The sequence below is a fragment of the Microlunatus soli genome (genome assembly GCF_900105385.1).
Lineage (GTDB): Bacteria > Actinomycetota > Actinomycetes > Propionibacteriales > Propionibacteriaceae > Microlunatus > Microlunatus soli.
In genome coordinates this window covers 3,956,989-4,418,361 of record NZ_LT629772.1, presented here as the reverse complement: position 1 = coordinate 4,418,361, position 461,373 = coordinate 3,956,989, and the positions used below count along the sequence as shown (strand labels likewise).

Annotated in this window: 404 protein-coding genes, 2 pseudogenes and 1 riboswitch (2 of these 407 cut by a window edge); of the genes and pseudogenes, 168 read left to right on the top strand and 238 right to left on the bottom strand. The window is 67.9% G+C overall.

All coding sequences use genetic code 11. The annotated features are described in order from the left end of the window. Window positions 1-18: the 3' end of a helix-turn-helix domain-containing protein gene (locus BLU38_RS20160; RefSeq protein WP_231919948.1), read on the top strand. The gene continues 648 nt to the left of window position 1, outside the view; the window shows 18 of its 666 coding nt (coding positions 649-666); its start codon lies off the left edge, out of view; the stop codon is at window positions 16-18. A gap of 40 nt (window positions 19-58) precedes the next feature. On the opposite strand, the gene BLU38_RS20155 is transcribed toward BLU38_RS20160, so the two are convergent. From BLU38_RS20155 to BLU38_RS20115, 9 genes are all read right to left on the bottom strand, one after another. Continuing rightward, window positions 59-1,198, bottom strand: a complete 1,140-nt coding sequence (locus tag BLU38_RS20155) for an acyl-CoA dehydrogenase family protein (RefSeq protein ID WP_091532825.1) — start codon at window positions 1,196-1,198, stop codon at window positions 59-61. A 40-nt stretch (window positions 1,199-1,238) separates the two neighbouring features. Then, window positions 1,239-1,631: a hypothetical protein gene (locus BLU38_RS20150; protein WP_091527225.1), complete on the bottom strand. Its 393-nt coding sequence runs from the start codon at window positions 1,629-1,631 to the stop codon at window positions 1,239-1,241. Continuing rightward, window positions 1,621-2,241 carry a hypothetical protein gene (locus tag BLU38_RS20145; RefSeq protein WP_091527224.1) on the bottom strand — a complete coding sequence of 207 codons (621 nt, stop codon included), beginning with the start codon at window positions 2,239-2,241 and terminating at the stop codon, window positions 1,621-1,623. The genes BLU38_RS20150 and BLU38_RS20145 overlap by 11 nt, the downstream gene beginning before the upstream one ends. Further along, window positions 2,232-2,822, bottom strand: a complete 591-nt coding sequence (locus BLU38_RS20140) for an RNA polymerase sigma factor (RefSeq protein WP_091527223.1) — start codon at window positions 2,820-2,822, stop codon at window positions 2,232-2,234. The genes BLU38_RS20145 and BLU38_RS20140 overlap by 10 nt, the downstream gene beginning before the upstream one ends. Continuing rightward, window positions 2,815-3,456 carry an Asp23/Gls24 family envelope stress response protein gene (locus tag BLU38_RS20135; protein WP_091527222.1) on the bottom strand — a complete coding sequence of 214 codons (642 nt, stop codon included), beginning with the start codon at window positions 3,454-3,456 and terminating at the stop codon, window positions 2,815-2,817. Before BLU38_RS20135 ends, BLU38_RS20140 begins: the two co-directional genes overlap by 8 nt. Window positions 3,457-3,544: 88 nt before the next feature. Continuing rightward, window positions 3,545-4,111 (bottom strand): DUF6286 domain-containing protein, encoded by a 567-nt coding sequence (locus tag BLU38_RS20130; protein WP_091527221.1) that lies wholly within the window; start codon window positions 4,109-4,111, stop codon window positions 3,545-3,547. Then, window positions 4,108-4,587, bottom strand: a complete 480-nt coding sequence (locus BLU38_RS20125) for an Asp23/Gls24 family envelope stress response protein (RefSeq protein ID WP_091527220.1) — start codon at window positions 4,585-4,587, stop codon at window positions 4,108-4,110. Before BLU38_RS20125 ends, BLU38_RS20130 begins: the two co-directional genes overlap by 4 nt. Further along, window positions 4,584-4,763: a DUF2273 domain-containing protein gene (locus BLU38_RS20120; RefSeq protein WP_091527219.1), complete on the bottom strand. Its 180-nt coding sequence runs from the start codon at window positions 4,761-4,763 to the stop codon at window positions 4,584-4,586. Before BLU38_RS20120 ends, BLU38_RS20125 begins: the two co-directional genes overlap by 4 nt. Window positions 4,764-4,803: 40 nt before the next feature. Continuing rightward, window positions 4,804-5,301, bottom strand: coding sequence for an Asp23/Gls24 family envelope stress response protein (locus tag BLU38_RS20115; protein ID WP_091532823.1), 498 nt, complete (start codon window positions 5,299-5,301; stop codon window positions 4,804-4,806). Between the two features lie 166 nt (window positions 5,302-5,467). Here BLU38_RS20115 and BLU38_RS20110 point away from each other — a divergent pair, with 166 nt between their 5' ends. Together BLU38_RS20110 and BLU38_RS20105 are read left to right on the top strand one after the other, a co-directional pair. Further along, window positions 5,468-8,032 carry a glycoside hydrolase family 2 protein gene (locus tag BLU38_RS20110; RefSeq protein ID WP_091527218.1) on the top strand — a complete coding sequence of 855 codons (2,565 nt, stop codon included), beginning with the start codon at window positions 5,468-5,470 and terminating at the stop codon, window positions 8,030-8,032. After that, window positions 8,029-8,409, top strand: coding sequence for a RidA family protein (locus BLU38_RS20105; RefSeq protein ID WP_091527217.1), 381 nt, complete (start codon window positions 8,029-8,031; stop codon window positions 8,407-8,409). The genes BLU38_RS20110 and BLU38_RS20105 overlap by 4 nt, the downstream gene beginning before the upstream one ends. Before the next feature lie 164 nt (window positions 8,410-8,573). Here BLU38_RS20105 and BLU38_RS20100 read toward each other — a convergent pair whose 3' ends face one another. The 16 genes from BLU38_RS20100 to BLU38_RS20025 form a co-directional block, all read right to left on the bottom strand. After that, window positions 8,574-10,541: a sialidase family protein gene (locus BLU38_RS20100; RefSeq protein WP_091527216.1), complete on the bottom strand. Its 1,968-nt coding sequence runs from the start codon at window positions 10,539-10,541 to the stop codon at window positions 8,574-8,576. An 11-nt stretch (window positions 10,542-10,552) separates the two neighbouring features. After that, window positions 10,553-12,742: an exo-alpha-sialidase gene (locus tag BLU38_RS20095; protein WP_172836189.1), complete on the bottom strand. Its 2,190-nt coding sequence runs from the start codon at window positions 12,740-12,742 to the stop codon at window positions 10,553-10,555. Window positions 12,743-12,947: 205 nt separating this feature from the next. Beyond that, the gene (locus BLU38_RS20090; protein ID WP_091527214.1) at window positions 12,948-14,927 is read right to left on the bottom strand and encodes a serine/threonine-protein kinase; all 1,980 of its coding nucleotides are present in this window, start codon (window positions 14,925-14,927) and stop codon (window positions 12,948-12,950) included. A gap of 148 nt (window positions 14,928-15,075) precedes the next feature. Then, complete coding sequence (locus BLU38_RS20085; RefSeq protein WP_091527213.1) at window positions 15,076-17,841, bottom strand: hypothetical protein; 2,766 nt, start codon at window positions 17,839-17,841, stop codon at window positions 15,076-15,078. Then, complete coding sequence (locus tag BLU38_RS20080; protein WP_157683583.1) at window positions 17,838-19,619, bottom strand: HSP90 family protein; 1,782 nt, start codon at window positions 19,617-19,619, stop codon at window positions 17,838-17,840. Before BLU38_RS20080 ends, BLU38_RS20085 begins: the two co-directional genes overlap by 4 nt. 100 nt (window positions 19,620-19,719) lie before the next feature. After that, a complete protein-coding gene (locus tag BLU38_RS20075) occupies window positions 19,720-20,124 on the bottom strand; it encodes a hypothetical protein (RefSeq protein WP_091527211.1) in 405 nt (134 codons plus the stop codon). A 6-nt stretch (window positions 20,125-20,130) separates the two neighbouring features. Continuing rightward, window positions 20,131-20,742: a hypothetical protein gene (locus tag BLU38_RS20070; protein WP_091527210.1), complete on the bottom strand. Its 612-nt coding sequence runs from the start codon at window positions 20,740-20,742 to the stop codon at window positions 20,131-20,133. Window positions 20,743-20,804: 62 nt separating this feature from the next. Beyond that, entirely contained in the window at window positions 20,805-20,978 is a 174-nt protein-coding gene (locus BLU38_RS30990) for a hypothetical protein (RefSeq protein ID WP_157683582.1), read from the bottom strand. A 254-nt stretch (window positions 20,979-21,232) separates the two neighbouring features. Beyond that, a complete protein-coding gene (locus BLU38_RS20060; protein ID WP_091527208.1) occupies window positions 21,233-21,559 on the bottom strand; it encodes a hypothetical protein in 327 nt (108 codons plus the stop codon). 312 nt (window positions 21,560-21,871) lie between these two features. After that, on the bottom strand, window positions 21,872-22,141 hold the full coding sequence (locus BLU38_RS20055; RefSeq protein ID WP_231920420.1) for a MafI family immunity protein: 270 nt from the start codon (window positions 22,139-22,141) through the stop codon (window positions 21,872-21,874). A gap of 399 nt (window positions 22,142-22,540) precedes the next feature. Next, entirely contained in the window at window positions 22,541-22,945 is a 405-nt protein-coding gene (locus tag BLU38_RS20050) for an SMI1/KNR4 family protein (RefSeq protein ID WP_091527206.1), read from the bottom strand. A 1,233-nt stretch (window positions 22,946-24,178) separates the two neighbouring features. Next, complete coding sequence (locus BLU38_RS20040) at window positions 24,179-24,610, bottom strand: DUF4259 domain-containing protein (RefSeq protein ID WP_157683581.1); 432 nt, start codon at window positions 24,608-24,610, stop codon at window positions 24,179-24,181. Window positions 24,611-24,673: 63 nt separating this feature from the next. After that, on the bottom strand, window positions 24,674-25,132 hold the full coding sequence (locus BLU38_RS20035) for an Imm26 family immunity protein (protein ID WP_157683580.1): 459 nt from the start codon (window positions 25,130-25,132) through the stop codon (window positions 24,674-24,676). Window positions 25,133-25,861: 729 nt separating this feature from the next. Further along, entirely contained in the window at window positions 25,862-26,143 is a 282-nt protein-coding gene (locus BLU38_RS30980; RefSeq protein WP_157683579.1) for a MafI family immunity protein, read from the bottom strand. Between the two features lie 2 nt (window positions 26,144-26,145). Continuing rightward, complete coding sequence (locus BLU38_RS20030; RefSeq protein WP_157683578.1) at window positions 26,146-32,052, bottom strand: polymorphic toxin-type HINT domain-containing protein; 5,907 nt, start codon at window positions 32,050-32,052, stop codon at window positions 26,146-26,148. Between the two features lie 202 nt (window positions 32,053-32,254). Further along, window positions 32,255-32,542 carry a pyrophosphorylase gene (locus BLU38_RS20025; RefSeq protein ID WP_091527201.1) on the bottom strand — a complete coding sequence of 96 codons (288 nt, stop codon included), beginning with the start codon at window positions 32,540-32,542 and terminating at the stop codon, window positions 32,255-32,257. A 355-nt stretch (window positions 32,543-32,897) separates the two neighbouring features. On the opposite strand from BLU38_RS20025, the gene BLU38_RS20020 reads away from it, so the two are divergent. From BLU38_RS20020 to BLU38_RS20010, 3 genes are read left to right on the top strand one after another with little or no spacing between them, the layout of a single operon-like run. Beyond that, window positions 32,898-35,819: a coiled-coil domain-containing protein gene (locus BLU38_RS20020; RefSeq protein ID WP_091527200.1), complete on the top strand. Its 2,922-nt coding sequence runs from the start codon at window positions 32,898-32,900 to the stop codon at window positions 35,817-35,819. After that, window positions 35,816-37,105, top strand: a complete 1,290-nt coding sequence (locus BLU38_RS20015) for an ABC transporter substrate-binding protein (protein ID WP_091527199.1) — start codon at window positions 35,816-35,818, stop codon at window positions 37,103-37,105. Before BLU38_RS20020 ends, BLU38_RS20015 begins: the two co-directional genes overlap by 4 nt. A gap of 55 nt (window positions 37,106-37,160) precedes the next feature. Further along, the gene (locus tag BLU38_RS20010; RefSeq protein ID WP_091527198.1) at window positions 37,161-41,462 is read left to right on the top strand and encodes an FtsK/SpoIIIE domain-containing protein; all 4,302 of its coding nucleotides are present in this window, start codon (window positions 37,161-37,163) and stop codon (window positions 41,460-41,462) included. Between the two features lie 120 nt (window positions 41,463-41,582). Here BLU38_RS20010 and BLU38_RS31825 read toward each other — a convergent pair. From BLU38_RS31825 to BLU38_RS19995, 3 genes and pseudogenes are all read right to left on the bottom strand, one after another. Further along, window positions 41,583-42,178 (bottom strand): annotated as a pseudogene (locus tag BLU38_RS31825) (DUF817 domain-containing protein); the annotation flags it as partial. A 252-nt stretch (window positions 42,179-42,430) separates the two neighbouring features. After that, the gene (locus BLU38_RS20000; RefSeq protein ID WP_091527197.1) at window positions 42,431-43,537 is read right to left on the bottom strand and encodes a Gfo/Idh/MocA family protein; all 1,107 of its coding nucleotides are present in this window, start codon (window positions 43,535-43,537) and stop codon (window positions 42,431-42,433) included. Between the two features lie 2 nt (window positions 43,538-43,539). After that, window positions 43,540-44,292, bottom strand: a complete 753-nt coding sequence (locus BLU38_RS19995; protein ID WP_091527196.1) for a sugar phosphate isomerase/epimerase family protein — start codon at window positions 44,290-44,292, stop codon at window positions 43,540-43,542. 264 nt (window positions 44,293-44,556) lie between these two features. Here BLU38_RS19995 and BLU38_RS19985 point away from each other — a divergent pair, with 264 nt between their 5' ends. Next, entirely contained in the window at window positions 44,557-45,075 is a 519-nt protein-coding gene (locus BLU38_RS19985) for a universal stress protein (RefSeq protein ID WP_091527194.1), read from the top strand. Here the strand turns inward: BLU38_RS19985 and BLU38_RS19980 are convergent, their stop codons facing one another. From BLU38_RS19980 to BLU38_RS19965, 4 genes are read right to left on the bottom strand one after another with little or no spacing between them, the layout of a single operon-like run. Further along, window positions 45,076-46,698, bottom strand: coding sequence for an HAD family acid phosphatase (locus BLU38_RS19980; protein ID WP_197679788.1), 1,623 nt, complete (start codon window positions 46,696-46,698; stop codon window positions 45,076-45,078). It lies immediately after the preceding gene. Between the two features lie 55 nt (window positions 46,699-46,753). Then, entirely contained in the window at window positions 46,754-47,521 is a 768-nt protein-coding gene (locus BLU38_RS19975; protein WP_091527192.1) for an EI24 domain-containing protein, read from the bottom strand. Window positions 47,522-47,528: 7 nt separating this feature from the next. Further along, window positions 47,529-48,047 (bottom strand): 5-(carboxyamino)imidazole ribonucleotide mutase, encoded by a 519-nt coding sequence (gene purE / locus BLU38_RS19970; protein WP_091527191.1) that lies wholly within the window; start codon window positions 48,045-48,047, stop codon window positions 47,529-47,531. Then, window positions 48,044-49,183: a 5-(carboxyamino)imidazole ribonucleotide synthase gene (locus BLU38_RS19965; RefSeq protein ID WP_091527190.1), complete on the bottom strand. Its 1,140-nt coding sequence runs from the start codon at window positions 49,181-49,183 to the stop codon at window positions 48,044-48,046. The genes purE and BLU38_RS19965 overlap by 4 nt, the downstream gene beginning before the upstream one ends. A 93-nt stretch (window positions 49,184-49,276) precedes the next feature. Between BLU38_RS19965 and BLU38_RS19960 the strand changes: the two genes are divergently transcribed. Beyond that, window positions 49,277-50,287, top strand: a complete 1,011-nt coding sequence (locus BLU38_RS19960; RefSeq protein ID WP_091527189.1) for a LacI family DNA-binding transcriptional regulator — start codon at window positions 49,277-49,279, stop codon at window positions 50,285-50,287. A gap of 69 nt (window positions 50,288-50,356) precedes the next feature. Here the strand turns inward: BLU38_RS19960 and BLU38_RS19955 are convergent, their stop codons facing one another. From BLU38_RS19955 to BLU38_RS19945, 3 genes are read right to left on the bottom strand one after another with little or no spacing between them, the layout of a single operon-like run. Beyond that, a complete protein-coding gene (locus BLU38_RS19955) occupies window positions 50,357-51,514 on the bottom strand; it encodes a GDSL-type esterase/lipase family protein (protein WP_091527188.1) in 1,158 nt (385 codons plus the stop codon). A 2-nt stretch (window positions 51,515-51,516) separates the two neighbouring features. Beyond that, on the bottom strand, window positions 51,517-52,158 hold the full coding sequence (locus BLU38_RS19950; RefSeq protein ID WP_091527187.1) for a TetR-like C-terminal domain-containing protein: 642 nt from the start codon (window positions 52,156-52,158) through the stop codon (window positions 51,517-51,519). A 54-nt stretch (window positions 52,159-52,212) separates the two neighbouring features. Next, a complete protein-coding gene (locus BLU38_RS19945) occupies window positions 52,213-53,094 on the bottom strand; it encodes an SDR family oxidoreductase (RefSeq protein WP_091527186.1) in 882 nt (293 codons plus the stop codon). 83 nt (window positions 53,095-53,177) lie between these two features. Between BLU38_RS19945 and BLU38_RS19940 the strand changes: the two genes are divergently transcribed. The 8 genes from BLU38_RS19940 to BLU38_RS19905 all read left to right on the top strand — a co-directional run bounded on the left by BLU38_RS19940 (window position 53,178) and on the right by BLU38_RS19905 (window position 61,453). Then, window positions 53,178-53,750 (top strand): TetR/AcrR family transcriptional regulator, encoded by a 573-nt coding sequence (locus BLU38_RS19940; protein ID WP_091527185.1) that lies wholly within the window; start codon window positions 53,178-53,180, stop codon window positions 53,748-53,750. A 78-nt stretch (window positions 53,751-53,828) separates the two neighbouring features. Further along, the gene (locus BLU38_RS19935) at window positions 53,829-54,695 is read left to right on the top strand and encodes an alpha/beta fold hydrolase (RefSeq protein WP_091527184.1); all 867 of its coding nucleotides are present in this window, start codon (window positions 53,829-53,831) and stop codon (window positions 54,693-54,695) included. Window positions 54,696-54,765: 70 nt separating this feature from the next. Next, window positions 54,766-56,292, top strand: coding sequence for an amino acid permease (locus tag BLU38_RS19930; RefSeq protein ID WP_091527183.1), 1,527 nt, complete (start codon window positions 54,766-54,768; stop codon window positions 56,290-56,292). Continuing rightward, a complete protein-coding gene (locus tag BLU38_RS19925; RefSeq protein ID WP_091527182.1) occupies window positions 56,285-57,034 on the top strand; it encodes a FadR/GntR family transcriptional regulator in 750 nt (249 codons plus the stop codon). Before BLU38_RS19930 ends, BLU38_RS19925 begins: the two co-directional genes overlap by 8 nt. Window positions 57,035-57,036: 2 nt before the next feature. Beyond that, window positions 57,037-58,437 (top strand): glutamine synthetase family protein, encoded by a 1,401-nt coding sequence (locus BLU38_RS19920; RefSeq protein WP_269458126.1) that lies wholly within the window; start codon window positions 57,037-57,039, stop codon window positions 58,435-58,437. 34 nt (window positions 58,438-58,471) lie between these two features. Continuing rightward, a complete protein-coding gene (locus BLU38_RS19915; protein ID WP_091527181.1) occupies window positions 58,472-59,830 on the top strand; it encodes an aldehyde dehydrogenase family protein in 1,359 nt (452 codons plus the stop codon). Window positions 59,831-59,922: 92 nt separating this feature from the next. Continuing rightward, window positions 59,923-60,690 (top strand): 3-oxoacyl-ACP reductase, encoded by a 768-nt coding sequence (locus tag BLU38_RS19910; RefSeq protein ID WP_091527180.1) that lies wholly within the window; start codon window positions 59,923-59,925, stop codon window positions 60,688-60,690. 16 nt (window positions 60,691-60,706) lie between these two features. Continuing rightward, window positions 60,707-61,453, top strand: a complete 747-nt coding sequence (locus tag BLU38_RS19905) for a gamma-glutamyl-gamma-aminobutyrate hydrolase family protein (protein ID WP_091527179.1) — start codon at window positions 60,707-60,709, stop codon at window positions 61,451-61,453. Here the strand turns inward: BLU38_RS19905 and BLU38_RS19900 are convergent. The 5 genes from BLU38_RS19900 to BLU38_RS19880 form a co-directional block, all read right to left on the bottom strand. Continuing rightward, complete coding sequence (locus BLU38_RS19900) at window positions 61,445-61,948, bottom strand: GtrA family protein (RefSeq protein ID WP_269458125.1); 504 nt, start codon at window positions 61,946-61,948, stop codon at window positions 61,445-61,447. The genes BLU38_RS19905 and BLU38_RS19900 overlap by 9 nt on opposite strands. Further along, window positions 61,911-63,020 (bottom strand): glycosyltransferase family 2 protein, encoded by a 1,110-nt coding sequence (locus BLU38_RS19895; RefSeq protein WP_157683577.1) that lies wholly within the window; start codon window positions 63,018-63,020, stop codon window positions 61,911-61,913. The genes BLU38_RS19900 and BLU38_RS19895 overlap by 38 nt, the downstream gene beginning before the upstream one ends. Before the next feature lie 88 nt (window positions 63,021-63,108). Then, complete coding sequence (locus BLU38_RS19890; RefSeq protein WP_231919947.1) at window positions 63,109-63,882, bottom strand: enoyl-CoA hydratase/isomerase family protein; 774 nt, start codon at window positions 63,880-63,882, stop codon at window positions 63,109-63,111. Beyond that, window positions 63,879-64,370, bottom strand: coding sequence for a PH domain-containing protein (locus BLU38_RS19885; RefSeq protein ID WP_091527177.1), 492 nt, complete (start codon window positions 64,368-64,370; stop codon window positions 63,879-63,881). Before BLU38_RS19885 ends, BLU38_RS19890 begins: the two co-directional genes overlap by 4 nt. 63 nt (window positions 64,371-64,433) lie before the next feature. After that, window positions 64,434-65,255 (bottom strand): biotin--[acetyl-CoA-carboxylase] ligase, encoded by an 822-nt coding sequence (locus BLU38_RS19880; RefSeq protein WP_091527176.1) that lies wholly within the window; start codon window positions 65,253-65,255, stop codon window positions 64,434-64,436. Window positions 65,256-65,298: 43 nt separating this feature from the next. Here BLU38_RS19880 and BLU38_RS19875 point away from each other — a divergent pair, with 43 nt between their 5' ends. The 7 genes from BLU38_RS19875 to BLU38_RS19845 are packed head-to-tail and all read left to right on the top strand — an operon-like array spanning window position 65,299 to window position 71,309. Continuing rightward, the gene (locus tag BLU38_RS19875) at window positions 65,299-66,870 is read left to right on the top strand and encodes an acyl-CoA carboxylase subunit beta (RefSeq protein ID WP_091527175.1); all 1,572 of its coding nucleotides are present in this window, start codon (window positions 65,299-65,301) and stop codon (window positions 66,868-66,870) included. Beyond that, window positions 66,867-67,091 carry an acyl-CoA carboxylase subunit epsilon gene (locus BLU38_RS19870; protein WP_091527174.1) on the top strand — a complete coding sequence of 75 codons (225 nt, stop codon included), beginning with the start codon at window positions 66,867-66,869 and terminating at the stop codon, window positions 67,089-67,091. Before BLU38_RS19875 ends, BLU38_RS19870 begins: the two co-directional genes overlap by 4 nt. Before the next feature lie 57 nt (window positions 67,092-67,148). Beyond that, window positions 67,149-67,361, top strand: coding sequence for a hypothetical protein (locus BLU38_RS19865; RefSeq protein ID WP_091527173.1), 213 nt, complete (start codon window positions 67,149-67,151; stop codon window positions 67,359-67,361). Between the two features lie 6 nt (window positions 67,362-67,367). Next, entirely contained in the window at window positions 67,368-67,760 is a 393-nt protein-coding gene (locus BLU38_RS19860) for a type II toxin-antitoxin system death-on-curing family toxin (protein ID WP_197679787.1), read from the top strand. A 33-nt stretch (window positions 67,761-67,793) separates the two neighbouring features. Continuing rightward, on the top strand, window positions 67,794-69,014 hold the full coding sequence (locus tag BLU38_RS19855) for an MFS transporter (RefSeq protein WP_091527172.1): 1,221 nt from the start codon (window positions 67,794-67,796) through the stop codon (window positions 69,012-69,014). After that, complete coding sequence (locus BLU38_RS19850; RefSeq protein ID WP_091527171.1) at window positions 69,004-70,692, top strand: DUF885 domain-containing protein; 1,689 nt, start codon at window positions 69,004-69,006, stop codon at window positions 70,690-70,692. The genes BLU38_RS19855 and BLU38_RS19850 overlap by 11 nt, the downstream gene beginning before the upstream one ends. Window positions 70,693-70,694: 2 nt before the next feature. Next, window positions 70,695-71,309 carry a Maf family protein gene (locus tag BLU38_RS19845; protein ID WP_091527170.1) on the top strand — a complete coding sequence of 205 codons (615 nt, stop codon included), beginning with the start codon at window positions 70,695-70,697 and terminating at the stop codon, window positions 71,307-71,309. Here the strand turns inward: BLU38_RS19845 and BLU38_RS19840 are convergent, their stop codons facing one another. The 10 genes from BLU38_RS19840 to BLU38_RS19800 form a co-directional block, all read right to left on the bottom strand. Then, the gene (locus tag BLU38_RS19840; protein WP_157683576.1) at window positions 71,310-72,302 is read right to left on the bottom strand and encodes a LacI family DNA-binding transcriptional regulator; all 993 of its coding nucleotides are present in this window, start codon (window positions 72,300-72,302) and stop codon (window positions 71,310-71,312) included. Beyond that, window positions 72,299-74,806 (bottom strand): GH116 family glycosyl-hydrolase, encoded by a 2,508-nt coding sequence (locus tag BLU38_RS19835; RefSeq protein ID WP_172836187.1) that lies wholly within the window; start codon window positions 74,804-74,806, stop codon window positions 72,299-72,301. Before BLU38_RS19835 ends, BLU38_RS19840 begins: the two co-directional genes overlap by 4 nt. Further along, entirely contained in the window at window positions 74,803-75,453 is a 651-nt protein-coding gene (locus BLU38_RS31250; RefSeq protein WP_172836186.1) for a hypothetical protein, read from the bottom strand. Before BLU38_RS31250 ends, BLU38_RS19835 begins: the two co-directional genes overlap by 4 nt. Further along, the gene (locus BLU38_RS19830) at window positions 75,450-76,274 is read right to left on the bottom strand and encodes a carbohydrate ABC transporter permease (RefSeq protein ID WP_091527167.1); all 825 of its coding nucleotides are present in this window, start codon (window positions 76,272-76,274) and stop codon (window positions 75,450-75,452) included. The genes BLU38_RS31250 and BLU38_RS19830 overlap by 4 nt, the downstream gene beginning before the upstream one ends. Next, on the bottom strand, window positions 76,267-77,202 hold the full coding sequence (locus BLU38_RS19825; RefSeq protein WP_231919946.1) for a carbohydrate ABC transporter permease: 936 nt from the start codon (window positions 77,200-77,202) through the stop codon (window positions 76,267-76,269). The genes BLU38_RS19830 and BLU38_RS19825 overlap by 8 nt, the downstream gene beginning before the upstream one ends. Continuing rightward, window positions 77,199-78,521, bottom strand: coding sequence for an ABC transporter substrate-binding protein (locus BLU38_RS19820; RefSeq protein WP_091527166.1), 1,323 nt, complete (start codon window positions 78,519-78,521; stop codon window positions 77,199-77,201). Before BLU38_RS19820 ends, BLU38_RS19825 begins: the two co-directional genes overlap by 4 nt. 92 nt (window positions 78,522-78,613) lie before the next feature. Beyond that, window positions 78,614-79,867 carry an Nramp family divalent metal transporter gene (locus tag BLU38_RS19815; protein WP_091527165.1) on the bottom strand — a complete coding sequence of 418 codons (1,254 nt, stop codon included), beginning with the start codon at window positions 79,865-79,867 and terminating at the stop codon, window positions 78,614-78,616. Then, entirely contained in the window at window positions 79,836-80,306 is a 471-nt protein-coding gene (locus BLU38_RS19810; RefSeq protein ID WP_157683575.1) for a nuclear transport factor 2 family protein, read from the bottom strand. The genes BLU38_RS19815 and BLU38_RS19810 overlap by 32 nt, the downstream gene beginning before the upstream one ends. 19 nt (window positions 80,307-80,325) lie before the next feature. Then, complete coding sequence (locus tag BLU38_RS19805; RefSeq protein ID WP_091527163.1) at window positions 80,326-82,434, bottom strand: GMC family oxidoreductase; 2,109 nt, start codon at window positions 82,432-82,434, stop codon at window positions 80,326-80,328. Between the two features lie 50 nt (window positions 82,435-82,484). After that, window positions 82,485-84,470, bottom strand: coding sequence for a DUF2207 domain-containing protein (locus BLU38_RS19800; protein WP_091527162.1), 1,986 nt, complete (start codon window positions 84,468-84,470; stop codon window positions 82,485-82,487). A 164-nt stretch (window positions 84,471-84,634) separates the two neighbouring features. Here BLU38_RS19800 and BLU38_RS19795 point away from each other — a divergent pair, with 164 nt between their 5' ends. Next, window positions 84,635-85,558 carry a decaprenyl-phosphate phosphoribosyltransferase gene (locus BLU38_RS19795; RefSeq protein WP_091527161.1) on the top strand — a complete coding sequence of 308 codons (924 nt, stop codon included), beginning with the start codon at window positions 84,635-84,637 and terminating at the stop codon, window positions 85,556-85,558. A 22-nt stretch (window positions 85,559-85,580) separates the two neighbouring features. Continuing rightward, window positions 85,581-86,351: a decaprenylphospho-beta-D-erythro-pentofuranosid-2-ulose 2-reductase gene (locus tag BLU38_RS19790; protein WP_091527160.1), complete on the top strand. Its 771-nt coding sequence runs from the start codon at window positions 85,581-85,583 to the stop codon at window positions 86,349-86,351. Between the two features lie 22 nt (window positions 86,352-86,373). Here the strand turns inward: BLU38_RS19790 and BLU38_RS19785 are convergent, their stop codons facing one another. The 6 genes from BLU38_RS19785 to BLU38_RS19760 form a co-directional block, all read right to left on the bottom strand. Then, window positions 86,374-86,868: an NUDIX domain-containing protein gene (locus BLU38_RS19785; protein ID WP_091527159.1), complete on the bottom strand. Its 495-nt coding sequence runs from the start codon at window positions 86,866-86,868 to the stop codon at window positions 86,374-86,376. A 447-nt stretch (window positions 86,869-87,315) separates the two neighbouring features. Next, window positions 87,316-89,217, bottom strand: coding sequence for a hypothetical protein (locus tag BLU38_RS19780; RefSeq protein ID WP_157683574.1), 1,902 nt, complete (start codon window positions 89,215-89,217; stop codon window positions 87,316-87,318). Between the two features lie 612 nt (window positions 89,218-89,829). Further along, entirely contained in the window at window positions 89,830-90,366 is a 537-nt protein-coding gene (locus tag BLU38_RS19775; RefSeq protein ID WP_091527157.1) for a hypothetical protein, read from the bottom strand. A 53-nt stretch (window positions 90,367-90,419) separates the two neighbouring features. Continuing rightward, a complete protein-coding gene (locus BLU38_RS19770; RefSeq protein ID WP_091527156.1) occupies window positions 90,420-91,046 on the bottom strand; it encodes a response regulator in 627 nt (208 codons plus the stop codon). Next, on the bottom strand, window positions 91,039-92,217 hold the full coding sequence (locus tag BLU38_RS19765; protein ID WP_091527155.1) for a sensor histidine kinase: 1,179 nt from the start codon (window positions 92,215-92,217) through the stop codon (window positions 91,039-91,041). The genes BLU38_RS19770 and BLU38_RS19765 overlap by 8 nt, the downstream gene beginning before the upstream one ends. A 10-nt stretch (window positions 92,218-92,227) precedes the next feature. Next, window positions 92,228-94,276, bottom strand: coding sequence for an MMPL family transporter (locus BLU38_RS19760; protein ID WP_091527154.1), 2,049 nt, complete (start codon window positions 94,274-94,276; stop codon window positions 92,228-92,230). A gap of 334 nt (window positions 94,277-94,610) precedes the next feature. Here BLU38_RS19760 and BLU38_RS19755 point away from each other — a divergent pair. Then, window positions 94,611-95,782: pseudogene (locus BLU38_RS19755) on the top strand (Cmx/CmrA family chloramphenicol efflux MFS transporter). Here the strand turns inward: BLU38_RS19755 and BLU38_RS19750 are convergent. Continuing rightward, window positions 95,756-96,655 (bottom strand): aminoglycoside phosphotransferase family protein, encoded by a 900-nt coding sequence (locus tag BLU38_RS19750; RefSeq protein WP_197679786.1) that lies wholly within the window; start codon window positions 96,653-96,655, stop codon window positions 95,756-95,758. The pseudogene BLU38_RS19755 and the gene BLU38_RS19750 overlap by 27 nt on opposite strands. Window positions 96,656-96,811: 156 nt before the next feature. Here BLU38_RS19750 and BLU38_RS19745 point away from each other — a divergent pair, with 156 nt between their 5' ends. Beyond that, window positions 96,812-97,270, top strand: coding sequence for an SRPBCC family protein (locus BLU38_RS19745; protein WP_091527152.1), 459 nt, complete (start codon window positions 96,812-96,814; stop codon window positions 97,268-97,270). Further along, complete coding sequence (locus tag BLU38_RS19740) at window positions 97,267-97,596, top strand: ArsR/SmtB family transcription factor (protein ID WP_197679785.1); 330 nt, start codon at window positions 97,267-97,269, stop codon at window positions 97,594-97,596. Before BLU38_RS19745 ends, BLU38_RS19740 begins: the two co-directional genes overlap by 4 nt. A 14-nt stretch (window positions 97,597-97,610) precedes the next feature. Here the strand turns inward: BLU38_RS19740 and BLU38_RS19735 are convergent, their stop codons facing one another. The 3 genes from BLU38_RS19735 to BLU38_RS19725 are packed head-to-tail and all read right to left on the bottom strand — an operon-like array spanning window position 97,611 to window position 100,941. Next, window positions 97,611-99,179: an acyl-CoA carboxylase subunit beta gene (locus BLU38_RS19735; protein ID WP_091527151.1), complete on the bottom strand. Its 1,569-nt coding sequence runs from the start codon at window positions 99,177-99,179 to the stop codon at window positions 97,611-97,613. After that, on the bottom strand, window positions 99,176-100,354 hold the full coding sequence (locus BLU38_RS19730) for an acyl-CoA dehydrogenase family protein (protein WP_091527150.1): 1,179 nt from the start codon (window positions 100,352-100,354) through the stop codon (window positions 99,176-99,178). The genes BLU38_RS19735 and BLU38_RS19730 overlap by 4 nt, the downstream gene beginning before the upstream one ends. Before the next feature lie 47 nt (window positions 100,355-100,401). Beyond that, window positions 100,402-100,941 (bottom strand): DinB family protein, encoded by a 540-nt coding sequence (locus BLU38_RS19725; protein WP_091527149.1) that lies wholly within the window; start codon window positions 100,939-100,941, stop codon window positions 100,402-100,404. Window positions 100,942-101,361: 420 nt separating this feature from the next. Here BLU38_RS19725 and BLU38_RS19720 point away from each other — a divergent pair, with 420 nt between their 5' ends. From BLU38_RS19720 to BLU38_RS19700, 5 genes are all read left to right on the top strand, one after another. After that, window positions 101,362-102,090 (top strand): LamB/YcsF family protein, encoded by a 729-nt coding sequence (locus BLU38_RS19720; RefSeq protein WP_231920417.1) that lies wholly within the window; start codon window positions 101,362-101,364, stop codon window positions 102,088-102,090. Between the two features lie 13 nt (window positions 102,091-102,103). Next, the gene (locus BLU38_RS19715; RefSeq protein WP_091527148.1) at window positions 102,104-102,730 is read left to right on the top strand and encodes a 5-oxoprolinase subunit B family protein; all 627 of its coding nucleotides are present in this window, start codon (window positions 102,104-102,106) and stop codon (window positions 102,728-102,730) included. Beyond that, window positions 102,727-103,581, top strand: coding sequence for a 5-oxoprolinase subunit C family protein (locus tag BLU38_RS19710; RefSeq protein ID WP_091527147.1), 855 nt, complete (start codon window positions 102,727-102,729; stop codon window positions 103,579-103,581). The genes BLU38_RS19715 and BLU38_RS19710 overlap by 4 nt, the downstream gene beginning before the upstream one ends. Before the next feature lie 42 nt (window positions 103,582-103,623). Beyond that, entirely contained in the window at window positions 103,624-105,381 is a 1,758-nt protein-coding gene (locus BLU38_RS19705; RefSeq protein ID WP_197679784.1) for an acetyl/propionyl/methylcrotonyl-CoA carboxylase subunit alpha, read from the top strand. A gap of 102 nt (window positions 105,382-105,483) precedes the next feature. Beyond that, entirely contained in the window at window positions 105,484-106,335 is an 852-nt protein-coding gene (locus BLU38_RS19700) for a hypothetical protein (RefSeq protein WP_091527146.1), read from the top strand. 13 nt (window positions 106,336-106,348) lie between these two features. On the opposite strand, the gene BLU38_RS19695 is transcribed toward BLU38_RS19700, so the two are convergent. The 6 genes from BLU38_RS19695 to BLU38_RS19670 all read right to left on the bottom strand — a co-directional run bounded on the left by BLU38_RS19695 (window position 106,349) and on the right by BLU38_RS19670 (window position 115,549). Continuing rightward, window positions 106,349-108,034 carry a purine-cytosine permease family protein gene (locus BLU38_RS19695; protein WP_172836185.1) on the bottom strand — a complete coding sequence of 562 codons (1,686 nt, stop codon included), beginning with the start codon at window positions 108,032-108,034 and terminating at the stop codon, window positions 106,349-106,351. A 118-nt stretch (window positions 108,035-108,152) separates the two neighbouring features. Continuing rightward, entirely contained in the window at window positions 108,153-110,732 is a 2,580-nt protein-coding gene (locus BLU38_RS19690; RefSeq protein ID WP_091527144.1) for a polynucleotide kinase-phosphatase, read from the bottom strand. Continuing rightward, a complete protein-coding gene (locus BLU38_RS19685) occupies window positions 110,729-112,132 on the bottom strand; it encodes a 3' terminal RNA ribose 2'-O-methyltransferase Hen1 (RefSeq protein WP_091527143.1) in 1,404 nt (467 codons plus the stop codon). The genes BLU38_RS19690 and BLU38_RS19685 overlap by 4 nt, the downstream gene beginning before the upstream one ends. Window positions 112,133-112,155: 23 nt before the next feature. Further along, complete coding sequence (locus BLU38_RS19680) at window positions 112,156-113,088, bottom strand: Sir2 family NAD-dependent protein deacetylase (RefSeq protein ID WP_091527142.1); 933 nt, start codon at window positions 113,086-113,088, stop codon at window positions 112,156-112,158. Between the two features lie 2 nt (window positions 113,089-113,090). After that, window positions 113,091-114,500: an NAD(P)H-quinone dehydrogenase gene (locus BLU38_RS19675; protein WP_231919943.1), complete on the bottom strand. Its 1,410-nt coding sequence runs from the start codon at window positions 114,498-114,500 to the stop codon at window positions 113,091-113,093. Continuing rightward, on the bottom strand, window positions 114,497-115,549 hold the full coding sequence (locus BLU38_RS19670) for a carbohydrate kinase family protein (RefSeq protein WP_091527140.1): 1,053 nt from the start codon (window positions 115,547-115,549) through the stop codon (window positions 114,497-114,499). Before BLU38_RS19670 ends, BLU38_RS19675 begins: the two co-directional genes overlap by 4 nt. Before the next feature lie 195 nt (window positions 115,550-115,744). Between BLU38_RS19670 and BLU38_RS19665 the strand changes: the two genes are divergently transcribed. Genes BLU38_RS19665 through BLU38_RS19655 form a run of 3 tightly spaced genes read left to right on the top strand, consistent with a single transcriptional unit; the run spans window position 115,745 to window position 118,279 of the window. Continuing rightward, a complete protein-coding gene (locus BLU38_RS19665; RefSeq protein ID WP_091527139.1) occupies window positions 115,745-117,196 on the top strand; it encodes an MFS transporter in 1,452 nt (483 codons plus the stop codon). A gap of 11 nt (window positions 117,197-117,207) precedes the next feature. Then, window positions 117,208-117,810, top strand: coding sequence for a universal stress protein (locus BLU38_RS19660; RefSeq protein ID WP_091527138.1), 603 nt, complete (start codon window positions 117,208-117,210; stop codon window positions 117,808-117,810). A gap of 28 nt (window positions 117,811-117,838) precedes the next feature. Then, on the top strand, window positions 117,839-118,279 hold the full coding sequence (locus BLU38_RS19655; RefSeq protein WP_091527137.1) for a gamma-glutamylcyclotransferase family protein: 441 nt from the start codon (window positions 117,839-117,841) through the stop codon (window positions 118,277-118,279). A gap of 10 nt (window positions 118,280-118,289) precedes the next feature. Here BLU38_RS19655 and BLU38_RS19650 read toward each other — a convergent pair whose 3' ends face one another. Next, window positions 118,290-119,759 carry an aminotransferase-like domain-containing protein gene (locus BLU38_RS19650; protein WP_091527136.1) on the bottom strand — a complete coding sequence of 490 codons (1,470 nt, stop codon included), beginning with the start codon at window positions 119,757-119,759 and terminating at the stop codon, window positions 118,290-118,292. Window positions 119,760-119,833: 74 nt separating this feature from the next. On the opposite strand from BLU38_RS19650, the gene BLU38_RS19645 reads away from it, so the two are divergent. The 3 genes from BLU38_RS19645 (at window position 119,834) to BLU38_RS19635 (ending at window position 122,862) form a co-directional block, all read left to right on the top strand. Beyond that, a complete protein-coding gene (locus BLU38_RS19645) occupies window positions 119,834-120,184 on the top strand; it encodes a hypothetical protein (RefSeq protein WP_157683572.1) in 351 nt (116 codons plus the stop codon). A gap of 192 nt (window positions 120,185-120,376) precedes the next feature. Beyond that, complete coding sequence (locus BLU38_RS19640; protein ID WP_091527134.1) at window positions 120,377-121,189, top strand: purine-nucleoside phosphorylase; 813 nt, start codon at window positions 120,377-120,379, stop codon at window positions 121,187-121,189. Next, on the top strand, window positions 121,186-122,862 hold the full coding sequence (locus tag BLU38_RS19635; RefSeq protein ID WP_091527133.1) for a phospho-sugar mutase: 1,677 nt from the start codon (window positions 121,186-121,188) through the stop codon (window positions 122,860-122,862). Before BLU38_RS19640 ends, BLU38_RS19635 begins: the two co-directional genes overlap by 4 nt. A gap of 16 nt (window positions 122,863-122,878) precedes the next feature. On the opposite strand, the gene BLU38_RS19630 is transcribed toward BLU38_RS19635, so the two are convergent. Continuing rightward, window positions 122,879-124,291 carry an outer membrane protein assembly factor BamB family protein gene (locus BLU38_RS19630; protein WP_157683571.1) on the bottom strand — a complete coding sequence of 471 codons (1,413 nt, stop codon included), beginning with the start codon at window positions 124,289-124,291 and terminating at the stop codon, window positions 122,879-122,881. Window positions 124,292-124,562: 271 nt separating this feature from the next. Further along, window positions 124,563-125,186 carry a hypothetical protein gene (locus BLU38_RS19625; protein ID WP_091527131.1) on the bottom strand — a complete coding sequence of 208 codons (624 nt, stop codon included), beginning with the start codon at window positions 125,184-125,186 and terminating at the stop codon, window positions 124,563-124,565. A gap of 160 nt (window positions 125,187-125,346) precedes the next feature. On the opposite strand from BLU38_RS19625, the gene lat reads away from it, so the two are divergent. The 14 genes from lat (at window position 125,347) to BLU38_RS19555 (ending at window position 140,002) form a co-directional block, all read left to right on the top strand. Continuing rightward, window positions 125,347-126,708: an L-lysine 6-transaminase gene (gene lat / locus BLU38_RS19620; RefSeq protein WP_091527130.1), complete on the top strand. Its 1,362-nt coding sequence runs from the start codon at window positions 125,347-125,349 to the stop codon at window positions 126,706-126,708. Further along, entirely contained in the window at window positions 126,705-128,255 is a 1,551-nt protein-coding gene (locus tag BLU38_RS19615; protein ID WP_091527129.1) for an aldehyde dehydrogenase family protein, read from the top strand. The genes lat and BLU38_RS19615 overlap by 4 nt, the downstream gene beginning before the upstream one ends. Window positions 128,256-128,261: 6 nt before the next feature. After that, window positions 128,262-130,448 carry a thiamine pyrophosphate-dependent enzyme gene (locus BLU38_RS19610; RefSeq protein WP_091527128.1) on the top strand — a complete coding sequence of 729 codons (2,187 nt, stop codon included), beginning with the start codon at window positions 128,262-128,264 and terminating at the stop codon, window positions 130,446-130,448. Window positions 130,449-130,491: 43 nt separating this feature from the next. Beyond that, window positions 130,492-131,670, top strand: a complete 1,179-nt coding sequence (locus BLU38_RS19605) for an acyl-CoA dehydrogenase family protein (RefSeq protein ID WP_091532805.1) — start codon at window positions 130,492-130,494, stop codon at window positions 131,668-131,670. A 120-nt stretch (window positions 131,671-131,790) separates the two neighbouring features. Beyond that, window positions 131,791-132,666, top strand: a complete 876-nt coding sequence (locus tag BLU38_RS19600) for a Gfo/Idh/MocA family protein (protein ID WP_091527127.1) — start codon at window positions 131,791-131,793, stop codon at window positions 132,664-132,666. Further along, window positions 132,666-133,754, top strand: a complete 1,089-nt coding sequence (locus BLU38_RS19595) for a Gfo/Idh/MocA family protein (protein ID WP_091527126.1) — start codon at window positions 132,666-132,668, stop codon at window positions 133,752-133,754. The genes BLU38_RS19600 and BLU38_RS19595 overlap by 1 nt, the downstream gene beginning before the upstream one ends. Then, a complete protein-coding gene (locus tag BLU38_RS19590) occupies window positions 133,754-134,791 on the top strand; it encodes a Gfo/Idh/MocA family protein (RefSeq protein WP_091527125.1) in 1,038 nt (345 codons plus the stop codon). Before BLU38_RS19595 ends, BLU38_RS19590 begins: the two co-directional genes overlap by 1 nt. Beyond that, window positions 134,788-135,795 (top strand): LacI family DNA-binding transcriptional regulator, encoded by a 1,008-nt coding sequence (locus BLU38_RS19585; protein ID WP_091527124.1) that lies wholly within the window; start codon window positions 134,788-134,790, stop codon window positions 135,793-135,795. The genes BLU38_RS19590 and BLU38_RS19585 overlap by 4 nt, the downstream gene beginning before the upstream one ends. A 47-nt stretch (window positions 135,796-135,842) precedes the next feature. After that, window positions 135,843-136,580, top strand: a complete 738-nt coding sequence (locus tag BLU38_RS19580; RefSeq protein ID WP_091527123.1) for a 6-phosphogluconolactonase — start codon at window positions 135,843-135,845, stop codon at window positions 136,578-136,580. 35 nt (window positions 136,581-136,615) lie between these two features. Further along, window positions 136,616-137,602, top strand: coding sequence for a Gfo/Idh/MocA family protein (locus BLU38_RS19575; RefSeq protein WP_091532803.1), 987 nt, complete (start codon window positions 136,616-136,618; stop codon window positions 137,600-137,602). Window positions 137,603-137,704: 102 nt separating this feature from the next. Next, window positions 137,705-138,055 carry a PadR family transcriptional regulator gene (locus BLU38_RS19570; protein WP_091527122.1) on the top strand — a complete coding sequence of 117 codons (351 nt, stop codon included), beginning with the start codon at window positions 137,705-137,707 and terminating at the stop codon, window positions 138,053-138,055. A 2-nt stretch (window positions 138,056-138,057) separates the two neighbouring features. Next, window positions 138,058-138,429: a DUF1048 domain-containing protein gene (locus BLU38_RS19565; RefSeq protein ID WP_091527121.1), complete on the top strand. Its 372-nt coding sequence runs from the start codon at window positions 138,058-138,060 to the stop codon at window positions 138,427-138,429. Beyond that, entirely contained in the window at window positions 138,426-139,241 is an 816-nt protein-coding gene (locus tag BLU38_RS19560) for an ABC transporter ATP-binding protein (protein ID WP_091527120.1), read from the top strand. The genes BLU38_RS19565 and BLU38_RS19560 overlap by 4 nt, the downstream gene beginning before the upstream one ends. Beyond that, complete coding sequence (locus tag BLU38_RS19555) at window positions 139,238-140,002, top strand: ABC transporter permease (RefSeq protein WP_091527119.1); 765 nt, start codon at window positions 139,238-139,240, stop codon at window positions 140,000-140,002. The genes BLU38_RS19560 and BLU38_RS19555 overlap by 4 nt, the downstream gene beginning before the upstream one ends. 3 nt (window positions 140,003-140,005) lie before the next feature. Here BLU38_RS19555 and BLU38_RS19550 read toward each other — a convergent pair whose 3' ends face one another. Both BLU38_RS19550 and BLU38_RS19545 read right to left on the bottom strand, forming a co-directional pair. Further along, window positions 140,006-141,229, bottom strand: a complete 1,224-nt coding sequence (locus BLU38_RS19550) for an N-acetylglucosamine-6-phosphate deacetylase (RefSeq protein ID WP_091527118.1) — start codon at window positions 141,227-141,229, stop codon at window positions 140,006-140,008. Between the two features lie 33 nt (window positions 141,230-141,262). Then, on the bottom strand, window positions 141,263-143,641 hold the full coding sequence (locus tag BLU38_RS19545; protein ID WP_269458124.1) for a Tex family protein: 2,379 nt from the start codon (window positions 143,639-143,641) through the stop codon (window positions 141,263-141,265). A gap of 139 nt (window positions 143,642-143,780) precedes the next feature. On the opposite strand from BLU38_RS19545, the gene BLU38_RS19540 reads away from it, so the two are divergent. Next, on the top strand, window positions 143,781-144,785 hold the full coding sequence (locus BLU38_RS19540; protein WP_091527116.1) for an NADP-dependent oxidoreductase: 1,005 nt from the start codon (window positions 143,781-143,783) through the stop codon (window positions 144,783-144,785). Here BLU38_RS19540 and BLU38_RS19535 read toward each other — a convergent pair. Continuing rightward, a complete protein-coding gene (locus tag BLU38_RS19535) occupies window positions 144,775-145,473 on the bottom strand; it encodes an endonuclease/exonuclease/phosphatase family protein (RefSeq protein WP_231920415.1) in 699 nt (232 codons plus the stop codon). The two genes, BLU38_RS19540 and BLU38_RS19535, sit on opposite strands and share 11 nt — an antisense overlap. Window positions 145,474-145,522: 49 nt before the next feature. Here BLU38_RS19535 and BLU38_RS19530 point away from each other — a divergent pair, with 49 nt between their 5' ends. From BLU38_RS19530 to BLU38_RS19510, 5 genes are read left to right on the top strand one after another with little or no spacing between them, the layout of a single operon-like run. Next, on the top strand, window positions 145,523-146,530 hold the full coding sequence (locus BLU38_RS19530) for an N-acetylmuramoyl-L-alanine amidase family protein (RefSeq protein ID WP_091532801.1): 1,008 nt from the start codon (window positions 145,523-145,525) through the stop codon (window positions 146,528-146,530). Window positions 146,531-146,540: 10 nt separating this feature from the next. After that, window positions 146,541-147,542, top strand: coding sequence for a deoxyribose-phosphate aldolase (gene deoC, locus BLU38_RS19525; protein ID WP_091527114.1), 1,002 nt, complete (start codon window positions 146,541-146,543; stop codon window positions 147,540-147,542). Between the two features lie 37 nt (window positions 147,543-147,579). Continuing rightward, a complete protein-coding gene (locus BLU38_RS19520) occupies window positions 147,580-149,061 on the top strand; it encodes an aldehyde dehydrogenase family protein (RefSeq protein ID WP_091527113.1) in 1,482 nt (493 codons plus the stop codon). A 2-nt stretch (window positions 149,062-149,063) separates the two neighbouring features. Then, entirely contained in the window at window positions 149,064-149,948 is an 885-nt protein-coding gene (locus BLU38_RS19515) for an aldehyde dehydrogenase family protein (RefSeq protein ID WP_231919942.1), read from the top strand. Further along, a complete protein-coding gene (locus BLU38_RS19510; protein WP_231919941.1) occupies window positions 149,900-150,559 on the top strand; it encodes a nucleoside/nucleotide kinase family protein in 660 nt (219 codons plus the stop codon). Before BLU38_RS19515 ends, BLU38_RS19510 begins: the two co-directional genes overlap by 49 nt. Window positions 150,560-150,578: 19 nt before the next feature. Here BLU38_RS19510 and BLU38_RS19505 read toward each other — a convergent pair whose 3' ends face one another. Together BLU38_RS19505 and BLU38_RS19500 are read right to left on the bottom strand one after the other, a co-directional pair. Continuing rightward, window positions 150,579-151,850, bottom strand: coding sequence for an MFS transporter (locus BLU38_RS19505; protein WP_269458123.1), 1,272 nt, complete (start codon window positions 151,848-151,850; stop codon window positions 150,579-150,581). Continuing rightward, the gene (locus BLU38_RS19500) at window positions 151,847-152,359 is read right to left on the bottom strand and encodes a MarR family winged helix-turn-helix transcriptional regulator (RefSeq protein ID WP_091527111.1); all 513 of its coding nucleotides are present in this window, start codon (window positions 152,357-152,359) and stop codon (window positions 151,847-151,849) included. The genes BLU38_RS19505 and BLU38_RS19500 overlap by 4 nt, the downstream gene beginning before the upstream one ends. A gap of 195 nt (window positions 152,360-152,554) precedes the next feature. On the opposite strand from BLU38_RS19500, the gene BLU38_RS19495 reads away from it, so the two are divergent. Genes BLU38_RS19495 through guaD form a run of 4 tightly spaced genes read left to right on the top strand, consistent with a single transcriptional unit; the run spans window position 152,555 to window position 158,404 of the window. Continuing rightward, window positions 152,555-153,988: a xanthine dehydrogenase small subunit gene (locus BLU38_RS19495; RefSeq protein ID WP_231919940.1), complete on the top strand. Its 1,434-nt coding sequence runs from the start codon at window positions 152,555-152,557 to the stop codon at window positions 153,986-153,988. Next, window positions 153,985-156,312 carry a xanthine dehydrogenase molybdopterin binding subunit gene (gene xdhB / locus BLU38_RS19490; RefSeq protein ID WP_091527109.1) on the top strand — a complete coding sequence of 776 codons (2,328 nt, stop codon included), beginning with the start codon at window positions 153,985-153,987 and terminating at the stop codon, window positions 156,310-156,312. The genes BLU38_RS19495 and xdhB overlap by 4 nt, the downstream gene beginning before the upstream one ends. After that, the gene (xdhC, locus tag BLU38_RS19485; protein ID WP_091532795.1) at window positions 156,309-157,112 is read left to right on the top strand and encodes a xanthine dehydrogenase accessory protein XdhC; all 804 of its coding nucleotides are present in this window, start codon (window positions 156,309-156,311) and stop codon (window positions 157,110-157,112) included. Before xdhB ends, xdhC begins: the two co-directional genes overlap by 4 nt. Continuing rightward, window positions 157,109-158,404, top strand: a complete 1,296-nt coding sequence (gene guaD, locus BLU38_RS19480) for a guanine deaminase (RefSeq protein WP_091527108.1) — start codon at window positions 157,109-157,111, stop codon at window positions 158,402-158,404. Before xdhC ends, guaD begins: the two co-directional genes overlap by 4 nt. Window positions 158,405-158,484: 80 nt before the next feature. On the opposite strand, the gene metG is transcribed toward guaD, so the two are convergent. The 12 genes from metG to BLU38_RS19420 form a co-directional block, all read right to left on the bottom strand. After that, window positions 158,485-160,269 (bottom strand): methionine--tRNA ligase, encoded by a 1,785-nt coding sequence (gene metG, locus BLU38_RS19475; RefSeq protein WP_091527107.1) that lies wholly within the window; start codon window positions 160,267-160,269, stop codon window positions 158,485-158,487. A 126-nt stretch (window positions 160,270-160,395) separates the two neighbouring features. Beyond that, window positions 160,396-161,868, bottom strand: coding sequence for a cardiolipin synthase (gene cls / locus BLU38_RS19470; protein WP_091527106.1), 1,473 nt, complete (start codon window positions 161,866-161,868; stop codon window positions 160,396-160,398). Window positions 161,869-161,939: 71 nt separating this feature from the next. After that, window positions 161,940-163,028: an adenosine deaminase gene (locus BLU38_RS19465; RefSeq protein ID WP_331715085.1), complete on the bottom strand. Its 1,089-nt coding sequence runs from the start codon at window positions 163,026-163,028 to the stop codon at window positions 161,940-161,942. Between the two features lie 65 nt (window positions 163,029-163,093). Further along, on the bottom strand, window positions 163,094-163,975 hold the full coding sequence (locus BLU38_RS19460) for an endonuclease domain-containing protein (protein ID WP_091527104.1): 882 nt from the start codon (window positions 163,973-163,975) through the stop codon (window positions 163,094-163,096). A gap of 121 nt (window positions 163,976-164,096) precedes the next feature. Then, entirely contained in the window at window positions 164,097-164,489 is a 393-nt protein-coding gene (locus BLU38_RS19455) for a cytidine deaminase (protein ID WP_197680243.1), read from the bottom strand. 25 nt (window positions 164,490-164,514) lie between these two features. After that, window positions 164,515-165,804 carry an ABC transporter permease gene (locus BLU38_RS19450; protein WP_091527102.1) on the bottom strand — a complete coding sequence of 430 codons (1,290 nt, stop codon included), beginning with the start codon at window positions 165,802-165,804 and terminating at the stop codon, window positions 164,515-164,517. Continuing rightward, a complete protein-coding gene (locus BLU38_RS19445) occupies window positions 165,801-167,024 on the bottom strand; it encodes an ABC transporter permease (protein WP_231919938.1) in 1,224 nt (407 codons plus the stop codon). The genes BLU38_RS19450 and BLU38_RS19445 overlap by 4 nt, the downstream gene beginning before the upstream one ends. After that, window positions 167,021-168,610, bottom strand: a complete 1,590-nt coding sequence (locus BLU38_RS19440; protein ID WP_091532791.1) for an ABC transporter ATP-binding protein — start codon at window positions 168,608-168,610, stop codon at window positions 167,021-167,023. The genes BLU38_RS19445 and BLU38_RS19440 overlap by 4 nt, the downstream gene beginning before the upstream one ends. Window positions 168,611-168,629: 19 nt before the next feature. Continuing rightward, window positions 168,630-169,748 (bottom strand): BMP family lipoprotein, encoded by a 1,119-nt coding sequence (locus BLU38_RS19435; protein WP_157683911.1) that lies wholly within the window; start codon window positions 169,746-169,748, stop codon window positions 168,630-168,632. A 210-nt stretch (window positions 169,749-169,958) separates the two neighbouring features. Beyond that, the gene (locus BLU38_RS19430; protein ID WP_231919937.1) at window positions 169,959-171,194 is read right to left on the bottom strand and encodes an amidohydrolase; all 1,236 of its coding nucleotides are present in this window, start codon (window positions 171,192-171,194) and stop codon (window positions 169,959-169,961) included. 20 nt (window positions 171,195-171,214) lie between these two features. Next, the gene (locus BLU38_RS19425) at window positions 171,215-172,786 is read right to left on the bottom strand and encodes an acyl-CoA mutase large subunit family protein (RefSeq protein WP_091527101.1); all 1,572 of its coding nucleotides are present in this window, start codon (window positions 172,784-172,786) and stop codon (window positions 171,215-171,217) included. A 275-nt stretch (window positions 172,787-173,061) separates the two neighbouring features. Beyond that, entirely contained in the window at window positions 173,062-174,327 is a 1,266-nt protein-coding gene (locus tag BLU38_RS19420) for a phosphotransferase (protein ID WP_091527100.1), read from the bottom strand. A 17-nt stretch (window positions 174,328-174,344) separates the two neighbouring features. On the opposite strand from BLU38_RS19420, the gene BLU38_RS19415 reads away from it, so the two are divergent. Beyond that, the gene (locus BLU38_RS19415) at window positions 174,345-176,225 is read left to right on the top strand and encodes a Na+/H+ antiporter (protein WP_091527099.1); all 1,881 of its coding nucleotides are present in this window, start codon (window positions 174,345-174,347) and stop codon (window positions 176,223-176,225) included. Window positions 176,226-176,246: 21 nt separating this feature from the next. Here the strand turns inward: BLU38_RS19415 and trpS are convergent, their stop codons facing one another. From trpS to BLU38_RS19380, 7 genes are all read right to left on the bottom strand, one after another. Beyond that, on the bottom strand, window positions 176,247-177,257 hold the full coding sequence (gene trpS / locus BLU38_RS19410) for a tryptophan--tRNA ligase (protein ID WP_091527098.1): 1,011 nt from the start codon (window positions 177,255-177,257) through the stop codon (window positions 176,247-176,249). 15 nt (window positions 177,258-177,272) lie between these two features. Beyond that, window positions 177,273-178,697 carry a hemolysin family protein gene (locus tag BLU38_RS19405; RefSeq protein WP_091527097.1) on the bottom strand — a complete coding sequence of 475 codons (1,425 nt, stop codon included), beginning with the start codon at window positions 178,695-178,697 and terminating at the stop codon, window positions 177,273-177,275. An 80-nt stretch (window positions 178,698-178,777) separates the two neighbouring features. Continuing rightward, window positions 178,778-180,700 (bottom strand): ABC transporter ATP-binding protein, encoded by a 1,923-nt coding sequence (locus tag BLU38_RS19400; RefSeq protein WP_231919936.1) that lies wholly within the window; start codon window positions 180,698-180,700, stop codon window positions 178,778-178,780. A 154-nt stretch (window positions 180,701-180,854) separates the two neighbouring features. Continuing rightward, window positions 180,855-181,301, bottom strand: a complete 447-nt coding sequence (locus BLU38_RS19395; RefSeq protein ID WP_091527095.1) for a MarR family winged helix-turn-helix transcriptional regulator — start codon at window positions 181,299-181,301, stop codon at window positions 180,855-180,857. A gap of 5 nt (window positions 181,302-181,306) precedes the next feature. After that, window positions 181,307-182,509 (bottom strand): aminotransferase-like domain-containing protein, encoded by a 1,203-nt coding sequence (locus BLU38_RS19390; protein WP_197679783.1) that lies wholly within the window; start codon window positions 182,507-182,509, stop codon window positions 181,307-181,309. A gap of 44 nt (window positions 182,510-182,553) precedes the next feature. After that, on the bottom strand, window positions 182,554-183,717 hold the full coding sequence (locus tag BLU38_RS19385) for a nucleotide sugar dehydrogenase (RefSeq protein ID WP_091527094.1): 1,164 nt from the start codon (window positions 183,715-183,717) through the stop codon (window positions 182,554-182,556). 117 nt (window positions 183,718-183,834) lie between these two features. Further along, the gene (locus BLU38_RS19380; RefSeq protein ID WP_091527093.1) at window positions 183,835-184,851 is read right to left on the bottom strand and encodes an SGNH/GDSL hydrolase family protein; all 1,017 of its coding nucleotides are present in this window, start codon (window positions 184,849-184,851) and stop codon (window positions 183,835-183,837) included. Window positions 184,852-185,027: 176 nt separating this feature from the next. Here BLU38_RS19380 and BLU38_RS19375 point away from each other — a divergent pair, with 176 nt between their 5' ends. The 3 genes from BLU38_RS19375 (at window position 185,028) to BLU38_RS19365 (ending at window position 187,226) form a co-directional block, all read left to right on the top strand. Next, complete coding sequence (locus BLU38_RS19375; protein ID WP_091527092.1) at window positions 185,028-186,017, top strand: malate dehydrogenase; 990 nt, start codon at window positions 185,028-185,030, stop codon at window positions 186,015-186,017. 65 nt (window positions 186,018-186,082) lie between these two features. Then, entirely contained in the window at window positions 186,083-186,643 is a 561-nt protein-coding gene (locus BLU38_RS19370) for a DUF4190 domain-containing protein (protein WP_091527091.1), read from the top strand. 64 nt (window positions 186,644-186,707) lie between these two features. Then, window positions 186,708-187,226: a DUF4190 domain-containing protein gene (locus BLU38_RS19365; protein ID WP_091527090.1), complete on the top strand. Its 519-nt coding sequence runs from the start codon at window positions 186,708-186,710 to the stop codon at window positions 187,224-187,226. A 38-nt stretch (window positions 187,227-187,264) separates the two neighbouring features. Here the strand turns inward: BLU38_RS19365 and BLU38_RS19360 are convergent, their stop codons facing one another. Genes BLU38_RS19360 through BLU38_RS19350 form a run of 3 tightly spaced genes read right to left on the bottom strand, consistent with a single transcriptional unit; the run spans window position 187,265 to window position 189,785 of the window. Next, on the bottom strand, window positions 187,265-187,570 hold the full coding sequence (locus BLU38_RS19360; protein ID WP_091527089.1) for a DUF3017 domain-containing protein: 306 nt from the start codon (window positions 187,568-187,570) through the stop codon (window positions 187,265-187,267). Further along, window positions 187,567-188,175 carry a phosphoribosylglycinamide formyltransferase gene (gene purN / locus BLU38_RS19355; protein ID WP_091527088.1) on the bottom strand — a complete coding sequence of 203 codons (609 nt, stop codon included), beginning with the start codon at window positions 188,173-188,175 and terminating at the stop codon, window positions 187,567-187,569. Before purN ends, BLU38_RS19360 begins: the two co-directional genes overlap by 4 nt. 47 nt (window positions 188,176-188,222) lie before the next feature. Then, window positions 188,223-189,785 (bottom strand): cell division protein PerM, encoded by a 1,563-nt coding sequence (locus BLU38_RS19350; RefSeq protein WP_091527087.1) that lies wholly within the window; start codon window positions 189,783-189,785, stop codon window positions 188,223-188,225. 140 nt (window positions 189,786-189,925) lie between these two features. On the opposite strand from BLU38_RS19350, the gene BLU38_RS19345 reads away from it, so the two are divergent. Then, window positions 189,926-191,449, top strand: coding sequence for a hypothetical protein (locus BLU38_RS19345; protein ID WP_091527086.1), 1,524 nt, complete (start codon window positions 189,926-189,928; stop codon window positions 191,447-191,449). Between the two features lie 15 nt (window positions 191,450-191,464). Here the strand turns inward: BLU38_RS19345 and mscL are convergent, their stop codons facing one another. From mscL to BLU38_RS19320, 5 genes are all read right to left on the bottom strand, one after another. Next, a complete protein-coding gene (gene mscL, locus BLU38_RS19340) occupies window positions 191,465-191,929 on the bottom strand; it encodes a large conductance mechanosensitive channel protein MscL (protein WP_091527085.1) in 465 nt (154 codons plus the stop codon). A 191-nt stretch (window positions 191,930-192,120) separates the two neighbouring features. Continuing rightward, window positions 192,121-193,050 (bottom strand): aminoglycoside phosphotransferase family protein, encoded by a 930-nt coding sequence (locus tag BLU38_RS19335; protein WP_157683569.1) that lies wholly within the window; start codon window positions 193,048-193,050, stop codon window positions 192,121-192,123. 41 nt (window positions 193,051-193,091) lie between these two features. Next, window positions 193,092-193,970, bottom strand: coding sequence for a succinate--CoA ligase subunit alpha (gene sucD / locus BLU38_RS19330; protein ID WP_091527083.1), 879 nt, complete (start codon window positions 193,968-193,970; stop codon window positions 193,092-193,094). A gap of 34 nt (window positions 193,971-194,004) precedes the next feature. Beyond that, on the bottom strand, window positions 194,005-195,171 hold the full coding sequence (gene sucC / locus BLU38_RS19325; protein ID WP_091527082.1) for an ADP-forming succinate--CoA ligase subunit beta: 1,167 nt from the start codon (window positions 195,169-195,171) through the stop codon (window positions 194,005-194,007). A 191-nt stretch (window positions 195,172-195,362) separates the two neighbouring features. Then, window positions 195,363-195,788 carry a cobalamin B12-binding domain-containing protein gene (locus BLU38_RS19320; RefSeq protein ID WP_091527081.1) on the bottom strand — a complete coding sequence of 142 codons (426 nt, stop codon included), beginning with the start codon at window positions 195,786-195,788 and terminating at the stop codon, window positions 195,363-195,365. A gap of 355 nt (window positions 195,789-196,143) precedes the next feature. Between BLU38_RS19320 and BLU38_RS32085 the strand changes: the two genes are divergently transcribed. Next, on the top strand, window positions 196,144-197,295 hold the full coding sequence (locus tag BLU38_RS32085) for a M23 family metallopeptidase (RefSeq protein ID WP_091527080.1): 1,152 nt from the start codon (window positions 196,144-196,146) through the stop codon (window positions 197,293-197,295). A gap of 84 nt (window positions 197,296-197,379) precedes the next feature. On the opposite strand, the gene BLU38_RS31810 is transcribed toward BLU38_RS32085, so the two are convergent. Next, window positions 197,380-200,208, bottom strand: coding sequence for a UvrD-helicase domain-containing protein (locus BLU38_RS31810; RefSeq protein WP_407939713.1), 2,829 nt, complete (start codon window positions 200,206-200,208; stop codon window positions 197,380-197,382). A 272-nt stretch (window positions 200,209-200,480) separates the two neighbouring features. Between BLU38_RS31810 and BLU38_RS19300 the strand changes: the two genes are divergently transcribed. Next, complete coding sequence (locus BLU38_RS19300) at window positions 200,481-201,719, top strand: phospholipase D-like domain-containing protein (protein ID WP_091527079.1); 1,239 nt, start codon at window positions 200,481-200,483, stop codon at window positions 201,717-201,719. Window positions 201,720-201,885: 166 nt separating this feature from the next. Here BLU38_RS19300 and BLU38_RS19295 read toward each other — a convergent pair whose 3' ends face one another. The 6 genes from BLU38_RS19295 to BLU38_RS19270 all read right to left on the bottom strand — a co-directional run bounded on the left by BLU38_RS19295 (window position 201,886) and on the right by BLU38_RS19270 (window position 206,587). Continuing rightward, the gene (locus tag BLU38_RS19295) at window positions 201,886-202,782 is read right to left on the bottom strand and encodes a sulfite exporter TauE/SafE family protein (protein ID WP_091527078.1); all 897 of its coding nucleotides are present in this window, start codon (window positions 202,780-202,782) and stop codon (window positions 201,886-201,888) included. A gap of 271 nt (window positions 202,783-203,053) precedes the next feature. Continuing rightward, window positions 203,054-203,500: an RrF2 family transcriptional regulator gene (locus BLU38_RS19290; protein ID WP_091527077.1), complete on the bottom strand. Its 447-nt coding sequence runs from the start codon at window positions 203,498-203,500 to the stop codon at window positions 203,054-203,056. A gap of 12 nt (window positions 203,501-203,512) precedes the next feature. Next, window positions 203,513-203,857, bottom strand: coding sequence for a hypothetical protein (locus BLU38_RS19285; RefSeq protein WP_091527076.1), 345 nt, complete (start codon window positions 203,855-203,857; stop codon window positions 203,513-203,515). Window positions 203,858-203,927: 70 nt separating this feature from the next. Beyond that, window positions 203,928-204,203: a GlsB/YeaQ/YmgE family stress response membrane protein gene (locus BLU38_RS19280; RefSeq protein ID WP_091527075.1), complete on the bottom strand. Its 276-nt coding sequence runs from the start codon at window positions 204,201-204,203 to the stop codon at window positions 203,928-203,930. 180 nt (window positions 204,204-204,383) lie between these two features. After that, window positions 204,384-205,097, bottom strand: a complete 714-nt coding sequence (locus BLU38_RS19275; protein ID WP_091527074.1) for a response regulator — start codon at window positions 205,095-205,097, stop codon at window positions 204,384-204,386. Then, window positions 205,094-206,587: an ATP-binding protein gene (locus BLU38_RS19270; protein WP_091527073.1), complete on the bottom strand. Its 1,494-nt coding sequence runs from the start codon at window positions 206,585-206,587 to the stop codon at window positions 205,094-205,096. The genes BLU38_RS19275 and BLU38_RS19270 overlap by 4 nt, the downstream gene beginning before the upstream one ends. 182 nt (window positions 206,588-206,769) lie before the next feature. Between BLU38_RS19270 and BLU38_RS19265 the strand changes: the two genes are divergently transcribed. The 3 genes from BLU38_RS19265 (at window position 206,770) to BLU38_RS19255 (ending at window position 208,932) form a co-directional block, all read left to right on the top strand. Continuing rightward, a complete protein-coding gene (locus BLU38_RS19265; RefSeq protein WP_172836184.1) occupies window positions 206,770-208,131 on the top strand; it encodes a PspC domain-containing protein in 1,362 nt (453 codons plus the stop codon). Further along, window positions 208,131-208,334: a hypothetical protein gene (locus tag BLU38_RS19260; protein WP_091527071.1), complete on the top strand. Its 204-nt coding sequence runs from the start codon at window positions 208,131-208,133 to the stop codon at window positions 208,332-208,334. The genes BLU38_RS19265 and BLU38_RS19260 overlap by 1 nt, the downstream gene beginning before the upstream one ends. A 79-nt stretch (window positions 208,335-208,413) precedes the next feature. Beyond that, window positions 208,414-208,932, top strand: coding sequence for a PspC domain-containing protein (locus tag BLU38_RS19255; protein WP_091527070.1), 519 nt, complete (start codon window positions 208,414-208,416; stop codon window positions 208,930-208,932). Window positions 208,933-208,978: 46 nt separating this feature from the next. Here BLU38_RS19255 and guaA read toward each other — a convergent pair whose 3' ends face one another. Beyond that, window positions 208,979-210,589, bottom strand: coding sequence for a glutamine-hydrolyzing GMP synthase (gene guaA, locus BLU38_RS19250; protein ID WP_091527069.1), 1,611 nt, complete (start codon window positions 210,587-210,589; stop codon window positions 208,979-208,981). Between the two features lie 150 nt (window positions 210,590-210,739). On the opposite strand from guaA, the gene BLU38_RS19245 reads away from it, so the two are divergent. Next, window positions 210,740-212,419, top strand: coding sequence for an FAD-binding dehydrogenase (locus BLU38_RS19245; RefSeq protein WP_197679782.1), 1,680 nt, complete (start codon window positions 210,740-210,742; stop codon window positions 212,417-212,419). Window positions 212,420-212,441: 22 nt separating this feature from the next. Here BLU38_RS19245 and BLU38_RS31415 read toward each other — a convergent pair whose 3' ends face one another. Further along, window positions 212,442-213,491, bottom strand: a complete 1,050-nt coding sequence (locus BLU38_RS31415; RefSeq protein WP_091527067.1) for a DUF2207 domain-containing protein — start codon at window positions 213,489-213,491, stop codon at window positions 212,442-212,444. Between the two features lie 203 nt (window positions 213,492-213,694). On the opposite strand from BLU38_RS31415, the gene BLU38_RS19235 reads away from it, so the two are divergent. The 3 genes from BLU38_RS19235 to BLU38_RS19225 are packed head-to-tail and all read left to right on the top strand — an operon-like array spanning window position 213,695 to window position 216,338. Next, the gene (locus tag BLU38_RS19235) at window positions 213,695-214,708 is read left to right on the top strand and encodes an ABC transporter ATP-binding protein (protein ID WP_197679781.1); all 1,014 of its coding nucleotides are present in this window, start codon (window positions 213,695-213,697) and stop codon (window positions 214,706-214,708) included. Beyond that, on the top strand, window positions 214,705-215,541 hold the full coding sequence (locus BLU38_RS19230) for an ABC transporter permease (protein ID WP_157683568.1): 837 nt from the start codon (window positions 214,705-214,707) through the stop codon (window positions 215,539-215,541). The genes BLU38_RS19235 and BLU38_RS19230 overlap by 4 nt, the downstream gene beginning before the upstream one ends. Window positions 215,542-215,543: 2 nt before the next feature. Further along, window positions 215,544-216,338, top strand: a complete 795-nt coding sequence (locus BLU38_RS19225) for an ABC transporter permease (RefSeq protein ID WP_091527064.1) — start codon at window positions 215,544-215,546, stop codon at window positions 216,336-216,338. A gap of 71 nt (window positions 216,339-216,409) precedes the next feature. Here the strand turns inward: BLU38_RS19225 and BLU38_RS31805 are convergent, their stop codons facing one another. Then, window positions 216,410-216,706: a chorismate mutase gene (locus BLU38_RS31805; RefSeq protein WP_269458122.1), complete on the bottom strand. Its 297-nt coding sequence runs from the start codon at window positions 216,704-216,706 to the stop codon at window positions 216,410-216,412. Window positions 216,707-216,815: 109 nt separating this feature from the next. Here BLU38_RS31805 and BLU38_RS19215 point away from each other — a divergent pair, with 109 nt between their 5' ends. From BLU38_RS19215 to BLU38_RS19205, 3 genes are all read left to right on the top strand, one after another. Further along, entirely contained in the window at window positions 216,816-219,800 is a 2,985-nt protein-coding gene (locus tag BLU38_RS19215) for a helix-turn-helix transcriptional regulator (protein ID WP_172836183.1), read from the top strand. A 29-nt stretch (window positions 219,801-219,829) separates the two neighbouring features. Beyond that, a complete protein-coding gene (locus BLU38_RS19210) occupies window positions 219,830-220,777 on the top strand; it encodes a threo-3-hydroxy-L-aspartate ammonia-lyase (RefSeq protein WP_231919933.1) in 948 nt (315 codons plus the stop codon). Between the two features lie 209 nt (window positions 220,778-220,986). Further along, entirely contained in the window at window positions 220,987-222,762 is a 1,776-nt protein-coding gene (locus tag BLU38_RS19205) for an alpha/beta hydrolase (RefSeq protein ID WP_157683565.1), read from the top strand. A 104-nt stretch (window positions 222,763-222,866) separates the two neighbouring features. On the opposite strand, the gene BLU38_RS19200 is transcribed toward BLU38_RS19205, so the two are convergent. The 4 genes from BLU38_RS19200 to BLU38_RS19185 all read right to left on the bottom strand — a co-directional run bounded on the left by BLU38_RS19200 (window position 222,867) and on the right by BLU38_RS19185 (window position 227,547). Then, window positions 222,867-223,976: a GuaB3 family IMP dehydrogenase-related protein gene (locus BLU38_RS19200; protein ID WP_091527060.1), complete on the bottom strand. Its 1,110-nt coding sequence runs from the start codon at window positions 223,974-223,976 to the stop codon at window positions 222,867-222,869. Window positions 223,977-224,024: 48 nt separating this feature from the next. Further along, entirely contained in the window at window positions 224,025-225,548 is a 1,524-nt protein-coding gene (guaB, locus tag BLU38_RS19195) for an IMP dehydrogenase (RefSeq protein WP_407939712.1), read from the bottom strand. Between the two features lie 179 nt (window positions 225,549-225,727). Next, window positions 225,728-226,648 (bottom strand): serine hydrolase, encoded by a 921-nt coding sequence (locus BLU38_RS19190; RefSeq protein ID WP_231919932.1) that lies wholly within the window; start codon window positions 226,646-226,648, stop codon window positions 225,728-225,730. Then, a complete protein-coding gene (locus BLU38_RS19185) occupies window positions 226,645-227,547 on the bottom strand; it encodes a LysR family transcriptional regulator (protein WP_157683564.1) in 903 nt (300 codons plus the stop codon). The genes BLU38_RS19190 and BLU38_RS19185 overlap by 4 nt, the downstream gene beginning before the upstream one ends. Window positions 227,548-227,787: 240 nt before the next feature. Between BLU38_RS19185 and bla the strand changes: the two genes are divergently transcribed. Beyond that, window positions 227,788-228,678, top strand: coding sequence for a class A beta-lactamase (gene bla, locus BLU38_RS19180; protein ID WP_091532777.1), 891 nt, complete (start codon window positions 227,788-227,790; stop codon window positions 228,676-228,678). An 82-nt stretch (window positions 228,679-228,760) separates the two neighbouring features. Here the strand turns inward: bla and BLU38_RS19175 are convergent, their stop codons facing one another. Next, complete coding sequence (locus BLU38_RS19175) at window positions 228,761-229,195, bottom strand: hypothetical protein (protein ID WP_157683563.1); 435 nt, start codon at window positions 229,193-229,195, stop codon at window positions 228,761-228,763. A gap of 133 nt (window positions 229,196-229,328) precedes the next feature. On the opposite strand from BLU38_RS19175, the gene BLU38_RS19170 reads away from it, so the two are divergent. After that, window positions 229,329-230,666: a LacI family DNA-binding transcriptional regulator gene (locus tag BLU38_RS19170; RefSeq protein WP_231919931.1), complete on the top strand. Its 1,338-nt coding sequence runs from the start codon at window positions 229,329-229,331 to the stop codon at window positions 230,664-230,666. A 68-nt stretch (window positions 230,667-230,734) separates the two neighbouring features. After that, on the top strand, window positions 230,735-232,141 hold the full coding sequence (uxaC, locus tag BLU38_RS19165; protein ID WP_091532773.1) for a glucuronate isomerase: 1,407 nt from the start codon (window positions 230,735-230,737) through the stop codon (window positions 232,139-232,141). A gap of 82 nt (window positions 232,142-232,223) precedes the next feature. Here uxaC and metX read toward each other — a convergent pair whose 3' ends face one another. The 4 genes from metX to BLU38_RS19145 form a co-directional block, all read right to left on the bottom strand. Next, window positions 232,224-233,366 (bottom strand): homoserine O-acetyltransferase MetX, encoded by a 1,143-nt coding sequence (metX, locus tag BLU38_RS19160; protein WP_091527056.1) that lies wholly within the window; start codon window positions 233,364-233,366, stop codon window positions 232,224-232,226. Continuing rightward, the gene (locus BLU38_RS19155) at window positions 233,363-234,655 is read right to left on the bottom strand and encodes a bifunctional o-acetylhomoserine/o-acetylserine sulfhydrylase (RefSeq protein ID WP_091527055.1); all 1,293 of its coding nucleotides are present in this window, start codon (window positions 234,653-234,655) and stop codon (window positions 233,363-233,365) included. The genes metX and BLU38_RS19155 overlap by 4 nt, the downstream gene beginning before the upstream one ends. Before the next feature lie 88 nt (window positions 234,656-234,743). Continuing rightward, window positions 234,744-235,418, bottom strand: a complete 675-nt coding sequence (locus tag BLU38_RS19150; protein WP_091527054.1) for a response regulator — start codon at window positions 235,416-235,418, stop codon at window positions 234,744-234,746. A 133-nt stretch (window positions 235,419-235,551) separates the two neighbouring features. After that, window positions 235,552-236,826, bottom strand: coding sequence for a sensor histidine kinase (locus BLU38_RS19145; RefSeq protein ID WP_091527053.1), 1,275 nt, complete (start codon window positions 236,824-236,826; stop codon window positions 235,552-235,554). A 182-nt stretch (window positions 236,827-237,008) separates the two neighbouring features. On the opposite strand from BLU38_RS19145, the gene BLU38_RS19140 reads away from it, so the two are divergent. Then, window positions 237,009-237,752 (top strand): DUF4352 domain-containing protein, encoded by a 744-nt coding sequence (locus BLU38_RS19140; RefSeq protein ID WP_157683562.1) that lies wholly within the window; start codon window positions 237,009-237,011, stop codon window positions 237,750-237,752. A gap of 94 nt (window positions 237,753-237,846) precedes the next feature. Here BLU38_RS19140 and BLU38_RS19135 read toward each other — a convergent pair whose 3' ends face one another. From BLU38_RS19135 to groES, 3 genes are all read right to left on the bottom strand, one after another. Continuing rightward, window positions 237,847-238,371, bottom strand: a complete 525-nt coding sequence (locus BLU38_RS19135; RefSeq protein WP_091527051.1) for a sigma-70 family RNA polymerase sigma factor — start codon at window positions 238,369-238,371, stop codon at window positions 237,847-237,849. 299 nt (window positions 238,372-238,670) lie between these two features. Beyond that, a complete protein-coding gene (groL, locus tag BLU38_RS19130) occupies window positions 238,671-240,275 on the bottom strand; it encodes a chaperonin GroEL (RefSeq protein ID WP_091527050.1) in 1,605 nt (534 codons plus the stop codon). Window positions 240,276-240,302: 27 nt separating this feature from the next. Continuing rightward, window positions 240,303-240,599: a co-chaperone GroES gene (gene groES, locus BLU38_RS19125; RefSeq protein WP_091527049.1), complete on the bottom strand. Its 297-nt coding sequence runs from the start codon at window positions 240,597-240,599 to the stop codon at window positions 240,303-240,305. 258 nt (window positions 240,600-240,857) lie between these two features. Between groES and BLU38_RS19120 the strand changes: the two genes are divergently transcribed. Then, on the top strand, window positions 240,858-241,760 hold the full coding sequence (locus tag BLU38_RS19120; RefSeq protein ID WP_157683561.1) for an AraC family transcriptional regulator: 903 nt from the start codon (window positions 240,858-240,860) through the stop codon (window positions 241,758-241,760). 22 nt (window positions 241,761-241,782) lie between these two features. On the opposite strand, the gene BLU38_RS19115 is transcribed toward BLU38_RS19120, so the two are convergent. Continuing rightward, on the bottom strand, window positions 241,783-242,373 hold the full coding sequence (locus tag BLU38_RS19115; protein WP_157683560.1) for a phosphoglycerate mutase family protein: 591 nt from the start codon (window positions 242,371-242,373) through the stop codon (window positions 241,783-241,785). Window positions 242,374-242,434: 61 nt separating this feature from the next. Here BLU38_RS19115 and BLU38_RS19110 point away from each other — a divergent pair, with 61 nt between their 5' ends. Next, on the top strand, window positions 242,435-244,108 hold the full coding sequence (locus BLU38_RS19110) for a S49 family peptidase (RefSeq protein WP_091527046.1): 1,674 nt from the start codon (window positions 242,435-242,437) through the stop codon (window positions 244,106-244,108). A gap of 5 nt (window positions 244,109-244,113) precedes the next feature. Here BLU38_RS19110 and BLU38_RS19105 read toward each other — a convergent pair whose 3' ends face one another. After that, the gene (locus BLU38_RS19105; RefSeq protein ID WP_091527045.1) at window positions 244,114-245,274 is read right to left on the bottom strand and encodes a THUMP-like domain-containing protein; all 1,161 of its coding nucleotides are present in this window, start codon (window positions 245,272-245,274) and stop codon (window positions 244,114-244,116) included. A 554-nt stretch (window positions 245,275-245,828) separates the two neighbouring features. On the opposite strand from BLU38_RS19105, the gene BLU38_RS19100 reads away from it, so the two are divergent. From BLU38_RS19100 to BLU38_RS19065, 7 genes are all read left to right on the top strand, one after another. Further along, a complete protein-coding gene (locus BLU38_RS19100; protein ID WP_157683559.1) occupies window positions 245,829-247,745 on the top strand; it encodes an ABC transporter substrate-binding protein in 1,917 nt (638 codons plus the stop codon). A gap of 35 nt (window positions 247,746-247,780) precedes the next feature. Continuing rightward, window positions 247,781-248,848, top strand: coding sequence for an ABC transporter permease (locus tag BLU38_RS19095; protein WP_157683558.1), 1,068 nt, complete (start codon window positions 247,781-247,783; stop codon window positions 248,846-248,848). 10 nt (window positions 248,849-248,858) lie between these two features. Beyond that, window positions 248,859-249,707 carry an ABC transporter permease gene (locus BLU38_RS19090; protein ID WP_091527042.1) on the top strand — a complete coding sequence of 283 codons (849 nt, stop codon included), beginning with the start codon at window positions 248,859-248,861 and terminating at the stop codon, window positions 249,705-249,707. Window positions 249,708-249,738: 31 nt separating this feature from the next. Continuing rightward, window positions 249,739-250,770, top strand: coding sequence for an ABC transporter ATP-binding protein (locus tag BLU38_RS19085; protein WP_172836182.1), 1,032 nt, complete (start codon window positions 249,739-249,741; stop codon window positions 250,768-250,770). Next, the gene (locus BLU38_RS19080; RefSeq protein WP_091527040.1) at window positions 250,767-251,831 is read left to right on the top strand and encodes an ABC transporter ATP-binding protein; all 1,065 of its coding nucleotides are present in this window, start codon (window positions 250,767-250,769) and stop codon (window positions 251,829-251,831) included. Before BLU38_RS19085 ends, BLU38_RS19080 begins: the two co-directional genes overlap by 4 nt. A gap of 216 nt (window positions 251,832-252,047) precedes the next feature. After that, window positions 252,048-253,436, top strand: coding sequence for an IS30 family transposase (locus BLU38_RS19075; protein WP_091518609.1), 1,389 nt, complete (start codon window positions 252,048-252,050; stop codon window positions 253,434-253,436). A 354-nt stretch (window positions 253,437-253,790) separates the two neighbouring features. Further along, entirely contained in the window at window positions 253,791-254,576 is a 786-nt protein-coding gene (locus tag BLU38_RS19065; protein ID WP_197679779.1) for a GNAT family N-acetyltransferase, read from the top strand. A gap of 655 nt (window positions 254,577-255,231) precedes the next feature. Here the strand turns inward: BLU38_RS19065 and BLU38_RS19060 are convergent. From BLU38_RS19060 to glmS, 11 genes are all read right to left on the bottom strand, one after another. Beyond that, the gene (locus BLU38_RS19060; protein WP_091527038.1) at window positions 255,232-256,482 is read right to left on the bottom strand and encodes a cytochrome P450; all 1,251 of its coding nucleotides are present in this window, start codon (window positions 256,480-256,482) and stop codon (window positions 255,232-255,234) included. Window positions 256,483-256,596: 114 nt separating this feature from the next. Then, the gene (tsaD, locus tag BLU38_RS19055; protein ID WP_091532771.1) at window positions 256,597-257,658 is read right to left on the bottom strand and encodes a tRNA (adenosine(37)-N6)-threonylcarbamoyltransferase complex transferase subunit TsaD; all 1,062 of its coding nucleotides are present in this window, start codon (window positions 257,656-257,658) and stop codon (window positions 256,597-256,599) included. 2 nt (window positions 257,659-257,660) lie between these two features. Next, window positions 257,661-258,158: a GNAT family N-acetyltransferase gene (locus BLU38_RS19050; protein ID WP_172836181.1), complete on the bottom strand. Its 498-nt coding sequence runs from the start codon at window positions 258,156-258,158 to the stop codon at window positions 257,661-257,663. 8 nt (window positions 258,159-258,166) lie between these two features. Then, a complete protein-coding gene (gene tsaB, locus BLU38_RS19045) occupies window positions 258,167-258,823 on the bottom strand; it encodes a tRNA (adenosine(37)-N6)-threonylcarbamoyltransferase complex dimerization subunit type 1 TsaB (RefSeq protein ID WP_091527036.1) in 657 nt (218 codons plus the stop codon). After that, the gene (gene tsaE, locus BLU38_RS19040; RefSeq protein WP_091527035.1) at window positions 258,816-259,814 is read right to left on the bottom strand and encodes a tRNA (adenosine(37)-N6)-threonylcarbamoyltransferase complex ATPase subunit type 1 TsaE; all 999 of its coding nucleotides are present in this window, start codon (window positions 259,812-259,814) and stop codon (window positions 258,816-258,818) included. The genes tsaB and tsaE overlap by 8 nt, the downstream gene beginning before the upstream one ends. Then, window positions 259,811-262,003, bottom strand: coding sequence for a DEAD/DEAH box helicase (locus BLU38_RS19035; protein ID WP_091527034.1), 2,193 nt, complete (start codon window positions 262,001-262,003; stop codon window positions 259,811-259,813). The genes tsaE and BLU38_RS19035 overlap by 4 nt, the downstream gene beginning before the upstream one ends. 281 nt (window positions 262,004-262,284) lie before the next feature. Next, entirely contained in the window at window positions 262,285-263,406 is a 1,122-nt protein-coding gene (locus BLU38_RS19030) for an alpha/beta fold hydrolase (protein ID WP_157683557.1), read from the bottom strand. A gap of 20 nt (window positions 263,407-263,426) precedes the next feature. After that, window positions 263,427-264,593, bottom strand: coding sequence for an alanine racemase (gene alr / locus BLU38_RS19025; RefSeq protein WP_091527032.1), 1,167 nt, complete (start codon window positions 264,591-264,593; stop codon window positions 263,427-263,429). After that, entirely contained in the window at window positions 264,590-266,065 is a 1,476-nt protein-coding gene (locus tag BLU38_RS19020) for an NAD(P)H-hydrate epimerase (protein ID WP_091527031.1), read from the bottom strand. The genes alr and BLU38_RS19020 overlap by 4 nt, the downstream gene beginning before the upstream one ends. Before the next feature lie 54 nt (window positions 266,066-266,119). Further along, on the bottom strand, window positions 266,120-266,470 hold the full coding sequence (locus tag BLU38_RS19015) for a holo-ACP synthase (protein WP_091527030.1): 351 nt from the start codon (window positions 266,468-266,470) through the stop codon (window positions 266,120-266,122). 10 nt (window positions 266,471-266,480) lie between these two features. Further along, window positions 266,481-268,325, bottom strand: coding sequence for a glutamine--fructose-6-phosphate transaminase (isomerizing) (gene glmS / locus BLU38_RS19010; protein WP_091527029.1), 1,845 nt, complete (start codon window positions 268,323-268,325; stop codon window positions 266,481-266,483). 197 nt (window positions 268,326-268,522) lie between these two features. On the opposite strand from glmS, the gene coaA reads away from it, so the two are divergent. After that, on the top strand, window positions 268,523-269,479 hold the full coding sequence (gene coaA, locus BLU38_RS19005; protein ID WP_231919930.1) for a type I pantothenate kinase: 957 nt from the start codon (window positions 268,523-268,525) through the stop codon (window positions 269,477-269,479). A 21-nt stretch (window positions 269,480-269,500) separates the two neighbouring features. On the opposite strand, the gene BLU38_RS19000 is transcribed toward coaA, so the two are convergent. Then, on the bottom strand, window positions 269,501-270,019 hold the full coding sequence (locus tag BLU38_RS19000) for an Hpt domain-containing protein (RefSeq protein ID WP_157683556.1): 519 nt from the start codon (window positions 270,017-270,019) through the stop codon (window positions 269,501-269,503). Then, window positions 270,016-270,399, bottom strand: a complete 384-nt coding sequence (locus BLU38_RS18995) for a response regulator (protein WP_091527026.1) — start codon at window positions 270,397-270,399, stop codon at window positions 270,016-270,018. The genes BLU38_RS19000 and BLU38_RS18995 overlap by 4 nt, the downstream gene beginning before the upstream one ends. 255 nt (window positions 270,400-270,654) lie before the next feature. Here BLU38_RS18995 and BLU38_RS18990 point away from each other — a divergent pair, with 255 nt between their 5' ends. Both BLU38_RS18990 and BLU38_RS18985 read left to right on the top strand, forming a co-directional pair. After that, complete coding sequence (locus BLU38_RS18990; protein ID WP_172836180.1) at window positions 270,655-272,946, top strand: ATP-binding protein; 2,292 nt, start codon at window positions 270,655-270,657, stop codon at window positions 272,944-272,946. A 6-nt stretch (window positions 272,947-272,952) separates the two neighbouring features. After that, window positions 272,953-273,153 carry a hypothetical protein gene (locus BLU38_RS18985; protein ID WP_091527024.1) on the top strand — a complete coding sequence of 67 codons (201 nt, stop codon included), beginning with the start codon at window positions 272,953-272,955 and terminating at the stop codon, window positions 273,151-273,153. 34 nt (window positions 273,154-273,187) lie between these two features. Here BLU38_RS18985 and BLU38_RS18980 read toward each other — a convergent pair whose 3' ends face one another. Further along, window positions 273,188-274,312 carry a DUF4185 domain-containing protein gene (locus BLU38_RS18980; protein WP_157683555.1) on the bottom strand — a complete coding sequence of 375 codons (1,125 nt, stop codon included), beginning with the start codon at window positions 274,310-274,312 and terminating at the stop codon, window positions 273,188-273,190. A gap of 146 nt (window positions 274,313-274,458) precedes the next feature. Between BLU38_RS18980 and BLU38_RS18975 the strand changes: the two genes are divergently transcribed. From BLU38_RS18975 to BLU38_RS18960, 4 genes are all read left to right on the top strand, one after another. Further along, window positions 274,459-275,520, top strand: coding sequence for a LacI family DNA-binding transcriptional regulator (locus BLU38_RS18975; RefSeq protein ID WP_231919929.1), 1,062 nt, complete (start codon window positions 274,459-274,461; stop codon window positions 275,518-275,520). Window positions 275,521-275,591: 71 nt separating this feature from the next. Next, window positions 275,592-276,521 (top strand): ROK family protein, encoded by a 930-nt coding sequence (locus tag BLU38_RS18970; protein WP_091527022.1) that lies wholly within the window; start codon window positions 275,592-275,594, stop codon window positions 276,519-276,521. Continuing rightward, window positions 276,514-278,352, top strand: coding sequence for a class I mannose-6-phosphate isomerase (locus tag BLU38_RS18965; protein WP_091527021.1), 1,839 nt, complete (start codon window positions 276,514-276,516; stop codon window positions 278,350-278,352). The genes BLU38_RS18970 and BLU38_RS18965 overlap by 8 nt, the downstream gene beginning before the upstream one ends. Window positions 278,353-278,355: 3 nt before the next feature. Beyond that, window positions 278,356-280,584 (top strand): glucosidase family protein, encoded by a 2,229-nt coding sequence (locus BLU38_RS18960; protein WP_231919928.1) that lies wholly within the window; start codon window positions 278,356-278,358, stop codon window positions 280,582-280,584. A gap of 96 nt (window positions 280,585-280,680) precedes the next feature. On the opposite strand, the gene glmM is transcribed toward BLU38_RS18960, so the two are convergent. The 3 genes from glmM to rplM all read right to left on the bottom strand — a co-directional run bounded on the left by glmM (window position 280,681) and on the right by rplM (window position 283,157). Beyond that, window positions 280,681-282,045, bottom strand: coding sequence for a phosphoglucosamine mutase (glmM, locus tag BLU38_RS18955; RefSeq protein ID WP_091527020.1), 1,365 nt, complete (start codon window positions 282,043-282,045; stop codon window positions 280,681-280,683). Window positions 282,046-282,127: 82 nt separating this feature from the next. Further along, a complete protein-coding gene (gene rpsI, locus BLU38_RS18950) occupies window positions 282,128-282,682 on the bottom strand; it encodes a 30S ribosomal protein S9 (RefSeq protein WP_231919927.1) in 555 nt (184 codons plus the stop codon). 31 nt (window positions 282,683-282,713) lie between these two features. After that, window positions 282,714-283,157, bottom strand: coding sequence for a 50S ribosomal protein L13 (gene rplM, locus BLU38_RS18945; protein ID WP_091527018.1), 444 nt, complete (start codon window positions 283,155-283,157; stop codon window positions 282,714-282,716). 329 nt (window positions 283,158-283,486) lie between these two features. On the opposite strand from rplM, the gene BLU38_RS18940 reads away from it, so the two are divergent. The 5 genes from BLU38_RS18940 (at window position 283,487) to BLU38_RS18920 (ending at window position 288,734) form a co-directional block, all read left to right on the top strand. Continuing rightward, entirely contained in the window at window positions 283,487-284,767 is a 1,281-nt protein-coding gene (locus BLU38_RS18940; protein ID WP_091527017.1) for a citrate synthase, read from the top strand. Between the two features lie 152 nt (window positions 284,768-284,919). Continuing rightward, window positions 284,920-285,579 (top strand): DedA family protein, encoded by a 660-nt coding sequence (locus BLU38_RS18935; RefSeq protein WP_091527016.1) that lies wholly within the window; start codon window positions 284,920-284,922, stop codon window positions 285,577-285,579. 210 nt (window positions 285,580-285,789) lie between these two features. Next, complete coding sequence (locus BLU38_RS18930) at window positions 285,790-286,530, top strand: DUF2306 domain-containing protein (protein WP_231919926.1); 741 nt, start codon at window positions 285,790-285,792, stop codon at window positions 286,528-286,530. A 30-nt stretch (window positions 286,531-286,560) separates the two neighbouring features. After that, on the top strand, window positions 286,561-287,373 hold the full coding sequence (locus BLU38_RS18925) for an NAD-dependent epimerase/dehydratase family protein (RefSeq protein ID WP_091527015.1): 813 nt from the start codon (window positions 286,561-286,563) through the stop codon (window positions 287,371-287,373). Window positions 287,374-287,444: 71 nt separating this feature from the next. Next, the gene (locus BLU38_RS18920; protein ID WP_197679778.1) at window positions 287,445-288,734 is read left to right on the top strand and encodes an FAD-dependent oxidoreductase; all 1,290 of its coding nucleotides are present in this window, start codon (window positions 287,445-287,447) and stop codon (window positions 288,732-288,734) included. On the opposite strand, the gene BLU38_RS18915 is transcribed toward BLU38_RS18920, so the two are convergent. Beyond that, a complete protein-coding gene (locus BLU38_RS18915; RefSeq protein ID WP_091532761.1) occupies window positions 288,703-289,317 on the bottom strand; it encodes a GNAT family N-acetyltransferase in 615 nt (204 codons plus the stop codon). The genes BLU38_RS18920 and BLU38_RS18915 overlap by 32 nt on opposite strands. Window positions 289,318-289,387: 70 nt before the next feature. On the opposite strand from BLU38_RS18915, the gene BLU38_RS18910 reads away from it, so the two are divergent. Continuing rightward, window positions 289,388-290,320, top strand: coding sequence for a LysR substrate-binding domain-containing protein (locus tag BLU38_RS18910; protein WP_091527014.1), 933 nt, complete (start codon window positions 289,388-289,390; stop codon window positions 290,318-290,320). A gap of 8 nt (window positions 290,321-290,328) precedes the next feature. Here BLU38_RS18910 and BLU38_RS18905 read toward each other — a convergent pair whose 3' ends face one another. After that, window positions 290,329-292,011 (bottom strand): ABC-F family ATP-binding cassette domain-containing protein, encoded by a 1,683-nt coding sequence (locus BLU38_RS18905; protein ID WP_091527013.1) that lies wholly within the window; start codon window positions 292,009-292,011, stop codon window positions 290,329-290,331. Window positions 292,012-292,173: 162 nt separating this feature from the next. On the opposite strand from BLU38_RS18905, the gene BLU38_RS18900 reads away from it, so the two are divergent. From BLU38_RS18900 to BLU38_RS18890, 3 genes are read left to right on the top strand one after another with little or no spacing between them, the layout of a single operon-like run. Continuing rightward, the gene (locus tag BLU38_RS18900; protein WP_091527012.1) at window positions 292,174-293,286 is read left to right on the top strand and encodes a LolA family protein; all 1,113 of its coding nucleotides are present in this window, start codon (window positions 292,174-292,176) and stop codon (window positions 293,284-293,286) included. A gap of 6 nt (window positions 293,287-293,292) precedes the next feature. Next, on the top strand, window positions 293,293-294,291 hold the full coding sequence (locus BLU38_RS18895; protein WP_091527011.1) for an ABC transporter ATP-binding protein: 999 nt from the start codon (window positions 293,293-293,295) through the stop codon (window positions 294,289-294,291). Then, window positions 294,278-295,171 carry an ABC transporter permease gene (locus BLU38_RS18890; protein WP_091527010.1) on the top strand — a complete coding sequence of 298 codons (894 nt, stop codon included), beginning with the start codon at window positions 294,278-294,280 and terminating at the stop codon, window positions 295,169-295,171. The genes BLU38_RS18895 and BLU38_RS18890 overlap by 14 nt, the downstream gene beginning before the upstream one ends. A gap of 9 nt (window positions 295,172-295,180) precedes the next feature. On the opposite strand, the gene BLU38_RS18885 is transcribed toward BLU38_RS18890, so the two are convergent. The 4 genes from BLU38_RS18885 to ypfJ all read right to left on the bottom strand — a co-directional run bounded on the left by BLU38_RS18885 (window position 295,181) and on the right by ypfJ (window position 300,793). Then, complete coding sequence (locus BLU38_RS18885; RefSeq protein ID WP_091527009.1) at window positions 295,181-296,314, bottom strand: hypothetical protein; 1,134 nt, start codon at window positions 296,312-296,314, stop codon at window positions 295,181-295,183. Continuing rightward, complete coding sequence (locus BLU38_RS18880; RefSeq protein WP_091527008.1) at window positions 296,311-298,191, bottom strand: hypothetical protein; 1,881 nt, start codon at window positions 298,189-298,191, stop codon at window positions 296,311-296,313. The genes BLU38_RS18885 and BLU38_RS18880 overlap by 4 nt, the downstream gene beginning before the upstream one ends. 1 nt (window position 298,192) lies before the next feature. Next, window positions 298,193-299,776, bottom strand: coding sequence for a phenylacetate--CoA ligase family protein (locus BLU38_RS18875; RefSeq protein WP_091527007.1), 1,584 nt, complete (start codon window positions 299,774-299,776; stop codon window positions 298,193-298,195). 141 nt (window positions 299,777-299,917) lie between these two features. Next, on the bottom strand, window positions 299,918-300,793 hold the full coding sequence (ypfJ, locus tag BLU38_RS18870) for a KPN_02809 family neutral zinc metallopeptidase (RefSeq protein WP_091527006.1): 876 nt from the start codon (window positions 300,791-300,793) through the stop codon (window positions 299,918-299,920). A gap of 76 nt (window positions 300,794-300,869) precedes the next feature. Here ypfJ and BLU38_RS30975 point away from each other — a divergent pair, with 76 nt between their 5' ends. From BLU38_RS30975 to BLU38_RS18835, 7 genes are all read left to right on the top strand, one after another. Continuing rightward, window positions 300,870-301,235, top strand: a complete 366-nt coding sequence (locus BLU38_RS30975) for a hypothetical protein (RefSeq protein WP_157683554.1) — start codon at window positions 300,870-300,872, stop codon at window positions 301,233-301,235. After that, window positions 301,232-302,023, top strand: coding sequence for a tRNA (guanosine(46)-N7)-methyltransferase TrmB (gene trmB, locus BLU38_RS18860; RefSeq protein WP_231919924.1), 792 nt, complete (start codon window positions 301,232-301,234; stop codon window positions 302,021-302,023). Before BLU38_RS30975 ends, trmB begins: the two co-directional genes overlap by 4 nt. Further along, on the top strand, window positions 302,020-302,913 hold the full coding sequence (gene truA / locus BLU38_RS18855; RefSeq protein WP_091527004.1) for a tRNA pseudouridine(38-40) synthase TruA: 894 nt from the start codon (window positions 302,020-302,022) through the stop codon (window positions 302,911-302,913). Before trmB ends, truA begins: the two co-directional genes overlap by 4 nt. A 2-nt stretch (window positions 302,914-302,915) precedes the next feature. Next, window positions 302,916-303,524: a class I SAM-dependent methyltransferase gene (locus tag BLU38_RS18850; RefSeq protein ID WP_091527003.1), complete on the top strand. Its 609-nt coding sequence runs from the start codon at window positions 302,916-302,918 to the stop codon at window positions 303,522-303,524. 149 nt (window positions 303,525-303,673) lie between these two features. Next, a complete protein-coding gene (locus BLU38_RS18845; RefSeq protein WP_091527002.1) occupies window positions 303,674-303,949 on the top strand; it encodes a GlsB/YeaQ/YmgE family stress response membrane protein in 276 nt (91 codons plus the stop codon). A 62-nt stretch (window positions 303,950-304,011) separates the two neighbouring features. Then, window positions 304,012-304,215, top strand: a complete 204-nt coding sequence (locus BLU38_RS18840; RefSeq protein WP_091527001.1) for a CsbD family protein — start codon at window positions 304,012-304,014, stop codon at window positions 304,213-304,215. A gap of 16 nt (window positions 304,216-304,231) precedes the next feature. Next, on the top strand, window positions 304,232-304,879 hold the full coding sequence (locus tag BLU38_RS18835; RefSeq protein WP_091527000.1) for a helix-turn-helix transcriptional regulator: 648 nt from the start codon (window positions 304,232-304,234) through the stop codon (window positions 304,877-304,879). A gap of 198 nt (window positions 304,880-305,077) precedes the next feature. On the opposite strand, the gene BLU38_RS18830 is transcribed toward BLU38_RS18835, so the two are convergent. From BLU38_RS18830 to BLU38_RS18820, 3 genes are all read right to left on the bottom strand, one after another. Beyond that, a complete protein-coding gene (locus BLU38_RS18830; protein WP_172836179.1) occupies window positions 305,078-306,424 on the bottom strand; it encodes a calcium-binding protein in 1,347 nt (448 codons plus the stop codon). Between the two features lie 258 nt (window positions 306,425-306,682). After that, window positions 306,683-308,275: a hypothetical protein gene (locus BLU38_RS18825; RefSeq protein ID WP_091526998.1), complete on the bottom strand. Its 1,593-nt coding sequence runs from the start codon at window positions 308,273-308,275 to the stop codon at window positions 306,683-306,685. A gap of 4 nt (window positions 308,276-308,279) precedes the next feature. Next, window positions 308,280-309,122, bottom strand: coding sequence for an ABC transporter ATP-binding protein (locus tag BLU38_RS18820; protein ID WP_091526997.1), 843 nt, complete (start codon window positions 309,120-309,122; stop codon window positions 308,280-308,282). A 266-nt stretch (window positions 309,123-309,388) separates the two neighbouring features. On the opposite strand from BLU38_RS18820, the gene BLU38_RS18815 reads away from it, so the two are divergent. Next, window positions 309,389-310,015, top strand: coding sequence for a superoxide dismutase (locus tag BLU38_RS18815; RefSeq protein ID WP_091526996.1), 627 nt, complete (start codon window positions 309,389-309,391; stop codon window positions 310,013-310,015). Window positions 310,016-310,174: 159 nt separating this feature from the next. Here the strand turns inward: BLU38_RS18815 and BLU38_RS18810 are convergent, their stop codons facing one another. Beyond that, on the bottom strand, window positions 310,175-311,380 hold the full coding sequence (locus BLU38_RS18810; protein WP_091526995.1) for a macrolide family glycosyltransferase: 1,206 nt from the start codon (window positions 311,378-311,380) through the stop codon (window positions 310,175-310,177). Window positions 311,381-311,625: 245 nt separating this feature from the next. Between BLU38_RS18810 and BLU38_RS18805 the strand changes: the two genes are divergently transcribed. Next, on the top strand, window positions 311,626-312,906 hold the full coding sequence (locus BLU38_RS18805) for an MFS transporter (RefSeq protein WP_091532757.1): 1,281 nt from the start codon (window positions 311,626-311,628) through the stop codon (window positions 312,904-312,906). Between the two features lie 298 nt (window positions 312,907-313,204). Here the strand turns inward: BLU38_RS18805 and BLU38_RS18800 are convergent, their stop codons facing one another. Then, window positions 313,205-314,821, bottom strand: coding sequence for an ATP-dependent DNA ligase (locus BLU38_RS18800; protein WP_091526994.1), 1,617 nt, complete (start codon window positions 314,819-314,821; stop codon window positions 313,205-313,207). Window positions 314,822-315,019: 198 nt separating this feature from the next. Here BLU38_RS18800 and BLU38_RS18795 point away from each other — a divergent pair, with 198 nt between their 5' ends. From BLU38_RS18795 to BLU38_RS18775, 5 genes are read left to right on the top strand one after another with little or no spacing between them, the layout of a single operon-like run. After that, window positions 315,020-316,873, top strand: coding sequence for an ABC transporter substrate-binding protein (locus BLU38_RS18795; RefSeq protein WP_091526993.1), 1,854 nt, complete (start codon window positions 315,020-315,022; stop codon window positions 316,871-316,873). Window positions 316,874-316,880: 7 nt separating this feature from the next. Next, window positions 316,881-317,891: an ABC transporter permease gene (locus tag BLU38_RS18790; RefSeq protein ID WP_091526992.1), complete on the top strand. Its 1,011-nt coding sequence runs from the start codon at window positions 316,881-316,883 to the stop codon at window positions 317,889-317,891. 12 nt (window positions 317,892-317,903) lie between these two features. Continuing rightward, the gene (locus tag BLU38_RS18785) at window positions 317,904-318,824 is read left to right on the top strand and encodes an ABC transporter permease (protein WP_091526991.1); all 921 of its coding nucleotides are present in this window, start codon (window positions 317,904-317,906) and stop codon (window positions 318,822-318,824) included. After that, complete coding sequence (locus tag BLU38_RS18780) at window positions 318,821-319,945, top strand: ABC transporter ATP-binding protein (RefSeq protein ID WP_091526990.1); 1,125 nt, start codon at window positions 318,821-318,823, stop codon at window positions 319,943-319,945. Before BLU38_RS18785 ends, BLU38_RS18780 begins: the two co-directional genes overlap by 4 nt. Next, window positions 319,942-320,730, top strand: a complete 789-nt coding sequence (locus BLU38_RS18775; protein WP_091526989.1) for an ABC transporter ATP-binding protein — start codon at window positions 319,942-319,944, stop codon at window positions 320,728-320,730. Before BLU38_RS18780 ends, BLU38_RS18775 begins: the two co-directional genes overlap by 4 nt. Here the strand turns inward: BLU38_RS18775 and BLU38_RS18770 are convergent, their stop codons facing one another. Genes BLU38_RS18770 through BLU38_RS18760 form a run of 3 tightly spaced genes read right to left on the bottom strand, consistent with a single transcriptional unit; the run spans window position 320,731 to window position 323,299 of the window. Next, window positions 320,731-321,918: a macrolide family glycosyltransferase gene (locus tag BLU38_RS18770; protein ID WP_091532755.1), complete on the bottom strand. Its 1,188-nt coding sequence runs from the start codon at window positions 321,916-321,918 to the stop codon at window positions 320,731-320,733. It lies immediately after the preceding gene. A 59-nt stretch (window positions 321,919-321,977) separates the two neighbouring features. Then, on the bottom strand, window positions 321,978-322,538 hold the full coding sequence (locus tag BLU38_RS18765; RefSeq protein WP_091526988.1) for an RNA polymerase sigma factor: 561 nt from the start codon (window positions 322,536-322,538) through the stop codon (window positions 321,978-321,980). After that, entirely contained in the window at window positions 322,538-323,299 is a 762-nt protein-coding gene (locus BLU38_RS18760; protein ID WP_091526987.1) for a hypothetical protein, read from the bottom strand. The genes BLU38_RS18765 and BLU38_RS18760 overlap by 1 nt, the downstream gene beginning before the upstream one ends. A gap of 125 nt (window positions 323,300-323,424) precedes the next feature. Between BLU38_RS18760 and BLU38_RS18755 the strand changes: the two genes are divergently transcribed. Then, the gene (locus BLU38_RS18755; protein WP_157683553.1) at window positions 323,425-324,498 is read left to right on the top strand and encodes a serine/threonine-protein kinase; all 1,074 of its coding nucleotides are present in this window, start codon (window positions 323,425-323,427) and stop codon (window positions 324,496-324,498) included. 97 nt (window positions 324,499-324,595) lie between these two features. Then, entirely contained in the window at window positions 324,596-325,237 is a 642-nt protein-coding gene (locus BLU38_RS18750; RefSeq protein WP_091526985.1) for an SH3 domain-containing protein, read from the top strand. A 160-nt stretch (window positions 325,238-325,397) separates the two neighbouring features. On the opposite strand, the gene BLU38_RS18745 is transcribed toward BLU38_RS18750, so the two are convergent. Beyond that, window positions 325,398-326,582: a cytochrome P450 gene (locus BLU38_RS18745; RefSeq protein WP_091526984.1), complete on the bottom strand. Its 1,185-nt coding sequence runs from the start codon at window positions 326,580-326,582 to the stop codon at window positions 325,398-325,400. 430 nt (window positions 326,583-327,012) lie between these two features. Continuing rightward, window positions 327,013-328,437, bottom strand: coding sequence for a MocR-like pyridoxine biosynthesis transcription factor PdxR (gene pdxR, locus BLU38_RS30970; protein WP_172836178.1), 1,425 nt, complete (start codon window positions 328,435-328,437; stop codon window positions 327,013-327,015). 88 nt (window positions 328,438-328,525) lie between these two features. Here pdxR and BLU38_RS18730 point away from each other — a divergent pair, with 88 nt between their 5' ends. From BLU38_RS18730 to BLU38_RS18720, 3 genes are all read left to right on the top strand, one after another. Further along, the gene (locus BLU38_RS18730) at window positions 328,526-329,566 is read left to right on the top strand and encodes an aldo/keto reductase (protein ID WP_091526983.1); all 1,041 of its coding nucleotides are present in this window, start codon (window positions 328,526-328,528) and stop codon (window positions 329,564-329,566) included. Window positions 329,567-329,677: 111 nt separating this feature from the next. Then, on the top strand, window positions 329,678-331,762 hold the full coding sequence (locus BLU38_RS18725; RefSeq protein ID WP_197679776.1) for a beta-galactosidase: 2,085 nt from the start codon (window positions 329,678-329,680) through the stop codon (window positions 331,760-331,762). Between the two features lie 5 nt (window positions 331,763-331,767). Further along, window positions 331,768-333,135: an APC family permease gene (locus BLU38_RS18720; RefSeq protein ID WP_091526982.1), complete on the top strand. Its 1,368-nt coding sequence runs from the start codon at window positions 331,768-331,770 to the stop codon at window positions 333,133-333,135. Here the strand turns inward: BLU38_RS18720 and BLU38_RS18715 are convergent. After that, window positions 333,103-334,344, bottom strand: a complete 1,242-nt coding sequence (locus BLU38_RS18715; RefSeq protein ID WP_091526981.1) for a citrate synthase — start codon at window positions 334,342-334,344, stop codon at window positions 333,103-333,105. The genes BLU38_RS18720 and BLU38_RS18715 overlap by 33 nt on opposite strands. Window positions 334,345-334,434: 90 nt before the next feature. On the opposite strand from BLU38_RS18715, the gene BLU38_RS18710 reads away from it, so the two are divergent. From BLU38_RS18710 to BLU38_RS18700, 3 genes are all read left to right on the top strand, one after another. Further along, the gene (locus BLU38_RS18710; RefSeq protein ID WP_231919923.1) at window positions 334,435-335,628 is read left to right on the top strand and encodes a citrate synthase/methylcitrate synthase; all 1,194 of its coding nucleotides are present in this window, start codon (window positions 334,435-334,437) and stop codon (window positions 335,626-335,628) included. A gap of 328 nt (window positions 335,629-335,956) precedes the next feature. Continuing rightward, on the top strand, window positions 335,957-337,291 hold the full coding sequence (locus tag BLU38_RS18705) for a hemolysin family protein (RefSeq protein WP_197679775.1): 1,335 nt from the start codon (window positions 335,957-335,959) through the stop codon (window positions 337,289-337,291). Continuing rightward, the gene (locus tag BLU38_RS18700; RefSeq protein WP_091526980.1) at window positions 337,288-338,331 is read left to right on the top strand and encodes a hemolysin family protein; all 1,044 of its coding nucleotides are present in this window, start codon (window positions 337,288-337,290) and stop codon (window positions 338,329-338,331) included. The genes BLU38_RS18705 and BLU38_RS18700 overlap by 4 nt, the downstream gene beginning before the upstream one ends. 39 nt (window positions 338,332-338,370) lie before the next feature. On the opposite strand, the gene BLU38_RS18695 is transcribed toward BLU38_RS18700, so the two are convergent. The 3 genes from BLU38_RS18695 to BLU38_RS18685 form a co-directional block, all read right to left on the bottom strand. After that, window positions 338,371-338,895 carry a GNAT family N-acetyltransferase gene (locus BLU38_RS18695; RefSeq protein WP_231919922.1) on the bottom strand — a complete coding sequence of 175 codons (525 nt, stop codon included), beginning with the start codon at window positions 338,893-338,895 and terminating at the stop codon, window positions 338,371-338,373. 116 nt (window positions 338,896-339,011) lie between these two features. Further along, window positions 339,012-339,698 (bottom strand): HAD family hydrolase, encoded by a 687-nt coding sequence (locus BLU38_RS18690; RefSeq protein ID WP_231919921.1) that lies wholly within the window; start codon window positions 339,696-339,698, stop codon window positions 339,012-339,014. A gap of 63 nt (window positions 339,699-339,761) precedes the next feature. After that, window positions 339,762-340,775: a LacI family DNA-binding transcriptional regulator gene (locus tag BLU38_RS18685; RefSeq protein ID WP_091526977.1), complete on the bottom strand. Its 1,014-nt coding sequence runs from the start codon at window positions 340,773-340,775 to the stop codon at window positions 339,762-339,764. 64 nt (window positions 340,776-340,839) lie between these two features. Here BLU38_RS18685 and BLU38_RS18680 point away from each other — a divergent pair, with 64 nt between their 5' ends. Beyond that, the gene (locus BLU38_RS18680; RefSeq protein ID WP_157683551.1) at window positions 340,840-342,018 is read left to right on the top strand and encodes an MFS transporter; all 1,179 of its coding nucleotides are present in this window, start codon (window positions 340,840-340,842) and stop codon (window positions 342,016-342,018) included. 318 nt (window positions 342,019-342,336) lie between these two features. Here the strand turns inward: BLU38_RS18680 and rplQ are convergent, their stop codons facing one another. The 6 genes from rplQ to rpmJ form a co-directional block, all read right to left on the bottom strand. Further along, window positions 342,337-343,044: a 50S ribosomal protein L17, sunset domain variant gene (rplQ, locus tag BLU38_RS18675; protein ID WP_091526975.1), complete on the bottom strand. Its 708-nt coding sequence runs from the start codon at window positions 343,042-343,044 to the stop codon at window positions 342,337-342,339. A gap of 51 nt (window positions 343,045-343,095) precedes the next feature. Next, window positions 343,096-344,133, bottom strand: coding sequence for a DNA-directed RNA polymerase subunit alpha (locus tag BLU38_RS18670; RefSeq protein ID WP_091526974.1), 1,038 nt, complete (start codon window positions 344,131-344,133; stop codon window positions 343,096-343,098). Window positions 344,134-344,281: 148 nt separating this feature from the next. Beyond that, window positions 344,282-344,890 (bottom strand): 30S ribosomal protein S4, encoded by a 609-nt coding sequence (gene rpsD, locus BLU38_RS18665; RefSeq protein WP_091526973.1) that lies wholly within the window; start codon window positions 344,888-344,890, stop codon window positions 344,282-344,284. A 33-nt stretch (window positions 344,891-344,923) separates the two neighbouring features. Next, entirely contained in the window at window positions 344,924-345,325 is a 402-nt protein-coding gene (gene rpsK, locus BLU38_RS18660) for a 30S ribosomal protein S11 (protein ID WP_091526972.1), read from the bottom strand. A gap of 35 nt (window positions 345,326-345,360) precedes the next feature. Then, the gene (gene rpsM, locus BLU38_RS18655; RefSeq protein ID WP_091526971.1) at window positions 345,361-345,735 is read right to left on the bottom strand and encodes a 30S ribosomal protein S13; all 375 of its coding nucleotides are present in this window, start codon (window positions 345,733-345,735) and stop codon (window positions 345,361-345,363) included. A 315-nt stretch (window positions 345,736-346,050) separates the two neighbouring features. Continuing rightward, window positions 346,051-346,167 carry a 50S ribosomal protein L36 gene (gene rpmJ, locus BLU38_RS18650; RefSeq protein WP_091526970.1) on the bottom strand — a complete coding sequence of 39 codons (117 nt, stop codon included), beginning with the start codon at window positions 346,165-346,167 and terminating at the stop codon, window positions 346,051-346,053. Between rpmJ and BLU38_RS31240 the strand changes: the two genes are divergently transcribed. Continuing rightward, on the top strand, window positions 346,118-346,264 hold the full coding sequence (locus tag BLU38_RS31240) for a hypothetical protein (protein ID WP_172836028.1): 147 nt from the start codon (window positions 346,118-346,120) through the stop codon (window positions 346,262-346,264). The genes rpmJ and BLU38_RS31240 overlap by 50 nt on opposite strands. 9 nt (window positions 346,265-346,273) lie before the next feature. On the opposite strand, the gene infA is transcribed toward BLU38_RS31240, so the two are convergent. The 11 genes from infA to BLU38_RS18595 form a co-directional block, all read right to left on the bottom strand. Then, complete coding sequence (gene infA, locus BLU38_RS18645) at window positions 346,274-346,495, bottom strand: translation initiation factor IF-1 (RefSeq protein ID WP_091075514.1); 222 nt, start codon at window positions 346,493-346,495, stop codon at window positions 346,274-346,276. A 175-nt stretch (window positions 346,496-346,670) separates the two neighbouring features. Then, window positions 346,671-347,954, bottom strand: a complete 1,284-nt coding sequence (locus BLU38_RS18640) for an RNA polymerase sigma factor (protein WP_231919920.1) — start codon at window positions 347,952-347,954, stop codon at window positions 346,671-346,673. Window positions 347,955-348,015: 61 nt separating this feature from the next. Next, complete coding sequence (locus tag BLU38_RS18635) at window positions 348,016-348,441, bottom strand: YciI family protein (protein WP_091526968.1); 426 nt, start codon at window positions 348,439-348,441, stop codon at window positions 348,016-348,018. A gap of 154 nt (window positions 348,442-348,595) precedes the next feature. Beyond that, a complete protein-coding gene (locus BLU38_RS18630) occupies window positions 348,596-349,612 on the bottom strand; it encodes a substrate-binding domain-containing protein (RefSeq protein ID WP_231919919.1) in 1,017 nt (338 codons plus the stop codon). 79 nt (window positions 349,613-349,691) lie between these two features. Beyond that, window positions 349,692-350,705, bottom strand: a complete 1,014-nt coding sequence (locus BLU38_RS18625; protein ID WP_091526967.1) for an ABC transporter permease — start codon at window positions 350,703-350,705, stop codon at window positions 349,692-349,694. After that, entirely contained in the window at window positions 350,702-352,261 is a 1,560-nt protein-coding gene (locus tag BLU38_RS18620) for a sugar ABC transporter ATP-binding protein (protein ID WP_091532745.1), read from the bottom strand. Before BLU38_RS18620 ends, BLU38_RS18625 begins: the two co-directional genes overlap by 4 nt. Window positions 352,262-352,488: 227 nt before the next feature. Beyond that, on the bottom strand, window positions 352,489-353,616 hold the full coding sequence (locus tag BLU38_RS18615; protein WP_157683550.1) for an acyltransferase family protein: 1,128 nt from the start codon (window positions 353,614-353,616) through the stop codon (window positions 352,489-352,491). Window positions 353,617-353,624: 8 nt separating this feature from the next. Continuing rightward, entirely contained in the window at window positions 353,625-354,305 is a 681-nt protein-coding gene (locus BLU38_RS18610) for a TetR/AcrR family transcriptional regulator (protein ID WP_091526965.1), read from the bottom strand. Between the two features lie 384 nt (window positions 354,306-354,689). Beyond that, the gene (locus tag BLU38_RS18605; protein ID WP_231919918.1) at window positions 354,690-356,051 is read right to left on the bottom strand and encodes an exo-beta-N-acetylmuramidase NamZ family protein; all 1,362 of its coding nucleotides are present in this window, start codon (window positions 356,049-356,051) and stop codon (window positions 354,690-354,692) included. Between the two features lie 111 nt (window positions 356,052-356,162). Further along, window positions 356,163-357,044, bottom strand: a complete 882-nt coding sequence (locus BLU38_RS18600) for a GTP-binding protein LepA (RefSeq protein ID WP_091532741.1) — start codon at window positions 357,042-357,044, stop codon at window positions 356,163-356,165. Window positions 357,045-357,149: 105 nt separating this feature from the next. Then, the gene (locus BLU38_RS18595; RefSeq protein ID WP_157683549.1) at window positions 357,150-357,521 is read right to left on the bottom strand and encodes a DUF1707 SHOCT-like domain-containing protein; all 372 of its coding nucleotides are present in this window, start codon (window positions 357,519-357,521) and stop codon (window positions 357,150-357,152) included. 101 nt (window positions 357,522-357,622) lie between these two features. Between BLU38_RS18595 and BLU38_RS18590 the strand changes: the two genes are divergently transcribed. Together BLU38_RS18590 and BLU38_RS18585 are read left to right on the top strand one after the other, a co-directional pair. Beyond that, entirely contained in the window at window positions 357,623-358,543 is a 921-nt protein-coding gene (locus tag BLU38_RS18590; RefSeq protein ID WP_231919917.1) for an ABC transporter substrate-binding protein, read from the top strand. A 78-nt stretch (window positions 358,544-358,621) separates the two neighbouring features. Further along, window positions 358,622-359,170 (top strand): dihydrofolate reductase family protein, encoded by a 549-nt coding sequence (locus BLU38_RS18585; protein WP_091526962.1) that lies wholly within the window; start codon window positions 358,622-358,624, stop codon window positions 359,168-359,170. 43 nt (window positions 359,171-359,213) lie between these two features. Here BLU38_RS18585 and BLU38_RS18580 read toward each other — a convergent pair whose 3' ends face one another. Together BLU38_RS18580 and BLU38_RS18575 are read right to left on the bottom strand one after the other, a co-directional pair. After that, a complete protein-coding gene (locus tag BLU38_RS18580; protein ID WP_231919916.1) occupies window positions 359,214-361,325 on the bottom strand; it encodes a prolyl oligopeptidase family serine peptidase in 2,112 nt (703 codons plus the stop codon). A 29-nt stretch (window positions 361,326-361,354) separates the two neighbouring features. Beyond that, window positions 361,355-362,197, bottom strand: coding sequence for a phosphotransferase (locus BLU38_RS18575; RefSeq protein ID WP_091526961.1), 843 nt, complete (start codon window positions 362,195-362,197; stop codon window positions 361,355-361,357). A 452-nt stretch (window positions 362,198-362,649) separates the two neighbouring features. On the opposite strand from BLU38_RS18575, the gene BLU38_RS18570 reads away from it, so the two are divergent. Further along, window positions 362,650-363,420: an endonuclease domain-containing protein gene (locus tag BLU38_RS18570; protein ID WP_157683548.1), complete on the top strand. Its 771-nt coding sequence runs from the start codon at window positions 362,650-362,652 to the stop codon at window positions 363,418-363,420. Window positions 363,421-363,615: 195 nt separating this feature from the next. On the opposite strand, the gene BLU38_RS18565 is transcribed toward BLU38_RS18570, so the two are convergent. From BLU38_RS18565 to rpsJ, 23 genes are all read right to left on the bottom strand, one after another. Continuing rightward, a complete protein-coding gene (locus tag BLU38_RS18565) occupies window positions 363,616-364,188 on the bottom strand; it encodes an adenylate kinase (RefSeq protein WP_091526959.1) in 573 nt (190 codons plus the stop codon). Between the two features lie 37 nt (window positions 364,189-364,225). Further along, entirely contained in the window at window positions 364,226-365,536 is a 1,311-nt protein-coding gene (gene secY, locus BLU38_RS18560; RefSeq protein WP_091526958.1) for a preprotein translocase subunit SecY, read from the bottom strand. Window positions 365,537-365,708: 172 nt separating this feature from the next. Beyond that, window positions 365,709-366,173 (bottom strand): 50S ribosomal protein L15, encoded by a 465-nt coding sequence (gene rplO / locus BLU38_RS18555; RefSeq protein WP_091526957.1) that lies wholly within the window; start codon window positions 366,171-366,173, stop codon window positions 365,709-365,711. A 2-nt stretch (window positions 366,174-366,175) separates the two neighbouring features. Continuing rightward, entirely contained in the window at window positions 366,176-366,361 is a 186-nt protein-coding gene (gene rpmD, locus BLU38_RS18550; protein ID WP_091526956.1) for a 50S ribosomal protein L30, read from the bottom strand. Then, entirely contained in the window at window positions 366,358-366,954 is a 597-nt protein-coding gene (gene rpsE, locus BLU38_RS18545; RefSeq protein WP_091526955.1) for a 30S ribosomal protein S5, read from the bottom strand. The genes rpmD and rpsE overlap by 4 nt, the downstream gene beginning before the upstream one ends. 30 nt (window positions 366,955-366,984) lie before the next feature. Further along, the gene (gene rplR / locus BLU38_RS18540) at window positions 366,985-367,368 is read right to left on the bottom strand and encodes a 50S ribosomal protein L18 (protein ID WP_091526954.1); all 384 of its coding nucleotides are present in this window, start codon (window positions 367,366-367,368) and stop codon (window positions 366,985-366,987) included. A 2-nt stretch (window positions 367,369-367,370) separates the two neighbouring features. Next, the gene (gene rplF / locus BLU38_RS18535) at window positions 367,371-367,913 is read right to left on the bottom strand and encodes a 50S ribosomal protein L6 (RefSeq protein ID WP_091526953.1); all 543 of its coding nucleotides are present in this window, start codon (window positions 367,911-367,913) and stop codon (window positions 367,371-367,373) included. 34 nt (window positions 367,914-367,947) lie between these two features. Continuing rightward, the gene (rpsH, locus tag BLU38_RS18530) at window positions 367,948-368,355 is read right to left on the bottom strand and encodes a 30S ribosomal protein S8 (protein ID WP_091526952.1); all 408 of its coding nucleotides are present in this window, start codon (window positions 368,353-368,355) and stop codon (window positions 367,948-367,950) included. A 376-nt stretch (window positions 368,356-368,731) separates the two neighbouring features. Beyond that, window positions 368,732-368,917, bottom strand: a complete 186-nt coding sequence (locus tag BLU38_RS18525; protein ID WP_091526951.1) for a type Z 30S ribosomal protein S14 — start codon at window positions 368,915-368,917, stop codon at window positions 368,732-368,734. A gap of 39 nt (window positions 368,918-368,956) precedes the next feature. Then, window positions 368,957-369,526: a 50S ribosomal protein L5 gene (gene rplE / locus BLU38_RS18520; RefSeq protein ID WP_091526950.1), complete on the bottom strand. Its 570-nt coding sequence runs from the start codon at window positions 369,524-369,526 to the stop codon at window positions 368,957-368,959. Next, window positions 369,526-369,945, bottom strand: coding sequence for a 50S ribosomal protein L24 (gene rplX / locus BLU38_RS18515; protein ID WP_091526949.1), 420 nt, complete (start codon window positions 369,943-369,945; stop codon window positions 369,526-369,528). The genes rplE and rplX overlap by 1 nt, the downstream gene beginning before the upstream one ends. 3 nt (window positions 369,946-369,948) lie before the next feature. Further along, window positions 369,949-370,317 (bottom strand): 50S ribosomal protein L14, encoded by a 369-nt coding sequence (gene rplN, locus BLU38_RS18510; RefSeq protein ID WP_091526948.1) that lies wholly within the window; start codon window positions 370,315-370,317, stop codon window positions 369,949-369,951. Between the two features lie 15 nt (window positions 370,318-370,332). Beyond that, a complete protein-coding gene (gene rpsQ, locus BLU38_RS32080) occupies window positions 370,333-370,686 on the bottom strand; it encodes a 30S ribosomal protein S17 (protein WP_091526947.1) in 354 nt (117 codons plus the stop codon). Between the two features lies 1 nt (window position 370,687). After that, entirely contained in the window at window positions 370,688-370,942 is a 255-nt protein-coding gene (gene rpmC, locus BLU38_RS18500) for a 50S ribosomal protein L29 (protein ID WP_091526946.1), read from the bottom strand. 1 nt (window position 370,943) lies between these two features. Next, window positions 370,944-371,363 (bottom strand): 50S ribosomal protein L16, encoded by a 420-nt coding sequence (rplP, locus tag BLU38_RS18495; RefSeq protein ID WP_091526945.1) that lies wholly within the window; start codon window positions 371,361-371,363, stop codon window positions 370,944-370,946. A 3-nt stretch (window positions 371,364-371,366) separates the two neighbouring features. Then, window positions 371,367-372,212, bottom strand: a complete 846-nt coding sequence (gene rpsC, locus BLU38_RS18490) for a 30S ribosomal protein S3 (RefSeq protein ID WP_091526944.1) — start codon at window positions 372,210-372,212, stop codon at window positions 371,367-371,369. A gap of 3 nt (window positions 372,213-372,215) precedes the next feature. Beyond that, window positions 372,216-372,611, bottom strand: a complete 396-nt coding sequence (rplV, locus tag BLU38_RS18485) for a 50S ribosomal protein L22 (protein ID WP_091526943.1) — start codon at window positions 372,609-372,611, stop codon at window positions 372,216-372,218. Window positions 372,612-372,625: 14 nt separating this feature from the next. Next, window positions 372,626-372,907, bottom strand: coding sequence for a 30S ribosomal protein S19 (rpsS, locus tag BLU38_RS18480; protein ID WP_091526942.1), 282 nt, complete (start codon window positions 372,905-372,907; stop codon window positions 372,626-372,628). Window positions 372,908-372,925: 18 nt separating this feature from the next. Continuing rightward, window positions 372,926-373,762 (bottom strand): 50S ribosomal protein L2, encoded by an 837-nt coding sequence (gene rplB / locus BLU38_RS18475; RefSeq protein WP_091526941.1) that lies wholly within the window; start codon window positions 373,760-373,762, stop codon window positions 372,926-372,928. A gap of 18 nt (window positions 373,763-373,780) precedes the next feature. Then, on the bottom strand, window positions 373,781-374,092 hold the full coding sequence (gene rplW, locus BLU38_RS18470; RefSeq protein WP_091526940.1) for a 50S ribosomal protein L23: 312 nt from the start codon (window positions 374,090-374,092) through the stop codon (window positions 373,781-373,783). Beyond that, window positions 374,089-374,799, bottom strand: coding sequence for a 50S ribosomal protein L4 (rplD, locus tag BLU38_RS18465; RefSeq protein ID WP_091526939.1), 711 nt, complete (start codon window positions 374,797-374,799; stop codon window positions 374,089-374,091). The genes rplW and rplD overlap by 4 nt, the downstream gene beginning before the upstream one ends. Next, window positions 374,796-375,467 (bottom strand): 50S ribosomal protein L3, encoded by a 672-nt coding sequence (gene rplC, locus BLU38_RS18460; RefSeq protein WP_091526938.1) that lies wholly within the window; start codon window positions 375,465-375,467, stop codon window positions 374,796-374,798. Before rplC ends, rplD begins: the two co-directional genes overlap by 4 nt. A 13-nt stretch (window positions 375,468-375,480) precedes the next feature. Then, window positions 375,481-375,789: a 30S ribosomal protein S10 gene (gene rpsJ, locus BLU38_RS18455; protein WP_091526937.1), complete on the bottom strand. Its 309-nt coding sequence runs from the start codon at window positions 375,787-375,789 to the stop codon at window positions 375,481-375,483. Window positions 375,790-376,327: 538 nt separating this feature from the next. Between rpsJ and BLU38_RS18450 the strand changes: the two genes are divergently transcribed. The 3 genes from BLU38_RS18450 to BLU38_RS18440 are packed head-to-tail and all read left to right on the top strand — an operon-like array spanning window position 376,328 to window position 381,294. Beyond that, window positions 376,328-378,217 carry a PQQ-binding-like beta-propeller repeat protein gene (locus BLU38_RS18450; protein WP_157683547.1) on the top strand — a complete coding sequence of 630 codons (1,890 nt, stop codon included), beginning with the start codon at window positions 376,328-376,330 and terminating at the stop codon, window positions 378,215-378,217. Further along, on the top strand, window positions 378,214-379,956 hold the full coding sequence (locus BLU38_RS18445; RefSeq protein ID WP_091526935.1) for a hypothetical protein: 1,743 nt from the start codon (window positions 378,214-378,216) through the stop codon (window positions 379,954-379,956). The genes BLU38_RS18450 and BLU38_RS18445 overlap by 4 nt, the downstream gene beginning before the upstream one ends. A 48-nt stretch (window positions 379,957-380,004) precedes the next feature. Beyond that, window positions 380,005-381,294 carry a hypothetical protein gene (locus BLU38_RS18440; RefSeq protein ID WP_091526934.1) on the top strand — a complete coding sequence of 430 codons (1,290 nt, stop codon included), beginning with the start codon at window positions 380,005-380,007 and terminating at the stop codon, window positions 381,292-381,294. 23 nt (window positions 381,295-381,317) lie between these two features. On the opposite strand, the gene BLU38_RS18435 is transcribed toward BLU38_RS18440, so the two are convergent. From BLU38_RS18435 to BLU38_RS18415, 5 genes are all read right to left on the bottom strand, one after another. After that, entirely contained in the window at window positions 381,318-382,958 is a 1,641-nt protein-coding gene (locus tag BLU38_RS18435; protein WP_231919915.1) for a hypothetical protein, read from the bottom strand. A 164-nt stretch (window positions 382,959-383,122) separates the two neighbouring features. After that, the gene (locus BLU38_RS18430; RefSeq protein ID WP_091526932.1) at window positions 383,123-383,818 is read right to left on the bottom strand and encodes a response regulator transcription factor; all 696 of its coding nucleotides are present in this window, start codon (window positions 383,816-383,818) and stop codon (window positions 383,123-383,125) included. Next, the gene (locus BLU38_RS18425; protein ID WP_091526931.1) at window positions 383,818-385,185 is read right to left on the bottom strand and encodes a sensor histidine kinase; all 1,368 of its coding nucleotides are present in this window, start codon (window positions 385,183-385,185) and stop codon (window positions 383,818-383,820) included. Before BLU38_RS18425 ends, BLU38_RS18430 begins: the two co-directional genes overlap by 1 nt. A 62-nt stretch (window positions 385,186-385,247) precedes the next feature. Beyond that, entirely contained in the window at window positions 385,248-386,048 is an 801-nt protein-coding gene (locus BLU38_RS18420; RefSeq protein WP_091526930.1) for an ABC transporter permease, read from the bottom strand. Next, entirely contained in the window at window positions 386,045-386,998 is a 954-nt protein-coding gene (locus BLU38_RS18415; protein WP_091526929.1) for an ABC transporter ATP-binding protein, read from the bottom strand. The genes BLU38_RS18420 and BLU38_RS18415 overlap by 4 nt, the downstream gene beginning before the upstream one ends. A gap of 148 nt (window positions 386,999-387,146) precedes the next feature. On the opposite strand from BLU38_RS18415, the gene BLU38_RS18410 reads away from it, so the two are divergent. From BLU38_RS18410 to BLU38_RS18390, 5 genes are all read left to right on the top strand, one after another. Further along, on the top strand, window positions 387,147-387,572 hold the full coding sequence (locus BLU38_RS18410; protein ID WP_091526928.1) for an Lrp/AsnC family transcriptional regulator: 426 nt from the start codon (window positions 387,147-387,149) through the stop codon (window positions 387,570-387,572). A gap of 75 nt (window positions 387,573-387,647) precedes the next feature. Continuing rightward, window positions 387,648-387,825: riboswitch (cobalamin riboswitch) on the top strand. Window positions 387,826-387,966: 141 nt separating this feature from the next. Continuing rightward, a complete protein-coding gene (locus tag BLU38_RS18405) occupies window positions 387,967-389,190 on the top strand; it encodes an ABC transporter substrate-binding protein (protein ID WP_197679773.1) in 1,224 nt (407 codons plus the stop codon). Between the two features lie 8 nt (window positions 389,191-389,198). Continuing rightward, window positions 389,199-390,332 (top strand): FecCD family ABC transporter permease, encoded by a 1,134-nt coding sequence (locus BLU38_RS18400; RefSeq protein WP_197679772.1) that lies wholly within the window; start codon window positions 389,199-389,201, stop codon window positions 390,330-390,332. Then, on the top strand, window positions 390,332-391,177 hold the full coding sequence (locus BLU38_RS18395) for an ABC transporter ATP-binding protein (RefSeq protein WP_091526927.1): 846 nt from the start codon (window positions 390,332-390,334) through the stop codon (window positions 391,175-391,177). The genes BLU38_RS18400 and BLU38_RS18395 overlap by 1 nt, the downstream gene beginning before the upstream one ends. A gap of 105 nt (window positions 391,178-391,282) precedes the next feature. Then, complete coding sequence (locus tag BLU38_RS18390) at window positions 391,283-392,521, top strand: MFS transporter (protein ID WP_091526926.1); 1,239 nt, start codon at window positions 391,283-391,285, stop codon at window positions 392,519-392,521. Here BLU38_RS18390 and BLU38_RS18385 read toward each other — a convergent pair whose 3' ends face one another. Both BLU38_RS18385 and BLU38_RS18380 read right to left on the bottom strand, forming a co-directional pair. Next, on the bottom strand, window positions 392,522-393,724 hold the full coding sequence (locus BLU38_RS18385) for an MFS transporter (RefSeq protein ID WP_091526925.1): 1,203 nt from the start codon (window positions 393,722-393,724) through the stop codon (window positions 392,522-392,524). It lies immediately after the preceding gene. Beyond that, on the bottom strand, window positions 393,717-394,475 hold the full coding sequence (locus tag BLU38_RS18380) for a DeoR/GlpR family DNA-binding transcription regulator (protein WP_091526924.1): 759 nt from the start codon (window positions 394,473-394,475) through the stop codon (window positions 393,717-393,719). Before BLU38_RS18380 ends, BLU38_RS18385 begins: the two co-directional genes overlap by 8 nt. 83 nt (window positions 394,476-394,558) lie before the next feature. Between BLU38_RS18380 and treY the strand changes: the two genes are divergently transcribed. Further along, the gene (gene treY / locus BLU38_RS18375) at window positions 394,559-396,844 is read left to right on the top strand and encodes a malto-oligosyltrehalose synthase (protein WP_231919914.1); all 2,286 of its coding nucleotides are present in this window, start codon (window positions 394,559-394,561) and stop codon (window positions 396,842-396,844) included. Here treY and BLU38_RS18370 read toward each other — a convergent pair. The 5 genes from BLU38_RS18370 to rpsL all read right to left on the bottom strand — a co-directional run bounded on the left by BLU38_RS18370 (window position 396,814) and on the right by rpsL (window position 403,094). Further along, a complete protein-coding gene (locus tag BLU38_RS18370; protein ID WP_091526923.1) occupies window positions 396,814-398,388 on the bottom strand; it encodes an MFS transporter in 1,575 nt (524 codons plus the stop codon). The two genes, treY and BLU38_RS18370, sit on opposite strands and share 31 nt — an antisense overlap. Window positions 398,389-398,654: 266 nt before the next feature. Continuing rightward, window positions 398,655-399,848: an elongation factor Tu gene (tuf, locus tag BLU38_RS18365; RefSeq protein WP_091526922.1), complete on the bottom strand. Its 1,194-nt coding sequence runs from the start codon at window positions 399,846-399,848 to the stop codon at window positions 398,655-398,657. Window positions 399,849-400,054: 206 nt separating this feature from the next. Next, complete coding sequence (gene fusA, locus BLU38_RS18360; RefSeq protein WP_091526921.1) at window positions 400,055-402,151, bottom strand: elongation factor G; 2,097 nt, start codon at window positions 402,149-402,151, stop codon at window positions 400,055-400,057. A 101-nt stretch (window positions 402,152-402,252) separates the two neighbouring features. Continuing rightward, window positions 402,253-402,723 (bottom strand): 30S ribosomal protein S7, encoded by a 471-nt coding sequence (gene rpsG / locus BLU38_RS18355; RefSeq protein WP_091526920.1) that lies wholly within the window; start codon window positions 402,721-402,723, stop codon window positions 402,253-402,255. Then, entirely contained in the window at window positions 402,723-403,094 is a 372-nt protein-coding gene (gene rpsL, locus BLU38_RS18350; RefSeq protein ID WP_091526919.1) for a 30S ribosomal protein S12, read from the bottom strand. Before rpsL ends, rpsG begins: the two co-directional genes overlap by 1 nt. Window positions 403,095-403,436: 342 nt before the next feature. On the opposite strand from rpsL, the gene BLU38_RS18345 reads away from it, so the two are divergent. Continuing rightward, on the top strand, window positions 403,437-404,714 hold the full coding sequence (locus BLU38_RS18345; protein WP_091532731.1) for an integrase catalytic domain-containing protein: 1,278 nt from the start codon (window positions 403,437-403,439) through the stop codon (window positions 404,712-404,714). A gap of 719 nt (window positions 404,715-405,433) precedes the next feature. Here the strand turns inward: BLU38_RS18345 and BLU38_RS18340 are convergent. Next, window positions 405,434-406,309 carry an aldo/keto reductase gene (locus BLU38_RS18340; protein ID WP_091526918.1) on the bottom strand — a complete coding sequence of 292 codons (876 nt, stop codon included), beginning with the start codon at window positions 406,307-406,309 and terminating at the stop codon, window positions 405,434-405,436. Window positions 406,310-406,569: 260 nt separating this feature from the next. Between BLU38_RS18340 and BLU38_RS18335 the strand changes: the two genes are divergently transcribed. Further along, complete coding sequence (locus tag BLU38_RS18335) at window positions 406,570-408,897, top strand: SulP family inorganic anion transporter (RefSeq protein WP_197679770.1); 2,328 nt, start codon at window positions 406,570-406,572, stop codon at window positions 408,895-408,897. 181 nt (window positions 408,898-409,078) lie between these two features. Then, window positions 409,079-410,176, top strand: coding sequence for a glycoside hydrolase family 76 protein (locus BLU38_RS18330; RefSeq protein ID WP_091526917.1), 1,098 nt, complete (start codon window positions 409,079-409,081; stop codon window positions 410,174-410,176). 76 nt (window positions 410,177-410,252) lie between these two features. Here BLU38_RS18330 and BLU38_RS18325 read toward each other — a convergent pair whose 3' ends face one another. From BLU38_RS18325 to BLU38_RS18300, 6 genes are all read right to left on the bottom strand, one after another. Continuing rightward, complete coding sequence (locus tag BLU38_RS18325; RefSeq protein WP_231919913.1) at window positions 410,253-410,942, bottom strand: MOSC domain-containing protein; 690 nt, start codon at window positions 410,940-410,942, stop codon at window positions 410,253-410,255. 72 nt (window positions 410,943-411,014) lie between these two features. Then, complete coding sequence (locus BLU38_RS18320; RefSeq protein WP_091526916.1) at window positions 411,015-412,031, bottom strand: LCP family protein; 1,017 nt, start codon at window positions 412,029-412,031, stop codon at window positions 411,015-411,017. A gap of 107 nt (window positions 412,032-412,138) precedes the next feature. Continuing rightward, the gene (locus BLU38_RS18315) at window positions 412,139-413,269 is read right to left on the bottom strand and encodes an ABC transporter ATP-binding protein (RefSeq protein WP_197679769.1); all 1,131 of its coding nucleotides are present in this window, start codon (window positions 413,267-413,269) and stop codon (window positions 412,139-412,141) included. Between the two features lie 11 nt (window positions 413,270-413,280). Continuing rightward, window positions 413,281-414,087, bottom strand: a complete 807-nt coding sequence (locus BLU38_RS18310; protein ID WP_091526914.1) for an ABC transporter permease — start codon at window positions 414,085-414,087, stop codon at window positions 413,281-413,283. Window positions 414,088-414,099: 12 nt separating this feature from the next. Then, complete coding sequence (modA, locus tag BLU38_RS18305; RefSeq protein WP_091526913.1) at window positions 414,100-414,909, bottom strand: molybdate ABC transporter substrate-binding protein; 810 nt, start codon at window positions 414,907-414,909, stop codon at window positions 414,100-414,102. Continuing rightward, on the bottom strand, window positions 414,906-415,298 hold the full coding sequence (locus BLU38_RS18300; RefSeq protein ID WP_091526912.1) for a TOBE domain-containing protein: 393 nt from the start codon (window positions 415,296-415,298) through the stop codon (window positions 414,906-414,908). The genes modA and BLU38_RS18300 overlap by 4 nt, the downstream gene beginning before the upstream one ends. 81 nt (window positions 415,299-415,379) lie before the next feature. On the opposite strand from BLU38_RS18300, the gene BLU38_RS18295 reads away from it, so the two are divergent. Next, window positions 415,380-415,907 carry an AAA family ATPase gene (locus BLU38_RS18295; protein ID WP_157683545.1) on the top strand — a complete coding sequence of 176 codons (528 nt, stop codon included), beginning with the start codon at window positions 415,380-415,382 and terminating at the stop codon, window positions 415,905-415,907. Window positions 415,908-415,914: 7 nt separating this feature from the next. Here BLU38_RS18295 and BLU38_RS18290 read toward each other — a convergent pair whose 3' ends face one another. Genes BLU38_RS18290 through BLU38_RS18280 form a run of 3 tightly spaced genes read right to left on the bottom strand, consistent with a single transcriptional unit; the run spans window position 415,915 to window position 419,089 of the window. Continuing rightward, entirely contained in the window at window positions 415,915-416,673 is a 759-nt protein-coding gene (locus BLU38_RS18290) for an MgtC/SapB family protein (protein WP_231920408.1), read from the bottom strand. Between the two features lie 56 nt (window positions 416,674-416,729). Beyond that, the gene (locus BLU38_RS18285) at window positions 416,730-417,545 is read right to left on the bottom strand and encodes an alpha/beta fold hydrolase (protein WP_231919912.1); all 816 of its coding nucleotides are present in this window, start codon (window positions 417,543-417,545) and stop codon (window positions 416,730-416,732) included. Then, on the bottom strand, window positions 417,542-419,089 hold the full coding sequence (locus tag BLU38_RS18280) for a sulfatase-like hydrolase/transferase (RefSeq protein ID WP_231919911.1): 1,548 nt from the start codon (window positions 419,087-419,089) through the stop codon (window positions 417,542-417,544). Before BLU38_RS18280 ends, BLU38_RS18285 begins: the two co-directional genes overlap by 4 nt. 163 nt (window positions 419,090-419,252) lie before the next feature. Between BLU38_RS18280 and BLU38_RS18275 the strand changes: the two genes are divergently transcribed. The 8 genes from BLU38_RS18275 (at window position 419,253) to BLU38_RS18240 (ending at window position 428,089) form a co-directional block, all read left to right on the top strand. Then, window positions 419,253-420,293 carry a LacI family DNA-binding transcriptional regulator gene (locus tag BLU38_RS18275; RefSeq protein ID WP_091526909.1) on the top strand — a complete coding sequence of 347 codons (1,041 nt, stop codon included), beginning with the start codon at window positions 419,253-419,255 and terminating at the stop codon, window positions 420,291-420,293. A gap of 99 nt (window positions 420,294-420,392) precedes the next feature. Further along, a complete protein-coding gene (locus tag BLU38_RS18270; protein WP_157683544.1) occupies window positions 420,393-421,892 on the top strand; it encodes an ABC transporter substrate-binding protein in 1,500 nt (499 codons plus the stop codon). Beyond that, window positions 421,889-422,836 (top strand): carbohydrate ABC transporter permease, encoded by a 948-nt coding sequence (locus BLU38_RS18265; protein ID WP_091526907.1) that lies wholly within the window; start codon window positions 421,889-421,891, stop codon window positions 422,834-422,836. Before BLU38_RS18270 ends, BLU38_RS18265 begins: the two co-directional genes overlap by 4 nt. Beyond that, window positions 422,836-423,735: a carbohydrate ABC transporter permease gene (locus tag BLU38_RS18260; protein ID WP_091526906.1), complete on the top strand. Its 900-nt coding sequence runs from the start codon at window positions 422,836-422,838 to the stop codon at window positions 423,733-423,735. The genes BLU38_RS18265 and BLU38_RS18260 overlap by 1 nt, the downstream gene beginning before the upstream one ends. A 49-nt stretch (window positions 423,736-423,784) precedes the next feature. Further along, window positions 423,785-425,446 (top strand): alpha-L-arabinofuranosidase C-terminal domain-containing protein, encoded by a 1,662-nt coding sequence (locus tag BLU38_RS18255; RefSeq protein WP_231919910.1) that lies wholly within the window; start codon window positions 423,785-423,787, stop codon window positions 425,444-425,446. A 55-nt stretch (window positions 425,447-425,501) separates the two neighbouring features. Next, window positions 425,502-426,104 (top strand): AAA family ATPase, encoded by a 603-nt coding sequence (locus tag BLU38_RS18250; protein ID WP_091526905.1) that lies wholly within the window; start codon window positions 425,502-425,504, stop codon window positions 426,102-426,104. Window positions 426,105-426,143: 39 nt separating this feature from the next. Next, window positions 426,144-427,598: an amidophosphoribosyltransferase gene (gene purF / locus BLU38_RS18245; protein WP_091526904.1), complete on the top strand. Its 1,455-nt coding sequence runs from the start codon at window positions 426,144-426,146 to the stop codon at window positions 427,596-427,598. A 2-nt stretch (window positions 427,599-427,600) separates the two neighbouring features. Next, window positions 427,601-428,089, top strand: coding sequence for a hypothetical protein (locus BLU38_RS18240; protein WP_091526903.1), 489 nt, complete (start codon window positions 427,601-427,603; stop codon window positions 428,087-428,089). A 27-nt stretch (window positions 428,090-428,116) separates the two neighbouring features. Here BLU38_RS18240 and BLU38_RS18235 read toward each other — a convergent pair whose 3' ends face one another. The 4 genes from BLU38_RS18235 to rpoB form a co-directional block, all read right to left on the bottom strand. Beyond that, on the bottom strand, window positions 428,117-429,388 hold the full coding sequence (locus BLU38_RS18235; protein WP_197679768.1) for an MFS transporter: 1,272 nt from the start codon (window positions 429,386-429,388) through the stop codon (window positions 428,117-428,119). Window positions 429,389-429,591: 203 nt separating this feature from the next. Further along, a complete protein-coding gene (locus tag BLU38_RS18230; protein ID WP_091526901.1) occupies window positions 429,592-430,497 on the bottom strand; it encodes a hypothetical protein in 906 nt (301 codons plus the stop codon). 383 nt (window positions 430,498-430,880) lie between these two features. Beyond that, window positions 430,881-434,738 carry a DNA-directed RNA polymerase subunit beta' gene (locus BLU38_RS18225; protein ID WP_091526900.1) on the bottom strand — a complete coding sequence of 1,286 codons (3,858 nt, stop codon included), beginning with the start codon at window positions 434,736-434,738 and terminating at the stop codon, window positions 430,881-430,883. Between the two features lie 124 nt (window positions 434,739-434,862). Next, complete coding sequence (gene rpoB / locus BLU38_RS18220) at window positions 434,863-438,354, bottom strand: DNA-directed RNA polymerase subunit beta (RefSeq protein ID WP_091526899.1); 3,492 nt, start codon at window positions 438,352-438,354, stop codon at window positions 434,863-434,865. Window positions 438,355-438,824: 470 nt separating this feature from the next. Between rpoB and BLU38_RS18215 the strand changes: the two genes are divergently transcribed. From BLU38_RS18215 to BLU38_RS30965, 3 genes are all read left to right on the top strand, one after another. After that, window positions 438,825-439,703 carry a LysR substrate-binding domain-containing protein gene (locus BLU38_RS18215; protein WP_091526898.1) on the top strand — a complete coding sequence of 293 codons (879 nt, stop codon included), beginning with the start codon at window positions 438,825-438,827 and terminating at the stop codon, window positions 439,701-439,703. Window positions 439,704-439,801: 98 nt separating this feature from the next. Beyond that, window positions 439,802-440,671 (top strand): alkaline phosphatase family protein, encoded by an 870-nt coding sequence (locus tag BLU38_RS18210; RefSeq protein WP_091526897.1) that lies wholly within the window; start codon window positions 439,802-439,804, stop codon window positions 440,669-440,671. A 77-nt stretch (window positions 440,672-440,748) separates the two neighbouring features. Next, window positions 440,749-440,898, top strand: a complete 150-nt coding sequence (locus BLU38_RS30965; protein ID WP_157683543.1) for a hypothetical protein — start codon at window positions 440,749-440,751, stop codon at window positions 440,896-440,898. A 129-nt stretch (window positions 440,899-441,027) separates the two neighbouring features. On the opposite strand, the gene BLU38_RS18205 is transcribed toward BLU38_RS30965, so the two are convergent. Together BLU38_RS18205 and BLU38_RS18200 are read right to left on the bottom strand one after the other, a co-directional pair. Continuing rightward, window positions 441,028-442,374, bottom strand: a complete 1,347-nt coding sequence (locus tag BLU38_RS18205; RefSeq protein WP_091526896.1) for an MFS transporter — start codon at window positions 442,372-442,374, stop codon at window positions 441,028-441,030. A 38-nt stretch (window positions 442,375-442,412) separates the two neighbouring features. Next, window positions 442,413-443,624, bottom strand: a complete 1,212-nt coding sequence (locus BLU38_RS18200) for an MFS transporter (protein WP_091526895.1) — start codon at window positions 443,622-443,624, stop codon at window positions 442,413-442,415. Between BLU38_RS18200 and BLU38_RS18195 the strand changes: the two genes are divergently transcribed. Next, a complete protein-coding gene (locus tag BLU38_RS18195; RefSeq protein ID WP_091532721.1) occupies window positions 443,623-444,225 on the top strand; it encodes a CGNR zinc finger domain-containing protein in 603 nt (200 codons plus the stop codon). The genes BLU38_RS18200 and BLU38_RS18195 overlap by 2 nt on opposite strands. A gap of 35 nt (window positions 444,226-444,260) precedes the next feature. Here the strand turns inward: BLU38_RS18195 and BLU38_RS18190 are convergent, their stop codons facing one another. From BLU38_RS18190 to BLU38_RS18180, 3 genes are all read right to left on the bottom strand, one after another. Beyond that, the gene (locus tag BLU38_RS18190) at window positions 444,261-444,923 is read right to left on the bottom strand and encodes a class I SAM-dependent methyltransferase (RefSeq protein ID WP_091526894.1); all 663 of its coding nucleotides are present in this window, start codon (window positions 444,921-444,923) and stop codon (window positions 444,261-444,263) included. 531 nt (window positions 444,924-445,454) lie between these two features. Further along, on the bottom strand, window positions 445,455-447,830 hold the full coding sequence (locus tag BLU38_RS18185; RefSeq protein ID WP_091526893.1) for a M6 family metallopeptidase: 2,376 nt from the start codon (window positions 447,828-447,830) through the stop codon (window positions 445,455-445,457). A 145-nt stretch (window positions 447,831-447,975) separates the two neighbouring features. Continuing rightward, window positions 447,976-450,942: a helix-turn-helix transcriptional regulator gene (locus BLU38_RS18180; RefSeq protein ID WP_197679767.1), complete on the bottom strand. Its 2,967-nt coding sequence runs from the start codon at window positions 450,940-450,942 to the stop codon at window positions 447,976-447,978. Between the two features lie 365 nt (window positions 450,943-451,307). Between BLU38_RS18180 and BLU38_RS18175 the strand changes: the two genes are divergently transcribed. Continuing rightward, the gene (locus tag BLU38_RS18175) at window positions 451,308-452,531 is read left to right on the top strand and encodes a S8 family peptidase (RefSeq protein WP_091526891.1); all 1,224 of its coding nucleotides are present in this window, start codon (window positions 451,308-451,310) and stop codon (window positions 452,529-452,531) included. 107 nt (window positions 452,532-452,638) lie between these two features. On the opposite strand, the gene rplL is transcribed toward BLU38_RS18175, so the two are convergent. Further along, window positions 452,639-453,034, bottom strand: coding sequence for a 50S ribosomal protein L7/L12 (gene rplL / locus BLU38_RS18170; RefSeq protein WP_091526890.1), 396 nt, complete (start codon window positions 453,032-453,034; stop codon window positions 452,639-452,641). 15 nt (window positions 453,035-453,049) lie between these two features. Continuing rightward, window positions 453,050-453,694, bottom strand: a complete 645-nt coding sequence (gene rplJ / locus BLU38_RS18165; protein WP_091532719.1) for a 50S ribosomal protein L10 — start codon at window positions 453,692-453,694, stop codon at window positions 453,050-453,052. Between the two features lie 989 nt (window positions 453,695-454,683). On the opposite strand from rplJ, the gene BLU38_RS31795 reads away from it, so the two are divergent. From BLU38_RS31795 to BLU38_RS18135, 6 genes are all read left to right on the top strand, one after another. Continuing rightward, window positions 454,684-455,565 carry a C40 family peptidase gene (locus BLU38_RS31795; RefSeq protein ID WP_231919909.1) on the top strand — a complete coding sequence of 294 codons (882 nt, stop codon included), beginning with the start codon at window positions 454,684-454,686 and terminating at the stop codon, window positions 455,563-455,565. 178 nt (window positions 455,566-455,743) lie between these two features. Beyond that, complete coding sequence (locus tag BLU38_RS18155) at window positions 455,744-456,220, top strand: GNAT family N-acetyltransferase (RefSeq protein ID WP_091532716.1); 477 nt, start codon at window positions 455,744-455,746, stop codon at window positions 456,218-456,220. 214 nt (window positions 456,221-456,434) lie between these two features. Beyond that, on the top strand, window positions 456,435-458,114 hold the full coding sequence (locus tag BLU38_RS18150; RefSeq protein WP_091526889.1) for a peptide ABC transporter substrate-binding protein: 1,680 nt from the start codon (window positions 456,435-456,437) through the stop codon (window positions 458,112-458,114). Window positions 458,115-458,120: 6 nt separating this feature from the next. Further along, the gene (locus BLU38_RS18145) at window positions 458,121-459,125 is read left to right on the top strand and encodes an ABC transporter permease (RefSeq protein ID WP_091526888.1); all 1,005 of its coding nucleotides are present in this window, start codon (window positions 458,121-458,123) and stop codon (window positions 459,123-459,125) included. A 29-nt stretch (window positions 459,126-459,154) separates the two neighbouring features. Then, window positions 459,155-460,093, top strand: coding sequence for an ABC transporter permease (locus BLU38_RS18140; protein WP_197679766.1), 939 nt, complete (start codon window positions 459,155-459,157; stop codon window positions 460,091-460,093). A 2-nt stretch (window positions 460,094-460,095) separates the two neighbouring features. Continuing rightward, window positions 460,096-461,103 carry an ABC transporter ATP-binding protein gene (locus BLU38_RS18135; RefSeq protein ID WP_091526887.1) on the top strand — a complete coding sequence of 336 codons (1,008 nt, stop codon included), beginning with the start codon at window positions 460,096-460,098 and terminating at the stop codon, window positions 461,101-461,103. Window positions 461,104-461,262: 159 nt separating this feature from the next. Here BLU38_RS18135 and BLU38_RS18130 read toward each other — a convergent pair whose 3' ends face one another. After that, window positions 461,263-461,373, bottom strand: partial view of a hypothetical protein gene (locus BLU38_RS18130; protein WP_091526886.1) — the end only. It continues 294 nt past the right edge of the window; only the last 111 of its 405 coding nucleotides appear in the window; its start codon lies off the right edge, out of view; its stop codon occupies window positions 461,263-461,265.

Below are 461,373 nucleotides of genomic sequence, written 5' to 3'. Positions count from 1 at the left end.
CACCCGGCAGACCATTGATCACGCCGGCCCCGAGCCTTGGCTCCGCCGGCCGGGGAGTTCAGTTCTTCAGCAACTGGCGGGCCATCACGATCCGCTGGACCTGGTTGGTGCCCTCGTAGATCTGGGTGATCTTGGCGTCCCGCATCATCCGTTCCAGCGGGTAGTCCTTGGTGTAGCCGTAGCCGCCGAGCAGCTGCACCGCGTCGGTGGTGATCTCCATCGCGACGTCGGAGGCGAAGCACTTGGCGGCAGCGCCGAAGTAGGTCAGATCGGCGTCGTTGCGTTGCGACTTCGCGGCCGCAGCGTAGGTGAGCTGACGGGCGGCCTCCAGCTTCATCCCCATGTCGGCGATCATGAACTGCAAGCCTTGGAAGTCGGCGATCGGCTGGCCGAACTGCTTGCGCTCCTTGACGTAGCCCTTCGCGTAGTCCAGCGCTCCCTGGGCGATCCCCAGCGCCTGCGCGGCGATGGTGATCCGGGTGTGATCAAGGGTCTTCATCGCCGTCACGAAGCCGGTGCCCGGCGCACCGATCATCCGCGACGCGGGGATCCTGACGTTGTCGAAGTAGACCTCGCAGGTCGGCGAGCCCTTGATGCCGAGCTTCTTCTCCGGCGCGCCGAACGACACCCCGGCGTCGGCCTTCTCCACCACGAAGGCGCTGATCCCCTTGGTCCGCGCATCGGGATCGGTGACGGCGAAGACGGTGTAGAAGTCGGAGACACCGGCGTTACTGATCCAGCGCTTGACGCCGTTGATCACGAAGTCGTCGCCGTCGGCCACCGCCTTGGTCGTCATGCTCGCCACATCCGACCCCGCCTCGGGCTCGGACAGACAGTACGACGCCATCGACTCCCCGCTGGCCAGCTTGGGCAGGTAGGCCTGCCGGATCTCCTCGCTGCCCTGGTTGATCCAGCACAGGCTGGCCAGTTTGTTGACCGCCGGGATCAGCGAGCTCGACGCACAGACCCTGGCGATCTCCTCGATCACGATCACCGTCGCCAACGCGTCGGCCCCGACCCCGTCGTACGCCTCCGGCACATGCGGTGCATGGAAGTCGGCGGCCCGCAACGCCTCGTAGGACGCCTTCGGGAACTCCGCCAGCTCGTCGGCCTCGGCAGCACGCGGCGCCACCTTGGCCTCGCACACCTCGCGAACGGCGGCGCGGAAGGCATCGTGCTCGTCATTGGGCCGGTACATCTCGGAGAAGTCGCTCACCCGTTCAGAGTAGACCAGCTTGCTACTCGCGAGTAACCCCCGAATCGGACGGCCGGTCCGCAACCACCTCCAGCACCGTGACGGCGACCACGCCGGGCTCCAGACCGGACTGCCGCAGCGCGTCGCGGACCGCTCGGCGTACTGCCCTGCCGACGGCGAGTGCGGACCCGTCGTGGTTGGTGGTCAGATCGACGCTCACGTCGACGGATCCGTCGCGGCGTGGCCGGATATCGAGCCCCGGAATCCCCGGGCGGACCAGCCGAGCGACCGCGGGTGTGGCGCGTCGAACGGCGTCGGCGGTGATCGACGCGACGGCTCGCCGCAGCGTCGGTTGCAGCCGGTCGACGCCGTCGACGGCGAGGATCAGACTCTCCAACCGGGCCGCCAGCTGCGGGTCCCTCGGATCAGTCGTCATGGACGTCCTCCACACTGATGTCGACGCGATCCAGCTCGAGGCCGGTCCGGCCGGTGACCCGCCCGGCGATCCGATCCCGGAGGATCTCGATCACGTCCAGGATCGCCGAATCGGCCCGGACGCTGACGGTCACGCTGAGTGCGATCCGCGCCGCCGGCGGTTCGGATGATCCGGTGTCGAGGGTCGCAGGGCCGTTCTGGGTGATCGGCGTCACCCGGACCCGCCGAGCACGCACCGCATCGACATCGTCGGCGGCCGCCAGTACAACCTCGGTCACCGCGCGCTCGGTGATCGCCAGTTCGGGATCCTCGGGCTGGATCTGCTGCTCGGGCTGGACCTGCTGCTCGAGGGGGATTCGGCGCCCCTGCCGGATCTCCTGCCGCGCGATGTCCATGATCGCGGTCTTGACCCGACCGCTCGGCTCGTCGGTGTCGTCGGACAACCGGTGCTCGGAGTTGACGGCATCCTGCAGCCGTTGCAGATCGGTTCGCGCCTGCCGGCAATGCTCACAGCTTCGTTCGTGCTGGTCCGGCGGCCGACCCAGGCCGGCCCAGACCTCCTCGATGGTACGGCCGCAGTCCAGCTGCGGCAGGTCGTCGGCTACCGCCATGGTGTCATCCCCTCGGCAAGCTTCTGACGCGCTCGCGCGATCCGTCCACGCACCGTGCCGTGCGTGACGCCGACGATGTCGGCGATCTCTTCGTAGCTGCGCCCGTGATCGGCGTACAGGGTCCAGCACAACCGCAGGTCCTCGGGCAGCTGCTCGATCTGTGCCCTCAGTGCTGTCGCGGTCGCGCGTTCCTCGGTCAGGGTCGCCGGGTCCCGCAGATCCGCACCGTGGCCACGGTTGTGTTGGTCCTGATCCAGCAACTCAGGATCTGCCGGATCGGTGGGCCGCCGGTCGCGGGCACGCAATCGGTTCAGGGTGGTCCGGGTGGTGATCTGGTAGACCCACCGCGGAAACGCCGCTGGGTCGGACAACCCGGCGACCTGACGCCAGACGGTCACCAATGCGTCCTGGACCACGTCCTCGGCCGCACCACGATCGCGCAACATCCGCAACGCCAACCGGAACAGCGGCCCCTGATAGCGATCGACGAGCCGTTCGAAGGCGATCACGTCGCCGTCCTGGGCCCGCGCGACCAGCGTGACATCGTCCAGATCGGGCCGCCGGCTCGGCGACTCACCCATCGGACCCGGCGAGCACGGCGTGCCCGGACGAGGTCGGCGAACCACCGACCGTGACCCGGACGGCGACCCGGTCGAGCTCGGCGTCCAGACTGCTGGACAGGTCGGCGGAGATCCGCTCGACCGCCTGCCGGGTCACCTCGGCCGGCGTCGCTCGGTCGTCGATCCGCAGCTCGGCGGTGACCTGGGGATGCCGCGCGGTGCCGCGTACGGCGATGTCGGCGCCCTGGATCCCCGGCAGTTGCTCGACCCTGTCGGCCAGCGCGGCGGCGATCACCTTGCTGTCGCAGTTGATCAAGCCTCGGCGGGCGTCGTCGTGCAACCCGAACAGCGGCGCCGGATCGCGGCGGGGCAGCTGGAAGATCAGCCAGCCCAGCGCCATCGCGGCCACCAGCAGTCCGCCGACACCGATCAGGACCGTCGGGACCGGTTCGGTGAACATCGACCGGAGTCGGCCGGAACCGAACACCGTGCTCCCCGGACCGGGCGGGCTCACGGTGATCCCGGCAGCTCGCGCGATTCTGTCGCCCAGCCCGAGCCCCAGGCAGATCGCGATTGCTCCGGCAAGCACCAGCAGCAACCCGACCACCACCAACCAGAACCGGTTGGTCGAACCTGTCGACCGTCGTCGCATCATTTCTCCATCCGTTTGCTTCGTGGGTCCCGATCGGCCGATCCGGGTCGGAACTCCACGGGGTGCGGTGCTCGATCACAGCACTGCACCTTCACACCTGTCGTACTACGACGCGGGGTCGCGGTGATTTCTCCAAGGCGGTCTCGGCCAGCAGATGCTCGACCGCAGCAGCGATCTGCTGCCGGACGTCCTCGGTGTAGCGGGTCGCCGTCCGGGCCTGGATCACGATGCGACGGCCGTCGACCGAGGTCTGCACCCGGTCCACACCGTCCACCGAGCCGACCCGGGCATTGATCAGACGCGCGAGGGCGCGACGCGGCACGACCCCGTCGAGTCGACGAACCGATCCTGCTCCGATCCGGTCGGCGCTCAGTTGCAACACGTCGGGTCGACCGGGCCGTAGCGCCGCGATGATCAAGATCAGACCGACCACGACCGCAACGACGGCGGCCGTCAGCAGCACCGCATCGTTCCACCGCAGTCCGGACAGCCAGGACAGTACGACGGCGGTCGTCCGGTCCGGACTCCCGGTGGCCAGCCGGTATCCGGCCGCGACCAGGGCTGCGACGCCGATCGCCAACAGCACCAACGCCGTGATCGTTGCGGGTACCACCCGGCTGGGCCGATGCCGTTGCGGCAGTTCGGTGCGCCCGCTCATGCCAGCACCCTGCCGCCCCGGCCGGCGGCCGTCCGGCCGGACGACGCCGCGGCGGTACCGTCGACGACCAACGCGACCACATCGACATCGACCCGGGTCACGGTGACTCCGGAGAGTCGTTCGACGTTACGGGTCAGTTCCTGTTGGACGCGCAGCGCCAACGCGGCGATCGGCGCCGGAAACCCGACCCCGAGTTCGACCCGCAACGTCGCCGTCCGACCCGCGACCTCGGCGGTCACCTTCGGCCGGGCCGAGGCATCGGCATGTGCCCCGATCCCGAGGAACCCACCGCCTCGGCCGGCCGTGCCGGCGATCTCGGCCGCCGTCTGCGAGGCGATCTTCTCGATCACCCGATTGGCGACCACGACCCGACCGCGCTGCGCGGCGGGCCGTCGTTCCAGGCGTCCGTGCCGCGGCGACTGCGGATCGGCGAATCGACGGTCACCCGGCTGGACGGCCGGAACCGTCGTTGTCATCGCCGCCCCGTCCGTCCGAGCACTGCCTGAAGGTCCAGCCGGCCGTCCAGGATCCGCCCGATCACCAGACCGACGGCTGCCAGCACAGCGACCAACAGGAACGCGCCGAATCCGCCGAAGGCGGCGACGACGCCGAGCACCAATCCGACCAGCAGGCCCCAATGAGTCCCGGACATGATCAACTTCCCATCTCAGACGTAGGTCGACCGGTCATCGTCAGGCCAGTTCGCTGGACTGCTCGGCTGCCGGGGCGTCGTCGTCCTCGGGCAGATGGACGTCGGTGACGTTCACATTGACCTCGATGACCTCCAGCCCGGTGGCCCGCTCGACGGAGTCGATGATGTTGGTCCGGATCCCCTGACTGACGTCGACGACGGAGGCGCCGTATTCCAAGATCACGCTGACATCGACGGCCGTCTGGCGCTCGCCCTTCTCCACCGTCACACCGCCGGCAACGTTGGTCTGGGACCCGGGGATCCGTTCGGTGAGTGCGTTGAAGGCGCGCCGGACGGGGTTGCCCATCGCGAAGACGCCGGGCACCTCACGGGCCGCGATCCCGGCCAACTTCTGCACCACGGTGTCGGCGATCGTGGTGTCGCCACGCTCGGTGTGCAGCGCATCCAGCTGCTTGCGCTCCGGTTCGGTGGTTGCGGGCGCCTCACGGCGCGCCTCGTCGGACGTCTTCGGCAAGCTGCTGGCAGTGGAGTCGGTCATCTCTGTTCCCTTCGCACATGGAGTGTTCTGCAGGTCAGGACACCGTCGGTCACCGATCGTCACGGATCCGGTTCGGGTCGGTTCACCGGGCTGCCGCACCACCGGTCCCCAGATGACCCGACGACCACTCACCGAGCCGGTGGCTTAACCGGTAAAGTCACCGCTCATGCGAACGCTCTCTCTCACCTCCGACAGCGCGGCCGGTGTGAACTGGACCTTGACCGCTGCCGGCGATGTCCCCGGCGAGTGGTCCGAGCTGGCGAAGCGGACCTTCGCCGCGACCGTTCCCGGCGAGGTGCACACCGATCTGTTGGCCGCCGAGGCGATCCCGGAGCCGTTCGACGGTGCCAACGAGGCGCGTCTGCAGTGGATCGGCCGGACCGACTGGGTCTACCGGTTGGAATTCGACTGGCAGCCCGGGTCGGAGGACCGGCACGATCTGGTGGCCGAAGGGCTGGACACCTTCGCGACGGTGACCCTGAACGGCACCGAACTGGGCAGCACCGCGAACCAGCACCGCAGCTACCGATTCGATGTCGGCGCCGCGTTGCGGCCGGGACCCAATGAACTGGTGATCACCTTCGCTGCCCCGTCGATCGCGGCCGAGGCGGCCGAGCAGGATCTCGGCGCGTTGCCGGTCGCGTATCCCCATCCGTACAACGCCGTCCGCAAGATGGCCAGCAGCTTCGGCTGGGACTGGGGTCCCGATCTCGCCGGTGCCGGCATCTGGAAGCCGATCAAGATCGAATCCTGGAGCTCCGTCCGACTGGCGGCGGTCCGCCCGCTGGCCACGGCGGAGGGCTCGACCGGCGTCCTGCAGGCCGAAGTTGATCTTGAATGGTCCGGTGCGGAGTTCATCGATCAGCCGGTCACCCTTGCCGTCGAGGTCGCCGGCCAGTTGATCGAGGCGCCTGTGGCCCACCGCGCCGGGCACGCGACACTACGGGTCGAAGTGCCCGACGCCGACCTGTGGTGGCCGCGCGGCCACGGCGACCAGGCGCTCTACCCGACCGCGATCCGGCTCCAGCTGGCCGGCGACGTGGCCGACCGCTGGGACGGCCGGGTCGGCTTCCGGACGATCACCCTACGGACCGAACCGGACGCCGTCGGCACCGACTTCGTGATCATGGTCAATGATCAACCGGTCTACATCAGGGGCTACAACTGGATCCCCGACGATGCCTTCCTGACCCGGCTGAACGCCGACCGCTACCGGTCGGCGATCATGGACGGCTACGACTCCGGCGCCAATCTGCTGCGGGTCTGGGGCGGCGGGATCTTCGAGAGCCAGTATTTCTACACCGTCTGTGACGAGCTCGGCATCCTGGTCTGGCAGGACTTTCCGTTCGCCTGCGCGGCCTACAGCGAGGACGAACCGCTGCGCACCGAGGTGGAGGCCGAGGCCCGACAGGCGATCACCCGACTGTCGGCCCATCCCAGCCTGGCGATCTGGAACGGCAACAACGAGAACATCTGGGGCTACGTCGACTGGGGCTGGCGGCCGCAGCTGGCCGGCCGGACCTGGGGCAACGGTTACTACCGCGAGCTGTTGCCGAAGCTGGTCGCCGAGCTCGATCCACGGACGCCCTACTCCGCCGGCAGCCCGTACTCCTTCGACGACTACCTCCATCCCAACGATCAGCGGCACGGCTCGATGCACATCTGGGACGTCTGGAACCAGGTCGACTACACCCACTACGCCGACTACCAGCCGCGATACGCCTCGGAGTTCGGGTTCCAGGGCCCGCCGGCCTGGTCGACCCTGACCTCGGTGGTCCATGATCAACCGCTGGACCCGTACGGGCCGCAGATGCTGGTACATCAGAAGGCCGGCGACGGCAACCTCAAGCTGGAACGCGGCCTGGGTGATCATCTTCCGCACTGGCGCACCGAGCCGGAGATCGCGATCGACGACTGGCACTGGCTGACCCAGCTGAACCAGGCCCGGGCTGTTCGTTTCGGCATCGAGCACTTCCGCAGCCTGGCTCCGGTGAACAGCGGCACCTGTGTCTGGCAGCTGAACGACAACTGGCCGGTGATCAGCTGGGCGGCCGTCGACTACGCCGGGATCCGCAAACCGCTGTGGCATGCGCTGAAGAGTGTCTACGCCGACCGGCTGCTCACCGTCCAACCGCGCAGCGACGACCACGGTGATCAACAGCCGACCGTGATTGCCCACAACGACAGCGGCGAGGCCTGGACCGGAACGCTGATCATCACCCGCCGATCGATCGGCGTCGGCAGCGCTGTGTTGGCTGAGCAGACCGTCGACTTCCACGTCGGCCCGCGGGCCGCTCTGACGATCGCCCTGGACACCGACATCGTCACCGCCGGCGATCCGGCAGCCGAGTTCATCGAGGTCCGCACCGAGACCCCCGAGCCGAGCACCGAGGCCGCTGAGCCTGTCGAAGGGCATGCCTACTGGTATTTCGCCGAGGATCCGGCGCTGCCCCTGACCGCACCGACGGACGCCTACAGCAGCTCGGTCGAGGCCTCCGACGGCGGCTACCGGGTGACGGTCACGGCCACCGCGTTGGTGAAGGATCTGGCCCTGTTCCCGGACCGGCTGGACCCGGCCGCCCGGGTGGACAGCTGCCTGATCACCCTGCGAGCAGGCCAATCCCACACGTTCACCGTCAGCGGAGCCGGCGAACTGGACCGGGCCGCGCTGACCGCAGTGCCGGTCCTGCGCTCGGTGAACGAGATCGTCACCGGTACGGTGACACCATGATCGAACCCATTCAGCCGCAAGGCAGCCCTGCCCCCGCCGTCCCGCTGAGCCCGGGCATCAAGGCCGGCGACTTCCTGTACGTCTCCGGTCAGGTCGCGACCAACGACGACGGCTCGATCCTGATCGGTGATTTCGCCGCCGAGGTGAACGGTGCCATCGACAACGTGCTCGCCGTCGTCGAGGCCGCCGGTGGCAGCATCGACCAGGTCATCAAGATCAACGCGTTCCTCTCCAACGCCGCGTCCTTCGGCACCTTCAACGACCTGTACGCCGCCCGGCTGGGCAATGTGCCGCCGGCGCGTACGACGATCGTCACCGGCTTCGGCAACCCCGACGTCCGGGTCGAGCTCGAGGCGATCGCTTACCTCGGTTCCTGACCCTCAGCCTGAATCCACCGACGTGCGGCGTAGCGAGCGGCACCACACGGGTGCATCGCCAAGGCGCCGGCGCGCGGGCGGTCTGGTTGACCGTTAAGCGTCGGCAACGCAGGCGATGTGCCCGTGTGGGGTCGCGCAGTAGCCGCACATCGGTGGATTCAGGCTCAGCTGTAATCCCGGGTTCGGGTCCGCCAGCAGACGATGCTGCGGTCCGTGACCCGCTGACCGAAGGACAGGTACGACCCGTCGGCCAACGAGACGCTGCTCGGGTTGGCCTGATCCTCGGTCGGGCCGGCGTTGAACACGCCGATCTGCCGGTAGCCGGTCCATGGCCCGGACGGATCGGTGATCAACGCCGCATAGGTCGGCCGCTGGGCCTGCAGGATGTTGCCGAAGGTGATCAGCACCGACCCGTCCTCGGTCGGCAACAAATGGTGCGACGAGGTCGGCAGATCGGTCACCTCGGGCGCCGACCAGGTCCGGCCACCGTCGGTCGACCGGACGATCCGGGACATCCGTTCCGCGCCGACGGCGGCGTAGTAGGTCCGGATCACCATGATCAACTCGCCGGTGGGCAGCAGCACCAGGTTGGGTTCCCGGTTGTAGTTGGCCGCCGTGTCGGCGATCGCGGTGACCTCGTCGGCCGCGGCGAAGGTGCGCCCGCCGTCGGAGCTGCGCGCAATCCGGGCACCCGATCCGTAGAGCGGCTGCAGGATGTCGCCGTCGGCCAACTCGACCGCCGGCCCGTGTTCGTAGGTCCCCGGCTTGCTGGATTCGATCTTCGCCTCGGTCGGGAAGGTCACTCCCCCGTCGGTCGAGCGCAGCACGAAGGTCCCCACGTTGGCGCCACCGGTCGACCAGTCGGTCCGGAAGATCGACAGCAGCAGCGTGCCGTCCCGCAGTTGGGTGATCTTGGGATCGCGGTTGTCGTAACTGCCGGCGACCACCGTCTTCGGTTCGGTCCAGGTCCTGCCCTCGTCGGTCGAGCTGACCAGCCGGATCACGCCGTTGGCCTGGGTGTGGCCGGTGGCGGAGTGGTAGACCGCGATGATCTTGCCGTCGGCCAGCCGCACCGCATCGGGGAAGCGGGCCTGCCGCGCCGGGTCGCTCTCCTGGGCGACGACCGCGGTCGGGATCGGCGGGTAGGACTGGGTCCGTGCCTGCGCCGACCGCGACAGTCCGGTCGCCCGCTCGGTGATCGTCACCGTCACCGGCTGCAGTCCGATGTCGGTCTCCTGCAGCGCCGCGGATACGGTCAGTCGGCCGGGCCGCCCGCTGATCACGGCGTCGCGCCAGCGGCCGCCGACGTGGACCCGGGCGGTCACGTCTTCGGCAGTGACACCGGGCTGCCGGATCCGGGCGGCCGGAGTCGCCGACGGTGGTGCGCCGGTGGTCAGCGAGGTGATCACGTCCGTTGCCGCCACGGCGTTGTCGGTCGCCTCGGACGAGACCCGGTCGGTGCTGGCCAGATCGTCGAGATAGAGGTCGGTGCCGGTCGCAGCTGCCAAGAACTCGATGCCGGTGATCGAATCGATCGTCTCGATCCGGTCGGTGCTGCGGAAGACGAACTCGCCGACGGTCAGCACGATCGCCTGTGCCGTCGCCGTCAGCTCTATCCGGGTCGGTTGGTCCTGGTCGGTCAGGTCAGGAATCGCTCCGAGCTGCCGAGTGCCCTCCGGGCCGCTGATGCTGACCTGGGCGGTGGCACTGCGTCCGTAGTTGTAGAGCGGGCCGACGGTCAGTCGATAGCCGACCGCGTCCTGACCATCGGCGGTGCTGCCGTGGATCGCGATCCGGAACGGCTGCACCTGATGCGGAGCAAGATCAACAGCGAATCGGCGGGCCGGTGCGGCCGGATGCTCGAAGATCACCGCACTGTCGGCCGCCGCGCTGCCCCGCAGCCGGACCGCCCGGTTCCCCGTTGCCCCGAACGGCGCCTCGGCGACCGTGACGTCGCCCCGGACGGTGGCGTCGGCGGGTGCGGCGCCGACGGGTTCGTCGTCGAAGGTGCGGATGGTGTCCCCCGTTGTCGTCCGTGGCCGGCCCGGCTCGGCCGTTGCCGGTGTCGCCGTCAGCGCCAGCGGCAGCAGTCCGACGGCGGGTGCGAAGGTGATCAAGGTACGTCGCCGCATGGTGGCCTCTCTCAGCCGGTGATCGACAGGTTGTCCAGGTAGTAGATCCCGCCGTAGCCGGCCGGTTCGTCGGTGCTGAAGGTGAGCCCGGCGAGCTGGTCGGCGGCGTTCATCGTCGTTGTCGTCTCGAAGGTCTGCGAACCGATCGTGATCGTTGCACGGTCGGTGGTCGCGTCGATGCTGACCGGTCGATAGGTCCGCAGCGGGATCGCTTCGTCCAGCGCACCCAGCCCGACCCAACCGGTGCCGTTGTTGACCTCCAGCTGTTGCGGTGCCGACCCGGTCCCGGCCTTGAGGCGGAAGTTCCAGGCGGTCACCGGTTTGCCGCCTGCCGTGCCGCGGACTCCGATGGTCAGCGGTGCTCGGGTGTCGGTCTGGCCGAGACTCATGCTGGCCCGTTGATGGTCGGTGGCCGGCGACGGACGGGTGATCCGAGCGTTGTCGTCGGTCCACTTGTCCCACAGCCGCAGGGCTGTCCGGCTGTGATCACCGCCGAATTCGCTGTAGGCGGGGTCGGCTGCGACGTCGGTGACCCAGGCGTGCTCGGCGTCGGTCCAGCCTCGCGGTACGGCGAACGGCAGCTCGTTCTCGAAGGTGTCGATGCCGGCTGCGTACAGCTGCAGTTCGGTGATCTTGGTCGGCCGGTCCTTGGCGCCGGTGATCTTGAGGTAGCCGACGTCGGAGGCGGTGACGTCGGTGTAGCGCATCGCCCGGTCCTGGCGATCTCTCACCCGGTTCACCGTTTTCCAGTTCGACCCGTCGGCGGAGACCGCGACGTCGGCGCTCTCGGCATCGCCGTGGCCGAGCATCAGGCCGATCCGGTTGATCGGGTAGCTTCGGTCCAGCTTCAGCACCATCGTTCCCGGCCGGGACCCGCGGGGCACCAGCACGGCCTCCGAGCCGACCGCGGAGCTGCCGTCGAAGGCCGCGGCCGGGCGCTGCTCGGGGAAGCGGCGGTCGGGTGCGGCGAAGGACCCGGAGACCGACGCGGACTTGTCGATCAGCTTGCTGGCGACGTCGATCAGTCCGACGCCGGGTGTCACCGCTGCGACGTAGGAGGCGCTGACACCGAACTGTTCGTCGTAGGCGCCGCAGCCCCAGACGTGGCACTGGTCGTAGAAGATGATCGATCGGCCGGCGCCGACATTCTCCATCGACGTGTTGCCGCTGGTTCCGTCGTAGCGGCCGTTGTTGCCCGTCGACGGATAGTTGGCGAAGATCGTCCGGGCGCTGTCCCAGTGCTCGCCGGTGCCGTCATTGCTGGTCAGCACCCGGACGTCGGGACGCCCGGTGGCCAGCAGCAGGGTGCCGTTGGGTTGCAACACGAGATCGGGATAGATGCCGTGCAGCACTGCGCCGTCCGGTCCGATCAGCTTGCGCGCCGTGGTCCAGGTCCGCCCGTTGTCCTCGGAGACGGACCGGAACAGCTCCGGCGAACCGCCGACCGTGCCGCGCAGCACTGCGAGCAGCCGGTTGTCGGCGGTGAACGTCCAGCCGACCTCGTTGGACCCGCCGAGATCGGCGGTCGGGATCACCGAGCGCAGCGACCACGTCTCACCGCCATCGGAGCTCTGCAGGACGAACGAACTGGACGTCCGTTCTCCGACGAAGGTGCCGTACGCGGGGACGATCAACGTACCGCCGGGCAGCACCAGCACCCGGCGGTGCACCCGCAGACCGTTCGGGGTCGGGCCGAGTTGATGATCTTCGGGCATCGCGACCGGGGCCCGCTGCAGCTTCCAGTGTTCACCGTCGTCGGTGGAGGTGCGGACCAGCAGATCGACACCGGTGTGCTCGGCGTTCCACTCCGGGATGAAGTCGATCTGCAGCAGCGACCCGTCCGGCATCCGGGTCATGTTCAGCGCCGTGGCCGGCTGATCGCGCTCGGTGTGCAGGAAGGTCAGACCGCTGTCCTCGGAGGTGGACAGGTTGACCTCGGATGCGGCCGAGGCGACGTCGGGGTTGGACTGGGTGGAGACCAGGATCTTGCGCGTTGTCCGCCCGGTGCCGTCGACCTTGTTGATCGAGTACGACGCCGGCACCGCAGCCGGGGCTCCGGGCCCCCAGTTGAGGACGTTCCAGTGTGAGCCGGCACCCGACGTGATGCTGTCCGGGTCCGCACCGTCGCCGGCAACGAAGCCGGATCCCTGAAGGGGAAGCGATCCCTGCCCTTGGGCCGTCGAGCCCACCAGGCCGGCCATGATCAACATTCCGGCCGCTGCCCCGAGGCCGAGGTAGTGGATCCGTGTCCTGAGGTCTTTCCCGCTGCGCCGCACTGCGCCTCCAGGTGATCTACGTGGAACGATGTTTCACACTATCGCTCGGCGGTAGTGAACTCGGCCCCGGCCGATCTGTCAAGGCGTGCGGGGTCGCTGCGTCCGGTGCTGCGTCGGGTGAGGGCTGCGTTCAGCCGCCGCGGGTGACGACGGCGAACGGCGAGCTGGTCAGGTCGGTGAAGTTGCCGACCTGGGCGTTGACGGTGCATTCGGGCGCCTGGGACAACGCGGTCACGGTCAACCCGTCGGAGGACACGGTCAGTGCGCCGGAGCAGCCGTCACTGAAGCGGACGCCGTCCTCGCCGCCGGCGACGGCGGTCAACATCTCTGACGGCTGCCCGACCGCCGGACTCTTGTAGAGCGGATTGACCGCATCCTCGCCACTAGGCCAGACCGGCACCAGGGTGATCGGCAACGTTCGCTGGCTGACGATCCGGGACGGGGTGTTGACCTGGATGTCCTGCAACCGTTGCACCGGATAGGCGGTCCCGGAGACATCGGAGTCACTCATCGCATCGGTGGTCGCCTGGCCGGCGGCGTCCAGCCAGTCCTGCAGCTGGGACTGGTCGGTGATCTTCTGATGGACGTCCACCGACACTTCCTGGCTGTTCTGCTTCTCGACGTCGACGCCGTCGATGCTCCAGCCGCAGCGCTGGGTGATGCCGGTGACGCTGGGCAGGTTCTCCTTCTGCGCGCCGTCGGTCCAGGACACGGTCGGGCACCCGCTCTGTTTGGGCAGCCCGGGAATCACCTCGAAGAACGGCCCGGACAGCGGAGCCTTCTGGGCGGTGTAGGTGATCGTCAGCTTGATCGTCGCCGACGACGGGTCGTATTCGGCCTTGCGGCTGATCCCCAGTCCGGTGGGGGTCGCCTGGTCCTGTTGCGTCGCCTGGATCACCGGCGGCGCCGACTTCTGCTCCGGCGGCGGTTTCGGTCGCGGCAGCACCTTGATCAGCACCACCGTCAGCACGATGATCAGGATCAGTGCCCCGACCCCAGCAGCGATCACCCAGGGCCGTTTCCACCAGACCCGGGGAGCCGGTTCCTCGATGCTCTCCTCGGCCACCTCGGCGACCGGTGCCGGGCGGCGCGGCATCGGCCGGTGCATGGTCGCACCGACCGGGGCGCCCAGGTCCGGCAGGCTGGTCGTGCCCGGTCCCGGCGCTTCACCGCCGGCACCGGCGGACTCGGTCTGCGATTCGTCGATCCCCCGGATCGCGGTCGCCGGCCGCTCGGTCTGGGTGAATTCCTCCGGACCGGTCTGCAGCGGCAGCTCCGGCACATCGGTCAGCGCCGCACTCAGTCGATGCAGCGCGACAGCGGCGTCGGCGGCCGTCGGTCGTGCCCGCGGATCCTTGGCCAGCATCCGGTGCAGCAAGGCGCCGAGGTCGGTCGGCACGTCCAGCGACGGCACCTGGCTGGAGACGTGCCGGTAGGCCACGGTGAAGTCGGTCCCGGGGCCGGCGAACGGGGTGCGTCCGGCCAGCATCTCGTAGAGCAGCACGCCGGCGCCGTACACGTCGGCCTCCGGTCCGGCGACGCCGCTGCTGATCAGTTCCGGCGACATGTACTCCGGGGTGCCGAGCAGCCCGGTGGAGGTCCGCGGCCGTTCGGTGACGATCCGGGCGATGCCGAAGTCCGTCACCTTCGCGCCGTCGGAGCGGCCGGTCAGCCAGTCCTCCATCAGCAGCACGTTGTCGGGCTTGATGTCGCGGTGTGACACGTCCCGGCGGTGGGCGGCGGCGATCCCCTCCAGCACCTCGGCGGCCAGCCCGGTGGCCACCTGAGGCGGCAGGTTGCGGTAGGTGGCCAACACGTCGCGCAGCGATCCGCCGGCGACGTAGTCCATCACGATCGCTAGCCGGTCGCCTTCGACCACCAGGTCGCGGACGGTGACGATGTTGGGATGCTGCAGGCCGGTCAGGATCGAGCGTTCGCGGACGAATCGCTCGACCAGGGTCGGGTCTGCGAGGTGTTCGGGGCGCAGGATCTTGGCCGCTACCGTCTCGCCGCTGCGGACGTCGACCGCCCGCCAGACCTGACCGGCGGCGCCACTCCCGATCGGCTCGCCGAGACGATACGAAGCCCCGAGAGCCTCGCTGTACTCCATCTACCCCGGCCCATTCCTCGACTGACGAACGTCGGGGCCGATGACCATCCCCGACGATGGGCAACCCCGACGATTACCAGCACGCATCATGCCATCGACCGGGGCCGTTTCCCGACTCGTCGGTCTCCCGGACCCGCCGAGAAACCGGTCACTCGCCGAGATGCCGGGTCCAGGTCGCCTGCGCCTCCTCCTCGCGGCCCGCGCGGGCGAGTGCGTTGCAGAGCGCCGCGGTCGCCGGGTAGCGCCGATCGGGGTCGAGCTGCGGCAACACCTGTTCCAGCAGGGCTGTGGCCTCGTCGACCCGTCCGGCGTCGGCCAGGTAGCGGCCCCGATCGGCCCGCACCTCGACCAGTGCCTCGAACCGGTCACCGAGCTGCTGCTCCGCCCGGTCCAGATGATCGAACGCGGACTGCCACTCCCCCTCCAGGGCGTACAGCTCGGCGGAATGTCGCTCGACGTCGACGGTCAGCAGAGTCAGGTCGAGGTCCTCCAGCCGGCCGCTGTCCGCCGCCAGCTCGGCGATCCGATCGGGGAGGGCCTGCAGCGTCCGTACGGCCTCCTCGACGGACCGATCGGCGAGCACGTTGGCCCTGATCCTGGTCGCCCCGATCAGCAGATCGAGTTCACCGAGCTCGGGGGCCGCGGCGATCACCGCGTCCAGCAGCGGCGCAGCCCGCTCGTACGCGTCGTGTTGCCAGGCCACCCGGCCGGCGTGGTAGCGGGCCTGCAGCGCTGCCGCCGGTGCGTCGGCCGCGTCGGCGAAGTCGGCTGCCTCGACGTAGGCGGCCTCGGCACCGGGCTCGCCGAGCTCGGACAGGGCTTGCCCCAGCAGCCACAGCGCCTGGCCGAGCGGTGCGCCGTCCAGTCGCCGGAAGGCGGGCAGTATCGATTCGATCAGCTCGGCGGCGCTGGTCGGGTTGCCGAGCTGCTGTTCGGCGATCGCGAGCAGCCAGGTCGCGTAGCTGCGGACCCGGTCGTCGGCTTCACGGGTCGCCCGGGAGATCAGGTCCTGTGCCACCTCGCGGGCCCCGGCCCAGTCCTGCAGGTCCAGCAGCACGGTGGTCAGCCCGTAGCCAGAGCCGAGACTGAAGCCGACCTGATGGGTCCGGGCGTGGTCGGCGGCCGCCCGGTAGTCCGCCGCCGCCGTCTCCGGGTCGCCGGTGCCGGCGGCCAGCGCGGCACGCGCCGACATCGCCTGGACGACCGCATAGTGCTGGCCGGCGGCGGTGGCGTCGTCCTGGATCCGGCCGAGCCGTTCGGCGGCTTCGTCGGGATCCAGCTCGGCGGCCTGCACGGCATGCACCCTGCTGAGCAGCGCCCAGCCGTGATCGTCGGCGACGTCGAACAACTCGGCGGCCCGGGTCAGCAGTCCGGCCCGGTCGGCGGAAGCGGCGGCACCGGACAGTGGCAGCAATGCCTTGGCCGCAGCGTCCGGTCTGCCGGCGGCGACCATCTCGTCCACGCCGCGGTGCGCGGCGGCGATCCGGTCCGGATCGGGTGTGTCGGTCAGACCGAGGGACGCCACCTCGATCAGGAACAGCTCGGCCTTGTCACCGGCGCGTTCGGCCGCATTGCGGGCCTCGGTGAACAGCCGGCCGGCCGTCTCGGGATCCGCGTCGGCCCGGTGCTGGGCCAGCTGACGGTCCAGGTAGGCCCGGGCACTCCAGGTCTGCTCCGACGCCTGATCGTCGCCCGGTTGTCGGCGCAGGCGCTGCCAGCGGTCGACGAGGTCGGTGCCGGCGATGCCGTCGTCGAGCCGGGCCCGCAGCCGGCGGGCCAGGTCGATCGGGTCGGTGGGCGCGTCGGTGTCTTCGGTGTCATCGGGTGCGGAGTCGGCGACCAGGCCGGGGATGACGATCGGCACCTGGTACGGCGTCGGGTTTGTCGCCGCGGCCAACTGTCGGGAGATGACCGTGGTCGCGTTGCGGCTGTCGAACTGGCCGGCGATCCGATCCGCCGTCCGTCGGCAGCTGTCGATCACCGTGTCCACCGGTTCGTCACCGATCATGTCCGGCGTCGCACCGATCCGCCGGCCGGCATCGAGAACGGCGGCGGCGATGCCGCTGAAGTACATCTGCTCGGAGGCGAGCGGAAGTTGATCACGCCAGTCCAGCCGCGGCAGCAGCCGAGTGACCGCTTCGGCGGTGTAGCCGGCTCGGACGTCGAACATCAGCTGCCGGGCCATCGGCACCGCAAACACCGGGTCGGCCTTGGTCAACCGCCAGCCCCGTTGGTGGGCGGCGACCGCATCGTCGATCCGGCCGGTGCGGAGCAGCGAGTCGACCGCGTCACCGAGCACCACGTGTGGCTGCTCGGCGCAGCTGGTCTCACCGACGATCACCGGCTGCCAGCTGATCAACGCCTGCTCATGATCATCGCGGCCTGCTTCGATCTCACCGAACAGGCTCGCCTCGCAGGCGAAGCAGTCGGCAAGATCATCACGGGGCGCCGAACGCCATCGGCCCAGCCAGTGGTCGATCTCCGCTTCGGTTCCGGCCTGCAGCGCGAGCCGGGTCCGCTGTTGGGCGACTGGCCGTTCGCTGAAGCCCTCGGCCTGCACCCGGCGTGCGACGTCGTCGAGCATCTGCTGTGCTGTCTGCAAGGAGATCTCGGGGATGTTGATCACCCGCTCCATCGCCCATTTGCCGAACCAGAGGATGCGTCCGCGATCGTGCTGATCGGGTACGTCGGTGTCCAGCTGGGTCAGCAGCCAACCGATCATCGCCAGGTCGCCCGGATCCTCCGGGACACCGTTCCGGCTGGATACCAGCGAGATCCGGGCTTGCAGGATGCCGTCCGGTTCACCGATCTCGTCGGCCAGCAACACGGCCCGCTCGGCGGCCCGGACCTGGTCCGCACCGCGGGGCGCCTGCCTGGTCGCTGCCAGGGCATCCTTGAGCTCGGGGGTGATCATCGCAACTCCTGGAGATCGAGTGTCGTCCGCAACAGATCGGGCAGGGCCTGCTGCAACACGGTCGCGTCGAACGGCGTCAGCCGGTGTCGGCCGGACGCCAGCGCGTGGGCGTACAACGCGCGCAGCGCCAACGTGATCAGCTCGGTGTCGCTGCTGCCGGCGAGTCGCCGCAGATCAGGATGGTCGGTGTTGATCACGAAGCGTGGATGGTTGGGCAGGTCGCGCTGCAGGCCGGACAACACCGCCGCCCAGGCACCGTCGGCCTGCTCGGCAAGATCATCTTCGACCGCCCGGACCGCATCCTTGCGACTGGCCAGCAGCAACACCGCGACGGTCTCCGGTCGGAAGCTGCGCAGCTCGGTCCGGACGTCGGTCCTGGCCAGCATCGCACCGGCCTGGTCGAGCACCGTGCCGAACAGCTCACGGTCGGCCGGCGCCGGCTCGGCCAGGTACCCGATCAGGTCCTGCGGGTCGAGTCGGGCCGTCCGGCTCTCGGCGCGAGCGGACTGCAGGCGTTGCAGGATCTCCACGTCGTAGGCGTGGCCGGCGTTGATCACCGCCAGGCGCTGAGCGCCGGCGATCTGGCTGACCTGGCGGTAGTCACCGTCGTTGTCGCAGTAGTGCAAGGTCGGGTGATCGGCCAGCAGGTCGTCCAGACTGGCGGTGCCGACGGTGCTCTCGAACGGCAGGAATCGCGCGACCAGATCCAGCATCGCCTCGTCCTGGACCGCCATCGCCCGCATCCCGAGGTGATGGACGGCGAGCAGCTCCTGCATCCGGCCTGGGTGGGTCTGCGCGGTCCGCAGCAGCCAGCTGCGCAGCTGATCACCGAGCCGGTCGCGCGCCTCGGCAAGATCATCATCGTCCTGCAGACTCTCCCGTGACGCGGTGAGCTTGAGGTGGTCGGTGTTGACCACAGCCCGTACGAAGAACGCCCACTCCGGCAGCAGATTCGGCTCGTTCTCGGTGACCAGCATGTTGTGCGCGTAGACCCGATGGGTGCTGCGGCCGGACGGTGTCGGTGGCACGAAGGCGTAACCGCGAGTTCCGGTCCCGGGGTCGGACAGCGGGATCAGGTCGATCGGGGTGAACCCGAGCTCCTCGCGGCACAACTCGATCGCGGCCGCCCGGCGGTCGGCGCCCGTGGTCGCCGGATCGTCCCAGCAGAATCGGCGGTCGGCCACGTCGATCAGGTCGTCGGCGGTCCGGAGCCGGATCCGATGTGGCAGATGGGCTGCATAGTGGCGCAACAGGTGACCGACCAGGTCGGCGCTCAGCAGCTCGGCCTGCCCCGGTCGTGGGGCCAGCCGGACGTCGGTGCCCGGCTGCTCACGACGCTCGTCGGCATCGGTGACGTCGAAGGTGCCGTCTGCTCGTCCGAGCCATCGCAACGTCTGTTCGCTACCGTCGGCGCGGGTGATGATCTCGACCTCGTCGGTGACCAGGAAGCAGGACAGCAGCCCGATCCCGAACCGGCCGAGGAAGCCCTCCCGAGAGAACCCGAGCTCGTCGCGTTTGCTCGATCCGCCGATGGTGGACAGCACCCGGTCGATGTCGTCGCGGGTCAGGCCGATCCCGGTGTCACTGACCTGGAGTCGTCCGTCGGCCGCGACATCGCACGGCGTGACGGTGACCGCCATCTCGTCGGTACTACGGGCAGTCAGCGCATCGACCGCATTCTGTACGAGCTCACGCAGATAGACCCGCGGCGTCGAGTAGAGGTGTCGGCCGAGCAGGTCGACGATGCCGCCGAGGTCGACATGGAAATTCTGTGCCACAAACGCTCCGTCGATGTTCTGGGTGCACGGTCGTGGTGTCGATCCTCGCAGACCGCGAGGTCTCGTGGTCCGCCGCATCCACAACCACCAGCGATCGGCGTCATCGCTGGCCCTGCGCGTCCAACCAGTCCTGATAGCTAAGCGGGCCGACACCGACCAGGACAACCGGCAGATCTTTGGCACGGAACGTCCATGGGTCGATCTCGGTGTCAGCCTCGACCGTCAGTACGGTCCCGTCGTCGAAGTGGAAGATCGGGTCAAAGACGCCTTCGTCGATCTCCATCGCCACAACCGAACGCCCGCGCTGCCCCTCGACCACCGCCAGCATCAGATCATCGTCGGACTCCCAGGTCGCCAGCACCCTGCCGTGCCGAGCCAGCGCCCAGGCACAGTTGACCGCAAGCGCCCAGCCCTCGCCGTACATGTTGATCATGAAGCAGTTCGTCGCCACCCCGGTCACCACCAGCGGCAGCAGAGCCGACACGTCCTCCTTCAGATCAGCCATCGGCCCTCACTCCTCGAACTCGATCAGGTCCTGCACGGCGGCGTGCAGCCAGCCGGCGAAGTCATCGTAGGATTCGAACAGCTCGAATCCCGGCTCACCGAAATCCTCGATGATGCGGACCGTGCTTGCCGTGGTCGCGAGGTCGAAGCAGGCCACATCGTCACGGTCGACGCGGCGCGCGAACGGCACCAACTTCCGTTGTGGGTAACGGTCTCTGATGCCTCTTACCCGGTTGATCAACTGTTCGCCGTGCAAGATCGACCACGGCTCCAGCTCGACCAACCCCAACTCGACCACTCGGAGGAACAGTGGCGGATAGACGAAGCCGTCGGGAAGGTCCGCGCTGGCCAGCAGCCGACGCGTCGGGCTGGCCACGGTCTCTCGCGACGATTCGTCCGCTCGACCCTGGACCCGATCACGTGCAGCGGCCAGGAGTTGGGGGTAGCGTTCGCTCAGCGGCGCCGTGAGCTTTGACTCCAGAGCCGACTCGAGGTCCCACAACACACGCCGCTCCGCGTGATGATCAACAGCACCGTCAGCGAGATTGAATCGGGTGAGCCAGTCGTAGACCACCAATGCTTCGTCCTGAGTGAGCGTGAGCTCGACGTCTTGCGTCATGTTCGCCAGTGTGTCATGCGACGGCCTCGCGCCGTCGGCCTAGCCGCACAGCCCCTCGCTCGTCAGAGCCCCGTCGGATGGAACTCAAGATCATCAACGGTCAGCACGACCAGCCGGCCAACCGCATCCGGAGGCGGCGGTGCGTCCAGCTCGAGTTGAACGGCGGCGCCCCCGATGATGACTCCGATCACCTCATCGTCGAAGGTCGCCGACACCGTCCCTCGCACCGCAGTCATGCTCCGAGGAGTCGACTCGACGGGAGCGGTGATCTCCGACCAGGAACGAGGCCGTGCAAACTCGAGCTCGACGTCGACCCTGTCCCCCGCCTGCACCGGCTCTGAACCGTGCCAGGTCCCGCTGAGGAGACCGACCTCGGTGGTCAAGGTCAGCGCAGGATCCTCCCGCGACGCCCTGTTGGCGGCGACTCCCCACATCGACAGCCCTCCCTCTGTTTCGAACCGCGCAGCGCCGTAGCGGCCGGACCTCAGTGTCAGCCATTCCCTGGGCCATGCCCCCGCTGCCACCGGGCCAGCGACATCGCGCGCGACCTTTCTCCCTCCGTCACAGCCACAATCACCGCGACGATGTCCTCCCGATTCGGAATCATCGCCCAGTGCGGATCCAGCTCACCGGACTCAACGTCCTCGATCACGGTCAGCCCATCTCCGAAGACTGACACGCTGATCCCTTCCTCAGTCTGCACCGCAACATCTGGGTGCTCCACATCCGCACCCTGCAGGGAGTCCAACAGTGCTGGGATGTCAGCGAGCTCGCCGTCTCGCATCGCTCCATTGACCTCAGTGATCAAAAAGACCACGATGGCACCCCTTCAATCGGCCGGGAGGAAATTCCGTCGCGCGAACCGTATCGCGACTTGAGCGGCCCGGCGTTCAACAAGCACTGCCGACGACCCGCGGTCTCCAGGGTCAGGACAAGCGCTGGGCCCAATCTTCGTCCTCATCCTGCACACGTATCGGCCACCTCGACCCACCGGCCGTCGGGCACGTGCGCAACTTCTTCCAGATCCGATGCGATCGCCTGGCCGATCTTGCGGCGGCGTAGACCTGATAGTCAACCACTTGACTGTCGGCGCCCTGACGGACGAGCAGCGCTCCAACGAGCGTGCACATCAGTGCCCGCTCGAGTGCTCCCGCTCCCACACCCGGATCACGCTGACGTCGATTTGCATGGCATCGGCCAGGATGCGCATCTCGACGACCGCATCCCTGCCGACGTGGATATCCCACTCATAGAGCTGAGTGCAGAGAAGGTCGAGCGCCAGACCGTACTCCCCATACCTGAGCTCGTCCTCGACCTTCTGCTGATCGCGGAGCGGAAGCTGTCCGCGGAACTGTCCGGCCAGCGCACCGATCCGTCGTTCCAACTCACTGAAGAGCATGATCACCGCTCATACCTGGCGAACAGACGTTCCGCTTCTGTGAAGGCCTCATCGAGCCCGACCGCCTGATGTTCTGCCATGCTCCCGAAGCGGATGAGTTCCATTGCGTTGACGAGTTCGACAAGGGTGCGGTCATCGGTCGACGACACCCCGCCCAACTAGTACGCCAGCCGCTCGAACTCCGAGTGGGCTGCTGCCGGATCCACCTGTCGAGCGGCGAAGCAGGCCCGCAACTCGCGAAAGTGCGCCACAACTTCCCTGTTGGTCACGCGTCATCACCTCACAAGCCATGATGCCGAAGACTCGCCAATCCTCTGTCGGCGCGACGCCCGGACCCGCGATCGCCCCATTGCACCATCGAGACTCCAGCTTCAGCTCCGCCACGACCGGACCGCGGCTTCACACACAGCGAGTGCGTAGTCCCCGAAATTGTCGCCGAGCCGCCTCACCGTCCTCATCCAGCGCCGCTGTATCGAGCACCACGAGTCCAAGATCATCTTCCATCACCTCGATCATCGACGCAGGCAGACCGAGAGACGCCCGCGCATCGCGCGTCGCACGGACCGAGCCCAGGAGCTCATTGCCCATCGCCGGTGTCTGATACACACCGAGAAACTCGAGCCCGGCGATGTCCCAGGTGCCGAACTCCTGAACCACACGCCGATACGACGGTGGAAACACGACACCCAACTGCTGCTCTGCGGCGCGCAACATTTCGTCCGAGCATCCGTCAGCAAAGGTGGACACGCGAGAGTACTCGTGAACAAGTTGGATGAGACTCTCTGCAGCTTCGACTGCGGTCATCAGTTTCCCTCCGAGTGGTGCGAACGCTGCGGCCTGACTTGGGATCCTGGTCTCGACCTTCCGGTGCAGTTGTCAGTTGTTGTCAACGTGCAGGCTCTTGGGCAACTTCTTCGATCGTGACGTCTTGATCGCATGGACACGATGATCTCATCGGAACTGAGCCGCGACGCGCTTCAGACGATCGTCAACGTCCAGACCGTCACTCGGCGTGCGGCCATCAGACCACGGTGCGCCCTTCGCGATCCAGTGCTCTCGCCACCTGCGAACCCCGACCAACGACGAGTCGCCGTAGCCGAATTCGACCCCACAGCACGGGCAGGTATCGAATGACGGGGACCGTCCATCCTCTCCCCACGGGCACCACTCGTTGAAGTAGTATCCACAAACCCGACAGGTTCGCAACGGATCAGAACTGGTCATTGAAGTAGTCCAAGTTAGTCGGCCGACCGCACACCATACGGGTCGGATCGGACGTACAGATCGGTCGCGGCCGCGTTCAAGACGTCAGGCATGCTCCAACGGGGCCGCATCCAGTGCGAGTGCCCGCCCAGTCATAGACCGAACCGCCCCGCTTCGAACCGCACGGCCCAGCGAGGTGGTCAATGCACATCGTCGCCTCGTCGCCAGCATCCCCCTACTCAGCCACCTTGGACCAACGGAGTCGGTTGACTCCTTATCAAGGTTTTCGCCGACCGTCCATCGGACGCCCATGAGAACTTCTGTCGAGTCGCGCCCGCTCTCACCACGTCGTAGGGCTGGTCGGACGGCCTCTGATCCACGTCATTCGGGTGCGCCTGGCGGGTCGACCTGTTTAGTCAAGGTGCTTCAGAAGCCCTTCACTGTAGTAACGCACCCTTGCCGGCGACGCTTCGGACGCCACGCGGCGGGCGAGCTCCAGACCACGCTCGTCAAGCCGCATAATATCGGATAGCCGGTCCCTACGTTCACCTGGAACGACACGAACAATCTCTTGATAGTCTGCGTTCCAGGAAATAATGTCGTCAATCAGATCTCTCGACAAGCCAGCCTCTCCTAACGAGACAGCTCCGCCATCGACTTCCGTGAGCACAGGATCCATGTAGTCGGCGGCCAGTGTCAAATATCTCATACCTACTTCCCAGATCATTCTGACCGAGATCCCTGGCCAAGATCATCGCCGACTTCAACCGCGGAGGGTAGCTTTCCTCGGTCAGCCAGACGAGCATTGCACGATAGACGTCCTCCGGCGCCAGATCATGGCGCCGACCGCGTTCGGGACAATCGGCTCTTCAGGTCGCACAACATCGATCGCGCGTCATCCAACTCGCCCGCCTCCTCCCACAGCTCACGCCACTCGGAGCCGTCAGCAACGACCCGATCCAGCGCTCGCGCAGCCAACTCGGCCGATTCCTCATCGATCTCAAGACGCTCACCCTGAACAAGGAACCTCGGCCCCGACCACTCCGGCACCACGCCGCCCCAGAGTTGGGCGACCACGGCCGCCGCCGCGATCGCCTCCGCCGCCACGGGCTGTTCCACATAGTCGTCGCAGCTCACAGCGGCCCGCAGAGCATCATCGATCAACCGCCGACGCGTCGAGAGGTCAGCTTCGTCCAAGCCGTACGCCCAGTCCATCGCCGAGTCATCATCGAACGGACCGGTACCCCAGGCACCCAATGCGCTCACCTCATCATTGTGTATAGCCCGAGAGACCGCGCTCTCGACGCTGCCGATCGTCCCTGCGCGAATTCAATCCAGCAGTTTGGTCAGCTTCAATTCAACGAACCCATGCCCCATCAGTCCGTCCCTTGGCCCCTGCTCCGCAGCACCCGGCTCCACCACTTCCTGGTGCAGCACCTTGCCGGGATCATTGTCATCGTAGGTCACCCGATAGGTCTGCCCAGTCAGTTCCTCGTATCGCACCAAAGGCGGAAACGCCCAGTCTGCGCGGTCCCAGTTGTCGAACCGGCCGAGCACCGCCCACTTGCCCTTCTTCAGACCTAGACCACCGAAAGCCCCGACCAGCACGGCATCATCCGGGCGCAGACCCGACAACTCGTCCAACTCCGGGACCGCATCACGCTTCGGCCCGAAGAAGTAGCCGAAGATCTGCATCTCTTTCATGCGAGCAATGATCCCAACTGCGTAGCCATCACTACGAAGCGGAACCGCGATCCAATCGCCCTCGGCGCAATCCAGCGCCGTCACTGGACTACTCCGTCCGCTGCCATATGCTGCCGACCTCCGTTCCTGATCCGCCGCCGGTTGCCTACAAGTTGATCCGCGATGGTGTCCAATCGCAGTCGACCAACCGCGATTCGGGCAGCCAATTCGCCACGACCGGCCACCGATGTGCCTACTCACGAGAATGCATGCGGTTGCCCGGACGGCCCCTGAGCACCGTCCTCGGCCAGTGCGCCGATCACAGACTTACAGGTCGTACACGTCTGACATTGTCAGCTCCTCACTGCGGTGGCCAGGCGGTTCGAGTCGGATCGGGCGGTACTGGCCTGCCGGGTCGTTGACCCCGATGACTGGTGCCACCGCTGCGGCATATCTGATCGTGCCTAATCAGAGCGTCGATGTCGATGCCCTCTCGCGTACCGCGAGCTCACTAGTCGCCCGATCGACAGGGACGCCTGCCACGTGGCACTCGGATCAGTAGCGATACCTGAGACGTGATGCATGATCTCATCATCACTCCACGACTGTGGGAATCGGATTTTCCTGGATATCCTCTGCCCGGACGGCGTGCACCACCGAACGCCCCGTTGGCCGCGCCTCACCCGGTTATCCTTCACCAATTGATGGCCGCCGACACAGCATTAAGCGGACTGCCGTTGTTGGAATCGCGGTAGGCCTGAAGCTCCTTATCGGTAACGGGTTTCAGACCCCACGGCCGCACTGGTTCAGCGGATGGGGAGCCTCGAGCTACTCCTATTGAGACTGTTCCCGATCGCGCAGTTCCGCTTCCCAGAGTGGAATGGTTCCGTAGCTTATACCTAGCGATTCACCCAACTCGCGCAGGTCATCCAGATTCGCGCGTGAAATTTGACACTCGCGCTCGTACAACTGCTCACAGAGCATCTCATAAGCCACTCCAGACTCGTTATGCATGACTAGGTCACGAATCTTGGAGCGTTCACTATCCGTTAAACAATCTGCATTGCGCTCGGCAGCCTGAATGATTCGTCTCTCCAGTTCCGACAGTTCGACCATCTTCACTCCAAAGGATGGGCTGTAATGATACCCTCGCCTGCGGGTTCCAATATGACCCTGATGTTGACACCGTCTCGACTTCCGACTACCTCCTTTCGTGCAGGTATTCCGCGTCTGGTGAAGTCAGCGCCCTCTGGCCCTGTGTTTTGTGTCCATTGCAACGACGGATCGGTCGCCACGTCTGAGACCTCATGCATAATCTTGTCGTCAGACCAGTCCTCCGGGAATGGAGTCTTGCCAGGCTGTCCGGGCCAACGATGCCCGCCGCTGCCAGGGCCATCGCCGTCAAGAATATGGCGCCGGCGAGATGCAGACGCCAGATCGACGTAGTCCTCGGGTCCACAATCGTTGTGCACCCGGACCCACGTCTCACCGGCCTGCACGTGGTAGCTGTGGAGCTCATCGACGTTGAAGTTGTAGACCGTCGCCGTCTCACCGGTTGCGGTGACCGCGACGACGTCGACCTCGCTACCCTTCGGATCGACCAGGCGATCACCCGGCTGCAGGTCACGGACCGGGATCCAGCCCTTGCCCTGCACATAGAACGGATGCTCCTCCGTCGAGGTGACCGTCCCCGCCGTGGTCTCCACATCATAGGTCGGAATGTTCTCGTGGACATAGGTGTCGATCACCCGCCGGGCGTGGGTCTCACCGGTCTCCGGATCGGCAGCAGTGACCTCGTCGCCGATCTGGACGTCCTCGATGTTCTTCTCCGAGCCGTCACCCATCAACACCTGGGTGCCCGCCACGAAACAAGCCCCGCGACCGACCTTGGACATCACACCGCCCGCGGCACCACCGGTGACACCGCCGAAGGCCGCGCCACCCGCAGTGGCCTTCACGAATCCACCCGGCGTCAGCGGCTGACCGGACGTCGCATAGGTCAGACCGCCGTTCACGCCGCCGTCGGCGGCACCCGCCGCAGCACCGGTCACCATGCTCTTGCCCATGCAGTTCAGACCGGCCTTGCCGGCGGCGCGCATCGCACCCACCGCGGCACCACCACCGGCAGCGCCGGCGACACCACCGATCGCAGCATCGACACCGACCTTGCCCCAGTCCACACTGCCGTTCTGGAACTTCTGGGTGCCGGCCGAGATACCACCCGACATCAGCGCGCCACCGATCATCGCCGCACCGATCGGACCGCCGACACCGGTACACATCACCGCCACACCACCGACGATCAACGCACCCGCCGCGATGTACTCCCAGTTGTCCTTCACCCAATTGGTGGCCGCCGACGCAGCATTGCGCAGACTCCCGTTGTTGGAATCACGGTAGGCCTGAAGTTCCTTGTCGGTAACGGGTTTCAGGCCCCACGGGTCCGACTGGTTCAGCGGATCATTGCCGGCAAAGGAGTACGGATTACCCGCCCAGCCGGCGCCCACCATCGGATCCAGCGGATCGGTGGACAGGAATCCACGGCTGCCCGGATCGTAGACCCGGGCCTGCATCCACTCCATGCCGTCGACCAGCAGATTCCCCTGGCCGCCGATCTGTACACCTGAGGGCAAACCGGCCGGCTCGGCGCCGGTCGCCACGCCCCACGGATCCTCACCGACCGACCGCGGACGCCAGTCCGGGGTCAACCAGCCGCCGTTGCCGTCGTCGCCGACCCGACCGTTGTGATCGGGCAACAACGCCGTCAACGGACCGAAGTTGGACACCGCCACGTCACCGACCTGAGCCAGCGACCGGACACCGGCCGCCGAATCCCACGCGACCGGCTGACCGTCCAGGACGGCCAGCTCGCCCAGCGCGTCGACCTCCAGTTCCTGGGTCCGCGCACTGACCTTGTCGGCGACATGGGTGATCGTGTTGATCTTGGTCAGGAAGCCGCGCGGGTCCCAGCTGAATCGGCGCTCGCCCTCCGGGCCGTGCTCACGGATCCGTTGGCCGGCAGCGTCGTAGCCGTATTCGGTGGTGCCGTCCGCGGTCTGCCGGGCCAGCAACTGCCCGGCCGCGTCGTAGCGGTAGCTGGTGGTCCGACCGTCGGTGACCTCGCGGGCCAACCGGCCGTCGGCGTCGTAGCTGTAGCTGGTCACCGAGCCGTTGCTGCGGCGGGCCTCGACCAGCTGCCCGGCGGCGTCGTAGCCGTAGCTGGTCCGCGCACCGTTACGGCTTTCGGCGATCACCCGGCCGCTGTCGTCGCGTTCGATCTCGGTGGTCTCGGTGACGCCCTGCCGGGTGACCTGATGGCGCACGATCGCGCCACCGTCCCAGGTCCAGGACGCGTACAGTCCGGGCGCAGTCATCGACACGATCCGGCCGATGCTGTCCCGGTCGATCACCGCCCGGCCCAGGCCTGGTTCGTCCAGCGCCGACACCCGGCCGGCGGCGTCGTACTCATACCGGGTCTGGGTGCCGTCGGCCCGGGTGAACGCGGTCCGCCGGCCGTCGCCGTCGTAGGACCAGGACAGCCCCAGCCCGCCGGCCGCCACACCCTCGCGGGTACGCATCCGCAGGGTCAGCTGACCGTTGGCGTCGTAGGCCAGTTCGTTGATCGTCTCGCCGTCACCGATGCGCAGCGTCCGGCCCGCGAAGTCGCGTTCGATGCGGGACAGCAGCCGATCACCGGCGAACTCGTCCAACCGGCGTCCGGTGTTGTCGTAGGTCCAGGACAGTTCCCGGCCGGCCGGATCGATCCGGCGGGTCTGCCGGCCGGCGGCGTCGTAGCCGTAGTGCGTGGTCCGGCCGAGCGGGTCGGTCTCGGACAGCATGCGGCCCATCGGGTCGAAGCGTCGTTCGGTACGGCCACCGAGCGGGTCGATGATCACCGAACAGCGGCCCGCGGCGTCGTATTCGAATCGGGTCTCACCGCCCGCTGCGTTGATCACCGAGAGCAGCTGACCGGCCGCGTCGTAGCGGAACTGGCGACGACCGTGCCAGCCGTCGCTGGTCCGGATCAGTCGGCCGACCTTGTCATAGCCGTAGCGGCTGATTCCCTGCCCTGGTTCGAATCGCTCGATCGCGCGACCGCAGGCGTCGTAGCGGATCCACACCCGTTCGCCGGTCGGCCACAGCTCGCCGGCCAGCCTGCCGTCGGCGTCGTAGTCGAACTCGTACCGTGAGCCGTCGGTGTCGATGGTCGCCACCCGGCGGCCGCAGGCGTCGTACTCGTAGTGGTAGGTCGAGCCCATCGGATGGGTGATCGCGGTCGGACGTCCGGCACTGTCGCGGACGATCCGGGTCACCCCGCCTTCGGCGTCGGTGCTCTCGATCACCCGACCGCACAGGTCGTAGACGTAGGAGACGCTGGCGCCGTCCGGCCCGGTCTCGGTGATCGTGCGGCCCAGCCGGTCGTAGTCGGCGGCGGTCTGCGACAGCCGATCACCGGAGCGCACCGGCAGTCCGAGTTCGTTGCGTTCGACGCTGCGCTCGACACCGGTCGGATCCTGGGTGTGCACCACGCTGCCCTGGACGTCGTAGTCCAACCGCCACTGGCTCCGGGCCGCGTCGACGAAGCTGGTCAGCCGGGACATCGCGTCGTGGCCGAAGTCCCAGGTCGAGCCGTCCGGCAGCTCCACCTTCGACCGGTTGCCCAGGTCGTCGTAGCTGGAGGTGATGCCGCGACCCAGCGGGTCGACGGTCTTGGACTCCTCGCCGTTGGCGCCGTACTCCAGCTCGGTCCGGCCGCCGGTCGGATCGATCACCGCGGTCATCCGGCCGCCGACGGTGTGCTCGAACCGCCACACCGCCCCGTCCGGATCCTGCCGGGACAGCAGCGGACCCGCACCGTCGTAGTGATAACTGGTCCGATTGCCCAACGGGGTGGTCGCCGCGATCACCCGTCCAAGATCATCGCGCTCCAGCCGGGCGACGTTGCCGTCGGCATCGGTGGTGGCGATCAGCTCGCCCTGTTGATCATGATCGAAGCGGAGGGTGACCCCCTCGGGGTCGACGATCTTCTTCAGCAGACCGTCGGCCCAGGTCATCAGCGTGACCCCACCGGTGGGGTCGACCGACCGGACCGGATCGCGGGAGTCACCCTCGTAGACGTAGTGGGTGGTGGCCTCGGCATCGTCGTTGCGCACCGTGATGGCGACCGGACGATCATGATCGTCGTAGGTCCAGCCGATCCGGGCACCCGACGGCGCGACCTGCTCGACCTGCCGGCCGCGGTCGTCGTAACTGTTGACGGTGACCGCACCATTGCGTTCGGTGATCATCACCGGATTGCCGTAGCGGTCGTAGCTGGTCGACTGCCGGTTGTCCTCGGCGTCGATCACGCCGACCAGCCGGCCCTTGCCGTCGGAGATCCAGGTGTTGTTCCGGTTCCCGTCCTCATCGGAGACCGCGGTCACGCCACCGCCGAGGTAGACGAATCGGCTGGTCCGGCCGTACTGCGACCGCTGGGTGGCGACCCGGGCCTGGTCGTCGTAGGTGTTCTCGGCCTCGATCACGCCGTCGGCGTCGATCACGGCCTCGATCAGGTCGGCGTCGTTCCACCGGTAGGTCCGGGTCCCGGATGGGGTCGCGGCGGCCAGCAGCCGGCCGGAATCGTCGTAGGAGTAGGAAACCAGGCGGCCGTCGGAGGCGGTCGCGTGGGTGATCCGGTCGGCGTCGTCGTCCCAGCCGAGCTCGATCGTCCGGCCGAACTCGTGCCGCAGTGTGGTCAGCCGAGCTGACTCGTCGTAGTCGAAGTCGATCTTCGTGCCGGGTCCGTTGTCGGTGGACCGCAGCCGTCCGTCACCGGTGAACTCCCAGCGCAGACCGGTGGAGTTGGTGACGGTGTAGCCGGCCGCGACACCGTTGGGCCCAGCATTGTCGACCGGGGGGCGGCGAGACAGCCACATGTTCTGCCCGTCGGCACGATCCCAGCCGTCGCCGAGCCGAGGGAAGACCACGATCCGGCCGTCGAACAGGCGCAGTCGGGCTGCCTCGTCGGTGATCGTCAGGCCTGCCTCGGGCCAGGAGGACCAGCCACGGCCGAAGCATCCCCAGTCGGCGTCCAGCGAGTTGTAGGTGCGCGGCAGGCTCAGCACCGAGGCCGGGCCGGTGAAGGCGAGATCGACTTCGTTCTCGATGAAGTTGCCGGTGGCGGTGTTGATCGGATCGTCGGCATAGCCGGTGGTGGGCGGGCTACCGAAGGCGGTCGGCGGATCGACCTTCAGATCGGACCGGTTGACCGCGATGCCCTTGCTTTTCAGAGTTTCGGAGATGGTGCTGTTCTTCAGGTAGGAGATGTTCCCCTCACCGCCGGCCTTCGCGAACGCGTCCGCCACGGTGGTCGCCCACTTGCCGTCCTCGCCGTTGAGCCGCAGCCACTCCTTGAGGGCGTTGATCGGACCGGACGCATCCAGGGTCGCCCAGGAACACGAGGTCCCGAAGCTGCTGACGTGGTTGTTCAACCCGGTGACGGTGCCGTTGAAGGAGTCATCGCCGCCAGCGGTGTCCGTGGCGAACTTCCGCAGATCGGACGGGCGAGCCGACGTCGTGCCGCCACCGCCACCGCCGCCGGATCCCGGGTGCGGCGTCTTCCGGGAAGCCGGCGTCTTGGCCGGAACACTCTTGCTCGGTCCCTTGTCCTTGATCTCGACCGCGGGCGGGTCCTCGCCACCGGTGATGTGGTCGTCGATCCATTTGCTCACGCCGTTGCGGTCGGCCTGCCGTTGCGCCCACTCCCGAGCGGTCTTGCGGCGGCTGTTCTCGTCTCGCGCATCCTGCTCGACACCCTCGACCTGAGTGACGACAGCACGCAGGTTCCGGACGATCTCGTCCAGGTCGTTCAGCTGGGTGGTGCCGTTGGTGGTGAAGATGTCGGCGAAATGGCCCTTGAAGTCGGCCGCAGCCGTCGAGCGCCAGCTGGAGCGGTTGGATCGCTGACCGGACAACAGGTTGGCGGCGGCGCGGAACGCGCCCTTCAGGTCGGACGAAACAGTGAAGCTGAACGTGACGTCCGGCATGCCTTTCAAATTGTCGATATCAAGATCGCCTGCATTGACCATGAAAGTCCCGACCGACCCCTCAACTACTCACCGCAGGGCTTGCGACGTGGCCCGCGGTGAACCTGATGATCAATAATTCATTCAAACGCCGAAATCCATCGGACGGGCCGTCGCGAGATTGCGACAGCCCGTCCGATGGACGTTGTTCGTTGGAGCCTGATCAGTGGCCGCCACCGGCGGTCATGATGTCGGTGGAGATCTTCGACAGCTCACGCTTCAGATCTTCCAGCTCGGTCTTCGCCTTGTTCAGCGCGCTGTGGGTTTCCGGCCACGTCGAGGTCCGGAACTGCGTGGCCAGCGGCCCGTCCCACACGTTCGGGTCGGACAGCTTCTTGCCCTGCGAATCCAGCGACTGGATCTGCTGGGTCAGACCGTGGTTGATGATGTTCTCGATCGCCCTGATCGCATCCTTGGCTCCCTGCGTTGTCAGTACGCGCGGATCTCCCATTGCGTTCTCTCCTTCGCCGACCCCGAATGCCGGCCATCGATTGGTTCCCTGTCGTCCTGCCATCGCCCGGCTGCTGCCCGGCGTCCGACGGCACTCCCACCCTCGACCATGCGCCGGACCCGACACCGGCGACAGTGGGAGCCAGAAAAAGATAGCAACCCGAGGGGCCATGCCGAGCACCGGAAAGTGACACTGAAGTGACCACTCCCACGCGTGCCCGGAATCGAAGAGCTGCATTTGTGGTGGGGCTCACAGCGGTGGCCGTGACACACCCGTGAGTTACCATTTCGGCGGTCTTCAGGTCATCCTGGTGGGCCGGACGAACACGCCTGACGCAGCAGGCGGAGAGGGACGGATGATCTTCAGGTTCACCCAGAGCCGACAGGACAGCGGACGCCGGTCGGTCCTGGCCAGGATCGGGCCTGCCCGATCATTGCAGGCCGGCACGGCGGCGATCATGGTCGCCCTGCTGGTCCTGGTCGGCTGTTCCCCGGGCGACAAGACCCCGAACACACCACCCAACCGCGTCCTGCAGTCGGTCGATGTGCAGATGACGCCGGACGGCACCACGACCGCCATCGACGGCACTGCCGTGTCGGTCCGGGAGAACGCCTCCGACGCCACCACCCAGTCCACCACCTACTCTCCGCGCGATGTCGCCGACGACCTGCCGGTCCGTGTCACGACTGCCTACCGGACCGCGGATCGGACCGGCACCGATCTGGCCGATCTCGCCGGTTACAGCGGTCGGGTCGAGATCGATCTGACGGTGCAGAACCTGACGATGCGCCCGCAGAACCTGACCTACGACGTCGCCGGGACCTCGCGCAGCCAACCGGCGCTGGTCGGCTCTCCGCTGACCGTTGTCGCCTCGACGTCGCTGCCCAAGACGACACCGACCGACGTGATCACCGCCTCCGCCTCCGGCGACGACAACGCGACCAACGGGGTGCTGAGCCAGTCGGAGGACGGCGGCTCGGTCGTCCAGTGGGCCGCCCTGCTGGCCTCGCCGCAGATGGGGACCAACGCAACGCTGCGGTTGGTGACCGACGCCAAGGACTTCCAGGTGCCGGCCTTCGATCTTTCGGTGCAGCCGGGCCTGGTCACCGATCCGTCGGTCAGCGGCGTGCTGGAGTCGGCGTTCAACTCCAATCCGAGCTCCCAGCTGGCGCTGGAACAGCGGACGATCAAGGTGATCACCGACGTCAACCAGGTCCTGACCCGGGCCAGCAACAACATCTCCAGCGTCCGGAAGAACCTCGACTCCACCTCCGAGACCCTCGGCAAGCGATCGGTCGAGGAGTTGAAGAACAGCACCAAGGGCGTCACCCGATCGATGAAGGATCTGGACAAGGAGTTGAAGAGTCTGGACTCCGACATCTCCTCCAACCTCGACGAGAGTCAGTCGGCCATCCTGTCCGAGCTGAGCGACACGGTCAGCACCATGGACAAGATGCTCGGCGACACCTCCGGCGGTCCGCCGGCGCCCAAGTTGGACGGCCAGGGCTGCAAGACCGTGGTGCAGAGTCCGGACGAGGCGTCCAGCGTGTACGGCAACCTGATGCAGGTCACCGCGCAACTGGACGGCTACGCCACCGCCACCGACCAGTGCAAGAAGAACGCCCAGCAGGCGCTGGCCCGTTCGGTCGGCCCGGAGAAGCCGTCGGCCGAGGCCTGCGAGGACAAGCCGTCCACCACCTGCTCGCTGTTCTACACCGAGCAGAAGTTCGGCGCGATCATGGACGACCTGGTCGCCAAGGGTGAGAACCTGGTCGATTCGCTGCAGCCGAAGGTGATCACCGACACCAAGACCCAGTACGCCGGCATGACCAAGCAGATCGACGCCGCCGACAAAGCTGTCCAGACCCTGAAGAAGTTCGATCCGCACGAGGACATGGACAGCCGGTTGGCCAAGACCCAGGACCAGCTGGATGTGGTCGACGGTCAAGTTGATCAACTCGTCGATCAGGTCACGTTGATCCACAACGACGCCAAAGAGGCAGCCGAGACCGCGCGCACGAATGCTGGTCTCGCCGAAGATCGAAGCGATGACGCACACGTCGAGATCACCCAGATTCATGAGGACGTGAAGGCACTTTCCGACCAGAACGAGAGGGTGGCGGACAACGTCTGTGAGTACGGCGAGAAGCAAATTCTCGACAAGGGTTTGAACCCGCATCAGTCGCGGGTATTGCGCTCGGACCTCGTCGGACAAGCGTGCCCTGATGAGGACGGCAATGAGGGCGCCAATCTGTCCGACGATTCCATCAGCGACAAGCTCGACGCTCTCGAGGACCACCAGGTAGCAATGTGGACCGACGTCGCGGACGACTGGGACAAAGAGGCCGCGAAGTGGACCGCCGAGGCCGAGACCTGGGACGACATCGCCGACCGCACCGACGTCAAGAACACCGACAGCGGCACCGGCAAGGAGATCTCCGACATCCGCAACCAGCTCAACCTGGCCCGTTCCCGGGTGAAATCGGTCGAGGCTGCTGTGGTGACCGGCCGGGACGGCTACCAGGATCGGTTCGGCGCACTGGAAGACAGCATGAAGGCGCTGCACGACCACAACGCAGCGCTCGGCACCGACCTGACCGCTCTGCAGAAGTGGCAGCAACGGCTGGCCACCGGTATCCCGGATGCGTTCGAGGATGCCGCCGACCAGGCCAACGATCAGGTCTCCGATGCCATCGACCCGCAGATCCGCAAGGTCACCACCCAGGCCGAGGTGGACAGCAAGGCGGTCGGTGAGATGTTCGACGAGTCCGCTGCCGGCCTGTCCAATGCCGCCGACAAGATCACCAAGAACGGCACCCGCACCATCGACAAGCAGCGCCGCGAGCTGGCCGAGTCGGAGAAACGCACCAGCGGCGCAGCGAAGAAGCGGGTCGACGCGTCGCTGAAGCAGATGGCCAAGGGCGTCTCGGCGTCGTCGCGGGACATGAACGGCGCGTCGGCCCAGCTGACCGAAAGCCTGAAGAAGGTGCTGCTCGACCTGGGCACCCGCAAGGTCAAGGGCTCCGGCCTGCTCGGTGCGATGACCACCAGCTCGGCCAAGGTCGGCACCGCCGACTACCAGCTGGCGCTCGCCTCGGAGACCACCACCTCCTATGCCGGCGTCCGCGGTGAGGACGTCAACGGCATCCTGCTCCGGCAGGCCCAGCTGCAGGCGGCATTGCAGGCTGGCGCCGAGCTTCCCGCCTTCCACCTGAACGTGCCCGACGGCGCCGAGAGCCAGACCGTCTACACCTTCCGGATCGGCGGCAAACAGTGACCAAAGGCCGCCTGATCGCGCTCATCGTCGCGGTCGTCGTGGTGCTGGGCGCCGGCGCCGGCGTCGCCTGGTGGCAGCTGCGGCCGAAGCCGCCGCCGACCCAGCCGGCAGCCGCTGCCCCGGTGGCGGTCTCGGTGCCCGAAGCACCGCGGCAGCTGACGATCGGGGTGTTGCTGACGCTGTCGGCCGCGCCCGGCGAAGGTGCGGAGTGGAAGAACGCCGCCGAGGGTTCCAAGGTCGCCGCCCAGCGGTTGTCGATGGGCGGCATCGACGTCAAGCTGGTCGCCGCCGACGACAAGGGCACCACCGACGGCGCGGGCCAGGCGGTCCGGCAACTGGCCAAGCAGCACGTCAGCGGCATCGTGGTCGCCAGTTCGGGGGCACACCTGAAGGGTGCCGGCGCGGCGGCGAAGAAGGCGCACCTGCCGCTGCTCTTCCCGTACGAGCCGGACACCGCGCTGCTTGGTGACAACGCCTGGGCGACCGGGCCGTCGACGGCGACCATCGGCAAGGCGATGGCGGCCTCGTTGCAGGCCGCCAAACTGAAGCGACCGCTGGTGATCGATGCCGGCGGCGGTGTTCCCGAGGGCGTCCGCGCCGAGGGCTCGCTGGACTTCGCCTCCGGCGGTGACACCGCCACTCTGGTCAAGCATGTGCAGGGGCTGATCGGCGGCAAGAACCCCAACGACGCGGTGATCGTCTCCGGCCCGGCGAACACCCAGGCGACCGTCGTCCGCGCCCTCCAGGGTGGCGGCATCGGGGTCCCGGTCTACGTCACACCACAGGCCACCAGCCCCTCCTTCGGCACCGCCCTGGCCGAGGCCGGTGGCAGCCTGTCGACCAGCCTGACCACGATCGGTCCGGACTGGGGTGACTCCGCGGCCCTCCGCTCCGACCCGGCCGGTCAGTCGATGTCGGCGTTCCTCAGCGCCGTCCGGCTGATGGCCGCCGACGACCAGCAGAAGAGCCTGATGGGTGACCAGACCTTCGCCGAGGTCGCCGCAGCTGCCGATGCGCCGAGCCATGACGCCGTCGTCGCGATCGTGCGGGCAGCCGCGGCCGCCCGGAGCGCCGACCCGGCGAAGGTGTCGGCCGCGATGTCCGGCCTGAAACTGGATCACGATTCGGGCCTGGCCGGCCCTACCCTGGACTTCGGTACCGATTCTGCGCTCGATCCGGGAGCCGTCGGCGTACTACGTTCGTCTGATCAGGACCTGGGTGTTCGGCCGCAGAGCGACGCCGGGACCCCTCGGTTGATCTGGTTCGCCGCACCGACCGGCAAGTGAACGCGCCAGCGAGACCGGGACACCAGCCCACCACCGAGCCGGGAAGGACAACGCGATGCGGCTGCTGATCGACATCAACGGTGCCCGGCACGAGGTCGAGCTGGACCGCTTCGCCCCCTCGGCGACACTGGCCGATCTGATCATCGAGTCCAGCGGCGAGGTGCCGCCGGACGACGCGGTGCTGTATGTCGACGACGACCCGCACCCGGTCGACACCCCGATCTCCTCCGCCGTCCTCCTGGAGGGCAGCGTCCTCGCCCAGACCGCGACCGTGCGCGCCCGGCCGATCGGTGGCTGGTCGGCGACCCTGGCCGGCGGTCTGGATGCCGGCCGGGTGGTCGCGTTGCCGGCCGAACGCCCATTGGTGATCGGCCGTTCCCCGCAGGCCGACCTCACCGTCGACTCGGTCAGCACCTCCTGGAACCACGTCTCGATCAGCCGCGAGGGTGACGGCGCGCGGGTCCGGGACGCCGGCTCGACCAACGGCACTCTGGTGAACGGCACCAAGGTCGGCGAGGACGGCGTGCTGGTCGACGATCTCGCCGTGATCATCGCCGGTGGTGTCGTCGTCCTGTTGCGCAAGGACCTCGGCGAGGACCGGGCCCCCGAGCCGGGGTCACTGCACAATCTCACCCCGGCCGGCACCGCGCCCTTCAACCGTCCGCCCCGCCCCGGACGTCCAGCGGACCCGGACTCGGTCGAGCCGCCGGAGCGCAAGGAGATCGCCAGCGCCACCCGGTTCAGCATCATCACCGTGATCGCGCCGCTGATCCTGGCCGGGGCGATGGTGGCGATCATGGGCAGCCCGCAGTATGCGATGTTCGCCATCCTGAGCCCGATCATGGGTATCGGCAGCTGGCTGGAGCAGAAGCATCGGCGGGCCAAGAACCTGAAGGAAGAGGACGAGCGCTTCGGCAAGGCGATCGACACCTTCCGCGACGAACTGCAGGCCGCCGCCGCCGACGCCAGCCGGCGCAGCTACATCGAGCGGCCCGACCCCGCGACCGTGCTCCGCCGGGCTGCGTTGCCGACCACCACGATGTGGCAATGCCGGCCGGCGGCCAAGGATTTCCTGGTGCTGCACGGCGGCGTCGGCGACGTCCCCTGGGTGCCACCGGTGGAGAACCGCTCCGGCCGCAAGCTGGAGGACAAGGTCCGCAAAACCATGCAGGCCAGCCGACGCCCGGCCTCCGCCGTCGAGATCGACCTGTCCGACGCCGGGGTGGTCGGGATCGTCGGCAACCGGGCCGGTGCCCTGTCGCTGGCCCGAAGCCTGCTCAGCCAGGCGTCGATCCACTGCGGACCGGCCGATCTGACGATCGGCGTCTTCTGCGATGCCGGCCGGGACGAGGATTGGGGCTGGTCGTCCTGGCTGCCGCAGATGCGCCGGCACGGCGGCAGTTCGGGCGACCGGTGGCTGTCGGACAACCGGGGCCGCAGCGAGGAGATGTTGCGCTCGCTGCGGGACTCGATCGACGGCCATCCGACGCCCGCCGTGTTGCTGGTGCTGGATTCCGATGTGCTCACCGAAGGCCGCAACGCACCGGCCCGTACGCTGCTCGGCCACGGCCGTGGTGAGCAGGACCGCGACCGGCAGAAGCCGCTGCACAAGGTCTCCGGCATCGTCGTCGCCTCCTCCGAGGACCAGCTTCCGGCAGCCTGCACCGTGGTCGTCACGGTCGGCGACGATGCCTCGGCGACCGTCACCCGGCCGGGCGACCTGACAACGGTCGATGATGTGGTGCTGGCCGGCATCAGCATCGAGACCGCCTATCGCGGCGCGATGGATCTGGCCCGGTTCGATGATCCGGAGCTGGTCGTCCCCGGCGCCGCGCTGCCGTCGTTGGTCCGGTTGCCGCCGCTGCTGGATCTGGAGGACCTGTCGGTGGAGGCGGTCCGCCGCAGCTGGCGGGAGTCCCGCGGGGTGTCCACCCCGATCGGCATCGGCGAGTCCGGTGGCTTCGCCCTCGACCTGGTCCGGGACGGCCCGCACGGCCTGGTCGGCGGCACCACCGGCTCGGGCAAGAGTGAGTTCCTGCGGTCGCTGGTCACCGGGCTGGCGATGCGCAATGATCCGACCAAGCTGACGTTCATCCTGATCGACTTCAAGGGCGGTGCCGCGTTCGCCACTTGTGAGCGGCTGCCTCACACGATCGGCACCGTCAGCAACCTGGACGAACAGCTCGCCAACCGGGCACTGCGCGCGCTCGAGGCCGAGATGGAGTATCGGCAGCGGGCGTTCGCCGCCGCCGGCGAGGGTGTGGACAATCTCGACGAATACCTGGCGACCAACCCGGCCGAGCCGATGCCGCGGCTACTGCTGGTGGTCGACGAGTTCGCCATGCTGGCCAAGGAATATCCCGACGTGCTGTCCTCGCTGGTCAGCGTCGGCGCGGTCGGCCGTACCCTCGGCGTGCACATGATCCTGGCCACCCAGCGGCCGGCCGGTGTGGTCAATGACGACATCCTGGCCAACACCAACATGCGGGTCGCGCTGCGGGTGCAGAGTCGGGACGACTCGATGAACGTGATCGGTGTCCCGGACGCGTCGGCGATCAGCCGGCAGCAACAGGGCCGGGCCTACGTCAAGCTCGGCCAGGACGACATCACACCGGTGCAGACCGCGCTGGTGACCGGCGTTTCGGAGCAGCAGACCACCACCCGGCTGGAGGTCCACCCGGTCTCGTTCGGCCGGATCGAGAAGTCCGCGACACCGCAGCAACAGATCACCAGCGACGAGACCGACCTGGACCGGCTGATCGACGCGGTCGTCGCCGCCAACGCCGATGCCGGTCTGGCGCCGCCTCGACCGGTCTGGCCCGAACCGCTCGGCGAACGGGTCCGACTGGCCGGCTTCGAGAGCCGGCCGGAGCAGGACGAGTCGTCGGACCAAGATCTCGAACCGGTCGCCGAGTTGCCGGTCGTCGGCGGCGTCACCGACCGGATGCACGTCAGTTTCGCGATCTCCGACGACCCCGATCATCAGCGTCAGATCCCGGCCGGCTGGGACATGGACCGCGGAAACCTGCTGATGATGGGGATTCCGGGAAGCGGCACCAGCACCGGGCTCTCGACCGTCGCGCTCACCCTGGCCTCGGCGATGTCGCCGGACGACCTGGACATCGTCATCCTGGACATGGGCTCGGGTGATCTGGCCCCGCTGGCCGACCTGCCGCACACCACCGGTTACGTGAAGTCCGGCAGCGGCGCCCGCGAACAGCAGGTCAGGTTCCTGCGGTACGCCCGTGCCGAGGTGGACCGACGCAAGGCCGATCCGAACGGCAACCGTCGCGTGCTGGTGCTGGTCGACGGACTGGCGGCCCTGCGTGAGGAGTTCCAGGACTTCGAGGGCATGACCCTGCTGGAGGGCCTGTTCCGCGCCTACGCCGACGGCCCCGATGTCGGGATGTCTTTCGCGGCCTCCACCTCCCGGGCCCGGATGGTGCCGCCGGCGATCGACGAGGTGACCACCCAGAAGTGGCTGTTCCGGTTGGCCGACCAGTACGACTACGCCACCGCAGGCCTCAAGCCGCAGGATGCGCCGCACGCCGTCGCCGGTCGCTGTGTGCTGGCGGAGACCAAGCTGCAGACCCACGTCGCCACGCCGGACCTCGGCCTGGCCGAGGCGGTTGCCGCGGTGCAGCAGAAGTGGCGCGGCGCCCACCGCAAACCCGACGCCGTGGGTCAGTTGCCGGACAACATCACCGTCGCCGAACTCGGAGCGAAGGCCCACGTCGACGGCGAGCCGTGGCTGCTGCCGGTCGGCATCCGCGAGGTGGATCTGGAACCGCAGCTGCTGGAGCTGTACGAGGGTGAGCACGCGATGATCGCCGGGCCGGCCCGGTCCGGGAAGTCCACGCTGCTGCTGTCGATCGCCGAGTCGATCCGGACCGCCGATCCGTCGATCCAGATCTGGGGCATCTGCGACCGGCGGTCACCGCTGGGCAGTTCCCCGCTGCTGGACCGGGTCGGTGTCGGCGCCGACGACGTGCCTGCCGTGCTCGCCGCCGCCCGGATCCACACCGGGAGACTGGTGCTGCTGATCGACGACGCCGAACGGTTCGAGGACACCGACGAGGCGATCGCCAACCTGCTCGCCGCCGGGCTGTCCGGGTTCTTCGTCATCGCCGCCGGCCGCTCCGACGACCTGCGCAGCATGTACGGGCACTGGACCAAGACCGTCCAGAAGTCCCGGTGCGGCGTGGTGCTGCAACCCAACGTCGACTTCGACGGAGAGCTGATCGGCGTCAACCTGCCCCGGCGCGCCCCGGTCGCCATGACCCCGGGCCGTGGCTATGCCGGCGTCGCCGGATCGGTCGCCCTGGTGCAGACCAGCAGCCCCACCCCCGCTACGTGACTCCGGAGACTGGCTGCCTGACTCCGGCGGCAGCGGCGGATAGACCCAGGTCACCAACACCACCGAGATGATCATCAGCAGGAACCAGGCGGCCAGCTTGGCCGGCGACACCGGATGCCAACCGGCGACCTGATCGGGATAGGACCAGGCGCCGGCCCAGGTGGCGATGTTCTCGGCGAACCAGATGAACAGCGCGACCAGCCCGAAGGCCAGCACCAGCGGCATCCGCAACTGCCGGTCGAACACCCGGAAGTGCATCGTCGTCGGCCCGAAGATGATCAGCACGGCGGCGATCAGGATCCACCGCAGGTCGACGATGTAGTGGTGGCTGAAGAAGTTGCCGTAGCAGGCCGTCGCGACCAGAGCCGACAGCCACAGCGGCGGATAGCGGGTGAAGCGCAGCTCGAAGAGCCGATACACCCGGACCATGTAGGAGCCGACCGCGGCGTACATGAAGCCGCTGTACAACGGGACCCCGGCCAGATGCAGATAGCCGCCGTCGGGGTAGCTCCAGGACCCGACCGCGGTCTTGAACAGCTCCATCCCGGTGCCGACAACGTGGAAGATCATCACCACCCGCAGCTCACGCCAGGTCTCCAGCTTGAAGATGATCATGCAGGCCTGGATGGCGACCGCTACGATGTGATCGCATCGTTGCGGGTCAGCAGCGCCGGCTCCGGATAGCCGAGCCTGGCGACCAGCAGCAGCGCGAGCATCGCGGCACCGAAGACGCAGGCCCAAGCCTGCTTGGCGACGAAGACCCCGAAGCGTACGGCGAACCGGGCCGGTCCACGATCCGCCGTGCGCGCGATCAGGGTCCGGGCGACCGCCTCGATCCGCTGCTCGACCGAGGTCAGCACACGGTTCGGCTGCGCGGCGCGCAAATGCCGTACGGGCCTGGTCACCGGCTCACTGTAAGCCGGGACCAGACCCGTACGTCGTGCCTGAGACAGACTCTCAGCGGACTGTCAGAGGGTCTTCGCCTTGGCGTCCCAGTCGTCCGGCAGCAGCTCCGGACGGTCGAAGGTGCTGTCCAGCTTGACGTTGTCACCGGAGGTCGCGGCCTCGGCCACCGACTCCATGATGTCCAGCACGTGGTAGGCCTGAGCGCCGGTCGCGCGGTGCGGCCGGTCCTCCCGGATCGCCCGTGCCATGTCCAGTGCGCCGGTGCCCCGCGAGGAGGTCTCCTCGGTGGTGGCGACGGTCTTCCAGTCCTCGTCGGTCCGTCCGATGATCTTGATCTCGCCGGCGAACGTGTTCGGATCCGGCACCGCGATGGTGCCCTCCGAGCCGTTCACCTCGAACAGGATCCGGCGAGCCGCCGAGTCGAAGGACAGGATCGTCTGCGACGACTGGCCGGAGGCGAACCGGGCGCTGGCGCTGACGTGGGTCGGCACCGTGACGTCGAACTTCTCCCCCGCCTTCGGACCCGATCCGATGATCCGCTGCTCCCGGGACTTCGACCCGACCGCGGCGACCTGCTCGACGGCGCCGAACAGCTGCACCAGTGCGGTGAAGTAGTACGGGCCGATGTCGAACAGCGGTCCCGCGCCTTCCTGGAAGAGGAAGGCCGGATTGGGATGCCAGGACTCCGGCCCCGGGCTCTGCATCAGCGTCAACGCGGTCAGCGGTTCGCCGATGTCACCCCGCTCGATGATCTTGCGGGTCTCCTGCAGGCCGGTGCCGAGGAAGGTGTCCGGGGCACAGCCGACCCGCAGGCCGGCCTTGTCGGCGGCATCCAGCAATCCCTTGGCAGCAACGCGATCCAGCGACAGCGGCTTCTCGTTGAAGACGTGCTTGCCGGCCTCGATGGCCTGCAACGCCACCTCGGCGTGCACCGCGGGAATGGTCAGATTGACCACCATCTCGACACCGTCGTGGCCGAGCACGGCCTCCGGCCCGCCATGGGCCTCGATGCCGAACTCGGAGGCCTTGGCGTCGGCCGCCTCGGTGATGATGTCACCGATCGCCAGCACCTCGACGTCGGGGAAGGAGGTCAGATTCTCCAAGTAGGTCTGGGAGATCGTGCCGGCGCCGATGATGCCGACGCCGATGGGTCCGGACTTCGCTGCCATGATCAGGCCGCCTTTCCGGTCAGGTAGCCGAAGCTGTCGGCAACGGCGACGAACCGGTCACCGGCGCTGTCGTCGAGCTCGACGACGCCGTACTTCATGTTCGGGGCGGCGTTGATGAAGTCCCACACCGGCAGTGATCCGTCGCCGACGGCGACCTGCTTCTTGACATCCTTGGAGCCGTCGCCGTCCTTGATGTGCAGCGCCTGGACGCGGTCGCCGAGCTTGCCGAGCAGCGCCGGCACGTCGGCGCCGCCGCCTGCTGCCCAGTAGGTGTCGACCTCGAGGATCACCTCGGGGGCGAGGTTGTCGGCCAGGATCTCCAGCCCGTGCTTGCCGTCGATGACCGACTCCAGTTCGAAGGCGTGGTTGTGGTAGCCGACGGTCAGGCCGAGGGCTGCGGCCTTCTCGGCGGCGGCGTTCAGCGACTTCGCAATCGCGACGATGTCGTCGGCACTCTGCCAGCGGGCCGGATCGGTGTGCGGATCGATCACGGTGCTGATGCCGAGCTCCTTGGCGGCGGCGAGCACGTCGTCGACGTCGGCATCGACCAGGCTGCTGTGGGTGGTCGGTGCGCTCAACCCGTACGTGGACAGACCGGCGGACAGGCCGTCGAAGAACTTCTGGAAACCGAACGGTTCGACCAGTTTGTAGCCGATCTCGGCGATCCTGGCCAGGGTGCCGTCGACATCCTCGGTGAGCGCCTCGCGAACGGTGTAGAGCTGGACCGACAGCTTGTCGGTGCCTAGTGTCGGCATCAAATCTCCTCAGACTGCATTGGGTGCGGCAAACGTGCACGGGCACCCGGCAGCGGTGCCCGGCCTCACATTACCTAACCGGTTCAGTTGGTGACCACGGGTTGGTCACTTGCGCTTCTCGGGGGCCGGATCCGGGCGGCCACACGCCACGGTGCGCGATCCACCCGGCACGACCCCCGCTGTGACATGATCATGTGATCGAATGAGTGTGATCGGATCCCGTGATCGGCCCAGACCGACGCGTCACAGATCAGGGAGGCACCCATGAACGACCCAGCAGCGCAGCCGGGCAAACCGACCATCGTCGTCGGCGTGACACCGGGGCAGCCCGACATCGTGATCAGACACGCAGCCAAGCTGGCCTGCAAGATCGGCGGCCGGCTGGTCTGCGCCTTCGTCGACACCGGCCAGCTGAGCATGTTCGAGGGCGCCGACGGCACCCTGATGTCGATGCCGCTGGACCCCGACATCGTCGACGAACCGACGCCCTTCCCCGACGAGTTGCACGACCAGCTGCAGGAGATCTGCGACAACAAACAGGTGCCGGTCGAATTCCGCCGGCCGATGGGCGAACCGGCGATCGCGCTCGCCGAGCTCGCCGAGACCGAGCAGGCCTACATGATCATGGTCGGCACCCGCCGGCCCGGTTTTCGGGCCAGCCTGGCCGAGTTCTTCAGCGGCTCGGTCGCAGCCCATCTGACCCACCGCCAGCCCCGTCCGGTGGTGGTGATCCCGTTGACACCGAGCGAGGCCGGAGAATTGCCCTGGGATGAAGGCGATTGATCAGGGCAGGTAGTAGGTGGGGTTCGGCAGCTTGATGCTGCGGTCGGCGTGACCGCCGATCAGATCGGAGTACTGGTCGCCGAAGTTGGCCACGATGTCGTAGTCACCGCCGGCCGGATCCTCGACGTGGGCCCGGGTCTGCGACTTGTATTCGATGGTGCTGCACTTGGCCTCGGCGCAACTGATGTAGTCGGGCTGTTGGCTGTCGCCCTCTCCGGTCCACTTGGTGTAGTAGTTCGACGCCGTGAAGCCCTCGTACCCGACACTGGTCAGGTTGCCGATCGTCGCCGACTTCTGGTCGTCATTGCGGCCGGTCAGTCCGACGATGGTGCAGCCGGCCGCGTCGGCGGCGTCGACGAAGGAGGTCATCGCCGGGGTCGCCGGGAACTTCTCGGCCTGCACCCATTCGTCCTGCAGAGCCGGGTCGTAGACGAAGTCCATCGCACCGGCCTCCATGTCGTAGGTCCACAGCGTGGTGTCGTCGGCGTCCAGCACGATCGCGGGGTTACCGCCGTGCCGAGCCTCCCGCCGGCAGCTGTTGATCACCGGGTGACCGCGCTGATCGATGATCTTGGTCAGCTCGGTGATGTAGGCAGAATTCTCCTTGTCGGAGATGCCGTTGCCGGTGTCGCCGTAGTAGCTGCGGATCGTGGACTTCACCGAATCGATGTTCGGGATTCCTTCCCCGTCCGGCCGGTTGCCGCTGGAACCGTCCGGCCGCATCGTGAAGTGGGTCCGCGGCGCCAGCCAGGGCTGGTGCACGCCCGGCAGATTCGGTGACGGCAGGTAGTAGGTGGGGTTGGGCAGCTTGACCGTGCGATCGGCATAGCCACCCTGCAGGTCGGACCATTGATCACCGAAGTTGGCCACGATGTCGTAGCCGGCCGCCTCGATGTGCCGGCGGGTCAACGCCTTGTACTCCACCGTGCTGCACTTGGCTTCGGCGCAGCTGATGTAGTCCGGCTGCTGGCTGTCGCCCTCGCCGGTCCACTTGGTGTAGAAACGGTCCTCGGTGAAGGCGGTGTAGCCGACCTTGCGCAGGTTGGCCACGGTCGCTGCCTTCTGATCATCGTTGCGGCCGGTCAGCCCGAAGATCTGATAGCCCATCGCCGCGGCGGAGTTGACCAGGTCGACCATTCCGGGAGTCGCGGCGAACCGCTGCGCCTGCACCCACTCGTCCTGCAGCTCCGGATCGAACACGAAGTCCATCGCCGCGGCTTCCATGTCGTAGGTCCACAACGTGGTGTCGTCGGCGTCGAAGACCAGGGCCGGTCGGTCACCGTGCCGGACGGCGTGGCGGTATTCGCGAGCGAGCTTGCGCTGCTGGCTGCCGACCAACCGGTCCAGTTCGGTGATGTACGGCGAGGACGTCTTGTTCGCGATCCCGTCACCGGTGTCGCCGTAGTAGCTGCGGATCGTGGACTTCACCGAATCGATGTTCGGGATCCCCTCCCCGTCCGCGCGCAGCCCGCTGGAGCCGTCGGCCCGCATCACGAAATGGGTGCGCGGCGCGAGCCGGGCCCCGACTCCTTGTTCCTCCGGCTGTCCGTGCTGCGGCGCGGCGGTCGCGGAGACGGGCACCAGCAGCAGCCCGGCGACAAGCAATCCTGCGGCCGCAGCCATGCGAGAACGAAGGATCGAACCCCGATTGGTCATCATTCGCGGGAACTTAGCAGAATTATCCGTTGTCGGGCAGGGCCTCTTCGGCGCGCAGGTCGCGGGCCAGCAGGGTCGCCCCGGCGGTCGCGGCAGGGAAGACCAGCACCGAGACGAACGGGATCGCCAACAGCAGGAAACACGGGACGGCGAACCCCAGGGTGTGCCATCGGCGGCGGGCCATCGCCACCCGTCGGTCGGACAGTCGGAGCAGGCCGCGGCGTTCGAACGCCGGCCCGAGCAACTCGATACAGAGCAGCCAGGCGCCGAACAGGGCTGACAGCACCGGCGCCAGCACCTGGCCGAGCAGGGGCACCAGACCGAGCAGCGCGAACGCGATCGCACCGATCAGCGAGATCACCACCAGGGCCAGCGTCTGACGGATGGCCCGTCCGACGGCGGCCGGCAGTCGCTCCTCCGGCGGCGCCTGCGGCGGGTCGCCGAGCTCATGATCGACCAACTCGGCGATCTTGTCGTAGGCCGGCGAACCGACAGCCAACGTGACCGCGCTGAACACCAGCACCATGATCAGGATCGAACCGCCGACCAGGGCGATGCCGATCGCGACCTCCATGGTCACGTGCAGCCAGCCCGGCCATCCGGCGGCGAACGCCGCGATCGCCGGCAGCAGGTCGCCGAGGTTGCCGATCAGAGTGATCAACAACGCCAGGAAGATGATCGAGGTGATCAGCGGCGGCAGTCCGCCGAGCAGCATGATCCGACGCTTGCCGAGCACCAGGCCCAGCCCGCGACCGAGCAGAGCCGCACCGCTCAGTGCCTCGGTGATCATGGTCGGATCAGTCGGACGAGCCGGAGGCCGACGCCGAGCGGACCTTCTCACCCTTGGCCTCGGCCGCCTGCCGAAGCCGATCCTGGAAATCGATCATGGCCTGGGTCAGCGAGGCATCGCCGGCCGCCAGGATCCGGGCCGCGAGCAGGCCCGCGTTGCGGGCGTTGCCGATCGATACGGTGGCGACCGGCACGCCGGCCGGCATCTGCACGATCGACAGCAGCGAGTCCATCCCGTCCAGGTATTTCAGCGGCACCGGGACGCCGATCACCGGCAGCGGGGTGAGCGCGGCCAGCATCCCCGGCAGATGCGCCGCACCCCCGGCGCCGGCGATGATCACCTCGAGGCCGCGGGTGTGGGCGGTGCGTCCGTAGTCGACCATCGCCTCCGGCATCCGGTGTGCCGAGACCACGTCGGCGGCGTAGCAGATCCCGAACTCCTCCAGGGCGACACCGGCCTCGGCCATCACGGGCCAGTCCGAATCCGACCCCATCACGATCCCGACCCGTGCCGGTGCCTGGTTCATCGCTGGACTCCCATCAGATAGTCGGCGGCGTGCCGGGCCCGCTTGGCCACGGTCTCGCGGTCGTCGCCGAAGGTTGTCACGTGGCCGACCTTGCGGCCGGGCTTGACCTCCTTGCCGTACAGCTGGACCCGGAGCTTGGGGTCACGGGCGAAGCAGTGCAGCAGTGCCGCGGTCAGATCGGTGACGCTGCCGCCGAGCACGTTGGCCATCACCGTCCACGGCGCCCGGCCGCTCGGATCGCCGAGCGGCAGGTCGAGCACCGCCCGCAGGTGATTCTCGAACTGCGAGGTGTGCGCGCCGTCGATGGTCCAGTGCCCGGTGTTGTGCGGCCGCATCGCCAGCTCGTTGACCACGACGCTGCCGTCCTGGCGCTGCATCAGCTCCACCGCCAGCAGCCCGGTCACCTCGAGCTCGTGGGCGATCCGCAACGCCAACTGCTGACAGTCGACCGCCTGATCCCGGGTCAGTCCCGGAGCAGGTGTGGTGGTCTCGGTGCAGACGCCGTCGGTCTGCACCGTCTCACTGATCGGGTACGCGACCGCCTGGCCGCTCGGCGAGCGGACCACCAGGGCGCTGAGCTCGCGGCGGAAGTCGACGAACTCCTCGGCCAGGATCCCGATCCCTGCCGGCAATCCTTCGAACGGTTCACCGGCCGCGGCGGCGGAGTCGATCTTGAAGACACCCTTGCCGTCATAACCGCCACGGGTGGTCTTGGCGATCACCGGCCAGCCGTGCTCGTCGCCGAAGCCGATCAGCTCCTGCACCGAGCCGACCGGCCGGTTGGCCGGACACGGGATGTCCAGCTCGGCCAGCCGGGCCCGCATCACCGCCTTGTCCTGGGCGTGCACCAGCGCGGCCGGGCCCGGGCGGACGGCGACACCGGCCGCCTCGAGTTCGATCAGGATCCCGGTCGGGACGTGCTCATGATCAAAGGTGACCACATCGCAGCCGGTGGCAAAATCCCGTACGGTCTGCGGGTCGGTGTAGTCGCCGACAGTGACGTCGGCGACGACCTGCGCCGCCGACACGTCGGGTCCCTCGGCCAGCAGCTTGATGTCGATCCCGAGCCCGATCGATGCCGCATGCATCATCCGAGCCAACTGCCCACCGCCGATGATGCCCACCACGTATGTCACGGTCCACGATCGTAGGCGACACCCGACGCCGAGCTGAATCCGGCGGCATATCAACCCGGTCGCCTGAGGAGGGCGTTGTCCTAAGCTGTCGCCATGCCAGCGTCGAATCCCACGATGCGCGATGTCGCTGCCCGTGCCGGAGTCGGCGTCGGAACCGTCTCGCGGGTGGTCAACAAGAGTGCGAGCGTCAGCCCGGAGACCCGAGCGCGGGTCGAGCAGGCGATCGCCGAGACCGGATTCCACCGCAACGAGGTGGCCCGGATGCTGCGCCCGGGCCAGTCGTCGTCGACGATCGGGTTGATCATCGACGACCTGGAGAACCCGTTCACCTCGGCAGTCGCCGCCGGCGCGGTCCAGGTCGCCAAGAGTCGCGACCACGTGCTGTTGATCGGCAGCACGCAACGCGATCAGGACACCGAACGCGAGCTGGCCCGGGAGTTCGTCCGCCGGCAGGTGGACGGCTTGTTGATCGTCTCCAGCGACCGGTCCCCGATCGATGAGACCACCGGCATCTCCTCGGTCCCGGTGGTCTATCTGGATCGGGCACCGGCCGGCGGCCGCTACGACCGGGTGTTGCTGGACAACCACAGCGGCGTCAAGGCCGCTCTCACCAGGATGCTCGATGCCGGTCATCGGCGGATCGCCTACATCGGCGGCTCTCCGCGGGCGATGACCGGTGCAACGCGGCTGCAGTCCTACAAGAAGCTGCTCTCCCAGCGCGGGGTGACCCCGGACCCGTCGCTGATCTCGATGCACAACTACTCCACCGACGCCGCCCGCGAGGCGACGATCGCACTGCTCCGTGCCGACGACCCGCCGACGGCGATCTTCAGCGACAACAACCGGATGACGCTGGGCGCCATCCAGGCAGTCACCACGCTCGGTGTCGAGGTCGATCTGGCCGGTTTCGACGATCTGGAGCTGGCCGATCTGTTGCCGTTCGAGGTCGACCTGATCGTCTACTCGCCCAGCGATCTCGGTCGCCGTGGCGCCGAACAGCTCTTCCGCCGGATCGACGGTGATCATGGCCCGGTCCGGACGCTGCGGGTGCCGACCCGGCTGGACCGCCGCGGCCGCCGCTTCGTCGGGCTGCTGCCGACCTGAGCAAGATCATCGACGAGGCAACCCGCCGCTCATGATCAAACACCGGGCATGATCAAACAGCGGGCATGATCAGGAGCGTGCCGGACCGAACGGCCCGTCGACGGTGAAGACCCGATCGGCGAACCGCTCACCGATCACTCGGTGGGCAGCCGGGCCGGGATGCAGCCCGTCGACCAGCGGCAGCTGGTCGGCGTCGGCGGCGCCGTACAGGTTGCTGCCGTCCAGATAGTGCAGCTGCGGATCGTCGTCGCGACGTTCCACCAACGAGGCGAGTTCGCGACGGATCACCTCCAGCGTCAGCGCCCCGCGTTGCACCTCCTCGGGGTGCCCGGTGGCGATGAAGCGGACCTGATCGGTGCCCAGCGTCGACACGTCGACCGCACCCGGACCGGGCACCTGCTCGTGGATCCCGCTGAAGATCGGCGAGATGAGCAGCAGCGGCGTCTGCGGATGGCCGTCCCTGATGGTGTCCAGGAAGCCGTGCACCGCCGGTACGAACGCCCGCAGCCGCATCGCATCGGCGTTGACCACGTTGATGCCGAGCTTGACGCTGATCAGATCGGCGTCGGTGTCCCGGATCACCCGTGCCATGAACGGGTCGACCTGCGCGCTGCCACCGAAGCCGAGATTGCGCAACTCGACGCCACCGCGCTGTGCGGCGATGACCGGCCAGATCTCGGTCGGTGCCGCCGCATTCGAGCCGTGGCTGATCGAGCTGCCGTGGTGCACCCACAGCCGCCTTCGCGCCCGCGCGGCGCGCAGCGGCAGGTCCGCGGTCAGGTCGACCACCTCCACCGACTCGTTGTGCGGCAACCAGATCTCGACCCGGTGCTCGCCCGTCGGCAGCCCGGTGACGGCGGTCCGATGCGGCGGCCCCGGCAGGAAGTTGGAGTCTCCGGACACGAAGTCGACCTCGACGACGTCGCCGCCGTCCAGGGTGTCTCGGCAGAAGAGCTGTCCGTCGACGAGCACATCCACCGCACCGCGTGGCCGGTCCGCGCCGCGAAAGGCGATCCGGGACGGATGCAGGGTGAGCTCGATCGTCTTGGCCTCGGTGACCATCTCCAGCCGGACGCCGGAGGTCTGGGTCTCCATCGACAGCAACTGCCCGTCCGGATACTGCCGCCGGACCCAACCGGGGAGCCGATGGATCCGCAGGCCCCGCTCGGTCTCTTCCAGCTCCGCCGCGCCGCGGATCAGCTCGGTGGTGTTCCCCGTCGTGATCATGGTCACTCCCCTGCTCCGTTTCGCCCCTGCTCCGTACCGCGGTGATGCTCCGTACCGCGGTCATGCTCGTCGTCCGGCCGCGTCGACCACTGCCGCAGGACGGCGTCCAGAGCATTGAGCGTGTGCTGCCACGACTCGTCGCTGCCCGGACTCCGGTGGCCGAAGCTGCCGGCCCGCTCCAGGGTGATGTAGCCGTTGATCGTTGCCGCCAGCATCCGGGTGGCATGCACCAGATCGTTGCCCTGCAAGGGATATCCGCGAAGCATCGCCAGTGTCAGGGACGCCACTCGAGCCGCCGCCGGTGAGCCCGCGACCTCGGGTGTGGCCGGCAGTTGCAGCGCATGCCAGCGCCCGGGGAAGTCGGCGGCGTAGCTGCGGTGGGCCTCGGCCAGGCCGATCAGCGCATCCCGACCGGCTCGGCCGGCGACGGCCGCGGCGATCCGGTCGGCGAGTTCGTCCAGCGCGAGTTCATGGATGCCGTCCAGCACCGCAGCACGATCCTTGACGTGGCCGTACAGACTCGCCGGCTGGACCCCGAGGTCGCGGGCGATCGAGGACACGGTGACGCCGTCGAAGCCGTCCCGATCCGCGATGTCCGCGGCCGCGGCGATGATCCCGCGCGACGTCAGATTCATACGAGCCATAGGCATAGCCTACGACCATTAGGCTTTGGCAGCCAAATCGTAGGCAATGAACCGTCAGGAGGGATAGTCGCCGGCCCGGAGATCGTCGAGCAGGCTCGGATGCTTCGGCTGCCAACCGAACAGTTCCCGGGTCTTCGCACTGGAGGACGGCTGATCCATGGCGAAGATGCTGCCCAGGAATCCGAAACTCTCGGTCGACACCGGCTCGACAGGCAACGCGAGCTCGTGCCCGATCGCCGTGGCGATGGAGAGCATGCTGTCGCCCTCATCGGCGACCGCATGGGCGACCGTGCCCGGCTCGGCCTTCTCCAGCACCAACCGGAACAGTGTTGCGGCGTCGAGACAGTGGACGGCGGGCCACCGCTGACTGCCGTCGCCGACGTAGCCGGACACCCCGCTCTGCCGGGCCGCGGCGATCAACATCGACGCGAACCCGTAGCGCTGCCCGGCCTGATGTACCGAACGCGGCAGACCGACGGTCGCCGACCGCACGCCCTTGGCCGCCAGCTCCAGGACCGTCCGGGCATTGCGGCCGCGACCACCCATCGGCCCGTCGGTAGGCATCCGATCGTCCTCGGTCGAGACCCGCCCGGGGGTCGCCGGTGATCCGGAGGCGATGACCAGGGCCTTGCCGGTGTCCTCCATGGCCGCGGCATAGGTATCGATCGCCGCGGTCTCCGCGGCGATCGACCGTTCGACGTTGCTGAAGTCGTTGTCGAAGGCGAGGTGGATGACGCCGTCGGTCTCGGCGACCCCGGCCCGCAGGCTCGCCGGGTCGGCGAGGTCGCCACGCAGCGGCGTTGCACCGCGCTCGGTGATGATCTTGGCCGAGGCGTCGGATCGAGCAAGGCCGAGCACCTCGTGGCCGTGGGCGACGAGCTCGGGAACGACCGCCGATCCGATTCCTCCGCTGGCGCCGGTGACGAACACACGCATGGGAAAACTCCTCAGTGATAAGACTCTTGTCCCATCACTGTACACGGTGATGGGACCATGGTCCCATCAACTAGTCTGGGGGAATGCCTCGATGGGATCCCGACGCTCGCGAGCGGCTGGTCGCAGCCGCCCTCCAGTTGTTCACCGACCAGGGCTACGACAACACCACGGTGGCCGAGATCGCCGAGCAGGCCGGCCTGACCAAGAGCACCTTCTTCCGTCACTTCACTGACAAACGGGAGGTGCTCTCGGCCGGACAGGAAGTGCTGTCCCGGCTGTTCGCCGAGGGAATCGCAGCCGCACCACCGGAGGCGACGCCGCTGTCCGCCATCGCCGCAGGGTTGGACCGAGCGGCCGGCGCGATGACCGACTTCAACCGCGAGCTCGGCCCCCGGTTGCATGCGGTGATCGCGACCAGCGCCGAACTCCAGGAACGAGCCGCCCTGAAGCAGGTCGGCATGGCGGCCGCGATGGCCGATGCCCTGCGGGCCCGCGATGTACCGCCGCTCACCGCAACCCTGGCCGCCGAGGTCGGGGCGCTCGCCTTCAAGGAGGCGTACTCCAATTGGGTCGCCGACGACAACACCGAGGACCTCGGAAGTCTGGCCCGGACGGCGCTGGATGATCTGCGTGCCTCGGTCGACAACCTGGACTGACCGTCGGCCCGGCGATCTCAGATTTGACCCGGCTCGAAATTCGTCGCCAGGCGGCGTGCGCCGTGCGACGCTCCCGCCATGCCCGTTCCCACGACCGACTCGGTCCGGCCGACACCCCTGCTGTTGCTGAGCGGGCTCTGGCACGGTTCCTGGTGCTGGAGTGAGGTCCTGCCCTACCTCGCAGCGACCGGACGCATCGTCGTCCCCGTCGACCTGGCCGGCCATGGACTGTATGCCCGACGACCGGCCAGCTACGGCCACGGCCGGCACGATCCGGTCGCCGTCGACACCGCGATCACCCCCGGACCTCGGGTCAGCATGGACGACGCCGCGGATCTGCTGCTTTCCCAGATCGAGCAGATCGGCGGCGGCTCGCCGGTGTCGGTGCTGGCCCACAGCACCGCCGGTCTGGTGCTCACCCGGGTCGCCGAACAGGCACCGGAGTCGATCGCGCACGCGATCTACCTCACCGCGTTCATGCCGGCATCGGGCGTGGAACCCGCGTTCTACAACGAGATCGGCGAGGCAGCCGGTAACGAACTCCGCCCGCTGTACCGCGGCGATCCGACACAGACCGGCGCCCTGCGGCTCGATCTCGGGACCGATGATCAGCGCTATCTGGCGGCAGTGCGGCACGCCCTGTATCACGACGTGGACCGCTCCCTGGCCGATGCCGCGATCGCCCTGCTGTCCCCGGACTCGCCCGTCGGTATCACCCTCGGCGGCACCACGCTGACCGCCGCCGGCTGGGGATCGGTACCGCGCAGCTACATCGTCTGCACCGAGGACCGGGCGCTGATGCCGGCGGTCCAGCAGCGTTTCATCGCCGAGGCGGACGCGGCGTTTCCGGACAATCCGACCACCGTCGACTGTCTGGAGTCCTCGCACTCCCCCTTCCTGTCGATGCCACGCGAGTTGGCCCGGATCATCGCCGACAAGGTTTGAAGCCAGACTCCTAATGGTTTGAAGCCAGACCATTGACAACCGGTTCATGAGCTGGCCAGACTGACCGGGTATGAGCGATGATCATGGATCGAGCGATGAGGCTCTGCTCGCAGAACTCGGCTACAAACAGGAGTTGCACCGGCGGATGTCCGGCTTCTCCAACTTCGCGGTGTCGTTCTCGATCATCTCGATCCTGGCCGGCTGCATCACCAGCTACAAGATCGCGCTCACCTCGGGCGGACCGTCGACCCTGGTGCTCGGCTGGCTGATCGTCGGAGTGATGGTGCTGGCGGTCTCGGCGGCGATGGCCGAGGTCTGCTCCCGCTACCCGACCGCCGGTGGTCTCTACTTCTGGGCCGGTCGGCTGGCCCGGACCAACAAGCGCCAGTGGGCCTGGTTCGTCGGCTGGTTCAACTTCCTCGGCGAGATCGCCGTCACGGCGGCGATCGACTACGGCTGCGCCTCGACCTGGATGGCGTTCGCCAACCTGACCTTCGGCTTCGAGCCGACACCGCTCAGCACCTTCATCACGTTCGTGGTGATCATCGTCATCCATGCCCTGCTGAACGCTTTCGGTGTCAACCTGGTCAGCCTGCTGTCCAGTGTCTCGGCCTGGTGGCATCTGGCCGGTGTCGCCGTCATCGTGGTGATCTTGTGGGCGCTGCCCGATCATCATCAGTCGGTTGGCTGGACCCTGACCGGCTGGCACAACGAGACCGGCTGGACCCTGGGCCCGTACGTGTTCCTGATGGGTCTGTTGATGGCGCAGTACACCTACACCGGCTATGACGCCTCCGCACACGTCGCCGAGGAGACCAGGAACGCATCCCGTTCGGCGCCTCGCGGGATCGTCACCTCGGTGCTGGTGTCGGTGATCGGCGGCTTCATCCTGCTGTTCTCCATCACCGCGGCGATCCCGGACCGCTCCGAGGCCGGCTTGACCGCTCTGGCGGCCAGTGACACCGGTCTGCCACCGGCCCAGATCTTCCTTGATTCGTTGGGTTCCCCGGCGGTAGCGAAGTTCTGTCTGTTCATCGTCTGTGTCGCCCAGTTCTTCTGCGGGATGGCGTCGGTGACGGCCAACTCGCGGATGTCCTACGCCTTCTCCCGCGACAATGCGCTGCCCGGCTCGCGGATCTGGTCGAAGGTGAACCCGCGGACCGGTACACCGACCAACTCGATCTGGCTGTGCGTCACCTGCTCGGTGATCCTGGCGGTCCCGGCGCTGTTCAACACCACCGCGTACCTGGCGGTCACCTCGATCGCGGTGATCGGCCTCTACATCGCCTACGTGGTACCGGTGTTGCTCCGCCGGCTCAACAAGGAGTTCACTCCCGGGCCGTGGAACCTCGGCCGCTTCTCACCACTGATCGGCTGGATCGCCGTGGTCTGGGTGGTGATCATCTGCATCCTGTTCGTGCTGCCACCGGCATCACCGGTGACCATCAGCACGTTCAACTACGCCCCGATCGCGGTCGCGGTGGTGGTGATCTTCTCGATCGTCACCTGGTTCGTCGGCGGACGGAGCAACTTCATGCGCGGCTCGGCCGAGGAGGAACACCTGACCAAGGGGGCCGGCGAGGTCCTCGATGAGTGACGCCTCCCGAGCTGAAGGGCCGGCCGACCATCGGCTGGCCGCCGACATCCTCGGAGCCGGTCGCGGCCGGCACGCCTTCGAGGACTGCGTCGAGCGGCTCGCCACCGCGATCCGGCTCGGCGTGTTCGCCGAAGGCAGCACGCTGCCGTCGGAACGGGAACTGAGCAGCCGGATGGGGGTTTCCCGGACGACGCTGCGGGAGGCGATCGCAGCGCTCCGCGAGGCCGGCATGGTCCGCACCGTCCGCGGACGGGGCGGCGGCACCATCGTCAGCCAACGCCCGACGACGCCGGCCCGCGGACCACGGAAGAAGATCACCGAGCAACGGGACCGTTTGATGGACTCGCTGGTGTTCCGACGGGTCGTCGAGCCCGGCGCAGCCCAACTGGCGGCCGAGCGGGGACTCGGTGAGGAGGAACGCCGGCTGTTGCGGTCCTCACTGGCCGGTGTCGGTGAGGCCGAGAAGCCGGCGGAGTATCGGCAGGCCGACTCCCGGCTCCATCTGGCGATCGCGACGACCACCGGATCGGCGCAACTGATCGAAGCCGTCACCCGAGCACAGGCCGACCTGCACACCCTGCTGACCGCGATCCCGATGCTGCCGGCCAACATCGACCATTCCGACGCTCAACACGACACCATCGTGGACGCCATTCTCCGCGGCCGGGCGACAACGGCCCGGCGCACGATGGAGCAACACTGCGACGACACGGCCGCCCTGCTCCGCGGGCTGCTGAGCTGATCATGAATCATGATCAACGGGAGGGCAATCTGATGAGAAACCAGCTCGGCCTACGGACCGACCGACACCTGAGTGTCGCCGGTCTGCAGACCATGATCGACAGCGGTGACATCGACACCGTGGTCGTCTGCTTCACCGACATGCAGGGGCGGCTGCAGGGCAAGCGGATGCACGCCAATTACTTCGTCGACCACGTGCTCGCCGACGGCACCGAGGGCTGCAACTACCTGCTCGCCGTCGACGTCGAGATGAACACCGTCGACGGTTACGCCATCTCCTCCTGGCAGCGCGGCTACGGCGACATGGTGTTCGTGCTGGACACCGAGACGCTACGACTGTTGCCACATCAGAGCGGGGCGGCGATGGTGCAGTGCGACCTGACCTGGCTGGACCGGACACCGGTCGCAGAGTCGCCACGGACGATCCTGCGTCGACAGCTCGATCGGGTGGCGTCCCGGGGACTGCGTGCCGTCGCCGGCACCGAACTGGAGTTCATGGTGTTCGACACCGGCTACACCGAAGCTCTCGAGTCCGACTATCGCGGACTGGTGCCGGCGGTGCCGTACAACGCCGACTACTCGATCCTGGCCGGCAGCAGGATCGAGCCGCTGCTGCGTGAGATCCGCAACGCGATGTACGGCGCCGGGATGAATGTCGAATCGGCCAAGGGCGAATGCAATCTCGGCCAACAGGAGATCGGCTTCCGCTACGCCGACGCACTGACCACGGCCGACAATCACGTCGTCTACAAGAACGCCGCCAAGGAGATCGCGGCGGCGCAGGGTCGATCCATCACGTTCATGGCCAAGTACGACGAACGGGAGGGCAACTCCTGCCATATCCACCTGTCGCTGCGGGGCCAGGACGACAGCATCGCCTTCTGGGATGACGGCCGGACCCCGCTGTACGACGCCTTCATCGCCGGGGTGCTGGCGACGATGGCCGACTTCACCCTGCTCTACGCGCCGAACATCAACTCCTACAAGCGATTCGCCGACGGCTCCTTCGCACCGACCAAGATCGCCTGGGGCGAGGACAATCGGACCTGCGCGGTCCGGCTGGTCGGCCACGGATCCTCGGCCCGGTTGGAGAACCGGGTCCCCGGAGGTGACGTCAACCCGTATCTGGCGCTGGCCGCGATGATCGGTGGCGGGCTGTACGGAGTGGAACACGACCTGCCGCTACCCGAACCGATCGCCGGCAACGCCTACACCGCCGAGGTGCCCGAGGTGCCGCAGACCCTGGCCTCAGCACGGGAGGCGTTCGCCGGCTCTGCGGTCGCCCGCGAGGTGTTCGGCGACGCCGTCGTCGACCACTACACCCACATGGCCGACACCGAGCTGACCGCGTTCAACGCCAGCGTCACCGATTGGGAGCGCCGCCGTTGCTTCGAGAGAATGTGACCGATCCAGACCGACACGGGAGGTGGAAGAACTCATGACCGGGTATGCGGTGATCGATCCGAGCACCGAACAGCAGATCGCGACCGTCGAGCTCGCATCGGTCGAGCAGACCGATGCCGCGGTCGCCGCGGCGGTGCGGGCCTTCCCGGGTTGGCGTGATGTCGCCCCCGGTGAGCGTGCCCGGCTGCTGCGTCGGTTCGCCCAGCTGGTCGATGATCATCTGGACGAGCTGGCCGACCTGGAGGTCAGCAATGCCGGCCATCCGATCGGCAACGCACGATGGGAGGCCGGCAACGTCCGCGACGTGCTGAACTACTACTCCGCCGCCCCGGAACGCCTGTTCGGCAAGCAGATCCCGGTCCCCGGAGGCGTCGACATCACCTTCCGCGAGCCGCTCGGCGTGGTTGGCGTGATCGTGCCCTGGAACTTCCCGATGCCGATTGCCGGCTGGGGATTCGCGCCGGCCCTGGCGGCCGGCAACTGTGTCGTGCTGAAGCCGGCCGAGAGCACCCCGTTGACCGCGCTGCGGTTGGCCGAGCTCGCCCGCGAGGCCGGCATCGGCGAGGGAGTGTTCACCGTGCTTCCGGGCGCCGGGCCGGTCGTCGGCCGGCGGCTGGTCGAGCATCCCGACATCGCCAAGATCAACTTCACCGGATCGACCCGGGTCGGGAAGACGATCTTGGCCGGCTGCGCCGACCAGGTGAAGCGCTGCACCTTGGAGCTCGGCGGCAAGAGCGCCAACGTGATCTTCGCCGACGCCGACCTCGAACGAGCTGCGGCGTCGGCTCCGGATGCCGTTTTCGACAACTCCGGGCAGGACTGCTGTGCCCGGTCCAGGATCCTGGTGCAGGCCTCGGTGTTCGACCGCTTCCTGGAACTGCTCGAGCCCGCGGTCCGAGCCGTCCGGGTCGGTGACCCGCGGGATCCGGCGACCGCGATGGGGCCACTGATCTCGGCCGAGCATCGGGACCGGGTGCGGGGCTATCTCGACGATGCCGACATCGCCTACACCGGCAGCGCACCGGACGGCCCGGGCTACTGGATGCCGCCGACGGTGATCACCACCACCAGCACCGCCGATCGGCGGTGGCGGGAGGAGATCTTCGGTCCCGTGGTGTCGGTGCTGCCGTTCACCGACGAGGCCGACGCGATCCGGTTGGCCAACGATTCCGACTACGGCCTGGCCGGTTCGATCTTCACCTCCGACCTCGGCCGCGGGCTCCGGGTCTCCCGGGCGATCCGGGCCGGCAACCTCAGCGTCAACTCGCATTCCGCGGTGCGCTACTGGACGCCGTTCGGCGGCTACAAGCAGTCCGGGCTGGGTCGCGAACTCGGCCCGGACGCCGCGGATGCCTACACCGAAGAGAAGAACGTCTTCATCGCCGACAGCTGACAACGGTCCCCGAGCTTGTCGAAGGGCCAGGGAAACGGGAACGGGAAACGGTCCGGCGACAGGCTCAGGACCCTTTGGGAGATAGGAATTTCATGACTGGACGGGTGGACGGCAAGGTCGCGGTGATCACCGGCGGCTGCTCCGGGATCGGGCTGGCGACCGTGCGACGGTTGGCCGACGAAGGGGCCCGAGTGGTGATCGGGGACCTCGACGATGCCAACGGCGAACAGATCGCCGACTCGATCGACGGGGCGTTCGTGCACACCGACGTCACCGACGCCGACCAGGTGACCAACCTGTTCCGGACCGCACAGCAGCAGTACGGCTCGGTGGACATCGCGTTCAACAACGCCGGCATCTCACCGCCGGAGGACGATTCGATCCTGGACACCGACCTGGACACCTGGCATCAGGTGCAGCAGGTCAACCTGACCAGCGTGTACCTGTGCAGCAAGGCCGCGCTGGCGATCATGACCGAGCAACAACGCGGGTCGATCATCAACACCGCGTCCTTCGTCGCGGTGATGGGTGCGGCCACCTCGCAGATCTCCTACTCCGCTTCCAAGGGTGGCGTGCTGGCGATGACCCGCGAGCTGGGTGTGCAGTTCGCCCGGTCCGGGATCCGGGTCAATGCGCTGTGCCCCGGTCCGGTGAACACTCCGCTGCTGCAGGAACTCTTCGCCGATGATCCGGAACGGGCTGCCCGCCGGATGGTGCATGTTCCGATGGGACGGTTCGCCGAACCGGAGGAGATCGCCAACGCGGTGCTGTTCCTGGCCAGCGACGACGCCAGTTTCATCACCGCCAGCACGTTCCTGGTCGACGGCGGCATCTCCGCCGCCTACGTCACCCCGCTCTGACCTCGAGGAGTTGATCATGACCGGATCAGGTCGGCCGGTGATCGGGCTGAGCACCTACCGGGTCGACGCGCAGTGGGGTGTCTGGGACGGCGAAGCGGTGTTGCTGCCGACCACCTACACCCGATCGATCGAGGCTGCCGGTGGCATCGCGATGCTGCTCCCACCACCGTCCGAGGGACTGCCGGCCGCGGAGTTCGCCGACACCGCGGTATCGCGGATCGATGGCCTGGTGATCACCGGCGGATCCGACGTCGATCCGAGTCGCTACGGGGCCGAACGCCATCGCGAGACCGACGAGCCGCACGGTCAACGCGACGTCTGGGAACTGGCATTGCTGGATGCCGCAGCGGCGGTATCCCTGCCGACATTGGGAATCTGCCGCGGCGTGCAGGTGATGGCCGTGCACGGCGGTGGGACCCTGCATCAGCACGTTCCCGAGGTGGTCGGTCACTCGGCCCACTCCCCCGGCGGCCGGGTCTACGGCGAGGTGGCGGTGTCGATCGAGCCGGGATCCCGGCTGGCGTCGCTGGTCTCGGCGTCGACGGTCGGAGATCGGCTGACGGTCAGTTGCCACCATCATCAGGCGGTGGCGACCCACCCGGGGTTCCGCGCGACCGCATGGTCTGCCGACGGCGTACTGGAGGCGATGGAGGCCGACGGGTCGGCCGACCGGTTCAACCTCGGAATCCAGTGGCATCCCGAGGAACGCGACGATGCCGGCCTGTTCGGCGGTCTGGTGCGGGCCTGTACCCCGTCAGGCTGACGGGCGATGCTTGAAGATCACGGCCCGCTGCACGATGAAGTTGACCGTGGTCGCCACGCCCTGGGCGATCACGAACGCGATGCCCTGCACCAACAGCAGCGGCAACCGGTCCTGGAGCAGCGCGAAGATCAGGCTGAACAGGCCGACCTGGATCAGGAACGTCCCGCCGTACAAGATCAACACTCCGAAGAACCGGCGCCGGGACGGCCCGGCCCGGAAGGTCCACCGCCGATTGATCAGGTAGGCCGTTGTCGTGCCACAGACGAACGACACCGCCTTGGCGGGGGTGTGCGGCAGTCCGAGATGCATCAGCAGCACCAGCACGCCGAAGTCGACGACGGCTGACAGCCCGCCGGTCAGCACGAAGCGGAACAGCTGCACCGGCAGCCGGTGGTGGTGGTGTCCCGGGCCGGACGACGCCGCTGGAGGTGGTAGCGCCGAAGAGGGCAGGCCGAGATCACCGCTCGGCGCGACCTCCTGGCGTTCTTCTGGCACCCGACAAGGGTAAGAGGTGACGCAACCGGTCGGTGTAGCGACGCAGCTTCCTGGTCCGGTGGGCGGAGACCTGTTCGACGATCCTGTTTTCCGTGCCGTCCCGCAGCCGCCGATTCAGGTGCCTCAGGTCCTCGGCCGTCCCCGTGGCCGCGATCAGCAGCCGCAGTCGGCGGGCGTCGGACACTGTGGCCAGCAGCCGGTCGGTCAGGTGTGGCAGCACCGTTGCCTGCAATTCGGTCAGAGCCGCGGCCTGCTGCTCCGGCCCGGCGTTCATGAACGGCCCGTCGAGTGCGGGCGCGAGTGTTCGCAGCAGCACCCGACGGAAGTACGCCGGCTGCTGGTCCACCGGCACCGACGCTTCGATCTGCCGGGTCAGTCGGCTGCAGGTGAGCACCTTGTTGGCCAACGACTGGGGCCGCCGGGACAGGTTGCCGCCGTCACCACGGTCCCGGCGCCGGACGTAGTACGTCTTCTCGGTCAGAGTGCTGACCCGACGAGCGGCCAGCAGTGCTGTGGCGGCAAAGATCTGGTCCTCGCCCTGCACCATGTCCTCGCAGAACTCCAGGCCGAGCCGCTGCAGCAGCGTGCGACGGAACAGCTTCTGCGCCGACAGGCTCCGCCAGACCCCGTCGGTGATCAGATCGGCATCGGCGGCCTCCCGCAGCCGGGAATGCCGGTGGCCGATGCCGATGCTTCGGGTCCGTCCGACGACGACGTCGGCATCCAGGGTGTCGGCCCGGTCGACGAGCTCCTGCAACGCGTACGGCGGCATCCAGTCGTCGGCGTCGTGGAAGAACACAAAGCGGCCCGTCGCCCGGCGTAGCCCGACGTTGCGGCCGACCGAGGGCGTACCGGAGTTCGGTTGGCGGAAGATCCACAGCTGCGGCCAGGATTCGGCCAGGATCTCCAGGTCCGACCACGTGTCGTCGGTCGAGCCGTCGTCGACGACGATCACCTCGAGCTGTTCGGGTGGCAGCGTCTGCGCCCGCAGTGCGAGCAGCGCGCCGGCCAACAGCTCGCTGCTGTTGTAGGTCGAAATGATCACCGAGACCCCGACGGACGGTTCATTCACCCTGTGCCCCCTGCGGCTTTCCAACCGCAAGCTAAAGGCGGACTCGACGCAGTGTCAAGAACCTTCGATCAGAGTCGACACAGGTCGTTCATCCAGGCCAGTGCGGCGTCCGCTTCTCCACGAAGGCGGCCACCCCTTCGGCCCGGTCAGCGGAGAAGGCGGTGTGCTGCCAGCGCGCCTCCTCCAGTTCCAGTCCGTCGGCCAGCGGGAGGTCGTGGCCGTCCCGGACCGCTGTCTTGGCGTCGCGGATGGCGACCGGGGATTTGGCGGCGATCACGGCAGCGAGTTCGTACGCCGCTGCCCGCGCCCCACCGGCGACGGCGCGGCGATCGGCCAGCCCGATCGTCGCCGCTTCATCGGCGCCGACCCGGCGGGTGGTCAGGATCAGATCCAGCGCCCGGTTCAGCCCGACCCGGCGGGACAGCAGTTGGGTGCCGCCGCCACCGGGGATCACCCCGACACCGACCTCGGGCAACGCGAACACGGCAGTGTCGGAGGCGACGATCAGGTCACAGGACAGCGCGAGTTCGCAGCCGCCACCGAGGGCGTACCCCTCGACCGCGGCGATCGTCGGCATCGCCAGCCCGAGGACGCCGGCGTAGGCCTGCCGGGAGACCGGGCGATAGCCGGCCAGCTCGGCATCGCTCAGCCGGTTGCGTTCCTTCAGATCCGCGCCGACACAGAACGCCTTGTCCAGCGCCGTGCTGATGATCACCGCCCGTACCGTGGGGTCGGCCGAGAGTTCCTGACAGGCTGCGGCGATCGCCTTGCCCTGTTGGGTGTCGATGGCGTTGAGTGCCTCCGGCCGGTCCATCACGAGCTCGGCGACGTGCTCGTCGCCCCGTTCGATCCTGACGGTCACCGGTCACCTCCGGAGAACAGCAATTCGCTCATGATCACGTGCACCTGTTCGACATCGGGTACGTCGTCCAACACGATCACCCCTTGATCGGCAGCGGTCTGGATCTGCAGCGTGCCGCACCCCAACAGTCGATCGAGCAGGCTGCGTTCGTAGCTGACGTCGTTGATCCGCAGCAGCGGCAGGTCCCGGCCGGTCTTGGTCAGGATGCCGGACCGGGTGATCAACCGACGGTTGGTCACGGTGTAGGTCGTGGTCGCCCACCGCAGGAACGGCAGCAGACACCACCAGACCGCCAGCACGACACCGATCGCCACCACCACCAGCGGCCCGATCGGCGCGTACTCGTCCGGGATCAACGCTGCCCCCACTCCGACGGCGGCGCCCAGCAGGATCAGCGCGACCGCCGGCAGGATCAACGCCTTCGCATGCGTGCGCAGGTGGATCTCGACGTGCTCGTCCTCGCCGAGCAGCTTCCGGGGCAACGCCATGTCTCAACCGTACTGGGCCTCAACCGTGATGGGCCGGCGCGGAGACCGCTCGACGCTCGCCTTTCACCGCAGATGGACCACATCGCCGGCGCCGAAGGTCTGCAGCCCATCGGCGGTCCGGACCACCAGCCGACCATGATCATCGATCGCCTCGGCACGGCCGCGTGCATCCTCGCTGTCGGACAGCACGACCCTGACCTCACGGCCGATGGTGGCGCAGCGGGCGACGTAGGAACGCGCCAGCGCCGAACCGTCGAAGTCGTCCAGCCAGTTCCGGTAGAGCAGTCCGAAGGCCCGCAGGATGGTCGCGGCCACGGTGTTCTTGTCCCGGGTCCGGGCACCGGCGAGCAACAGCGACGTGGCCCACGGCACCGGCAACTGCTCCTCGGTCAGATCGGTGTTCACGCCGATGCCGATCACGCAGCCCGGCCCGTCCGGGGTCTCGACCCGCTCGGCCAGGATGCCGCAGAGCTTGCGGTCGGCGACCATCACGTCGTTGGGCCATTTCAGCAACGTCGGGACGTCCGTCGCGCGACGGATCGCCTCCGAGGTCGCCATCCCGGCGATCAACGGCAGCCAGGTCCAGCGTTCGGCCGGCACCTCGGTCCCGGGCACGACCAGCAGCGAGATCGCCAGGCTGGTCTCCGGCGGCGCCGACCACGAACGGTCCAGCCGTCCCCGCCCACGAGATTGGTAGCCGGTCAACAGCGCGGTCCCGTCGGACGCCTTCCCGGTGCGTGCCCAGTCGGCCAGATCAGCGTTGGTCGAACCCGCCTGCTCGGCCACCACGACCCGCTGCCACGGACTCTGCGGGCCGATCAGCAGGGTCTGCAGTCGTTCCTCGTCGAGCTTGCCGGCGCCGGGGTCGTGGTCGTGGGTGTCCATGTCGGATCCGACCCTACTCGGCCCGCCCGTTAGGGTCGGACGCATGCAGTCGGACATCCACACCACGGCCGGCAAACTGGCCGACCTCGACCGTCGACTGGAAGAAGCGGTCCACGCCGGTTCCGCCGCAGCGGTGGAGAAGCAGCACGCACGCGGCAAACAGACTGCCCGCGAGCGGATCGAGATGCTGCTGGACGACGGCTCGTTCATCGAACTCGACGAATTCGCCCGGCACCGGTCCACCTCGTTCGGGATGGAGCAGCGGCGTCCGTACGGCGACGGCGTGATCACCGGCTTCGGCACCGTCGACGGCCGCCAGGTGTGCGTCTTCTCCCAGGACTTCACCGTCTTCGGCGGCTCGCTCGGCCAGGTGTTCGGGGAGAAGATCGTCAAGGTGATGGACTTCGCGCTGAAGACCGGCTGCCCGCTGATCGGGATCAACGACTCCGGTGGTGCGCGGATCCAGGAGGGCGTGGTGTCGCTCGGCCTGTACGGGGAGATCTTCCGACGCAACACCCACGCCTCCGGGGTGATCCCGCAGATCTCGTTGATCATGGGACCGTGCGCCGGCGGCGCGGTCTACTCACCGGCGATCACCGACTTCACCGTGATGGTCGATCAGACCTCACAGATGTTCATCACCGGACCGGACGTGATCAAGACCGTCACCGGTGAGGACGTGACGATGGAGGATCTCGGCGGCGGCCGGACCCACAACACGACGTCGGGCAACGCGCACTACCTCGCCACCGACGAGGAGGACGCGATCAGCTACGTGCGTGAGTTGCTGTCCTACCTGCCGCAGAACAATCTCGAGGAGTCTCCGGCCTTCGAGACCGACGTGGAGCTGGAGATCAGTGATCATGATCGCGAGCTCGATCTGCTGGTCCCGGACTCGCCCAACCAGCCCTACGACGTGCAGGACGTGATCAAGAACGTCCTGGACGACGCGGACTTCCTCGAGGTACAACCGCTGTATGCCGGCAACATCGTCACCGGCTACGGACGGATCGAAGGGCACGCGGTCGGCATCGTCGCCAATCAGCCGCAGGTGTTGGCGGGCTGCCTGGACATCAACGCCTCGGAGAAGGCGGCCCGGTTCGTCCGGACCTGCGACGCGTTCAACATCCCGGTGATCACCTTCGTCGACGTACCCGGCTTCCTGCCCGGCACCGATCAGGAGTGGAACGGCATCATCCGGCGCGGCGCGAAGCTGCTGTTCGCCTACGCCGAGGCGACCGTGCCGCTGGTCACGGTGATCACCCGTAAGGCCTACGGCGGCGCGTACGACGTGATGGGCTCCAAGCACCTCGGTGCCGACATCAACCTGGCCTGGCCGACCGCGCAGGTAGCGGTGATGGGAGCCCAGGGTGCGGTCAACATCCTGTATCGCCGCGAGCTCGCCGATGCCGATGATCCCGACACCCGGCGGGCAGAGTTGATCACCGAGTACGACGAGGAACTCGCCAATCCCTACCTGGCCGCCGAGCGCGGCTACATCGACGCGGTGATCCACCCGCACCAGACCCGGACCGAACTGACCAGAGCCCTGCGGCTGCTGCGGAACAAGCGCGAGCAACTGCCGCCGAAGAAGCACGGGAACATTCCGCTATGACCGACCAGCCAGCAGAACCGCAAGCTCCGCAGATCACGATCACCCAGGGCAACCCGACCGACGAGGAGATCGCCGCCGTCGTCGCCGTGATCACCGCCCGGTCCGTTGCGCCGACGGCGGCCGACGCGGCGCCGCGTTCGGGTTGGGCCGCCTATTGGCGCGCCGTGCGCGCACCCCTGCCGCCAGGTCCCGGCAGCTGGCAGGCGGCCTACCGCCGCTGACCCCGGCCGACATACCGAGCCCGGTGATATCGTAGAGATATCAGGAGGGTGGTTCTCGTGTCCGACAAGACGTTTCTGGTCCGGCTGAGTGAGGAAGAGCATCAGGCGCTGCAGGATCTCGCGACCGCCGAGCACCGATCGATGCAGGACGTGGCCCGGCTTGCCATCGCCGAGCGAGCCAGCCGGAGCCGACGCCATGACGAGGTGCACGACGCGCTCGCCGAGATCATGGATCGCGACAGCGAACTGCTGCGTCGACTGGCGCAGTGATAACACGTGCCGGAGCCGACCGACCTGCCGCCGGATTCGATTGATTACATCCGCCTGGACGATGCGCTGCAGGCAGTCGCGATGCTCGGGCAGACGGTTCGCGATGCCGGCCTGTTGAACGGCGCCCTCGTCCGGCCGCAGACGTTCGCGTTCGAAGTCGAGGTCTATCCCACGCTGCACCTGAAGGCCGGCGCCCTGTGCGACAGCCTCAACCGATCTCATCCGCTGATCGACGGTAACAAGCGACTGTCCTGGCTTCTCACTGCCCTCTTCTATCAACGCAACGGGTACACGCTGCTGACCGACGCGGACGAGGGCGAACGATTCGTCCTGGAGGTCGCATCCGGTCACGTCGAGGTCGCCGACATCGCTCACTGGCTGGAACTGCACGTCAGCTGACCCGATCCGGCTCGAGCACCGTAGGCTTCTGCGGTGACGACAGCTACCCTCCGCGCCGCGCAGGCAGCGACGTTCGCGATCTTCGGGCTGAACGGGCTGCTGATCGCCAGCTGGACCGCCCGACTGCCGGTGGTCGCCGACATCTTCGGACTGTCGCCGGGTGGCTTGGGGTTGCTGCTGCTGATGGTCGGGCTGGGGTCGGTGCTCGGTCTGCCGCTGGCCGGCGGCATCGTCGATCGGCTCGGCACGGCGGGCGCGGTCCGGGCCGCCGGTGCGCTGCTCGGCGTGGCGATGTCCGTGATCGCGGTCAGCCTGCTGAACGGCTGGTTGTTCGTCTGCGGCGCCGCCCTGTTCTGTCTCGGTTTCGGCGTCGGGGTCTGGGATGTCGCCCAGAACATCGAGGGCGCCGAGGTCGAGCGCCGCGGGCCGAAGACGATCATGCCGAAGTTCCATGCCGCGTTCAGCGGCGGTGCGTTCGTCGGTGCGCTGCTGGGTGGTCTGCTGGCCCATCTCGGCGTTCCGCTGTGGTCGCACCTGTTCGGTGTCGTCGCGCTCGGCACGGTGGTGGTGATCATCGTCTCCCGGTCCTTCCTGCCCGCACACGCCGAGCACCCCGACGACGAACAGGCACCGCGCAGCCGGTGGGCGGCCTGGGCAGAACCGCGCACGTTGGCGATCGGACTCGTCGTGCTGGCCGCCGCGCTGACCGAGGGCGCCGCCAACGACTGGGTCGCCAAGGCCACCGTGGACGGGATGGGCGCCAGCGGCAGCGGCGGCGCGATCATGTTCGCCGTGTTCGTGGCCTCGATGACGATCTTTCGCTACGCCGGCAGTGCACTGCTGGACCGCTTCGGCCGGGTGGCGACCTTGCGTGGCTGCCTGGCCGCGGCGATCGTCGGCCTGCTGATCTTCGTCTTCGCCCCATCGGTCTACCTGGCTGCTGTCGGTGCCGTGCTGTGGGGAGCCGGCGCAGCGTTGGGCTTCCCGGTCGGGATGTCGGCCGGCGCCGACGAGCCACGGCATGCCGCGGCCCGGGTATCGGTGGTGTCGACCGTCGGTTACGGCGCCTTCCTGCTCGGTCCGCCGCTGCTCGGTCTGCTCGGCGATCATGTCGGGATCCGGCACGCGCTGCTGGCGGTCGCTGCCGTCTGCCTGATCTCGTTCCTCAGCGCACCGGCGGTCCGGCCACGCCCGAGCGACCGAGCGGCCGCCACCACCGGCCCGGGCGGTAGGGTCGGCGACCATGAACGCTGAGTCGCGTCCGGTCGACGAGATCGCCGACCGCTACGTCGAAGATGCCGTCCGTCGGCAGCCGACCCTGGCCACTGCGCTGGGCATCGCCGGCTATGACGACCAGTGGGACGACTTCTCCCCCGACGGCTACGCCGAGCTCGCCGAACACGACCGCCGGACGCTGGCCGCGCTGCACGCCGCCGCACCGACCGACGAGCGGGAGAACAGCGCCAAGGAGGCGATGATCGAGCGGTTGACCTGTGCGACCGAGTTGTACGACGCGCACATCGTCACCAGCAGGGTCAGCGTGATCGCCGACGTCGCCCACGAGGTCCGCGAGATCTTCGACCTGATGCCGACCGATACGGCCGACGGCTGGCGCAACATCGCCGCCCGGTTGCGGACGGTCGGCACGCCGCTGTCCCAGGCCCGGCAGACGCTGGCGCAGGAGGCCTCCGCCGGGAACGTGTCGGCCAAACGTCAGATCGAGGGCACCGCGGAGCAGATCCGGAGTTGGACCGGCGAGCAAGGCAGCCACGACTTCTTCGCCGAGCTGATCGGCGGCCTGCCGGCCGAGCACGGTGAGACGTTGGCCGCCGAACTGCGCGGAGCGGCCGATGTCGCGCGGCAGGCGTTCACCGACTTCGCCGACTGGCTGCAGACCGACCTGTTGGGTTCCGCACCGAGCCTGGACGCGGTCGGCGAGGAGCGTTATGCGCTGAACAGCCGCTACTTCCTGGGGGCGACGGTCGATCTGCAGGAGACCTACGAGTGGGGTTGGGCAGAGCTGGAGCGGCTCCAAGATCAACAGCGGGCGATCGCCCGGGAGCTCTACGGCAGCGAGGACATCAAGGCCGCCTATGCCGCCCTCGATGCCGATCCGGCACGGCAGATCTCCGGCGCCGAGGCATTCCGGGAATGGATGCAAGGCCTGGCCGACCAGGCGCTGAGTGATCTTGCCGGGACGCACTTCGACATCCCGGACCCGATCGCCAGGATCGAGTGCTGCCTGGCGCCGACCCATGACGGGGGCATCTACTACACCGGCCCGACCGAGGACTTCTCCCGACCGGGGAGGATGTGGTGGGCGGTGCCGGAGGGGATCGACAGCTTCGCCACCTGGAAGGAGGTCACCACCGTCTACCACGAGGGGGTGCCCGGCCATCACCTCCAGGTCGGCCAGAACGCCTACCGTTCCGATCTGCTGAACCGCTGGCAACGCTTGCTGTGTTGGGTTTCCGGGCACGGTGAGGGCTGGGCGCTGTACGCCGAGCGGCTGATGGACGATCTCGGATACCTCAGCGATCCCGGCAACCGGATGGGCATGCTGGACGCCCAGGTGTTCCGGGCGACCCGGGTGATCATCGATATCGGTATGCACCTGCAGTTGCCGATCCCGGACGGTAACCGGTGGGGTTTCCATCCGGGCGAGCGGTGGACTCCGCAGGCCGGTCTGGAGTTCCTGATCATGAACACGGCGACCGACGAGCCGACGCTGCGTTTCGAGTTGGACCGGTATCTGGGCTGGCCGGGGCAGGCGCCGTCGTACAAGATCGGTGAACGGATCTGGCTGCAGGCCCGCGAGGATGCCCGACAGCGGGCCGGCGCCGACTTCGACCTGCGACGGTTCCATGCCGACGCGCTGAATCTCGGTCCGATGGGCCTGGATCCGCTGCGCGCAGCACTGGCCAGGCTCTGATCATGGTCGGCCTGGTCCTCGCGTCGCAGTCCCCTGCGCGACTGGCAACCCTGCGCTCAGCCGGTGTCGAGCCCGAGGTGATCGTCTCCGGTGTCGACGAGAGCGTGATCACCGACACCGACCCGGCCGGACTCGCGCTGGCACTGGCCGAGCTGAAGGCGCGCGCCGTCGCCGACCAGCTGACGCAGCGACCGCGGGCGACGCCGACGTTGGTCGTCGGATGTGATTCGGTGCTCGAACTCGACGGCGCGAGCTACGGCAAGCCGCACGAGCCCCGGGTCGCTGTCGAGCGCTGGCACGCGATGCGCGGCAACAAGGGCGTGCTGCACACCGGACACTTCCTGGTCAAGATCATCGACGGGCAGCAGGTGTACGCCGCCGGTCGCGGTGCAGCCACCGTCGTGCACTTCGCCGATCTCAGCGACGCCGAGATCGAGGCCTACGTCGGCACCGGGGAACCGTTGGCGGTGGCCGGGAGTTTCACCCTGGACGGGCTGGGCGGCCCGTTCGTCACCGGCATCGAGGGCGATCCGCACAACGTGGTCGGGATCAGCCTGCCGGTGTTGCGGGAGATGATCATCGGCGCCGGGCACAGCTGGCCGGAACTGTGGAGCTGATCATCGCTTCGGACGCCGGCAGCTGCCGCGGACGATCAGGGTGGTGCTCATGATCATCGTCTGCGGTTCGGCCGGCCCTTCCGAGCGGACCCGTCGGGCCAGCAGCCGGGCGGCCTCGGCTCCCATCTCATAGGCCGGCTGGGCGATCACCGACAGCGGCGGGTCGACCACCGGCGCCCAGGATGCGTCGTCGAAGCTGATCACGCCCACGTCGCGGCCGGAGTGCAGCCCGGCCCGTTGCAGGCCGCCGAGCACGTCCAGGGCCAGCATCGAGTCGATCGTCAGGAACGCGTCCGGTGCGTCCCGCTCGGCCAGCAGTGCACTGATCATCTCCGCGCTGCCCCCGGCGTGGAAGCCGACATGTCTGACCACCGGGGCCAGCCCGTGCCGACGCATCACGTCCTCATATCCCAGTCGGCGCTGTTCGGCGGTCGCGGTGTCCGCGGGCCGGGTGATGCAGGCCGGGCGCCGCCAGCCCTGCCGGAGCAGGTGTTCGGTGGCCAGCACGGCCCCCTCGAAGGATGCCGCGGTGACGAAGTCGACCGGCTGCCGCAGCGCCCGATCGACCACCACCAGAGGGATCTGGTCGTCCTGCACGGTCGAGACGTCGGAATCGTCCGAACGGGGTGCCAGGATCACTCCCGCCACCCGCTCCATCGCCGCGACCTCCAGGTAGCGGTCCTGTTTGGCCTGGTCCTCGTCGGTGTTGCAGAGCAGCACCGAGTAGCCCAGCTCGGAGGCGACATCCTCCACTCCCCTGGCCACCGCTGTGTAGAACGGGTTGTTCAGGTTGGTGATGATCAACGCCCACACCTGGGTGCCGCGACGTCGCAGGTTGCGGGCCACTGCATTGGGCCGATAGCCCAGCTTCTGCACCGCCGCACGGACCCGTTCGGCCAGCACCGGATCGACCCGGGCACTGTTGTTGAGGGTCCGGGATACCGTCGCCACCGAGACCTGCGCCTCCCGAGCGACGTCGACGATCCTGATCATCGGGGACTGGGGCCGTCCACCGTCCACTGTTCACCGGCCTTCAGCACGGCCTGTGGTGCTTGATGCTCCCGATCGCCGAGCAGTAGCCGCCGGATCGGCAGCTCGCCGCCGACCACCCGGACGGTGCCGGTCTCCGGATCCCAGTCGCCGAAGGCGGTTCCGGTCGACCAGAACGACCGCTGATCCGGCCGGCCGACGGTCAGGGTCCGGTCCAGTCCGGAGTAGGACGTCCGATTCCAGGTGGCGTAGGCCGACCAACTGGCCATCGCGCGGGCGTAATGGTGGCCGCACTCGGCCTCGTCGAACGGATTGCGTCGAGCGCCGTCGTACCTGGCTCGGATGGCACCGATGATCTCCCGGGCCTCGTCGGCGGCTCCGACCTGGAGCAGCCCGGTGGCTGCGGTGTGTTCGAAGCCGGTCATCACCTCGTTGTAGTACGGGAAGGGACGCTCCGGGCGCTTGCCCTCGTCATAGGTACACATCAGCACGGCGGACTCGTCGCCGAGCACGAAGCTGCGCATCGGGTTGAAGTGGTGCACGAAGCCGTGTTGGAAGTTTCGATCATGGACTGCCCGCCAGGCCGACCGGACGTGATCGGGGTCCAGCAGGTCGCCGAGACCGACCAGGGTGGACGCATACTGACCGACCAACTGATCGACCAGGCAACCGTCGCCGAGTTGCAGTTCCGGATTTCTCGTGCCGGCCGATCCCATCCCGGGCAGCCGCAGTCCGTCGGCGATCGCGGACGGGTCGTCGACCGGCCGGACCTGGTGGACGTAGTAGCTGCCGTTGAAGAGATTGTCGTCCAACCACCGCGATCCGTTGTCGAAGAGTCTGCGACAGGTAGCGGCGAATTCGGGATCCGCCATGGCCGTGGCCATCTCTTCGCAGGCTCGCAGCGCGGCGAGATACCACGATCCCATCTGTGGGTTCGGACCGTAGTACTCCACGTCCATGGTGTTGTGCTGGACGCCCTCCATCACGCCGTCCTGGTCGGCGTCCCAACCGCCGGGTATCCAACAGAACTCCAGGGTCCGTTTGGCAGCGGGCCAGTGTCGGGTGAGTTGATCATGATCGCCGCTGAGCTGCCAGTCCAGATACAGATGGACCAGGCAGGCCATCTGGCCGTCCGCGGCGGCCCGCCCCCAGGCTTGGGACTGTTCGATCGGCAGTCCGGCACGAAAGCTCATCAGGCCCTGTCCGTCGGTCGCTCGCTGATACTGGGTTTCCCGGTAGGACTGGGCGATCGGCGCGAACAGCAGCGAGCTGGCGAATTCGTAGCCCCAGACATGGCTGCAGGTGCCGTGACAGCTGCCGGAGCGGTCCGCGGTGCCCTCCCAGCCGTAGTAATCGCCGGCTGCGGATTGGAAGACGGTCGAACTGCGCAGCGTCGACAGGTTGAACAGCGCCGCCTCGGTGATCTCGGCGGGCGCATCGGCTGCCAGCACGGTGGAAACGCAGTCGACGGTGGCTGTTTCAAGATCATCCAACCGGCCGGCGATATCGACGGCGGTTTGCCAGCTGTCCGGGTACAGCACGGAATAGGCGTTGCCGATCACGTCGTCGGTATAGGTCCCGACGGCATGTCCGTCGGACCGCCAGGCTCTCCGATTCGGGAAGTTCCAGGTGATCAACAGTGTGATGTCTGTGCTGGCTCCGGCGGCGAGTTCGCATTGCGCGGCGATGGTTCCGATCGGCCGCGCCGCGGCGCTCTCCCGCTCCTCCAGGTTGCCGTCGTCGAGCAGGTCGTCCCAGAAGTCGAGCAGCGAACTCCCCCATGTCAGGTCGGCCCAACCCGTGCGGTGGCTGATCTCGGCGCCGCTCGGGCTGATCAGCGCGACGCTGACCTCACCGGCGGCCTCCGCATCGGCGTCGAGTTCGGGGGCGGTCATCGTGAATCCGGCCAACTGCTCCTGCTGGCGAAAGGTGTTCCGATTGCCGCCGGCGGCATCGGCGCTGCCGTTGGCCCCGACGAAATTGCTCATCGCGGCGGCCAGGGTGAGGTGCTGGGCGACGTCGCTGGTGTTGGTCATTCGATAGCGCAGCACCGCAACGGGAAGTCCGCTGGTCTGTACATCGCCGATCACGAACGGGTTGAAGCCTTGCACGGTGACCTCGAGCGGGAAGCTGTCGTCGGCCAGTCGCACCTGGCCCAACGGGTAGGCCGCATCGAAGCGGCAGTCGGTGAAGCGCGGCAGGCCGTGGTGCGCGGCAGCCGAGCCGAAGGCGCCCTGGTAGCTCTCGATCGGCAACGGCCCTTCGGCCAGCAGCGCGCGTGCCGGGCCGTCGTGCGCACGGGTCCGGACGACAACGCAACCGGTGTCCGGACGGAAACCCTTACCCGGTCGATTGCCGATCTCGAAGTCCCGGAAGTCGCCGCGGCCGCCGAGTCCGATCGTCCCGGTACCGATCCCGCCGATCGGCAGGCTGATCCGCTGCAGGTGATCGGCATCGTAGGACCGCAGCACCGGCCAGTCCGGTGGCCGGCTCGTGGGGTTGCTCATCGGGTTCCTTTCGAGACAAGGGTCTTCTTGCTGTTCACGGTTGCCTGCTCGACCGCCGCCGCCCAGATCATCGCGAGCGGGCCGGGGAGCAGGATGATCAGGGCAAAACTCAGGTAGGCCGCTGCCCAGACGCCGAGAGCAGTAGCCGCGACGACCGCCAGCACCGGAATGGGCTGCCGGCTGAGGACGAAGGCGGCCACCAGCCAGGTCTCCTTGCCGGGCACGCGGGTCAGCACGCCGTACGGCACCGCGACCACACCGGCCAGCAGGGCGGCTGCGGAGAGCAAGCAGCCGGCGACGAAGGACGGCAGCAGCAGCGCGCTTCCGCTGAGCCGCCAGGCGTGCCAGCCGATCAGCGTCAGCACCACCATCAGCATCGGGCCTGCGCTGATCATGATCGTCCGTCCCGCGTTGCTGGGCAGGGCGCGGAACAGGGTGCCGATCCCGAAGTGCTCGTCGCGGAGCAACTGTCGGCAGCCGACGACCAGGGTGATCAGCGGTGGCAGCACAAACAACCAGACCGCAATCGGGATCAGCCATCCGGACAGTCCGGCCACGACCCGGGTGGCCGACCAGCCGAGACCCACCAGCACCGACCCCGCCAGCAGCACCGGGAGATTGGGCCAGATCGCCCGCAGGCCCTTCATCCGCGGATCCCGATCGATGCCACGCTCTGCACGAATGCCCGTTGGAAGAGCAGGAAGACCAGCAGGATGGGCAACACCACCAGGGTGATCCCGGCGAAGACGACGACCGCCGGACCGCCACCCTGACCGGCCGAGAGGGACACCAGACCGATCGGCAGGGTCATCCGCTCGGGTGTGCTGAGGAAGATCAACGGACCGAAGTAGTTGTTCCAGGAGGATTCGAACCCGAGGATCGCCAGCGCCGACAGTGCCGGCCCGGCCAGCGGGATCATGATCTGGAAGAGGATCCGCAGATGGCCGGCACCGTCGATCCTGGCCGCCTCGTCCAGGTCCCGGGGTATCGAGTTGAAGTACTGACGGAGGAAGAAGATCGCGAAGACGTTGATCAGTGCCGGCAGCCAGAGCGCAGCCAGATGGTCGATCAGCCCGAGCTTGCGCATCAGGATGAAGGTCGGGATGATCGTCAGCTGGGTCGGGACCATCAAGGCGGCAAGCAGCAGGATGAAGATCGAATCCCTGCCACGGAACGGGATCCGCGCAAAGACGTAGCCTGCCAGCGAGGCCACCAGCAGCGATCCGCCGACCGAGATCACGGTGACCAGCAGGCTGTTCAGGAACATCCGTCCGATCGGGATCAGGTCCACCACGTCGGCGAAGTTCTGCAAGCTGAACGGGATCGGCAGCCAGCCCGGCGGCAGCCGGAAGGCCTCCCGCGGTGCGGTCAGACTGGTCGAAATCAGCCAGATCAGCGGTGCGATCATCAGGATCCCGACCACGGCCAGGACGACGCCGAGCAGCCAGCGGAAGGCACGCTCACCCATAGTGCACCCACCTCCGCGATCCCCAGAACTGCAACAGCGTGACCAGCATGATCACCACGAACACCACCAACGCGATCGCGGAGGCATAACCGATCTGGAAGGCCTGGAATCCGGTCTGGTACAGATACATCACGGCAGTGATGGTGGAGTCGTTCGGCCCGCCGGCGGTGATGATCTGGACCGGGTCGAAGATCTGGAACGCACCGATGAAGGTGATCACCGAGGCGAAGAACAGGGTCGGCGTCATCAGCGGCAGGGTGACATGGACGAACGCCCGGAGGCGACCGGCCCCGTCCACCCGGGCCGCCTCGGTCAGTTCATGCGGCACGGTCTGCAGGCCGGCCAACATGATCAGGAACGTGTAGCCGATGGTGTGCCAGAAGTCGATACCGATGATCGAGGGCAGCGCCCAGTCCGGGTCGGTGAACCAGCCCGGTGAGTCGATACCGAGCTTGCCGAGGTAGTAGCTGACGATGCCGAAGGTCGGATCCAGCACGTACTTCCACAACAGCGCGACGGCCGCCCAGGAGATCAGGAACGGGAAGAACAATGCCGTTCGGACGAAGTAGGACAACACCTTGTGGATGCCGCGGTTGACCGCGACGGCCAGCAGCAGCCCACCGACCAGGTGGGTGAGGACCGAGGCGAAGGCGAACAGGAAGGTGTTGCCCAAGGCTCGCAGCAGCAGATCGTCGGCGCCGAGCGCCCGGAAGTTCTTCAGACCGACGAACTTGGCCGGGGTGAGCAGGTCGTAGGAGAACAGGCTCAACGCCATGGCGGCGATGAACGGGCCGAGGATGAACACTCCGAACAACAGCAACGCCGGGCTGAGGAACAGCCAGCCGGGCAGCACGCGTTGTCGCCCGCCGCGGCCGCGCGGCGGAGCCGTCGGTCGGGTCACCGGTGGCGCCGTGGCCGTGGAGGTCACGCCAACAGACCCTGGATCTTGGTGTTCGCCTCGGTCAGGGCCTGCTGCGGCTGTTTGGTGCCGCTGATGCCCTGCAGCCAGGCCTCCTCGATGGCCTTCTGACACTCCGCTCCACGATCCGGGGCGGGAATCGGAGTCGCGACTTTCAACAACTCCGACAACAGCTCGGTGTTCTCCGGAGCATCCTCGAGGAAGGCCTTGCTGGTGGCGTCGGAGATTCTGGCCGGCACCGCGGCACCGCCGCCGGTGGTGATCGTGTCGCCGAACGACTCCGAGATCAGGTAGGTGATCAAGGTCCAGGCGGCATCCTTGTTCTTCGAGCCCTTCAGGATCGGCCAGGCATCCCAGCCGACCGGCGAACCGTCGGTGGTCTTCTTCGGCCACTTCACCAGTTGGACACCGTCCAGCGCCTTCAGCCGGCGCAGATCGTTGGTCGGCCAGCGACCACCACCGAAGGAGGCGAGCTTGCCCTGGGACATGGCGGTCGGTGCGTCGTAGGTGCCACCCGGCTTGGGCGCCAACCCGTCGGTGACCAGCGACCGGGCGAAGGTGAGCGACTCGACGGCCTCCGGACTGGCGTAGGTCGCCGTCGCCCACTTCTCGTCGAGCGTGCTCGCACCGTTGGTCAGCAGCCACGGCATCACATCGGTGAAGTACCCGCTGCCGGCAGCGGTCAGATAGGCCCCGGTCTTGGCCTTGATCTCCTTGCCCAGTTCGCTGAACTCGTCCCAGGTCCACTCCTCGGGCACCTCGACACCCGCATCAGAGAAGATCTTGCCGTCGACGTACAGCGCCATGGTGTTGTAGCCACCGGGCATGTAGTAGGTCTTGCCGTCGGGTGAGGCGTACTGCTTGAGCCACTCCTTCAGCTGCGGCGGGGTGTCCTTGTAGTAGCCGTCCACCGCTGCCTGATCCTTTTTGATGTACGGATCCAACGGCTCCAGCAGACCCTTGGAGGCGAAGATGCGCTGGCCCTCGGTCGCGATCTGGACGACGTCCAGCGGCTGGCCGCCGGCGAGCCGGGTGGAGACAGCATTGGCGAACTCCGCCCAGGACTTGGACGCGATGCCCTGGGCCTTCAGCGTGATCTCGGGGTGATCCTTGCGGAACTTGGTGAAGAGCTTGTCGTAGTCCTTCTGCAGATCGGCGTCGCCGTAGTAGACGAAGGTCAGATCTCCGCTGGCGCTGCCGGAGTCCGAACCGCAGCCGGCCAGTGTTGCACCGGCCGCCGGGACCAACGCCGCGGTGCCGAGTCCGCGGAGGAAGGTGCGGCGGTCGACCGGCCGCCCGAATGCACTGCTGTACGCGTACCCACTCATTCCGTCCCCTTTGACTGGAAAACGATTACACACCAGTTAAGGGAGGTGCGGCGCCGAGTGTCAAGGTCTTTGGACCCCTAATCAGAAAACGATTACGCAACCAGGTCGGCAGCCGTCAGCACCAACAGCAGCAGGTTGAGCGCGACGACCAGGACGACCACGAGCCAGGCGATCGCCAGGGTGGACCGTCGGGTCGGTGCCGCCGCCATCAGCCGGTGGTCGCCGGCGATCCTGACCAACGGGACGACCGCGAACGGGATCCCGAAGGACAGCACGACCTGGGACCAGATCAGCATCTGGGTCGGGTCCAGTCCGGCGCCGAGCAGGATCAGCGCAGGGACGGCGGTGATCAACCGCCGGGCGACGATCGGCACCCGACGCTGCAACAGACCGTCCATGATCACCGCGCCGGCGTAGCCGCCGACCGAGGTCGAGGCGAATCCGGATGCCAACAGCGCCAGCGCGAACAACAGCGCGATCGCCGGGCCGAGTTGTTCACCCACCGCGCGGTGCACGCCGTTCAGGGTGTCGACCCCGGCCAGGCCGAACAGCGAACTCGCGGCCAGCAACAACATCCCGATGTTCACCGCACCGGCAATGATCATCGCCAACAACACGTCCAGTCTGGTCGCCCGCAGCATCGAAGTCGCTTGTCCATGATCAACACGGCCGTGTCGGTCCCGGACCAGTGCCGAGTGCAGGTAGACCACATGCGGCATCACCGTCGCGCCCAGCATCCCGACCGCGAGCCGAGCGCTTTCGCTGCCGTCGATCCGGGGCAGCAGCCCAGCAACGGCGGACTTCGGCGCCGGCGGGTCGAACACCAATCCGGCCAGGAAACCCAACGTGACAACGGCAAGCAGACCGGTGATCACCCGTTCGAACCCGCGTTGACCGGTCCGGTCCTGGATCAGCAGCAGCCCGGTGGCGACTGCGGTGGTGATCAACGCGCCGACCATCAACGGCAGTCCGAACAGCAGCTGCAGTGCGATCGCACCACCGAGGATCTCGGCCAGGTCGGTCGCCATCGCGACCAGTTCGGCCTGCAGCCAGTAGGCGATCCGGCCGCGCCGGCCGACCCGTGTGCCGACCAGCTCCGGCAGCGACCGACCGGTCAGCAGTCCGATCTTGGCCGACAGGAACTGCACCAGCCCGGCCATCAGGGTCGCCCCGACCAGCACCCAGATCAGCAGGTAGCCGTAGCTCGCGCCGGCTGCGGTGTTGGTGGCGACATTGCCGGGGTCGACATAGGCGACCGCGGCGACGAAGGCAGGGCCGAGCAGTCGCGTCCGGTCCAGCAGGTCGCGATGCAGCCTAGGCGTCCGGACCGGCGGTGCGGACCGCATCGTCCCCTCGGGTGGTGACGACGTCGAGCGCCATCTCGGTGCAGAGCCAGCCGTCCGGGGTGCGTTCGAGGCGATGGGTGTAGGTCGCCCACACCTCCCAGATGTTGTCCTCCTGCTTGGTGGTGAGCACGTTCAACGCGTAGCCCTTGGACACGCACACCGCACGGTCACCATCGACGGTGATCTGATGGTTGCCGGCCAGGTGGAAGGTGAGTTTGGCGGGGAACAGATTTTCCGTCCAGGCCGCGATCAGGTCGTCGGCGGCCATCTGCTGCGGCCCGGCGCCGGACAATGCGCCGAAGTCGACGATGATCCGGTCGGCGAAGTAGGACCGGGCGAGCGCCCAGTCCTTGGCGTCGGTGGCGTTGTCGATGCCGTTAACCACATCCTGGATCGCGATCCGGTCGAGGACCTCTTGCAACCCTGCCTGTTGGTTCATGATCACAGGCTAATCGGAATCAGCCGTTGAGAACGCCACCGGCGATCCGGTCGGCGACCCGGAGCGCGCCGGCAAAGATGGTCAGCACCGGATTGACGCCGCCGTTGGTGACATTCAGCGATCCGTCGGCCACCCACAGGTTGTCGTGTCCCCAGACCCGTCCGTCGGGATCGGTCACCGAGGACTTCGGGTCGGTGCCCATCCGGCAGGTGCCGGCCTGGTGCTGCCCGGTGCTCGGCCCGTTCGGACCGCCACCGCCGGGCGGCGCGGCGAAGACCTGCGAGGCACCGGCGGCCGTCAGCCACTCCGCGGCACGTTCGGTCATGAAGTCGCGGGCCCGCAGATCGGACGGATGCAGTGCCCCGCTGAGAGCGGCGACCGGATTGCCGTACCGGTCCCGGACATCGGGATCGAGCCGCACCCGGGACTCAGCACTGGTCACTTCCTGGATCGGCCCGACCACCCGGGTCATCCGTCGGGTCCACTGCCGCATGCCGTCCTTGGCCCGCGGACCGTACGGCGGGAAGACACCGGCGGAGACGAGGTAGTCGAAGGTGCTGGACGGTGTGGGCACGAACTCGTTGGCCAGCATCCCGCCGCCGACAAGATCGGCGTTGCCGTGCCGGAAGTCGCAGGTGGCGATCGAGACGCCGGGCCCTTCCAGGGTGAAGATCTCGTCCTCGAAAACCCCCAACGCGCCGGCATAGAGGTGTGCCTGCAGATGCCGGCCGACCTGATCGGTGTTGTTGCCGATGCCGTTCGGTTCATGATCATGAGCGCTGAGCAGCAGCAGCCGGGCGGTCTCGGTCGCGCCGGCAGCGATGATCACCTCACCGGCCGTCACCTGTCGACGCCACTGGCCGGACCGGTCGTCACCGACCAGGGCGACACCGGTCACTGTGCCGGTGTTGTCGGTGATCACCCGTTCGGCGGTGGCGTTGGTGATCAAAAAACCTCGACCGGTCGCCAGGGCAGCCGGGATCGCGGTGTTGTGCGAGCCGCCCTTGGCCTCGACCGGGCAGGCGAATCCGACACATTGGGCACAGTGCAGGCAGGCCGAGCGGCCGCGATGTTCGGAGGAGTTGACCAACAGCGGTACGGGCAGGGTGCCCCAGCCGAGCCGCTGGGCACCGGCCGCCAGCGCGGCCGGGTTGCCGATCCCGGAGACCGGCGGCATCGGATAGTCCCTGGTCCGGGTGCCGGACCACGGATCCCCGCTCCCCAGACCACTGACTCCGAAGCGCCACTCGGCCTCGCTGTAATAGGGCTCCAGATCGTCGTAGCCGATCGGCCAGTCCGCCAGCGCACTGCCGTCGGGTACGCCGTATTCGCTGGCCATCCGGAAGTCCTTCGGCGCGAACCGCCAGGCCTGTGCGCCGTAGACCCGGGTGCCGCCGCCGACGGTGAAGGCATTGTTGCCCCATCGCGGATCGCTCTGACCGACCGCGACCCGATCGCCGCCGAGTTCGAGGGTCCGGGGGTGACCGGCACCGAGCGGCCCGCTCCACGGTGTCAGCCCGGTGTTGATCCGCGGATTGCGAAGATGATCATGATCGAGCTTGCTGGTCTCCGGACCGTCGCCGGCCTCGATGATCAACACCGTCCTGCCGGACTCGGCGAGCACCTGCGCGGCGGCGCCGCCGCCGGCGCCGGAGCCGATCACCACGGCGTCGTACCGGGACTGGAGTTGCTCGGGGCCGATCAGCCCGTCGGTGTGGAACGGCACCGGCGGCAGCTTCGTCGGCCAACCACCGGGCGGACCGGGCCGCCAGTCGATCATCTCCCAGGACCTCGGCGGCGTGGCCGACCGTGCGTTGTCACCGTAATAGGCGAGGTTGATCAACTGCGCGAACCAGCCGAATTCGGCGTCGTCGGCCAATCCGTCCAGCACCTCCTGTTGACGCTGCTGGTCCAGCCCGATGAAGCCATTGCCGGCGATCCGCCAGGACGCCGCATCGACCGATGCGACCACCGCGTTAATCCGTCTGCCCCACTCCGGACGCTCGTGCTCACGAAGGCGCTGCAGGAAGTCCAGCACGCCGGACTCGCTCGCGGACGGATAGTCGTCGGCAGGGACGACAGCGTCGACGACGGTGGTCAGCAGGTCAGCAGTGCTCGGAGAAGTCACACCCCATGGTTATACGCCACCGTGCTCAACCGGCCGGCACCCCATCCCACTCACCAGCTGGACGAGCCGCCACCACCGCCGCCTCCTCCGGAGAATCCGCCCCCGGACGAGAAGGAGCTTCCGCTGCTCCCTGCCCCGGTGCCGCTGGTGCTCGAGGACCCGCTGAACCAGCCGCCACCGGTCCGCGGCAGCGGCTCGCTGGCACCTGTCATGGTGGAGGCGAAGGTGGCGACGTTGAACGCGCGGAAGTCGATCGCCTCGTCACTGCCGCTGGCAAACCAGGACGGTGTCGCGTCGGGGAGCCGGCCCTGCTCGACCAGCGCAGCGCAGATCTTGTGCCAGCGACCGGCCAGGTCGAAGGCGACCGCCCACGGCAGATACTGCGAGTAGATGTCGTGGCCCTCCTCGAAGCGCAAGTGTTCGGCCTCGGCGGTGGCCAGATACTGCTGAAAGCCGAGTGCCTGATCGCAGATCGCCCGGCCCCGGGCGGTTCGCCGCCCGGCCCGCAGTCGGCGGCGGACCAGGACCGCGGTCACGGCCAGGGCGAGCAGCGGGAGCGCCGCGAAGCAGAGCTGCACCGGGAACGCGGTCGGGACCATACCGGTCAGCCAGAGGACCGTCACCACGACCGCTGCGACGAACAGCAGGCCGGCGATCACCAACCCGGCCACCAGCCCGCCGGAGATCCCCGATCCCGATGCCGGCGGCATCAGGTACCACCCGCGCCACATCCCGTCGGCCCGCGCCGCCTTGCCCGCCGCCGTGTGAGCTGCGGCCATCGCCCCTCGCGATGAAACGCGATGGGCGGTACCCACGGGTTCGTCGTCGGGAAAGAGTTCGTCCAGCAGGGCCTTCTGTTCGGCCGACGACGCCTTCTCGCGGTCGACCAGTTCGGCGGTGAAGCCGCGCTGATTCTCGTATCGGGTCCAGATCTTGATGGCGCCGGCCACCGCCGACGCGATCAGCGCAGCGGCCGAATGTCGTGCCTCGAAGGACCCGGCGGTCAGCATCCCGGCCTGGGCTGCCGGCGCATCGGGCGGACTGAAACGGACCGGGACCTCGAGCTCGGCAGTGGCCCGCTCGACCCGTGCGCCGGCGGCATCGTCGGGTACCGAGCCCGGAGCAAGGTCGGCATAGCGTTGATCACGACCGAACCTCCGGACGCCGAACAGCGCGATGATCGGGATCAGCGCTGCCAGCAGCAGGGCGATCCCGCCTGGCACCGCAACGGCCCGGGAACCGGCCACCGCGCCCAGACCGGCCCGGGGTTGCAGGTGCGGTGCGTTGTCGGTAACCGATCCCGCAGCCAACTTGACGCCGATGGTGATGCCGTCGGCGGCCGGCAGATCGTTGTGCACGAAGGTTGCTTGACCGGTGCGTCGTCGGGCGTCGTCGCAGGTCGTCCTGCTGCCGACCGGGCCGGCATAGCAGCGCAGGTCCTGTGCGCCGCCGGGCACGGCTGCGGTGATCGACACCTGGTCGATACCCGGATTGTCGAAGCCGGTGGCATCCCAGTACAACTCGTCGTAGCCGGCACTGTGCCGCATCGCACCGCGGACCCGGTAGCTGATCACGTAGGTCGCCGTGTCGTCACTGACCCGGATGTCGGGATCTCCAATCCGGTAGGTGGTGCTCCGGGTTCGAGACAGCGGGCCGCCGTCGGTGATCGGCGTGACCGTGGTCGGAATGCTCGGATCGGGGCTGGTCACCGCGAAGTCCTCGATGGTGTAGACGATGTCGCCGCCGGTGTCCGGGTCCGGTTCGCGGGTGATCAGCATCCGTTGGATGCCGTGCCGGCCGGAGTCGGTGCCGAATCGCCAGACGAAGGTCTCCCGGACGTGCAGCACGCCCTGCCGATCCACCCGGTAGGCGATGTCCAGAGAGTCGATCCGGTCGGCTTCGGCGTGGGCGGCCGGCGCCACCATCAAGACCCCGCTCAGGACCATCAAGGCAACCAGCGCCCTGGCCAACCTGCGGACCGCGGCCACAGCCGGCGTCCGTGGAGTGCCGGTCGGTCCACTCTCGGAGCCTGGCATGACCACCTCTCTCACACCCACAACCGTGGGCGACGCTGAGCCTGAGGCAGAACTGTAGTTGGACGCTGATGGCAGCAGCGCCGGTGCGGCGCCGGCGTACGAACCCGTCGGCCGCGGTGTCGGATCGGCTGCCGTACGGCTTCGGCCGCTACCCTCGCATCGTTATGTCTGCAGATATCACGTCGACGCCCGACGGCCCGTTGCCCGCACCGCGCCGGCCGAGCCGTCTCCCGGCCCCGGTCCGCGCGCTCCGGCCGCGGCAGTGGATGAAGAACGTGCTGGTGCTGTCGGCCCCGCTGGCCGCGGGCTCACTGTTCCAGACCGGGGTGCTGAGCAAGTCGGCGTTGGCGTTCGTGTCGTTCTGCCTGGTCAGCGGCGCGGTGTATCTGATCAACGACATCCGCGACGTCGAGGAGGATCGGCTCCATCCCAAGAAGCGGTTCCGCCCGGTACCTGCCGGAGAGTTGGCCATCCCAGCAGCCTGGATCGAAGCGATCGTGGTCGGAGTCGTCGGGCTCGCGATCGGTTATCTCACCTCGATCCAGCTCGGGATCACCGTGACGGTTTACCTGCTGCTCCAGATCGGCTACTCCACGTTTCTCAAACATCAGCCGATCATCGATCTGGCGATGGTCGCCAGCGGCTTCTTGTTGCGGGCGATCGCCGGCGGCGTGGCGAGCGGCATTCCACTCAGTCAGTGGTTCCTGTTGGTGGCGTCGTTCGGGTCGCTGTTCATGGTGTCGGGCAAGCGCTACTCCGAGATGTTGGAGCTCGGCGCCGACGCCGGGACCCGCAAATCGCTGGCCAGTTACACCACCTCCTACCTGCGCTTCACCTGGATGCTGTCGGCCGGCATGGTGCTGATGTCGTACAGCCTGTGGGCGTTCGAGAATCTCCAACGCGGACCGCTCGGCGTAGGCTGGACTGCGATCTCGATCGCTCCGTTCACACTCGGGTTGTTGCAGTATGCACGGGAGATCGACCAGGGCACCGCCGGTGAGCCCGAGGACGTGGTACTGAAGGACCACGTCCTGCTGATCTTCGGTGCGCTGTGGCTGATCGTGATCTGTGTCGCGGTCTTCGGATGATCAAGAACATGAGAGGAACCACGTGATCGACGCTCTCGGCGTTCCGCAATCGCTGCTGCTGCTCGGCGGTACTTCCGACATCGCGCTGGCGATCGCCCATCGCTATGCCGCGACCCGGCACGAGCAGGGAACCTCGCTGCGGGTGGTGTTGGCCGCCCGGCCCGGTGAGCGTCGGACTGCGGCGGCGAACGGTCTGCGCGATGCGGGCTGCACGGTCGTCGAACTGGACTTCGAGGCCTCGGACGCGACGTCTCGGCAACGGGTGATCGAGCAGGCTTTCGCCGAGGGTGATCTTGATCTTGCGGTCGTCGCGTTCGGCATCCTGGGTGACGCCGAACGAGCCTGGACCGATGCAACGGCGACCCTGGAGATGGCCGAGATCAACTTCACTGCGCCGGTCCATCTCGGTGCCCTGCTGGCAGACCGATTCAAGGGCCAGGGCTACGGCCAGGTTGTTGCGCTGTCCAGCGTTGCGGGCGAACGGGTCCGCCGTTCCAATTTCGTCTACGGCTCGACCAAGGCCGGCTTCGACGGCTTCTACCTCGGGCTCGGTGAGGCGTTGCGGCCGTTCGGTGCCCGGGTCCTGGTTGTCCGGCCGGGGTTCGTCCGGTCCAAGATGACCGACGGGATGGCCGAGGCGCCCCTCGCCGTGACGCCGGACGAGGTCGCCGGTGCGACCGTCGCCGCGGTCCGCGATCGGCGCGAACTGATCTGGGTGCCGAACACCTTCCGGTACGTGATGGCGATCCTGCGGCACGTACCGCGCCCGATCTTCCGCCGGCTGCCGATCTGATGGAGTCTCGCGTGGCCGGCCGTCAGCCCTGCGCGAGGCTCAGCACCTGGGAGCCGGTGGCAGTCATCACGATCGACCTCAGCAGATCGTCATGTCGGCCCTCGGCCAGCCAGTGTGACAAGGCCACCGATGCCGTCGGTGGCATCGGCAAGGTGGCGGTCTGCGGGGCGATGTCGAACCACCGGAGCTCCCCTTCGGGACATGAGGTCGGTGCCGGTGTTTCCGGGCGCAGGTCGGCGGTGAAGTAGAAGGTCGACCGGAGTTCGTCGCCGGTGTCGCGGAACGAGACGTAGCGGAGGCTGAGGTCGGAGATCTGCTCGGCCGCGAGACCGACCTCCTCGTGGAGTTCACGGAGCGCCGCCCCGGTCGGATCGCGGATCTCGTCCGGTTCGATGTGACCGCCGATGCCGACCCAGGAGTCAGGAATCGCGGAGGATCCGAAGCGATACAGCAACAGCAGCTTTCCGTTGCGGACCAGGAATATCGACGTCATCAGCCGGGTTGCGCGCAGCGACATGGTCGAAGGTTAGCGATCGCACGCTGATCCCCTGGTTCGGCCGGACCATGCGCGCACGCGGAGCCGTTCGAGTTGCCTTCCAGAATCGACCCGTTGCCCGCTCGAGAGCGAAACATCACCGGTCGGCCGGTCAATCGGCGCCGGCAGGTCCTGCGGTTCCATCGCCGCTCGGCCGAGGGAGAGCATCTCGACGGGCCCGGCCCTGGCCGACCGCCCGGGCGCTCACTCGATCCGGCCGGGTGCTCGGTAGAACTCCTGTCGCTCTATCGGCTGCGCCGGGTCGACCCTCCAGCGGCCAGGTCCCGTCGGTCGACCGCACACGAGTGCTCGTCGATCGCCCGGGATCAGCCGGCCGCCCCGGGTCTCAGCTGGCGCCCGGCACGCTCAGTCTGCCGCCCAAGGCGCAGCAGATCGCCGTGTCTGCTGGGCCACCTTCGGCGGCTCTGGTCAGTCGGCTGTTTTGTGGTGTGGGGGTCTGGTTGCGGCATGCCAGAGTTGTTGGGTCCAGGGTCCGGTGCCGAGGTCGTGGGTGCCGGCGGGGTTGGTGATGATCACTCGGCCGGTTTCGGTGTGCCAGATGAAGGTTCCGGGCTCGACTTGGCGCACGCGGACGGTGCCGAATGTTTTGACCCGATGTTCGCCGGTGGCCATCGGTCCCAGGTTGTGGGGGCCGGTCTGGCCCGGTGGTCCGATCGGTGGCGGCAGATAGGCGATGGTGTGGTCCATCTCCATCAGCCGGCTGATCCGGCCGGAGAACGGGAACACGCTGCGCGGGTTGCGCGCCAGGAGGGCTTCGCGCATCCAGGTCGGGGTTTCGTAGCGGTCGACCGCGGTCACCGATGCGGGGTCGATGACGGGTGTGATGTGCAGTCGGGTGCCGGTGCGCAGCCAGCGGAGGACGGTGTCGGCCAGTTGCGGGCCGAGGTCTTCGACGCGAGCGACGGCGTGGTCGCCGCGGACCGCCGATTCGCCGATGTGGACGTGCAGGACCGACAGGGGCAACAGTTTGTGGGGGTCGATGCCGCGGATCAACGCTCGCAGCGCCCGCTCCCGGGCAGCATCGCGCTCCCGGGCAGCATCTCGATCCTGTGCAGCATTTCGATCCTGTGCAGCATTTCGATCCTGGGCAGCATCTCGATGGTTCCGTGTCGCGTCTCGAGTCCGGTCCGTGTCGTGATCTTGCCTATCGGCGCGGGTACGGTCGCCGCTCCGAGGGTCGGGGCAGTGATGATCACCATCGGACTGAGCATCGCCAGGTGGAACGTCATCGCGCGGGACGGCATCGCCCGCATGATCATCGGTCGGATGATCTTGGGTCGGATGGTCGGCGATCAGGTCAGCGGCAGCAGGCTCGGTATCCGACGAACCTGCGCCCGCCGGATCGGCCTCGGCGCGATCGGTGTCGGCATCGCCCGACCGGGCAGCACCGGGGTGATCAACATCGGGATCATGATCATCACCGGGCTGGTGGGCATCCGTTCCAGAGTCGGGCGTGTCGCCGTTGTCGGTGGCGGTGAACAGATCCATTGCGGCGTCGAACAGATCCGGACAGCCGAGTTCCAGCAACACCCGGCAGGTCACGAACGGCAACCGCAACAACCCGAGCGCCAACGCTTCCCACTCATCCACCGACTGCGGATCACGATCCGGCACACACTCCGGCAACCGATCCCGGTTGTCCCGCAACAACCGCCCGTACCGCTTCACCATCTCACCCAACGCGATCCCGTCCGGGGCATCCAGCCGGGCATGAACATCGATCGCGCCGTCCTCGGACTCCCGACCCACCCGGACACCACGCCACCGGGCAGCCGTCTCCGCCCGCACCCGGGCACCCTCCGGATCAGCCCGCACCACGGCGGCATCGATCGCGGTCAACAACCCGCCATAGGTCACCGCGCTGATCATCCCGACCACCTCGGCATCCACCACCGCAGCCTGCTCCACCGACAACAACCGGGTCTTGGCAGCAACCAGTCGGGCATGACCGGGACGCACCCCATGGCCCTGCACCAGCGTCCAGATCCGCGGCAACCGATACCGCAGATCCAACACATCGGCGACCAGCCGACAGGCCTGCCACTGACTCAGCCCGATCTCCAACCCCAACGTCGCCGCCGCGGTCTCGGCCACCGACGGCGTACCGTCACCGGCCAACACCATCGCCCGCTCCGAGGCCATCTCCAACCGAGTCCGCTGCGGCACCAACCCATCACCAGGGTTCGCGACCGCCCACTCCGCCACCACCTCCAACAACCCACAACCAGCCACCCACTCGGCACGAGCCAGCTCCGACGCACGAGTGAGAAGCTCCACCCGTCGCCCACCGACCACCCTGCCCGCGCTCATGAAACCACCCTACGGACACCCACCGACAGTCTTCCCTGAGCGCCAGAATCCCTGTGGATCAAGAGAAGATCACCGGAGCCGCGGCCATGATCACCATTACTACCGACCGGACCGAAATGCGCCGGGCGCCGCGCTCGGAGCAACCGGGACGCACGAGTGAGAAGCTCCACCCGTCGTCCACCGACCACCCCGCTCGCACTCATGACAACCACCCTACGGACCGGCGCGGACAGTCTTGCCCGACAGCCGGCATCCCTGTGGACACAAGGAAAACCCGCGGATCCGTGGCCACGAACACAGCCGTCGCCGACCGGACCGATCCGTGCCGTCCTCGGCGCGCGGACCAGTCGGGTCGCGCAGGTGGGAGGCTCCACCCGTCGTCTACCGACCACCCCGCCCACTCTCATGACAACCACCCTACGGACAGCCACCGACAGTCTTGCCCGACAGCCGGCGGCCCTGTGGACACAAGGAAAACCCGCAGACTCGCGGCCATGATCACAGCCATCATCGACCGAACCAACATGTGCCGCCCGTGACGCGCGGAGCAGCCGGAACGCACGGGTGAGAAGCTCCACCCGCCGCCCACCGCACCCAGACCGGGGCGGCGGACTAGGTGTAGATCTCCGGAATCCTGGCCCTGATCTCGGCGATCGTCACGTGGAGGTGTTGATCACTGTTGTCCACGGTGATCAGGCGATGATCACCGGCGTCCTCGTGCAGGCCGCTACCGGCGGCCGCGTAGGCGGCATCGACCTGGTCCCGCCACTGCCTGGACGAGGGCTTGGGCCGGTCGATCCGACGCCGATCGCGAACAGGTTTCGCTGCGTGTAGCCGAACGACATAGAGCGCGATGTCGTCGGGCAGTCGGCTGCGGAAATCTTGGAGACTGCTCGCCGAATCGCCATCCAGCAGACTGCCGGTGATCACCGTCGAGTATCCAGCGGACCAGAAGTTCTGGATCACAGCAATCACATTGCTCCACAGCATTTCCAAGAAGCGCTGATCGAAGGTGAACGGGTTGACCTGTCCGACGTCCTCGGCATCGATCTTGGCTGCGCCCGGTGTCAACGGGAGTAGCGCCGACATCACCGTGCTCTTGCCGGCGCCCTCTTCTCCGGTGATCAAGATCAAGGATCGTCTGCTCACCTGCAAGAGACTATCGTTCGGTCGCCGCCACAGGGTCCAAACGCGTCGCCGAATCAGCCGATGATTCCTCGTCGACGAGCCTCAGCGACGGCCGTGGTGCGGTTGTCGGCGTGCAGCTTGCTGAAAACCTGCACCAGATGGGATTTCACGGTTGCCTCGGTGATGAACAGGCTGCGACCGACCTCCCGGTTGGACGAGCCGCGCGCCACCATCTGCAGGATCTCGGTCTCTCGCCGTGTCAGAGTCTGCAGCGGCTGCCTGGCTCGGTCCACCAGTCGATCGGCGACGGTCGGGGCAAGCACGGTCCGGCCGGCAGCGGTGTCCCGAATGGCTTGGACGAGCCGTTCGGGGTCGGTGTCCTTGAGCAGATAGCCGTTCGCGCCGGCGGCGATCGCGGGCAGGATGTCGGCATCCCGATCGTAGGTCGTCAACACCAACACCCGCGGCGGATCAGCCAGCTGTGCCAGCCGTGCAGTCGCCTCGGCACCGTCGATGCCAGGCCCCAGTTGAAGATCCATCAGCACGACGTCGGGGTGCACCTCGGTGGCCAACGCGAGCGCGTCCTCGCCGGTCCCGGCCTCGCCGACCACGGTCAGCCCGTCGGCGCTGCCGAGCGCCGCCCGGAGTCCACCGCGGACGACCGGATGATCATCGACCAACACAATCCTGATCTCAGCCATCCCGGTCCTTCCGTGGCACGGTGAGATTGAGGGCGGTGCCCTGACCCGGTACCGACTCGATCTCCATCGTCCCGTCCAGTTCGGCGATCCGAGTCCGTAGTCCCGACAGGCCGAGTCCGGTCCCGGTGGTCGACCCGTACGGCTGCTCAGGGTCGAAGCCGATGCCGTCGTCGACAACATCCAGACTGACGGCATCGGGAAGGAACGTCAGGGTCACGTCGATCCTGTCGGCGCGCGCATGGCGGACGGCGTTGGCCACCCCTTCCTGGGCCGCACGGAGCAATGCGACCGCGACCGGTGTCGGGACCGATCGCTGTTCGCCGTCGAGATGCAACCGTGTGTCCGGGCCGGTGGACGCGGCGAGCACTCTGTTCAATGCCTCGGGCAGCGAACTCTCCGACCATTGGGTCGGGGTCAGTGCCTGTACCATCCGGCGGGTCTCGGTCAGCACCGATCCGGCGGAGTCGATCGCGATGTCGAGTTGATCATGCAGTGCGGTCGATGATCCGGTCTTCGTGTCGCGGGCAGTACGCAGCAGCAGGATGATGCCGGTCAGCTCCTGGGTGACCGTGTCGTGCAGTTCGCGAGCCAGCCGTTCCCGTTCGGCGAGCATCCCGGCCTGCCGTTCCGAGGCAGCCAACTCGTCGCGGGTCGAGGTCAACTGGTCGATCAGCCGTGCTCGTTGACGGGTCTGCTCGGCCAGGTCCCGATAGACCACCGAGATCACCACGGCGACAGTTGCCCCGATCACCGGTCCGACGACGACCGACGTGTCCCATCCGCCGCGGCCGATCACCGTCCGGACAATCACTCCGATCACCACCAGGACGACGCTCGGCACGGCGATCCGCAACGGCAGCAATTGGGTGTAAAGCAGGAACAGCGGGAACGCCAGCCAGACAAACCCGGCCGAGCCGACGGCCAGCCCCGCGCAGCCGACAGTCAGGATCGCCAACCACAGCACGGCGGTTGCTCGGGTACGACGCTTGCGTGCAACGACGATCCCCCAGCCGTACCAGCCGCCGACCGCGGCCGCTCCACCGATCAGCACCCAGCGCAGCGGCGACGACCACGCTCCGCCGACCCCGAGTGCCAGCAGCACCACCAGCAGCACGTGTTCGCTGCGGCGTAACAGGTCGAATGCGACGGGGCGCAGCAGTCCGGTAGCCATCGCGATCAGCTTAGTGCGCGTTGCCGGACCGCCCGGGCCACCAGATCCTGTCGCCGACCAGGCTGATCACCGCCGGCACCACGATGCTGCGGACGAACAGGGTGTCGACCAACACACCGAGGCCGACGATCAGCCCGAGTTGGGCCAGCGTGGTCAGCGGCAGCACGCCGAGCGCGGCGAAGACCGCGGCCAGCACGACACCGGCACTGGTGATCACTGCCCCGGTATGGCCGACGGCTTCGACGACACCATCTCGGGTGCCCAGTCGCCGGGACTCCTGTCGGACCCGGTGAGCGAGGAAGATCGTGTAGTCGATCCCGAGCGCAACGAGGAACAGGAAGCCCACCAAGGGAACATTGACATCCAAGGCGGGGAATCCGAAGAGGCGCTTCCCCACAAAGGTCCCGGCACCGATCGCGGCGATCGCCGATGCGGCGTTGATCAGGACCAACAGCGCCGGCGCCAGCAACGACCGCAGCAAGATCATCAGCAGCACGAAGGCGACTGCGATGATCAACGGCGCGACGATCCGCAGATCTCGCTCGAAGGCGCCGCGTACGTCGAGATCCTCGGCCGACTGTCCGCCGACCTGTGCATCGGCTCCCGGCACCTCGCGCACCGCTGCTCGCAGATCACGAACGGTCTGCAAGCTCGCTTCGCTCCCCGGTTCGGCGGAACCGATGACACTGATCTTGACCAGCCCGTCGCCGGACGTTCCTGCCGGACGGACCGCGTCGACGCCGGACACGTCCTCGGCCGCCGTGATCACCTGCTCGGTCTGCGAGGAGTTCGCGATCACCGTCAACGGTGCCGTTTCGCCGGCCGGGAAATGCCGGGCGACGATCTCCAGCCCGGCGGCCGATTCGGACTGGACCCGGAACTGCTCGAGTTGGCTGAGCCCGACCCGGGTGCCGAACAGTCCCGTCGCCAGCACAGCCAGTCCGATGATCGAGGCCAGGACAACCGGTAGCGGCCGAGACGTCACCGCCTGAGCGACCCGCCGCCAGGCTCCACCCGCATCCGAACGGATCCGATCCGGCCGTGGAGTCAGCGGCCAGAACAGCCTCCTGCCGAACAGTGCCAGCGTCGCCGGCAGCAACAGCATGGTGAACACCAACGCGACCACCAACCCGACTGCCGCGGCGACACCGAGCCCGCGGGTGTTGGGCATCAGCGCGAGCAGCAGGGTGAGCAGGGAGACCACGACGGTGATGTTGCTGGCCAGGATGGCGGGACCGGTGCCGCGCACCGCCGCCGCCAGGGCGGTCCGATGATCTTCGGTACCGTACAGCTCCTCCCGGTAGCGCGAGATCAGCAGCAGTGCGTAATTGGTGCCCGCTCCGAACACCAGAACGCTGATGATCCCTTTGTCGAACGGCAGATCCGTTGCCGCGCCGACCGCGGCCGTCAGCACCGCTGCCAGCTGATCGGCCAGCCCGACCACCGACAGCGGAATCAGCCACAGCACCGGAGAGCGGTACGTCAACAGCAACAGCACCGCGACGATTCCGATCGTCACCGCCAGCAGCGTGAAATTCGCACCGTCGAAGGCCGAAGCGATGTCGGCACCGAACGCCGGTCCCCCGGTCACCTGGGCAGCCAGATCCTCCGGAGCCGCGGCCTGCACCGCGGTCCTGATCTCCTGGATCGTCACCGCGATCTCCGCGTTCGGCCGATCGGCGTTGATCATGACATTGAGCACCACCGCCGCGCCGTCGGCGGAAACGATCGGCCGTGGCGCATCACGATCGACGACCTCGGCCGCCCGGGCTCCGAGGTCGGCTGCCACCGCGAGGTCGGCCTTGCTGAGGTCGGCGCCGTCGGGACGGGTGACGACGAGCATCACCGGCGCCGATTCGTGATGGGGAAAGCGCTTCTGCAGTTCGGCGACGTTCGCCGATTCCGAGCCGGTCGGCAGTGCCGCGACCGCAGTGGGTGGCTCTGCTCCGCGCAGCCCACCGATCGCCCCGGCCGCGATCATCAGCATCGCAGCCAGAACCAACCAGGCACCCGACCGTCCGGTCACCAGGGTCGCCAGTCGGTTGAAGAATCGCGTCATCCCGCCCTCGTTCCGCTCGAGTCCCCGCAGGCCGACAACACTCTCTCGGTGCCTGCATCGCGTTCCAACGCTAGGAACAACGAGGCCGGCGAACATGACCCGAAAGCAGCATCCACGACCCCGACCGAAGTTGGAGTCGGGCTGAGGACCGCCATCGCATTGCTCACCAGGGGCGGCACTGCTACGGTCGACGCCGTGACGAGCCCCGAAGCATCCACGGTCGGGCTGACGGTGTCGCCGTCAGCCCGCGCCAACTGATCACCATCCTTCAGATCCCGCGCTGACCGCGGCGCCGAGACGACCTGTCTTCTTCCGTCTCGACCTCGGAGCTTCGATGCCGCTCTCGCTCTATCTGCTTGCCCTGGCCGTGTTCGCCATGGGCACCTCCGAATTCATGCTCGCAGGGCTGTTACCCGAGATCGCCGCCGGTCTCGACGTCTCGGTCGGCAGCGCCGGCCTGTTGACGTCGGCGTTCGCCGTCGGGATGATCATCGGCGCACCGCTGATGGCCCTGGCGGTACGCCGATTGCCGACCCGAGCGAGTCTGTTGATCTTCGTCTCGGTGTTCGCCGCCGTTCACGTCATCGGTGCGCTCACGGCGTCGTTCGCGATGCTGTTGATCACCCGGCTCGCTGCCGCGTTGGCCAACGCCGGCTTTCTGGCCGTCGCCCTGGGGGCCGCTGTCTCGCTCGTCACGGCCGATCGTCGCGCCCGTGCACTGGCGGTCCTGCTGTCCGGGACGACCGTGGCGACGGTAGCCGGGGTGCCGGGCGGTGCCCTGCTCGGCACGCTGTTCGACTGGCGGGCGACATTCTGGGTGATCGCACTGCTCTGCGTACCGGCTGCGGCCGGGATCGCCCGGAGCCTGCCATCCGAACGGTCACGGGTCGGTCCTGCCGCCGGTCAACCGGTCAGCGCGACCAGTCCGCGCTCCGAGCTCGGCCAGTTGGGTGCCGCCCGACTGCTGCTGGCGATGCTGCTGGGCGCGTTGATCAACGGCGCCACCTTCGCCGGCTACACCTTCCTGGCCCCGATCGTCACCCAGACAGCGGGATTGAGCCGGTCATGGGTTCCCGGCGCGCTGGTGCTGTTCGGCATCGGCTCGTCCGTCGGAGTCGCGGTCGCGGGCCGACTCGCGGATCGGCACGGTGACGCCGTGATCATCACGACGACGCCGCTGCTGATGCTCGGCTGGCTGGCCATGACAGTGCTGGCAGGGCACGCGGCGGCACTGTTGATCCTGGTGCTGATCCAGGGCGCACTGTCGGACTGGGCAGCACGGTGATCGCCCGGGTGCTGCAGGAAGCGACCGGTGCACCGACCCTGGGCGGCGCCTATGCGACGCTGGCATTGAACGTCGGCGCGGCCGGCGGTCCGGTCGCCGGCGGGGCAATGCTCACGGCGAGCGGTGACACCGTCGGGTCGGTCGTCATCAGCGCAGCCCTTGCCGCCATCGCGTTGCCCGTCGTCGGACTGCTGTTACGCCTGACCAGGAAGGCTCGCTGACCCGTCGTCCAGCACCGACGCCAAGCCGTGCCGACCGACGGCGAGCAACTGCGGATGATCATCGGAGTTGACGACCAACGCCATCCCGATCGCGATCGCCCAGCCGCGGGCCCGGACCCAGGTGGCGTCATCGACACCGGTCAGCCGGGTGTAGCGATCACGGAAGATCTGTCGGCCGGATCGATCGAAGCTGAGCCAGCCGGTGGCGAGGTCGGTGGCCGGATCGCCGCCGGTGATGTCCCCGAAGTCGATCACGGCGGCCAGGCCGTGATCGGCAAGGACGTTCGCCGGATGCGGGTCACCGTGCACCCACAGCGGTGGACCGGACCGGGCCGGTGCCGCCAATGCCTCGAGCCACAGCGGCCGCAGCCGCTCGCCGTCGGTGACGTGGCCGCTCTCGAAGTGCTCCGCGGCCAGGGCCGTCCGGTCGACGAGCGGCACGCCACGGACCGGATTGTACGGAGCATCGTCCGGCGCCGGCCGATGCAGGGCGGCCAGGAATTCGGCGAGCGGTCCGGCCACCGCTGACCGATCCGCCACCGGGATGTCGATCAGCGGACGGCCCGGCAGCCAGCGGCCGATGGTCCAGTGCCAGGGATAGTCCTCGGCCGGCCGGCCGATCCGGACCGGTGTCGGCACCGGGACCGGAAGCCCATCGGCCAGCTCCGGCAGCCAGCGCTGTTCGTTGATCACCAACTGTGCCGCGGCTGCGCGGCGAGGCAGCCGTACGGTCAGGTCGGCGCCGAGCCGAAAGATCACGTTGTCCCAGCCGTTGGCGATCAACGTCAATGGTTCGTCGGCCAGGTCCGGGTGCTGCCCCATGATCAACTTCTGGACGAGCTCGGCCGTCACATCGACCTCTGCTGTGGGCATCCGCATCCGAACCTCCGCTCTGCCATCGACTCCCGATGGCCCACCCCGTGTGCAGCACCGGAATCGCAGCCTACCGCCGACGACCTGCACATTTTGGGTTGCACATAACCTCACTATGTGCAACTATCAAGTTGCACATAGACCCAAGGAGAAGCCATGACCGACGTCATCACCGACGCCATCGAGGACAGCATCGAGATCGACGCAACAGCCGAACAGGTCTGGCCGTTGATCAGCGAACCCGGGTGGTGGATCAATGACGGCAGCTATCGCGAACACCTGATCGAGGAACGCGACGGCCTGGTGATCGTCACCGACGCCGCCCACGGCGCCTTTCCGATCGCCACGGTGGCTGCCGACGAGCCGCGCTACGTCGCCTTCCGCTGGCTGACCGACAGCGAGGACCCGCACCCGGACGGCCCCGGCACCACCACCGAATTCTGGGTCGAGGACCGGCCCGGCGGCGTCACCCTGAAGGTCCGGGAGAGCGGGTTCGCCACCCTGCCCGGAGAGCAGGCCGACATCCTGCGACAGATCGACGGCAACACCTCCGGTTGGCGGACCGAACTGGCGGTCGCCAAGTCCACGGTCGAAGATCGGCGGCGGTCGGCTTGACCGGGTCGGCGACACCGTCCCGCCAGGCTCAGATCTTCTCCGCCCTGGGGGACGAACAGCGGTTGACTCTGCTGGATCGGCTCGGCCGGGGCGCGGAGTCAGCCTCCACCCTGGCCGCGCCGATGATCATCTCCCGACAGGCAGTGGTCAAGCACCTGAAGCAGATGGAGGCCGCCGGACTGGTCGGCACCCGACGTTCAGGCCGCGAGGTCCTCTACGAGGTCCGCGCCGAGGGGCTCCAGCAGCCGACCGAGTGGCTCACCGAGCATGCGAACGCCTGGCGCCGGCGACTGCGCGACGTCAAGAGCCGCGCCGAGACGGACTGATCAGACGGGCTTGATCAGACGGGCGGCACACCGTGCCGCTTCTCCGGACGGCGTCGGGACTTGGTCGACGCCGCCGCGAACCGGGCGACCAGTTCGCGGCGGACGTCACCGGGCTCGACGATGCCGTCGATGATCAGATCCGAGGCCAGCCGGAGGATGTCGATGTCTTCGGTGTACTCGGCCTCCAGTCGAGCAATGTAGGCCGCTCGCTCCGCCGGGTCGATGATCTCGGCGATCTTGTTGGCATAGACCGCATTCACCGCCGCCTCCGGGCCCATCACCGCGATCTTCGCGGTCGGCAGCGCGAGGCAGGCGTCCGGACCGAAGCCCGGTCCCGCCATCGCATACAGACCGGCGCCGTAGGCCTTGCGGACGATCAAGGAGATGGTTGGCACCGTCGCCTCGGCGACAGCGGTGATCATCTTCGCGCCGTGTCGGATGATGCCCATCCGCTCGACCTCACTGCCGATCATGAAACCGGGGACGTCGGCCAGATACAACAACGGGATGCCGAAGGCGTCGCAGAGCCAGATGAAGCGCGCCGCCTTGTCGGCGGAGTCGACGAACAGCACGCCACCCTTGACGGCCGGCTGGTTGGCGACGATCCCGACCGGATTTCCTTCCAGGGTTGCGAATCCGGTCACCAGCTCCGGCGCGAACAGCGGCTTGGTCTCGTAGAAGGAGTCCTCGTCGACGATCGCCTCGATCACGGTGTTGATGTCGTAGCCGGAAGATTCCGCGGCCGGTACCAGGTCGGCAGTGAAGTCACGTGCCGGCGGCGCCGCCGACCAGACCGGCGGCGGTGTACGCCAATTGCCCGGCAGATAGCTGAAGAACAGTTTGGCCTGTTCGATCGCATCCTCGTCGTCGGGACTGAGTTGATCACCGCAGCCGGAGACCGAGACGTGCATCCGGGCGCCACCCATCTCCTCCAGCGTGACCTTCTCCCCCACCACCATCTCGGCCATCCGAGGCGAGCCGAGATACATCGACGCATTGCCGTCGACCATGATCACCACATCACAGAAGGACGGGATGTACGCCCCGCCGGCGGCACTCGGACCGAACAGGCAGCAGATCTGCGGCACCTTGCCCGACAGTGCGACCTGGTTGTTGAAGATCCGCCCGGCCCCACGCCGGCCGGGGAACAGGTCCACCTGGTCGGTGATCCGGGCGCCCGCCGAATCGACGAACCAGAAGATCGGCAACTCGTCGGCCACAGCGATCTCGGTGACCCGGATGATCTTCTCCACTGTCCGGGCACCCCACGACCCGGCTTTCACCCCCGGATCGTTGGCCACCACCAGCGCGGGTCGGCCGTCGACCAGTCCCCGACCGGTGACCACGCCGTCGGCGGGCAGACCTGCGCTCTGCGCGTTGGCCAACTGGCCGTCCTCGACGAACGTGTGATCATCGAACAGCAGCGCGATCCGGTCCCTCACGTACAGCTTGTTCTGGCTCTTCAGCTTGGCCGCCGTCCGCTCGGTCGGTGCCAACGTCGCGTCCCGTGCCGTCCTGATCAGCTCGTCGTGCGGGACCTCCGGACGCTGGATCGGCTCCTGGTATGGGGAATCGGCACTCATTCGACGTCCAGTCCCAATCCTCGCGCGATCAACAGCCGCTGCACCTCGGAGGTTCCCTCACCGATCTCCAGGATCTTGGCGTCCCGATAGAACCGGGCGATCGGATACTCCTCCATGAAGCCGTAGCCACCGAAGACCTGGGCCGCTGTCCTGGTCGCGGTCACGGCGTACTCGGTGGCCTGCAGCTTGGCGATCGCCGCGGCCCGTTTGTAGGCGGCAGCCGACGATCGATCTCCGGCATCCATCGAGTCCCGCATCGCCGCGGCGGCGTAGACCAGCAACTCCGCGGTGTGCGCCATCGCGTCCAGATCGGCCAGCGGGAAGGCTACTCCTTGCTTGCGCCCGATCGGCACGCCGAACGCCGTGCGTTCCTTGGCGTAGTCGACGGCAAGATCACGACAGGCTCGGATGCAGCCCAGTGCGAGGGCCGCGATGGCGACCCGGCCGTCGTCCAGCACGGACAGGAACTGGGCATAGCCGCGGCCGCGTTCACCGAGAAGATGATCTTTCCGAACCCGTACCCCGGTGAACGTCAGCGGATGGGTGTCCGAGGCGTGCCAGCCCAGCTTGTGGTACGCGGGTTCGACGGTGAAGCCCGGCGTCCCGGACGGAACCACGATGGCCGAGATCTCCGGGCGACCGTCGTCCCGGGTGCCGGTCCGCGCCGTGACAGTGACCACGGAGGTGATCTCGGTGCCGGAGTTGGTGATGAACTGCTTGGCGCCGTCGATCACCCACTCCTCGCCGTCCAACCGAGCCTTGGTCCGGGTGGCGCCGGCGTCGGAGCCGTTCTCCGGTTCGGTCAGCCCGAAGGCGGCGAGCGCTCGACCGGCCACCAGATCGGGGAGCCAGCGTTCCTTCTGCTCCGGCGTACCGAAGGTCGCGATCGGGTTGATCCCGAGCCCGACCGCCGCCTCGATGGTGATCCCGACCGACTGGTCGACCCGGCCGACCTCCTCGATCGCCAGGCACAGACTGGTGAAGTCGCCCGCGCCGCCGTACTCCTCCGGCGCGTGCAATCCGAAGACCCCGAGTCGTCCGAGGGCCTTGACGGCCTCCAGCGGGAATCGGTGTTCGGCATTCCACGCCGCCGCGTACGGCTCGATCTCGGCTCGGGCGAACTCGGCCATCACCGCCCGGAAGTCCTGATGTTCCTTGCTCAGCTCGAACGTCATCGTCGGCTTCGCCTCCTTCGACCACTCCCTCCCGGAGGACCTGGATCTCAGGCCTCCGCCTGCTGGCCGGTCACGTCCCAGAGGTGGTGGACGAGATCGTGCAGGAAGTACTGCAGAAAGGTTCGCACGGTGAATTCGGCCCCGTCCGAGCGGGTCCCGCGACGGTCGGTCTGGGACTCCTCCAAGGCCCGGACCCGGCCGACGAAGGTCTCCGCGACCCGGGCGATGTCGGCGGCCACCGCATCCGGATCAAGGCTGACGTAGCCACCGGTGATCGCCGCTTCGTCCTGATCCCAGTTGCGGAAGCTCGGGTTGTCCTCCACCAACATCAACACCAGCCGCGCGTCGTACAGCTCCAACACGTCGCGGACGTGCGCGCCGTATTCCAGCGGCGACCAGACCAATGGCTCCGGTCGGCGATCGGCCGCCGGGCTCTGGGTGAGGATCTGCACCCACTCGGCGGCGGCCGCCTCGGTGCGATCGGCGATCTCGGCGATGTCCAACTCGCCGGCCTCCAGACCGCAGTCGGGACAGCGGATCCGGGTGGTCCAGGTCCAGTCCTTGGTGTCCTTCGGCGGCGGTTCCATGCACCGAGCGTACTGTCGCGATCGGTCTCGCGTCGGCAACCCCGCTGCACAACGACCGGCTGTGGACGAGGATGTGCACAACACGGCCTCAACGGTGGACGAAGGCCGCGAAGATGTGGACACGTCGGTGCACAACGAATTCCTCGAATTTTCTTGCTGCGTTGGGGTTGCGCTCACCCGACGGTCGGAGTAGAAATCTAGTCACGCACCTCGCAAGGGGAGCGGGATCCGATGAAGACCAAGGTCCATCCGGCGGGACTTGTGCCCGCCGCCCGGTCGATGACGGGCTCGGGGCGACCACAGGATCATCGGGGAGGCCGGAAGCGTCATCAGTCCTGGCCAAAATGTGGGGCTCGTCCAACTCATACTTGGACGAGCCCCACGTCCATTTCGGACCCCTCTATTGTTGCCGTCGTGGGCATCGACATCAAGATCGACCTGAACGCCGACCTCGGCGAGTCGTTCGGACGCTGGCAGTTGGGCGATGACCCGGCGATGCTCGAGTTGATCACCAGCGCCAATGTCGCTGCCGGGTTCCATGCCGGCGATCCGAGCACCCTGCGCCGGACCTGCGCCGAGGCTGTCCGGCGCGGCGTCGTGATCGGCGCTCAGGTCGGTTATCGCGATCTCGCCGGCTTCGGCCGCCGGTTCATCGACATCGCCGCCGACGATCTGACCGCGGACGTGATCTATCAGGTCGGCGCGCTGGACGCGATCGCCGCCAGCGTCGGTGGTCGGGTCGGCTATCTGAAGCCGCACGGTGCGCTGTACAACACGATCGTCGATCATGAAGAGCAGGCTGCTGCGGTCGTCGATGCGCTGTTGGCGTTGCCGACGCCGCTGCCGGTGCTCGGCCTGCCCGGCTCGGCGGTGTTGCGGATCGCCGCCGACAACGGGATCCGAACCGTCACCGAATACTTCATCGACCGCAATTACACCGACGACGGCCGGCTGGTCGACCGGCGCCGCCCTGATGCGTTGATCGACGATCCGGACCGGGCGGCGCTCCGAGCCGTCGAGGCCGCCCGCGACGGCCGGGCCGAATCGTTCTGCACCCACGGCGACTCCCCCGGCGCGGTCCGGATGGCCCGCACCGTACGCACCGCGCTGGTCGAGGCCGGCGTCGCCATCGGCCCGTTCGTCGGGTAGCGGGCCACCGATCATGATCACCCGCCGACTGCTTCCGTACGGCGCCCGCGCGCGCTTGTTGGAATGCGCCGACCTGGCCGACTCCCAGGCCATGCACGACTGGCTCCTTGATCAGCATCGCCCCGAGATCCGCGCCATGGTGCCCGGCGCACGCACTCTGCTGCTGCATCTGGACGCCGACCTGCCGAGCGCCTTCGTCCGCCGGCTGCTCGAGGCCCGGCCGACGCCGGCCCAGCGACCGGACGCCGGATCGAACCGGCAACACGAGGTGATCATGGTCCAGGTGCGCTATGACGGGGAGGACCTGCAGGCCACGGCCGACCTGCTGCGGCTCACCGTCCAACAGCTGATCGACTACCACACCGGGCAGGACTGGACCGTAGCCTTCGGTGGCTTCTCCCCCGGCTTCGGCTACCTCGCCCCCACCGGTCCGGCGTTGTCGGTGCCGCGCCGGTCCTCGCCGCGGACCCGGGTCCCGGCCGGGTCGGTCGCGTTGGCCGATCAGTGGTCGGCGATCTACCCGACGGACAGCCCCGGCGGCTGGCAACTGATCGGTCACACCGACCTACCGCTCTTCGACCCCGAAGCCGACCCGCCGGCCACGTTGCGACCCGGCAACCTGGTCCGGTTCGTCCGATGATCATGATCACCGGGGTCGGTCCGCTGGCCCTGATCGAGGACCTCGGCCGCCCCGGCTACACCCAGTACGGCGTACCGGTCGCCGGAGCCGCCGATCGTGCCGCGCTGCGGGCGGCCAACCGGCTGACCGGCAATCCGGAGGACAGCGCCGGCATCGAGATCCTGCTCGGCGGCCTCGAGATCAGCACCGATCACCCGGCCTGGTGCGCCGTCGCCGGACCCGCCACCACGACCACGGTGAACGGCCGACCGACCTCCTCCCATCAGCCGCTGCATCTGTCCCCCGGTGACCGGCTCACCGTACTGCCGTCACCGGACGGGATCCGCAACTACCTCGCGGTCCGCGGCGGGTTCGACGTCCCGGCGGTCCTCGGCAGCCGGTCGGCCGACCTGCTCTCCGGGCTCGGACCGCCGCCGCTGCGAGTCGGCGACCGGCTGCCGGTCGGTTCCGCATCGCTGCCGTTCGCCGCCGCCGACGTGTCCCCGCCGCCGCGGCCGCCGGTGACACCGGCACTGATCGGCATCGAGCCGGGCCCCCGCGCGGACTGGTTCACCGAGGAGGCGCTGACGTCGCTGGTCGAGCAGCGGTGGACGGTGACGCCGGACTCCGATCGGACCGCGGTCCGACTCGACGGCGAGCCGTTGCGGCGGCGTACCGATCAGCCGGCCGAACTTCCGTCCGAGGGCATCATCCGCGGCGCGATCCAGGTCCCGCCGTCCGGGCTGCCGCTGATCTTCGGGTCCAATCATCCGGTGACCGGCGGCTACCCGGTGATCGCGGTGGTCACGCCCGACGGTTGCGATCGGGCGGCTCAGCTGCGGCCGGGCGACACGCTGCGGCTGACCCCTTAGACTCCCCGAGTCAGGTCAGCGAGGCCGGAGGAGGAACCGACTGTGGGTATCAGCAAAGTGCTCGTCGCCAACCGGGGCGAGATCGCGGTCCGGATCATCCGTGCCGCCGCCGACGCCGGGCTGGCAAGTGTCGCCGTCTACGCCGAGCCCGACGCTGACTCACTGTTCGTCCGGCTCGCCGACGACGCGTACGCCCTCGGCGGCAGCACCCCGGGCGAGACCTATCTGGACATCGCCAAGCTGATCGATGTGGCCCGTCGCAGCGGCGCCGACGCGATCCATCCCGGCTACGGCTTCCTGGCCGAGAACGCCGCCTTCGCCGCCGCCGTCATCGAGGCCGGCCTGACCTGGATCGGCCCGCCGCCCTCGGCGATCGACGCCCTCGGCGACAAGGTTCAGGCCCGACACATCGCGCAGAAGGTCGGTGCGCCGCTGGTCCCCGGCACCGCCGACCCGGTCGTCGACGCGGCCGAGGTGGTCGGCTTCGCCGAGGAACACGGTCTGCCGGTCGCGATCAAGGCCGCCTTCGGCGGCGGTGGCCGCGGCCTGAAGGTCGCCCGGACCATCGAAGAGATCCCCGAACTGTACGAGTCGGCGGTCCGCGAAGCGGTCACCGCCTTCGGTCGCGGTGAGTGCTTCGTCGAACGCTTCCTCGACCATCCGCGGCACGTCGAGACCCAGTGCCTGGCCGACCAACACGGCAACGTCGTGGTGGTGTCCACCCGGGACTGCTCGCTGCAGCGACGCAACCAGAAGCTGGTCGAGGAGGCACCCGCCCCGTTCCTCACCGACGAGCAGCGCGAAACCCTGTACGCCGCCTCCAAGGCGATCCTGACCGAGGCCGGCTACGTCGGTGCCGGCACCTGCGAATTCCTGGTCGGCGTCGACGGCACCATCTCCTTCCTGGAGGTCAACACCCGGCTGCAGGTCGAACATCCGGTCTCCGAACAGGTCACCGGGATGGACCTGGTCCGGCAGATGTTCAGGATCGCCGACGGTGAGAAGCTGGCTGCCGGGGATCCCGAGATCACGGGTCACTCGATCGAGTTCCGGATCAACGCCGAGGACGCCGGCCGCAACTTCATGCCGGCCCCCGGCACCCTGACCAGCTGGCAGCCGCCGTCCGGCCCCGGGGTCCGGGTCGACGAGGGCTATCGGGCCGGGATGACCGTGCCGGGCAGCTTCGACTCGCTGGTGGCCAAGGTGATCGTCACCGGGGCGGACCGGGCCGAGGCGATCGCTCGCAGCCGTCGGGCGCTGGCCGAGCTGGAGATCGGCGGGATGCCGACGGTGCTGCCGTTCCACCGGGCGGTGCTCGACGATCCGGCCTATGTCGCCGCCGACGGTGACTTCGCCGTCCACACCCGCTGGATCGAGACCGAGTTCGACAATCGGATCCCGCCCTACGACGGGCCGGCGGCCGACGGTCCGGAACCGGTGCAGAAGTCCACCGTGGTGGTCGAGGTGAACGGCAAGCGGCTCGAGGTCGCGCTGCCGGCCGAATTCGGCGCCACGGCCGCGGCCGTTCCGGCGAAGAAGAAGCCGAAGCGGGACCGCAAGACCGGCGCCGCCGCGGTGTCCGGCAACGCGCTCACCTCACCGATGCAGGGCACCATCGTGAAGATCGCGGTCGCCGACGGTGACGAGGTCGCCGCGGGCGACCTGATCGTCGTGCTGGAGGCGATGAAGATGGAACAGCCGCTGTCGGCCCACCAGTCCGGCCGGATCAGCGGTCTGACCGCCGCCGTCGGCGAAACCGTCACCAGCGGCACGGTGCTCTGCGAGATCACCCCGAGTTGACCCTCACCCTCGACCGACCAGGAACGGGGTCGACCACCAAGAATGACCTAATAATGAGCGGCCGTCGGCGGGTCGGTTTCGCACACTTGGCACACTGGAGTCATGGAATCGATCTTCCTCCTGCTGATCCTCGTCGTTGTCGGGGGCGGAGCGCTGGTCTACAGCCGTAAGGCGACCAAGCGCCGCGAGGCTGCTGAGCGCGCCGAACTGGAGAGCCAGCTCAGCACCTCCAAGCGGGCGGCGGACGAGGATGTCACCAAGTTCGGCGAGGAACTGCAGCGACTCGACATCGACGTCGCCGGGCAGCCGTTGAACGAGGCGATGCAGCAGGACTACCAGCGCGCGCTGGACGCCTACGAGGACGCCAAGACCTCGCTGGCCGCGGTGCAGCGCCCGGAGGAGATCAAGCACGTCACCGAGATCCTCGAGGACGGCCGGTACGCGATCGCCTGCGTGAAGGCGCGGGTGGAGGACAAGCCGCTGCCACAGAAGCGGCCGCCGTGCTTCTTCAACCCCGCCCACGGACCGTCGGTGCGCAACGTCGAATGGGCCCCGGCCGGCGGCTCGGTCCGCGACGTACCGGCCTGCGCGGCCGACGCCGAGCGAGTGCTGGCCGGAGCCGACCCCTACATCCGCACCGTCCAGGTCGGCGCCCAGCGGGTGCCGTACTGGGAGGGTGGCCAGGCCTACGCCCCGTGGGCGCAGGGCTACTACAGCAGCTGGCGCGGCTCGGACATGCTGACCGGCATGATGGTCGGCGGGCTGCTGTTCGGCGGGATGAACCCGATCGGCGGCCTGTTCGGCGGGATGGGTGAGGGCATCGCCGGGATCGGTGACGGAATCGGTGACGCCTTCGGCGGCATCGGGGACGGGATCGGCGACATCGGCGACGGCATCGGCGACGCGTTCGGTGGCATCGGCGACATGTTCGGCGACTTCTTCGGCGGCGACTGATCCAGCGCGCCGGTCACTGCGGCGGCAGGACGTGTTCTCCGGTCCGGTCCGTCGACAGTGCCAGCGAGCTGAGGTAGCGGACCTCACCGTCGGGGCCACGCCGGGCCGAGGCGATCATGTCGGGCCGCTCGAAGTCCAGCCCGGTGACGTGGCACGGCAGCGTCGTGTCGGACGGATTGCCGTGTTCGTCGTACATCGGTAGATCGATACCGTCGTCGGTCCGCCGCAGGTAGTACCGGCCGCGGGTGACGATCGCCATCACCGGCGTCACCAGCACCGCGATCGCCACCGCGAAGATCGGTGAGAAGGGTTGCACCGCTGGGCCGAAGGCACCGAAGAAGATCGCGATCGAGATGCCGCCGGACAGCAGCAGCGCGACGACGCCGACCGGATTCCAGTTGTACAACATGCCACGGCGGAACTCAGGGGCCTTGGGCGAGATCTTGAGCAGGTACTTGTTGATCCCGATGTCGGCAGCGACCACGCAGATCCAGGCCATCGCGACGTTGGCGTAGAAGCCCAGGATCGTGTTCAGGAAGTCGAACATGTTGAATTCCATCAGGGTCAACGCGATCGCCAGATTGACCACCAGGAAGACGATCCGGCCCGGGTAGCGTTTGGTGACCCGGGTGAAGGAGTTGGTCCAGGCCAGCGAGCCGGAGTAGGCGTTGGTGACGTTGATCTTGACCTGCGAGATCACCACCAGGACGACGGCCAGCAGCAACGCCAGCCAGTGCGGCATCATCTGCTGATAGGTGCCGAGGAACTGTTGCACCGGCTCGTTGGCGTACTGCGACGCACCGGCCACGTTGCTGATCAGGTAGACGGCCAGGAACATCCCGAGGATCTGTTTGACTGCGCCGAAGATCACCCAGCCCGGACCGGCCAGGATCACCGCCCGCCACCAGGAACGATGGTTGTCCGGCGTCCGCGGCGGCATGAAGCGCAGATAGTCGATCTGCTCGGCGATCTGGGCGATCAACGACAGGCAGACACCGGCCGCCAACATCACCGACGCGAAGTTCGCCGAGCCGCCGTCCCGCCCGCCGTAGGAGAAGAAGGTGTTCACCGACTCCGGGTGGCCGATGATCAGGTAGCCGACCGGGACCACCATCAGCAACAACCACAGCGGCGTGGTCCAGACCTGCAGCTTGGCCAGCACCTTCATCCCGAAGATCACCAGCGGGAAGATCAGGAAGGTGGACAGCAGGTAGCCCACCGGCAGCGGGATGTGCAGTCCCAGCTGCAGACCCTGCGCCATGATCGACCCCTCGGTAGCGAAGAAGATGAAGGTGAACGACGCGAAGATCACGTTGGTGATCACCGAGCCGTAGTAGCCGAAGCCGGCGCCGCGGGTGATCAGATCGAGATCGATGTTGTAGCGCGCCGCGTAGAAGGCCAGCGGCCAACCGGTCACGAAGATGATCACCGCAGCGACGGCGATGCCGAGCAGACCGTTCACGGTGCCGTGCGCGATACCGATGTTCGCACCGATGGAGAAGTCTGCGAGATAGGCGATGCCGCCCAGTGCGCTGGTCGCCACCACTCCGGGCAGCCATCGACGGTAGGAACGCGGCGCGTACCGCAGGGTGTAGTCCTCCAGGGTCTCCCGGGTGGCCGCCCTGGCGGCATCGGACCTGCTGCTCTCGGCGTCTTCGGGACCTTGCGGCTCGACGGCACTGGTCACGTCTGTGGTCACAGGCACTCCTCGGTCGGTGCCGACCCCCAGCTGGAAGGGGGTCCGGTGTGATCACCCTGCCGAGCAGGCATTTCAGCGGTGTTTCAGTCGCACTACAGCTGGTGACAGCGACCGCAGCTCACAACCGCGGGTCGACCGGATCCGATTCGAGCGCCAGCACGGCGAACACCGTCTCATGCACCCGCCACAGCGGCTCGTCGGTGGTCAACCGCCGCAACGACTCCAACCCGAGGGCGTACTCGCGCAGCGCCAGTGATCGTTTGTGGCCGAGGTTGCGCTTCTTCAACCGGGCCAACTCCACCGGCTCCAAATAGTCCGGGCCGTAGATCAGCCGCAGATATTGCCGACCACGGACCTTCAGCCCCGGCTGTACCAGACCCTTGCTGCCGCGGGTCAGATTCGGGAACGGCTTGACCACCATGCCTTCCCCGCCGGTCGCGGTGAGCTCGGTCCACCAGTCGATCCCGGCGGCGACCGAGTCCGGGTCGTCGGTCCGCACCGACAGCCGGCGGGTGCTCCGGACCAGTTCGGCGTCGACGGCGTGCAGCCGATCGGCGAGTTCCAGATGCCAGCCATGATCGCGGGTCTCGTAGGTCGCGGCGCCGTCGGTCGAACCGGAGGCCAGCAGCTGGAACGGCGCCACCTGCACTCCGCCCCAGCCGTCGGTCGGCCACTGGTAGGGCCGGTAGGCGGCACTGAAGTCGTCGATCGCCGCCAACCGGCGGTCGATCCGGCTGTCCAGCCCACCGAGGTCCAGACCGCGATCGGCGGCAGCGCGGAGCCGGTCCCGGACCGCGGGCAGCATCATCCGGCCGGCGGCACCGGTGGCCGCATACTGCTCACGGATCAACGCGTCGGCCTTCAGCGACCAGGGCAGGATCTCGGCGTCCAGTAGCAGCCAGTCCGCGCCGAGCTGCTGCCAGAGTCCGGCCGCCCCGATCGCCGCCCGGAGCCGGCCGAGCAACTCCTCGGTCTGCGCCGGGCCGGCGAAGGCTCGGCCGGTCCGGGTGTGGACCACACCGGTCCGCCCTCCACCCCGCTCGTCCTGATCGCCGAACCGCCGCCGGGCGGCGGCCTCGTCGGCGCAGACCATGATCACCGCCCGCGAGCCCATGTGTTTCTCCTCGCAGATCACCGACCGGACCCCGGCGTCGGCGTACTCGGCGAAGGCGGTGTCGGGGAACTCCAGATGATCATCGCGGTCGGTCGCTGCGGCCGGCGCCATCGTCGGCGGCAGGTAGCCGAGCCACCGCGGATGCAGGGCGAAGCGGGTCATCACCTCGAAGGCGCCGGCCGCCTGATCCTCACCGATGGTGATCCGGCCGTGCTGGACGGTCTCGATCACCCGGCGTCCCAGCACGTCACCCAGCTGAAGATCATCGCCGGTCCGCTGGACCGAACCGAACGGCTTGGCCGGCTCACACCAGACCTGCTCGGCGGGCACGTCGACGATCTCGTTCTCCGGATACCGCAACGCGGTCAACCGGCCACCGAAGACGCAGCCGGTGTCCAGGCACAGCGTGTTGTTCAGCCACACCGCGTCGGGGACCGGGGTGTGTCCGTAGAGCACGGTTGCGCTGCCCCGATAGTCCTCGGCCCAGGGCAGCCGGACCGGCAGCCCGAATTCGTCGATCTCGCCGGTGGTGTCTCCGTAGAGCGCGAAGGATCGTACCCGCCCCGAGGCCCGACCGTGATAGCTCTCCTTCAACCCGGCATGGGCGACCACCAGCTTGCCGTCGTCCAGCACCAGATGGGCGATCAGGTCCCGGCACCAGGTCGTCACCCGATCGACGAACTCCGCCGGCTCAGCGGCCAGTTGATCAAGGGTCTGCTGCAGCCCGTGCGCCGTGTTGGGCTGTTGCTTGCCGGAACGACCGCGTCGCGGTGCGAGGGCTCGGACCAGCTTGTGCTCGTGATTGCCGGTGATCGCGACGGCGTGCCCGGCCGCGGTCATCCCCATTGCCAGCCGCAGCACGCCGGGAGTGTCCGGGCCGCGGTCCACCAGGTCGCCGAGGAACAGCGCCCGACGACCGTCCGGATGCTCGGCATCGACGGCACGCCCCTGAACATCCCGGATGATCCGGTAGCCGAGCTTGTCCAGTAGGGATTCCAGCTCGGAGCGGCAGCCGTGCACGTCGCCGATCACGTCGAACGGACCATGATCATCACGGCGATCGTTGAGCAGCCGGGTGCGGATGATCTCGGCGTCGGCGGCCTGCTCCGGGGTCAGCACGTGAACGGTCCGGAAACCCTCCTTGCCCAGGCCCTTCAGCGATCGACGCAGTTGATCATGCTGGCGTTTGACCACCCGGGCACCGAAGTCACGACTCTGCCGACTCGCATTGCGCTCGATCGCCGTGCCGACCGGGGTGTCCAGCACGACCGCGACCGGAAGCACATCGTGATCACGGGCCAGCTGGACGAACTGGCGACGGGTCTCCCGGGTGACGTTGGTCGCGTCGACCACCGTCAGCCGGCCCGCCGCGAGCCGCTTGCCGGCGATGTAGGCCAGCACGTCGAACGCGTCGGCCGAGGACGCCTGATCGTTCTCGTCACCGGAGACCAGGCCGCGGCAGAAGTCACTGGAGATCGTCTCGAACGGGGCGAAGTGATCGGCGGCGAAGGTCGACTTGCCCGACCCGGAGACGCCGATCAGCACCACCAACGCCAGCCGCGGGATCTCCACCCTGGTGCTCATCGGGCTGCCTCCTGATCGACCCGGTGGAAGATCGCCAGCTGGCTGGGGCCGCCGGCTCCGGTCCGGCCTTCCGGGCCGATGCCGTCCAGCTGGTGCCGGTAGCCGTACCGGTCGGCGACGGCTCCGACCCAGTGCGCGAACTCCTCTCGATCCCATTCGAAGCGGTGGTCCGGGTGCCGCAGCGCACCGGCAGCCAGGCCGGGATAGTCGGCGTTGGCCGACCGATCCGGGGTGGTCACGATGACCGTCCCCGGCCTGGCCGATCCGAACACCACCCGCTCCAGATCACCGACCCGGTCCGGGTCGAGGTGCTCGATCACCTCCATCAGCACGATCGCGTCGAAACCGGCCAGTTCGTTGTCCCGGTAGACGGCGGAGGACTGCCGCAACCGGACGGCGTCGCGCTGCCGGTCGGCCAGCGGTGCCGTCGCGAGCCGTCGCCGGGCACGCTCCAGTGCCGGTGCCGAGGGATCGACGCCGAGAATCTCGGTGATCGACGGCTCGGCTGCCAGCCGGGTCAGCAGGGCACCCTCGCCGCAGCCCAGGTCGACCACCCGGTGCGCGCCGACGGCTGCCAGCACCTGCAGGACCGCGGTTGCGCGGCCATGCGCGAGGGTGGGCTGCCCCTCGACTGGCTCAGGGATCTTCGGCCCTTCGACAGGCTCAGGGATCCCGTCCAGGCGGGTGCTGGCGTCCTCGACGTAGCCGTGCCGGAAGGCAAGGTAGCGGTTCATGATCAGCTCGCGCTCCGGGTGGCCGCCGAGCCAGTCCTGTGCCGAGCGGAGTAGTTTGTCGACCTCCTCGGGGCCGACCCAGTAGTGCTTGCGTCCGCCCAGCACCGGCAGCAACACGTAGAGCTGCAGCAGCGTGTCGGCGACCGTCTGTCGCCCATCCAGGCGGAGGGCGACGTACGGTGCCTCGCCCCAGCGCGGGATCTGCGGATCCAGCGGGGCGGTCTCGGTGCGGACCTGCCAGCCGAGCGGCTCGAACAGCCGTCGCGGCAGATCATGATCATCGGCCGGAACCGTCGGCAGTTCGATGGTCAGCGGCAACGTCCTGTCGACCAGCTCGGGACGGGCATCACAGCGACGGTTCATCGCCGTGCCGAAGACCCGACGCAGGGCAACGGCGAGCATCGACGAGGCAGCGTAGGCCGACGGATTGACGTACGGTGCCAGCGCGAAATCGCCCCGCCGGCGGCGCTCGGCATGATCGACCTCGACCATTATCGCCATCGTGCAGCGGTCCGGGCCGGCCTCGGGGAAGAAGATCGCGGCCTTCCCGAACGACAACGACACCTCCTGGAACCGATCCGGGTGCTTGTGCAGCAGGAAGCCCAGGTCGGTCGCCCGCTCGGCGGTCGAGGTCATCGTCAGGAACACCGCTGCATTGTGCCGCATCACGGGTCGATCCGACACCGGTTTCAGGCGCCGCGCAGACGCTCCGCCAAACCCGTCAACGCCGGAGTCGTCCCGGCATCGATCTTGATCGTCGCCTGTTCGTCACCGCGGGTGGCACCGCGATTGATGATGATCACCGGCTTGCCCTGCTTGGCCTGGTGCCGGACGAACCGCAAACCACTCATCACCGCCAGCGACGAGCCGGCCACCAGGAGCGCCCGACCGGCGTCGACCAGCTGATAACAGCGATCCACCCGATCCCGTGGCACCGGTTCGCCGAAGAAGATCACGTCCGGCTTCAGCACACCGCCGCAGCGCAGGCAGGCAGCCACCACGAAGTCGCTCCAGTCCTCCACCACCGCATCGCCGTCCGGACGCAGCTCGGCATGATCGACCTCGAGCTCGGCGGGCAGCTGAGGATTCAACTCCTGCAGGCGATCCTGCAGATCGGCCCGCGAGGTCAACTGCCCGCAGCTCAGGCAGATCACGTCGGCGATCCGGCCATGAAGGTCAATGATCGGGGGTCGCTCGATGATCGGAGGTTGGTCGGCGATCGGGTCACCGGCGGCCAGCCGATGCAGGCCGTCGACATTCTGGGTGATGATCCCCTGCAACCCGTACGCCGCCAGCTCGGCCAGCGCTCGGTGACCGGCGTTCGGGACCGCCCGAACCGATCGCTGCCAGCCGTAGAAGCTGCGCGCCCAGTAGCGTTGCCGGTTGGCCTCGGCGCCGGTGAACTCGGCGTACATCATCGGCGTCGCACGCGGCGAGTCCGGCCCGCGGTAGTCCGGGATCCCACTGTCGGTGGAGATCCCGGCACCGGTCAGCGCCGTCCACGGCCGTCCGTCGAGCAGCGTGGCGATCCGGTCGAGTTGATCATCGATCGGCACCGCGAGAACCTCATCGGCACTCGGCTGCCAGTCCGCCCCGAAGCGCAGGTTCGTCGGTCTGATCATGATCAGGTCCGGCGGAGTTGATCATGGCCGTGCATCCGGCGGGCGGTCTCGGATATCGAACCGGACAACGACGGGTAGACGGTGAAGTCCTGCGCCAGTTGGTCGACGGTGATCCGCTGGGCGACGGCGACCGAGATCGGGAAGATCAACTCGCTCGCTTTGGGCGCCACCACCACGCCGCCGACGATGATCCCGGTCACCGGCAGGCAGAAGAGTTTGACGAAGCCGTCCCGGATGCCCTGCATCTTCGCCCGCGGATTGCCACGCAACGGCAGCATCACCGACAGCGCGGTGGACTCCCCCGCATCCACCTGCTGCTGGGACACCCCGACGGTGGCGATCTCGGGCGCGGTGAAGACGTTCGACGACACCGACGCCAGATCCAGCGGCCCGACCGCGTCGCCGAGCGAGTGCCACATCGCGATCCGGCCCTGCATCGCGGCCACCGAGGCCAGCATCAGCACACCGGTGCAGTCGCCCGCGGCGTACACCCCGCGGGCGGTCGTCCGGGACACCTTGTCGACGGTGACGAAGCCGCGATCGTCGGTGGCGACGCCGGCGGTCTGCAGCCCGAGGTCGTCGGTGTTCGGGATCGAGCCGACCGCCAGCAGGCAGTGCGATCCGACCACCTCACGGCCGTCGGTGAGAGCGACCCGGACCTGATCACCGTCCCGGCTGACCGCGGCGGCGCGGGACCGGGCCATCACCTGCATCCCGCGGCGACCGAAGACACCTTCCAGCACCTGGGCGGCATCGGTGTCCTCGCCGGGCAGCACGTGATCGCGGGACGACACCAGGACCACCTCGGCGCCGAGCGCGTCGTAGGCGCTGGCGAACTCGGCACCGGTCACCCCGGAGCCGATCACGATCAGCTTCTCCGGCAGCTCGGACAGCTCGTAGAGCTGGGTCCAGTTCAGGATCCGCTCGCCGTCGGGTTGCGCGTCCGGCAGCACCCGCGGATGCGCACCGGTGGAGACCAACACCACGTCGGCGTCGAAGGACCGCTCACCGTCGGCAGTGCTGGCCAGCACCCGATCCGGACCGTCCAACCGGCCGGACCCGACGACGATCTCGACGCCCTCGCGGCGCAACCGTTCGGCGATGTCGTCCGACTGCTGCCGGGCCAGCCCCAGGACCCGCTGGTTGACCGCACCGAGATCGACCCGGACAGCCGTGCGGCTGTTCTGATCGCCGTCCGGGCCGAACCGCAGCCCGAGCTCCCCGGAGCCTTTGATGTCGCTCATCAGCTCGGCAGTGGCGATCAACGTCTTGGACGGCACGCAGTCGGTGAGCACGCTGGCGCCGCCGATGCCGTCCCGGTCGATCAGGGTCACCTGCCCGCCCAGCTGGGCACCGACCAGCGCAGCCTCGTACCCGCCCGGACCTCCGCCGACGATCACCACTGAAGTCACGACGGCGATTGTTCCATGTGACTGTGCCGCAGCCATTCGCTGAGGTCCCGCCATTCGGGTCCCGGCTGCCAGTCGACGGTGAGCAGCTGATCACCCTCCGGCAGGTCGTCGGCCAACAGGTCCTCGTCGGCGACGGTCTGCGAACTGAGGAATCGGTTCAGCATGCCGATCGTCGGTGCGCTCCGGGCGCCGCCCAGCGACTGCACCGACAGCGCGGCGCACAGGTTGGCCAGCCGGAGTCGTTCGGTCAGGTCCCAGCCGTAGTCGTAGCTGCTCATCAGCGCCGCGACGAAGACGTCGCCGGCACCGGTCGGGTCGGCCGCCCGCATCGGCACCGCGGCGGACCGGTACAGCCGATCGGTGCTGCGTTCGTAGGCGATCGCACCGTCCCGGCCCCGGGTCACCACCGCCAGATCGACATAGGCTCCGAGCGCCCGCGCAGCATCCTCGGCGGTGTGCGTCCGGGTGTACTTCATCGCCTCCAGGTCGTTGGGGACGAAGACGTCGACCTGTTCCAGGCGCTCCAGGACGCCTTCGCTCCACAACCCCGACTCGTCCCAGCCGACGCCGCCGTAGATCTGCGTCCCGGCGGCCCGCAGACGTTGCACCCAGGGTCGCAGGTTGCCGTCGACGCTGACGTGCGCGGCGCCGACCGGCGGAGCGGCCGACGGCCAGTCCAGGTTGCATTCGTCCTCGGCGTAGGTGACGAAACGCCGGTCGTGCGGCCCGGTCATCGCCGCCGTGACCGGGGTCTGATAGCCGTGCCGTTCGGCGATCCAGGTGACCTCCAGCAGCTCTTCGGCGGCCAGCGTGCCGCGGATCGTGCTGCCCAGCAGGTCGTCGCCGAGTTCGGAGAGCAGCGCGGTCCGTCGGCCCAACCGGGCCGCAGCGACCGCCGGATTGGCCGCGCCGCCGGGCGAGATGGCGAATCCTTCGGCGTACACCTCGGTGCCGGCCTCCGGATTGCTCACCCCGGCGAAGACCAGGTCGCAGAAGATCGCCCCGGTGAACAGCAGATCGATCGCCTCAGGCGAGCTCGCGGGGGCCATGAGGCCAATCTCTCACAGCCGGCCGGGCAGGGTCGGTGCAGGTGCTGACAACGATTCTCACATCGTTATCGAAGTAACAGGTGTCACAGCGACACCGCTGGCTATATGCTCCGAAATTGGCGTTCCCAACGACGAGGTCGGCACCCCGCCGCGGCGCCCAGAGGTCAACAGAGAGTCAGACCCGAGGGAGGCAGCATGTCCGTGCACGCGCAGTCCGGTGCTCCGACACCGGTGATCAGCCTGGTTCCGGCCAGGATGGATCGATTGCCGTGGACAAAATTCCATTGGTCGGTGGTGATCGGACTCGGCGTCAGTTGGATCCTGGACGGCCTGGAGATCCAGTTGGTCTCGGCCGGCGGATTCGCCACCGAGTTCAAGATGACCGCAACCGAGGTCGGGTTCACCGCCACCATCTATCTGATCGGGCAGATCTGCGGTGCCCTGGTCTTCGGGCGGATGACCGACACCCTCGGCCGCAAACGGCTGTTCATCCTGACCCTCGCCATCTACCTGGCCGGCAGCGGCCTGGCCGGCCTGTCGGTGGACAGCTGGATGCTGTGGATCTTCCGGTTCATCGCCGGGATGGGGATCGGCGGCGAGTACACCGCGATCAACTCGGCGATCGACGAGTTGATCCCGTCCCGCTACCGGGGCCGGGTCGACATCGCCGTGAACGGCACCTACTGGGGCGGCGCGGCGTTGGGTGCCGTCGCCACCATCGCCACCCAGAACCTGTTCAGCGACAACTGGGCCTGGCGGATCGGCTTCTTCATCGGCCCGGTGCTCGGCCTGATCATCATCTACTTGCGCCGGCACATCCCGGAGAGTCCTCGCTGGTTACTGACCCATGGCCGCGCCGAGGAGGCCGAAAGCACCGTCGACGGCATCGAGGCGGGCATCCGGGCCGACGGCGTGCAACTGCCCCCGGTGCCGCAGGAGAAGGCGATGGCGGTCGTCGATCATCCGCCGGTGCCGTTCCGGCAACTGGTGCACGTGTTCATCGTGCAGTATCCGAAGCGAACCATCCTCGGGCTGACCATGATGGTCACCCAATCCTTCCTGTACAACGCGATCTTCTTCTCCCAGGGCAGCGTGCTGAAGGGCTTCTACGGCATCAGCGAGGCCAACGTCGGCTACTTCTTCTTCCCGTTCGCCATCGGCAACCTGGCCGGTCCGCTGGTGTTGGGGCACTTCTTCGACACCATCGGCAGACGAAAGATGATCTTCAGTACCTACCTGATAGCGGGTCTGGTGCTGGTCCTTTCGGCGATCCTCTTCCAGGCCGATCTGCTGACCGCGACAACGCAGACGATTCTGTGGTGCGTCTCGTTCTTCTTCGCCTCCGCCGGTGCGTCCTCGGCCTATCTGACGGTCAGCGAAATCTTCCCGTTGGAGGTCCGCGGGCAGGCGATCTCCTACTTCTTCTGCGTCGCCCAGGGTGCCGGTGCCCTGGCCCCGGTGATCTACGGCGCGTTGATGGGTGACTTCAGCAGCCGCGGACCGTTGACGGTCGGCTTCCTGATCGGCGCCGGGATCATGATCATCGGTGGCATCGTCGCGCTGGCCATCGGCATCAACGCCGAGGGGCAGTCCCTGGAGGACGTCGCCGATCCGCTGTCCAAGGTCGATCTTCCGTCCCAGGCCTGAGGAGGCCGGCGATGAGTCAGACACAGTCCGACGAGGTGGTCGAGCAACCGGACCGGCCGTTGGTGGTGGTCGGCGTCAGCCAGACCAGTCATTCACCGGTCGCCCTGCGATGGGCGGCCGACTACGCCGGTGTGATCGGCGCCAATCTGCTCGCTGTCCGGGCCTGGCGCCCCTCGCATCCGCCGTCGGCGGCTTCCGGTCGACCGGCTGCGGTCAGCCGGGACGTCGCCGGCGAACGGGAATATGCGGCGTCGGCCCTCTATGACGACGTCCAGCAGGCGATCGGCCCCGAGCACGCCGCACACAGCGAGATCCGGGAGGGCACCCCGCTGTCGGTGCTCACCGCGCTGAGCAGAATTGCCGCGTTGTTGGTGATCGATGCGCCCCGCCGGACCGATCTGAGTACGACGCCGATGCTGGCGCACCGGCTGGTCTACAACGCGGCCTGCCCGGTGGTGGTGATGCCACCGCGGATCTCCCAGCAGCCGGACAGCCCGCTGGTGACCGCCGGCAAGTGGCTGGCCCGAGGATTCGTGGAGTCCGCCGGGACCTCCGGTCGGCCCGGGATCCGGCCGCCGTCGCGGAGCACCGGCGGCGGGTCAGCCCCGGAGTGAGTGGGTCGAACCGGTAGCGTCGACGACCGTGATCTACGCGGCGTACGGCAGCAACCTCGATCCTCAGCAGATGGCTGAGCGGTGCCCGCATTCGCCGATCCGCGGCACCGGCTGGCTGGCCGGGTGGCGGTTGACCTTCGGCGGCGACGGCTGGGACGGTGCGCTGCCCACCCTCGCCGAAGACAGCCGGTCGCAGGTCTTCGTCGGGCTCTACGACGTGCCGGCGGCCGACGAGCAGGCCTTGGACGGTTGGGAAAGCGCCGATTCCGGGCTCTATCACAAGATCACCGTCCGGGTGTCGACGCTGGACGGCGAGCTGCCGGCCTGGACCTATGCGCTGAACGACTTCGAGGGCGGGCTGCCGAGCGCCCGCACCATCGGACTGTTGGCCGACGCGGCGCAGGCCGCCGGCGCCCCGGACGACTACCTGACCGAGTTGCGCGCCCGGCCGTGTCGCAGCGGTTGGTGATCCGAGACGATCAGACGGCGAGCTTGGGCCGGTCGACCAACGGCTCGACCGGTGGCCGGTAGGCCTGCCAGGCCGTCGCCAGCCGTCGTACGGCGTCGGTCAGCACCTCCGGCGACAGCTGGAAGTGCAACCGGAGGTAGTCCACCCCACCGCCGGAGATGTCCAGCCCGCTGCCGGGCAACACCGCAACTCCGTGCCGCATCGCCTCCTGAGCGAAGGAGTCACCGTCGCCGTACGGCAACCTGACCCACAGCGATTGTCCACCGACGGCCGGCTCGAACTCCCAATCGGGTAGTCGATCGGCGAGCGCCGCGCACAGATGATCATGGGACGTCTTCAACCGTCGGCCGGTCTCGGCGCTGAGCCGATCAAGATCATCGACGAGGTCGGCCGCGGCCAGCTGGGTGAGCACACTGCCGCCGATGTCGTGCACCGCGCGGACCCGGGTCAGCCGGTTGATCAACGGCCGCGGCGCGCGGACCCAGCCGACCCGCAGCCCGCCCCAGACCACCTTGGACAACGAGCCGAGCGTGATCACCCGTTCGGCGTGGGCGGCCAGCGGTTTCGGCGTCCGGCCACCGGGGAAGACCAGATCGCCCAGCGACCGGTCGTCGATCAGCCACATCCCGGCGACGTCGGCGGCACGAGCCAGCCGCTCACCGGGCAACGCGCCGAGCAGCCGGCCGGTCGGATTGTGATGGGTGGCCACCAGGTAGGCCAGGGCTGCCGGCCGGGCGGCGATCGATGCCGGCAGGTCCGCCATCCCGACCTGCAGCGGCACCAGGTCAGCGCCACCGGCCCGGAACACCTCCAAGGCTCCCGGGTAGGTCGGCGCCTCGACCAGCACCCGGTCGCCGGGGGTGATCAGCAGCCGGGTCAGCAGGCTGATCGCCTGCTGGGATCCGTTGCTGACAAGGATCTGTGCCGGATCGGTCGGCACCCCCAGGCGCCGGTAGTAGTCGGCGATCGCCGATCGCAGCCGTGGGTGACCGGCCGGGTAGTAGCCGAAGTCGATCTCCGCCGGGTCTGAGGTCGGGTCGCCGTCGATCCGGTCGAGCACTCGCCGCTGGGCGTCCAGCAGGGTGGCCGGCGGCGCGGTCGGCGCGGCACTGGCCAGCGGGATCGCACCCGGCTGCGGCTCGATGTGCTGCAGGAAGATCGGTGCACTGGTGTCCGGCGACGGCAGGTCGCCGAGCAGACCGGTGGGCGGCTCGGACTCGCGTTCACCGGCGACCTGGGTGCCACTGCCCTGCCGACGCACCACTCGGCCGTCGGCTCGCAACATCTCGTAGGCGGCAACCACCGTGCTGCGGCCGACCGCGAGCGCGGCGGCCAGCGCTCGATCGGTCGGCAGCGGCTCACCGGGGCGCAACTCACCATCGTCGATCAGCTCACGGATCCGGCCGGCCAGCAGTGCCGACAGGCGACCACGGCCCGACGACCAGCGGCCCAGACGATCAACAATCTCAATTGGCTCCATTTGCAAACCAATCCTATCCGATTGGCTTAGGAAACGGCCAGTCCGGGCGCGATCGTTGAGTCATGTTCGCCGAAATGATTGCTGGATGGATGATCTTGATCGCGTTGATCGTCGGTGCGGTGCTCATGCTCGGCCGGACCCACCGTCGGGCCGACCCGCATGCCTGGACTGCTGCCGATTCCGATCACTTCACCGAGTCCGGTCGTGATGCCGACCGGCGTCGCGGTCGCCAGGAGCTGCGGCTGCTCGCTGCTGCGCACGCCGTACGGGACGGGCTCACCCGGGTCGGCTCCGACCTCAACCGGGCCGCCCGCTTCGATCGCGCTCGCGCCGAGCTGATGGAGCCGGGGTCGACCGCCCCGACCACTGCGGCACCGAGCAGCGACCGTACCTCCGAGCCGGACGACCACAGTCTCGCTGCCTGAGCCGGCATCGGGGCAGGTTACCCCGGATCCTCCGACGTGCGGCGTAGCGAGCGGCACCAGACGGGTGCATCGGCAAGGCGCCGCCGGGAGGGCGGTCTGGTTGACCGTTGAACGGCGGCAACGCCGCCGCTGTGCCCGGATGGGGCCGCGCAGTAGCCGCACGTCGGTGGATCGGGGGTTTAGTCTGCCCTTGTGGTTGACGACGTGAACGCGGACCCGCAGCGGGCCGCACAGCAGGCTGCCGATGTCCTCCGCGAGCGGCTGGGCACCGACCGAGTTGATCTTGGGTTGGTCCTCGGTTCCGGCTGGTCGGCGGGGGCCGACGCAATGGGCGAGACGATCGCGGAGTGTGAGCTGTCCGAGCTGCCGGGGTTCAGCAAACCGGTGGTCGCCGGACATGCCGGACTGCTCCGGCTGGTCCGCACCCCGAACGACAAGCAGGCGTTGATCTTCACCGGCCGGACCCACTTCTACGAAGGACGTGGGGTGGAGGCGGTGGTGCACGGTGTCCGGACCGCCGCCGCTGCCGGCGCCGGCACGCTGGTACTGACCAACGGTTGCGGCGGGCTGCGGCCGGAGTGGGCGCCGGGCACCCCGGTGTTGATCAGCGACCACATCAACCTGACCGGGCAGAGCCCGCTGCGCGGCGCCACCTTCATCGACCTCACCGAGGTCTACAGCTCCCGGCTGCGTGGACTGGCCCGGCAGGTGTCGGGCACCCTGCCCGAAGGTGTCTACGTGCAGTTCCGTGGACCGCAGTACGAGACCCCGGCCGAGGTCCGGATGGCGGGTGTGCTGGGCGGCGATCTGGTCGGCATGTCCACCACCCTGGAAGCGATCGCGGCCCGCGAGGCGGGGATGGAGGTGCTCGGCATCTCGCTGGTCACCAACGCCGCCGCCGGCATCTCAGCGGACCCGCTCAGTCATGCCGAGGTGGTGCAGGCCGGCAAGGACGCCGCACCGAAGCTGCGGGAGCTGCTGTCCGGTCTGGCGAAGGTGCTGTGAACGGGCCCCTGCTGGCCCGGGTCGAGGCCTGGCGGTCCCAGGATCCCGACCCGGATACGGTTGCGGCGCTGGACGATTTGGTCGACCGGGTCGGGTCCGATGATCAGGCGGCCCGGGCCGAGCTCGAGGACGCGTTCGACGGCCGGCTCGAATTCGGCACCGCCGGGCTGCGCGGCGCACTCGGGCCCGGCCCGAACCGGATGAACCGGGTGGTGGTCGGACAGGCCGCTGCCGGACTGGCCCGCTATCTGAACGACAACGAGCTGACCGGCGGGACGGTGATCATCGGCTACGACGCACGGCACAAGTCCGAGGTGTTCGCCCGGGACACCGCCGAGATCATGGCGGCCGCTGGATTTCGACCGCTGCTGACCGACCGGCCGACGCCGACTCCGCTGGTGGCGTTCGGGATCCGGCACTACGGCTGCGTCGCCGGAGTGGTGGTGACCGCCTCCCACAATCCGCCGCAGGACAACGGATACAAGGTCTATCTCGGCGACGGTTCGCAGATCATCCCGCCGGCCGACGCCGAGATCGCCGCCCGGATCGACGACGTCGCGGCGGGCCGGCTGTCACAGGTGCAGCGGTCACCGGTCTACGGGCTGCTCGGCGACGAGTTGATCGCCGCCTACGGTGATCGTGCCGCATCCCTTGTCGGCAACGACATCCCGCGGGAACTGGACTGGGTGTACACGCCGATGCACGGTGTCGGCGGCCGGATCGTCAGCGACCTGGTGGATCGACTCGGCTTCGCCGCACCGGATGTGATCAGCGACCAGGCCGAGCCCGATCCGGAGTTCCCGACGACGCCGTTCCCCAACCCCGAGGAGCACGGCGCACTGGACCTGGCGATCGCCCGGGCCAAGGAGCTGGACGCCGACCTGGTGATCGCCAATGATCCCGACGCGGACCGCTGTGCGGTGGCGGTGCCGTACGAGCTGCCGGCCGGCCGGCGGTGGCGGATGCTCCGCGGCGATGAGCTCGGCGCGATCCTGGCCGACGACGCCTTACGTCGCGGCGTGCGGGGTCGCTATGCCTGCTCGATCGTCTCCAGCTCCCTGCTGCAGACGATGGCGACCGACCATGGTCAACCGTTCAGCTACACCCTGACCGGCTTCAAATGGATCGGTCGGGTGCCCGACCTCGCCTTCGGCTACGAAGAGGCGATCGGCTACTGCTGTGACTCCGCCGCCGTACCGGACAAGGACGGGATCACTGCCCTGCTTCGGGTGTTGGCGATCGCCGCCGAGCTACGCGGGCGGGGATCGTCGCTGGTCGACCGACTCCGCGAGATCAGCGGCCGGTACGGCGTCCACGCCACCGATCAGCTGTCGGTCCGGGTCGACGACATGGCGATCATCGCCGACGCGATGGCCCGGCTCCGCGCCGAGCCGCCCAGCACCTTGATCGACCAGCCGGTGGCCGTACAAGATCTGGCCGCCGGAATCGATCTTGGTCCGGCCGGTGTGCTGCCGCCGACCGATGGAGTGTTGATCACCGGCGAGTCGATCAAGGTCGTGGCCCGACCGTCCGGCACCGAGCCCAAACTGAAGTGCTACCTCGAGGTCCGGGTGTCGACCGAGAGCCGGACCGCCGAACAGGCCGGTACCGTCGCTGCGACCCTGCTGCAGCAACTCCGCACCCAGATGGCGGAGGCACTCGGCGTGTCGTGATCGAGCGGCCGGATGATCAGGGGAGCCGCTGCAGGCTGATCTCGTCGGGACCGACTCCGGCGAGCCGATCGCCGATCATCCGGATGTACAGCCCGTCGATGTCGACCTCCGCTCGTTGCTTGCCGTTGCGGACATCGACGACGCTGAAGGTGGAGTAACCGAACATCACCTCCGTGCCCTGCAGCAACGGCTGATCGGACTGGGTGATCTCGGTGTTGGTCCAGATGATCTTGTCCCGCTCGGGGTCGACGAGCATGGTGCCGGCCTCGCCGATCAGGAAGGTGTAGCGGCCGACGCTCTCCACCGACGGCGTCGTCTTCATCCCCCACACCGAACCGGCGCCCGGGGCAGCGTAGGCACCGCCGACCTTTCCGGATCCGAGATCGACCGAGACCGGCGCGCCACCGTCGTCGATGAACACCGGCCGATTCCGGTCGACACCGATGCCGTCGTCGCCCGGGAACGCCAGTCGTGGTCCTTTGATCCGATGCAGCAGCTTGCCGCGATAGGAGTAGGAAGCGGCGCCGGCGACCTCGTTGCACCACAGCCGCTTGCCGTCGTCCACCAGCCGCGAGCAGTGCGGCATCATCACCAGTTTGCCGGTGTCGGGTCGGACGAACGCGGTCCGCCCGCCGGCCCACAACGCGACCAGCTCGGTGCGGGCTGTCGAGCCGTGCCCCGTCTTCGGTCCGACATCGCGGAATCGTGGCCGGTCCAGCACCCGGTCCTGATCGGGCAGCTTGCGATGGACCACCTTGTTCTCGCTGAACATCTCGTCCTGGCCGGGTTCATCCTTCAGGTCCCTGCTCCACCGCTGTTTCAGGGTCTTCGGATCGAATCCACGCAGGACGGCGTGCGGTCCCGGCTCCCGCTGTTCCAGGGCGACCACCGTGTTGCCGGAACGATGCAACGCACTGAACCAGCCGTTCAGCTCGACGCTGCGCCGGATCGTGCCCGACTCCGGATCGAGTCTCTGCAACCGCCAGCGCTTGCCCGACCCCGAGGTCGCGTCCCGATCGACGATCTCGGCGCAGATGATGCCGGCGGGATCGGCCTCGGCGGTGCACAGCGCGCCGTCGATCGGCCGCTGCCAACGGACCTTTCCGGTCGCCGGGTCGATCGCGTGCAGGACGGTCTGTTCGGCGTCCTCGGTCCCGGTCAGGGTGAGCCACAGGCCATGCTGCTCGGTGACGTACGGGCCGTCGAAGTCGCCGTCGATCGCGGCGACGAACTCGGCTTCGGCCAGCTTCGGCCGCAGCGCGGCCGGCTTGATCTTCCAGCGCAGTTCGGCCTGCCGCTCGGGAACCGACGGAGCAGAGGACCGGGTCGGAGCGGGGCGACTGCCGCTGTCGGTCTCGTCGCCGGACAGCCGGGACACCAGTTGCAGTACCAGGGCGACGATGACCAGCACGACGATGGTGGCGATCACCCGCCGGCTGGTCCGCGACCCGGTTCGGGCGGTTCGGTGCGGCGTCGACTGCTGCCACCGGTGCTGTGCGTTCGGTGCGTACGGGTTGGGTCCCGGAGTGCCCTGTTGGTCTGCCGGAGGGCCCTGTTGGTCTGCCGGAGGGCCCTGTTGGTGTGCCGGAAGGCTCGGTTGGATTCCTCGGGCGGTCGGTTCGATCGCGCCGTCGAGATCCTGACCCGGTGACAGCCATTGATCCGGTCGATCCTGCGGCCGGCCGTTCCGTTCGTCTCCTTCATTCATTGTCGGCCGAGTCCGGCTCGGCAACGAGTTCGGCGATCAGTTCCTCCTCGTTCATCGCCAGGGCCTCCTCGTCGTAGCTGTCCGGGGCGAGTCCCATCCGCCGTCGCAGCACGATCCTGGCCAGCAGCAGATCATCGAGCAGCTCCAGTTCGTCCTCGTCGGGGTCGTCGCCGTAGATCCGCTCGAAGCCACGCAGACCCATGTTCAGCCACCGCAGTGCGGCCCGGTCCTCGCCGTGCTCACTCAGCGCGTCGGAGACGATGCTGTAGCTGAGGATCGACCGGACGCCGGCACGGCGCAGCTCGTCGGCCAAGGCCATCGCGGCTTCCTTGTCCCCGCGGTAGAGCAGCGCGGCGATCATCTTGGCCTCGACGTCGATGGCGGTCTCGCCGTCGGCCGCGCGGGCTCGCTCCAGCAGCTCCCAGTGCTGCTCGGCGTCGCCGGCGATGCCGGCGTGGGTGGCGGCCAGACTGAGCAGCTCCGCCGGCGAGACGTCGACGCCGTAGCGCACGTCGTCCTCGGCGACCCAGTCCAGCAGGGTGGCGGCGATCTGTGCGCTGTCGACACCGCTGTCCTCCAGGTCGGTGATGTCGTCGCTGCTGATCGTTCGACTCATGGGTCAAGCCTGGCAGAATCGGCCCCCGCTTCCCATTCCGCGTACTCGACGTGATAATCATTGCCGTCCGCGAACTTGACGCCAAGACCTTTCGTCTACAGTGGATATCACCGGTAATCATCCCGCCTCACGGGTGAGGCGCAACCAATGGAGGACAGTGATGGCCGAACACGTCAGCATCCAACCGGCCGAGGTCCACGCCTCGCTCTCCCGACACCTGCTCACCGACGGCTTCAAGCTGGTGATCGATCTCGCCGCCAGCCGCGGCAGCCGGGTGGTCGACGCCCGCAACGGCGACCGCTACCTCGACCTCTACACCTTCTTCGCCAGCGCGCCGCTGGGCCTCAACCCGCCGGGCATCGTCGACGATCCCGCATTCATGGACAAGCTCGGCCGGATCGCAGCCAACAAGCCGGCCAACTCCGACGTCTACAGCCCGGAGTACGCCGAATTCGTCGAGGCCTTCGCCCGGGTGCTCGGCGATCCGGAGCTCCCGCATCTGTTCTTCATCGAGGGCGGAGCGCTGGCCGTGGAGAACGCCCTCAAGGTCGCCTTCGACTGGAAGAGCCGACACAATGAGGCAGCGGGTCGGCCCGCCGAGCTCGGCACCAAGATCATGCACCTGACCAAGGCGTTCCACGGCCGCAGCGGCTACACGATGTCGCTGACCAACACCGAGCCCGGCAAGGTCGCCCGGTATCCGAAATTCGACTGGCCGCGGATCGACGTCCCGGCCATCACCTTCCCGCTCGATGATCATCTCGACGCCGTGATCGCGGCCGAGGAGCGCGCGCTTTCCCAAGCACGCAAGGCGTTCGGGGACCATCCGCACGACATCGCCGCCTTCATCTGCGAGCCGATCCAGGGCGAGGGCGGCGACAACCACCTGCGGGCGGAGTTCCTGCAGGCGATGCAGCAGCTCGCTCATGATCATGATGCGCTGTTCATCGTCGACGAGGTGCAGACCGGGACCGGAACCACCGGCACCGCCTGGGCCTACCAGCAGCTCGGCCTGGAGCCCGACGTCGTCGCCTTCTCCAAGAAGGTGCAGGTCGGCGGCATCATGGCCGGCCGCCGGGTCGACGAGGTCCCCGACAACGTGTTCGCCGTCTCCGGCCGGATCAATTCCACCTGGGGCGGCGGCCTGGTCGACATGGTCCGGGCCACCCGGATCCTGGAGATCATCGAGCGCGACGGACTGATCGAGGCCGCGGCCGGCAAGGGTGATCGGCTGCTCGATCGGCTCTGGGGCCTGACCGACGAGACCGGCGGCGTGCTCAGCAACGTCCGCGGTCGCGGGCTGATGATCGCGGTCGATCTGCCCGACCCGCAGACCCGCGATACCGTGCTGGCGGAGCTCCGTGACCGTGAACACGTGCTGGCCCTGCCCAGCGGTGAGCGGGCGATCCGGTTCCGGCCGGCGCTGTCGATCACGGAGGAAGAATTGGATGAGGTCGTCGCGGCGCTCGGCCGAGTGGTCGCATCGGCAATCGGATCCGGGGTTGTGGGAGAGGCGAAGTGACACAGCACAGGAAGATCACGTCGGTCGTTGCGGGCAAACCCGACGAGGGCGGCCGGACCGCCGACAGCGTCAATCCGAGCAGGACCGACGAGGTGATCGCCGAGGTCAGCTTCGGTACCGCCGACACCTTCGTCGCCGCGGCCGAGGCCGCCAAGCAGGCACAACCGGCGTGGGCGGCGATCCCGGCGCCGGTGCGCGGGCAGGCGATCGCCCAGATCGGCCGCGCGGTGCAGCAGAACAAGGCGTCGCTGGCCCGGATCGTCACCGACGAGATCGGAAAACCGTACGGCGAAGCGCTCGGTGAGGTGCAGGAGATCATCGACACCTGCGACTTCTTCCTCGGCGAGGGGCGCCGGCTCTACGGTCAGACCGTGCCGAGCGAGATGCCGGACAAGCAGCTTTTCACCTTCCGCCGCCCGGTCGGGGTCGCCGGTGTCATCACCGCCGGCAACTTCCCGGTCGCGGTGCCGTCCTGGTACATCGTGCCGGCGCTGCTGGCCGGCAACACGGTGGTCTGGAAGCCTGCCGAATACTCCCCCGCGGCCTCGGCAGCGTTCCATGATCTTTTCGTCAACGGCGGCGGTCTGCCCGACGGGGTCTTCAACATCGTGCACGCCGGCGGACCGGAGACCTTCGCCGGACTGGAACGCTCCCTGGAACAGGGCCTGATCGACAAGATCGGCTTCACCGGATCGTCCGCCGTCGGTCGCGAGGTCGGTGCGCTGGTCGGTCGTCACCTGCAGTCCCCCTGCCTGGAGCTGGGCGGCAAGAACCCGATGGTGGTCACGCCGGCCGCCGATCTCGATCTGGCCGTCGAGGGAGCGCTGTTCGCCGGCTTCGGCACGGCCGGCCAGCGGTGCACCTCGCTGGGCACGGTGATCGTGCACGAGTCGGTGCACGCCGAATTCCTGACCCGCTTCAACGCCGCGGTCGCCGCTGCGGCGGTCGGCGACCCGACCGGCGAGGTGTTGATGGGGCCGATGATGGACGCCAAGTTCGCCGAACGCTACGAGGAATACCTCGACTGGATCCAACCCCATCACCGGGTCCAAGCAGCGCAGGGCAGGATCACCGCGGACAACCCGCGGGACGGCTTCGTCGGAGACCCGGCCGCCGGCCTGTTCTACCACCCGGTGGTCGTCGACGGAGTCGCACCCGGTGATCGGATCTTCGACAACGAGACCTTCGGGCCACTGGTCGGCGTCACCACCTATCGCGACTTCGACCAGGCGATGCAGCTGGCCAACGCACCCGGCTACGGACTGTCCTCGGCGATCTACACCAACGACGCCCGGGAGGCCTTCGCGTTCCGGGATCGGATCTCGGCCGGCATGGTCAGCGTCAACAACTCGACCTCCGGCGCCGAGGCCCACCTGCCGTTCGGCGGCAACGGCAAGTCCGGCAACGGCTCGCGGCAGTCCGGGATCTGGGTGCTCGATCAGTTCACCCGGTGGCAGTCGATGAACTGGGACTACTCCGGCAAACTGCAGAAGGCCCAGATGGACGTTGCTCAGTTGCAGGGCGATCCCGGCTTCGCGCTGGACTGAGCGCCGATGGCCGACCCGCTGGAAACCCATCTCAGGAAGGCGATCGCCGAGCTGACCGCCCGTCGATCGCCTTCCCCCGGGGCGCCCGCCGGTGCGCTCTCGGCGGCACAGCTGTCAGGGATCTTCGGAGCCCAGGCGGCCAGCCGGCAGCTGGACACGGTCGCCCGGGAACTGCAGGCCGAAGGCGAAGGCTTCTACACCATCGGTTCCTCCGGCCACGAGAGCAACGCCGCGATCGCGTACGCGTTGCGGCCGGACGATCCGGCGTTGCTGCACTACCGCTCCGGCGGCTTCTACCTGGCCCGGGCAGCGCAGCACCCCGGGTCGACACCGATCCGAGACATCCTGCAGGGACTGATGGGCCTGGCCGACGAACCGATCGCCGGCGGTCGACACAAGGTGTTCGGACATCCGGAGCTGAACGTCATCCCGCAGACCTCGACGATCGCCTCTCATCTGCCGCGGGCGGTAGGGTTGGCGATCGGTCTGCCCCGGAGCTATCGGCTCCGCCGTCATGATCGCCGGCTGCGTGATGATCATGAACCTCCGCCCTGGCCGGAGGACGCGATCGTGGTCTGTTCCTTCGGCGACGCCTCGGCCAACCACTCCACCGCGATCGGTGCGATCAACTCCGCGCTGAACACCGCACACCGCGGCCTGCCGATGCCGATCCTGTTCATCTGCGAGGACAACGGCTACGGCATCTCGGTGCCGACCCCGCGCGGCTGGATCGAGCAGGCGTACGGAGCGCGAGCCGGCTTGGACTACCTGTCCTGCGACGGCACCGACACCGAGGCGGTGTACGCCACCGCCGTCGACGCTGCCGAGCGGGTCCGTCGGACCCGACGTCCGGCCTTCCTGCACCTGCACTGCGTACGGTTCGGAGCCCATGCCGGCAGTGATGCCGAGATCGCCTACCGGACCCAGCGGCAGATCGAGGCCGACTACGACCGGGATCCGTTGCTGGCAACGGCCCGCGCCCTGGCCGACCGCGGCGTACCGGGCGAACAACTGATCGAGCGCTACGACGGCCTCCGCCGGGAGATCGACCGGGCGCGTGGCGAGCTCCGCGGTAGCGCCCGGCTCGGCTCGGCGGCCGAGGTGATGGCGCCGCTGGCCCCGCGTCATCCCGAACGGGTTGCCACCCTGGCCACGGTTCCTGAGCCTGTCGAAGGACCGTTGCGGACACTGGCCGAGTCGATCAACGCGACGCTGGCCCAGGCGCTGGAACAGGATCCCGGCGTGATCATCTTCGGCGAGGACGTCGGGGTGAAGGGCGGTGTCTACGGGGTCACCCGCGGGCTGGCCCGCCGGCACGGCGCTGCACGGGTGTTCGACACCATCCTGGACGAGCAGTCGATCCTCGGACTCGCGCTCGGTTCGAGCCTGGCCGGACTGTTGCCGATCCCCGAGGTGCAATACCTGGCCTACCTGCACAACGCGATCGACCAACTCCGCGGCGAAGCCGCGACCCAGCAGTTCTTCTCCCGTGGCCGGTTCCGCAACCCGATGGTGCTGCGGTTGCCCGGACTCGCCTACCAGAAGGGGTTCGGCGGGCATTTCCACAACGACAACGCGGTCGCGTCGCTGCGGGACATCCCGGGGATCGTTGTCGGCTGCCCGAGCAGCGGCGACGACGCTGCGGCGATGCTGCGCACCCTGATCGCCGGCGGCCGGGTCGACGGCACCGTCTCGATCCTGCTGGAGCCGATCGCGCTCTACCACCGCCGCGATCTGCTCGAGGCCGGCGACGACGGCTGGCTGACCACCGACCATGGCGCGGCAGCACCGATCGGCACCGCCCGGGAACGTCGTGCCGGCAGCGATCTGACCATGATCACCTTCGGCAACGGGGTCCCGATGAGCCTGCAGGTGGCCCATCGGCTCGCCGCCGACGGGGTCGACGCCGCGGTACTGGATCTGCGCTGGCTGTCCCCGCTCCCGGTGGACGATCTGCTGGCCGCGGCGGAGCGGACCGGGCGAGTGCTGATCGTCGACGAGACCCGGCACGCCGGCGGGGTCGGCGAAGGTGTGATCACCGCCCTGATCGAGGGCGGATTCGGTGGCCGGATCTCCCGGGTCGCCAGCCTGGACAGCTTCATCCCGCTCGGCGCCGCCGCCGGCCACGTGCTGCTCGGTCCGCCGCAGATCGAGAAGGCCGCGCACGCCCTGCTCGCCGAGCCGATCCGATGACCAACACCCCGTCCCGAGCCCGTGCCCTGTGAAGGAGACCCCGATGCCCCTGTCGCCGTTGGAGTTGCTGAAGATCGACCACCTGCTGACCGAGGACGAACGCGACATCGCGGCCACCGTCCGCTCGTTCGTCGACCGCCGGGTCAAGCCGCAGGTCGCCGATTGGTACGACCGCGGCGAGATCGATCTTGGCCTGGTCAAGGAGGCCGGCTCGCTGGGGCTGCTCGGCATGCATCTGACCGGCTACGGCTGCGCCGGCACCACTGCGGTCTGCTACGGCCTGGCCTGTCTGGAACTGGAGGCCGGCGACTCCGGTGTCCGCAGCCTGGTGTCGGTGCAGGGATCGCTGGCCATGTTCGCGATCTGGAAGTTCGGCAGCGAAGAGCAGAAACAGACCTGGCTGCCCCGGATGGCGGCCGGTGAAGCGCTCGGCTGCTTCGGGCTCACCGAGCCGGACTTCGGCTCCAATCCCGCCGGGATGCGTACCCATGCCGTACGGGACGGCGACGACTGGGTGCTGAACGGCACCAAGATGTGGATCACCAACGGCAGTGCGGCCGATGTCGCCGTGGTCTGGGCGCAGACCGATCCGGACCGGCCGGGCAAGGGAATTCGCGGTTTCGTCGTCCCGACCGACACCCCGGGGTTCAGCGCGCCCAAGATCACCAAGAAGCTGTCGCTGCGGGCCTCGATCACCTCGGAGTTGATCCTGACCGACGTCCGGCTGCCGGCTGACGCGGTGCTGCCGGAGGTGGAGGGGTTGCGGGGCCCGCTGTCCTGTCTGAACGAGGCCCGCTTCGGGATCGTGTTCGGAGCCCTGGGCGCGGCGCGGGACTGTCTGGAGACCACCCTGGCCTACGCGGCGACCCGGGAGGTGTTCGACCGTTCACTGGGCGGCTATCAGCTCACCCAGGCCAAACTCGCCGACATGGCGTTGGAGTTGCAGAAGGGCTTCCTGCTGGCGCTGCACCTGGGACGGCTGAAGGATGATCATCGGCTCGATCCGCAGCAGATCAGTCTGGGCAAGCTGAACAACACCCGGGAGGCGATCGCGATCGCCCGGACCTGCCGGACCATCCTGGGAGCCAACGGCATCACCGGCGAGTATCCGATCATGCGACACGCCAACAATCTGGAGTCGGTGCTCACCTACGAGGGCACCAGCGAGGTGCACCAACTGGTGATCGGCCAGGCGTTGACCGGGGAGAACGCCTTCTCCTGATCCGCGGCATCGACGACGCGGATATCCTGCATTCGGTTGCACGAGTCGTAGCGGACCCCTTGACGTTCGCGCGGCACCGTCGCTAGCGTCATCGTGCAATCGACTGCACAGAGGAGCAGCATGCGCCGCGTCGGCATCATCGGCATCGAGAACAGCCACACCGATCACTTCATCCGCCACCTCAACGACGAGCAACGATTCCCCGGCACCGAAGTCACGGCGATCCTTCGTGGCGAGGACACCCGGGTCGCTCGGGTCACCCACAACCGGTCGTTGACGGTCGTCGACGACCCGACCGCCATGATCGGCTCGGTCGATGCGGCCATCGTCTGCAGCCGCGACGGTGCATTGCATCGCCCGCAGGCCGAGCCGCTGCTGGCCGCCGGGATCCCTGTCCTGGTGGACAAACCGCTGGCAACCAGCGTCCAGGACGCCGACGCCCTGATCGCCGCGGCCGACAGCTCGGCGGTCCCGCTGCTCTCGGCCTCCGCGGTCCGGTTCACCCCCGGCGTCGGTGCCCTGCTGGCGGCGCGCGACGACGGCGGCCCGCTGACGGCGGTCTCGGTGACGGGTCCGGCGGACCCGGCCAGCCCGTGGTCGGGTCTGTTCTTCTACGGAATCCATGTGGTCGAGACGGCCTTCGAGCTGATCGGCGCGGCCGGTGTGTCGGCCGACCTCGACCGACTGGCCGTCCATCGGGAGACCGAGACCGTCGTCGTCACCACCTCGATCGACGGTATTGCTGCCACGCTTCGGTTCGTGGAGCCGGATGAGCACGGACAGGTGCCGTTCAGCGCGGCGGTCTTCGGCCGGCACGGGAGCTCGTCCCGCGATCTCCCGCTGGGACCCGACTACAACCTGCCGCTCCTGGAACGCTTCGTTGCCGTCCTGGACGGCACCACAGCGCCGCCCGCTCGACAGGATCTGATTGCCCCGGTGGCCCTGACCGCGGCGATCCGCGATCAACTCCGGACGCCTGCGGCGGTGCAGAGCTGATGCCCGCGGCAAGCGAGCCGGCCGTCTCCCCGATCGCGGTCTCCCCGATCGCGGTCTCCCCGATCGCGGTCGGGATCGTCGGCCTCGGTCGCAGCGGATGGAACATCCACGCCGCCGGGCTGGAGCAGCTGCCGCAGCACTTCCGGGTGGCAGCCGTCGCCGACCAGGACGGCGACCGACGAGCCGAAGCCGAGCAACGTTTCGGCTGCGCGACCTATGCCGAGCCCGCAGACCTGCTCGCCGACAGCGCGGTCGAACTCGTCGTGGTCGCGACGCCGTCACACACCCATGTCCCGGTGGCCTCGGCGGCGCTGACGGCGGGCAAACATGTGTTGATCGAGAAGCCGGCGGCGACCAGCACCGCAGAAGTCGATCAGCTGACCGAGCTGGCAACCGCCGGCGGCCGGGTCGTCACAGCCTTCCAGAACCAGCGCCTCGACCCGTCCTTCCTCGTCGTCCGGGACCTGATCGACGACGGCCGGATCGGTGAACCGCTGCTGATCCGGCGGACCACGCACCGTTACACCCGCCGCGACGATTGGCAGACGCTGCGCCGTCTGGGTGGCGGTGAGCTCCCCAACACGGCGCTGCATTTCCTTGATCAACTGATGACCCTGATCCCGGACACCGAGCTGCAGGTCTTCGCCGATCTGCGGCACACCATCACCGCCGGCGATGCCGAGGATCACGTCAAGCTGACCATCCGACCCGATCATGGTCCGGTGATCGACCTGGAATCCAGCATGGTGGTCGCCAGCCCGCAGGACTCCTGGTTCGTGGTCGGCACCCTGGGAACCATCACCGGCACCGCGAGCCGGCTGCGGGTCCGCAGCACCGACATCTCCGACCTGCCTGAGCGGCAGGCGAAGACCGGGGCTGCCGCCGGCCGGACCTATCCGGCGGCAGAGGATCTGGAGTGGACCGAGACCGAGATCAGCGTCCCGCCACCGGACCAGCGGACCACCGGCTTCTACGAGAAGTTGTACGACACCATCCGCAACGGCACCGAGCCGTTCGTCACGATGGCCAGCGTGCGCCGCGTTGTCGAGGTGATGACAACGGCCCGGCGGCTGGCGGACTTCCCGTGATGATCACGGTCGGTATTCTCGGTCTCGGCGGCATCGGCAGCACGCATGCCCGGGCGCTCGCCTCGTTGGCCGAGGCGGGTGTCGCGGTCCGGCTGATCGCCTACAGCGGAGGATCGGCAGCACTGGCCGCCGACTGCGGCTGGCCGCAGGCTCGCCGACTGGATCCGGCCGAGTTGATCACCGATCCCGATGTCTCGGTGATCGCGATCTGCTCTCCCAGCGGGCTGCACGAGGAGCACGCACTCGCCGCGCTGGCAGCTGGCAAACACGTGGTGGTGGAGAAACCGATGGCAGTCAGCACGGCCGGCGCCACCGCCGTCCGTGATCGGGCCGAACGATCCGGCCTGATCGTCAGCCCGCTGGCCCAACGACGATTCGAACCGCTGAACGTCGCCCTGCGACAGGCGATCTCGTCCGGCAAGCTCGGCCGGATCGTCCTCGGCGAGACCTTTGTCCATTGGTATCGCCACCCCGACTACTACCGCGAGGCCGGCTGGCGCGCCGAAGCAGCCGGCGGTGGCGGCTCCCTGATGAATCAGGGACTGCACAACGTCGATCTGCTCTGCTGGCTGCTCGGCGGCGTGACGAGAGTGACCGGCCTGACCGCGACACTCGGCCACGACATCGCGACCGAGGACACCGCGGTCGCGGCGCTGCAGTTCACCGGTGGCGCCCTCGGAGTGGTCGCGACCACGACGGCGACGCCGCCGGGCACGCCGTCGGAGCTGTCGATCTGGACCTCGACCGGCTCGGCCCGGATCGATCAGAACGGCATCCGTGCCTGGGATTTCGCCGCCGTGCCGCGGCCGGCCGAACCGGACCTGGCCGTCACCGGAGCGTCCGACCCGGCGGCGATCGGGATCTCCGGACACCTGGCCCAGTGGTCCGACGTGCTGGACGCGGTGATCACCGGTCGACGCCCGATGATCACCGCCGACGACGGTGTGGCCACGGTGTCCGTCCTGGACGGGATCTACCGAGCCGCGGCCGACGGCCGGACGGTCAGCGGGACCGCCGGCCTGGAGGTCGGCCGATGACTCGGCCGCCGACGATCTACTCGCTGGCTGCCGATCTCGGTGTCCACGCATCCACGGTGTCCCGGGCTTTCTCCCGGCCCGAGTTGATCACTCCGGAGATCCGGGACCGGGTGCTGGCTCGGGCAGCCGAAGTGGGCTATCGCCCCAATCAGGCGGCCCGTAGCCTGGTCACCGGCCGTAACGCCGCCATCGGCCTGGTGCTGCCCGACATCGAGAACCCGTTCTTCCCACCGCTGGTCCGAGCGACCCAGGCCGCTTCCTCCGGGGCCGGCCGGCGAGTGATCCTGTCGGACGGCGAGATGCGGCCGGATCGTGAGCTGGAGCTTTCGGCGGAGCTGGCCGAGCACGTGGACGGGCTGCTGATCGCGTCGCCGCTGAACACGCCGGCCGCGTTGCGGGAAGCGACCGGCGGCACTCCGGTGGTGTTGATCAATCGCCGCAGCAGCGGGTTCAGTTCGGTGATCGTCGACAACTCCGCGGCACTCCGTGATGCCGCCCAGGAGTTGACCGCCCGCGGACACCGGCGGATCGCCTTCCTCGGTGGCCCGGACGACTCCTGGACCGCCGCCCGACGGGCCACCGCGATCCGCCGCTGGTCGTCGTCGGACGCCGACGTCGTCCAGGTGGGCGGGTTCGACGCCTCCTACGACGGCGGCCGACGAGCGGCCGAGGCCTTGGCACACAGCGGTGCAACGGCCGGCATCGCCTTCGACGACCTGATGGCCTGCGGTGTGCTCGCCGGACTCGCCGAACACGGGATCTCGGTCCCCCGCGACTTCAGCCTGATCGGCTGCGATGACGTGTTGATCAGTCGCGTCCTGACGCCGCCGCTGACGACCATCGCCGCGCCGATCGAGGAGTTGGGGCGGCTCGCCGTCGAAACCCTCGACGAGTTGATCACGACGCCCGATCGGCCATCGCGGAGCCGGACCCTGCGGGGAGCCCTGGTGGTCCGTGCCAGCATCGGCCCTCCACCCCGGCGGCTCCGCACCTTCCTGAGCTGACCACCGACCCGGCCCATTATCCGTACCAGGCAAGGAAAGTACGCATCATGTCGAACCGTCAGCCCACCGTCCGTGTCGCCGACAGCGCCGCCGAGGCAGGTACCGCCGCCGGTCTGGCCGCGGCCGAGGCCATCCGGGCCGCGATCAGTGACTCCGGCCACGCTCGCGTGATCTTCGCCTCTGCCCCGTCCCAGCAGGACATGATCAGCACCCTGGCCGATCAGCAGCTGGACTGGTCGGCGGTGCAGGCCTTCCACATGGACGAATACATCGGGCTGGCCCCGGATCATCCTCAGTCCTTCGGACAGTGGCTTGCCGACCGGCTGCCGGCCGGGCTGGGCTCGTTCGATCGGATCCTTCCCGGCAGCGATCCGGAGTCCGAACGACGCCGCTACGCCGCCGCCCTGCAGGCGCCGGTCGACCTTGTCTGCATGGGGATCGGAGTGAACGGCCACATCGCGTTCAACGAGCCCGGCAGCGATTTCGACGACCTCGAGCTGGTCCGGCAGATCGAGCTCGACCAGCTGTCGCGACAGCAGCAGGTCGACGACGGCTGCTTCGCCGCCCTGACCGACGTCCCGACCGCTGCGCTGACGGTGACGATCCCACCGTTGGTCGCCGCCCGGACGATCGTCTGCACCGTGGTCGGGCCACGGAAGGCATCCGCGGTGGCCGCAGCGCTGACCGGTGCGGTGGATCCGTCCTGTCCGGCAAGCATCCTGCAGCACCGCGACCGGGCCGGCATCTACCTCGATCGATCGGCAGCGGCGGATCTTCCTGTCTGACAACGCGATCCGGATCTGTGATCAAGGAGCGGTTCATGATCGACACCATCGTCCTCGGCGCCGCGCACCCGCACGTCGACTACCTGCTGACCGAGGCAGCCGCGACGGCCGACGTCCGGGTCGTCGCAGCGGCCGAGCCGGATCCGGTTGCGCGTGAGCGATTCCTCCGCGCCGTCCAGGCACCGGTGTACGCCGACCCGGATCGGGCGCTGGCCGAGCACCCGGCAGCCGTCGGCGTCGTCTGCGGCGTCTACAGCCGGCGCGCCGAGCTGGTGATCGACTGCCTGCAACGCGGGATGTCGGTCCTGGTCGACAAACCGATGTGCACCGGCCTTGATCAACTCCGAGCGATCGAACGGGCCGCCGCAGAGTCAGCGGGATCGTTGGCGATCATGTTCGACAAGCGGTTCTATCCCGAGACCCTGGCGCTGACCGAGGTGGTGCACTCCGGGGAACTCGGCGACCTGGTCCAGCTGAGCAGCACCGGACCGCACAAGCTGCTGCAACCGACTCGACCGGACTGGTTCTTCAGCCGGCACGGCTACGGCGGGATCGCCAATGACCTGCCGGTGCACGACATCGACATCCTGCTCCGACTGACCGACGCGACGTCTGGCCGGGTCGCCGCGATCACCGGCAACCACAGCGTCACTGACCATCCGGAGTTCGCGGATCAGGTCGGGCTGATCATCGACACCGGCGGCCTACTGGCCATGATCGACGCCAACTGGCTGCAGCCCGATGCCGCAGCGGTGCACGGCGATTACCGGATGCGGATCGTCGGCACCGAAGGCACCGCCGATGTCGACTGGCCGCGACACCGGGTCACCGTGACCACCCGCAACACACCGGAACGGACCCTCGAGCTCGCGACGCCGACCCGACCGGTGCAGTTCTACTTCGACGCGCTGCGGACCGGCGAGCAGCCGGCCGTCACGACCGCACAGTCGATCCTGGCCACCCGCATCGCGCTGACCGCCCAACTCAGCGCCGACAACGACGGAGCCTGGAAGACCTTCTGAGACCCTCCGCCGAGAAACCTCGCTACTCGGTGTTGCTAAATACCGGTACTCGTGCTTACTATGTACTGGTAGTCATCAACGCTGAGTAGTGAGGAGGGGGTCGTGGGCAAACAGGCGACCGAGATGCTCAAGGGCACCCTGGAGGGCATCGTGGTGGCGATCCTGGCCGGCCGGTCCGCGTACGGGTACGAGATCACGGCCTGGCTGCGCGAGCAGGGTTTCACCGACATCGCCGAGGGCACGATCTACGCCCTGCTGGTCCGCATCGAACAGCGCGGACTGGTGGACGTGGAGAAGGTGCCGTCGGAGAAGGGCCCCCCGCGCAAGGTGTATTCGCTGAACACCCGCGGCGAGGCCTATCTGGAGGAGTTCTGGGCGACCTGGAGCTTCCTCGCCGAACGCATCGAACAACTCCGCAACCAACACGCACATCCGCAGAAAGAAGGAAAGTGATCATGGCAGCACCCCGTTGGATCGAAGCACTCACCGGATCCCTGGAGGACAAGAAGCGCTGGCGGGCCTACAAGGCCCGGGTACGCGAGCTGCCGGCCGGCTACCGCACCGCGGTCGAGGGCATCGAACGGTATCTGATGTACACCGGCCCGGCCGACGGTGAGTACCTGATCCAGATGATCGAGGACCTCGGCGACCTGTTCGAACGCGCAGCGGCCGACGGCACGCCGATCAAACAGATCGTCGGCGACGACCCGGTCGAATTCGTCGAGACGTTCAAGAGCAACTACGGAATCAGCGCCTGGATCAGCAAGGAACAGCGTCGGCTCAACGACGCGATCCAGCACGCCGAGAGTCAGGAGCAACCGCAATGACGACCGCCGTCAACGCACCGAACGGACCCGCGATCCGGGTCCAGGGCATCGAGAAGTCCTTCAAGGACGTGCAGGTGCTGCGCGGCGTCGACTTCGACGTCGCACCCGGCAGCATCTTCGCCCTGCTCGGCTCCAACGGAGCCGGCAAGACGACGCTGGTCCGGATCCTGTCCACGTTGCTCAAGGCAGACGCCGGCACGGCGACCGTCGAGACCTTCGACGTGGCAACGCAGCCGCAACAGGTCCGGGAAGCGATCAGTCTGACCGGCCAGTTCGCCGCGGTGGATGAGATCCTCACCGGTCGGGAGAATCTCGTCCTGGTCGCCCGGCTGCGCCATCTGTCGGACCCCGGTGCCGTTGCCGACGACCTGCTCGAGCGGTTCTCCCTCACCGACGCCGGCGGCCGCAAGGCATCGACCTATTCCGGCGGCATGCGGCGCCGGCTGGACATCGCGATGAGTCTGATCGGCGACCCGTCGGTGATCTTCCTCGACGAGCCGACCACCGGCCTCGACCCGCAGGCCCGCAACGAGGTCTGGCAGACCGTCAGGCACCTGGCCGACAACGGCACCACCGTGCTGCTGACCACCCAGTACCTCGACGAGGCCGAGCAACTCGCCGACCGGATCGCGATCCTGCACCGGGGAACGATCATCTCCAACGGCACCCTGGCCGAACTCAAACAACTGCTGCCGCCGGCCGAGGTCAGCTACGTCGAGAAGCAGCCGTCGCTGGAGGACGTGTTCCTCACGCTGATCGGTGACACCGAGGACCCCGACCTGACAGCTCCTACCGGAAAGGAAGTCCGATGACCAGTCACGTCATCGCCGACACCGGTGTCCTCACCGGCCGCTCGCTGCGCCACATCCTGCGCAGCCCGGACACGATCATCACCACCGCGATCACACCGATCGCCCTGATGCTGCTGTTCACCTTCGTCTTCGGCGGAGCGATCAACATCGGCAGCGATCAGTCCTACATCGACTACATGTTGCCCGGGATCCTGCTGATCACCGTCGCCTCCGGCATCTCCTACACCGCCTACCGGCTCTTCCTCGATCTGAAGGGTGGCATCGTCGAACGCTTCCAGTCGATGCCGATCGCCAGGTCGAGTGTGCTGTGGGGACACGTCCTGACCTCGTTGGTGTCCAACCTGGTCTCGGTCGCGCTCGTCATCGGAGTCGCGTTGATCATGGGCTTCCGGAGCGGGGCCGGTATCGGCGGCTGGCTGGCAGTCGCCGGCATCCTGGTCCTGTTCACCCTCGCCCTGACCTGGGTCGCGATGATCGCCGGGCTGTCGGCGAAGAGCATCGACGGCGCTACCGCGTTCAGCTACCCGCTGATCTTCCTGCCGTTCATCAGTTCGGCCTTCGTGCCCACCGATTCGATGCCCGGGCCGGTCGCCTGGTTCGCCGAGAACCAGCCGGTGACCTCGATCGTGAACACGCTGCGAGCGCTCTTCAGCCAACAGCCGGTCGGCAACGACATCTGGATCGCCCTGGTCTGGCTGGTCGTCATCCTGATCGCCGCCTACGCGGCCGCGGCCGCGGTCTACCGCCGCCGGATCAGCTGAACCTCACCGCGGCTGATCATCGCGGCCGAGCCGCCGGCCGCCGATGATCACCTCCCGAACCGTCAGGTCCGGATTCCACAGCACCAGGTCGGCGCAGGCTCCGGGGCTGATCACTCCGAGATCACTGCGACCGAGCACCGCTGCCGGGGTCGAGGTCATCATCGCCAACACCTCGTGCAGCGGCCACCCGAGGTCCTGGACAAGAAGACGCAACATCTCGTCCAGCAGGGTGGTACTGCCGCCGAACACCTGCTGACCGTCGACCATCCCGACACCGTCCTGCACCCGGCAGTGCACGGTGCCCAGCGGATAGCGGTACCCCTCGGGCATGCCGGCGCCGGGTGTCGCGTCGGAGACGACGACGAGCCGGTCGGCGACGCTCCGTCGGGCCAGCTCCAGCAACGTCGGCGGCAGATGTTTGCCGTCGGCGATGATCTCGGCCGTCAGACCGGATGCCAGGGAGGCCTCCAGGATCCCCGGCACCCGCCAGGGCCCCCTCCTGGTGAAGGTCGACTGCCCGCTCCACAGGTGGGTGACGTGGCTGGCGCCGGCGGCGACGCCGGCATCGAAATCGTCCTGATCGCCGTTGCTGTGCCCGATCGCGGCTACGATGCCGAGTTCGCTGCAGCGGCTGATCAACTCGGGCACTCCCGGCAGCTCCGGGGCGAGGGTGATCATGGTCAGCGGGTCGGCCTCGGCAGCGATCAGCTCCAGGTCGGCGGCTGTCGGGCTGCGGAGCGCGGCCGGGTCGTGGGCGCCGGCCTGGTCCTGGGACAGGAAGGGCCCCTCCAGATGGATCCCTGCGATCGTCGCTCGGCCGGGCCTCGATCCGACCGCACCGGAGATGGCGGTGATCATGGCGTCCAGTTGCTCGGTGGTCGCCGACACCAGGGATGCCTGAACGGTACTGATGCCTCGTCGCGCCAGGTTCTCGGTCAGTACGGCGATCCCGTCCGGATCGCCGTCACCGAAGGAGGTTCCGAAGCCGCCGTGCAGATGCAGATCGATCAGCCCCGGACTGATCACCGCCCCATCGGCCTCGATCACCGGCACGCCGGCCTCGATCACCGGCGCATCGGCCGCCTGCAGCTGGTTTCCGGTGCGTTGGACCGCGACGATCCGACCGGCGGCGATGGCCACGTCGACCTGCTCCGGTCCGTCGGGTCGCGGGATGCTCGCCGCACGGATCACGAGATCGGGGCGGTGTCGGGGCGTCGAGGACGTCACCGGACGACCTTAGCCGTCCGAGCCGCGGACCGATCAGCCGGTCAGCCCCGCCTTCCGGAGGGCGTCGGCCATCGCACTGTTGGCCGGCATCCGATCCCGTGCCGGCCGGCCGGGCTTCTTCCCGCCACGACGATCACCGCCGTTGCCGGCGCGCTTGCTCTTGTTCGGCCCGCCAGCGGGCTGCTTGTCCGACGCAGCACCCGACGGTGCTGCGGGCAGCTCGTCGTCCAGTCGCAGGGTGAGGGAGATCCGCTGCCGCAAGGTGTCGACGTCCAGCACCTTGACCTTGACCAGGTCACCGGGCTTGACCACGTCCCGCGGATCGGAGACGAAGCTCTTGGACAGTGCGGAGACGTGAGCCAGCCCGTCCTGATGCACTCCGACGTCGATGAAGGCGCCGAAGGCGGCGACGTTGGTGACCTGGCCTTCCAAGATCATTCCAGGAACCAGATCGGTGAGCTTCTCCACGCCGTCGGCGAACGAGGCGGTGACAAAGGCCGGACGTGGGTCGCGTCCCGGCTTCTCCAACTCGGCGAAGATGTCGGTGACCGTCGGCAGCCCGACCTGATCGTCGGTGAAATCCTTCGGTTTCAGCCCGGTCAGTACGCCGGGCTTGCCGATCAGGGAATCATGATCAACGCCGGCGGCGGCCTGGATCCGCCGGACCACCGGATAGGACTCCGGGTGGACGGCGGAGGCGTCGAGTGGTTCGTCGCCGTCGATGATCCGCAGGAAGCCGGCGGCCTGTTCGTAGGCCTTCGGTCCAAGGCGGGGAACCTGCTGCAACGCGGTCCGAGATCGGAACGGGCCGCATTGATCACGATGCCGGACGATCCCGGCAGCCAGCGAGGCGGTGATCCCCGACACCCGGGTCAGCAGCGGTGCCGATGCGGTGTTGACGTCGACACCGACCGCGTTCACACAGTCCTCGACGACCGCATCCAGCGACCGCGACAGGCCGACCTCGGACAGGTCGTGCTGATACTGACCGACGCCGATCGACTTCGGATCGATCTTGACCAACTCGGCCAGCGGATCCTGCAATCGACGAGCGATCGACACTGCTCCGCGCAACGACACGTCGAGCTCGGGCAGCTCGTCGGAGGCGTAGGCCGATGCCGAGTAGACCGAGGCGCCGGCCTCCGACACCACGGCCTTGGTCAGCTCGAGCTCGGGGTGCTTGATGATCAACTCCGCAGCCAGCTTCTCGGTCTCCCGGGAGGCGGTGCCGTTGCCGATGGCGATCAGCTCGACCCGATGCGCGGCGCACAGTTCTGCCAACCTGGCCAGCGATGCGTCCCACTGGTTCTTCGGAACGTGCGGATAGATCACGCCGGTGTCGACGACTTTGCCGGTGGCGTCCACGACGGCCACCTTGACGCCGGTCCGGAAGCCGGGGTCCAGCCCGAGGGTCGGCCGGGTGCCGGCCGGCGCTGCCATCAGGACGTCCTTGACGCCGGTGGCGAAGACACTGATCGCCTTCTCCTCGGCCAGTTGCCGCAGCCGGATCCGGATGTCGACTCCGAGCGTGATCAGGATCTTGGTCCGCCAGGCCCAGCCGACGACACCCTGCAGCCAGCGATCGGCGGCCCGGCCGAGGTTTTCGACGCCGAACCGTCGGGCGATCAGCTGCTCGTAACCGGTCGGGCCGAGCGTGCTGGCTGCGGCAGCTTCCTCGTCGGTCGCCGTCGGTGAGATCGACAGGGTCAGCACGTCCTCCTTCTCACCGCGGTTGAGGGCGAGGATCCGATGCGACGGCAGGCTGCTGAAGGACTCGGCGAAGTCGAAGTAGTCGGAGAACTTCGCGCCGTCGGTCTCCTTGCCCTCGCGCACCTTCGACACCAGTCGGCCGGTCTTCCACAGGCGTTCGCGGAGTTCACCGATCAGGTCGGCGTCCTCGGCGAAGCGTTCGATCAGGATCGCTCGGGCACCGTCCAGCGCAGCCGTGATGTCGGCGACGCCGCGGTCGGCGTCGACGTAGCCGGCGGCGGTCTGCTGCGGATCGAGCGTCGGATCGCCGAGCAGTGCGTCGGCCAACGGCTCCAGGCCGGCCTCCCTGGCGATCATCGCCTTGGTCCGCCGCTTCGGCTTGTACGGCAGGTAGATGTCCTCCAGCCGGGCCTTGGTGTCGGCGCCGACGATCTGGGCGCGCAGGTCGTCGGTCAGCTTTCCCTGACTCTCGATCGACTCCAGGATCGCCTGCTTGCGTTCGTCCAACTCACGCAGATAGCGCAGCCGCTCCTCCAGGGTGCGCAGCTGGGCGTCATCCAGACCGCCGGTCACCTCCTTGCGGTAGCGGGCGATGAACGGCACCGTCGACCCGTCGTCGAGCAGCGCCACCGCCGCGATGACCTGCCCTGTTCCGACACCCAGTTCTTCGGCGATCCGGCTCTCGACCGTCTGCAGCTGCACCTGTGAATCCTCCCGAGCAATCGCACCGCCGCAGATCCGGCGGCGGGTGTTGAGGGAAGCATTCTGCCTGGTGTCGGGCTGAATCACCGAGTCCGGCCCCGGCCGGAGCGTCGGCTCGGCGGCCGGTGATACTGGCGGCATGATCAACACGCGCGAGATCCGACTGGTTTCTCGTCCCGAGGGCGAACCGTCGGCGGAGAATTTCGCCCTGGTGGAGACCACGCTGCCCGACCCGGGTCCGGGCGAGGTCGCGGTGCACAACCTGGCGATGTCGGTCGACCCGTACATGCGGGGACGGATGAACGACACCCCGTCGTACGCGCCGCCCTGGGAGCTGGACCAGGCAGCGCTCGGCGCTGCGGTCGGCGAGGTGACGGCTTCCGGCAGCGACCGGGTCGGAGTCGGCAGCCTGGTGTTGCACGGCCTCGGCTGGCGGGAGGACGCGGTGCTGGCGGCCGATCAGGTCGTGCTGCTGCCCCGCCGCGAGGATGTCGCACCGTCCCGCTATCTGGGCGCTCTCGGGATGCCCGGTCGGACCGCGTACGCCGGTCTGTTCCGGGTCGCGGCGTTCCGGCCCGGTGACACCGTCTTCGTCTCGGCGGCCGCGGGAGCGGTCGGCAGCATGGTCGGGCAGCTGGCCAGGCTGGCCGGCGCGTCCCGGGTGATCGGCAGCGCCGGCAGCAAGGCCAAGGTCGACCACCTGATCAACGACCTCGGCTTCGATGCCGCCTTCGACTATCACGACGGTCCGGCTGCGGAGTTGCTGGCTCGGGCGGCGCCGGACGGCATCGACGTCTATTTCGACAATGTCGGCGGCGACCAACTGCAGGCTGCGATCGGCGCGATGAAGCTGCACGGCCGGATCGCCGTCTGCGGGATGATCTCGCAGTACAACGCGACCGCCCCGACCCCCGGCCCCAGCAATCTGGCCCTGTTCATCGGGCGACGGATCACGATGACCGGTTTCCTGGTCGCCGACCACGATGATCTTGCCGACGAGTTCGCCAGCAAGGTCGGCGGCTGGCTCGCCGACGGCAGCATCGTCGCCGAGGAGACGGTGGTGGACGGGCTCGATCACGCGGTGCAGGCGTTCATCGGGCTGCTACGTGGTCAGAACACCGGGAAGATGATCATCAGCCTGTAGTGGCCGTCAGCGTCAGGTCGACGACCACCGGAACATGGTCGGAGGCCCGACCGATCAGCTCGGGTGACAGTCCCAGCGCCGTCAGGTCGACCGGGACACTCGACACGTCCGGGGTTGCCCAGACGACGTCGATGCGATGCTGCGGCGCGGCTGCCGGGAAGGTCGGCCGGGCCCGTTCTGCTGCGGCGTGCTGATCGATCAGTCCGGTGTCGGCCGCCAGCTTCCAGACCGGGCCGCCGAGCCGTTCGTTGATGTCGCCGACCACCAGGTACGGACCGCTGAGCGGCGCAAGCTCGAGGACTTGATTGAGCTCGCCGATCCGGCCCTGGTTGTGCAGGCCGAGATGGCAGCCGATCACCGTCAGCGTCCGCCGATCGACCGTGGTCCGGGCAGCGACGGCTCCGTTGAGCACCTGCAGCGTCCGGTGCTTGCGGCCCCTTCGGATCAGCGGCCGACGGATCCACCGGGTCCGGAACTCCCAACGTCCGGGATCCTTGACGAAGGCACCCGATCGACCGCGACCTGCGATGTAGTGCAACCCCACCTCGCGGGCGAACGCCAGCCGGCGCCGGCGCGTCCCCCACCAGGTCGGCGCCTCCTGGATCATCGCCAGATCCGGCGAGCAGGCCCGGATCACCGTGGCCAGGGCAGCACGATCGTCACGCCACCGATGGACGTTGTAGGTCATCAGCCTCACGGAGGAACGGTAACCCGCCGGAGCTCTATAGGGTGCTGCTGTGCGGGAGCTGCGGCGGTCGGTGCTGAGCCTGATCTGCTGTGCCGTGCTGGTCGGCTGCGCCGACGCCGGGCCGAACCCGACCGGATCCGCGAACCGGACACCCGCACTCACCGAGTCACCGGCTGCCGCCTCTCCGACCGGCCCGATCTCGCCGACCGATGCGACCTCGCCGACCGATGCGACCTCGCCGACCAGGGCGCCCGCTACCGCATCAGCCCGGTCCGGCACACCGACGCACCCGTCCGCTGCTCCGACCCGTTCGTCTGCTGCACCGGTGATCATCATCGACCCGGGGCACAGCGGACGGTCGATCCGCAGGACCGAGCCGACTACCGGACTGACCGACTTCGACTACCCCAATGCCCCGGAGATGCACGAGGTGTACGAGGTCAGCACCTGTGTCGCCGACGGGCTGCGTGACCTCGGCTACCGGGTGATCATGACCAAGAAGGACGCCGACGACACCGTCGGCCTGGCCGAGCGGGCCCGGATCGCGAACAAGGCGAAAGCCGATCTGGCGATCAGTGTGCACAACGATCACGGCCAGAACCCCGCCTTCCAGGCGGTCTACAGCCAGCGCGGCATCAGGCACGGCGACCGCTACCGGCCGATGTGGCGCGGCAGCGGCAGCAACCGGACGGTCTTCGATCACCCGGCCGTCGCCCGGGCGAGCGCGCGGTATGCGCGGGTGATCGCCCGCGAGCGCGGTGCGGTACTTGCTGCCGAGGTCGACGTTGCCGAGGAGAACTTCTCCGGCCGGGCCGGGCTCGAGCCGGGCAACCTGGCTCTGGTCCAACTGCTGGCCGAGGTTCCCTGGGTCTACAACGAGGCCGGTGCGCTGACGGGTGGGTCGACCACCCGGAGGATGACGAGGGCCGCTCAGACCGCGTACGCCGAAGGTCTGCTGCAGGGTGTGGTCTCGGCCGTACCGGGCCCGGACGCCGGCACCGAACCGGCATCGCCCCGTGAGCTGCGGAGCTGCATCGACAGGCAGCACAAGTTGTAGGGTCGGCTGCATGGCCACCGCCACCCGATCTCGTACCAAGCGCAGGTCCGCAACGGGCACCGCAGCTCCCTTCGCCGACGTCGTCGCCGACGAAGGCTCGCTGCGTCGTTTCCTGGACGGTCTGCCGGGCGTCGACCCGGTCGCGTTGGAGCAACGCGCCGCCGCACTGGCGACCCGCTCGATCAAGAAGGAATCCAAACAGGCCGCCATCGATCTGGCGATCTCGATGGTCGACCTGACCACGCTGGAGGGCGCGGACACCGCCGGCAAGGTTCGCAACCTGGTCCGCAAGGCTCTGCAGCCCGACCCGGAACTGGCCGACACCCCGCGGGTGGCGGCTGTCTGCATCTACCCCGATCTGGTGCCGATCGCCGCCGAGGCCCTGGCCGGCTCCGAGCAGACCGGGACCAAGATCAACATCGCGTCGGTGGCGACCGCGTTCCCGTCCGGCCGGGCGGCGACCGAGGTCAAGATCGCCGATGTCGGCACCGCGGTCGACGCCGGCGCCGACGAGATCGACATGGTGATCGACCGGGGCGCCTTCCTGGCCGGCAACTACGGCAAGGTGTTCGACGAGATCGTGGCGGTCAAACAGGCCGCCGGGAGCGCCCGGCTGAAGGTGATCCTGGAGACCGGTGAGCTGGCAACCTACGACAATGTCCGCAGGGCGTCCTGGCTGGCGCTGCTGGCCGGCGGCGACTTCATCAAGACCTCCACCGGCAAGGTCAGCCCGGCCGCGACGTTGCCGGTCACCCACGTGATGCTGCAGGCGGTCAAGGACTGGAAGCGGATCACCGGCGAACAGCGGGCAGTCAAACCGGCCGGCGGGATCCGGACCGCCAAGGACGCGATCCGTTACCTGGTTGCGGTCCGCGAGGTGGCCGGCCCGGAGTGGCTGGACCCGCACTGGTTCCGATTCGGCGCATCGTCGGTGCTGAACGATCTGATCATGCAACGTCGCAAGATGCTCTCCGGGCACTACTGGGGCGCCGACTACGTGACCGTTGACTGAGACGAACCGAATTGATCACGGCGGAACGGAATTGATCATGGCCACAGGTATCGACTGGGAATACGCACCGGCCCCGGAGTCGGAGGCGATCGCGCGGGTCAAGAAGCGCTATCTGCCCTTCATCGACGGCAAGTTCATCGAGGGCGGGGGCGACGACCTGATCACCGTCAATCCCGGCCGGGCGGTCGATCTGGCGACGGTCTCGACGGTGAACAGGGCCGACCTGGACACCGCGGTCGCCGCGGCGCGGCGGGCCTACGACGGCCCGTGGTCGGCGCTGTCCGGTGCCGAGCGTGGCAAATACCTGTTCCGGATCGCCCGGGGTATCGCCGAGCGGGCCCGTGAGCTGGCAGTGTTGGAGAGCTTGGACAACGGCAAGCCGATCAAGGAGACACGGGATTTCGACGTCCCGACCGCGGCCCAGCACTTCTTCTACCACGCCGGCTGGGCCGACAAGCTCCCCTACCTCGGCCACGGTCCGGCGCCCCGCCCGCTGGGCGTCGCCGGTCAGGTGATCCCGTGGAACTTCCCGCTGTTGATGGCGGCCTGGAAGATCGCGCCGGCGCTGGCCGCCGGTAACACGGTGGTGATCAAGCCGGCCGAGACGACCCCGTTGTCGATCTTGGTGCTGGCCGAGATCATTGCCGACGCCGACCTGCCTCCGGGCGTGGTCAACGTGGTCCCGGGAGCCGGCGACATCGGGGCGGAGTTGGTCAACCACTCCGGCATCGACAAGGTCGCCTTCACCGGTTCAACCGCTGTCGGCAAGCAGATCCAGCAGTCGCTGGCCGGCACCGGACGCAAGCTGACACTGGAACTGGGCGGCAAGGGCGCCAACATCGTGTTCGCCGATGCCGCCCTCGATCAGGCAGTCGAGGGCATCGTGAACGGGATCTTCTTCAACGCCGGCCAGGTCTGTTGTGCCGGTTCCCGGCTGCTGGTGCAGGAGTCGGTCGCCGAGGAGCTGATGGTCCGGCTGCAGGAGCGGGCCGAGACGCTGCGGGTCGGCGATCCGCTGGACAAGAACACCGATGTCGGGGCGATCAACTCCTCGGCCCAGCTGTCCAAGATCACCGAGCTGACCGAGGCCGGGATCGCCGAGGGTGCTCAGGTCTGGCGGTCGTCCTGCCCGCTGCCCGACCGTGGCTGGTTCGTCTCCCCCACCATCCTCACCGAGGCGACCGCGTCGATGCGGATCAGCCGGGAGGAGATCTTCGGTCCGGTGCTGTCGGTGATCACCTTCCGTACCCCGGACGAGGCGTTGGCCAAGGCGAACAACTCACCGTACGGGCTGTCCGCCGGTGTCTGGACCGAGAAGGGATCGAGGGCGATGGCGATGGCAGCCCGGCTGCAGGCCGGGGTGATCTGGGACAACACCTTCAACCGTTTCGATCCGGCGGCCGCGTTCGGCGGCTACCAGGAGTCCGGTTTCGGACGCGAGGGCGGACCGTCCGGGCTGGCGGCCTACCTGGCCACCGATGACGAGCCGATCCTCGCCGGCGAGACCAAGGAGGCCTGATCGTGGGTGTCGCAGTGAGCAAGACCTACAAGCTGTACGTCGGTGGGGCCTTTCCGCGTTCGGAATCGGGCCGCACCTATCAGGTCAGCGATGCGGGAGGGAGCTTCATGGCCAACGCAGTGCTGGCCTCACGCAAGGACGCCCGGGATGCGGTCGCCGCCGCGCGCAAGGGCTTCGGCGGCTGGGCCAAGGCCACCCCGTACAACCGCGGTCAGGTGATCTATCGGATCGCCGAGATGCTGCAGGGGCGAGCGGCCGAATTCGTCGAACTGTTGATCACCAGTCGCGGTGTTGATCATGAAACGGCCGCGGCCGAGGTGGACGCGGCGATCGACCGGCTGGTGCACTATGCGGGGTGGACCGACAAGTTGACAGCGGTGTTCGGTTCGGCCAATCCGGTGTCGGCGCCGTACTTCTCCTATTCCGCACCGGAACCGACCGGTGTGGTCGCGATCGTCGCGCCGACCGACGCGCCACTGCTGGGCCTGGTGTCGGTGATCGCGCCGGTGATCGCCGGAGGGAATGCCTGCGTGGTGATTGCCGCCGAGGCCGACCCGTGCGTTGCGGTGACCTTCGGTGAGGTGCTGGCGACCTCGGACGTGCCCGGTGGCGTGGTGAACATCCTGACCGGACAGCCGGCCGAGATCGCGCCGCATCTGGCGACTCATGCAGACGTGAATGCGTTGGACCTGACCGGCGCCGCCGGTGAGCTGGCGACCGCACTGGCCCGGGACGCTGCCGGCACCGTCAAGCGGGTCTATCGACCGAGCGGGCGACCGGATTTCGCGGCGGCGCCCGGGACCGCTCGGCTGCGGGCCTTCCTGGAGATCAAGACGGTGTGGCATCCGACCGGTTCGCCGTCACTGGCCGGCGGGAGCAGCTACTGAGTCGCAGGGTCGTCCTGCTGGCGGGCCCTTCCGGCAGTGGCAAGTCGCGGGTGGCGCGACTGGCCGGTTGCCCGAGCCTCAATCTGGACGACTTCTACTACGACGCCGATCATCCTGATCTTCCGCTGCTGACAAAGTCAGATCGGGGGTTCGAGGGGGGCGCGCCCCTTGCCGTGCAGATCGATTGGGACGATCCTGGCAGCTGGAACGCTGCCGAAGCGGTGGCTGCGGTCGATCAACTGCTGCAGTCCGGCACTGCCGAGGTCCCGCGCTACGACATCTCCCGCAGCGCCCGGGTCGGCAGCCACCGGGTCGACCTCGGTGACGCGACCTGCTTCGTCGCCGAGGGAGTGTTCGGGATGGAGATGGCCGAGCACTGCCGGTCGGCCGGGGTGACAGTCGAGCGCCTCTTCCTCGATCGGCCCCGGATCCTGGTGATGATCTTGCGGTTCGTCCGCGATCTCCGCGAGCATCGCAAGCCGCTGCCGATGCTGGTCCGGCGAGGTCTGGCGCTCTATCGGGCCGACGCCGGGCTGCGACGCCGAGCGCTGGCCGCGGACTTCCGGATGGTCGGTCTGCGACAAGCGCTCTCGGTGATCAGCGGTTCCTGATCATGGAACTCCAGCAGGATCAGGAGTCCGCTGCGGTCAGGATCTCCGCCTCGTCCTCGGCACCCAGATCCTCTTCCCGGTCAATGTGCGCAATCGCCTTCCGGCCGATGGTGAGCACGATCAGACCGACCGCGAACGCGCCGGCGCCGAAGACGAACGGGATCCCCGCACCGAGGTGAGTGGAAATCGGCCCGGCGACGGCCGGGGCGACGGCGCCGCCGAGGAACCGAATCCCGCTGTAGGTGGACGATGCGACCGCCCGTGGCAGATCGGTGGCCTCCATCACCGCCTCGGTCATCACCGTGTTCATCACGCCCAGGAAGAGGCCACCGACGATCACGCAGATGGTCACCACGGCGAAGGTGTGCACACCGAAGGCCATCACCAGCTCGATGATCGCCAGGCAGCCCATCGCCAGGTAGATGCTGTTCCGGCGGCCGATGCCGTGGGCCAGCCGTTGAGCGACGAAGACCGAGGTGAAGGCCAGGCAGATCCCCCAGCCGAAGAACACCAGACCGAGCTGGATGGCTCCGAAGGCCTCCGGACCCCACAGTTGCTTGGCCGCATCATCGAGTGGGAACGGGCTGTAGGCCAGCAGGGTGAAGAAGCCGAAGTTGTAGAACAGTGCGACCAGTCCGAGGGTGAGCAGCGCCTTGTTCCGCAGTGCCGCCAGTGGTGCGCCGATGCTGATCCGGGGCACGTTCTGCGTCGTCTTGCCGAGCAACACCAGGATCGCGATCAGGCCGATCGCCATCAGCACCGCGGTGCCGAAGAACGGTCCGCGCCAGCTGATGGTGCCGAGCAGACCGCCGACCAGCGGACCGATCGCGATGCCGACACCGAGCGCGCTCTCGTACAGGATGATCGCTCGATCGACACCACCGCTGGCGGCGCCGACGATGGTGGCCAGCGCGGTGGAGATGAACAGCGCGTTGCCCAATCCCCAGCCGGCACGGAAGCCGATGATCATGTCGACGGTGCTGGATGATCCGGCCAGCGCGGCGAAGATCACGATCAGTACCAATCCGATCAGCAGCGTCTTCTTCGCGCCGATCCGACTGGAGACGAAGCTGGTGAAGAACATCGCCAGCCCGGTGATGATCAGATAGCTGGTGAACAGCAGCATCGCCTGGGAGGGTGTTGCGTTCAGTTCCGAGCTGATGGCGGGCAGGATCGGATCGACCAGTCCGATGCCCATGAAGGCGATCACAGAGGCGAACGCGACAGCCCAGACGGCCTTGCTCTGATGGAGAATCGACGGTTGGGCCGACGACTTTGCTGGTGCACTCACGCGCTGATGTCCTCCTCGTGGACGGTCCTGCTGTCGGCATCCCGCGGATCACGCGGTCCGCTCAGGCTGCTGGTCAATCTGTTGATGACGGCGATCGCGGACCGCAGTTCGTCGGGGTCCACCGGTGACTGTTCACCCAGCCGGTCGTGGATCAGCCGGGCGGTCCGACCACGGGTCGCGGCCAAGCGCCGGCGGCCGCTGTCGGTGAGATTGACCAGCCAGGCCCGCCCGTCGGCCGGATCGGCGACCCGAGCGGCGAGCCCGTCGGTCTCCAGACGCTTGATCATCGCGGTCGCGGTGGGCTGGGAACAGTGGTCGAGTTCGGCGAACTCGCTGACCCGTAACGGACCGGCCTCCTCCAGCGTTGCCATAGCTCGCCAGATCGCCGACGGATCGGCCGTGCGATTGAGCCGGGACGCGGTCCGGGTGAACCGGGCACAGGCCAACAGCAGCTCGCCGGGTTCGGCGGCTGCCGCTTGCCGGTCGCCCGGGTCCACCGTCGATTGCATCGTCACACTATGGAATATTACATAGCCTTTCTAAGCAATGCAAGCGTCGACCCCGCAACACTAGAATCGGTTTCGTCGGCGGTCGTTCGCATGGATAACCGGCCGTCGACGAACGGTCCGAACCATGCCCGGCCATCCGACGACGAGCGGTGGCACCACGACTGCTCGGCCGTTGGTTCGGGAGGTGTGGCAACGGTGGACTCGATCGCGCGGGTCGTGGTCAACGGCGAATTGCGGTCACTCGACGGCCCGGCACACCAACATGCGCTGGACTTCCTCCGCGGTTGCGGGTGGACCGGGTGCAAGGAAGGGTGCGCGGAGGGCGAGTGCGGAGCGTGTGCCGTGCTGGTGGCGCGACCGGACGGAGATCGGAGCCGCTGGACCGCGGTCAACGCCTGCCTGCTGCCTGCTGCCGCCCTCGACGGCCAGGAAGTGATCACCGCCGAAGGTCTCGGCACGGTCGACGATCTCCACCCGGTGCAGCGCGAACTGGCCGTCCGCGGCGGGTCCCAATGCGGCTACTGCACGCCCGGCTTCGTCTGCAGCATGGCGGCGGAGTACTACCGCCCCGATCGGATCGCCGCCGATGCAGCGACCGACCCAGAGCACGGCCCGAACGGCTTCGACCTGCACGCGCTGTCGGGCAACCTGTGTCGCTGCACCGGTTATCGACCGATCCGCGACGCCGCCTACGCCCTCGGTGTACCGCCGGCCGACGACCTGATCGGCAACCGGCAGCGGCGGCCGGCGGCGGGACCGGCAGCCACCGATCTGACCGGCCCGTACGGTCGGTTCCGTCGGCCGCACGATCTCGCCGAGACATTGCAGATCCTGCACGACGAGCCGGACACTGTGCCGGTCGCCGGCTCGACCGACTGGGGTGTCGAGGTGAACCTGCGGGGCCGGCGGGCCGCGTCGGTGGTCGCGATCGACCGGCTCGAGGAGCTCCGCCGGATCGACTGGACGACCGATCACGTACGGCTCGGTGCGGCACTCACCCTCTCCGAGCTGGAACGCTCGCTGGCCAGCCGCATCCCGCTGCTGGATCAGCTGTTTGGGCAGTTCGCCTCGCGGCTGGTCCGCAACACCGCGACCCTCGGCGGCAATCTCGGCACCGGGTCACCGATCGGCGATGCGGCGCCGGCCCTGCTCGCGCTGGACGCGACCCTGCTGCTCGCCTCGACCGACGGCGAACGCGCGGTCCGACTGGCCGAATACTTCACCGGCTATCGGACGTCGGTGCGCCACCCGGACGAGTTGATCACGGCGGTCCGGATCCCGCTCCCGATGCCCGGGCTGACCGCGTTCCACAAGATCGCCAAGCGCCGCTTCGACGACATCTCCAGTGTCGCGATCGGCTCCGCGTTCATGATCACCGACGGCATCATCGCCGACGCCCGGATCGGTCTCGGCGGCGTGGCCGCCACCCCGTTGCGGGCGACCGCGACCGAGGACGTCCTGCGGGGACGGCCGTGGGCGCCGTCCACCATCACCGAGGCCGCGGAGATGCTCGGCAGCGAAGGCAGTCCGCTGGATGATCATCGGGCCAGCGCCCGCTACCGCAGGGCGATGCTGGGCACTGCACTGCATCGCCTGTGGCACGAGCATTCCGCGGAGGCGGCGCGATGACCACCGTGGCCCAACGGCCCGCCGACGCCGTCGTCGGCACCCCGATCCCGCACGAGAGCGCTGCCCTGCACGTCACCGGCACCGCGCTCTACACCGACGATCTGATCAACGCCACGCCGCACCCGTTGCACGGATATCCGGTCCAGTCGTCGCACGCGCACGCCCGGATCATCGGGCTGCGGACGGCGCCGGCCACCGCAGTGCCCGGCGTGGTCCGGGTGCTCACCGCAGCCGATGTGCCCGGGATCAACGATTCCGGCAGCAAGCACGACGAGCCGCTGTTCCCGACCGACGAGGTGATGTATCACGGCCAGCCGGTCTGTTGGGTGCTCGGCGAGACCCTCGAGTCGGCTCGGCTCGGGGCCGCCGCGGTGCAGGTCGACTACGAACCGTTGCCGGCATTGGTCACCGTGGCCGACGCGATCACGGCGGAGAGCTTCCACGGGGATCGGCCGACGATGTCTCGCGGCGACCTCGGCATCGGCTTCGACTCGGCGGCGCAGGTGATCGACGGGGTGACCGAGTGCGCCGGTCAGGAGCACTTCTATCTGGAGACCCAGGCCGCACTGGCCATGATCGACGACGGCGGCCAGGTCTTCGTCCAGGCCAGCACCCAGCATCCGACGGAGACCCAGGACATCGTCGCCCACGTGCTGGGACTGTCTGCCCACCGGGTCACCGTCCAGTGCCTGCGGATGGGCGGCGGGTTCGGCGGCAAGGAGATGCAGCCGCACGGCTTCGCCGCGGTGGCCGCGCTCGGAGCCACGCTCACCGGCCGCCCGACCCGGATCCGGTTGCCGCGCCATCTGGACATCACCATCACCGGCAAGCGGCACGGGTTCCACGCCGCCTGGCGGGCCGGTTTCGACGAGGACGGCCGGATCGTGGCACTGGACGTCACACTGACCGCCGACGGCGGCTGGAGCCTCGACCTGTCCGAGCCGGTGCTGGCTCGGGCGATGTGTCATGTCGACAACGCCTACTGGATCCCGAACATCGTGATCCGCGGCCGGATCGCCAAGTGTCACAAGACCTCGCAGACCGCGTTCCGCGGATTCGGTGGCCCACAAGGGATGTTGGTGATCGAGGACATCCTCGGTCGGATCGCACCCCGGCTGCGGATCAGCGCTCGCGAGCTCCGTCGCCGCAACTTCTACCGGCCGGGCCAGCCGACCCCGTACGGGCAGCAGGTCCGGCATGCCGAGCGACTGTCGACGGCCTGGCAGCAACTCACCGACATCGCCGAGGTCGAACGCCGGGAGTCCGAGATCGCCGCCTTCAACGCCGATCATGATCAGCGCAAACGCGGGCTGGCGATGACACCGGTGAAGTTCGGCATCTCGTTCAACCTGACGGCCTTCAACCAGGCCGGTGCACTGGTGATCGTCTACAAGGACGGTTCGGTGTTGATCAACCACGGCGGCACCGAAATGGGTCAGGGGCTGCACACCAAGATGTTGCAGGTCGCCGCGACCGCGCTCGGGGTGCCGCTGGACGCCGTACGGCTGGCACCGACCCGGACCGACAAGGTGCCGAACACCTCGGCCACCGCCGCCAGCTCCGGCTCCGACCTGAACGGCGCCGCGGTCCAGAACGCCTGTCGGCAGATCATCGACCGGCTGGCCGCGGTCGCTGCGCCGCTGCTCGATGTGCCTGCCGATGAGGTCCGCTTCGACCACGGCATCGTCACCGCGGCCGGCGCCGAGCGGCAGCTGGCCTGGTCCGAGCTGGTCGGCGCCGCCTACCGGCAACGGGTCCAGCTGTCGGCGGCCGGCTTCTACCGGACCGAGGGGCTGCACTGGGATGCGTCGGTGATGCAGGGCGAACCGTTCAAGTATTTCGCCTACGGTGTGGCCGCCTCCGAGGTCGAGGTCAGTCGGTTCGACGGCTCCTATCGATTGCGCCGGGTGGACATCGTGCACGACGTCGGCGACTCACTGTCGCCGCTGGTCGATCTCGGCCAGATCGAGGGCGGCTTCGTCCAGGGCGTCGGCTGGCTGACCATCGAGGACCTGCGCTGGGACACCGGCAACGGCCCGGACCGCGGCCGGCTCACGACGCGGGCCGCCAGCACCTACAAGCTGCCGAGCTTTTCCGAACTACCGCCGATCTTCAACGTCAGCCTGCTGGACAACGCCCACGAGGACGGCGCGGTCTACGGTTCCAAGGCGGTGGGTGAGCCGCCGCTGATGCTGGCCTTCTCGGTACGAGAGGCGCTGCGGCAGGCGGTCGCCGCCTTCGGTCCGCCGGATCGGCCGGTCGAACTCGCCTCACCGGCCACCCCGGAACAGGTGTACTGGGCGATCGAGCGGTGCCGATCATGACCTGGCTGTCCGACGTCGCCAAGGCCAGGGAACGCCGCCAACCGGCTGTCCTGGTCACGCAGATCGCCCGCCGCGGACACGCACCGCGGGAGGCCGGTGCCAAGATGCTGGTCACCGCCGACGACGTCCGCGGCACCATCGGAGGCGGCAATCTGGAACAGACCGCCGTCGTCCGGGCCCGGGAACTGATCCGTGACCGAGCAGCCACCCCGGAACTGCTCGGGCTGCGCTTGAACGACAAGGTCCGCACCGAGCACGGCCGGCAGTGTTGTGGAGGTGAGGTGACCATCCTGCTCGAACCGCTGCCGGTCCCGTTGGCGATCGCGATCTTCGGGCTCGGACATGTCGGGATCGAGCTGGCCAGAATCCTGTCCCGGCAGGACTGCGACCTGTATCTGACCGACTCCCGGCCGGAACAGCTTGATCAACTCGACATGCTGCAGCCGGCCGAGGCGACGATCCACGCCCGCCAGCGGCTGCTGGGTGAACAGGTGCTGTCCGAGCTGCCGGCCGACAGTCACGTGTTGATCATGACCCATGATCATGCCGAGGACGCGCATCTGTGCGATGCGGCGCTACGGCGCACCGACCTGGCCTCGATCGGGATGATCGGATCGGTGGCCAAGTGGTCACGGATCAGGTCGGCGTTGATCGCCGACGGCCATCCGCCGGCTCTGGTCGAGACGATCCGGTGCCCGATCGGACTGACCGAACTGCCCGGCAAGTCCCCGGCGATGATCGCGGTCAGTGTCGCGGCGGAGCTGCTGCTGCAGACCCAGCAGCAGGAGACCACTTCATGATCATCTACCGCGCGCGGATCTTCGACACCCCGCGGGATCCGTTCGACGGTGGGGAGCTGCGGGTCGAGACCGACGGTGGGCTGCTGGTCGAGGACGGCAAGATCATCGAGCGCGGTGACTTCACCGGTCTGCGGGCGCGGCACCGTGAGGTCGAGGTGGTGACGCTGACCGACGGCGTGTTGCTGCCAGGCCTGGTCGACACCCATGTGCACTATCCGCAGGTGCGGGTGATCGGTCAGCTCGGCAAACCGTTGCTGTCCTGGCTGGAGGAGGACATCCTGCCCGAGGAGGTGCGGCTCGGCGCCGACGGCTATGCCAGCGAGGTCGCCGAGGAGTTCCTCACCGGTCTGATCGGCAGCGGGACCACCAGTGCGCTGGTCTTCGGCTCCCATTTCGCTGCGGCGACCGACATCCTGTTCGCCGCCGCTGCCCGGCGCGGGCTGCGGATGACGGCCGGCCTGGTGACCAGCGACCGCCACCTGCCCGAGCCGCTGCTGACAACGCCCGAACGGTGCTACGCCGACGCCTCGGCGTTGATCGAACGGTGGCACGGTGTCGGACGGCTGCGCTACGCCGTCACCCCGCGGTTCGCCTACTCCGCCGGCGAGTCGATGTTGGAAGCCGCGACCCAGTTGATCAAGGAGGATGACGGGGTCTGGTGCACCTCGCACCTGAACGAGAACGTCGACGAGATCGCCGCGGTCGCCAAGCTGTTCGGTGCGGCACGGGACTATCTCGACTGCTATGACCGAGCCGGACTCCTCGGCGGGAGGACTGTGCTCGCACACAACGTCCATCCCACCGATCGTGAGCTGGATCGGCTGGCCGCGACGCGGACGGTGATCGCCCACTGCCCCACCTCGAACGCGTCGCTGGCCAGCGGTTCGTTCCCCTGGCGCCGGCATCGTGATCATGGTGTCCGGGTCGCGCTCGGCACCGACGTCGGAGGTGGCACCGGCTTCTCGTTGTTCAAGGAGGCGCTGCAGGCCTACTTCACCCAGCGGCTCCGCCCCGACGGGCTGCCGCTCGGATCGGCGCACCTGTTACACCTGGCCACCGCCGCCGGGGCCGATGCCCTCGGCCTGGCCGACCAGGTCGGTGACCTGTCGGTCGGCAAGCAGTTCGATGCCGTCTGGTTGCGGCCGCCCGCCGGTCAGCCGCTCGCCGTCGGCCTCCGGCATGCGCGCGATGATCATGACGCGCTGGCCAGGATCTTTGCCCTCGGCACCCCCGCCGACATCGCCGGTGTCTGGATCGGCGGAACCCTCGTCCACCCGATCACCGGATCCTGACCCCGTCGAAGGGACCGCAGCACAGGGTCCTGAGCCCCGTCGAAGGACCGGTTTCCGCCCTTCGACAAGCTCAGCGGCCTTCAGTCGAGCTTGGCCCAGTCCGGTCCGGTCTCGCCCAGGCTTTCGTCCAGCTTGGGAAACAACGGGGTCGGCTTGGTCAGCGGGGTGCCCGGGGTGATCGGCGTCGACTCCCAGCGAGCCTGCTCGCCGGCGTAGTCCCCCATCAGCACCGGATAGTCCGGGCCGTCGGCCTCGCTGACCGTACGGATCTCGGGCTGTGCGGCCCAGACGCCGTCCCGGCCGATCGCCTCGTGCACCTTCTGGGCGGCGTGCGGCAGGAACGGGGTCAGCAGGGTGTTGGCATCGGAGACCACCTGCAGAGCGGTGTGCAGCACGGTGTCCCGACGTTCGGGCTGATCCTTCAGCTTCCACGGTTCGGTGTTGCTGATGTAGGCGTTGGCGGCCGAGACCACCTTCATCGCCTCACCCATCGCTTGCTTGAACCGACTGCGCTGCAGCAGCTTGCCGACCCGGGAGAAGGCGTTCCGGGACAGGCTCAGCAGTTCATGATCAACATCACGCTGGTCGTTCGCCTCCGGCACCGCACCGACCTGCTTGTGCGCCATCGACACCGAACGGTTGACCAGATTGCCCCACTCGTTGGCCAACTCGAAGTTGGTGCGCCGGACGAACTCCGACCAGGTGAAGTCGGTGTCCTGGTTCTCCGGGCCCGCGACGGCGATGAAGTAGCGCAGCGCGTCCGGTCCGAAATCGCGCAGGAAGTCGCCGACGTAGATCACCTGTCCGCGACTGGTGGAGAATTTCGATCCGCTCATGGTCAGGAACTCACTCGACACCACTTCGTCGGGCAGGTTCAGCTTGCCGAACGGTCCAACCTGGCCACCGAGATCACCTTCGCCGTTCTGGCCGAGCAGGATCGCCGGCCAGATCACCGAATGGAAGACGATGTTGTCCTTGCCCATGAAGTAGTAGCCCTTGGCGTCGGGATCCAGCCACCACTGCTTCCAGGCGTCCGGGTCACCGATCCGCTGTGCCCATTCGATCGATGCCGACAGGTAGCCGATCACGGCGTCGAACCAGACGTAGATCCGCTTCATCGGCTGGTCACGCCAACCGTCCAACGGCACCGGCACACCCCAGTCCAGATCACGGGTGATCGCCCGCGGCTTGAGGTCGGCCAGCAGGTTGTGCGAGAACCGCAGCACGTTGGGCCGCCACTCGGTCTTGGTGCCCAGCCACTTCTCCATCGCACCGGCCAACGACGGCAGGTCGAGGAAGAAGTGCTCGGTCTCGACGAACTTCGGCGTCTCGCCGTTGATCTTGGAGCGCGGGTTGATCAGATCGATCGGGTCGAGCTGGTTGCCGCAGTTGTCGCACTGGTCGCCGCGGGCGCTGTCGTAGCCGCAGATCGGACAGGTGCCCTCGATGTAGCGGTCCGGCAGGGTCCGACCGGTGGACGGGCTGATCGCACCCATCGCCTTCTTCGGCACCACGTAGCCGTTCTTGAACAGCGCGGTGAACAGGTCCTGCACCACACGATAGTGATTGCGGGTGGTGGTTCGGGTGAACAGGTCGTAGGACAGCCCCAGTCCCTGCAGATCTTTGGTGATCACGCCGTTGTACTTGTCGGCCAACTCGCGCGCGGTCATCCCCTCGGCCTCGGCCTGGACCGAGATCGGCGTCCCGTGCTCGTCGGTCCCGGAAACCATCAGCACGTCATGGCCGGACATCCTCATGTAGCGGGAGAAGACGTCGGAGGGGACCCCGAAACCCGAGACGTGACCGATATGCCGCGGCCCGTTGGCATAGGGCCAGGCCACCGACGTCAACACACGAGAACTCATGGGTTCACCCTAACCGCCAGCCGAACCGAGCCGAACCGAGGAGGCGACCACGCTGTCCATCCGCCTCAAAGCACCGTTTTGGCGACCGGGGTGACCGGCCCGGGGGTGCGGGGGTCGCCCCCCGCCTCAAAGCAACGGCGTGATGAGCCGGCTGGCGCCTTCCTTGATCCGCCCGACCAGCGGGCGGCGATAGAGCTGATCATGGTGGAAGTCGCGGCACTTCAGCAGGTCCTCGGCGTAGATCCCGGCCAGCGTACGGCCGAGTTCGGCGTCGTAGATGAAGGCGTTCACCTCGAAGTTCAGCCGGAAGCTGCGGTGGTCGAAGTTGGCGGTGCCGACCGAGGCCAGTTCGTCGTCGATCAGCAACGTCTTGGCGTGCAGGAAGCCGCCCGCGTAGATGTGCACGTGGGCGCCGAGGGCGGCCAGCTCGTCGGCGTAGGAAAGGGTCGCCGGATAGACCAGCGGATGGTCCGGCTTGTCCGGGATCATCAGGTGCACCTCGACGCCGGACAGTGCCGCGATCTTCAGCGCGTCGAACATCGCGGCGTCCGGCATGAAGTACGGCGTCTGGATCTTGATCGAGGTGTTCGCCTCACTGATCGCCTTCAGATAGCCGTACTTGATCCATTCCCAGTCCGAGTCCGGACCGCTGGAGACGATCTGCATCGCCACGCTGCCGGCCGGCTCGGTCCGGGCCGGGAAGTAGCGCGGCTCGTGGCCGACCCGCCGACTCTCCGGTGCGGCCACGTTCCAGTCCATCAGGAACCTGGTCTGCAGCGAATCGACCGCGCTGCCCTCGATCCGCAGATGGGTGTCGCGCCACGGGCCGAACCGCTTGGTCGGCATCACGTACTCGTCGCCCACGTTGTAGCCGCCGACATAGCCGACCCGGCCGTCGATCACGGCGATCTTGCGGTGAGTGCGGAAATTGACCCGGAAGTTGATCGGCCCGAAGTTGTTGGGGAAGAAGGAGTAGACCTCGCCGCCGGCGGCGAGCAGCCGTTTGACGGCCCGCCCCCTGGTCTTGCGTCCGCCGTAGGCATCGAAGCAGAGCCGTACGGTGACGCCGGCCTCGGCGCGTTCGACCAGGGCGTCCAGCACCCGCTGCCCGATCGCGTCCGGCCGGAAGATGTAGTAGAGGATGTGGATGTGATCGGTGGCGGCCCGGATGTCACTGATCAGGTCGCTGAACTTGTCCGGCCCGTTCTGGTAGACCTGCACGGCGTTGTCGTCGCTGAGGGAGGCGATGTCGTCGTTCATCAGCAGGGTGATCAGCTCGATGTTGCGGCGGGTCACCTCGTTGGCGAATTCGAATCGATCGCGGGCGATCTGGGCCCGTTGTCGCGGTCCCTGCGGGCGCATCCCCACCTCGGAACCGTCCAGCAGCTTGAAGATCCGACGATGTGAGATCCGGCGTCCGATGAACAGATACAACACGAAGCCGATCACCGGGATCAGGGTGAGGACGAGGATCCAGGCCCACAGTGATGCCGAGTCGCGGCGTTCCAGGAACAGGGTGATGATCGCGACCACGATGTTGATCAACAGGATGATCGCGATGACCAGCCCGCCGATGTTCAACACACTGTCGGCCGTCACGCCGTTACCCCTCCACGATCATCTCGACGGTGGAATCTCCCCGACCACCACCGGCGGTCATCGTCTCACGGTCACCCTGCCCCGAGCGCGGCATACCCGGGCTTGATCACGTCCTCGATCAATCGGAGCCGATCGGGATGGGGGTAGAACGCGCTCTTCGCGGCGTTGATGGTGAGCCATCTCACGTAGTCCAGGTCGTAGTCGAAGGCCGCCGCCAGCGCCGCGAACTCCTTGGTCATCGTGGTGTCGCTCATCAGCCGGTTGTCGGTGTTCACCGTGACCCGGAAGCCGAGTCTGGCCAGGGTGCCGATCGGGTGCTCGGCCACCGACCGAGCGGCACCGGTCTGCACGTTGGACGACGGGCACATCTCCAACGGGACCCGCAGGTTGCGGATGTAGCCGGCCAGATCACCGACCGTGGCACCGTCGGCGGTCACCTCGATGTCGTCGATCAGCCGGACGCCGTGGCCGAGACGGTTGGCGCCGCACAGCTGCACCGCCTCCCAGATCGAGGGCAGCCCGAACGCCTCGCCGGCGTGGATGGTGATGTAGCCGTTGTTCCGCTTGATGTGGTCGAAGGCAGCCAGCTGACGGGTGGGTGGGTAGCCGGCCTCGGCACCGGCGATGTCGAAGCCGGCGACGCCGTCCTTGCGATGCCGGACGGCGAGTTCGGCGATCTCGGTGGCGCTGGATGCATGCCGCATCGCGATCAACAGCTGCCGCGCAATGATCGGGTGCCCGTCGTCGGCCGCCTCGGCCATCCCGTCGGCCAAACCTTCGGTGACCGCGTCCACGGCTTCGTCCAGCGTCAGCCCGGCCCGCAGATGCTGCTCCGGCGCCCACCGCGACTCGACGTAGACCACGCCGTCGGCAGCCAGATCGAGCACCATCTCCGCCGCCACCCGGCGCAGTGCTGACGGTGTCTGCATCACCGCGGTGGTGTGATCGAAGGTCTCCAGATAACGCACCAGTGAACCGGAATCGGCCGACTCGGCGAACCAGTGCCGCAGCGACTCCGCGTCGGCGGCCGGCAGCTGGTGCCCGACCTCCGCGGCCAGCTCGACGATCGTCTGCGGCCGCAGCCCGCCATCCAGATGATCATGAAGGAGGACTTTCGGTGCCTGCCGGAGGATCTCGGTCGCGATAGCCACGTCAGTGATCCTACGCAACCGCGAAGAACGCGACAGCACTTGACGGTGCCGGCCGCCTGTCGCCCGGGTAGGCCTCAGTGCTGCTGCGTTCTTCGCGCTTCGAGCGCCAGCCGGATCCACCCGATGACCCATGCAGGATCATCCCGCACGTGCGCCCAGGTGAAATTGAGCACGAGGTAGCCCGCGAGCTCCAACTCGTTGCGTCGGCGGCGGTCGAGCTCGAACGCGTCGTGATCGCTGTGGAAGTCGTAGCCGTCGAACTCCACGATCACCCGCTGCCGTCGAAACAACACATCGACAGACCAACTCCGCGTCCGGGTCGATACTGGGCTGTTGGTCGTCCAGCCGGTGAGGTGGTGTTTGCGGAACAGTCGGTGACCAGCACGCTCCAGCTCCGACCACGGCCTGTCCCGCGAATCCTGCAGCAGCCGCCGTCGCTCGTTGTTCCCGGCTCGTTGGGGCATGGTTGCGAACGCGTCCCACATCTCCTGCAGTGACGCCATCCGCGATCGGAGCGCGCGGTCGATGACGTCGCCGCCGACGTCGGGGATGAGCTCGACGGCCGTGTAGGCCGGGCAGGTTTTCGGCACCCCACCGGCCCGAGCCAGGAATTCCGGCGGAACGCGGGCACGCATGACCGGCCAGTTCTTCTGGGGTCGCGGGCACCCGCCTGGCCGGACGAGGCTGATCTGATCATTGATGCACTCCGGCCAGAAGGTCAGTCGCGCCGCCGCATAGCGTGTCAGGGAGGCGTCGGGACCGGCCCAGGACAGACCTGCCAGCACCCGAACATTCCAATCCTTCTCCTGCTCCGGCCGACACAAGTGGCCGGGGAGCAGGCTGACGAGTCGGCCGCTGCCGCGCAGCCGGTCGAGCTGATGGATCAGTTGTGGATGGTCTCGTCGACGGACCACTCCGCCACCGGCGCGGATCGCTTCCTCGATGTCTGCGTTCACACCTTCACACTGGGAAGATTGCTCACCACCTGTTCGAGCTGTGGACAGCGCCGAGAACGCACCAGCGCTGTGGACAACCTCCCCCGTTTCCGGCGGGGTGGGTGTCAGTGATGCTGCATAATCAGCGGTCGCGCAGGTCGGTGGCGTCGAAGGCGTCGGGGAGCACCTCGGTCATCGGTTTGATGCCGGACGGGGTGGCGAGCAGGCAGTCCGGGCCGCCGTTCTCCCAGAGCAGTTGGCGGCAGCGGCCGCAGGGCATCAGCGGCGCACCCGCACGATCCACGCAGGCGACGGCGACCAGGCGGCCGCCGCCGGTGGCGTGCAGCGATGAGACCAGCCCGCATTCGGCGCAGAGGGTCACGCCGTAGCCGGCGTTCTCGACGTTGCAGCCGACCAGCAGCCGGCCGTCGTCGACCAGGCCGGCCACGCCGACCGGGAAGTGCGAGTAGGGCACGTAGGCCCGCCGGCTCACCTGATGAGCCGCCGTGCGCAGCGCGTCCCAGTCGATCGTCACGGCACCGTCAGTCATCCGGGCTCTCCTACTTCTCGTACGGTTGACCGTCGGCGGCCGGCGCTCGGACCCGACCGATCAGACCGGCCACCGCGATCACGGTCGCGACGTAGGGCAGGATCAGCAGGAACTGACTCGGCACCGGTGTGCTGAGGGTCTGCAGCTGGGACGACATCTGGGTGACGAAACCGAACAAGAGCGCCATGATCGCCGCCCAGCCCGGATGCCAGCGGCCCATGATCACCGCCGCCAGCGCGACGAAGCCGTTGCCGACGGTGAGTTCCTTGGAGAAGGAGCCGGTGGCGCCGAGGGTGAAGAACGCCCCGCCGAGTCCGGCGAAGACGCCGCCGGCCAGGACGGCCGACCAGCGGATCCCGATCACCCCGATGCCCACGGTGTCGGCGGCCTTGGGATGTTCGCCGACCGCACGGACCCGCAGCCCCCAGGTCGTCTTGTAGAGCAGGATCCAGACCAGCAGCACACTGATCCCGGCCAGATAGGCCAGGATGCTTTGATTGAACAGGATCGGGCCCAGGAACGGAATCTTGGACAGCCCCGGGATCGCGATCGCCTGGAACACCGGCGCGCTGTTCAGGGTGGCGTTCTGCGGCTTCACCAACTGATCGAAGACGAAGCCGGTGACACCGGTCGCGAGCAGGTTGAGGACGACACCGAGCACCACCTGGTTGACCAGGTACTTGATCGAGAACACGGCCAGCAGCGCGGCCATCGCCACGCCGGCGACGATTGCGGCGATCAGCGCGGCGGGAATCGACTGGGTGACCGATCCGACCACCACGGCGGCCAGCGCGGCGGTCAGGAACTGGCCCTCGATCGCGACGTTGATCACGCCGGCCCGCTCACACAGCACACCGGCCAGCGCGCCGAGCACCAACGGAGTGGCGAGTTCCAGGCTGCCGGCGAACTGGTTCGACACCGGGAACGGCAGGTCCCGGCCCGCTGCGGCCCAGGTCAGGAAGCCGAGCACGAAGGCGACGCCGCCGACGGCGCCGGCCACGCCTTCCCAGCGGCGGGGCAACCGGCCGGAGAAGAAGCCGACCGCGGCCGCCAGGCAGAGGATCGTGCAGATGATCACCGTGGCCGGTCCCGGGACGGCCACCGTCGGCAACTGGACCGCGGCGAAGGCGTCGGACAGCGCGAACCGTGCACTGCCGCTGGTGCTGAAGGTCAGCGCGAAGAGCAGCACCGCGACCAGGGCGATCAGCGCACCGGTGGTCAGCCGCTGGCGCCGGACGGCAGCAGGTTCGAGCTCGACGCTGGTCTCCACCCGGGTCGTCTCGGGTGCGGGAGCGGTCATGACAGCGATCCTGTCGAGGTCGGGACGCCGGTCCGCAACCGGCGTTCGCGGAGGAACGGAAGCAGCCGGCCGACCAGCGCCGGTGCCGCGACGAACAGCACGATCAACGCCTGCAGCACGGTGGTCAGGGTGAGCGGGGTCTGGGCCTGGCTCTGCATCGCCAGCCCGCCGGTGTGCAGCGCGCCGAACAGCAGCCCGGCGAGCACCACACCGACCGGCCGGGACCGGCCGAGCAGGGCGACGGTCACCGCGTCGAAGCCGACGGTGCCGACGATGCCGGCCGACAGCGGCACCGGCGTGCCGCTGACGCTGGGTGACAGGGCGGCGTCGACACCCGCAAGACCGGCCAACGCACCGGCCAGCGTCATCGCGATCACCGTCGACCAACTGACGCTCATCCCGGCGGTCGCGGCGGCGTTCGGGTTGCTGCCGACGGCCTTCAGTGCGAAGCCGATGGTGGACTTCTCCAGGATCCACCAGACCGCCACCGCCGCCAGCAGCGCGATCACGAATCCCAGATGGAGTTGGGAACCGGCCAGTCGCGGGAAGGTGGCGTTCCAGTCCACGACCGGAGAGATCGGGTCGGCCCGTCCCGGCCGTCGGAAGGCCGTCGTGGTCAGCAAGTAGGCCAGCATCCCGGAAGCGACGTAGTTGAGCATGATCGTCACGATCACCTCGTGCGCACCCGTCCGAGCCTTCAGGAAGCCGACGATGCCGCCCCAGATGCCACCGGCCAACACCCCGGCGAGGATGGCCAGGATCAGGTGCAGCCCGGGCGGCAGGTGCAGCGCGAAGCCGATGTAGGCCGCGAACACCGCGCCCCAGATCGCCTGACCCTGGGCACCGATGTTGATCAAGCCGGTCCGGAAGGCCAGCGCGACGCCGAGCCCGGCCAGGATCAACGGCGCCGCCTGCGAGGTCGATTCGGTGATCGCCTGCCAACCACCGAAAGCGCCCTTCAACAAGGCGAAGTAGGCTCCTCCGACCTTGTCCGCCGACGCTTGCAGCGCGTCGCCCGGACGGCCGAAGAAGTAGCTGAACTTCGCCATCACGTCCGGGTCGGAGACGATCATCAGGATCGCGCCGATCAGCAGCGCCAGCACGAACGCTGCGATGGTGGTCCAGATGTCGGCCCAGGGCAGCCGCCGCCACCAGTTGAATCGACCGCGCCCGGTCCGCTTCGGGAGCTCGGCGCTGCCGTCCCGATCCGGCTGCGTCACGTGACCACTCCTTCGGACTCACCGCTCTGTTCGATGGTCAACGTCTCGGCGCTCTGCCGTGCCTCGTCTGCCGATACCCCGGCCATCATCAGGCCGAGCACCTCGCGGGAGGTGTTCGGTGGCACGATGCCGACGATCTTGCCGCGATACATCACAGCCACCCGGTCGGCCAGCGCGGCGACCTCGTCGAGTTCTGTGGAGATGATCACCACCGCAGTCCCCCGGTCCCGCTCCTCCACCAGTCGCTGATGCAGGAACTCGATCGCGCCCACGTCGACCCCGCGGGTCGGCTGGCTGGCGATCAACACCGCCAGCGGTCGGGACATCTCCCGGGCCAGCACGACCTTCTGCTGGTTGCCGCCGGACAGCGACGACACCGGGGTGTCGATGGACTGGGTCCTGATGTCGAACTCGGCCGTACGTTCCCGGGCGCTGTCGGCGATCACCTGCGACTGCAGCGCCAGGCCGCGGGCGTACGGCGCACTGTGGTAGCTGTTCAGCACCAGGTTCTCCGCCACCGAGTAGCTGCCGACGAAGCCGTCGTGCTGCCGGTCCTCCGGCACGTAGCCGAGGCCGAGCTCGATCCGTCTGCTGGTCGGCAACCGGTTCAGCGGCCGGTCGTCCAGATAGGCCCGGCCACGGCTGATCGGCTCGGTGCCGACCAGTGCCTCGGCCAGCTCGGACTGCCCGTTACCTTGCACACCGGCGATGCAGACGATCTCTCCGCCGGCGACCTCCAGGTCGAGATCATCGACGACGACCGAACCGTTCGGCGCGGCGACGGTCAGTCCCTCCAGCCGGAGCCGGACGTCGCCGACCTCCCTCTGTTCCTTGGACACCAGCAGGCTGACCTCGTGGCCGACCATCATCTCGGCCAGTTTGGCCTCGCTGTCGGATGGGTCGGCCTGACCGACCACCGCGCCACGCCGGATCACGGTGATCTTGTCCGCGATCGCCTTCACCTCCCGCAGCTTGTGGGTGATGAAGACGATCGCCTTGCCCTCGTCCCGCAGCGCCCGCATCACCGCGATCAGCTCGTCGATCTCCTGCGGCGTCAATACGGCGGTCGGCTCGTCGAAGATCAGATACTCCGCGTCGTTGGCCAGGGCCTTCAGGATCTCCACCCGCTGCTGCACCCCGACCGGCAGATCCTCCACCTTGGCGTCCGGGTCGACCCGCAGGCCGTAGCGTTCGGAAAGCTCGCGGACCCGGCGCCGAGCCCTTGCCAGGTTGAGGAAACCGCCGCGGGAGGTCTCCCGGCCCAAGATCATGTTCTCCGCGACGGAGAACACGTCGACCAGCATGAAGTGCTGATGCACCATCCCGATGCCGGCCTCGATCGCCTGCTTCGGGCCGGCGAACTGACGCGGCACCCCGTCCACCACGATCTCACCCTCGTCGGGCTGCAGCAGCCCGTACAGGATGTTCATCAGGGTGGACTTGCCGGCACCGTTCTCGCCCAGCAGACAGTGGATCTCACCGGGTCGGACAGCCAGGTCGACGGCGTCGTTCGCGACCAGGCTGCCGAACCGCTTGGTGACTCCGCGCAGTTCCAGACCGACCGGGTCGGTTGCGGGATCGGACATCAGTTTCGTCACCCGTCGGTCAGGACTCCGGCTGGGACTTCGACGTGATCTTGATCTTGCCCGAGATGATGTCGCCCTTGATCGTGTCCAGCTCGGACTTGGTGTCGGCCGACACCTTGCCGTCGAACTGGTGGAACGGCGCCAGCCCGGTGCCGTCGTCCTCCAGCGTGCCCAGGTACGGTTCCTGGCTGAACTTCTTGTCGTGCGACGCGACGATCGCGTTCTGCACCGCCAGGTCCATCGCCTTGTAGACGCTGCTGATGATGTTCGAGCAGTAGTTGGCGGCACTGACACAACCGTCGGTGTCGACCCAGATCGTGTTCACCTTGCCGCCACTGGCCTTGGCCGCCTGCAACGCGCCCTCACCGGACGGCCCGGCCACCGGCAGCACGATGTCGGCACCCTGGCTGATCAGGTTGGTGGCCACCTGCTTGCCACCGGAGATGTTGTCGAAGCCGTCCTCGCCGGGCACGAACTGACCGTCCTGCTTGGCGGCGTTCCAGCCCAGCACCTGGACCTTCTTGCCCTTCTGCTTGTTGTAGTAGTCCACACCTTGGGCGAACCCGTCCATGAAGATCGTCACGGTCGGGATCTTGGCCCCACCGAAGGTGCCGACCTTGCCGGTCTTGGTCATCGACGCCGCCAGGTAACCGCCCATGAAGGAGGATTCGGCGGTGTTGAACACCAGCGGCTTGAGGTTCTTGGCTGCGGCGAAGTCGGGCCGGTTGTCATCGACGATGGCGAAGTCGATGTCCGGGTTGGCCTTGGCCGACGCCAGGATCGCGTCACTCAGTTTGAACCCGACACCAACGATGATCGAACACTTCGCGCTCACCATCGACTGCACGTTCTTGGCGTAGTCGGCGTCGGAGTGCGACTCGACCTGGGCGGTCTCGATGCCGAGCTTCTTCTTGGCGTCGGTCATGCCCTTGTACGAGGTCTGGTTGAAGGACTTGTCGTCGAAGCCGCCGGAGTCCGACACCATGCAGGCCTTGAACGAGGAGGCCTCGCCGCCCGCCGCGCTGGAGGCGCCGCCCGACGCCGCGGCACTGGAGTTCGAGCCCGGCTCGGTGCCCGGCGGCTTCGCGCAGCCTGCCAGTCCGAAGACCAGCGCGCTCGCGGCGGCCAGCACGGCCATTCCGCTCTTCGCGCCGACCGACCTGTTCACTCCGCCGACAAACAGGGACTTCTTCACTGATCCTCCTCAGGACCCCGGGATCTTCCGGGCTGCACCGACTCCCGGACCAACTTTTCATGGTGTGTTACCTCCGGGCAAGCGGAACTGTAACCCGATCCGGCGTCCTTCGTCGCAGTCCCGGTGGGGTCGGCGACCGCCGACACGCGTTCGTTACGCGATGGTGTCCGGAGCCCCCGGGCGAAGGTCGCCGCTGCAGAGCCGGCCGAACACCGACACCCCTGCGCTGATGGCTCGTTCGTCGGGATCGAAGCGTGGCTGGTGGATGTCGAAGACCTCGGCCGGGTCGGCGTCGGCGGGGCGGACGCCGAGCCGGGCCATCGCGCCGGGCACCTGCTGCAGCATCCAGGAGAAGTCCTCACCGCCGAGCGACTGCTCGGTCACTCCGACGGCATCGCGGCCGAGCACCGCGCTGGCCGCTTCGGTGAGCCGGCGGACACCGTCGGCGTGGTTGACCGTCGGCGGCACGCCGGGTGTGACGGTGACGTCGGCGGTGGCGCCGAACGGCTCGGCGATCTGGGCGATCAAGCTCGGCAACTGCCGTTGGGCGTCGGTCCAGCCGCTGACCTGCAGCGACCGGACGGTGCCCTCCAGTTCGCCGAATTCGGGGATCGCATTGGCCGCTGTTCCGGCGTTGATCCGTCCCCAGACCAGCGAGCTGCCACCACGCGGATCGATCCGCCGGGACAGCAGCATCGGCGCCTCGACGGCGATCTGAGCCAGCGCGCCGACCAGGTCGACGGTCAGGTGCGGTCGCGACGTGTGCCCGCCGGCGCCGCTGAGCCGGACCAGGATCCGGTCGGTGGCGGAGGTGATCGGCCCGGTCCGCAACGCGATCCGGCCGACCTCGGTGCGCGGATCGCAGTGCAGCGCGTAGACCTCGTCCAGGCCGTCCAGGGCGCCGGCCTCGATGGTCATCGGGGCGCCACCGGGGTTGGCCTCCTCGGCGGGTTGGAAGATCAGCCGAACGCCCTTGGTCAGCAGGTCCGGCCGGCGGGCGAACAGCAGGCCGGTGCCGAGCAGGACCGTGGTGTGCACGTCGTGGCCGCAGGCGTGACAGACGCCCGGGTTCACCGACCGGTACGGCACGTCCTTGCCGTCGGCGATCGGCAGCGCGTCGATGTCGGCCCGGAGTCCGATCATCGGCCGATCGGTTCCGCCGTCGTCACCGCCGGGGACGATGTCGCAGAGCACGCCGGTGCCGGACGGCAGCCGTCGTGGCTGCAGCCCGGCCGCGGACAACGCGTCGATGATCTTGCCGGTGGTCCGGTGTTCGGCATAGCCGAGCTCGGGGTGACTGTGCAGGTCTCGCCGGAAGGCGATCAACTCTGCTTCGAGCGCGGCCACCTCGGAGTTGATCATGGCGGTCGGATCGGCAGCAGTTGACACCTGCTCAGTCTGACACGTCCTCAGAACCGGTCGGTCGGCTGGTAACTGCCCCAGACGCCGCGCAGCACGTCGCACACCTCACCGACGGTCGCCAGCGCGCGCAGAGCCTCCTTCATCGGATACAGCACGTTGGCCTCGGTGCGGGCCGCCTGCCGGAGTTGATCAAGAGACGAATCGACCGCGGACTGATCACGACGGGCACGGAGTGCGGCCAGCCGATCGACCTGCTGCTGCTCGATCCGCGGATCGACCCGCAACGGCTCGTAGTCGTCCTCGGTGTCCAGGCCGAACTTGTTCACGCCGACCACGATCCGTTCACCGGAGTCGATCTGCTGGGCGTTGGCGTACGCGGTCTGCTCGATCTCGCTCTTCTGGAAGTTCTCCTCGATCGCGGCCACCGCGCCGCCGCGTTCGTCGACGGCCTGCATCAGCCGCAGCACCTCGGCTTCAAGATCATCGGTGAGCGATTCGATCACGTACGAGCCGGCGAACGGGTCGACGGTCTTGGTGACGTCGGACTCGTAGGCGATCACCTGCTGGGTCCGCAGCGCGAGCCGGGCCGCCTTCTGGGTCGGCAACGCGATCGCCTCGTCGAAGGAGTTGGTGTGCAGCGACTGGGTGCCGCCGAGGACCGCCGCCAACGCCTGCACCGCGACCCGGACCATGTTCACCTCCGGCTGCTGCGCGGTCAGCTGGACACCGGCGGTCTGGGTGTGGAATCGCAGCATCATCGACTTCGGATCCCTTGCTCCGAAGCGATCCCGCATCACCGACGCCCAGATCCGGCGGGCCGCCCGGAACTTCGCCACCTCCTCCAGCAATGTGGTACGGGAGACGAAGAAGAACGAGAGCCGGGGCGCGAAGTCGTCCACCGCCAGCCCGGCGGCGATCGCCGCTTCGACGTAGGCGATCCCGTCGGCCAGGGTGAAGGCGATCTCCTGTGCGGGATGGGCGCCGGCCTCGGCCATGTGATAGCCGGAGATCGAGATGGTGTTCCACTTCGGCAGCTCGGAACGGCAGTAACCGAAGGTGTCGCTGACCAGCCGCAGACTCGGCTCCGGCGGGAAGATGTAGGTGCCGCGGGCGATGTACTCCTTGAGCACATCGTTCTGGATGGTGCCGGTCAGCCGGGCCGGGTCGACACCTTGTTCCTCGGCGACCAGCTGGTAGAGCAGCAACAACACCGCAGCCGGTGCGTTGATCGTCATCGAGGTGGACACCTCGCCCAACGGGATCCGGTCGAACAGCACCCGCATGTCGTCCAGGCTGTCGATCGCCACGCCGACCTTGCCGACCTCACCGTGTGCCAGTGGTGCGTCGGAGTCGAAGCCCATCTGGGTCGGCAGATCGAAGGCGACCGACAGACCCATCGTGCCGTTGTCGATCAACTCGCGGTAGCGCTGGTTGGATTCCTTGGCGGTGCCGAAACCGGCGTACTGCCGCATCGTCCACGGCCGCGAGGTGTACATCCCGGGGTAGACACCGCGGGTGTAGGGGAACTCGCCCGGCTCACCGATCCGTTCCGGCTCACCGGCGATGTCGGATGCTCGGTAGAGGTGTTTGAACGGCGTACCGGACTCGGTCTCGCTCACGGGCTCCTCCTCACCTGATGTCCGGCCAGCCACACTACCGGTGTCCGGAAATGGAAAAGTCCGCACAACACGGAGGATGCGCGGACCTTCCCAACCGGCCCTCGGGGGTTTGGCCGGTGTTCTGGGATCCGGGACAGGGCGGCGTTCGACGGTGCCCTGACCGAGACGCCCTGACCAAGACGTCGACGATCGTATCGTGCGGACCCCTGTTCGAGCACATCGGGCAGTTGGGCAGATCGGGCGTTTTCGCTGTCCCTGAACGGCTCCGGCGATGATCACGAGACGCTGCGGATGAGCTGTTCGGCGGATCGGAGGATCTGCCAGGTCTCGCCCTGCCAGTCCGGTTCCTGGCCGCGGTAGGGACCGGTGGCCAACGAGATCGCGATCGCTGCGGCCCGCAGTCTGAGCTCGACCGGATCAACCCGGCGGTCGAAGACCGGCAGCCACTCGGTGATCAGATGTTGCACCCGCATCGCCTGGTCCTGGTTCATCCGTTGCACGGTCGCCAGATGCGCGATCAGGCAACCAAGATCATCCGCACGGCGACCGGGCCCGATCGTGTCGATGTCCAGAATGCCGCTGATCCGACCCTGCCGAACGAACAACTGGGCCTCGTAGAAGTCGCCGTGGGTCGGCTCGTCGCCGACCGGGATCCCGGCCAGCCCGGTCCGGATCGCCCCGACCATCTCGTTCAGCATCGGCTGCGCCGACGGCAGCGCCGAGCCGACCATCGTCGCGTACTGCTGCACCGCGTCGGCCCACGGCCGATGCCGTTCCAGGGTGGCCACGGCCGGCGGCATCGCGTCCAGCAGTCCGATCAGATCCTCGGCCGCAACCGGCGGCACCCGGTCGAACAACGCCACTGCCAACGGCCGGCCCGGCAGCTCGCCCAACACCAGCAGATGATCATCGGTCGCCGCCGCGATCGGCGGTGCCGGCAGACCGGCCTGCAGCAGCAGCCGGTGCCGGTCCAGGACGGCGCCGAAATTCTGCCCGCGCAGCACCTTGACGAACAGCACGTCCGCGCCGGGACTGCCACCGGTCGGTGGTCGGGCGACCGTTGCCTTGACGACCGCCCGGCGGCGCGGCCGATAGCCGATCATCTCCAACTCGACCTGGTCGGCACTCACCCGCCGGCCCAAGGTGCCGCGTTCGGTCAGCAACCGCGCGAACCGGTCCGGATACGCCGCGGTCGGCAGACCAGGCAGATCCGGGTCGTCGGGATACAGCCACACCGCGACCTCCCGCGAGCCGTCACCGAAGATCACCGCCCGTTCGTCGGAGCGACTGCGACCCTCGGCCCGCGCGCTGGCGCCGATCAACTCCTGCCGCCGTCCGAACGGCCAGTCCACCACGGCGTGATAGGTGGCAGTGGTGCTGCGCTGCGGATTGGCGTCCACGTGGTCCAGCTGCCAGGACACCAGCGTGCCGCCGCTGTGCCGAACCGCGGCCGCCAGCACCTCGGCGGCCTCGGCCGAGGTGAGCAGTTCGGAACCGTCGCGGTCACCAGAACCGGGAACGGCTCGAACAGGATCGGACATGCTGGCACGATAGCGGCGTGGAAGCTGCCCTGGGCATATCGACGCTGGCCGCGGCCGTGATCGCGGTGACCGCCGTGGCCGGACGACTGCGCTTGCCGGCCCCGCTGGTGCTGATGGTCGTCGGCATCGCGGCGTCGTTCATACCGTGGATCCCTGAGATCCATCTGACCCCGGAACTGGTGCTGCTCGGTCTGCTGCCGCCGCTGCTGTACGCGACCGCGATCCGTTCCTCGGTGGTCGACTTCCGGGCCCAGGCGGCCACCATCGGGTTGTTGTCGGTCGGCATGGTGGTGGTCACCGCACTCGGCGTCGGGCTGCTGGTCTGGCTGTTGCTGCCGATCCCGTTCGCCGCGGCGTTCGCCTTCGGCGCGGTGATCGCGCCGCCGGACGCGGTGGCCGCGACCTCGGTCGCCCGCCGGGTCGGTCTGCCCCGCCGCCTGGTCACCCTGCTGGAGGGCGAGTCGCTGTTCAACGACGCGACCGCGATCACCTGCCTGCGGGTCGGCATCCTCACCCTGGGTGCCGGCGTCAGCGTCGCCGAAGTCGGGCTGGCCTTCCTGGTCGCCGCCGGCGGCGGGGTGCTGATCGGCCTGCTGGTGGCCTGGCTCGCCGGCCTGCTCCGCCGTCGGATCACCTCGCCCGCACTGGACAACGCGATCTCGCTGCTGCTGCCGTTCGTGGCCTATCTGCCGGCCGAGGAACTCGGGGTCGGCCACTTCCACGCCTCGGGTGTGATCGCGGTCGTGACCGCGGGCCTGATCATCGGACACAAGGCTCCGGTCGTCCAGACCGCACAGTCCCGGCTCAGCGAGCGGATGAACTGGACGACGATCCAGTTCGTCCTGGAGAACGCGGTGTTCCTGCTGATCGGCCTGCAGGCACGCTGGATCCTGGCCGACCTGATCGCCACCGATCTCGCCGTCGGGACCGTGATCGCGGTCTGCGCGGCCGCGCTCGGTGGAGCGATCCTGATCAGGATGGCGATGGTCTGGGTGTTCCGACTGACGCTGCTCCGCCGCGACGGCGGTCAGTCCCGCGCCGGAGCGGCCGAAACCATGATCATCGGCTGGGCCGGGATGCGCGGCGTGGTGACGCTGGCGGCGGCGTTCGTGTTGCCGGAGTCGATCCGCTATCGCCCGGTGCTGGTGTTCGCCGCCATGGTGGTGACCGCCGGATCCCTGCTGCTGCAGGGATTGACGCTGCCGGCGTTGGCCCGGCGGACCGGGCTGCGCGGTCCGGACGCCCGGGAGGATGCGCTGCAGGCGGCGTCGGTGCTGCAGAAGAGTTCGCGCGCAGCACTCAGTCGGCTGGACGAGATCACCGAGGACACCGACTCGGCCGAGACGCTGCTGCAACTACGGGAACGGATCAGCCAACGGACCAACGCGATCTGGGAACGCCTCGGCGCCAGCAGCGACGTCGAGACCCCGGCGGAGGAATATCGTCGGCTCCGGCTGGCGACGTTGCAGACCGAACGGGAGACCGTGCTGCGGATCCGCGCGCACGGCAAGATCGACCACGAGGTGATCGACGACGTCCTCTACTCCCTCGATGTCGAGGAATCGATGTTGACGGTGTTGGCCGAGCAGAGTGACGATGTCGCCGTGGACGAACCGCTGACCGCACCGGATCGGATCGCCGCCGGCTGTGAACACCTCGCCGAGGCACCCTCGGTGATCAAGCCCGACGGACCGGGCTACTGCCTGGACTGCGAACGGGAAGGCACCCGGACGGTCCATCTGCGGCTGTGTCTGACCTGCGGCAACGTCGGCTGCTGTGACTCCTCACCGGCGCAGCACTCCCGCCGGCACTGGAAGCAGACCGGTCACGTGGTGATGCGCAGCTTCGAGCAGGGCGAGAGCTGGCGCTGGTGCTTCGTCGACGAGCGGCTCGGCTGAGCTCGGTCGAGCCTCTTCGGTTCAGACGCCGGGCAGCAGGCCGACCCTGGCGTACACGTCGGTGATCGTCTCGGCGGCCACCTCTCGGGCCCGTGCTGCGCCGTCGGCGAGGATCTTCTCCAGCTCGGTGCGCTCGTCGAGCAGTTGCAGGGTGCGTTCCCGGAACGGCGTGGCAAAGCCGGTCACGGCGTCGGCGACGGCACCCTTCAGGTCCCCGTAGCCCTTGCCGGCGAACCCGGCCACCAGGCTGTCGATGTCGTCGCCGGTGAGCGCGGACAGGATGGTCAGCAGATTGGCGACGCCGGCCTTGTTCTCCTCGTCGAAGCGGATCTCCCGTTCCGAGTCGGTGACGGCGGATTTGATCTTCTTGACGTTGACACGCTCTTCGTCCAGCAACTCGATGATGCCGTTCGGCGACGAGGCCGACTTGCTCATCTTGGCCGTCGGCTCCTGCAGGTCCTGGATCTTGCCGACCGACTTGAGGATGTGCGGCTCGGGGACGACGAAGGTCTTGTCGTAGCGGGCGTTGAAGCGCTGGGCCAGGTCCCGGGTCAGCTCCAGATGCTGCCGCTGGTCCTCTCCCACCGGGACCCGGTCGGCGCGGTAGATCAGGATGTCGGCGGCCATCAGGATCGGGTAGCTGAACAGTCCGACGTTGGCCGAGTCGACGCCACCCTTGGCCGACTTGTCCTTGAACTGGGTCATCCGGCCGGCCTGCCCGAAGCCGGTCATGCAGGACAGCACCCACATCAGCTGGGTGTGTTCGGGGACGTGGGACTGGACGAACACCGCGGACCGGTCCGGGTCGATGCCGGCGGCGATCAGCTGCGCGGCCGCCCGCAGGGTCTTCTCCCGCAGCGCCGCCGGATCCTGGTCGACGGTCAGCGCATGCAGGTCGGCGACGCCGTAGAACGCCTCATGATCATCTTGCAGCGGCACCCACTGACGCAGCGCGCCGAGATAGTTGCCCAGGTGCAGGGACTCGGCGGTCGGCTGGATCAGCGACAGGACGCGGGGACGGGCGTGCGACATGGCGGCATTCTTTCATCATCCGGCGGCGTCGGTCTCCGCTACCCCGCCGGGTCGGCCCGGTTGCCGTGCTGCATCCTCGACGGCTGCGGAGGTGATCGGCGTTGCCCGTACCCAGAAGCGGGCCGCTCGGCGGCCGTCGAGCTCGAGCACCCGCATCTCCAGCTGCACGCCGGTCGGCTCGTCGTCCTCGTCGTCGGACGCCCTGTCCTGGTGGCGTTCGGGGCCGTCGGGTCCGGCAGGGATGACGACGTCGATGGTGTCGTCGAGCTCGGGGATCCGGCCGAGACGTGCGACGAAGAAGCCGGCGACGGTGTCGTAATGCCCCTCCGGCAGGGACAGCCCGGTGCGGTCGGCGAAGTCCTCCAGGGTCAGCAGGCCGTCCACCTCGTGATCATGGTCCGGTCCGGGTTCGGCGGCCGGCTCGTCGTACTCGTCGGTGATCTCGCCGATCAGTTCCTCGACCAGATCCTCCATCGTCACGATGCCGGCGGTGCCGCCGTACTCGTCGACCACGATCGCCAGATGGACCGCCTGCCGGCGCAGCTCGGTCAGCGCCAGCAGCACGCGTACGGTGTCGGGCAGCGAGACGACCGGCCGGATCAGCTCACGGACCGGTTCGGAACCGCCGAGCCGCGGATCGAGCAGGTCTCGGATGTGCACGAAGCCGAGGATGTCGTCGGCCGACTCGCCGCGGACCGGATAGCGCGAATGGGAGGCGGTGTTGACCTCCTGGGCGGCCTGCCGGACCGGCAGGTCACCGTCCAGGAAGTCGACCTCGGTGCGCGGCACCATCACCTCACGCAGGCTGCGGGTGCCGGCGGCGAACACGTCGTCGACGATCTGCCGCTCCTCCTCACCCAGGCTCTCCGAACCGCTGACCATCGCCCGCAGTTCCTCGTTGCTGACCTCCTCCCGACTAGCCTTCGGATCTCCGCCGAGCAGTCGGACCAGACCGTCGGTGGAGACACCGAGCAGCCAGATCACCGGACGGGCGATCTTGGCGATGAAGTCGACGATCGGCGCCAGCGCCAACGCGAAGGACTCCGATCGCTGCAGGGCAAGGCGTTTGGCGGTCAGCTCGCCGACCACGATCGAGACGTAGGAGATCACCGCGGTGACGATGATCAGCGCGACCGTGCTGGCGACGTTCGGAGCCAGGTGCAGCTTCTCCAGTTGTCGGCCGAGCGGGCCGGACAGGGTCGCGCCGCCGAACGCCGCGGACAGGAAGCCGGCCAGCGTGACGCCGATCTGCACCGCGGACAGGAATCGGTTCGGATCCGCTGTCAGCCGGACGATGGTCCGGCCGCGGCTGCCGCGGTTGCCGAGTTGTCGGACCTGGCTGTCCCGCAGCGACACCAGCGCCATTTCGGCCGCGGCGAAGACCCCTCCGATGATCACGAAGAGCAAGATCAGCGCGGCGTCGCGCAGGACGGCGCTCATCATCGATCACCGGTGTTGGTGGACCTGGCAGGATTCACGCGATCAAGGGTACGGGGCAAGGCCCAACCCGAGCTATCCGATCACGCGGTCCCGGCCCGGTCCTGTTCGTCATCGGCAGTCGCGCCGGCGAGTCGGGCATAACTCCCGGCCCGCCGCCGCAGGTCGCCGTCGGTGCCGAGCTCGATCACCCGGCCATGATCAAGAACGGCGATCTGATCGGCCCGCTCGATGGTGCTCAGTCGGTGCGCGATGGTGATCGTCGTACGACCGCGGCTGAGGCTGTCCAGCGCGGCCTGCAGCCGCCGTTCGGTGCTGTTGTCCAGGGCGCTGGTCGCCTCGTCCAGGACCAGGATCGGCGGATCCCGCAGCACCACCCGGGCGATCGCCAACCGTTGCTGTTCGCCGCCGGAGAAGCGTTGGCCGCGGGCACCGACGACGGTGTCCAGCCCTCGGGGCAGGGCCGCGACCAGGTCGTCGATCTGGGCGATCTCGAGCGAGCGCCACAGCTGGTCGTCGGTCGCATCGGGGGCTGCGATCCGCAGGTTGTCGGCGATCGTCCCGTGTACCAGGTAGGTCTCCTGGGTGACCACTCCGACCAGGTCGGCGACGGTCTCCGCGGACAGCGTACGCAGATCGTGGCCGTCGATCGTCACCGTGCCCCGACTCGGATCCCGCAGCCGGGCCACCATCGAGGCCAGTGTCGACTTGCCCGAGCCGGTGGCACCGACCAGGGCCAGGCTGCTGCCGGCCGGCACGGTCAGGTCGACGTCGGCCACGGCGTCGGTCTCGCTGCCGGGATAGCGATAATCGACATCGGCGATCCGGACCTCGCCGCGGATCGCGGTCCGATCGACCGACACCGGATCGTTCGGTTCTCCGACATCGGTCTCGGTGTCGAGGTAGCCGAAGATCCGGGAGAACAGTGCCATCGACGCGATCCATTGGGCCGCCACGTTGAGCAGGCCCATCAGCGGGCGGAAGATGCTGCCCTGCAAGGTCGCAAAGGCGATCAGGGTGCCGATGCTGAGCCGGCCGCCGGTGATCGGCAGCCCGGCCACGAGGTAGATCAATGCGGGGATCGCGGCGAAGATGATCGACATCGTCGCCATCCGCCAGCGGCCGGCCAGCTCGGAGCGGAGGGCAAGATCAACCAGCTCTGCCGAGGTGTCGGCGAACCGTCGGGCGCTGGCCCGACCCGCTCCCATCGTCTTGGTCAGCAGGACGCCGCTGACCGACAGACCCTCGTCGATCTGGTTGGTCAGGTCGGCCATCCGGCGTTGCTGCTGCAGCGTCATCTCCCGGCGCATCGTCGCGACCCGGCGGGTCAGCCAGATGGCCGGCGGCAGGACCAGCAGGGTGAACAGACTCAGCTGCCAGCTGAGCGCGATCATCGCGATCGCGGTGGCGATCACGGTGGTGACGTTGGTCGCGATCGAGGTGGCCGTGGTGGTGACGACGGCCTGCATGCCGCCGATGTCGTTGGTCAGCCGGGAGGTCACCTCGCCGGATCTGGTCCGGGTGAAGAACGACATCGACTGTCGTTGCAGGTGTTCGAAGACCCGGGTCCGCAGCGTGTGCATCACCCGCTCGCCCACCGTGCTGGCGATCCAGGTCTGCAGCACGCCGAGCAGCGAGGTGATCACGGTCACCGCGAGCATCAGCGAGACCATGATCACCAACAGTTCGACGTCCTGCCGGGGCAGGGCGACGTCGATGATCTCGCGGAGCAGGAACGGGCTGGCCAGTCCGGCGACCGAGGTGCCGACGATGATCGCGGTGACCGTCAGCAGCGGGCCGCGGTGCGGCCGGAAGAGCTGCAGCACGCGAGCCATCCGGACCGGGCTCTCGGCGAGCTGCGCGCGATCCTCCGGGTCGATCCTGGCCGGCCCGAATCCGCCGCCGCCTCCTCGGCCTCCTCCTCCGCGGGGAGCTCGTTCTCGGCTGTTGTTGTCGGTGCCACCGGCTCTGCTGTCCGGCGGTGAAGATGTGGTTGTGGTGGTCAATCAAAAGTCCCTTCGTCCGGGCCCAGGGCGATCCAGCGCTCCGCAACGTCCACACGGAAGGGACGCAAGCACGACCGGCATCCTGAGCCAACCTGATAATGAGTTTACCTCAGCATCTGTCCGGTCGACAACCCCGCCGGATCGCTACCGATGCCTACTCGGTGTCGATGAGTTTGCGGAGCAGGCCCGCCAGTTGACGGCGTTCCCGCTCGGTCAGCCGACCGAAGAAATCGGTGAGGTCGGTACGACGGGCCTGCTCGGCGTCGTCCAGCAGTTCCCGGCCGGCGTCGGTGGCACGGACGGCGGTGGCGCGGCGATCCCCCGGCACCGCTTCGCGGACGGCGAGCCCGCGGTCGACCAAGGCGTCGACGACGTCGGTCACCGAGCGATTGGCGACCCGCAACCGCTCCGCGAGTTCGGACAGCCGCAGCGGTTCGCTGGAGACGATGGCCCGCAGTGCCCGGGCATGATGCGGCGACAGTTCCCAGGGCTGCAGCACCTGGACCCACCGATGCCGCATCCGATGGGAGGCATTGCGCAGCAACTCGTCCAGATCGTCGGGGACGCGATCCGGCCCGGCCGGGGGCGACTGCCTGGTCATGCCGGTCAGCGTAGTGGCGGACCGTCGGCAAGCCGGCCGGCGATCACCCTGCTCAGCGCCGCGATGCCGGTCTCGATCTCGGCCTCGCTGGAGGTCACATAGCTCAGCCGCATCGTGTTGTTGCCCTCGCCGGAGGCGAAGAACGGCTGTCCGGGGACATAGGCGACGCATTCCTCGACGGCGGCGGCCAGCATCTCCGCGGTGTCGATGCCGGCGTCGGGCAGCGTGACCCAGCAGAACATCCCGCCGTCCGGATCGGTGCAGGTCACACCGGCCGGGAACCGGGCTGCGACGTTGTCGATCATCACCCGGGCCCGGCGGCCGTACGCCTCACTGATGATCTTGATCTGCCGCGGCAACACGTCGTCCAGCAGTTCGGTGATGATCATCTGGTTCAGGGTCGGTGAGTGCAGATCGGCCGCCTGCTTGGCCAGCACCAGCTTGTCGATCACCGCCCGCGGCCCCTGTACCCAGGCATCCCGCAGACCGGGTGCGAGCACCTTGGAGAAGGTGCCGAGCTTGATCACATTCAGCTCGTCGGGATCGGGCGTGTCGGCCAGTGCCAGCTCGAAGAGGGTGGGCAGCCGTTCGCCGCGGAACCGCAACTCGTTGTACGGGCCGTCCTCGATGATCGTGACCCGGTGCCGGCGGGTGACCTCGAGCAACGCCTGCCGGCGTTCGGCGGACAACGTCCGGCCGGTCGGGTTCTGGAAGGTCGGCACGGTGTAGAGCAGCTTGGCCGACAGCGTACGGAGTTGATCATCGAGCGCCTCGGGCACGATGCCGTCGTCGTCGGTGATCAATTCGACGAACCGCGGCCGGTACGGACTGAACGCCTGCAGCGCACCGAGATAGGTCGGCGACTCGACCAGGACCACATCGTCGGGATCGATCAGCACCCGACCGAGCAGGTCGAGACCCTGCTGGCTGCCGCTGGTGATCTGCACCTGATCGGGTGCCAGTCCGTCCTGTTCGGCGATCCAACGACGCAGCGGCAGATGCCCCTCGGTGGTCGAATACTGCAACGCCGCGGCCGGCTGGTCGGTGAGGATCCGGTCGGTGGCCGTCCGGATCTCGTCGGTCGGAAACAGCTCGGGCGCCGGCAGCCCGCCGGCGAAGGAGATGACGTCCGGCCGCTGGGTGATCTTGAGGATCTCCCGGATGGCGCTGGAGGTCATCGACTGCGCCGCCCTGCTGATTGCGATCATGGCCGAAGTCTGCCACTGCCCGGCCGGCCGGCTGCAGGGACCGTTCAGCTGGTGCCGAACAGGTCCCGGGTGTAGACCTTGTCGGCCACGTCGGCCAGGTCGGGATGGTGCCGGTTGGTGACGATCAGATCGGCGCGCGCCTTGAGCTCCTCGACGTCGTGCAGCACCTCGGATCCGAAGAAGGACTCGGCCTCCATCTCGGGCTCGTAGACCAACACCTCGGTCCCCTTGGCCTTCAACCGCTTCATCACCCCCTGCACGCTGGACTCACGGAAGTTGTCCGACCCGGCCTTCATGATCAACCGGAAGATCCCGACCGTCTTCGGCTTCCGTCGCAGGATGTCGTCGGCGATGAAGTCCTTGCGGGTGGAGTTGGCGCTGACGATCGCGTCGATCAAGGTCTGTGGCACGTCGCGATAGTTGGCCAGCAGCTGCTTGGTGTCCTTGGGCAGGCAGTAGCCGCCGTACCCGAAGGACGGGTTGTTGTAGTGCGACCCGATCCGCGGGTCCAGCCCGACGCCTTCGATGATCTGGCGGGAGTTCAGCCCGTGCAGCGCGGCGAAGGTGTCCAGCTCGTTGAAGTAGGCCACCCGCATCGCCAGGTAGGTGTTGGCGAAGAGTTTGATCGCCTCGGCCTCGGTCGGTTCGGTCAGCAGCACCGACACGTCCGGATCGAGCGAGGCCTCCAGCAACAGTCCGGCGAATCGCTTCGCCCGGTCGCTGATCTCACCGACGACGATCCGCGACGGGTACAGGTTGTCCTGCAGCGCACGCCCCTCCCGCAGGAACTCCGGGCTGAAGATCACCTGCGAGGTGCCCAGCCGTTCGGTGACGTCGTTGATGAAACCGACCGGGACGGTCGACTTGACGACCATCACGGCGTCCGGGTTGATCGCGGTGACGTCGCCGATCACGCTCTCCACCGACGAGGTGTCGAAGTAGTTGGCGACCGGGTGGTAGTTGGTCGGGGTGGCGATCACGACGAAGTCGGCGTCGGCGTAGGCCCGGCGGTTGTCGGTGGTGAAGGTCAGGTCGAGCTCGCCGGAGGCCAACTCGGCGGCGATCTCGGCGTCCTCGATCGGGCTCACCCCGCGCTGCAGCGAGGCAATCCGTTCGGCGTCGATGTCGAAGGCGACCACGGGATGCCGTTTGGCCAGCAGTACCGCGATCGACAGTCCGACGTACCCGGTTCCGACAACCCCGATCACACGACCACCCCTCCTCGACCGACCATCTCTCTCAACCTACATTGACCCCGCACCCCACCGAAGTTGTCGGAACGTCGTGGGGCCAGAACGCAACGACGGTCTGACAACTCGGGAAACTCAGAGCAGCCGGCGGACGAGGGGCGTCAGCAGGTCGGTCATCCGGGTGAAGCCGAGGTCGGTGGGATGGGAGCCATCGACGGTGGCTTCGTCGTCGGTGCCGAGCAGTGCGTCGTACGGGAGGTGGTACAGGTGGGCGTCGGCCTCGGCGAGCGTTCGATAGGCCTCCCGGTAGGCGGCGCGGCGGTCCCGGTGCTTGGCCAGCATCCCGTCGACGAGCCAGGCGCTGGTCAGCGTCCGGTCCTCGATCAGCAGGATCGGAGTGTCGGGGCGGTCCCGGCGCAGCCGGCGGACGAAGGGGACGGTCCGCTCGGCGACCTGCTCCGGTGACATGTTCGGCAGGCAGTCGATCAGATAGCCGGCCGCGTCGATCTCGGCCAGCAGCGCAGCCAGTTCGACCTCCATCCTGCCGTTGCCGGAGAAGCCGAGACCGATCACCGGCCTTTCCAGTCGACGGCCGAGCTGGGCCGGCATCGCCATCCCCGGTCGGGAAGCGGCCGCCCCGTGCACGATCGAGGTGCCGTAGTAGACGACCGGTGGCGTCGGATCTGCCGGGCAGACTTCGAACGAGGCCCCGTCCGGGACACCGATCGCGACGTCGTCGACCTCGTTGAACAGCGGCAGGTAGAGCCGATACTCCCGCGGCTCGGCGACCGCACGGATGCCGGTCTGCAGCACCGCCTCGGCGGTACCGCCGGTCTCCGGCGCCGCCCAGCCCGCCCAGCGTGGTCGACCATGATCATCGTCGGCGTACAGATCGAGTCCGCTGACCGAGGCGGCCGGCATGTGCGGCTTGGCGATCGGGCCGTCCGGCAGGGTCCACCGGGCGCTGATCTCGGCGGCGTCGGTACGGAAGCGGTAGTACAGGCCGGACGAATGTCGACTGAGTCCCCACACGACGTCGGGGACGGTTCCCTCGGCCCGGGCCGGTAGTCGGTCGGTGAGCCGTTTGGTGTCCGGGCCGTGCCAGCCACGGCCTTCCGGTTCGGCCAGGTCGTACCACCGTTGGTTGCTCACACTCGTCCTTCCGACGGGTCATGCTGAGCGATCGGATGCGCTGCAGCGTGCCGATCCACCTCGTGTGGGCAGCCTCACGTCACCCACCGAGCACGGCACCGCAACATCTTGCTAGCGTCGGTGTGGGTAGTCCAGTGCCCACGCAGGTATGCGATGAGTTCCGAACAGGAGAAGCAATGAGCCCCGCACCCGTCAAGGTGGCTGTCACCGGCGCCGCCGGTCAGATCTGTTACAGCCTGTTGTTCCGGATCGCCTCCGGTGAACTGCTCGGCCCGGACCAGCCGGTCGAGCTGCGGCTGCTGGAGATCACCCCGGCGCTGAAGGCACTGGAGGGCGTGGTGATGGAGCTCGACGACTGCGCCTACACAACGTTGGCCGGGGTCGAGATCGGCGACGACGCCAACAAGGTCTTCGACGGCGTCAACCTGGCGATGCTGGTCGGCGCCCGTCCGCGCAGCAAGGGCATGGAACGCAGCGACCTGCTGGAGGCCAACGGCGCGATCTTCACCGCGCAGGGCAAGGCACTGAACGATCACGCAGCCGACGACGTCAAGGTGCTGGTTACCGGCAACCCGGCGAACACCAACGCGCTGATCGCCAAGAGCAATGCTCCGGACATCCCGGCCACCCGGTTCAACGCGCTGACCCGACTGGACCACAACCGGGCCAAGGCGCAGCTGGCGGCCAAGGCCGGCGTCGCCGTCAGCGAGGTGACCAACGTCACCATCTGGGGCAATCACTCCGCCACCCAGTACCCGGACGCGTTCAACGCCAGGATCGGCGGCAAGCCGGCCGCGGAGCTGATCAACGACCAGGCCTGGATCGAGAACGACTTCCTGCCCACCGTTCAGAAGCGCGGCGCGGCGATCATCGAGGCCCGCGGTGCCAGTTCGGCGGCCAGCGCGGCCAACGCCACCCTGGAGCACATGCGGACCTGGGTCGGCGGTACGGCCGACGGCGACTGGGCCTCGATGGCGGTGCCCACCGACGGTTCGTACGGCATCGCCGAAGGGGTCATCTCCTCCTACCCGTGCACGGTCAAGGACGGCGAGTACAGCATTGTCCAGGACCTGGAGCTGAACGACTTCTCCCGAGCCAAGATCGACGCCTCGGTCGCCGAGCTGCGCGAGGAGCAGGAAGCGGTCACGTCTCTCGGCCTGATCTGATCCCGGGGTTCGAGGGAGTCCGCCGGAACGCGGCGGCCTGGCCCCGGAGCAGGGACAATGGAGGCATGACCTCTGATCCTGGCAATGACGGCAACCCCGGTGACGGGTTCGGCCGGTCCGACGCGGACGGGTCGTCCTGGGGGCCGGGGTTTGTCCATTCCCAAGATCAACAACCCTTCCCCGGCCAGCAGCCGTATGACCAGCAGCAATATGGGCAGCAGCCGTATGACCAGCAACCGTACGGGCAGCAGCCGTACCCGCAGACCCCCTACGGCCAGAACCCGTACGCGGCGGGTTACGGCCCGCAGGTCTATCCGCAACCGCAATCGGTCGGCTATCCGTCGGCCGTCACGCCGCCGACCAACCCGAAGGCGATCATCGCCCTGATCCTGGGGATCGCGTCGATCGCCCTGGTCTCGCTGTACGGCATCGGCGGTCTCGCTGCCGGTGTCGCGGCGATCATCCTGGGATCCGTTGCCCAGAAGGAGGTCCGGGCCGATCCGCAGCATCAGTCCGGCAGCGGCATGGGGTTGGCGGGCATCATCACCGGCATCATCGGCGGCTTCCTCGGGCTGCTCGTCGTGGTCGGACTGGTGTCGCTCTTCGCCGTCGGCCTCGGGCAGTGATCCGTCGGCGACATACCCTGGAGGTGAGGCAGCAGTAGATAGGGCACGACATTCAGGGGGCCGGATGACCGACGACGACTACCGCGTTCCCCGGGGCTACCCGAGCCCGGCCGATCCCTACCTGACCGCAGCCCCGTACCGACTGGACGATCGCGACCGGACCGCCGAACTCTTGCGGGCCGACGACATCTATCGACCGGTCGATGGTCATCGTGCTGATCCTTACAGCCCAGACCCCTACGGCCATGCCCCGTACGGCGGCTACCGCGGGGTGCCGGATCGACAGCCCTATCCGCCGTATCCCTACCCTGCGCCGGAACATCCGCAGGGGGCGACGGTGCTGATCCTCGGCGTGCTGAGCGTGATCTTCGCCCCGCTCGGCTTCGCGGCCTGGTATCTGGGCAGCCGAGCCCAGCGTGAGATCGCCGAAACCGGTGCGGTCTACTCCAACACCGGCAACATCACCGCCGGCAAGATCATCGGAATGATCACCAGCATCGCGACCATCGTCAGTGCGGCGTTCGTCGTGTTGTACGTCGCGTTCATGATCATCATGGTGATCGGCGCGACCGGCATCGGCTGATCAGGCCGACCGGCGACGCTCCTCGTGGCTCGTCGGCGCTAGCGCGGCACCGCGATCGCCAGTGCGATGATCGCCACCGACATCCCGATCAGGGCGATCACGTCGAAGAACCTGCTCCTGGCCTGCAGCAGCCCGGCACGTTCCTTGGGCAGCAACAGCCGTTCCAGGCCACCGATCCCGACGAAGGCGCCGACGATCAGGCAGCCGACCCGCCAGTGCCCGACGGCCACCACGACCATCCCGCCGACCAGGCCGATCAACACCACCAGCAGCGGGACAACCTGAGCCGGGGTCAGCGCCGGCGGACGGGGTCGCCGGGCTTCGGCGGGAGGGCGGTCGGTCATCGGCCCCAACGAACCCGTCGGCCCTCGACCTGCCAGCTGCGGGTGGCGAGCTTGCCGACGACGTCGACCAACAGCCGGCGCTCCCCGATCTTGATCCGTTCGTGCAGCGATTCCTCGGTGTCGTCCTCGGCCACCTCGACGGCGGTCTGGGCCAGGATGACGCCGCTGTCGACGCCCTCATCGACCAGGAACACGCTGGCTCCGGTGATCTTGACGCCGTAGTCCAGCGCGTCCCGGGCGCCGTGCATTCCGGGGAAGCTCGGCAGCAGAGCGGGATGGGAGTTGATCAGGCGACCGCCGAATCGTTCCAGGAACGCCGGGCCGACCAGCTTCATGAAGCCGGCCAGGACGACGAGGTCGGGGTCGTAGCCGGCGACCAGGTCGCGCAACTCGGTGTCCCAGGCAGCACGATCGGCGCCCTTGGCCAACGGGTGCACGAAGGTCGGCAGGCCGGCCCGCTCGGCCCGTTCGAGGCCGGCGATCTGCGACCGGTCGGCCCCGACCGCGACGATCTCGGCGGCGAACTCCGGATCGGACTGTGCGTCGATCAGCGACTGCAGCAACGTGCCCGATCCGGACACCAGCACGACCACGCGGAATCCCACACCCGGCACCCTATCGCCGATCCGCCGGCCGATTGACAGCGGTGCGATCAGGCGGTGCGACGATCCTGCACCCGGTGCGTCGGTTCGTCGGCCTCGTCGATGCCGTTGACCTCGTCGGTGCTGCTGGCTTCGTCGGTGCTGCTGGGCTCGTCGGTGCTGCTGGGCTCGCGCTGGTCAGCGGACTCGGCGACGACTTCGACAACCTCGGTCGCCTCCTGATCGGCCCCATCCTCGTCAGCAACGTCCTCGTCGGCAACGTCCTCGTCGGCCTCATCCTGGCCGGCAGCCTCAGGATCGCCAGCCACGCCGTCGGCAGCGGCGGCCCCCTCGGCCATCCGCTCGCGGGCGTACCGGATCAGTCCGAGGACCAACCCGCACAGGATTCCGGACAGGCCCAGCAGGGAACCGCTCATCACCAGCAGTTCCAGCATCCGCGGTCCGGCACCGGCGAGTCGGCCGGCACCGAGATCTCCCGCCGTGAACCAGGTCGAGCCGGTGAACAGCAGTGCGGCAAGCACTCCGGCCAGACCACCGACCAGGGCGGTCTCGTCGAATCGTGCCTGCGGCCGACGGCGTACCACCAGCCAAGCGGCGAGCGCGCCGGCCAGCACACCACTGATCAGCCACAGCAGCCCCAGGCCGGAGCCCGGGCCGGTGTCAGGCAGTGCGCCGAAGATCGGGATCGAGGGCATCAGGCCGAGGGTCACGTCGGACGGCGCTACGACCGATCCCTGGCCCAATCGGAAGCCGGCGCCGAGGGCATAGCTGGCACCCCAACCGATCAGGTTCGGCAGGAAGGCGGCCTGTGCCGCCCAGAGTGCGATCCCGCCGACCACACCGGCACCCAACCCGCCGGCCAGCGCACCGATCCGGTCGGCATTGGTCACCACGCCGACAGCCAGTACGGCGCAGCCGGAGACCAGCAGCACGCCGAAGGCGGCGGCGACCGCGGTCGGCACCGGTCGCGCCCAGGCCGGAAGGACGTCGGTCAGCCGCAGGTCCAGGGCCCGGGAGGCACCCCAGGCCGCCCCGACGGCGGCGATCAGGGCGGCACCGACGATGCCTCGACTGATCTGTGCGCCGGTGCCGAGCCCGACGGCCGCGACCACGGCGGCGTACCCGACGGTGATCAGGCCGACGATGCCGAAGAAGATCCGGCCGAGCCCGCCGTCACCGGCGCTCCGAGCAGGATCGGGTACGGCGAAGCGTGCGGCGGCGCGCGCGAACCGGCTCATCATGAAGACGGTCAGCAGGCTCACGCCGAGCGGCACCAGGGTCCAGTGCACCGATCCGAGCTCGGCCGGTGTGCCGTTGGTCAGCAACCACAGCCGGGTGCCGATCCGGACGGCGTCGGCCATGTCGCCGGCCGCTCCCGCCAGGGCCGCGGCGAGCCAGCCGACGACGCTCAACCCGGTGACGATGATCCAACCGGCCAGGGCAGCGGTCAGCGCACCGCCGACCGCTGCCAACTGCCACCCGTACCGCGGCCCGGTCGGCTCCGGCGGGCCGGGTTGTTCGGTCTCGGTCGGTGTGGTCGCGGTGAGGCGTACGTCGGCATCCTGCCGCCCCGTCGGGCGGCCGGAGCGGTGCGGGGAAAGCAGGGAGGCCATGGCTCGTCCATGCTCCCCCGCCGATCGGAGCATTCGGGTCAGACACGCCCTAGCAGGTACAGTTCAAACGGCCTCGCCGCGTCCCGCGTCGGTACGGCCAGCGTCAGGATCCGGTCAGCACCACAGGGAGTTCGTCGAGCATGGCCCGCAAGCAGCGGAAGGACAACCGCCCAAACCGCCCCGGCGGCAAGGACGGCGGTTCGACGACCGGTTCGGTCCGGCGGACCCGACTCAGCACCGCGCAGACCGTCGCCAAGGCCCGCCGGACCGAACGTCTGGAGGAACTGCGTCGGCTGCGGGACTCGACCGATCCGGCAGGCACGCCGGAGAAGTCCGATCGGCCCGACTTCGGACATCGACCCAACGTCGCCGATCTGCAGCCGTCCTCGTCCGGCCGCCGCGCCGGACTGATCGGAGGCGGCATCGCGCTGCTGTTGGTGGTCGGTCTGGTGGTCGGTTTCCTGGCCTTCGGCCCGCAGCGTACGGCGCCCGCCGCGGGTGGTGACCCGTCCGCATCGGCGGCGGCGCCGGCCACCATGATCGGACCGCAGACGATGCTGACCGCAGCCGAGGCCAAGACCATCGACGGGCAGAACTGGTCGGTCCGCAACGACCAGACCCCCGGTGAGCAGAATGTCCCGGTGCCGGCCTGCCTCGGCGCGGTCTCCAAGGACGCACCGAAGCCGGCCGAATCGCTGATCCGTACGCTGTCGGCAGGCGAGGGCGGCTCGACGACGCTGCATCTGGCACAGGCCTACAAGACTCCCGAACAGGCGACCGAGGGCTACGCCCTGCTGGCCAAGGCACTCGGCGAATGCCAACTGAAGGGCAGCTACATCTCCGGTGCCCGGGTGATCACCGGACTCGGCGATCAGGCGACCGGGATCGAGTTGGAGAACCTGATCAAGGACAGCCACCGGGCCGTGACCCTGAACCGCACCGGCCGGATGGTCAACGTCGTCGACGTGGCCGCCACCAAGAAGACCCCGGATCTGGACAAGACCGCGAAGGCGATGGCCAGCGTCACCGACCTGCAGTGCACGATCGCGGTCGGGCTGTGTGCCAGCGGGGTCAAGATCAGCGACGGCCCGCCGCCGATCGGTGGCGATCAGCCCGGCTTCCTGGCGACCGGCGACATCCCGACGCCGACCAACGGCAAGGGCACCTGGGGCGGACTGGAGCCCGGGTCCCCGGAGAATGTGACCACCTCCGGCTGTGAAAATATCGACTTCAACCTGTTGCAGGCCGACAACCGGGCGGCCCGCAGCTACGTGCTGACCGACAAGCCGAAGGGGATGCCGAAGAAGTTCGGCGTCGACGAGATCACCCTGACGATGCGGTCCAAGAAGGCCGCCTCCGAGGCGGTCAAGAACGTCGTCGACAACCTCAAGTCGTGTGAGGACCGGCTGCCGGCGGCAACGGTCAGCGATCTGTCCACCGTGTCGGGCACCGGCGCCTCAGGCGCCGAGATCAGCGGCTCGGCCGCTCTGGTCAATCAGAAGGTCAGCGACAGCGAGACCTCCCGCTACCGGGTCGGCATCGTCTCGGCCGGCAACAAACTGGTCTACACCTTCCTGTACCGCGACGGCGACTGGGACATGACCAAGGATCAGTGGACGATGCTGACCTCCCGCGCCGCCGAGCGAGCCACCCAGATCCGCTGACCTGCTGAGCGGGCGTCAGACCTGTTCGGGGGCGGCGCGACGGAACGAGTGCCGCCGGCGTTCCTCCTCCTGATCGACCATCGCCGGCTCGAGTTCGGCCGTGCACCACTTACAGATCAGCGCGTCGGAGGACACGAACTCCTTGCAGAACGGGCATTCCATCTGACCCTGCGCCCGGAAGTTGCCCAGCCCGATCTTCTTCATCAGCTTGACCATGACGAACAGCACGGCAGCCATCATCAGGAAGTTCAGGAAATCGGTGAGGAAGGCGCCGTAGCGGATCTCGGCGCCGTTCAAGGTCAGCGAGAAGCGGCTGAAGTCCGGCTTGCCGAAGATCGCGGCCACCAACTGCATCAGCAGATTCTTGGCCAGGCTCTGGACGACGGCGGCGAACGCCGTACCCATGATGAAACCGAGCGCCAGGTCGAGCATGTTGCCACCCAGCGCGAACGCCTTGAACTCGATCCACAGCTTCCGCATCTCATCCCCTCCTCGTATCCGCCGCACCGGTGCGCAGGCGCGCGATTCGGGGAGCATCATTCCCGACGACGGCCGATCTTGGCGATTTCTGACGCGTTGCTGCAGGTCCGCCCGTTCCGCCGACCCGTCAGTTTCTCCCCGACATGCCCGGAGTGTCGGGGAGAAACTGACGGGTCAGCGGGGTCGGGGTTTCAGAGGAGGAGTTCGGCGGTGTCCAGGAACCGGCGGCCGCGGTCCGGTTCGCCGAACGAGGTCACGAACAGCCCGCTGCTGACCCGTTCCAGATAGGCCCACTCCCAGATCGCCTGCCGGTCGATGCCGGTGCCGTTGGCTGCCAGCCGGCAGTAGTGCTGCTGCAGCGCGATCGGGTCGCCGGTCAGCAGCTGCGACGACCAGTCCCGCAGCGTGACGCCGACGTCGTAGGCGGGATCGGCGAGGAATCCGTCGGGGTCGATGAAGACGTAGCCGCCGACGGCGCCGGGCCGCTCGGCCAGCACCCGCAGCACATTGCCCGGATGCGGGTCACCGTGGACGACCACCCAGCGGTCCCGCGGCACCGCAGCTCGCTTGGCCGCGTAGTCCAACGCCCGGTCGATGACGGCCGCGGAGCAGGGTCGGCCCAACTTCGGCCAGAGTTCGCCGATCATGCGCGCCAGTTGCTCGGCCTTGTTCCAGTCCTGATCCTGGTACGGCGTCCGGGGCAACTCCCAGGCCACCGGCAGCAGCCGGCCGAGGACGCAGAGCTGCACTTCGGGAGAGGGACCGTTCGCCGAGTCCTCGATCAGTGGGGCGAGCGGTTGGCCGAGTCGTTCCAACAGCGCGGCACCGTGGCCGGGATCGGAGCGCAGGACCCGGACGTAGCCCCGGCCGTCGGCCGACTCCAGCAACCGAAGTTGATCATCGAAGCCGAGGTCGGGAACCGAGATCTTCAACGCCGCCGGCGTCCGGTCGGCCATCGTCACCTCGACGACGAGCGCGGCCGTGCCGCCGTCCAGGACGTCACCGAGCTGCAGGCCCCAGCGGGCAGCGAGTCGGCGGACCTGATCGTCCAGCCCGGCCAGCCAGGACTCGGCGCCCTGACTGACCGCACGGGCCCGGACGATCTCCGGGATCGCCAGCACGGCCGTTGTCGATCGTGCGCTGATCGGTCGGTGGTCCGCGATCAGCCGTTGATGATCTTGCGCATCAGGTCCGCGGTCTCGCTCGGCGTCTTGCCGACCTTGACTCCGGCGGCCTCGAGCGCAGCCTTCTTGGCCTCGGCGGTGCCGGAGGAACCGGACACGATCGCGCCGGCGTGACCCATCGTCTTGCCCTCCGGTGCGGTGAAGCCGGCGACGTAGCCGACGACCGGCTTGGTGACGTTGGCCTTGATGTAGTCGGCGGCCCGCTCCTCGGCGTCGCCGCCGATCTCGCCGATCATCACGATCGCCTTGGTGTCCGGATCGGCCTCGAACGCCTCGAGGGCGTCGATGTGGGTGGTACCGATCACCGGGTCGCCGCCGATCCCGATGGCGGTGGTGAAGCCGAGATCACGCAGCTCGTACATCATCTGGTAGGTCAGCGTGCCGGACTTGCTCACCAGACCGATCGGCCCCTTGCCGGCGATGGTGTGCGGGGTGATCCCGGCCAGTGACTCCTCCGGGGTGATGATGCCCGGGCAGTTCGGACCGATGATCCGGGTCTTCTTGCCGATCGAGTAGTTGTAGAGCTCGGCGGAGTCCTTCACCGGGATGCCCTCGGTGATGATCACCAGCAGTCCGATCTCGGCGTCGATGGCCTCGATCGCGGCGTCCTTGGAGAAGGCCGGCGGGACGAACGCGACCGACACGTCGGCGCCGGTCTCCTTCATCGCCTCGGCGACCGTGCCGAAGACCGGGAGCTCCTTGCCGTCGAAGTCGACGGTGGTGCCCGCCTTGCGGGCGTTCACGCCGCCGACGATGTTCGAGCCGGCCTGGAGCATCAGCTTGGTGTGCTTGGAGCCCATCCCCCCGGTCATGCCCTGGACGATGATCTTGCTGTCAGCGTTCAAAAAGATCGACATGTTGTGTGTTTCCTCTTTCTCTGCTGTCAGCGCGTCACTTGGCGGCCGCGAGCTCGGCGGCCTCGGCCGCGGCTCCGTCCATCGTGTCGACCTGGGTGACCAGCGGGTGGTTCAGTTCGTTCAGGATCGCGCGGCCCTTGTCGACGTTGTTGCCGTCGAGCCGGACCACCAGCGGCTTGGTGGCGTTGTCGCCGAGGATCTCCAGCGCGCCCTTGATGCCGTTGGCGACCTCGTCGCAGGCGGTGATGCCGCCGAAAACGTTGACGAACACCGTACGGACCTGCTCGTCACCCAGGATCACGTCCAGACCGTCGGCCATCACCTGGGCGTTCGCGCCGCCGCCGATGTCGAGGAAGTTGGCCGGCTTCACCCCGTGCTGTTCGCCGGCGTAGGCGACCACGTCCAGCGTGCTCATCACCAGGCCGGCGCCGTTGCCGATGATGCCGACCTCGCCGTCCAGCTTGACGTAGTTGAGGCCCTTCTCCTTGGCCTTGACCTCGAGCGGATCGGTGGCGGCATTGTCGACCAGCGCAGCATGATCGGGATGCCGGAAGTCGGCGTTCTCGTCGATGGTGACCTTGCCGTCCAACGCGATGATGTCGCCGGCGCCGGTCTTCACCAGCGGGTTGACCTCGACCAGGGTCGCGTCCTCGGCGGTGTAGACCCCGTAGAGCTTGATCAACACCGGGGCGATCTTGGCGCCGGTCTCGGCGTCGAAGCCGGCCTGATCGACGATCTCCTTCGCCTTGGCCTCGTCGATGCCGACCAGCGGGTCGACCTCGACCCGGGCCAGCGCCTCGGGCCGCTCGACGGCCAGTTGCTCGATCTCCACGCCGCCCTCTTTGGAGCACATCGCGAGGTAGCGGCGGTTGGCCCGGTCCAGCAGCACCGAGAAGTAGTACTCCTCGGCGATGTCGGCGCCCTCGGCGATCATCAGGGTCTTGACGACGTGGCCCTTGATGTCGAGGCCGAGGATCTCCTCGGCCTTGGCCGCCGCCTCGTCCGGACTCTTGGCGATCTTGACGCCACCGGCCTTGCCGCGGCCGCCGGTCTTCACCTGGGCCTTGACCACGACCACCGGGGTGGCCAGCTCGGCAGCGGCGGACTTCGCCTCGTCCGGCGTGGTCGCGGTGATCCCCCGCAGAACCGGTACTCCGTGTGCCTCGAACAGGTCCCGCGCTTGGTACTCGTACAGATCCACCGCGCCCTACCTTTCACTTCCGTCGTGACTCGTCCGCGGTAGCAGACGAGGCCGAGCCTAACGGCTGACCGGCACGCCGCGCGGCCGACCCCGACCGCCCACCCGCGTTCCCGCGCGCCTTTTGTGTCTCCGCGCAGGTTCGAGCCCGCGCGGGTACGGCAAAGGTGCGCGGGACGGGAGGGGGTGGGGCGTCACACGACGGCGGACGGGGTGATGTTGGCCCGGACCCAGTCGACCACCTCGGCCATCGATGCGCCAGGGGTGAAGATGCCGGTGATGCCGAGCTCGGCCAGCGCCGCCCGGTCCTCCTCGGGGATGATGCCGCCACCGAACACCACGATGTCGGCGGCGTCGTTCTCGGCCAGCAGTTCGGCGACCCGGGCGAACAACGTCATGTGTGCCCCGGACAGCACCGACAAGCCGATCCCGTCGGCGTCCTCGGCGACGGCCGTACTGACGATCTGTTCCGGAGTCTGATGCAGGCCGGTGTAGATGACTTCCATGCCGGCGTCGCGGAGCGCCCGGGCAATCACCTTGGCGCCCCGGTCATGGCCGTCCAGACCTGGCTTGGCGACCACGATCCGCAACTGCCGACCGGCGCTCGACGCAGTATCCATGCCGCGACATTACTCCCGGCCGATTCACTCCGCAGGGTCGCGAAACGACCTAGAATCGGGGCTATTCCCTCAAGGTCGGCGCAGGCTGCGCTGACGAGTGCGCAAGGAGATGCCGGCAAGCCGCCGGATCGTCCACAGATGGCGACCCGAGGTTTGTTCTGCCGTTATTCATCCGTTATGGTCGTGAAGTGCCGACCACTCGGGGGTCGATCGAGAGTGTCCGGCATCCAGTCGATGGTCGGCGACAAGGTCGGCCTGGGCACCTCGTCGAGGTGCGATTGGGATCTGTCGTCGAGCAAGGAGAACGTCCCGCGTGCCATCGCAACTGCCTCAGCGCTTCGGTCCGCTGAAAAGCGTGAAGACCAGCGCCAAGGCCTTCGGGACCACCCAGTCCAAGCGTGCCCGCCGTGCTGCCCGCGAGGTCAGCAAGGACAAGCGTGGCTGGCTCCGGCACGGGATCGCCGCCATGGCGATCGCCGGGCTGGGGCTGGCCGGCGCCGGCGCGGTTGCCGTCACCGGATCCGCCAATGAGTCGGGCGGTTCTGCGCCGGGCGTATCGGTGGCCAGCAAGGCGATCGCGGGCAACGCGATCGGGTCCCGGGACAGCGACACCACCAGCCGCTCCACCCAGCGCCAGGATCTCGGCTCGGAGGAACAGCAGGTGCATCACGGCACCGGCGAGCCGATGGACGGCACGGTCGACATGACGGCCCGCCGCGACGCCCAGAAGAACGCCAAGGTCACCGACACCAGCGCCGGCGACGACGCGGCGACCAAGGCCGCCCAGGAGCGCGCCAAGGAGCTGCAGGCCGACGCCCTGAAAGCCCAGGAACTGTCCGGCAAGCTGAGCAAGGAAGAGCGCGACCGCAAGATGGAGGAGGCCGAGAAGGCCGCCGCCGCTGCCCGAGCCGCTCAGTCCCAATCCGGTGGCCAGGGTGCCGCGACCGGCACCACCGGCGGCGCCGCCAGCACCGATGACTCGACAGGCAGCGCATCGACCGATACCTCGTCCTCGACCGACTCCGCGGCCAGTGACGACAGCGACACCAGCGCAGCAAGCACCTCCAGCAGCGGCAGCGCCACCACACCGGTCGCCAAGGGCGCGTACAGCATCGCCGCGACCTTCGGCCAGTACGGATCCTGGTCGCGCTACCACACCGGCGTCGACTTCTCCGCGCCGATCGGGACCCCGATCCACGCACCGGGCGACGGCACCATCACCAACGCCGGCATGGGCTCGGCGAGTGGTTGGGCCGGCAACTACGTAGTGGTCAAGTTCGCCAACGGCGACCAGATGCTGATGGCCCACATGTCCTCGGTTTCGGTCAGCAACGGCCAGCATGTCTCGGCCGGCCAGGTGATCGGACACGTCGGGATGACCGGCCGCGCCTTCGGTCCGCACACCCACGTCGAGTTCTACCCCAAGGGCATCACCCCGGGCGACGTGTACAGCGCCAAGGACCCGATCTCGAACTACTTCAGCCCGCACGGCGTGAAGGTCTCTTGACCTCGCCGGTCCCGTACGCGTGACCTCGGTTCAGCCGCATCGAATCCGTTCGGTGCGGCTGAATTCGTTCTGCCGGCCGTCGGCTCAGAGCTTTTCGATCGGCGCGTGCCGCAGCGACAGCCGCTTGGTGCCCGCCGATCCGAAGTCGACGTCGGCCTTGGCGGCGTCGCCGTCGCCGGAGACCGCCACCACACTGCCCATCCCGAACACCGAGTGCAGTACCCGGTCACCCGCCTTCAGCGTCGGCACCTCCTTGCGCTGGGGCAGGCTGCTGCCGAAGCCGACGGTGTTGCGCCAGCGAGCGGTCGCCTCCTCCTTCTTGCGCTCTCGCTCGGACCGGTCATAGGTCGCCGAGGTCGACCGCCAACTGGTCATCGCACCTTCGGTGCGGCGCCAGTCGATGAGGTCGACCGGGATCTCGGCGAGGAACCGGCTGGGTGGATTGTGCTGCGGTGCTCCCCAGGCCGAACGGACGATCGCCCGGCTCAGATAGAGCCGCTTGCGGGCCCGGGTCAGACCGACGTAGGCCAGCCGACGTTCCTCCTCCAGCTCCTTACGCTCCCCCAGCGCCCGCTGGTGCGGAAAGATGCCGTCCTCCAGTCCGCCGAGGAAGACGGTGTCGAACTCCAGACCCTTGGCGGTGTGCAGGGTCATCATGGTGACCATCCCGGAACTCTCCTCCGCCGGACCGTCGGGGATCTGGTCGGCATCGGCGACCAGCGCCACCCGCTCCAGGAACGCACCCAGGGTCACGTCCGGCTCCGGTGCGCCCGCACCCAGCTCGAACTCGGCGCCGACCAGTTCGTCGGCGTCCGGGCCGATCTCGATCTGGTCCGGAATGGTGTAGGTCACGGTGGTCGTCGCCGATCCGGAACTCGTTGCCGCCAGGGCACCCGAGTCCTCAGCAGCCATGGGCCCTGAGCTTGTCGAAGGACTGGGCAGTTGATCATCGCTGACCCGTTGATCAGCATTGCCTTCTCGATCGGCACTGCCTTCTCGATCGGCACTGCCTTCTGGATCAGCACTGCCTTCTGGATCAGCAGAGACGACCTCATCCAACTCGAACAAGCCTTCGGCGAAGAGGCTGTCGGGAGGTGCCGGATCGACTCGCGACCCTTCGACAAGCTCAGCGCCCTTCTTCCGGGATCCTGCGCTCTTCTTCCCGGACCCGGCGCTCTTCTTCGATGCATCTGCCCCGTCCTGCTCGGGCTCTGTCACCGGTTGCGGGTCGGCGGTCAGGATCGGCTCGGTACTGAGCGAGGACAGCCCACCGCCGGAGCCGTCGCTGCCGATCGTGGTGGCGCCGCCGGCGGCGACGAACTCGCGGGCGACCGCGACCAGCTCGACCAGGTTCTCCAGGCGGGTCTCGTCCTGCGGATCACTGGACTCGTGCAACTCGGTCAGATAGCCCGAGTCCTGCAGCACGGTGGTCAGCACCTCGTCGGCCGGTGCACCGTCGGCGACCAGTCCCTCGCACTTGTCCATGAACGCAGTGAAGCCGGCGATCTGCTTGGCCGACCGGGTGGCCAGACCCTCGATCTCGTCGGCCTTGCGCAACGCGTCGGCGAAGCTGATCCGATGCTCGGCGGCGTAGGCCTCGACCGCCGCCTCAGCACGGTCACCGATCCCCCGCTTGGGCACATTCAGGATCCGCCGCAGCGACACGTCGTCAGTGCGGTTGGCGATCGCACGGAGGTAGCCGATGGCGTCCCGGATCTCGCGGCGTTCGTAGAACCGGACGCCGCCGACCACCTTGTACGGCAGCCCGACCCGGATGAACACCTCTTCGAAGGCTCGGGACTGGGCGTTGGTCCGATAGAACACCGCGACATCGCCGTACTTGACCGACCCGGCGTCGACCAGCGCATCGATCTCGCCGGCGACGAACTGGGCCTCGTCGTGTTCGGAGTCAGCGACGTAGCCGACCAATTGTTCCCCGGTGCCGGCATCGGACCAGAGCCGCTTGTCCTTGCGCCCCTCGTTGTTGGTGATCACCGCGTTGGCGGCATCGAGGATGTTCTGGGTGGAGCGGTAGTTCTGCTCCAACAAGATCGTTTCCGCGCCCGGGAAGTCGGTTTCGAAGTCCAGGATGTTGCGGATCGTTGCACCCCGGAAGGCATAGATCGACTGGTCGGAGTCACCCACCACCATCAGCTCCGACGGCGACGCCTGGGGCCCGTCCTCGACCGCCGCGGGGCCGTCGTCGACCTCGCCGCAAAGCTGCTGGATCAACGCGTACTGGGCGATGTTGGTGTCCTGGTACTCGTCGACCAGGACATGCCGGAAGCGACGGCGATACTGTTCGCGGACCTCGGGGAAGGCCTGCATCAGGTGCACCGAGGTCATGATCAGATCGTCGAAGTCCAACGCGTTGGCCGCGGTCAGCCGGGACTGATATTCCTTGTAGGCCTCGAGATAACCCTGCTCGATCTCGGTGCTCACCTTCGATCCGGCCGACTCGGTGTCGACCAGTTCGTTCTTGCAGTTGGACACCCAGTTGAGCACCGCCCGCGGCGGGAATCGCTTCTGGTCAAGGGAAAGATCCCGACAGACCAGGGTCATCAACCGCTTGGCGTCGGTGTCGTCGTAGATCGAAAAGGTGCGGGACAGACCGAACCGGCCGACCTCGGCGCGCAGGATCCTGACACACGCGGAGTGGAAGGTGGAGACCCACATCAGCTTCGCCCGGTTGCCGACCAGCTCGGTGACCCGGTCGCGCATCTCGGCGGCAGCCTTGTTGGTGAAGGTGATCGCCAGGATCGAGCCGGGGTGCACGTTGCGTTCGCTGACCAGGTAGGCGATCCGCCGGGTCAGCACCCGGGTCTTACCCGATCCGGCGCCAGCCACCACCAGCACCGGGCCACCCTCGTGGGTGACCGCCTGTCGCTGCTGAGGATTGAGCCCGGCCAGCAGATCCTTCTTGCGGCCCTTCTTCCGCTTCCCTCCTGGCGACCGCTTCGCGGCCGGAGGATCGGGGAACAGCGCGCCGGCCCCGTCCACCTGGTCCGAGGCGTCGGGGGCGGCCGATGTCTCGGAAGGATCTGTGCTCGTCATGACCTGACAAGCCTACTGGTGAGCGCCGACCCTCCCCGGGTACGGGTGGCCGCCCCGGGGCCGCGCCGCAGCGACGTTCCGCGTTCACCCGCAGCGGCTCGAAGTTGAGCAACGCCACTAGGCTGAGCAGCATGTGGCTGCGGAGGGTACCGGTGCGAAAGATCGTCCGACGGACGGTCCTCGCGGTGGCCGCGGTCCAGGGCGTCACTCTCGCGGCGCTGGCCGTCGTCGACTATCGGCGCAAGAAGGTTCGGCGACCGGCGGTCTTCCCCCGCGTGCCACCACGTTCGGTGACCGCCGGCGGCTCCGAGGTCACCGTCTACACCTACGGCGAGGACCTGTTCGCCGACATGCTCGGCGCGATCCGGCAAGCCACCCGGCAGATCTTCTTCGAGACCTTCATCTGGAAGGCCGACCCGGTCGGGCTGGAGTTCAAACAGGCCCTGCTGGATGCCGCCGAACGCGGCGTCCGGGTCTACATCGTCTACGACGAATTCGCCAACCTGGTGGTGCCCCGGACCTTCTTCCACTTCCCCAAGCATCCCAATCTCAAGATCAAACCGCATCGGCTGTTCAGCATGGGCCTGAGCGTCGCCCGGCAGGCCGGCCGGGACCATCGCAAGCTGCTGGTGGTCGACGACGACGTCGCCTTCGTCGGCGGCTACAACATCGGCAGCACCTACGCGACCAACTGGCGCGACACGCACGCCCGACTGACCGGCGACATCGTCTGGGACATGCAGAACGCGTTCATCGACTACTGGAACCTGTTCCCCCGGCGTCGGCTGCCGCAGCTGCCCGACACCGGCGGCCTGGTCTGGCAGCCGAACATCCGGCTCTACCGCAACGTGCCGAAGAACCTCGTCTTCCCGATCCGCGGCATGTATCTGGAAGCGATCGATCGGGCCAGCCATCACATCTACCTGACCCACGCCTATCTGATCCCCGACGACGACATGGTGCGCGCCCTGCTGCAGGCCGCCGAACGCGGTGTCGACGTCCGGATCATCGTCCCCGCCGAGTCCAACCACATCGTCGCCGACTGGTTGTCCCGCGGCTTCTACAGTCAACTGCTGCGCGGCGGCGTACGGCTCTTCCTCTACCAGGGCGCCATGGTGCACGCCAAGACCGCCTGCATCGACGGTCAATGGTCGACGATCGGCACCGCCAACATCGATCGGCTGTCCCTGCAGGGCAACTACGAGATCAACATCGAGGTGTTCTCCGCACCGGTTGCCGCCCAGCTGGAGGAGATCTTCGCGATGGACAGCTCGAACAGTCGCGAGCTGACCCTCGACGAGTGGCACAGCCGGCCGGCGATGGTGAAATTCTCCGAGAGCGTGCTGACCCCGTTCCGCACCTTGTTGTAGCAAGGGGGACGACCCCCTTGGACGCCCGAGTCGGTCGCGTACGGGTGGCCGGTCGCGTCTGCAGCAGGGGACGCCACCTGGGACCCCGCGCGCCCAGGATCCGACGAGGTTATGCACCTATTTCGGCGCGGGAAACGTGCGCAACCTTGATCTATCGAGGTTCGGCTCAGGCGGAGACGGACTCTTGCTCGGTGGCGGCCTCGGTTGCACCTTCGCGGCGGCGGCGGATGATCACGAAGGCCAGGCCGGCCAGGGTGATCAGGAACAGCGCGATGTAGACCGCCCAGCGCGGGCCGGCCGGGACGTCGACGGCCTTCAGCAGGGTCCGGGAATTGGTCAGCAGGATGATGCCGGCGACCGCGATGCCGAGCAGGTGGGCCGGTGCGATCCGGACCAGGTAGGCCGCGATCGGTGCCGCGATCACGCCGCCGATCAACAGCGCCACGGCCAGACCCCAGTGGATGCCCTGGGAGCCCAGCGCCAGGATGAAGCCGAGGCTGGCCGCCGCACTCACCACGAACTCGGCGGTGTCGATCGAGCCGATCACCTTGCGCGGCGCCATCCGCCCGTCGGTCAGCAGCGTCGGGGTGGCGACCGGACCCCAGCCACCGCCACCAGTGGCGTCGACGAATCCGGCGAACAGACCGAGCGGCGCCAACAGCTTCAGGCCGGGATTGCCCTTCAGCCGCGGCTTGATGCCGATCAGGAATCGGATGAAGATGTAGATGCCGAGCGCCAGCAGGATGCCGCACATCACCGGCTCGGCGGCCTCGGTGGACAGCTTGGACAGCACCGTGGCGCCGAGGAACGAGCCGATCGCACCTGGGATCGCGATCCTGGCGACCACCCGCCAGTCGACGTTCTTCAGCCTCCAGTGCGAGATCCCCGAGGCGATGTTGGTGCCCATCTCCGACAGGTGCACCGATGCCGACGCCGCTGCGGGGGTGAGTGAGGCGATCGCGACCAGCAGCGTGCTGGACGTGACGCCGTACCCCATCCCGAGCGCGCCGTCGACGAGCTGTGCGAGCAACCCGACAATCGCGACGACGATGAGTTTGCGCATGAGCTGGCCCCGATCCTTCTGTGTTTCGTGTCTGTCCGGTGCGGCCCGTACGGCAGCGGATGTTCCGCTTGGGAAGTATTCCTGCCGTACGAGGTATTCCTACCGACTCCGTAGGATTTACGGGAGACTATAGCGGAGACCGGACCGGTGTGGTCACATCGTGAGAAGGGCGCCGTGTCGTAGCCCGCTCAGCCGCGGACAGTCAGGTTCAGGGCGCCCCGGTCGGGTTACTCAGATCGGGCCATCAGATCGGGCCTTCCGATCCGGGCACTCAGGACCAGGCGGCGGGCGACTCGATCAGCCGGGCGACCGCGGTCGGCATGCTGCCGGCGGCGATATTGGCCAGCGTGACCTGCTCCAGGATCGAGCGTTCGCTGGCGCGCAGGGCGATCCAGACCTGCTGCAGCGGAACTGCCGCACCGGTGTACTCCAGATGCTCCGGCCGGCTGCCGCGGACGTTGGCCAGTTCGCCGTCGAGCACCCGGATGATGTCGGCGATGCTGATCTCCTCGGCCGGTCGGCTGAGTCGGTAGCCTCCATCCGGTCCACGCTGGCTGCGCAGGATCCCCCCGCGACGCATCTCGCCGAGGATGCTCTCCAGATACTTGGCCGGGATCTCCTGGGCGGCGGCGAGCTGGTCCAACGTCCGGGGACCACCGGCCGCTGCCAGCTCGGCGGCGGCCCGGAGGGCGTAGTCCACGCGCGCTGAAAGTCTCATCAGGGAAGTAGGTTACTGCCAGAGCACCGCGAGTGCGGCGTTGGTGACGGTCAGCAGCCCCAGAAGCCCCCACAACCCCCGCGGAATCGTGGTGAATCGCCGGTTCAGCACCACCAGCACCGTGATGATCAACGCCAGCACCAGTTTGATGCCGATCTTGACGTGGTTGACCGGGTCCGGTCCGACCTCGGCGAACACCACCAGTGCGACGCCCGTCACCAGCATCGTGTACGAGCCGTGCAGCATTGCCGCATTGACCTCCGGCTCGACCTGCTTCATCTGCACCAGGAAGCCGCCGAACAGGGAAGCGAATCCGATCAGATGGAGCAGCAGGACGATGTGTTGGGCGACCTCCATGGCGCTCATCGTAGCGACGGCCGCATCGGAGTCATCCGATGCGGCCGTCGACAGCAGGTTGGTGGGTCGGTCAGGCGCGATCCGTCGCCTTGCCGCGCTTGGTGATCGCGGTGAATGCGAAACTCAGAACGGCTGCCGCCGCAACGCTGATGATCCAACGAATCCAGTCGATACCGGGAGTATCCCGGACGCCGAGCACGCTGGAGAGCCAATAGCCGATCAGTGCGCCGCCGATGCCGAGAACGACTGTCACGATCCAGCCGTACGCCTGCTTTCCGGGTAAGACGATTCGTGCCAGCACTCCGATGACCGCCCCGAAGATGATGGTGCCGATAATCGCGCCCATGCCTCGTTCCTTTCGTACGGACGACACGCGGCGGCGGAATAGCCGTCGCGGTTGAACCTACTTGCGAAACTTCCTCACTCTTACGGAACTGCCGAACTCTTGCAGAACTGCCGAACGCTTGCGGGACAGACGCCCCTTGTCAGCTGTGGTTCCCACAATTGAACTGTAATCGCCGTCAGGTCAGACCAATCGCCGATCGGTGGCCCAACGGGTCAATTGATGCCGATTCGAAAGCTGCAACTTACGTAAGACGCTGCTCACGTGGGTCTCGACGGTTTTGATCGAGATGAACAGTTCCTTGGCGACTTCCTTGTAGGCGTACCCACGCGCAATCAGGCGCATCACCTCCCGCTCTCTGGGCGACAGCCGGTCCAGGTCCTCGTCGACGCTGGCGATGTCGATCGCGCCGGAAAATGCATCGAGGACGAAGCCGGCCAACCGCGGCGAAAAGACGGCGTCACCTTCGGCGACCCGCCGAATGGCGTCGATCAGTTCCGAACCGCTGATCGACTTGGTGACATAACCGCGGGCACCGCCGCGGATCACCCCGATCACGTCCTCGGCGGCGTCGGACACCGACAGCGCGAGGAACTTCTGATCCGGGTCCTGCTCATGCACCCGGCGCAACACCTCGGTGCCGCCGCCGCCCGGCAGATGAACGTCCAGCAACACCACCTCCGGCTTGGTCTCGGAGATCACCCGGACCGCGGTGTCGACGTCCTCGGCCTCCCCCAGCACCCGGCACCGGGTGCCGATCTCGGCCCGGACACCGCTGCGGAACATCGCGTGATCGTCGACGATCACCACGGTCCGCGGGCCCTGCGGCGGAACCGGTTCGGGCCCCGGCTCCGCACTGGGCGTCCCGAGACCGTCCGGCTGTTGCTGATCACTCATCGCTGCATCTCCAGTCGTACTTCGGTTCCTTCGCCAGGAGCACTACGGATCCTGGCCGTTCCCCCGTGGCGGGTCATCCGGCCGATGATGCTGCCGCGGACCCCCATCCGGTCCTCGTCGATGGTCTCGGCGTCGAAACCGCTGCCGCGGTCCCGGACGAAGATCTCCACCAGGTCCTCGGTCGCCTCGGCGAACACGTCGATCTTGTCCGCGCCGGAGTGTTTGGCGGCGTTCACGATTGCCTCCCGGGCGGCCCGGATCATCGCCTGCATCGGTTCGGTCAGCTCGCAGTCGCCGACGGTGATCAATTCGACCGGGATGCCGCGTTCGTCCTCGACCTCGGCCGCCGCGGTGGCCAATGCCGCCTTCAGCGTGGTGTCGGTGACCTCCTCGCCGTAGAGCCAGGTCCGCAGTTCACGTTCCTGGCGGCGGGCCAGCCGCTGCACTTCCTTGGGATCGTCGGACTGTCGCTGGATCAGCGCCAGCGTCTGCAGCACCGAGTCGTGCAGGTGGGCGGCCATGTCGGCCCGGGCGTCGGCCCGCACCTTGGCAGCGCGGGCCTCGTTCAGCGCGGTCCGGGAACGGTGCAGCCACGGTGCGGCGACGATCGCCAACCCGGCCAGCGCCAACACGGTCATCGCCAGCACTTCGGGAAGTTGCTGCAACTGGTTCTGCTGGGCGACCACGATGCCGAAGGCGGCGCCGACCAGGGTCAGGCCGATCACCACCCGGATCACCGCCGGCCAGCCGCCGCGGGCGATCAGCGGGGCGAGCCAGACCCGGCCGCCGGCCTCGGTCTTCCACTCCCGCTGCCGGGCCGTGTCCGCCTGCCGCCAGACCAGTGCGGCGCCGGCGCAGGCGAATGCGACCGGCCAGAACACCTGTTGTTTGATGCCCAGACCGGAGATCTGCACGATCCAGATCAGGCCGGCGCCGAGCACGATCAACGCGAGCAGGGCGCCCCAGTCGGCACGCCGCCGCTTGCTGATCTGCACCCGCATGCCCTGCCGGCTGGCGGCCTCCAGCCCCGGCGCCTTGGCCGCTGTCTCCGGCGGCATCAGCAGCCACAGCGCGCCGTAGGCGATGACACCGACGAACTGGGTCAGCGCAAGGGCGACGAACCCCACCCGGAGCACCATCACCGGCCAGCCGAGATGCCGGGCCAGTCCGGTACAGACACCGCCCAGCAGCGCACCCTCCGAGACCCGGGTGGCCCGCGGCCGCTGTTCCTTGGCCTCCTGCTCGGCCTGTTTCCGGCTGGCGGTCTGCAGCACCTTGTCCCGGACCGTCGGGCCGGCGCTGTTCGCCTCGTCCGCGCCCGCTCGGTCGGCGGTCGTCGGGCTGTCGGCCTCCGGGGCGGCCGGCGTTTCCGGTTTGTCCGGACCGTCGGCCGAGCTGCCGGTCGCACTGTCGGTGGCGTCGGCGGGGCGCAACGGATCCGACCCGGACCGTACGGTGTCGGGTGTTCGGTGGGCGCCCAGAGATGTCATGTTGGTATCAAGGGTTGCACGTTCCGGGCGCGGTGGCAGTAGGGCTAACCCGCAGATCTCCCCTGAACGGCCGATCCGGAGGCCTCCCGAGCAGCCGAACCGGGCGGTTTCACCGCGGTTCCAGCGTTGGGTGGGGGTCGTCCCTGATGGTGTGCTGGCGGGTGGGCGACGAGGATGGTGCCATGAGTTCGATCTGGACGGTCCGCCGCAGCGTCAGCGACCGCAAGCTCAGTGGCCTGGCCGGCGGCATCGCCCGGGTCTGGAACGTCGATCCGGTGCTGGTCCGGATCGCGTTCGGCATCCTCGCTCTGAGTGGCGGTATCGGTGTCGTGCTGTACCTGTCCGGCTGGTTGATGATCCCGGCCGAGGATCGCGAGACCTCGGTGCTGGACGATGCCATCCCGCAGACCCGGGGTTGGGCCCGCGAGCTGCGGATCGGCATCGTGGTGGTGGCCTGTCTGATCGGTGTCGCAGCCCTGTCCTCGGTCGCACCGTTCGGCTTCGCCGCAGCCGTGGTGATGGCTGCCGTCTGGTATTTCGGCTACTACCGCAACCGGCCGCAGCGCTCCGAGCAGCCGGCGCCGATCGACCGACCCGAACCGATGCGGTTCGCCGAATTCTCCGGCGAACCGACGCCGTTCACCGAGGCGGCCAAGGCCTGGCAGCAGCGGATCATGGAGTTCCAGCAGACCCAGATCCGCGAGCAGGACGCCCGAGCCTGGGCCGAGCACGAACGCAGCCGCCGGGCCCCCGGACCGCAGTACGCCTATTCCCCGACCTCGTCGACACCCGCCGGCCCGGTCGCCCCGCCGCCCGACCCGCGACACGAGGCCTTCCTGGCCCACCCGGATCCGGTCGGGTTGTACACCGAGCCGGCTCCGGACGAGAGTGCGATCAAGCTGGCCGCCGAACGCCGGCTGCAGCGCAAGCGGTCGGCTCGCCGGCTCGGGCTGGTGTCGTTGATCGTGCTCGGGCTGACGATCAGCTCGATGGCCGTCGCGTCCTCGGTGTTCGGCATCGCCATCCCGACCGCGACCTATCTCGCCGCCGCGCTGCTGGTGGTCGGAGTCACGCTGTTGGCCGGAGCCCGCTTCGGCAGGCCGCCGGGGATGGCCTTCCTGGCCGTCCTGCTGTCGCTGGCGACCGCACTCGGCGTCGCCGCCCGCTACAGCAACAACCTGTCCGGCGCCGACCTCGGCGTTCGCACGGTGAGCTACGCCGACGCGGCGACGATGAGGGCCTCGGACCACCAGCGTCGCGGCCAGCTGACGGTGGACCTGAGCAAGCTGCGCGGGACCGGTGACCGGCACTACAGCTACACCGCGACCGTCGACCAAGGCATCCTGACGGTGTTGCCACCCGACAACACCAACGCCAGAATCGAATACCGGGTGACCGAGGGCATGGTCGATCTCCCGGGTGAGCGCGCCGATCGATTCGGTAACAACCTCACCGGTGCGGTGACGGCACCGGGCAGCAGTGCCGATAAACCGACCATCACGCTGGACCTGCGGGTCCGGCAGGGACAGCTGGAGGTCCGCTGATGAAAGCCCCCGACGTCAAGCGCCGGCCGGACGCCGTGTCGCTGATCCTCGGCCTGCTGACCACCGCGCTCGCCCTCGCCGCGCTCTGGCTCTCCCTCGGCGGCAGCGTCGAGTGGTCGACGCTGAAGGTCGCCGCCCCGCTGACCCTGGTGGTGATCGGGATCATCGGGCTGGCCGCGTCCCGTTCCCGCTCCGACCAGTGATCGTCATGCCCACACCGTCAGTGCTGCCGACGTCGGTCGTTTCGAAGTTGATCTTGTCCCGTACGAGAGTGAGTTGATCATGAGTTACCCCTATCGGCAGCCGAAGAAGCTGCACCGCAGCCGCAACGATCGCTGGATCGGGGGTGTCTGCGGTGGTCTCGCCGAATACCTCAACATGGATGCCACGCTGGTGCGCATCCTGGTGATCGTGCTGGCGGCCGTCACCGCGGCCTTCCCGGTGGCACTGGTCTACTTCATCCTGATGGCGTTGCTGCCGGAGAGCCAGCAGTTGCCGCCGAGCTCGATCGGACCGCAGCAGCGTCCGTACGGTGCCGATCAGTTCGGACCGAGCCGCTACAGCTGGTCGGGGCAACCGGGATCGGCGTCCCAGCCGAACAGCTCACCGGCAGATCCGGTGTGGGGTGCCGCCGGCGCTCCGTGGCAGCAGCAGTCGGCCGGCAGCACTCCGCCGCCGAAGCAGCGGCCGGAGGACCTGTTCTCCCGGGCCAAGCACCCGAGTCAGCCCAGCACTCCCGATTCGGCCCCGAGCGATTCGGCCCCGAGCGACACCACCAAGGACGAAACGCCCAAGGACTGACCTGCGACGGTCGTTCCCGCGCCGCCGGTCCCTCCCATTCAGCCGGTCACTCCCATTCAATGGTGCCCGGCGGCTTGCTGGTGATGTCCAGCACGACCCGGTTGACCTCGCGGACGCCATTGGTGACCGCCGAGCTCAACCGCTCCAGCAGGTCGTACGGGAGTCGGCCCCAGTCGGCGGTCATCGCGTCCTCGCTGGTCACCGGCCGAAGCACGATCGGATGGCCGTAGGTCCGGCCGTCGCCTTGGACGCCGACCGAACGGACATCGGCCAGCAGCACCACCGGGAACTGCCAGATGTCACCGTCGACGCCGGCGGCGGTGGTCTCCGCGCGGACGATCGCGTCGGCCTCGCGCAGGATGTCGAGCCGTTCGGCGGTGACCTCGCCGATGATCCGAATGCCCAGCCCCGGGCCGGGGAACGGGTGCCGCCAGACCATCGCGTGCGGCAGCCCGAGCTGTTCGCCGACCGCGCGGACCTCGTCCTTGAACAGGGTGCGCAACGGCTCGATCAGCTTGAACTGCAGGTCCTCGGGCAGGCCGCCGACGTTGTGGTGGCTCTTGATGTTGGCCGCGCCCTCACCGCCGCCGGACTCCACGACGTCGGGATAGAGGGTGCCCTGGACCAGGAACTCGACGTCACCGTGCCCGGCCTGCACGATCTCGGCTGCCGCGGCGTCGAAGCAGCTGATGAACTCGGCGCCGATGATCTTGCGCTTGCGCTCCGGATCGGTGACGCCGGCCAGTGCGTCCAGGAACTGTTTGCTGGCATCGACGACCTTCAGGTCGACACCGGTGACGGCGACGAAATCCCGTTCGACCTGCTCGGCCTCGCCCTTGCGCAGCAGGCCGTGATCGACGAACACACAGGTGAGTTGATCACCGATCGCCCGCTGCACCAGGGCGGCGGCGACCGCGGAGTCGACACCGCCGGACAGCGCACAGATCACCCGCTTGTCGCCGACCTGCTCACGGACCAGGGCGACCTGCTCCTCGACGATGTTGGCCGCGGTCCAGGTCGGGGTGCAGCCCGCGACGTCGAACAGGAAGTGTTCCATCACCTGCTGGCCGGACTCGCTGTGCAACACCTCCGGGTGCCACTGCACACCGGCCAGCCCGCGATCCAGATCCTCGAAGGCGGCGATCGGAGCACCGGCGGTCCCGGCCAATGCGGCGAACCCGTCGGGGGCGGCGACCACGGAATCGCCGTGGCTCATCCAGACCTTGAGTTCGTCGGCCAGGCCGGCCAGCAGTCGGCCATGATCATCGACCCGCAGCGCAGTCCGACCGAACTCGCTGCCGCCGGTGTGCGCGACCTCGCCACCGAGCGCCTTGGCCATCGCCTGGAAGCCGTAGCAGATGCCGAACACCGGCACTCCGCCGGCGAACATCGCGGCATCCACCTGCGGCGCCCCGTCGGCGTAGACCGAGGACGGTCCGCCGGACAGGATGATCGCCTTCGGCTTGCGGGCCAGCACCTGCTCCACCGGCGCGGTGTGCGGCATGATCTCGGAGAACACCCGGGCCTCCCGGACCCGCCGGGCGATCAACTGCGCATACTGCGCACCGTAGTCGATCACCACCACCAGATCGTGCTCCGCGGCCGGATCTGATCCGGCGGCCGCCGACGTACTGGTGGTCTGAACCTGTTCGGTCATCGTGTCCCGGTAGCCCTCTGCAGTCCGATGGATGTGGCTACCCGGAGTCTATCGGTGCACCACCCGCACACCCATTCTCCCCGCAGTTGCCGCAACGTCGCTGTGCGATAGCCCCACCACGTTCGGACAACTTCGGGGAGAATGAGGGTCATGGACGCCGACGTTGTCGTGGTGGGTGCCGGGCTGGCCGGGTTGGTCGCCAGCAGTGAGTTGGCCGCGGCGGGACGGCGGGTGATCCTGCTGGACGGTGAGCCGGCGCAATCGCTCGGCGGGCAGGCGCACTGGTCCTTCGGCGGCCTGTTCATGGTCGACACGCCCGAGCAGCGCCGGATGCGGATCCACGATTCGGCCGAGTTGGCGTTGGCCGACTGGCTCGGATCTGCCGGCTTCGACGCGCCCACCGACTACTGGCCGCAGCGCTGGGCCGAGGCGTACGTGCATTTCTCCGCCGGCGAGCTGCGACCGTGGCTGCATGGGCTCGGTGTGCGCTGGTTCCCGGTCGTGCAGTGGGCCGAACGCGGTGGCTCGCAGACGCCGGGACACGGCAACACCGTCCCGCGCTTCCACGTCACCTGGGGCACCGGACCCGGACTGGTGCAGCCGTTCGCCGACCGCTGCCGGTCCGACGATCGAGTACGGATCCTCAACAGACACAAGGTTTCCCGGCTGTCCAGCGGACCGGACGGCGTCCGGGTGGAGGGTCAGGTCCTGACCCCCAGTGAGGCGCCACGCGGTGTGCGTAGTACCACCGATCCGACCGGCGACTTCTCCTTCTCCGCGGCAGCGGTGATCGTCGCCGCCGGCGGGATCGGCGGCAATGTTGATCTTGTCCGGGACAACTGGCCCGGCGACTGGGGCCGGCCACCGGAGAAGATGATCATCGGCGTCCCGGACTTCGTCGACGGTTCGATGCTCGGGGTGACGGAGCGGGCCGGCGGGCGGCTGATCAACAGGACCCGGATGTGGCACTACCCGGAAGGCATCGTCAACCACTCGCCGCTGTGGACCGAGCACGGGATCCGGATCCTGGCCGGCCCGTCCGCCTTGTGGCTGGACGCTCGCGGGCAGCGGCTGCCGGCACCCTACTTCCCCGGTTTCGACTCCCTCGGCGCATTGCGGCAGATCACCGAGCGGGGCGATTCCTACTCCTGGTTCGTGCTGGACCACGAGACGATCGGCAAAGAATTCGCCCTCTCCGGGTCGGAACAGAACGCCGACCTGACCGGCAAGGACCTGCGTCAACTCTCCACCCGGGTCAAACCCGGCCCGACGCCGGAGGTGCAGGCCTTCCTCGACCGTGGCGTGGACTTCGTCCGGGCCGACACCGTCGCCGAGTTGGCCTCGGCGATGAACCGGCTGGCAGCCGAGGACGGCAACCCCGACGCGATCTCGCCGGACGGGCTGCGCGAACTGCTCGAGGCCCGCGATCTCCAGGTCCGGTCCGGCCTGGGCAAGGATCCGCAGGTGGTCGCCACGGTCGCCGCCCGGCGCTATCTCGGCGACCGGTTGATCCGGGTCGCGACACCACACCCCTATCTGGATCCGCGGCGCCCCGGTGAGGGCATCGCCGGTGCCGGCGGGCCGCTGATCGCGGTCCGACTGCACGTGCTGACCCGCAAGACCCTCGGTGGGTTGGAGACCGATCTGGAAGGCCGCGTCCTGACCACGGCCGGCACACCACTACCGGGGGTGTACGCCGCCGGTGAGATCGCCGGTTTCGGGGGCGGCGGCATGCACGGCTACCGGTCGTTGGAAGGGACGTTCCTGGGTGGCTGTCTCTACTCCGGCCGAGTCGCCGGCCGGGCCGCAGCAGCGGCCACCGCCGGCTGATCGGGAGCAGTCGACCGGCAGGTCAGCCCCCGCCGCCACCGCCACCACCGCCCCCGGCGCCACCGCCACCGCCGGCGCCTCCACCGCCCGCGCCGCCGCCGAAGCCGCCACCGCCGGAACCGCCGCCGAACGGCCACGGTCGGCCGACCAGGGCGAAGGCAGACCGGCCGGCGAGATAGCCGAAGAGCAGCCCGAGCCCGGTGAACAGTCCGAAGCCGCCCGCATTGTTGCTGACCCGGTCCCACCAGGTCGTCGGTCGCGGGTCCGGACCGACCGGGAATGCCAGGGCGACGTCCGGGCTGAGGCCGGCAAGATCGACATCGACGGTCACCGCCGCTCCCGGGAGGGTCACGCCGTCGGTGATCATGGCCGACCTGCCGCCGCTGGTGATCTTGTCGCAGATCTTGTCGCTGCCCGGTTCCCCGGCATAGCAGCGAGGTTCCAGCGGACCGGCCGGTCCGTTGATCGTGATCCGGGTGGCGGCGATCGGGATCTTCCAGCCGCTGCCCACGACATCGAAGTACAACCGTGGGCCGTCGCCACCGCGGACCAGTAGGGAGTGGTAGCGGTACCGCAGGACAAACGTGTGATCGCCGTGCAGATCGTCCGAGCCGATCGTCACCGTCGTTCCCCGGGCGGCACGCTGCACCGACACCGGTTCGACACCGTCGCTGTCCAGCACCTCGACGTCGTGCAGCCCGAAGTCGACGCGGCCGTAGCCGGAGATGTCGCCGGCCGCCGGGATCACCCGGTAGGCGCCCCCGTGAGCACCGGCGCCGTGGTGGTAGGTCAGCCGTTCGGTGATCGTGACCGTACCGTCGCGCGCGACGTCGACCGTCGAGGCGAAGGTCGAGACCCGTTTGGCGTACGCGGCCAACTCGTCCTCGTCGTCGGACAGGTCGCGGCCGGTCACGACACCGACGACCAGAACAATCATCGTGACGACCAGGAGGAGCAGGGCCAGCGTCGCCACCGTCAATCCCGTCGACCGCAGGATCCGCACCGGCCACGACCGCCGTGCTGCCGGTTCCGGTCGGGCTCGGGTCGGCAACGAATGCTTCGGTGCTGGCATCGGGTCGAACTCGCCTCCGCAGACCTCGGGTCCGTCCGTCGATGGTCGCACGGATCGCGGGTCACGCCCCGGACGGCTACGGCTCCGCCGACCACCTGTGCCGCCGTAAAAATCCGCCGGGATCGTGCCACCAGCCGTTAGTCTCGTGCTGCATGTCGGGGATCGTCAGCGTGCAGGGGTTGGTCAAAAGGTTCCGGCGGCCGTTGAAGGCTCCGAGGCTGGCCGGCGCCGTACGACATCTGGTCCGACCCCGGCATGAAACGGTCACCGCGGTGGACGGCGTCGATCTCAGCATCGAGGAGGGCGAGTCGGTCGCCTACGTCGGCCCGAACGGCGCCGGCAAGTCCACCACGATCAAACTGCTGACCGGGATCCTGGTCCCGACGGCGGGTTCGATCGACGTCTGCGGCATCCGCCCGCATGTCGATCGGCAGGCCAATGCCCGCAACATCAGTGTCGTGTTCGGTCAACGGACCCAGCTCTGGTGGGACATTCCGGTGATCGAATCGCTGCGGCTGCTGGGCGACATCTACACCGTCCCGGCGGCCGACTACCGCCGTACCATGGACGAACTGGTCGACGTCCTCGATCTTGCACCGTTGCTGGGCGTGCCGGCCCGGCAACTCTCGTTGGGCCAGCGGATGCGATGCGATCTCGGGGCGGCCCTGATCCACTCACCGCGGGTGCTGTTCCTGGACGAGCCGACGATCGGGCTGGACGTTGCGGTGAAGGCCCGGTTGCGCGAGTTCGTCGGCCGGATGCAGACCGGCCGCGGCCTGACCGTGTTGTTGACCTCGCACGATCTCGGCGACATCGAGGAACTGTGCCCCCGGATGATCATGATCGACAAGGGCACGATCGTCTACGACGGACGGTTCGACGAGGTCACCCGGCGGTTCGGCTGGGAGCAGACGGTGGTCGTCACGCTGGCCGAGGACGTCGCTGACGCCGAGCAGCGGGCCCGCTCCGCACTGGCCCGCGTCGAGACCGAGATCGTCTCGTCCGACAGTCGTCTCGACGTCAGCTTCGACAGTCGCATGATCAACTCCGGTGAAGTGATCAAGGAACTCGCCGTCGCGCTGCCCGTTGTTGATCTTGCTCTGGAGCGGACCTCGGCGGAGTCGATCGTGCGCCGACTGTACGAGGGCGATCTGACCTTCCAGCCAGATCCATCCTCCCGGCCCGATCAGCCGGACCGAGCCGGGCCGGCACAGTGACCGTCGTCGACACGACCATCCGGCACAGCCGCGACAAGCCGGTCTGGAGATATCTTTCGCTGGCCCGGACCACGCTGCAGCAGGCGATCGCCTATCGGATCACCACGTTCTTCAACGTCGGGCTGACCTTCATCTGGGTGATCATCCTCTACTACCTGTGGCGAGCGGCGTACGCCGGCCGCGGTTCGATCGCCGGATTGAGCTGGGACGAGATGCGCACCTATGTGGTGATCGCGTACGGCCTGAACGCGCTGGTCGGCTGGCGGACCGGGACCGCGATGATGGCGACGATCCGCACCGGTGACGTCGTCTTCGACATGGTTCGGCCGCTGAACTATTGCGGCACCCAGATCGCCCGCGCGCTCGGCTTCACCGCCGTCGAGGGAGCGATCAGCATGATCTTCACGCTGGTGATCGGGCTGCTCTTCCTGGACATCCGGCCGCCGTCCTCGATCGGCGCCGGGCTGCTGTTCGCGGTCGCGTTGATCATCGGCTTCCTCACCAAGGTGCTGGTGGTCTTCGGTGTCTCGCTGCTGACCTTCTGGACGCTGAACGGGATGGGCCTGATGTGGTCCCAGCAGGCGATCATGCAGATCCTGTCCGGCACTATCGTGCCGCTGGCCCTGATGCCGTCCTGGCTGCAGGTGATCGCCGGTGTGTTGCCGCTGCGTGGCATCGTATCGACACCGCTGCAGCTCTATCTGGGCAAGAGTTCGGGCTGGGACGCGGCCGGGCTGATCGGCCTGCAACTGGTCTGGCTGGTGGTGCTGTGGGCGCTGGCCAACCTGGCCTGGCGGCGGGCCTTCCGGGCCGTCGAGATCCAGGGCGGTTGATCATGGTCCGGCTGATCACGATCTTCTTCCGGCAGCAACTGGTGCGACTGCGGTCGGCGATGGAATACCGGGCCGACTTCTGGATCGCCGCGGTCGGCGCGATCCTGCAGCAGTTGGTCGGGATCGTCTTCCTGGTCACCTTCTTCGGCCACGTGTCCTCCCTCGGCGGCTGGACGCTGTGGCAGATCGCGGTGCTGCACGGCATGGTGATGGCCGCCGACGGGATCCGGGAGATGTTCGCCGACGGCGCCTGGAAGCTGCGCGCCGATGTCAACACCGGCTCCTTCGACCGGGTACTGGTCAGACCGCTGCCGCCGGCCCTGCAACAGGCGACCGCGTTGGCGTCGATCCACGGCATCGGCAATGCCGGCCTGGGTGCCGTCGTGCTGGTCCTCGGGCTGGCCCGATCCGGGCCGGACTGGCATTGGTGGTCGATCCCGGTGGTGATCATGGCAGTGCTCTGCGGGACGGTGTTGAACACCGCGATCAGCTTCCTGACCAACATGATCGCCTTCTGGGAGCCGTCGGCGCAGAGCGCGTTTCCGACCTTCGTCGCCCTGGTCCGGGATTTCGCCAAGTTTCCGCTGGACATCTACGGTGCCGCGGTCCGGCTGGTGGTGACGTTCCTGCTGCCGTACGGGCTGATCAGCTACTTCCCGAGCCGGCTGGTGCTCGGCATCGGGCCGGCTGCCGGCTGGTGGGCGCTCACCCCGCTGATCGCGGCCGGCGCGGCGGCGCTGATCGCTGCCGCGGTCTGGCGACGCGGACTGAACCGATACCAGGGCGTCGGGCACTGAACACGCCGGATCCGGAGGGCGTCGGGTCGGGGCGGGACCGGCGACGTACTCCGAGCCGGCCGGTCGGCGGTCTACGGTTCGCGGGCGATGGCCTCGTGGTGCCGCACGACCTCGGCGACGATGAAGCCGAGGAACTTCTCGGCGAACTCCGGATCCAGATGGGCGTCCTCGGCCAGCGCCCGGAGCCGAGCGATCTGCTGGGTCTCACGGCCGGGGTCGGCGGGCGGCAGACCGTACTGCGCCTTCAACTCCCCCACCCGCTGGGTGATCTTGAACCGTTCGGCGAGCAGATGCACCAACGCCGAGTCCATGTTGTCGATGCTCTGCCGGAGCCGGCGCAGTTCGGGCCACGGGTCTTGGTCGGTCACGGACGCGAGCCTATCCCGCGGCCGGTGTCGCCCCGATCGGCCGGCACCCGATCTTCGCCGCCAGCCAAATCGGTGGGTCGTTGTCAGTGCTATCGGGGATGATGGGTGGGTGCCCACAGATCTCCTCGGCTCGAGCACGCGGCCGGCCCATGCGCTGATCGGCCGACAGTCCGAGCTAGGACGCCTGACGGGTGCCATCGGAGTGGCCGGGCGCGACTCCGGTGACGCCGGTCCGGTCCGTCACGCTGTCGTCGCCGGTGAGGCCGGGATCGGCAAGAGTCGGCTGCTCTCGGCGCTGGCCGAGCCGGCCCGCCGGTCGGGTCGGCGGCTGGTCGTCGGTCACTGTCTGGACTTCGGTGACGCCTCACTGCCCTATCTGCCGTTCACCGAGATCTTCGGTCAGCTGCAGGCCGAGGCTCCGGCCGAGATCGCCGCCATCGCGCAGCGGCATCGAGCGATCCATCGGCTGTTGCCGGCCGAGCGGCGGCTGCCCGAGGACAGTGACGAGGTCTCCGGTCACGTCGCCCGGACCGAGCTGTTCGACGCGGTGGCCCGGGCCTTCGACCGGTTGGCGGCCGGCAGTCCGGAGAGCGGGACCTCGGGTGTGGTGATCGTGATCGAGGACCTGCACTGGGCCGATCCGTCCAGCCGGGACCTGCTCACCTACCTGTTGTCGCGGCGCTTCGAGCATCCGGTGTCGCTGGTGGTGTCCTATCGCAGCGACGATCTGGTCCGCAGCCATCCGCTGCGGGCCGCGCTGGCCAACTGGTCCCGGCTGGATCAGGTCGACCGGATCGATCTGCCGCCGCTCCCCGACCGCGATGTCGGGCGGCTGGTCGCAGGGCTGCGCCCCGATCTGCCGCGCCCGGAGGTGCAGGCCGTCATCGACCGCGCCGAGGGCAACGCGTTCTTCGCCGAGGAACTGACCGCGGCCGCCGACGTCCGCGGCGTGCCGGCGGATCTGGCCGGGCTGCTGCTGCTCCGGCTCGACGTGCTCAGCGACGCCGCCCGGCACGTCGTCCGCGCCGCGTCGGTGGCCGGCCGCAAGGTAGGGCACGAGCTGTTGGCCGAGGTCGCCGAGCTGCCGGCCGGCGAGCTGGACATCGCGATCCGCGGCGCAGTCGAGGGCCAGGTGCTGGTCGGCCGCGACGACGGCTACGTGTTCCGGCACGCCCTGCTGGGCGAGGCGGTCTATGACGATCTGCTGCCCGGTGAGCGGGTCCGCTTCCACGCCCGCTACGTCGCGGCGCTGACCGCACCGGGCAGCGGCGGCACCGCAGCGGAGTTGGCCCGCCACGCCCGGGCCAGTCACGACAACGCCACCGCCATCTCGGCGAGCATCGCGGCCGGTGACGAGGCGCTGCGGGTCGGCGGTCCGGACGATGCCCTGCGGCACTACCGGCACGCCCTGGAGTTGGTCGAGCATCAGCCGATCCCCGACGTCTCCGACCAGGACACGGCGGTGATCGACCTGACCATCCGTGCCTCCGAGGCGGCCGAGGCCGCCGGTCATCTCGATCAGGCGATCAACCTGCTCCGGGACCGGCTGCAACGACGCCCGGCGGACTCCGGTCTCGACCCGGTGCTGCGGGCCCGGCTGTTGCAGTCGCTGGCCTCGTCGTTGTTGTACAGCGACTACGACCTGGACGAGCGGGCGTTGCTGTCCGAGGCCGTCGACCTGATCGACAAGGATCGGGACCGGTCGTTGCACTGCCGGCTGCTGGCGACGATGGCCCGGTCGTTCGTGGTCCGCGGCCGCTACGAGGACGCCATCGAGTGCGCTCATCGGGCGATCGCACTGGCCAAGGAGCTCAGCCTGCAACGGATCATCGCCGAGCAGACCATCCTGTTGGCCAAGATCAAACAGCGACTCGGTGATCCGGATGCCTCGATCAAGCAGATCGAACGGGTGCTGGCCGGCGCGGTCGCCGACGGCGACTCCACCACCGAGCTGCGGGCTGCCCACCAACTGGGCACGATCCGCTTCGAGCAGGGCAAGCTGACCGAGGCGCTGGCCACCTATGAGCGGGCCGCGGATCGGGCGGCGGCCAGTGGGCGACGCTGGTCGCCGTACGGGTTGGACGCGGTGGTGATGGCGGCCCAGACCGCCTTCTCCCTCGGCGACTGGGACCATGCGATCGAGCTGTCGGCCGAGCGGGAGCAGGTGCCGAGCCTGGCCCGGGCCAACCTCGACCTGACCATCCTGTCGGTGCGCAGCGGCCGTGGCGAGTTGGAGGGCCTGCGACTGCTGCCCGGGCTGCGCCGCTGGTGGGGCTACGACAGCATGGTGACCATCAACTGCATCCCGGCGATCGAGTTGCATGCGCTCGGCGGCGATCTGGCAGCCGCGTGTGCCCTGTACGACGACATGGTGACGGCGATGGAGGCCGTCAACGGTCCACATTTCATCGGCCGGGTCCGGCTGAACGGTGTGCTGCTCGACGTGCTCACCCGATCGGCCGCCGGCAGCGATGGACCGATCCCGGAGCGCTTCGTCGACCGGGCCGACGAGGCACTGGACGGCGCCCGGGCCGCGATGGCCGACTTCGAGAAGACCCGCAAGCCGGGCCCGGAGGCCTATGCCTGGCAGGCCCGGACCGAGGCGGAGTATCTCCGTTTCCGGTCCGTGATCGGCCGACCGGCTGCCGAGCCGGCCGAGCTCGTCGGATGCTGGCGGCGCGCGGTCGCCGGCTTCGTCGAATACCCGCATCGCTTCGAGCACGCCCGCTCCCAGGCCCGGCTGGCGGCCGCGCTGCTCACCGGCGGGGATCGGACGGCGACATCACAGGCCGCGGAGTTGATCGATGCCGCGACCGCGACCGCCGCAAGGCTCGGCGCGCGCCCGCTGCTGGCCGAGCTCGGCGCTCTCGGATCCGATCGGACCGGACCGCCGAGCAGCAACCCGCTGACCGCCCGCGAACGAGAGGTGCTCGGGCTGGTCGCTGAGGGGCTGAGCAACCGCGACATCGGTGGCCGGCTGGTGATCAGCACCAAGACCGCCAGCGTGCACGTCTCCAACATCATGGCCAAACTGGCGGCGGAGAGCCGGACCGAGGCTGTTGCGATCGCACGACGTACGGGTCTGATCGGATGAGCGGGTCCGATCCGAAGGCTGACCGGAGCGTGTCCCTGGATGATGTCCGGGATGCCGCCGACCGGCTGCGCGGAGTCGCGCACCGGACGCCGGTGCTGCGATCGCGGACCGTCGACCGACTGGTCGGCGCCGAGGTGTACTTCAAGTGCGAAAACCTGCAACGGATCGGCGCCTTCAAGTTCCGCGGCGCCTACAACGCGATGTCTCGGCTGAGTCGCGAGCAGCGCGACCGCGGGGTGGCGGCGTTCTCCTCGGGCAATCATGCCCAGGGCGTCGCGCTGGCCGCTCGCGAGCTGGGAAGTTCGGCGGTGATCCTGATGCCGTCGGACACCCCGAGCTCCAAACTCGATGCGACCCGCGGTTACGGCGCCGAGGTGGTCAGCTATGACCGGTACACCGGCAACCGGGCCGAGCTGGGCCGGGCGCTGGCGGCCGAACGTGGACTCGCGCTGATCCCGCCCTACGACCATCCGCACGTGATCGCCGGTCAGGGCACGGCAGCGCTGGAGCTGCTGACCGAGGTCGATGATCTTGATGCGCTGCTGGTTCCGGTCGGCGGTGGCGGTCTGATCGCCGGCAGCGCCACTGCCGCGACGGGCATCCGGCCGGGTTGCTCGGTGATCGGCGTCGAACCGGCCGAGGGCAACGACACCGCGTTGTCGTTGCAGGCCGGGCATCGGGTGTCCATCCCGGTCGCCCGGACGATCGCCGACGGGCTGGCCGCCGAGACGCCGGGCGAGCTGACGTTCGCGATCAACCAGCGGCTGGTCAGCGACATCACCCTGGTCGACGACGACCAGATCGTCGCCGCGATGCGGATCTTCTTCGAACGCCTCAAGCTGGTCGTCGAACCGAGCGGTGCGGTCACCCTGGCCGCCCTGCTGGCCGGCCGGATCGCCCCACTCCCCCGGCGGATCGGTGTGATCATCTCCGGCGGCAACATCAGCCCCGACCGCTTCGCCGCCCTCCTCAGCTGACCCGCCCCCACGCTGACCCGTCAGTTTGTCCCCGACACGCCGCGCGTGTCGGGGACAAACTGACGGGTCGGCGGGGTGGGTGCGGGATCAGAGCCGTCGGGTTGTCACGGTGGGATCAAGGTTGTTGATCATTGCTGTGATGAAGCTTGGCTGCCGGCTGGGCGATCCCTTTGACTGTCCTCACGCTCATCCACGGAGAGGACAGTCCGTTGATCAGAAAGTCAACCAGGGCAGGCATCGCGGGGGCGGCAGCGGTGCTGGCAGCACTGCTCTGCCTGGTCCCCGGGGTCGGCAACCTGCCGACGGCCCGGGCCGAACCCGCCCCCAGTGACAAGACCAGCGCCAAGGAGGCCAAGCGGGTCGACTCGGTCCCGACGCCCCGGCTCAACTGGTATCCGTGCAACGACTACGACGGCGCGCAGTGCGCCACGGTCAAGTTGCCGCTGGACTACGACAAGCCGAACGGCGCCAAGGTCGAGTTGGCGCTGCTGAAGATGCCGGCGACCGATCCCGACCACAAGGTCGGTTCGATCTTCGTCAATCCGGGTGGTCCGGGCGGATCGGCCGTCGACTTCGCCGCGTCGGCGCCGTACCTGTTCAACAGATCGATCACCGGCAAGTTCGACGTGATCGGCATCGACCCGCGCGGTATCGGCTCCAGCGATCAGGTGACGTGCTTCCCCGACGCTCGCCGGCAGCAGCGGGTGTTGAACAAACTCGACATGGCCTTCCCGGTCAAGAACAAGCAGGTCACCCGCTACAGCTCCGGCTCCGAGGAACTCGGCAAGGCCTGCTCCGACTACGGCAAGAAACTGGCGGGCGCGATGTCGACCGCCGAGGACGCTCGCGACATGGACGTCATCCGCCGCGCGGTGGGAGACCGACAGTTGACCTACATCGGCTTCTCCTACGGCACCTACCTCGGCCAGGTCTACGCCACCATGTTCCCCGACCGGGTCCGGTCGATGGTCATCGACGGCGTCCTCGATCCGGTCGCCTGGGCCGGCACCGCGGCCACCCGGGACACGCCACAGACGTTGCGGGTGCCGTCCGGTGAGGGAAGCTATCGGGCGCTGAAGGAGATGCTGCGCCGCTGTGACGCGGTGGGTTCGAAGAAGTGCTCATTCGCTTCCACCGTTGATGATCAGACCACCCTGCAGAAGTTCGACGCGCTCGCCGCGCTGATGCGGAAGAAGCCGATCGTGATCGACGATGTCGAGGGCAACCCGTACTCGGTCGACTACGCGACCATGATCTCCACCGTGCTCGACGACCTCTACGACCCGGCGGGATCCGAACCCTTGACCGACAATCTCTCGCTGTTGTGGAAGTTCTCCGGGCTGGAGAAGAACGCCGTGGCCATCCCGGCAGCCGATCAGGCCGCAGCCAGGAAGCGATTCGGCAGGGCCGCCAAGCCGTACGGGTTCCCCTACGACAACAGTCTGGAAGCGTTCACCGGTGTGCTCTGCACCGACTCGATGAACCCGTCGAAGGTCTCAGCCTGGCCGCCGGCGATCAAGCAGGCTGATCCGGCGGCGAAGTACTTCGGCGAGCTGTGGGCCTGGTCGTCGGCTCCGTGTGCTGGCTCGACCTGGACGGTGACCGACGAGGACGCCTACCGCGGACCGTTCGACAAGAAGACGGCTGGGCCGGTGCTGGTGATCGGTGACTACTGGGATCCGGCGACCAACTACAAGAGTGCGGTGGCGGCCGCCGGTCTGCTGGGCAACAGCCGACTGCTGCTCAGCGACAGCTGGGGACACACCGCGTACGGGACCTCGGCCTGCGTCAATCAGGCGGTCACCACGACCCTGCGGTCGGTGAAGCTGCCGGCGAAGGGCACCCGCTGCGTCGGCGATGTGCAACCGTTCACCGATCCGCAGACCCCTGAGATGGCTCAGCGTCGGACCCAACGCGTCACCGGAATCGATCCCGCCGCGGTCGACAGTGCCCTGCGGGACCACAGGATGCCCGGCCGCTTCTGATCCCAGAAGACCAGCACCAACGCGCTGACCCGTCAGTTTCTCCCCGACACGCCGCGCGTGTCGGGGAGAAACTGACGGGTCAGCGGAGTTGGTTGGTGCGCAGATCAGGGGGTGCCGACGATGACCTCGACGCGCTGGAACTCCTTGACCTCGGTGTAGCCGGTGGTGGCCATCGAACGGCGCAGCGCGCCGACCAGGTTCATGGTGCCGTCGGGCACCGTGGACGGGCCGAGCAGGATCTGCTCCAGGGTGCCGACCGCACCGACCTCGACCCGCTCACCGCGAGGCAGGTCGGAATGCCAGGCCTCGGCACCCCAGTGGAAGCCGTGCCCGGGAGCTTCCACGGCCCGGGCCAGCGGTGAGCCGACCATCACCGCGTCGGCACCGCAGGCGATCGCCTTGGCGATGTCCCCGGACCGGCCGACCGATCCGTCGGCGATCACGTGCACGTAGCGGCCGCCGGACTCGTCCAGGTAGTCCCGCCGCGCGGCGGCGACGTCGGAGACCGCGGACGCCATCGGCACCGCGACGCCGAGTACGTCACGGGTGGTGTGCGCCGCTCCTCCGCCGAAGCCGACCAGCACCCCGGCGGCACCGGTCCGCATCAGGTGCAGCGCGGCCTGGTAGGTGGCGCAGCCGCCGACGATCACCGGCACGTCCAGGTCGTAGATGAACTGTTTGAGGTTGAGCGGCTCGGCGGCACTCGATACGTGCTCGGCCGACACGGTGGTGCCGCGGATGACGAAGAAGTCGACTCCGGAATCGACCACGGCCTGGGCGTACTCGTTGGTGTTCTGCGGTGACAGCGAGCCGGCGGCCGGCACTCCCGCCTCGCGGATCTCGGAGATCCGCTTGGCGATCAGGGCCGGCTGGATCGGCTCGGCATAGATCTCCTGCATCCGCTTGGTCGCCTGTGCCGGGTCGGCGATCCCGGCGATCTCGGCCAGCAGTGGCTCGGGATCGTCGTACCGGGTCCACAGCCCCTCGAGGTTGAGCACTCCGAGGCCACCGAGTCGGCCGAGCGCGATCGCGGTCGCCGGCGACATCACCGAGTCCATCGGCGCGGCGATGATCGGGAACTCGAAGGTGAGCGCATCGATCCGCCAGGTCAGGTTGACCTCTTCCTGACCCCGGGTCCGTCGGGACGGGACGATCGCGATGTCGTCGAAGGCGAAGCCCTGCTGGGCCCGCTTGTTGCGGCCGATCTCGTACATGATGTCCTTTTGTCGCGGCTGGCGGTCCGGTTGTCGCGGCCGGGCAGGTCAGCCGTTGCTGCTGGAGTAGTTCGGCGCCTCGACCGTCATCTGGATGTCGTGCGGGTGCGATTCTCGCAGACCCGCCGAGGTGATGCGGACGAAGCTGCCGCGCTCCTGCAGCTGCGGGATGGTGGTCGCTCCGCTGTAGAACATCGACTGCCGCAGGCCGCCGATCAGCTGGTATGCGACGGCACCGACCGGGCCGCGGTAGGGCACCTGGCCCTCGATGCCCTCGGGGACCAGCTTGTCCTCGGACTTGACGTCGCTCTGGAAATAGCGGTCCTTGGAGTAGGAGCCCTTGCGGCCACGGCCGGAGAGCGCGGGCAGCGAGGCCATCCCCCGGTACGACTTGAACTGCTTGCCGTTGATGAAGACCAGGTCTCCCGGGCTCTCGTCACAGCCGGCCAGCAGCGAGCCGAGCATCACGGTGTCGGCGCCGGCCACCAGAGCCTTGGCGATGTCACCGGAATACTGCAGGCCGCCGTCGCCGATCACCGGGACGCCGGCCGGCTTGGCGGCACGGGCAGCGTTGTAGATCGCCGTCACCTGCGGTACGCCGACGCCGGCGACCACCCGGGTGGTGCAGATCGAGCCGGGTCCGACGCCGACCTTGACGCCGTCGACACCGGCGTCGACCAGGGCCTTGGCGCCCTCGTAGGTGGCGACGTTGCCGCCGACGATGTCGACGTGATCGGCCAGCGGCTCGGTCTTCAGCTTGCGGACCATGTCGTGCACCGCCTGGGAGTGGCCGTGCGCGGTGTCGACGATCAGCATGTCGACGCCCTCCTCGACCAGCGACATCGCCCGTTCCCAGGCGTCGCCGAAGAAGCCGACCGCCGCGGCCACCCGGAGCCGACCCTGATCATCCTTCGAAGCGTCCGGGAACTGATCGGACTTGACGAAGTCCTTGAGCGTGATCAGACCCTTGAGCCGGCCCTGCTCGTCGACCAACGGCAGCTTCTCGATCTTGTTCTGGGCAAGGAGTTTGAGCGCGTCGTCCTTGCTGATCCCGACCTTGCCGGTGATCAGCGGCATCTTCGTCATCACCTCGGCGACCCGCTTGCTGCCGTCGTTCTCGAACCGCATGTCGCGGTTGGTCACGATGCCGAGCAGCCGCTGGTCCTCGTCCACCACCGGAACGCCGGAGATCCGGAAATGCCCGCACAGCTCATCGGCCTCGGCCAGCGTCGCGTCCGGCGCGATGGTGATCGGCTCGTCGATCATCCCGGCCTCGGACCGCTTCACCTGATCGACCTGGCGGGCCTGCTCGGCCAGCGGCAGGTTGCGGTGCAGCACGCCCAGACCACCCTCGCGGGCAATGGCGATCGCCATCCGCGCCTCGGTCACGGTGTCCATCGGTGAACTGAGCAGCGGGATCTTGATGGAAATGTTCTTCGAGACCTGCGCGCGGGTATCCACCTGGGACGGAATCACATCCGACTCGGCGGGCTGCAGCAGCACGTCATCGAAGGTCAGGCCGAGAGTGGCGAACGGGCCGGGAACCCCGGCTGGCGAGAGGTCGGACTCCAAGGACACGAGAACCCTTCCGGATAAAACGAGCGACGAATACTCGAGCGGCGCGGATCGAGGTGGGGTATCACCCATCGTAACCGTCAACACCCCCTTCGCCATTCCCGCCCGGCAGCGACCGCAGCAGCGGCACGGTGACGGTCCGGCGTGGCGGGCGACGGCGGGTGGCTGGCGGGTTGTCAGAGCCGGAGCAACTCCACCGCCGTCCGGGCCGCGGCGCCGATCGCCAGATCGACGTCCTGCTGGACGGCGGCCGGTCGGGAGGACTCGGTGAGGGCGGCGATCGCGATCCTGGATCCGTGCGTGCTGACCACGCCGATCTCGTGCCGCTGGGTGAGGAAGGTGCCGGTCTTGGCCGCGACCGCGATGTCGTCGGCCTGCAGATCGCTGGACATCCGATGCTGGAACGCCGAACGGCCCATCTGGTCCCGGATCGTGGCCGTCGCCTCGGGGACCGAGATCGTGTCCAGCCAGATCCGGGTCAGCAACTCCACCAACGCGTACGCGGTGCCGACGTTGCCGCGGTGAACGTCCAGCGAGGCGATCACGTGGCTGCCGTCGGACCGTTTACCTTCGACCGCCAACTGGGCGGCCAACCCGAAGGCGTCGCCGGACGCTCGGGTGGCGTAGTCGTACATCTGTTGGAAGCGGTGCCGCAGCACGATCGCGTCACTTCCCCAGGTCCGCAGCCGGCGGTTGACGTTGCCGATCCCGATCCGGTCCAACACCGCGTCGCCGGCGGCGTTGTCGCTGACGCTGAGCATCTGCACCAACAGATCGGCGAGCGCGATCGTGACCGGATAGCGGTAGGCCGACAGGCCGAGCCGACCGAAGGACCGGTCCTCCGGTCCCAACACGACCGGTTCGGCGCCGTCCCAGCTGCCGCGAGCGATCTTGTCCGCCGCGACCAACGCAATCGGTACCTTGACCACCGAGGCGAGACAGAACGGCCGCCGACCGGCGAAGCCGAACTCCTCGCCGGTGTCGATGTTGCGGGCCTGCAGCGCCCCGTCGATGCCGAGGGTCCGCCAGTGGCTGCGGATCTGCTCGGCCGCCGCCATCAGCTCGACGGTGCTGCCGAGCACCTCATTGCGACTCACGGTGTGTCCCACCGATCAGCGCCGGTGTCCGGCGTCGAGGAGGCCGCCCCGAGCACGACGCCGATCATGGTCAGCACCCGCTGCCGCAACGGGCCGTCCTGCAGCGCGCTCGGTATCGGGTCCCGTTCGATCAGCCGGAACCACTGCTTCAACTCCGGATCGAGCAGTCGGGTCCAGTTCAGACCATGCCGTTCGGCATTGCGTCGAGAGGTGATGATCACAGCCTGATCGGCAATCAACCCGGCTCTGGCGATCGCGCTCGTCGTCCGTCGGATCAGCCGGGGACTGACGCCGGACCGATCGGCGACAGTGCGGACAGCATCCAGGAAACCTGCATGATCATCTTCATCGGTGATCAACAATTCCCGGTGCTGGCGGCTGCCCCGATGCGGCCGCAGGTCGCCGATCCGGACTCCGTTGCTGCGCGACCCGATCGTGCCACTGATCCCCAACTCGACCGTCCAGTCAGCCGCGGTCGACGTCGTGTGCTCGATCCGCCAGCCGGGGCTCTCCGGCAGTTCATGATCATCTCCAGCGACCACCCGGGTCTCGATCCGCTGCCGCTGCAGCATGCCGACCAGTCGGGCCAAGACGTCCGGTTCGACCGAACCGGGCACCGTCAACCGGAAGGCCGGCGTCGAGATCGCGGTCACGCCGGCCACCAGATGGTCGGCCTGGTCGAGCAGCGCACGCGCCCGCGGCAGCAGCGCAGCTCCGGTATCGGACAGCGCAATCTGACGCCGACTGCGGTCGACCAGCCGGACTCCGAGATGGTCCTCCAGGGCGCGCAGCCGTCGACTCAACAACGGCTGGTCGACACCGAGCTCCTCGGCCGCCCTCGAGACACTCAATTGATCGGCGACCGCGACGAAGCCGCGCAGGTGCAGCAGCAGATCCACGAGTTCACTATGCCAGTCGACCTGGCGAAGCACCCATCAAGAGGAGTGCAGCGCGGGCCGCAGTAGCTCGTGCTGATCAGTGGTTCCCGGTATGTCGGACCATAGGTCGACGGGATTCATGCAGTGCAGACATCGGAGCAGGACGATTCGTCCTTGGACGCGACGGCATTCCGGTTGGTTGACTGTTGATCATGGTTCGGCGAACGGGCGCCGGCCGTCCGACGACTGGAGATGATCATCATGACTACCTCAACGACGCTGACCCGACGCGGTCTGCTCGGCCTCGCTGCGGGAACCGGCCTCACCCTCGCGACCGGTGGGCTCGCCACCGCCGACCCGATCCGCACCGGTCACGGCGACCTGGCCCGCCTGGAGGCCACCTATCGGACCCGGCTCGGGGTGTACGCGTTCAACGTCCGGACCGGTCGGACGCTGTGCCACCGGCCGAATGAACGGTTCCCGATCGCCTCGGTGTTCAAGACGCTGGCTGCGGCGGCGATCCTGCGTGATCATGATCGACACGGTGAGGTACTGGCCAGTCGCCGCTACTGGACCGCCGAGGAGGTGGTGGACGCCTCACCTGTCACCGAGAAGCATGTGGCAGACGGGCTGACCGTCGCCGAGTTGTGCGAGGCTGCAATCACCCAGAGCGACAACACCGCCGCCAACGAAATGCTCAAGATCATCGGCGGACCGCGCGGGCTGACACGGTTTGCTCGCAGCATCGGTGATCGGGCGACCCGGCTGGATCGCTGGGAGACCGAACTCAACTCCGCGATCCCCGGCGATCTCCGCGACACGACAACCCCGCAGGCGATCGCCGCCAGCTACGCCGAACTGGCCCTGGGCCACGTACTGATCCGCCGCGATCGACACCAACTGCTGGACTGGCTGTTGCACAACCAGACCAGCGCCGAACGATTCGGGGCCGGCGTACCCGACGGCTGGCCGCTGGCCGACAAGACCGGGTCGCCCGCCTACGGCGGCCTCAACGATGTCGGGATCACCTGGACCCCGGCCGGCACCCCGATCGTGATGGCGGGACTGAGCGTGACCGACCGGCCCGATGCTGTCATCGATCCGGCGCTGATGGCCGACGTCGCGCGGCTCTGTTGTGCCGAACTCGGCTGACCCTGAGACATGCCCGTACCCTGCGTGAGCCGGTTCGTCGATGATCGGCGGTGTTGTTCGGCCGGACCGGCTCGGCCGGGGCTTATTGCTCTCGGGCGGCGGAGGCGAGGCTCCGTCGCCGGCGCGTCACGCCGACGATGAGTGCGACGACGACTGCCAACGGCGCCATCACGAAGAGCTGTACGGCCAACATCACCGCCAGACCCACCGGTGCCGTCGAACCCTCACTGGTCACGACGGCGATGTCCATGATCAGCCCGGCCAGACCGGCGACGATCGCGTAGCCGAGAGCCGTGATCTGCACCAGCGTCGACCGGGTGATCGCCAGCACCGCCAGCGAAGCGAGGAAGGGCACCGACACCACCAACGTGCTGAGCAGCCAGGACGTCACACTCCCGGCGGTGGCACCCCCTCGCAGCGGCTGCGCCAGGAACCAGGTGAACACGTACGTCATCACGACGAACATCACCGGCACGGCCCACAACCGTCGACGGACCGTTCTGCCTTGCGAACCCATCAACGTCACCACAAATCGACCCTACCCGCGAAGGGGTCGACAACACGTCGGTCGACGGTGCCGCAACCGGGACTCCGGTTGCCGACGGTGTGAGTCGACCGACCCGCTTCGGCAACCACCTCCTGGCAACCGGTTGCCAGCTGTTGCCGGTCTATGCTTTCCTGTCTCCGTGACGTCTGCGGAGACGGGTCTGTCCGGTGGTCGAGCGGTGACCATCCATGATGTTGCCGCGCGCGCAGGCGTCGCTGCCTCGACGGTTTCCCGAGCACTGAACAATCCCGGCCGCGTCAATGCCGTCACCCGCGAACGGGTCCAGAAGATCGCCGCCGAGCTCAACTACGTACCCAGTAGCCAAGCGCGAGCCCTGTCCTCGGGCAAGACCAAGACGGTCGCGCTCCTGGTCCCCGACATCACCAACCCGTTCTATTTCGACCTGATCCGCGGCACCCAACATCAGCTCAAGGCGGCCGGCTACACCCAGGTGCTGCTGGACACCGAGGAGTCGGCCGATCAGGAATCCGGTTCACTGGACCAGCTGCAGAAGACCTGCGACGGCGTGGTGCTGACCGCCTCCCGGCTGACCGACGAACAGATCGTCACCGCTTCCCGTTCGCGGCCGCTGGTGACCATCAATCGCAACGTGCACGGGGTGCCGAGCGTTCTGATCGACTCTCCGCAGGCGATCGGCCAGGCCGTCGATCATCTCGTCTCACTCGGCCACCGACGGATCTGCTACATCTCCGGGCCGCCGAACTCGTTCTCCAACCGATGGCGGTGGCGCGCCCTGAACGAGGCGATTCGGGCCCGCTACCGATCCGGCGTCGCCCGCGATGTCGAAGCCGTCCGGGTCGGGCCCTTCTCCCCCAAGACGACGTCGGGGGCGGCGGCGGCCGACGCCGTCGTGAACTCGGGCGCCACCGCCTGCATCGCCTACAACGACCTGCTGGCGATCGGCATGCTGCGACGCTTCCGCGATCGCGGCATCGCCGTCCCCGATGAGATCAGCATCATCGGCTGCGACGACATCTTCGGATCCGATTTCTGCGATCCGCCGTTGACCACGATGACCGCACCGATCGAACAAGCAGGGCGCGCCGCGATCACCATGTTGCTCGGCCTGCTCAACCCCCTGATTCCTGGCCTTCCGGGCGGCGATCGTCTGACCGGCACGGTGCCGCAACCACGTCAGAAGATCGGTCAGCGCCGGGTGATGTTGCCGACCCACCTGACGATCCGCTCAACAACGGGCCCGGCGCCCGTTTCCGAAACGCCCGTTTCCGAAACGCCCGTATCCGAAACGCCCGTATCCGAAACCCCAGTATCCGAAACCCCAGTATCCGAATCTCCCGTGCCGCATGCACCGGAATCCGAACCGACAACGGCCGTCTCCACCGCCGATTCACCGATACCCGAGTCCGAACAACCCGCATCGAACGAGTTGAACACGTCCATGGAGGGACCCGCCCAGTGAGCACCGCCACCGCAGATCATCAGACGGCGTCAGCCGGTCGCCGCAACGGCGCGACCACGGGACGCCGGCTGGCACCGCACCCCGATCGCCTGTTGCCACCCGACCCCGGGGTACGAGCGATCGCCCGTTCGATCTACTCCTCGGTCGCCGGCGCCCCGATCTATTCGCCGCACGGCCACGTGGACGCCGCCCTGATCGCCGATAACCGCCCCTTCGGCAACCCGGCCGAACTGTTGATCACGCCCGATCACTACGTCACCCGGCTGATCCACGCGCACGGGATCGGTCTTGATCAACTCGGGGTGAAGAACCCCGACGCCGACCCGCGTGAGATCTGGCGTTTGTTCTGCTCCCATTGGGATGTGTTCGCCGGAACGGTCGTCCGTTACTGGTTCGAGAGTGAGCTCAGTGAGGTCTTCGGTATCACCGACGTGCCGAGCGCGGAGACCGCCGACCAGATCTACGATCAGCTGACCGAGCAGTTGGCCAAGCCCGAATTCCACCCGCGCGAGCTGTTCGACCGCTTCAACATCGCGGTCCTGGCCACGACCGACGATCCGTCCGCTGATCTTGCGGCGCACAAGACGTTGGCCGCCGATCCCGACTTCCACGGTGCGGTCGTCCCGACCTTCCGGGCGGACCGGTACATGTCGCCCGATGTCACAGGCTGGAAGGGATATCTCGACGAGCTGGGACAGGCCGCCGACATCGACACCGGCAGCTATGCCGGCTTGATCGACGCGCTGAAGGCGCGGCGGGCCTACTTCAAGGAGTGCGGTGCGACAGCGTCGGACTCCGGGATGCCGGACGCCTACGCCGAGCCGCTGCCGGACGCCGAGTGTGAGCGGATCCACCAGGCTGGCATCGCCGGCACCGTGACCGCCGAGGACGCCGCGGCCTACCGACGCAACATGCTCTACCAGCTGGCGGCGATGGCTGCCGAGGACGGCCTGGTGATGCAGTTGCACGCCGATGTCGTCCGCAACTACGACGACGCCTCGTTCCAGCGCTTCGGTCCGGACACGGGTCATGATCTTCCCGGGCCGTCCACCTTCACCCGCGGTTTGCGTCGGCTGTTGAACGACTTCGGCCGCAGCGAGACGTTCCGACTGGTCCTGTTCACCACCGACGAGACCGCGTTCTCCCGGGAGATCGCACCGCTGGCAGGCTTCTACCCCAGCGTGTACGTCGGCGCGCCGTGGTGGTTCATCGACACCCCGGGGGCGATCGCCCGCTTCCGGGCCGCGGCGATCGACAGCGCCGGCTTCAGCAAGACGTCGGGATTCATCGACGACACCCGTGCCTACTGCTCGATCCCCGCCCGACATGACATGTCTCGTCGGGTCGATGCCGGTTTCCTCGCCGAGCTGGTCGCCACCCATCAGCTCGCCGAGGACGAGGCCCACGACATCGCCGCCGGTCTGGTCGGGCGGATCCCGGTGAACACGTTCCGGTTGGACCGCTACGCCCGGTGATCATCATGAGCTGATGATCATGACCGACCCTGTGGTGGTCACCTCGCTGCGGTGATCACGACAGGTCGGTGCGAACGGACGATCACCGTCCGGCGACCACCGAACCGAGCAGGTCGGAGATGATCCGTCCGACCTGCTCGGACTCGATCAGGAATCCGTCGTGGCCGTGCATCGAGTTGATCACGGCCAGCGGGCCTGCCGATGGGATCAACTCGGCCAGTTCTTCCTGCTGAGCAAGGGGATACAGCCGATCTGAGTCGATCCCGGCGACCGCCGTACGGGCAGTGATCCGCGCCAGGGCCGCCGGCACACCCGCACGGCCGCGTCCGACGTCGTGGCTGTCCATCGCCCTGGTCAGCACCAGATAGGAGTTGGCGTCGAACCGTCGCGCCAGCTTCACCCCATGGTGTTCCAGATAGGACGTCACACTGTACGGCGCCGACCCTCCGTCCCGGTTCGGCTGATGCTCACGACCGAATCGTTGATCGAACTCGGGCGCGCTGCGATAGCTGTAATGGGCGAGCCGGCGGGCGACGGCCAGCCCGGCGTTCGGGGCATGATCGGTTAGGTAGTAGTCACCGCCGGCAAAGTGCTGGTCGGCGGTGATCGCCGCCTGTTGGATCGACGACAACGCGATCTGGTCGGCCGAGGCCTGTGCCGAGCTAGCCAACAGGAGAAGCCGCTGGACCCGCTGCGGATGCTCGATCGCCCACTCCAGCGCGCGCATCCCGCCGGCCGATCCCCCGATGACGGCGGCCCAGCTGTCGATCGACAGCTCGTCGGCCAGCGCGACCTCGGCCGCGACCTGATCCCGGACGGTCAGCTCGGGGAATCGGCTGCCCCACGGTGCACCGTCCGGCGCCACTGATGACGGTCCGGTGCTGCCTTGGCAGCCACCCAGGATGTTGGCCGCGACGACGTACCACCGGTCGGTGTCGATCGGTCGTCCGGGCCCGACGACGGCGTCCCACCAGCCGGCGGTCGGGTGCCCCGGGCCGGCCGGACCGGTGACGTGACTGTCACCGGTCAACGCGTGCAGGATGAGCACGGCGTTGCCGCCGTCGAAGGTGCCCCAGGTCTCGTAGCCGATCCGGACGTCGGGGATCTGCTGCCCCGATTCGAGCCGGATCGTGCCGACTGCGGCAAACCGCCGGTGTCCGATCGGATCTCCCTCCCGCCACCCGCCGGCGTCGGGAGGAAGATCATCTTGGGTCAGCGGTGTCACGGTTTGGCGGCAGCCAGTCCCGCCTCGAGGTCGGCCAGGATGTCGTCGATACCCTCGAGCCCCACCGCCAACCGCACCAGGCCGGGCGTCACCCCACTGCCGGCCTGTTCCTGCTCCGACAGCTGGCTGTGGGTGGTCGACGCCGGATGGATCGCCAGCGAGCGGACGTCGCCGATGTTGGCGACATGGCTGTGCAGGGTGAGGGCGTCGATGAACCGTCGTCCGGCCTCGATCCCACCGGGCAGCTCGAAGGTGACGATCGCGCCGGGACCACGCGGCGTGTACTTCTCCGCCAGGGCGCGGTACGGGCTGGTCGGCAGCGCCGCATAGCCGACGGTCGCGACGTCCTCTCGCTCGGCGAGCCACTGCGCGACCCGCTGGGCGTTGTCGACATGGCGCTCCACCCGCAGGCTCAAGGTCTCCAGCCCCTGGGCGAGCAGGAATGCGTTGAACGGTGCGATCGCCGGACCGACGTTGCGCAGGTACTGAACCCGCAGCTTGGTGATGTAGGCAGCCGGGCCGAGCGCCTCGGCATAGACCAGACCGTGGTAGCTCTCGTCGGGCTGGGTGAAGCCCGGGTATTTGTCGGCATGGGCGGCGTAGTCGAAGCTGCCGCCGTCGATCACCACGCCGGCGATCGCCGTACCGTGGCCGCCGATGTACTTGGTGGCCGAGTGGACCACGGTGTCCGCGCCGTGCTTCAGCGGGTTCAACAGGTACGGCGTGGCGACGGTGTTGTCGACGATGAACGGCACCCCAACCTCGTGCGCCACCGGAGCGATCGCTTCCAGGTCGAGGATGTCGCCCCGCGGGTTGCCGATCGTCTCGGCGAAGAACGCCTTGGTGTTGTCCCGGGCCGCGTCGCGCCACTGCTGCGGGTCGTTCGGTTCGGCGACGAAGCTGACCTCGATGCCCAACTTCGGGAAGGTGTGCCGGAACAGGCTGTCGGTGCCGCCGTAGAGAGAGGTCGACACGACGATGTGATCGCCGGCCTCGGCGACGTTGGTGATCGCACCGGTGGTCGCTGCCTGACCGGAGGCCACCAGCAATGCCCCGACACCTCCTTCCAGTGCAGCGAGCCGTTGCTCGACGACATCCTGGGTCGGGTTCATGATCCGGGTGTAGATGTTGCCCGGCTCGACCAGGCCGAACAGGTCCGCGGCATGCTGGGTGTCACGGAACTCGTACGACGTGGTCTGGTAGATCGGCAGAGCACGGGCGCCGGTGGTGGGGTCGGCCGTCTGGCCGGCGTGGATCTGCTTGGTCTCGAACGACCATTGCTCGCTCATGAATCCTCCCGGAAGGCTAGGGATCGGTCTCCCAGCCTGGCATGCCGCCGGCCCGGCCGGGGCCGATCTCATCATGCGGTCCGATCGATCACCAGTCGACCAGGCCGCTGCGGTGGGCGAAGATGGCCAACTGGACCCGGTTACTGACGTCGAGCTTGGTGAACATCCGGGTGAGGTGGGTCTTCACCGTCGCCTCACTCAGGAACAGGGCGCCGGCGATCTCGCTGTTGGAGCGGCCCTCGGCGACCGAGGTCAGCACCTCGCACTCGCGTTCGGTGAGCAGTCCGAGACGCGTCTTCGCTGCTCGCCGCTGCGGGTCGCGACGCTTGGTCACGTAGTGACCGATCAGGTGTGTTGTCGCCTGTGGCGACAGCATCGCCTCACCGGCAGCGACGACGCGGACGGCGTCCACGATCTCGGTCGGCGAAGCCTCCTTGAGCAGGAATCCGGTGGCACCGGCGGCCAGTGCGTCGAACACGTGCTCGTCGAGATTGAAGCTGGTGATCATAATGATCCGCGGCGGCCGGGCCAGCGCGGCCAGCGCTGCCGTCGCTTGCAGTCCGTCCATCCCGGGCATCTGGATGTCCATCAGCACGACGTCGGGAGCGTGCCGGGCGACAAGATCAACCGCTCCGCTGCCGTCATCGGCCTGACCGACCACCTCGATGCCGGGCGCGCTCGAAACGATCATCGAGATCCCCGCCCGCGCCATCGCGTCGTCGTCGATGACGGCAACTCGGATGTCTGAATCCACATCGCACATCGTAGGATCCGGTGCCGACATTTTCCGGCCGATCACGTTTTCGCTGCCGCCGGCGAGCGGCAACCCAGGACGGCACCTCATTGCTGCCCGAGCTGCTCATTCCTGCCAGGATTGCTCAGAACGACGAGGCTGCTCATTCCTGCCAAGGCAACCAGGCGGCAACGACGAAACGCCCCTGATCGGTCGGGCCGGAGCTGATCCGACCGCCGAGTGCCGTCACCCGTTCGGCCATCCCGGTCAATCCGCGGCCGGCGCCGGGCGATGGGCCGGCACTCGACGCGGCAATCGGGTTCGCCGCCTCCACGGTGACACCGATGCCCGGACCGCCGCGGACCGTGACATCCAACGGTAGCCCCGGCGCATGCCGGAGCGCGTTGGTGATCGACTCCTGCACGACCCGATACACCGCGGTGCCGAGATCGGCGGCGGCCGCCGCCGGCTGGTCCAGCAGGACGGTGACGTTGATGCCGGCTCCGGCCCGTCGGGACTGTTCGATCAGCTGCGGCAGTTCGGCCAGTCCGGGACGATTCGGTGCGAGTCGGTCGGGTTCGGAACGATCGGGCCGCGACGGCGGCTCGTCGCGCAGCACTCCGATCACCTGACGAAGATCACTCAGCGCGTCCGTGGTGGTCCCTCTGATCAACTTCGCCATCTCCGGGGCCTGCTGCGGATCGGCACTGACCTCCAGCGCACCGGCTTGCAGGTTGAGCAGCGACAGCCGGTGACCGAGGACGTCGTGCATCTCTCGGGCGATCCGTCCGCGTTCTTCCCGGCGAGTGACCTCGGTCTGCAGTTCCTGTTGCCGGACGGCCCCTCGATCGACCGCACGCCGGGCACCGATCAGCAGACCGATGCCGAGCGGGATCGCGGTCAGCAGCAGTGCGATCACCAGCACCGCCGGCAGCGGCACCACCGCGTGGTCGGGTGCGGCGCTGGCACCGAACAGCCACTGCATCGGGGCGAAGTCGGCGATCCGCTGGGCGTCGTACCACAGCGCGAGGGAGGTGGCAGCAAAGCTGACCACAGCTCCGATCACCAGCCGCAGTCGCGGTGGGTTCGCCGCTGCCAACCAGCCCAGCGCGACCAAGGTGGCCGCGGAGTCGGAGACGAAACAGATCGGCGGGATCGCGGCGACCAGGGTGACGACGAACGGCCACCGGGCTCGCCAGATCAGCAGCACGCCGGCCCCCAACGCGAGCGGAAATCCGATGATCATCCGCCAACCGCCGCCGAAGGCCTGCTGGTCACCCGCCACCGATCCTTCGGCGACGAACGCCCACAGGCTGAGGAACCAACACAGGGTGATCAGCAGGATCGTCACCAACACCTGACCGGTACGGCGAGCGACGCCGAAGAGCCGCGGACGGGCGCTTGCAGATCGGCGGGAGCCGGCCACCTGGTTGGTCACGCTGCAGAGCGTACGACGACGTTTCGGTCCGCGCAGCAGACAAAAGAAAGTCGTCCGAGATCGGGGCTGACGACTTTTGTCGTACCTCGATCGGCGCCGTTCGGGCGACGCCGGCACCGGGTCTGCATTGGTTTGCTGGTGTCACAGCCGATCCAGCGGCTGCCCCTCGTCAAGGAGTGATCATGGTCCATCAGCAGCCGCGTCAGCACGATCAGCAGCACCAGCCCGGCCCTCAGGGCTACCAGCAGCCCGGTCCCCCGCCACCCGGCTACCCACAGCCCGGCTACCAGCCTGCCGCACCGCCGAAGCGGAACTGGTTCGCCCGCCACAAGATCATCAGTACCCTGCTCGCGATCGTCGGCGTGATCATGATCATCGGCGCGATCGGCAACGGTTCCTCCGATTCGGCCGCGCCGATCGACAATGCCGTGGTCGCCGGCGACGGCAGCGTCGGCACCGACACCGGTGAACCGGCTCCGCAGGAGGCCGACCCCGACAAGTCTGATCAGAAGGACAAGAGTGCGTCGACGGCCGGGGTCGGCGACACGGTCCGGGCCGGCGACCTCCGGCTGACGGTCGCCGAACCGTCCTGCGGCAAGAAGAAGGTCGGCAGCGACTACACCGAGGCCAGGGCGCAGGGCCAGTTCTGCATCGTCACCGTCGACATCACCAACGCCGGGGACAGCCCGGTGATGATCACCGACAGCGACTTCAGCCTGTACGACGGCCAGGACCGGGAGTTCGCCACCGACTCCGAGGCGATGATCTGGAACGCGGAGTCCTCCGACATCTGGCTGGAGGAGATCAACCCCGGCAACAAGGTGTCGGGGGATCTGATCTTCGACATCCCTGAGGACGCCGACGCCGCCCGGCTGGAGCTGGCCAGTTCGGACCTGTTCGGCGAACCGGCCGTGATCAAACTCTGAAGCGATCCTCGGCGCGGCAGACAGCTGTCGACCGGCGGGTGCTCAGATCTGAGCACCCGCCAGTGGTGTGTCAGCGAAACGTCAATGAATCTCGTTAACGCGCCACCAGTTGGCGGAGCCGATTCAGGCCCCGGTGATAGGCAACCCGTACGCTGCCGGCCGACAGTCCGAGTCGGTCACCGGTGCTCTCCGCGCTGATCCCTTCGGCCCGCATCATCAGCACTGTGCGGGTACGTTCGGGCAGATGCTGCAACAGATCACGCAGTTGATCGATCGCGGAATTGTTCAGCAGGTGGTCCTCCGGTCCGGGCGCGGTGTCGATCGTCTCCGGCAGCTCGGCGACCGGGGTCGGCGCCCGCATCGCACCGCGTTGCGCATCGGCCACCTTGCGGCTGCAGATGCCGTACACCCAGGCTGCGAACGGTGCACCGCGATCGACATAGCGGGGCAGCGCGTTGTAGACCGCCAGCAGCGATTCCTGAATCACGTCGTCGGCGCTCTCCCGGCCACCGGAGAATCCTCCGAGCCGAGTCCGACAGTAGTGCGCGACCAGGGGTTCGACCTCGGCCAGCAGATCTTCGACGGCACCCGGCTCACCGGCCTGCGCCTGCTGCACCATTCCCGGACAGATACCGACCGGTGCGCCGTACAACGCTCACCCCCAAGGTGATCGACAACGTACTCCTGGCCCCCGGTGAGATGTTCAACCTATAGATGATCACGGTGGTTGTCGACGGGTGACGGCCGAGTGTCGGGAATGTTTCTGATCTTGATACGGCAACGATCGATCCAAGATCAACTGACGACGGTGTCCCGTCGACGTTCATCGCGACCAGCCGACCTGCCCGCCGACGCCGAAGGGCCCCTCCCGATCGGGAGGAGCCCTTCAGTGTTGATCAATGACCGTCGGTCAGCAGCTCAGTGGCTGTGACCCGCCGGCTCGTCCTCTTCCTCCGGCTTGTCCACCACCAGGGTCTCGGTGGTGAGCAGCAGCGAGGCGATCGAGGCCGCATTGGCCAGCGCCGACCGAGTCACCTTGACCGGGTCGATGACGCCGTCGGCGATCAGGTCGCCGTACTTGCCGGTGGCCGCGTTGTAGCCCTCGTTCGGCCCCAGCTCGGCGACCTTGGAGGTGATCACGTAGCCCTGCTGACCGCCGTTCTCGGCGATCCAGCGCAGCGGTTCGGCAACCGACCGACGGACGATGCCGACACCGAGCTCTTCGTCGGCCGACAGCCCGAGGCCGCCCTCCAACGCCGCACCGGCGTGCACCAGAGCGGCGCCGCCACCGGCGACGATCCCCTCCTCGATCGCGGCGCGGGTCGCAGAGACCGCGTCCTCGATCCGGTGCTTCTTCTCCTTGAGCTCGACCTCGGTGGCCGCGCCGACCTTGATCACGCAGACGCCGCCGGCGAGCTTGGCCACCCGCTCCTGCAGCTTCTCGCGATCCCAGTCGGAGTCGGTCCGCTCGATCTCGGCATTCAGGGTGGCCACCCGACCGGCGACGTCCTCGGCATTGCCGGCTCCGTCGACGATGGTGGTGTCGTCCTTGGTGACGACGATCCGGCGCGCACGGCCGAGATCCTCCAGGCCGATCTGATCCAGCTTGAGGCCGACGTCAGGAGTGACGACGGTGCCACCGGTGAGGATGGCGATGTCCTCGAGCATGGCCTTGCGACGATCGCCGAAGGCCGGAGCCTTGACCGCGACCGAGGTGAAGGTGCCCTTGATCTTGTTGACCACCAGCGTGGAGAGTGCTTCGCCGTCGACGTCCTCGGCGATGATCACCAGCTTGCCGGAGACACCGATGACCTTCTCCAACAGCGGCAGCAGATCGTTCATCGAGCTGATCTTGCCCTGGTTGATCAGGATGTAGGGATCCTCCAGCACCGCTTCCTGACGATCACCGTCAGTGACGAAGTACTGGCTGATGTAGCCCTTGTCGAACTGCATGCCCTCGGTGAATTCGAGCTCGGTCCCGAAGGTCTGCGACTCGTCGACGGTGATCACGCCGTCCTTGCCGACCTTGTCGAACGCCTCGGCGATCAGCGAACCGATCTCCTCGTCGCGCGACGAGACAGTGGCGACGGACGCCATGTCGGAGGTGGTCTGCACCTCACGGGCATCGCCCGCGAGCCGCTCGGTGATCTTCTCCACCGCAGCGTCGATGCCCCGCTTCAGGGCGATCGGGTTGGCGCCGGCGGCGACCGACTTCAGGCCCTCGTGCACCATGGCCTGGGCCAGCACGGTTGCCGTCGTGGTGCCGTCACCGGCGATGTCGTTGGTCTTGGTGGCGACTTCCTTGGCCAGCTGCGCGCCGAGGTTCTCGTACGGATCGTCGAGCTCGACCTCACGGGCGACGGTGACACCGTCGTTGGTGATGGTCGGTGCGCCCCACTTCTTGTCGATGACGACGTAGCGGCCCTTCGGGCCGAGCGTCACCTTGACGGTGTTGGCCAGGGTGTCGACGCCCCGCTCCAACGCCTGACGTGCTTCCTCATCGAAAGAGAGGATCTTGGGCATTGGCTGTCCCTTCTCCTACTTATCGATTCACTTGCTGACGACGGCGAGGATGTCCCGCGCGTTCAGCAGCAGCAGGTCCTTGTTGTCGTACCGGACCTCGGTGCCGCCGTACTTGCTGAAGATCACGACATCGTTCTCGGCGACGTCGAGCGGGACCCGATTGCCGTTGTCGTCGACGCGTCCGGGACCGGTGGCGAGCACCTTGCCCTCCTGCGGCTTCTCCTTGGCGGTGTCGGGAATGACCAGGCCCGAAGCGGTGGTCTGCTCGGCCTCGAGCGGCTCAACGAGGATGCGATCCTCGAGCGGCTTGATCGTGACTGCCACGTTCAAACCCCTTTCACAATGTGAGAGTTTTTATCTGTTCAAGAGTTGAAGGCGGTCCGAGGCGTCGTCGCGGGTGCCGTCCCGGTCCTGTCCATGCAACTGGCACACTCGATGGGAGAGTGCTAACGCGAGATTAGCACTCGGTTGTGGCGAGTGCCAGATGCGGCCCCATACCGGAGCGGGCCCGTACCGTGACTGCCGCGATCGGCAGCAGCGCTGGGGTGCGTCGCTGTCGGCGCCGGGCGGCATAGTGGTGGCGTGACCAGTTCCGGGCTCGCCGACCGTCCGCCGCGGGGCATCCTCGGGTTGCCCGGACGACTGCCCTACCGCGTCACCCGGACCGCGCCGTCGGATCGGCTGTCGTGGTGCATCGACCGGTTCTGGACCTCGGAGTGGGAACTGCCCCCGGGACGAGCGGTGACCGCCCGCGTGTTGCCGCACCCGACGGTCAATCTCACCTGGGAGCGTCATCCGCCGTCGGTCGGCAGCGGCGGACCGGCGACGACTCCGCGGCAACTGATCATCACCGGAGTCGCGCGGGGTGTGTTCACCCGCACCCTGACCGGGACCGACCGGGCCTTCGGGATCAAGCTCCGACCCGGCGTCGCTCGGCTGTTGACCGACGTCGCGATCACCGAGCTGTCGGGCAACGGCCAGCCTGCCGACGCCGTGTGGTCGGCGGCGCTGCGGCCGACCGGCCGGGAATTGCAGGATGCGTTGGCCGCGGCGCCGACCGACGCCGATCGGATCACCGCTGCCGAGTCGTTCTTCGCCGCGATCGACGGCCCGTCGGAGCGGTTGACCACGGTCCAGCACGGAGTCCGTGCACTGATCGGCGATCCGGCCGTCCGCCGGGTGACCGATGTGACCACGCGGCTCGGAGTCAGCGAACGGACCCTGCAACGACTGTTCGGTGAGTATCTCGGTCTGTCACCGGGTTGGGTGCTGCGCCGGGGCCGGCTGCACGCCGCCGCCGAACGGCTGATCCAACTCGCGGCCGCTGCCGGAGCCGGATCCGGACGACGCGCGGTGCTCGCCGAAGTCGCCGCGGAGTACGGCTACGCCGATCAGGCCCATCTCACCGGCGACTTCACCAAGATCATCAGGATGCCGCCGAACAGCTGGCTGAACACGTTGATCGCCGAGCACGCGATCGGCTGATCCGTCGGCGCCGGCCTTCCGGTCAACCTGTCGCCGCGCCGTCCACCCGGAGCAGCTGCGCCGAGCTGAACCGAGCCGGTTCGCCGGTGAATTCCAGCAGCGCACCCTCCAACGGGCCGAAGTTGCCGCCCCAGTCGCTGTGGTCGGCTTCGGGGAGCGCCCCGACCAGGCCGTACTCCAGATCGCCGGAGTGGCCGATGAACAGCACCCGTTCGGGCCCGTCGCCGTACGGGGTCATCAAGTCACGCCACAGGCCGGCCAAGGTGCTGGCCAGCCGGAACCGCGGGCCCTGATCGGCGCGCTGCTCGGCGATCCGGTCGGCGAGTTCCTGCAGCGGCCGGTCGGCCCGTTCCCACCGGCTGTCGGTCGCGCCGGCGATGTTCTCCTGGTCGTAGAGCGCCTCATCGGCGAGCTGGGTGACCAGCACCTGATCCACCGCGAACCCCATCGCGATCGCGGTCTCGCGGGCCCGCGGTAGCACCGAAGTCACCACCCTGGCGTACGGCCCGGCGCCCTCGCCGAGCTGCCTCGCTCGGTCGACGCCCCGCTGGGACAACTGCGAACCGCCGTTCCCCTGACGCCAACTGTGCCGCCGGACTTCGAGAAAGGACATCTGCGCAGTCTGGCACCCGGCGGGCGGCGGCGGGGCGAACCGGCCCAGGTACATTCGGGATATGGACGCGTTGCCGCTGGTGCTGGAAATCGATCTGAGTCTCGGCCTGCTGAGCGGCACACCACAGGATCCGTTGACCGCGCTGCGTTCACGCAATACGCCGCGACTGGCGCACCTGATCTCCGGTCTGCGGCATGCCGCAGACGACGACAAGGTTGCCGCGGTCGTCGTCCACGTGACACCGCTGATCAAGATCGCCGAGGTGGAGGAACTCGCGCTGGCGCTGCGTTCCTTCGCCGAGTCCGGCAAGAAGGTGATCGCCTGGACCGAGAGCTTCGGCGAACTCGGCACCGGGACGGTCCCCTACTATCTGGCGACCGCCGCCGACGAGATCTGGATGCAGCCCAGTGGAACGCTCGGCCTGCAAGGGATCGGTCTGGAGGTCGCGACGATCCGCGGCACCTTCGACAAGCTCGGGATCGAGCCGCAGATCGGCCAGCGGCAGGAGTACAAGACCGCCGCCGAGATGTACATGTCGACCGAGATCAGCGAACCCAATCGGGAGATGACCGGGCGGATCTGCGCCTCGGTGACCGAACAGGTCAGCGCAGCGACCGCGGCCGCCCGGTCGCTGGCAGCGGATCAGGTGACCGCCGCGATGGCGACCGCGCCGCTGACCGCCGAGGACGCCCGGCAGCGTGGCCTGATCGACAGGATCGGCTACCGCGACGACGTCTACGCCGCGATCCGTCATGATCATGGACGCCGGGACGGCGACGGCGAGCCGCAGGTCCGGCTGCAGTTCGTCCATCGCTACTCCCGGTCACTGGCGCAGCAGGCGGTCAGCCGGGCGCGCAAGCGGCGCCAGCCGGTGATCGCCGTCGTCGACGTGCAGGGTGCCATCGTGACCGGACGGGGCAGCAACCAACTGCCCAGCCAACGGCCGCAGGCCGGCTCAGATCTGATCACCGCGGCACTGCGTTCGGTGATCGCGGACGATGCCGTCCGGGCCGTGGTGCTGCGGGTGGACAGCCCCGGCGGCTCCTACGTCGCCTCCGATGCGATCCGGGACGCAGTGCTGCGGGTCAAGCAGTCCGGCCGTCCGGTGATCGCCTCGATGGGTGGGCTCGCAGCCTCCGGCGGCTACTTCGTGTCGATGGCGGCGGACCGGATCGTCGCACTGCCCAGCACGCTGACCGGTTCGATCGGTGTTCTCGGCGGCAAGATGGTGATCAAGGAGGCGCTGACCAAGATCGGCGTCAGTCGCGAAGCGATCGGGACGCCGGCAGCCACCATGTTCTCCTCGAACCGTCCCTTCGAACATCAGGAGTGGCAGCGGGTTGAGGCGTGGCTGGACGCCGTCTACGACGACTTCACCCACAAGGCGGCCACCGACCGCAGGCTCGATCACGCAGCCCTGGAATCCCATGCCCGTGGTCGGGTCTGGACCGGTGCCGACGCCCGCGAGCACGGTTTGGTCGACGATCTCGGCGGGCTGCGCAGCGCTATCGAGCTGGCCTGCCGGAAGGTCGGCGCCGACGTCGAGAACATCCGTGTCCAACAGTTCCCGCACTCCCCGATGCTGGCCCGGCTGAAGCCGGCCGACTCGACCGAGTCACCGACCAGCACCATGATCAGTGGCCCACGCCCGGGCCTGCTGGAGATGATCGGTACCGCCCTCGGCGTACAGCACAGCGGGGTGCTGACGCTGCCCTGGCGGATGCAGTTCCGCTGAGCCTTTCAGAGGGCTCGGCGGGCGACGAACACCACGGTGCCGTCCGGTGTCCGGCTGATGATCATGGTCGCCGAATCGGCACCTGCTGGCCGCAGCCGCTTGCGCAGCTGCGCCGGATCGACATCGATGCCGCGCTTCTTGATCTCCAAGCGGCCGACGGCATGGTCCCGTACCCACCGGCGGAGCACCTTTTCCTTGTAGGGCAGGATCTCGCTGATCTCGAAGGCGACCGCGTACGGTGTCGGAGTCAGCAGATCGCTGCTCAGATAGGCGATCTGGTCGTCGAGCAGCCACCCGCCGAGTTCGTCGGCCAGGGCACCGATGGCACCGGCTCGGATCACCGCCCCGTCCGGTTCGTAGAGATAGCGTCCCGCCGGTTGCACGGCCGGTGATCGGGGATCGGCGACCAGCCGACGATCGGGCATGATCAGGCCGGCTCGGACTCCCGGCGCACTCCCCCGGCCCGCCCACAGGCACACCTCGACGGTCTCGCCGTGATCGGTCACCCATTCGGCCTCGACGTCGTCCGGGATCTCCCGGTGCGGCAGTGCCGGGCCGAGTTTCACCCCGGCCGGCCGGCTCCCGTCCAGCAGGCCGGTCACGAACGACCAGCTCGGTGTGAAGTCCTCCACCCGCCACAGTCGGCCGGCACCGGTGCGGCGTGCCGGATCGATGAAGACGGCGTCCGAGTCCTTGATCAACTCCTCCGCCAGCTGCTCGGCATCACCGATGATCACCTGGCCCTGCGCCGAGACCAGCTCGGCGACAGCCGAGATGTTCGCCTCGGCGATCTCGGCGGTACGCTCGTCGGTCTCCACCGCGACGACGTCCAGACCTGCCCGCAGGAACGCCATCGCATCGGAGCCGATCCCGCAGCCCAGGTCCAACACCCGGGTCGCTCCGGCGTCGGCCAGTCGGTGCGCATGGTGGGCCGCGACGCTCGGCCGAGTGGCCTGCTCCAGACCGTCCCTGGTGAAGAACAGCGATCCGGCACCGGCACCGAACTTCGCGGTCGCACGCCGCCGCAGTCCGGCCTGGTCGAGTGCCAGCGCTGCGATCTCCGGATCGTGCCGGCGACGGAGTCGTGTCGCGGCGGCCAACGAGTCCGGATCCTGTTCGGCCTCCGCATCGGCCAGGGCGGCGGCCGTCAGTCCGAGCGGAAGCATGGCACCGGAGCCTACTGCCCTGGTGCCGGGAAGATCTGCCCGGCGTCCGAAGGGAACCTCCCGGCGTTCACGACCGGGACGCGCCCGATCAACGTCCGCGCAGCCAGATCCTCTATGTAGTGAGCAAGTTCTCCTATGGCGGTGCGGGATGTCCCTGGCAAATATGTGACCAGTCGACGGCAACGCGTCCGCCCGATGTCTGCTGAGCTGAGGCCATCCGGACCCTCGGTGATCTTGGTGTGCTCCGGTGCCGATCGGCACCTCGGAGCGCGCTGTCGGCAGACCGCCGGAAGCGTTCGACCGGGCCGCCGTCGGCAGTGCCACAACCTTGGAGATTCCCCAGCTGGAAACGTTGACCAGTTGGAGGTTCGGTCCATAGAGTCGGTCCATCGATCTGATTGCAACGATTCATCCGAGCTTGGGCGAACGGGTCGGAATCACCAGGAATTCGATGTCGGTGCAGTAGCGATTCGTGCCGATCAGCTTCGAAAGGAACCACGACGATGTGGGCTATCCGTCGCTGCCGTGTAGGCAGCTCTCAAGGCTTCGTACGAGTGCGATCCGTGCTGGCGTTGGTCGTCTCGATGGTGCTGGTCACCGTGCTGGCACAGGCCTGCAGTGCGGACAATCCCGGCGCAGGATCAGGACAGAGCGGTGGTGCGGGATCCGCCGGAGGCGCCGTCCGGGACGCCAAGCCGGCGGGCAACCCCGACCAGACGGCCTTCCGGCTCGGTGCGCACAACTGGGCGAGCTCGATCAGCAACAACCCGTACGCCGCCACGCCGACGCCGTATCTGGGGTTCACCATTCTCGGCCTCGGCATCATCTCCGCATCGCCCCGACCGGGCGCGAATCCGTACTACCCGGAGATGGCGGAGAGCTGGAAGCTGGACAAGCACGCGGTCACCTTCAAGCTCCGCGATCCGGCGAAGTGGCAGGACGGAAAACCCTTCACCAGCAAGGATGTCGTCACCAGCCTGCTGATCGCCGGTCTCAACTACAACTCGGTCTGGGCCGGAATCACCTCGGTGGAGACTCCCGATGAACACACCGTCACAGTGAAGCTGCAGGACTGGGTGGTTCCGGAGAATGCGCTGGAGAAGCTGCTCAAGGTCAGTATGGTCTCCGACGCGCAGTTCGGGCAGTTCGTCCCGTCCGACGGGTTCGACAGCCAGCTGCGGAGCTATTGGAAGCTCTACAACATCCTGAAGCCGACGGCGCAGAGCATCGACAAGGCAGCCAACAGCGCAGCGGGCAAGAAGATCGCCGCCGCCAGCGGGAAGCTGGTGAAGTTCAGCCCGAAGACCTTGATCGGCAGCGGTCCGTACACCATCAAGAGCGCCAACGTCAGCGGCGTGTTGTACGAGAAGTGGTCCGGCTTCTGGGACGCGAAGAAGATCAGCGCGCCCTACTTCCAGATCTACCCGATGAGCACGGCGACCGAGTTCGGCGCCGTCCTCGGCGGCAGCATCGATCAGCAGACCGACTCGGCGTTCAACAATCAGCAGGCGGATCGGCTGAACAAGTCGGGTGTGGCGCACTACGGCGTGATCCCGACGCCGGTGCAGCAGATGAGCCTGATCCTCAACTTCTCCCACTACCCGTTCAACCTGCTCGAAGTCCGGCAGGCGATCGCGCACGTGATCGACCGCAAGGATCTGTCCAAGCGTGACATGGGCGGCGGAACGCTGGTCCAGAGCCCGCCGGTGGAATACCCCGACGGGATCAACTACCAGCACGCCAAGGACTACATCACCAAAAAACAGTTCGCCAAGCTCAACCCCTACGAGCACGATGAGAAGAAGGCAGCGTCGCTGCTGACCAAGGCCGGCTTCACCAAGAAGAACGGCAAGTGGTTCACCCCCAAGGGCGAGCAGTTCAAGTTCACCCTGGCAGAACCGGCGGGACAGTCCCAGTACGAACAGGACGGTCTGATCATCGCGGGCTACCTGAAGAAGTTCGGGATCGACGTCGAGGTGCAGAACGTCGAGTCCGGCACCTGGGGTGTGAAGGCGCAGGGCGGTGACTTCGATGCCACCCAGGACTTCATGGACTGGGGTCAGGCGCGGACGCCGATGGCCGACTTCGCCGCCGGTTTCGGTCAGGCCACCTCGCCGTCCTGGAACTACCCGATCTCGCACAGCGGCAAGGGACCGTGCAAGTGCGGGATCGGCATCGGCCCGGAAGCCGACGTGCCCGGGATCGGCACAGTGAACATCGCCGCCGAGCTGAATCGCGAGGTCCAGCAGGAACCGCCGGAGACCTGGGCGAAATACACCTGGGCCTGGGCGCAATGGGTCAACCGGGAACTGCCGATCATCGGCCTGTACGACAACGCCTTCCACACGATCTACGGGACCAGTCGATACACCAAGTTCCCACCCCAGTCGGAGAAGTGGATGTGGACGGTGCTGACCGGCGGCAACGAGCAGATCATCTGGATGCAGGAAGGCTACCTCCAACTGAAGTAGCAGGGCCGGAAACCCTTCACAGTAAGGAGCTGAACGTGTTCGGTTACGTGCTACGCCGCGTGCTGATGGCCCTGGTGACGATCTTCGTGATCGTGTCACTGTCGTTCTGGATGATCCGCTTGATGCCGGGCAATCCGATGGAGTTCCTGGAGTTCCAGCTGCGACAGCAGGGCAATGTGAGTCCGGACCAGATCCGTCAGCAGGTGCAGGCGATCTACGGGGTGATGCCGACCGGTCCGATCTGGCAGCAGTATCTGACCTACGTCGGCAACATCTTCCGCGGCGACTTCGGGCAGTCCCTGCTCAATCCGGGACAGAGCGTGCTCAGCATCATCACCACTGCGCTGCCGTGGACCCTGGTGCTGGTGGGCATCTCGCTGATCATCAGCTTTGCGATCGGGACCGCGGTCGGCACCCAGATCGCGGCCCATCCGGACAAGCTGCTGTCCAAGATCGTCACCGGCGTGGTGTCGTTCCTGTCGTCGGTGCCGCACTACCTGATCGCCATCGTCGCGATCTACCTGTTGGCCGATCTGCACCACATCTTCCCGATCACCGGCGCCTACTCCAACAACGTCACACCAGGGCCCAACCTGCCCTTCATGGCCAGCGTGGTCTATCACGCCACGCTGCCGATCGCCTGCTACGTGATCACCTCGTTCGCCGGCTGGGCGTTGAACATGAAAGGAAGCGTGACCAACATCCTCGGCGCCGACTACGTCCGGGCGGCCGAGTCCCGCGGACTCAGCGATCACCGGGTCACCCAGACCTACATCGGACGGAACGCCATGCTGCCGATGGTGACGAGTCTGGCCCTCGCGCTGGGCGGCATGTTCGGCGGCTCGGTGTTCATCGAGACGTACTTCTCCTACCCCGGACTCGGCTTCAAGCTGATCTCGGCGGTCAACTCCCGCGACTATTCGCTGATGATGGGATGCTTCATCCTGATCACCACGGCAGTGGTGTTCGCCAACCTGATCGTCGATCTGCTCTACCCGTTGATCGATCCACGGATCGTCAAGCCGGTGTCGCGCAGGAAGCGCCCGGTCAGGCCATTGCCGATCGCTCCGGGAACGGGCCCCACCGTGGCGACGAAAGCGTAGGTGAGCGGTGATGGATTTCCTCAAGGACTTCTGGCGGATCCTGCGTGACGACACGACGGCCCTGGTCGGCGGCAGCATCGTCGTGATCTACCTGCTGGTGGCGATCTTCGGCCCGATGCTCTTCCACGTCGAGGATCTGCCGATGAGCCAGCCCTACCTCGGGCCGTCGCTGAAGCATCCGTTGGGCACCGACTTCCTGGGCAACGACACATTGACCAGCCTGGTCGTCGGCACCCGACCGGTGATCGAGGTCGGCCTGGCCACCGCGGTGATCGTGATCTCCGTCGGCGTGGTCGTCGGCCTGTTCAGCGGCTACGTCGGCGGCGTGGCCGACTACGTGATCATGCGGGTCACCGACATCTTCCTGACCATCCCCGGACTTCCGCTGATCATCGTCATCGCCAGCATCGTGCACACCCAGAGCCCGTGGCTGCTGGCCGTCATCCTCTCGGTGACGGCCTGGGCCGGCCTGGCGCGAGCTGTTCGTTCCCAGGCCCTGAGCATCCGGACGTCGGACTTCATCGACGCCGCACGAGCACAGAACCTGCGGATGGGCAACATCATCGGCCGACAGCTGCTTCCCAACGTCGGCCCCTACGTCGCGATCCACTTCCTGCTGGCGGTGACCGGAGCGATCTATGCCCAGGTCGGGCTGTTCGTCCTCGGCATCGCGCCGGTCAGCGGAACCAACTGGGGGACCATGATCAATCTCGCCGTGAACCAGGGGGCGCTCTACACCAGCGACAGCATGACCTACCTGTTCGCACCGATGACCGCGATCGTGTTGCTGCAGATGGCCCTGGTGATGTTCTCCCGGGCGTTGGACAAGGTCTTCAATCCTCGGTTGAGGGTGCAGTGAGATGACTGTTCATCACTTCGAAGGGCACAGCATGAGCTCACCCGAGATCGATCAGGAACGGCCTCCCGTCGTCCTCGAACTCGATGACGTCAGCGTCGACTTCGGTGGCCTGCGGGCGGTCGACCGGGTCAGTCTGAGCATTCGCCAGGGCGACATCTATGCGCTGGCCGGCGAGTCCGGCTGTGGCAAGTCGACGCTGGCCTATGCGCTGCTGGGGATGGTGCCGCCACCGGGGAAGGTGTCGACCGGTGAGGTCAGATTCAAGGATCGCAGTCTGACCAGCATGTCGCGCAGCGAGTTGAACCGAATGCGAGCGGCCGACGTCTCGATGGTGTTCCAGGCGGCGATGAACGCCTTCAACCCGGTGGTCACGATCGGCAAGCAGGTCGAGCATGTGCTGGATGCGCACCCGGGTGTCTATCGGACCAGGCAGGAGGGGCGGAACTACTTCGACGAGCTGATCCGGCTCGTCCGGCTGGATCCGGAGGTGATCTGGAACGGCTATGAGAGCCGGTTCTCCGGCGGCATGAAACAGCGGGTGGCCATCGCGCTGGCGCTGCTGCTGAAGCCGTCGGTGCTGTTACTGGACGAGCCCACCACCGCACTGGACATCCTGAGCCAACGGCTGGTGATCGACATCCTGCGTGACCTGCACGAACGACTCGGGGTGACGATCATCTTCATCACTCATGATCTTGCGCTGGTCGCCGAACTCGCCGATCGGGTGGCGGTGATGTACGCCGGCAAACTGGTCGAGGCCGGCACGCTCGACGAGATCTTCTACGACCACCGTCGACATCCCTATGTCAACGCGCTGATCCGCGCGGTGCCCAGTGTGAACGGGGACACCGAGCTGATCAAACCGATCCCCGGGCGGGTGCCGAGTCTGGCCGAGATGCCGGTCGGCTGTCGGTTCGCCCTGCGGTGCCCGCTGGCCGAGGAGCGCTGCCGAGAGGTCGACCCGCCGTTGTTGTCCGATCCCAACGGGCACGGGATCGCCTGTCACGTGGTCAACGATCAGGCCGACCACGATCTTGACGCTGCCGTGGAGGTGCCGCGATGAGTCTGTTGCAGGTAAGAAATCTGACCCAGTACTACCCGAACAGCACCGCGCCGCTGCCGGCGCTGGACGATGTCAGCCTCGAGGTGGCGAAGGACTCGGTGGTCGCCGTGGTCGGCGAGTCCGGCTGCGGCAAGACCACCCTGGGTCGGATCGCCAGCGGTCTGCTGAAACCGACCGAGGGTGAGGTGATCTTCGACGACCAGCAGGTCTGGAAGCTGCCCCGATCGGCGTGGAACGGCTACCGCCGCCGGGTCCAGATCATCCAGCAGGATCCGTACGCTTCGCTGAACCCGGGGCTGACGCTGATGGAGTCGCTGCGCCCCGGTCTGCTGCGGCACAAGATCGTGCCACGACGGCAGGTGACCGAGGAGGCGCTGCGGCTGCTGGCGTTGGTCGGGCTGGACGACGACGAGGCGTTTCTGCGTCGGTTCCCGCATCAGCTGTCCGGCGGCCAACGGCAGCGGTTCGCCATCGCCCGTGCGGTCAGTCTGCGACCGGACCTGATCGTCGCCGACGAGCCGACCAGCATGCTGGACGTGTCGGTCCGGGTGGCCATCCTCGATCTGTTGTTGGCCTTGCAGGCCGAGGAGGGCTTGGCCTACGTCTTCATCAGTCACGACTTCGGCGTCGTCCGCTATTTCACCCGTGGCGGCCGGATCGTGGTGATGTTCTTCGGACAGGTGGTCGAGGAGGGGCCTGCCGAGCAGATCATCGGCCGACCGCGGCATCCGTACAGCTTTCAGTTGCTGGAGGCGATCCCGGTCCCCGACCCACGGACCGTCCGAGCGCGTGCCCGTCAGATCGACGAGGCCGATCTGGAGGATCGGGTCGATCAGCCACCATCGCTCACCGGGTGCATCTTCGCCAATCGCTGCCCGTTTGCCGATGACGCCTGCCGCAGCACCCGCCCGCCGCTGATCGAGGTCGCGCCGGGTCACCGTGCGGCATGTCTGTATCCCGAACGCGTCCCGGATCTGCCCGATGCCGTACGGACGGTGGTCGAGCCGGGCGCCGCGGATGTCGAGATCGACGAAGGACTGGCAACGGCGCACAATCGATGATCGACTTCGGATGGCGGCCCCGGCGGTTGACCGGCTTCACACAAGGGATCGCTCCCTGGCAGCACCCCATGATTGCTCCTCGCTCGATCGTCCACGCCCTGCGGTGATCGGCGTCGGGCGCGAACAACGTCGCAGCAGTGGCCCATCCCAGGCCCGATACCCGGGAGCAGACTCAAGAAATAGATGCAACACCTGATCCAGAGGAAGGTGTTGCATATGGCGGCGAGGTTCATGCCGACCGAGGAGTTCTGGGCTGCGTTGCGATCGGGCGCTTCGATCCTGGTCGCGTCCCGCGCGGTCGGGGTGTCGCCGGTGTGTGGTTATCGATGGCTGGCCGACGCAGGTGGTTGGGCAGGCCTGGGGCTGCCGGCCCCGGGGCATGGCCGTCTGGAGGCTTCGGTATCAGCGCGGTTGCGGCCGCTGTTTTGGGCCGAGCTCCGCAAGGGTGCGGGCGTCCGGGCTGCAGCCGCCGCGGCGGGCGTGTCTGATGTCACCGGCTATCGCTGGTTCCAGCAGGCTGGCGGTGTGCGTCCACCGACGGTGAATCCCGAGGTCGAGGCCCAGATCACGCCCGGCCATGGCATGGTGACCTTCACCGAGCGGTGTCGGGTCGAGGACCTGTTGAACCTTCACTACAAACCGAGCCGGATCGCTGACCTGTTGGGGAGACCGCGGTCCACGATCACCCGTGAGATCGCCCGCGGCACCGACCAGGTCGATGGATCCTATCGGGCCCGCATCGGCCAATCGAAGGTCGAGCAGCGCCGGCACCGGGCCGGCGCCCGGCCCCGGCTGGTGCCTGGCACTCGCTTGTTCGACGAAGTCGTGGAACGGTTGGTTGCCAAACACAGTCCGGAGCAGATCTCGCAGCGGCTGCGGCTGGACTTTCCCGCCGACCCGGAGATGCGTGTGTCCCACGAGACGATCTACCAGGCCCTCTACGTTCGCCCCAAGGGCGAGCTGGCACGAGAGGTCGAGCAACGGTTGGGCGAGGCCAAAGCACTACGCACCGGCCGCGTCCAACGCCGACACCAGGGGCGGCAATTGCGGCCAAAGTTGAAAGACATGTCCTCGATCCACGACCGCCCGGCCGAGGCCGACGATCGGCTGATGCCCGGCCACTGGGAAGGCGACCTGATCATCGGCGCCCACGGCAAGTCCGCAATCGGCACCCTGGTCGAGCGCACCACCCGATTCGTACTGTTGCTACACCTGCCCGACGACCACACCGCCCAGACCGTGGCCAAGGCGATGACGGCCAAGATCACCGAACTACCCGAACAGCTCAAACGGTCCTTGACCTGGGACCAGGGCAGCGAGATGGCCCTCCACACCAAGATCACCGCCGAGACCGGGATTCCGGTCTACTTCTGCGATCCACACTCACCCTGGCAACGTGGCACCAACGAGAACACCAACGGGCTCCTGCGGCAGTACTTCCCCAAAGGCGCCGACCTGTCCTTCTACGGGCCCGGGCTCCTCGACCAGGTCGCCGCCGAACTCAACACCCGACCCCGCAAAACACTGGAGTGGGCCACCCCAGCCGAAGCACTCCAACGACTACTCTCAAACGACGACGACCAATCTGTTGCATCGACAGCTTGAATCCGCCGGGCGGCCAGGTCCGCTGCTGCTGCAAAGTTTGCGCCGCCAACCCCGAACGCTGGCCTCGATCGTCGATATCACCACCGGTGACACCGATCAGTTGCTGCGGATCGCCGGCCATCTGGACCCGGACCACCCGATCGGTGCGGTCGACGAGCTAGGCGATCGGATGCGGAGTGGCGGATTGAAGTGTCGCCCGTGTCCCGAATAGGTACCGTGGCATGCAATGGCGTCCATGGTTTGATCACTCAGTGAGCATCGTCATGACCACTCCTTCGATCTCCGAGTTGGAGAATGTTCTTCAGACCTTGACTGCTTGGCAGCACGATGGCGCTCCCCTGCAACTGCACCCGGGTGACTTCGGCTGGTATTCCATGCGGGGCCTGCCTGCGACAGCCGCCGCGACCCGGACCTGGGTACGCAACGGAAAGATCGTCGCGCTCGGTCTCCTGGACGGCCCTGACCTACTTCGCATGGCCTTCGACCCCGGACCTGCGCGACGATGACGATCTCGCGCGACAGATCCTCACCGATCTGAACACACCCGAACGCGGCCTGCTCGCCGCCGGGGAAGCGACCATCGAAGCCCGTGGCGCGCAGCAATTGCGGCGCGTCCTCCTGCAACACGGATGGCAGGACTCAGACACGTGGACACCATTTAGCCGAAGTCTCCGCGATCCGCCAGAGCATGTCGGCGTGCGGGTGGACGAGATGGGCGCCGACCGAGCCGAGGATTGGGTGGCCGTCCATTCGTCAGCCTTCCGCGGCACCCAGCTCACCGAACCGGACCGCAGCAGGCTCGTCCAGAAGTGGCTCACAATGGTGACCGGGCCGGTCTACTCCCGAGGGTGCAGCCTCGCCGCATTCGATGAGCAAGGGGTCACCGTCGCGGTCACCACAGTATGGTCAGCCGGTCCGCATCGGCCGGGCCTGATAGAACCCATGGGCGTCCACCGGGACCATCGCGGACAGGGCTACGGCAGAGCCATCACCCTGGCGGCAGCTGCCGCGCTTCATCGCATGGGCTCCTCAAGCGCGATCGTCTGCGCTGAGAGTTCCAACGCCGGCGCCTTAGCCACCTACGCGTCCGCAGGATTTGAGGCTGGCAAACCAGTACCAGACCTCTGCCGCAACGCCTGATCCAGTCGACCGCCAGACAACCCGGCGGCCGCCCGGTGATCGCCCCGGATTCGGCAGGACCCCAAGATCACGACCAGACGTCGGTGTCGCAGAGGATCCTGCACCGGGCAGTCTGGATTGGCGGCAAGAATCTCTCCGGACGTTCCAGCGGGAACGTCGCTGTTTACCGCCGTCAGATCGGGTCGCGGCAAGCTACTCGAGCTTGGAGTTGTCAATGCCCGGTCCTGACAACCCGATCCTCGAGTAACTCTGGCATCCCACCGTGAATCAAGTTGCCCGAGCAGAATGCTGTGATCCTGGTCGTTCGGCAACAACCCTCTCGGGCAAGTTCACCGGAACAGACAGCCCGGACGGACCTCGCCCGGTCAGGTACCTCCTACGGCTAAGAGGCCCGTCCCTCGTCCGCTGTGCGAGGTGGGAGGGTCCATGGGCGACCGCGCCGCTTGTCAGCGGCGCCGTAGAACTGGACAGTTTCGGCGTTTGAAGAGTGGCCCGTTCGGAGCGCGGACGACACGACCCAAGCCCTGCCGCGCAGTGAGTCGCCCTCGTCGATCGAACAGGGCTCGCCCAGGTACGCCGGGGACGATCTGTCAAGCTCCGGCCGATCTCGACAGCGGACCGCGAACCGGTCGTCTGGCACCGCGGAAAGTCTGCCTCAGACGATCACGGTCTGCCGCAGTTTCGGCGCCTGGACAGGGAAGTACTGCATGCCCCGGATCAGGCTGCCGGGCCGCCGCCGGCGATCCCCTGCGAGTTGCAGATCGGGGAACTCGGTGGCGATGGTGCGCAGCGCGATCCCTGCCTCCAACCGGGCCAGGGCTGCGCCGAGGCAGTAGTGGATGCCACCGGAGAAGGACAGATGATCATCGGCATTGTCCCGGCCGATGTCGAACCGGTCCGGCTCGGTGAACACCCGCGGGTCACGATTGGCGCCGCCGATGGCGGTCAGGATCCACTCCCCCGCCTTGACCGGGCGACCGGCGAGCTCGGTGTCGGTGGTGGCCAGCCGACCGGTCCGCTGGACCGGGGAGTCGTAGCGCAGCCCTTCCTCGATCGCCTTGTCCGCAAGGTCAGGATCATCGGTCAGCAGCTGCCACTGGTCGGGGTTGGACAGCAACGCCAGCACCGTGTTGCCGATCAGGTTGACCGTCGTCTCGAAGCCGGCGATCAGCAGCAACGTGCACAACGGGACGAGCTCGTCGGGCCGGACCGGGCTGTCCTCGGCGACGATCCGACCGATCACGTCATCGCTCGGTTCCCGACGGCGCAGCTCGAAGACCTCGGTGAAGATCTCGGCCAACCGCTTCCTGGTGGCAGCCAGCCGGCGGGCGTGGGACAGCGACTGGATGCCGCCGAGCGCACTGCCGAACTCCTGCCCGTGATGGGCGAATTCTTCGGCATTGGCATCGGGGATCCCGAGCAGCTCGGTGATCACCGCGATCGGCAACGGAGCTGCCACCTCGGACACCAGATCGAAGGGCCGGTCCCGCGGCACCTTCTTGATCAACTGGGCCAGCACCTGCTCGATCTGCGGCGTGAACCGGGTCACTCGCTTGGCGGTGAAGTCCGGCGCCACGAGCCGGCGGAGCCTGGTGTGGTCGGGCGGATTCATGTCCAGCAGGGAGAGTTGATGATCATCGTTGTTGTCCTCGGCGGCGACGAAGTCCCGGGATCGCAACACCTGGTTGCAGACCTCGTGATCGACGGTGATCAGATTGCCCAGCGGTGTGGTCGACACCCGGCCACGGGCTCTGACCTGCTCATACAGCGGGTACGGATCCTGCCGTCCCGGCTCCAGGTGCAGCAGGGCGGACGGATCTCGTCGGAGGTAGCCGTGCCAGCCGAGTTTGAGCCGGACCCCGTACAACTCCTTGATGAACGCCAGTTGTTGCCGCCCGATCGCCATCGATTCGCCCTCTCCGTTCGCCGTGCCACCTCGGGAACCAGCTTGGCACGGGCCGTACGGAGTTCAACGGACAGATGTCACGGATATCTCCCTGATTGCCGGACCAGCCCAACGTCAGACCAGTGGGCGGCTCACCGGCAGCGTCGAATCTGCGCCGAAGTCCAGCGACGACGGCGGCAGGTCACGGTCCACCACTTCGGCACCGAGGACGGCGATCATCGCGCCGTTGTCGGTACACAGCGCGGGCTTCGGCCGGCGCAGCGTGATGCCGCGCTCGGCGGTCCGGTGCTCCAGCAACGCACGCAGCCGACCGTTGGCGGCGACCCCGCCACCGATCAGCAGATCGGTCGCCCCGAGGGCGTCACAGGCGTCGACGGCCTTGGCGCTGAGCACATCACAGACCGCCTCCTGGAAACTGGCGGCGACATCGGCCAGCGGGATGTCCTGACCGTCCCGCCGGCGGAGCTCGACCCAGCGCGCCACCGCGGTCTTCAGCCCGGAGAAGGAGAAGTCGAAGCGGTGCGCGACCAGGTCGTGCCGGGCGGTCAGACCGCGCGGGAAGCGGATCGCGGTCGGGTCGCCGGCCGGTTCGGAGTCCGTGCCGCGCGCGATCCGGTCGATCACCGGCCCGCCCGGATAGGGCAGGCCGAGCAGCCGAGCGACCTTGTCGTAGGCCTCGCCCGCCGCATCGTCGATGGTGCTGCCGATCTCGGTGATCGAGGAGGCGACGTCGTCGACCCGGAGCAATGAGGTGTGGCCGCCGGACACCAGCAGCGCGACCGCCGGCTGCGGCAGCGGTCCGTGGTCGAGGAGGTCGACCGCGACGTGTCCGGCGAGGTGGTTGACGCCGTAGAGCGGTTTGCCGGTGGCCAGCGCGAGGGCCTTGGCTGCGGCGATCCCGACCACCAGTGCGCCTATCAATCCCGGTCCGGCGGTGACGGCGATCGCGTCGATCTCGGCAAGATCGACATCGGCCGTGGCCAGTGCCCGTTCCAATGTCGGCACGATCGCCTCCAGGTGGGCCCGGCTGGCGACCTCGGGGACCACGCCGCCGAAGCGGACGTGTTCCTCCACACTGGAGGCCACCTCGTTGGCCAGCAGTTGATGGCCACGGACGATGCCGATGCCGGTCTCGTCGCAGGAGGACTCGATGCCCAGGATCAGCGGTCCACTCACATTCATGCCTGGTTCGTCCTTGCCTTCCTCGCACCCGTGTCGGCCTTCATCACCTGCGCGTCGCGACCGGGCCCGTAGTAATCGGAGCGAACGGTCACCGCGGTGAATCCGAGCTCGCGATAGAGGGTGACGGCCGGTTCATTGTCGGTCCGCACTTCCAAGATCATCTCGGTGACGCGACGGAGCCGCGCTTGCACCAGCGCTGTCATGATCAACGAACGACCGACCCCGCGTCGGCGGGCCGACGGCGCAACGACGATCCGATCAAGATCAACGGTGTCACCGCCGTAGCGCAACGCGATCACGCCGATCAAGGCACCGGACGCGTCCTTGGCCCCGAGCACCTCACACGGGTCGTCGAACTCGGACTCCCAACTGTTCCGGCTCCACTGTTCACCGACCTCGAAACCGGTCTCCTCCAACGCCATCACCGCATCCACCACCGCGGAGCTGTCGGACGGCAGTTGCGCGACGGCGTAACCACCCTCTGACAACGTCATGGGTGGGGTCATGGCAGGACCTTGGGGAGCACCGATTTGCGCGGGCCGGGTGGCGTCGCGTCGGGGCTGCGGAGGTAGAGCGGTTCGATGCCCGCGTCGGGTAGGCGCGTCCCGGCCGATGCCAGCACTCCGGCGTCGAGTCGGGTCGGCGCACCGTCGGCGATCGGCAGCTCGGGGTAGCTGCTGCCGGCCGGACCACCGAGCGGCAGGTCCGGCAGATCGGCCGGCGACCCGACCGACGGGCCGGCGATGCGGACACCGTCGGCGCCGTACTGGGCCCAGTAGACCTCGCGACGGCGGGCGTCGGTCGCAATCAGGAACTCACCGGTCGGCGGTTGCTCCGCAGCCAGCCACTGGGCGGCCAGTCCGTCCAGGCTGCAGACACCGCGGACCTCGACCCCGAGGGCCGCGCCGAGGGTGCGTGCGGTGGCGATACCGACCCGCAAACCGGTGTACGGACCGGGCCCCAGACCGACGATGATCTTGGTCAGCGCGCTGAGCGACACCCCGGCCCCGGCGGCCGTTTCAGCGATCAGCGGCGCCAGCTGTTCGACGTGCCGGCGCGGGTCGTCGAAGGTGCGTGAGGCCAGCACGTCGGCGCCGTCGGACAGTCCGACCTGGACCAGGGTCGCCGTGTCCAGACCGAGGATCAGCTGCTCAGCCATGGGCTGCCACTCCTCGTTGTTGATCAACACGGGAGGTGTCATCGTCGCTGTCCGCGGCCGCACCGACGAGCGCGTCAAGATCATCGTCGGACCATCGCTCGCCGCTGGACGAGAGCAACACCGTACGGGTCTCGTCCTCCGGGTCGGCGCCGCGCAGCACGAGCACCTGCAGTCGTTCGGCACTCAGCTGTTCGGCGATCCCCTCGCCCCACTCGACGACGGTGACCGACCGGTCGAGAGACTCGTCGAGGTCGAGATCGAGCAGTTCGTCGGGTGTGGAGAGCCGGTAGGCGTCGACATGCACCAGATCGGGATGCCCGTCGGCGCCGGGATGGATCCGGGACAGGACGAAGGTCGGCGAGATGATCTGCCCGGTGGCACCCAGCCCGCTGCCGATGCCCTGGGTCAGGGTGGTCTTGCCTGCGCCGAGATCACCGGAGGCGATGATCACGTCACCGGCCCGGGACCGGGCTGCGATCCGCCGCCCGAGCTCGTGCATGGCGTCGGGGGTCGGGACCAGCAGCCGACGGGGCAGCTCCCGACCCAGCACGACACCGTGCGGCGCCTGCCGAACGATGGCGAAGCCGCGGTGCTGCCAGTAGCCGATCAGCTCGGGAAACTCACCGCGAGCAAAGAGCTCCAGCCGGCGGCAGCCCAATTCGGTGGCCAGCAGTTGGCATTCGGCGACCATGGTCGAGGCGATTCCGTGTCGCTGGAAGTCGGGGTGCACCGAGACCCGGCGCAGGATGCCGGTGCCGGATTCCGACGGCTCGATGATGATCACTCCCGCCGGTCGGTCGTCGACGGTCGCGTAGACACCGGTGCCGGCGGCCAGTGCCTCGGTGACCGTCTCCGGCGTCTCCGCGTCGGCGGTGGACGGCGGGTCGAGCGGTGGCCGCGCGCCGAAAGCGGCATGGATCACCTCCACCATGCCGGCGGCGTGCTGCGCGCCGGCACGGTGGTAGGTCACAACAGGTTCTGCTTCGGTCATCGCCCGTTATCGTAGGTGGCCCGCTGCCGGTCGCCGCCGGACTTCCGCCGGTCGAAACCGTCACCGCCGCGGCGGCCGTCCCGGGCGCCGGGGCCGCGACCCTCCGGGCCCCGTCCACCGTGCCGGTTCCAGCCACGTCCCTTGCCGCCGAAGCCGCCCTGACGACCTCCCTGACCGCGACCACCCTGACCGCGACCACCCGGGCCCCGCTTGGGTTGACGCGGCGCGATCACCTTGGCGTACTCGCGCTCGCTGATCGGCTCGGTGTTGGTCGGCAGCGATCCGGTCGCCTCGGCCAACGCCTCGTCGCCGGGGCGGGCATCCAGCTGGACAGCGGTGACGCCGGCGTCCTGCGCCAGCCGCCGGATCTGCCGCCGCTGGTTGGGCAGCACCAGGGTGACCACGACGCCGGCCTGACCGGCCCGCGCGGTCCGCCCGGAGCGGTGCAGATAGGTCTTCGGATCGGTCGGCGGATCCACCTGGAGCACCAGCCCGACCTCGTCGACGTGGATGCCGCGGGCGGCGACGTCGGTGGCGACCAGGACCGGCAAGGTACCGGTCTTGAACGCCTCCAACGTACGGGTCCGGGCCCCCTGCGGCAGGCCGCCGTGCAGGGCCCCGGCCATCACGCCGGCCTCGCGGAGCTGTTCGGCGACCCGGTCGGCGCCGAGCTGGGTGCGGACGAAGATCACGGTCCGGCCGTCGCGATTGGCGATCTCGGCGGTGATCGTCCGCTTGTCCGACGGTGCGATCGGCAACAGGTAGTGGGTCATCGTGTCGACCGAGGCCTGGGCGGTGTCCACCTGATGGGTGCTCGGATCGTGCAGGTACTGCTGGACGACCCGGTCCACGCCACGATCCAGGGTCGCGGAGAACAGCATCCGCTGCCCGGTCGACGGCACCGCGTCCAGCAGAGTGGTGACGTCAGGCAGGAAGCCCAGATCGGCCATATGGTCGGCCTCGTCCAGCACGGTGATCTCGACGAAGTCCAGCAGCAGATCGCCGCGCTCCATCAGGTCGATCAGCCGGCCGGGGGTGCCGATGACGATGTCGACGCCGTTGTCCAGGGCCTTCAGCTGCGGCACGTAGGACATCCCGCCGGCCACCAGCATCGTCCGCAGTCCGACGGCACGAGCCAGCGGGGCCAGCACGTCGGAGACCTGGGTGGCCAGCTCGCGGGTCGGCAGCAGGATCAGTCCGCGCGGTTCCCGGCGACGCTTGCCTGCGGTGAGCCGGGTGAGCATCGGCAGACCAAAACCCAAGGTCTTGCCCGAGCCCGTCCGGCCACGGCCGAGGACATCGCGTCCGGACACCGCGTCCGGGATGGAGGCTGCCTGGATCGGGAACGGTGTCAGGATGCCGTCGGCGGCGAGCCGGTCGACCAGTTCGGTGGCCACGCCGAGATCGGCGAAGCCGACGTTGACGTCCGGGGTCTCCAGCGCGGCCGGAGCAGCCTGCTCGGTCCGGTCGGCCCGGACATCGAGGGAGATGTCGCGCTGGGCGACATCACGGTCATCGCGGCGGTTCGGCCGGCGGTCACCGGAACGGTCCCGTTGCGCGGGCCGATCCTCGTCCCACCGGCGGCCGCGCGACTCTGCACCGCGGCCACCCTGCGGGCGGTCGGAGCGATCGTTGTTCGACCGGTCGAACCGGTCGGCACGCGGCCGGTCGTACCGGTCACCGCGCGGGCGGTCGGAGCGGCCGTTGCTCGGGCGCTCGAACCGGTCGCCGCGCGGACGGTCGGAGCGGCCGCTGCCGGAGCGGTCGAAGCGATCGTTGCGCGGGCGGTCGTCGCCACGGTTGTAGCCCCGGCTGTCGCCACGGTTGTCGCCACGGTCGTTGCCACGGTTGAAACCGCGGTCGTCGGACCGGTTGAAGCCGCGGTCGTCGGACCGGTTGAAGCCCCGGTCGAAGCCGCGATCATCGCTGCGCCGGTCGTTGCGCCGGTCATCGCTCCGGCGACCATCGCGGCGGTCATCGGTACGGGTCATGCGGCCCTCGAAGCCGCGCTCACGGGACGACGTGTTGCGATCGAACGTGTCGTCCACGCCACCGCGGCGACGCGGCTTACGGCCCTTGGCGGCCCGCTCGGCCGCGGTCCAGCGCCGCTTGCTCGAGTTGGGATCGGAACGCTGATGGCGCTTGGTCTTCTTGCCCGCCGACGACGCGGCGGATCCTGCTGAAGGCATGAGTCTCTCTTCTGCGCCGGTAGCTGACCGGCGATCGGGCGCACGCGCCCGGGTGAGGCTCCGAGGCCTCGGAATGGACGCACGCTTCATTGGGTTCGCGGCGACCGTCCGGACGCAAGGGCGCCACAACTCGAAGTCGATCGAGTGGACAGGTGGAAGCAAAACGGGCAACCGGCTGATCGCCGACCCGGGCCGCCCACGGCAGCCGCGTTGGGTTCCATGGTACGCGTCGGCGGCGTTCCTGCCCAATCGGGCCCGGTTCGGCTATCCCGGCGCCCGCTTCAGATCGCCCGGTCGATCAGTTCGTCCAGCGCCCGGTCGACCCGTTGATGGTGCTCGATCATCGCCATGTGGCCGCACGGATCCAGGACCAATCGGGCCGCGTCGGGCAGCTCGTCCAGGATCGCCTCGGTGTGCCGGAACGGGAGCACCAGATCCTGCTTGCCGCCGATCACCGTGGTGGGAACGGTGTTGATCACTTTCAGACCGTCCACCTCGTCCAGGTCGGCGAACGCCGGATAGAAGTCGGCGATCACGTCCAACGGCGTGACCGACAGCATCTCGCCGAGAAACTTGACGTAGGACGGCGGTACCGGGGACGGGTAGGACATCTCCCGAGTGATCAGATAGGCCAGGTCCGATCCGGCCTTCCGGGTCTGCTCGACCGCGGTCGGGATCCGGTTCAGGACCGCCATTGCCGGTTCGGCGAGCCGACTGGCGACCCGGCCGGGGAATCCTCGGACCGGGTGCCGGTCGAGCAGGTCGTCTGCGGAGGTGCAGACCAGCCCGACGCCGATGATCGGGCCGACCCCGTCCACCGTTCGGTCAGTACTGCCCGGCCGGTACCGGCCGAACCATTCCGGATGCTGCCGGGCCAGTTCCATGATCGTCATGCCACCCATCGAGTGGCCGATCAGGATCACCGGCCCCGATCCGGCGACCTCCTGCAGGATCTGAGCCAGATCGGTGGCCAGCTGCGGGATCCGGCACAGCTTGGCCGCCGATCGGTCCGACCGACCGTGCGATCGCTGGTCGTAGAAGATCATCCGATAGCGATCGCGGAAGTGTTTGCGCTGGAAATGCCAGCAGTCGAGGCTCAGCGCGTAGCCGTGCACGAAGACGAGAGTCGGCCGCTGCCCCTCGACCGGCTCGGCGGTCCGCGTCGGCGAGTTGGGCTCGGATCGGAGTTCGTCGACCTCGACGTGCAGCCGAACACCGTCCAGGGTCTCCACCGTCGGGCCGCTGGAGCGGAGGCTGAAGAACGGTTCGGAGCCGGCCTCGGCCAACTGCGGGCGGAGACGGCGGCCGACCAGTTCGCGCTCCAGCTTGAAACCGGCGGCGATCCCGCCGAGCGCCAATGCGGCAACGCCGGCGACCAGTCCGATCCCCTCGCCTCTGCCCACGTTCGCCACTCCCCTGCCCCTCAGCGATATTCCCGCGGCACCCGGACACCGATCCGGGTGACGATCTCATATCCGATGGTGCCGCAGACGTCCGCCCAGTCCTCGGCGGTCGGCCCGCGATCACGGCCGGAGAAGATGATCACCTCGTCGCCCATCGCTTCGGTGGCGCCGGGGCCGAGGTCGACCACGAACTGGTCCATGCACACCCGGCCACGGATCGGAGCCCGCCGGCCACCGACCTGCACCTCGGCTCGATTGCTGGCAGCTACCGGGATGCCGTCACCGTAGCCCAGCGGGACCAGGCCGACCACGGTGTCGGTGTCCGCGGTCCAGGTGTGACCGTAGGAGACGCCTTCCCCGGCCGCGATCGGTTTCACCGCCGCCAGCTGCGCGCGCAGCGTCATCACCGGTTCAAGATCAACTCCGACACCGGCAGCCAGACCGGGCGCGGGTTCGATGCCGTAGCAGGCGATCCCCAACCGGACCAGGTCGTAGTGGGTGTCCGGCAGGGTGAGGCCGGCCGCGGAGTTGGCCAGGTGCCTGACCTCCGGGGACAGTCCGAACTCCTCTGCCGAGGTCAGCGCCGCGCTGAACGCTTCCTGCTGGCGGGCGATCGACGGGTGGCCGGGTTCGTCGGCAGCCGCGAAATGCGACCAGATCCCGGCAATCCGCACCGCACCCGCCTGCTCCGCCTCGGCCGCGATCGCGCACAGCTCGGGCCAGCGGTCCGCCGCCGCACCGTTGCGGGACAGCCCGGTGTCGATCTTGAGATGGACCCGGGCGGTCCGCTCCACCGCACCGGCCGCCGCGGTGATCATGGAGATCTGTTCGGCCGAATGGGCGGCGATGTCGATGTCGGCGGCGACCACCGGTTCCAGATCCTCGTCCGGGCCGTAGAGCCAGCACAGCAGTCGACCCTGATCGCCGGATTCGCGAAGCTGCAGGGCCTCGGTCGGTGTTGCGGCGCCGAGCCAGTCTGCGCCGGCCTGTCGGGCGGCACGGGAACAGTTGATCATGCCGTGCCCGTAGCCGTCGGCCTTCACCACCACCATCACCGGCGTGCTGCCGACATGCTCGCGCAGTCGGGTGAGATTCCGACTGAACGCACCAAGATCAACAACGGCCGAGGCCGTCTGCGGTGCGATCCCGACGGCCCCCGGACCGGGGAAGATCGATTCGTCGATCATGATCGGCTTCCTTCCCGATCGGCCGCGCCGGCGGCCCGTTGTCCGAGTCGTCCGAGGACAGTGGCCGCGTGTTCGGCCAGCCGATGCGGCGGCACCGGTCCGGGGAACTCCGCGGCGGTCACCGCCTGCAGTGACGCGCCGAGCGCTCCTGCCCGGGCTGCCGGGACACCGGCCGCCAACAGAGTCGCGCAGATACCGGCCAACACATCACCCGACCCTGCCTGCGCGGTCCACGCCGGCCCCGGTACGGCGATCAGCACCGAGCGCCGTCCCGGGCGGGCGACGACCTGGGTCGCGCCCTTGAGCAGCACGGTGGCATGGGTCCGGTCCGCGCCACGATGTGCGGCGCCGACCGGGTCGCTCTCGACCTCGCCCCGGTCGCAGCCGAGCAGTCGGGCCAGCTCACCGGCATGCGGCGTGATCAACCACTCCGGGGAGAGTCCGCCGGCCGGCAACCGTTGCAGGCCGTCGGCGTCCACCACGGCAGGCAGGCCGGTCTCCAAGCCGTGCGCGATCACGTCGGCGCCGTCGGGCCGATCACCCCAGCCGGAGCCGTACAGCATCGCCTGCACCCGGCCGTCGCCGTAGACGATGTTGGGCAGCGCGCCGGTCAGCACCCGTCGGGATTCCTCGGCTCCGTGGAAGCGCACCATCCCGGCGCCGGCATACACCGCGCCGTGGGCGGCCAGGATGCCCGCGCCGGGATAGCTGTCCGAACCGGCGTCGATACCGACCACACCACGGGTGTACTTGCTGCTGGTCACGCCCGGGTAGGGCCAATCCCGCGCAAGATCATCTTCGTCCAGCGCGCTGATCCGGGTCAGCCGATCGTCATGGCCGAAACCAAGATCGACATCGACGACCCGACCGCACCGGCTGCGCGCCGGCTCGATCAGCTGGCAGGGTTTGGCGGCGCCGAAGCTGACCGTGACTGCGGCCGTCACCGCGGCGCCGGGAACGGCACCGGTGTCGGCGTCGACCCCGGACGGTAGATCGACCGCGACGATCGGCACCCGCAGGTCGTTCAGCCGGTCCAGCACGGCGGCGACCCGATCGGGAAGCCCGGGCCGCCCGCCAATGCCGAGGACGCCGTCGACGGCGAGATCGCAGCCCTGTGGGACGGTCTCGGCCTGCTCGTCCACCGCCAAGGGTTCGAGGATCCGGCCACCGGCCCGGCGCAATGCCGCGAGTCCCGCCGGATGCGGCGTACCGAGCACCGGCAGCGCACGGACCGCGACCCCTCGTCGTGCCAGCAGCGCCCCGGCGAAGAGCGCGTCGCCGCCGTTGTTGCCGCCGCCGATCAGCAGCAGGACCCTGGCACCGTAGACAGCTCCGCGGCGTTCGACGAGTTCGCCGGCGACGACGGCGGCGAGCGCGCCGGCGGCGGCCTGCATCAGATCGTGCCGCGGGTCGGCGGCGATCGCCGCCTCTTCCAGGCGTCGGATGTCGTGCACCGGATAGGCCGTCTGCATCGTCGTCGCCTCGCTCCTCCCACCGGTGCCGGTCGTCGATCCGCTGCGAGCCGTTCAGTCCTCGCAGATCACAAAAGCCGAGGCTATCCCGGCATCATGGCTCAGTGAGACGTGGATCCGTGCGACACCCAGCGCCGCGGCCCGATCGGCGACCGTGCCGGTGATCCGCAGCGACGGTTTGCCGACCTCGTCGGTCTCGATCTCGGCGTCCAGCCAGGACAGTCCGCTCGGCGCGCCCAGCGCCTTGGCCAGGGCCTCCTTGGCCGCGAACCGGGCAGCCAGCGATGCCGTCGGCCGCTCCGCCTCACGGCTGGTGAACAGCCGCTTGACCAGACCGGGCCGTCGCTGGATGGTCAGGGCGAACCGGGACACATCGCAGACGTCGATGCCGACCCCGATGATCATGGTCGGCGGCTCATTCCACTGTGACCGACTTGGCCAGATTGCGCGGCTGATCCACGTCGTGACCCTTCTTGGTCGCCAGCTCGCAGGCGAACAGTTGCAGCGGAATGGTGGCCACCAGCGGCTGCAACAAGGTGGACACCTTGGGCAGTCGGATCCAGACGTCGGCCAGCGACTCGATCTCGGTGTCGTCGTCCTCGGCCAGCACCACGGTCAGGGCGCCCCGGGCCCGGATCTCGGCGATGTTGGACACCACCTTGTCGTGCAGCATGTCGCGGCCCTGCGGCGGCACCACGACGAAGACCGGCAGCCGGTCCTGGATCAGCGCGATCGGGCCGTGCTTGAGCTCACCGGCGGCGAAGCCCTCGGCGTGGATGTAGGCCAGCTCCTTGAGCTTCAGCGCACCCTCCAGCGCCACCGGGTAGCCGACATGCCGGCCGAGGAAGAGCACCGACGGCGCGTCGGCGAAGTCGGCGGCCAACTTGAGCACCGGGTCGGCATTCTCCAGCACCCGTTCCAGGGTCTGCGGCATCTGCTCCAGCTCGCCCATCAGCCTGCCGATCTCGTCGCCGAACAGGGTGCCGCGGACCTGGGCCAGATAGAGCCCCAGCAGGTAGCAGGCCACCAGCTGGGTGGTGAAGCCCTTGGTCGAGGCGACCCCGATCTCGGGTCCGGCGTGGGTGTAGATCACCGCATCGGATTCCCGCGGGATCGTCGAACCGTTGGTGTTGCAGATGGCGAGCACCTTGGCGCCCTGTTCGCTGGCGTGCCGGATCGCCATCAGTGAGTCGGCGGTCTCGCCGGACTGACTGATGCAGACCACCAGCGTGTTCGAGGTGACGATCGGATCCCGGTAGCGGAACTCGTGCGCCAGTTCGACCTCGCAGGCGATCCGGGTCCAGTGCTCGATCGCATACTTGGCGACCAGCCCGGCGTAGGAGGCCGTGCCGCAGGCGACGATGATGATCTTGTCGATCCGGCGCAGGTCGGCCTTGGAGATCCGCAGCTCGTCCAGGGTCAGCGATCCGTCGGCGTCGTAGCGTCCGAGCAGGGTGTCGCCGACGGCCTTCGGCTGTTCGTAGATCTCCTTGCGCATGAACCAGTCGAAGCCGTCCTTCTGGGCGGCCGACAGATCCCAGTCCACGTGGTACGGATGCACCTGGGCCGGTGCGCCGTCGAAACCGGTCACCGTGACCGAGTCGGCGCGGATCTCGACCACTTGGTCCTGGCCCAGCTCGATCGCGTCCCGGGTGTGGTCGATGAAGGCGGCAACATCGGAGGCCAGATAGTTCTCACCCTTGCCGACCCCCACCACCAGCGGGGAGTTGCGGCGAGCGCCGACCACCAGCTCCGGATCGTCCCGCTCGACCGCGACCAGGGTGAAGGCGCCGTCCAGCCGGTTGCACACCGTACGCATCGCGTCGGCCAGCCCGGCACCGCCGGCCAGTTGCTGTGCCAGCAGGTGCGCGACCACTTCGGTGTCGGTGTCGGAAGCCAGCGCGATGCCAGCCGCTGTGAGCTCGGCGCGGAGCACCGCGAAATTCTCGATGATGCCGTTGTGCACCACGGCGACCCGACCGTCGAAGGACAGGTGCGGGTGGGCGTTGCTGTCGTTCGGTACGCCATGGGTCGCCCACCGGGTGTGTCCGATGCCGATGCCGTCGAACGGCAACGGGGACTCGGCCAACTGCTGGCCGAGGTTACCGAGCTTGCCGGCCTTCTTCGCCGACGCGATCGTCCGGTCGGTGACCACCGCCACACCGGCGGAGTCATAACCGCGGTACTCCAGCCGCTTCAGCCCGGCCATGATGATCTCTGCGGCTCGACCCGCACCCACGTATCCGACGATCCCGCACATGCGAGGCAGGATAACCGTTCGCGACCGCCGTTCCTGACGGCCGACGCCGCTTGATGCCGAACCGATGGAGGGGTAGAAACTTGCACCGCAACGGCATCGGTGAGGCGGGATTTCGCAGCGGGGCCGCTGATGATCCGACAGCGCTGGGGTCGGGGCAGGTTGCGGCGCGGCCCGCCGCAGCGGCGATAATCGAGCGCGTGCCGAATCACCACGACACCGAGACCGCGAGTCCGTACGTCGAACGCAGCCGCGCAGACTGGGCCGAACTGGCCAGTTCGACGCCGCTGACGCTGACCGCCGACACGCTGGCGTCGCTGCGTGGCATGCAGGATCCGACCAGCCTGGACGACGTCCGGGACGTGTACCTGCCGCTGACCCGACTGCTGGCCGAATACGTCCGGCACACCGGTGACCTGCATCAGGCCAGCAACGACTTCCTGCGGCTGTCGGTGGGCCGGACACCGTTCGTGATCGGTGTGGCCGGCTCGGTCGCGGTCGGCAAGTCGACCACGGCCCGGCTGCTGCAGGCGCTGCTGGCCGGCTGGCCGGAACATCCGCGGGTGGAGCTGGTCACCACCGACGGTTTCCTGTTTCCCAATGCCGAACTGCAGCGTCGCGGGATCATGGAACGCAAGGGGTTCCCGGAGTCCTACGACCGGCGGGCGTTGCTGCGCTTCGTGATGGACCTGAAGTCGGGCAAGGACGACGTCAGTGCACCGGTCTACGACCATCTGAGCTACGACATCGTGCCGGACCGGCGGATCGTCGTCCGGCGGCCGGACATCCTGATCATCGAGGGCCTGAACGTGCTGCAGCCTGCCCGGCCGCGGCCGGACGGCACCACCGGGCTGGCGTTGAGCGACTTCTTCGACTTCTCGGTCTACATCGATGCCCGGACCGAGGCGATCCGGCAGTGGTACGTGCAGCGTTTCCTGGAACTGCGCCGGACGGCGTTTCGTGATCCGCGGTCCTACTTCACCCGGTTCGCGGCGCTCAGCGACGACGAAGCGGTCCGGACCGCGGAGTCGATCTGGGACTCGATCAACGGCCCGAATCTGGTCACCAACGTGCTGCCGACCAGGGGACGGGCGACCGCGGTGTTGCGGAAGGGCGATCACCATCGCGTCGACTGGGTACGGATCCGCAAGCTCTGATCCGGTCGCCCGGCCGGAGCGCTATCGGACCGAGCCGCCCTCGGGCGGTTCGTGCAGCCGGCGGACCAGATCCTGGACGCAATCGGCGGCCCGTTCCCAGGCCTCGGCGGGTTGTTCCTCGGCGAAGATGCCTTCGATCTCGCGGGCCCGATCGGTCGCCGCCTGGTAACCGAACGTACCGGCCGACCCGGCCAGCTGATGGGCGACCTCGGCAGCGACCAGCCGGCCGTCATGGGTCAGCTCGCCCTGCTCGGCGGCCTTCACCCAGCCGGCGAGTTCCTCGGCCCGGCCCAGATTGCGTTCGCGGGCCCGGTCCATGATGTCGGCGACCCGGCCCCCCGCGTCGTCGGTGCCGAGCAGACCATGCGCCGCCGTCGGGGAAGGTTCGGCGTCTTCCGACCGCGCGGGGCGATCCGGATGCGCCGAATGGCCTGGCCACAGCGGTTTCACACCCAGCGGCGACGTCTCCACCGGGTCGGAGTCGATCGGGTCGCCGGGCGACGGCGCCACCGGCCCGGTGCCGGGTTTGAAGTCGTTCACGCCGCCCACCCCAGGATGCTGGAGATCCGCTCCGGCAGCGTGATCGGGTCGAACGGCTTGCCGATCACGCCGGCGACACCGAGTCCGGCCAGTTGCTGGTCGTCGCGGCGCTGGGAGAGTTTTGCCGACAGCAGGATCACCGGCACGGTCCCGCCGGTTGCTGCCTGTCGGATCTTGCTGAGTGTTGTCGGTCCATCCATCCCCGGCATCATCATGTCCAGCAGGATCGCGTCCGGCTGCCGGTCGCGGACCTGCTCCAATGCCTCGGCGCCGCTGGCGGCCAATTGCACGTCCCAGCCGCCAACGACCTCGAGGGTCAGTTGGATCACTTCACGGATTGAGGCGTCATCATCGACGAGCAGCACGTGTTTTTGCGTCATGCTTCCACCGCCGCATCTTGTTTCCCGGTTCCGACCCGAGCAAAGTGCCCGTCGCATCCCGTAGCAGTGTCACCTCCCGGCGGCCTGCCACAGCGGACAGAACCGAGACCTCCTACGCGAGCAGCCCTGATCCCCCGATCGAGCCGGATAGCACCCGACATCGTAGTCGCTACGATGACCGGGTCCAGTCAGGGCAGGCAGTCAGGGCATGTGCCGCGCCGCCGTGCGCGGCCCGAGCGGGAGAAGCCAGCAGGTTTGAGCAGTCGGGTAGGACAGGTGCGCGGCCACGACGTCTCGGTCGACCAACCGGCCGGCAGGGTCACACGACGCCGCTCACAGCTGACCGGTCCGGTGCTCGCCGCCGCCGTCGTCTTCGCCGTCCTGCTCGCGATCGGCATCCTGGAGGCGACCGGAGCATTCAGCGACCGGACGATGCTGTGGATCAACGGGATCGGGCTACTGGCCGGCGGGATCGCGTTCATCGTCAGCGCCGCGGTCACCGCCTTCCGCGGGCCGCGACGGGTGCGGAAGGCCTGGGCGCTGCTCTGCGGCGCCGGCATCGCGGCCGCCCTGACCAACGCCTGGCACACGGTGACGAGTTCGCTGGGCCGTGATGACCTGGGCCGCTTCGGCGATATCGGCTTCGTGATCGGTGGTGTGCTGTCCGTCGCCGGCATGAGCAGCATCCCGGCAGTCCGACAGCGGGGCCTGGAGCTGCTGCGGATCATCATGGACGGGGTGGTGGTCGCCGGTTCGGTGTTGTTGACCGTCGCCGTACTGGCGCTGCCGTCGGTGATCGCCTCGGGTGAGAACCCGTTCGCCCGGGTGGACGCGATCGTCCTGGTCACCAACGACACCATCCTGGCCGTTGTCGCCGGCTTCCTGCTGATCCGGGGCGATCGCTCGGATCGGCCGATGCTGTCGATGCTGGCACTGGGATTCCTCAGCTGGGCGTGCACCGATCTGGCCCGCTGGGTGCTGGCGATGCACGACATCGCGGTCTTCACCTCACCGGTGCCATTGGGCTGGGTCGGCGGCTACGCAGCGATCGCGATCGCCGGCCGGATGCCCGGCCGGACCCGCCGTCCGACCCACCCGACGCCGGAGAACCAGGCCTCTCCGGTCGCCGACACGGTGATCACCTTCGGCCTGTTGCTGGTTGCCGCCGGGGCCAATGCGCCGAGTCCGCCGGCGGTGCTCAGCCCATGGATCGGCGCGCTGTGGCTGCTGCTGATCGCCGCAGTGGTGATCCGGCAGGTGATCCTGATCGCCGACAACGAGATGCTCCGCCGGACGTTGGAACGCCGGGTCCACACCAGGACCCGGGAGCTGGTGTCGATGACCCGGCAGAGCGAGTTGCTGCTGAACTCGGTCGGCGACGGCATCTACGGCGTCGACGCCCGCGGCGTCGTCACCTTCGCCAATCCGTCGGCAGCCAAGATCCTCGGCTATTCCGCCGAAGAGTTGATCGGGCGGCACGCCCATGATCATTTCCATGCTGCCCAGGCCGACAACACACCGTACGACTATCGCGACTGCTACATCGCCGAGTCCATCGTCAGCGGATACACCACCAGGGGCGAGGAGGACAGTTATCTGGCCGCGGACGGACGAGTGATCCCGGTCGAGGTGACTTCCAGTCCGTTGCACAGCGGCACCGACTCCCCCGGTGCGGTGATCGTCTTCCGCGACATCACCCAGCGCCGGGAGGTCGATCGGATGAAGCGGGAGTTCGTCTCGGTGGTCAGCCACGAACTCCGGACACCGCTGACCGCGATCCGCGGATCTCTTGGCCTGTTGGCCGATCCGCGGCTCGGCGAGATCCCGCCGCAGGCCCGCCGCATGATCAACATCGCCCTGAACAGCAGCGAACGACTCGGCCGGCTGGTCAACGACATCCTCGACATCGACCGGATGGAGTCCGACTCGATGCCGATGGATTTCCATGATCAACGAGCGGCCGAGCTGGTCGAGACCGCCGTCACCCAACTCCGTCCGATCGCCGCCGAGGCCGGCGTCCGGGTGAGCATCGAGCCCAGCGTCGGGATGGTGTACGCCGACGCCGACCGGATCGTGCAGACACTGGTCAATCTGGTCGGTAATGCGATCAAGTTCTCCCCCGAGGGAAGCGTCGTCCGGGTCGGCGCAACACGCGCCGCCGCTCCGGCCGAGCACGATCCCCGGGCAGCCGCCGACGACCGGCCGGGTCCGCCGGACAGCCGCCGGCACGAGACCACCGGCATGATCATCTTCCGGGTGGCCGACCGGGGCCGCGGCATCCCGGAGGACAAGCTGGAGCAGGTGTTCGAGCGCTTCGAACAGGTCGACAGCTCCGACGGCCGGGAGATGGGCGGCAGTGGTCTGGGGCTGGCGATCTGCCGGAGCATCGTCGAACGTCACGGCGGCAGCATCTGGGCCGACAGCCCGGCCGAGGGCGGCGCCGTCTTCCGTTTCACGCTGCCCGAGGTCCGCGGCGATCACGACGACCCCGACCCGGACGAGAGTGGCGTCGATGAGCCGGGAACGACGACCGAACCGGTAGGTTGAGCGACTATGACGACCCAAGAAATTCCCGCCTACCGCCCGCAGGAGACCAAGGTCCTCATCGGCGCCGGCACGGCCCTCAAGGCCGGCTTCTTCTTCGCTCTCGGCGCGACGCTGTTCAGCATCCTGATCTCGGCGGTGCTCGGGGTCCTGGCGCTGGTGCTCGGGATCAGCCTGCTGCCCGACATCCAGAACCTCTTCGGCCGCTGACCGCTCTGCGGCGTCGGACGCCGTTGTCGGGTCCCTACCGGAGGACGCGCAGGTAGCGCGGCCGGTAGTTGTCGACCTCGGCGTAGACATCCGCGGTGTCGAAGCTGTTGACGTTGTAGGTGACCAGGAGCTCGCCGTCACCGGCGAGTTCGGGATGGGACTTCGCGTTGTAGGTGAAGATGTTTCCGGAGGTTTCCGGCGTGCTGTAGAGCCGGACCGGATCGGTGAACGGTCCGGTCGGGGTGCTGCTGCGATAGAGCAGGATGTCCGGGCTCAACGACTCCCGGGCGTCACCGGTGACCAGCCCGAATCCGCCGCCGTCGACCCCGCCGAGGCGCTGCACGCTGAACTCGTTGGAGACACCGGTCAGGATCCGGGCCGATGCTGTCGGGTCCGCGGACCAGCCGGCGCCGTCGTAGTACTGCCACGGCGACTCGGTCAACCGGCCCCGGGGCACCCGGGCCAGGTGCGCGTACTTGGTCGACTGGAGATCCTCCACGCCGTACACGTAGCTGTAGCGGCCGCACTCCAGGACGGCCGAGGCCCAGCTGATCGGGCTGTCCGGCAATGACCGCACGGTGACGGCGAGATCCGGCAGCCGGAACGACGCGACCGCGGTCGCGACGAACGCGAAATCGAAGACGCCGTCACCGGTCTTCTCGAACTCGAGCACCAACACCCGCAGCTGATCACCCTCGACGGTGCCGTCACCGAACCAGTACCAACTGCCGGTCTCGTCCCCCGACCCCTCCGGTGCGACCAGCGAACGTGGCGCGTCCGGGGTGCCGCCGGTGTAGGTGGTCAGCTCACCATGATCATCGATGATGATCGAGTTGTGGATGAACGGAGAGTCCGTGGGCCGGGAGTGGTCGGCGTTGACGGTGCCGAGGAACGTGTCGGAGTAGAGCCAGGCGATGCGGCCGTCGGGCAACGGCACGCTGTAGGCGGAGTCGGCACCGGTCCATCGCCCGGCGGTGTCACCGTAATCGCCGAACAGTCGGGTCAGCTCGGCGTCGATCACCGCCCGATCCGGACCGGCCGCTGCCGGCGTCGCGCGGGTACCGACGGCGAGTCCGGCGAACCCGATCGCCGTCGCGGTCAGTACGCCACGGCGGGACAGTCCAGCCGCTGCGGGCCGCGGGCTTCGATGGTCGGTCATCTCCGATGTCCCCTCGTCGTCGAGCGCCAGGATCGGTAACGTTACCAACACAACGGGAGCACTGATCGACATGGCCGCAGCAGCCCGTACTGAACTGTGGTTCTCTAGGCTGCCAGCGATCAGCACTCCGCGAGAGGAGCACCACCGTGTCATTGCCGCCGCCCGCCGGTCGTCAACCGACGATCAAGGAGGTTGCGCGGCGTGCGGAGGTCAGCCCGATGACGGTGTCGAGGACGCTGGCCGGCGGCTCCGGCGTCCGGCCCGACCTGCAGGAACGGGTGCTGGCGGCGGTTCGCGAGCTGGGTTATCACCGCAACGAGAACGCCCGCAGCCTGCGCCCGGGGCAGGCCAGCGGTCTGATCGGCGTCGCGATCACCAACCTGGCCAACCCGTACTACGGCACCTTTTGCCTCGGGGTGGAGGAGGTGGCCACCCAGCACGGTCGGCGGATCATCCTGGGCAACACCGGCGAGGATCAGGCTCGCGAGCGACAACTGGTCGCCGACTTCATCGGACGCCAGGTCGAGGGGCTCGTGGTGGTGCCGTCCGGACGCGACACCGAGGAATCCGATGATGATTCTCCGAAGGGGGATCAGCTGAGCGGGGAGCACCTCGGTCGGGTGCCGCTGGTGCTGGCCTCCCGGCAGGTTCCCGGGATCGGTGCCGACACCGTCGTCCTGGACGACATCGGTGGCGCCCGACAGGGCACCGAGCGACTGCTGACCGCCGGCCATCGGCGGATCGGGTATCTGGGCAATGCCGTGTCGGTGTTCACCGGGCAGCGTCGCTATCGCGGCTTCGAACAGGCACTGGCCGAGCACGGCCTGGCCGCCGATCCCGCGCTGGTGCAACGCGACCAGCAGGACGTCGAGTCGGCCCGGGCTGCGACGGCCGACCTGCTCGACCAGCCCGATTCCCCGACGGCGATCTTCAGCGCCAACAACCGCAACACCATCGGCGCCCTGCAGGAGATCAGCAGGCGACTGCGTACGGGCACCGGTCCGGGTGACTTTCCCGCTCTGGTGGGATTCGACAGCTTCGAGCTCGCCGACCTGACCCCGGTCCCGCTGACCGTGATCGATCATGACGCCCGCCAACTCGGCGCGGAGGCTGCGCGACTGCTGTTCGATCGGCTGCCCGGCGGGGTACAACCGGAGGCTCCGCGCACCGTCGAGCTGCCGGTGACGTTGCGAGTCATCCGGCAGTAGCGCGACCCTGCCCTTGCTATCCTCGAAACGTTCTAGGTAACGTTACCAAGGATGAATCGGGAGGAGGGACCATGGCCGGCCTGGCAATCGACTTCGGCGGTAGCGCCGTCAAGCTCGGCATTCTCGACGCAGGCACCATCGTCGAGACCGCACAGCTGACCGTCACCGGTGATGCGAGCGACCTGGACCGAGCCGCTCGCACCGCGACCGACCTGATCCGGCGTTCCTCCGGCACCGCCGTCACCGGCGCCGGTCTCGCGCTGCCCGGAGTCGTCGACCGGGACGCCGGCCGCCTGGTCCGCGCGCACGGCAAGTACGGCTATCTCGGCGACCGCGATCTGCGGGTCTGGGCGCGACAGACCATCGGACTCCCTGCGGTGATCGAGAACGACGGTCGCGCAGCGTTGCTCGGCGAGCTCAGCTACGGCTGCGCCGTCGGCGCCCGGGATGCGGTGATCGTCACCCTCGGCACCGGGATCGGCAGCGCGGCCATCATCGACGGCGTGCTGCTCCGCGGTCGCCATGATCACGCCGGCATCCTCGGCGGGCATTCCACCGTCGAGCTGGACGGCCCGATCTGCAACTGCGGCAATCGCGGCTGCGCCGAAGCCGTCGCCAGCACCTGGGCACTGCGTGACCGCTACCCCGGCGGTCTCCGAGATCTCTTCGACACTGCACCCGAGCAGATCGATGAGCCCACCCGCAGCGACCGCGACCGGGTGTTGCAGGTCTGGGGCGCTGCGATCGTCAACCTCTGTCACGCCTACGACCCGGAGGTGGTGATCGTCACCGGTGCCGTGCTGCGGTCGGTCGACCGGGTGCTGCCCGCCCTGACCCACTACGTCCACCAGCGGCTGTGGTCCTCCAGCCACCGACCGCCGCTGATCTCCCCCGAACGCCCCGAATGGTCGGTGCTGCGCGGCCTCGGAGCACTTGCCGACCGGATCGAACAAGCCGACCATCTCCAGCAGCCCGACCAGACGAGGACCGTACGTGCCTGACACCCGATCAGCCTCTCCCACCACGACCCGGCCCGTTGCGGGCACCAGCAATTACGTCCGACAGCCGACCATCAAGCTGCCGGCCGGCACCAGGGTCGAGTCCGGCGACGCCGCCTGGCGTGCCGTGCTGGAGTCGGCGCGCGGACGCGCCGGTGATCGAGGTCCGGTGATCGTCGTCGACTGCTACCCCGGCACCGATCTGGCGACCGTGATCAACGAGATCGCCGCCGCCCTGCCCGACGCCGACGTGATCGACGTCGAGGAAGCGGCTGCCCGGCCGATCGCCGACATCGACGCCCGGATCGCCGACAACCTGACCGACGACCGGGTCTTCGGAGTGCTCAGCCACGCCACGATCGACATCTTCTACGACGCCGATCGGCTCGCCGCTCTGGCAACCGATCTCGACGGTCGCGCCGAGCCGGTCGTCCTGGTCGGCTGGGGCGCGGCACTGGCAGCACCCGACGCCGACGCCTTGGTGCTGGTGGACATGGCCCGCTGGGAACTGCAGCAACGACACCGTGCCGGTGCGCCGAACTGGCGCTGCGACAACGGTGCCGAGGACAACCTGCGCAAGTACAAGCGGGGCTTCTTCGTCGAGTGGCGGGTCGCCGATCGACACAAGCGCACGCTCTTCGAAAAGATCGACTTCGTGCTGGACGGGAACGCGATCGGGCACAGCTCCGGTGCCGGGCACCCGGCCGGGATGATCACCGGCGACGCGTTCCGGACCGGACTGGCGGACGCGGCCAAGGCACCGCTTCGGGTGGTGCCGTTCTTCGATCCCGGCGTCTGGGGCGGCCACTGGATGCAGCAGAACCTCGGCCTGGATCCGGCAGCAGCCAACTTCGCCTGGTGCTTCGACTGCGTACCGGAGGAGAATTCACTGCTGCTGGAGGCCGACGGCAGGGTCGTCGAGATCCCTGCCCTGGACCTGGTGCTGCTGCAGCCCCGAGAACTGCTGGGAGCCAAGACCTTCGCCCGGTTCGGTGCCGAATTCCCGATCCGGTTCGACTTCCTGGACACCGTCGGCGGCGGCAATCTGTCACTGCAGGTGCATCCGCTGACCGACTACATCCAGAACACCTTCGGGATGCACTACACCCAGGACGAGAGCTACTACCTGTTGGACGCCTCGGATGACGCGAAGGTCTATCTCGGGCTGAAGACCGGGATCGATCGGCAGGCGATGCTCGATGATCTTCGTGCCGCGCAACGGGCGGAGCGACCGTTCGACACCGACGCCTACATCAACGCCTTCCCGGCCCGCAAGCATGATCATTTTGCGATCCCGGCCGGCACCGTGCACTGCTCCGGCGCCGATTCGATGGTGCTGGAGATCTCGGCGACGCCGTTCATCTTCACCTTCAAACTGTGGGACTGGGGACGGGTCGGGCTGGACGGTGTGCCGCGACCGGTCCATCTTGATCATGGTGCCGCCAACATCCAGTGGGACCGGGACACCGCGTGGGTGCAGAAGAATCTGGCCGCAGGTCCGGAGTTGATCAGCGCCGCCGACGGCGTCCGCGAGGAGCGGACCGGCCTGCATGAACTGGAGTTCATCGAGGTCCGGCGGCACTGGTTCGCCGACCGGGTCGACCACGACACCGCCGGTACGGTGAACGTGCTCAACCTGGTGGAAGGCGACGAGGTCGAGGTGGTCAGTGTCGACGGGTCCTTCGAGCCGTTCGTCGTGCACTACGCCGAGACCTTCATCGTGCCCGCCGCGGTCGGGCGCTACCAGATCCGCCGGACAGCTCGGTCGCGCAGCGAGCAGTTCGCCACGGTCAAGGCCTACGTCCGCGGCACCAGCGACGGCGAAGGGGCCTGACGGGTGACGCTGCCGGGTATCCCGACCGTCGATGATCTTGCCGCCGATCCGGTTCGTCATCACTACGACGACCTGATCGCACCGGCCGGGCTGACCAACTTCCTCGGCACCGTCCGTGTTGATCATGATCCGACCCAGCTCAGCGCGGTCACCTTTCCGCCGGTCGGCCAGGGCCTGGCGCCGACCGCGACGCTCTTCGTCGACGACCGGGTGTTCGCCTCCTACGGGGTCCAGGTCAGCCATCAGTGGCGGCCGGACCGGGTGCTGCGCAGCGTCGAACTGCCCGGCCTGCGGTTGGAGACCAGCACCGTCTGCGTCCCCGGCGAGCAGGCCGTCGCGATCGACATCCGAGTCACCAACACCGGCACCGAGGATCGCGACGTGGCGATCGGACTGGCACTGAACGCGCGGGTCGCCACGACCACCGACAGCTGGCTGTCGGCCGAAGCGCCGAGCGCCCGCAACAGCGTCGAACGCGACGGCCCGAAGTTGATCTTCACCGGCAAGGGTCCTGAGCCCGTCGAAGGTCCGCGATCGCAACCCGGCAGCAGTACCGGCCCGTCGACAGACTCAGGGGCCTCGGGAGCGATCAGCGTGCAGGGGGTGGACGTCGACGCCGAGGTCCGGCTCAGCGGGGTGGCCGTGAACAGCTCCGAACAATGGGAGTCCGGCTTCGGCGGCGCTGCCCGGGGCGGCAGCGTCCGCGCATTGTTGTCGATCGCGGCCGGCGCAACGCGACGACTGGGCTATGTCCAGACCGTCGGCACCGACCGTGCAGCCGTTACGGCGGCGTTCGACCGGATCGCGGCCGACGTACCGGCCGCGATCGCTGCCGCCGAAGGGTTCTGGGACCATCAGCTGCGGTCGGCGTTCACGCCGGGCAACGACGAATTCTCCGGTCATCTGCCGGTATTGGAGACCGACGACGCGGCACTGCGCCGGCTCTACTGGTGGGGTGCGCTCGGGGTGATCTGGTTCCGCCGCGACTATCCCGGCAACGTCCTCGGGCGCAGCTACGACACCTTGATGCCGAACTACTGGGCGACGACCACCTTCATCTGGGACTTCAGCCTGAGCTCGATCGTGCACGCACTGCTCGATCCGGAGCCGATGCGGCGGCAACTGGAGCACTGGATCGCGGCCGACATCCACAGCCTGTTCGGGACCAGCTCGCTGACCGGCGGGCCGGTCGGTCAGTGGTATTCGGTGAACGACTACGCGTTGACCCGGTTGGTGAACGACTACGTCCGGTTCACCGCTGATCGGGACTTCCTGACCAGCCGTCCACGGCCGGACGGTGGCCGGGTCCTTGATCATCTTCAGGACTGGGCGTACGCCTGGCAACGGCTGTACGGCTCGTCGAGCCCGGCTGCCGGCGTCGCCCTGGCCGACTACGGCGAGATCGACAACCTGCTGGAATGTGTCAGTTCCTACACCCACGAAGTGGCGGGTCTGAACGCCGCCAACGTCTGGAACCTGCGGACCACCGCAGCACTCCTCGAGATCGCCGGTGATCATCAGAACGCCGCGACCCTGCGCGCGGATGCCGACCGGCTGCTGCCGGCAGTGCTGGAGCTCTACCAGGACGGCACCGGCTACTTCGCCGCCCGGCAACCCGACGGTACCCGGCTCGGTGTGCGGCACTGCTACGACTTCAGCGTGGTCGGATCCACCATCGGCGGCGACCTGCCGGAGCCGATCCGGGCCGAGATGATCACCTTCTTCGGCGACGAACTACGCAGCCCGAGCTGGCTGCACGCGTTGTCACCCTGGGACCCGGACGCCAGCTTCAGCGTCCGGCCCGACCACCAATGGAACGGCGCCTACCCCGCCTGGCCGGCGGATGCCGCCCGGGCGCTGGTCGCCCTCGGCGGTGCCGACGTCGCTCTGGACTGGCTGCCCGGGCTGGCCCGCAGCGCCAACCAAGGACCACCCGGTCAGGCACACTTCGTCGAGGAGGCGATGCCGCCGATCAACGGCGGCGCACGCAAAGCGCCACCGCAACTGCCCTACATCATCGACTGGGCCTGTTCCTCGGCCGGAGCCTGGACCGGCATGATCATCGAGTCGCTGTTCGGTGCCGGGCCGGCCGCCGACGGCACCCTGCACCCGGCCGGTTGTGTCGCCCGCCTCGACCCGCAGGCGGTGCTGCGCAATCTCCGGATCGGCGACACCTCGGTCGACGTCCACGCCGACGGCACCGTCACCCGACAGCAGGACCCGCCGCGTTAGTGGGTGGATTCGTGCCGCGAGTATGCGGCTTCAAACCACCCACTGTCGCCGAGCTGGGAGTATCCAGCCGCAGGTTCCCGCTTTCTCGTCGAGGAGTCAGATCGCGAGCGAGGTGCGGACGACCGCGGCGAGGCGCTCGGCGACGGTCTGGGCGAGATCGACCGACGGGGCCTCGACCATCACCCGGACCAGGGATTCGGTGCCGGACGGGCGCAGCAGCACTCGACCGGTCTCGCCGAGTTCGGCGCTGGCAGCGGCGACGGCATCGCGCAGCGCGGGTGCGGTCTCGGTGCGACTCTTGTCCACGTCGGTGACGTTCACCAGGACCTGCGGCAGCCGCTCCATCACCGCGGCCAGCTCGGCCAACGAACTGCCGGTCCGGGCCATCCGGTTCATCAGGTGCAGCCCGGTCAGCACGCCGTCGCCGGTGGTGGCGTGCTCGGCGAGCACCACGTGACCGGACTGTTCGCCGCCGATCGCGAAGCCGCCGGCCCGCATCGACTCCAGGACGTAGCGGTCACCGACCTTGGTCTGCTCGACCCGGATCCCGTGCCGATTCATCGCCTGGGTCAGGCCGAGATTGCTCATCACGGTGGCGACCAGGGTGTCGCCGGGCAGCTGGCCGACCTGCTGCAGCCCCAGGGCGAGGATGGCCAGGATCTGATCACCGTCGATCAGCTGACCGTCGGCATCGACGGCCAGGCAGCGGTCCGCGTCGCCGTCCAGCGCGATGCCGAGATCGGCACCGAGCTGGACGACGGCCTTCTGCAGGCCGTCGACATGGGTGGAGCCGCAACCGTCGTTGATGTTCAGACCGTTCGGCTCGGCATTGATCGCGGTCACCGTCGCGCCCAGTCGCCGGTAGGTCTGCTCGGCGGTGGCGTACGCGGCACCGTTGGCGCAGTCGACGACGACGTGGATGCCGGACAGCGAACCGCCTGGTGCGTCGGCAGCAGAGCCGACGGTTCGGACCAGGTGATCGATGTAGTCCTCGACCTTGCCGGGCTGATCGGTGACCCGGCCGACGCCGGCGCCGGTCGGCCGCGGCCAGGCCTCGCCGAGTCGGCGTTCGATGGCGTCTTCCAAGGCGTCGTCCAGTTTGGCGCCGCCGCGGGCGAAGAACTTGATGCCGTTGTCCGGCATCGGGTTGTGGCTGGCGGAGATCATCACGCCGAAATCGGCGGCGGTCGCGCCGGTCAGATGGGCCACCGCCGGGGTGGGCAGCACGCCGAGCCGTACGGCATTGATCCCGGCGCTGGCGAGTCCGGCGACGACGGCGGCTTCGAGGAATTCCCCGGAAGCCCGCGGGTCCCGGCCGACGACGGCTACCGGACTTCGGTCCAGCTCGCCTGCCTCACCGAGCACATGCGCCGCCGCGACCGAGAGGTCGAGCGCGAGGCCCGCCGTCAGATCGACGTTCGCGACCCCGCGTACGCCATCGGTACCGAACAACCGCCCCACGTAACGCCCCCTCCAAAGAAAACCGGCCCACCGACCGCCCAGGACATCGCGATGTCCCAGGGGGCCGACAGGCCGGTATTGATCAGCGCTTGCTGTACTGCGGAGCCTTGCGAGCCTTCTTCAGGCCGGCCTTCTTCCGTTCCTTGATCCGGGCGTCCCGAGTCAGCATGCCGGCCTTCTTCAGGCTCGGCCGGCTGGCCTCGGCGTCGACCTCGTTCAGTGCGCGGGCGACACCGAGTCGCAGCGCACCGGCCTGGCCGCTGATGCCGCCACCGTTGATCCGGGCGATGACGTCGTAGGAGCCCTCGACCGCGGCCGTGCTGAACGGCTCGGAGGCGATCTGCTGGTGCACCTTGTTCGGGAAGTACTGATCCAGGGTGCGACCGTTGATGGTCCAGTTGCCGGTGCCCGGAACGATCCGGACCCGAGCGATGGCCTCCTTGCGGCGGCCGGTGGCAGCGGCCGGAGCGATCACGGCGGCCCGGCTGCCCGGGGTCGCGCCACGGCTCTCGGCGGCCTCGCTGCGGTAGGCGATCTCCTTGTCACCTTCGGTGAAGGTGGTGGCCTCCTCGGTCGCCTCGAGGGTGTCGGCCTGAGCCGCCTCGGGCGCCTGGGCCTCGGTTACGTTCTCAGTCACGGTCGGTGAGTCTCCTGGGAATCTGCGGGTGTTACTGGGCGAGCTGGGTGATCTCGTAGGCCTTCGGCTGCTGCGCGGTGTGCGGGTGTTCCGGACCGGCATACACCTTGAGCTTGCTGATCAGCTTCCGGCTCAGCCGGTTCTTCGGCAGCATGCCCCAGACCGCCTTCTCCACGGCCTTGCGCGGATCGGTGTCGAGCAGTTCGCCGTAGCTGATGGACTTCAGGCCACCGGGCCGACCGGAGTGCCGGTAGGCCAGCTTGTCGGTGCGCTTGTTGCCGGTCAGCGCGATCTTGGAGGCGTTGACGATGACGACGAAATCGCCGCCGTCGACATGCGGAGCGAAGGTCGGCTTGTGCTTGCCGCGCAGCAGGCCCGCCACGGTGACGGCGAGACGACCCAGGACGACGTCGGAGGCATCAATGACATGCCATTCCCGGGTGATGTCACCGGGCTTCGGGCTGTACGTGGACACGGTCGCAGACCATCTTTCTTCGCTACTGATGTACTGGGCTTCGGCTGTGCACCGAGCTTGCTGTGCACAGGGCTGACGCTCAATCCGACCCGAGGACCGGGCACCGACTGGGCCACCACCGGATACGGCGGCACGACTGACCCACGGTGCGCTGAGCGCAACAGCGTGCAAGATTACCTGCCGGAAACACTCCTGGTCAAAACGAGAGGGTCGAGTGCACCCGAGGCCAGTCGACACGCCGAAGCGGCGGCTGCCAGGTGGCCCAGATCATACCGGTTGTTCACGACCCGGAGTGGCCGGTTCGAACGCCGCGCGCGTAGGTTGAGCCCATGACCGAAACCCTCACCATTCGCGACAACCGGACCGGACGGGATTACGAGGTCGCCATCACTGACGGCACGATCCGCGCCGCAGATCTGAAGCAGATCGCCGTTGATGGTGAGCCGGGGCTGGCCACCTACGACCCGGGCTTCGTGAACACCGCCTCCTGCCGGAGCGCGATCACCTACATCGACGGCGACGCCGGGATTCTGGAGTATCGCGGCTACCCGATCGAGCAGCTGGCCGAGTCCTCGACCTTCCTCGAGGTCGCCTATCTGCTGCTGAACGGCGAACTGCCCAACAGCGCGCAGCTGGAGCAGTGGACGCACGACATCACCTTCCACACGTTCCTGCACGAGAACATCAAGACCTTCATCGAGGGTTTCCGGTACGACGCCCACCCGATGGGCATGACGATGGCCGCGATCGCCGCGCTGTCCACGTTCTACCCCGACGCCCGCGACATCGGCGATCCGGACAACCGCAAGCTGCAGGCGACCCGGCTGATCGCGAAGATGCCGACCCTGGGTGCGTTCGCCTTCCGGCACGGCCAGGGCAAGCCGTACGTCTATCCGGACAACGAGCTGTCCTACGTCGACAACTTCCTGGCCATGCTGTTCAAGATGAGCGAGCGCAAGTACGACGCCGATCCGCGGCTGTCCCGGGCGCTGGAGATCCTGTTCATCCTGCACGCCGATCATGAGCAGAACTGCTCGGCCAACGCGGTCCGCTCGGTCGGCTCCTCCGGTGTCGACCCGTACTCGGCGATCGCGGCCGGGGTCGGTGCCCTCTACGGGCCGCTGCACGGTGGCGCGAACGAGGCCGTGCTGCGGATGCTGCGTCGGATCGGCGACGTGTCCAACATTCCGGAGTTCATCGAGGGTGTGAAGGCCGGCAACGAACGGCTGATGGGCTTCGGACACCGGGTCTACAAGAACTACGACCCGCGGGCCAAGATCATCAAGCAGGCCGCCGACGGGGTCTTCGAGGTCACCGGGGTCAACCCGCTGCTGAAGATCGCCCTGGAGCTGGAGAAGATCGCCCTGGAGGACGAGTACTTCGTCTCCCGCAAGCTCTACCCGAACGTGGACTTCTACTCCGGTCTGATCTATGAGGCCCTGCAGTTCCCGCCGGAGATGTTCACCGTGCTGTTCGCGATCGGCCGGATGCCCGGCTGGCTGGCCCAATGGGAAGAGCTGAGCGGCGACAAGGAGCAGAAGATCGCCCGCCCGAAGCAGGTCTACACCGGCGCCCGGACCCGCGACTTCGTCCCGATCGACAAGCGCTGACCACCCCGCCGACCCGCCAATTGCTCCCCGGTTTTCGGCGCGTTTCGAGGAGGAAGTGACGGGTCGGCGGGTTGGGTGCGGGGGTTAACCGGAGGTTGGGTCCGGGGCTCTGCCCCATCGCCTGGGACGGCCGGATCCGGTGGACTTGATGCATGGACGTCCTCAGCCAGTTCATCCTGGCCGCCGCCGGATCACCGTGGGTGTTGCTCGCGGTCGCCGCTCTGATCATCATCGACGGGATCTTTCCGCTGGTGCCCAGCGAATCGATCGTGATCGGACTGGCCGCGATCGGTGTCGGCACCGGTCATCCGTCGCTGCTGATCCTCGGCATCGTGGCCGCCGCAGCAGCCTGGGTCGGCGACAATCTCGCGTACGAGATCGGCCGCGGTATCGGGATCACCCGATTCCGCTGGATGCACAGACCCTGGTTCACCAAGGCGATGACGAAGGCGGCCGCAGCCCTGGACCGTCGGGTGTCCTCGGCGGTGCTGGCCGGCCGCTTCATCCCCGGCGGCCGGGTCGCGATCAGCCTGGTCGCCGGCGCCACCCGGATCCCGCGCCGGGTCTACCGCCCGCTGACCGTCGCCTCCTCCACGCTGTGGGCGATCTACTCCCTGGTGATCGGCACCATCGGCGGCGCCTGGGTGGCCGCACATCCCGTCCTCGGCGTCGGGCTCGCCATCGGCCTGGGCATGATCGTCGGCTTCGCCGTGGACCAGATCCTGGCCCTGATCCGCCGTCGGCGGGCAGCTCGCATCGAACGTGCCGAGCTGACCCGCGCCGCGGACCGTGAGCCGACCCCGGTCGGCTGACGCCCCTCACACCCACCCTCCGGGGGTCATTTCGTATCACCTGATGCGAAATGACCCCCGTTCGTTGCTGATCAAGGGCGATTCGGCATCACGTGCTGAGGAATCGCCCGCGACCGCCCGCGACCGAGTCGGAGTGTCGGGTTATCCCCCGCGGCGGTCGGCCGGTCCGCCTCATGTCGCCGGCAGCCGGCGCTGACCAGGATGTTGATCATGACGATCACCGACCCGCGGACCGCCGAGCCCAGCACCAGCACCAGCACCAGCACCAGCACCAGTGATTCCACCCCGGACCGGCACCGGACGACCAGACGACGGACCTGGTTCAGGATGCTGCGTGGCATCGTTCCGCTGGCAGTGATCACCGCGGCGTTCCTGATCTACGCGCTGCCGCCCTACCTGTCGCTCGACCCGGACACCTCGCGAGTGCCGGTCCCGCACTCGGCGATCTTCTACCCCGCCCTGGTGATTCACATCTTCGCCGGGTCGATCATGCTCTGCTGTGCCGCCATGCAGCTGTGGCCGTGGTTGCGCCGCAAGCACATCGCCGTCCATCGCTGGAGCGGCCGGATCTATGTCCTGGCAGCGATTCCGGTGACCGTCGGGAGTCTGATCGTCGCTCAGTTCCCGCCCGGCGGACCGGTCCAGCAGGTCGGCAACACGATGCTGGCACTGCTCTTCGGTCTGTGCACCGCGATGGGCTACCGGGCCGTGCGGCAACGCCGGTTCGGTGATCACCGAGAGTGGATGATCCGCAGCTTCGCGCTGGCCTTCTCGATCGTGGCCAACCGGTTCTGGCTGGTGCTCTGCGTCGTCGTCTTCGCCCCCACCGGGGAGGGCCCGGCGATGACCGCCGCGATCGGGCTCTCGACCTGGCTCAGCTGGGTGGTCAACCTGTTGATCGCCGAGTGGTGGCTGCACCGGAGGCGTCGCCCGACCCGGCGGAGCCGCTGAGGACGCCATCGCGATGACTATCGTGTTCGAATGACAGTCTGGGTGAGCGGCTCGGCGGGAAAGCTCGGCAGCGAAGTCGTCCGGCAGCTGGAGCGCGACGGCATCACCGTGGTCGGTGCCGATGTCGCCGGCCCCGGTGATCATCAGGTCGATCTCACCGATCCGGACGCCGTCCGTCGGTCGCTGACCGGCTGCGATGCGGTGATCCACTGCGCGGCGATCCCGAGCCCGGAGAACGTCGAGCCCGCCGACCTGGTGCACAACAACACACTGTCGACGTTCAACGTGCTGCAGGAGGCCTGGCGGGCGGGCATCTCGACGGCGGTGCTGGCCTCCAGTGGTTCGATCTACGGCACCGCCTGGTCGCCGGAGCCGACGGTCGCACCGTACGTCCCGGTCACCGAGGACAGCCCGCTGGACTACGTCGATCCGTACGCACTGACCAAGGATTTCGCCGAACGGATCGGCCGGATGTACGCCCGGCGCGGGATGACGGTCACCGCGCTGCGGTTCCACTGGATCCTGACCGTCCAGGAGTTGCACGAGCTGGACGGCCAGACCGACGAACGCACCGACGCCCGCAATCTGTGGGGCTACGTCGAACTGACCGACGCCGCGCGCGCCTGCTTGCTCGCCCTGCACCCCGACACCTCCGACGGCCGCTACCACGTGCTGTCGATCACGGCCGCCGACACCCGGTCACGGCGTCCGATCGAGGAACTGCTCGCCGAGTACGCCCCGGGCACCGAGGTACGTCGACCCTTGCTGGGCAGCCAGGGCGCCTGGGACTGCTCCCGGGCGCAATCGATCATCGGCTGGGAACCACTGACCGGTTGGCGCTGACAACCCCGGGCGCGTGATGGAGCTGGAGCGTGTGGAGCTGGAGCGTGATGGAGCTGGGGCATGATGGAGCCGTGGACCGGACGACGTGCCTGATCGGCGGCGGCGGACCGGCGGGGATCATGCTCGGGCTGCTGCTGGCCCGCGCCGGGATCGACGTCACCGTCGTGGAGAAACACGGCGATTTCCTGCGCGACTTCCGGGGCGACACCGTGCACGCCTCGACCCTGCGGCTGTTGGACGAGCTCGGTCTCGGTGAACGGTTCGCCGAGATCCCGCACACCGACCTGTCCGACTACCGGCTGCCGATCGATGATCATCGCACGATCGTGCTCGGCGATTTCTCCAAGATCGGCAAGCCGTACGATCACATCGCGATGGCGCCGCAATGGGACCTGCTGTCGATGCTGGCCGACGCGGCACGCAGCGAGCCCAACTTCCGATTGATCATGAACACCGCGACCCTCGGTCCGGTGGTCGACAGCGGCCGGGTGATCGGTGCCCGGGTCAGGCTCAGGGACGGCACCGAGCAGGTGCTCCGGGCCGATCTGACCGTCGCCTGCGAGGGTCGGGACTCACCGCTGCGGGACGGCGCCGGCCTGACGCCGAAGGAGTACCGGGTCCCGTACGACGTCTGGTGGTTCCGGCTGTCCCGCACCGCGGCCGAGCGGCGCGCTCAGCAGCCCACGCTGATGCCGAAGATCAGCCATCCCGACATCCTGCTGACGATGGCGCACCAGGACTACTACCAGCTCGCCTACCTCGCCCCGACCGGGTCGGCCGATCGGCTGCGGGCCGAAGGGATCGACTCCTTCCGCCGCCGGATCGCCAAGCTCCGACCCGACCTGGCCGACCGACTGGACGAGCTGCGGTCGATGGCCGAACTCCCGCTGCTGCAGGTCAAGCTCAACCGGCTCCGCCGCTGGCATCGTCCGGGTCTGCTGTGCATCGGTGACGCCGCCCATGCGATGTCCCCGTCCGGTGGCGTCGGGGTCAACCTCGCCATCCAGGACGCGGTCGCCGCTGCCCGGGTGCTGGCCCCGATCCTGTCCGAAGGACGGACACCGACCGGCGATGATCTTGATCGGGTCCGGCGTCGGCGGCTTTTCCCGACCGTCTTCCTGCAGACCGGGCAACGGGTTCTGCACAAGACGATCTACGAACCTGCGATGGCCGGCCATCGGGGTGGCTTCGAACTCTTCGTGATCATGATGCGACTGCTCCCCTGGATGAGCATCCCGCTCGGCCGACTGATCGCCATCGGGCCCGGCGCCGAACACGCCCCCGATTTCGCCAGACCGGCCGTCGACGTCGCCGGGTCGGACCGCAGCATCACCGGGACCGACCACGACGGCCATCGGTAGCCGATCCGCCGTCGCGGGTGTTCGGTGTCGCCGCGACGGACCCGATGCCGGTGCCGACCGTCGGATCAGCGCCGGCAGAGCCCGGCAGCTCCATCAGCACGTCGGCTCGGGCGTAGTAGTCGGTCACCGGCAGGTGCTCGCGACCGATCGGCACGAAGCCCGCCTCCCGATAGAGGTGGATGGCCGGAGTGAGTGCGGAGTTGGTGCCGAGGAACAGCCGACGGGCACCCAGCTCACGGGCCCGGCCGATCGCGCCCGCCACCAGCAGCCGCCCGACGCCGCGACCCTGAGCTGCCGGGGTGACGCCCATCTTGGACAGCTCGAGAACGTCGTCGGGGTAGCGCACCAGCGCCACGCAACCGACGACCGACCCGTCGTCGGCACGAGCCAGCAGCACGTCGCCGCCCGGGTCGATGATCCGTCCGCGTGGATCGTTGAGCAGTGCTCGGTCCTCGTCGGTGAGGGTGAAGAGCCGGCTGATCCACTCGGTGTTGATCCGACGGAAGGCCTCGGCGTCGTCGTCGGAGCCCAACGACTCGATCCGGGGTACGGCCAGGGGCGCGGCGTTGGTCGACGATGCCATGGGATCAGTCTGCTGCGACCCGATCAAGAACTCCAATACCTCTACTTCGCCCGATCGATAAGTTGCAGCTATGGATAGCAGGATCGAGCTCCGTCATCTGCGCTACTTCGTCGCCGTGGCCGAGGAGTTGCATTTCGGCCGGGCGGCTCGGCGGCTGCGGATCGCCCAACCGGCACTGTCCCAGCAGATCCGCCGGCTCGAAGGTTTCATCGGCGCAGCGTTGTTCGAGCGGACCTCCCGATCGGTACGGCTGACCGCAGCCGGCGAGGCGTTCCTGCCGCGGGCCGACGCGCTGTTGGGTCGGTTGTCGGCCGACGTCGCCGAGACCGGTCGGATCGCCCGCGGCGAGGCCGGCCGGCTGGACATCGCCTTCATCTCCTCCGCCGCTGGTCCGATGAGCTCGGCGCTGCTGGCCTTCACCGCTGACCGGCCCGAGGTGCGGATTCGCCTCCAGGAGGGCTTCACCAGCACGACGTTGGACCGCTTGCAGCGAGCTGCCGCCGACGTCGGGTTCGTCCGGGATGCCGAGGAGCGGAACGGTATCTCGCTCACCACGCTGCTCGCCGAACCGTTCGTCGCGGTGCTACCGATCACCCATCCGTCGGCGGCCCGGCCGGCGGTCGAGGCTGCGCAACTGGCCGGGTCGCCGCTGGTCCTGTTCCCTGCCCGGGCCGGCGCACACGCTCATGCTGTCAATCTGCAACCGTTCCGAGAAGCGGCACTGGAACCCGACATCGCCTTCGAGGGTTCGGAATGGAACACGATCCTGCACCTGGTCTCGGCCCGGCTCGGAGTCACCATCGCTCCGCGCAGCGCGGCGCGGCCGCTGCCGGCGGGGACGGTGGCGATCCCGCTGACCGGCACCGACGCCCGCAGCACCGTCCAACTGGCCACCCGGGCCGAGGACGACAGGCCCCTGGTCCGGCAGTTCGGCACGATCGCGACCACGATGATCGACGCCGCACGACACCTGCCGGGCCGGCACCCGGTCGATGCCACCTGACAACCCGATCAGCGGGCGCGCTGAACGCGGCCCTCGTCCCAGACCGGTTCGTCGGAGGCGTACACCCCGCCGTCGGCTCCGAAGATCAGGAAGCTGTCCAGTCCGCGGGCGAACCACCGGTCGTGGGTGACGGCGATCACCGTTCCCTCGAAGGCCTGCAGGCCGCTCTCCAATGCATCGGCCGACTCGATGTCCAGGTTGTCGGTCGGCTCGTCCAACAGCAGGCAGGTGACACCGGACAGCTCCAGCAGCAGGATCTGGAAGCGGGCCTGCTGACCTCCGGAAAGCAGGTCGAAGCGGACCTCGGCGGCCTTGGCCAGCTCGTAGCGATCCAGCCGGCGGGCGGCGTACTCCCGATCGAGTCCGTCTCGATGATCATCGCCGCGGTGCAGGATCTCCAGCAGCGTCCTGCCGACCAGCTCGGGATGGTGATGGGTCTGGGCGAACAGTCCCGGCTTGACCCGGGAGCCGAGTCGGGCGATCCCGGTGTGCGCCACCGGAGCAAGATCAACTCCGCCGATCGGATCAAGATCGGATGCCGGCAGCGTTCCGCCCAACGCCAGCAGTCGTAGGAAATGCGACTTGCCGGACCCGTTCGAACCGAGCACGCCGACCCGATCGCCGAACCAGATCTCCGTGCTGAACGGTTTCATCAGCCCGGTCAGTTCCAGATCGTCGACGATCACCGCCCGCTTGGCGGTGCGGCCACCGCGTAGCCGCATCGTCACGTTCTGCTCCCGGGGCAGCTCCTGCGGCGGACCGGCGTCGGTGAACTTGGCCAGCCGGGTCTTGGCGGCCTGGTAGCGGCTGGCCATGTCGGAGTTGTACGCAGCCTTCTGCTTGTACATGATCACCAGCGCCTTGAGCTTGGCGTGCTCCTCGTCCCACCGCTTGCGCAGCTCCTCGAACCGTTCGAAGCGGGCCTGCCGGGCGGCGGCGAAGGTGCCGAAGCCGCCGCCGTGTACCCACAGCGTGTTGCCCGCCGACCCCAGCTCCAGCGCGGCGATCCCGGTCGCGGCGTTGGCCAGCAGCTCGCGGTCGTGGCTGATCAACAACACAGTCTTCTTGGTCGACCGGAGTTGATCTTCCAGCCAGCGTTTGCCCGGCACGTCCAGGTAGTTGTCCGGCTCGTCGAGCAGCAGCACCTCGTCCGGACCGCGGAGCAGCGCCTCCAGGGCCAGCCGCTTCTGCTCACCGCCGGACAGCGTGTTCACCTCACGCCACTTGGCTCGGTCGTAGTCGATCCCGATCGCCGCGGTGCAACAGGCGTCGAAGGTGACCTCGGCGTCGTACCCGCCGGCATCGGCATACTCGGCCAGCGCCGCGGCGTAGCCGAGCTGGGTCGGTTCGCTGTCGTCGGTCATCAGCTGCAACTCCAGCCGGTCGACGTCGGCGACCGCCTGCTGCAGCCGTTGCGGCGCCAGGGAGAACAGCAGATCCCGCACCGTCGAGGAGTCCCGGATGCTGCCGATGAACTGCCGCATCACTCCGAGCCCACCGCTGCGGGAGATGCCGCCGTCGGTCGGTTGCAGGTCGCCGGCGACGATCCGCAGCAGCGTGGTCTTGCCGGCACCGTTGGGCCCGACCAGCGCGATCACCGCGCCGTCGCCGACCCGGAACGTGACATCACTGAGCAGCGGGCGGCCGTCCGGGAGGTGGAACGACACCCCGGTCAATTCCACGTGTCCCATGGGTCCCACTGTAGAAGAGCCGTCCGGTCGCGGACCTCCGGTTTTTCGCCGCCGGGTGGTGTCACCCGACGGCAACCTGATCGTCGAACCGATCGCAGGGGTCCCAGCCGCCGGCCGGCGGCAAACCTTTCATCCCGGCTGTCGGCGAGTAACAATGGCTCCATGTCGCGTACAGCTGTCCGCTGGCTCGCTCCGATCGCCGCCGCCGCGCTGGCGATCGGCGGCGGACTGGCCGCCACCACCGCTTCCGCCGATCCGAATCTGCCGAAGAAGTCACCGCAGGAGCTGTTGACCGCGGTGGCCGGAGCCAAGGTCGACGGACTGTCCGGGACGGTCACCGAGACCGCCGAGCTGGGCCTGCCGTCGATGCCGTCCAACGGCCCGACCGAGGAGTCCGACTTCGGCTCCCTGGCCAGCGGGACACACACGCTGAAGGTGTGGACCTCCGGTGAGGACAAGTCCCGGGTCTCGCTGCTCGGTACCTACGGCGAATCGTCGCTGATCCGCAACGGCAATCAGGCCTGGTTGTGGTCGAGCAAGGAGAAGAAGGCCGTGCACACGACCTACGCCGGCAAGGCGATGGCGCAGCGGCACTCCTCCGAGATGCCGGCGACCCCGCAGGAAGCGGCGAAGAAGGCCCTCGACGCCATCGATCCGAGCACCAGCACGAAGGTCGCCCGCAACGTCACCGTCGCCGATCGGCCCGCGTACGAGCTGGTACTGACGCCGAAGGACGACCGCTCGTTGGTGGGCGAGGTCGCGATCGCCGTCGACGCCCAGACCTCGGTCCCGCTGCGTGTCGAGGTGTCCGCCGACGGCGCCAAGGATCCCGCCTTCTCGGTCGGTTTCACCGACGTCGACTTCTCCGTCCCGGCAGCGAAGAACTTCACCTTCACCCCCTCCGAGGACACCTCGGTCACCGAGAAGAAGGTCGAGCCGAAGGAGCACGGCACGGCCGACAAGGCCGATGCGGCTCCGGGCAAGGTCGTCGGTGACGGCTGGACCTCGGTGCTGGTGACCGACAAGTCGTTTGCCGACCAGCTGGGCAAGGCAGGTTCGGATCGGGCCGGTTCGGATCAGGCCGGTCCGCACGGCCGGTCCCAGGGCGGGTCGGAGGCAGGCCAGATGCTCAACTCGCTGCCGAAGGTGTCCGGATCCTGGGGCTCGGGGCGGCTGCTGACCGGTTCGCTGTTCTCGGCCGTGCTCACCGACGACGGTCGGGTCGCGGTCGGTGCGGTCAAGCCGGCCCTGCTGTACTCGGCGCTGGAGAAGTAGGCCACGCTGTCTGCCGTTTCGGCGCCGGCGACGGCTGATTCCGCCGACAGGGCGGAACTCGAGGCGGCCGTCCGCAGCGAACGCCTGACCAAACGGTTCGGCAAGCAGACCGCGGTCGACAGCATCGATCTGCTGGTGCCGACCGGCGCGGTCTACGGCTTCCTCGGCCCCAACGGTTCGGGCAAGACCACGACGATCCGGATGCTGCTCGGGCTCGTCGCGGCCACCTCGGGGCGACCGATCCTGCTCGGCAGCCCGATGCCGGAGGGAGCCCGGACGGCGTTGCCCCGGGTCGGTGCGCTGGTCGAAGGGCCGGCCTTCCACCCCTACCTCAGCGGACGACGCAATCTGGCCCGGCTGGACGCCGCGGATCCCTACGCCGATCCCAGGACCGCGACCCGGCGTGTCGACGCCGCGCTGGACCGGGTCGGACTGCTCGCAGCGGCGACCAAACGATTTCGTGCCTACTCGCTCGGGATGCGGCAACGACTGGCGATCGCCGGCGCCCTGTTGCAGCCGCGTGAGCTGCTGGTCCTGGACGAGCCGACCAACGGACTGGATCCCCAAGGGACAAGGGAAGTACGACATCTGGTCGCCGATCTGGCCGGCGACGGCGCCACGGTGTTGATCTCCTCACACCTGCTCAGCGAGGTCGAGCAGATCTGCAGTCATGTCGGGGTGATGCATGCCGGCAAACTGCTCACCCAGGGCACCATCACCGAGGTCCGCAACCGGACCGCACCGTCGGTCCGGGTCGTGACCACCGACCCCGACCCGGCGATGATGATCTTGAAGCGGCTGGGAATCGGCGAGCTCGACGCCGTCCCGGTCCGCGGTGATCAACACCGGCAGACGATCACCGGCCTGCTCGGCGAGGTCGATCCGGCGTCGATCATCCCTGCCCTCGCCGACCGCGTCACGGTCTACGGCTTCACCGTCGAGTCCCCCAGCCTGGAGGACATGTTCGTCCAGCTCACCGGGGAGGGCTTCGATGTCAGCGGTTGAGCAGCTCACCGATGATCATCCGAGCAGCGCCGGGCCGTGGGACCGGCCCTCGCTCGGGCGGCAGCTCACCTCCTGGTTCCGGCTGCTGGCCTCGGAGCTGCGTCTGGTCCTCACCCGGCGGCGCAACATCGCCGGGCTGGCCACGCTGGCGGCGGTGCCGATCCTGATCGCCGTCGCGGTCAAGATCTGGGGTGTCGGCGGTGGCGGTGGCCCGGTGTTCATCGACAACATCGTCGGCAACGGGCTCTTCGTCGGACTGACCGCGCTGGCCGTCGAACTGCCGCTGTTCCTGCCGCTGGCGATCGCCACCATCTCCGGTGATTCGATCGCCGGCGAGGCCAACATCGGCACCCTGCGCTATCTGCTGACCGTGCCGGCCGGCCGGACCCGATTGCTGACCGTCAAGTACGCCAGCATCGTGATCTTCTCGCTGCTGGCCACCTGCCTGGTCGCCGGCACCGGCCTGGTGATCGGGCTGATCCTGTTCGGCGGCGGGCCGATGCCGCTGCTCTCCGGTGTGCAGATCAGCTTCGGAGCCGGCTTGGTCAGGATGCTGTTGGCCTGCTGCTACCTGGCGGCCGGATTCGCCGCCGTCGGCGCGATCGGATTGTTCATCTCCACGCTCACCGAACAGCCGATCGGGGCGATGGTGGCGACCGTCCTGCTGACGGTCGGGATGTTCATCGCCGAGACGATCAATCAACTGGACTGGCTGCATCCCTACCTGTTGACGCATTGGTGGTCGGCCTTCGCCGACGTGCTGCGGGACCCGATCTACACCGGCAACATCGAACGCGGCCTGGTCACCGCGGCGGCGTACGCGGTCGTCTTCTGGCTGGCCGCCTGGGCCCGTTTCACCAGCAAGGACGTCACCAGCTGACTCTGGGCGTCAAGCGAGCCGACGGCGCGGCGAACGAGCCGGATGACGTTCCGCCGGCCGTCCGACCGAGGCCACGAACAGCGGAACCGTACGGCGCCCGAGTCCCAGTCGGTGTTGCAGTTCACCCTGCGCCAGCGCCGAGTCCAGCACTTCCGAATGCGGCGAGAAGGCAGCACCCATCCGTGCCGCGCACAACCACACCCGCAGCAGCACCCGGCCGGTCTCGAACACCACCTCCGGCGGCAGGCCGAGCGGCGAGTTCAACACCCGGGTGAGCTCGACCCCGGTCCCGATGGCCAGCTCGTTGGACCGCACGACGAGGGTGAAATGATCCGCGTCGGCGGCATCCCCGGCTGCCTCGATGGGGACCTCGAGCAGCAGTCGTCGCAACAGGTCGCCGCCACGACGCGCGGCCCAGGCCGCGGCACGGCGCGGTCGATCCGGTCGGGTGAACGGCGCGGCGACGGCAGCCACCGGACGCGGCAGCCGGAGCACCCGATCGGTCAGGCCGTCCACCGCATACTGCGGATGGCGTGGTGAGAGCCGTAGCCAGCTGGCGAGTTCCTCCACTGCCCCGGGGCGGGTGAGGGTGTCGGCGGTGCCGAGCAGTGCCATCCGATTCAGATCCCGGGCGGTGATCGGGACCAGGCCGGCCCAGTCCGGGAGGACCGTCGCTGCCGCGGTCAGGAAGCCGTCGGCACGGCGGACCGGACCGCGGTAGGTGAGCCGGGCGGCGAGGAGGTCGGCGTCGAGGAGACGGGCGGGATCGTCGGTGGGCCGGGGTGCACCGCCGAGGGTCAGCCGGGCCACCGGATCACGGCGCCGAGCGGAGACGATCAGCTCCGGATCGCCCAACGTCGGCAGCGTGTCGACGATCAGCTCGCGGCCGGCCCGCCGGGCGGCGATCGCTGCCGCCTCGGTCCAGGCTCCGAGCGCCAGCAGCGTGTCCCGTCCGGTCCCGTCCCCCACCGGCAGCGTCCGCCCCTCGGCAACGCCGAGTTCGATACCGCCGGCACTGATCCGTGGATCCCACGGCTGGGTGTTGTGCGCCGACGGCGCCGAGGCAGCGACCGTGATCAGCTCGGCGAGCAGCGACTCGTCCGGCCCCGACGACCGGCCGGCGGTCCGTCGGTCGGTCGTCATCGCGCCGTCCGATCATCGGGACCATGATCACCGAGTGCATGATCACCGAGATTGCGGCGATAGAAGGACAGGCCGTGCAACGGCCGGCCACCGAGCCGCTGGATGGAACGCGCCGAGGCCGGGTTGTCCCGTCCGATGTAGGTCGCCCGTACGGTGCGGTAGCCGGCGTCGATCAGATGCCGGGCCACCCGTCGCCACATCAACCCGGAGATGCCCCGGCCCTGCTGCTCGGGAAGCACACCCTGGATGATCGCGACCACATCGCGCGACCCGGTCCGACCGCGGAGCAGCCGGACGAGCTCGCGCGGACCGATCCGGCCGCCGGATCCCCGCAGCACGTCGACCGGGTCGGGCATCATCAGCGTGAACCCCACCGGCGCGCCACTGTCACGGTCCTCCGCCATCACCCACAGGCCGGGATCCATCAGGGCGATCAGGCCACTGGTTGCCGCCCGCATCTGGGCCGGCGAGATCTCGGTGTAGTAAGGCAACTGCGCGAAGCAGGCGTTCAGCAGGCCGCGGACCTGCTCCACGTCACGGCGGAATCGCAGGCGGGAGGCCGGTCGCAGCCGGATCCCTGCTGCAGCCAGCTCGTCCTCGGCCGGCGCCTCGATCCGGTCCGCGGTGCTGCGTAGCGCCGCAACGTCCAGCTGCCAGGTGTCGGACTCGTTCCAGGCCTGGAAGCCGGCGTCGGCGTAGGCCTGCGGCACCCAGGAGGGATTCCACGGGCTGTCGAAGAAGCCCGGCTGCTCGAAGCCGGAGGTGATCACCCCGCCGGTCTGGTTGGGCAGCAGCGACATCGGCCCGATGGCCTCGGTGTGGCCGGCGCGCCGACCACGGTCGGCGATGGCGTCCAGCAGCTCGGCGTAGTCGGCACGGGTCGCGGCCCAGGTCGCGCCGAACAGGGTGGCTCGGGTGCCGAGCTTGGCGTCCAGCGTCGGGTCGGCGTGGATCGTGGTCCTGCCGACGGTGCGGTCGCCGCGGCGGGCCAGATAGAGCTCCGGCTGCACCGGCGCCGCCGCGCGACCGGCGAACCAGGACCGTACGGTGTCGGTGAGCAGCGGTACGGCGAGCGTGGCCGGGTCGCCCCGGCGGGACACGGCGAGGAACTCCCGCAGCTGGGTCTCGGTCTGGACCCGCTGCAACTCCAATCCGGCCGGTTGCTGCTGCGCGGCGTCCTGGTCGGCGGCGGAGTGGATCCTGATGAAGCCTGCAGTCGCGTTGCGGGTGTCTCGCGCGATCCACTGCATCAGGTAGCGATGTTCGGGGACGCGGGCGAAGCGCATCATGTCGTCGGTGGACCGGAACGTCGCCACCGTCCCGAGGGTGAACGGGAACTGCCAGTAGACGCCGTGCCAGACGGTGCCGGGCATCCGATACATAGACCGCAGCATCGCCCACCAGTAGCGGGCGGTGTGCAGCCAGGCGATCGGGTGCCGGAACCTGTTCGCGCCGAGAAACAACGACTCGCTGTCGAAGATCGTCCACTGCCGGGGTGCGGGCTCGGCCACGGGGCGTCGGGTGAGCCGGGCCGGCTCGCCGGTCGGCGGTGGTTCCCGGCCGTCGCGGAGCTCGGTCCGGACCGGATGGAAGCGCTCGTTCAGACCGTGGGTCCCGTCCTCGGCACGCCAACCACCGTTGGAGTATCCACGGTCCTCCGCGATCAACAGCCGGGTCCGGCCACGATGGGCGGCCGCCGCCCGGCGAGCCTGCTCGGCGGTGTCGAAAACGACCAGTTCGGCACGGATCGCGTCGTCGCGGACGCGATGACGCCAGACGACGCCGTCCCGACGACGCGCGTCCGATCGCCCCTCGGCGATGATCATCGCCCGCCCGCGACCGGCCGGCGGAGTGCGGGAGAAGTCCGTGGTGTACACCTCAGTCCTCCACCAGGTAGACGTTCTTGATCTTGGACCGCTGGCCGCCGAACGGTCCCTCGCCGAAGCCGTGCACCCGGACCCTGATGTCGCCGGCCGTCGGGTCTTCGGTCAACGACTGCTCGAAGTCCCGCGACACCGACGCAAGATGTGCCACGATGCCGTGCCCGGCGGCTCGGCCGAGATCGGCTCGTTGGACGTCGGTCAGCTCGGCATCGGCGCGCAACTGGACGTGGACCAACGGCCGCAGTTCATGATCATCACCCTCGAGCAAGGCGAGCTTGAAGGACTCGATCGCGGCGGCGTACGGGTTGTCCTGGTAGAGCCCGTTCTCGACATCGATCGGATACAGGTTCGCACCCATGTAGGAGATCGTCGAATCCTTCCGACCGAACAGGAACAGCAACGGCAGCCGCATCCGTTGCACCGCGAAGGCCCGGTGGAAGGCGCGTTGCAGCTCGGGATCGAAGTCCAGCGCGGCAGTCACGTCGGCCAAGCTCATCAGCCGCGCCTCATCGCCGATGTTGTACCGCAGCCGAGGGCTCATCACGGCGGTCGAGTTGAGAGTGACGACCAGTTCACTGTGCTCGTTGACCTCCAGATAGGTCTCCAACGGGTTGTACTGGAAGACCATCGGGATCCGCGTCTCGTCCGGCCCGAGCAGCCGCTCCCGGACCCGATCGTCGGCGTACATCGAACGCCGCAGCCAGACCGCGACGTCGGACTCGCCACCCATCCCGATCGTCAGATCACTGGCACCGTAGCCGGAGTAGACCCGACCGAAGCGGGCCTCGACATAGTCCCGCAGCCCCTCCGTCATCGCCTCACCGCCGACGAAACCGTTCAGCTGATAGTCCGACCAGGAGAACCAGCTCTCGTTGTCCAGCCGATCACGCAGATGTTTGAGGAACGGCGGGTAGGCACTGATCAGGTACACGAACCGCGGTCCGAAATGCCGGATCGTGTCGATGATCTTGTCCAGATCCGGTCCGGTGTTCTTGACCATCGCGATCTTGGACATCGCATGGCCGGTGTTGGTCCCGGTCGCCCAGGCGCCCATCGAGAACGCGTTGATGCAGAACAGCCTCTTGGAGCCGAACAACAGGGTCACATAGCCGGCGACGTTGTTGTGGATCGCCTTCAGCTCGTCCCGGCCACGCATCCAGTTGAACGGCGTGCCGGACGACCCGGACGACTCGTCGACGACCGTCCCGACGGTCTCGATCCGGCCGTTCCAACACCGGTCCGGTTCTGAGTATCGACTGACGTAGCCGTGCTTGTCGGTCTCGGGGAAGCTGTCCAGGCTGAACCAGCGGAACCGGAAGCCGTGCTCCCTCAGATGCTCTTGGTAGGCAGGGACATCGAGGTTGGCGAGCTGGCACATCATCCAGGCGTTCAATCGGGCGAACCGGGCCAACCCGGGATGGAAATGCCGGGCGGTCCAGCGCCACACGACCGGATGCACACGATAGAGCTCGTACAGGTTGGTGATCGCCCGGGCCGACGTTCTCAAGATCGATTGTCGCAGCGCGGACACCGGACCGTGCAGACCTGCCGGGCCCGGGCCATGATGCCGGCGCGCCATCGTTCCCCCATTTCGCACCCGATAGCGATCGCGCGCCGGACAGCACCGGACGCGGGACACAAGATCATCTTGTCGTCCGACTACGGTAGCGGTCGGGTGGGCCAGTTCGGCCGCCGTCAGGTCACGGATCGGTAGTCGGGGTCAGAGATCGTCGGTGGAGAACGTGTCGCAGCGCTTCACCTCGCCGGACTGATAGCCGATGCTGAACCAGCGGACCCGCTGCGAACTGGAGCCGTGGGTCCAGCCGTCGGAGCTGCCACCGGACAGCTTGTCGTCGCCGATCGCCCGAGCCGTGGTGATCACGTCGGAGATCTGTTGATCGGTGATCGGCTCCAGCATCGCGTCCTTGCCGTCGTCGGCCCGATTGGCCCAGACACCGGCATAGCAGTCGGCCTGCAGCTCCAACCGGACCGATCCGGACTTGGCGCCCTTCGACCCCATCTGCTGGGCCTTCTCGTCCAGCCCTTGAACATGCTGGACGTGATGCCCGAACTCGTGGGCGACGACGTACTCCTGGGCCAACGGTCCGTCACTTCCACCGAGCTGCCGTTCCAGGGTGTCGAAGAAGCTGGGATCGAAGTAGGCGGTCTGGTCGCTCGGGCAGTAGAACGGTCCGACCGCGGAGGTCGCCGACCCGCAACCGGTGTCGACCGAGCCGGAGAAGATCACCGTCTGCGGCTCGGTGTAGTCGGACATCAGCTGCGGCCACACGTCGCCCAGGCTGTTGGTCGTCGCGACGATCCGGCAGACGGTGTCGGTGTTCGCCTTCTCGATCGTGCAGCTCTTGATCTGGTCGTCGATCTGACCTGCTCCGGAGCCTTCCGCACCGACGTCACCGGTCGAGTAGTCCCCGCCACCACCGCCGAGGATGTCGGCCGGGTTGATGCCGAACACCAGAGCGGCGATCACGACGACCACCAACCCGGCTCCGCCGCCGATCGCGACCCGGCCGCCTCGGCCACCGCCACCGCCGGACACGCCGCCGGTGTCCAGCGGGCCATCACCCTGGAAGGTCATGGGGCTCAGCGTAAGCCTCTATCGTCGGCGGGAGCATCGCAACGGCCGTTTCGCCGGTAGACGGTAGGTTCGAGGGGTGGCGAAGAACAATCGGCGGCCCTCCGGACCGACGCAGAACCGGCAGCCTGCGCACAACCGGCAGCCTGCGCACAACCGGCAGTCCGGGCGCAACCGGCAGCCCGCCCAGCCCGGTCAGCGGCCGCCGGCTACCGCACCGAAGGGGCGTTACCCGGGCCGTAATCAACCCGGCCGACGCGAGATGCCGCAGCGGACCCCTGCACAGACCGCCCGGTTGTGGATCGTCTCGCTGTGCGGTGCCGTTCCCGGTGCCGTCGTGGTCTGGCTCACCGACAGCTACCTCGCCGGTGCCGCGGTTTTCCTCGCGGTGGTGATTGTGCTGGGATTTGGGATCCACCTGTACGAGAAGCGGAAGCAGCAGTGACCGAATCAACTCCCGACACCGACCCGTCGCCGGACCACACACCGGGACCGACCGACCGTCCGACCGCGCTGAGCCTGGTCGAGGGCCGGTCCCGACGGGGCGTGGTCTCCTTCGTCAGCCGCAGCCCGCGGCTGACGCCGCAACAACAGAAGCTGTGGGACCGGTTCGCCGGCCGGTGGCTGATCGAGGTGCCGCGAGACGAAGCGAAGACCTCGATCCGGCCCGACCATGGCATCGACCTGAAAACCGAGTACGGCCGCGACGCCGACCTGATCATCGAGATCGGTCCCGGCATGGGCGAGTCGCTGGCCCCGATGGCCAAGGCCCGGCCGGAAGCGAACGTGTTGGCGTTCGAGGTCTATCGTCCGGCGGTCGCGAGAATCCTGGCCAAGCTGGACAAGCAGCAGGTCGGCAACGTCCGGGTGATCCAGGCCAACGCCGTCGAAGGTCTGCAACTGCTCGCACCCGAGGCCGGTGTCGCGGAGCTGTGGATGTTCTTCCCCGACCCGTGGCACAAGAGCAAGCACCGCAAGCGACGGCTGCTGAACCACGATTTCGCCGATCTGGTCGCCTCCCGGCTACGGCCCGGCGGCGTCTGGCGGCTGGCCACCGACTGGGCCGACTACGCCCATCAGATGAGGGCCGTCCTTGATGATCATGACGCCTTCGAGTCGTTGTATCCCGGCGACTTCGCCCCCCGCTGGGATGCCCGTCCGGTGACCAAATTCGAACAACGCGGTATCGACGCCGGCCGAGAGATCTTCGACCTGGCCTATCGGCGCCGATGACTAGCGGTACGACCACCGACCCGATCCGCTGGCGGCTCGACGTCAGCTACCGCGGGACCGACTTCTCCGGCTGGGCCGCGCAGCCCGGATTGCGAACCGTCCAAGGGGAACTGGAGCTCTGGCTGCCGCGGCTGCTGCGCACCGATTCACCGGTTGCGTTGACCTGTGCCGGGCGGACGGATGCCGGTGTGCACGCGCGCGGCCAGGTCTGTCATCTTGATCTTGCTCCCGGGCTGATCACCGATGACGGCAGCCGCCTGCTGCGTCGGCTGGCCCGAGTGCTGCCCGACGATCTCGTGGTCCGCCGGGTCGGCCGCGCTCCGGCCGGCTTCGATGCCCGCTTCTCCGCGAGTTGGCGGCGCTACTGCTACCGGATCGGCGACGGCGTGGTACCGCCCGATCCGTTGCTCCGCGACCAGATCGCCCGATGGCCCCGGGAGCTGGATCTGGCAGCGATGAACGAAGCCGCCCGACAGCTGCTCGGGCTGCGTGACTTCGCCGCCTTCTGCAAGCGCCGGGACGGCGCGAGCACCATCCGCACTCTGCTGAAGCTCGCCGGCACCCGTGTTGATCATGGTCCACAGGCGGGCACGATCGAGTTCACCGTTGTCGCGGACGCGTTCTGTCATTCGATGGTGCGGTCCCTGATCGGTGCCCTGGTCCGCGTCGGCGAGGGCGCGCGGTCGACCCCCTGGATCGCCGAGATCCAGTCCGCTGCGGTGCGGGACAGCAGCGTGCCGGTGATGGCCGCCGCGGGACTCACCCTGGAAGAGGTCGGCTATCCGCCGGACGAGGAGCTGGCCGAGCGGGCCACGCGGTCCCGCAACCGGCGCAGCTCGGCCGACCTTGCAGCACCTGGTCCCGACCCCGACCCGGAACAGGCGAGTTGATCATGGCCGACCATTACTTCACCAATTCCCCTGGCGCCGGCAAGAACCGGCAGACCACCGAGGCGACGATCTGGGGTACCGACTACGCGTTGATCACCGCCAGCGGCGTCTTCGCCCGCCATGGGTTGGACATTGCCACCGCCGTCCTGTTGCGGTCCTGCGACCCGCCGACCGATGCGAGCCGGCTGGCCGACGTCGGCTGCGGCTACGGTCCGATCGCCATCGCCTTGGCCGACCACTGCCCTCGGGCGACGGTCGACGCGGTCGACGTCAACGACGCCGCCTTGACGCTGTGCCAGGAGAATGCGGCCGCAGCCGGTGTCGCCGACCGGGTCGTCCCCCTCCGTCCCGAGGCAGCCGATCCCGATGCGCGCTACGACGAGATCTGGTCCAATCCGCCGATCCGGATCGGCAAGCAGGCGCTGCACGAGCTACTGATGGAATGGCTCCCCCGGCTGGTCCCGGACGGTGTGATGCGGATGGTGGTCGGCAAGAATCTCGGCGCCGATTCGCTCCAGACCTGGCTCACCGAGCAGGGCTACCCGTGCGAACGGGTCGCCAGCGCCAAGGGTTTCCGGGTTCTCGTCGCGCACCGGTCGGATCGTCACTGAATCCCACCCCTAGGGGTGTATCGACGCACACCGGAAGCAACTACAACTGCCTGTGTGAACAGTTGCTACACCACTGACAACGGCTCCAGGGGTCACCACGAGCCGACTCCGCACCCAACGGCACCTGCGCAGACCGGACGGTGTGCGCTGTGACCATCGTCTTCTACATCGTGCTCGGGCTGATCGCCGGGGCGATCGCCAAGCTGGTCCTCCCCGGACGGCAGGGCGGCGGCATCATCGCCACGATCATCCTCGGCATCATCGGCGCCCTGGTTGGCGGCTTCCTCGGCAATCTGATCATCCACGGGAAGCTGAGCTTCGCGCTGAGTGGCAACTGGATCTGGTCTCTGCTGACGGCCGTCGTCGGGTCGATCGTCGTACTGCTGATCTACGGCGTGATCCGGCGACGGAGCGCGGCCGAATAGCAACCTGACCGCCCGGGACACCCCGGCACGGTCAAGAGAACACAACCGCACGGGAGGAATTCATGGCTGGAGCAATGGACAAGGCCAAGGGAGCTGCCGCCGAGAAGATCGGTCAGGTCAAGGAGAACCTCGGTTCCAAGACCGACAACCGGGACCTGCAGGCAGACGGTCTGCAGGATCAGGTCAAGGGCAAGGCGCAGCAGGCCAAGGGCGAGGCCAAGGATCGGATCGACGACCTCGAGAACGACCACCGAGAAGCTCACTGACGATTACTGTTCTGCCATGACGATCAAGGTCGCCCTGGTCAACGACTATGAGGTCATTGTTCGTGGACTGGCAAACATGCTGCGCAACTACACGTCCAAGATCGATATCGTCGAGCTGGACGCCAACCGGGAGGTCTCGACCCCGGTCGACATCGTCCTCTACGACACGTTCGGCGACATCGCCGGGCACCGTCAGATCAATGACCTGCTGGCCAATCCAGCAGTTCGTCGAGTCGCTGTCTACGTGTGGAACTTCGGTCCGATCCGGGCCAAGGACGCGATCCGGCGGGGTGCGAGCGGCTATCTGTCCAAGCGGCTGCCGGCCGCTCAGTTGGTCGATTCACTGATCCAGATCCACCACGGCCGTACCGTCGTCGTCGACGCGACACCTGTCGGCGGGAGGACCGCCGGAAGCGCCGACTGGCCGGGGCGAGAGGAAGGTCTTACCGAACGGGAGGCCGAGATGCTCGCCCTGATCACCCGCGGCCTGAGCAATGCCGAGATCGCCGATGTGACGGGTCTGTCACCGAATTCGATCAAGAGCTATATCCGGAGTTGCTACCGGCGGATCGACGTCAGCAATCGGGCCAACGCCGTTCGCTGGGGTGTTCGCCACGGGTTCGAACCTGATCATGTCCGGGTCGTGCAGCCGGATGTCGGATGACGACGTCGATCGAACCGAATCCACCCTGAGGGGTGTATTCGATCCGCTCCGGACGGTGCAGAGTTGGGGGTGACAGTCGCCGACTCACGGCGGCTCGATTGCACGTGACGTACCGTCACCGCAAGAATCTGGGCCCCGGTTCGGAACCGGGGCCCAGATTTTGCCGCGTGGTGCGCAGTTGCCGTGGTCGCCCAGCGGTCAGCAGCGGACCTTGCTCTCCGCCTCACAGTAATCATCAGCCGGACCACCGTCGGCCCGATCGGTATCGCTGCCGCCGATCAACCGATCCCGCCCCCGCTCGCCGTACATGATGTCGTCACCGGCACCACCGTAGAAGGTGTCGCGATTCTCCCCGCCGCGGAACACATCGTCGTGCCGACTCGCCCGATAGATCTGCATCCCACCGAAGCCCGCCTTGGCCGGGTTGCCTACGCACGCCAAACGCCGATCGGCCACATTCGCCCGCGACTCACAATCCCAACTCAGCGTGTCGTCATCCGCACCGCCGGTCAGGGTGGTGTCGATGGGCACCGCCCGTTCGGCCTCCGGGACGCCGTCGATCTTGCTCCGCACCTTGAACAGGTCGTCGCCGGCGCCGCCGGCGACGGTGGTCCTCCGCCCTGAGTAGATGGTTGCGGTGTCGGCTCCCGGCCCGAGTGTGACCTTGACGTCGCTGGCTGCCGCCAGCAGTCGGACCAGATCGTCGCCGTTGCCGGCGTTGATCACATGGCCGCCGCACTGGTCGTCGAGCGTCGGATCGCCGCCCTCGCCGTACTTCAGCACGTCGATCCGGTCGTCTCCGCCGTTGCCGTTGATCGTGCTCGGCTCCTCGGTACACACCAAGGTCAGGTGATCGGGCTTCTCACTGCCGTCGACGTCCAATCGTCCGGACACCTCGTAGTGCTGGAATCCGGAGAAGGAACCGCTGCCGTCGGTGATGGTCTTCGACGTCAGGTCCAGTCGTGGTGTCGCGCCGTCGACGGCCCGGAGGTCGAGCGTGTCGTGACCCGATTCGCCGTTCAGGTCGAAGTCGGCCGCCGCGGCGATCGGGACATGGACGGTGTCATCGCCGGGTCCGGCCCAGACCTTGTCGCTGGTGTCGGAGATGGTGCCGTGGATCCGGTCCGGGCCGTCGCCCCCGGTGATCCGATCCGATCCTGCGCCGCCGACCAGGTAGTCGCCGAGTCCGTGCAGCTGGCTGTCGGAACCCTTCAGGACGTCGTCGCCGGCTTCGCCGAGCATGTTGACGATCGAACCGGCGTTCCGGGCCGAGATCCAGTCGTCGCCGTCGCCGCCGCGGATCCAGCTGTAGTCCTGGACGTCGGCACAGATGGTGTCGTCGCCGCCCTTGGCGTCGTAGTCGTGCTCCCCCGTACCGTTCAGCAGGACGACGTCATCTCCGTCGGTGCCGTAGTCGGTGCCGGTCGATCCCGCGTCCCGGGTCACCGTCTGGGTCACGGTCTGGCCGTTGCAGGTTGCGGCGGCCTGGGCGGGGGCGATCGTGATCGCCGTGTACGGCACGGTGATCAACAAGCCGACTACCAAGGCCGATCCGACACTGGATCCGGGCCGACGACGCATCATGCTCCCCTTCGCGTTTGCGCGTCAGCATAAGACACGCGAGATCGCCACGGAGCGGCCTTTGATCAGGGTCGAAACCTGCACCCGTTCATCCCGATCACCCCGTCACCGGACGAGCTCGCCGGACGTGGGCGGTCACGGGCCAGCAGCGAACCTTGCTCTCCGCCTCGCGGTGATCATCAGCCGGACCATCGTCGGCCCGGTCGGCGTCACTGCCGCCGATCAACCCTGCGCGCTGACTCGGGCCAGCACCTCGGGCCAGGTACGGTCCAGTCGCGCGCCGCCGCGGGCGATACCGACCCGGAGCGCGATCAGACCGCTGATCAATCCGATTCCGATGGCGAGATAGCCCAGCCAGCCGATCCAGTAGGAGGCGATCACCAAGCCGATCGTCGGCAGCCCGATGGCCGCAGTCAGGCCGATGCTGGCACCGGTCGAGGCGAGATTGGCGAAGCCGCCGCTGTTGCCACGCTGAAACGGGTTGGCGCCGGGTGGCGGCACCGGCACCTGCCAGACCGATCCGGCCCAGCAGCCGACCCCGAGGCCGATCAGTCCGAGGCCGATGACCAGGGCCAACACCTGCGGCAGCAGCTGTGGCGTGCCGCTGAAGATCGATGCCGCGACGGTCATGATCACCACGATCGGACCCAGCACCACCGCCGATGCGATCGCCCGCCCGGACCGGTCGGCGGCGCCGCGGACGCCGGTGCTGATGTGGGTCCACAGCGCGCTGCCGTCGTAGGAGATGTCGGTGGTCACCACACTGCCCAACAGCAGCGAGATCAGCACCGGAGCGAACGCGATCAGGGGCTTGTTGCCACCGTCCTGGCTGATCAGCTGCGTGACGATGATGATCAACGGCGCGATGCAGATGCCGCTGATCTGCGCCAGATAGCGTGGGTCCCGCCGCCAGTAGCGCAGGCTGCGGCCGGCGATCGCTCCGGCGGCGTTCGCCGGCAACAGTCGATCGATGCCGCTGCCCGCCGCGACCCGCCGGCTGCCGCCGCCGCTCTCCAACGGCGAGGTCAGGCTCCTGGTCAGGAAGTAGCGCCAGCCGAGCCACAGAGCAGCCAGCAACGCGATCGCGAGCACCAGTTTGATCACCGCGACCAGCACGGCACCGCGGGCGAGTTCGCCCGGGATCGACCAGGCCCAGCCGAACGGCGTCCAGCCCAGTGCCGTCGAGACCCGCTCCAACAACGACCGGAGTGCGGCGAGGCTGAAGTCGCTGGTGGCCCGGGTGATCGCGTTGATCGCCAACCCGATCGTCGCGCCGAACAGCGCCATCGCAACGGCCGCGAAGTCACGGAATCGGCGGGAGGACAGCGCTTGAGAGAAGGCCGCGGTGGCCGTCCGCGCGATCAGGAAACAGGTCGCGACACCGATCGGTACGGTGATCACCGCCGCCATGATCATCAACGGACCCCGGGCCCAGGCCGCCACCGTGCCAAGCGCGATCAGGGTGGTCGCGATCCCCGGCGTGCCGAGCAGACCGGCCAGCAGCAGACCCGGCTGCAGTCGCTTCGCCGGGACCGGCAGCAGCGCGAAGCGGGCCGGGTCGACGGTCTCGTCCGAGCCGAAGACCAGCAGTGACATCATCAGCCAGCCGACGGTCAGCAGCGCGAAGCCGACCGTCGTCAGATCTGCGGTCAGCCAGCCCGGAGCGGACCTCAGCGCGACCAGTCCGATCCACGCGCCGACCACCAGGATCAGGCCGTACGCCATCCCGATGATCAACGCGACGGTTCGCCAGGTGCTGCGCCGCAGGCCGTTGCGGAGCAGGGTCAGCTTCAGTTTCACGATCACGGTGATCATGACGTCACCGCAGCCAGGAGAGGGCTTCGGAGCCACTCGTCCGTTGGGCCTGCAGGGCCGGTCCCCCGACGAGTTCGAGGAACCGCTGTTGCAGCGAGGATCCGGCGCGGACCTCGTCCAAGGTCCCGGCAGCCAACACCTGACCGCCGGCGACGACGGCGAGGCTGTCGCACAGGCTCTCCACCAGTTCCATCACGTGGCTGGACAGCACGACGGTGCCGCCGCTGCGGACGTAGTTGCGCAGGATCCCGCGGATCCCTTCGCCGGAAACCGGGTCGACCGCCTCGAACGGTTCGTCCAAGATCAACAACCGTGGCGCATGGATCAGCGCACAGGCCAATCCGATCTTCTTCGTCATGCCGGCCGAATAGTCGACGACGAGTTGGCCGGCATCGTCGGTCAGCCCGAGTGCGGCCAGCAGTTCGGTCGACCGGACCTCGATGTCGTCCTCCGACACCCCGCGCAGCCGACCGACGTAGCGCAGCAGTTCCCGACCGCTCAGTCGGTCGAACAGCCGCAGCCCGTCGGGCAGCACGCCCATCAACGCCTTGGCAGCCGGCGGATCGCTCCAGACGTCGTGGCCGAGCACCAGGGCCCGGCCGGCGTCGGGCCGGAGCAGGCCGGTGGCCATCGAGAGCGTGGTGGTCTTGCCGGCGCCGTTCGGTCCGACCAGGCCGAAGAGCCGACCGGCCGGCACTCGGAGGTCGAGCCCGCCGACGGCCCGTTTGCTGCCGAAGGTCTTCACCAATCCGCGGAGATCGAGGGCCGCCGGGTCGGTGTGCGGCGGGCCGCCTTGTGACGGGCTCGGGTGTTCGCCGGGCAGGCCCAGGTCGTGCTCTGTGATCATGTCACCATCAAACCTGCCGCGATGGGTCACCGCCCGAGACATTTGTCCTGATTCGGCCGTGACGTTCTCATCCCCGGCTCAACCACGATCGTTCAACCACGATCGCCCCGACCCCGACCCCGATCGCCCGGCCGTCGTTCGGCTGCATCAAGATCAATTCAGCGTACGGACCGCCCTGCCGACGTGTCGCGAGCGCGCGTTAGGATGCGAAAAAGCGTCCACAACCGCTGAGCAATCAACTCACGAGCAAGGGACAAGGACTGAAGATGGCTGCCTACGAGCTTCCCGATCTGCCGTACGACTACGGAGCACTCGAGCCCCATATCTCGGGCAAGATCATGGAACTCCACCATGACAAGCACCACGCCACCTACGTGAAGGCGGTCAACACCGCCCTGGACCAACTCGCCGAAGCCCGCGACAAGAACAGTCTGGGCACCGTCGCCGGCCTGGAGAAGGCCCTGGCCTTCAACCTCGGCGGCCACGTCAACCACTCCGTCTTCTGGCCCAACCTCTCCCCCGACGGCGGCGACAAGCCCACCGGCGAACTCGGCCAGGCCATCGACGAGTTCTTCGGCTCCTTCGACGGCTTCCGCGCCCACTTCGAAGCCACCGCCACCACCATCATGGGATCGGGCTGGGCCATCCTGGCCTGGGACAGCCTCGGCCAACGACTCAACATCGTCCAGCTCTACGACCAGCAGGGCAACCTGCCCATCGCCCAGGTCCCGATCGTGCTGCTGGACATGTGGGAACACGCCTTCTACCTGGACTACCAAAACGTCAAGCCCGACTACGTCAAGGCCTGGTGGAACGTGGTCAACTGGGCCGACGCCCAAGAACGCTTCACCCGCGCCACCCAACAGACCAAGGGCCTGATCATCCCCAACTGATCACGACCTGAGGCCCCCGAGCTTGTCGAAGGGCCGTGAGCCTGTCGAAGGACCGTGGTCCCGACCACCAGATCGGAACCACGGACACAACCCCTCCGACACGCTCAGGGCCCTTTCTTGCGCCATCGGCCGTTCGACAGGCTCAGGGCGCTTGTCCGCTCAGACCGGTGCTGGCACCGAGAGGTGGGTCTCGATCGCGTCCACCGCCGCGGTCGCCCCACCGGCCCGGGCCAGGTCGGTGGCGAAGTCGGCGACCCGGGCGCGGAGCTGCGGATCGTCGGCCACCGCGGTGACCGCATCGCGGAGCTGTTCGGCGGTGACGGTTTCGGTGTCGAGCCGGCGGCCGAGGCCGAGGTCGTCGACCTGCTGGGCGTTCATCTGCTGCTCGGGCATCTGCGGCACCGCGACCAGCGGAACACCCGAAGCCAGCGCCTCCATCGTGGAGTTCATCCCGGTGTGCGAGACGAAGACGTCGGCGTGCCGCAGGACCGCCGGCTGGGGGAAGTAGGGCCGGATCTCGAAATTGTCCGGGATTTCGCCCAGATCGTCGACCTCGGTCGCCCGACCGATCGCCATCGCCACCTGCCAGCGCCCGCCGCCGAAGGCCTCGATGCAGGACCGGAAGAACTCCGGGCGATCGTTGAACGCCGTACCGAGCGAGATGAACAGCAGCGGCCGGTCCGACTCCGCAGGACGCCAGTCGTCGTCGGCCCGGCTGCCCAGGTCGGGGCCGACGAAGACGAATCGATCGTCGAAGGTGTCGGCCTGCGGCTGGAACGCCTTCGGGATGAAGACCAGGTTCAACGCCTCCGGGGTGGCGTCGAAGAACGCCGGCGGCGTCACCCCCTGCTGTTCGGCGAACGCCGCGACCCTTCCGGACGCCGCCCCGATGAGCTCACGCATCCGGGCGAAGCGTTCCGGGCCGCCGTCCTGGCCGGCGAAGCCGCTCATCATCGCCTGCCGCGGCGAGTAGCGTTCGTTGGACGCGTACGACGGGTTGTAGGCGATCCCGGGCACGTCCAGCTTTTCGATCAGCATCGGAGCGGTGCTGAACATGTTGTCGTAACAGATGGCATCGACCGGGTCGGCCGACCAGGCAGCGGCCACCGGTTCGAAGGCGGCCAACGCATCGTCGATCATGGTCTGCATCCGACCGGCCATCCGGGCCGGATCGGTGCCACGCATCGCCGGGATCGGGCTCCCCGGGATGGTCAGAGCTGTGGCGCCGGCTCCCTCGACGGCGGCCACGAATTCTTCGGTGATGGCATAGCTGACCCGATGGCCACGGCGCACCAACTCCTCGACGATGGGGAGGGTGGGGTTGACGTGGCCGTGTCCGGGGAAGCTCAGAAAGCCGATGTGCATGAGGGATCCTTGTCTTCATGTCGGGGGAATGAGACGCGGACCAGAGTATGAGTGAGCACTCACTCACTCAACTGGTTTCAGGGAGGGCTCAGGCTTCGGCCGTCACGTGCCACGGAGCGAGCCTCCCCGTGCCACGGAGCGAGCGGTCGGTCATCGACCTGGGTGCACTTGCTACCTTCGGCTGGTCCGACTGTAGCCAGCCCCAGCCCGGCCTCGATGAGTGGGCACCGATGAAGGTGGAACTGATGAGCGTTGACCATCCCGCCGGCGTCCGTCCGGCGCAGGCCCGGGGACCGCGGCAGATCATCGCCGCGTCCATCGGCAACCTCGCCGAGTGGTACGACTGGTACGTCTACAGCTTCCTGACCGCCTACTTCGCCCCGCAGATCTTCCCCGGGCACGACCGGTTGGCGCAGACGCTGAGTTCGTTCGCGGTGTTCGCCGTCGGCTTCTTCCTGCGCCCGATCGGCGGCCTGGTCGTCGGGGCACTGGCCGATCGCTGGGGCCGGCGGAACACGCTGACCCTGACGATCCTGGCGATGGGTGCGGCCAGCCTGATCATCGCGGTGGTGCCGACCTATTCCTCGATCGGGATCGGAGCCCCGATCATCCTGGTCTTCGCCCGGCTGGTGTCCGGGTTGTCGATCGGCGGCGAGTTCGCGGCCAACACCACCTTCCTGGTGGAGTCGGCCCCGGAGGGCAGGCGTGGCTTCTACTCCTCCTTCCAGTACGTCTCCACCACCATCGGGCAGCTGATCGCGTCCGGGTTGTCGGCGATCCTGGTCGGCACCCTCAGCGACGACGCGATGAACAGTTGGGGCTGGCGGATCGGCTTCGTGGTCGGCGGCCTGATCGCCCTGGTCGGCCTGTGGATTCGCCGCAGCGCGGTCGAGACCCACGCTCCCAGCGCCGAACGCCGGCCGGGTCTGTTCGAGGCGATCGTCCGCTACCCGAAACAGTCGCTGATGATCATCGGCGTCACCGTCGCCGGCACCATCAGCTACTACACCTGGACGACCTACCTGCCCAACTACGCCGAGCAGAACAAGTTCGACCCGGGCAAGGCGTTGATCATCTCGACGATCTCGCTGGCCTTCTTCACCCTGCTGCAGCCGGTGGCCGGTGCGCTCAGCGACCGGATCGGCCGCAAGCCGCTGTTGATCATCTTTTCCGGCGCGTTCGCGCTCGGAATCGTCCCGGCGCTGGCGTTGATCAGGTCGGGACCGTCGTTCGCCGGCTATCTCGCGATCAGCCTGCTCGGGATGATTCTGCTCAGTGGCTTCACGTCGATCAGCGCCGCCGTCAATGCCGAGATCATTCCCGGTCACGTCCGCGCGGCAGGGATCGGTTTCCCGTACTCGCTGACCGTCGCACTCTTCGGCGGCACCGCGCCGGTGATCGGCACCGCGATGGCCAAGGCCGGCCATGCCGGCCTCTTCGGCTGGTGGGTGGCGGTGCTCTGTGTGGTCTCGCTGGTGGTCTATCTGATCATGCCGGAGACCCATCGGCGTCCGTTGCAGGAGTGACCGTCGCTCGTCCTAGTGGCGCGTTGCCGAAATTTGTTGACGTTTCGCGGCGCCCAGGCACGCACATCGCGGCGTTGGCGATCGCTCGACATACGCCCGGTATGCCTTCGCGACGCCGCCTTGCGCTGCACGCACCTGGACACCGCCAAACGTCAACCTATTTCAGCAACACACCACTAGTGTCCTGCACCCGAAATCCGTTGCAGAAGTCGGGCGGCTGAAGTGGTGAGCTGCAAGGCGGAGGAGGTGCGCATGCCGGGTGCATGTAAGCCACCTGGCTTCGCAGCAGATTGTCGCTTCAGGCGTTCGAATTATGTGACGGATTTCGAGGGCTGGACACTAGCAGCCGTTTCACGGTGTCGATCGTGTCCGCCTGATCGGGGGTCTTGTCCTCCCGGTAGCGCAACACCCGGGCGAACCGCAGCGCCACCCCACCGGGGTAGCGCGGCGAGGTCTGCAGTCCGTCGCAGGCGATCTCGACGACCACCTCCGGCCGCAGTGAGACGACGCCGGTGGTCCGGCCGGTCTCCAGTTCCAGGAATCGTTGGGTCTGCCAGGTCAACATCTCATCGGTCAGCCCCTTGAACGTCTTGCCGAGCATCACCAGTCCCCCGGTCCGCTCGTCACGCGCGGCCAGATGCAAGTTGGACAGCCAGCCGCGGCGCCGGCCGTGGCCCCACTCGGCGGCGGTGACCACCAGGTCGAAGGTGTGCCGCGGCTTCACCTTGATCCAGCCCGCGTCCCGCCTGCCGGCGGCATAGCCCGAGGTCGGGTTCTTGATCACCACACCTTCGAAGCCCTGCTCGACGACATCACGGTAGAAGGATTCGACCTCCTCGGGCTGCTCGGTCCGCAGCCGCGGCACCAACAGCTCGGCCGGCAGCATCTCGGTCATGGTGGCGTCCCGCTGCTGCAGCGGTTCGTCCAACAGATCATGATCACCGATCCGGAGCAGGTCGAAGAAGTAGGCCCGCAACGGCAACCGCTGCTGTCCCTGCTCTGCTCTGGTGGCCGCGCTGGACGCGATCTCCTGGAAGGCCTCCGGAGTGCCGTCGGGACGCAGCGCCAGCGCCTCTCCGTCGAGCACGAGTTGATCATGCGGCAACGCGGCGACGGCGGCGACGATCTGCGGCATCCGGTCGGTGATCTCGTCCAGGCTGCGGCTGTAGATCTTGACGGTCGGGCCGTCCTTGTGGACCTGCACCCGGACCCCGTCCAGCTTGGCATCGACGACGACCGACGGCCCGGTCTTGCCGATCGCGGCAGCGGTGTCCGGCGCACTGGCGGCCAGCATCGGCTGCACCGCAACCCCGACGGCCAACTGCACCGCCCGCAAAGCGCTCTCGCCACCGGTCGACAGCTGTTCGGCGGCGTCGGCGGTCGACCCGAGCAGCATCGCAGCCCGGGCCACCAGCTGCCGCGGCACCCCGTACGCCGCGGCCAACCCGTCCTGGACCGCCGACTCCAGCGCACCCTGGCGCAGCTCGCCGAAGATCAGACCGCGCAGCAACTGCTGCTCCTGGGCCGTCGCGCGAGCGAACAGGGCGGCGACCCGCTGCTGCCTCCGGCCCGCCGATCCGGGGCCGGACAGCTCGGCGATCCCGGCCAGCTCGGCGTCCACCGCTGCCACGGTCAGCGTCGGCGTGTCAGCCGGCTCCGGGAGCTGCTGTACGGTCCGCCATCCGATGCCGGTCCGTCGCTGGCGCAGCGAGCCGGACAGATAGCTCACCACCGTCCGGACGTCGTCGGTCCCGGTCTCGGTCAACACGCCGGCGATGATGTCCCGCTTGGCGTTGCGCGACCGGGTTGCGCCGAGGTCCCGCCAGGCGGTCACCAGACGGTCCAGCGCCACCGGGCCCCTCGGCAACACAGGCGGGGGCAACACGGTTGGGGGCGTCTCCGGTCCGGTACTCATGAAACGATTCTTGCCGGTGCCGCAGACAGTTCGTCGGCAGTTCTTGGTAACGAATCCGCAAGATGACGTTGACAACCGAACCGCTTCAGTGATGATGGACCCACGACGGCGTGCGGTCCAGCGACCGGCAGGCCGAAGACATCTGAACTACGGGGTTCTCGGCCGCTCGCCGGTCGGTGTTCAAGGAGGAACACAACAATGACGTTACCCAGCGACCCGATCCATCCGGGGGAAGGCGACAACGCGTCGCCGTTCGAGGTCACCGCTGCCAGCACACCGTCGACGAACCGTCGCCGATTCCTCGCGTTGGGCGGCCTGGCCGTGGGCGCGGTGATGACGACCGGGGTCGCAGCCGGTTGTGGCACAGCACAGACCGGCAACAGCAGCGGCAAGGGCTCGGCCGGCGCGGCGGGGCGCAAGGGTGCGGCCGGTGACACCTTCTTCATCGCCGGCTTCCAGTGGGATCCGCCGAAGTCGTTCAACCCGCTCAACCCGTCGCCGACCTGGCCGGCCGGGATGGGGCAGAGTCAGTTGATCTTCGAGTCCCTGGTCCGGTTCAACATGCTGGACGGCAGCCTGCAGCCCGGCCTGGGCAAGGAACTGAAGGAAGTCGACAAGCGGACCTTGGAGGTCCCGCTGCAGGACGGCACCAAGTGGCAGGACGGTGAGGATCTCACCGCCGACGACGTCAAGTTCACCTTCGACCTGGGCAAGAAGGAATCGGTCTCCTACTCCAACGTCTGGGAGTACCTGCAGGAGGTCAAGGTCGTCGACGACCGGACCGTGCAGTTCATCGCCAAGGCCAAACCGCTCAATCTGCTGGCGATCAAGAACGCCATTGCCGGCACCACCATCCTGCCCCAGCACAAGTTCGAGGCAGCTGCCGCCAAGGGCAAGGCGGCCGCCGAGACCTACCTGGAGGACCCGGTCGGCAGCGGACCGTTCAAGGTCAAGCTGGCCGATCAGACCCAGGTCGTGCTGACCCGGTTCGACGGCTACTGGGGCAAGACCGTCTTCGGTACGCCGCCGATGAAGACGATCACGCACCCGATCTTCAAGAGCAACCAGGACGGCGACCTGAAGCTGGAGAGCGGTGAGATCGACGCCAGCCAGCAGTTCACCGCGCAGATCTGGAAGATGTGGGAGGACAAGAAGAAGCCGGTCGGCACCTGGCTGAAGGAGAAGCCCTACTACCTGCCCGGCAACATCCCGCTGCTGCAGATCAACGTCAAGAAGAAGGGCCTGAGCGACCCGAAGGTCCGACTGGCGATCGCCTACGCCATCGACACCCCGAACATCGTGGCCACCGCGATGTCGTCCTATTCCGATGTCCCCAAGGCCAGCCTGATCCTGCCGACCGGCTTCGAGGAGAAGTATTTCGACAACGACGGTGTGGAGGCCGAGGGTTGGAAGTACGACCCGGAGAAGGCGAAGTCGATCCTGGAAGATGATCTTGGCGCCACCAAGGGCAGCGACGGGATCTACAAGCTCAAGGACGGCACCCGGCTCGGCCCGTACACCTTGATCACGCCGACCGGCTGGACCGACTGGAACACCGCCTGCGAGATCGCCGCCAAGAGCCTGAAGGCCGTCGGCATCGAGGTCAAGACCCAGTTCCCGCAGGCCGCCAACGTGACCACCAATGTGCAGAACGGCAACTTCGACATGGCCTGCTGGAGCGCGTCCGGCGTCAGCCCGGCCAGTCCCTGGAGCCGACTCCGCGACGTGCTGGACGATCGGGTCGGCGCCGCGATCGGCAAGACCGCCTTTGCCAACTACACCCGCTTCTCCCATCCCGACATCGCGGGCCTGCTGGACGATGCGGCCGAAGCGGCCGACGACGAGGCTCGCAAGAAGGCCTACGCCGGGATCGAGAAGATCTACCGGCAGGAGGTGCCGGTGATCCCGTTGATGTACCGCCCGTTGGAGTTCTACGAGTTCAACGAGTCCACCTGGACCAACTTCCCGACCGAGAAGAACCCGTACGCACCGCCGCAGTGGGGTGGCGCCGGGATCGCCTGGATGTTCAAGATCAAGAAGGCCGGAAGCTGATCGCCCGATGGACTTCGCCAAATACCTCGGCCGGAAGGCGATCTGGTATCTGATCGCCCTGGTCGTCGCCCTGTTGCTGAACTTCCTGCTGCCCCGGCTGATCCCGGGCAATCCGGTTGACGCGATCGTCAGCCAGATGGCCCGGGGCGGCGGGGCGAGCGGCGAGCAGATGAAGACGATCTACGCCCACTACATGCAGCAGTTCGGCCTGGACAAACCGATGTGGCAGCAGTTCTTCATCTATCTCAACCAACTGGCGCACGGCGATCTCGGCACCTCGTTCGGGCAGTACCCGGCCAGCGTCAATTCACTGGTCGGCAAGGCGTTGCCGTGGAGCATCGTGATCCAACTGCCGGCCATCCTGATCGGCTGGATCGTCGGCAACCTGCTGGGCGCGGTCGCCGCCTACCGGGGCGGCTGGTTCGACCGCGGCGCGTTCGTCGGGTCGGTGTTCGCGACGTCGATGCCGTACTACTGCCTGGCGATCCTGCTGCTCTACATCGTCGGGGTGAAGATGGGCATCCTGCCGGTCGGTCAGGCGTACACCCTGGGGCTCGTACCGGAACCGACGTTGGCCTTCTTCGGTGATGCGATCACCTACTGGTGGTTACCGTTCTGGTCGCTGGTGATCGTCTTCATCGGCGGCCAGGCGGTTGGCATGCGGTCGATGGCGATCTACGAGCTCGGCTCGGACTACGTCAACTACGGCCGCGGTCTGGGACTGGGCGACAACACGATCGTCCGCTACATCTTCCGGAACGCGATGCTGCCGCAGGTCACCGGACTCGCGCTGTCGATCGGCGGCCTGGTCGGCGGCGCGTTGATCACCGAGCTGGTGTTCTCCTATCCCGGTGTCGGGTCGTTGCTGTTCAGTGCGATCAACACCAGCGACTATCCGGTGATCCAGGCCATCACCTTGATCATCACGCTGGCGGTGCTGGCCGCGAACTTCTGTGTCGAGGTGGTCTACGGGATCATCGATCCGCGGATCCGAGCCGCTCACAGCGGGGAAAGGTAAGGAGGCCCGGAGATGAAGTTGATCAATCTCACTCCCCGCTTCTGGGTCGCGGCGGCACTGGTCGCCTTCACCCTGCTGCTCGGCCTGATCGGACCGTTGGTGATCCGTACCGATCCGAATGCGGTGATCGGCGGCCTGTACGACAAGCCGAACTTCGACTCGGTCGCGATGTGGCTCGGCACCGACAACGAGGGTCAGAGCGTGATCGCCAATCTGACCAACGGTGTCCGCACTTCGCTGATGGTCGGCCTGATCGCCGGTGCGGTCTCCACCGTGATCGGCCTGGTGATCGGGCTGATCGCCGGCTTCCAGGGCGGCTGGGTGGACGACGTGCTGATGGGGGTCACCAACATCGCGTTGGCGATCCCGTCGATCGTGGTCGTCATCCTGCTCGCGGTCGCGGTCAACGGCAGTACCTCGTTCACGCTGGCGATGGTGATCGGTGTCACCGGCTGGCCGTGGACCGCCCGCGCCGTCCGCGCCCAGGCCACCAGCGTCCGCAACCGGGAGCACATCGACGTCGCGCGACTGTCCGGCGCACGCTGGGGCAGCATCCTGGGCTGGGACGTGCTGCCCTACCTGCTCAGCTATGTCGCGATGGCGTTCGTGCTGCAGGTCTCCGGCGCGATCCTCGCCGAAGCTGCGTTGTCGATGCTCGGCCTCGGCCCGTCCGGCGCAGTGAGTCTCGGCATCATGCTGCACTGGTCGCTGGCCTGGGGTTCGGTCCGGACCGGCGCCTGGTGGGCGTTCCTGCCGCCGACGATCATGCTGACCCTGATCGCGTTCGCGCTGTTGCTGCTGCAGTCAAGTCTCGACGAGGTGTTCAATCCGCGGCTGCGCCGCGGCCGGTCCAAGCGTCGGCTGTCCGGTGCCGGGGCCGCCGCCCCGATCGTGAACCCGACCGAACCCGTACTGGAAGGTGATCGCGGATGACCCGCCTGTTGGAGGCCCGCGGGCTGGAGGCGGCCTACTACACCCCCGACGGCAGCCGAGTGGTCGCGGTCGACGACGTCTCGCTGGAGATCAACGACGGCGAGGTGCTCGGCATCGCCGGCGAGTCCGGCTGCGGCAAGTCCACCCTGGGCGCGATCCTGTCGCTGACCGCGCGGGATCCGTTGCGGGTCGAGCAGGGCACCTTGATCGTCGACGGCCAGCAGCAGGTGCTCGGACCGCGGTCCCGGGTGCCGCGGACCTGGCGTGGTTCGGTGGTGTCGTTGCTGCCGCAGGGCGCGATGAATTCGATCAGCCCGACGATGCGGGTCCGGGACCTGGTCTTCGACGTGATGCGGGCTCACGATCGCGGCGTCAAACGCTCCGACGCCCTGGACCGCGCCCGCGACCGGTTCGCCGAACTCGACCTTCCGGTCCGAGCGCTGGACGCCTACCCGCATCAGCTGTCCGGTGGCATGAAGCAGCGGGTGGTGACGGTGGTGTCCACCCTGCTGAATCCGCGGCTGCTGATCGCCGACGAGCCGACCTCGGCGCTGGACGTGTCCAGCCAGAAGGCCCTGATCGACATGCTGCTGCAGATGTTGGAGAACAAGATCATGTCCGGCGTGGTGTTCATCACCCATGACCTGCCGGTGCTGCGGACGGTGTCGGACCGGATCGCGGTGATGTATGCCGGCAAGATCGCCGAGATCGGCGATGCCGAGGAGATCGCGACCGCTCCCCGACATCCGTACTCCGCTGCCCTGTTGAATTCGGTGCTGGTGCCCGAACCGTCGTTCCGGCGCAAGCGGGTCAAGGGGATCCCGGGGTCACCGCCGAACCTGCTGCATCCACCGGACGGCTGTCGCTTCCACCCACGGTGCGGGTTGGCCACCGACGCCTGCCGGACGAAACAGCCTCCGCAGGTCGGCGACGAACTGCGCTTCTCGGCCTGCTTCTGGTCGGCCGAACATCCCGGCGAGACCGTGCCGACCGACCGGGTGATCCCGATCGAGGAGCCGACCATGATCAGTCCCCAGCACGCTGCAGGCCAGGAGCCCGATGATCATGATCGACTGCTCGGCACCGAGTCGCTCAGCACGGATTCGGGGGTGGCACGATGACCGAGCCGACCGTGCTCTTCCGCGGCACCGGTGTGACCCGCAACTTCGGGCGTGGGAAACATCTGGTGGAGGCGGTCAAGAAGGTCAATTTCTCCCTGGGTCAGGGCCAGATCACCACCGTCGTCGGCGAGAGCGGCTCGGGCAAGTCGACGCTGGCCCGGATGGTGCTGCGGCTGCTGCCGACCACCGAGGGGCTGCTGGAGTTCGACGGCAGGGACGTCACCACCATCACCGGGCCGGAGCGGGCGGCGTACTGGCGTGACGTGCAGGCGGTCTTCCAGGACCCGTTCAGCTCGTTCAATCAGTTCTTCACCGTCCGCCGGCTGCTCAGCCGGTCGTTCCGGCTGATCGGCAGCGCCGCGGCGGGCCGGGACCGCATGGAAGAGGCACTCGGCCACGTCGGGCTGTCCGGCGCCGACGTCCTCGACCGGTTCCCGCACCAGCTGTCCGGCGGTCAGCGGCAGCGGGTGATGATCGCCCGGGCGCTGATGATGCGGCCGAAGCTGTTGGTCGCCGACGAGGCGACCTCGATGCTGGACGCGTCGCTGCGGGTGAACATCCTGAACGTATTGACCGACCTGCGTGACGAGCTCGGGATGACGATCCTGTTCATCACCCACGACATCGGTCAGGCCTGCTACATCGCCGATCAGGTGCTGGTGATGGAGCAGGGTGAGATGGTCGAACAGGGCGCGGCCGATCAGGTGATCTTCGATCCGCAACACGAATACACCCGGCGGCTGCTCAGCGACGTGCCGCGGCTGACCGATCAGTCGGCCGGCTGATCACTGCGCCGCGAGCACCCGATCGACCACATCGGCAGCAGCGGGCGCGCCGCCGGCGGCATCCATCTCGGCACGCATCCAGTCGAGTCGATCGCGGATGCCGTCGTCGTCGGCGGTGGCCTCGACGGCCGACCAGAGGGTGGGGGCGTCCAGTCGGTCGGGATCGAGGGCGACGCCGAGGCCGAGTTCGGCGATCCGATCGGCGTTGGCCCGCTGCTCGGCCATCTGCGGCAGGGCGATCAACGGCACCCCGGCCCTCAGGCCCTCCATGGTGCCGCCCATCCCGGCGTGGGTGACGAAGGCCCGGGCATGGCGGAGCACTGCCAGCTGCGGGAGTCGCGGCTGGACCTCGACGTTGTCCGGGATCGGGCCGAGGTCAGCGGCGGTGACCCGGTCGCCGATCGACATCACCACCTGCCACGGCCGGTCGGCGGCGGATGCGATGATCATCCGGTAGATGTCGGGTCGGGCGTTGTAGGAGCTGCCGAGCGAGACCAACAGCACCGGGTGTTCGGCCCCCACCTCGTGATGAGCACCGGCCGGCTGCCAGTCGCCCTGGAAGGCGCGGTCGGTGAGGCAGGGACCGACGAAGTCCCAGCCGTCGAACGTGTCGCCGCGATATTGGAAGGCTCGTGGCACGGTGACGATCCGGGCCGCGGCCGTCGTGCCCTGCATGAAGTCGCCGACCCGGTCGATCCCCTGGCTGCGCAGGTAACGGCCGATCCGCAGCATCTGCCAGAGGAATCGCGGGTCGACCGGATTGATCTTGGTGTAGGCGTTCATCGACCAGTGCCGGTTGCTGACCAGGTTGGGCAACGTCTCCACCGCCGGCAGCTGCCACCGGTGGGCCAGGATCCTGCCCCACCAGGTGAGCGTTCCGTCGTGCAGCACCAGGTCGGGTTTCGGTGCCTGCCCCAGCGTCGACACCATCGCCTTGGTCTCGTCCAGCAGCAGGCCCATCGCCCGGAGGAACTCCCGTCCGTGCATCTGCGGTGGTTGTCCGCCCAGTTGCTCCCAGGTCGAAGTCACCGGCTCGAAGCGGGCACCGGTCTCGGCGATCCGGTCACCGAATTCGGCCGGAGCCCAGAACCTGACCCGATGGTGGCGCCGGACGAGTTCGGCGACGATCCCCAGCATCGGATTGACATGACCGGCACCGAGCGGTCCGTAGGCGTGAATGGTGGCCACGGTCGGCCAGCGTAGCCAGGTCGGGGAGCTCACCAGGGTGCCTGCCGGCGGGGAGCCGTTCAGTCGGTTGTGGTCAACCGCGGTTGCAGGAAGCGACGTGCGCGATGGATCCGCGCCTGGACGGTGCCGAGCGGGGCCTCCTCCCGGGCGGCGATCTCGGCGTAGCTGAGCGCGGCGAGGTCCCGCAGCACAAAGGATCGGGCCTGCTCGGGGTGATCCCGCTCGAGTTCGTCCAGCGCCTCCAACAGGTCCAGCCGGGAACCGGCGATCACGCTGGTGGTGCGCGGGTCGGGCCGCTCCGGGACCGTCTCGGCCGCAGCCTCCGACCGTTGTTTCAGGCGGCGGTAGGTGCTCCAGGCGGAGTTCGCGGCGATCGTCGACACCCAGCCGGGAAAGGAGCCGGTGCCGCGATAGCCGTCGAGGTTCTCGGTGATCGCGAGCATCGCGTCCTGAGCGGCTTCCTCGGCGTCCTGGCGGCAGGGCAGCATCCGGGCACAACGCCTGGTCACCAGCGGTTCGACGGCGGTCAGCAGGCGTTCGAGAGCGGCGGTGTCGCCGTCGACGGCTGCCGCCCGCAGCCGTTCCAGCTCGTCAGCTTCGGCCGGCCGGTCGGTGTCCATCAGACCATCCTCCTGGCTGCCTGGGTCAGCAACGGCTCGAACTGGACGGTGCTCGCCGGGTCGCTGCTCGGGGAGGTCAGCAACAGGTAGACCACCCGATCGTCGACCCGGGCGACGGCCACCGTGCCCCGATCGGCGCGATCCGGCACGACCGAATCGTGCGGAATCTTCAGCTGCCACCAGCGCGTCTCGTCGACGCCGCCGAGCCGCGGCTGATGCAGCTGGGTCGGCTCGGCCTGCCGCTCGGAGCCGGCCGTCTGGCAGTCGGCGACCGTCTCGGTCAGGTCGTCGAAACGCTCCTCGGCGGCGGCCGTCGAGTCGTGCCGCTGGACGAGTTCGACGGCATGGGTCTGCAGTCCCTGGTATTCGGCAGCGTAAATCTCCTCCGCCTCGGCACCGAGCTTCTTCGGTGCCACGCACAGGGCTGGCAGGTCTTTGGCCGCGCTGTCGTACAGCGCGGTCTGGTCGGCCTTGCCCCAGCCGAACCGACGGAACTCGTCGGGCTGCAGCAGCGCTGCCCGGGTGAACGGCGGATCCTCACCGGCGGGCGTCGAGGCTGCGCCGTCGGACGGCGACGGCTTCGCCGAGGGCTTCGGCGCCCCGGTCGTGGGGCCGGGGCTGGTTCCGCCGGTGCCGGGACCACCTCCGGTCGTCGGCAGCGGCGCGATCAGGAAGCCGGTCACGCCGACGGCAAGACCGACCACGACTGCGATCAGCCACAGCGCCGGGCCGGTGCGGATCCATCGGGGCGTCGAGCTCATCGCGGGCGATCCACCTCCGGCTGGTTCTGGTCACTGGTCAGTATCGCCGTCCACAGTATTGAGGAACCTACCGAACGACGCGTCCTCGATCGACCGCCGTCATGATCGACTGCCATCATGGGTGCATGGACGTCGTCGGCCGCTACCGCGTCGAGCGGCGGATCGGTGCCGGGGCGTTCAGTACGGTCTGGCTTGCCTACGACGACGCGCTGGCCATCCCGGTGGCGATCAAGTTGCTGAGCGACAACTGGGTCGAGCACGCCGACGTCCGGTCCCGGTTCTTGGACGAGGCTCGGCTGCTGCGCCGGATCAGCAACCCCGGAATCATCGGCGTGCACGACATCGGTCGGTTGGCCGATGGTCGGGACTACTTCGTGATGGACTACGCCGACGGTGGCACGGTGGCCGACCTGTGTGAGCAGCCGGTGCCGGTGGACACCGCGCTGCGGCTCGGCGCCGACATCGCGCACGCGGTCGGGCGACTGCACGAGAACGGTGTCCTGCATCGCGATCTCAAGCCGGCGAACGTGCTGCTGGCCAGCAAGGACGGGCAACGCCGACCGGTGCTGGCCGATCTCGGCACCGCGAAACGGCTGGCCGAGGCGTCCGGTCTGACACTGACCGCCGGCACGCCGGCCTACATGGCGCCCGAACAGGCCAAGGGCCTCGGACTGGACGAACGGACCGACGTCTACGGGGTGGCCGCGGTCTGCTACCGAATGATCGTCGGCGATGTCCCCTACCCGGGCGAGTCGGTGACCGAGATCGCCAACCGGCCACCGGACCGACATCCGGCCGTGTCCCTCGACGACCGTGGCCTGCCCGCCGGTGTGGCGGCGCTGCTGATCGACGGGCTGGCGACCGATCCCGACCGGCGTCCCGAGTCCGCCGATGCGCTGGCGGCGCGGTTGGACGCCCTCACCGCGCCCGCTTCCGATCCGGCCGGCGGACCCGGACCGCAGCGACGGACGGATCAGGAGCGAAGGGCCGACCCGGATCGCCCGTACCGTCCGACCGAGTTACGGCACGCGGGGTCGACCGATCCACGAGCAGCCGAGACGGTGCCCAGCCGTGACAGCGGCGCGGTCGTTGCCGGTGGTGCACGGGCGCTGGCACCCCGCGCCACCGCCGCCGGTGCGGTCGCACTGGTGATCGCCGTCGCCACCTGGTTGGCCCTGTCGCTGCTGCTCGGCCGCTGACCCGGCACATCTTTTTTGCGAGTTCGTGCAACAAAGCCCGCCCGACCCGACTCCTCCCGGGTGAACGCAGAACCGAACACGACCGGGAGGATCTCCGATGACAACGCACAGCAGCGCGTCGATGACCGACGTACACCCCGCGGCGCGGCGGGCCGGATCGGCGCGTCGTCGCGTTCGGCGGCTGACCGCACTGGCCGGCGCTACCCTCGCGCTCGCCGCCGGCCTGGGCGTCGCGCATACCGCGACCGCCGATGCCGCGAACTTCCCGAAGGCGACGGTGCATGCCGACGGCGGGCTGATCTCGCACCGGTCACCGAGCACCGAGTCGCCGCGGGGCTACGTCTTCGACAACGGCACCCGGCTGTCGGTGGACTGCAAGATCGACGGCAGCACCGTGAAGGGCAACGACGACTGGTACCTGATCGCCGCCGAGGGTGACGCGTCCTGGGTGTCCGGGCGTTACCTCACCGTTCACGGTGAACCGGAATACTGCGGGCTGGCGGTGACGGCGCCGGTCACCACCACCGAGCGGACCGGCGTCTTCGAGGGGCCGACGAAGAGTGACACCCGCGAAGACACCCTGCCCAAGGGCGTGGGGATGGAAGCGGTCTGCTACGTCGACTCCGAAGCCACCGGCCAGTCCCGGCAGCGCTGGGTGCTGCTGTCGGAGTCAGGCTGGGTCCGTGCCTCGGCACTCGATGCCAGCAAGAAGATCCCGTACTGCTCACAGACCGCCTGACGCCCATCGTGCACCCCCGACGTCGCGCCACCAGACCGTCGTACACGGCGGCTGACGGCGCGCCGGTCGATGGCACCCTGGTAGGAAATTCGGACACTCGGCCACAATTCCTGGCCAGCCATCCACCGAATCCCGAGCTGTCCCGGTTGCCCCGTGCTGGCTAGGCAGGCTCGATCGAGGTCGGGAGTCGGGTCAACCCACGGACGGTGTTGTTGAGGCGTCGTTGCGGTTCACCGGTCTCGAAACGTGCCACGTGCTCGGCCAGTGCCGCCAGCAGTGCATGTGCCTCCAGGCGGGCGATGCCCTGCCCGGCACACACGTGCACGCCCCGCCCGAAGGCAAGGTGCCGAGAGGCATCCCGGTCGATATCGAACGTGTCCGGGTCGCTCCATGCGCGTTCGTCGCGGTTGGCTGAGCCGAAGAGCAGGAGCACCCGAGCCCCTGCCGGCAGTTTCACCCCGTCCATCTCGTAGTCGGTGGTCACGCCCCGCGCGAACCACTGCACGGGGCTTTCCAGGCGCAGGATCTCGTTGAACGCGGCCGGGATGCGGCTACGGTCCGCGCGCAGCCGCTGCCACTGGTCGGGGTACGTGCTGAACAGCAACGCGATGGTCGACATGGCGTTGATCGTCGTGTCGAGCCCAGCGTCGACCAGCGCCGCCAGCAGGTTGACACACGATGCTCGGTCGATCTCACCGCGGTCGGCAGCCTCGTAGATCCCGCGACCGATGCTTCCCGGAGTGAGGCGGTCGGACGCCACGACGGATTCGAGATACTCCATCTTGTCTTGTTGTGACGCCAGCGACGCCCGGAAGAGTTCGTTGTCAGGACCGAAGGCGTTGAACGTGCCATCGGCCCAGGCCAGCACCTTGTCCCGCCCATCATCGGGCAGCCCGATGAGGTCCAGCAGCACCGCGACCGGAAAAGCCTTGGCCAGTTCCTCCACCGCGTCGAAGGAACGGCGACCAACCAGGGCTCGAACCATCGTGTCGGCCTGCCGGCGCACGTTCGCGCGAAAATCGTCCAACACACGCGGTGCCAGACGTTCGTTCATCACCGCCCGGAGTCGATCGTGTTCGGGAGGATCAGAGGCGAGGATCATGCCCTTCAGCGCCTGGTTCACACCATCGGTCAGGGCGATGCCGTCGGCCGACGAGAACGTCTCCCAGTCGGTGAGGGCGGCACGGACCGAAGCGTCTCGAGCGAGCGCCCAAGCGTCGATGCGTTCCAAGTACACCGCGGGTCCGGTGTCGCGCAACCGCCGGTAGGTGGGGTACGGATCAGCCAATACCTCCTCGCTGAACAGGTCAATCGACTTCATGGAGTTCTTGTCGGATACCGACATCAAACCTCCCAATGCTCAGAATGTGGGGAATTCAGCCAGCCTTTCACCGGGCGCTCCCACCGGGCCGACCGCCCCGCGGCTGCGCAATCGATCGCGTCGACGCGCGTTCGATCGTGTCGATCGGTCTCCGATCATCGTGTGAGTGTGGTTGACCCCGTTCGCGCGACAGCGGCGACCTGGCTGCTCATCTGCGCCACCGGCTCGGCCCGCACGAATACCGGACAGTCGTCCACAAATCCTGCCCGGCCGTCGGCGCCGAGTGGAATCGGCGTTCGATCTCCGCCGGCCGCCTCATCGGCACAGGAACGGGGTGTTCGGTGAACCAAGGGGTGATGGCCGGTCGTTGTGTCACGCGAGCCCTCAGCCGCACGGTCGACCGACGCTGCGCCGGGACCGGTGGGGGTCGAACACGGTACGCCGCGGACGACTGTCAGCCCTCGGCCGATCCCGACACCGATCCGGCGGCCTGCTCGATCGCGCGGGACAGCAAGGCCACGGCGTCCCGTTCGCGTCCGGAACGCAGGTTGCCGAAGCCGAGGACGAGTGCCGGCTCATCGACCGGCCGCAATCGGTAGCGGTCGAGACCGATCACGCCGACGCCGTGGGTGGCGGCAGCGCCGACGACCCGATCGACATCGGTACCGTCGGGCAGCCGCAGGACCAGGTGCAGACCGGCCGGCATGCCGGTGACTCGACACTGCGGCAGCAGTTCCTCGATCGCGGCCAGCAGGGCGGCTCGCCGTCGACGGTAAGTGGTACGCGTCGAGCGCAGATGCCGCTCGTACCAACCGTTCTTGATCATGGTGCCCATCGCGTCCACCACGAAACCGGACGGTCCGGCACCGCGTTCGAGATCCTCGGCCAGGATCTGCATGATCAACTGCTGCGGCAGCACCACCCAGCCGAGCCCGACCGAGCTGGTCAACGTCTTCGACACCGACCCGACGAGCACGACCCGATCCGGCGCCATCCCTTGCAGACTTGCCACCGGGCGTCGGTCGTAGCGGAACTCGGCGTCGTAGTCGTCCTCGATGATCGTCCCGTCCACCCGCCGGGCCCAGTCGATCAGCGCCAGCCGGCGCGACGCCGACAGTGCGACACCGGTCGGGAACTGGTGGGCCGGCGTCACGATCACTGCTCGGACGTCATGATCATCGAGCTGTTCGACACGCAACCCGTCCTGATCGACCTCGATCGGCACCAACTCCAGTCCGACCCGGCGGGCGGCATCGCGCAGTCCGTGCCAGGACGGATCCTCGACCGCGATCCGACGATGTCCGGTGGCGAACAGCAGACGCGCCACCCAACCGGTCGCAGCCGTCGCACCGGTACTCAGATTGAGCTGGGTCGGATTTTCCAGCACCTGCCGGGTCCGGCGCAGATAGTCGGTGATCACGGTCCGTGCATCCAGGCTGCCGATCATCGCACTGCCGGTCAGCCGCCCGGTCGGACGCTCCAGCACCGCACGCCGATAGCTCTCGGCCCACCGACTGCGGGGGAAGGCCGCCAGGTCGGGGACGCCCGGCGCCAGGTCGAAGCGTGGTCGCTGCTCGACCGGGATCGGTCGGGATCGGGCGCCGGTCTGTACGGCGCCGAGGTCGCGGACCCTGGTCGCCGAGCCCTGGTTCGCCGACAGGTAGCCCTCGGCGACGAGTTGGCCGTACGCCTCGGTCACGGCCCATCGCGAGCAGCCGAGCTCGCCGGCCAGCAGCCGACTCGGTGGCAACGCCGACCCGGCCGGCAGCCGGCCGTCGCGGATCCCGGACCGGAGCGCATTCATCAGCCGGCGGCTCAGTGGCGCCGAGGGGTCGCCGAGCTCCAGCGTCAGACCGGCAACCGCGACGACCTCACTCATGGCACCCTCGCCTCCGAAAGATTGGTCTGTAAATCGGTACGGTGATTGGCTCGGTTCCCCAGACCAATCTCGGCCTAGCTTAGCCACCATGGAAACTCGAATCCTGCACAGCGGAGGCACCGACCTCGAAGTGACGGTGCCCTGTCTCGGCATCATGAATCTCGGCGTGACGGTCGACGACGAGGCCTCGATGGCGATCCTCGATCGCTTCTACCAGGCCGGCGGCCGGTTCGTCGACACCTCCAACAACTACGGCTCCTGGACCCCGGGCACCACCGCCGGTGACAGCGAACGGCTGCTGGGCCGCTGGATGGCCGACCGCAAGGTCGCCGACGACATGGTGATCGCCACCAAGTGTGGGGCCGGAAAACTCGATCCCAACGGGCCGATCCTGAACGGCACTCCGCCGACCAACTACGAGGGTCTGGCGCCCGAGGTGGTCCGCAACCAGCTGACCGTCAGTCTGCGCAATCTCGGCGTGGAACGGGTCGGCGTCTACTACGGCCATGTCGACGACCGCGACCGCGACATCACCGAGGTCGCCGACACCTATTCCGCACTGGCCGAGGAAGGCTTGATCGCCATTCCGGGCCTGTCCAACACCGTGTCCTGGCGGCTGGCCGTCGCCCGCGCCCACAGCCGGCAGCACGGCCGGGCAGAGTTCGGCGCCTGGCAGCAACAGCACTCGATCTACTGGCCACGCCCGGGTTATTACGAGGCCGGCCCGGTCACCCCGGACATGATCGACTACGCCGCGAGCGAGCCGGACCTGACGATCATGAGCTACTCGCCACAGCAGGGTGGCCAGATCACACGGCCCTGGATGGCCGTCCGGGACCCGTACGATCATCCGGCCAGTCTCGATCGGCTGCGGTTGGCGCACCGGATCGCTCATGATCATGACGCCACGGCCAATCAGGTGATCATGGCCTGGCACCTGGCCGGCCCGGAGAGTCGACTGGTCTACCGGGACGGTTCCCGGACCCATGCGTTGGACGAGTTGCCGGCACGGCGGGCGGCGATGATTCCGATCTTCGGCGCCAGCTCGGTCGCCCAACTGGACGAGGCGATCGGTGCCCTGGACGTCAAGTTGTCCGACGAGGAACTGGATCTGCTGGACACCGTCTGATCATGATCGACAGATCCCCGTCGGCGCCGGGGCGGGGATCTGCCAGACTTGATCGTGGAGAACGGCTCAGACACCGATCAAGGCCCCGCGATCAAGAGGAGTGTCCTCCCCGTGCTGTACGGCGTGTCCTACTACTGGGAATACCAACCCTTCGACCGGCTCGACGACGACGTGGCGATGATGCAGCAGGCCGGCATCAACTATGCACGGATCGGCGACGCGATCTGGTCGCTCTGCGAGCCGGCCGAAGGCGACTTCCGGATCGACTGGCTGCAGCGGGTGCTGGACCGGCTGCACGCCGCCGACATCAAGATCATTCTGACCACGCCGAGCTATGCCATCCCGCCCTGGTTGCACCGGCGCCATCCCGAGGTGATGGCGATCCGCGCCGACGGCAGTCCGACACCGTACGGCGGCCGGCAGAACGTCGACATCACCAACCCCACCTACCGGCACTTCGCCGAACGGATCATCCGGCTGCTCTGGGAACGCTACGCCGATCACCCCGGGGTGATCGGTTTCCAGGTGGACAACGAGACCGGCACCGTCGGCGCGCAGAATCCGGCGGTGATCGACGCCTTCACCGAACACGTCAAGCGTCGCTACGGCACCGTGGACCGGGTGAACCAGCTGTGGGGGCTGACCTACTGGTCGCATCGGCTCGGCGACTGGGCCGACCTGTGGCCGCCGGCCGGCAACACCAGCCCGGGCTACGACCTGGAATGGCGTCGCTTCCAGGCACAGTTGACGACCGACTTCCTGCGCTGGCAGGCCGACATCGTGCGCGAGTACGCGGGTCCGGATCAGTTCGTGATCCACGACGTGGTCGGGTTCCACGGTCGCAGTGAGGCCGACCGCTATGCGATCGGCGATGCGATGGACGTCGTCGCGGAGAACTTCCCGCACGCCACCCAGGACGGGCTGGCCCACCCGCCGGTGGACGGGCTGGCGATGTATCCGGCCAACACCACCGGCCCGGGAGCGGTGCAGCTCTACCAGCGTTCCGACATGGCCTACGGGGTGAAACGGAAGAACTTCTTCATCACCGAGATGAACCCGATCAGCATCGCCAACTCCGACAACGTCTTCCCCTGCTATGACGGACAGTGGCGGATGGCGGCGTTCAGCACCATCTCCCGCGGCGCCGACATGGTCGCCTACTGGCACTGGCACAGCCTGCACTACGGCCACGAGATCTACTCCCACGGCATCCTCAATCATGATCTTGAACGCAATCGCAACTACGACGAGGTGGCCGGCATCGGCCGCGATCTGCAACGACACGGGGACACCCTCACCGGCCTGACGCCGGACAGCGAGGTCGCCTTCCTCTACTCCTATGACAGCCGGTGGGCGATGGCGAACCAGCCACCGTTGAAGACACCCGACGGCCGGCGGCCCGACGCCGGCAGCTACGCCCGGATCTTCGACGCCTTCTACCGCGGCTTCTTCGACGCCCGCGCACAGGCGGTCGTGCTTCGCGCCGGAGCCGACCTCGGCGACCATCCGGTGGTCGTCGCGCCCGGACTGTACGTGGCCGACGACCAGACCCTGGCCGGGCTGGCCGACTATGCCGAGCAGGGCGGGCATCTGGTCCTCACCTTCCGCACCGGGTACGCCGACGAGTACGCCCGGGCCCGCTGGCTGCGCGCCCCCGGCCGGCTGCGGGAGGCCGCCGGGATCGGCTACAACCTGTACTCCGATCTGGCCAAGCCGCTGCCGGTCACCGGAAGCGGCGGACTGTCGATTCCGGCCGGGGCGCAGGCGACCGGCTGGATGGACGAACTGGTGGTCGAGGACGAGGCGACCGAGGTGCTGGCGTCCTATGATCATCCGCATTTCGGCCGGTTCCCGGCCGTCACCAGTCATCGGTTCGGCAGCGGCCGGGTCAGCTACGTCGGCACCCTGCCCGATGCCGGCTTCGCCTGCTCGATCGCCGACTGGGTGCTGCGGACATCCGGTGTGACGCCGCTCGGTGCCGGTCTGCCGGAATCGGTCCGGTTCACCCGGTCGACGACCCGGGACGGACGCCGGCTGGCGTTCCTGTCCAACTGGTCCTTCGACAACCATCGCCTGCCCGACGACCTGGTTGCCGGCACCGATCTGCTCGCCGATGCCGACGTCGGTCCCGGCCGCCCGGTCGAGCTCGGTCCCTGGGACATCCGGATCATCGCCGAGGCCGACGCGCGAGACTAGTCGGCATGGCGGAGGACACGGCGACAACGACCGGCGGTCTGCGGCGCACCCTCGGGTTGCGCGACCTGATCGTCTACGGACTGCTGTTCATCGGCCCGACCGCACCGATGGGCACCTTCGGCGTACTCGATGCCCGCAGCCACGGCGCCACCGCGCTGGTGTTCGTGATCGCGACGGTCGCGATGGCGTTCACGGCCTGGTCGTATGCCCGGATGGCGGCCGCGGTGCCGCGCGCCGGATCGGTGTTCGCCTACGCGCAGACCGGCCTCGGCAGGTTCCCCGGTTTCGTGGCCGGCTGGATGCTCGGACTGGACTACCTGTTCATCCCCGCCCTGGCCTCCTTGTTCACCGGCATCGCCGCTCACTCGTTGCTGCCGGCGGTGCCGATCTGGGTGTTCACCGCGGTCGGCGTGCTGGTGATCACCGGACTGAACATCGCCGGTGTCAAGATCGCGGCGGCAATCGGGATGGTCATGCTCGGGATCGAGATCCTGCTGTTGTTGATCTTCGTCGTCGCGGCGCTGATCGTGCTGGCGCACGACGGTCCGACGCGTCCGCTGTTGTCTCCGCTGACCGGAGTCGGCGGCTTCGACCTGAGTGGCGTGTTCGGTGCGGTCTCGGTTGCCGTGCTGGCCTTCCTCGGTTTCGACGCGATCGCCAGCTTCGCCGAGGAGAACACCGGGTCACCGCGCCAGGTGGGACGGGCACTGTTGTTCTGCCTGGCCCTGGCCGGCTTGCTGTTCGTCGTCCAGACCTACCTGGCCGGGCTGTTGATCGACAAGGATCCGACAACCCTGGCGGCCCATCCCGACCAGCAGGGGACGGCGTTCTACGACATGCTCCGGCAGGCGATCGGTGGCTGGTTCGGCCAGGTCGTCACCACCGTACGAGCGATCGGGCCGATCTTCTCCGCCCTGGTCGCCCAGGCAGCGGTCAGCCGACTGATGTACGGGATGGCGCGCGACGGCCGGCTGCCGGCCGCTCTGGGCCGACTCGGTCGACGTCGACAGACGCCCCGCAACGCCATCCTGCTGTCGGCGATCGTCACCTTGATCATCTCGGTGCTCGCGGCGTTGCGTGACGACGGTCTGGACCTGCTGTCATCGATGGTCACCGTCGGCGCGCTGGTCGCCTTCGTGTTCCTGCACGGATCGGTGATCGGCTACTACGTGATCGGCCGGCGGACCGAGGCGCCGATCCGGCACGTCGTGCTGCCGGTGATCGGCGTCGCGATCGTCGTGATCGCCCTGGTACTGGCCAGCCGGCCCGCGTTGATCATCGGCGCCGGCTGGCTTATCGTCGGACTGGTGGTCGCTCTGGTGCAGCGCAGGCAGACCGGTTCACGGCCCGACGTAACGGCCGATCGGCCGTAATCTCAACGCCGGCTGGCGATACTCGTCCAGTGCGTGCGCGATCCATCCGCCGATCCGGGCGATCGCGAAGATCACCGACCCGGCTTCCGCGGGCATCCCGAAGGCCAATGCCAGCGCGGCCAGAGCGAGATCGACATTGCCGAACCCACCACTGTGCACTCGCAGCACCGCCACCAACTCCTCGGCCGCTGCCAGCGCGGGACAAGCATCAGGAAGCACCCCGCGGCGACTCAGCTCGGCCAGCCTGGCGAAGATCAATTCCGCCCGCGGGTCAACCGCGGTGTAGATCCGATGCCCGAAGCCGGGAACGCCGCCGACACCCGCAGCGATGGTCGCGGCGATCACCTCGGTGGCAGGCGTGCCGTTCGCGACCGCTGCCAGCATCCGATAGGCCGAGACGCTCGCCCGTCCGTGCAGCCCGGAGTCCAGCGCCCCGAGCGCACTGCCGACCACCGCGTACGGGTTGGCTCGGGCGGACGCGGCGGCACGCGCAGCGAGGGTGGAGACCGCAAGATCATGATCGATCAGCAGCACCAGGGCGGTGTCGAGCAGACCGACGAGTTGATCATGATCGATCGCGGAATCGGGTGCGGTCAGCGCCGCTGCCAGACAACCGGCCACCGTCGTCTGCTCCGGCCCTCCGGCGAGGGCCGCCGCCAGCGTGATCATCATGGCGCCGGCACGGTGTGCGACCGACTGCGGGTCGCGGTCCTCGCGGAGCGGATCCGCACCGGCGATCACCGGAACCGCAATCCGGATCCGGTCGTCCAGCGCCGTCTCCGGCGGCAGCGCAGCGAAGACCGCGATCACGCGTTCGACCGCGTCCGGCAGCGGCCGGAATCGGACGGCGTCGTCCAGTCCGCCACGCCAGACCCAGTGGCACACCGCTTCGAACCGATAGCGGCCGACCAGGTCGGCTACCGGTCGGCCGCGGTAGTAGAGCTCGTCGTCCTCGATCAGCGCGACCTCGGTGTCGATGGTCATCAGCGGGCCACCGATCGGCCGACCGTCCTTCAACTGGACCGGCGACCGGTCCGCACCGCGCCGACGGGAGGCGGCGAACCGTTCGACCTCCAACGGATCGAAGGACGAGCCCGAAGGGCCGCGTTCCCGGCCGAGCAGGCCGCGCGAGACGTAGGCGTACAGCGTCTCGGGTTTGACGCCGAGCCGCGCAGCGGTCTCCGCCGCCGTCAGCCGGGTCGGGTTCATCTGCTCTGCACCTCACATTGATCGAATCAACGTTGATCGGGTGGTCACTCAAGTATGACTCTGGAGGAAACTGAGCTTCGGGAGGTCGAGATGACAACGCAGCCGCAGCAGCACCAGCCGGCGCGGGTGGTTCGGGATCGGATGGACGACAGCCTGATCGACGTGCCGGCAGGCCTGGCCGGCGTGGTCGCCGCCGAGACGGCCATCGGCGACGTCCGCGGCCTGGAGGGGTTCTATCACTATCGGCAGTACTCGGCCGTCGAGCTCGCCACCCGGAAACCCTTCGAGGACGTCTGGCACCTGATGATCGCCGGTTCACTGCCGACGGATGCCGAGCGGGAGCGCTTCGCCGCCGACGTCCGGGCCGCCCGTTCACTGCCGGTGACGGTGCAGGCAGAACTGCCGGCCATCGCCGCGGCCACCGCCGGTGCGGACTCGTTGGCCGGTCTGCGCGCCGCGCTCGCGCTGGCCGCCGGAGCGTACGGCTTCGCGCCGCTGTACGACCAGGACGAGGCCGGTCGGCGACAGCATGCGATCACCGTCGGAGCGATCACACCGGTGCTGCTGGCAACGCTGCACCGGGCCCGCAACGGTCTGTCGCCGATCCCGCCCCGGGACGATCTGGATCACGCGGCGAACTACTACTGGATGCTGACCGGTAGCGAGCCCGACCAACGACAGTGGCACGCCCTGAATGCCTACCTGATCTCCACCATCGACCACGGCTTCAACGCGTCCACCTTCACCGCCCGGGTGATCGCCTCGACCGGCGCCGACCTGGGCGCTGCGGTGCTCGGCGCTCTCGGATCGCTGTCCGGGCCGCTGCACGGCGGTGCGCCGAGCCGGGCGCTGGACACCCTGGATGCGATCGGCAGCCCGGACAAGATCGACGGCTGGGTCCGCAACGCGGTCGGTTCCGGACAGCGGATGATGGGTTTCGGCCACCCGATCTATCGGACCGAAGACCCGCGGTCGGCGATGTTGAAGGAGATCGCCCGCGGCTTCGGCGGTGCCCGGGTCGACTTTGCGATCGAGGTGGAGCGGAGCGTGCTGGCCATCCTCGCCGAGCTCAAGCCCGGCCGGGCCCTGCACACCAACGTCGAGTTCTTCGCCGGCGTCGTGATGGAGGCCTGCGACATCCCGCGGGAGATGTTCACCCCGACCTTCGCCACCGGCCGGATGATCGGCTGGACCGCGCACATCCTGGAGCAGGCCGCCGACTCCAAGATCATCCGGCCGTCCTCGCGGTACGTCGGAGCACCGCCGCCACAGCCGTTCGACTGACCGGGACCGACCGTTCCCTGGTGGACGGTGCGCCGACCTGTTGCCGTCATTCGCTACGATGACGCGACATCATGGACGAGCCTCCTCCTGCGAACCCTCAAAGTCCGCGGCCCCGCCTCCGTCGGCGGGGCTTCCTTAGGAGCGTGCTGAACGATCTGTCCTGCTCCGCGGCGCGCTGCACGCACATCGGCTGCGTTGCGCTCCTTCAACGTGCTGACGCACGCCCTCAGTCGCGCGCCTTGCCGCTGCACGCACATCGCGCCGCTCGCGACGGACAGATCGTTCAGCACCCTCCTACCGCGACGTGCCCCGATCGGGGCGCTGATCGGTGACCTTCGAATGGATCATGCTCGGTGTCGGCGTGCTGCTGACCTTCGGCACCGGGGTGTTCGTGGCCGCCGAGTTCGCCCTGGTCAATCTGGACCGCGCCGACCTGGAGTCCCGCCGCGACCGTGGTGAGAGCGGGCTCGGCCCGACCATCAAGGCGCTGCGAATCACCTCCACCCACCTGTCCGGCGCCCAACTCGGCATCACCCTGACCACCCTGCTGACCGGCTACACCTTCGAACCAGCGCTGTCCGAGCTGATCACGCCGGCATTGGCGGCGACTCCGCTGCCGGACGGTTCGGTCGGCGCCGTCGCGACCGTGATCGGCGTCCTGCTGGCGACCATCGGCTCGATGGTCGTCGGCGAGCTGATCCCGAAGAACTTCGCGATCTCGGTCCCGGTCCGAGCGGCCAAGCTGGTCGTCCCGCTGCAGGCCGCGTTCACCACCGTGTTCAAGCCTCTGGTGCTGCTGTTGAACACCAGCGCGAACGCCATCGTGCGCGCGTTGGGCGTGGAGCCGCAGGAGGAGCTGTCCGGCGCCCGGACCGCGGAGGAGCTGTCCTCCCTGGTTCGCCGCTCGGCCACCGAGGGCACCTTGGAATCGGAGCAGGCGGCGCTGCTCGGCCGCTCGCTGCAGTTCGCCGAACGGGTCGCCGAGGACGTGATGACGCCCCGGGTCCGGCTGGAGACCGTACGCCGCAACGACACCGCGCAGAGCGTGATCGAACTGACCCGGGAGACCGGCATCTCCCGCTATCCGGTGCAGGGCAGCGACATCGACGACATCGTCGGCCTGGTGCACGTCAAGAACGCCTACGCCATCCCGCCGACCGAACGCCGTACGGTCCGGGTCGCACAACTGATGACCGAACCGCTGCGGGTGCCGGACACGATCGGCGTCGGGCTGCTGCTCCCCCAGCTGCGGCACGCGCCGCTGCAGTCGGCGATCGTTGCCGACGAGTACGGCGGCACCGCCGGCCTGACCACCATCGAGGACCTGATCGAGGAACTGATCGGCGACGTCGTCGACGAGCACGACTCGGAGTCACCTCGGGTGGTCGCCGAGGGCGAGGATCTGATCATCGACGCCTCGCTGCGGCCGGACGAGCTGCGCGGCGCATCCGGCGTCGACGTACCGGAGGGCTCGGACTACGAGACCGTGGCCGGTTTCGTCACCGGTGAGCTCGGCCGACTGGCCGAGCCGGGTGATGAGGTACGGATCGACACCGGCACGCTGCGGGTGATCGCTGTCGAGGAACGCCGGATCGATCGGCTGCGCTACATCCCCGATCCGGACCTCGACGACGACGAGAAGGACAAGGAGGCCGGCCGATGAACGGCGATCTGGTCGGCCTGATCGCGTTGGTCGTGCTGCTGTTGATCAACGCCTACTTCGTCGGCGCCGAATTCGCGGTGATCTCCGCCCGCCGGTCGCAGATCGAACCGCGGGCCGAACAGGGCAGCGCGGCCGCCCGGACGACGTTGTGGGCGATGGAACACGCCACCCTGATGCTGGCCACCACCCAGCTCGGGATCACGGTCTGTTCGCTGCTGATCCTGAACGTGTCGGAGCCCGCGATCCACCACCTGCTGGAGATCCCGCTGCATGCGATCGGGCTGCCGGAGTCGGTGATCGGGGTGGCGGCGTTCGTGATCACGCTGGCGTTGGTCACCTTCCTGCACGTCGTGCTCGGCGAGATGGTGCCCAAGAACCTGTCCTTCTCGGTCCCCGACCGGGCCGCGTTGCTGCTCGCTCCCCCACTGGTCTTCCTCGGCCGCCTGGTCAAGCCGATCATCGTCGCGCTGAACTGGATCGCCAACACCGTGATCAAGCTGTTCGGCATCGAGCCCAAGGACGAGGCGACCAGCGCCTACACCTTGGAGGAGGTCGCCACCATCGTCCGGCAGTCGGAGGAAGCCGGGGTGTTGGAGGACGCCGACGGCCGGGTGTCGGCGGCTCTGGAGTTCACCGCCAAGACCGTTGCCGAGCTGGTGGTGCCGACCCGGCAGGTCGTCTCGGTGGCGCCGCAGGCGACGCCGGCCGACATCCAGCGGCTGGTCGCCGAGCACGGCTTCTCCCGCTATCTGATCGCCGACGACGGCCAGCCGACCGGCTACGTCCATCTCAAGGACTTCCTCGACCTGGACGACGTGAAGACCTGGGATCGGCCGCTACCGGCCGACCGGATCCGGAAGCTGTTGCGGGTCTCGGAGTCCAGCGAGGCCGAGGACGCCCTGCGGGCGATGCGCTCGAACAGCTCGCACCTGGCGCTGACCACCGACGACACCGACAGCGTCACCGGCGTGATCTTCCTCGAGGACGTGCTGGAGGAACTGGTCGGACAGATCGAGGACACCACCACCAACGCCGACTAGCCTCGATCTGCTCGTCGGTACGGCCGCCGGGCGATCATCTCATCCGGTCGACCAGCGTCGTTCACCGTCGACCACCTCATCGGTCGGAGCCATTCCGAGTCTGTGGGCGATCGCCTCGGAAGCGCGATGATCGGGGTGGATGTGGGCGATCAATCGCGTTGGCCTCAGCTGATCGGCGACCAGGCCCGCGGCACGGGCTGCGATCCCGCGACCCTGCCACGGCATGCCGACCACCCAGGCCAGCTCGGCGGTCGCCCGATCCGCGGCGAGGGGCTCCGCGGCGAGGGGCTCCGCGGCGACGGTCGCCTGGAGGTAGCCGACCGCCGGCCGGTCGGGGTCGAGACGGAGTCTGATCACCCAGTTCAGCCACCACTGGGTACGGTCCGATGAATGGCCGGCCACCTGTCGGGCATACCGATGCCGTAGTTCTGCCAGCGTCGGCGCACTGCCACCGGTGAACGCGTACAACTGCGGGTCGGCCAATACTTCGACCATCTCCTCGGCGTGCTCGACCGTCAGCGGCTCCAGGATCAGCAGCCCGTCGTTCAACGGTTCGCGTCGCAACTGCTCTGGGCTCGGGGGTTCTGGGCTCAGCGGTTCTGGGCTCAGGGGTTCTGGGCTCAGGGGTTCTGGGCTCAGGGGTTCTGGGCTCAGGGGTTCTGGGCTCAGGGGTTCTGGGCTCAGGGGTTCTGGCCGCATGCGCGCTCCAGTGCCGTCCCGCAGTCCAGCTCGGTGGCCGATCCGAGGACCAGCTCGGCATGCCCGACCCGGTCCGGATCGACGTAGGGGTTGGGAATCGCGATGCAGGGCAGCCCGGCGCGGTGCGCGGCGGTGACGCCGTGCGGGGTGTCCTCGACCGCGATCGCGTCAGCGGCGTCGATGCCGAGCCGGCGCAGCGCCAACTGGTAGACCGACGGGTCAGGTTTGTGACCCGACACCTCCTCACCACCGGCGATCACGGTGAACCGGTCCAGCAGTCCGACCCGTTCGAGATGCCCGATCACCCAGGTCGTCTCCGAGGACGAGGCGACCGCGAGCCGGAGCCCGCGAGCGCCGGCCTGCTCGATCCAGTCGCCGATCCCCGGTCGAAGGTCCAGTCGGGTGTGCAGCTCTTCGCGATACCGGGTCCGACGACGATGGCTGAGCTCCCGGTCGAACTCGGCACCGACGGCTGCTGCCAGCTGGGCGGATCGTTCCTCGGCGACGCTGCCGCCATGATCAGCGAAGAAGCCGCTGCGGTCGAGCGTCAGTCCCCACTGTCGCCATTCGTACTCCCAGCTCAGCAGGGCCGTCGTCTCGGTGTCCATCAGCAGCCCGTCGAAGTCGAAGACGATGGCCGAGAGTGACGGACCTTGATCAGTCGACATGGCACCCATCGTGACACGACCGGTGCATCCACCCGAACTGCACGGGGCGGATCGCATGGTTGATCATCGGCCAGGTCGTCCGGTCGACTCCCGGATGATCAACTCCGCTCCTTGGGCGGTCGGTTGCCGACCGTCTCCGAGCAGCGCGCCGACCGCCTCGATCCCCTTCCTACCAAGGCTTTCGGCACCAAGATCAACAGTGGTCAGCCCGGGCCGCAGGATCTGCGCGGCGTCGACGTCATCCATCCCGACGACGGACAGATCGGTCGGGACACCCAGCCCGAGCTGATCGGCAGCGTGGTAGACCGCAACCGCGAGCACGTCGTCGTCGCAGACCACCGCAGTCGGTCGCTGCGGGGACGCCAGCAGGTCACGAGCACAGCCTCGGGCCAGGTCGAGATCGCCCGCCTGGCGGACCGGTCGTTCGGACACCCGGAGTCCGTCGGTGGCGGCGGCGAACGCGGCCTGCCGGGCCCGGAACGTGTAGTCGTCGATGGCGTAGCGGAGCCGGCCGATCCGGCGATGCCCCAGGTCGCGCAGATGGCTGAGGAGTCGGCGCATGCCGTCGGCCACGTCGAGTTCCACGACCAGTCGGTCAGGGCCCGCGGAAGCGAGATCCGGGTCGGCATCGAGGAAGACCAACGGGACGCCCGACGGAAGACGTTCGAGCTGTTGATCGGTCGGCGAGCAGAAGATCAGCGCGTCGAACTGAGTGTTGGTGGCGATTCTGACCAGCTTGTCGGCATCCCAACTCGAACTGGCCACCACCGTCAGGTCGCCGGCCTCGGCGGCCTCGTGGGCGCCGGCCAGGACACGGGAGAAGTACGGCGCCCGGATGTCCGGCACGGCCAGCAGCACCAGTCCGGAACGACCGAGCCGTAGCTGCCGTCCGGATGCCTGCGGAAGGTAACCGAGCTGCCGCGCCACGGCACGCACCCGGGCCCGGGTCTGCTCCGACACCCGGGTCGCAGCGGCGTCGGAGAAGACCAGCGAGACGGTGGCCTGGGAGACGCCGGCGGCGCGGGCGACGTCGTGTCCGGTCACCCGACGGTTCGACGATGCTCGAGCTCCGGCCACGCCTGCACCCTACCGCTGGCAAACCCATTTGGAGCACCCGTTGTCATACGTATAACTTGACCATGTGAACCCGCTCCTCGTGCTGCGCCGTACCCACGTCGCGAGGTTGATGGCCGGCACCCTGAGCGGTCGGCTGCCCAGCGCCATGGCCGCGGTGATGATCCCGCTGATCCTGCGCGAGCACGAGGCCGACTACGGATTCGTCGGGCTGGTCGCCGCGGTGTACGCGATCGCCTCCGCCGTCGGCGGGCCGATGCTCGCCCGGTTGGTCGATCGGGTCGGACAACCCTGGGTGCTCGTCGGCTCGTCGGTGCTGTCCGGTCTCGGCTTCATCGTGATCGCGGTCGCCGCGCAGCAGCACGGGGTGGTGGTGATCGCAGCGGCCGTCGCGGGCGCGGCGATGCCGCCGCTGGAACCGTGCCTGCGCGCCCTCTGGCCCGATGTCGTCGACCATGATCAACTCGACGCCGCGTACGCGGTCGACTCGGCGGCCCAGGAATTGATCTTCGTCGGCGGGCCGTTGCTGGTCAGTGTCTGCGTCGCGCTCGGCAGCGCGGCGCATTCGCTGTGGCTCGGCGCGGGGCTCGGCCTGCTCGGTTCGATCGTGGTGGCAACCGCCGGACCGTCCCGGCATTGGCGAGCACCGCGGCGTTCGGCGGACTGGCTCGGCCCGCTGCGCAGCAGCGGCCTCGTCGTCCTGCTGCTGAGCCTGGCCGGCGTCGGTGGCGCCCTCGGGATGATCAGCATCTTCGCCGTCGCCTACGCCGAACAGCACCCGGTCCCCGGCGGCGCACCGGTGCTGCTGGCGATCAATGCCGCCGGAGCATTGACCGGCGGCATCGCCTACGGCGCCGTTCGGTGGAGCGGGCCGGCCGCCGGCCGGATCGCACCGCTGTTGGTCGGCTACACCGTCGCGTACGGCCTGCTGGTGCTCAGCCCCGGCGTCGCGGTGACGATCATCCTGATGTACGCCACCGGTCTCTTCCTGGCGCCCATCCTGGCCGCATCCTTCGCCGAGGTCGGAACGCTCGCACCGCCCGGCACCACGACCGAGGCCTTCGCCTGGCTGGTCAGCCTGATGACCGTCGGCGTCTCCCTGGGATCCGCCGTGACCGGCATCCTGATCGGCTCCGGTTCACTCCCCCGAGCAGCCCTGACCGGTGTCGTGTCCGCCGCCCTGGGACTACTCACCCTGCTGCTGGGTCGATCCCGCCTCACCCCAGCGCAGCCGGCTGCCCACTAGGAGAACTGGCGGCGTCCGGCGTCCATCCTCCTCGTCGGCGATGATCACCACGGCGCCAACGTGAGCCGCCCGCAGAACGGGGATTTCGGCCCCATGGTTGGGTTTCGGGTGTGGCGGGCGTTGCGTCGCGGCCGGTCGCCGAACGCAACCTGATCACCAGAGGTGAGCCGGCCGCGATGCTGGGCGGAAACCCAACCATGGGGCCGAAATCCCAACCAGGCACCAAGATCCGAGCCCTTCGACAATCTCACCGACCTTGGAAACGACAATGCCCGCCCGCTCCGGAATGGAGCGAGCGGGCATCGACAGAGCAGTTGCTCAGGCCTCGGTGTCCTCGGTGGTCTCCTCGGCGGGAGCCTCTTCGGCGTCGTCCTTGGGCTGGACCGCGTTGACGAATCCGGCGGCCTGGGCGGCTTCCTCGGAGTTGAACCAGACCTCGGCGACGGTCCGGCCGTACCACGGGGACTCCGGGGTGTGGTACTTCATCGAGTCCTCGTTGCCCTTGATGGTGAAGTCCTCGCTGGGAGCCTCCGCACCACGGAACGATCCCTCGCCGTAGTCCTTGCCGTCGGCCGGTGCCTCGTCGGCAGCCGGGGCTGCCTCAGCTGCCGGGGCCGGAGCCGGAGCGGCCTTGGCGGTGGAGCCGTTGGCCTTCTTGGAATCCTCGACCGACTCGGTGACCAGTTCGATCACGGCCATCGGAGCACGGTCGCCCTTGCGCAGGCCGACCTTGGTGATCCGCAGGTAGCCGCCCTCGCGCTCGGCGAAGGTCGGAGCGATCTCGGTGAACAGCGAGTGCACCACGCCCTTGTCGCGGATGGTCTGCATCACCTGCCGCCGTGCGTGCAGATCGCCACGCTTGGCCTTGGTGATCAACTTCTCGGCGACCGGACGCAGCCGCTTGGCCTTGGCCTCGGTGGTGGTGATCCGCCCGTGCTCGAACAGCTGGGTGGCCAGGTTGGCCAGGATCAGCCGCTCATGTGCCGCGCTGCCGCCCAAGCGAGCGCCCTTAGTGGGTGTAGGCATTGGTTGTTCTCCTCGGTGTTTTCCGGACCCGGCGTCTGTGCAGGCTCGGAATCAGTACTGTTCGGTCTCGGCGAAGTCGGCGTCGCCCTCGTCGCCCGTCGACTCCTCGTCGTCGTCGTAACGACCGATGGCCGACAGCGGGTCGAAACCGGGGGCGCTGTCCTTCAGCGACAGACCCATCTCGTGCAGCTTCAGCTTGACCTCGTCGATGGACTTGGAGCCGAAGTTGCGGATGTCGAGCAGATCCTGCTCCGAACGGGAGACCAGCTCACCGACGGTGTGGATGCCCTCGCGCTTGAGGCAGTTGTAGGACCGGACGGTCAGGTTCAGGTCCTCGACCGGCAGCGCCAGGTCGGCGGCCAGCTGCTCGTCGATCGGCGACGGGCCGATCTCGATGCCCTCGGCCTCGACGTTCAGCTCACGGGCCAGGCCGAACAGCTCGACCAGGGTGCGACCGGCCGATGCGACGGCGTCCCGCGGCTTGATCGCGTTCTTGGTCTCGATGTCCAGGATCAGCTTGTCGAAGTCGGTGCGCTGCTCGACACGGGTGGCCTCGACCTTGTAGGTGACCTTCAGCACGGGGCTGTAGATCGAGTCGACCGGGATCCGGCCGATCTCGGCGTCGGCGGTCTTGTTCTGCACCGAGGACACGTAGCCGCGGCCGCGCTCGACGACCAGCTCCATCTCGAGCCGACCGTTCTCGTTCAGGGTGGCGATGTGCAGCTCGGGGTTGTGCACCTCGACACCGGCCGGCGGCGCGATGTCGGCAGCGGTCACGGCACCGGGGCCGGCCTTGCGCAGGTACATGACGACCGGCTCGTCCTCCTCGGAGGAGACGACCAGTGCCTTCAGGTTCAGGATGATCTCGGTGACATCCTCGACGACGCCCTCCAGGGTGGAGAACTCGTGCAAGTTGCCGTCGATCTTGATGCTGGTGACCGCCGCGCCCGGGATGGACGACAGCAGGGTCCGCCGCAGCGAATTCCCCAGGGTGTAACCGAATCCGGGCTCCAACGGCTCGATGGTGAACCGGGACCGGTAGTCGGAGACAACTTCCTCCGACAGCGTCGGGCGCTGTGCAATAAGCATGGAACTGCCTTCTTCCTTCTCCGCATCGACCGCTATTTGACGATGCGATTGCGTGCTGCCGTTCCGGGGATCCGCCCCGGAACGGCCACAAGATCAACTTGGACCCACGCCAGTCCAAGCCATGTTCAGTTGTCCCTGCGGACCAGCGTCACCGGCGGGAGTAGTACTCGACGATCAGCTGTTCCTGAACGTCGACGGTGATCTGCTCGCGGACCGGGAGCTGGTGGATCAGGATCCGGTTGCGGTCGAGATCGGCATCCATCCAACCCGGCACGTCGCGCTCGCCGTGGGTCTCCTTGGCGATCACGATCGGGGTCGCGTTCTTGGACTTCTCGCGAATCTCGATGATGTCGTACTGGCTGACCCGGTAGGACGGGATGGTGACCTTCTGGCCGTTGACCTGGAAGTGGCCGTGTCCGACCAGCTGGCGGGCCTGGCGACGGGTCCGGGCGAAGCCGGCGCGGTAGACCACGTTGTCCAGACGGGTCTCCAGCAGCTTCAGCAGGTTGTCGCCGGTACGGCCTTCACGACGGAAGGCTTCCTCGTAGTAGTTGTGCAGCTGCCGCTCGAGCACCCCGTAGGAGTAGCGGACCTTCTGCTTCTCGCGGAGCTGGAGGGAGTACTCCGACTCCTTGATCCGGCCGCGGCCGTGCATGCCCGGCGGGTAGGGGCGGCGTTCGAACGCCTTGTCATTGCCGACGAGGTCCGTGCCCAGCCGGCGCGACTTCTTGGTCAAAGGACCGGTGTAGCGTGCCATGGTTCTTTCCTTCAGATGGGTTGGGACGGACGACTAGACGCGACGGCGCTTCGGCGGGCGGCAGCCGTTGTGCGGGATCGGGGTGACGTCGGCGATGGCGCCGACCTCGAGCCCGACCGCACCCAGCGAGCGGATCGCGGTCTCACGACCGGAGCCGGGGCCCTTGACGAAGACGTCGATCCGCTTCATGCCGTGCTCCATCGCGCGTCGGCCGGCGGCCTCGGCAGCCATCTGGGCGGCGTACGGAGTCGACTTGCGGGAGCCCTTGAAGCCGACGGTGCCGGCGGAGGCCCAGGCGATCACGGCACCGGTGGGATCGGTGATCGAGATGACGGTGTTGTTGAAGGTCGACTTGATGTGGGCCTGACCCGCGACGACATTCTTCTTTTCCTTGCGGCGCACCTTCTTGGCGCCAGCGCGGCCTGCAGTAGCCATAAGTTTTCAGATCTCCTGTGCGTTCACGGACCGCGTCAGCGGGCCTTCTTCTTGCCGGCGACGGGCTTGCGAGCGCCCTTACGGCCACGGGCATTGGTCCGGGTCCGCTGACCGCGGACCGGCAGACCGCTGCGGTGGCGGCGGCCCTGGTAGGAACCGATCTCGATCTTGCGACGGATGTCGGCGGAGACCTCGCGGCGCAGATCGCCCTCGGTCTGGTAGTTGGCCTCGATCCAGTCACGCAGAGTGATCAGCTGGTCGTCGGTGACTTCGTGAACGCGCAGATCGCCACTGACCCCGGTATTGGCGAGGGTCTCGGATGCGCGGGTACGGCCGATGCCGAAGATGTAGGTGAGAGCGACCTCGAGGCGCTTGTCGCGCGGCAGGTCGACACCGATCAAACGTGCCATGGTTGGCAGTGTCCTTGTCTGTTTGACGAGATCGTGTCCGGCCCTGCCGTCACGTCCCGCGGAGGTCGTCGCGTGATGCGTCCGATCTGAAGAGCAAGGAGACGTCCCCTTGGCCCCCGAGTCGGTCACCTTCTGGTGCGACCTCGGTTCTTCTTCTCGGCCCCGGCCTCCGACCGGGGGTGGTGGCCGGGTTCCGCCCGTCGAAGGATCGGATCCGGCCCTGCAATCACGTTGAAGAGGATTGTTCTGTTGTTGGATGCAGTTGTGTCTGCGGGATCAAGTGACCCCAGCGGGCCCTCGGCCAGCTTCAGAGTTTCAGCCCTGACGCTGCTTGTGCCGCGGGTTCGTGCTGCAGATCACCATCACCCGACCGTGCCGACGGATGACCTTGCAGTTATCGCAGATCGGCTTGACGCTCGGCTGGACCTTCATCGCAGTGACTCTCTGTCTCGCGCAGACCCGACCGACCTGGCCGTGCCTGGGGTGTGTGGTGGTGGTGCAGTGCCCGGTGGCCGGGCAACACCTCTGACGAGGGGGCTTACTTGTGCCGGTAGACGATCCGACCGCGGGTCAGGTCGTAGGCGGAGAGCTCGACGACAACACGGTCAGCCGGCAGGATCCGGATGTAGTGCTGTCGCATCTTGCCGCTGATGGTGGCCAACACCTTGTGACCGTTGGCCAGCTCCACGCGAAACATCGCGTTCGGCAGCGCCTCGACCACGGTGCCCTCCAACTCCAGGGCGCCTTCCTTCTTCGCCATAAACTCTCATTCGCAGGGGTGAGCAGGAAACAACGAACCACCGGCACAGGTGGCCGACATGCAACCTTACGCCAACCCGCCCGCTGGCCCAAATCACACCGGCGGCTCGCTCCCAATCCGCTGACCCGTCAGTTTCTCCCCGACTTGCCCGGCGTGTCGGGGAGAAACTGACGGGTCAGCTGATTGGGGGCGGGTGCTCTGGGTCCGGATCCGCCGAGACAGCCTTGTCGAGCAGCAGCTGACGCTCACGGGCGTTACCGCACAGCTCTGCCGCCCGCTCGAACTCCGCCCGCGCCTGAACCGATCTTCCCATCCGGAGCAGGACCTCGCCGCGGACGCTGGGCAGCAGGTGGGAGGCGGCCAGCTCGCCCCGGGCTACCAGCCCATCGACGATCTGGAGCGCGGCTGCCGGCCCGGCGGCCATCGACACCGCGACCGCGCGGTTGAGCTCGATGATCGGCGACGGCGCCAGCCGACCGAGTGCCTCATAGAGCAGCACGATCCGCTCCCAGTCGGTGCTCTGCACCGATGTGGCCAGGTCGTGCTGTTCGGCGATGGCGGCTTGCAGCCCGTACGCCCCCAGACCGCGGCCGACCGTTGTCGCCTTCGCCAGGGCTGCCCGCCCGCGGCCGATCGCCGATCGGTCCCAGCGCCGACGATCCTGATCCTCCAGCTGGACGAGATGACCGTCCGGCCCGGTCCGTGCCGGGAAGCGGGCGGCACTCAGCTCCAACAGCGCCAACAGCCCGTACACCTCCGGCTCGTCGGTGACCAGTCCGGCCAGCACCCGGGCCAACCGGATCGCCTCGTCGGCGAGCTCGGTCCGGATCAGCTCGACTCCGGTCGACGCGCTGGAGCCCTCGGTGAAGATCAGGTAGATCACGTTCAACACCGACCCGATCCGATCCGTCCGCTCGGAGGCCGGTGGCAGTTCGAACGGGACGCGCGCCGCAGCGAGGGTCTTCTTGGCTCGCGTGATCCTCGCCTGGATCGTCGGGATCGGCACCAGGAAGGCGCGTGCGATCTCCTCACTGCTCAGGCCGCCGACGACGCGCAGGGTGAGCGCCACCCTGGCTTCCTTGGCCAGTACCGGATGGCAGGCGATGAAGATCAACGCGAGCCGGTCGTCGTCGATCCGGTCCGGGTCGAACAGCAGGTCGTGATCGTCGGTGCCGGCGTCGGTCTCGGCGACCTCTCGCGCGATGGCGGCGTACTTGCTGTCGGCGACGGAGCGTCGGCGGAACGCGTCGATCGCCCGCCGCTTCGCGGTGGCCATCAACCAGCCCGCCGGCGAGGTCGGCATTCCGTCCCGCGGCCAGCTGACCAGCGCCTCGGCCAATGCCTCCTGGGCGACGTCCTCGGCCAGCGCGAAGTCGGAGGTGTAGCGGGTCAGCGCGCCGACGATCCGGGCGGACTCGATGCGCCAGACCGCCGCAACGGCCTGGCGCCCCGAGCTCACCGCCGGTCCCGGATCTCCGGGAGGTCCGGAGTCTGCTGGAAGGGACATAGCGGGTGACCGGTCAGAGCTGACCGGTGGACTCCCGCCAGGCGCGTTCCTTCTTGATCCACTCGTTGTCCTGCGGGAACTCGTCGATCGAGGCCACCCGGCGGACTTCGGCCTTGCTGCCCGGCCCGGCCAGTGGTGCCCGCTTGGCCCACTCGACGGCTTCCTCCAAGGACCCGACGTTGATCAACCAGAAGCCGGCGAACAGTTCCTTGGTCTCGCCGTACGGGCCGTCGGTGACGACCGGCTCCTCGGCGGAGTAGTCGACCACCAGGCCACTCTTCGGGTCGGGATCCAGTCCCTCACAGGACAGCAGGACACCGGCCTGGATCAGGGAGTCGTTGTAGCGCCCCATCGACTCGGTGATCTCGTCGAAGTCGACGTCGGCCGACGCCTCCAACGTCTCGTCGGTGGACCGCATGATCAGCATGTACTTCGGCATCGTTGCTCCTCGAGCTCGGGATCCGCTGTTCGGACCCTCTCACCCCCAGGTCGAACGACGAAACCCCCGATCAACACGCCGACCCGTCAGTTTCTCCCCGACTTTCCCGGAATGTCGGGGAGAAACTGACGGGTCGGCGGGGTGGAAGGTGGGGTCAGGAGCCGCCGAGCTTGGTGTAGACCTCGGCTGCGTTGTCCTTGGTGACCAGTTCGCCGGGCAGCGTGGTGTCCTTCTCGACGTCGGACTTGCAGTCGACCAGGATCTGCTTGGCCAGTTCGACCGCCTCCCGGCCGCCGGTCGGGTAGACGTAGGTCGCCTGCAGCCGTCCTTGCTGGACCGCCTTGATGCCGCCGGAGGCGATGGCGAGCCCGTCGATCCCAGTGAACTTGATCTTGTCCTGGACGCCTGCCGACTTGGCGGCCAGGTAGGCACCTTCGGCCATCGGGTCGTTCTGCGAATAGACCGCGTCGATGTCGGGATTGGACTTCAGCACGGTGTCCATCACCGACTGCCCCTTCTCCCGCAGCCATTCACCGGATTGGGATTCGACGATCTTGACCTTGGGGTTGGACTTGATCCCGTCGGCGAAGCCCTTCGTCCGCTCGGCGGCCGGCGTGGACCCGGCCAGCCCGGAGATCTCGACCACCCGGCCGCCGTCGGGCAGCATCGTGGTGGCGTAGTACTCCCCCATCGCCTTGCCGATGGCGGTGTTGTCGCCGCCGATGAACGCGGTGTAGGCGTCTCCGTCGACCTTGCGGTCCAGCACAATCACCGGGATCCCGCCGTCGTAGGCCTTCTTCACCACCTGGGTCAACGGTGTTGCCTCGTTCGGTGAGATGATCAGCAGGTCGACCTGCTGGGTGATGAAGTCCTCCACTTGGGACACCTGCTTGCTGTTGTCCTGGGCGGCGTCGGAGACGGTCACGCTGAAGCCCTTGACCTTCTTGGCTGCACGTTTGATGTCGTCGTTCATCACCTGGCGGTACGGCTCGGCGTTGTTGGCCTGCGACATCCCGATGCTGAACTCCTTGCCGGTGCCACACTCGGCCGCTCCGCTGGATTTGCTGCCGGGGTCGGCCTCGACGCTGCAAGCCGCCGCTGCCAGGACGGCCGCGACGGTGAGTCCGGCTCCGAGCAGCCGTCCCGTCCGCCGGCTCAGCTGCATCTTCATTCCTCGGATCATCATCGATCCCTCTCCTCGTTGTTGATCTTGCGATGGTGGATGGTGCGGTCCGACATGGGTCCGGGTTTCAGCCGGCGGAGGGGCGGAACCGTTGCAGGGCGGCCGCAGCGACGATCACCAGCCCCTTGACCAGCAGTTGCACGTTGGGGTCGATGCTGTTCAGCCCGAGGATGTTGTTCAGGATTCCGAGCAGCAGCGCGCCGGCCAAGGTGCCGACCATGCTTCCCGATCCGCCCATCAGGCTGGTGCCACCGATCACGACTGCGGCGATCGCATCGAGCTCGTAGCCGGAGCCGTCGTTCGGGCTGCCCTGGTTGAGCTGACCGGCGTGGATGATGCCGGCGATCGCGCTGGTCAGTCCGGAGATGGCGAAGACGGCGATCTTGACCCGGAGCACCGGAACACCGGCCAATCGGGCGGCCCGCTCGTTGCCGCCGATGGCGTACACGTGCCGGGAGAAGGTGCTGAATCTGAGCACCAGCACGGCGATCACACCGATCACGATGAAGATCACCGCCGGCACCGGCAGGATGCCGTTCAGGGACCCGGAGAGGATCGAGAACGCCGGTGGCGCCTCCTGGTGACCGGACCCGTACGCGATCGGGACGCCGACCCCGCCGGACCAGATCCGGGCCAGGCCGCGCGCGACCTGTAGCCCGGCCAGCGTCACGATGAAGGCCTGGATCCCCAGCTTGGCCACGGCCGCGCCCTGTAACAGGCCGAAGACGATCCCGATCATGATCACCAGCAGCACCGTCTCGGGAATGCCGAGCCCGTTGTTGACCATCAGGGTCGCCGTACCCACCGCTGCCAGCCCGAGGATCGCGCCGACGGAAAGGTCGATGCCACCGACCAGGATCACGAACGTCATCCCGATCGCGATGATCCCGATCTCCGACACCGCCCGGACGATGTTGCCCAGATTGCCGGCGGACAGGAAGACCAGCTCGCCGTGCCGGACCGGCGACGTGGCAATGCCGATCACGAAGACCACGACCAACCCGAACAAGCTCTGGAAACGGAAGATCACCTCGACGACCGATTGGGTGCGTGACATCCCGGCCAGTGCGCCACCACTCATACCCGCTCCTGTTCTCCGCTCGTCAGATCCCCCGGCAACTCGCCCATCGCGGCGGCCAGGATCGTGTCCTGGGTGGTGTCGCCGGCCAGCTCTGCCACCACCCGGCCGCGCCGCAGCACCACGATCCGATCGCAGACGCCGACCAGCTCCGGCAGCTCGGAGGAGGCCATCAGCACCGCGGTGCCGTCGGCGGCGAGGTCGCTGAGCAGCCGGTAGATCTCTGCCTTGGCGCCGATGTCGACACCACGCGTCGGCTCGTCCAACATCAACAGTCGCGGCCGGGCCAGCAGCTGCCGACCGAAGACGACCTTCTGCTGATTGCCGCCGGACAGGGTGCCGACCGCGACTCGCGGCGTCGCCGCCCTGATCCCCATCGCGTCGATCTGACTGTCGACCAGCCGCCGCTCGGCCGCACTGCGGACCACGCCGGCGGCGCTGATCGAGGAGAGCACCGACAAGGTCAGGTTGTGCGCCACCGAGTGCTGCAGCACCAGTCCCGCTCCGCGCCGGTCCTCGGGCACCATCGCCACTCCCGCACGGAGTGATCGTTTCGGTCGCCGGGGTCGGAAACGTCTTCCGGACAAGGTGATCTCGCCGGTGAGTAGGCCACCGTCAGCGGCGCCGTACAAGGTTTCCAGCAGCTCGGTGCGGCCGGCCCCCATCAGGCCGGCGAGGCCGACGATCTCTCCTGCCCGCACCGTGAGGTCGACGCCGTCGGGATCGGTACGCCCGGGTCGGGGCCAACGCCGCCGGTAGGCCAGCTGTCGGGTCTGCAGCACCACCTCACCCGGTGTCCGCTCATGATCATCGGCGAAGATCCGATCGGCTCGTCCGCCGACCATCATCGAGATGATCTCTGCTCGGGGCGTCGCCGCCGGGTCGACCGAGCCGATCAGCTGTCCGTTGCGGAGCACCGTGGCCCGGTCGGCGATCTTCTCGATCTCATCCATCCGATGGGAGATGTAGACGATCCCGACGCCGGCACGGCGGAGCTGATCGATCACCGCGAACAGCCGGTCGACCTCGGCGTCGGCCAGCGAGGCGGTCGGCTCGTCCATGATCAACACCCGCGCATCGAACTGCAGGGCGTTGGCGATCTCGACCAACTGACGTTCGCCCACCCGTAGGGTCCGGACCGGACGGTCGACGTCCAGCTCGATGCCCAGCCGCTGCAGTTGCTCGCGGGCCGAGCGCCGGAGCGTGCCACGGTCCAGGATGCCGAACCGTCTCGGCTCGCGCCCCAGCGACATGTTCTCGGCGATGCTCAGCTCGCCGACCAGGTCGAGTTCCTGGTGGATGGTGGCGATGCCGGCAGCCTGAGCGTCCGCGGGGCGAGCGAACCGCTGCACCGTCCCACCGACCTCGATGCGCCCCTGGTCCGGCATCAGGACACCGGACATGATGTTCACCAAGGTCGACTTGCCGGCACCGTTCTCGCCGAGCAGCGCCTGCACCTCACCCGGCTGCACGACGAAGTCGACGTCGGCGCACGCGACGACGCCACCGAAGCGCTTCCCGATCCCGGTCAGCCGCACCAACGCCGGCTCGTCGGCCACATCGCTCCCTGAAAAGATCCCGCGCTGCGACCCGATCACCGCAACGTTGCTGGAAGAAATCGATTTCAGCCAATCTAAGGGCGGCTTCGGAGCCTGTCAATCAACCACCAGCCCCTGGGCCCCAGACATCCTTCCCGCACGCCCAACAACGCCGACCCGTCAGTTTCTCCCCGACACGCCGGGCGTGTCGGGGAGAAACTGACGGGTCGGCGGGAAGGGTGGGCGGGTCAGAAGACGTGGCGCAGTCCCGGTAGCCGGCGTACGCCGGCGGCGACGGCGAAGGTGAGCGGTATTCCGAGCACGGCGGCGACCACGAAACCGAGCACCGCGTTCAGTCCTAGCGGCGCCATCGCCACTGCCAGCCAGGTGATCACCGGGGCGTGCACGACGTAGGCAGGGAAGGCCGATCGGGCGAGCTCGGCGGCGATCGGGCCCTGACGGTTGACGAACCGGCGGAAGAAGACCAGCAGCGCGAGGCAGCAGCCGATGGCGAAGGTCTGTTCCCACAGGGCGTACACCGCGGACTGCCAGGTGCCCCGCTGCGTCGCCTGCTCGACACCGGTGATCAGCACCGGCGACAGCACGATCGTGGCGCCCACCGCCACGATGCCGCCCACGATCCCGAACCGGGACGGCAGGTTGCGCAGCCAGCCTCGCCGATAGGCCAGGATGCCGACCACGAAGAAGGCGGCGTACTGCGGGATCTCGTAACCGGAGGCGATTTCGAGATACGGGACCGGGCTGGACAGCGGCAGGATGAACCGGAACAGGTAGGTCGTCAGCACCAGACCGACGCCGAAGATGATCACCGAACGACCGCGCAGGGTCTGGTCCCACGGTGACGGAGCCGGGCGACCACGACGGACCGCCAGATAGATCGCGGTGAAGATGATCAACACCTCGACGAACCACAGCGGACCGAAACCGATCGATGAGAGGTAGTCGGCAAACGTGTAGTGGCCGGTCGTCACCAGCTGGCCGTGCAGAGCAGCGACCGGGCCGAGGACGAAGACGAACAACACCAGCGGGACGCCGAGCCGCAGCGCACGATCCCGAATGAACTGCCCGACACCTTTCCGGTCTACCGACCCCGGGGTGAAATAGGCAGAGACCCCGAAGAAGAGACCCATGAAGTAGGCCTGATTGATCAGCAGGAAGACCAGGGACCCCAGTGTCGCCGCTTCCGGGCTGTTCGGCACCAGGTAGTACCACGGCCCGGAGCGGCCGAACGTGATCGCCAGATGATGCAGGATCACCAACGCGGTCAACCAGACTCGCAGGTTGTCGATGAAGAACATCCGTTGCCGGCCGTTCTGCTCCCGCTCTGCGGCAGGGATGGAGGATGCAACAGGCATGCTCATGATCATTTTCCGTTCGCGTCAGTAGGATCGGAGTCGGTCGACTCCTCACCCGAGGGACGATGGATTGCTCGCTCTGCAAAGTTGATCAACTGCGCACCGAAGCCGAGGACGTCGTAGTCGGCGTCGTACCGCAGTCGTGCGGAGACTCCGTCGATCGCATCCCGGATCAGGTAGGCGATGGCCATCGGATCGAAGTCGGTGAACTCGCCGGCGGCCTGGCCGTCCGCCAACAGCTCGGCCAGCGGGCGGACGACTTCCAGCTTGCCGGCTTCGTCGAAGCGCAGGCCGCCGTCCGGTCGGCGCAGATTGATGATCACCTCGCCGACGGCGACGATCTGACCTCGATTGGCATCCAGGAAGTCGATGTTGCCCTGCAGATAGGCGCGCAGCGCACCCTTGGCATCCTCGGCGGCGACGATGTGGGGGATCATCTCCTCAGCACCCCGGGTAAAGGCGTCGATCACCACCTGCTCGAGAAGATCGTCCTTGCCGTCGAAGTGGTAGGACACGACACCCTTGGCCACACCGGCCTGATCGGCGATCCGGGCCAGGCTGGTGCCCGCATAGCCCTTGGTCGTCAACACCTGCACCGCAGCCTGCAGGATCTGCGCCCGCCGGGCGGTTGCAATGAACGACTTCCGCCCGTCCGACGCGGGCGTCTCCGAGGAAGAATCTGACCGCATGGTCAAATTTTAGGCCGCCTGGACAATTTCGCGCAATCAGGGTTCTCCCCCGACCTCAGCGCGGACACAGCGCACAGCACGTCGGCCGCCTATTCCCATAGCCAGCCGATAGTTCAGCTGGTAGCGTCCCTCTTCGCGTTGCTGATCCGTCGGGAGGGCGATGATCGACGATGGCGTCCCGTTCCGAGGTCGGACTGTCGAGTCGGTCCGGCTGTTCGGATTGGCCGTCCGGATGGTGTGGCGGGTCGGACCGCTGCTGTTGGCCCTAGCCGATCGCCGGATACCTATCTAACAAACGGTCGGCTTTCTACCTAACAAACGGTCGGGCTTCTATCTAACAAAGGGTCGGGCCCGGCTCGCCATCGGTCCGCTCCCAGGGCCCGATCATCGGCGGTAGAGCAGGTACGGACGGCGACGGCGGTTGAAGTCGGACAGCTCGTCGGACCAGCCGTCGACGATGTCGTCCGCGGTCGCGCCGGCCTCGAGCTGGGTGCGGAAGCGGGCCGAGCCGGTCAGCTTGTCCAGCCACTGCCCCTGGTAGGCGTCGGACGGGTAGGTCCGCCAGGCGAAGCCGTCGTACAGATCACGCAACGCGACCAGCATCTCCGCCGTCGTCCGGATCGGCTGCACCTCCGCCGGTTCGAGCAGGTGCACCTGGACGCCGCCGCAGACCTTGCCTTCGTTCTTGGAGAAGGTCGGGGTGAAGTAGGCCTCGCGGAAGTAGACCCCGGGCAGGTTGCGCTTGTTCAGCATCGCGGCCCACTGGTGATCGACGTACGGTGCGCCGATCAGCTCGAACGGCCGGGTGGTCCCCCGCCCCTCGGACAGGTTGGTCGCTTCGAACAGGCAGGTACCGGCGTACAACCGTGCCGTGTCGGCGGTCGGCATGTTCGGACTGGGCAGCACCCAGGGCAGACCGGTGTCGGCGTACAGCGTGTCGGCCCGGTAGTTGGCGACCTCGATGACGTCCAGCTGCGGCAACCGGCCGCCGGCCCGGTCGGGCATGAATTCGCCGTCGTAGAAGCGGGCCAGTTCACCGGCCGTCATGCCCTGCTGCTGGACGATGAAGTCCTGGCCGACACCGGACGTGAAGCCGTCGGTCATCAGCGGACCGTCGGCCTGGCCGCCGATCGGAACCGGGCGGTCCAGCACGACGAAGCGCAACTGCTTGCGCACCGCGGCGATCATCGCCTGATACATCGTCCAGATGTAGGTGTAGAACCGGACGCCGACGTCCTGGATGTCGAAGACGATCGTTTCTACGCCGGCCTCGGTGAACAGCTCGGCGAACTTGTCGGCCTGCGCACCGTAGGCGTCGTAGACGGTCACGCCGGTGCGTTCGTCGACGTAGGTCTCCTCCGACTCGCCGGCCTGGGCTGTACCCCGGAAACCGTGCTCGGGCCCGAACACCGCGGAGACGTTCACCCGCCCGGACTCCACCATCGCGTCGACGATGCTGATCATCCGGTCACTGACGATGCCGGTCGGGTTGGTGATCACTCCGAGCTTCTGCCCGCTCAGCGCCGACCAGTCGTCGGCCGCCGCACGATCAGCGCCGGGCAGCACCCGACGCCCACCACCCGGCGTGGTGTGACCCGGCTTTCCGTGGGTCGGATCCTGCCGACGCGGCGTGGCTGCGGCTTGGCCGGCGATGCCGGTCGCTGCAGCGGCGCCCAGGCCGATCGTCGAGCCGATGATCATGCCCCGACGGGACAGCGACCCGGTGTTGGGTTCGGAACCGCTCATGACGTTCCCCCTTGATCAGCCCTGCGAACAAGCTCGGGGCTCTCGACGACCCCGCCGCTCCTGTGAAGAAGCTACTCAGGGACCGATCGTGGGGTCAAGGGTGTGCAGCGGTCAGCCGGCCGAGCCTTCCCGGGCTGCCCGTTCACGATAGAGATCGACACTCTCCCGCAGGGCCTTCACGATGTACGGCGGGACTTCCATGCCCTGCTTGTTGGCCCACAGCAGTCGGGCCTCGACCCGGCCGATCTCCCGGGCGTACTCGTCCATCCCGTCCTCCATTCCGAGGTCGAGAACGACCGCCCCCATGTCCGCCTTGTAGCGGTCCATCGCGTTGGTGCCGACCAGGCCGTAGGACTTCTCCCGCAGCACCCGGGCCAGGAACATCTGCCAGGGCTTCAACTCACCGTTCTGCACCATGGCCGTCGCCGACATCTGGTAGAAGGCGAAGTGGCCTGGCTCCTGCTGCTTGATCGGGCTGATGATCGTTTCCGAGATCGCCCGCTCGCCCATCTCGTTCAGCCCGGTGTGCAATTGGTTGTAGGCCAGCACGGCCTGCCGCTCGGTGCTCGCACCGGTCAGGTAGTACAGCAGCTTGGCGATGTCCTGGATCGGCTCGAAGTGTGCCAACGCGCCGAGCATCTTGATCTTGGCCGAGACGTCCAGATGCGGCTCGGACGGTGTCATGTCCAGGTCCTGTTGCAACCGGTCCAGGATCAGCCCGTGCTGGATCTCCTGCGGCTGCCAGACGTCGGCGTAGAACATCCGATTCGTCTCGTCGACGTCGGGCAGTAGGACGAGCAACTCCAACACGTTGCGATCGACCTCGAGCTCGACCCGCGCCAGATAATTGAGCACGTTGCTGTACTTCTGCTTGACCAGGTCGGGGTTGTTGACGGTCCGGTCGACCGAGTCCAAGGGGATCGGCGGATACAGATCGCCCAGCCGCTTGACGTGGTCAGCGATCTTCTGACCAGTGATGATCTGCCGGGGCACGGTGTCAACCATAACCGTGGCTGAGACGATCCGACGACTCGCACCGTGTGGGCTTGACCACAAAAAGTTAGGTACGCCTAACTCGCGATCCGAGCAGGGTCGCGCTCACAGCAGCACCAGCAGCAAGATCACCAGGATGATCACGATCGCGGCGATGCCACCGACCAGGGCGACGGTCATCCGGCTGCCGTTGCTGCTGGCGACGCTCAGTTCGCCGGGCTGCTGGGCGCCGGTCTGCTGCACCATCGCCGGCTCGCTGTAGGACTGGACCGCCGGCAACGATTCGACGACCGGGACCAGATCGCCCAGCCGCTGGGCGGCGTACAGCTCGTCCAGGCGGGCGGAGTAGTCGTCCTGGGTCAGCTTGCCGGCGGTGAAGGCCTCGTTCAACCGCCGGGTGAGCTGTTCACGTTCCTGCGCCGACACCTGCTCGTCCGGGCTGCTCCGGTACTTCGACGACCTGGGCAATTCATTCACGGGGCAGCTCATTCATCGGGTTCGCTCGTTCATCGGGCAACACGCTCACTGAAGCCAGGCTACTCGGCCAGGGCTCGACGGACGTGGCGAATCCTGCACCGGTGACCGACACTGGGGTGATGCGGATCGTGTCGTTGCTGCCGTCGGCCACCGAGATCAGCTACGCGCTCGGGTTGGACGAGCAACTGGTCGGGGTGACCTTCGAGTGCAATGAACCGCCCCGGGCCCGCGAGCAGAAACGGATCATCGTCGGCGGCCAGGACACCAGCGGGATGGCGCCATCGGCGATCGACGCCGCGGTCCGGTCCCGGCTCGCCGCCGGCGAGGATCTCTACACCTTGGATGCCGGTGCACTGTCCGACCTGGATCCGGAGCTGATCCTGACCCAGGATCTGTGCCGGGTCTGCGCGGTCCCGACCGAGAAGGTCCGCGATGCCGCTGTGGCGTTGGGCTGCACCGCCGAGGTCGTCACCCTCGACCCGCATTCACTGGACGAGGTGCTGGCCTCGATCGCCGACGTCGGGGCCGCCGCCGGCGTGCCTGACCGGGCCGCGGTGCTGTGCGAAGAGTTGTCGGCTCGGATCGCCGAGGTCCGAACGGCGGTCCGCGGTGCGCGGCGGCCGCGGGTCGCGGTGATCGAATGGGTCGATCCGCCGTTCGGCGCCGGGCACTGGATGCCGGACATGGTCGCTGCCGCCGGCGGCGACCCGGTCGCCTGCCGGCCGCGTTCGAGGTCGGTGCCGACGAACTGGTCGGCGATCGCCGCCGAGCGACCGGAGATCATGATCATCTCGCCGTGCGGCTTCGATCTGGCAGGCGCCATCGAGCAGGGTGCCGGACTGGTTGCCGACAGCGCCCTGATGGCCCGCTTCCCCGACACGGAGGTGTGGGCGATCGACGGTGACGGGTTGATGGTCCGGCCGGGACCGCGGCTGATCGACGGGATCGAGTCGCTGGCCGGGATCATCCATCCCGGCCGTTGCTCACGACCACCAGAGACCGCCGCACGACGCTTGCGATGATTTTCGGTCGGACCCGATGAGTTCTGACGAGCGCGATGGTCTGATGGAGCAAGAGCACTTCACACGAGAGGCACCATCATGACGCGCAAGGTCACAGCCCACCTGTTCCACTCGGTCAACGGGGTCGTCGAGAGCCCCGACCGGTGGCAGTTCGACGCCTTCGGGCCCGAGGAGGGCGAGCTGATGGAGTCGACCATCGGCCCGGTCACCGACCTCATCCTCGGACGCAAACTGTGGCAGGAATGGTCGGAGTACTGGCCGAACCCTGAAAACGACGATCCGTTCAGCGCCTGGATCAATCCGATCCGCAAGCATGTCATTGCGAGCACATTGTCGGGCGAGCTGGGTTGGAACAGCACGTTGATCGACGGCGATCCTGTCGCGTACCTGCAATCGTTGCGGGAGACCGAGGGAGGCGACATCTCCGTCGGTGGCGGCATCGAGACCGTCCGTTCGCTGTTCCTGGCCGGTCAGATCGACGCCTTGACGCTGACCACGCATCCCGCGGTGACCGGCGAGGGACGTCGGCTGTTCGACGAGACCGTGCCGGTAACCCGGCTGTCGCTGATCGATTCCAAGATCACCAGCGCGGGGAACGCGGTGCTCACCTACGGCCTGCGAGCCTGAGAACGGTCCGGACTGCGCCGCGCCAGCTGCCGGGCCAGCAGATTCAGTGCTCGGCGGGCGGCACCTGCAGGCCGGTGTAGTGGGCGGCGAACGCCAAGAGGTCTGCATTCTCCGCCGCCACCAGGGCCAGTGGTTTGCCCATCCCGTGACCGGTCTGGGTCTCGATCCTGGTCAGGATCGGTGCACTCCCCTGTTGTGCTGCCTGTACGGTGGCGGCGAACTTGTGGCTGTGCAGCGGCACCACCCGATCGTCGTGGTCACCGGTCATGATCAACGTCGCGGGATAATCCGCCGGCGCCACGTTGTGCAACGGCGAGTAGGCCAACGCGATCGTGAAGTCGTCCGGGTCGTCGGGATTGCCGTAGTCGGAGGTCCAGGCGGCCCCGGCGGTGAACTTGTGGAACCGAAGCAGGTCCAGGACGCCGACACCGGGCAGCGCGACAGCCGCGAGATCCGGACGTTGGGTCATCGTCGCGCCGACCAGGAGGCCGCCGTTGCTGCGGCCGTGGATGGCGAGTTGATCATGACTGGTGACACCGCTGGACACCAGATGGTCGCCGACGGCGATGAAGTCGTCGAAGACGTTCTGCTTGTTGGCGAGCCGGCCGCCGTCGTACCACGCGGTGCCGTATTCGCCACCACCGCGGAGGTTGGCGATCGCGATCACCCCGCCTGCTGCCAGCCAACCGGACCACATCGGGCGGTAGTCGGCCTCGACCGGGATGTTGAAACCGCCGTAGCCGTACAACAGCGTGGGCCTCGGGCCGGTCGGCTCGGCGTCCGCGCCGGGAGTGATCAGGAAGTACGGGACCTCGGTGCCGTCCGCGCTTCTCGCCCGACGGCGTACCTGGGTGTAGGCCGGCGGGTCGAAAGCGGCGCCGGCCGGAACAAGATCATCCAATGGTTCGACCGCCCCGCCGCCGCTACCGATCCGGTAGGCACGGGTGGGTGAGGTGACCGTCGACATTCCGATGAACCATTCGTCCTCGCCGGCCTCCGCCCACAGCCCGGTGATCGAACCGCCCTCGACGTCGACGGCACCGCGGTCGGCGCCGTCCAGGCCGTACCGGGTGATCGTCGGCGCTGCGTCCGCCAGCCTGATCATGATCAACTCATCGCCCGCGGCGGTCACCGCAAGGACGGCGTCGGACGATTCGGCGATCAACTCCTCCAACACCAGCTCACCGGTGCGTTCGAAGGCATCGAGATCGACCTGGACGACGCGACCCCGATCGGCCTGGTGATCGGTGAACAGGGTGATCTTGCTGCCGACACTCCTGACGAACTCGAACTGGGCGTACGCCGTGTCGATCAGCTTGATCGGCTCGGACAGGGTGCTGCGCCCCTGGTCGGTGTCGATCCGGTAGACCCAGAGCCGATTGGAGTTCTCGGTGCCCTCGACCAGATAGCTCACCAGATACCGGTGATCGGCCGACACCTCACCGAACACGAAGCCCTGGGTGTAGTCGTCCCGGACGTCGACGATCACCTCGTCCTCGCTCTCGGGACGGCCGACCCGATGCAGTGCCAACACACCGGTCTTCACCTGGCCGGCCTGTGATCCGTCGGCCCGCCCCTCGTGCGGCACTGCCGGATAGAGGTAGCTGGCGTTGTCCGGCAGCCAGGTCGCCGAGCCGAATTTGGTCTGGATCGCGGCGTCGTCGTCGGTCTCTCCGGTTGCCGGGTCGAGCAGCTTGAAGTCGACCCAGTCGCTGCCACCCTCACTGACCTGATAGCTGAGGTAGCGGCCGTCCTTGCTGGCCTGGAAGCCGCGGATCGAGGTCGTACCGTCGGCCGACAAGGTGTTCGGATCCAGGATCAGCCGGCCGCCGGCCCGCAGCTCCTGCAGGGTGTCGGCGACGAAGATCTGATCTTGGTCCTGGCTGCCGTCGTTGCGGCTGACGTAGTAGCGTCCGCCGCGCTTGCTCGGCACGCCGGCCCGGGGCCGCCGGATGATCCTGTTCATCAAGCTGGTGAACCAGGCACGCTCCGGCAGCGCCGTGAGCCGCTCGGAGGTGAAGGCGTTCTGCCGGTCAACCCAGTCCCGCGTCTCCGTCGAATCGGGATCCTCCAACCAGCGATACGGATCGGCGATGGTCCGACCGTGCAGGTCCTCGGCAACATCGCAGCGTCGGGTGTCGGGATAGTCGACCATGATCATCACTTTCGGTTCGGACGGGTTGTTCAGGTCAGGTACGGCGTCGGGTCGCGGCCCTCTTCCAGGGCATCGCTGATCTCCTCCAATTGCAGGCTGACCGAGGCCAGCCCGAGGTCGATCTCGCGGCCGGTGCGGGCCGCATAGGCGCTGGCGATGCGTTCGGCGAGATCCATCGAATCACCAACCAGGTAACGGAAGTCCTGGCTCGGATCACCGACCGAGACGCAACTGAAGTCCCAGACCCCGGACAACCGGCCGACCGGGGCGTCCAGCACGAAGTTGCCGGGATGGAGGTCGTCGTGCAGCAGCACGGTGGCATGGGCACGGGCGGCGAGCGATCGTTGTTCCTCCTGCAATGCCGCCAGCCGGTCGCCGTACGCCGCGGCGATCTCGTCGGGCAGCACCACCGGCTGTCCGTCGGCACCGAAGGCCGGCACGCCGAGCTCGGCGATCTCGTCCCCGGACAATGCGCCGTGCATGGCCGCCAGGAACCGGGCGATCGAGGTCGCCAGCCGATCCCGGGTCTGCCGGTCTGCCCGGTCGTAGGCTGCGAGATCCAGCGACGCACCGGTCAGCCGGCGATAGACCGCGAAGTCGCGACGCTTGCCGGTCGCCGCAATGGTCGGGATCGGAACCGGCAGCCGACCCGCGAGCCGCCTCAGCACCGCCACCTCGCGGACGTACTCCTGTTGCGAACCGCGCGGAAACCGGAGGATCCAGCCATCGGAGGTCGCCAGCACGACGTTCTCCCAGCCGACCAGGAACTCCGCGTCGGCCACCGACAGCTCGATCCCAAGATCGTCCTCGGCCTCGACCGCAGCGATCAACGCCGCACGCTGTTGATCAACACGTAGCGGAGGTCCGGGCACGCCCCCACCCTATGAGCACCCCGAGCCCGGGGGTAGCGGATATCGCGTGCCCCTCGGGCGATTCGGTAACACGTGCTGCGACTTGCCCGGCCCCGGCTCATCCCTAGGGAGATTTGGTAACACCTGCTGAGACTTACCCCCGGCCGCTGCCCGACGGCGATATCGCAGCATCTTGCCCCGTACCGGTGGTCGAAGGTGTTGTCCGTCGGTCGTCTTGTCCACAGATCATGCCGATTAGGGGCCCGGACAGGGTTCGGCCCGGCCGTCGGACAGCAGGCTGTCAGACATGCACAAGCATCATCGAAATGTCCGTCCGGACAGCGACAGCCAGTTCCGTCGAATCGACACGATCCGCGCCGGTGTCACTCCCAAGGAACTCCTCGGCCCGAAGTACACACGGGTCTTCCACGGGATCTACGTTGCGGCCGGCGTCTGGTTGACGCCGGAGCGGCGTGCGCGCGGCGATGGTGATCTTTCCGAACGCGTTCGCCAGTCACTCGTCGGCGGCGTTGATCTGGGGCGGGGACCCGCCGTACGACGACAGGACCCACATCAGCGTGCTGGCCGGCGAGACCAGAAGCAGGCGGCGAGGAATCGCTGCGCACCTGGCGACCGATGAGGACGGGGTACGCACGAAGAACGGCATCCGGCTGTCATCGCCCGAGCGATCGTTGTGTGAGCTGGCCACCGAAGGGGCCGATCTGGTCGCGCTCGTCGTACTCGGAGATTCGCTGGTTCGGGCCGAGGTGACCACGCCGGAGAAGCTGATCGCTGTCGCCGACTCCTGGCCGCATCGTCGGGCGGCGGTGGCGAGCCGGGCCGCTCGTCTGGTCCGGGAGGGCGTCGAATCATCGATGGAGTCGCGCCTGCGGATGCTGATCGTCCTGGCCGGGCTGCCCGAGCCGACAGTGAACGTGATCATGCGGCACCCGAACGGGGAGTGGAAATGGCGATTCGACCTGTGTTACCGCGACCTGAAACTCCTGATCGAGTACGACGGTGAGCACCACGCTCTCGACCCGGAGCAGCGAGCCCGCGACCTCGAACGGCGCGAAGAGTTGGAGCATCAGGGTTGGCGGATCGTCGTGATCCAGAAGCAGCACATCTATCGGACGCCGGGACGGGTGCTGGAACGGATCTGTGTCGCCCGTGAAGACTGCAGCGCCGACCCGCGCAGCTGCCGCACTCGTACGACGTGGCGCAACTACAACTTCGCCGGCTGACCAGCGGGTAGGTACTGGACGCGCCCGGAACAAGTGCCAGCAGCTGCTGCGAATTCGCCCTCACGGTTCCGCGCAGCCTAGGGCGGACCGCGGCACGTGCTACCAATCTTCCTCGGGATGAGCGGGGCCGAGGGCAGGTCTCAGCACGTGTTACCAAATCGCCCGGGGGGACGTGCAGTCCGGCACGGGGCCGGGTCAGACGGCTTTGGCGTCCAGGGCTTCGAAGATGCGCTTGGTGACCTCATCAACCTCGCCGAGGCCGTCGACCTCGACCAGGACGCCGCGTTGGGCGTAGACGTCGAGCAGTGGGGAGGTCTCGTCGAGGTACTTCTGCTGACGGATCCGGATCGCTTCCTCGGTGTCGTCGGTCCGCCCCTCGGACTCGGCGCGGCGGCGCAGTCGCTCGACGACCTCGTCCACGTCGACCTTCAGGGAGAGTACGACGTCGAGCTGGTGGTCGGCGCGCTCGAGAATCTCGTCCAGCGCCTCGACCTGCGGCAGAGTGCGGGGGTAGCCGTCCAGCAGAAACCCCTTGGCGGCGTCGTCCTCGACCAGCCGATCGGCGACGATCCCGTTCAGGATGTCGTCGCTGACGTAGCCGCCGGCGTCCATGATCTGCTTGGCCTCCAGGCCGAGCGGCGTGCCGGCGGCGACGTTGGCACGCAAGATGTCACCGGTCGAGATCGCCGGGACCCCGAAGTGGTCGGCGATCGCCTTGGCCTGGGTGCCTTTGCCCGCACCGGGCGGGCCCATGATCAGCAGTCTCATCGACCGATGACCTCCTCGCTGTGGCAGCTCCCCGCGGTCATCGCAGGAAGCCCTCGTAGTTGCGCTGCTGCAGTTGGCTCTCGATCTGCTTCACGGTGTCCAATCCGACACCCACGATGATCAGGATCGAGGTGCCACCGAACGGGAAGTTCTGGTTGGCGCCACTCAGGAACGCGATCGCGATCATCGGGATCAGGGCGATGAGGCCGAGGTACAACGAACCCGGGAAGGTCAGCCGGTTGAGCACGTAGCCGAGGTAGTCCTCGGTCGGCTTGCCGGCCCGGATGCCCGGGATGAAACCGCCGTACTTCTTCATGTTGTCGGCCACCTCTTGCGGATTGAAGGTGATCGAGACGTAGAAGTAGGCGAAGAAGATGATCAGGGCGAAGAAGATCGCCATGTAGATCGGGTGGTCACCCTTGACCAGGTGTCCCTGGATCCAGGACGCGCCCCAGCCGTTCGGCCGGAACTGCGCGTACAGATACGGGATGTAGAGCAGTGAGGAGGCGAAGATGACCGGGATCACGCCGGCCTGGTTGACCTTCAGCGGGATGTAGGTGGTGGTGCCACCGAGGACCCGTCGGCCGACCATCTTCTTGGCGTACTGCACCGGGATCCGGCGCTGGGACTGCTCGATGAAGATGACGCCGAGCATCACAGCCAGCCCGATCGCGATCACCAGCAGGAAGATGACCCAGCCCTGGCTGCCCGGACGGGACTGCTTGATCTGCCACAGCGCCTGCGGGAAGGTCGCACAGATCTGGGTGAAGATCAGCACCGACATCCCGTTGCCGACGCCGCGTTCGGTGATCAGCTCGCCGAGCCACATGATGACGCCGGTGCCGGCGGTCATGGTCAGGATCATCACGATGATCGGGAAGATCGACTTGTCGTGCACCAGCCCGGTGCAGTTCTGGATCAGCTGGTCGTTGCGGGCCAGGGTGACGAACACCGTGGACTGCAGGACCGCGAGCACCAGCGTCAGATACCGGGTGTACTGGGTGATCTTCTGGGTGCCGGACTGGCCTTCCTTCTTCAGCGCTTCCAACCGCGGGATCACCACGGTGAGCAGCTGCAGGATGATGCTGGCCGTGATGTACGGCATGATCCCGAGCGCGAAGATGGCCAGCTGCAGCAGGGCGCCGCCGGACATCAGCGACAGGACCGAGTACAGCCCTGCCTGGCTGCCGGTCTGCGCGCTGGACGCACAGGTGTGCAGCGTGCCGACGTTGACGTTCGGCACCGGGATGACCGAGCCGATCCGATAGATGACGATGATCGCGAGCGTGAACAGGAGTTTCTTACGCAGGTCCGGAGTCCTGAATGCTCCTGCGAAGGCGGTGAGCAATCCAATTCCTTCTCTCTGATCAGCCCCGTCGATACCGGTGTCCCCCGGAAACCGCTTGACTCTATCAAGCTACCCGGTCGGGAACCCAGCGGATCTGGAGGCTGATACACCGAAGGGGCGACCCACGACAGGTGAGCCGCCCCACGAGGTCAGGGCTGACGCCCCGATCACCTCAGAGTTGGGTGGTGCTGCCTCCAGCGGCGGCGATCTTGTCCTTGGCCGATCCGGAGAACGCGTGTGCGGTGACCTGCACCGCGACACTCAGCTCACCGGAACCGAGGACCTTGACCGGCAGACCGGCGCGCACCGCGCCCCGCTCGACCAGGTTGGCCGGGTTGACCTCGCCGCCCTCGGGGAAGAGGGTGGAGATCCGGTCCAGGTTGACGACCTGGTACTCGGTCCGGAACGGGTTGGTGAAGCCGCGCAGCTTCGGGGTCCGCATGTGCAACGGCATCTGCCCGCCCTCGAAGGCCTCGGAGATGTTGTTGCGGGCCTTGGACCCCTTGGTGCCACGACCGGCGGTCTTGCCCTTGGAGCCCTCACCACGACCGACGCGGGTCTTGGCCTTGTGGGCGCCCGGGGCCGGGCGAAGGTGATGGACCTTCAGGCCCGTGCCCTTCGTCTCTTCGCTCGCCATAATCAGTCGACCTCCTCGACGGTGATCAGGTGCTGCACCGTCGCGATCATGCCTCGTACTGTTGGGGTGTCCTCGTGTGCGGACACGTCACCGATCCGCTTCAGGCCGAGCGTACGCAGCGTGTTGCGCTGGTTCTGCTTGCCGCCGATCTGCGACTTGACCTGGGTGACCTTCAACCGGGTGCTCACGCGTGCGCCCCTTCCCGGATACCGGCCTCACGGGCCTTGAGCAGCGCCGCCGGGGTGACGTCCTCCAGCGACTTGCCGCGCCGGCGGGCCACCTCCTCGGGCTCCTCGAGCATCTGCAGGGCCTCGACCGTGGCGTGCACCACGTTGATCGCGTTCGGCGAGCCGAGCGACTTGGCGAGCACGTCGTGCACGCCGGCCGCCTCCAGCACCGCGCGGCAGGCGCCACCGGCGATCACACCGGTACCCGGGGAAGCCGGGCGCAGCATGACCACGCCGGCCGCCTTCTCACCCTGGACCGGATGCGGGATGGTGCCCTGGACCCGCGGCACACGGAAGAAGTGCTTCTTGGCCTCTTCCACGCCCTTGGCGATCGCGGCCGGCACCTCCTTGGCCTTGCCGTAGCCGATGCCGACCGAGCCGTCGCCGTCACCGACGACGACCAGTGCGGTGAAGCTGAACCGGCGGCCACCCTTGACCACCTTGGCCACGCGATTGATCGCGACGACCTTCTCGACGTAGTTGTTCTTGTCCTGCTGACCCCGGCGGTCACCGCGGCGGCCGTCTCCGCCGCCTCGACGCTGTGATCCACTCATAAGCTCTCTACCTCTCCAGTTCCGCCGTGCTCAGAATCCCAGGCCGCCCTCGCGGGCGGCATCCGCCAGCGCAGCGATCCGGCCGTGGTACTTGTTGCCGGCCCGGTCGAAGACGACGGTCTCCACCCCGGCGGCCTTGGCACGCTCGGCGACCAGTTGGCCGACCTGCTTGGCCTTCGCGGTCTTGTCGCCGGCCGCAGCCTTCAACGAGCCCTCCATGGTGGAGGCGTAGGCCACGGTGTGACCGCGGCTGTCGTCGATCACCTGAGCGGTGATGTGCTTGGCCGACCGGCTGATCACCAGGCGGGGCCGCTCGGCCACACCGACGATCTTCTTCCGGCCGCGCAGCTGACGACGCAGCCGGGAACGGGTCCGGGTCGCAGTGTGCTTGCGCGCAGACAGTGAAACAGCCATCGTCACTTACCAGCCTTTCCGACCTTGCGGCGGACGTGCTCGCCCTCGTACCGCACACCCTTGCCCTTGTACGGCTCCGGCTTCCGCAGCTTGCGGATGTTGGCCGCAACCTCACCGACCTGCTGCTTGTCGATGCCGGCGACGCTGAACTTGGTCGGCGACTCGACGGCGAAGGTGATGCCGTCCGGCGCCTTCACGTTGATCGGGTGGCTGTAGCCGAGGTTCATCTCCAGCTCGGCCGGGCCCTTGGAGATGACCCGGTAGCCGACGCCGACGATCTCGAGCTTCTTCTCATAGCCCTGCGAAACACCGGTGACCATGTTGGCGACCAGGGTCCGGGACAGCCCGTGCAGCGAGCGCGACTCGCGCTCCTCGTCCGGCCGGTCCAGAACGATCTGGCCCTCGTCGTTGCGCGAAACGCTGATCGGTGCAGCGACATTGTGCTGCAGCTGACCCTTCGGCCCCTTCACCGAGACCAGGGAACCGTCGATGGTCACCTCGACCCCGGACGGCACCGGAACAGGAAGCTTGCCAATGCGTGACATGTCTTCTCAGTCCTTCCTCTCTAGTCTCGTCCGCTCACCACACGTAGGCGAGGACTTCCCCGCCTACGCTGCGTGCGTGTGCTTGCTTGTCGGTCAACAGCCCGGTTGACGTGGAGATGATGGCGATCCCCAGACCGCCGAGCACCTTAGGCAGACCGGTGGACTTGGCGTACACCCGAAGACCCGGCTTGGAGATCCGGCGGACACCGGAGATCGAACGCTCCCGGCTCTGGCCGTACTTCAGCGTGATCTGCAACGACTTGCCGACCTCGCCCTCGGAAGGCTCCTTGACCTCGAATCCGGAGATGTAGCCCTCGTCGGTCAGGATCTGCGCGATCCCCACCTTGATCTTGGACGACGGCATCACCGCGGTGTCGTGGTAGGCCTGCGAAGCATTCCGGACGCGGGTCAACATGTCCGCGATCGGATCTGTCATGGTCATCTGTCAGTCATTCACTTTCTCGGCTGGTTTCCCCGCAGGGACCTTTGCCGTGGAGGTAGAGACTCCGAAGAGTCGTGAGGGCCGTTCGGCCCAGGTGATGAAGTTGTGTTCAGACCCCGCGCGGTACTTCCGCGGAGCCAAGTCCTACGTCCCTCGCGCCCGGCTGTACACCTGCCAACGCGAGCGTTGGCACCCAACGGGGATTTCGGCCCCATGGTTGGGTTTCGGGTGTGGCGGGCGTTGCGTCGCGGCCGGTAGGACCAGCGCAAGGCGACCACCCAGGGTAAGCCGGCCGCGATGCTGGGCGGAAACCCAACCATGGGGCCGAAATCCCCACCAGGCAGAAACTATGCAGTTGTGAACGAAATCCCGGAACTCACCAAGAGGACTTGGTGACGCCCGGCAGCTCACCCGCGTGGGCCATGGTCCGCAAGCAGATCCGGCACAGCCCGAACTTGCGGAAGACCGCCTTCGGGCGGCCGCACTTCTGGCAGCGGGTGTAGGCGCGAACGCCGTACTTGGGCTTGCGGGTCTGCTTGACCTTCAGCGCTGTCTTTGCCACGTCGTATATCCCTCTACTCGACTCAGTTGGCCCTGGTGATCAGTTCGCTTGGAACGGGAAGCCCAGCTGACGCAACAGCGCCCGGCCTTCGTCGTCGTTGGTCGCCGTGGTGACGAAGGTGATGTCCATCCCCCGCACTCGGTCGATCTTGTCCTGGTCGATCTCGTGGAACATGACCTGCTCCGACAGACCGAAGGTGTAGTTGCCGTTGCCGTCGAACTGCTTGCTCGACAGACCACGGAAGTCACGGATCCGGGGCAGCGCCAGGGAGAGCAGCCGGTCGGCGAACTCCCACATCCGGGCGCCACGCAGGGTCACGTGGCAGCCGATCGGCTGACCCTCACGCAGCCGGAACTGCGCGATCGACTTCTTGGCCTTGGTGATCGACGGCTTCTGACCGGTGATGGTGGTCAGGTCGCGTACGGCGCCGTCCATCACCTTGGAGTCGCGGGCCGCGTCGCCGACACCCATGTTGACCACGATCTTGGTCAGCCGCGGGATCAGCATCGCGTTGGCGAAGTTGAACTCCTGCTGCAGCGCCGGGACGATCTCCTCGGCGTAGCGCTTCTTCAGCCGCGGCACATCGTTCTCAACAGCCGTGCTGGTCATCAGATCTCCTCCCCGGTCTTGCGTGCGATCCGCACCGACCGGTAAGCGGTGTACTCGGTGCCGTCGGGGCGACGCTTGGTCACCTCGTCGCGGCGGTGGGCGATCCGGGTGGTCACCTCGTTGCCGTCACCGTCCTTCACGACCAGGCCGACGTTGGAGACGTGGATCGGCGCCTCGGAGGAGACGATCCCGCCCTGGGTCTGCTGGCTGCCCTGCGGCGTGGCCGAGCTGTCCTTCAGATGCCGCTTGACGATGTTGACACCGGAGACGGTGACGCGTTCGCGGTCCGGCTGGACCGCGAGCACCTCGCCGACGGTCCCCTTGTCCTTGCCGGACAGGACCTTGACCCGATCACCCTTGCGGATGTCGATCTTGCCGTGCTGCCGTGAAACGGCGGCGTTGATCTTGTTGCTAGCCATCGTTCAGATCACCTCCGGGGCGAGCGAGATGATGCGCATGAACTTCTTCTCGCGCAGCTCACGGCCGACCGGGCCGAAGATTCGGGTTCCGCGCGGCTCTCCGTCGTTACGCAGGATGACCGCGGCATTCTCGTCGAACTTGATGTACGAACCGTCGGCACGGCGGCGCTCCTTGACGGTCCGAACGATGACGGCCTTGACGACCTCACCCTTCTTCACGTTGCCGCCCGGGATGGCGTCCTTCACCGTGGCCACGATCTGATCGCCGATTCCGGCGTAGCGTCGACCGGATCCACCGAGAACACGGATGCACAGGATCTCCTTGGCACCGGTGTTGTCGGCGACCTTCAGTCGCGACTCCTGCTGGATCATTTTTCTCGATCTTCCTTACTTCGCCTTCTCGACGATCTGGACCAGCCGCCAGCGCTTGGTGGCGCTGACCGGACGGGTCTCCATCACCACGACACGGTCGCCGATGCCGGCGGCATTGGCCTCGTCGTGCACCTTGAGCTTGGTCGTCTGGGTCAGGACCTTGCCGTACAGCCGGTGCTTGACCCGATCCTCGACGGCGACCACGACGGTCTTGTCCATCTTGTCGCTGACCACCAGGCCCTCGCGGACCTTGCGCCGGCCGCGATCGCTGGAGGTCTGGGCGACCTCGGCGACGACCGCCTCGGCGTCCTTGGTGTCGGCCAGCAGATCCTGGCTCACTGCGTTCTCACTCACGGTTTGCTCACTCATCTCAGGCACCTGCCGTCTCGGTCACAGCCGTCTCGGCGTCGGGATCCTCGACAATGCCGAGGTTGCGCTCGGTCAGCACGGTGTAGACCCGGGCGATGTCCTTGCGGACCTCGCGGAGCCGACCGTGGGACTCCAGCTGCCCGGTGGCAGCCTGGAACCGCAACGTGAACAGCTCTTCCTTCAGTTCGACGACCTTCGCGTTGAGCTCGTCGCGGCTCAGCGACCGCAGTTCGGCGGCCTTCACGGTGTTCGCCATCTCAGTTTTCTCCTGCCTCACGCATGACAATGCGGCACTTCATCGGCAGCTTGTGCACCGCCAGCCGCAGCGCCTCGCGGGCGACATCGTCTCCGACGCCGGACAGCTCGAACATCACGCGTCCGGGCTTGACGTTGGCGATCCACCACTCCGGGGAACCCTTACCGGAACCCATCCGGGTCTCGGCCGGCTTCTTGGTCAACGGACGGTCCGGGTAGATGTTGATCCAGACCTTGCCGCCACGCTTCATGTGACGGGTCATCGCGATACGAGCGGCCTCGATCTGCCGGTTGGTGACGTAGGCGGCCTCGATGGCCTGGATGCCGTAGTCACCGAACGCCAGCTCGGTGCCACCCTTGGCCATGCCGGTGCGCTTGGGGTGGTGCTGCTTACGGAACTTGACCTTGCGCGGAACCAACATTCCTTACGCCTCCTGCCCACTCGTTGCCGGAGCCTGCTGCGCAGCAGCGGACTCGGCGCCACCGGTGTTGCCGCCGGCGTTCGCGCCGGTGTTGGCACCTTCCTGCCGGCGACGGCCGCCCCGATCGGGACGATCGCCACGGCCCGGACGGCCACCGCGACCCGGACGACGGTTGCCCTGGGCGGCGTTGCGCGCAGCCTTCTGCGCGGCCCGCTCGGCCCGGGTGCCGGACACGTCACCCTTGTAGATCCAGACCTTCACGCCGATCCGGCCGAAGGACGTCCGCGCCTCGAAGAAGCCGTAGTCGACGTCGGCGCGCAGCGTGTGCAGCGGGACCCGACCCTCGCGGTAGAACTCCGAGCGGGACATCTCCGCGCCGCCCAGACGACCGGAGCACTGGATCCGGATGCCCTTGGCGCCGCCCCGCATCGCGCTCTGCTGCGCCTTGCGCATCGCACGCCGGAACTGCACCCGGCTGGCGAGCTGCTCGGCGACACCCTGAGCGACCAGCTGGGCGTCGGTCTCGGTGCCCTTGACCTCGAGGATGTTCAGCTGGACCTGCTTGCCGGTCAGCTTCTCCAGCTCGCCGCGGACGCGCTCGGCCTCGGCACCGTTACGGCCGATGACGATGCCCGGACGGGCGGTGTAGATGTCGACCCGGACCCGGTCCCGGGTCCGCTCGATCTCGATGCTGGAGATGCCGGCCCGCTCCAGGCCCTTGTGCAGGGACTGGCGGATCTTGACATCCTCACCGACATAGTCGGCGTACTGCTTGTCGGCGTACCAGCGGCTCTTGTGATCGGTGCTGATGCCGAGCCGGAAGCCGTACGGGTTGATCTTCTGACCCATGGCTCAGGCCTCCTTCGCTTCGACGACGACGGTGATGTGGCTGCTGCGCTTGAGGATCCGGCTGGCCGATCCCTTGGCCCGCGGACGGATCCGGCGCATCGTCATGCCCTCGTCCACGAAGGCCTGCGAGACGTACAGCTGCTCGGCGCGCAGGTTCTCGGTCTGCTCCGCGTTGGCGGCGGCGCTGGCGATCACCTTGCTGACCGGCTCGGCCGCAGCCTGCGGCGCGAACTTCAGCGTGTCCAGGGCTGCGGTGACGTCCATCCCGCGGACGACGTCGACGACGCGCCGGACCTTGCTGGCCGACATCCGCACTCCGCGTGCGATCGCGTACGACCCCTGCCGGTCACCCAGCAGCGCGTCCCGGCGGCTCGGCCGGGTCTTTTCTGCGTTACTCATCTGGTGTCCTCTTCTCAGCGGCGGCGCGACTTGCGGTCGTCCTTGTCGTGACCGCGGAAGGTCCGGGTCGGGGCGAACTCACCGAGCTTGTGGCCGATCATCGACTCGGAGACGAAGACCGGAACGTGCTTGCGACCGTCGTGTACGGCGATGGTGTGGCCGATCATGTCCGGCGTGATCATCGAACGACGCGACCAGGTCTTGATCACGTTCTTGGTGCCCTTCTCGTTCTGAACATCGACCTTCTTGGCCAGATGATCATCGACGAACGGGCCCTTCTTCAGGCTGCGTGGCATATCTGCTCAGACTCCTGCTCAGCGCTTCTTGCCGGTCTTGCGACGGCGGACGATCAGACGAGAACTCGCCTTGTTCTTGTCACGGGTACGGCCTTCCGGCTTGCCCCACGGGGACACCGGGTGGCGGCCACCGGAGGTGCGACCCTCGCCACCACCGTGCGGGTGGTCGACCGGGTTCATCACGACACCGCGGACCTTGGGGCGCTTGCCCTTCCACCGGTTCCGGCCGGCCTTACCCCAGTTGATGTTGGACTGCTCGGCGTTGCCGACCTCGCCGATGGTGGCGCGGCAGCGGACGTCGACCATCCGCATCTCACCGGACGGCATCCGCAGCGTGGCGTACTTGCCCTCGCGGGCCACCAGCTGGATGGACGCACCGGCGGAACGACCGAGCTTGGCTCCGCCACCCGGGCGCAGCTCGACGGCGTGCACCGTCGTACCGACCGGGATGTTGCGCAGCGGCAGGTTGTTGCCGGTCTTGATGTCGGCACCCTCGCCGGCCTCGACGGCGGACCCCTGGCCCAGGCCGTTGGGAGCCAGCACGTAGCGCTTCTCGCCGTCGGCGTAGTGCAGCAACGCGATCCGGGCGGTCCGGTTCGGGTCGTACTCGATGTGCGCGACCTTGGCCGGCACCCCGTCCTTGTCGTACCGCTTGAAGTCGATCAGCCGGTAGGCCTGCTTGTGCCCGCCACCGATGTGCCGGGAGGTGATCCGGCCGTTGTTATTGCGACCGCCGGTCTTCGGGCTCGGCACCAGCAGCGACTTCTCCGGGGTCGACCGAGTGATCTCGGCGAAGTCGGCGACGGAGCCGCCGCGTCGACCCGGAGTGGTCGGCTTGTACTTACGAATAGCCATGATTCAGTCCCTGTTCCCTCAGCCGACCGGTCCGCCGAAGATGTCGATGCTCTGCCCCTCGGCAACGGTGACAATGGCCCGCTTGGTGTCGGGACGCTTGCCGTACCCGTTGCGGGTGCGCTGCTTCTTGCCCTTGCGAACGTAGGTGTTCACACCGGTGACGGTGACGCCGAAGATCTCCTTGACCGCGATCTTGATCTCGGTCTTGTTGGCGCTGTCGGCCACCACGAAGGTGTATTTGTTCTCGTCCAGCAGGCTGTAGCTCTTCTCGCTGACGACCGGCGCCAACAGGATGTCGCGGTGGTCGCGGATCTTTGCTGCGGCGCTCATGCTTGTGTCCCCTCAACCCCGGACTCGACAGTCTCGGACTCAGTAGCGACGGCCTTCACCGACTTGCCCTTGGCCGGACCGGCCACGAAGGCGTCCAGCGCGGCCGAGGTGAAGACCACGTCGTCATTGACCAGTACGTCGTAGGCGTTCAGTTGGTCGGCGACGATGGCGTGCACCGACGGGACGTTGCGCAGGCTCAGCCAGGCGGCGTCCTCATCGCGGGACAGCACCACGAGCACGCGCTTGGCCTGGGTGATCCCGGCCAGCGCGGCGAGCGCTGCCTTGGTCGACGGCTTGGAGCCGGGGACCAGCGAGCTGACCACGTGCACCCGCCCGTCGCGGGCCCGGTCGGACAGCGCACCGCGCAGTGCGGCGGCGACCATCTTCTTCGGAGTCCGCTTGGCGTAGCCCTGCGGGGTCGGGCCGTGCACCACGCCACCACCGGTGAACTGGGGTGCGCGGATCGAGCCCTGCCGGGCGCGTCCGGTGCCCTTCTGGCGGTACGGCTTGACGCCGCCGCCCCGGACCTCGGCGCGAGTCTTGGTTGCGTGCGTCCCCTGCCGGGCGGCCGCCAGCTGGGCGGTCACGACCTGGTGGATCAGCGGAACGTTGGTGACGACGTCGAACAGCTCGGCGGGCAGTTCGGCGGTGGTGCCGTACTTGCCGCCCTTGCCGTCCAGAACGTCGACGGTACGGGTCTCGCTCATGCGACCTCTCCCTTCTTGGCAGCCGAGCGCAGCACGACCAGGCCGCCCTTGGCACCCGGGATCGCGCCCTTGATCAGGATCAGGCCGCGCTCGGTGTCGACCGAGTGCACGGTCAGGTTCTGAACGGTCTGCCGCTCGTTACCCATCCGGCCGGCCATCCGCAGGCCCTTGAAGACCCGACCCGGGGTCGCGCAGCCGCCGATCGAACCCGGCGAACGGTGCTTGCGGTGCACACCGTGGGAGGCGCGCAGACCGCCGAAGCCGTGCCGCTTCATGACGCCCGCGGTGCCCTTGCCCTTGGTGACGCCGGTGACGTCGAGGACCTCAGCAGCTTCGAAGGTGTCGGCACCGAGCTCCTGGCCCAGTTGGTACTGGTCGGCGTCGGTGGTGCGGATCTCGACCAGATGCTTGCGCGGGGTGACGCCGGCCTTCTCGAAGTGCCCGGCGTTCGGCTTGGTGACCTGCTTGGCCTTGATCGCGCCGAAGCCGAGCTGGACGGCGGAGTAGCCGTCGGAGTCGGAGGTGCGGACCTGGGTCACGACACAGGGGCCGGCGGCGACAACGGTCACCGGAACCACGCGGTTGTTCTCGTCCCAGAGTTGGGTCATGCCGAGCTTGGTGCCCAGCAGGCCCTTCACTTTCCTTGCGGAATTCGTATTGGCAGCCATACTCGTGCGTCCCTCAGAGCTTGATCTCGATGTCGACACCGGCCGGCAGGTCGAGCCGCATCAGCGAGTCAACCGTCTTCGGGGTGGGGTCGATGATGTCGATCAGCCGCTTGTGCGTACGCATCTCGAAGTGCTCGCGGCTGTCCTTGTACTTGTGCGGAGAACGGATCACGCAGAACACGTTCTTCTCCGTCGGCAGCGGCACCGGGCCCGCGACCTTTGCACCGGTACGAGTCACCGTGTCGACGATCTTGCGCGCCGACCCGTCGATGACCTCGTGGTCATAGGCCTTGAGCCTGATGCGGATCTTCTGTCCCGCCACAGTCCGTCCTTCTTCCTGCTTCAGCTGTTACGCACTCTGCTGTTTTCAACTTGTCTCGTTGTCGCAGAGCCACGTCGTTGGCCTTGCGTCATGCTCGTCCGTCACGCCCCTGCTCGACTCCTGATCGGCCCTGCCGGCCGACCCCCGAGGTCGGGCGTGTCGCGCTCCCCAAGCGCACGTCGGCCCTAGGGCCGATCTAACGTTGTGAGGAGCACCCGATCCGGTCTGGATCAGGCTCTAGGGGTCTCACGGTCCGGTGGACGACCCACCCGGTCCGGCACATCGCCGAACGCCTGATGGGCACACCTCACCCCGGCGACCCCGTCGGAGCAACCCGTCAATCTTGGCAGAGGTCGGCCGACATTCCAAATCCGGATCGGCGACCCTCGCTCCGCACTCCCCTGCACCGTACGGGAGTGGGTGCCGAGGCGTCGAATCCGACGGCGATCCCGACCTGCTGGACCGCGAACCTGACAGCATGGTCGACGCTGACCGAGCAGCCGACCCCAGTAGCCGAGTCAAGAACAGGCACCAGCGGATGACCCAACCAGCGAACGATTCCCGTCCGCGGTCGCGGCGGATCCCGCCGACGGCGCTGGCGGCAGTGTTGACGCTGGCGATCCTGGTCGGCTCCGGCGTCGCGGCCACCGCAACGCTCGTCGGACCGTCACCCCGGGCCAACCGATTCGCGCCCGCCGACGGGCAGGTGGCCGCGGTCCGGTGGCAGCAGGGCGAGCACAGCGCCCGAGCCAGCGTCGAGCATGCTCGACTGCACGGCATCAGGGTGTACGGCGCCTTCCCCAGCAGCCTGATCACCCATGCCGCACCCGTCCCCGACCTGCCGATCCCGGACACCGACTGGTGGCGCGAGGTGATCACGCCGAGTTCCTTGAGCGATCCGACGCCACGGCTGCGGCTGCGCAGCGTCACCGACGACGGGATCCGGCTGCACGCCCAGGACTGGGGCCGGCTGGGCGTCGTCTTCGACCCGGCTCCGGTCGAGTTGCCCCGGTCCGTCGCGATCGGTGACGGCTGGGCCGATCACGGGCTGATCGGGATCGGCGCCGGCACCGGCCTGCAGTACCGACGCGAGTCCCGCGCGATGCGACCGGCCGCGGCCGACCGGGCCGAGGCCGGCTGCCTCCTGGTCCGCTCCCGGACCACCGTGACCGCATCGTCGGGACCGCTCGACTGGCGCGAGGACGAGACCTGGTGCCCCGGCGCCGGCGTGGTCGAGTCCGAGGGATCCTTCCCGCTGCCCGGCGACTCCGACGAAGCCCAGGACAAGGGCACCGCAGCAGGCGACGAGGCCACGTCCTATCGGTTGACGCCCGACAACGGACCGGCCGAAGCCGTCGATCCGGCCGCGGTCCGGCCCGCCGGCGAACAGGACCTCGACCCGCCGGCCCGGGACTGGACGGGCGCCGCGCTGCAGTTCGACCACGGCGACGACACCTTCGGTCCGGTGCCGGCCGACCTGGACGTCGACACACCCCTCACCCAGCGGGTCTCGGCCGACCGATCGGGTGCCCTGCACGCGGTGGCCGGCAACACGACCGACGTCGTCACCGGCTACGGGCTGCAACCGGGGAAGGTCTGGCTGCACAACTGGGCGCACCCCGGCGGCTCGATCACCTCGGTGACCTCGCTCGGGCTGCTGACCCTGGTGTCGACGGACCGGCGAGTGCTGCGCGCCTACGATCCGTACGGCCGGGTGCGCTGGACCGTGCCGCTGGATGACCTGACGGCGGTCGCACCGGTCCGGGCAGCAGATGATCGGATCCTGGTGACGACCCTGCGTGGCGATCTGATCATGCTCGACGCTCGGACCGGTGGCACCCGGTGGTCCCGGCGGATCGCCGGCCCGATCACCATTCCACCGGTCGCGACCCACGAGGCGATCGCCATCGGCACCCGGACCGAACTCGTCGTCCTCGACCCGTCGGACGGCAGCCGTCGCTGGCAGCAGGAGGCAACCGATCCGATCGCCGTCGCGGCGGCCGGTGACAACGTCGTTGTGATGAGCTATGGCACCGTCACGGCCTATGCCGCGGCGGACGGCCGGTATCGCTGGGTACGATTCCGCGACGACGATCTACGAGAGATGATCACCGTCGATGATCATCTGCTGCTGACCAGTGCGGCGGCGCTGGAATCGATCACCGCGACCGGACGCCGCAGCTGGCGACGGTCCGGATCCCCGATCACGACGATCGCCGTCGGCAGCACGATCGTCACCGTCGGTCGCGATCGGATCAGCGCTCTGACCGGCGCCGGGTCGCTGGTGGGCCAATGGCCGGCACCAGGCATCGTGACCGGCGACCATCGCCTGTTGTCCGCCGACGGCGCACTGTTCGCCGTCGGGCGGACCGACGACTACGCCGTGGCCGGGGTCCGGATCGCGCCCCCCGCTCGGGATCGATCATGATCACCGGACTGATCCACGGCTTACGTCACCTGCTCCGCGTCGTCCTGATCGAGCCGGTCCAGGAGGGCCGACTGCGGGACAACGGCTGGGCACCGGGCCTGCGGGGCATCGTGATCGTTGCCTTCTCCCTCTCCGCGGTCCTGGTGCTGACCGCCGGCTTCAGTTCGCTGCTCCGCAGCCGATCCGAACTGGTGTTCCTGCCGCCGCAACTCAGCATTCCCGTGATCGCCACGCCGCTGATCATCGCCGCACTCTTCTTCGCCACCGGGACGCTGTACGCCGCGCTGCTGCATCTCCGGCTCGCGATTCGGATTCCCGGCCTGCTGATCACGATGTTGATCATCATCCGGATCGCGACGATCGACGGCGGGATCGACACCCTCCCGGCGGCCACCGGATGCCTGCTGATGATCATCTTCGCCATCGTGCGGGGCCGAGCGTCCTTTGCGTGGGGCGAGTTCGTGATGGCCCAGCTGCTGACCGCGGTGACGCTGTGTGCGGCGCTGCTGCAGCTGCGGTTCAGTTACGGCGGTTACGCGCCCCGTCTGGTGCTCAGCACCGTGGATCTGTTGGGCAGCACCCTGTGGTTGTTGGCGGCACCGTTCGCCGTCCTGGCCGGGGCCGCGATCACCGAGCTGACCATTTCGATCGCGATGGCGATCAGCGACGGTCTCCGGCGCCCCGACGATTCCGGGCGGCCGGCCCGCTGGTCGATCGCGGTGGTCGCGGTCCTGGTGCTCGCTCGCAGTGCCCAAGCGGTGCAGCTGGCGTCGACGACCGACCGTTCGGGATTCACCCTCGACGGATTGGCCGGCGGGCTGGTGACGACAGCGGTCCCGCTGGTCGGCTGGCTGGTGATCCTGGGCCTCGTCGACCGCCGCCGGAGGTACCACGCGGTGGGCCCGCTGAACGGGCCCGACCCGCAGAACGGACCGGAGGCGCTGCAGGACTGGCGACGGTGGGCGGTGCTGGTCGCTACCCTGCTGGCCGGCACGGCGTTGTGGTTGGATCTGCTGCTGATTCCGCTGCGGGTGCTGCGGCTCTCGTCGGCGGTCGCCGTCCTGTCAGCGCTGCCGGCTCCACTGACCGTCAACGTCGCCAGCGTGGTTGCCGCGGGTGCGTTGCTGTTGATCGCCTGGACGATCCGGCTGCGAACCGGCCGGCTGGCGACGATCCTGGTGTTGTTGGCCTGCTTCCGACTGATCCGGGCTGGATTCCAGGCCCTCGAGCTGTCCGCGACCTATGCCGGGACCATGATCACCGCGGACCTGGTCGCGGTGATCTTGGCGATCTGCTGGCTGGCCCGCGGGACGTTGACGGTCGATCGCTTGGTCGGCACTGCCGCGGTCATCCTGATCACCGGACTGTACGAATACCGGCAGGCGATCACCGAGCCGATCACCGAACTGCTGGCTTTGTCCGGTGCCCTGGTCGGCCTGCTGATCGGCGCGATCTGGCGGCTGATCACCGACAACGGATTCGCGAGCGGTGACTCGCGGTCGTTCCCCCGATCGGCGCGGGTGCTGTTGGTCCTGGCCAATGCGACCTTCGGCACGGCGGCGATCGCCCTGGTGGCGCTGCAAGGTGGGATCAGCGACTTCGACCTGCAGTCCTTGGAGAATCTCGGCGACAAGCAACTGGGTGGCGACCTGATGTTCAGCATCGCGATCGTGATCATCGTGCACAACGTCGTCACCGGCAGGATCCGGAGCGTCCCGCCGGCCGACTCCCGTGTGTGACCAGGTCCACGCGGCACTCCCGACCCACCCACAGGGCACAATGCAGGCATGTCCCCGTACAACCCGCCCGCAGGGCCGCCTTCCGACCCGTACGGTCGCAACGAGCAGCTGGGATCTGGTTCGCAGCCGATCCTGCCGGCCCGACCGATCGATCTGAGCGACATGATGAGCGGCTCGTTCCGGGCCTACAAGTCCCGGTTCGGCAGCTATCTGTTGATCACCCTGATGCCGTTCCTGGCTTCGTTGGTGATCTTCGGCCTGCTGGGCCTTGCCGTGATGGCCGTGCTGATCGGTGCGTTCAGCTCCTACCGGTTCGGCCGGGTGCCGTCCTTCGGCGACGTCTTCGGCCCGATCGCCCTGACGTTGCTGATCACGCTGGTGGCCAGTGCCGCCACCGGGTTCTTCTCGCTCAAGGCCGAGGGGATGAAGTCGCGCCTCACCCAGGTGACGATCGAGCATTCCGACCGTGGCGGCCACGGTCCGCAGCCGACCTTCGGCGACGCCTGGAACGGCACCCGCGGATTCGTGCTGCGGATCCTGCCCAGCTATCTGCTGTTGCTGGCGGTGTCCTTCGTCGCGATCCTGCTGTATGCCGGGCTCAGCGTCGTCATGATCGCCCAGATCATCGGGTCGGCCGACACCCCGGAGCGGATCTACGGTCCGGTGGTCGGTCTGATCGGTATCACCCTGGCGTTCGAGGTGCTCTATCTCGTCGGTTATGTGATCATCGGCACCCGGCTCTACCCGCTGATCCCGGTGATCGTCATCGAACGGGTCGGTGGCCTCGAAGCGTTGCGCCGGGCCTGGGGCCTGACCAAGGGCTACGGGCTGCGGACCTTCGGCTATTCGCTGGTCGCCAGCCTGATCCCGGTCGGCGTCATCTACGCCGTCTCGTTCGTTTCGGTGATGATCGGATCCGGAGCGTTGACGGCGACGATCTCACCGATGGCCGACGACCCGTCGTCGTTCAGCCCCGGGCCGCTGATCGGCAGTGTGCTGGTGATGTACCTGCCGCTGATCGTCGTTTCGGTGATCGTGATGCCGTTCGTCGGGATCTTCCAGACCGTCTACACCATCGACCTGCTGCGCCGTGAGCGACTCGGTCTGCGTCCCGGCCAGCCGACCCGGCCGTACCAGCCCTACCCGGCCGCACCGCAGCAGCCGTACGGGAACCAGCCACCACAACAGTCCTACGGCAACCAGCCGCAACCGCCGTACGGCAACCAGCCGCCGCAGCCCTACGGCCAGCCACCACAGCAGTTCCCGCAGTACGGTCCGCCCGGCTCACAACACCCCGATCCGGAACAGCGCGGCCCTCAGCAAACCGGTTCCCAGTAGCCGGGCCGGCCAAGGCCGGGACGCTACCCGAACGTGATCTTGACCGAGTCCGGTTCGTCAGCGGTGAACGACGCACGAGTGTCGCCGGCGGTGACCACCCCGGTCGGAGCGAACGTGAACTCCGCCGAGCTCAGGTCCTGCGGCACCTCGAAGACCCAGGTCACGTCGTCGGTGCCGATCGGATCGCTACCGTCGAAGTCGGCATCGGTGACGGCGTCCGGACGGTACGTGCTACCAGCCGCGGTGACCGCGACGCTGCTGGCCCGCCGATCGGCGAAGGCGTCGGCCTCGTCGGTCTTGGTGTAGCCGGTGGTCTGTACCGACAGCCAGGCCTTGCCGCTGGGTGCCCAGCCCCGGGTCGGGTCGAAGGCCGTCAGCGACGCCGACCCGACCGTCATCCGCCAGGACGCCTTGCGGGCGACCGATACCTTCTTGGTCGACGCCTTGCTGCTCGGTTCGGCGCTCGGTGTCGCCGAGGCCTTGCCGGGCTCCTGCTCCGAAGCCTTGTCAGCTTTCGGACTCTTGTCAGCTGTCGGTGACACCGGCTTGGTGACCGTGACCCGCGCGGTATAGGACGGCACCTTCAACTTCTCGTCCACCGACGTGGTGAGCTTGTCGTGGTCGTACTCGACCTGGGACACCGTCGAGCTGAGTCGGCCGCTCTGCAGATCCACCGCCTGCCGCTCACCCGCAGTGGTCGCACCGAGGGTCAGCCCGCCGTCCGCCGGCACGGTCATGATGATCATGAACTCGGTTCCGTCCGGCCGGCACGGATAGGTCTGGTCGGATTCCTGTTGGCAGGCCACGTTCAGCTTCGCCGCGGCCTTGGCCGGGTCGGTCTTCGGATCGGTCGCATCGGCGATCGGCAGTTCCTTGCCGTCGGCGACGCCGAGCGTCAGCTCCGTCGACAGCGACTGCGGCTTCGCTCCCGGTGCCGCCGTCGGGGCGACCGCAGCGTGCTCGGCCGGGTCCGACACCTTGACCGTCGCCGCGTAGATCCGCTGCCCCTGGGCGGGCCGGTAGTAGGCGGCGACGCCGGCCGGATCGTCGGTACCGGCGACCAGTGCGGACGGCACCGTCTTCGGAGCGGCGACGCCGGTGACGGTGAAGGTCGCGGTCGGAGTCTTCAGGACCGCGTCCCGGGTCGGCCCGGCGAACGTCAGATCGGGGATCGCGCCCAGCGGCAGCGCGACCGCGCGATCGGCGACCGACGTCTGCGGCGCCTGTGGGGCGGGCAGATCGGCGGCCGTACCGGGCTTGGTGCCGTCGGGTGAGACCAGCAGCGACGGGTCGAGGTCGACCGAGGTTGCCGTCACGGCACCGACGGTGGCGGTCACCTTGCCGTCGGTCGCCGGCCCGAACGTCAACGCGTAGGTGTCCCAGACCTTGGCGGTCGGCTGACCGAGCCTGCGGACCGGGCCGCACGCGACCGAGCCCGACACCGCGTCGGCGTCGGCGTTCGGCTTGAGATAGAAGCAGTCGGTGTCGTCGGAGACGGTGATGCTGTTGTTCTGGATGCCGGCGTTGTTGTCGTCCTTCAGCTTGGCCAGCGCCGTCTGTAGCGGCTGTTCGGGGTCGGCGACCTCGTTGCCACCGCTCGTGATGCTCGGGCTGCACCCGCTGGCAGCGATCAACAGCCCACCGGCGACCATCAGGGCCGCCACCGACCGAGTCCTACCACTCACCGAGCCCGCAACCCTTCACCCTCGCCCGTACTTCCGTCGGGCCCATGGTCGCTGCTGAGCCCGGCTGCAGGCCTGAGACTCGCCGCAGCAGTCGGATTACGTTCCGACGGCGGCAAGGTTTCTCAGCATTACCGAGCGTCGACCTACGGCAGCCAGCCGTTCTCGGTGGCGATCCGGACGGCCTCGGCGCGGGTTGCGGCGCCGAGCTTGCCCATCGCCGAGGACAGGTGATTGCGGACGGTGCCCTCGCTCAGGAAGACCGAGCCGGCGATCGCACTGGTCGCGCCGCCGTGGGCCGCCGCGGCCAACACCTCGGTCTCGCGCTCGGTGAGCGGTGACGGGCCGACGCTGAGGCTGGCCGCGGCCAGGGTCGGGTCGACCACCCGCAGCCCACGGTGCACCCGGCGGATGCCCTCGATCAGCTGGTCGGCAGGCGCGTCCTTGACCATGAATCCGACCGCACCGGCTTCCATCGCCCGGCGCAGATAGCCCGGCCGGCCGAAGGTCGTCACGATGATCACCCGGATGCCGGGGTCGGCGGCCAGGATCTTGGCGGTCGCGGTGATGCCGTCCGGGCTCTCGCCGGCGCCACCGCCGCGAGGATCGGGCATCTGCACGTCCATCACGATCACGTCCGGATGCCGCTCGGCGGCCAGCGCGACCACCTCCGAGGCGTCCGAAGCCTGCCCGACGACCTCGATGTCGGGCTCCAGTCCGAGCAACGCCGCGAACGCCTGCCGGATCAGCGCCTGATCATCGGCCAGCAGGATCCTGATGGTGTTCGCAGCGGTCACATCGTCATCGGCACCGAGGCCGGCGCCGTCGGAAGGAGAGGTCATCACCGTGTCCTGGCTGAGCTGGGAAGGTCGAGCCGCGACGCCGGCAGCGCCGGATCCGCATTCGGCCCGGGTCGGGCGGTTTCGGGTACGACGCGTTCGGGGCGCGCGGGTTGGAGTCGGGACCGTTCGGGCCGGGCAGGCTCGGTGCGGGCAGGCTCGGGGCGGGCAGGCTCGGTGCGGCCCGGAGCGGACCTCGGCGCAGTCAGCACAGCCCGGACGACCGTGCCGCCGCCCTCCGCCGGGCGGACGACCAGCACACCGCCGGCATCGGCGACCCGACGGCGCAGACCGGTCAGCCCGGTGCCCCGGCGAGGGACCCGCGGCATCCCGACACCGTCGTCGGTGATCGTCACGCCCTCCTCGTGCACCTCGATCGTGCACCGCGTCGCCTCCGCATGCCGGACGACGTTGGTCACCACCTCGCGGACCACGAAGCCGAGCAGTTGACTCTCCGCGTCGGCCATCGGCGGCAACGCCGACGGGACCGTGGCTTCGATCCCGGCCGCCATCAACACCGAACGGGAGCTGGCGATCTCCGAGGCCAGCCGGACCTCCCGCATCCCGGTGGTGGTCGCCCGGACGTCGGCCAGGGCGACCCGGGCGATCTGCTCGACCTCGGTCATCTGCTCCCGGGCCGCACCGGGATCGGCCTCGGAGAGCCGAGCGGCCAGTCCGGACTTGATCGAGATCGCGGTCAGCGAATGACCGAGGATGTCGTGCAGGTCGCGGGCGATCCGTTCCCGTTCGGCCGCGACGGCAAGGGTCGAGACCCGTTGTTCGGCGGCCTGCAGCCGATGCCGTACTCGGCCGGCTTCGAACCCGCCACCGACCGCGATGCCGAACAGCAGGCCCAACGCGGCCAGCACCACCGGTGCCAGCGACCACTGCGGTATCGCCGTCAGCAGCACCACCAGGTTCCAGGCCAGCACCGCCCAGCGCGCGTGCCGCCACGGGATCAGGGTCGCGATCATCACCGACGGGTAGACGCCGAAGTTGGTGAAACCCCAACCGGCGTAGCCGATCGTGGACAGCATCAGGGCGACGAACAGACCGATGTAGGCCCAGCGCCAGAGCAGCCGCAGGTCCGCGGCCCACGCCGTCATCAGATAGGTCAGCGACATGCCGACCAGTCCGATCCAGCGATAGGCCAGCTCCGTGCCGGTCGGCTGACCGGCATGGATGTCCTGGACGGCGAAGATCATGAAGACCAGACCGAACAGATAGATCGTGCCCTGGTTCTGCAGGAAACGCCGCGGCGTCCACCGCCGGGCCGCTTCGGGTCCGCACCGGGCCGTCGGCGCCCGATCGGGATCCTCGCCCTCGGCGAAGGGTTCGACCCGCAGCAGTGTGTGCAGTGTGCTTCGCATCGTCCCTCCTCAGCCGGTCCACCCGACGGTCAACCGCTGCAGCCGACCGCCCGCAAGGCTGCTCACCGCTTGCTCGTCGCCGCAGCTCGACGATAGCCCAGCGCGCCGACGATCGTCAGACCGATCGTCCAGCAGCCCAGCACCAGCACCCCGATCCACGGGAACGGCCCGGCGCCGAACGGATAACGGCCCAACTCGGCGATCCAGTAGGACGGCAGCAGCTCGGCGATCCGCTGCATGGCCGTCGGCATCAGCGCGGCCGGGAACCAGAGTCCGCCGAGCATCGCCATCACCAGCAACGTGAGCGTGGTCAGCCCCTGCACCGTCTCGGCCTTCACCCAGAGGCCGATCACCAGTCCGAGCACCGCTACCGGGATCAGGGACAGCCACATCAGCAGCAGCGCGGCCGCCCAGGTGGCCGCCGGTGCCCGGACGTCGCCGACCAGGAACCCGGCCGCGAACACCAGCACCAGCGCCGGCAGCACCACGATCATGATCACCCCGGCCTTGGCGAGCAGGAAGGCGCGCGGCCGCAGGGTGGTGATCGTCAGCTGCCGGAACCAACCCGATCGGCGTTCGACGGCGAGCTGGGAGCCGCCGCCCATCGCTGCGCCGAGCGAGCCGTACGCGGCCATCGAGACCATGTACATCGCCGCCCAGCTGAGATTGCCGCCGGGTGCCTGTGCTGCTCCGAAGATCTGGGTGAAGACCACGTACAGCACGACCGGCGTGACGACGGAGAAGATCATGAAGCCGGTGTTCTTGACCGTCAGTCGCAGCGTGTGCAGCAGGTAGTGCAGCGGTGCCGGGAGCCGGATCGGCCGGTGCACCGCACCGGCCTGCGACGGCGTGGCGGTGCTCATCGCCGGGTGGTCAACTCGAGGAAGGCTTCTTCCAGGCCGACCGCGTTCACTTCGATGTCGTACGCCGCCGGGAAGTCGCCGACCAGTCCGCGCAGGGTGGCATCGGAATCCCTGCTCCGGATCAGGATCCGCCCGGCCCGCTGCTCCACGTCACTGACCGCGGGCAGCCTGCTCAACAGCTCGGCGTCGACACCGTCGGCGGCCATCGAGATCGTCCGGCCGAGGACACCGGATTTGATCTGAGCGCCGGTCCCGTCGGCCACCACGGTGCCGGAGTTGATCACCACGATCCGGTCCGCGATCTGGTCGGCCTCCTCCAGGTAGTGGGTGGCGAACAGCACCGTCCTACCGCCCTCGGCGAAGCGGCGCATCGAGTTCCAGAACTCGTGCCGGACCTCGACGTCCATCCCGACGGTCGGCTCGTCCAAGATCAACAACTGTGGGTCGGCCATGATCGCCAAACCGAAGCGGAGTCGCTGCGCCTGGCCGCCGGACAGCTTGTCGGTCCGGGTCCGCAGGAAGTCCCCGAGGCCTGCGGTCTCGATCACCGTGCCGACCGGGAGCGGGTGGCTGTGCAGACCGTGCATCAGGCGCAACAACTCACCGACGGTCGCCTCGTGCAGCAAGGCACCGGCCTGCAGCATCGCACCGACCAGACCGGCCTCGACCGCCTGTCGCGGTGTCCGACCGAACACCGCGACCCGGCCGCTGTCGGGCTGCACCAGCCCGGTGATCAGTTCGTTCATGGTGGACTTGCCGGCGCCGTTCGGGCCGAGCACGGCGACCAGTTCGCCGACATCGATCCTCAGGTCGATGCCGTCGACCGCACGGACCGCGCCGTAGCTCTTGGTCAGTCCGGTCAGGTGGATCGCCGGGGTTGCCGTCGGGGTCGTTGCCGGTGATGGGTGACCGGGCGCAACGGCCGGGTCGAGTTCTTGGTCCAGTGCCATGCCGATCAGTCTTCTCCGAGGCCGGCCGGGCCACGTCGCCGGAATGTCAGCAGTCCCGACTGACAACTGTCACGAACCCGGTCGTCGCGGCGGGACTCGATGCGGCTCGCACGGGTTATGCTCTGCAAGGACGGAGAGGGACGAATCGTTGCGGATCGACAACACGGATCGCAAGCTTCTTGCGTTGCTGATGGAAGACGGCCGGCAAAGTTATGCCTCGTTGGGGCAACAGGTCGGGTTGTCGACGGCGGCCACCAAGCGCCGTGTCGATCGGCTTCGGCAGGACCGCATCATCCGCGGCTTCGGTGCCGACGTCGATCCGACCGCACTCGGCTGGAACATCGAGGCGTTCGTCGAGATCTACTGCAACGGACAGATCCCGCCGGAGCAGATGAAGGAGTTCGCCGCCGCGATCCCCGAGGTGTACGACGGCTACACCGTCACCGGCGAGGCCGACGGGTTGCTGGTCGTCCGGTGCACCGATGCCGGCCACCTGGAACGCGTGCTCGGCGAGATCCGCACCCACCACGACGTCGTCCGCACCCGCAGTGCGATCGTGCTCTCCCATCTCTGAGTCCGATCCACCGGTGGTGGATCCGGGCTGAGCCCGGATCCGGGCTGAGCGATAGACTCGCTGCTGCCGACGGGAAGGGAATCCGGTGCGAGACCGGGACTGCCCCGCAGCGGTGAGTGGGAACGACGACTGCAAGAGCGCACTGGGAACGGCGCCGGACCTCGATCCGGCGGTGAACGGTTCCTGGGAAGCGGTAGTCGGTAGGCCGAACGGGCCCGGTGATCCGGCCCGCTGCCCACGAGTCCGAAAACCTGCCGTCGGGGCGCGGATCGCCGATCCGTGCGTCGTGGGGTCTCGAGGGAAGATCGCCGACACTCTGCCGACCACGATCCGTCGGACGGGTGTCGCGGTCGGACTCCCGGCGTCAGCTGTGTGCACGAGGAGTTCGCCGTACATGATCAACAAGCTGCTGCATCGCACGCCCGGCAAGGCAGCGATGGCGCTGGTCGCGATCGTCACCACCCTGGCTGCCACCGCCTGCGGAGTGGTCGGATCGTCGCCTGCTCCCGGGGTGGCGCCGTCCAGCGGGTCGCCCGGCTGCATCAGCGATTTCGACCCGAAGACCGACTACTTCGGAGTCAAGCAGAAGCTCGAGTACGCAACGAACTTCGACATCAGCTACCACAAGTCGTACCAGGTCATCACCGTCCAGCGGCCCGAGGTCGGCGGCAAGCCGGAGAGCTACGTGTTGGTCAAGTGCGGTGCGCCGAAACCCGACCTGACCGGCGAGCTGGCCGAGGCACCACAGCTGAGCACCCCGGTGCACAGTCTGTTCTCAGCCTCGACCACCCACATCCCCAGCCTGGAGGCGCTCGGGCAGTTGGACGTGCTGACCGGCGTCGCCTCCAAGTCCTTGATCAACTCGGCCGCGGCCAGGAGCAGGGTCGCCGGCGACCAGGTCACCGAGTTCGCTCCGGCCGGCACCGCCGATGCGGAGAAGATCGTGGCCAGTCAGCCCGATGCGTTGATCACCGCGGGGATGGACGACCCGGCGTATGCGACGGTCCGCAAGGCCGGGATCCCGGTGCTGGCCGACGCGGAATACCTGGAGCGCACCCCGCTCGGTCAGGCCGAGTGGATCAAGTTCTTCGCAGCACTGACCGGGACCGAACAGCGGGCGGCCGAGACCTTCGACACCATCGCCGGCGACTACCGGACCGCGGTCAACAAGGCGGCGAAGGCCGACCCGACCGAGGTGCTGTTGAGCCAGCCGTACCAGGGCGTCTGGACGATGCCGACCGGCGGGACGGTGATGGGCAAGATGATCACCGATGCCGGCGGCAGCTGGGCCTGGCAGTCCGACACCTCGCCGTCCTCGGCCAGTCCCGACCTGGAGCAGGTGTTCACCAAGTCCGGCAAGGCCAAGATCTGGATCACCTCGACGAACTGGAAGACCCGTAAGGAAGCATTGGCCGACGAACCTCGATTCGCCCAGCTGGCCGCGTACAAGTCGGGAGCGATCTGGGCGCCCAGCAAGCAGGTCAATGCCGCCGGCGGCAACAACATCTTCGAGCTCGGCGTGCTCCGTCCCGATCTGGTGGTCGGTGACCTGATCGCGATCACCCATCCCGACCTGGAGCCGGGGCACCGCTTCACCTTCTACCGGAAGCTGAAGTAGCCGCCGTCGTGAGCAGGGTCGAACGGGCGACCGGGCCGACAGCCGGTGACCGGGGCGGCGTGGCCGAGCCGCAGGACTCGGCTGGCCGGCGACCGCGCTGGATCGGCTGGGGCCGTCCGTTGTTGACGCTGGTTCTGCTGCTGGTCGCCGCCGCGGTGGCGATCGGGCTGGGCGCGACCATCGGGTCGGTCCGGATCGGCTGGCACGATCTGCTCGGCTTCACCTTCACCGGCCGGACCGACGATCCCTCCACCGCCGTGCTGCTCGGCCAGATCAGGCTGCCGCGAGTGATCACCGCGGCGACCGTCGGCGCCGGGCTGGGCATCGCCGGGTTGCTGATGCAGACCCTGTTCGCCAACCCACTGGCCGACCCGTACATCCTCGGGGTCTCCTCCGGGGCATCGCTCGGCGTCGCCCTGGTCACCCTCGGCAGCGGGACCCTGACCGGCGGTTTCGTCAGTCTGGTCGGAGGTTCCCGGCTCGCCGTCGCCGCCGCCGCGGCAGTCGGTTCAGCGGCCGTGCTGCTGTTGATCTTGCTGCTGGGCCGCTGGGTCCGATCGGTGATCACGTTGTTGATCACCGGCGTGATGCTGTCCTCGGCGGTCGGTGCGATCACCTCGTTACTGTTGGCCTTCGCCGACCCGACCCGACTGCAGCGCTACGTGGTCTGGGGACTCGGATCGTACGGCGGGGTGACCCGCGGCGACCTGCTGATCCTGGTGCCGGTGATCACCGGCGCGATCGTGCTGTCGGCGGTGCTGGCCCGATCGTTGAACGCGTTGCTGCTCGGCGAGTTGTACGCCCGATCACTGGGCGTGCCGGTGGTCGGGGTCCGGATCGTCGCCATGGTGGCCACGGCCGTCATCGCCGGCGCGGTCACAGCGTACTGCGGCCCGATCGCGTTCCTCGGGATCGCCGTGCCACATCTGGCCCGGCTGGCGATCGGCAGCTCGGACCACCGGCTGCTGATGCCGGCCTCGATCCTGGTCGGGATCGTCACCTCGAGCCTGTGTTCGATCGTTGCCCAGCTGCCCGGCGAGGACGCGGTGTTGCCGATCAACGTGACCTCGGCACTGGTCGGCGCTCCCGTGGTGATCATCGTCCTGCTCCGCTCCCGGCGGCTGTCGGCAGGAGCGGTCTGATGATCGACTCCACGTCCGCGGCCGGCGTTTCCCGGCTGAGGCTCACCGGCCTGCGGGCCGGCTATCGGCATCCGCATCGGGCCGGCCTGCGGTGGCGTCGCAGCCCGGACCGGATCGTGGTCGACGACGTCGATGCGACGGCGCGGGCCGGGCAGGTGACGGCACTGCTGGGACCCAACGGTGCGGGCAAGTCGACCCTGTTGCGCTCGGTCGCCGGACTGCAGCCGCTGTTGTCCGGCAGCGTCGGCTGGCGGGACCCTGCGGGCGTCGAGCATGACCTGCTCCGGATGCCGGCCCGGGAGCGGGCCCGTCGGACCGCGGTGGTGCTGACCGAACGGGTGGACGCCGGGCTGCTGACGGGGCGTGAGGTTGTCGAGCTCGGTCGACATCCCTATCTCGGTCTGGTCAGTCGGCTGGGCGCCGATGATCATCGGCTGATCGACGGGGTGCTGGCCGATCTCCACGCCACCGAGCCCGCCGGTCAGCGCTTCGCCGAGCTGTCCGACGGACAACGCCAGCGGCTGTTGCTGGCGCGGGCTCTGGTCACCGAACCGGATGTGCTGATCCTGGACGAGCCGAGCGCCTTCCTCGACGTCGGCGCCCGCGTCGATCTGATGTCGCTACTGCACCGGATCGCGCGAACCCGGATGATCACCGTGTTGATCTCCACCCACGAGGTCGAGCTGGCGCTGCGGATGGCCGACCGGCTCTGGCTGATCCATGATCATCGACTGACCTCGGGCACCGCGCAGGAGCTGATCGATCAGGGGCTGATCGCCGATGTCTTCGGCACCGAGCATGCCGTCTTCGACGCCAGCACCCGCACCTTCGGCGTCCGCGACTGACCGATTCGCCGGGCAGGACCGCCTCGGCTTGCTGGTAATCTCTGGCTCACCAACCGAATAGTTCAGGGAGATATCGCGTCCCGACGGCTGCGTGGCGAGGACGCGATGGGCGGGCTACACACCCTCGGAGGTGAGGACGTGTTCCGCCCTTATGTACGTGTACTCCGTCTGCCCGGCGCCCTGATCGGCTACGGCGCGACATTCCTCGGTTCGTTCCCGATCAGCATGCTGGGTCTCAGCGTGCTGCTGCTGATCCGTACCTCGTCGGGATCGATGGCGCAGGCCGGTCTGGTGAGTGGTGCGCTGTCCGTCGGCAATGCCTGCGGCCTGCTGGTGCAGGGCAGGCTGCTCGATCGGTACGGCCAGACGGTCGTACTGCTCGCCGCCGGGCCGACCGCGGGCCTGGCACTCGGCGGCCTGACGCTCGCTGCGGTCGGGCACGCACCGGCACCGGTGTTGATCATGCTGAGCTATCTCTCCGGGGTCGCGATCCCGGCGGTGATCACCTGTATGCGGGTGCTGATCCCGGTCATGGTGTCGGCGCCGGGTGACCGCCGGTCGGCCTACGCACTGCTCGGCACCCAGTTCAACGTCGCCATGATCAGCGGTCCGATGGTGGTCTCCGGCCTGGTCGTGTTGTCCGGTCCGGCCGCCGCCGTCCTGACGGCGGCGGTCGCGGCGACGGTGGGCGGGCTGGTGTTCGCCGGCACTGCCCGGTCCCGACACTGGCGACCGGCGCCCGCGGAGGAGCACCGCGGCGTCCGACTGCCGGGACTCCTGACATCGGGCATGATCACCGTGCTGGGCGCGAGTTTCGGCGCCGGCCTGGTCGGCGGTCTGACCTCGGTCGCCGTGCCGGCCGTCGCACTCACCCACCACGTCACGTACCTGGCCGGCTTGCTGTTCGCAGCCTCGTCGGTCGGTGACATCGTCGCCGGCATCGTCTACGGCAGCAGGGTCTGGCGGATCGCACTCGGGACGCAGTTGATCATCTGCCAGATCGGTGGTGCGGTGATCAACGGCGTCCTGGCACTGCTGAGCGGGCACCCGTGGGCGATGTTCCCGGCGATGACCGCCGGTGGAGCGGTCCAGGCGCCGGCAGGGGTGGCGAACTCCGCCCTGCTCGATGACGTCGCCCGGCCCGCCTTCCTCGGACAGTCCTACACCGCCATGATCGCCGCGGGTCTCGGCGGCAGCGCCCTCGGAACGACCGCCGGCGGCAGGCTCAGCGTCCTCGCCGAGGACTGGACCTTGTTCGTCGCGGCCGGCACGGCCGGGCTCGCGATCGCCTGCTGGACGGTGCTGCGGCGGCGCAGTCTGTCCCGACTGCAGACCGTGCCGTGATCACCGGGGCCCGGTTTCCGGATCGGGCTCACGGAAGGCTGCGGTGAACCGGACGCCACAGGCGATCACCGCGGTGAGGACCGGGATGATGCCCAGGGCGACGGGCAGCGAGACGAGATCGGCGAGGTGGCCGATCGCCGCGGGACCGAACATGAAGCCGGCCCAGCCGAGTGCCGAGACCGTGGCGATCGCTCCGCCGGCGTTGCCGCCGGAGAGCCGGCCGGCCGCGGTGAAGGCGGCCGGAACCACCGATGCCAGTCCGAGGCCGAGGACCGCGAAGCCGATCACCGCGACGGCCGGCTGACCGACCAGCAACGCGACAGTCATCCCGACCGTCGATGCGGCAGCGAGCACCGGCAATACCGTACGAGCCCGATAGCGGCGCAGCAGCCAGTCACCGGTCAGCCGGACCACCACCATCGCGGCCAGGTAGCCGGCGTAGGCCAGGCCGGAGACACCGGCCGGTGCGCCCAGGTTGCCGTGCAGATACTTCGCCGACCAGTCCGCCGCTGCACCCTCACACAGCATGCAGGCCATCGATACGCCGCCCAGGATCAGCACCACCCGGGAGAAGACCCGCCGACGTCCGGGCTTCGTACCATGATCGCCGCGATCGTTGCGGTCTGCCAGCATCGACCGGGTCAGCACCAGATTGGTCACCAGCAGGACCGCACCGACGATGATCAACTGCGGCAGCAGGTCGATCCCGGCAGCGACGGCGGAGGTGCCGATCAGTGCACCGAGCAACCCACCGATGCTCCACGCGCCGTGCAGCCCCGACATCAACGGCCTGCCGTAGCCACGTTCGACACTGACACCCTGGGTGTTCATCGCGACATCGAGTGAGCCCTGGAAGAAGCCCCAGACGGCGAGCGCGACGAACAGGCCGACCGCATTGTCGGCCAACCCGATCGCACAGCCACTCACCAGATAGCCGATCAACGTCGCCCGGACCAGCACCGCACTGCCCAGTCTGGGCAGCAACCAGCCGACGATGATCATCGCCAGCACCGATCCGAGCGGGGCGCCGAGCAGCGCGGTGCCGAGCGTCCCGTCGTCCAGTCGCAGCCGTCCGGCCACCAACGGGATGTGCGCCGTCCAGGAGGCGAACAACATGCCCTGGGTGGCGAACACCGCGGTCACGGTGACCCGACTGCGACGCAGCCGTCGGGACGGCCGGGTCGCGGTCAGCGCCTCAGACACGGACGACCTCGATCCCCAACTCGACGAGTGCGTCGGTGGCCGCGACCGGGGCGTCCCGGTCGGTGATCAGGATGTCGATCTCCCCCGGCTCGCAGACCGCGGCCATCGCGGTACGGGCCAGCTTGCGCCCTTCGGCCAGCGCGATCACCCGGTTGGCGGCATCGATGCCGGTCCGTTTGATCGTCGCGTCGTCCACGTCGTAGGCAGTGACGCCGTGCTCGGCGGTGATCGCGCACGGGGTCAACAAGAAGGTGTCGAAACGCATCATCGCCACCCCACGCTCGGCGACGGCTCCGTTGAAGGCCAACTCGACCGGACGGACCGGCCCTCCCGGCAGCACCAACGCCACACCCGGCGCGTCGACCAGCGCGGCGATCTCCCGCGCCGACAGCGGCATCAGGGTGATGGCGTGATCGGCGAGCGCGATCGCGGTCTGCAGTCCGGTGGTACCGCTGTCCAGCAGCACCGCCTCGCCGTCCCCGATCAGCTCGGCGGCAGCCCGGGCGATCCGTTCCTTCTCCGGATAGGCCTCCCGCTCCCGGACCACGAACGGCGCGGTCAAGCCACGCCGGGCGGCGCTGACCGCCCCGCCGCGCACCCGGCGCAGTGCACCGGCCGCCGCCAGATCGTCCAGATCCTTACGGATCGTGACCTCCGAGGCGTTCAGTTCGACAGCCAGGTCAGCGACCCCGACCCGTTCGCGACCTTCCAGGGTGGTCAGGATCCTCGATCGTCGTTCGGCACCATCCACCCGAGAATCGTAACAATTGAACTTACGAACGCAAGCCAGAAATCTTTGTTATAGCCGTCGGCGCTTGCCGTAAGGTCACCGCTGTGACCCGTATCGCTGGCAACACGGCACCCCGGTCGACCTACCGGCTGCAGATCCGGCCCGACTTCACCCTGGACGACGCGACCGCGTTGCTGGACTACCTCGTCGAGCTCGGCGTCGACGCGGTCTACCTGTCGCCGCTGCTCACCTCGACGGTCGGCTCCGACCACGGCTATGACGTCACCGATCCGACCCGGATCGATCCACAGCGTGGCGGCGAGCCGGGGCTGCGACGGTTCCTCGCTGCTGCGACCGCGGCCGACCTGGGGGTGGTGGTCGACATCGTGCCGAACCACCTGGGGGTTGCGGTCGCCGAGCAGAATCCGGCCTGGTGGGACGTGTTGACCTACGGCCGGGACTCCGTCTACGCCGACTGGTTCGACATCGACTGGTCGGCGGACAAGCTGTTGCTGCCGGTCCTCGGGGAGGATCCGGCCGAACTCGGTCGGCTGCGGATCGAGGACGGGCTGCTCTGCTACTGGGAGCACCGGTTCCCGATCGCGCCCGGCACCGACGGCGGCACCGCCCGGGAGGTGCATGATCGTCAGCACTACCGGCTGGGGTCCTTCCGGCTGGCCGGCACCGAGCTCGGCTACCGCCGGTTCTTCGCGGTGAACACGTTGGCCGCCGTCCGGGTCGAGGATCGGTCGGTGTTCGACGCCACGCACACCCGGATCCGGCAGCTGGTCGCCGACGGCGTGATCGGGCTGCGGGTCGACCATCCCGACGGGCTGGCCGACCCCGGCGGTTACCTGGACCGGTTGCGAGCGCTCGCTCCGGACAGCTGGATCGTGGTGGAAAAGATCTTGGAGCCCGGTGAGGAGCTGCCGGACTGGCCGGTGGCCGGCAGCACCGGCTATGACGCGTTGAACGAGATCGCCGCCGTGTTCGTCGAGCCGTCCGCCGAGCAGCCGATGACCGAGGTGTATCGACGACTGAGCGGCGATCGACGAACCGAAGATGATCATGTCCGGGAGGGCAAGACCCAGGCGCTGGCCGACCTGTTCGGCTCCGAGCTGCGGCGGATCGCCGCACTGGCTCCGGCGCAGCCCGGCGCCGCCGAGCTGATCGCGGCCGCTGCCGTACGGCTGGACGTCTATCGGGCCTACCTGCCGGGCGACGCTCGCCGGATCACCACGGTCCTTGATCAACTTCGGGCCGAACGGCCCGAGCTGGCAGCAACGGCGGATGCGCTGCAGCCCCGACTGACCGATGCCGAGGACGAGTTGGCCGTCCGGTTTGGCCAGCTCACCGGAGCGGTGATGGCCAAGGGTGTCGAGGACACCGCGTTCTATCGCTACAACCGGTTGATCAGCAGCAATGAGGTCGGCGGCGATCCGGGACGATTCGGGATGTCGGTGGAAGACTTCCACGCCGCGGCCGGTCGACGCCTGCGGGACTGGCCGGCCACCATGACGACGCTGTCCACTCACGACACCAAGCGGTCGGAGGATGTCCGGGCCGCGGTGTCTGTGCTGGCCGAGCTTCCCGACCGGTGGCAGGCCGTCGCCGACCGCCTGATGCACCGCTGCCCGATGCCCGATCCGGCGCTGGCCCAGCTGCTCTGGCAGACCGTCGCCGCGGTCGGCCCGATCGACCGGGATCGCCTGCACGGCTATGCGGAGAAGGCGATCCGGGAGGCCGCGACGATCAGCACCTGGCTCGACCCAGACGACGAGGCCGAACGGGCCGTCCACCATGCCCTGGATCAGGTCTACGACGACCCCGAGCTGGCCGCCACGGTCGCGGAGTTCCGGGCACTCATCGGGCCGGCAGCAGCCACCGTCGCCGTCGGTCAGAAGCTGATCCAGCTGACCGCTCCCGGTGTCCCGGACGTCTATCAGGGCACCGAGTTCTTCGACGACTCGCTGGTCGATCCGGACAACCGGCGGCCGGTCGACTTCGTTGCTCGTCGGAAGCGGCTGGCGGAGTTGGAGCATTCCGCGGGTCCGGCTGCCGACGACCGGGACGGACTGAAGCTGTGGGTGACCAGCCGCGCCCTGCGGGCTCGGCAGCGGTTGCTGCTGGACGACTATCGGCCGGTGCTCGCGACCGGTCCGGCCGCGTCCCATCTGATCGCCTTCGATCGCGGCCCGCTGCTCAGTATTGCGACCCGGTTGCCGTACACCCTGCGGTCGCGGATGCTGCCCCAGGTCTGGGGCGACACCACCGTCCAGCTACCGCCGGGGCGCTGGCTGGACCTGTTGACCGGGACCACCCACACGGCGACGACGGCGGTCGAGCGGATCCTCGATCGCTATCCGGTCGCCTTGCTCGAACGTCGCTGATCGGCGGCCACCGCCCCGGCGGCGGCATGCCGCGGCAGACCCGAGATGCCGGAGGTCTTGCCACCGTGCCTGGGCCCCGGCTCCCCGTTCCGAACGGTGTCGAACGCCTCGCTGGGCACGGCGTCCTGCTGCTCGGGCACTCGCGCGGCCGGACCGGGCTGGCCGTCCCGCGGCCCGGCGTCGTCCGCGTCGGCCGGCCGATCGTCGTCGGTCGCTGGGTCGGCGGACCGTTCCTGATCGGCCCGGTCGGCCGCCGTCTGGGCGCCCGTGGGCTGGTCGTCGGCGTCGGCGCTCCGCGCTGTCGTCGACAGGTCGATCCGCAGATTGCGCAACGGCCGGCGCAGCAGACTGACCGCCATCAACGCGGCCATCGCGAGCCCGCAGATCACGGTGGTCGGGGTGACGCCGATCCACCCGGCCATCGCTCCGTAGCCGATCAACGCGAACGGGATCAGCGCGTCGTCTGCCAGACCCTGCAGCGCATAGATGCGGCCCAGATAGCTCTCCTTGATGATCGCCTGCGTGGTGCCGCCGAGCATCGGTGAGGAGATCCCGGCAGTGAATCCGACGAAGCAGAGTGCGATCGCCGAGCCGACCAGCGGCAACACCCCGGACAGCGCGATGCCGGCGCCCTGGCCGATCAGCATGATCAGCGCGAATCTCATCGGATAGGTCGGCTTCAGACGGAGCGCGATCAGTGTTCCGATGACCGCCCCGACCCCGATGCCGGCGATCAGCAGACCGAGCGTGTGCGGCCCCCAACCGAGCGAATGCGCTCGTAGTGCCACGCCGGCATTGACCACCGGTGTCACGAAGAAGTTGAGCCCGATCATGGTGAAGTTGAGAGCCCGTGCGGACTCGTCGACGCGCAGATAGTCGATCACCTGCCGGGTGGCCGCGATCACCGATTGTCGGGGCGCACGCTCCCGCTGATAGCGGGTCCGGATGACCGCCAGCAGCACTGCTGCGGCCGCGAACAGCACGACGAGTCCGGCGATCGATCCGGGCAGCGCCCAAGCGGACAGCACCACACCGGCGACGGCCGGACCGACCAGCAGCGCGGTCCGGCCGGCCAGCTGTCGATAGCCGATCGCCTTCACCAACTGACCGACCGGGACGAGCTGGCGTGGCAGCGTCGCGATCGCCGGCTTGTGCAAAGCGTCGGCAGCTCCGAAGAAGATCGCGACCCCGGCCATGATCCAGATCGTGTTCTGCGGTGCCTGCGCCAGGAAGAGCAGGCCGAGCAGCAGAACCAGCACCCGGCCCGCCGCGGCGAGGGCGAGCAATCGCTGGGTTGGCAGTCGATCCGCTACCGCTCCGCCGACCAGATCGAGGATCGCTCGCGGCACGGTCCCGGCGGCAACCGTCAGGGTCGCGGTCAGCGGATCACCGGTCTGCGCGGCTGCGTAGGCCAGGATGACGATCCAGGCCTGATCACCCACGTCGGCGAGTGCCGCGCCCGCCAGGTAGCCGAGAAATCGCGGGTCCCTGGCAGGCTCGCCGCGACCAGGGTCGGGCTCACCCGAGTGGGATCTCACGGTCACGAACTCACCTTAGGAGAATGCGGGAATTCCGCAAGAGTTCATGGATAAGGATTCGCCTCTATCGACGTACTGAAGCGAATTACTGCGGCAACTCCTGTCCGCATCAGGACATTATCAATCATGTCCGATGCGGACGGTCGCGGCGCCGTACGGCGTGTTTGGATGTCGGCAATCCATCGAACGCCAACGGCCCGGATCGGGTATACCGATCCGGGCCGTCGAACGTGTGTGATCAGATGATCACTTGATGATCGTTGAGCTCTTGCTCACTTGATGATCTTCGTGACGCGACCCGCGCCGACGGTACGACCGCCTTCACGGATGGCGAACTTCAGACCCTCTTCCATGGCGATCGGCTTGATCAGCTGAGCGGTCATGGTGGTGTTGTCGCCCGGCATCACCATTTCGGTGCCCTCCGGGAGCTCAACGACGCCGGTGACGTCGGTGGTCCGGAAGTAGAACTGCGGACGGTAGTTGTTGAAGAACGGCGTGTGACGGCCGCCCTCCTCCTTGTTCAGGACGTAGACCTGCGCCTCGAAGTCGGTGTGCGGGGTAACCGAACCCGGCTTGGTGACGACCTGGCCACGCTCGACGGCCTCACGCTTGGTGCCACGGAGCAGCAGTGCGGCGTTGTCGCCGGCCTGAGCCTGATCCAGGGTCTTGCGGAAGACCTCCATGGAGGTGACGGTGGTCTTGAAGCTGTCGGTGATGCCGACGATCTCGACCTCTTCGTTGACCTTCAGCACGCCACGGTCGACCAGACCGGTGACGACGGTGCCACGACCGGTGATCGTGACGACGTCCTCGATCGGCATCAGGAACGGCTTGTCGGTGTCACGCGACGGCTCCGGGATGTACTCGTCGACGGCATCCATCAGCTCGAGGATGGACTTGGTCCACTTCTCGTCACCGTTGAGGGCCGGGAACGCGGCGACCTTGATCACCGGGCAGTTGTCGCCGTCGAACTCCTGGGCGCTGAGCAGCTCGCGAACCTCGAGCTCGACCAGCTCCAGGATCTCCTCGTCGTCGACCATGTCGCACTTGTTCAGGGCGACCACCATGGCCGGCACGCCGACCTGGCGGGCCAGCAGCACGTGCTCGTGGGTCTGCGGCATCGGACCGTCGGTGGCGGCGACGACCAGGATCGCACCGTCCATCTGCGCCGCACCCGTGATCATGTTCTTCACGTAGTCGGCGTGGCCGGGGCAGTCGACGTGGGCGTAGTGCCGGTTGTCGGTCTGGTACTCGATGTGCGCGATCGAGATCGTGATACCGCGCTGCCGCTCTTCCGGCGCCTTGTCGATCTGGTCGAACGCTTCGGTGCTCGGGTTGAGCGCCGGGTCCTTGTCGTGGAGCACCTTCGAGATCGCCGCGGTCAGAGTGGTCTTGCCGTGGTCGATATGCCCGATGGTGCCGATGTTGACGTGCGGCTTGGTCCGCTCGAACTTGGCCTTGGCCACTGGGGCTCCTTACTTGCTGTGTCGCCACGCTGGTCGCGTGGCGAACCTCGTTGGTTCTTGATCTGCTCTTACCCGGACCCCGGTTGGCAAGCCTGAGTGGGGCAATCCGGCCTAAGTTTTGTCCAACCAGCCCCGTGCGTCAAACCGGTTGGGGTCGGAAGGATGTTGTTGCTGGCTGAGCGGGGCGTGCCGAGGCACGCCGACGCTCACTCTCCGCGGGACTTCGCGACGATCTCGTCGGAGATGTTCCGCGGCGTCTCGGCGTAGGAATCGAACTCCATCGAGTACGACGCCTGACCGGAGGTCTTGGACCGCAGGTCACCGACGTAGCCGAACATCTCCGACAGCGGGACCAGCGCCACGACCACCTTGTTGCCGTGCTCGTCGTCCATCGACTGGACCTGGCCGCGGCGGGCGTTCAGGTCACCGATCACGGTACCGAGGTAGTCCTCCGGAGTGGTCACCTCGACCCGCATCATCGGCTCCAGGATGGCCGGATCGGCACGCCGAGCGGCTTCCTTGAAGATCATCGAGCCGGCGATCTTGAACGCCAGTTCGGAGGAGTCGACGTCGTGGTAGGCACCGTCGGTCAGGGTGACCTTGATGTCCTCCACCGGGAACCCGGCCAGCACGCCGAACTGCATGGCCTCCTGGATGCCGGCGTCCACCGAAGGGATGTACTCCTTGGGGATCCGGCCACCGGTGACGGCGTTGACGAACTCGTAGCCCGTACCCGCTTCCTGCGGCTCCAGGTTGATGATCACCCGGGCGTACTGACCCGAGCCACCGGACTGCTTCTTGTGGGTGTACTCGACCTTCTCCACCGGGCGACGCAGGGTCTCGCGGTAGGAGACCTGCGGCTTGCCGATGTTGGCCTCGACCTTGAACTCGCGCTTCATCCGGTCGATCAGCACATCCAGATGCAGCTCGCCCATGCCGGCGATGATGGTCTGACCGGTCTCCTCGTCGGTGTGCACCCGGAAGGTCGGGTCCTCCTCGGCCAACCGCTGGATGGCGTTGGAGAGCTTCTCCTGGTCGGACTTGGTCTTCGGCTCGATGGCCTGCTCGATCACCGGTGCCGGGAAGTCCATCGACTCCAGCACGACCGGGCTGTTCGGATCGGACAGGGTCTCACCGGTGGTGGTGTCCTTCAGGCCCATCACCGCGACGATGTCGCCGGCGCTGACGCTGTCGATCTCCTCGCGCTTGTTGGAGTGCATCCGGTAGACCTTGCCGATGCGCTCCTTGCGCTGCTTGGTCGAGTTCAGCACCTGCGTACCTGCTGCGAGCACGCCGGAGTACACCCGGACGTAGGTCAGCTTGCCCAGGTGCGGGTCGGCGGCGATCTTGAAGGCCAGCGCCGAGAGCGGCTCGTTCTCGTCGGGGTGACGCTCGATCTGCTGAGACTCATCGCCGGGCTTGAAGCCCTCGATGGCCGGCACGTCGAGCGGCGACGGCAGGTAGGCCAGCACGGCGTCCAGCAGCGGCTGCACACCCTTGTTCTTGAACGCGGTGCCACAGAGCACGGCGGTCAGCGAGCTGGACAGCACGGCGCGTCGGATGGCTCCCCGCAGCTGCTCCTCGGTCGGCTCCTCGCCCTCCAGGTAGATCTCCATCAGTTCGTCGTCGTGCTCGGCGACGGTCTCGATCAGCTCGGCGCGGGCGGTGTCGGCCTTGTCCTGCAGATCGGCCGGGATGTCCTCGACGTCGTAGTCCTCGCCGATCTTGGTCTCGCCACGCCAGGTCAGGGCCTTCATCCGGACCAGGTCGACGACGCCGATGAAGTCGGCCTCGGCACCGATCGGCACCTGCAGCACGGCGGCGACCGAGTTCAGCTTCTCCCGGATCGTCTTGACGCAGTAGTCGAAGCTGGCGCCGGTCCGGTCCAGCTTGTTGACGAAGCAGATCCGCGGCACGTTGTACCGGTCGGCCTGGCGCCACACGGTCATGCTCTGCGGCTCCACACCGGCAACACCGTCGAAGACCGCGACCGCACCGTCGAGCACCCGCAGGTTGCGCTCCACCTCGACGGTGAAGTCGACGTGCCCGGGGGTGTCGATCAGGTTGATCTTGTGGTCTTTCCAGTAGCAGGTGGTGGCGGCGGAGGTGATGGTGATCCCCCGCTCCTGTTCCTGCTCCATCCAGTCCATCGTGGCGGCGCCGTCGTGGACCTCACCGATCTTGTAGTTGATGCCGGTGTAGTACAGGATCCGCTCGGTGGTGGTGGTCTTACCAGCATCGATGTGCGCCATGATGCCGATGTTGCGGACTTGTGCCAGATCGACCTTGGATTCGACAGCCATGTTTCGGGTTCGTCCTCTTAAGAAGAGTTTGGCGGAGCCGTGGCTGACCTGGTGGTCTGCACGGCAGTGGACGGCCGAGATATCTCAGCCGGCCGGAATGATTACCAGCGGTAGTGGGCGAACGCGCGGTTGGCGTCAGCCATCTTGTGGGTGTCCTCGCGACGCTTGACCGAGGCGCCCAGACCGTTGGAGGCGTCCAGCAGCTCGTTCATCAGCCGCTCGGCCATCGTCTTCTCCCGGCGGGAGCGGGAGAAGCTGACCAGCCAGCGCATCGCCAGCGTGGTGGACCGGGCGGGCTTGACGTCGACCGGCACCTGGTAGGTGGCGCCACCGACGCGGCGGCTCTTGACCTCCAGGCTCGGGCGGACGTTGTCCAGCGCGCGCTTCAGGGTCTGTACGGGATCAACACCGGTCTTCGCGCGGGTGCCCTCCAGCGCGGTGTAGACGATGTTCTGCGCGACGGTCTTCTTGCCGTCCAGCAGGATCTTGCTGACCAGCTGGCTGACCAGCGGCGAGCCGTAGACCGGGTCGACGAGGACCGGTCGCTTCGGGGCGGGACCCTTGCGCGGCATTACTTCTCCTTCTTCGCGCCGTACTTGCTGCGAGCCTGCTTGCGGTTCTTGACACCCTGGGTGTCGAGCGAACCGCGAACGATCTTGTAGCGGACACCCGGGAGGTCCTTCACACGTCCGCCACGGACGAGGACCATCGAGTGTTCCTGCAGGTTGTGACCCACACCCGGGATGTAGGCGGTGACCTCGATGCCGGAGGACAGCTTCACGCGAGCCACCTTGCGCAGCGCCGAGTTCGGCTTCTTCGGGGTGGTGGTGTACACCCGGGTGCACACGCCACGGCGCTGCGGCGACTGCTGCAGCGCGGGCGTCTTGTTCTTGGCCACCTTGTCGGCACGGCCCTTACGGACCAACTGCTGGATTGTGGGCACCGCTTCTCTCTCTGTTCTGGTCTGACCTGCTCGTACTCCCTGCATGCACGAGCCTGGCCGGGGCGGACCGCACGCCACAGGGACGCTCACGGATCCGTTCGGTACTTGACGGTCGCGCCACACGGGTCGCGGCAGGATCAGATGGGATCCGGCCGCTGAGCTTCGGTGGCGCGCTCGGGCACGCGCAAAGTGTCGGGCAAGCCCGAACACAAGGAACAAGGTTATCTGCTGAGATGCGGAGGGTCAAAATAGCGCGTTGACTCATCCAAAGTGCCCGCGTAGGTCGTGTCGTTGACTCATCTCAAGATGCCCGCGTGGGATCCCTCATGGATGGAGCTCTCGTTGGCTGCGCGGAAGGCGATCACGCAGGCTCAGTTAGCCAAGTGGCCGAAGGCGTCGAAGGTGGAGAAGTCGGCGATCCTGGACTCGGTGTGTGGGGTAACGGGCTGGCATCGTGACCATGCCCGGAAGGCGATCCGGACCCTGCTGGCCGATCCCCAGCACGGCTCTGCCCCGCGGAAACGACGAGAACCGGCTCTGACCTACGGCCCAGCAGCGATCGAGGTGTTGGAGCGGTGCTGGGCAGCACTGGACGGCCCGGCCGGGAAGCGACTGAAACCGGCACTGGACGAGGTGCTGAACAACCTTGCCCGGCATGGCCACCTGGCCGACATCGATCCGGCCGTGATCGTCCAGGTCCGGCAGATGTCGGCAGCCACCATCGACCGACGATTAGCGCCGGCCCGGACCGGGCTGGTCGCCGGCAAGGGCATCTCCCACACCCGACCCGGCTCGTTGTTGAAGTCCTCGATCCCGATGAAGACCTGGCACGAATGGAACGACACCATCCCCGGCATCATCCAGATCGATCTGGTCGGCCACGACGGCGGCGACGCCAACGGCCACTTCCACTACAGCCTCGATGCCACTGACGTGGCCACCGGCTGGACCGAAACCATCACCGTCCGCTCCAAAGGCGAACGGATCGTGGCAGCCGGGCTGGAACAACTCTGGCTCCGGTTCCCCTTCCACATCAGCGGGATCCACTCCGACAACGGCAGCGAGTTCATCAACCACCACCTGCTGAACTGGTGCACCAGCCGGAAGATCACCTTCTCCCGCGGGCGGTCATCCCACTCCAACGACCAAGCCCACATCGAGCAGAAGAACTGGTCAGTGGTGCGCCGCAACGTCGGCTACTACCGCTACGACAGCCGACGCGAACTCGACCTCCTGAACCAGCTCTGGCCCCTGGTCTCGATCCAGGTCAACCAGTTCCTGCCCCAACAACGACTGATCTCCAAAACCAGGCATGGAGCGAAAGTGAGCAAACGTCACGATCAGGGCGCCACCCCCAGCCACCGACTCCTCACCCAGTTCGGCGACATGGTCGACCCCCACGACCGGACCCGACTGGAAAACCTCCGCCACGACACCGACCTGGTCGAGCTGAAACACCAAATCAGCGACATCCAAGCCAACCTGCTCGAACTCGCCCGCCGCCGGGGCCAGATCACTCGCCGCGCCAAGACCAACCACGTCTACCTCAGCGGCAAGAAGCTACCCACCAAGCGGGCATCTTCAGATGAGTCAACGACCCAAACCACGCGGGCATCTTGACATGAGGCAACAGGAATAGCGTCCCCGGCCGCTCCGGTGGTGTCACTCGCGCGACTCCGCCGTGGCGTGTCGCCCGCTGCCGCGACCGTTGCCCCGCACCGTGTTCCAGGATACGTCCCGCCGCCAAGCCGGCCGACCGCAGCCTCGGGACGTACCTCGCTCGTCGCTCGGCACCGATCCGCTGCCCGGATGTCTCCCGGTCCCGGCCATATCCCAGTCCCGAACGCGTGCTTGTCCCGAGCACGCCGGCCGAAGAACGCGCACTGTCCGAAGCTCACCTCTCCCGCCGCACACCCTGCGCGGGAACCGGACGAGTGTCCACAACTCACACACCTCACCGCGGGGTCGCACCCGAAAACCGGTCGACTGCACCGAGCTTGCAGGCCTCGCCGGCCCAACGCACCGTTCCGGACGGCCCAGCCAACGACGGAACCTGGACCGATATCCGGTCCCCGCAAGCAGCACCACCCGGCGCACATCGCAGCTCGTGTTACCGAATCGCCCGCAAGCAGCACCACCCCCGCGCACATCGCAACCCGTGCTACCGAGTCGCCCCGCAGACAGCACCACCCCGGCACACATCGCAACCCGTGCTACCAAATCGCCCCGCAGACAGCACCACCCCGGGACACATCGCGGCTCGTGTTGCCGAATCGCCCTTGGTGGGGCGGGCGGCGAGAGGCGAGGTCCCGGGGAGCCGGTGCGAGCGAGCTCGGTCGTCAGGCGACGGCGGCGGCGATGGACTCGTACGCCTCGTCGTCCAGCTGGAGCGATGCGGCGCCGATGTTCTCCTCCAGATGGGCCACCGAGCCGGTGCCGGGGATCGGCAGCATCACCGGGGAGCGGCGGAGCAGCCAGGCCAGGGCGACCTGGGAGGAGGTTGCGCCGAGCCGCTCGGCGACCTCGGCCACCGGACCACCCGGTTCGGCGAGCTTGCCCGACGAGATCGGCGCCCACGGAATGAAGCCGATGCCCTGTTCGGTGCTGTAGTCCAGCACGTCCTCGGACTTGCGGTCGGTCAGGTTGTAGCGGTTCTGCACTGTGGCGACGGTGAAGAACTCCGCGGCCTTCTTCAGCTCGTCGACGCTGACCTCGGAGAGCCCGAGCGCACCGACCTTGCCCTCGGACTGGAAGGCCGCGAGAGCCTCGAACTGGGTCTCGGCCGGCACCTCGGGATCGATCCGGTGCAGCTGAAGCAGATCGATCTTGTCGATCTTCAGCCGGCGCAGGATCAGTTCGACCTGCTGCCGCAGGTATTCCGGTCGCCCGACGGGGGTCCACTGGTTCGGGCCCTGTCGGGTGTGTCCGATCTTGGTCGCGATCTTGACCTCACCGTACGGATGGATCGCCTCGGCAATGATCTCCTCGCTGACATTCGGCCCGTACGCGTCGGCGGTGTCGATGAAGTCGGTGCCGAGCTCGACGGCCCGCCGGACGACCTGGCGAGCGACCTCGCGATCGGCCGGCTCGCCCCAGATGCCCGGGCCGGTGATCCGCATCGCTCCGAATCCGAGCCGGTGGACCGCACCGAGGTCCTTGATCTCAAAGGTTCCGCTGGCTTTGGCGTCCAGCTTGGTCTGCGTCTGTTCGGTCACGCTTGCCTCCAACTTCCTCGTCGGATCCGATATTCCACCCACCGCCGCCGTACGCACCGCACCGGCCCCCGCATTCCGGCATCCGAGACCCACCGTTACGGCCCCGTTAACTCCGGGCCACTCAGCCCCGGCTCAGGAACTCCTCACACCGTCCCGCCGGTTGATCCGATGCATGTCCGCAGTTCTCGGGGTCGCGGGCGGTCCACCAATGCCGATGGCACGCCTCCCTGTCACTCAGACATCGGAAGTAGGTGACGGCCGTGAAGGCCTCCACACAACCCCATCCCTCCATCCCCCTGCAGCAACGACTACGCGACCTGCGGTACGACGTACCGGCCTCGCTGGTCGTCTTCCTGGTCGCGGTGCCGCTCTCCCTCGGCATTGCGGTCGCCTCGGGAGCACCGGTGGTCGCCGGCCTGATCGCCGCCGTGCTCGGCGGCATCGTGGTCGGCTTCCTCGGCGGCGCACCGCTCCAGGTGTCGGGTCCCGCCGCCGGGCTGACAGTGATCGTGGCCGAACTGATCGACACCTTCGGCTGGGGCGTGACGTGTCTGATCACGGTCGCGGCCGGGCTGCTGCAGATCCTGTTCGGCGTCTCCCGCCTGGCCAGGGTCGCCCTGGCGATCTCACCGGCAGTGGTGCACGGCATGCTGGCCGGTGTCGGGCTCACCATCGTGGCCAGTCAACTGCACGTCGTTCTCGGTGGTTCGGCCGGCAGCAGCTTCGTCGACAACCTGTCGGACCTGCCGACACAGATCGCCGGTTTGCACGGCGAGGCGACCCTGCTCGGTCTCGGCGTGATCGCGTTGTTGATCATCTGGCCACGGCTGCCGCGTCGGGTCCGGGCGATACCGGGACCGTTGATCGCGATCGGTGCCGCGACGGCGATCGCGGTGTTCACCGGATCCGACGCTCCCCGCGTGGAACTGCCCGGATCGATCCTCAGTTCCCTCAGCCTGCCGGTCCTGCCCGACGGCCGGTGGAGCGCGTTCGCCGTCGGCGTGATCACCATCGCCCTGGTCGCCAGTGTGGAGACCCTGGCCTCGGCCGTCGCAACCGATGGGATGCACACCGGCCGGCGCGCCAATCTGGATCGCGAGTTGATCGGCCAGGGCACCGCGAACACGATCTCCGGCGCGATCGGCGGACTGCCGATCACCGGTGTGATCGTGCGCAGCACAACGAACATCAACGCCGGCGCCCGGACCAGGACCTCGGCGATCCTGCACGGCGTCTGGGTGCTGGTGTTCTCGGCGCTGCTGTTCTCGGTGATCGAACTCGTCCCGTTGGCGGCTCTGGCCGGACTGCTGGTGCATGTCGGCGCCAAGCTGATCAACCTCGGTCATCTGCGCCGACTCCGACGACACGGCGAGTTGCTGGTCTATCTGGTCACCGTCGCCGCGGTGGTCGTCCTCAATCTCCTGGAGGGCGTCCTGATCGGGTTGACGCTGACGGCTGCCATCACCCTCTACCGGGTGATGATCAGTTCGGTCCGCGCCGAGCAGGTCGACGCGAGCACCTGGCGACTGCCGGTGCACGGCCGGCTGTCGTTCCTGTCCATTCCCCGGCTCGCCCATGAGCTGGGCCGGGTCCCGGCCGGTTCCGATGTGGTGATCGAACTGGTCACCGACTATCTCGATCATGCTGCCTACGAACATCTGCACGGCTGGATCGATCGACACCGGGCCGCCGGCGGCAGCGTGCACGTGGACGAGATCGGCTCGGCCGGGCTGGACTCCACGCTCCGCGGCGGAGGCGATCTCCGGAGCCAGTTGCGACGACGCGAGGCCTCGGCTCGCAGCACGCCGTTGCCACGGTGGTTCACGCCCTGGTCGTTCTGGCAGCGGCTGGAGCGTCCGGCCGAACCGACCGCCCTGGACCCGCTGCCGCCGGACCGGCATGCCGACGAGTCACTCGCCGTCGTTCTGAACGGGTTCCGTGAGTATCAGCTGCGGTCCAAGGAGCTGGTCCGTCCACACCTTGCCGGACTCGCGATGGGTCAGCGGCCGCGTGCGATGTGGATCACCTGCGGCGACAGCAGGGTGGTGCCGAACGTGCTCACCTCCAGCGGTCCGGGTGATCTGTTCACGGTCCGCAATATCGGCAACCTGATCCCGCCGCCACACTCCGAAGCCGACACGTCGGTGGCCTCGGCGATCGAGTTCGCCGTCGGACGGCTCGAGGTGCCGGTGCTGGTGGTCTGCGGACATTCGGGCTGCGGGGCGATGCAGGCCGTCCACGAGCAGGCGATCGATGACGGCCCGCTGCATTCCTGGCTGCACCCGGCGGCGTCGACCCGGGCGCGCTGGCAGGCCGGCGACCCGATCGCCCGCCGGGCGGCGGCGGACGGCTACAGCGAGGTCGATCAGCTGGCGATGATCAACGTCGACCAAGGGCTGCGTACGCTGCGCAGCTACGATCTGGTCGCCGACGCGGTGGCCACCGGCCGGCTGCATCTGGTCGGGCTGTTCTTCGACATCGGCAGCGGTGATCTGCTCCTGTTGGACGACCCGGCGGCGGGGTTCGAGTCGGTTGGCAGTCACCCGACGCAGCCGATGCGGGTAGCGCCGGACGCGTCAGCTGGCTGACCGACCAAGATCAACTCACCCGATCGACCCTTCCCGGCACTCTTCGCCGCCGTGCAGAGTGCGGGAAGGGTCTGGTGTGGCGCGATGGTGTCGACGCGTGTCGGCGCGGCTTGTGCTGGCCTGGAAACGTTTCTACGATGCTCCAGATCGATCATGAACGCCTATCCCCCTGGAGGGTTCGATGAAGAACCGCTTGATCGGCCGGTGCGTCACCGTACTGGCTGCCGGTGCCGCCGCGGTGGCGACGCTCGTCGCCAGCACCGGCATCGCCTCGGCGTCGGGCTATCAGCCGAGAGCTGCCGCCCGCGATGGAGTCAACGCACTGACCGGCCTCTACAACCGCGACACCGGACTGTGGAACAGCACCGGCTGGTGGAACTCGGCCAACGCCCTGACCGCGACCATCGACTACGCGCTGGCCACCGGTGATCATCGCAACAACTGGGTGATCGACAACACCTACAAGCTCAACTTGGATGCCCAGGACGGCAACTTCACCAACGAGTACATCGACGACACCGGCTGGTGGGCGTTGGCCTGGATCCGTGCCTACGACCTGACGGGCAAGAAGAAGTATCTGGAGACGGCGGCCATCGACGTCGACTACATGTGGTCCACCCACTCCGACGTCTGTGGCGGCGGCGTGCTGTGGAATCGCAACAAGACCTACAAGAACGCGGTCACCAACGAGTTGATGATCAAGGCCGCCGCCAGCCTGCACAACCGGCTGGACGGTGATCAGAAGTATCTGGCGATGGCCACCGAGAACTGGGACTGGCTGATGAACTCGGGCATGATCAATTCCGAGAACATGATCAACGACGGGCTGACCGACGACTGCCAGAACAACGGCCAGACCACCTGGACCTACAACCAGGGCATCATTCTCGGTGCCGCGGTCGAATTGGCCGAGGCAACCGGTGACGACAGCTATCTGACCAGGGCCGCCGAGCTCGCCGACGCCTCGACCAAGGCTCCGGCGATCATCAAGGACGGGGTTCTGACCGAGCCGTGTGAGGCCGACGGCGGCGACTGCGGTGCCGACGGCCCCAGCTTCAAGGGTGCCTACGTCCGCGGCCTCGGCGAGCTCAATGCCGCACTCGACGGCCGGCCGTACCAGGATTTCCTGCAGACCCAGGCAGCGACCGCCTACGCCAAGGACCGGACCGCATCGGATCTGTACGGCGTGCACTGGGCCGGCCCGATCTCACCGATCACCGCCGCCACCCAGCACAGCGCCGTGGAAGCTCTGATCGCCCCCCTCTGGCACGCCCGCTGACCTCGTTCCCGCGCAGTTTCGCGGCTCCGGCGCGGGCTCTAGCCTCCGCGACAACCGCGAAAGTGCGCGGGAACGGTCAGAAGAGGTCGAATCCGCCGCGGTCGGCGATGATCTGTCGCAGTTCGTCGGACAGGTCGTCGCCGGCCGCGAGCAACTCCGGCAGCAGGTGGCGTTCGGTGGTGGTGGCCCGGTAGACCTTGGAGATCGTGACGTCATGATCACGCGGTCGCGAGATCGTGATCGGGTCGCCGGCGCCGACGGTCCCGGCCCGCACGACCCGGAGATAGGCACCCGGCCGGGCGACCTCGGTGAAGGTCTTCAGCCAGCCCTTCTCCCCCACCCAACCGCGGAAGGTCGAGCACGGGATTCGCGGGCACGTCACCTCCAACTCGACGCCGTCGGCGGGCTCGCCGATCTGCCAGCGTTCGCCGATCCGTGCCTGGTTGACGTCGATCCCGACGGTGGTCAGATTCTCACCGAAGAAGCCGGACGGGAGATCGCGACCCAGGCGCCGTTCCCAGGCATCCAGATCCTCGCGGGTGAAGGAGTAGACGGCCTGCTCGTCGCCGCCGTGGTTGGCCGTGTCGCCGATGAAGTCGCCGACCAGACCGCTGCCCAGGCCTCCGTGCTTGGGGCCGGGAGCCCGGACTTCGACCCGGCCGTCGACCGGCATCTTGCCGATCCCGGTCTGCCGGGTCTGCTTGTACGGGTTGGGCATCGCGGAAGCGATGTTGACCGACGCCACCACGGGCTGCACTTCTGGCACGCCGACACCCTAAGTGCTGTTCGCGTCTCCCGCCGCCCCGTTATCCGAGCGGCACGTCCGGCAGGACGGCTTTCAGTCGGACCTCTGGGTGGCGACGTAGTCGTCGAGGGTGTCCTGTTGCAGGGCCGCGGCCAGCTTCTTCATCCGTGCGCTGTCGATCAGATCGACCGACTGCCCGTCCATCATCCCGGTCCCGGACACCGGGGCCTGCAGGGTGACCAGCGAACCGGCCGCACTCTTCATCGAACCCGCCAGGCCGAGCAGCGTCGTGTTGTCCAGCCCGCCGTCGACGGTCACGTACTTGGACACGGTGCCGATCACGTCGGACAGCTTGCCCGGGTTCGCCAGGGTCGACGGGCCGGCGATCTTGGCCGCCAGTGCCTTGACCACCTTGCGCTGGTTGGCCGCCCGGTCGAAGTCGCCGTCCGGCAGCGCGTGCCGCTCGCGGACGAACCACAACGCTTCCTTGCCCGCGATCGTGATACTGCCCTTCGAGTAGTGGTAGCCGTGGCTGTCGAAGGCCCGGGAGTTGTTGACGGTGACGCCGCCGACGGCCTCGGTCAGGTCGGCGAATCCGGAGAAGTCGATCACTGCCGCATGGTCGATCCCGATGCCGGTCAGCTCGTTCAACGTCTTGGCCATCAGGTTGCTGCCGCCGTCGGCGTAGGCCGAATTGATCTTGGCCTTGCCGCGTCCGGGTACGGTCACCCAGAGATCCCGCGGGAACGAGATCAGGTAGGCGTTCTTCCGGTCGGCCGCCAGGTGCAACAGCATGATGGTGTCGCTGCGGCCGTCCTCGGCGTCGGGGTCCCGGCTGTCCGAACCGAGCAGCATCACATCGACCGCGCTGCCGGCAGCGGGATCGGCGGTCGTCGGCGCGGTGCTGCCGGCCGAACCGGTGCCGGTCGGCAGGTCCAGCCCGCGCTGCAGACCGTTCAGACCGTCGGCGACCGACCAGGCCTGGTAGCCGCCGAAGGCGGCGACCGGGACCAACACCAGGCCGCCGATCAGCAGGCCACGCCGACCGAGCCGGCGGCCGGGGGTCCGGGTCCCGTCGTCATCGGTTGCATGGCGCGGCGAAGAAGTCATCTTTCCTTTGTAGGTGACGAATCCTCAGTCCGGCCATGCGGGGACCATGAGCTTCCTGTGAATCCCGATCAGGTTGGCTCTGCCGCCCAGGTCCGCCGCCGGGCGTCTCAGTCCGCGGGATAGACCTCGATCTCGGACGCCTTCAGACTCGCCCAGACCCGGCGACCGGGGATCAGGTCGAGGTCGGCGACCGCGGCGGCGGTGATCTCGGCGATCACGTTCTGGCCGCTGTCCGGCTCGCCCGTCTGCTGCCGCACAATCTCCCGCGCGGCTCGCTGCCGGTCGACCGGACGCCGACGGAGTTCGGCACGGACGCTGTCACCGAAGGGCTCCAGCCCGACCACCTCGACCTCCCAGACGTTCCGCGGACTGCCGGCCGGCCGCTCGGCCCACAACGCGATCGCCGACGGCCGGAACGCTGCGTACACCGCGCCGATCGCCGGTTCGGCGGTGGTGATCACGGTGCCGTCGCCGAGCCGGACACGATGATCGCCGACTCCGGCGCCGGCCAACAGGTTGAGCCCGACCAACCGGGCGACGTAGTCGGTCCGCGGTCGGCGGGCGACCTCGCTCGGACTGCCCTGCTGGACGACCCGGCCATCCTCGATCACGACCAGCCGATCGGCCAGCACGGCGGCATCGGTCGGGTCGTGGGTGATCACGATTGCGGCGCCGCCGAAGGTCGCCAGGTGCCGACGCAACTCGCCACGTACGGTCAGCCGGGTTCGGGCGTCCAACGCGGCCAGTGGTTCGTCCAGCAGCAGCAGGTCGGGTTCGGTCGCCAGTGCCCGGGCCAACGCGACCCGCTGGGCCTGCCCGCCGGACAGCTGACCGGGCCGCTGCTGCGCGAGGTCGGCGGCATCCATCCGTCGCAGCCACTCCGCGGCGGCTCGGCGGGCGGCGGCTCGGCCGACCCCGGCCGATCGCAGGCCGAAGGCGACGTTGTCCAGCACGGACAGGTGCGGGAACAGCAGATAGTCCTGGAAGACGACAGCGACCGGCCGTCGATAGGCCGGCACGGAGGCACCCGCGCGATCGAGCACCACCCCGTTCAGCCGCACCTCGCCGCCGTCCGGTCGGAGCAGTCCGGCCAGCGTCCGCAGCGTCGTGGTCTTGCCGGCACCGTTCGGACCGACCAGGGCGACCACCTCGCCGGCGGCCACCTGCAGGGCGAGATCGAGAACGAAGTCCCCCCGGCGGACGGTGACTGCGGCGTCCAGCACGGCCGCGCTCGCCATGCCCTCATCCCTCACCATGTCCTGACCCATCGATCGCGGAGCAGGGCGAGCACGGCGACCGACACGGCCAACAGCAGCACCGACAGCAGCAACGCCGTGTCGGTGTCGGTCTGCAACGCCAGATAGATCGCCAGCGGCATCGTCTGGGTGCTGCCCGGGAAGTTGCCGGCGAAGGTGATCGTGGCGCCGAACTCGCCGAGCGCCCGGGCCCAGGCCAGCACCGCACCGGAGGCGATACCCGGCCCGATCAGCGGCAGCGTGACCCGCCGGAACACCCGGAACGGGGTTGCGCCGAGAGTCTGCGCCGCGTCCTCATAGCGCCGGTCGGCGGCTCGCAGTGCCCCCTCCACCGCCAGCACCAGATAGGGCAGTGCGACGAACGTCTGGGACAACACCACCGCGTACGGAGTGAACGGCAGCGCGAAGCCGGTCAGTTCGTACAGCGGCCGGCCGAGGATCCCGGACCGGCCGAGCAGCGCGAACAGCGCCACCCCGCCGACCACCGGTGGCAACACGAGCGGAACGGTGATCACTGCCCGCAGCAGCGACCGGTACCGACCACCCGGACGAGCCAGCAGCCAGGCCAGCGGCACACCCACCAGCAGCGAACAACCCGTCGCCGCCGTCGAGGTGATCAAGGACAGGCCGAGTGCCTGGCCGGCGCCCGATCCCCGCAGCAGGGCCGGACCGTGCGTCCACGGCGCCCGCAACAGCAGGCCGACCAATGGCAGCACCAGGAACGCCAGCCCGATCATCGCCGGCACCAGGAGTGCGATCGGCGGCCGGTCGGCCCGGATGGCGCGATCAGACCGCGCCATCGGTGATCATGATCATCGGGGTGCGCCGAAACCGGCCTGCTGCAACACCTGCTGGCCGTCCGCTCCGGTGACGTAGTCGACGAACGCCGACGCCGTCGCCTGCTCCCGGGACTCCTTCACCGTGGTGATCGGATAGCGGTTGACCACGGCGTCGGCCTCGTCGAAGCCGATCCCCTGTACCTTGTCGCCGGCCGACCTGACATCGGTCCGGTAGACCAGAGCAGCATCCACCTCATCGGACTCGACCTTCTGCAGCGCGGCCTTGACGTCGGCCTCGTAGCTGGCCGGTTTCGCCGTCACGTCGGCGGCCTGGAAGACCTTCTGCGCGGCCGCGCCGCACGGAACCTCCTTGGCACACAGGGCGGTCCGCTTCTTCGGGTCGGCAAAGTCCTTCAGCCCGGTGATCTTGCCCGGGTTGCCCGGCGGGACCGCGATCTGCAACGTGTTGGTGGCGAAGATCGTCGGTTCACCGACGGCACGACCGGCGTCGCTGACCGACTTCATGGTGCGTTCGTCGGCGGAGGCGAAGACATCGGCCGGTGCGCCCTGGTTGACCTGGGTGGCCAGGGTGGCACTGGATCCGAACGAGAAGGTGACCGTGCTGCCCGGATGGGCCTTCTCGAAGTCCTTGCCGATCGTGGCGAAGGACTCGGTCAGCGACGCGGCGGCCAACACGGTGATCTTGCCGGTCACTTCGGCCGAGGAGGAACCCGTCGATGGCGACGGCGAGTCCGCCGCACCCGATTGGCCGCCGCAGCCGGCCAGGGCGATCACACTCAGCGCACCGAGGACGGCGACGGGACCGGCCGGTCGGCGCCTCACTGCGGCACCTCGACGACGACGTTGGTCGCCTTCACCGACGCAACGGCCAGTGCGCCCGGCTCCAGAGCAAGATCATGGGCTGCCTCTGCCGACATCAACGACACCACCCGGAACGGTCCGCACTGCAGGTCGACCTGGGCCATCACGCCGTCCTTGACGACGTTGGTGACCAGGCCGGTGAACTGGTTCCGGGCGCTGGAGACCGCCGGCGAGGCACCCCGCGGCGTGCTGGCGACCTGCTGGGCCAGTTCGGCGAGCTCGGCTCCGTCGACCTTGGCCGGACCGTTCTCACCGACCGCGGTCAGCCGGCCCGAGTCGATCCAGCGACGGACGGTGTCATCGCTCACGCCCAGCAGCTCCGCTGCCTGGGAGATCCGAAAATGCGGCATGACCGAAGCCTACGTCCCGCATCTGCGGAGACCCAGGGGTGTTCAAACTCCGTTCATCTCGCTCTTGACACAATGGCGTACATGACGGGACGGGTGATCGTGATCACCGGCGCGATGGCGGCGGGGAAGTCCACCGTCGCCGAGCTCCTGGCCGAGCGGCTACCGCGCTCCGCTCACATCCGGGGCGACGTGTTCCGCCGGATGGTGATCGGTGGTCGCGCGGAGATGACCCCCGAACCGTCCGACGAGGCGGTCCGGCAACTGTCGCTGCGTTATGACCTGGCCGCGGCGACCGCCGACAACTACGCCGCCGCGGACTTCGACGCGATCGTGCAGGACGTGATCATCGGCCGCGACCTGGCGCCGTTCGTCGAACGGATCAACACCCGGCCACGACATCTGGTCGTGCTGTCGCCGAGCGTGACGGCACTGCAATGGCGGGAGGAACAACGGGCCAAGGCCGGCTACGTGCACTTCTCCCCCGGCGCGCTGGACCGGGTGCTGCAGGACGAGACGGCGAAGATCGGCTACTGGCTCGATTCCAGCGCGCAGACCCCGGACGAGACAGTGACCGACATCCTGACCAACCTCGACAAGGCCGAGGTCTGAGCCGAGCTCAGGAGTTGGCGTCGTCCTCGTCGCTCCAGTCGACCGACCGGACGCCGTCGACGCCGGCGACCGCCTCCAGCAGCGCGCCGGCATCGGCGCCCCCCTCGGCCGCGATGAAGACCGCAACGTAGCCGGGATCGGTACGGTGCGACCCGGTCCGGAGTCGGGCGATCTGCCAGTTCTGCCGGGTGATCACCTCGACGATGTCGCGCAACAGCCCCTGTCCGTCGCGATACTCGATCTGCAACTCCGCGGCACCGTCGCGATGGGTCAGCCGATGCAGCAGCGGGCCGACCAGGACGACGATGAAGTACGCCACCGTGACGACTCCGGCCAGGACGAACAGACTGCCGCCGCAGGCCATGCCGATCGCGGCGGTCAACCAGATCGACGCCGCGGTGGTCAGACCGCGGACCGCGTCGGAGCGGAAGACGATGATGCCCGCACCCAGGAAGCCGATGCCGGAGACGATCTGAGCCGCGATCCGGCTCGGGTCCAGGCTGATCCCCTGGTCGCCGAGCAGGTCGGCGAAGCCGTACTTGGAGACCAGCATGAACAGTGCCGACCCGAGGCCGACCAGTGAGTGGGTCCGGACGCCGGCCTGCTTGCCGCGGAACTGTCGCTCGAAGCCGACCGCCATCGACAGCACCAGGGCGACACCGAGCTCGGGCAGCCGCTCGAACTGCAACGCCCACTGCAGATCGGTTTCCAGGACAGCGTACGACGGCAGCATCTGCTCCGACCTCCCGAGCGCATCGATGATCATCACCTGACGCAGATCAGGCTACTGTGCACCGCCGCGTCGGTGCCTGCGGCCTCGGATCAGCGGCCGGACAGCCATCGCTCGAGCGCGGCCATCAGGGCGACCGGCGCGTCGTAGGTGATCAGATGGCCGGCGTCGTCGATCATCTCCAGCTCGGCGGCGGGGATCATCCGAGCCAGGCGGTCAGCGCGGTCGACCGGGATCCAGCTGTCCTGCCGACCCCAGATGATCTTGGTCGGAACCGTCAGCTCGCGGTAGCGGTCCTCGACCTCGGCTGTGAAGCACTCGTCGGCCTGGGCGATCTGCCGGTAGAAGGCCGCACGGCCCTGGTCGGTGAGCCACGGCGCGGTCAGGTCATCAAGATCATCAGTGGCCAACCGCCGGTACGCCGCTCCCGCGATGTAGGCCTCGAGTGCCCCGCGATGGATGGCCGCTGGCAGCTGTTCGAAGACGTCGGCATGCTCGGCGACGAGCCGGAAGAACGGCGATCCCCAGGGCCGCAGCGCCACCACGTCGACCAGAGCCAACGAGGAGTATTCCGTGCCGTGCAACAGATGTGCCCGCAACGAGACGGCACCACCGAAGTCGTGGGCGACGACGTGCGGCCGGTCAAGTCGCCAATGCTCGACCAGGTCGGCCAACAACTCGCCCTGGACACCGAGATCGACGGCATGATCGGGATCCATCGAGGATTGTCCGTAGCCGGGCATGTCCCACAGGTGGACGGTGAAGCCGGCGCTGAGCGCGACGGCGTAACGGTCCCAGACCACCGAGGACCACGGGGTGCCGTGGCACATCACCAAGGGTGGGCCGGAGCCGAACCTGGTCCAGCGGACCCGGCGACCGCGCCAGCTCAGCTCCTGGTCGAGCCTCACGTCGGGTAGCTCGCTTCGTCCAGTCCGCTCATGCTCGGATCGTAGCCGACACCTCCGACGTCGTACATCGAGGTCATCCAGTGATAGAAGTTGTCGCCGCGCTCCCGCAGCCGCTGATAGAGCCGCTGCTGGAGCTCCGCTCTGACGGCGCGGAGTTCGTCGTCGCGATACCGGTTGTGCAGCTCGTCGGGGTCGACCTGCAGATCGTACAGCTCGTTGACCGATTCGGGATTGATCACCAGTTTGTAGCGGTCGGTGCGCAGCATCCGTTGCGGGTAAGGGAAATGATGGCCGTGGAATTCGCAAATGATGTCGTCGGGCCAGTCGACGGGCTCGTTGTTGATCAAGGGCAACAGGCTCCGCGAGTCGACAGCTTCCGTCGGATCGGCGCCGGCGAGTTCGAGGATGGTCGCGGTGCAGTCCAGCAGACTGACGAACGCGTCACGGACCTGCCCCGGCTGCTGGCCCGGGATCCGGATCAGGCCCGCGGTCCGGTAGATGTCCTCATACATCGCCGGCCCCTTGTCGTGCAGCCGATGTGATCCGGTGAACTCACCATGATCACTGGTGAAGAAGACGGCGGTCCGATCGTCCAGGCCGAGCCGCTGCATCGCTGCCAGCACCCTTCCGATCTCGGTGTCGATCATGGTCACGTAGCCGTGGTAGATCGCGATCAGCTTGCGGGACAGTTCCGACGGCATGGTGTCGAAGGTCCAGTGTGCGCTGTAGTTGGCCTGCACCGGCGGCTTGCCCTCGAAGGTCTCGGTGACCGATGCCGGCAGTTCGACGGTCGCGGGGTCGACAAGATCGAAATACTGCTCGGGCAGGATGTAGGGCAGATGCGGGCCGAAGAAGTTGAGCTGCAGGAAGAACGGTTTGCCCTGCGGATCGGCCGCATAGCGCTCCATCATCTCGATCGCCCGAGTGGCCAGGTAGTGCTCGAAGGTCGCCTCGACGGGCTGGTGCAGCCGGGCGGCGAGCAGGTTGCCCGGGCCACCGTTCGGCAGCGTGCCGCGGATCCGATCGCTGATCTCGTACGGCGGCAGGTCGCGTTCGGCCAGGTAGGCCAGGTAGTCGGCGTTGTCGACCGGGTTGTGCCAGCCGGGCAGCGTCGGGCCGTCGAAGCCGAAGTCGGCGGCGGTGCGGTTGGTCCCGACGTGCCACTTGCCGATCAGCCCGCAGTTGTAGCCCTGCTCGATCAGTGCCCGCGAGAAGGTGAACTGGTCCTCGGCCAGATCTTCCAGGTAGCCGACATTGCGTTCGTAGTTGGCCAACAGCTTGTGTCGGAACGGTGCTGCACCGGTCAGCAGGCTGGCCCGCGCCGGCGTGCAGATCGCGGTCGGGGTGTACCAGCGGTCGAATCGGGTGCCGGTGGCTGCCAGGCCGTCCAGCACCGGGGTGTCGGCGCGCGGGTTCCCGTAGGCGCCGATGGTGTCGACCCGATGCTGGTCGGTCATCAGGAAGAGGATGTTGGGCCGCTCGGCTGCGGCGTCTGCGACGGCGGCACCGGTCTGTGCGGAGGCGTTCACCACAGCATCTTCCACGACAACACCCTTCCATTTCGTTCGAGATCGGAAAGGTAGCGCTACCATTCCGATCGGGTCAACCGTGCCACGACTCCGTGTCCGCCGACCCCACCGCAGAACGGGTAGCGGCTACGATTCCGCAGCAGACAGCTGTCCCGAGCGCAACCCGAGGGAGGACCGGATGCCCCGTCATCCCGGCGAGCGCCGCCGCCTCGGTCACCCGTCGGTCGCCGACGTCGCAGCCCGGGCCGGCGTCGCGCCGGTGACCGTGTCTCGGGTCGTCAACGGCCAGGATTCGGTCCGCCCGCAGACCCGGCAGCGGGTCGAGCAGGCGATGGCCGAGCTCGGCTACCGCGCCAACACCGCAGCCCGGGCGCTGGCCACCGGCCGCTTCGGCACCATCGGACTGATCGCCTTCGACCTGACCAAGGTGGGCAACCTCTACATCGCCGACGCGGTCATCCGGCAGGCCCAGCTCGCCGGGTACGCAGCCAACGTCGCCACCCTTGACGCCGCCGACGACGCATCCCTGCAGGCTGCGATCCGGCGCCTGACCAGCCTCGCGATCGACGGCCTGATCGTGGTCGAGGCCCGGATCCTGGATACGCCGAACCTTCGGTTGCCGAGCAATCTGCCGGTCGTCGTCGCCGAGGGCGCACCGGACATCGGCTACCCGGCAGTCGGCGTCGACCACGGCGCCGGGGCGATCGCAGCGACCGAGCATCTGCTCGACCTGGGCCACCGGACGGTGCATCACGTCACCGGGCTGGCCGACTCCTATCCGTCCCGACGCCGCCGCGAGGGCTGGCAGCGGACGCTGCGCCGGCACGGCCGCGACATCCCCGAGCCCGCTGCCGGCGACTGGTCGGCCGAGTCCGGCTACCGCGCCGGGCTGGAGCTGCTCGCCGATCCCGGCGTCACGGCGGTCTTCGCCGCCAACGACCAGATGGCGATCGGCCTGCTCCGCGCCGCCGCCGAACTCGGCCGAACCGTACCCGACGACCTCAGCGTGGTCGGCTACGACGACTCCGAGGTCGCGGCCTATCTGACCCCGCCGCTGACGTCGGTGCGGCAGGATCTCGCGGGCGTCGGGCGCAGCTGCGTCGACCTCCTGGTGGACAGCGTCCGCGGCAACGAACCCGACTGGTCCACCCGGCTGCTGCGCCCCGAGCTGGTGGTCCGGCAGAGCACCACGGCACCCCGCACGACGCTCACAACCTGACGCCGCCGAACCCTTGACGCGACTTCGCACGGCTTCCTATTCTGGTCGTCTCGAATGGTAGCGCTACCATTCTCGGCACCGGCGACGAGGGAGCCACCAATGACGAACCAAGGATCTTCGGGCCGGGCTGCCGGCTTCAGCCGCAGGAGTCTGCTCGGCCTGACGGCGACGGCAGGAGCCGGAGTCGCCTTGTCGGCGTGTACCGGCGGCGGCCAGACCAGCGAGAAGGCCGCCGGGCAGGCGGGCGGCGACACCGGCAGCATCGCCTGGTGGGATCAGTACCGGCCGCTGACCAAGCTCTTCGAATCCGACATCTTCGCCGGCTACATGAAGGAGCACGCCGGGGTGAAGATCACCCGCCGCGAGATGGAGGCGGCCGACCTCGGGCAGGCGTTGCAGCTGGCCAAGCGCAGCAATCAGCTGCCCGACGTGTTCTCCACCGCCGGCCTGGAGTCCGCCGCCGCGGCCCTGGTCGACGAGAAGTGGTTCCAGCCGATCGGTGACCTGGCCGACGTGGCCGGCAGCCCGGTGGCAGACTTCCTCTACGACGGCATCCATCGCTTCGACGGCAAGATCTACACCTTCCCGGTGTTCAGCGGGCGGGTGCACGACGCGATCCCGTGGACCAACACCGAGCTGCTGAAGGCCGCCGACGTCGACCCGGACAGCTCACCGGCGACCTGGGACGACCTACGGTCGGCGGCCCGCACGCTGACCAAGAAGACCGACGACGTGTACGGGATCGTGCTTCCGGGCAAGGAACCGGGCTACCTGGAGGCGCTCGTCACCCGACTGGCCCAGACGGCCGGTGCTGCCGGTCCGATCGACTGGCACACCGGTGAGTACGCCTATTCCAGCCAGCCGTTCCTGGACGCGATCGACTATCTGCTGGCCCTGCAGGCCGACAAGTCGGTGCACCCGTCCTCGCCGTCGATGGGACCACGGGACGCCCGGGCCCGGTTCGCAGCCGGCCAGGTCGCCGTCTATCCCTGGGGTGCTTGGATCATCGGCGGCCTCAACGTCGACGAGCCCGAGTCGATCGAGCGCGGCATCGGCGTCTGGCACGTGCCGACGCCGCAGACCAAGCGCAACTTCGTCTACAGCGGTCCGGCCGGCGGCCCGTTCTGGGTTGCGAGCAGTTCCCAGCATGCCAAGATCGCCGCCGACGTGATGCTCCGGCTGAGCACGGTCGAGGTGCAGAAGAAGCTGGCCGAGACGATGGACGTGCCGCCGGTGCTGCTCGATCAGGTCGCCGCCTCCGATGCGCACCCGACCTACAAGAAGAACGTGACATACCTGGAGGACGACGTCCGGATCGCGCCGGCGCCGGAGGTCGGCAATCCCGCGGTCGCGCAGGTGTTGGCATCGATGCGCGACGTCCATCCCGATCTCGGCGAGATCGTCCAGACCGCCTTGACCGACAAGAAGTCCGATTACAAGGCCGCGTTGCAGAAGCTGGACGACGAGATGACCAAGGAACGCGATCGCGCGTGCGCCGTGGTCAGCAAGAAGGGCACCAAGATCGGCGCCGAGGCCTGGGTCTTCGGCAACTGGGATCGGTCCGCGGACTACACGCCCGAGTCCTACGAGCAGCGATGACCGCCGCTCTGGGTGATCTTCGCCGCTCGACGGCCGGGACATCACGCAAACGCGGGCACCTGCGACGCAATTGGTGGATCTACCTCTTCCTGCTGCCGACGGTGCTCGGCTACGGCGGCTACACCGTCTATCCGCTGGTCGCGTCCTGGTGGTACGCCTTCCTGGACTGGCCCGGCTTCGCCGACGCCGGCACCTTCATCGGCATCGAGAACTTCAGCCGGCTGCTGTCCGACGACCTGTTCTGGAACGCCTTCGGCAACTCGCTGCTGTTCCTGATCATCGCCGTACCCCTGCGGGTCGGGTTGGCGCTGTTGCTTGCCCTGGTGCTCAACTCGGCCAGGACGCCGTTCCGTGGCTTCTTCCGGACGCTGTTCTTCCTGCCGGTGGTCACCACCGGCGCTATCGTCGGCATCGTCTTCACCCTGATCCTGGACGGCAGCGGTCCGGTCAACGCAGCGTTGATCAAGGCTGGTCTGCTGCAGGACCCGGTCAACTTCGTCGCGACCTCCGGCACCTCGCTGTACGCCGGAATCGCCGTCTGGGTGTGGAAGTGGCTCGGCATCACGCTGATCTACTGGCTGGCGGCGTTGCAGACCGTGCCGCAGGACGTGCACGAAGCGGCGCTGATCGACCGCGCCGGCCCGGTCGCGGAGTTCCGGCACATCACGCTGCCGCTGCTGCTGCCGTTCCTGGTGATCATCACCTTGATCGACACCGTCTCCGGACTGAACGTCTTCGATCTGATGCAGACCCTGACCGGTGGCGGCCCGTCGTTCTCCTCCGAGGTGATCGAGATCTACATCTTCCGGACCGCATTCGGCGCGACCGTCCCGCAGCTGGGCTACGCCTCGGCCGCGGCGGTGCTGTTCGGACTGCTGACCATGATCATCGCCGTCGGTCAGGCGGTCGGCGTCCGCTGGGCGCGGCGACGGATGGGGGCCTGATGACGGCAACCCTGCCCCGGACCGCGCCCTCCGTCGACAGCACCGCACAGCCCTCTCGACCACGGATCCACACCCGCGGACGACTGCGCACCGTGATCACCGGTGTGGTGCTGGCGTTGATCGCGGCAGTCTGGATCTACCCGTTCATCTGGTTGGTCTCGGCGTCGCTGAAATCCGGCAGCGAGGTGTTCGGCAAGGGCCTCTCGCTGATTCCCGACCGCTTCCGCTGGGACAACTATCTGCACGCCTGGACCGAGGTCGGCTTCGCGCACTACATGATCAACACGGTGATCATCACCTTCGGTACGGTCGCGCTGGTGATCATCCGGAGTGCACTGGCCGGCTACGTCCTGGGTCGACGCAACTTTGCCGGCAAGCGGGTCCTGATCGCGATCTTCCTGATCACCTTCTTCATCCCGGAGGGCTACACGATCATTCCGATCACCCAGCTGACCGACCAGTTGCACCTGCTGAACACCCACCTCGGGGTGATCCTCGGCCTCGGCGCGGGCGGGCACGTGACCGCGATCCTGCTCTATGCCGGCTACTTCGCCAAGCTGCCCAAGGAGCTCGAGGAGTGTGCCGAACTGGACGGCGCCGGACCGATCACCGTCTTCTTCCGGGTGATGCTGCCACTGGCGTGGCCGATCACCTCGACCGTGTTCATCCTGACCTTCCTGTTCGCCTGGAACGTCTACCTGCTGCCGTTGGTGTTCACCCTGAGCAGCCCCGAACTGCGTACGCTGGCGGTCGGGATGACCGTGTTCGTCAGCGAGCAGAGCACCGACTGGTCCGGGATGGCCGCGGCCGCGGTGATCTCGCTGGTCCCGGTGATCGCGGTCTTCGTCGTCCTGCAACGCCGGTTCGTGGACAGCATCGCCGGTGCCGTCAAGCAGTGACCCCCATCCGATCAACTCGTCCCATCTGATCAAGGAGTGCAGCAGCATCGTGAGCAGCGCAATCCCTGCCACCCATCCGAACGCCACCCATCCGAACGCCACCATCAAGATCGATACCCGCCATCCGGTCGGCACCATCGACGACGACGTCTACGGCCACTTCCTGGAGTCGGCGTTCTTCGGGAACATCGAGGGCGGCGTGATGGACGAGGGGTCGCCGTTGTCGCTTCCCGATCCCGGCCTGCTGCAGGGGCTGCGAGCCGACGTGCTCGAGTTGTGCCAGGAGCTGATGCCGGCACCGATCCGGTGGCCGGGCGGCAATTTCACCTCCGCCTATCACTGGACCGACGGGATCGGCCCGAAGGACGACCGCCCGACCCGACTGGAGCTGGCCTGGGGCAGCAGGGAGACCAACCGGTTCGGCACCGACGAGTTCCTGGCCTGGTGCGAGGCGATCGGCGGCCGGCCCTACCTCGCACACAGCGCCCGCGACGTCGACGAAGCGGTCCGTTGGGTCGAATACACCAATGCCACCGGGACGACGTTGGCCGGACAGCGCGCCAGGAACGGCCGCGAACAGCCCTGGTCAGTGCGCTACTGGGGCGTCGGCAACGAGGTCTACGGGCCGTGGCAGATGGGCAACCGCAGCGCCGAGCAATATGCCCGGGATGCCCGCGAGCACGCGATGTTCATGAAGTCGGTGGACCCGGACATCATCACCATCGGGGTCGGCATCCAACGCGGGCAGCACGAGGACCAGGAGCACTGGACCCGTGAACTGCTGCAGCGGGCAGGTCGGCAGCTGGACATGCTGTCGATGCATCTGTACGGCGCCAACACCCGGCTCTACCGGGCCGACTACGACGACGCGCTGTCCCAGAATGTGCATTTCGAGACCGAGCTGCAGTCCTACGCCGCACTGGTCTCCGAGCTGTCCGACCGGGCCGGGCTGGACCGACCGCCACGGCTGGTGATGGACGAGTGGAACATCCGGCACGTCGAGCCGAACCACTGGCCCGAACCGCAGCCGGGCGACGACGGTGGCACCGCTCCCCGCTCGCTGCCGAGCGATGATGCCGAGCCGACCGGTTACCGGGTCAACCGGTGGGATCCGCGGACGCTGACCGATGCGTTGTTCTACGCCGGCGTCTTCAACGCCACCCACCGGACGGCCGGACTGGCTGCGCCGTTCGCGATGACCAACGCGGTCAACCTGGTCAACGCCAACGGGATCGTGGTCGGTCGGCCGGGCGGCGCCGTACGGTCCACGGCCTTTCACGTCTGGAAGCTCTACCGGGAGCAGACCGGCCGGACGGCGTTGGCCTCGGAGGTCCGCGGTCCTGCCCGCAACGGATCGGTCCGGTTCGGCGACGTCCGCAACTCCGACGGCAGCTTCCGTACCGCGCCGGGGACCATCCCCGATCTCGACGTGTCCGCGACCCGGGCCGGCGACGGGTCGCTGCGGCTCGCCGTGATCAACCGGAACCGGACCGACACGATCACCGCGAAGGTGCTGCTGGACGACAACGGCGAGCTGCCGCGTACCGCACGGATCCGCTGCCTGGGTGGCGATGTCGACGATCCGGACACCGCCAACACGCTGGATCGCCCGGACGCGGTGACCGTCATCGATCACGGCGAGGTGGCCGGTGTCGATGGCGCCTGGACCTTCCCGCCGCACTCGCTGAGTATCCTGACCTTGACCGTCTGAGCCGTGGCGAACCGGGCGTAGCCTGCGGGAGACAGGCCGTCGCAAAGGGGTTCCGATGCCGCAGACCGAGGCACAGCTGATCGCCGTCGGCGGATTCCCCGGCTCGGGAAAGAGCTCGGTGTCCGGCATCGTCGCGACCGAGCTCGGCTACCCGGTGCTGGCATCGGACCTGTTCGGGAACACGATCAAGGACGTGCTGGTCCAACACGGCAGCGATTCCGGCCTGTCGTCGCTGGCGTTCCGCGCCGGATATGCCACCTTGTTCGCCGTGGCCGAGGAGATCGTCGGTCACCGGTGTTCGGTGATCATCGACTGCAGTCTTGGCTGGCAGTTCCAGTGGGACGCGTTGGATGCGATCGGTCGGCGGACCGGGGTGCGGCCGCAGCCGGTCATCTTGGAGTGTTCGCCGGCGACCTGCATCCGGCGGCTGGAGCAGCGCCACCGCCGAGACCCCGTACGGTATCCATCGGCAACGGAATTCTTCGACCAGCCGCAGCTTCGCGACGTCCGGCGGGTGCTCGAAACGATCGAGCGACCGGATGTCCGACGGATCGACGCCGAGCGTCCGATCGCCGAAGTCTGTGCCGATCTCCGCCGCGCGATCGGACGTCCGCAGCACCTCGATGCGAGCTCGACGGCAGCTCGATGGGAGACTTGACCGACAGCGGCCTTCCAACCTGCAGGAGCAAGTCAGCACATGTGCGGCATCGTCGGCATCGTCTCCTCCGATCCGGTCAACCAGCAGATCTATGACGCCCTGCTGCAACTACAGCACCGCGGCCAGGACGCGACCGGGATCGTCACGATGGACGGCCCGACCTTCCACTCCTCCAAGACCCGCGGCCAGGTGCGGGAGGCGTTCAGGACCCGGGACATGCGGTCCCTGCTCGGCAGCGTCGGCCTCGGCCACGTCCGCTACACCACCCGCGGCGACGCGGCCAACGAGCGCGAGGTGCAGCCGTTCTACGTCAACGCGCCGTACGGCATCACGCTGGTGCACAACGGCAATCTGACCAATGTCCGTGAGCTGGCCGACGCCCTGTTCCACATCGACCGGCGGCATGTGAACTCCACCAGTGACACCGAGTTGCTGCTCAACGTGCTGGCCACCGAGCTGCAGTCGCAGATCAGTGGGATCGAGCTCGAGCCGGAGCAGATCTTCGCCGCGGTTCGGCAGACCCAGCAACGGCTCGAGGGGTCGTACGCGGTGGTCAGCCTGATCGCCGGTTACGGGCTGCTCGCCTTCCGGGATCCGTACGGGATCCGGCCGTTGATCATCGGACGTCGCGACACCGGCGGTCGGACCGAGTGGATGATCGCCTCGGAGTCGGTTGCCCTCGAGGCCTCCGGCTTCGCGGTGGTCCGCGACGTCGAGCCCGGCGAGGCGATCTTCATCAGCCAGAACGGGGAGTTCTTCGCCGCCCAGTGTGCCGAGCAGACCCGCTTGGTGCCCTGCGCGCTGGAGTACATCTATCTGTCCCGGCCCGATTCGATCATGAACGGCATCTCGGTCTACGAGGCCCGACAGCGGATGGGTGACCGACTCGCCACCCGGGTCCGCGAGCACATGTCGCTGGGCGATATCGACGTCGTGATGTGTATCCCCGACTCGGCCCGGCCGTCGGCCATGCAGGTCGCCCGGAACCTCGGCATCGAATACCGCGAGGGCTTCTACAAGAACGTCTACGTCGGCCGGACCTTCATCATGCCCGGGCAGGCGACCCGGCGGCGCAGTGTGCGGCAGAAACTGAATCCGATCAGCAGTGAGTTCAAGGGCAAGAACGTGTTGCTGGTGGAGGATTCGATCATCCGCGGCACCACCTCCTCCCAGGTGATCGAGCTGGCCCGGGCGGCCGGCGCCAACAAGGTCAGCTTCGCCTCCGCCGCTCCACCGGTCCGCTATCCGAACGTGTACGGCATCAACATGCCGTCTCCGGAGGAACTGATCGCGCACAATCGCAAGATCCCCGAGATCAGTGATCAACTCGGCGCCGACCGACTGATCTACGCCGAGATCGACGACCTGCAGTCCGCGATCACCGAGGGTTCGCCGATCACCGAGCTGGACGTCAGCTGCTTCACCGGCGAGTACGTGACCGGCAAGGTGAGCGACGACTATCTGGCCTGGGTCCGCGAATCCCAGCTCTCCTGACCATGATCATTCCGCCGGAACCGCCGGATCCCGGACCGGAGATGAACGGCACCTGGTACGTGGTCCGCACCAGCCTGCCGTTCTGGCGGACCCGGACCGATCCGGCGATCAGCTATACCCCGCTACCGGACGGTCGAGTGACCGACACCGTGACCTATCGCCGCGCCGGCCGGGACCAGGTCGTGATCGGTGTGGACAGCCGTACCACCGATGACTCGGGCGACGGCTGGATCTGGCGCGGGCTCGGTGCCGTCACCCGCTGGACCAGCAGCCGCTGGCGGATGCTGGCAACCGAGGCGGACTGGGCGCTGTCCTCGTTTGCCAGGACTCCGTTCACTCCTGCCGGCATCGATCTGCTCTGGCGGTCGCCGCACCCTGACGAGGACCGGGTCGCCGAGGTGCTCGCCCGGCTGCCCTCGATCGCCGAGGCCGCCCCGTACGCCGCGCGGCTCTTCGCCCCGGTCCATCGGCGAAGCTCGCTGCCGAGCTGAGCTTGGATCCATCGATCCGGGCTGAGTTCAGGATCGGGCCGACCGCTCGGAGCGATTGGTACGGTGGCGATCGGCAGCGGCATCGCCGGGCACCAGCGGCGCAGCGGCCACCGGGCAGAGGGCGACGACCGCGAACGCGAGCGGGAAGCCAACGGCACCGATCAGCGCGCCGACGACCGGGCCGACGGCCGAGGCAGTGAGGAACTGCGCGGTGTTCTGCGCGCCGAGTGCCCGACCCGACCAGAACGGTCCCGCCGTCTCGGCGATCGAGGTGAACGCCAGTCCGTTGTCGGCGACAGTGATCACTGACGCGACCACCATCAGCAGCACCGCAACCGGGGAGTGGAGTTGATCAAGCAGCGCGAGCAGACCCATGGTGACAGCGGCGGCGATCGCGACCCATCGCAACGGACGCATCCGGCTACGGACCAGGTCGGAGAGTTGGCCGGCGCCGATCCGTCCGAAGGCTCCGAGGAACTGCGTTCCGGCCACCAGCAGACCTGCGGACGCAGCTGACCAGCCTCGGTCGGATACCAACCAGACAAGGGAAAACGTCCAGACCGTGAACTGCGGCACCACCAGCAGCACCGAGACCGCATGGATCCTGATCAAGAAGCGCGATCCGCGGTACGGATTGTTCAGCTGACCGGTATCACCGGCGGTCTTCTTCGACGGGCGCGGCGGGTCGATGACGATGATGACCGTCGCCAGCACGGCGATCACGGCCAGACCGGCGGGCAGCCACAACGCACCACCCAACCCGAATCGTTCGGCGACGGTCGGTACGGTGAGCGCCGCGATCCCGACCCCCAGCGGCTGGGCCATCTGCCGGATCCCCATCGCCAGCCCGCGCCGGTGCGCCGGGAACCAGCCGACCACGATCCGACCGCTGGCGACATTGCAGCTGGCGGCCGCCATTCCACCGAGTCCGAGGAAGAGCGCCAGGCCGGCGATCCGCCCGGCGCCGACTGTCGACCCGCTCTGCCCACCGACCAACGCCGCGCCGACGGCTGCCGCGGCCGTCAGCGACAGTCCGATGATCAAGGCCCGCCGTTCGCCGTACCGATCGACGATCGTGCCCCACAAGATCAACGTCAGCATGATGCCGATCGTCGGTGCCGCCACCAGGGCACCGGCCTGCGCCAGCGTGAACCCGTGGCGGTTGAGCTCGGGAATCAGAAATGCTGCGCCGTGCACGAAGTACGCGCTGACGGCCTGGTCGAGCAGCCCGACCCCGAGCATCGCCCAACGCCGGCTCACCCCCACCCGCGTGTCCGCATCCTGATACGCAGATCTCATACTGCAATACTCGCACCCCGCACTCGTCGCCGCCACGTCCCGATCAGCCTGCGAGATGCTCCCACCGCACGCCCCGCCCGCCCGCCAGACCCCATTCCCGCCGCACCGTTTGCGTACCTTCGCACCCTGTGTGCGGGGTGCGAAGGTACGCAGGGGGTGCGAAGTGCGCCGGTGTCGCGACGTGTGAGTCAATCAGCACGATGTCAATGAGCCCGGCGAGCAAGGGCAAAGGCCCGTCGAATGCGGGCAGCCAGCAGCCCGGGGGTGAAGAGATCGTCCCACGTCCAGCGAACGACGATGAAGCCCATCTCACGCAGCCGGTCCTCGCGTTGCTTCTCCCGGAACACGGCGTCGCCGGGTTCCTCGCCCGGGCGGAGCAGTCGGCCGTACTTGATCTTGCCGTCGAATTCCCCGATGACGTCGAACTCGTGCCAGTAGAAGTCGACGGCCGCCGCGAACCCGTCATCGCCGTTGAACTCGACCTGGAGCTCCGGTCGCGGCAGGTCCTGCTCGATCATCACGAGCCTGCTCCGGGATTCGCCGACGCTCTCACTACGGATGTCGAGCATCGAGGCGACTCGACGTGCCTTGCGGATGCCCCGGCGATAGTTCGCCGCCTCCAGTTGGTCTGTGACCGAGCCCATGTCCATTCCCCTGCGCAGAGCGGCATCGCCGATGGCAACACCGTCCTGCAGACTCGTCGTCCTCGCCAGGTCGACGAATGTCCGATCGAGGCTCGTCACCGGAATGCCGGCAAGATCGACGATCTCCGAGTCGCCCAACGGCGCGACGTGCACGTGCACCCCACGCCGGATCCGCCCACCGCTGTTGCGTTTCCGGGTCAGGTGCACTCGCCGGTACGCGTCCGGTTCGACCGGCAGATCGTGCAGCACTCCGGCCGATCCGAAACTGACCACCGAGTCGGACTCGGTGACTGCGGCGGCGGCTCGGATCAGCAGGCGGTGCTCGTCCAGCAGCGGCTGATCGGCAGAATCGCTGTAAGCACCGCGGCGGATCCGGCGAATCTCGCCGCGCTGTCGCATCTGTCGAAGCTCGTTGTGATCAATACCGTCGGCCGCCAGATCGCGTGCCAGGAGAAGGTCCCTCATACCTCCACACTGCAGATGACAGACCCGACCTGTTCGGCCTGTGGACAACGATTGATCCGGTTCTCAGCCTGGGGATAAGTCCACGGTCGCCCGTAGCACGACGCGGCCGCGGACCGCGGACTGCACGGCCCCGCCGCACCCCTCCCGTACCTTCGCACCACGTATACACGGTGCGAAGGTACGCAAACGGTGCGGCCGGGACTGTGCCCAGGGCATCGGACAACCCGACCCTGAAGGACCACACAGCCGCAGCAATTGCGTACCTTCGCACCAGGTACACACGGTGCGACGGTACGCAACCGGTGCGGCCGGGACTGGGCTGAGGGACGACGAAGGGGCGGCCCGGATCAACCGGGGCCGCCCCTTCGTGGGTTACGCCGTGATCAGCGGTAGTCGCCGCCGATGTCGAACTCCTCCAGCGGGACGGCTGCGCCGCTGCTGGAACCGAAGTCGTAGTCGAACGGGTCGTAGCCGACCATCGAGTACGCCTGCGCACGCGCCTCCGCGGTGGGCTCCACCCGGATGTTGCGGTAACGCTCCAGGCCGGTGCCGGCCGGGATCAGCTTGCCGAGGATGACGTTCTCCTTCAGACCGACCAGGGAGTCGGACTTGCCGTGGATCGCCGCGTCGGTGAGCACCTTGGTGGTCTCCTGGAAGGAGGCCGCCGACAGCCACGACTCGGTCGCCAGCGACGCCTTGGTGATGCCCATCAGCACCGGACGACCCGAGGCCGGGGTACCGCCCTCGGCGACCACCGTACGGTTGGCCGACTCATACGACGGACGGTCGACCAGGTCACCGGCCAGCAGCTCGGAGTCACCGGACTCGATCACCGTGACCCGGCGCAGCATCTGCCGGACGATGATCTCGATGTGCTTCTCGTGGATCTCCGCACCCTGCGTGCGGTACACGGTCTGCACCTCTTCGACCAGGTGCTCCTGGACCTTGCGGACACCAAGGATGCGCAGCACGTCCTGCGGATCCGGGGTACCGGCGGTCAGCTGCTCACCGACACCGACATGATCACCGTCGTCGACCAGCAGCCGGACCCGGCGGCTGACCGCGATCTCGATCTTGTCCGAACCGTCGTCGGGGGTGATGATCAACTTCTTGGAACGGTCACCGTCCTCGATCTCGATCCGGCCGGCGGTCTCGGCGATCGGCGCCTTGCCCTTCGGGGTACGGGCCTCGAAGAGCTCGACGACACGCGGCAGACCCTGGGTGATGTCGTCACCGGCCACACCACCGGTGTGGAAGGTCCGCATCGTCAGCTGGGTGCCGGGCTCACCGATCGACTGCGCCGCGACGATACCGACGGCCTCGCCGACGTCGACCAGCTTGCCGCTGGCCAGCGAACGGCCGTAGCACATCGCGCAGGTGCCGGTGGCGGCCTCACAGGTGAGGACGCTGCGCACCTTGACGGTGGACACACCGTTGTCGATCAGCAACTTGATGTTGACGTCACCAAGATCAACTCCGGCCGGCAGCAGCACGTTGCCGTCCTTGTCCAGGACGTCGACAGCCAGGCTACGGGCGTAGACCGCGGTCTCGACGTGCTCGTCGGCGACCAGCACACCGTTCTCGTCGGTGGCGATGGTCTTGGTCAGGCCGCGCTCGGTGCCGCAGTCCTCCTCGCGGATGATCACGTCCTGACTGACGTCCACCAGACGCCGGGTCAGGTAACCCGAGTCGGCGGTCCGCAGTGCGGTGTCGGCCTGTCCCTTCCGACCACCGTGGGTGGAGTTGAAGTACTCCAACACGGTCAGGCCCTCACGGAAGTTGGACTTGATCGGCCGGGCGATGATCTCGCCCTTCGGGTTGACCACCAGGCCGCGCATGGCGGCGATCTGGCGCATCTGCACCATGTTTCCGCGAGCGCCCGAGTGCACCATCATGTAGATCGGGTTGGTGTGGGAGAAGTTCTTCTCCATCGCCTGTCCGAGCACGCTGGTCGCGTCGGTCCAGATCTCGATCAGTTCCTGGCGGCGCTCGTCCTCGGTGATCAAACCGCGGTCGTACTGCTTGTCGACCTTCTCCGCCCGTCCCTCGTACTCGGACAGGATCTCGGCCTTGTCGGCCGGGGTGGAGACGTCGCCGATGGACACGGTGACACCGGACCGGGTGGCCCAGTGGAAACCGAGCGTCTTCAACGCGTCCAGGCAGCCGGCCACCTCGGACTTCGGGTAGCGCTCGGCCAGATCGTTGATGATCGCGCCGAGTTGCTTCTTGCCGACCTCGTTGTTGACGAACGGATAGTCGTCCGGCAGCGCCTCGTTGAAGAGGGCGCGTCCCAGCGTGGTCTCCAGCAGGATGGTGCCGTCGGGTCGCAGCTCGGAGCCGGCCGGCGGAACGATGTCCCGCATCCGGATCTTCACCTTGGCCTGGGCACCGATCTCGTGCAGGTCGAACGCCATCTGTGCCTCGGCCACCGAACCGAACACCCGACCGCTGCCCAAGACATCGTCCCGGTCCATGGTCAGGAAGTAGCCGCCGATGATCATGTCCTGGGTGGGCATGGTCACCGGGCGACCGTCGGCCGGCTTCAGGATGTTGTTGGTGGACAACATCAGGATCCGGGCCTCGGCCTGGGCCTCGGCGGACAACGGCAGGTGGACCGCCATCTGGTCACCGTCGAAGTCGGCGTTGAACGCCGTACAGACGAGCGGGTGGATCTGGATGGCCTTGCCCTCGATCAGCTGGGGCTCGAAGGCCTGGATGCCCAACCGGTGCAGAGTCGGTGCGCGGTTCAGCAGCACCGGGTGCTCGGCGATGACCTCTTCCAGGACGTCCCAGACGACCGGGCGCTGGCGCTCGACCATCCGCTTGGCGGACTTGATGTTCTGGGCGTGGTTGAGGTCGTCCAGCCGCTTCATCACGAACGGCTTGAACAGCTCCAGCGCCATCGCCTTCGGCAGACCACACTGGTGCAGCTTCAGCTGCGGGCCGACCACGATGACCGAACGGCCGGAGTAGTCGACGCGCTTGCCCAGCAGGTTCTGCCGGAAGCGGCCCTGCTTGCCCTTCAGCATGTCGGAGATCGACTTCAGCGGACGGTTGCCCGGTCCGGTGACCGGACGGCCGCGGCGGCCGTTGTCGAACAGCGAGTCGACGGCCTCCTGCAGCATCCGCTTCTCGTTGTTCACGATGATCTCGGGCGCACCAAGATCAAGAAGCCGCTTCAGCCGGTTGTTCCGGTTGATCACCCGGCGGTACAGGTCGTTCAGGTCGGAGGTGGCGAACCGGCCACCGTCGAGCTGGACCATCGGCCGCAGATCCGGCGGGATGACCGGGACGGCGTCCAGCACCATCGCGTCGGCCGCGTTGCGGGTCTGCAGGAACGCCGAGACGACCTTCAGCCGCTTCAGCGCACGGGTCTTGCGCTGACCCTTGCCGGTCTGGATGGTCTCCTTCAGGTTGGCCGCCTCGGCGTCCAGATCGAAGGTCTGCAGACGCTTCTGGATCGCGTCGGCACCCATCGAACCGGCGAAATACTTGCCGAACCGGTTCTTCATCTCGCGGTAGAGGATCTCGTCGCCCTCGAGGTCCTGGACCTTGAGGTTCTTGAAGCGGTTCCAGACCGCGTCCAGCCGATCGAGCTCACGCTGCGCACGGTCACGCAACTGCTTGACCTCACGCTCGGCGCCCTCACGGGTCTTCCGCTTGACGTCGGACTTGGCACCCTCGGACTCGAGGGTCGCCATGTCCTCCTCGAGCTTCTTCATCCGGGTCTCGATGTCGGAGTCCCGGCGGCCCTCGAGCTGCTTGCGCTCGACCTCGATCTTGCCCTCCAGCGAGGACAGGTCGCGGTGCCGCGCATCCTCGTCGACCGAGGTGATCATGTACGCCGCGAAGTAGATGACCTTCTCCAGGTCCTTCGGGGCGATGTCCAGCAGGTAGCCGAGCCGGCTCGGGACACCCTTGAAGTACCAGATGTGGGTGACCGGGGCGGCCAGCTCGATGTGGCCCATCCGCTCACGGCGGACCTTGGACCGGGTCACCTCGACGCCACAGCGCTCACAGATGATGCCCTTGAACCGCACCCGCTTGTACTTACCGCAGTAGCACTCCCAGTCCCGGGTGGGACCGAAGATCTTTTCGCAGAACAGACCGTCACGCTCGGGCTTGAGCGTGCGGTAGTTGATGGTCTCGGGCTTCTTGACCTCGCCGAAGGACCAGGCCCGGATCTCGTCGGCGTTGGCCAAGCCGATCCGGATCGTGTCGAAGAAGTTCACATCGAGCACAGTGTCTGTCTCTCTTATCTCTTAATGCTGAGGAAGTTTGTTGGCTCTTGGGACTGACCCCACCGGAGTTGTCAGAAGGTAGTTGGGCTATAGCGCAACCACGTTCTGACAACTCTGCGGTTGGTCAGACTTCTTCGACTCCGAGGTCGGCGCCGGGACGGCGCGACAGGTCGATCCCGAACTCGTCGGAGGCACGGTAGGTGTCGTCCTCGGAATCGCGGAGCTCGACCTCGGTACCGTCCGAGCTGAGCACCTCGACATTCAGGCAGAGGGACTTCATCTCCTTCACCAGCACCTTGAACGATTCCGGGATCCCCGGTTCGGGGATGTTCTCGCCCTTGACGATCGCCTCGTAGACCTTGACCCGGCCCGGGATGTCGTCGGACTTGATGGTCAGCAACTCCTGCAGGGCCCAGGCGGCGCCGTACGCCTCCAGTGCCCAGACCTCCATCTCACCGAACCGCTGGCCACCGAACTGCGCCTTACCACCGAGCGGCTGCTGGGTGATCATCGAGTACGGGCCGGTTGACCGGGCGTGGATCTTGTCGTCGACCAGGTGGTGCAGCTTCAGCATGTAGATGTAGCCGACACCGACCGGGTCCGGGAACGGCTCGCCGGAGCGTCCGTCGAACAACCGTGCCTTGCCGTCGGAGTTGACCATCCGGTCGCCGTCCTGGTTGGGCAGCGTGTTGCCGAGCAGACCAGTGATCTCGTCCTCGGTCGCACCGTCGAACACCGGGGTGGCCAGCCGCGAGTTGCCGTCGACATGGCTCAGCCCGACCGACCGCAGCCGCTCGGCCCAGGGCTCGTCGACGCCTTCGACGTCCCAACCCTGCTTGCCGACCCAGCCGAGGTGGGTCTCCAGCACCTGGCCGACGTTCATCCGGCTCGGGACGCCCATCGGGTTCAGGATGATGTCGACCGGAGTGCCGTCCTCCAGGAACGGCATGTCCTCGCTCGGCAGGATCTTGGAGATGACGCCCTTGTTGCCGTGCCGGCCGGCGAGCTTGTCGCCGTCCTGGATCTTCCGCTTCTGGGCCACGTAGACCCGGACCAACTGGTTGACACCCGGGGACAGCTCGTCGTCGGACTCGCGGTCGAAGACCCGGACGCCGATGACGGTGCCGGACTCGCCGTGCGGGACCTTCAGCGAGGTGTCACGCACCTCGCGCGCCTTCTCACCGAAGATCGCGCGGAGCAGCCGCTCCTCCGGGGTCAGCTCGGTCTCGCCCTTCGGGGTGACCTTGCCGACCAGGATGTCGCCGGTGCCGACCTCGGCACCGATCCGGACGATGCCGCGCTCATCCAGGTCGGCCAGCATCTCTTCGCTGACGTTGGGGATGTCGCGGGTGATCTCCTCCGCACCCAGCTTGGTGTCGCGGGCGTCGACCTCGTGCTCCTCGATGTGGATCGAGGTGAGGACGTCGTCCTGGACCAGCCGCTGGTTGAGGATGATCGCGTCCTCGTAGTTCAGACCCTCCCAGGGCATGAACGCGACCAGCAGGTTGCGACCCAGCGACATCTCGCCACCGTCGGTGCAGGGACCGTCGGCGATCGGCGTACCGACCTCGACGCGCTGACCGGAGGTGACCAGCGGACGCTGGTTGATGCAGGTGGCGTGGTTGGACCGCTGGAACTTGTCCAGCTTGTAGGTGCGGTAGTTGCCGTCGTCCTGGGCGATCTCGATCAGATCGGCCGAGACCGACTGCACAACACCGGCCGCCTTGGCGGTGGTCACGTCGGCAGCATCGACCGCGCCGCGGTACTCCATCCCGGTGCCGACGAACGGCGCCTCGGACTTGACCAGCGGAACAGCCTGCCGCTGCATGTTGGAGCCCATCAACGCGCGGGAGGCGTCGTCGTGCTCCAGGAACGGGATCATCGCGGTCGCGACCGACACCATCTGGCGCGGCGAGACGTCGATGTAGTCGACCTCTTCGGCGCGGATCTCGTCGGTCTCACCGTGCCGCTTACGGACCAGCACCCGCTCCTCGACGAAGGTGCCGTCGTCGTCGACCTTGGCGTTGGCCTGGGCGACGTCGAAGCGGTCCTCCTCGTCGGCGGTCAGATAGTCGATCTGGTCGGTGACCTTGCCGTCGATGACCTTGCGGTACGGCGTCTCGATGAAGCCGAACGCGTTCACCCGGGCGAACGAGGCGAGCGAGCCGATCAGGCCGATGTTCGGGCCTTCCGGGGTCTCGATCGGGCACATCCGGCCGTAGTGCGAGGTGTGCACGTCACGGACTTCCATGCCGGCGCGGTCACGGGACAGACCGCCCGGGCCGAGCGCCGACAGCCGGCGCTTCTGGGTCAGCGCCGACAACGGGTTGGTGTTGTCCATGAACTGCGACATCTGCGAGGTGCCGAAGAACTCCCGCAGCGCCGCAGTCACCGGGCGGACGTTGATCAGCGTCTGCGGGGTGATGGCCTCCACGTCCTGGGTGGTCATCCGGTCGCGGACGACGCGTTCCATCCGGGACAGACCGGTCCGGAGCTGGTTCTGCACCAGCTCGCCGACGGTCCGCAGCCGGCGGTTGCCGAAGTGGTCGATGTCGTCCTCTTCGACCACCAGGTCGGTGCCGTTCGGCGCGGGCAGCGTCTCCTTGCCCTCGTGCAGCGCGACGATGAACTTGATCGTGTCGACGATGTCCTCGGTGGTCAACACCTGCTGGTCGAACGGCAGGTCAAGGCCGAGCTTCTTGTTGATCTTGTAGCGACCGACCTTGGCCAGGTCGTAGCGCTTGGGGTTGAAGTAGTAGTTCTCCAACAGGGTCTGGGCGGCCTCACGGGTCGGCGGCTCGCCCGGACGGAGCTTGCGGTAGATGTCGAGCAGGGCCTCGTCCTGGGTGGAGGTGTGGTCCTTCTCCAGGGTGAGCCGCATCGACTCGTAGTCGCCGAACTCCTCCAGGATCTGCGCGTCGGTCCAGCCGAGCGCCTTCAGCAGCACGGTGACGTTCTGCTTGCGCTTGCGGTCCAGACGGACACCGACGGTGTCCCGCTTGTCGATCTCGAACTCCAGCCAGGCGCCCCGGGACGGGATGATCTTGGCGGTGAAGATCTCCTTGTCGGAGGTCTTGTCCGGGGTCTGTTCGAAGTAGACGCCCGGGGACCGGACGAGCTGGGAGACCACGACACGCTCGGTGCCGTTGACGATGAAGGTGCCCTTCTCGGTCATCAGCGGGAAGTCGCCGATGAACACGGTCTGGCTCTTGATCTCGCCGGTCTCGTTGTTCATGAACTCGGCGGTCACGAACAGGGACGCGGCGTAGTTGACGTCGCGCTCCTTGCACTCCTCCACCGAATACTTCGGCGGCTCGAACCGGTAGTCACGGAACGACAGCGACATGGTCTGGGAGAAGTCCTCGATCGGGGACAGCTCCTCGAAGACCTCTTCGAGTCCGGACTTGGTGTTGACGTCGGTACGTCCAGCGGCCAGATCCGCCTCGACGCGTGCCTTCCACACGTCGTTCCCGACCAGCCAGTCGAAGGACCGGGTCTGCAGGTCGAGCAGATTCGGGACCTCGAGTGGTTCGTCGATCTTGGCGAAAGAGATACGGCCGGAAGCCGAGATAGGCGACTTCTTGGAGTGGGTTGAGGCAGTGCGCGAGGCGGCCAAGAGTGGTCCTTCCGAGGAGCTCGCGGGCGATTCGGAGTGTCGTAGCGGCTGTTCAGTTGAGTTGCGGGATCCTGCTGGCAGGTGCCATCGGTTGACCCGCGCCTATGCACGACAAACGACCCGAGTCAAGAGAACCGGGTCGAAGGTATGCATGGGCGAAATAACACACTACAACGCGATCGGCGGATTGTCAACCCCAGCGGGCACACCACGCGGGAACCGTCCCGGCCGAGTCGCCTCTGACCCGACCTCGAGGACACCGACTGCAGCGGTCCCCGCGGCTCAACGGGAACGAGCATACTCATCGACCCGGCGCGAGCAAGCGACGCGCGGGCAACATTCGCACGACCTGCAGAAGACTCCTGCACCGGGAACCCGGCGACCCCGCCACGCCGGCCCGACGGGGTCGCTACGATGACGGACATGTATAGGTCATATCGATCTTTACGACACTTCAATCGGCTCTGCCGATGATCAACCCGCTGCATCTGCGGGCCTTCAACGCGGTGGCGGAGGCCGGCAGCTTCACCGGCGCGGCGCGCCGCTCGGCGATCAGCCAGCCGACCCTGTCGGAGCAGGTCAAATCGCTGGAGGCACGGTTCGAGGTTTCGCTGTTCACGCGGTCGGGACGTTCGATCCGGCTCACCGCGCTGGGTGAACGGCTGTATCAGGTGACCCGTCGGCTGGCCCGACTGGAACTCGAGGCCGATCGGCTGCTCTCCGACGCCCAGGACCTGCACACCGGCGAGCTGCGGCTGGCGGCCTCGGCGCCGGTGCACGCGGTGCCGATCTTCGCCGAGCTGGAACGACAACATCCGGGACTGCGGGTGATGCTCAGCTCCGGCAACTCCGAACAGGTGGTCGCCGAGGTCCTCGACCAGCAGGCCGATGTCGCGATCACCGCGGACCCCGGGACGCATGCCGGACTGCATGCCGAGCCACTGATGCGCAACGACCTGGTCGCGATCGTCCCCACCGATCATCCACTCGCCCACCTCACCGCGCTGCCGGCCGCCCGGTTGGTCGCCGAACGCCTCGTGCTCCGCGAACCGCAGTCGATGACCCGGCGGCGCTTCACCACCGCCGTCGCGGCGGTGGAACTGGCGCTGGGCGACGTCTTGACCGTGGACACCCGCGAGGCCGTCCATGTCGCCGTACGGGAGGGCATCGGGATCGGGATCAGTGCCGAACGGGAGGTCCCCGACGACCCGCGGGTGGTCGCCCGACCGGTCGCCGACCTCGACCTGGCGATGACCGAATACCTGGTCTGCCTGCAGGACCGGCGCAACAGCGAGCCGGTCCGTACCGGCTTCGCCGTCGCGCACCAGGTGATCGGCGACACCCACTGATCCACCACTCAGACCTCAACCGTCACAACCAGACCGAGACGAACAGCACCAGACCGAGACAGCAGAACCAGACCGAGACGAGCAGAGGGACATCACCGATGAGTTCGCAGCAGCACTCCCCCGCCGAGCACGGCACCGACAGCCAGCACGTCCTGGTGATCGGTATCGACGGGGTCCGTTTCGACACCCTGCAGGAACTGTCGACGCCGACGATCGAGGCGATCGGCGATGCGGGGTTCCTGGCCCCGGTCCGGGTGAACGAGGCCGGCCCGACGATCTCCGGCCCGAGCTGGGCCAGCGTCTTCACCGGCGTGTTCGCCGACCGCCACAACATCGCCAACAACCAGTTCGACGGTCACCGGCTGACCGAGTTCCCCGACGTCCTGCACCTGGCCCAGGCCCATCGCCCCGGCCTCCCCGTGTTCGTCGGCGCTGCCTGGCCGCCACTGGTCGGCGAGGTGAGCGGCGGTCCGCTGTTCGCCGAAGGCGGCTTCCGCCCCGATCCCGAGGCCGGTGACTGGGGCGCCCAGGACGAACTGGTGGCCGACGCCGCCGAGCAGTTCATCGCCGGACACGCCGGCCACCTGGGCAGCATCGTGGTCTGCTACCTCGGCGCCCCCGACGAGGTCGCCCATGCCGACGGTGTCGGCCCGACCTATCGGAAGGCGATCACCGACTCCGATGCCCGGGCCGGCCGACTGGTCGACGCGGTCCGCGCCCGCCAGGGCGAGGAGTGGACCGTGATCGCGGTCACCGACCACGGTCACGTCGATGCCGGCGGCCATGGTGGCGACACCGACGAGGAACGGACCGCATGGATCGCCGCCGCCGGCCCGGGAATCAGCGGCGCACCGGACGGTCTGGAGCAGGCCGACGTCGCGGCACACACGATGGCGACCCTGCAGATCGCCGAGCCGGCCTGGGCCCACATGTCCGGCCGTCCGTTCGGCAAGATCAGAAACGGCTGACGCGCACCGTCGGCAGCGACCGCCGGACAGGACGCACCGCCGAGCTCGGATCGCACTGTCACCTGCATGACGTTCGGGTGCCCCTCCGGACCGCCGTACGGAACGCCGCGCGGCGCCGGGACCCGAACTCGCATCCGCTGGACGCCGCCGGCATCGGTCATCTGCAGAGCCTGTTCGAGGAGCCGGACGACTCCGAGGGTTTCACACTGCACGTGATCGAGCCCTGAATCGAACGCTGACGAACGGGTTGCTGGTGCGGGACGGCTCGACGAGGTTGTGGGCTCATCGTCAGCGGATCTGAAGAGGTAGCGGCATGTCGCTGAGCCGCTGTCTGCAGCTCCTGGGCAGCGATCCGATCACTGGTCGGCGGGGTCACTCACCAGGTCGGTGACCGGTCTGCCACCCAGTTCGGCCGTCGGCGTCCGGTAGGTCTCCTTGGCCAGGAAGGCACCGACGGCCGACAGCACGCAGAATCCGGCGGTCATCCAGGCGACCGGCCTCCAGTCGGTCGGGTCGCCGGCGGTCAGCAGTTGGGCGATCGCCGGCGTGAAGCCGGCCGTCACCAAGCCGATCATCAGACCGATGGCCGTCCCGCTGTAGCGGACCCGGGCGGAGAACTGTTCGGGGAAGAACGACGGATAGACGCCATTGGGCAACGCATAGCAGATGCCGTTGAAGAGGATGGCGGTGAGGAAGATCAACGGCCAGTTGCCACCGGCGATCGCAGCCAGCAGACCGAAGATCGTCAGCGCCGTGCCCAGCGCACCGGCGATGAAGATCGGTTTGCGGCCGACCTTGTCCGACAGCCACCCTCCCAACGGCTCGGTGATCATGGTGACCACATTGGCGACGGCGATCACCACCAGCATGATCGACTTGTTCAGGCCGGCGATGTTGGTGGCGTAGGCCAGTGCGAAGACGGTGAAGATCGTGCTTCCCATCGTGATCATCGCCGCCAGTGCGACCTTGATCACGCTCGCCCAGTCGGTCCGGAACAGCTCGACGAACGGGATCGCCGCTACCTCGTCGGCACGCTTGAGCTCATCGAAGAGTTCCGGTTCGGTCAGCCGGCGGCGCAGGAAGTAGGCGAACACCGTGACGAAGGCACTGAGCCAGAACGGGATCCGCCACCCCCAGGACAGCAACTGATCATCGGGCAGTGCGGTGATCGGGACGAAGATCAGACTGGAGATCACGATCCCGAACTGGATGCCGCTGATCGTCCACGCGGCGAAGAAGCCTCGTCGTCCGAGCGGTGCGTGCTCCAAGGTCAGCGAGCTCGAACCGGGCGACTCCCCTCCCGCCGACAACCCTTGCACCAGACGGAGCACGACCAAGATGATCGGCGCGGCGATCCCGATGGTCTGATAACCGGGCAGACACCCGACCAGGAAGGTGGCCACGCCCATCATCAGCACCGTGGTCAACAGGATCTTCTTCCGCCCGAGCCGGTCGCCGAAGTGCCCCCAGATCACCGCACCCAACGGGCGGGCGACGTAGGCAACCCCCATCGTGCTGAGCGACAACAGCAGTCCGGTGGCGCCGGCATCGGGGAAGAAGATCCGGTCGAAGAACAGCGCGGTCGCGGACGCATAGATGAAGAAGTCGTAGAACTCCAGCGTGCTGCCGATGAACCCGCTGACGGCCGCGACCCTGGCGCGTTGCGAGGCCGTCGTCCCGCTGTCGCCCGTTCGAACCGTCATCGCCCGCGTCCTCTCCGCTGTCAGGAAACCTCGGCAGGCTACTGCTCCCCGTCGAGCGACAGAACGCGACCCGGCACTCGCTGGACCCCGACCATCCGGGCGACCACCGGCAGCAGGGCGCTGAGCAGACAGCAGATGGCAGCACCGACCAGCCAGACCGATGCGGTTCCGGCGGCCAACAGCCGGGTGGCGATCAGCGGCCCGACCGTCTGCGCGATCCCCCAGCCGGTGCCGAACACGGCGAGGTAGCCGGCGCGGGAGGTGTCGTCGGCGAGGCCGGCAGCGACACTGTACGGCGGCCCGAGCAGGAATACCTGACCGAGCGCGACGATCGCCGCGCCGAGGAGAAGCAGCCCGAAGGTGCCGGCGGCCGCACACACGACGAAACCACCGGCGACGACCAGCAGACCCACCGCCATCAGGGTGAACGGCCTGCCGACCCCGAACCGCAACAACCGCCGGCCGCCGATCGTGACCAGGGCCGCGGCGGCGAGCAGCCAACCGGTCCGGGACGGGGCGAATCCGCGAGCCGCAACGGTCAACGGCAATGCAGTCACCCCGATCATCCAGGCCAGAGCGAAACCGGTGCAGACCAGCAGCATGATCAACAGCCGTCGGTCGCGCCACGGCCTCTGACGCGGACGCTCGGTGCGCAGCGGCACCGAACGCGGCGGGCACACCCAGGCCGACACCATGGCCGCCGAGACCAGGCAGCTGATGGCATCGGCGACGAAGAGCCAACGCAACCCGATCCCGCCGAGCAGCGCCGCCAGCGCACCTGCCGCGACTCCCGCGGCAGCCAGCGCCGCACCGAGCAGCCCGAACGCCTCCGGCCGCCGATCAGCAGGCACCAGATCGGCGAGCAGAGCCTGACTCGGCGGTTCGTAGATCTCGAAGAACAGCCCGAGGATCAACGAGCCGACGGCCGCGCCGCCGACGCCTCGCGACGCGGCGATGATCAACAAGCCGACCGCGCAACCGACGAGACCGATGATGATCGTGCCGCGTCGGCCGATCCGGTCGGCCAACGCCCCACCGATCAGCCGTGACGGAATGGTCGCCAGCCCGAACAACGCAACCACCAGGCCGGCCGTGTGCAGCGAGGCGCCGTAGCTGTCGACCAAGGTGACGGCAAGGAAGGACATCGCGAACGCACCGAGCTGGTTGACCGCCCGTGCCACCACCAGGACCAACAGCGGCCTGGGCCATCGGCCATGACCATGACTGGTGAATGGCAGTATGGCAGTCATGGACGCAACGGTAGAGCCGGCGACAGTGACTGGTCAAATACATTTCGACAGTCACGTGGTCGTCGTGACCGACGTCGCCTGCCGGTTGGTGAACGCGCTGACCGCCGGTTTCGACGGGATCACGCCGATCGATCCGATCGGCAACCCGGCCGTCGTCCGGGAGGTGCTGGAGCGCGACGACTACCACCCGCGGGTCACCGCCGTCGACGCGCGCCGGTTGTCCGAGCTGGCGCACCGGGTCCGTACCGTGTTCACCGCCACCGACTCCGGCAATCTGAGCCAAGCGGTAGCGACGGTGAACGATCTGCTGGAGGAGTTCGGGGCCCGGCCACGGCTGGACGCCGCCAGCGGTGGTGGCTGGACGTTGCACTTCCACTCCCGCGACCCGGGCCTGGTCGTCGGCTGGGGCGCCGGCATCGCGGCCGGCCTCGCGCTGGCGATCGGCTCCGATCTGGCCGGCCGCCTCGGGGTCTGTTCTGCCGACCCGTGCGATCGGGTCTACGTCGACGGCTCCCGCAACTCCAACAAACGGTTCTGTTCGACCCGTTGCCAGAACCGGGTCAAGGCCGCGGCGCACCGGGCCCGCCGGCCGATCGTCTGATCATCGACCTTCTTGATCATCAAGCTTCTTGATCATCAACGGGGACGGCGGGCCCGGAAGACCGCGACCGTTCCGACGATGTCGATCATGACCTCGGCGAAGTGCTGATCCAGGACTGCGCGGAGTCCGGCGACATTGTCGTCGGTGTTGTGGAAGATTCCGCGGTCGTTGTAGAGGTCCATCAGTCGACGTCCGAGCAGGTTGTGGTCCACGCCGCGACCGAGAATGGTGCTGCCGAACAGCACTCCGTCGGGAGTGAGCCGGGCAGCGAGATGTTCGACCGCCGCGCCCTTGTCCGACCAGGGCCCCGGCAGACAGTGCAGCAGATAGTTAGCCCCGATCGAGTCGAACGGACCGGCAGACTCCGGTAGTTCCTGCAGGACGTCAGCGATCAGGTGCCGCGGCTCGGGTGGTGCCAGCCGAGCCGACGCGTGCTCCAGGCTGTTGGGATTGAGGTCCATCAACGTCACCGTGCCATCGGCGGGCAGTTCGGCGTGCGCGAGATACCAGCCGGTGCCGGGACCGACGTCGAGATGCCGGCGACCGATCGACCCGTCGTACAACTCCGAGATCACCCGGCGCGGACAGCGCCAGACCAAGGTGTTGGAGAAGCGGACCACCCACAGGTCGTAGATCGCCAGCACCGCCCGGCTGTAGATCGCCGCGCCGCGTCGTACTTCCTCGTCCCTGCGATCCATCGGCCCACCCTGGCATATCCGGCGTCCCGTGGTCGGATCGCCCCACGTGGTACCAAATCGCCCCAAGATCAGCCAGTCCGCGGGGCAGATCGCCACGCGAGTTTCCAAATCGCCCAAGATTCGTCGGCTTCGGGGATCGATGGCCGCTCGTGCTGCGAAATGATCAGCAGCCCCGCCCCGGTGCCCGACGGCTGGTGCCCGGCGCCGAGCGATCGTCGACAACCGGACCACCGGACGAGGCAACGCTGAGCACGAGCTGTTCGGGGCGGGGGACGGTTCTGGGTGGGTCGGGCGTTTGCGATCATCCTGCGCCACCACCACCCCCGGTCGACCCGTCAGTCCCCGATCAAGATCAACGAACAGGCGCAGGATGATCGCGAGGGCGGGAACCGTCCCCCGCCCCGAACGGCGGACCGCGCAATACCCGAAGAAGCCGGAGCAGAACGCAACCCGCCGCAGAGGCGGGCGGAGCCCGCGTACCGGCGACGGGTTGCGTTCACGGTCCTTCGACAGGGTCAGGACCCTCGGAGGTCAGGAGCCGTTGATGGCGCGCCGGGTCGAGGTCGGGAGCTTCTTGGCGGCCAGCGGAGAACCGGTGGTCGCCACGGTGCTGCCGGCACCACCCGGTTGGGTGACACCGTTGACGACCAGCGAGTAATTCGCATACTTCGTGGCGGTCTCGGCCGGGTCGTCGGCGGTGACCAGGAAGCCGATCCGATCCGCCTTCTTGAACAGCTTCTTGGCCTGCTTGGCCGAGACGGCGGCGGTGCCGTCGTCGGCGACCGGGATCTCGGCGTAGCTGACCCGCTTGCCGTCCAGACTCCAGCCGACGGCCTGCAGGGTCCAGCCGTCGACCGGGATCGCGGAGATCTCGGTCGCCGACTTGGCGCCGTCCAGGGTGCTGCCGTCGGTGATCATGGTCCCACCGACCTTGACGTCGCGGATCCACCAGCCGCTCGGATCGTCGTTGTTGCCGTTGCTGGCGGCATCGGTCAGGTAACGGAAGGAGACCAGCACATCCTTGCCGGCGTAGGCCGACAGGTCGTAGCTCTGGTCGACATAGCCGTCGGACAGTCCGGTCAATCCGGGAAGTTGATCAACGATCCGTCCTTCGGCTGCCGGGTCATGATCACTGGTGGTGTCAGCGCTGGACACGGTCTGGTAGGTCTTGCCGCCATCGGTGGAGACCTGGACGACGCCGAAGTCCCAGGCCTTCTCGATGTTGTACTTGGTCGAGATGGTCAAGGTCGGATCGTCGGCGGGCACCGAGGCCTGATAGACCGCCGTGTTGTCCAACTCGTCACCGACACCGCCGTACAGCGCTGCGTCGTCCACGGTCCAGGCCAGCGGGTCCGGAGCGTAGCTGGCGGCGCCGGCGAAGTTGATCTTGCCGATGGTGTTGCCGTTCACCGGTCGACCGGCGATCCCCAGCACGTAGTCGGCGCCGTTGGTCGGCGCGCCGGGCGAATCGTAGGAACCGGTCCAGGACCAGTCGATCGCCGAGGTCAGTTCGTCGGCGGTGAACCGGGCCTTGGCGTCCTTCTTCAACCCTTTGGCGCCGTTGTCGATCAAGCGGTCGAGAGCCATCTGGGCCAGGAAGTCGTGCAGCACATCGGTCGCCTTCAGCCCCGGCGCATTGTCGTCCAGGTAGGTCTGCAAGGACTGCAGTCCCGGCTCCTTGCTCTTGTGCAGATAGCTGATCGCGTCGCGACCGAACTGGTTCTCGATGTAGGTGACGAACGCGTACGCCATCCCGTAGTCGGACAGGATCGAGGGCGAGCCCTGGTCCTCCCAACGGTTCAGCGAGTTCTCCGCGCCACAGTAGGGGAAGTCCGCCGAGCCGTAGAACCCTTGGTAGCAAGTGATGTGACTGTCCGCGCCGGTCTGCCCGTACGGGATGGTGGTGTCGACGTAGCCGACCAGGGTCTGGGCGTAGTCCGACAGCCCCTCGTTCAGCCAGGTGCTCTCCGCACCGTCCTGGTAGTACTCCAGCAGGTGCTGGTACTCATGGGCGAAGGTTCCCTCATAGCTGTACGGACGCGCCGCCTGCTTCGGCGAGCACAGCCCACCCGGTGTCTCGTCCGGCGGGTTTTCTCCGGTCCGGTGCAGCCAGTCGTAGGAGTCGATCGTCATCACGTTGCGATCGAACGCCTCGTTGAAGGTCGGCGAGAAGAAGCCGGCGATGTAGGTCGCACCGTCCGGGCTGGTCGGCTCGTAGTAGTTGGCGTCGCGGACGTTGCTGATCAATGCAACGGTCTTGTTGCCGTCCCCGACGAAGTAGTTCGGATCGCCGCCACCGATCACGTCCCAGAGCGGTCCGCCGAAACCGATGTCGGTCTGCTTGCTGCCGTCCCGGGCCGGTGCGGTGGAGAAGAACTCCGACTCCTTGGGCAGCATCGTGTTGTCGAACTCGTCGGCCAGATACTGCGCCTGCTCGTCGGTGACGACATTGCGGACGCCGTCGTTGCGGCAGTCGCCGGACGGGTAGTTGAGGTCGGTCTGCACCCAGACCTCGATGTTGTCGCCGAGCGCGGCGAGCTTGAACGAGGTGGCCGAATAGCCGGCGGTGTCGTCCAAGATCATCCAGTTCTTCTCACCACCGACCGGTACGCCACCGGTCCCGGTCTCGGCTGCCGCCGACGAACGACGCTGCGACCTGGCGGCCGGTGCATCCGCGGCGAACTTGCGCTGCTCGGCCTTGCTGAGCTTGACGTCGCGCTGCTTGCGCAGTTCCGGACCGATGTCCTTCACGTCGGAGGTCGGCCTGGTGGTCGCGGTTTTCCGCGGCAGCGGGTCGGCCGAGACCGTCGCCGCCGGGATCGCGGCCAGTCCGGTCGCCACCAGGGCGCCGGCGGCCGCAGCGGCGGCGAGTTTGCGGGTTGGAGGAGAGAAACGCAGCTTCGTCATCGATTCCCCTGATGCCAAGGTAAGGCAGCTGCCACGTGGGCGGTGCCAGGAGGCCGGGCCGACGGGCGGCCCGCAGCGCCGAACCAGACCGGCGATAGGCCCGGAGTCTTGCGGCACCGGACCCTGGTGTCAAGACTTCCTTGTGTCAACCCGCGCTGGGGATCAAGGAATCGTTGTCGCTGAGACTGACCTCGCTGCGGGAGCTGACGTTGAGCTTGCGGAGCACCCGGGCGACGTGTTGTTCGACGGTCCGCGGCGACAGGTAGAGCACGTCGGCGATCTCCCGGTTGGTGTGCCCGGTGGCAACCATCCGCGCCACCTCCCGTTCCCGCGGGGACAGCTCGTCGCCGTAGCCGCGGCGGCCGCGCCGCGACGGCGGGGTGACACGGTTGCTGCGCAGCGCCTGCCGGCAGCGGGCCGCGTCGCGGACCGCCCCCAGTTCGGCGAACCGGTCGGCCAACATCAGCAGACCGTGCGCCACCTCCTCGTCCCCGGCGGGAAGCTGGCAGCGGTAGATCGCCTCCTCGATCCGGGCCGCCATGTAGGGCTGATCCAGGTCGCGATAGGCCGCCCGGGCATCGGTGAACGCCGCCACCGCTTCGGTGTGCTGACCGCGGGCGACCGCGATGATGCCCCGGCAGGCGTGCAGGGCAGCGGCCGCCAGCGGGGCGTCCCGGCCGGCGATCCCGTCGGCGAGTTCGGCAACGAACGATTCGGCAGGTCCGACTTGGCCGCCGTTGACCAGGGCCCGGACGGCCATCGGCGCCAGGTCGCCGGACCAGGCCCAGATCGCCTTGCGGCGGATCCGTTCGATCCCCCGGTTCGCCTCGGCCCGGGCGGCGTCGACCGCACCGCGAGCCAGCAGCAGCCGGATCTTCGCTCCACCGGCCGCTGCCAGGATCGGGGCGGGAGCGTTGGCCGGGTCCGCCAACCCGGCGGCGTCCAGTTCGGTGGCCGCCGTGTCCCATTCACCGGCGGCCGAGGCGAGAAATCCCAGCACCAGATGGGCGTCGGCGGCGATCCCGGAGATGCCTTGGACGACGTCCAGGGTGTCCCTGGCCCGGTCGGCGAGCCCCTCCCATGCGCCGGCGTACCAGTCCAGCCGTAGCGACGTCCCCTCCACCAGTCCTTCGAAGAAGCTGGCCCCGCAGCGGGCGGCGAGCCGACGACCGATCTCCCGCAGTCGGCGGGCCTCGGCGTAGTGCCCGGTCACGGTCGCGGTGTCGGCGAAGTTGCAGCAGGCGCGAGCGATCTGCCGGGTGGTGCCGTCGGCCGCACCCGGTCCGGCCGCCTCGATCATCGCGTCGACCTGATGCCAGACGTCGGGATCGCCGGCAGACATCATCAAGGAGAGTCGGTTGGCCCGGACCGCGATCCGGACACCGGGGTCGGCTGCCCGGTCCGAGGACTCCTCGGCCAGCTCGATCCAGCGCTGGTAGACGTGATGCGGGTGATCGCCCCAGCTCGGCATCGCCAAGGCCGCCATCCCCCGGGCCGCCAGTTCGGGGCGGTCCCGCAGCTCCTCAACGGCCAACTCGGTGTCCACCCGGCCCTCGGAGTAGCGGCCCTGCTGGTTGCTCATCAGCAAGCCGAGATTGAGCCGGATCTCGCCGCGGACCCCGTCCGGCAGCTGTGCGTCGTTGACAATCGACCGGAGCAGCCCGCTGACCCGGGTCCGGGACAGTCCGACCACGGCGTCGCGGCTCAGCTCGACCGCGATCCGGGCCCGGTCGTCGCGGCCGAGCCGTCCGTCGGACAGCAACTCCTCCAACACCTCGACCGCCAGCGCGACGTCACCCATCTCCCGGGCCGCCGCGGCGGCGGCCTCGGCGTACTGCCGCCACAGCGCCGGCCGGCCGGCCATTCTGGCGTGGTGCGCCAGGTGCCGCAGCGGCTGGGGGTCGCGTCGTTGCAGCACGTCGACCACCTGGCCGTGCAGTCGACGCCGGTCCTGCCCGGGCAGGCTCTGGTAGACCGCCTGCTGGGCCAGCGCGTGCCGGAAGCCGTACCGGTCGTCCCATTCGTAGAGCACATGGGCGTCGAGCGCTTCGCCGATGGCGGCGGCCGGATCGGCTCCGGCGGCCCCGGCCCTCGCGGACGCTGCTGCACCGACCGATGGGGCCTGCATCACCGCCGCAATCACGTCCTCCTCCGACGGCGTCTGCAGCACCGACGCGGCGCGGACCGCGGCGACGGCGGCCGGCGAGAGCCTGCTCATCTGCTCCGCACTCGCCTCCTGCAGCAACGCCGGAACCGCCATCTCGGCAAGCGCGGCCAGCTCCGGGTCCTGCTCGGCGCCGGCAGCCGGTTCGGGCAGCGCACGGACCACCTCTTCGACCACGAACGGGATGCCGGCAGTCCGGCGATGCACCTCGGCAGCGAACTCACCCACGACCTCGCCGCCGCCACGGATCCCGGCGCACAGGCACCGCACCTCGTGCAGTCCCAGCGGATACAGCGGGATCAGCACCGCGGTCACGTCGGGACCGCTGCGGTAGGCGCTGCCCAACGGCAGTCCGGGGGCAGCCAGATCCTCTCGCCGATAGCTCAGCACGACCGACAGCTCCGGCGGCGGATCGGCGACCAGGAATCGGAGCAGGTCCCGGGTGCCGTCGTCGGACCAATGCAGGTCCTCGACCACCATCACCGTCGGCCCGACAGCCTCCAGCAGTGCTCGGACGGCCCGGAACAACCGGTGCCGGCTGGCGCGTGGGTCGTGCAACGGTTCGGGGGCCGGCGGCAGCATGGCGGCCAACTCGGGCAGATAGGGCCGTAGCGCCCCACAGACGGGATTCAGGGTGCGAGCCGGTTTGAGTGCAGAGCCCCGGGCATTCGACGGGTGACGGTCGATCAGTTCCGCCGGATCATCGCCGAGTTGTCGGAGCAGATCGAAAACCGGCCCGTACGGGAAGGGCTCGCGCAGCGGGTGACAACTGCCGAGCAGGATCACCCGGTCTCGTACCGCCGGGTTGCGAACGGCCTCATGGATCAGCCTGGTCTTGCCGATGCCGGCCTCACCCTCGACCAGCGCGACGGCCGGCGGATGCAGAACGGCGTCGATCAACGCGTCGAGCTCCCCGGTGCGCCCGACCAACACGGGCACTTCGGGCATACGCAACGCCGGCGACGACATCTCACCCAGACCTTTCCGGTGATTGACGCCACGCCCCGGGCCGTGACACGTCGTGGTCGGCATGCCCCGCCACCACGACGCTCGACTACGACAATATCTTCGCCGTGGTCCAGAACCGGGTCAAATCGGCCGGATCGGACCGGGCTGTGCCCCGGTGACGGGGCGGTAGATCTGGCACCAACAAAGCATTGCCGCGCAATAAACCCGTACAACTACGTACCGAAACACGGATTGTTTTCTGTCCCCACCGTCCTCCAAGCTGCTGGCACATCCCCCTAGTCGCGTGCTGTCACCGACGGCCGGAGCTGTCCGTCGGGCACCGCGACGATCAACGAGGAGCGCATATGTTCGCAAACCGCACCCTGAGACTGAAGGTGCTCTGCGCCGGTGCCGGCCTGGCCGCGATCGCGGCCGCGGGGCTGCCCGGCGTCGCCAACGCCAGTCCCGATGACACCGGCACCATCCGCAATGCCGGCGCCAGTGGCGCGATCGACAACAGCTACATCGTCGTGATGGACGGCGCGACGTCCCGGTCGACCGCCAACGCCCAGGGCGTGCACACCGAGGCCAGTGCCCTGGCCGAGGAGTACGGCGGCAAGGTCAAGCGCACCTACTCCGCCGCTCTGCGGGGATTCTCGGCCGACATGAGCGAGTCCGAGGCCAAGCGTCTGGCCGCTGACCCGAAGGTCAAGTACGTCAGCCAGAACGGTGTCGCCCACGCCAGCGAGACCTGGGGTCTGGACCGGATCGACCAGGCCGATCTGCCGCTGGACGACAGCTACACCGCGCCCAACGACGGGGCGAACGCGACCGCGTACATCGTCGACACCGGGGTCGACATGACTCATCCGGATTTCGAGGGCCGGGCCACCAGCGGCAAGGATTTCGTCGACGGTGACGACGACGCCTCCGACTGCCAGGGGCATGGCACCCATGTCGCGGGCACGGTCGGCAGCAAGACCTACGGCGTGGCCAAGAAGGTCAACCTGGTCGCGGTCCGCGTACTGGACTGCGAGGGCTCGGGATCGTACGAGAACATCATCGCCGGCATCGACTGGGTGACCCAGAACGCCGCGGATGCCGCGGTCGGCAACATGAGCCTCGGCGGTTCACAGAACGCCGCACTGGACGACGCGGTGGAGAAGTCCACTGCGGCCGGAGTCGCGTGGTCGGTGGCAGCCGGGAACGAGAGTTCCGACGCCTGCGGTAGCAGTCCGGCGGCGGCGCCGAGCGCGATGACGATGGCCGCGTCGGACAAGGAGGACAACCTCGCCGAGTTCTCCAACTTCGGTGACTGCGTGGACGCGATCGGTCCGGGCGTCGACATCACGTCGACGATGAACGGAGGCGGTACCGGCGAGATGAGCGGTACCTCGATGGCCTCACCACACGGAGCGGGCGCGCTCGCCGTCGAACGCAGCGGAAATCCGAGCGAGTCCGCCGAGGACGCGATCGCCAAGGTGACCTCGACCGCTTCGGCGGACAAGATCGCCGACCCGGCCGGTTCGCCGAACCTGTTGCTGAACGTCACCGGTCTCGGTGGCGGCAGCTCGGCGGATCAGAACTGATCGGGTTGACCTGATCGGGCTGAAGACGTAACGACAACAGCGCCGCGATCGGAACCGTACGGTCCGATCGCGGCGCTGTTTGTCGTGCTAGTGAGTCAGAGCTGACGTCACTTGACGGTGACGGTGGCGCCGGCGGCCTCGAGGGCCTCCTTGGCCTTGCCGGCAGCGTCCTTGTCGACCTTCTCCAGGACCGGCTTCGGTGCGCCCTCGACGAGGTCCTTGGCCTCCTTCAGGCCGAGGGAGGTCAGGGTGCGCACCTCCTTGATGACCTGGATCTTCTTGTCGCCGGCGGCCTCGAGGATCACGTCGACCTCGTCGGAGCCCGCGTCCTCGGCAGCGGCGTCGCCGCCACCCTGGGCCGGTGCACCCGCGGCGGCAACCGCGACCGGAGCGGCGGCGGTGACCTCGAAGGTCTCCTCGAACTTCTTCACGAACTCGCTGAGCTCGATCAGGGTCATCTCCTTGAAGTTGTCAAGGAGCTCTTCGGTGCTGAGCTTCGCCATGGTGGCGTTCCTTCCTTAGTTCTCTTCTGCAGCGTCGGCTGCTGGGGTGTCTTCCGCAGCAGGTGCTGCATCAGCTTGCGTTGCTTCTGGCGCCGAGTCGGCCTCCGCGGCGGGTGCCGAACCGGCACCGGCGATGACGGAGGGATCCTCCTGGGCCTTGGCCTCCAGGGCTGCCACGACACGGGCGGCCTGGGAGAGCGGCGCGTTGAACAGGCTTGCCGCGTTGGAGAGCGAGCCCTTGAGCGCACCCGCCATCTTGGCCAGCAGCGTCTCCCGGGACTCGAGATCGGCCAGCTTGTTCACCTCAGCGGCATCGATGGTCCTGCCATCGAGGACGCCGCCCTTGATCACCAGAAGCGGGTTGGCCTTGGCGAAGTCCCTCAGACCCTTGGCGACGGTGACCGGGTCACCGTCGATGAAGGCGATCGCGGTCGGACCGACGAGCTTGTCGTCGATGTCCTCGATGCCCGCTTCACGGGCAGCGATCTGGGTCAGGGTGTTCTTCGACACGGCGTAGCTGGCGTCCTCACCGAGCGAGCGGCGCAGATCGCGCAACTCGGCAACGCTGAGACCGCGGTACTCGGTCAGCACGGCGCCGTTGGAGCTGGTGAACTTGTTCTTCAGCTCTGCGACGGCGGCTGCCTTGTCCGGCCTCGCCATGGTGCTCCCTTCCACTTCTCTGCATTCCTCACCGAACAGCTGTCGATGAGAGTCTTCAGTCCGTTGGCTGACTACAGCGAGAAGAAGGAACGGGGTGGAGCCCGCACCGGGCCCCGAAACGAAAACGGCCCCGGTGCGCAGGGCCCGGGGCGACATGCTCACGGCCATCACCGTGCTCGGTGATGATCATGAAAAGGTCTTACCACGTACACCTGCGCGGGCCGCTCCGGAACGGAGCTCTTCGGATCTGCGATCGACCAGCGGTCTTCGGCACCGACAACTGTAGGCCAGCGCACCAAGCACGGCCAAATCGGCGGCACCGGCCCACGACTCGCCCGCCGTCGACGACAAGCCCCGTCCGGCAGCCCACTCCGTACACCGATCAACCGCGCCGCACATCCCGGCCACATCGCAGTACGTGTTTCCGTATAACCCCCGCACCGACGCCAACCCGGGACACATCGCAGTACGTGTTCCCATATCGTCCCGGACCAGCAGCCACCCCGGACACATCGCAACACGTGAGCGCAAATCGCCCCGGACCAGCAGCCACCCCGGACACATCGCAACACGTGAGCGCAAATCGCCCCGGACCAGCACTCGCTCCGGGACACATCGCAGTACGTGTTCCCATATCGCCCCGGGCCAGGTCCAGGGACCCGGACCTTGCTGGTTGCCGGACGCTCGAAGCTACGCCGGCGGACGACGACACACGCGGACGTGACCCGGCCGTGACCCAACGGTGAGGCAAGGGGTCGGAATGCGCACTGTTCGACAAGCCACGGATAAGCGCGGGGTCAATTTCTTGGGTTCAGCTCAACGAATACCTCGGAGCAGATCAGGAATAGAGGGGTTTCCCGGAGAGCGTTTGCTCCGATTATCTCGAAAAGATAACGTCCCCGATCGTGACCGTCGGCGTCGGGATGCCGGGTCACCATCGCGAAGGGTTTCTCGGGCCCCGCGGTGCGATCTACCGAGGGGAGCAATACATGAGCGCCACCGGCATGCGGCACACCCCGCGCCGAGCGAGCATCGGCGTCACCGCGCCGAAAACAGTCTTCGGAGCCTCGGCCAAGCCCCGCAGGGCATTGGCACCGCTGGCCCAGCAGTCGGCGAGGGGCCGGGTCGCCAAGGCCTCGGTCGGCCTGGCCACCGGCGCCGCACTCGTCGGCGGCATGATGATCGGCACCACCCAGCATGCTGCGGCCTCCGAGCTCAGCAACGCGCCGCGACTGTCCAAGGGCGACCAGAGCAACTCGGTGGAGCGACTGCAGAAGGAGCTCAACGCTCGCAAGGGCAAGAACCTGCCGACCACCGGCTACTTCGGCGACCAGACCGCCAAGCGGGTCAACAAGCTGAAGAGCAAGCACGGTCTGCGTACCGACGGGGTGGCCGGCCGCGCTGTCTGGAAGATCCTGCTGAACGACAAGAACCACGTCTCCGGCCCGTCGCTGTCGGGCAAGGTCAGCCACAAGTCCGCGCCGAAGAAGCGCGCGGTGAAGGCGTCCTACTCCAGCAACTCCAGCAAGGGCGCCAAGGCCGTGGCCTACGCCAAGGCCCAGCTCGGCGATCCGTACTCCTACGGCGCCAACGGACCGGGTTCGTTCGACTGCTCCGGCCTGACCCAGGCAGCCTGGCGGTCGGCCGGTGTCAGCCTGCCGCACAACACCAACGCCCAGTACTCCAAGGCCCGGCACATCTCGAAGTCGCAGCTGCGGCCCGGCGACCTGGTCTTCTTCTACAGCGGGATGAGCCACGTCGGCCTGTACGTCGGCAACGGCAAGGTCATCCACGCCCCGAAGCCGGGCAGCTCGGTGGAATACATCAAGATGTCCTACATGCCGTACGCGGGAGCAGCCCGCCCGGCCTGATCACCCCAGGACCACACCAAAGGGTCCTGAGCCTGTCGAAGGACCGTGCCCCAGCCACCGGGCTGGGTGCGGATCACCAGCCCTTCGACCGGCTCAGGGCCCTTTGTGCGTTACCTGCCCTTCGACAGGCTCAGGACTCTGCTGGTGCGCCGGCAGGGTGTTCTCGTACTGTGCTGCCATGCCGATCCGGGACGCGACCGAAAATGATCTTGAGCAGATCGTTCAGCTGATCAAGGAGCTGGCGAGCTATGAGAAGGCCGAGGACCAGGTCCGGGCCACGGTCGACGGATTGCGGTCGGCATTGTTCTGCGAGCACCCGAAGGTGTTCTGCCTGATCGCCCAGACCGATGACGGCGAGGTCGTCGGGCTCGCTCTGTACTTCTACAACTTCTCCACCTGGGAAGGCGTCCACGGCCTCTATCTCGAGGACCTGTTCGTCCGGCCCGCCTTCCGCGGCAGCGGCTTCGGCGGCGCTCTGTTGCGCCGACTGGCCCGGATCGCCTGCGACAACGGCTTCGCCCGGATGGAATGGGTGGTGCTGAACTGGAACGCCCCAGCCATCGCGGTCTACGACCGGATCGGCGGCAAACCGCTGGACGAATGGACCACCTACCGCCTCTCCGGCGACGAGCTGTCCACCTTCGCCGCCGGCTGACGCTCGCCAGGCTCAAACCCTTGGCGCGATATATCAAGGTTGGACACGTTCCCGCGGTGCTGGAACGTGCGCAACCTTGATATATCGCAGTTCGGTGAGGCCTAGGCAAGAATCTCCTGTTCGGGCTACGGTGACGTAACAAATCTGCGGGTCTTCGACGCGACGGCGCGACGCACTGCAGGATGAGTGGCGAGAACGATCCGGAAGAGGAGCCATGTCCCCACGCTTGACCTTCGGGCGCGCCGCAGCCGGCGCGGCCAAGAAGTTGATGGCGGTCGCCGCAGCCACCGCCCTGTTGACCGCCACTGCTTGCAGCTCCGGTGGCAGCGGTGACGACGGCGGTGACGCCAAGACCGTCCACCTGGCCCTCGCGCAGGATGTCGACACCCTGCTGCCGATGGACTCCAACGTCGGCGACAACATCGGGGTGCTCGATGTCGTCTACGACGGGCTGGTGCGCTACGACCCGAAGACGACCAAGCCGTACAACTATGTCGCCTCCGACATCACCAACAAGGGCAACAAGGTCTGGACGATCAAGATCAAGGATGGTCTGAAGTTCCAGAACGGTGAGCCGGTCGACGCCGAGGCGTTCATCCGGGCCTGGAACTACGCCGCCTACGGCCCGAACGCGATGGCCAACAACTACTTCTTCGAACGCATCGCCGGCTACGACGACATGCAGGGCGACTACGACGAGGACGAGGAGACCGGCAAGGTCACCGTCAACGAGGAGCCGAAGGCCAAGGAGCTGTCCGGGCTGAAGGCGGTCGATGATCACACCCTGCAGGTGACCTTGACCGGCCCGTTCGCCGGCTTCTCCACGATGCTCGGCTACACCGGCTTCTTCCCGATCGCCAAGGCCTGCCTGGACGACATCAAGGCCTGCGCGACCAAGCCGATCGGCAACGGCCCGTTCCAGGTCGAGAAGTGGGACCAGGGCACCAGCCTGACCGCCAACAAGTGGAAGGGCTACACGCTGAAGGAGACGCCGAACTTCGACAAGATCCAATGGACCGAGTACGGCGGAAACTCCGCCTGGCCGGACTTCCAGGCCGGTGACCTGGACACCGGTGCGCCGCCGCCGTCGGAGTGGGCGGCCGCCAACAACGATCCCGACCTGTCCTCCCGCAAGGTGGAGGGCCCCGGTGCGGCGCTGACCTACCTCGGCTTCCCGCTCTACCGCAAGGGTCCCTGGACCGACGTCGAGTTCCGCAAGGCGATCTCGATGGCGATCGACCGGAAGAAGATCATCGACGAGGTGCTGCCGGGACAGGCGACGCCGGCCACCAGCTGGGTTGCGCCGGACGCCGTACCGGGTGGCAAGGCCGGCACCTGCGAGTGGTGCTCGTACGACCCGGCCGCGGCCAAGGCGGCGTTGAAGAAGGCCGGCGGCTGGCCGAAGGGCAAGGTGCTGCCGATCTACCTGGGCAAGGACGACACCCAGGAGGAGTACTTCAAGGCGATCGGCGATCAGATCAGCCTCAACCTGGGCATCAAGTACAAGCTCGAGCCGAGCACCGACTTCTTCGATCAGCGCAGCGCCCGCAAGTTCAACGGCGCCTACCGCAACAACTGGTTCCCGGACTACCCGCTGAACGAGAACTACCTGGCACCGGTCTACGCCAGCGGCGATGCCAAGAACGGCAACACCAACTTCGGCTTCTACAGCAAGGCCTTCGAGGACAAGATCGCCGAGGGCGACAAGTCGGCCGATCTGGACAGTGCCGTGGTCAAGTACAGCGAGGCCGAGGCGATCCTGGCCCAGGAATTCCCGACCGTGCCGCTGAGCTTCTCCAAGAACGTCACGTTCTACAGTGACCGGGTGGACAACGTCGTACTCGATCCGTTCAGTGGCGCGACCAAGCTGCGGCTGCTGAAGTACGTCGGCTGACACGGGGTGGTCTCCTATGTCATCCGGCGGTTGCTGCTGGGCCTGGTCACGCTGTTCTGTGTGGTCTTCCTGCTGCACCTGCTGACCACACTGGCGATCCAGCTGAACGGCAACCCGGCGCTGGCGTTCTTCGGCGACCGGGTGCCGACGCCGTCTCAGCTGCAAGCGGTCAAGGAGCGGTACGGGCTCGGCGATCCCTGCTACAACCAGCCCGGCAATCCCTGCCTGGGACCGTTCGTCGACCGGTTGGGTGAGTACGCCCGCGGCGACTTCGGCACCGATCACCGCGACCGGGAGGTCGTCGATCTGGTCACCAAGGCCGCACCGAACACGCTGCGGCTGTTCGTGATCGTGACGATCACCTGGCTGATCGCCGGGATGTTCCTCGGGTCGGTGGCTGCCCGCTTCCGCGGTCGGCCGATCGATCACTCGATCCGACTGACCTCGATCCTGATCGACGCCTTCCCGGTGTTCGTGATGTTGGTCGTCTACCGCTTCATCTTCACCGTCCCGCTGAGCACCTGGGCGCGGCGCACCTTCGGCTCGGACTCGCTGGCCGCGCTGCTGTTCAAGCCGTCGTTCAGCACCAGCCATCCGTGGGCGACCTTGATCATCCCGGGCATCCTGCTCGGGCTGACCGGTTGCGCCCCGTTCCTGCGACTCGTGCGCGCGGCACAGTTGGAGAACTACAACGCCGATCACGTCCGGACCGCCCGATCGAAAGGCCTGTCGAACGGTCACGTGACGGTCTTCCACATCGTTCGCAACTCCTCGATCCCGGTGGTCACCGCGGTCGGATTCGTGTTCGCCGACGCACTCGCCGGTGCGGTGATCACCGAGGGCGTGATGAACATCTACGGGATGGGCGGCCTGCTCTGGAAGGCGGTCCAGGACAGCGATGTGGCGGTCGTGATCGGGGTGGTGACCATCCTGTCCATGGTGACGATCGGCGTAATGCTGCTGGTCGATCTCGCCTATGCCGTGCTCGATCCCCGGATTCGCTATGACTAGGGCATCCGGTTCGGCCGAGAGGAGGAACCATGAGTGAAGCCGCACGCGCCACGACCGTCGAGGTCGACGTCGAGGGCAACCTGTCCGAAGATCACGGCATGTGGGGCGGCGTCGCCCGTCAGATGCTGCGCCGACCGGCGGTGCTGATCGCCCTGGTGATCGCCGTGTTCTTCATCTTCGTCGCGGCCTTCCCCGGAGTCTTCACCTCGGTCGACCCGCAGCACTGCAACATCGCCGAGTCCAAGATCAAACCGCGCGGGCTGGGCCACGCCCATCCGTTCGGCACCGATCTGCACGGCTGCGACGTGCTGTCCCAACTGGTGCACGGAGCGCGACCGTCACTGCTGCTGGCCTTCACCGTGGTCGGCGCGTCCTTGATCATCGGCGTCCTGCTCGGCACCCTGGCCGGCTTCTATCTCGGCTGGGTCGACGCGGCGGTGTCGCGAGTGCTGGAGATCTTCCTGGTGATCCCGCTGTTGCTGGCGGCGTTGCTGCTGCTCTCGCTGTTCCGCAACGTCGATGTCGGCGACGGCCAGCTCGCCACCATCATCCAACCGATGATCGTGCTGACCTCGTTCGGGTGGATGGGCTACACCCGCTATGTCCGGGCGGCGGTGTTGGAGGCCAAGAACCTGGACTACGTCCGGGCCGCCCGCGGGCTCGGCGCCACCGACGTCCGACTGATGTTCAGCCACATCCTGCCGAACGCCATCGCGCCGGTGACCGCGCTGGTGCCGACCGCGATCGCCGGGGTGATCTCGACCGAGGCGGTGCTGGCCTTCCTCGGCATCGGCGTCCGGCCCCCGGCGATCAGTTGGGGCATCATGATCTCCAGCGGTGCCGCCTGGTTCACCGGCGGCTTCCCCCATCTGCTGCTGTTCCCGCTGGGCTGCCTGTTGGCCACCGTGCTGGCCTTCGTGGTGATCGGTGACAACCTGCGCGACGCGCTCGATCCGAAGCTGAAGTGATCATGACCGCAACCGATACCGAATCCCGTACGCCGGCGCCGACCGCCCCGCTGCTGGAGGTCGACGACCTGCAGGTCGAGTTCCGCGTCGGCCAAGGTGTCGTGTCGGCGGTGAACGGCGTCTCCTTCACCCTCGAGCCGGGCCGGACACTGGCCGTGGTCGGCGAGTCCGGCAGCGGCAAGAGTGTCACCGCCCAGGCGATCATGCGGCTGCTGCAGACGCCGCCGGCCCGGATCACCGGCGGCCGGATCCTCTTTCAGGGCAAGGATCTGCTGGCCCTGCCGGAGACCGAGCACCGCGCAGTCTGCGGCGAGCACATCGCGATCGTGTTCCAGGACGCACTGGCCGCGCTGAACCCGGTCTACACCGTCGGCTTCCAGCTGACCGAGGCACTGCGGGCCCGTCGACATCTCCCCCGGTCCGCGGCGAAGAAGCGGGCGATCGAGCTGCTCGAACTGGTCCAGGTTCCGAATCCGAAGCAGCGCGTGAAGGAATACCCGCACCAGTTCTCCGGCGGTATGCGGCAGCGGGTGATGATCGCCCTTGCGCTGGCTCTGGAGCCGGAGGTGTTGATCGCCGACGAGCCGACCACCGCGCTCGACGTCACCGTGCAGGCTCAGATCATGCGGCTGCTCGGCGAGATCCAGCGGGAACGCCAGATGGGAATGATCCTGATCACCCACGACCTCGGCGTGGTCGCCGAGGTCGCCGACCAGGTCAACGTGATGTACGCCGGCCGGGTGGTCGAGACCGCGACGGTCGACGACATCTTCGCTCGGCCCGGACATCCCTACACCCAGGCCCTGCTGCGTTCGATCCCCCGGCTGGACCGCAAGGGCCAGCAGCTGGACGCGATCAGCGGCCGGCCACCGGAGCTGAACCGGATCCCAGCCGGCTGCCCCTTCCATCCGCGCTGCGAGCGCGCCGAGGACATCTGCCGGACCGATCCGGCGCCGCAGCTGCGTGAGCTGGCCGGCGGCCGCACGGCGGCCTGTCATTTCGCCGAATGATCTAGTGTGGCGCGTCATAAATTCGTTGGCCATTCGACGCCTGAAGCGGCGATCTGCTGCGTTGTCGTCGGATTACATGCCTCGGCATGCGCACCTCCTCCGCCTTGCAGCTCACCACTTCAGCCGCCGACTGCCTCCACGAATTCATGACGCGCGCCACTAGTCGGATCGCACGCGTCGGACCTGCCGCAGCCCGAGCGCGATCGCGCCCGCCAGCAGTCCCCAGATCGCGTTGATCGCCAGCGCGGGCAGCAGCCGTACCGGGTTGGC

Bases quoted from the DNA above. Each gene is read 5' to 3' on its own strand.
- rplC (WP_091526938.1), bottom strand. From the start codon at position 375,467: ATGGCTGCCAATACGAATTCCGCAAGGAAAGTGAAGGGCCTGCTGGGC.
- BLU38_RS19110 (WP_091527046.1), top strand. From the start codon at position 242,435: ATGGACGCGTTGCCGCTGGTGCTGGAAATCGATCTGAGTCTCGGCCTG.
- BLU38_RS18885 (WP_091527009.1), bottom strand. From the start codon at position 296,314: ATGACGACCGACCGACGGACCGCCGGCCGGTCGTCGGGGCCGGACGAG.
- BLU38_RS18585 (WP_091526962.1), top strand. From the start codon at position 358,622: ATGACGCGCAAGGTCACAGCCCACCTGTTCCACTCGGTCAACGGGGTC.
- BLU38_RS19280 (WP_091527075.1), bottom strand. From the start codon at position 204,203: ATGGGCGCGATTATCGGCACCATCATCTTCGGGGCGGTCATCGGAGTG.
- BLU38_RS19815 (WP_091527165.1), bottom strand. From the start codon at position 79,867: ATGCGGTCCGCACCGCCGGTCCGGACGCCTAGGCTGCATCGCGACCTG.
- BLU38_RS19290 (WP_091527077.1), bottom strand. From the start codon at position 203,500: ATGAGACTTTCAGCGCGCGTGGACTACGCCCTCCGGGCCGCCGCCGAG.
- BLU38_RS18240 (WP_091526903.1), top strand. From the start codon at position 427,601: ATGATCATTCCGCCGGAACCGCCGGATCCCGGACCGGAGATGAACGGC.
- BLU38_RS18155 (WP_091532716.1), top strand. From the start codon at position 455,744: ATGCCGATCCGGGACGCGACCGAAAATGATCTTGAGCAGATCGTTCAG.
- BLU38_RS19955 (WP_091527188.1), bottom strand. From the start codon at position 51,514: ATGATCACGACGGGGAACACCACCGAGCTGATCCGCGGCGCGGCGGAG.
- BLU38_RS19835 (WP_172836187.1), bottom strand. From the start codon at position 74,806: ATGAGCAACCCCACGAGCCGGCCACCGGACTGGCCGGTGCTGCGGTCC.
- BLU38_RS19920 (WP_269458126.1), top strand. From the start codon at position 57,037: ATGAATCATGATCAACGGGAGGGCAATCTGATGAGAAACCAGCTCGGC.
- BLU38_RS18195 (WP_091532721.1), top strand. From the start codon at position 443,623: ATGGACGCAACGGTAGAGCCGGCGACAGTGACTGGTCAAATACATTTC.
- rpsQ (WP_091526947.1), bottom strand. From the start codon at position 370,686: ATGAGTGAGCAAACCGTGAGTGAGAACGCAGTGAGCCAGGATCTGCTG.
- rplO (WP_091526957.1), bottom strand. From the start codon at position 366,173: ATGGCGAGCGAAGAGACGAAGGGCACGGGCCTGAAGGTCCATCACCTT.
- BLU38_RS20150 (WP_091527225.1), bottom strand. From the start codon at position 1,631: ATGACGACTGATCCGAGGGACCCGCAGCTGGCGGCCCGGTTGGAGAGT.
- BLU38_RS20070 (WP_091527210.1), bottom strand. From the start codon at position 20,742: ATGACGCAAGACGTCGAGCTCACGCTCACTCAGGACGAAGCATTGGTG.
- BLU38_RS19880 (WP_091527176.1), bottom strand. From the start codon at position 65,255: ATGGACACCCACGACCACGACCCCGGCGCCGGCAAGCTCGACGAGGAA.
- BLU38_RS18275 (WP_091526909.1), top strand. From the start codon at position 419,253: ATGCCCCGTCATCCCGGCGAGCGCCGCCGCCTCGGTCACCCGTCGGTC.
- BLU38_RS18925 (WP_091527015.1), top strand. From the start codon at position 286,561: ATGACAGTCTGGGTGAGCGGCTCGGCGGGAAAGCTCGGCAGCGAAGTC.
- BLU38_RS20145 (WP_091527224.1), bottom strand. From the start codon at position 2,241: ATGGCGGTAGCCGACGACCTGCCGCAGCTGGACTGCGGCCGTACCATC.
- BLU38_RS18940 (WP_091527017.1), top strand. From the start codon at position 283,487: ATGACCGAAACCCTCACCATTCGCGACAACCGGACCGGACGGGATTAC.
- BLU38_RS19255 (WP_091527070.1), top strand. From the start codon at position 208,414: ATGAGTTACCCCTATCGGCAGCCGAAGAAGCTGCACCGCAGCCGCAAC.
- BLU38_RS18755 (WP_157683553.1), top strand. From the start codon at position 323,425: ATGGACGTCGTCGGCCGCTACCGCGTCGAGCGGCGGATCGGTGCCGGG.
- BLU38_RS18630 (WP_231919919.1), bottom strand. From the start codon at position 349,612: ATGAAGATGCAGCTGAGCCGGCGGACGGGACGGCTGCTCGGAGCCGGA.
- BLU38_RS19080 (WP_091527040.1), top strand. From the start codon at position 250,767: ATGAGTCTGTTGCAGGTAAGAAATCTGACCCAGTACTACCCGAACAGC.
- BLU38_RS19735 (WP_091527151.1), bottom strand. From the start codon at position 99,179: ATGAGTGCCGATTCCCCATACCAGGAGCCGATCCAGCGTCCGGAGGTC.
- BLU38_RS19935 (WP_091527184.1), top strand. From the start codon at position 53,829: ATGCCCGTTCCCACGACCGACTCGGTCCGGCCGACACCCCTGCTGTTG.
- BLU38_RS19245 (WP_197679782.1), top strand. From the start codon at position 210,740: ATGGACGCCGACGTTGTCGTGGTGGGTGCCGGGCTGGCCGGGTTGGTC.
- BLU38_RS20120 (WP_091527219.1), bottom strand. From the start codon at position 4,763: ATGTCCGGGACTCATTGGGGCCTGCTGGTCGGATTGGTGCTCGGCGTC.
- BLU38_RS18785 (WP_091526991.1), top strand. From the start codon at position 317,904: ATGAAGTTGATCAATCTCACTCCCCGCTTCTGGGTCGCGGCGGCACTG.
- BLU38_RS19520 (WP_091527113.1), top strand. From the start codon at position 147,580: ATGGCCACAGGTATCGACTGGGAATACGCACCGGCCCCGGAGTCGGAG.
- BLU38_RS19595 (WP_091527126.1), top strand. From the start codon at position 132,666: ATGCCCGCGGCAAGCGAGCCGGCCGTCTCCCCGATCGCGGTCTCCCCG.
- glmS (WP_091527029.1), bottom strand. From the start codon at position 268,325: ATGTGCGGGATCGTCGGATACGTGGGTGCGGGTCGAGCCGCAGAGATC.
- tsaB (WP_091527036.1), bottom strand. From the start codon at position 258,823: ATGGCTGAGCAGCTGATCCTCGGTCTGGACACGGCGACCCTGGTCCAG.
- BLU38_RS19795 (WP_091527161.1), top strand. From the start codon at position 84,635: ATGTCTGCAGATATCACGTCGACGCCCGACGGCCCGTTGCCCGCACCG.
- ypfJ (WP_091527006.1), bottom strand. From the start codon at position 300,793: ATGACCTTCCAGGGTGATGGCCCGCTGGACACCGGCGGCGTGTCCGGC.
- BLU38_RS19085 (WP_172836182.1), top strand. From the start codon at position 249,739: ATGAGCTCACCCGAGATCGATCAGGAACGGCCTCCCGTCGTCCTCGAA.
- BLU38_RS19820 (WP_091527166.1), bottom strand. From the start codon at position 78,521: ATGAGTGGGTACGCGTACAGCAGTGCATTCGGGCGGCCGGTCGACCGC.
- BLU38_RS19700 (WP_091527146.1), top strand. From the start codon at position 105,484: ATGGAATCGATCTTCCTCCTGCTGATCCTCGTCGTTGTCGGGGGCGGA.
- BLU38_RS19540 (WP_091527116.1), top strand. From the start codon at position 143,781: ATGATCAACACGCGCGAGATCCGACTGGTTTCTCGTCCCGAGGGCGAA.
- BLU38_RS19420 (WP_091527100.1), bottom strand. From the start codon at position 174,327: ATGTCCGATCCTGTTCGAGCCGTTCCCGGTTCTGGTGACCGCGACGGT.
- BLU38_RS19800 (WP_091527162.1), bottom strand. From the start codon at position 84,470: ATGCCAGGCTCCGAGAGTGGACCGACCGGCACTCCACGGACGCCGGCT.
- BLU38_RS19075 (WP_091518609.1), top strand. From the start codon at position 252,048: ATGGCGGCGAGGTTCATGCCGACCGAGGAGTTCTGGGCTGCGTTGCGA.
- guaD (WP_091527108.1), top strand. From the start codon at position 157,109: ATGATCATCTACCGCGCGCGGATCTTCGACACCCCGCGGGATCCGTTC.
- BLU38_RS19555 (WP_091527119.1), top strand. From the start codon at position 139,238: ATGACCAGTCACGTCATCGCCGACACCGGTGTCCTCACCGGCCGCTCG.
- BLU38_RS19745 (WP_091527152.1), top strand. From the start codon at position 96,812: ATGACCGACGTCATCACCGACGCCATCGAGGACAGCATCGAGATCGAC.
- BLU38_RS19780 (WP_157683574.1), bottom strand. From the start codon at position 89,217: ATGAGCGCGGGCAGGGTGGTCGGTGGGCGACGGGTGGAGCTTCTCACT.
- deoC (WP_091527114.1), top strand. From the start codon at position 146,541: ATGGCCACCGCCACCCGATCTCGTACCAAGCGCAGGTCCGCAACGGGC.
- BLU38_RS19295 (WP_091527078.1), bottom strand. From the start codon at position 202,782: ATGCGCAAACTCATCGTCGTCGCGATTGTCGGGTTGCTCGCACAGCTC.
- BLU38_RS19395 (WP_091527095.1), bottom strand. From the start codon at position 181,301: ATGACCAGGCAGTCGCCCCCGGCCGGGCCGGATCGCGTCCCCGACGAT.
- BLU38_RS19050 (WP_172836181.1), bottom strand. From the start codon at position 258,158: ATGACGTTGTCAGAGGGTGGTTACGCCGTCGCGCAACTGCCGTCCGAC.
- BLU38_RS19600 (WP_091527127.1), top strand. From the start codon at position 131,791: ATGCGCCGCGTCGGCATCATCGGCATCGAGAACAGCCACACCGATCAC.
- BLU38_RS19575 (WP_091532803.1), top strand. From the start codon at position 136,616: ATGATCGACACCATCGTCCTCGGCGCCGCGCACCCGCACGTCGACTAC.
- BLU38_RS19320 (WP_091527081.1), bottom strand. From the start codon at position 195,788: ATGGATACTGCGTCGAGCGCCGGTCGGCAGTTGCGGATCGTGGTCGCC.
- BLU38_RS18440 (WP_091526934.1), top strand. From the start codon at position 380,005: ATGTCCCCGTACAACCCGCCCGCAGGGCCGCCTTCCGACCCGTACGGT.
- BLU38_RS30990 (WP_157683582.1), bottom strand. From the start codon at position 20,978: ATGACTGCGGTGCGAGGGACGGTGTCGGCGACCTTCGACGATGAGGTG.
- BLU38_RS18890 (WP_091527010.1), top strand. From the start codon at position 294,278: ATGTCAGCGGTTGAGCAGCTCACCGATGATCATCCGAGCAGCGCCGGG.
- BLU38_RS18445 (WP_091526935.1), top strand. From the start codon at position 378,214: ATGATCACCGGACTGATCCACGGCTTACGTCACCTGCTCCGCGTCGTC.
- BLU38_RS18300 (WP_091526912.1), bottom strand. From the start codon at position 415,298: ATGCCGCATTTTCGGATCTCCCAGGCAGCGGAGCTGCTGGGCGTGAGC.
- BLU38_RS19060 (WP_091527038.1), bottom strand. From the start codon at position 256,482: ATGGCGATCGGGCGGCAACAACTGGCGTTCATCAAGGAGTTGTACGGG.
- BLU38_RS18980 (WP_157683555.1), bottom strand. From the start codon at position 274,312: ATGACCGACCATCGAAGCCCGCGGCCCGCAGCGGCTGGACTGTCCCGC.
- BLU38_RS31240 (WP_172836028.1), top strand. From the start codon at position 346,118: ATGACCTTGCAGTTATCGCAGATCGGCTTGACGCTCGGCTGGACCTTC.
- BLU38_RS19285 (WP_091527076.1), bottom strand. From the start codon at position 203,857: ATGGAGGTCGCCCAACACATCGTCCTGCTGCTCCATCTGATCGGATTC.
- BLU38_RS18775 (WP_091526989.1), top strand. From the start codon at position 319,942: ATGACCGAGCCGACCGTGCTCTTCCGCGGCACCGGTGTGACCCGCAAC.
- BLU38_RS19960 (WP_091527189.1), top strand. From the start codon at position 49,277: ATGCCAGCGTCGAATCCCACGATGCGCGATGTCGCTGCCCGTGCCGGA.
- BLU38_RS18270 (WP_157683544.1), top strand. From the start codon at position 420,393: ATGACGAACCAAGGATCTTCGGGCCGGGCTGCCGGCTTCAGCCGCAGG.
- BLU38_RS19940 (WP_091527185.1), top strand. From the start codon at position 53,178: ATGCCTCGATGGGATCCCGACGCTCGCGAGCGGCTGGTCGCAGCCGCC.
- BLU38_RS19440 (WP_091532791.1), bottom strand. From the start codon at position 168,610: ATGTCCGATCCCGCAACCGACCCGGTCGGTCTGGAACTGCGCGGAGTC.
- tsaE (WP_091527035.1), bottom strand. From the start codon at position 259,814: ATGACCGAAGCAGAACCTGTTGTGACCTACCACCGTGCCGGCGCGCAG.
- BLU38_RS18930 (WP_231919926.1), top strand. From the start codon at position 285,790: ATGACGATCACCGACCCGCGGACCGCCGAGCCCAGCACCAGCACCAGC.
- BLU38_RS19265 (WP_172836184.1), top strand. From the start codon at position 206,770: ATGAGTTCGATCTGGACGGTCCGCCGCAGCGTCAGCGACCGCAAGCTC.
- BLU38_RS18905 (WP_091527013.1), bottom strand. From the start codon at position 292,011: ATGGGACACGTGGAATTGACCGGGGTGTCGTTCCACCTCCCGGACGGC.
- BLU38_RS18805 (WP_091532757.1), top strand. From the start codon at position 311,626: ATGAGCGTTGACCATCCCGCCGGCGTCCGTCCGGCGCAGGCCCGGGGA.
- BLU38_RS19590 (WP_091527125.1), top strand. From the start codon at position 133,754: ATGATCACGGTCGGTATTCTCGGTCTCGGCGGCATCGGCAGCACGCAT.
- BLU38_RS19345 (WP_091527086.1), top strand. From the start codon at position 189,926: ATGGCCCGCAAGCAGCGGAAGGACAACCGCCCAAACCGCCCCGGCGGC.
- BLU38_RS20075 (WP_091527211.1), bottom strand. From the start codon at position 20,124: ATGGCTGATCTGAAGGAGGACGTGTCGGCTCTGCTGCCGCTGGTGGTG.
- BLU38_RS19150 (WP_091527054.1), bottom strand. From the start codon at position 235,418: ATGTGCGATGTGGATTCAGACATCCGAGTTGCCGTCATCGACGACGAC.
- BLU38_RS19175 (WP_157683563.1), bottom strand. From the start codon at position 229,195: ATGGGTTCGCAAGGCAGAACGGTCCGTCGACGGTTGTGGGCCGTGCCG.
- BLU38_RS18610 (WP_091526965.1), bottom strand. From the start codon at position 354,305: ATGCGGTCAGATTCTTCCTCGGAGACGCCCGCGTCGGACGGGCGGAAG.
- BLU38_RS20130 (WP_091527221.1), bottom strand. From the start codon at position 4,111: ATGAGCGGGCGCACCGAACTGCCGCAACGGCATCGGCCCAGCCGGGTG.
- BLU38_RS19585 (WP_091527124.1), top strand. From the start codon at position 134,788: ATGACTCGGCCGCCGACGATCTACTCGCTGGCTGCCGATCTCGGTGTC.
- BLU38_RS18915 (WP_091532761.1), bottom strand. From the start codon at position 289,317: ATGGCATCGTCGACCAACGCCGCGCCCCTGGCCGTACCCCGGATCGAG.
- BLU38_RS18565 (WP_091526959.1), bottom strand. From the start codon at position 364,188: ATGAGACTGCTGATCATGGGCCCGCCCGGTGCGGGCAAAGGCACCCAG.
- BLU38_RS18995 (WP_091527026.1), bottom strand. From the start codon at position 270,399: ATGACGCAAAAACACGTGCTGCTCGTCGATGATGACGCCTCAATCCGT.
- BLU38_RS20085 (WP_091527213.1), bottom strand. From the start codon at position 17,841: ATGATCACCCCCGAGCTCAAGGATGCCCTGGCAGCGACCAGGCAGGCG.
- BLU38_RS19535 (WP_231920415.1), bottom strand. From the start codon at position 145,473: ATGACCTACAACGTCCATCGGTGGCGTGACGATCGTGCTGCCCTGGCC.
- rplN (WP_091526948.1), bottom strand. From the start codon at position 370,317: ATGATCCAGCAGGAGTCGCGACTGAAGGTCGCCGACAACACCGGTGCC.
- BLU38_RS18795 (WP_091526993.1), top strand. From the start codon at position 315,020: ATGACGTTACCCAGCGACCCGATCCATCCGGGGGAAGGCGACAACGCG.
- BLU38_RS18310 (WP_091526914.1), bottom strand. From the start codon at position 414,087: ATGGCGCGGTCTGATCGCGCCATCCGGGCCGACCGGCCGCCGATCGCA.
- BLU38_RS19985 (WP_091527194.1), top strand. From the start codon at position 44,557: ATGAACGACCCAGCAGCGCAGCCGGGCAAACCGACCATCGTCGTCGGC.
- BLU38_RS19270 (WP_091527073.1), bottom strand. From the start codon at position 206,587: ATGACATCTCTGGGCGCCCACCGAACACCCGACACCGTACGGTCCGGG.
- BLU38_RS20050 (WP_091527206.1), bottom strand. From the start codon at position 22,945: ATGACCGCAGTCGAAGCTGCAGAGAGTCTCATCCAACTTGTTCACGAG.
- BLU38_RS19115 (WP_157683560.1), bottom strand. From the start codon at position 242,373: ATGTCCTTTCTCGAAGTCCGGCGGCACAGTTGGCGTCAGGGGAACGGC.
- truA (WP_091527004.1), top strand. From the start codon at position 302,020: ATGACTAGCGGTACGACCACCGACCCGATCCGCTGGCGGCTCGACGTC.
- BLU38_RS19500 (WP_091527111.1), bottom strand. From the start codon at position 152,359: ATGCAATCGACGGTGGACCCGGGCGACCGGCAAGCGGCAGCCGCCGAA.
- BLU38_RS19765 (WP_091527155.1), bottom strand. From the start codon at position 92,217: ATGGCTACCGGACTGCTGCGCCCCGTCGCATTCGACCTGTTACGCCGC.
- xdhC (WP_091532795.1), top strand. From the start codon at position 156,309: ATGACCTGGCTGTCCGACGTCGCCAAGGCCAGGGAACGCCGCCAACCG.
- BLU38_RS18235 (WP_197679768.1), bottom strand. From the start codon at position 429,388: ATGAGATCTGCGTATCAGGATGCGGACACGCGGGTGGGGGTGAGCCGG.
- BLU38_RS20025 (WP_091527201.1), bottom strand. From the start codon at position 32,542: ATGGGAGATCCGCGCGTACTGACAACGCAGGGAGCCAAGGATGCGATC.
- BLU38_RS18405 (WP_197679773.1), top strand. From the start codon at position 387,967: ATGATCAACAAGCTGCTGCATCGCACGCCCGGCAAGGCAGCGATGGCG.
- rpsS (WP_091526942.1), bottom strand. From the start codon at position 372,907: ATGCCACGCAGCCTGAAGAAGGGCCCGTTCGTCGATGATCATCTGGCC.
- purE (WP_091527191.1), bottom strand. From the start codon at position 48,047: ATGAACCAGGCACCGGCACGGGTCGGGATCGTGATGGGGTCGGATTCG.
- BLU38_RS19830 (WP_091527167.1), bottom strand. From the start codon at position 76,274: ATGGGTGAGCGTGCCTTCCGCTGGCTGCTCGGCGTCGTCCTGGCCGTG.
- BLU38_RS19915 (WP_091527181.1), top strand. From the start codon at position 58,472: ATGACCGGGTATGCGGTGATCGATCCGAGCACCGAACAGCAGATCGCG.
- BLU38_RS20135 (WP_091527222.1), bottom strand. From the start codon at position 3,456: ATGATGCGACGACGGTCGACAGGTTCGACCAACCGGTTCTGGTTGGTG.
- BLU38_RS18180 (WP_197679767.1), bottom strand. From the start codon at position 450,942: ATGCCCGAAGTGCCCGTGTTGGTCGGGCGCACCGGGGAGCTCGACGCG.
- BLU38_RS18850 (WP_091527003.1), top strand. From the start codon at position 302,916: ATGGCCGACCATTACTTCACCAATTCCCCTGGCGCCGGCAAGAACCGG.
- rplX (WP_091526949.1), bottom strand. From the start codon at position 369,945: ATGGCTAGCAACAAGATCAACGCCGCCGTTTCACGGCAGCACGGCAAG.
- BLU38_RS19365 (WP_091527090.1), top strand. From the start codon at position 186,708: ATGACCGACGACGACTACCGCGTTCCCCGGGGCTACCCGAGCCCGGCC.
- BLU38_RS18765 (WP_091526988.1), bottom strand. From the start codon at position 322,538: ATGGACACCGACCGGCCGGCCGAAGCTGACGAGCTGGAACGGCTGCGG.
- rplL (WP_091526890.1), bottom strand. From the start codon at position 453,034: ATGGCGAAGCTCAGCACCGAAGAGCTCCTTGACAACTTCAAGGAGATG.
- rpmJ (WP_091526970.1), bottom strand. From the start codon at position 346,167: ATGAAGGTCCAGCCGAGCGTCAAGCCGATCTGCGATAACTGCAAGGTC.
- rplD (WP_091526939.1), bottom strand. From the start codon at position 374,799: ATGAGCGAGACCCGTACCGTCGACGTTCTGGACGGCAAGGGCGGCAAG.
- BLU38_RS18250 (WP_091526905.1), top strand. From the start codon at position 425,502: ATGCCGCAGACCGAGGCACAGCTGATCGCCGTCGGCGGATTCCCCGGC.
- BLU38_RS18605 (WP_231919918.1), bottom strand. From the start codon at position 356,051: ATGAGCGGTTCCGAACCCAACACCGGGTCGCTGTCCCGTCGGGGCATG.
- BLU38_RS18780 (WP_091526990.1), top strand. From the start codon at position 318,821: ATGACCCGCCTGTTGGAGGCCCGCGGGCTGGAGGCGGCCTACTACACC.
- BLU38_RS20105 (WP_091527217.1), top strand. From the start codon at position 8,029: ATGATCGAACCCATTCAGCCGCAAGGCAGCCCTGCCCCCGCCGTCCCG.
- BLU38_RS19690 (WP_091527144.1), bottom strand. From the start codon at position 110,732: ATGAGCACCAGGGTGGAGATCCCGCGGCTGGCGTTGGTGGTGCTGATC.
- BLU38_RS20140 (WP_091527223.1), bottom strand. From the start codon at position 2,822: ATGGGTGAGTCGCCGAGCCGGCGGCCCGATCTGGACGATGTCACGCTG.
- BLU38_RS19905 (WP_091527179.1), top strand. From the start codon at position 60,707: ATGACCGGATCAGGTCGGCCGGTGATCGGGCTGAGCACCTACCGGGTC.
- BLU38_RS19870 (WP_091527174.1), top strand. From the start codon at position 66,867: ATGACCGACCAGCCAGCAGAACCGCAAGCTCCGCAGATCACGATCACC.
- BLU38_RS19715 (WP_091527148.1), top strand. From the start codon at position 102,104: ATGATCACCCGCCGACTGCTTCCGTACGGCGCCCGCGCGCGCTTGTTG.
- BLU38_RS19140 (WP_157683562.1), top strand. From the start codon at position 237,009: ATGGTCCATCAGCAGCCGCGTCAGCACGATCAGCAGCACCAGCCCGGC.
- rpmC (WP_091526946.1), bottom strand. From the start codon at position 370,942: ATGGCGAACACCGTGAAGGCCGCCGAACTGCGGTCGCTGAGCCGCGAC.
- BLU38_RS18670 (WP_091526974.1), bottom strand. From the start codon at position 344,133: ATGCTTATTGCACAGCGCCCGACGCTGTCGGAGGAAGTTGTCTCCGAC.
- BLU38_RS18720 (WP_091526982.1), top strand. From the start codon at position 331,768: ATGGCGGAGGACACGGCGACAACGACCGGCGGTCTGCGGCGCACCCTC.
- BLU38_RS19725 (WP_091527149.1), bottom strand. From the start codon at position 100,941: ATGGAACCGCCGCCGAAGGACACCAAGGACTGGACCTGGACCACCCGG.
- BLU38_RS18790 (WP_091526992.1), top strand. From the start codon at position 316,881: ATGGACTTCGCCAAATACCTCGGCCGGAAGGCGATCTGGTATCTGATC.
- BLU38_RS19580 (WP_091527123.1), top strand. From the start codon at position 135,843: ATGTCGAACCGTCAGCCCACCGTCCGTGTCGCCGACAGCGCCGCCGAG.
- BLU38_RS18715 (WP_091526981.1), bottom strand. From the start codon at position 334,344: ATGAACCCGACCCGGCTGACGGCGGCGGAGACCGCTGCGCGGCTCGGC.
- alr (WP_091527032.1), bottom strand. From the start codon at position 264,593: ATGATCGACGAATCGATCTTCCCCGGTCCGGGGGCCGTCGGGATCGCA.
- BLU38_RS19925 (WP_091527182.1), top strand. From the start codon at position 56,285: ATGAGTGACGCCTCCCGAGCTGAAGGGCCGGCCGACCATCGGCTGGCC.
- BLU38_RS19875 (WP_091527175.1), top strand. From the start codon at position 65,299: ATGCAGTCGGACATCCACACCACGGCCGGCAAACTGGCCGACCTCGAC.
- BLU38_RS19625 (WP_091527131.1), bottom strand. From the start codon at position 125,186: ATGAGTCGAACGATCAGCAGCGACGACATCACCGACCTGGAGGACAGC.
- BLU38_RS19710 (WP_091527147.1), top strand. From the start codon at position 102,727: ATGATCATGATCACCGGGGTCGGTCCGCTGGCCCTGATCGAGGACCTC.
- rpsD (WP_091526973.1), bottom strand. From the start codon at position 344,890: ATGGCACGCTACACCGGTCCTTTGACCAAGAAGTCGCGCCGGCTGGGC.
- BLU38_RS19090 (WP_091527042.1), top strand. From the start codon at position 248,859: ATGGATTTCCTCAAGGACTTCTGGCGGATCCTGCGTGACGACACGACG.
- BLU38_RS20155 (WP_091532825.1), bottom strand. From the start codon at position 1,198: ATGTACCGGCCCAATGACGAGCACGATGCCTTCCGCGCCGCCGTTCGC.
- BLU38_RS19910 (WP_091527180.1), top strand. From the start codon at position 59,923: ATGACTGGACGGGTGGACGGCAAGGTCGCGGTGATCACCGGCGGCTGC.
- rpsC (WP_091526944.1), bottom strand. From the start codon at position 372,212: ATGGGTCAGAAGATCAACCCGTACGGCTTCCGGCTCGGCATCAGCACC.
- BLU38_RS18135 (WP_091526887.1), top strand. From the start codon at position 460,096: ATGACCGCAACCGATACCGAATCCCGTACGCCGGCGCCGACCGCCCCG.
- BLU38_RS31250 (WP_172836186.1), bottom strand. From the start codon at position 75,453: ATGAAGGGCCTGCGGGCGATCTGGCCCAATCTCCCGGTGCTGCTGGCG.
- BLU38_RS31795 (WP_231919909.1), top strand. From the start codon at position 454,684: ATGAGCGCCACCGGCATGCGGCACACCCCGCGCCGAGCGAGCATCGGC.
- BLU38_RS18450 (WP_157683547.1), top strand. From the start codon at position 376,328: ATGACCCAACCAGCGAACGATTCCCGTCCGCGGTCGCGGCGGATCCCG.
- lat (WP_091527130.1), top strand. From the start codon at position 125,347: ATGGCCGAACACGTCAGCATCCAACCGGCCGAGGTCCACGCCTCGCTC.
- BLU38_RS19810 (WP_157683575.1), bottom strand. From the start codon at position 80,306: ATGAACCAACAGGCAGGGTTGCAAGAGGTCCTCGACCGGATCGCGATC.
- BLU38_RS20095 (WP_172836189.1), bottom strand. From the start codon at position 12,742: ATGGCCGGCCTGGTGGGCTCGACGGCCCAAGGGCAGGGATCGCTTCCC.
- BLU38_RS19850 (WP_091527171.1), top strand. From the start codon at position 69,004: ATGAACGCTGAGTCGCGTCCGGTCGACGAGATCGCCGACCGCTACGTC.
- BLU38_RS19435 (WP_157683911.1), bottom strand. From the start codon at position 169,748: ATGGCCGTGCTGGCCGCCGCGAGCGCGCTGGTCTTCGGACTGGCAGGC.
- BLU38_RS19105 (WP_091527045.1), bottom strand. From the start codon at position 245,274: ATGCTTCCGCTCGGACTGACGGCCGCCGCCCTGGCCGATGCGGAGGCC.
- BLU38_RS19930 (WP_091527183.1), top strand. From the start codon at position 54,766: ATGAGCGATGATCATGGATCGAGCGATGAGGCTCTGCTCGCAGAACTC.
- BLU38_RS19035 (WP_091527034.1), bottom strand. From the start codon at position 262,003: ATGCCTTCAGCAGGATCCGCCGCGTCGTCGGCGGGCAAGAAGACCAAG.
- BLU38_RS19390 (WP_197679783.1), bottom strand. From the start codon at position 182,509: ATGATCGCAATCAGCAGGGCGGCGCAGTCGATGACCTCCAGCGCCATC.
- BLU38_RS20030 (WP_157683578.1), bottom strand. From the start codon at position 32,052: ATGCCGGACGTCACGTTCAGCTTCACTGTTTCGTCCGACCTGAAGGGC.
- bla (WP_091532777.1), top strand. From the start codon at position 227,788: ATGACTACCTCAACGACGCTGACCCGACGCGGTCTGCTCGGCCTCGCT.
- rplR (WP_091526954.1), bottom strand. From the start codon at position 367,368: ATGGCTGTTTCACTGTCTGCGCGCAAGCACACTGCGACCCGGACCCGT.
- BLU38_RS18700 (WP_091526980.1), top strand. From the start codon at position 337,288: ATGAACGGCGATCTGGTCGGCCTGATCGCGTTGGTCGTGCTGCTGTTG.
- BLU38_RS19375 (WP_091527092.1), top strand. From the start codon at position 185,028: ATGAGCCCCGCACCCGTCAAGGTGGCTGTCACCGGCGCCGCCGGTCAG.
- BLU38_RS18825 (WP_091526998.1), bottom strand. From the start codon at position 308,275: ATGATCACCGTGATCGTGAAACTGAAGCTGACCCTGCTCCGCAACGGC.
- BLU38_RS19945 (WP_091527186.1), bottom strand. From the start codon at position 53,094: ATGCGTGTGTTCGTCACCGGCGCCAGCGGAGGAATCGGATCGGCGGTC.
- BLU38_RS18900 (WP_091527012.1), top strand. From the start codon at position 292,174: ATGTCGCGTACAGCTGTCCGCTGGCTCGCTCCGATCGCCGCCGCCGCG.
- BLU38_RS18875 (WP_091527007.1), bottom strand. From the start codon at position 299,776: ATGGCGCGCCGGCATCATGGCCCGGGCCCGGCAGGTCTGCACGGTCCG.
- rpsH (WP_091526952.1), bottom strand. From the start codon at position 368,355: ATGACCATGACAGATCCGATCGCGGACATGTTGACCCGCGTCCGGAAT.
- BLU38_RS19660 (WP_091527138.1), top strand. From the start codon at position 117,208: ATGAGTCAGACACAGTCCGACGAGGTGGTCGAGCAACCGGACCGGCCG.
- BLU38_RS18985 (WP_091527024.1), top strand. From the start codon at position 272,953: ATGACGACCCAAGAAATTCCCGCCTACCGCCCGCAGGAGACCAAGGTC.
- BLU38_RS19950 (WP_091527187.1), bottom strand. From the start codon at position 52,158: ATGGCTCGTATGAATCTGACGTCGCGCGGGATCATCGCCGCGGCCGCG.
- rplJ (WP_091532719.1), bottom strand. From the start codon at position 453,694: ATGGCGAGGCCGGACAAGGCAGCCGCCGTCGCAGAGCTGAAGAACAAG.
- BLU38_RS18395 (WP_091526927.1), top strand. From the start codon at position 390,332: ATGATCGACTCCACGTCCGCGGCCGGCGTTTCCCGGCTGAGGCTCACC.
- BLU38_RS20000 (WP_091527197.1), bottom strand. From the start codon at position 43,537: ATGGCAGCGAAGTCCGGACCCATCGGCGTCGGCATCATCGGCGCCGGC.
- BLU38_RS19565 (WP_091527121.1), top strand. From the start codon at position 138,058: ATGGCAGCACCCCGTTGGATCGAAGCACTCACCGGATCCCTGGAGGAC.
- purF (WP_091526904.1), top strand. From the start codon at position 426,144: ATGTGCGGCATCGTCGGCATCGTCTCCTCCGATCCGGTCAACCAGCAG.
- BLU38_RS18290 (WP_231920408.1), bottom strand. From the start codon at position 416,673: ATGATCATCGATGCGCTCGGGAGGTCGGAGCAGATGCTGCCGTCGTAC.
- BLU38_RS18390 (WP_091526926.1), top strand. From the start codon at position 391,283: ATGGGCGGGCTACACACCCTCGGAGGTGAGGACGTGTTCCGCCCTTAT.
- BLU38_RS18140 (WP_197679766.1), top strand. From the start codon at position 459,155: ATGAGTGAAGCCGCACGCGCCACGACCGTCGAGGTCGACGTCGAGGGC.
- BLU38_RS19405 (WP_091527097.1), bottom strand. From the start codon at position 178,697: ATGAGCGCCGTCCTGCGCGACGCCGCGCTGATCTTGCTCTTCGTGATC.
- BLU38_RS19225 (WP_091527064.1), top strand. From the start codon at position 215,544: ATGGTCCGGCTGATCACGATCTTCTTCCGGCAGCAACTGGTGCGACTG.
- BLU38_RS19360 (WP_091527089.1), bottom strand. From the start codon at position 187,570: ATGACCGACCGCCCTCCCGCCGAAGCCCGGCGACCCCGTCCGCCGGCG.
- BLU38_RS18150 (WP_091526889.1), top strand. From the start codon at position 456,435: ATGTCCCCACGCTTGACCTTCGGGCGCGCCGCAGCCGGCGCGGCCAAG.
- BLU38_RS18635 (WP_091526968.1), bottom strand. From the start codon at position 348,441: ATGCCGAAGTACATGCTGATCATGCGGTCCACCGACGAGACGTTGGAG.
- BLU38_RS18315 (WP_197679769.1), bottom strand. From the start codon at position 413,269: ATGGCGAGCGCGGCCGTGCTGGACGCCGCAGTCACCGTCCGCCGGGGG.
- metG (WP_091527107.1), bottom strand. From the start codon at position 160,269: ATGAGTTCTCGTGTGTTGACGTCGGTGGCCTGGCCCTATGCCAACGGG.
- BLU38_RS19560 (WP_091527120.1), top strand. From the start codon at position 138,426: ATGACGACCGCCGTCAACGCACCGAACGGACCCGCGATCCGGGTCCAG.
- BLU38_RS19980 (WP_197679788.1), bottom strand. From the start codon at position 46,698: ATGGCTGCGGCCGCAGGATTGCTTGTCGCCGGGCTGCTGCTGGTGCCC.
- fusA (WP_091526921.1), bottom strand. From the start codon at position 402,151: ATGGCTGTCGAATCCAAGGTCGATCTGGCACAAGTCCGCAACATCGGC.
- BLU38_RS18265 (WP_091526907.1), top strand. From the start codon at position 421,889: ATGACCGCCGCTCTGGGTGATCTTCGCCGCTCGACGGCCGGGACATCA.
- BLU38_RS19135 (WP_091527051.1), bottom strand. From the start codon at position 238,371: ATGGTGCAGCAGGCGCAGGCCGGTGAGCCGGGTGCCGTCGAAGATCTG.
- BLU38_RS18415 (WP_091526929.1), bottom strand. From the start codon at position 386,998: ATGGCACTGGACCAAGAACTCGACCCGGCCGTTGCGCCCGGTCACCCA.
- xdhB (WP_091527109.1), top strand. From the start codon at position 153,985: ATGACCACCGTGGCCCAACGGCCCGCCGACGCCGTCGTCGGCACCCCG.
- BLU38_RS18230 (WP_091526901.1), bottom strand. From the start codon at position 430,497: ATGAGGGACCTTCTCCTGGCACGCGATCTGGCGGCCGACGGTATTGAT.
- BLU38_RS31415 (WP_091527067.1), bottom strand. From the start codon at position 213,491: ATGCCAGCACCGAAGCATTCGTTGCCGACCCGAGCCCGACCGGAACCG.
- BLU38_RS20115 (WP_091532823.1), bottom strand. From the start codon at position 5,301: ATGACCGACTCCACTGCCAGCAGCTTGCCGAAGACGTCCGACGAGGCG.
- BLU38_RS19680 (WP_091527142.1), bottom strand. From the start codon at position 113,088: ATGATCAGACCGACGAACCTGCGCTTCGGGGCGGACTGGCAGCCGAGT.
- BLU38_RS19350 (WP_091527087.1), bottom strand. From the start codon at position 189,785: ATGGCCTCCCTGCTTTCCCCGCACCGCTCCGGCCGCCCGACGGGGCGG.
- BLU38_RS18200 (WP_091526895.1), bottom strand. From the start codon at position 443,624: ATGACTGCCATACTGCCATTCACCAGTCATGGTCATGGCCGATGGCCC.
- BLU38_RS19155 (WP_091527055.1), bottom strand. From the start codon at position 234,655: ATGAGCGAGCAATGGTCGTTCGAGACCAAGCAGATCCACGCCGGCCAG.
- BLU38_RS18690 (WP_231919921.1), bottom strand. From the start codon at position 339,698: ATGTCGACTGATCAAGGTCCGTCACTCTCGGCCATCGTCTTCGACTTC.
- BLU38_RS19645 (WP_157683572.1), top strand. From the start codon at position 119,834: ATGATTGCTGGATGGATGATCTTGATCGCGTTGATCGTCGGTGCGGTG.
- BLU38_RS18800 (WP_091526994.1), bottom strand. From the start codon at position 314,821: ATGAGTACCGGACCGGAGACGCCCCCAACCGTGTTGCCCCCGCCTGTG.
- BLU38_RS19750 (WP_197679786.1), bottom strand. From the start codon at position 96,655: ATGCCCACAGCAGAGGTCGATGTGACGGCCGAGCTCGTCCAGAAGTTG.
- rpsG (WP_091526920.1), bottom strand. From the start codon at position 402,723: ATGCCGCGCAAGGGTCCCGCCCCGAAGCGACCGGTCCTCGTCGACCCG.
- rplW (WP_091526940.1), bottom strand. From the start codon at position 374,092: ATGAGCGCCGCAGCAAAGATCCGCGACCACCGCGACATCCTGTTGGCG.
- BLU38_RS19730 (WP_091527150.1), bottom strand. From the start codon at position 100,354: ATGACGTTCGAGCTGAGCAAGGAACATCAGGACTTCCGGGCGGTGATG.
- BLU38_RS20020 (WP_091527200.1), top strand. From the start codon at position 32,898: ATGATCTTCAGGTTCACCCAGAGCCGACAGGACAGCGGACGCCGGTCG.
- BLU38_RS19665 (WP_091527139.1), top strand. From the start codon at position 115,745: ATGTCCGTGCACGCGCAGTCCGGTGCTCCGACACCGGTGATCAGCCTG.
- BLU38_RS20110 (WP_091527218.1), top strand. From the start codon at position 5,468: ATGCGAACGCTCTCTCTCACCTCCGACAGCGCGGCCGGTGTGAACTGG.
- BLU38_RS20090 (WP_091527214.1), bottom strand. From the start codon at position 14,927: ATGGAGTACAGCGAGGCTCTCGGGGCTTCGTATCGTCTCGGCGAGCCG.
- BLU38_RS18205 (WP_091526896.1), bottom strand. From the start codon at position 442,374: ATGACGGTTCGAACGGGCGACAGCGGGACGACGGCCTCGCAACGCGCC.
- BLU38_RS18750 (WP_091526985.1), top strand. From the start codon at position 324,596: ATGACAACGCACAGCAGCGCGTCGATGACCGACGTACACCCCGCGGCG.
- BLU38_RS18745 (WP_091526984.1), bottom strand. From the start codon at position 326,582: ATGTCGGTATCCGACAAGAACTCCATGAAGTCGATTGACCTGTTCAGC.
- rplE (WP_091526950.1), bottom strand. From the start codon at position 369,526: ATGACCAGCACGGCTGTTGAGAACGATGTGCCGCGGCTGAAGAAGCGC.
- BLU38_RS18815 (WP_091526996.1), top strand. From the start codon at position 309,389: ATGGCTGCCTACGAGCTTCCCGATCTGCCGTACGACTACGGAGCACTC.
- BLU38_RS18295 (WP_157683545.1), top strand. From the start codon at position 415,380: ATGACGGGACGGGTGATCGTGATCACCGGCGCGATGGCGGCGGGGAAG.
- rpsE (WP_091526955.1), bottom strand. From the start codon at position 366,954: ATGAGTGGATCACAGCGTCGAGGCGGCGGAGACGGCCGCCGCGGTGAC.
- BLU38_RS19995 (WP_091527196.1), bottom strand. From the start codon at position 44,292: ATGCCGACACTAGGCACCGACAAGCTGTCGGTCCAGCTCTACACCGTT.
- BLU38_RS19975 (WP_091527192.1), bottom strand. From the start codon at position 47,521: ATGATCACCGAGGCACTGAGCGGTGCGGCTCTGCTCGGTCGCGGGCTG.
- guaA (WP_091527069.1), bottom strand. From the start codon at position 210,589: ATGACCGAACAGGTTCAGACCACCAGTACGTCGGCGGCCGCCGGATCA.
- BLU38_RS19370 (WP_091527091.1), top strand. From the start codon at position 186,083: ATGACCTCTGATCCTGGCAATGACGGCAACCCCGGTGACGGGTTCGGC.
- BLU38_RS19770 (WP_091527156.1), bottom strand. From the start codon at position 91,046: ATGGCTGAGATCAGGATTGTGTTGGTCGATGATCATCCGGTCGTCCGC.
- BLU38_RS18810 (WP_091526995.1), bottom strand. From the start codon at position 311,380: ATGCACATCGGCTTTCTGAGCTTCCCCGGACACGGCCACGTCAACCCC.
- BLU38_RS18185 (WP_091526893.1), bottom strand. From the start codon at position 447,830: ATGACGAAGCTGCGTTTCTCTCCTCCAACCCGCAAACTCGCCGCCGCT.
- BLU38_RS18935 (WP_091527016.1), top strand. From the start codon at position 284,920: ATGGACGTCCTCAGCCAGTTCATCCTGGCCGCCGCCGGATCACCGTGG.
- BLU38_RS19020 (WP_091527031.1), bottom strand. From the start codon at position 266,065: ATGCAGACGGCCTATCCGGTGCACGACATCCGACGCCTGGAAGAGGCG.
- BLU38_RS20055 (WP_231920420.1), bottom strand. From the start codon at position 22,141: ATGCTCTTCAGTGAGTTGGAACGACGGATCGGTGCGCTGGCCGGACAG.
- infA (WP_091075514.1), bottom strand. From the start codon at position 346,495: ATGGCGAAGAAGGAAGGCGCCCTGGAGTTGGAGGGCACCGTGGTCGAG.
- BLU38_RS20100 (WP_091527216.1), bottom strand. From the start codon at position 10,541: ATGCGGCGACGTACCTTGATCACCTTCGCACCCGCCGTCGGACTGCTG.
- BLU38_RS19450 (WP_091527102.1), bottom strand. From the start codon at position 165,804: ATGACCGCTCCCGCACCCGAGACGACCCGGGTGGAGACCAGCGTCGAG.
- BLU38_RS19610 (WP_091527128.1), top strand. From the start codon at position 128,262: ATGGCCGACCCGCTGGAAACCCATCTCAGGAAGGCGATCGCCGAGCTG.
- BLU38_RS19300 (WP_091527079.1), top strand. From the start codon at position 200,481: ATGTGGCTGCGGAGGGTACCGGTGCGAAAGATCGTCCGACGGACGGTC.
- BLU38_RS19785 (WP_091527159.1), bottom strand. From the start codon at position 86,868: ATGTCGCTGCGCGCAACCCGGCTGATGACGTCGATATTCCTGGTCCGC.
- rpsM (WP_091526971.1), bottom strand. From the start codon at position 345,735: ATGGCACGTTTGATCGGTGTCGACCTGCCGCGCGACAAGCGCCTCGAG.
- BLU38_RS18425 (WP_091526931.1), bottom strand. From the start codon at position 385,185: ATGCGAAGCACACTGCACACACTGCTGCGGGTCGAACCCTTCGCCGAG.
- BLU38_RS19275 (WP_091527074.1), bottom strand. From the start codon at position 205,097: ATGAGTGATCAGCAACAGCCGGACGGTCTCGGGACGCCCAGTGCGGAG.
- BLU38_RS18840 (WP_091527001.1), top strand. From the start codon at position 304,012: ATGGCTGGAGCAATGGACAAGGCCAAGGGAGCTGCCGCCGAGAAGATC.
- BLU38_RS18730 (WP_091526983.1), top strand. From the start codon at position 328,526: ATGGAAACTCGAATCCTGCACAGCGGAGGCACCGACCTCGAAGTGACG.
- BLU38_RS19760 (WP_091527154.1), bottom strand. From the start codon at position 94,276: ATGACGCGATTCTTCAACCGACTGGCGACCCTGGTGACCGGACGGTCG.
- BLU38_RS19015 (WP_091527030.1), bottom strand. From the start codon at position 266,470: ATGATCATCGGGGTCGGCATCGACGTCTGCGATGTGTCCCGGTTCGCC.
- BLU38_RS19605 (WP_091532805.1), top strand. From the start codon at position 130,492: ATGCCCCTGTCGCCGTTGGAGTTGCTGAAGATCGACCACCTGCTGACC.
- BLU38_RS20125 (WP_091527220.1), bottom strand. From the start codon at position 4,587: ATGACAACGACGGTTCCGGCCGTCCAGCCGGGTGACCGTCGATTCGCC.
- BLU38_RS19885 (WP_091527177.1), bottom strand. From the start codon at position 64,370: ATGGCGTTGCCCCGGAAGCTGCTCGGCGAGGACGAGCACGTCGAGATC.
- BLU38_RS19670 (WP_091527140.1), bottom strand. From the start codon at position 115,549: ATGGCCCCCGCGAGCTCGCCTGAGGCGATCGATCTGCTGTTCACCGGG.
- rplB (WP_091526941.1), bottom strand. From the start codon at position 373,762: ATGGCTATTCGTAAGTACAAGCCGACCACTCCGGGTCGACGCGGCGGC.
- BLU38_RS18835 (WP_091527000.1), top strand. From the start codon at position 304,232: ATGACGATCAAGGTCGCCCTGGTCAACGACTATGAGGTCATTGTTCGT.
- BLU38_RS18210 (WP_091526897.1), top strand. From the start codon at position 439,802: ATGAGTTCGCAGCAGCACTCCCCCGCCGAGCACGGCACCGACAGCCAG.
- BLU38_RS18710 (WP_231919923.1), top strand. From the start codon at position 334,435: ATGACAACGCAGCCGCAGCAGCACCAGCCGGCGCGGGTGGTTCGGGAT.
- BLU38_RS18320 (WP_091526916.1), bottom strand. From the start codon at position 412,031: ATGACTTCTTCGCCGCGCCATGCAACCGATGACGACGGGACCCGGACC.
- BLU38_RS18215 (WP_091526898.1), top strand. From the start codon at position 438,825: ATGATCAACCCGCTGCATCTGCGGGCCTTCAACGCGGTGGCGGAGGCC.
- trpS (WP_091527098.1), bottom strand. From the start codon at position 177,257: ATGTCGCACGCCCGTCCCCGCGTCCTGTCGCTGATCCAGCCGACCGCC.
- BLU38_RS18420 (WP_091526930.1), bottom strand. From the start codon at position 386,048: ATGAGCACCGCCACGCCGTCGCAGGCCGGTGCGGTGCACCGGCCGATC.
- BLU38_RS19845 (WP_091527170.1), top strand. From the start codon at position 70,695: ATGGTCGGCCTGGTCCTCGCGTCGCAGTCCCCTGCGCGACTGGCAACC.
- rplQ (WP_091526975.1), bottom strand. From the start codon at position 343,044: ATGCCTACACCCACTAAGGGCGCTCGCTTGGGCGGCAGCGCGGCACAT.
- rplF (WP_091526953.1), bottom strand. From the start codon at position 367,913: ATGTCACGCATTGGCAAGCTTCCTGTTCCGGTGCCGTCCGGGGTCGAG.
- sucD (WP_091527083.1), bottom strand. From the start codon at position 193,970: ATGTCGATCTTTTTGAACGCTGACAGCAAGATCATCGTCCAGGGCATG.
- BLU38_RS18190 (WP_091526894.1), bottom strand. From the start codon at position 444,923: ATGGATCGCAGGGACGAGGAAGTACGACGCGGCGCGGCGATCTACAGC.
- BLU38_RS18760 (WP_091526987.1), bottom strand. From the start codon at position 323,299: ATGAGCTCGACGCCCCGATGGATCCGCACCGGCCCGGCGCTGTGGCTG.
- BLU38_RS18625 (WP_091526967.1), bottom strand. From the start codon at position 350,705: ATGAGTGGTGGCGCACTGGCCGGGATGTCACGCACCCAATCGGTCGTC.
- BLU38_RS18580 (WP_231919916.1), bottom strand. From the start codon at position 361,325: ATGGTCGACTATCCCGACACCCGACGCTGCGATGTTGCCGAGGACCTG.
- pdxR (WP_172836178.1), bottom strand. From the start codon at position 328,437: ATGAGTGAGGTCGTCGCGGTTGCCGGTCTGACGCTGGAGCTCGGCGAC.
- BLU38_RS18175 (WP_091526891.1), top strand. From the start codon at position 451,308: ATGTTCGCAAACCGCACCCTGAGACTGAAGGTGCTCTGCGCCGGTGCC.
- rpsK (WP_091526972.1), bottom strand. From the start codon at position 345,325: ATGGCTACTGCAGGCCGCGCTGGCGCCAAGAAGGTGCGCCGCAAGGAA.
- BLU38_RS18430 (WP_091526932.1), bottom strand. From the start codon at position 383,818: ATGACCTCTCCTTCCGACGGCGCCGGCCTCGGTGCCGATGACGATGTG.
- BLU38_RS18820 (WP_091526997.1), bottom strand. From the start codon at position 309,122: ATGATCACAGAGCACGACCTGGGCCTGCCCGGCGAACACCCGAGCCCG.
- BLU38_RS19200 (WP_091527060.1), bottom strand. From the start codon at position 223,976: ATGTACGAGATCGGCCGCAACAAGCGGGCCCAGCAGGGCTTCGCCTTC.
- BLU38_RS30980 (WP_157683579.1), bottom strand. From the start codon at position 26,143: ATGGTCGAACTGTCGGAACTGGAGAGACGAATCATTCAGGCTGCCGAG.
- BLU38_RS18615 (WP_157683550.1), bottom strand. From the start codon at position 353,616: ATGCCTGTTGCATCCTCCATCCCTGCCGCAGAGCGGGAGCAGAACGGC.
- BLU38_RS20010 (WP_091527198.1), top strand. From the start codon at position 37,161: ATGCGGCTGCTGATCGACATCAACGGTGCCCGGCACGAGGTCGAGCTG.
- BLU38_RS18970 (WP_091527022.1), top strand. From the start codon at position 275,592: ATGGCCGGCCTGGCAATCGACTTCGGCGGTAGCGCCGTCAAGCTCGGC.
- BLU38_RS19685 (WP_091527143.1), bottom strand. From the start codon at position 112,132: ATGCGGCACAATGCAGCGGTGTTCCTGACGATGACCTCGACCGCCGAG.
- BLU38_RS18330 (WP_091526917.1), top strand. From the start codon at position 409,079: ATGAAGAACCGCTTGATCGGCCGGTGCGTCACCGTACTGGCTGCCGGT.
- BLU38_RS19260 (WP_091527071.1), top strand. From the start codon at position 208,131: ATGAAAGCCCCCGACGTCAAGCGCCGGCCGGACGCCGTGTCGCTGATC.
- mscL (WP_091527085.1), bottom strand. From the start codon at position 191,929: ATGCGGAAGCTGTGGATCGAGTTCAAGGCGTTCGCGCTGGGTGGCAAC.
- BLU38_RS18910 (WP_091527014.1), top strand. From the start codon at position 289,388: ATGGATAGCAGGATCGAGCTCCGTCATCTGCGCTACTTCGTCGCCGTG.
- groL (WP_091527050.1), bottom strand. From the start codon at position 240,275: ATGCCCAAGATCCTCTCTTTCGATGAGGAAGCACGTCAGGCGTTGGAG.
- BLU38_RS19840 (WP_157683576.1), bottom strand. From the start codon at position 72,302: ATGATCAGGATCGTCGACGTCGCTCGGGAGGCGCAGGTCTCGGTGGCG.
- BLU38_RS18260 (WP_091526906.1), top strand. From the start codon at position 422,836: ATGACGGCAACCCTGCCCCGGACCGCGCCCTCCGTCGACAGCACCGCA.
- rplP (WP_091526945.1), bottom strand. From the start codon at position 371,363: ATGTTGGTTCCGCGCAAGGTCAAGTTCCGTAAGCAGCACCACCCCAAG.
- rplV (WP_091526943.1), bottom strand. From the start codon at position 372,611: ATGAGTAACGCAGAAAAGACCCGGCCGAGCCGCCGGGACGCGCTGCTG.
- BLU38_RS19650 (WP_091527136.1), bottom strand. From the start codon at position 119,759: ATGGAGCCAATTGAGATTGTTGATCGTCTGGGCCGCTGGTCGTCGGGC.